The sequence below is a fragment of the Pseudomonas allii genome, assembly GCF_055380095.1.
In genome coordinates this window covers 2,118,082-2,577,757 of sequence record NZ_AP039450.1, presented here as the reverse complement: position 1 = coordinate 2,577,757, position 459,676 = coordinate 2,118,082, and the positions used below count along the sequence as shown (strand labels likewise).

General features: G+C 62.0%; 406 protein-coding genes, 1 tRNA gene, 2 rRNA genes and 10 pseudogenes (2 of these 419 running past the window's edge). 193 read left to right on the top strand and 226 right to left on the bottom strand.

All coding sequences use genetic code 11. The features are described from left to right. From ACZ445_RS11820 to ACZ445_RS11810, 3 genes are all read right to left on the bottom strand, one after another. On the bottom strand, positions 1–88 hold the 5' portion of the coding sequence (locus ACZ445_RS11820) for a metallothionein (protein ID WP_081049255.1). It extends 83 nt beyond the left edge of the window; 88 of the gene's 171 nt are visible here — the first part of the coding sequence; it begins with the start codon at positions 86–88; its stop codon lies off the left edge, out of view. 89 nt (positions 89–177) lie between these two features. After that, entirely contained in the window at positions 178–630 is a 453-nt protein-coding gene (locus ACZ445_RS11815) for a DMT family transporter (RefSeq protein ID WP_310863955.1), read from the bottom strand. A 4-nt stretch (positions 631–634) separates the two neighbouring features. After that, positions 635–1,123, bottom strand: coding sequence for a DMT family transporter (locus ACZ445_RS11810; protein WP_058424703.1), 489 nt, complete (start codon positions 1,121–1,123; stop codon positions 635–637). 117 nt (positions 1,124–1,240) lie between these two features. Here ACZ445_RS11810 and ACZ445_RS11805 point away from each other — a divergent pair, with 117 nt between their 5' ends. The 3 genes from ACZ445_RS11805 to ACZ445_RS11795 all read left to right on the top strand — a co-directional run bounded on the left by ACZ445_RS11805 (position 1,241) and on the right by ACZ445_RS11795 (position 3,030). After that, on the top strand, positions 1,241–2,173 hold the full coding sequence (locus ACZ445_RS11805) for a LysR family transcriptional regulator (protein ID WP_310863956.1): 933 nt from the start codon (positions 1,241–1,243) through the stop codon (positions 2,171–2,173). Positions 2,174–2,296: 123 nt separating this feature from the next. Then, positions 2,297–2,656 carry a type II toxin-antitoxin system Phd/YefM family antitoxin gene (locus ACZ445_RS11800; protein ID WP_310863957.1) on the top strand — a complete coding sequence of 120 codons (360 nt, stop codon included), beginning with the start codon at positions 2,297–2,299 and terminating at the stop codon, positions 2,654–2,656. Further along, a complete protein-coding gene (locus tag ACZ445_RS11795) occupies positions 2,653–3,030 on the top strand; it encodes a type II toxin-antitoxin system VapC family toxin (protein ID WP_310863958.1) in 378 nt (125 codons plus the stop codon). Before ACZ445_RS11800 ends, ACZ445_RS11795 begins: the two co-directional genes overlap by 4 nt. Positions 3,031–3,053: 23 nt before the next feature. Here ACZ445_RS11795 and ACZ445_RS11790 read toward each other — a convergent pair whose 3' ends face one another. From ACZ445_RS11790 to ACZ445_RS11780, 3 genes are all read right to left on the bottom strand, one after another. Beyond that, positions 3,054–4,376 carry an Nramp family divalent metal transporter gene (locus tag ACZ445_RS11790; protein WP_464708353.1) on the bottom strand — a complete coding sequence of 441 codons (1,323 nt, stop codon included), beginning with the start codon at positions 4,374–4,376 and terminating at the stop codon, positions 3,054–3,056. A 41-nt stretch (positions 4,377–4,417) separates the two neighbouring features. Then, the gene (locus ACZ445_RS11785; protein ID WP_464708352.1) at positions 4,418–5,971 is read right to left on the bottom strand and encodes a DUF726 domain-containing protein; all 1,554 of its coding nucleotides are present in this window, start codon (positions 5,969–5,971) and stop codon (positions 4,418–4,420) included. 103 nt (positions 5,972–6,074) lie between these two features. Further along, complete coding sequence (locus tag ACZ445_RS11780) at positions 6,075–6,872, bottom strand: AraC family transcriptional regulator (protein ID WP_058424697.1); 798 nt, start codon at positions 6,870–6,872, stop codon at positions 6,075–6,077. 209 nt (positions 6,873–7,081) lie between these two features. Here ACZ445_RS11780 and ACZ445_RS11775 point away from each other — a divergent pair, with 209 nt between their 5' ends. Beyond that, complete coding sequence (locus ACZ445_RS11775; RefSeq protein ID WP_179029670.1) at positions 7,082–7,984, top strand: EamA family transporter; 903 nt, start codon at positions 7,082–7,084, stop codon at positions 7,982–7,984. A 45-nt stretch (positions 7,985–8,029) separates the two neighbouring features. Here the strand turns inward: ACZ445_RS11775 and ACZ445_RS11770 are convergent, their stop codons facing one another. Further along, on the bottom strand, positions 8,030–8,335 hold the full coding sequence (locus tag ACZ445_RS11770; protein WP_058424695.1) for an XRE family transcriptional regulator: 306 nt from the start codon (positions 8,333–8,335) through the stop codon (positions 8,030–8,032). Further along, positions 8,328–8,693: a type II toxin-antitoxin system RelE/ParE family toxin gene (locus ACZ445_RS11765; RefSeq protein WP_179040690.1), complete on the bottom strand. Its 366-nt coding sequence runs from the start codon at positions 8,691–8,693 to the stop codon at positions 8,328–8,330. Before ACZ445_RS11765 ends, ACZ445_RS11770 begins: the two co-directional genes overlap by 8 nt. Positions 8,694–8,936: 243 nt before the next feature. Here ACZ445_RS11765 and ACZ445_RS11760 point away from each other — a divergent pair, with 243 nt between their 5' ends. Next, positions 8,937–10,745 carry a monovalent cation:proton antiporter-2 (CPA2) family protein gene (locus ACZ445_RS11760; RefSeq protein WP_464708351.1) on the top strand — a complete coding sequence of 603 codons (1,809 nt, stop codon included), beginning with the start codon at positions 8,937–8,939 and terminating at the stop codon, positions 10,743–10,745. Positions 10,746–10,817: 72 nt separating this feature from the next. Beyond that, positions 10,818–11,372, top strand: coding sequence for a DcrB/PsbP domain-containing protein (locus tag ACZ445_RS11755; RefSeq protein WP_058424692.1), 555 nt, complete (start codon positions 10,818–10,820; stop codon positions 11,370–11,372). A 68-nt stretch (positions 11,373–11,440) separates the two neighbouring features. Here ACZ445_RS11755 and ACZ445_RS11750 read toward each other — a convergent pair whose 3' ends face one another. From ACZ445_RS11750 to ACZ445_RS11735, 4 genes are read right to left on the bottom strand one after another with little or no spacing between them, the layout of a single operon-like run. Next, on the bottom strand, positions 11,441–12,160 hold the full coding sequence (locus ACZ445_RS11750) for an alpha/beta hydrolase (protein WP_464708349.1): 720 nt from the start codon (positions 12,158–12,160) through the stop codon (positions 11,441–11,443). An 11-nt stretch (positions 12,161–12,171) separates the two neighbouring features. After that, the gene (gene cobF, locus ACZ445_RS11745; protein WP_058424690.1) at positions 12,172–12,927 is read right to left on the bottom strand and encodes a precorrin-6A synthase (deacetylating); all 756 of its coding nucleotides are present in this window, start codon (positions 12,925–12,927) and stop codon (positions 12,172–12,174) included. A 45-nt stretch (positions 12,928–12,972) separates the two neighbouring features. Further along, positions 12,973–13,527 carry a histidine phosphatase family protein gene (locus tag ACZ445_RS11740; RefSeq protein WP_464708348.1) on the bottom strand — a complete coding sequence of 185 codons (555 nt, stop codon included), beginning with the start codon at positions 13,525–13,527 and terminating at the stop codon, positions 12,973–12,975. A 47-nt stretch (positions 13,528–13,574) separates the two neighbouring features. Continuing rightward, on the bottom strand, positions 13,575–14,123 hold the full coding sequence (locus ACZ445_RS11735; protein ID WP_058424688.1) for a DUF4865 family protein: 549 nt from the start codon (positions 14,121–14,123) through the stop codon (positions 13,575–13,577). A 93-nt stretch (positions 14,124–14,216) separates the two neighbouring features. Between ACZ445_RS11735 and ACZ445_RS11730 the strand changes: the two genes are divergently transcribed. Continuing rightward, positions 14,217–15,083: a LysR family transcriptional regulator gene (locus ACZ445_RS11730; RefSeq protein ID WP_058424687.1), complete on the top strand. Its 867-nt coding sequence runs from the start codon at positions 14,217–14,219 to the stop codon at positions 15,081–15,083. Between the two features lie 73 nt (positions 15,084–15,156). Here ACZ445_RS11730 and ACZ445_RS11725 read toward each other — a convergent pair whose 3' ends face one another. From ACZ445_RS11725 to ACZ445_RS11670, 12 genes are all read right to left on the bottom strand, one after another. After that, a complete protein-coding gene (locus ACZ445_RS11725) occupies positions 15,157–16,134 on the bottom strand; it encodes a LysR family transcriptional regulator (RefSeq protein WP_464708346.1) in 978 nt (325 codons plus the stop codon). A gap of 51 nt (positions 16,135–16,185) precedes the next feature. After that, positions 16,186–17,127, bottom strand: coding sequence for a peptidylprolyl isomerase (locus ACZ445_RS11720; protein WP_464708345.1), 942 nt, complete (start codon positions 17,125–17,127; stop codon positions 16,186–16,188). Next, complete coding sequence (locus ACZ445_RS11715) at positions 17,124–17,576, bottom strand: YbjN domain-containing protein (protein ID WP_183133336.1); 453 nt, start codon at positions 17,574–17,576, stop codon at positions 17,124–17,126. The genes ACZ445_RS11720 and ACZ445_RS11715 overlap by 4 nt, the downstream gene beginning before the upstream one ends. Positions 17,577–17,596: 20 nt before the next feature. Further along, complete coding sequence (locus ACZ445_RS11710; protein WP_464708344.1) at positions 17,597–18,223, bottom strand: DNA repair protein; 627 nt, start codon at positions 18,221–18,223, stop codon at positions 17,597–17,599. Positions 18,224–18,241: 18 nt separating this feature from the next. Beyond that, the gene (locus ACZ445_RS11705) at positions 18,242–19,942 is read right to left on the bottom strand and encodes a putative porin (protein ID WP_464708342.1); all 1,701 of its coding nucleotides are present in this window, start codon (positions 19,940–19,942) and stop codon (positions 18,242–18,244) included. 43 nt (positions 19,943–19,985) lie between these two features. After that, positions 19,986–20,690: an energy transducer TonB family protein gene (locus tag ACZ445_RS11700; RefSeq protein ID WP_464705203.1), complete on the bottom strand. Its 705-nt coding sequence runs from the start codon at positions 20,688–20,690 to the stop codon at positions 19,986–19,988. Between the two features lie 3 nt (positions 20,691–20,693). After that, positions 20,694–21,119: an ExbD/TolR family protein gene (locus ACZ445_RS11695; protein ID WP_010211136.1), complete on the bottom strand. Its 426-nt coding sequence runs from the start codon at positions 21,117–21,119 to the stop codon at positions 20,694–20,696. An 11-nt stretch (positions 21,120–21,130) separates the two neighbouring features. Next, positions 21,131–22,930 (bottom strand): DUF2341 domain-containing protein, encoded by a 1,800-nt coding sequence (locus ACZ445_RS11690; protein ID WP_179029677.1) that lies wholly within the window; start codon positions 22,928–22,930, stop codon positions 21,131–21,133. Between the two features lie 24 nt (positions 22,931–22,954). Next, positions 22,955–24,538, bottom strand: a complete 1,584-nt coding sequence (locus ACZ445_RS11685; RefSeq protein WP_058424680.1) for a ShlB/FhaC/HecB family hemolysin secretion/activation protein — start codon at positions 24,536–24,538, stop codon at positions 22,955–22,957. Positions 24,539–24,597: 59 nt separating this feature from the next. After that, the gene (locus ACZ445_RS11680; protein WP_058424679.1) at positions 24,598–25,191 is read right to left on the bottom strand and encodes a transposase; all 594 of its coding nucleotides are present in this window, start codon (positions 25,189–25,191) and stop codon (positions 24,598–24,600) included. Positions 25,192–26,077: 886 nt separating this feature from the next. After that, positions 26,078–27,178, bottom strand: a complete 1,101-nt coding sequence (locus ACZ445_RS11675; protein WP_464707263.1) for an IS5 family transposase — start codon at positions 27,176–27,178, stop codon at positions 26,078–26,080. A gap of 374 nt (positions 27,179–27,552) precedes the next feature. Further along, positions 27,553–28,029, bottom strand: a complete 477-nt coding sequence (locus ACZ445_RS11670; RefSeq protein ID WP_058427215.1) for an Lrp/AsnC family transcriptional regulator — start codon at positions 28,027–28,029, stop codon at positions 27,553–27,555. Positions 28,030–28,188: 159 nt separating this feature from the next. On the opposite strand from ACZ445_RS11670, the gene ACZ445_RS11665 reads away from it, so the two are divergent. From ACZ445_RS11665 to ACZ445_RS11655, 3 genes are all read left to right on the top strand, one after another. Then, complete coding sequence (locus tag ACZ445_RS11665; protein ID WP_464708341.1) at positions 28,189–29,976, top strand: tyrosinase family protein; 1,788 nt, start codon at positions 28,189–28,191, stop codon at positions 29,974–29,976. After that, the gene (locus ACZ445_RS11660; protein ID WP_179030106.1) at positions 29,973–31,706 is read left to right on the top strand and encodes a hypothetical protein; all 1,734 of its coding nucleotides are present in this window, start codon (positions 29,973–29,975) and stop codon (positions 31,704–31,706) included. Before ACZ445_RS11665 ends, ACZ445_RS11660 begins: the two co-directional genes overlap by 4 nt. A gap of 67 nt (positions 31,707–31,773) precedes the next feature. Then, entirely contained in the window at positions 31,774–33,363 is a 1,590-nt protein-coding gene (locus tag ACZ445_RS11655; protein WP_179030105.1) for a hypothetical protein, read from the top strand. Positions 33,364–33,430: 67 nt separating this feature from the next. On the opposite strand, the gene ACZ445_RS11650 is transcribed toward ACZ445_RS11655, so the two are convergent. The 9 genes from ACZ445_RS11650 to gspG form a co-directional block, all read right to left on the bottom strand. Further along, complete coding sequence (locus ACZ445_RS11650) at positions 33,431–45,883, bottom strand: filamentous haemagglutinin family protein (protein WP_464708339.1); 12,453 nt, start codon at positions 45,881–45,883, stop codon at positions 33,431–33,433. Positions 45,884–46,081: 198 nt separating this feature from the next. Then, on the bottom strand, positions 46,082–47,305 hold the full coding sequence (locus tag ACZ445_RS11645; RefSeq protein WP_058427212.1) for a substrate-binding domain-containing protein: 1,224 nt from the start codon (positions 47,303–47,305) through the stop codon (positions 46,082–46,084). Between the two features lie 449 nt (positions 47,306–47,754). Next, positions 47,755–48,966, bottom strand: a complete 1,212-nt coding sequence (gspF, locus tag ACZ445_RS11640) for a type II secretion system inner membrane protein GspF (protein WP_058427213.1) — start codon at positions 48,964–48,966, stop codon at positions 47,755–47,757. Beyond that, positions 48,966–50,384 (bottom strand): type II secretion system ATPase GspE, encoded by a 1,419-nt coding sequence (gene gspE / locus ACZ445_RS11635; RefSeq protein WP_464708337.1) that lies wholly within the window; start codon positions 50,382–50,384, stop codon positions 48,966–48,968. Before gspE ends, gspF begins: the two co-directional genes overlap by 1 nt. A 775-nt stretch (positions 50,385–51,159) precedes the next feature. Then, positions 51,160–53,436, bottom strand: coding sequence for a type II secretion system secretin GspD (gspD, locus tag ACZ445_RS11630; protein WP_310863509.1), 2,277 nt, complete (start codon positions 53,434–53,436; stop codon positions 51,160–51,162). Next, positions 53,433–53,945 (bottom strand): type II secretion system protein GspM, encoded by a 513-nt coding sequence (gspM, locus tag ACZ445_RS11625; protein ID WP_058427236.1) that lies wholly within the window; start codon positions 53,943–53,945, stop codon positions 53,433–53,435. Before gspM ends, gspD begins: the two co-directional genes overlap by 4 nt. Next, positions 53,938–54,996, bottom strand: coding sequence for a type II secretion system protein GspL (gene gspL, locus ACZ445_RS11620; protein ID WP_464708336.1), 1,059 nt, complete (start codon positions 54,994–54,996; stop codon positions 53,938–53,940). Before gspL ends, gspM begins: the two co-directional genes overlap by 8 nt. Then, positions 54,993–55,862 (bottom strand): type II secretion system minor pseudopilin GspK, encoded by an 870-nt coding sequence (gspK, locus tag ACZ445_RS11615; protein ID WP_160329179.1) that lies wholly within the window; start codon positions 55,860–55,862, stop codon positions 54,993–54,995. Before gspK ends, gspL begins: the two co-directional genes overlap by 4 nt. Before the next feature lie 8 nt (positions 55,863–55,870). Further along, positions 55,871–56,320 (bottom strand): type II secretion system major pseudopilin GspG, encoded by a 450-nt coding sequence (gspG, locus tag ACZ445_RS11610; RefSeq protein ID WP_058427239.1) that lies wholly within the window; start codon positions 56,318–56,320, stop codon positions 55,871–55,873. A gap of 148 nt (positions 56,321–56,468) precedes the next feature. Between gspG and gspI the strand changes: the two genes are divergently transcribed. Then, positions 56,469–56,834: a type II secretion system minor pseudopilin GspI gene (gene gspI / locus ACZ445_RS11605; RefSeq protein WP_058427240.1), complete on the top strand. Its 366-nt coding sequence runs from the start codon at positions 56,469–56,471 to the stop codon at positions 56,832–56,834. Here the strand turns inward: gspI and ACZ445_RS11600 are convergent. Continuing rightward, a complete protein-coding gene (locus ACZ445_RS11600; protein WP_179029607.1) occupies positions 56,821–57,252 on the bottom strand; it encodes a type II secretion system protein N in 432 nt (143 codons plus the stop codon). The genes gspI and ACZ445_RS11600 overlap by 14 nt on opposite strands. Positions 57,253–57,345: 93 nt before the next feature. Here ACZ445_RS11600 and gspH point away from each other — a divergent pair, with 93 nt between their 5' ends. Next, positions 57,346–57,798: a type II secretion system minor pseudopilin GspH gene (gspH, locus tag ACZ445_RS11595; protein WP_310863510.1), complete on the top strand. Its 453-nt coding sequence runs from the start codon at positions 57,346–57,348 to the stop codon at positions 57,796–57,798. Beyond that, positions 57,795–58,391: a type II secretion system protein GspJ gene (locus ACZ445_RS11590; protein ID WP_058427243.1), complete on the top strand. Its 597-nt coding sequence runs from the start codon at positions 57,795–57,797 to the stop codon at positions 58,389–58,391. Before gspH ends, ACZ445_RS11590 begins: the two co-directional genes overlap by 4 nt. A 28-nt stretch (positions 58,392–58,419) precedes the next feature. Here the strand turns inward: ACZ445_RS11590 and ACZ445_RS11585 are convergent, their stop codons facing one another. The 11 genes and pseudogenes from ACZ445_RS11585 to ACZ445_RS11535 all read right to left on the bottom strand — a co-directional run bounded on the left by ACZ445_RS11585 (position 58,420) and on the right by ACZ445_RS11535 (position 71,965). Beyond that, on the bottom strand, positions 58,420–58,674 hold the full coding sequence (locus ACZ445_RS11585; protein ID WP_179029407.1) for a helix-turn-helix domain-containing protein: 255 nt from the start codon (positions 58,672–58,674) through the stop codon (positions 58,420–58,422). A gap of 343 nt (positions 58,675–59,017) precedes the next feature. Beyond that, positions 59,018–59,476: a GNAT family N-acetyltransferase gene (locus tag ACZ445_RS11580; protein WP_179029406.1), complete on the bottom strand. Its 459-nt coding sequence runs from the start codon at positions 59,474–59,476 to the stop codon at positions 59,018–59,020. Between the two features lie 25 nt (positions 59,477–59,501). Next, positions 59,502–59,675, bottom strand: a pseudogene (locus tag ACZ445_RS11575) (transposase domain-containing protein); the annotation flags it as partial. A gap of 44 nt (positions 59,676–59,719) precedes the next feature. Further along, a complete protein-coding gene (locus tag ACZ445_RS11570; protein ID WP_240164141.1) occupies positions 59,720–60,193 on the bottom strand; it encodes a hypothetical protein in 474 nt (157 codons plus the stop codon). 131 nt (positions 60,194–60,324) lie between these two features. Further along, a complete protein-coding gene (locus tag ACZ445_RS11565; RefSeq protein WP_235595023.1) occupies positions 60,325–60,780 on the bottom strand; it encodes a DUF4279 domain-containing protein in 456 nt (151 codons plus the stop codon). 576 nt (positions 60,781–61,356) lie between these two features. Beyond that, positions 61,357–61,662: a MafI2 family immunity protein gene (locus tag ACZ445_RS11560; protein ID WP_102592644.1), complete on the bottom strand. Its 306-nt coding sequence runs from the start codon at positions 61,660–61,662 to the stop codon at positions 61,357–61,359. After that, complete coding sequence (locus tag ACZ445_RS11555; protein ID WP_058427247.1) at positions 61,659–67,658, bottom strand: two-partner secretion domain-containing protein; 6,000 nt, start codon at positions 67,656–67,658, stop codon at positions 61,659–61,661. The genes ACZ445_RS11560 and ACZ445_RS11555 overlap by 4 nt, the downstream gene beginning before the upstream one ends. A 22-nt stretch (positions 67,659–67,680) precedes the next feature. Beyond that, entirely contained in the window at positions 67,681–69,375 is a 1,695-nt protein-coding gene (locus tag ACZ445_RS11550) for a ShlB/FhaC/HecB family hemolysin secretion/activation protein (RefSeq protein ID WP_058427248.1), read from the bottom strand. A 424-nt stretch (positions 69,376–69,799) separates the two neighbouring features. Then, positions 69,800–70,726 carry a FecR family protein gene (locus ACZ445_RS11545; protein ID WP_058427249.1) on the bottom strand — a complete coding sequence of 309 codons (927 nt, stop codon included), beginning with the start codon at positions 70,724–70,726 and terminating at the stop codon, positions 69,800–69,802. Between the two features lie 37 nt (positions 70,727–70,763). Then, a complete protein-coding gene (locus tag ACZ445_RS11540) occupies positions 70,764–71,309 on the bottom strand; it encodes an RNA polymerase sigma factor (RefSeq protein WP_016980117.1) in 546 nt (181 codons plus the stop codon). Further along, positions 71,306–71,965, bottom strand: coding sequence for a secretin and TonB N-terminal domain-containing protein (locus ACZ445_RS11535; RefSeq protein ID WP_058427250.1), 660 nt, complete (start codon positions 71,963–71,965; stop codon positions 71,306–71,308). Before ACZ445_RS11535 ends, ACZ445_RS11540 begins: the two co-directional genes overlap by 4 nt. A gap of 201 nt (positions 71,966–72,166) precedes the next feature. Between ACZ445_RS11535 and ACZ445_RS11530 the strand changes: the two genes are divergently transcribed. Further along, on the top strand, positions 72,167–72,478 hold the full coding sequence (locus ACZ445_RS11530; protein ID WP_058427251.1) for a hypothetical protein: 312 nt from the start codon (positions 72,167–72,169) through the stop codon (positions 72,476–72,478). A gap of 263 nt (positions 72,479–72,741) precedes the next feature. After that, positions 72,742–72,869: pseudogene (locus ACZ445_RS11525) on the top strand (hypothetical protein); the annotation flags it as partial. Between the two features lie 93 nt (positions 72,870–72,962). Here the strand turns inward: ACZ445_RS11525 and ACZ445_RS11520 are convergent. Further along, entirely contained in the window at positions 72,963–74,030 is a 1,068-nt protein-coding gene (locus ACZ445_RS11520) for an NAD(P)-dependent alcohol dehydrogenase (protein WP_058426945.1), read from the bottom strand. A 140-nt stretch (positions 74,031–74,170) separates the two neighbouring features. On the opposite strand from ACZ445_RS11520, the gene ACZ445_RS11515 reads away from it, so the two are divergent. The 3 genes from ACZ445_RS11515 to ACZ445_RS11505 all read left to right on the top strand — a co-directional run bounded on the left by ACZ445_RS11515 (position 74,171) and on the right by ACZ445_RS11505 (position 77,362). After that, positions 74,171–75,067 carry a VOC family protein gene (locus ACZ445_RS11515; protein ID WP_058426946.1) on the top strand — a complete coding sequence of 299 codons (897 nt, stop codon included), beginning with the start codon at positions 74,171–74,173 and terminating at the stop codon, positions 75,065–75,067. Continuing rightward, complete coding sequence (locus ACZ445_RS11510; RefSeq protein ID WP_058426947.1) at positions 75,064–76,455, top strand: alginate export family protein; 1,392 nt, start codon at positions 75,064–75,066, stop codon at positions 76,453–76,455. Before ACZ445_RS11515 ends, ACZ445_RS11510 begins: the two co-directional genes overlap by 4 nt. A gap of 88 nt (positions 76,456–76,543) precedes the next feature. Then, positions 76,544–77,362, top strand: coding sequence for an alpha/beta fold hydrolase (locus tag ACZ445_RS11505; RefSeq protein WP_058426948.1), 819 nt, complete (start codon positions 76,544–76,546; stop codon positions 77,360–77,362). A 56-nt stretch (positions 77,363–77,418) separates the two neighbouring features. Here ACZ445_RS11505 and ACZ445_RS11500 read toward each other — a convergent pair whose 3' ends face one another. Both ACZ445_RS11500 and ACZ445_RS11495 read right to left on the bottom strand, forming a co-directional pair. Continuing rightward, positions 77,419–77,805: a DoxX family protein gene (locus ACZ445_RS11500; protein WP_058426949.1), complete on the bottom strand. Its 387-nt coding sequence runs from the start codon at positions 77,803–77,805 to the stop codon at positions 77,419–77,421. A gap of 77 nt (positions 77,806–77,882) precedes the next feature. After that, positions 77,883–78,758 (bottom strand): LysR family transcriptional regulator, encoded by an 876-nt coding sequence (locus tag ACZ445_RS11495; RefSeq protein WP_058427152.1) that lies wholly within the window; start codon positions 78,756–78,758, stop codon positions 77,883–77,885. 111 nt (positions 78,759–78,869) lie between these two features. Between ACZ445_RS11495 and ACZ445_RS11490 the strand changes: the two genes are divergently transcribed. Beyond that, positions 78,870–80,102, top strand: coding sequence for a YbfB/YjiJ family MFS transporter (locus ACZ445_RS11490; RefSeq protein WP_058426950.1), 1,233 nt, complete (start codon positions 78,870–78,872; stop codon positions 80,100–80,102). After that, positions 80,099–81,085, top strand: coding sequence for an NAD(P)H-quinone oxidoreductase (locus ACZ445_RS11485; RefSeq protein ID WP_058426951.1), 987 nt, complete (start codon positions 80,099–80,101; stop codon positions 81,083–81,085). The genes ACZ445_RS11490 and ACZ445_RS11485 overlap by 4 nt, the downstream gene beginning before the upstream one ends. On the opposite strand, the gene ACZ445_RS11480 is transcribed toward ACZ445_RS11485, so the two are convergent. From ACZ445_RS11480 to ACZ445_RS11470, 3 genes are all read right to left on the bottom strand, one after another. Further along, positions 81,086–82,210: an alkene reductase gene (locus ACZ445_RS11480; RefSeq protein WP_058426952.1), complete on the bottom strand. Its 1,125-nt coding sequence runs from the start codon at positions 82,208–82,210 to the stop codon at positions 81,086–81,088. Between the two features lie 79 nt (positions 82,211–82,289). Continuing rightward, positions 82,290–82,967: a type 1 glutamine amidotransferase domain-containing protein gene (locus ACZ445_RS11475; protein WP_058426953.1), complete on the bottom strand. Its 678-nt coding sequence runs from the start codon at positions 82,965–82,967 to the stop codon at positions 82,290–82,292. Next, a complete protein-coding gene (locus ACZ445_RS11470; protein WP_058426954.1) occupies positions 82,964–83,593 on the bottom strand; it encodes a TetR/AcrR family transcriptional regulator in 630 nt (209 codons plus the stop codon). Before ACZ445_RS11470 ends, ACZ445_RS11475 begins: the two co-directional genes overlap by 4 nt. Before the next feature lie 173 nt (positions 83,594–83,766). Here ACZ445_RS11470 and ACZ445_RS11465 point away from each other — a divergent pair, with 173 nt between their 5' ends. Continuing rightward, on the top strand, positions 83,767–84,711 hold the full coding sequence (locus ACZ445_RS11465; RefSeq protein WP_058426955.1) for a GlxA family transcriptional regulator: 945 nt from the start codon (positions 83,767–83,769) through the stop codon (positions 84,709–84,711). On the opposite strand, the gene ACZ445_RS11460 is transcribed toward ACZ445_RS11465, so the two are convergent. Beyond that, positions 84,689–85,195, bottom strand: a complete 507-nt coding sequence (locus ACZ445_RS11460) for a GNAT family N-acetyltransferase (RefSeq protein WP_058427153.1) — start codon at positions 85,193–85,195, stop codon at positions 84,689–84,691. The genes ACZ445_RS11465 and ACZ445_RS11460 overlap by 23 nt on opposite strands. A 169-nt stretch (positions 85,196–85,364) precedes the next feature. On the opposite strand from ACZ445_RS11460, the gene ACZ445_RS11455 reads away from it, so the two are divergent. After that, entirely contained in the window at positions 85,365–86,237 is an 873-nt protein-coding gene (locus ACZ445_RS11455; RefSeq protein ID WP_058426956.1) for an undecaprenyl-diphosphate phosphatase, read from the top strand. Positions 86,238–86,369: 132 nt separating this feature from the next. On the opposite strand, the gene ACZ445_RS11450 is transcribed toward ACZ445_RS11455, so the two are convergent. The 5 genes from ACZ445_RS11450 to ACZ445_RS11430 are packed head-to-tail and all read right to left on the bottom strand — an operon-like array spanning position 86,370 to position 90,848. After that, on the bottom strand, positions 86,370–87,332 hold the full coding sequence (locus tag ACZ445_RS11450) for a Dyp-type peroxidase (protein ID WP_179028745.1): 963 nt from the start codon (positions 87,330–87,332) through the stop codon (positions 86,370–86,372). Positions 87,333–87,382: 50 nt separating this feature from the next. Next, positions 87,383–88,201 (bottom strand): sugar phosphate isomerase/epimerase family protein, encoded by an 819-nt coding sequence (locus ACZ445_RS11445; RefSeq protein WP_179028744.1) that lies wholly within the window; start codon positions 88,199–88,201, stop codon positions 87,383–87,385. A gap of 1 nt (position 88,202) precedes the next feature. After that, entirely contained in the window at positions 88,203–89,402 is a 1,200-nt protein-coding gene (locus ACZ445_RS11440; RefSeq protein WP_179028743.1) for an NAD(P)/FAD-dependent oxidoreductase, read from the bottom strand. A gap of 2 nt (positions 89,403–89,404) precedes the next feature. Continuing rightward, positions 89,405–89,725 (bottom strand): MocE family 2Fe-2S type ferredoxin, encoded by a 321-nt coding sequence (locus tag ACZ445_RS11435; RefSeq protein WP_058426960.1) that lies wholly within the window; start codon positions 89,723–89,725, stop codon positions 89,405–89,407. 28 nt (positions 89,726–89,753) lie between these two features. Continuing rightward, on the bottom strand, positions 89,754–90,848 hold the full coding sequence (locus ACZ445_RS11430; RefSeq protein WP_464705178.1) for a fatty acid desaturase family protein: 1,095 nt from the start codon (positions 90,846–90,848) through the stop codon (positions 89,754–89,756). Between the two features lie 162 nt (positions 90,849–91,010). On the opposite strand from ACZ445_RS11430, the gene ACZ445_RS11425 reads away from it, so the two are divergent. Next, positions 91,011–92,054: a LacI family DNA-binding transcriptional regulator gene (locus ACZ445_RS11425; protein ID WP_464705177.1), complete on the top strand. Its 1,044-nt coding sequence runs from the start codon at positions 91,011–91,013 to the stop codon at positions 92,052–92,054. On the opposite strand, the gene rtcA is transcribed toward ACZ445_RS11425, so the two are convergent. From rtcA to ACZ445_RS11410, 3 genes are read right to left on the bottom strand one after another with little or no spacing between them, the layout of a single operon-like run. Then, a complete protein-coding gene (rtcA, locus tag ACZ445_RS11420; protein WP_464694029.1) occupies positions 92,051–93,076 on the bottom strand; it encodes an RNA 3'-terminal phosphate cyclase in 1,026 nt (341 codons plus the stop codon). The two genes, ACZ445_RS11425 and rtcA, sit on opposite strands and share 4 nt — an antisense overlap. An 8-nt stretch (positions 93,077–93,084) precedes the next feature. Then, a complete protein-coding gene (locus tag ACZ445_RS11415; protein ID WP_179028740.1) occupies positions 93,085–93,873 on the bottom strand; it encodes a nucleotidyltransferase domain-containing protein in 789 nt (262 codons plus the stop codon). Positions 93,874–93,886: 13 nt separating this feature from the next. After that, positions 93,887–95,113, bottom strand: a complete 1,227-nt coding sequence (locus ACZ445_RS11410; RefSeq protein ID WP_464708334.1) for an RtcB family protein — start codon at positions 95,111–95,113, stop codon at positions 93,887–93,889. Between the two features lie 214 nt (positions 95,114–95,327). Here ACZ445_RS11410 and rtcR point away from each other — a divergent pair, with 214 nt between their 5' ends. Further along, complete coding sequence (rtcR, locus tag ACZ445_RS11405) at positions 95,328–96,908, top strand: RNA repair transcriptional activator RtcR (RefSeq protein ID WP_058426966.1); 1,581 nt, start codon at positions 95,328–95,330, stop codon at positions 96,906–96,908. 3 nt (positions 96,909–96,911) lie between these two features. On the opposite strand, the gene ACZ445_RS11400 is transcribed toward rtcR, so the two are convergent. Then, positions 96,912–98,873 carry a sigma-54 interaction domain-containing protein gene (locus ACZ445_RS11400; RefSeq protein WP_464708333.1) on the bottom strand — a complete coding sequence of 654 codons (1,962 nt, stop codon included), beginning with the start codon at positions 98,871–98,873 and terminating at the stop codon, positions 96,912–96,914. A 185-nt stretch (positions 98,874–99,058) separates the two neighbouring features. On the opposite strand from ACZ445_RS11400, the gene ACZ445_RS11395 reads away from it, so the two are divergent. The 3 genes from ACZ445_RS11395 to ACZ445_RS11385 are packed head-to-tail and all read left to right on the top strand — an operon-like array spanning position 99,059 to position 101,785. Beyond that, complete coding sequence (locus ACZ445_RS11395; RefSeq protein WP_058426968.1) at positions 99,059–100,063, top strand: Gfo/Idh/MocA family oxidoreductase; 1,005 nt, start codon at positions 99,059–99,061, stop codon at positions 100,061–100,063. Next, positions 100,060–100,839 (top strand): TIM barrel protein, encoded by a 780-nt coding sequence (locus tag ACZ445_RS11390; protein ID WP_464708331.1) that lies wholly within the window; start codon positions 100,060–100,062, stop codon positions 100,837–100,839. The genes ACZ445_RS11395 and ACZ445_RS11390 overlap by 4 nt, the downstream gene beginning before the upstream one ends. 19 nt (positions 100,840–100,858) lie before the next feature. After that, on the top strand, positions 100,859–101,785 hold the full coding sequence (locus ACZ445_RS11385) for a sugar ABC transporter substrate-binding protein (RefSeq protein ID WP_464708330.1): 927 nt from the start codon (positions 100,859–100,861) through the stop codon (positions 101,783–101,785). Positions 101,786–101,912: 127 nt separating this feature from the next. Here ACZ445_RS11385 and ACZ445_RS11380 read toward each other — a convergent pair whose 3' ends face one another. From ACZ445_RS11380 to ACZ445_RS11370, 3 genes are all read right to left on the bottom strand, one after another. Continuing rightward, entirely contained in the window at positions 101,913–102,845 is a 933-nt protein-coding gene (locus tag ACZ445_RS11380) for an IS110 family transposase (protein ID WP_464705228.1), read from the bottom strand. Between the two features lie 314 nt (positions 102,846–103,159). Next, on the bottom strand, positions 103,160–103,993 hold the full coding sequence (gene yghU / locus ACZ445_RS11375; protein WP_464708328.1) for a glutathione-dependent disulfide-bond oxidoreductase: 834 nt from the start codon (positions 103,991–103,993) through the stop codon (positions 103,160–103,162). Between the two features lie 102 nt (positions 103,994–104,095). Next, a complete protein-coding gene (locus ACZ445_RS11370) occupies positions 104,096–105,319 on the bottom strand; it encodes an MFS transporter (RefSeq protein ID WP_464708326.1) in 1,224 nt (407 codons plus the stop codon). 64 nt (positions 105,320–105,383) lie between these two features. On the opposite strand from ACZ445_RS11370, the gene ACZ445_RS11365 reads away from it, so the two are divergent. Continuing rightward, positions 105,384–106,382: a cupin domain-containing protein gene (locus ACZ445_RS11365; RefSeq protein WP_464708605.1), complete on the top strand. Its 999-nt coding sequence runs from the start codon at positions 105,384–105,386 to the stop codon at positions 106,380–106,382. A 102-nt stretch (positions 106,383–106,484) separates the two neighbouring features. Beyond that, positions 106,485–107,081 (top strand): glutathione S-transferase, encoded by a 597-nt coding sequence (locus tag ACZ445_RS11360; RefSeq protein WP_310863528.1) that lies wholly within the window; start codon positions 106,485–106,487, stop codon positions 107,079–107,081. Positions 107,082–107,231: 150 nt separating this feature from the next. On the opposite strand, the gene ACZ445_RS11355 is transcribed toward ACZ445_RS11360, so the two are convergent. Continuing rightward, positions 107,232–107,999 carry an SDR family NAD(P)-dependent oxidoreductase gene (locus ACZ445_RS11355; RefSeq protein ID WP_058426974.1) on the bottom strand — a complete coding sequence of 256 codons (768 nt, stop codon included), beginning with the start codon at positions 107,997–107,999 and terminating at the stop codon, positions 107,232–107,234. Between the two features lie 137 nt (positions 108,000–108,136). Here ACZ445_RS11355 and ACZ445_RS11350 point away from each other — a divergent pair, with 137 nt between their 5' ends. After that, complete coding sequence (locus ACZ445_RS11350; protein WP_310863529.1) at positions 108,137–109,285, top strand: aldose epimerase family protein; 1,149 nt, start codon at positions 108,137–108,139, stop codon at positions 109,283–109,285. A 114-nt stretch (positions 109,286–109,399) separates the two neighbouring features. Here ACZ445_RS11350 and araH read toward each other — a convergent pair whose 3' ends face one another. From araH to ACZ445_RS11315, 7 genes are read right to left on the bottom strand one after another with little or no spacing between them, the layout of a single operon-like run. Next, positions 109,400–110,368, bottom strand: coding sequence for an L-arabinose ABC transporter permease AraH (gene araH / locus ACZ445_RS11345; protein WP_058426976.1), 969 nt, complete (start codon positions 110,366–110,368; stop codon positions 109,400–109,402). Positions 110,369–110,377: 9 nt separating this feature from the next. After that, the gene (gene araG / locus ACZ445_RS11340) at positions 110,378–111,880 is read right to left on the bottom strand and encodes an L-arabinose ABC transporter ATP-binding protein AraG (RefSeq protein WP_058426977.1); all 1,503 of its coding nucleotides are present in this window, start codon (positions 111,878–111,880) and stop codon (positions 110,378–110,380) included. Then, on the bottom strand, positions 111,877–112,881 hold the full coding sequence (locus ACZ445_RS11335; protein WP_058426978.1) for a substrate-binding domain-containing protein: 1,005 nt from the start codon (positions 112,879–112,881) through the stop codon (positions 111,877–111,879). Before ACZ445_RS11335 ends, araG begins: the two co-directional genes overlap by 4 nt. A gap of 36 nt (positions 112,882–112,917) precedes the next feature. After that, positions 112,918–113,781 carry an SMP-30/gluconolactonase/LRE family protein gene (locus tag ACZ445_RS11330; protein ID WP_058426979.1) on the bottom strand — a complete coding sequence of 288 codons (864 nt, stop codon included), beginning with the start codon at positions 113,779–113,781 and terminating at the stop codon, positions 112,918–112,920. 36 nt (positions 113,782–113,817) lie between these two features. Next, positions 113,818–115,398 carry an aldehyde dehydrogenase (NADP(+)) gene (locus tag ACZ445_RS11325; RefSeq protein ID WP_058426980.1) on the bottom strand — a complete coding sequence of 527 codons (1,581 nt, stop codon included), beginning with the start codon at positions 115,396–115,398 and terminating at the stop codon, positions 113,818–113,820. 11 nt (positions 115,399–115,409) lie between these two features. Then, a complete protein-coding gene (gene araD1 / locus ACZ445_RS11320; RefSeq protein WP_058426981.1) occupies positions 115,410–116,399 on the bottom strand; it encodes an AraD1 family protein in 990 nt (329 codons plus the stop codon). A gap of 15 nt (positions 116,400–116,414) precedes the next feature. Further along, positions 116,415–117,737, bottom strand: coding sequence for an MFS transporter (locus ACZ445_RS11315; protein ID WP_058426982.1), 1,323 nt, complete (start codon positions 117,735–117,737; stop codon positions 116,415–116,417). 192 nt (positions 117,738–117,929) lie between these two features. Between ACZ445_RS11315 and ACZ445_RS11310 the strand changes: the two genes are divergently transcribed. Together ACZ445_RS11310 and ACZ445_RS11305 are read left to right on the top strand one after the other, a co-directional pair. Then, positions 117,930–119,666 (top strand): IlvD/Edd family dehydratase, encoded by a 1,737-nt coding sequence (locus tag ACZ445_RS11310; RefSeq protein WP_058426983.1) that lies wholly within the window; start codon positions 117,930–117,932, stop codon positions 119,664–119,666. Between the two features lie 48 nt (positions 119,667–119,714). Further along, positions 119,715–120,437 carry a FadR/GntR family transcriptional regulator gene (locus ACZ445_RS11305; RefSeq protein ID WP_058426984.1) on the top strand — a complete coding sequence of 241 codons (723 nt, stop codon included), beginning with the start codon at positions 119,715–119,717 and terminating at the stop codon, positions 120,435–120,437. 5 nt (positions 120,438–120,442) lie between these two features. On the opposite strand, the gene ACZ445_RS11300 is transcribed toward ACZ445_RS11305, so the two are convergent. Then, positions 120,443–121,804, bottom strand: coding sequence for a beta propeller repeat protein (locus tag ACZ445_RS11300; protein ID WP_464705168.1), 1,362 nt, complete (start codon positions 121,802–121,804; stop codon positions 120,443–120,445). A 315-nt stretch (positions 121,805–122,119) separates the two neighbouring features. On the opposite strand from ACZ445_RS11300, the gene ACZ445_RS11295 reads away from it, so the two are divergent. The 3 genes from ACZ445_RS11295 to ACZ445_RS11285 are packed head-to-tail and all read left to right on the top strand — an operon-like array spanning position 122,120 to position 125,879. Further along, positions 122,120–123,469, top strand: coding sequence for an MFS transporter (locus tag ACZ445_RS11295; RefSeq protein WP_310863538.1), 1,350 nt, complete (start codon positions 122,120–122,122; stop codon positions 123,467–123,469). Between the two features lie 21 nt (positions 123,470–123,490). Continuing rightward, complete coding sequence (locus tag ACZ445_RS11290) at positions 123,491–124,480, top strand: LysR family transcriptional regulator (RefSeq protein ID WP_058426986.1); 990 nt, start codon at positions 123,491–123,493, stop codon at positions 124,478–124,480. Then, positions 124,467–125,879, top strand: coding sequence for an aspartate ammonia-lyase (locus ACZ445_RS11285; RefSeq protein WP_081049343.1), 1,413 nt, complete (start codon positions 124,467–124,469; stop codon positions 125,877–125,879). Before ACZ445_RS11290 ends, ACZ445_RS11285 begins: the two co-directional genes overlap by 14 nt. A 47-nt stretch (positions 125,880–125,926) precedes the next feature. On the opposite strand, the gene ACZ445_RS11280 is transcribed toward ACZ445_RS11285, so the two are convergent. Both ACZ445_RS11280 and ACZ445_RS11275 read right to left on the bottom strand, forming a co-directional pair. Then, positions 125,927–128,053 carry a TonB-dependent siderophore receptor gene (locus ACZ445_RS11280; RefSeq protein WP_464705167.1) on the bottom strand — a complete coding sequence of 709 codons (2,127 nt, stop codon included), beginning with the start codon at positions 128,051–128,053 and terminating at the stop codon, positions 125,927–125,929. Between the two features lie 198 nt (positions 128,054–128,251). Further along, positions 128,252–129,343, bottom strand: a complete 1,092-nt coding sequence (locus tag ACZ445_RS11275; protein ID WP_179028311.1) for an NADH:flavin oxidoreductase/NADH oxidase — start codon at positions 129,341–129,343, stop codon at positions 128,252–128,254. 92 nt (positions 129,344–129,435) lie between these two features. Here ACZ445_RS11275 and ACZ445_RS11270 point away from each other — a divergent pair, with 92 nt between their 5' ends. Next, positions 129,436–129,735, top strand: a complete 300-nt coding sequence (locus tag ACZ445_RS11270; protein WP_058427156.1) for an ArsR/SmtB family transcription factor — start codon at positions 129,436–129,438, stop codon at positions 129,733–129,735. A gap of 16 nt (positions 129,736–129,751) precedes the next feature. On the opposite strand, the gene ACZ445_RS11265 is transcribed toward ACZ445_RS11270, so the two are convergent. Both ACZ445_RS11265 and ACZ445_RS11260 read right to left on the bottom strand, forming a co-directional pair. Next, entirely contained in the window at positions 129,752–130,777 is a 1,026-nt protein-coding gene (locus tag ACZ445_RS11265; RefSeq protein WP_058426990.1) for a GGDEF domain-containing protein, read from the bottom strand. Positions 130,778–130,803: 26 nt separating this feature from the next. After that, a complete protein-coding gene (locus ACZ445_RS11260) occupies positions 130,804–131,667 on the bottom strand; it encodes a hypothetical protein (protein ID WP_058426991.1) in 864 nt (287 codons plus the stop codon). 447 nt (positions 131,668–132,114) lie between these two features. Between ACZ445_RS11260 and ACZ445_RS11255 the strand changes: the two genes are divergently transcribed. The 3 genes and pseudogenes from ACZ445_RS11255 to ACZ445_RS11245 form a co-directional block, all read left to right on the top strand. Beyond that, a complete protein-coding gene (locus ACZ445_RS11255) occupies positions 132,115–133,005 on the top strand; it encodes a bestrophin family protein (RefSeq protein WP_058426992.1) in 891 nt (296 codons plus the stop codon). 143 nt (positions 133,006–133,148) lie between these two features. Continuing rightward, positions 133,149–134,228 (top strand): annotated as a pseudogene (locus ACZ445_RS11250) (HAMP domain-containing protein); the annotation flags it as partial. A 321-nt stretch (positions 134,229–134,549) separates the two neighbouring features. After that, positions 134,550–135,092: pseudogene (locus ACZ445_RS11245) on the top strand (methyl-accepting chemotaxis protein); the annotation flags it as partial. Here ACZ445_RS11245 and ACZ445_RS11240 read toward each other — a convergent pair. Together ACZ445_RS11240 and ACZ445_RS11235 are read right to left on the bottom strand one after the other, a co-directional pair. Further along, the gene (locus ACZ445_RS11240; protein ID WP_058426994.1) at positions 135,030–136,361 is read right to left on the bottom strand and encodes a dicarboxylate/amino acid:cation symporter; all 1,332 of its coding nucleotides are present in this window, start codon (positions 136,359–136,361) and stop codon (positions 135,030–135,032) included. The pseudogene ACZ445_RS11245 and the gene ACZ445_RS11240 sit on opposite strands and share 63 nt — an antisense overlap. 93 nt (positions 136,362–136,454) lie before the next feature. Continuing rightward, positions 136,455–137,510 (bottom strand): tartrate dehydrogenase, encoded by a 1,056-nt coding sequence (locus tag ACZ445_RS11235; RefSeq protein WP_058426995.1) that lies wholly within the window; start codon positions 137,508–137,510, stop codon positions 136,455–136,457. Positions 137,511–137,649: 139 nt separating this feature from the next. On the opposite strand from ACZ445_RS11235, the gene ACZ445_RS11230 reads away from it, so the two are divergent. Then, positions 137,650–138,570, top strand: coding sequence for a LysR family transcriptional regulator (locus ACZ445_RS11230; RefSeq protein WP_058426996.1), 921 nt, complete (start codon positions 137,650–137,652; stop codon positions 138,568–138,570). Between the two features lie 67 nt (positions 138,571–138,637). After that, a complete protein-coding gene (locus tag ACZ445_RS11225; RefSeq protein WP_058426997.1) occupies positions 138,638–139,459 on the top strand; it encodes a DeoR/GlpR family DNA-binding transcription regulator in 822 nt (273 codons plus the stop codon). Between the two features lie 12 nt (positions 139,460–139,471). Here the strand turns inward: ACZ445_RS11225 and ACZ445_RS11220 are convergent, their stop codons facing one another. The 6 genes from ACZ445_RS11220 to ltnD all read right to left on the bottom strand — a co-directional run bounded on the left by ACZ445_RS11220 (position 139,472) and on the right by ltnD (position 145,901). Further along, positions 139,472–140,551 (bottom strand): alpha/beta fold hydrolase, encoded by a 1,080-nt coding sequence (locus ACZ445_RS11220; protein WP_058426998.1) that lies wholly within the window; start codon positions 140,549–140,551, stop codon positions 139,472–139,474. Between the two features lie 71 nt (positions 140,552–140,622). After that, the gene (gene otnI, locus ACZ445_RS11215) at positions 140,623–141,405 is read right to left on the bottom strand and encodes a 2-oxo-tetronate isomerase (RefSeq protein WP_058426999.1); all 783 of its coding nucleotides are present in this window, start codon (positions 141,403–141,405) and stop codon (positions 140,623–140,625) included. A gap of 15 nt (positions 141,406–141,420) precedes the next feature. Next, the gene (locus ACZ445_RS11210; RefSeq protein WP_058427000.1) at positions 141,421–142,881 is read right to left on the bottom strand and encodes a GntT/GntP/DsdX family permease; all 1,461 of its coding nucleotides are present in this window, start codon (positions 142,879–142,881) and stop codon (positions 141,421–141,423) included. Positions 142,882–142,979: 98 nt separating this feature from the next. Next, a complete protein-coding gene (gene otnC, locus ACZ445_RS11205) occupies positions 142,980–143,624 on the bottom strand; it encodes a 3-oxo-tetronate 4-phosphate decarboxylase (RefSeq protein WP_058427001.1) in 645 nt (214 codons plus the stop codon). Further along, positions 143,621–144,913 (bottom strand): 3-oxo-tetronate kinase, encoded by a 1,293-nt coding sequence (gene otnK / locus ACZ445_RS11200; RefSeq protein ID WP_058427002.1) that lies wholly within the window; start codon positions 144,911–144,913, stop codon positions 143,621–143,623. The genes otnC and otnK overlap by 4 nt, the downstream gene beginning before the upstream one ends. A gap of 10 nt (positions 144,914–144,923) precedes the next feature. Then, positions 144,924–145,901, bottom strand: coding sequence for an L-threonate dehydrogenase (gene ltnD / locus ACZ445_RS11195; protein ID WP_259641576.1), 978 nt, complete (start codon positions 145,899–145,901; stop codon positions 144,924–144,926). A 183-nt stretch (positions 145,902–146,084) separates the two neighbouring features. On the opposite strand from ltnD, the gene ACZ445_RS11190 reads away from it, so the two are divergent. The 6 genes from ACZ445_RS11190 to ACZ445_RS11165 all read left to right on the top strand — a co-directional run bounded on the left by ACZ445_RS11190 (position 146,085) and on the right by ACZ445_RS11165 (position 150,963). Next, the gene (locus ACZ445_RS11190) at positions 146,085–146,675 is read left to right on the top strand and encodes an amino acid synthesis family protein (protein WP_310863543.1); all 591 of its coding nucleotides are present in this window, start codon (positions 146,085–146,087) and stop codon (positions 146,673–146,675) included. 45 nt (positions 146,676–146,720) lie between these two features. Beyond that, positions 146,721–147,554 (top strand): alpha/beta fold hydrolase, encoded by an 834-nt coding sequence (locus tag ACZ445_RS11185; protein WP_058427005.1) that lies wholly within the window; start codon positions 146,721–146,723, stop codon positions 147,552–147,554. Then, on the top strand, positions 147,551–149,032 hold the full coding sequence (locus ACZ445_RS11180) for an aldehyde dehydrogenase (RefSeq protein WP_464708325.1): 1,482 nt from the start codon (positions 147,551–147,553) through the stop codon (positions 149,030–149,032). Before ACZ445_RS11185 ends, ACZ445_RS11180 begins: the two co-directional genes overlap by 4 nt. Positions 149,033–149,044: 12 nt before the next feature. Further along, positions 149,045–149,530, top strand: a complete 486-nt coding sequence (locus ACZ445_RS11175) for a flavin reductase family protein (protein WP_058427007.1) — start codon at positions 149,045–149,047, stop codon at positions 149,528–149,530. A gap of 114 nt (positions 149,531–149,644) precedes the next feature. After that, positions 149,645–150,397 carry a GntR family transcriptional regulator gene (locus tag ACZ445_RS11170; RefSeq protein ID WP_058427008.1) on the top strand — a complete coding sequence of 251 codons (753 nt, stop codon included), beginning with the start codon at positions 149,645–149,647 and terminating at the stop codon, positions 150,395–150,397. Between the two features lie 2 nt (positions 150,398–150,399). Then, the gene (locus ACZ445_RS11165; protein ID WP_464708323.1) at positions 150,400–150,963 is read left to right on the top strand and encodes an NUDIX hydrolase; all 564 of its coding nucleotides are present in this window, start codon (positions 150,400–150,402) and stop codon (positions 150,961–150,963) included. A gap of 140 nt (positions 150,964–151,103) precedes the next feature. Here ACZ445_RS11165 and ACZ445_RS11160 read toward each other — a convergent pair whose 3' ends face one another. Further along, a complete protein-coding gene (locus tag ACZ445_RS11160) occupies positions 151,104–151,397 on the bottom strand; it encodes a DUF1330 domain-containing protein (protein ID WP_058427010.1) in 294 nt (97 codons plus the stop codon). A gap of 69 nt (positions 151,398–151,466) precedes the next feature. Here ACZ445_RS11160 and ribBA point away from each other — a divergent pair, with 69 nt between their 5' ends. From ribBA to ACZ445_RS11135, 5 genes are all read left to right on the top strand, one after another. Continuing rightward, positions 151,467–152,576 (top strand): bifunctional 3,4-dihydroxy-2-butanone-4-phosphate synthase/GTP cyclohydrolase II, encoded by a 1,110-nt coding sequence (gene ribBA / locus ACZ445_RS11155; RefSeq protein WP_058427011.1) that lies wholly within the window; start codon positions 151,467–151,469, stop codon positions 152,574–152,576. A 166-nt stretch (positions 152,577–152,742) separates the two neighbouring features. Continuing rightward, a complete protein-coding gene (locus tag ACZ445_RS11150; protein ID WP_464708322.1) occupies positions 152,743–153,768 on the top strand; it encodes an ABC transporter substrate-binding protein in 1,026 nt (341 codons plus the stop codon). Further along, complete coding sequence (locus ACZ445_RS11145; protein ID WP_058427013.1) at positions 153,765–154,682, top strand: ABC transporter permease; 918 nt, start codon at positions 153,765–153,767, stop codon at positions 154,680–154,682. The genes ACZ445_RS11150 and ACZ445_RS11145 overlap by 4 nt, the downstream gene beginning before the upstream one ends. Positions 154,683–154,688: 6 nt before the next feature. Next, the gene (locus tag ACZ445_RS11140; protein WP_058427014.1) at positions 154,689–155,498 is read left to right on the top strand and encodes an ABC transporter permease; all 810 of its coding nucleotides are present in this window, start codon (positions 154,689–154,691) and stop codon (positions 155,496–155,498) included. A gap of 17 nt (positions 155,499–155,515) precedes the next feature. Further along, complete coding sequence (locus ACZ445_RS11135; RefSeq protein ID WP_179028303.1) at positions 155,516–156,670, top strand: ABC transporter ATP-binding protein; 1,155 nt, start codon at positions 155,516–155,518, stop codon at positions 156,668–156,670. Between the two features lie 75 nt (positions 156,671–156,745). Here ACZ445_RS11135 and ACZ445_RS11130 read toward each other — a convergent pair whose 3' ends face one another. The 3 genes from ACZ445_RS11130 to ACZ445_RS11120 form a co-directional block, all read right to left on the bottom strand. After that, positions 156,746–157,840 carry an HNH endonuclease gene (locus tag ACZ445_RS11130; protein ID WP_058427016.1) on the bottom strand — a complete coding sequence of 365 codons (1,095 nt, stop codon included), beginning with the start codon at positions 157,838–157,840 and terminating at the stop codon, positions 156,746–156,748. Positions 157,841–157,843: 3 nt separating this feature from the next. Further along, positions 157,844–160,177, bottom strand: a complete 2,334-nt coding sequence (locus ACZ445_RS11125) for an AAA family ATPase (RefSeq protein WP_235595011.1) — start codon at positions 160,175–160,177, stop codon at positions 157,844–157,846. Positions 160,178–160,253: 76 nt separating this feature from the next. Beyond that, positions 160,254–161,660, bottom strand: a complete 1,407-nt coding sequence (locus ACZ445_RS11120; protein WP_464708321.1) for a purine-cytosine permease family protein — start codon at positions 161,658–161,660, stop codon at positions 160,254–160,256. Between the two features lie 321 nt (positions 161,661–161,981). Here ACZ445_RS11120 and ACZ445_RS11115 point away from each other — a divergent pair, with 321 nt between their 5' ends. Beyond that, positions 161,982–162,467 carry a flavin reductase family protein gene (locus tag ACZ445_RS11115; protein WP_058427018.1) on the top strand — a complete coding sequence of 162 codons (486 nt, stop codon included), beginning with the start codon at positions 161,982–161,984 and terminating at the stop codon, positions 162,465–162,467. A 42-nt stretch (positions 162,468–162,509) separates the two neighbouring features. Here ACZ445_RS11115 and ACZ445_RS11110 read toward each other — a convergent pair. Next, positions 162,510–163,106, bottom strand: a pseudogene (locus ACZ445_RS11110) (methyl-accepting chemotaxis protein); the annotation flags it as partial. Between the two features lie 261 nt (positions 163,107–163,367). Beyond that, positions 163,368–164,300, bottom strand: a pseudogene (locus tag ACZ445_RS11105) (cache domain-containing protein); the annotation flags it as partial. A 344-nt stretch (positions 164,301–164,644) separates the two neighbouring features. Between ACZ445_RS11105 and ACZ445_RS11100 the strand changes: the two are divergent. The 3 genes from ACZ445_RS11100 to ACZ445_RS11090 all read left to right on the top strand — a co-directional run bounded on the left by ACZ445_RS11100 (position 164,645) and on the right by ACZ445_RS11090 (position 169,582). Then, entirely contained in the window at positions 164,645–165,688 is a 1,044-nt protein-coding gene (locus tag ACZ445_RS11100) for an LLM class flavin-dependent oxidoreductase (protein WP_058427020.1), read from the top strand. A gap of 163 nt (positions 165,689–165,851) precedes the next feature. Continuing rightward, positions 165,852–168,260: a glucose/quinate/shikimate family membrane-bound PQQ-dependent dehydrogenase gene (locus ACZ445_RS11095; protein ID WP_464708319.1), complete on the top strand. Its 2,409-nt coding sequence runs from the start codon at positions 165,852–165,854 to the stop codon at positions 168,258–168,260. Positions 168,261–168,316: 56 nt separating this feature from the next. Continuing rightward, positions 168,317–169,582 (top strand): carbohydrate porin, encoded by a 1,266-nt coding sequence (locus ACZ445_RS11090; RefSeq protein ID WP_464708318.1) that lies wholly within the window; start codon positions 168,317–168,319, stop codon positions 169,580–169,582. A 6-nt stretch (positions 169,583–169,588) separates the two neighbouring features. On the opposite strand, the gene rpiB is transcribed toward ACZ445_RS11090, so the two are convergent. Continuing rightward, a complete protein-coding gene (gene rpiB / locus ACZ445_RS11085) occupies positions 169,589–170,071 on the bottom strand; it encodes a ribose 5-phosphate isomerase B (RefSeq protein WP_248487730.1) in 483 nt (160 codons plus the stop codon). 256 nt (positions 170,072–170,327) lie between these two features. Between rpiB and ACZ445_RS11080 the strand changes: the two genes are divergently transcribed. From ACZ445_RS11080 to dhaL, 5 genes are read left to right on the top strand one after another with little or no spacing between them, the layout of a single operon-like run. Continuing rightward, positions 170,328–171,815 (top strand): sugar ABC transporter ATP-binding protein, encoded by a 1,488-nt coding sequence (locus tag ACZ445_RS11080; protein WP_464708317.1) that lies wholly within the window; start codon positions 170,328–170,330, stop codon positions 171,813–171,815. Further along, a complete protein-coding gene (locus ACZ445_RS11075; protein WP_058427025.1) occupies positions 171,812–172,789 on the top strand; it encodes an ABC transporter permease in 978 nt (325 codons plus the stop codon). The genes ACZ445_RS11080 and ACZ445_RS11075 overlap by 4 nt, the downstream gene beginning before the upstream one ends. A gap of 14 nt (positions 172,790–172,803) precedes the next feature. Beyond that, a complete protein-coding gene (locus ACZ445_RS11070; protein WP_058427026.1) occupies positions 172,804–173,562 on the top strand; it encodes an SDR family oxidoreductase in 759 nt (252 codons plus the stop codon). Positions 173,563–173,598: 36 nt separating this feature from the next. Next, positions 173,599–174,600: a dihydroxyacetone kinase subunit DhaK gene (locus ACZ445_RS11065; RefSeq protein WP_058427027.1), complete on the top strand. Its 1,002-nt coding sequence runs from the start codon at positions 173,599–173,601 to the stop codon at positions 174,598–174,600. Positions 174,601–174,603: 3 nt separating this feature from the next. Beyond that, on the top strand, positions 174,604–175,251 hold the full coding sequence (gene dhaL, locus ACZ445_RS11060; protein ID WP_058427028.1) for a dihydroxyacetone kinase subunit DhaL: 648 nt from the start codon (positions 174,604–174,606) through the stop codon (positions 175,249–175,251). A 51-nt stretch (positions 175,252–175,302) separates the two neighbouring features. Here the strand turns inward: dhaL and ACZ445_RS11055 are convergent, their stop codons facing one another. Further along, on the bottom strand, positions 175,303–176,280 hold the full coding sequence (locus ACZ445_RS11055; protein ID WP_058427029.1) for a sugar-binding transcriptional regulator: 978 nt from the start codon (positions 176,278–176,280) through the stop codon (positions 175,303–175,305). 88 nt (positions 176,281–176,368) lie between these two features. Next, on the bottom strand, positions 176,369–177,541 hold the full coding sequence (locus ACZ445_RS11050) for a XylR family transcriptional regulator (protein WP_058427030.1): 1,173 nt from the start codon (positions 177,539–177,541) through the stop codon (positions 176,369–176,371). Positions 177,542–177,680: 139 nt separating this feature from the next. Between ACZ445_RS11050 and xylA the strand changes: the two genes are divergently transcribed. From xylA to ACZ445_RS11030, 4 genes are all read left to right on the top strand, one after another. Next, complete coding sequence (xylA, locus tag ACZ445_RS11045; protein WP_058427031.1) at positions 177,681–178,997, top strand: xylose isomerase; 1,317 nt, start codon at positions 177,681–177,683, stop codon at positions 178,995–178,997. Positions 178,998–179,126: 129 nt separating this feature from the next. Then, complete coding sequence (xylF, locus tag ACZ445_RS11040) at positions 179,127–180,119, top strand: D-xylose ABC transporter substrate-binding protein (protein ID WP_058427032.1); 993 nt, start codon at positions 179,127–179,129, stop codon at positions 180,117–180,119. Between the two features lie 5 nt (positions 180,120–180,124). Next, positions 180,125–181,672: a D-xylose ABC transporter ATP-binding protein gene (xylG, locus tag ACZ445_RS11035; RefSeq protein ID WP_058427033.1), complete on the top strand. Its 1,548-nt coding sequence runs from the start codon at positions 180,125–180,127 to the stop codon at positions 181,670–181,672. Then, positions 181,673–182,809 carry a sugar ABC transporter permease gene (locus ACZ445_RS11030; protein WP_058427034.1) on the top strand — a complete coding sequence of 379 codons (1,137 nt, stop codon included), beginning with the start codon at positions 181,673–181,675 and terminating at the stop codon, positions 182,807–182,809. 91 nt (positions 182,810–182,900) lie between these two features. Here the strand turns inward: ACZ445_RS11030 and ACZ445_RS11025 are convergent, their stop codons facing one another. The 5 genes from ACZ445_RS11025 to ACZ445_RS11005 form a co-directional block, all read right to left on the bottom strand. Then, positions 182,901–183,494 (bottom strand): LysE family translocator, encoded by a 594-nt coding sequence (locus ACZ445_RS11025; protein ID WP_058427035.1) that lies wholly within the window; start codon positions 183,492–183,494, stop codon positions 182,901–182,903. Further along, the gene (locus ACZ445_RS11020; RefSeq protein WP_081049337.1) at positions 183,495–183,662 is read right to left on the bottom strand and encodes a rubredoxin; all 168 of its coding nucleotides are present in this window, start codon (positions 183,660–183,662) and stop codon (positions 183,495–183,497) included. A gap of 18 nt (positions 183,663–183,680) precedes the next feature. Further along, positions 183,681–184,508 carry an iron-containing redox enzyme family protein gene (locus ACZ445_RS11015; RefSeq protein ID WP_058427036.1) on the bottom strand — a complete coding sequence of 276 codons (828 nt, stop codon included), beginning with the start codon at positions 184,506–184,508 and terminating at the stop codon, positions 183,681–183,683. 448 nt (positions 184,509–184,956) lie between these two features. Beyond that, positions 184,957–186,207 (bottom strand): glycoside hydrolase family 68 protein, encoded by a 1,251-nt coding sequence (locus tag ACZ445_RS11010; RefSeq protein ID WP_058427037.1) that lies wholly within the window; start codon positions 186,205–186,207, stop codon positions 184,957–184,959. A 251-nt stretch (positions 186,208–186,458) separates the two neighbouring features. Further along, positions 186,459–187,397, bottom strand: coding sequence for a pectate lyase family protein (locus ACZ445_RS11005; protein ID WP_058427038.1), 939 nt, complete (start codon positions 187,395–187,397; stop codon positions 186,459–186,461). A gap of 382 nt (positions 187,398–187,779) precedes the next feature. On the opposite strand from ACZ445_RS11005, the gene ACZ445_RS11000 reads away from it, so the two are divergent. From ACZ445_RS11000 to ACZ445_RS10970, 7 genes are all read left to right on the top strand, one after another. Further along, the gene (locus ACZ445_RS11000; RefSeq protein WP_058427039.1) at positions 187,780–188,796 is read left to right on the top strand and encodes an iron ABC transporter substrate-binding protein; all 1,017 of its coding nucleotides are present in this window, start codon (positions 187,780–187,782) and stop codon (positions 188,794–188,796) included. Continuing rightward, complete coding sequence (locus tag ACZ445_RS10995) at positions 188,797–190,389, top strand: ABC transporter permease (protein ID WP_464708315.1); 1,593 nt, start codon at positions 188,797–188,799, stop codon at positions 190,387–190,389. Next, a complete protein-coding gene (locus tag ACZ445_RS10990; protein ID WP_464708314.1) occupies positions 190,386–191,426 on the top strand; it encodes an ABC transporter ATP-binding protein in 1,041 nt (346 codons plus the stop codon). The genes ACZ445_RS10995 and ACZ445_RS10990 overlap by 4 nt, the downstream gene beginning before the upstream one ends. Before the next feature lie 88 nt (positions 191,427–191,514). Continuing rightward, on the top strand, positions 191,515–192,279 hold the full coding sequence (locus ACZ445_RS10985) for a COG4705 family protein (RefSeq protein WP_179029033.1): 765 nt from the start codon (positions 191,515–191,517) through the stop codon (positions 192,277–192,279). Between the two features lie 23 nt (positions 192,280–192,302). Next, positions 192,303–192,725: a hypothetical protein gene (locus tag ACZ445_RS10980; protein ID WP_058427158.1), complete on the top strand. Its 423-nt coding sequence runs from the start codon at positions 192,303–192,305 to the stop codon at positions 192,723–192,725. Positions 192,726–192,801: 76 nt separating this feature from the next. Further along, positions 192,802–193,467, top strand: a complete 666-nt coding sequence (locus ACZ445_RS10975; RefSeq protein ID WP_464708313.1) for a response regulator transcription factor — start codon at positions 192,802–192,804, stop codon at positions 193,465–193,467. Then, on the top strand, positions 193,443–194,789 hold the full coding sequence (locus ACZ445_RS10970) for an ATP-binding protein (protein ID WP_058427044.1): 1,347 nt from the start codon (positions 193,443–193,445) through the stop codon (positions 194,787–194,789). The genes ACZ445_RS10975 and ACZ445_RS10970 overlap by 25 nt, the downstream gene beginning before the upstream one ends. 15 nt (positions 194,790–194,804) lie before the next feature. Here ACZ445_RS10970 and ACZ445_RS10965 read toward each other — a convergent pair whose 3' ends face one another. Next, positions 194,805–196,304: a CoA-acylating methylmalonate-semialdehyde dehydrogenase gene (locus ACZ445_RS10965; protein WP_179029031.1), complete on the bottom strand. Its 1,500-nt coding sequence runs from the start codon at positions 196,302–196,304 to the stop codon at positions 194,805–194,807. A gap of 109 nt (positions 196,305–196,413) precedes the next feature. Between ACZ445_RS10965 and ACZ445_RS10960 the strand changes: the two genes are divergently transcribed. The 5 genes from ACZ445_RS10960 to ACZ445_RS10940 all read left to right on the top strand — a co-directional run bounded on the left by ACZ445_RS10960 (position 196,414) and on the right by ACZ445_RS10940 (position 200,536). After that, on the top strand, positions 196,414–197,355 hold the full coding sequence (locus ACZ445_RS10960; RefSeq protein ID WP_464708312.1) for a LysR family transcriptional regulator: 942 nt from the start codon (positions 196,414–196,416) through the stop codon (positions 197,353–197,355). 183 nt (positions 197,356–197,538) lie between these two features. After that, positions 197,539–197,751, top strand: a complete 213-nt coding sequence (locus tag ACZ445_RS10955) for a hypothetical protein (RefSeq protein WP_235595013.1) — start codon at positions 197,539–197,541, stop codon at positions 197,749–197,751. An 84-nt stretch (positions 197,752–197,835) separates the two neighbouring features. Continuing rightward, the gene (locus tag ACZ445_RS10950) at positions 197,836–198,780 is read left to right on the top strand and encodes an ornithine cyclodeaminase family protein (RefSeq protein ID WP_058427047.1); all 945 of its coding nucleotides are present in this window, start codon (positions 197,836–197,838) and stop codon (positions 198,778–198,780) included. After that, complete coding sequence (locus ACZ445_RS10945) at positions 198,777–199,910, top strand: NAD(P)/FAD-dependent oxidoreductase (protein ID WP_464708311.1); 1,134 nt, start codon at positions 198,777–198,779, stop codon at positions 199,908–199,910. The genes ACZ445_RS10950 and ACZ445_RS10945 overlap by 4 nt, the downstream gene beginning before the upstream one ends. Next, positions 199,910–200,536 carry a helix-turn-helix transcriptional regulator gene (locus ACZ445_RS10940; protein WP_058427049.1) on the top strand — a complete coding sequence of 209 codons (627 nt, stop codon included), beginning with the start codon at positions 199,910–199,912 and terminating at the stop codon, positions 200,534–200,536. Before ACZ445_RS10945 ends, ACZ445_RS10940 begins: the two co-directional genes overlap by 1 nt. A gap of 129 nt (positions 200,537–200,665) precedes the next feature. Here ACZ445_RS10940 and ACZ445_RS10935 read toward each other — a convergent pair whose 3' ends face one another. Beyond that, positions 200,666–201,442, bottom strand: a complete 777-nt coding sequence (locus tag ACZ445_RS10935) for an ABC transporter substrate-binding protein (protein WP_464708309.1) — start codon at positions 201,440–201,442, stop codon at positions 200,666–200,668. A gap of 263 nt (positions 201,443–201,705) precedes the next feature. On the opposite strand from ACZ445_RS10935, the gene ACZ445_RS10930 reads away from it, so the two are divergent. Next, positions 201,706–203,406, top strand: a complete 1,701-nt coding sequence (locus ACZ445_RS10930) for an AMP-binding protein (protein WP_058427051.1) — start codon at positions 201,706–201,708, stop codon at positions 203,404–203,406. A 133-nt stretch (positions 203,407–203,539) separates the two neighbouring features. On the opposite strand, the gene ACZ445_RS10925 is transcribed toward ACZ445_RS10930, so the two are convergent. Beyond that, complete coding sequence (locus ACZ445_RS10925; RefSeq protein WP_464708308.1) at positions 203,540–205,705, bottom strand: TonB-dependent receptor; 2,166 nt, start codon at positions 205,703–205,705, stop codon at positions 203,540–203,542. A 108-nt stretch (positions 205,706–205,813) separates the two neighbouring features. On the opposite strand from ACZ445_RS10925, the gene ACZ445_RS10920 reads away from it, so the two are divergent. From ACZ445_RS10920 to ACZ445_RS10875, 10 genes are all read left to right on the top strand, one after another. After that, a complete protein-coding gene (locus ACZ445_RS10920; RefSeq protein WP_179029025.1) occupies positions 205,814–206,986 on the top strand; it encodes an MFS transporter in 1,173 nt (390 codons plus the stop codon). Positions 206,987–207,022: 36 nt separating this feature from the next. Further along, positions 207,023–207,538 (top strand): sigma-70 family RNA polymerase sigma factor, encoded by a 516-nt coding sequence (locus ACZ445_RS10915; RefSeq protein WP_179029024.1) that lies wholly within the window; start codon positions 207,023–207,025, stop codon positions 207,536–207,538. After that, positions 207,539–208,507: a FecR domain-containing protein gene (locus ACZ445_RS10910; protein ID WP_464708306.1), complete on the top strand. Its 969-nt coding sequence runs from the start codon at positions 207,539–207,541 to the stop codon at positions 208,505–208,507. It abuts the gene before it with no gap. A 102-nt stretch (positions 208,508–208,609) separates the two neighbouring features. Further along, the gene (locus ACZ445_RS10905; protein WP_464708305.1) at positions 208,610–210,964 is read left to right on the top strand and encodes a TonB-dependent siderophore receptor; all 2,355 of its coding nucleotides are present in this window, start codon (positions 208,610–208,612) and stop codon (positions 210,962–210,964) included. A gap of 20 nt (positions 210,965–210,984) precedes the next feature. Beyond that, positions 210,985–212,118, top strand: a complete 1,134-nt coding sequence (locus ACZ445_RS10900; RefSeq protein ID WP_464708304.1) for an ABC transporter substrate-binding protein — start codon at positions 210,985–210,987, stop codon at positions 212,116–212,118. After that, entirely contained in the window at positions 212,115–213,143 is a 1,029-nt protein-coding gene (locus ACZ445_RS10895) for a FecCD family ABC transporter permease (protein WP_310863556.1), read from the top strand. Before ACZ445_RS10900 ends, ACZ445_RS10895 begins: the two co-directional genes overlap by 4 nt. Then, positions 213,137–213,910, top strand: a complete 774-nt coding sequence (locus tag ACZ445_RS10890; protein WP_058427059.1) for an ABC transporter ATP-binding protein — start codon at positions 213,137–213,139, stop codon at positions 213,908–213,910. The genes ACZ445_RS10895 and ACZ445_RS10890 overlap by 7 nt, the downstream gene beginning before the upstream one ends. A gap of 412 nt (positions 213,911–214,322) precedes the next feature. Next, positions 214,323–214,778: a (2Fe-2S)-binding protein gene (locus tag ACZ445_RS10885; protein WP_058427060.1), complete on the top strand. Its 456-nt coding sequence runs from the start codon at positions 214,323–214,325 to the stop codon at positions 214,776–214,778. Further along, positions 214,778–216,997 carry a xanthine dehydrogenase family protein molybdopterin-binding subunit gene (locus ACZ445_RS10880; RefSeq protein WP_464708302.1) on the top strand — a complete coding sequence of 740 codons (2,220 nt, stop codon included), beginning with the start codon at positions 214,778–214,780 and terminating at the stop codon, positions 216,995–216,997. Before ACZ445_RS10885 ends, ACZ445_RS10880 begins: the two co-directional genes overlap by 1 nt. A 16-nt stretch (positions 216,998–217,013) precedes the next feature. Then, the gene (locus ACZ445_RS10875) at positions 217,014–218,357 is read left to right on the top strand and encodes a c-type cytochrome (protein WP_464708301.1); all 1,344 of its coding nucleotides are present in this window, start codon (positions 217,014–217,016) and stop codon (positions 218,355–218,357) included. Positions 218,358–218,359: 2 nt separating this feature from the next. On the opposite strand, the gene gbdR is transcribed toward ACZ445_RS10875, so the two are convergent. After that, positions 218,360–219,436: a choline metabolism transcriptional regulator GbdR gene (gbdR, locus tag ACZ445_RS10870; protein ID WP_058427063.1), complete on the bottom strand. Its 1,077-nt coding sequence runs from the start codon at positions 219,434–219,436 to the stop codon at positions 218,360–218,362. After that, positions 219,433–220,842 carry a GABA permease gene (gabP, locus tag ACZ445_RS10865; RefSeq protein ID WP_058427064.1) on the bottom strand — a complete coding sequence of 470 codons (1,410 nt, stop codon included), beginning with the start codon at positions 220,840–220,842 and terminating at the stop codon, positions 219,433–219,435. The genes gbdR and gabP overlap by 4 nt, the downstream gene beginning before the upstream one ends. 347 nt (positions 220,843–221,189) lie before the next feature. Between gabP and ACZ445_RS10860 the strand changes: the two genes are divergently transcribed. The 8 genes from ACZ445_RS10860 (at position 221,190) to ACZ445_RS10825 (ending at position 226,821) form a co-directional block, all read left to right on the top strand. Next, on the top strand, positions 221,190–221,471 hold the full coding sequence (locus tag ACZ445_RS10860; RefSeq protein ID WP_058427065.1) for a BrnT family toxin: 282 nt from the start codon (positions 221,190–221,192) through the stop codon (positions 221,469–221,471). 3 nt (positions 221,472–221,474) lie between these two features. Then, positions 221,475–221,849 (top strand): BrnA antitoxin family protein, encoded by a 375-nt coding sequence (locus ACZ445_RS10855; RefSeq protein WP_058427066.1) that lies wholly within the window; start codon positions 221,475–221,477, stop codon positions 221,847–221,849. A 4-nt stretch (positions 221,850–221,853) separates the two neighbouring features. Then, positions 221,854–222,297, top strand: a complete 444-nt coding sequence (locus ACZ445_RS10850) for a GNAT family N-acetyltransferase (RefSeq protein WP_058427067.1) — start codon at positions 221,854–221,856, stop codon at positions 222,295–222,297. A 110-nt stretch (positions 222,298–222,407) separates the two neighbouring features. Beyond that, the gene (locus ACZ445_RS10845) at positions 222,408–223,511 is read left to right on the top strand and encodes a serine hydrolase domain-containing protein (protein ID WP_058427068.1); all 1,104 of its coding nucleotides are present in this window, start codon (positions 222,408–222,410) and stop codon (positions 223,509–223,511) included. A gap of 126 nt (positions 223,512–223,637) precedes the next feature. Beyond that, positions 223,638–224,423, top strand: coding sequence for a flagellar basal-body rod protein FlgG (gene flgG, locus ACZ445_RS10840; protein ID WP_179029014.1), 786 nt, complete (start codon positions 223,638–223,640; stop codon positions 224,421–224,423). 63 nt (positions 224,424–224,486) lie between these two features. Continuing rightward, positions 224,487–225,236: a response regulator gene (locus ACZ445_RS10835; protein WP_464708300.1), complete on the top strand. Its 750-nt coding sequence runs from the start codon at positions 224,487–224,489 to the stop codon at positions 225,234–225,236. Next, complete coding sequence (locus ACZ445_RS10830) at positions 225,233–226,294, top strand: ATP-binding protein (RefSeq protein WP_058427071.1); 1,062 nt, start codon at positions 225,233–225,235, stop codon at positions 226,292–226,294. The genes ACZ445_RS10835 and ACZ445_RS10830 overlap by 4 nt, the downstream gene beginning before the upstream one ends. A gap of 221 nt (positions 226,295–226,515) precedes the next feature. After that, on the top strand, positions 226,516–226,821 hold the full coding sequence (locus ACZ445_RS10825; RefSeq protein ID WP_058427072.1) for a hypothetical protein: 306 nt from the start codon (positions 226,516–226,518) through the stop codon (positions 226,819–226,821). Positions 226,822–226,877: 56 nt separating this feature from the next. Here the strand turns inward: ACZ445_RS10825 and ACZ445_RS10820 are convergent, their stop codons facing one another. Next, positions 226,878–227,756: a glycine betaine ABC transporter substrate-binding protein gene (locus ACZ445_RS10820; RefSeq protein WP_179029013.1), complete on the bottom strand. Its 879-nt coding sequence runs from the start codon at positions 227,754–227,756 to the stop codon at positions 226,878–226,880. A gap of 157 nt (positions 227,757–227,913) precedes the next feature. On the opposite strand from ACZ445_RS10820, the gene ACZ445_RS10815 reads away from it, so the two are divergent. Continuing rightward, positions 227,914–229,950, top strand: a complete 2,037-nt coding sequence (locus ACZ445_RS10815) for an oxidoreductase (protein ID WP_464708299.1) — start codon at positions 227,914–227,916, stop codon at positions 229,948–229,950. Here ACZ445_RS10815 and ACZ445_RS10810 read toward each other — a convergent pair. The 6 genes from ACZ445_RS10810 to ACZ445_RS10785 form a co-directional block, all read right to left on the bottom strand. Continuing rightward, positions 229,947–230,618 carry a TetR/AcrR family transcriptional regulator gene (locus ACZ445_RS10810; RefSeq protein WP_058427074.1) on the bottom strand — a complete coding sequence of 224 codons (672 nt, stop codon included), beginning with the start codon at positions 230,616–230,618 and terminating at the stop codon, positions 229,947–229,949. The two genes, ACZ445_RS10815 and ACZ445_RS10810, sit on opposite strands and share 4 nt — an antisense overlap. Positions 230,619–230,717: 99 nt before the next feature. After that, positions 230,718–232,016: a C4-dicarboxylate transporter DctA gene (gene dctA / locus ACZ445_RS10805; RefSeq protein WP_058427075.1), complete on the bottom strand. Its 1,299-nt coding sequence runs from the start codon at positions 232,014–232,016 to the stop codon at positions 230,718–230,720. Positions 232,017–232,056: 40 nt separating this feature from the next. Next, a complete protein-coding gene (locus tag ACZ445_RS10800; RefSeq protein WP_058427076.1) occupies positions 232,057–232,998 on the bottom strand; it encodes a D-2-hydroxyacid dehydrogenase in 942 nt (313 codons plus the stop codon). Further along, the gene (locus ACZ445_RS10795; protein ID WP_058427077.1) at positions 232,995–233,378 is read right to left on the bottom strand and encodes a VOC family protein; all 384 of its coding nucleotides are present in this window, start codon (positions 233,376–233,378) and stop codon (positions 232,995–232,997) included. Before ACZ445_RS10795 ends, ACZ445_RS10800 begins: the two co-directional genes overlap by 4 nt. Continuing rightward, complete coding sequence (locus ACZ445_RS10790; RefSeq protein WP_058427078.1) at positions 233,371–234,321, bottom strand: hydroxymethylglutaryl-CoA lyase; 951 nt, start codon at positions 234,319–234,321, stop codon at positions 233,371–233,373. The genes ACZ445_RS10795 and ACZ445_RS10790 overlap by 8 nt, the downstream gene beginning before the upstream one ends. A gap of 16 nt (positions 234,322–234,337) precedes the next feature. Continuing rightward, a complete protein-coding gene (locus ACZ445_RS10785; protein ID WP_058427079.1) occupies positions 234,338–235,528 on the bottom strand; it encodes a CaiB/BaiF CoA transferase family protein in 1,191 nt (396 codons plus the stop codon). 113 nt (positions 235,529–235,641) lie between these two features. Between ACZ445_RS10785 and ACZ445_RS10780 the strand changes: the two genes are divergently transcribed. Then, positions 235,642–236,556 (top strand): LysR substrate-binding domain-containing protein, encoded by a 915-nt coding sequence (locus ACZ445_RS10780; protein ID WP_179029011.1) that lies wholly within the window; start codon positions 235,642–235,644, stop codon positions 236,554–236,556. Positions 236,557–236,580: 24 nt separating this feature from the next. Here ACZ445_RS10780 and ACZ445_RS10775 read toward each other — a convergent pair whose 3' ends face one another. From ACZ445_RS10775 to ACZ445_RS10725, 11 genes are all read right to left on the bottom strand, one after another. Further along, the gene (locus ACZ445_RS10775; RefSeq protein ID WP_341869303.1) at positions 236,581–237,624 is read right to left on the bottom strand and encodes an alpha/beta hydrolase family protein; all 1,044 of its coding nucleotides are present in this window, start codon (positions 237,622–237,624) and stop codon (positions 236,581–236,583) included. Positions 237,625–237,627: 3 nt separating this feature from the next. After that, entirely contained in the window at positions 237,628–238,992 is a 1,365-nt protein-coding gene (locus tag ACZ445_RS10770; RefSeq protein WP_179029010.1) for an ArnT family glycosyltransferase, read from the bottom strand. A gap of 477 nt (positions 238,993–239,469) precedes the next feature. After that, positions 239,470–239,967 (bottom strand): flavin reductase, encoded by a 498-nt coding sequence (locus ACZ445_RS10765; RefSeq protein ID WP_058427080.1) that lies wholly within the window; start codon positions 239,965–239,967, stop codon positions 239,470–239,472. Between the two features lie 10 nt (positions 239,968–239,977). Further along, complete coding sequence (locus tag ACZ445_RS10760; RefSeq protein WP_058427081.1) at positions 239,978–240,937, bottom strand: PDR/VanB family oxidoreductase; 960 nt, start codon at positions 240,935–240,937, stop codon at positions 239,978–239,980. Between the two features lie 51 nt (positions 240,938–240,988). Beyond that, entirely contained in the window at positions 240,989–241,729 is a 741-nt protein-coding gene (locus ACZ445_RS10755) for an SDR family NAD(P)-dependent oxidoreductase (RefSeq protein WP_179029008.1), read from the bottom strand. An 11-nt stretch (positions 241,730–241,740) separates the two neighbouring features. Further along, complete coding sequence (locus ACZ445_RS10750) at positions 241,741–242,217, bottom strand: aromatic-ring-hydroxylating dioxygenase subunit beta (RefSeq protein ID WP_058427083.1); 477 nt, start codon at positions 242,215–242,217, stop codon at positions 241,741–241,743. A 15-nt stretch (positions 242,218–242,232) separates the two neighbouring features. After that, a complete protein-coding gene (locus tag ACZ445_RS10745; protein WP_464705138.1) occupies positions 242,233–243,507 on the bottom strand; it encodes an aromatic ring-hydroxylating oxygenase subunit alpha in 1,275 nt (424 codons plus the stop codon). A gap of 18 nt (positions 243,508–243,525) precedes the next feature. Beyond that, entirely contained in the window at positions 243,526–243,888 is a 363-nt protein-coding gene (locus ACZ445_RS10740) for an IacB protein (protein ID WP_071494982.1), read from the bottom strand. 17 nt (positions 243,889–243,905) lie between these two features. Then, on the bottom strand, positions 243,906–245,078 hold the full coding sequence (iacA, locus tag ACZ445_RS10735; protein WP_464705137.1) for an indole-3-acetate monooxygenase: 1,173 nt from the start codon (positions 245,076–245,078) through the stop codon (positions 243,906–243,908). A gap of 479 nt (positions 245,079–245,557) precedes the next feature. Next, positions 245,558–246,088, bottom strand: a complete 531-nt coding sequence (locus tag ACZ445_RS10730; protein ID WP_058427087.1) for a nuclear transport factor 2 family protein — start codon at positions 246,086–246,088, stop codon at positions 245,558–245,560. An 18-nt stretch (positions 246,089–246,106) separates the two neighbouring features. Next, a complete protein-coding gene (locus ACZ445_RS10725) occupies positions 246,107–247,231 on the bottom strand; it encodes an amidase (RefSeq protein WP_179029004.1) in 1,125 nt (374 codons plus the stop codon). Positions 247,232–247,436: 205 nt separating this feature from the next. On the opposite strand from ACZ445_RS10725, the gene ACZ445_RS10720 reads away from it, so the two are divergent. Beyond that, entirely contained in the window at positions 247,437–247,913 is a 477-nt protein-coding gene (locus ACZ445_RS10720; protein WP_058427089.1) for a MarR family winged helix-turn-helix transcriptional regulator, read from the top strand. A gap of 90 nt (positions 247,914–248,003) precedes the next feature. Here ACZ445_RS10720 and ACZ445_RS10715 read toward each other — a convergent pair whose 3' ends face one another. The 5 genes from ACZ445_RS10715 to ACZ445_RS10695 are packed head-to-tail and all read right to left on the bottom strand — an operon-like array spanning position 248,004 to position 253,026. Next, positions 248,004–249,224: a multidrug effflux MFS transporter gene (locus ACZ445_RS10715; RefSeq protein WP_464708298.1), complete on the bottom strand. Its 1,221-nt coding sequence runs from the start codon at positions 249,222–249,224 to the stop codon at positions 248,004–248,006. Next, a complete protein-coding gene (locus ACZ445_RS10710) occupies positions 249,221–250,066 on the bottom strand; it encodes an alpha/beta fold hydrolase (RefSeq protein ID WP_310863572.1) in 846 nt (281 codons plus the stop codon). The genes ACZ445_RS10715 and ACZ445_RS10710 overlap by 4 nt, the downstream gene beginning before the upstream one ends. A 12-nt stretch (positions 250,067–250,078) precedes the next feature. After that, positions 250,079–251,371, bottom strand: coding sequence for an NAD(P)/FAD-dependent oxidoreductase (locus tag ACZ445_RS10705; protein ID WP_310863573.1), 1,293 nt, complete (start codon positions 251,369–251,371; stop codon positions 250,079–250,081). Between the two features lie 57 nt (positions 251,372–251,428). Then, positions 251,429–251,851, bottom strand: coding sequence for a RidA family protein (locus tag ACZ445_RS10700; protein ID WP_058427093.1), 423 nt, complete (start codon positions 251,849–251,851; stop codon positions 251,429–251,431). 35 nt (positions 251,852–251,886) lie between these two features. Next, positions 251,887–253,026 carry a tyramine oxidase subunit B gene (locus tag ACZ445_RS10695; RefSeq protein ID WP_058427094.1) on the bottom strand — a complete coding sequence of 380 codons (1,140 nt, stop codon included), beginning with the start codon at positions 253,024–253,026 and terminating at the stop codon, positions 251,887–251,889. A 185-nt stretch (positions 253,027–253,211) separates the two neighbouring features. On the opposite strand from ACZ445_RS10695, the gene ACZ445_RS10690 reads away from it, so the two are divergent. Further along, positions 253,212–254,039, top strand: coding sequence for an AraC family transcriptional regulator (locus tag ACZ445_RS10690; RefSeq protein WP_058427095.1), 828 nt, complete (start codon positions 253,212–253,214; stop codon positions 254,037–254,039). Between the two features lie 228 nt (positions 254,040–254,267). On the opposite strand, the gene ACZ445_RS10685 is transcribed toward ACZ445_RS10690, so the two are convergent. From ACZ445_RS10685 to ACZ445_RS10645, 9 genes are all read right to left on the bottom strand, one after another. Then, positions 254,268–255,209, bottom strand: a complete 942-nt coding sequence (locus tag ACZ445_RS10685; protein ID WP_058427096.1) for a helix-turn-helix domain-containing protein — start codon at positions 255,207–255,209, stop codon at positions 254,268–254,270. Positions 255,210–255,285: 76 nt separating this feature from the next. Then, positions 255,286–256,065 carry a 2-keto-4-pentenoate hydratase gene (locus tag ACZ445_RS10680; RefSeq protein WP_179028997.1) on the bottom strand — a complete coding sequence of 260 codons (780 nt, stop codon included), beginning with the start codon at positions 256,063–256,065 and terminating at the stop codon, positions 255,286–255,288. Next, positions 256,062–257,669, bottom strand: coding sequence for a bifunctional 3-(3-hydroxy-phenyl)propionate/3-hydroxycinnamic acid hydroxylase (locus ACZ445_RS10675; RefSeq protein WP_179028996.1), 1,608 nt, complete (start codon positions 257,667–257,669; stop codon positions 256,062–256,064). Before ACZ445_RS10675 ends, ACZ445_RS10680 begins: the two co-directional genes overlap by 4 nt. Before the next feature lie 62 nt (positions 257,670–257,731). Continuing rightward, positions 257,732–258,334, bottom strand: a complete 603-nt coding sequence (locus ACZ445_RS10670; protein WP_058427099.1) for an amino acid synthesis family protein — start codon at positions 258,332–258,334, stop codon at positions 257,732–257,734. A gap of 11 nt (positions 258,335–258,345) precedes the next feature. Then, positions 258,346–258,804, bottom strand: coding sequence for a VOC family protein (locus tag ACZ445_RS10665; protein ID WP_058427100.1), 459 nt, complete (start codon positions 258,802–258,804; stop codon positions 258,346–258,348). A gap of 11 nt (positions 258,805–258,815) precedes the next feature. Further along, complete coding sequence (locus tag ACZ445_RS10660) at positions 258,816–259,856, bottom strand: beta propeller repeat protein (RefSeq protein WP_058427101.1); 1,041 nt, start codon at positions 259,854–259,856, stop codon at positions 258,816–258,818. 12 nt (positions 259,857–259,868) lie between these two features. After that, the gene (locus ACZ445_RS10655) at positions 259,869–260,663 is read right to left on the bottom strand and encodes an SDR family NAD(P)-dependent oxidoreductase (protein ID WP_058427102.1); all 795 of its coding nucleotides are present in this window, start codon (positions 260,661–260,663) and stop codon (positions 259,869–259,871) included. Positions 260,664–260,690: 27 nt separating this feature from the next. Further along, positions 260,691–262,181 (bottom strand): aldehyde dehydrogenase family protein, encoded by a 1,491-nt coding sequence (locus ACZ445_RS10650; RefSeq protein ID WP_058427103.1) that lies wholly within the window; start codon positions 262,179–262,181, stop codon positions 260,691–260,693. Positions 262,182–262,192: 11 nt separating this feature from the next. Next, a complete protein-coding gene (locus ACZ445_RS10645; RefSeq protein ID WP_179028995.1) occupies positions 262,193–263,734 on the bottom strand; it encodes an acetolactate synthase large subunit in 1,542 nt (513 codons plus the stop codon). 209 nt (positions 263,735–263,943) lie between these two features. Here ACZ445_RS10645 and ACZ445_RS10640 point away from each other — a divergent pair, with 209 nt between their 5' ends. Further along, positions 263,944–264,702: an IclR family transcriptional regulator gene (locus ACZ445_RS10640; RefSeq protein WP_058427105.1), complete on the top strand. Its 759-nt coding sequence runs from the start codon at positions 263,944–263,946 to the stop codon at positions 264,700–264,702. 10 nt (positions 264,703–264,712) lie between these two features. On the opposite strand, the gene ACZ445_RS10635 is transcribed toward ACZ445_RS10640, so the two are convergent. From ACZ445_RS10635 to ACZ445_RS10620, 4 genes are all read right to left on the bottom strand, one after another. Next, on the bottom strand, positions 264,713–266,038 hold the full coding sequence (locus ACZ445_RS10635) for an alginate export family protein (protein WP_310863574.1): 1,326 nt from the start codon (positions 266,036–266,038) through the stop codon (positions 264,713–264,715). Between the two features lie 91 nt (positions 266,039–266,129). Next, the gene (locus tag ACZ445_RS10630) at positions 266,130–267,479 is read right to left on the bottom strand and encodes an aminotransferase class III-fold pyridoxal phosphate-dependent enzyme (protein WP_058427106.1); all 1,350 of its coding nucleotides are present in this window, start codon (positions 267,477–267,479) and stop codon (positions 266,130–266,132) included. Positions 267,480–267,481: 2 nt separating this feature from the next. Beyond that, positions 267,482–268,912 carry an aldehyde dehydrogenase family protein gene (locus ACZ445_RS10625; protein WP_310863575.1) on the bottom strand — a complete coding sequence of 477 codons (1,431 nt, stop codon included), beginning with the start codon at positions 268,910–268,912 and terminating at the stop codon, positions 267,482–267,484. A 91-nt stretch (positions 268,913–269,003) separates the two neighbouring features. Then, positions 269,004–270,452 (bottom strand): APC family permease, encoded by a 1,449-nt coding sequence (locus ACZ445_RS10620; RefSeq protein WP_310863576.1) that lies wholly within the window; start codon positions 270,450–270,452, stop codon positions 269,004–269,006. 343 nt (positions 270,453–270,795) lie between these two features. On the opposite strand from ACZ445_RS10620, the pseudogene ACZ445_RS10615 reads away from it, so the two are divergent. From ACZ445_RS10615 to ACZ445_RS10605, 3 genes and pseudogenes are all read left to right on the top strand, one after another. Beyond that, positions 270,796–271,989 (top strand): annotated as a pseudogene (locus tag ACZ445_RS10615) (HAMP domain-containing protein); the annotation flags it as partial. Positions 271,990–272,091: 102 nt separating this feature from the next. Then, on the top strand, positions 272,092–272,847 hold the full coding sequence (locus ACZ445_RS10610) for a methyl-accepting chemotaxis protein (protein ID WP_425274708.1): 756 nt from the start codon (positions 272,092–272,094) through the stop codon (positions 272,845–272,847). Between the two features lie 65 nt (positions 272,848–272,912). Next, positions 272,913–274,406 (top strand): MFS transporter, encoded by a 1,494-nt coding sequence (locus ACZ445_RS10605; protein WP_058427110.1) that lies wholly within the window; start codon positions 272,913–272,915, stop codon positions 274,404–274,406. Here ACZ445_RS10605 and ACZ445_RS10600 read toward each other — a convergent pair. The 3 genes from ACZ445_RS10600 to ACZ445_RS10590 all read right to left on the bottom strand — a co-directional run bounded on the left by ACZ445_RS10600 (position 274,403) and on the right by ACZ445_RS10590 (position 277,832). Beyond that, positions 274,403–275,923, bottom strand: coding sequence for an APC family permease (locus tag ACZ445_RS10600; RefSeq protein ID WP_464708297.1), 1,521 nt, complete (start codon positions 275,921–275,923; stop codon positions 274,403–274,405). The two genes, ACZ445_RS10605 and ACZ445_RS10600, sit on opposite strands and share 4 nt — an antisense overlap. Before the next feature lie 170 nt (positions 275,924–276,093). Next, positions 276,094–276,834, bottom strand: a complete 741-nt coding sequence (locus ACZ445_RS10595) for an IclR family transcriptional regulator (RefSeq protein WP_058427111.1) — start codon at positions 276,832–276,834, stop codon at positions 276,094–276,096. A gap of 23 nt (positions 276,835–276,857) precedes the next feature. After that, on the bottom strand, positions 276,858–277,832 hold the full coding sequence (locus ACZ445_RS10590; RefSeq protein WP_464708295.1) for a helix-turn-helix domain-containing protein: 975 nt from the start codon (positions 277,830–277,832) through the stop codon (positions 276,858–276,860). A gap of 213 nt (positions 277,833–278,045) precedes the next feature. Here ACZ445_RS10590 and ACZ445_RS10585 point away from each other — a divergent pair, with 213 nt between their 5' ends. The 3 genes from ACZ445_RS10585 to ACZ445_RS10575 all read left to right on the top strand — a co-directional run bounded on the left by ACZ445_RS10585 (position 278,046) and on the right by ACZ445_RS10575 (position 281,546). Further along, positions 278,046–279,422: an aspartate aminotransferase family protein gene (locus ACZ445_RS10585; RefSeq protein ID WP_464708294.1), complete on the top strand. Its 1,377-nt coding sequence runs from the start codon at positions 278,046–278,048 to the stop codon at positions 279,420–279,422. A 27-nt stretch (positions 279,423–279,449) separates the two neighbouring features. Beyond that, positions 279,450–280,904 carry an aldehyde dehydrogenase family protein gene (locus ACZ445_RS10580; protein WP_464708292.1) on the top strand — a complete coding sequence of 485 codons (1,455 nt, stop codon included), beginning with the start codon at positions 279,450–279,452 and terminating at the stop codon, positions 280,902–280,904. A gap of 78 nt (positions 280,905–280,982) precedes the next feature. Then, positions 280,983–281,546 carry a cytochrome b gene (locus tag ACZ445_RS10575; RefSeq protein WP_058427115.1) on the top strand — a complete coding sequence of 188 codons (564 nt, stop codon included), beginning with the start codon at positions 280,983–280,985 and terminating at the stop codon, positions 281,544–281,546. 65 nt (positions 281,547–281,611) lie between these two features. On the opposite strand, the gene ACZ445_RS10570 is transcribed toward ACZ445_RS10575, so the two are convergent. After that, positions 281,612–282,949 carry an alginate export family protein gene (locus tag ACZ445_RS10570; RefSeq protein WP_058427116.1) on the bottom strand — a complete coding sequence of 446 codons (1,338 nt, stop codon included), beginning with the start codon at positions 282,947–282,949 and terminating at the stop codon, positions 281,612–281,614. A 238-nt stretch (positions 282,950–283,187) separates the two neighbouring features. Between ACZ445_RS10570 and ACZ445_RS10565 the strand changes: the two genes are divergently transcribed. The 12 genes from ACZ445_RS10565 to ACZ445_RS10510 all read left to right on the top strand — a co-directional run bounded on the left by ACZ445_RS10565 (position 283,188) and on the right by ACZ445_RS10510 (position 292,388). Further along, positions 283,188–283,580, top strand: coding sequence for a DUF6152 family protein (locus ACZ445_RS10565; RefSeq protein WP_058427117.1), 393 nt, complete (start codon positions 283,188–283,190; stop codon positions 283,578–283,580). Positions 283,581–283,644: 64 nt separating this feature from the next. Then, entirely contained in the window at positions 283,645–284,427 is a 783-nt protein-coding gene (locus tag ACZ445_RS10560) for a hypothetical protein (protein WP_464708291.1), read from the top strand. A 34-nt stretch (positions 284,428–284,461) separates the two neighbouring features. Beyond that, positions 284,462–285,946, top strand: coding sequence for an alpha/beta hydrolase domain-containing protein (locus ACZ445_RS10555; RefSeq protein ID WP_464708290.1), 1,485 nt, complete (start codon positions 284,462–284,464; stop codon positions 285,944–285,946). 21 nt (positions 285,947–285,967) lie between these two features. Then, entirely contained in the window at positions 285,968–286,456 is a 489-nt protein-coding gene (locus ACZ445_RS10550) for a DUF6644 family protein (protein ID WP_464708288.1), read from the top strand. A 32-nt stretch (positions 286,457–286,488) separates the two neighbouring features. Then, positions 286,489–286,977 (top strand): DUF6644 family protein, encoded by a 489-nt coding sequence (locus ACZ445_RS10545; RefSeq protein WP_058427167.1) that lies wholly within the window; start codon positions 286,489–286,491, stop codon positions 286,975–286,977. Next, positions 286,977–287,678 carry a DUF6162 family protein gene (locus ACZ445_RS10540; RefSeq protein WP_464708287.1) on the top strand — a complete coding sequence of 234 codons (702 nt, stop codon included), beginning with the start codon at positions 286,977–286,979 and terminating at the stop codon, positions 287,676–287,678. Before ACZ445_RS10545 ends, ACZ445_RS10540 begins: the two co-directional genes overlap by 1 nt. Next, positions 287,675–288,607: a metal ABC transporter solute-binding protein, Zn/Mn family gene (locus tag ACZ445_RS10535; protein WP_248487630.1), complete on the top strand. Its 933-nt coding sequence runs from the start codon at positions 287,675–287,677 to the stop codon at positions 288,605–288,607. Before ACZ445_RS10540 ends, ACZ445_RS10535 begins: the two co-directional genes overlap by 4 nt. Beyond that, entirely contained in the window at positions 288,604–289,311 is a 708-nt protein-coding gene (locus tag ACZ445_RS10530) for a metal ABC transporter ATP-binding protein (RefSeq protein WP_058427122.1), read from the top strand. The genes ACZ445_RS10535 and ACZ445_RS10530 overlap by 4 nt, the downstream gene beginning before the upstream one ends. Further along, positions 289,308–290,213, top strand: a complete 906-nt coding sequence (locus ACZ445_RS10525; RefSeq protein WP_058427123.1) for a metal ABC transporter permease — start codon at positions 289,308–289,310, stop codon at positions 290,211–290,213. Before ACZ445_RS10530 ends, ACZ445_RS10525 begins: the two co-directional genes overlap by 4 nt. Then, entirely contained in the window at positions 290,210–291,202 is a 993-nt protein-coding gene (locus tag ACZ445_RS10520; protein WP_310863582.1) for a metal ABC transporter solute-binding protein, Zn/Mn family, read from the top strand. The genes ACZ445_RS10525 and ACZ445_RS10520 overlap by 4 nt, the downstream gene beginning before the upstream one ends. 29 nt (positions 291,203–291,231) lie before the next feature. Next, positions 291,232–291,555: a hypothetical protein gene (locus ACZ445_RS10515; RefSeq protein WP_464708285.1), complete on the top strand. Its 324-nt coding sequence runs from the start codon at positions 291,232–291,234 to the stop codon at positions 291,553–291,555. Between the two features lie 8 nt (positions 291,556–291,563). Then, positions 291,564–292,388: a DUF4198 domain-containing protein gene (locus ACZ445_RS10510; protein ID WP_464708283.1), complete on the top strand. Its 825-nt coding sequence runs from the start codon at positions 291,564–291,566 to the stop codon at positions 292,386–292,388. A 73-nt stretch (positions 292,389–292,461) separates the two neighbouring features. Here ACZ445_RS10510 and ACZ445_RS10505 read toward each other — a convergent pair whose 3' ends face one another. Together ACZ445_RS10505 and ACZ445_RS10500 are read right to left on the bottom strand one after the other, a co-directional pair. Further along, positions 292,462–293,706 carry an MFS transporter gene (locus tag ACZ445_RS10505; RefSeq protein WP_464708281.1) on the bottom strand — a complete coding sequence of 415 codons (1,245 nt, stop codon included), beginning with the start codon at positions 293,704–293,706 and terminating at the stop codon, positions 292,462–292,464. A gap of 78 nt (positions 293,707–293,784) precedes the next feature. Next, positions 293,785–294,462 (bottom strand): RraA family protein, encoded by a 678-nt coding sequence (locus tag ACZ445_RS10500; RefSeq protein WP_464708280.1) that lies wholly within the window; start codon positions 294,460–294,462, stop codon positions 293,785–293,787. Between the two features lie 351 nt (positions 294,463–294,813). On the opposite strand from ACZ445_RS10500, the gene ACZ445_RS10495 reads away from it, so the two are divergent. The 3 genes from ACZ445_RS10495 (at position 294,814) to ACZ445_RS10485 (ending at position 298,128) form a co-directional block, all read left to right on the top strand. Beyond that, on the top strand, positions 294,814–295,791 hold the full coding sequence (locus ACZ445_RS10495; RefSeq protein ID WP_310863586.1) for a hydroxyacid dehydrogenase: 978 nt from the start codon (positions 294,814–294,816) through the stop codon (positions 295,789–295,791). An 81-nt stretch (positions 295,792–295,872) separates the two neighbouring features. Further along, positions 295,873–297,210 carry an MFS transporter gene (locus ACZ445_RS10490; RefSeq protein WP_464705119.1) on the top strand — a complete coding sequence of 446 codons (1,338 nt, stop codon included), beginning with the start codon at positions 295,873–295,875 and terminating at the stop codon, positions 297,208–297,210. A 168-nt stretch (positions 297,211–297,378) separates the two neighbouring features. Then, the gene (locus tag ACZ445_RS10485; protein ID WP_058427128.1) at positions 297,379–298,128 is read left to right on the top strand and encodes an IclR family transcriptional regulator; all 750 of its coding nucleotides are present in this window, start codon (positions 297,379–297,381) and stop codon (positions 298,126–298,128) included. A 31-nt stretch (positions 298,129–298,159) separates the two neighbouring features. Here the strand turns inward: ACZ445_RS10485 and ACZ445_RS10480 are convergent, their stop codons facing one another. Continuing rightward, positions 298,160–299,110, bottom strand: coding sequence for a LysR family transcriptional regulator (locus ACZ445_RS10480; RefSeq protein WP_464708279.1), 951 nt, complete (start codon positions 299,108–299,110; stop codon positions 298,160–298,162). 98 nt (positions 299,111–299,208) lie between these two features. Here ACZ445_RS10480 and ACZ445_RS10475 point away from each other — a divergent pair. Further along, positions 299,209–300,423: pseudogene (locus ACZ445_RS10475) on the top strand (MFS transporter). 113 nt (positions 300,424–300,536) lie between these two features. Here ACZ445_RS10475 and ACZ445_RS10470 read toward each other — a convergent pair. The 5 genes from ACZ445_RS10470 to ACZ445_RS10450 all read right to left on the bottom strand — a co-directional run bounded on the left by ACZ445_RS10470 (position 300,537) and on the right by ACZ445_RS10450 (position 304,252). Continuing rightward, a tRNA-Gly gene (locus ACZ445_RS10470) sits at positions 300,537–300,612 on the bottom strand. Between the two features lie 63 nt (positions 300,613–300,675). Next, positions 300,676–301,236 (bottom strand): CDP-diacylglycerol--glycerol-3-phosphate 3-phosphatidyltransferase, encoded by a 561-nt coding sequence (gene pgsA / locus ACZ445_RS10465; RefSeq protein WP_058427130.1) that lies wholly within the window; start codon positions 301,234–301,236, stop codon positions 300,676–300,678. Positions 301,237–301,268: 32 nt separating this feature from the next. After that, positions 301,269–303,092, bottom strand: coding sequence for an excinuclease ABC subunit UvrC (gene uvrC / locus ACZ445_RS10460; protein ID WP_058427131.1), 1,824 nt, complete (start codon positions 303,090–303,092; stop codon positions 301,269–301,271). A 1-nt stretch (position 303,093) separates the two neighbouring features. After that, entirely contained in the window at positions 303,094–303,735 is a 642-nt protein-coding gene (gacA, locus tag ACZ445_RS10455) for a response regulator transcription factor GacA (protein ID WP_003190387.1), read from the bottom strand. A gap of 151 nt (positions 303,736–303,886) precedes the next feature. After that, a complete protein-coding gene (locus tag ACZ445_RS10450; RefSeq protein WP_058427132.1) occupies positions 303,887–304,252 on the bottom strand; it encodes a helix-turn-helix domain-containing protein in 366 nt (121 codons plus the stop codon). An 82-nt stretch (positions 304,253–304,334) separates the two neighbouring features. Here ACZ445_RS10450 and ACZ445_RS10445 point away from each other — a divergent pair, with 82 nt between their 5' ends. Further along, positions 304,335–304,574, top strand: a complete 240-nt coding sequence (locus ACZ445_RS10445; protein WP_081049341.1) for a DNA-binding protein — start codon at positions 304,335–304,337, stop codon at positions 304,572–304,574. 36 nt (positions 304,575–304,610) lie between these two features. Here ACZ445_RS10445 and ACZ445_RS10440 read toward each other — a convergent pair whose 3' ends face one another. Then, entirely contained in the window at positions 304,611–305,042 is a 432-nt protein-coding gene (locus tag ACZ445_RS10440) for a GNAT family N-acetyltransferase (RefSeq protein WP_058427134.1), read from the bottom strand. Continuing rightward, the gene (locus tag ACZ445_RS10435) at positions 305,043–305,792 is read right to left on the bottom strand and encodes a carbon-nitrogen hydrolase family protein (RefSeq protein ID WP_058427135.1); all 750 of its coding nucleotides are present in this window, start codon (positions 305,790–305,792) and stop codon (positions 305,043–305,045) included. It lies immediately after the preceding gene. A gap of 608 nt (positions 305,793–306,400) precedes the next feature. On the opposite strand from ACZ445_RS10435, the gene ACZ445_RS10430 reads away from it, so the two are divergent. After that, entirely contained in the window at positions 306,401–307,471 is a 1,071-nt protein-coding gene (locus tag ACZ445_RS10430) for a 3-deoxy-7-phosphoheptulonate synthase (RefSeq protein WP_310863590.1), read from the top strand. 15 nt (positions 307,472–307,486) lie between these two features. On the opposite strand, the gene ACZ445_RS10425 is transcribed toward ACZ445_RS10430, so the two are convergent. The 6 genes from ACZ445_RS10425 to ACZ445_RS10400 all read right to left on the bottom strand — a co-directional run bounded on the left by ACZ445_RS10425 (position 307,487) and on the right by ACZ445_RS10400 (position 314,687). After that, positions 307,487–308,185, bottom strand: coding sequence for an NAD(P)H-dependent oxidoreductase (locus ACZ445_RS10425; RefSeq protein WP_464708278.1), 699 nt, complete (start codon positions 308,183–308,185; stop codon positions 307,487–307,489). A 9-nt stretch (positions 308,186–308,194) separates the two neighbouring features. Continuing rightward, positions 308,195–309,802, bottom strand: a complete 1,608-nt coding sequence (locus ACZ445_RS10420; RefSeq protein WP_179028976.1) for a 5-guanidino-2-oxopentanoate decarboxylase — start codon at positions 309,800–309,802, stop codon at positions 308,195–308,197. After that, complete coding sequence (locus ACZ445_RS10415; protein ID WP_464708276.1) at positions 309,792–311,900, bottom strand: acetate--CoA ligase family protein; 2,109 nt, start codon at positions 311,898–311,900, stop codon at positions 309,792–309,794. The genes ACZ445_RS10420 and ACZ445_RS10415 overlap by 11 nt, the downstream gene beginning before the upstream one ends. Before the next feature lie 17 nt (positions 311,901–311,917). Continuing rightward, entirely contained in the window at positions 311,918–313,078 is a 1,161-nt protein-coding gene (locus tag ACZ445_RS10410; RefSeq protein WP_464708275.1) for an acyl-CoA dehydrogenase family protein, read from the bottom strand. Between the two features lie 27 nt (positions 313,079–313,105). Then, a complete protein-coding gene (locus ACZ445_RS10405) occupies positions 313,106–313,897 on the bottom strand; it encodes an enoyl-CoA hydratase/isomerase family protein (protein WP_464708273.1) in 792 nt (263 codons plus the stop codon). 151 nt (positions 313,898–314,048) lie between these two features. Beyond that, positions 314,049–314,687 carry a TetR family transcriptional regulator C-terminal domain-containing protein gene (locus tag ACZ445_RS10400; RefSeq protein WP_464705113.1) on the bottom strand — a complete coding sequence of 213 codons (639 nt, stop codon included), beginning with the start codon at positions 314,685–314,687 and terminating at the stop codon, positions 314,049–314,051. 188 nt (positions 314,688–314,875) lie between these two features. Between ACZ445_RS10400 and dkgB the strand changes: the two genes are divergently transcribed. Next, positions 314,876–315,694: a 2,5-didehydrogluconate reductase DkgB gene (dkgB, locus tag ACZ445_RS10395; protein ID WP_179028974.1), complete on the top strand. Its 819-nt coding sequence runs from the start codon at positions 314,876–314,878 to the stop codon at positions 315,692–315,694. On the opposite strand, the gene ACZ445_RS10390 is transcribed toward dkgB, so the two are convergent. From ACZ445_RS10390 to ACZ445_RS10355, 8 genes are all read right to left on the bottom strand, one after another. Continuing rightward, positions 315,691–316,107: an ANTAR domain-containing protein gene (locus ACZ445_RS10390; RefSeq protein WP_058427144.1), complete on the bottom strand. Its 417-nt coding sequence runs from the start codon at positions 316,105–316,107 to the stop codon at positions 315,691–315,693. The two genes, dkgB and ACZ445_RS10390, sit on opposite strands and share 4 nt — an antisense overlap. Before the next feature lie 134 nt (positions 316,108–316,241). After that, positions 316,242–319,856: a transporter substrate-binding domain-containing protein gene (locus ACZ445_RS10385; protein ID WP_464708272.1), complete on the bottom strand. Its 3,615-nt coding sequence runs from the start codon at positions 319,854–319,856 to the stop codon at positions 316,242–316,244. Position 319,857: 1 nt separating this feature from the next. Then, entirely contained in the window at positions 319,858–320,487 is a 630-nt protein-coding gene (locus ACZ445_RS10380; protein ID WP_058427146.1) for a response regulator transcription factor, read from the bottom strand. Positions 320,488–320,789: 302 nt separating this feature from the next. Then, positions 320,790–321,506, bottom strand: a complete 717-nt coding sequence (locus ACZ445_RS10375) for an MgtC/SapB family protein (protein WP_058427147.1) — start codon at positions 321,504–321,506, stop codon at positions 320,790–320,792. 16 nt (positions 321,507–321,522) lie between these two features. Then, a complete protein-coding gene (mgtA, locus tag ACZ445_RS10370; RefSeq protein WP_179028973.1) occupies positions 321,523–324,228 on the bottom strand; it encodes a magnesium-translocating P-type ATPase in 2,706 nt (901 codons plus the stop codon). Positions 324,229–324,674: 446 nt separating this feature from the next. After that, on the bottom strand, positions 324,675–325,019 hold the full coding sequence (locus tag ACZ445_RS10365) for an FKBP-type peptidyl-prolyl cis-trans isomerase (RefSeq protein ID WP_058427149.1): 345 nt from the start codon (positions 325,017–325,019) through the stop codon (positions 324,675–324,677). Positions 325,020–325,058: 39 nt separating this feature from the next. After that, complete coding sequence (locus ACZ445_RS10360) at positions 325,059–325,460, bottom strand: type II toxin-antitoxin system HicB family antitoxin (RefSeq protein WP_016977415.1); 402 nt, start codon at positions 325,458–325,460, stop codon at positions 325,059–325,061. Positions 325,461–325,512: 52 nt separating this feature from the next. Further along, positions 325,513–325,698 carry a type II toxin-antitoxin system HicA family toxin gene (locus ACZ445_RS10355; protein WP_081049342.1) on the bottom strand — a complete coding sequence of 62 codons (186 nt, stop codon included), beginning with the start codon at positions 325,696–325,698 and terminating at the stop codon, positions 325,513–325,515. 540 nt (positions 325,699–326,238) lie between these two features. Here ACZ445_RS10355 and ACZ445_RS10350 point away from each other — a divergent pair. From ACZ445_RS10350 to ACZ445_RS10335, 4 genes are all read left to right on the top strand, one after another. Further along, on the top strand, positions 326,239–326,484 hold the full coding sequence (locus ACZ445_RS10350) for a DUF6124 family protein (protein ID WP_058427150.1): 246 nt from the start codon (positions 326,239–326,241) through the stop codon (positions 326,482–326,484). 308 nt (positions 326,485–326,792) lie between these two features. After that, positions 326,793–328,607 carry a flavin monoamine oxidase family protein gene (locus ACZ445_RS10345; protein ID WP_464708271.1) on the top strand — a complete coding sequence of 605 codons (1,815 nt, stop codon included), beginning with the start codon at positions 326,793–326,795 and terminating at the stop codon, positions 328,605–328,607. 112 nt (positions 328,608–328,719) lie between these two features. Then, positions 328,720–329,607, top strand: coding sequence for a nitrilase family protein (locus ACZ445_RS10340; RefSeq protein ID WP_058427151.1), 888 nt, complete (start codon positions 328,720–328,722; stop codon positions 329,605–329,607). A 32-nt stretch (positions 329,608–329,639) separates the two neighbouring features. Next, positions 329,640–330,791, top strand: coding sequence for a hypothetical protein (locus ACZ445_RS10335; RefSeq protein WP_464708270.1), 1,152 nt, complete (start codon positions 329,640–329,642; stop codon positions 330,789–330,791). Between the two features lie 311 nt (positions 330,792–331,102). On the opposite strand, the gene ACZ445_RS10330 is transcribed toward ACZ445_RS10335, so the two are convergent. Then, positions 331,103–331,723, bottom strand: a complete 621-nt coding sequence (locus tag ACZ445_RS10330; RefSeq protein WP_058425563.1) for a transglycosylase SLT domain-containing protein — start codon at positions 331,721–331,723, stop codon at positions 331,103–331,105. 171 nt (positions 331,724–331,894) lie between these two features. Here ACZ445_RS10330 and ACZ445_RS10325 point away from each other — a divergent pair, with 171 nt between their 5' ends. Both ACZ445_RS10325 and ACZ445_RS10320 read left to right on the top strand, forming a co-directional pair. Beyond that, positions 331,895–333,391, top strand: coding sequence for a PAS domain S-box protein (locus ACZ445_RS10325; protein ID WP_058425564.1), 1,497 nt, complete (start codon positions 331,895–331,897; stop codon positions 333,389–333,391). 102 nt (positions 333,392–333,493) lie between these two features. Further along, positions 333,494–333,766: a DUF1652 domain-containing protein gene (locus tag ACZ445_RS10320; protein ID WP_058425565.1), complete on the top strand. Its 273-nt coding sequence runs from the start codon at positions 333,494–333,496 to the stop codon at positions 333,764–333,766. Here the strand turns inward: ACZ445_RS10320 and ACZ445_RS10315 are convergent. Next, on the bottom strand, positions 333,729–334,922 hold the full coding sequence (locus ACZ445_RS10315; protein WP_058425566.1) for an MFS transporter: 1,194 nt from the start codon (positions 334,920–334,922) through the stop codon (positions 333,729–333,731). The two genes, ACZ445_RS10320 and ACZ445_RS10315, sit on opposite strands and share 38 nt — an antisense overlap. 77 nt (positions 334,923–334,999) lie before the next feature. Next, positions 335,000–335,308 (bottom strand): RcnB family protein, encoded by a 309-nt coding sequence (locus ACZ445_RS10310; RefSeq protein ID WP_058425567.1) that lies wholly within the window; start codon positions 335,306–335,308, stop codon positions 335,000–335,002. Positions 335,309–335,482: 174 nt separating this feature from the next. On the opposite strand from ACZ445_RS10310, the gene ACZ445_RS10305 reads away from it, so the two are divergent. The 4 genes from ACZ445_RS10305 to ACZ445_RS10290 all read left to right on the top strand — a co-directional run bounded on the left by ACZ445_RS10305 (position 335,483) and on the right by ACZ445_RS10290 (position 342,935). After that, the gene (locus ACZ445_RS10305; RefSeq protein ID WP_464708268.1) at positions 335,483–339,694 is read left to right on the top strand and encodes a dermonecrotic toxin domain-containing protein; all 4,212 of its coding nucleotides are present in this window, start codon (positions 335,483–335,485) and stop codon (positions 339,692–339,694) included. Between the two features lie 207 nt (positions 339,695–339,901). Further along, entirely contained in the window at positions 339,902–340,459 is a 558-nt protein-coding gene (locus ACZ445_RS10300; protein ID WP_058425569.1) for a helix-turn-helix domain-containing protein, read from the top strand. 11 nt (positions 340,460–340,470) lie between these two features. Next, a complete protein-coding gene (locus ACZ445_RS10295) occupies positions 340,471–341,817 on the top strand; it encodes a glutamine synthetase family protein (RefSeq protein WP_464705106.1) in 1,347 nt (448 codons plus the stop codon). A 20-nt stretch (positions 341,818–341,837) separates the two neighbouring features. Further along, entirely contained in the window at positions 341,838–342,935 is a 1,098-nt protein-coding gene (locus ACZ445_RS10290; RefSeq protein WP_464708267.1) for a DNA alkylation repair protein, read from the top strand. A 37-nt stretch (positions 342,936–342,972) separates the two neighbouring features. On the opposite strand, the gene ACZ445_RS10285 is transcribed toward ACZ445_RS10290, so the two are convergent. Further along, positions 342,973–343,866 (bottom strand): LysR family transcriptional regulator, encoded by an 894-nt coding sequence (locus tag ACZ445_RS10285; RefSeq protein WP_058425572.1) that lies wholly within the window; start codon positions 343,864–343,866, stop codon positions 342,973–342,975. Between the two features lie 130 nt (positions 343,867–343,996). Between ACZ445_RS10285 and ACZ445_RS10280 the strand changes: the two genes are divergently transcribed. The 6 genes from ACZ445_RS10280 to ACZ445_RS10255 all read left to right on the top strand — a co-directional run bounded on the left by ACZ445_RS10280 (position 343,997) and on the right by ACZ445_RS10255 (position 351,917). After that, complete coding sequence (locus ACZ445_RS10280; protein ID WP_058425573.1) at positions 343,997–345,643, top strand: GMC family oxidoreductase; 1,647 nt, start codon at positions 343,997–343,999, stop codon at positions 345,641–345,643. A gap of 65 nt (positions 345,644–345,708) precedes the next feature. After that, a complete protein-coding gene (locus tag ACZ445_RS10275; RefSeq protein WP_179029935.1) occupies positions 345,709–347,331 on the top strand; it encodes an MFS transporter in 1,623 nt (540 codons plus the stop codon). Positions 347,332–347,558: 227 nt separating this feature from the next. Next, the gene (locus ACZ445_RS10270; RefSeq protein WP_058425575.1) at positions 347,559–349,508 is read left to right on the top strand and encodes a DNA topoisomerase III; all 1,950 of its coding nucleotides are present in this window, start codon (positions 347,559–347,561) and stop codon (positions 349,506–349,508) included. A gap of 131 nt (positions 349,509–349,639) precedes the next feature. Further along, positions 349,640–350,080 carry a CBS domain-containing protein gene (locus tag ACZ445_RS10265; RefSeq protein WP_058425576.1) on the top strand — a complete coding sequence of 147 codons (441 nt, stop codon included), beginning with the start codon at positions 349,640–349,642 and terminating at the stop codon, positions 350,078–350,080. An 8-nt stretch (positions 350,081–350,088) separates the two neighbouring features. After that, positions 350,089–350,934, top strand: coding sequence for an NAD-dependent protein deacetylase (locus ACZ445_RS10260; RefSeq protein ID WP_058425577.1), 846 nt, complete (start codon positions 350,089–350,091; stop codon positions 350,932–350,934). Positions 350,935–351,587: 653 nt separating this feature from the next. Continuing rightward, positions 351,588–351,917, top strand: coding sequence for a hypothetical protein (locus ACZ445_RS10255; protein ID WP_025854475.1), 330 nt, complete (start codon positions 351,588–351,590; stop codon positions 351,915–351,917). A gap of 61 nt (positions 351,918–351,978) precedes the next feature. Here ACZ445_RS10255 and ACZ445_RS10250 read toward each other — a convergent pair whose 3' ends face one another. Further along, positions 351,979–352,884, bottom strand: coding sequence for a LysR family transcriptional regulator (locus ACZ445_RS10250; RefSeq protein WP_310863596.1), 906 nt, complete (start codon positions 352,882–352,884; stop codon positions 351,979–351,981). A gap of 133 nt (positions 352,885–353,017) precedes the next feature. Between ACZ445_RS10250 and ACZ445_RS10245 the strand changes: the two genes are divergently transcribed. The 3 genes from ACZ445_RS10245 to ACZ445_RS10235 are packed head-to-tail and all read left to right on the top strand — an operon-like array spanning position 353,018 to position 355,603. Continuing rightward, complete coding sequence (locus ACZ445_RS10245) at positions 353,018–353,716, top strand: CoA transferase subunit A (protein ID WP_058425579.1); 699 nt, start codon at positions 353,018–353,020, stop codon at positions 353,714–353,716. Between the two features lie 34 nt (positions 353,717–353,750). Next, entirely contained in the window at positions 353,751–354,410 is a 660-nt protein-coding gene (locus ACZ445_RS10240; protein WP_058425580.1) for a CoA transferase subunit B, read from the top strand. Positions 354,411–354,421: 11 nt separating this feature from the next. Further along, entirely contained in the window at positions 354,422–355,603 is a 1,182-nt protein-coding gene (locus tag ACZ445_RS10235) for an acetyl-CoA C-acetyltransferase (protein ID WP_058425581.1), read from the top strand. Between the two features lie 142 nt (positions 355,604–355,745). Here ACZ445_RS10235 and ACZ445_RS10230 read toward each other — a convergent pair whose 3' ends face one another. Then, entirely contained in the window at positions 355,746–356,165 is a 420-nt protein-coding gene (locus ACZ445_RS10230; RefSeq protein ID WP_058425582.1) for a PaaI family thioesterase, read from the bottom strand. 157 nt (positions 356,166–356,322) lie between these two features. Between ACZ445_RS10230 and ACZ445_RS10225 the strand changes: the two genes are divergently transcribed. Then, positions 356,323–357,177, top strand: a complete 855-nt coding sequence (locus tag ACZ445_RS10225; RefSeq protein WP_464708266.1) for a DUF4349 domain-containing protein — start codon at positions 356,323–356,325, stop codon at positions 357,175–357,177. Between the two features lie 162 nt (positions 357,178–357,339). On the opposite strand, the gene ACZ445_RS10220 is transcribed toward ACZ445_RS10225, so the two are convergent. The 4 genes from ACZ445_RS10220 to ACZ445_RS10205 form a co-directional block, all read right to left on the bottom strand. Beyond that, entirely contained in the window at positions 357,340–358,425 is a 1,086-nt protein-coding gene (locus ACZ445_RS10220; RefSeq protein WP_058425584.1) for a DUF1615 domain-containing protein, read from the bottom strand. Positions 358,426–358,589: 164 nt separating this feature from the next. Continuing rightward, entirely contained in the window at positions 358,590–359,564 is a 975-nt protein-coding gene (gene hemB / locus ACZ445_RS10215) for a porphobilinogen synthase (RefSeq protein WP_058425585.1), read from the bottom strand. Positions 359,565–359,681: 117 nt separating this feature from the next. Further along, the gene (locus tag ACZ445_RS10210; protein ID WP_058425586.1) at positions 359,682–360,524 is read right to left on the bottom strand and encodes a PhzF family phenazine biosynthesis protein; all 843 of its coding nucleotides are present in this window, start codon (positions 360,522–360,524) and stop codon (positions 359,682–359,684) included. 3 nt (positions 360,525–360,527) lie between these two features. Next, on the bottom strand, positions 360,528–361,226 hold the full coding sequence (locus tag ACZ445_RS10205) for a glutathione S-transferase N-terminal domain-containing protein (protein WP_058425587.1): 699 nt from the start codon (positions 361,224–361,226) through the stop codon (positions 360,528–360,530). A 256-nt stretch (positions 361,227–361,482) separates the two neighbouring features. Here ACZ445_RS10205 and ACZ445_RS10200 point away from each other — a divergent pair, with 256 nt between their 5' ends. Both ACZ445_RS10200 and ACZ445_RS10195 read left to right on the top strand, forming a co-directional pair. Continuing rightward, positions 361,483–362,184 carry a hypothetical protein gene (locus ACZ445_RS10200; protein WP_058425588.1) on the top strand — a complete coding sequence of 234 codons (702 nt, stop codon included), beginning with the start codon at positions 361,483–361,485 and terminating at the stop codon, positions 362,182–362,184. A 44-nt stretch (positions 362,185–362,228) separates the two neighbouring features. Continuing rightward, positions 362,229–363,284, top strand: a complete 1,056-nt coding sequence (locus ACZ445_RS10195; protein WP_058425614.1) for a permease — start codon at positions 362,229–362,231, stop codon at positions 363,282–363,284. 129 nt (positions 363,285–363,413) lie between these two features. Here the strand turns inward: ACZ445_RS10195 and mnmH are convergent, their stop codons facing one another. The 4 genes from mnmH to ACZ445_RS10175 all read right to left on the bottom strand — a co-directional run bounded on the left by mnmH (position 363,414) and on the right by ACZ445_RS10175 (position 366,678). Beyond that, complete coding sequence (mnmH, locus tag ACZ445_RS10190; RefSeq protein ID WP_464708265.1) at positions 363,414–364,517, bottom strand: tRNA 2-selenouridine(34) synthase MnmH; 1,104 nt, start codon at positions 364,515–364,517, stop codon at positions 363,414–363,416. Beyond that, positions 364,517–365,551 (bottom strand): selenide, water dikinase SelD, encoded by a 1,035-nt coding sequence (selD, locus tag ACZ445_RS10185; protein ID WP_464708264.1) that lies wholly within the window; start codon positions 365,549–365,551, stop codon positions 364,517–364,519. The genes mnmH and selD overlap by 1 nt, the downstream gene beginning before the upstream one ends. Before the next feature lie 94 nt (positions 365,552–365,645). Next, positions 365,646–366,398: a TerC family protein gene (locus ACZ445_RS10180; RefSeq protein ID WP_058425591.1), complete on the bottom strand. Its 753-nt coding sequence runs from the start codon at positions 366,396–366,398 to the stop codon at positions 365,646–365,648. A gap of 28 nt (positions 366,399–366,426) precedes the next feature. Next, positions 366,427–366,678 (bottom strand): hypothetical protein, encoded by a 252-nt coding sequence (locus tag ACZ445_RS10175; protein WP_464708263.1) that lies wholly within the window; start codon positions 366,676–366,678, stop codon positions 366,427–366,429. Between the two features lie 134 nt (positions 366,679–366,812). Here ACZ445_RS10175 and nhaR point away from each other — a divergent pair, with 134 nt between their 5' ends. Continuing rightward, on the top strand, positions 366,813–367,715 hold the full coding sequence (nhaR, locus tag ACZ445_RS10170; RefSeq protein WP_179030005.1) for a transcriptional activator NhaR: 903 nt from the start codon (positions 366,813–366,815) through the stop codon (positions 367,713–367,715). A 4-nt stretch (positions 367,716–367,719) separates the two neighbouring features. Here nhaR and ACZ445_RS10165 read toward each other — a convergent pair whose 3' ends face one another. Beyond that, positions 367,720–368,877 (bottom strand): MFS transporter, encoded by a 1,158-nt coding sequence (locus ACZ445_RS10165; RefSeq protein ID WP_464708262.1) that lies wholly within the window; start codon positions 368,875–368,877, stop codon positions 367,720–367,722. A gap of 238 nt (positions 368,878–369,115) precedes the next feature. Here ACZ445_RS10165 and sstT point away from each other — a divergent pair, with 238 nt between their 5' ends. Continuing rightward, positions 369,116–370,336 (top strand): serine/threonine transporter SstT, encoded by a 1,221-nt coding sequence (sstT, locus tag ACZ445_RS10160; RefSeq protein WP_248487528.1) that lies wholly within the window; start codon positions 369,116–369,118, stop codon positions 370,334–370,336. 62 nt (positions 370,337–370,398) lie between these two features. Here sstT and ACZ445_RS10155 read toward each other — a convergent pair whose 3' ends face one another. After that, a complete protein-coding gene (locus ACZ445_RS10155; protein WP_248487527.1) occupies positions 370,399–370,908 on the bottom strand; it encodes a DUF1993 domain-containing protein in 510 nt (169 codons plus the stop codon). Positions 370,909–371,024: 116 nt separating this feature from the next. On the opposite strand from ACZ445_RS10155, the gene ACZ445_RS10150 reads away from it, so the two are divergent. Further along, the gene (locus tag ACZ445_RS10150) at positions 371,025–371,678 is read left to right on the top strand and encodes a YceH family protein (RefSeq protein ID WP_248487526.1); all 654 of its coding nucleotides are present in this window, start codon (positions 371,025–371,027) and stop codon (positions 371,676–371,678) included. A 118-nt stretch (positions 371,679–371,796) separates the two neighbouring features. Here ACZ445_RS10150 and ACZ445_RS10145 read toward each other — a convergent pair whose 3' ends face one another. After that, a complete protein-coding gene (locus tag ACZ445_RS10145; protein WP_248487525.1) occupies positions 371,797–372,615 on the bottom strand; it encodes a shikimate 5-dehydrogenase in 819 nt (272 codons plus the stop codon). 156 nt (positions 372,616–372,771) lie between these two features. On the opposite strand from ACZ445_RS10145, the gene ACZ445_RS10140 reads away from it, so the two are divergent. The 3 genes from ACZ445_RS10140 (at position 372,772) to ACZ445_RS10130 (ending at position 373,840) form a co-directional block, all read left to right on the top strand. Next, entirely contained in the window at positions 372,772–373,146 is a 375-nt protein-coding gene (locus tag ACZ445_RS10140) for a hypothetical protein (protein WP_016980060.1), read from the top strand. Positions 373,147–373,371: 225 nt separating this feature from the next. Then, entirely contained in the window at positions 373,372–373,566 is a 195-nt protein-coding gene (locus tag ACZ445_RS10135; protein WP_010211349.1) for a hypothetical protein, read from the top strand. Positions 373,567–373,657: 91 nt separating this feature from the next. Beyond that, complete coding sequence (locus ACZ445_RS10130; RefSeq protein WP_058425599.1) at positions 373,658–373,840, top strand: hypothetical protein; 183 nt, start codon at positions 373,658–373,660, stop codon at positions 373,838–373,840. A gap of 3 nt (positions 373,841–373,843) precedes the next feature. Here ACZ445_RS10130 and ACZ445_RS10125 read toward each other — a convergent pair whose 3' ends face one another. Beyond that, positions 373,844–374,911 (bottom strand): AI-2E family transporter, encoded by a 1,068-nt coding sequence (locus tag ACZ445_RS10125; RefSeq protein WP_122304863.1) that lies wholly within the window; start codon positions 374,909–374,911, stop codon positions 373,844–373,846. Between the two features lie 103 nt (positions 374,912–375,014). Next, positions 375,015–376,220, bottom strand: coding sequence for a cytochrome c biogenesis protein DipZ (locus ACZ445_RS10120; RefSeq protein WP_310863601.1), 1,206 nt, complete (start codon positions 376,218–376,220; stop codon positions 375,015–375,017). 201 nt (positions 376,221–376,421) lie between these two features. Between ACZ445_RS10120 and trhP the strand changes: the two genes are divergently transcribed. Then, positions 376,422–377,735, top strand: a complete 1,314-nt coding sequence (gene trhP / locus ACZ445_RS10115) for a prephenate-dependent tRNA uridine(34) hydroxylase TrhP (RefSeq protein WP_058425601.1) — start codon at positions 376,422–376,424, stop codon at positions 377,733–377,735. A 130-nt stretch (positions 377,736–377,865) separates the two neighbouring features. Then, entirely contained in the window at positions 377,866–379,176 is a 1,311-nt protein-coding gene (flgE, locus tag ACZ445_RS10110; RefSeq protein WP_464708260.1) for a flagellar hook protein FlgE, read from the top strand. Between the two features lie 7 nt (positions 379,177–379,183). Here flgE and ACZ445_RS10105 read toward each other — a convergent pair whose 3' ends face one another. The 6 genes and pseudogenes from ACZ445_RS10105 to ACZ445_RS10080 all read right to left on the bottom strand — a co-directional run bounded on the left by ACZ445_RS10105 (position 379,184) and on the right by ACZ445_RS10080 (position 385,068). After that, complete coding sequence (locus ACZ445_RS10105; RefSeq protein WP_464708259.1) at positions 379,184–380,386, bottom strand: pyridoxal phosphate-dependent aminotransferase; 1,203 nt, start codon at positions 380,384–380,386, stop codon at positions 379,184–379,186. Then, positions 380,383–381,042: an RraA family protein gene (locus ACZ445_RS10100; protein ID WP_310863604.1), complete on the bottom strand. Its 660-nt coding sequence runs from the start codon at positions 381,040–381,042 to the stop codon at positions 380,383–380,385. The genes ACZ445_RS10105 and ACZ445_RS10100 overlap by 4 nt, the downstream gene beginning before the upstream one ends. After that, on the bottom strand, positions 381,039–381,707 hold the full coding sequence (locus ACZ445_RS10095) for an RraA family protein (protein WP_058425605.1): 669 nt from the start codon (positions 381,705–381,707) through the stop codon (positions 381,039–381,041). Before ACZ445_RS10095 ends, ACZ445_RS10100 begins: the two co-directional genes overlap by 4 nt. A 102-nt stretch (positions 381,708–381,809) precedes the next feature. After that, entirely contained in the window at positions 381,810–382,565 is a 756-nt protein-coding gene (locus ACZ445_RS10090; protein WP_425274731.1) for a methyl-accepting chemotaxis protein, read from the bottom strand. A gap of 102 nt (positions 382,566–382,667) precedes the next feature. Beyond that, positions 382,668–383,489, bottom strand: a pseudogene (locus ACZ445_RS10085) (cache domain-containing protein); the annotation flags it as partial. A 259-nt stretch (positions 383,490–383,748) separates the two neighbouring features. Continuing rightward, on the bottom strand, positions 383,749–385,068 hold the full coding sequence (locus tag ACZ445_RS10080) for a Na+/H+ antiporter family protein (RefSeq protein ID WP_179029810.1): 1,320 nt from the start codon (positions 385,066–385,068) through the stop codon (positions 383,749–383,751). A 239-nt stretch (positions 385,069–385,307) separates the two neighbouring features. Here ACZ445_RS10080 and ACZ445_RS10075 point away from each other — a divergent pair. Further along, positions 385,308–386,597: pseudogene (locus ACZ445_RS10075) on the top strand (cache domain-containing protein); the annotation flags it as partial. Positions 386,598–386,699: 102 nt separating this feature from the next. Continuing rightward, positions 386,700–387,455 carry a methyl-accepting chemotaxis protein gene (locus tag ACZ445_RS10070; protein ID WP_464708604.1) on the top strand — a complete coding sequence of 252 codons (756 nt, stop codon included), beginning with the start codon at positions 386,700–386,702 and terminating at the stop codon, positions 387,453–387,455. A 51-nt stretch (positions 387,456–387,506) separates the two neighbouring features. Here the strand turns inward: ACZ445_RS10070 and ACZ445_RS10065 are convergent, their stop codons facing one another. From ACZ445_RS10065 to ACZ445_RS10050, 4 genes are read right to left on the bottom strand one after another with little or no spacing between them, the layout of a single operon-like run. After that, positions 387,507–388,868, bottom strand: a complete 1,362-nt coding sequence (locus ACZ445_RS10065) for a sensor histidine kinase (RefSeq protein ID WP_464708258.1) — start codon at positions 388,866–388,868, stop codon at positions 387,507–387,509. After that, a complete protein-coding gene (locus ACZ445_RS10060) occupies positions 388,865–389,533 on the bottom strand; it encodes a response regulator transcription factor (RefSeq protein WP_058425610.1) in 669 nt (222 codons plus the stop codon). Before ACZ445_RS10060 ends, ACZ445_RS10065 begins: the two co-directional genes overlap by 4 nt. Then, positions 389,533–389,844, bottom strand: a complete 312-nt coding sequence (locus ACZ445_RS10055) for a PepSY domain-containing protein (RefSeq protein WP_058425611.1) — start codon at positions 389,842–389,844, stop codon at positions 389,533–389,535. The genes ACZ445_RS10060 and ACZ445_RS10055 overlap by 1 nt, the downstream gene beginning before the upstream one ends. Continuing rightward, complete coding sequence (locus ACZ445_RS10050) at positions 389,844–390,146, bottom strand: PepSY domain-containing protein (protein WP_058425612.1); 303 nt, start codon at positions 390,144–390,146, stop codon at positions 389,844–389,846. Before ACZ445_RS10050 ends, ACZ445_RS10055 begins: the two co-directional genes overlap by 1 nt. A 158-nt stretch (positions 390,147–390,304) precedes the next feature. Here ACZ445_RS10050 and ACZ445_RS10045 point away from each other — a divergent pair, with 158 nt between their 5' ends. The 9 genes from ACZ445_RS10045 (at position 390,305) to codA (ending at position 398,046) form a co-directional block, all read left to right on the top strand. Then, on the top strand, positions 390,305–391,384 hold the full coding sequence (locus ACZ445_RS10045; protein ID WP_058425613.1) for a patatin-like phospholipase domain-containing protein: 1,080 nt from the start codon (positions 390,305–390,307) through the stop codon (positions 391,382–391,384). A 585-nt stretch (positions 391,385–391,969) separates the two neighbouring features. Beyond that, positions 391,970–392,326 carry a 6-carboxytetrahydropterin synthase QueD gene (gene queD, locus ACZ445_RS10040; protein WP_003190259.1) on the top strand — a complete coding sequence of 119 codons (357 nt, stop codon included), beginning with the start codon at positions 391,970–391,972 and terminating at the stop codon, positions 392,324–392,326. A 127-nt stretch (positions 392,327–392,453) separates the two neighbouring features. Beyond that, the gene (locus tag ACZ445_RS10035) at positions 392,454–392,828 is read left to right on the top strand and encodes a hypothetical protein (RefSeq protein WP_058426425.1); all 375 of its coding nucleotides are present in this window, start codon (positions 392,454–392,456) and stop codon (positions 392,826–392,828) included. After that, complete coding sequence (locus tag ACZ445_RS10030; RefSeq protein ID WP_063611835.1) at positions 392,825–393,022, top strand: helix-turn-helix transcriptional regulator; 198 nt, start codon at positions 392,825–392,827, stop codon at positions 393,020–393,022. The genes ACZ445_RS10035 and ACZ445_RS10030 overlap by 4 nt, the downstream gene beginning before the upstream one ends. 26 nt (positions 393,023–393,048) lie before the next feature. After that, positions 393,049–393,495, top strand: a complete 447-nt coding sequence (locus tag ACZ445_RS10025) for a GNAT family N-acetyltransferase (protein ID WP_464708257.1) — start codon at positions 393,049–393,051, stop codon at positions 393,493–393,495. A 3-nt stretch (positions 393,496–393,498) separates the two neighbouring features. Continuing rightward, positions 393,499–394,122 carry an NUDIX hydrolase gene (locus tag ACZ445_RS10020; protein ID WP_179028904.1) on the top strand — a complete coding sequence of 208 codons (624 nt, stop codon included), beginning with the start codon at positions 393,499–393,501 and terminating at the stop codon, positions 394,120–394,122. A gap of 191 nt (positions 394,123–394,313) precedes the next feature. Next, on the top strand, positions 394,314–395,582 hold the full coding sequence (gene codB, locus ACZ445_RS10015) for a cytosine permease (RefSeq protein ID WP_058426422.1): 1,269 nt from the start codon (positions 394,314–394,316) through the stop codon (positions 395,580–395,582). Then, positions 395,579–396,784 (top strand): PucR family transcriptional regulator, encoded by a 1,206-nt coding sequence (locus tag ACZ445_RS10010; RefSeq protein WP_058426421.1) that lies wholly within the window; start codon positions 395,579–395,581, stop codon positions 396,782–396,784. The genes codB and ACZ445_RS10010 overlap by 4 nt, the downstream gene beginning before the upstream one ends. 26 nt (positions 396,785–396,810) lie before the next feature. After that, positions 396,811–398,046 (top strand): cytosine deaminase, encoded by a 1,236-nt coding sequence (gene codA / locus ACZ445_RS10005; RefSeq protein WP_058426420.1) that lies wholly within the window; start codon positions 396,811–396,813, stop codon positions 398,044–398,046. Positions 398,047–398,054: 8 nt separating this feature from the next. Here codA and ACZ445_RS10000 read toward each other — a convergent pair whose 3' ends face one another. From ACZ445_RS10000 to ACZ445_RS09980, 5 genes are all read right to left on the bottom strand, one after another. Then, entirely contained in the window at positions 398,055–400,205 is a 2,151-nt protein-coding gene (locus ACZ445_RS10000; RefSeq protein ID WP_058426419.1) for a lipase family protein, read from the bottom strand. Between the two features lie 14 nt (positions 400,206–400,219). Further along, positions 400,220–400,984, bottom strand: coding sequence for a hypothetical protein (locus ACZ445_RS09995; RefSeq protein WP_058426418.1), 765 nt, complete (start codon positions 400,982–400,984; stop codon positions 400,220–400,222). Continuing rightward, positions 400,977–401,813 carry a DUF4123 domain-containing protein gene (locus ACZ445_RS09990; RefSeq protein ID WP_058426417.1) on the bottom strand — a complete coding sequence of 279 codons (837 nt, stop codon included), beginning with the start codon at positions 401,811–401,813 and terminating at the stop codon, positions 400,977–400,979. Before ACZ445_RS09990 ends, ACZ445_RS09995 begins: the two co-directional genes overlap by 8 nt. Then, positions 401,813–403,828, bottom strand: coding sequence for a type VI secretion system Vgr family protein (locus tag ACZ445_RS09985; protein WP_058426416.1), 2,016 nt, complete (start codon positions 403,826–403,828; stop codon positions 401,813–401,815). The genes ACZ445_RS09990 and ACZ445_RS09985 overlap by 1 nt, the downstream gene beginning before the upstream one ends. Before the next feature lie 306 nt (positions 403,829–404,134). Next, the gene (locus tag ACZ445_RS09980) at positions 404,135–405,121 is read right to left on the bottom strand and encodes a diaminopimelate epimerase (RefSeq protein ID WP_464708256.1); all 987 of its coding nucleotides are present in this window, start codon (positions 405,119–405,121) and stop codon (positions 404,135–404,137) included. Between ACZ445_RS09980 and ACZ445_RS09975 the strand changes: the two genes are divergently transcribed. Further along, positions 405,120–405,452 (top strand): hypothetical protein, encoded by a 333-nt coding sequence (locus tag ACZ445_RS09975; protein ID WP_147467481.1) that lies wholly within the window; start codon positions 405,120–405,122, stop codon positions 405,450–405,452. The two genes, ACZ445_RS09980 and ACZ445_RS09975, sit on opposite strands and share 2 nt — an antisense overlap. A 21-nt stretch (positions 405,453–405,473) precedes the next feature. Next, positions 405,474–406,625 (top strand): MFS transporter, encoded by a 1,152-nt coding sequence (locus tag ACZ445_RS09970; protein WP_058426414.1) that lies wholly within the window; start codon positions 405,474–405,476, stop codon positions 406,623–406,625. A 58-nt stretch (positions 406,626–406,683) separates the two neighbouring features. On the opposite strand, the gene ACZ445_RS09965 is transcribed toward ACZ445_RS09970, so the two are convergent. From ACZ445_RS09965 to ACZ445_RS09900, 14 genes are all read right to left on the bottom strand, one after another. Further along, on the bottom strand, positions 406,684–407,613 hold the full coding sequence (locus tag ACZ445_RS09965; RefSeq protein ID WP_058426413.1) for a hypothetical protein: 930 nt from the start codon (positions 407,611–407,613) through the stop codon (positions 406,684–406,686). A 654-nt stretch (positions 407,614–408,267) separates the two neighbouring features. Continuing rightward, positions 408,268–409,077 carry a hypothetical protein gene (locus ACZ445_RS09960; protein ID WP_235594991.1) on the bottom strand — a complete coding sequence of 270 codons (810 nt, stop codon included), beginning with the start codon at positions 409,075–409,077 and terminating at the stop codon, positions 408,268–408,270. A gap of 250 nt (positions 409,078–409,327) precedes the next feature. Further along, the gene (locus tag ACZ445_RS09955; protein ID WP_058426411.1) at positions 409,328–411,733 is read right to left on the bottom strand and encodes a TonB-dependent siderophore receptor; all 2,406 of its coding nucleotides are present in this window, start codon (positions 411,731–411,733) and stop codon (positions 409,328–409,330) included. 97 nt (positions 411,734–411,830) lie between these two features. Then, positions 411,831–412,784: a FecR family protein gene (locus ACZ445_RS09950; RefSeq protein WP_058426410.1), complete on the bottom strand. Its 954-nt coding sequence runs from the start codon at positions 412,782–412,784 to the stop codon at positions 411,831–411,833. Positions 412,785–412,798: 14 nt separating this feature from the next. Further along, positions 412,799–413,299 carry a sigma-70 family RNA polymerase sigma factor gene (locus ACZ445_RS09945; RefSeq protein WP_058426409.1) on the bottom strand — a complete coding sequence of 167 codons (501 nt, stop codon included), beginning with the start codon at positions 413,297–413,299 and terminating at the stop codon, positions 412,799–412,801. A 78-nt stretch (positions 413,300–413,377) separates the two neighbouring features. Then, on the bottom strand, positions 413,378–414,028 hold the full coding sequence (locus tag ACZ445_RS09940) for a CGNR zinc finger domain-containing protein (RefSeq protein WP_058426408.1): 651 nt from the start codon (positions 414,026–414,028) through the stop codon (positions 413,378–413,380). 107 nt (positions 414,029–414,135) lie between these two features. Continuing rightward, positions 414,136–414,741 carry an adenylyl-sulfate kinase gene (cysC, locus tag ACZ445_RS09935; protein WP_058426407.1) on the bottom strand — a complete coding sequence of 202 codons (606 nt, stop codon included), beginning with the start codon at positions 414,739–414,741 and terminating at the stop codon, positions 414,136–414,138. Next, positions 414,738–415,967, bottom strand: coding sequence for an MFS transporter (locus tag ACZ445_RS09930; protein WP_058426406.1), 1,230 nt, complete (start codon positions 415,965–415,967; stop codon positions 414,738–414,740). Before ACZ445_RS09930 ends, cysC begins: the two co-directional genes overlap by 4 nt. A gap of 9 nt (positions 415,968–415,976) precedes the next feature. After that, positions 415,977–416,747, bottom strand: a complete 771-nt coding sequence (locus ACZ445_RS09925) for a class I SAM-dependent methyltransferase (protein ID WP_464708255.1) — start codon at positions 416,745–416,747, stop codon at positions 415,977–415,979. Positions 416,748–416,754: 7 nt separating this feature from the next. Beyond that, complete coding sequence (locus tag ACZ445_RS09920; RefSeq protein WP_464708254.1) at positions 416,755–417,891, bottom strand: Rossmann-fold NAD(P)-binding domain-containing protein; 1,137 nt, start codon at positions 417,889–417,891, stop codon at positions 416,755–416,757. Next, positions 417,888–418,613 (bottom strand): SDR family oxidoreductase, encoded by a 726-nt coding sequence (locus ACZ445_RS09915; protein ID WP_179028911.1) that lies wholly within the window; start codon positions 418,611–418,613, stop codon positions 417,888–417,890. The genes ACZ445_RS09920 and ACZ445_RS09915 overlap by 4 nt, the downstream gene beginning before the upstream one ends. 10 nt (positions 418,614–418,623) lie before the next feature. Further along, positions 418,624–419,352 carry a sulfotransferase-like domain-containing protein gene (locus ACZ445_RS09910; protein ID WP_179028912.1) on the bottom strand — a complete coding sequence of 243 codons (729 nt, stop codon included), beginning with the start codon at positions 419,350–419,352 and terminating at the stop codon, positions 418,624–418,626. After that, the gene (locus ACZ445_RS09905; protein ID WP_464708252.1) at positions 419,349–420,572 is read right to left on the bottom strand and encodes a transaldolase family protein; all 1,224 of its coding nucleotides are present in this window, start codon (positions 420,570–420,572) and stop codon (positions 419,349–419,351) included. The genes ACZ445_RS09910 and ACZ445_RS09905 overlap by 4 nt, the downstream gene beginning before the upstream one ends. Positions 420,573–420,597: 25 nt before the next feature. Further along, complete coding sequence (locus ACZ445_RS09900; RefSeq protein ID WP_464708251.1) at positions 420,598–421,302, bottom strand: HAD family hydrolase; 705 nt, start codon at positions 421,300–421,302, stop codon at positions 420,598–420,600. Positions 421,303–421,555: 253 nt separating this feature from the next. Here ACZ445_RS09900 and ACZ445_RS09895 point away from each other — a divergent pair, with 253 nt between their 5' ends. From ACZ445_RS09895 to ACZ445_RS09875, 5 genes are all read left to right on the top strand, one after another. Further along, on the top strand, positions 421,556–422,356 hold the full coding sequence (locus ACZ445_RS09895) for a glucose 1-dehydrogenase (RefSeq protein ID WP_058426400.1): 801 nt from the start codon (positions 421,556–421,558) through the stop codon (positions 422,354–422,356). Next, the gene (locus ACZ445_RS09890) at positions 422,349–424,175 is read left to right on the top strand and encodes a glycoside hydrolase family 15 protein (protein WP_464708250.1); all 1,827 of its coding nucleotides are present in this window, start codon (positions 422,349–422,351) and stop codon (positions 424,173–424,175) included. Before ACZ445_RS09895 ends, ACZ445_RS09890 begins: the two co-directional genes overlap by 8 nt. Before the next feature lie 49 nt (positions 424,176–424,224). Next, positions 424,225–424,698 carry a cysteine hydrolase family protein gene (locus ACZ445_RS09885; protein WP_464708249.1) on the top strand — a complete coding sequence of 158 codons (474 nt, stop codon included), beginning with the start codon at positions 424,225–424,227 and terminating at the stop codon, positions 424,696–424,698. Further along, positions 424,695–425,255, top strand: coding sequence for a GNAT family N-acetyltransferase (locus tag ACZ445_RS09880; protein ID WP_058426397.1), 561 nt, complete (start codon positions 424,695–424,697; stop codon positions 425,253–425,255). Before ACZ445_RS09885 ends, ACZ445_RS09880 begins: the two co-directional genes overlap by 4 nt. Positions 425,256–425,333: 78 nt before the next feature. Next, positions 425,334–426,248 (top strand): alpha/beta fold hydrolase, encoded by a 915-nt coding sequence (locus ACZ445_RS09875; protein ID WP_464708247.1) that lies wholly within the window; start codon positions 425,334–425,336, stop codon positions 426,246–426,248. On the opposite strand, the gene ACZ445_RS09870 is transcribed toward ACZ445_RS09875, so the two are convergent. After that, positions 426,194–427,186: a GlxA family transcriptional regulator gene (locus ACZ445_RS09870; protein WP_464708246.1), complete on the bottom strand. Its 993-nt coding sequence runs from the start codon at positions 427,184–427,186 to the stop codon at positions 426,194–426,196. The genes ACZ445_RS09875 and ACZ445_RS09870 overlap by 55 nt on opposite strands. Before the next feature lie 90 nt (positions 427,187–427,276). Here ACZ445_RS09870 and inhA point away from each other — a divergent pair, with 90 nt between their 5' ends. Then, positions 427,277–427,957 carry an isonitrile hydratase gene (gene inhA / locus ACZ445_RS09865; protein ID WP_248487443.1) on the top strand — a complete coding sequence of 227 codons (681 nt, stop codon included), beginning with the start codon at positions 427,277–427,279 and terminating at the stop codon, positions 427,955–427,957. Positions 427,958–428,013: 56 nt separating this feature from the next. Here inhA and ACZ445_RS09860 read toward each other — a convergent pair whose 3' ends face one another. After that, positions 428,014–428,643: a LysE family translocator gene (locus tag ACZ445_RS09860; protein ID WP_248487441.1), complete on the bottom strand. Its 630-nt coding sequence runs from the start codon at positions 428,641–428,643 to the stop codon at positions 428,014–428,016. A 160-nt stretch (positions 428,644–428,803) separates the two neighbouring features. Here ACZ445_RS09860 and ACZ445_RS09855 point away from each other — a divergent pair, with 160 nt between their 5' ends. The 15 genes from ACZ445_RS09855 to ACZ445_RS09785 all read left to right on the top strand — a co-directional run bounded on the left by ACZ445_RS09855 (position 428,804) and on the right by ACZ445_RS09785 (position 448,658). After that, the gene (locus ACZ445_RS09855; protein ID WP_058426837.1) at positions 428,804–429,319 is read left to right on the top strand and encodes a sigma-70 family RNA polymerase sigma factor; all 516 of its coding nucleotides are present in this window, start codon (positions 428,804–428,806) and stop codon (positions 429,317–429,319) included. After that, positions 429,306–430,256 (top strand): FecR domain-containing protein, encoded by a 951-nt coding sequence (locus ACZ445_RS09850; protein WP_058426838.1) that lies wholly within the window; start codon positions 429,306–429,308, stop codon positions 430,254–430,256. Before ACZ445_RS09855 ends, ACZ445_RS09850 begins: the two co-directional genes overlap by 14 nt. Before the next feature lie 106 nt (positions 430,257–430,362). Next, positions 430,363–432,846 carry a TonB-dependent siderophore receptor gene (locus ACZ445_RS09845; RefSeq protein ID WP_464708244.1) on the top strand — a complete coding sequence of 828 codons (2,484 nt, stop codon included), beginning with the start codon at positions 430,363–430,365 and terminating at the stop codon, positions 432,844–432,846. Positions 432,847–433,277: 431 nt separating this feature from the next. Further along, the gene (locus ACZ445_RS09840) at positions 433,278–434,717 is read left to right on the top strand and encodes an undecaprenyl-phosphate glucose phosphotransferase (RefSeq protein WP_058426840.1); all 1,440 of its coding nucleotides are present in this window, start codon (positions 433,278–433,280) and stop codon (positions 434,715–434,717) included. After that, a complete protein-coding gene (locus tag ACZ445_RS09835) occupies positions 434,717–436,177 on the top strand; it encodes a mannose-1-phosphate guanylyltransferase/mannose-6-phosphate isomerase (RefSeq protein ID WP_464708243.1) in 1,461 nt (486 codons plus the stop codon). The genes ACZ445_RS09840 and ACZ445_RS09835 overlap by 1 nt, the downstream gene beginning before the upstream one ends. Before the next feature lies 1 nt (position 436,178). After that, on the top strand, positions 436,179–437,090 hold the full coding sequence (locus ACZ445_RS09830; RefSeq protein ID WP_058426842.1) for a glycosyltransferase family 2 protein: 912 nt from the start codon (positions 436,179–436,181) through the stop codon (positions 437,088–437,090). Positions 437,091–437,119: 29 nt separating this feature from the next. After that, positions 437,120–437,896, top strand: a complete 777-nt coding sequence (locus tag ACZ445_RS09825; protein WP_058426843.1) for a polysaccharide biosynthesis/export family protein — start codon at positions 437,120–437,122, stop codon at positions 437,894–437,896. Positions 437,897–437,911: 15 nt separating this feature from the next. Next, positions 437,912–439,903, top strand: coding sequence for a GumC family protein (locus ACZ445_RS09820; protein WP_464708242.1), 1,992 nt, complete (start codon positions 437,912–437,914; stop codon positions 439,901–439,903). Further along, positions 439,903–441,093, top strand: a complete 1,191-nt coding sequence (locus ACZ445_RS09815; protein ID WP_058426845.1) for a glycosyltransferase — start codon at positions 439,903–439,905, stop codon at positions 441,091–441,093. The genes ACZ445_RS09820 and ACZ445_RS09815 overlap by 1 nt, the downstream gene beginning before the upstream one ends. After that, positions 441,083–442,411 (top strand): GH39 family glycosyl hydrolase, encoded by a 1,329-nt coding sequence (locus ACZ445_RS09810; protein WP_058426846.1) that lies wholly within the window; start codon positions 441,083–441,085, stop codon positions 442,409–442,411. Before ACZ445_RS09815 ends, ACZ445_RS09810 begins: the two co-directional genes overlap by 11 nt. 8 nt (positions 442,412–442,419) lie before the next feature. After that, positions 442,420–443,637 carry a glycosyltransferase family 4 protein gene (locus tag ACZ445_RS09805; RefSeq protein ID WP_058426847.1) on the top strand — a complete coding sequence of 406 codons (1,218 nt, stop codon included), beginning with the start codon at positions 442,420–442,422 and terminating at the stop codon, positions 443,635–443,637. Continuing rightward, entirely contained in the window at positions 443,628–444,731 is a 1,104-nt protein-coding gene (locus ACZ445_RS09800; RefSeq protein WP_464708241.1) for a glycosyltransferase family 4 protein, read from the top strand. Before ACZ445_RS09805 ends, ACZ445_RS09800 begins: the two co-directional genes overlap by 10 nt. Continuing rightward, positions 444,728–446,161 (top strand): O-antigen ligase family protein, encoded by a 1,434-nt coding sequence (locus ACZ445_RS09795; RefSeq protein ID WP_058426849.1) that lies wholly within the window; start codon positions 444,728–444,730, stop codon positions 446,159–446,161. The genes ACZ445_RS09800 and ACZ445_RS09795 overlap by 4 nt, the downstream gene beginning before the upstream one ends. Further along, positions 446,161–447,570, top strand: a complete 1,410-nt coding sequence (gene murJ, locus ACZ445_RS09790; protein ID WP_058426850.1) for a murein biosynthesis integral membrane protein MurJ — start codon at positions 446,161–446,163, stop codon at positions 447,568–447,570. The genes ACZ445_RS09795 and murJ overlap by 1 nt, the downstream gene beginning before the upstream one ends. A 62-nt stretch (positions 447,571–447,632) precedes the next feature. Further along, positions 447,633–448,658, top strand: coding sequence for an acyltransferase family protein (locus tag ACZ445_RS09785; protein WP_464708240.1), 1,026 nt, complete (start codon positions 447,633–447,635; stop codon positions 448,656–448,658). 26 nt (positions 448,659–448,684) lie between these two features. Here the strand turns inward: ACZ445_RS09785 and ACZ445_RS09780 are convergent, their stop codons facing one another. From ACZ445_RS09780 to ACZ445_RS09765, 4 genes are all read right to left on the bottom strand, one after another. Continuing rightward, positions 448,685–449,260 (bottom strand): DUF4174 domain-containing protein, encoded by a 576-nt coding sequence (locus tag ACZ445_RS09780; RefSeq protein ID WP_058426852.1) that lies wholly within the window; start codon positions 449,258–449,260, stop codon positions 448,685–448,687. 164 nt (positions 449,261–449,424) lie between these two features. Next, positions 449,425–450,057, bottom strand: coding sequence for a glutathione S-transferase (locus ACZ445_RS09775; protein ID WP_058426853.1), 633 nt, complete (start codon positions 450,055–450,057; stop codon positions 449,425–449,427). 12 nt (positions 450,058–450,069) lie between these two features. Further along, positions 450,070–450,648 carry a GNAT family N-acetyltransferase gene (locus ACZ445_RS09770; RefSeq protein ID WP_464708239.1) on the bottom strand — a complete coding sequence of 193 codons (579 nt, stop codon included), beginning with the start codon at positions 450,646–450,648 and terminating at the stop codon, positions 450,070–450,072. 69 nt (positions 450,649–450,717) lie between these two features. After that, on the bottom strand, positions 450,718–453,075 hold the full coding sequence (locus ACZ445_RS09765; protein WP_464708237.1) for a DNA polymerase II: 2,358 nt from the start codon (positions 453,073–453,075) through the stop codon (positions 450,718–450,720). 198 nt (positions 453,076–453,273) lie between these two features. Between ACZ445_RS09765 and ACZ445_RS09760 the strand changes: the two genes are divergently transcribed. Both ACZ445_RS09760 and ACZ445_RS09755 read left to right on the top strand, forming a co-directional pair. Beyond that, positions 453,274–455,484 carry a TonB-dependent receptor gene (locus tag ACZ445_RS09760; protein WP_464708236.1) on the top strand — a complete coding sequence of 737 codons (2,211 nt, stop codon included), beginning with the start codon at positions 453,274–453,276 and terminating at the stop codon, positions 455,482–455,484. Between the two features lie 87 nt (positions 455,485–455,571). Next, a complete protein-coding gene (locus ACZ445_RS09755) occupies positions 455,572–456,159 on the top strand; it encodes a hypothetical protein (RefSeq protein WP_058426857.1) in 588 nt (195 codons plus the stop codon). Between the two features lie 44 nt (positions 456,160–456,203). Here ACZ445_RS09755 and ACZ445_RS09750 read toward each other — a convergent pair whose 3' ends face one another. Further along, a complete protein-coding gene (locus ACZ445_RS09750) occupies positions 456,204–456,671 on the bottom strand; it encodes an SRPBCC family protein (RefSeq protein ID WP_058426858.1) in 468 nt (155 codons plus the stop codon). A gap of 97 nt (positions 456,672–456,768) precedes the next feature. Here ACZ445_RS09750 and ACZ445_RS09745 point away from each other — a divergent pair, with 97 nt between their 5' ends. Next, on the top strand, positions 456,769–457,170 hold the full coding sequence (locus tag ACZ445_RS09745) for a GFA family protein (protein ID WP_058426859.1): 402 nt from the start codon (positions 456,769–456,771) through the stop codon (positions 457,168–457,170). Here the strand turns inward: ACZ445_RS09745 and mrdA are convergent, their stop codons facing one another. The 3 genes from mrdA to ACZ445_RS09730 all read right to left on the bottom strand — a co-directional run. Next, on the bottom strand, positions 457,171–459,063 hold the full coding sequence (gene mrdA / locus ACZ445_RS09740) for a penicillin-binding protein 2 (RefSeq protein ID WP_058426860.1): 1,893 nt from the start codon (positions 459,061–459,063) through the stop codon (positions 457,171–457,173). It abuts the gene before it with no gap. A 216-nt stretch (positions 459,064–459,279) separates the two neighbouring features. Continuing rightward, positions 459,280–459,395: ribosomal RNA gene (gene rrf, locus ACZ445_RS09735) — 5S ribosomal RNA — on the bottom strand. Between the two features lie 156 nt (positions 459,396–459,551). Then, positions 459,552–459,676 (bottom strand): 23S ribosomal RNA (locus ACZ445_RS09730) (it continues 2,767 nt past the right edge of the window).

Below are 459,676 nucleotides of genomic sequence, written 5' to 3'. Positions count from 1 at the left end.
GGCAGCAATAGCCCTTGCCGTCCTTCATGACCGCATCAGGTCCCAGTACGCATTTGCAGTGTGGGCAGGCACAGGTTTTATCTGGCATGGTCAGACTCCTTCTTCATGGTCGTCCCGGTGCGGCGGACGCCGACACCTTAAGCAGTGACTGCGGCCCGCCTTCGTTGGTTCAAGCCATCAGTCGGTGCGGGTATTGCTGCGGTACATGAACACCAGCGCCAACGCCAGGCAGGCCATCGCCACGATGCGGCTGCTCGACAGCTCGATGGCCGGGTTGCCCAGCCAGCCGAAGTTGTCGATCAGCATGCCCATGCCCAATTGGCCGACGATCACCGCGACGGTGGCGACGGCCGTGCCGACCACCGGTACCGCGCCAACCATGACCATCATGTACACCACGCCGAACAACGCGCCGGTCAGTTGCCATTTCGGCACGTCGAGCAGGCTCACCGCCTGGGCGGGTTCAAAGAAGAAAATCATTAACGCGGTGACAATCGCCCCCACCGAGAAGGTCACCAGGCTGCCACGCAACACGCCCACCGCCTGGCCCAGGCGACCGTTGATAGCCGCCTGCACGCTCAACACCGCACCTGCGGCAACCACCACGACCAGTAACAGAATCAGGTTCATCGCCTTAACCTCGTGCAATCAGAACAAGTGCCACCACAATCAGCGCGAGGGCAATCCAGCGCTCGCCATTAACCCGCTTGCGCGCCGAGCCGAACCAGCCGAAATGGTCGATCAGCACACTCTTGCCGACCTGCCCGGACAAAATCGCGATCATGGTCATTGCAATACCGATATGCGGCGTGGCCAGGGTGAGTACCACCACGTAGATCGGCCCCAGGAACCCGCCGATCAACTGCCAGCGCGGCAGTTCGGAGAGCGCCGGGCCCTTTTGCGGGCCACTGAACAACAGCATCAGATACAGGATCGCCGAGCCTACCCCGAAAATGCTCAGGGTCGCCCACAAATGGCCGACCTGCACGCCCAGCGGGCCGAGCAACCCGGCCTCTACTGACAGGCCCATGCCGGCCAGGATCACCAGCGGCAGCAACAGCAACCTCAAGCCGTTTTTTTTCGGCGAGGCTTGTGCCACACCCTCGATAGAACTTGCTTGCATACAGCACCCGCGCTTCAAGAAAGGAAACATGGCGCGCATTATCCGGTGGCCGTTCTGTGCGATAAATGGGAGCATGCTGACAACACCTTTGCGCAAAACGCACAGCCTGGAGACATGATGCAAGGCTTGAATGAATTGAGTTTCAAGGCACTGCGCCTGTTCGTAGCCGTGCTGGACCTTGGCAGCTTCTCCGAAGTGGCCCGCCGCGAAGGCCTGGCACCCTCCTCTATCTCCCGGCAGATACAGCTGATGGAACAGGCTCTTGGCCAACAGTTGCTGTACCGTCACACCCGCGCGGTCAGCCCCACCGAAGCCGGTCGCCTGCTCGGGCGGCATGCGCGGTTGATGCTGGAACAACTGGAAGCCGCCAGCCAGGCGTTACAGGAACAGGAAAGCGAGCCCAGCGGCCTGGTGCGCATCAATGCACCCATGGTATTCGGCCAGCGTCACCTGTCACCGTGGCTGGGTGAATTGTGCCGACGCTATCCGAAGCTGCAACTGGACATCCAGCAGACCGACACGTACGTCGACCCCCTGCAGGACGGCACTGACCTGCTGTTCCGCATCGGCGTGCTCAACGATTCGAGCATGCAGGCCCGCATCTTCGCGCCCCAACGCTTTCGCATCGCCGCCAGCCCCGCCTACCTGGCCCGGCATGGCACCCCGCAGCACCCCGACGAGCTGAGCAACCATCAATGCCTGGCCTACAAAGGCATCACCGGCCAGCAGCGCTGGTTCTTTCGCAAGGGCCAGGGCGACTGGACGCCCTACAGCGTCAAGGGCCCGATCACCGGCAACCATGCCGACACCTTGACCCACGCCGCCGAGCAAGGGCTGGGGCTGGTGGTGTTTCCCTCCTGGTTGATCGGCGAAGGCTTGCGCGCAGGCACGTTGCAGGCGGTGCTGACCGACTATGAAGTAGCGACGACCCTGGAGCCGCAGCAGATCGCGGCACTGTGGCCGGGCAGCCGGCGCTTGTCGCTGAAGGTGCGGACGGTGATTGATTACTTTGTGGAATGTTTTGGGGCCGTGCCGTATTGGGATCGGTGAGCCAAGTGGCTCGGGAGTTTTCCTACAGGAGGAAGTAGTTCCATTCTGTTTTTTCGGGCCAGTATTCTTTTGGCCAAGCCTATTACGGCAGACTTTCGCCACATCTTCCTTTAGAGAACAGCCATGAAAGTCACGTATCACAAACCATCGCGATCTGAGCGTGCCGCGTCCGCCAGTGGTCTGGCCGTCTTTGATAGCGCACCCAGTTTTGGCTATATTTGGCCAAAATATGGGGATAACCACATGATCACGGTTCCTTTGGGCGAAGCGAAAAACAATCTGTCAAAACTGGTAGATGAGGCCGCTGCCGGCAAAGTCATCACTATTGCCAAGCATGGACGTGCGATGGCACAGCTAGTGCCCATGGGGAAATCCAAGGGACGCAGAATCGGTGCCATGAAAGGCAAGCTCATCATTCCCGAAGATTTCGACGCTCCTTTGCCTGACGATCTGCTGGATGCCTTCGAAGGCAAGCCTGCATGAGAGTGCTGCTAGACACCCACATCCTGCTATGGACCCTGACGGAGGACCCCAGGCTATCCAGCAACGCCAGGAAGCTGATCGAGAACGCAGCAGAGGTTTACATCAGCGCTGCGACATTCTGGGAGATGGCAATCAAGGTCGGCCTGGGGAAACTCACCGTAGACCTGGAGGAAATCCGTGAGTACTGCCTGGAAAGCGGATTTGTCGAACTGCCCGTCACCTCGGAACATGCCATCGCGGTCAAGGATCTCGAGCACCATCACAAGGACCCTTTCGATCGACTCATTGTTGCGACAGCCATGAGCGAACCCATGAGGCTATTGACCGCCGATCCAGGCATCGCCCAATACACGTCCTTGGCGATCCTGGTCTAACTCATCTCGACGACAGCACCACCTCAACCAAACACCCACTGCCCAATCAACCACGCATTCGCCCCACTGATCAGCGCAAACAGAAACCACGCCAGCAACCGCGTCGGCAGCCGATTCACGAATGGCCCCATCAGCTGTTTATCGCCGGTCATGCGGATCAACGGATATAGCGCGAATGGCAACTGCAGGCTGAGTACCACCTGGCTGAGGATCAGTAGCTTGCCGATGGCATCGTCGCCCATCAGCCATACCCCCACAAACGCCGGAATCAGCGCCAGCCCACGGGTGATCAGGCGGCGTTGCCAGCAGGGAATGCGCAGGTTGAGGTAGCCCTCCATGATCACCTGCCCGGCGATGGTGCCGGTAAAGGTGGAGCTTTGCCCGGAGGCCAACAGCGCAATGCCGAACAGGATACTGGCCAAGACACCGCCCACCAGTGGGTCGAGCAGGTGGTAGGCGTCCTGGATCTCGACCACGTCAGTGTGGCCGGTCTTGTGGAAAGCGGCGGCGGCAAGAATCAGGATCGCTGCGTTGACCAGCAGCGCCAGGGCCAATGAACCGATGGTGTCGATGCGCGCCAGTTTGACCGCGTCCTGCTTGCTGGCGAGGTCCTTGCCGATCAGACGGGTTTGCACGATGGAGCTGTGCAGGTAGAGGTTATGGGGCATCACCGTGGCCCCGAGGATACCGATGGCCAGGTACAACGGCGCGGCGTCGCTGATCGCGGAGAGTGACGGAGTGAAACCACTGAACACGTCGGGCCAGTAAGGTTTGATCAGCACCAACTCGATGAAGAAACACACGCCGATGGTCGCCACCAGCGCCAGCATGATCGCTTCCAGGCGCCGGAAACCACGATTCTGCAGGGCCAGGACCAACAGCGTGTCAAAGGCGGTGATCACGATGCCGGTTGTCAGCGAGACCCCCAGCAGCAAATGGAATGCCAGGGCACAGCCCAGCACTTCGGCAAGGTCGGTGGCGATGATGGAGATTTCCGCCAGCACCCATTGGGTACGAGCGGAGCCCTTGCTGTAGCGCTCACGGCACAGCTGCGCCAGGTCTTTGCCGGTGGCGATGCCCAGCCGCGAGCACAGGCACTGCACCGCCATCCCGGCCAGGCTGGCCAGCAACACCACGAACAACAGGCTGTAGCCATAGCGCGAACCGGCCTCGATGGCTGTGGCCCAATTACCCGGGTCCATATAGCCGATGGAGACCAGCAAGCCGGGGCCGGCGAACATCAACATGCGCTTGAAGAACGAAGCCTTGGGGTCCACGGAGACGGAGCCGGCCACTTCCGGCGGGCAGAACGGGGCGGTAGCAATTTTCGGCAGGCTGAATTTCACGCGGTATCCCAGGCAAACATACAAGACAAGGATGCAGCTTATCAGTCGGACACGACCGTGCGCATCACCGTGTCCCGTGGCAGGTCGAATGCCTCCACTACCTGCACCACCAGGTCCATCTCCTGGTTCAGCGCTTCACGCGCCATGCGCTGGCGAATCACGCCGATCACCAGCACGGCCAACGTGGTGATCGAATACGCCGGGCCGGAAAATGCTCGCACGCCGCTCACCACCAGCATCGCCGCCGCCAACGCCTGACCCACAACCGGGATTGCCGTGGCCGCGCCACGGCGCAGGATAAAACCGGTGAGCCCGGCCAACGCCGTGCCGCTCAACGCAGTGGCAGCCGAACGGCCTACGTCAAAACGGCTGAACAAGCCCTGCTCCTTTTGCGCGGCCGCTTTGAGTTCTGCGTCGAACACCTGTCGGTCCGTGTTGCTGAGTTTGTCCTTGTACTGTTCGATGAGTTTCTCGGCGACCCGGGCTTCGAGATCGGCCAGTGCGACCGTATCCAGCGGCTCGTCGAACTTGATCCCCAGCCGCTGCGATACATCTTCGGCGATCTGGCGGTAACCCACGCCATGCCCACGGGCCAGGTTCATGAAGGTATCGCCACCCATGCGTTGCAGCTCAATCGCCAGCTTGAGCGGCTCGCGCACCGTGGCGTCTATCGATGCACTGCGTTTTTGCGCCATCAATTCGGCGAGGAACTTCACCTCTTCCGGCCGTGCCTGCACCAGCGCCGGGAACAAATCGATGTCCTCCTCGGCAAAACGCACTTCAGCACTGCGCTGGTCGGAGCGGATCATGCCGCGCCGTTCATGCAGCAGGTCGGTGTACTGCACCACCGCCTGTAACTGCGGCCAATAGGCGGCGTGATCGAAAGTCGCCAGGTGCACGTTGGTGACCTTGGCCTTGAGCGCCGGTGTCACCGGGATCGCATAACGGCCGATACAGCGTTCGGTGTCCGGCTTTATGGCCAAGGCCCAGTCCTTGCTGGAATGGCAGTTGATCACTCGCCCCTTGAGCGGCGCCGACACCACGTCCCACGGGCTCGACGTGCAGATCGCGCCGCCCATCAACAACAGGTTGTCCAACGGCAGCTCACGGGCGGTTTCGGGGCTGGCGAGCAAGCTCTTGACCAGGATCCGCGCACCCAGGGAATGGCCGATCAGGTTGATACGCCGCACATCAAGGGATTCACCGTGCAGGTAGTTGGCCAGTTCCGGCAACAGGCTTTTGGCGACTTCGTCCACCCGCGCCTCGACGCTTTTGTAGTGATCGAGAAAATAGGCAATCGCCTTGCCCACCCCGACGGTCGCCGCGCCCAGGCTGCCGCCGCCCAGCACTGCGCCGATCACCTCCTTGAAGGGTGCAAACAGATTTTCCAGGAAATGCCCGGCCGGCCAGAACAGCATCAGGTTGGTCGAACCTTCGATACTCGCCAACTGCTCCTTGAAGCCACCCAGTTGTTGCCGATTGAAGAACGCCGAATAACCGTGAACATAGAGATTGAGCACGTCGCCCTGAGGCTCGCCGCACAGTACGAACGTGGGCTTGCGGGTGCGGTGCATTTCATCCCACTGGTGCTGCATGGGGCAGTGACTCCTGGCGACAAGGGACAGCGATAGTAACAAAGGGCGAGGCTCATCGCCGTATCGCTCGGGGAAAAGGCACCCGGTTGGCGCCCTCCTCCTTTCAGAATAGGGAAGCGGCCTTGGACTTGGCCAGGTAACGCGCCGGTGAGTCGCCCAGGTTGCGACGAAACACCGAGGTGAACGCACTGGAACTGCTGAACCCCAATTCAAACGCCACATCGGTGATGGACGAGCCATGACTGAGCCGCGCCGTAGCCTCCAGCAAGCACACCTGCTGGCGCCACGAAACAAAGGTCATGCCGGTGCATTCACGGAAGTTACGGGTAAAGGTGCGCCGGCTCATGCTCGACCAGTCGGCCATGTCGCCGATGGAGACTTTCTGCGTGGGCGCCTCCAGGAAGCGCTGGCAAGATCGGGCCAGGCGTGATTCGGAAGGCAGCGGCGCACTCAGCGGCAACTCGGGCATGGCGCCGATTTCATCGATCAGCAGGGTCAACACGCAGCAATCGCGCACGCTGGGCGAGGCGGATGGCCCGATCGCCAGCGCCGCCTCCAGCAAGTGACGCAGCAGTGGCGACACACCGAACACCTGGCAATAGTCCTGCAACCCGGCGCGCCGGGCCGCGTCGTCATCCAGGTAGGTATTGAGCATCACCACGTCGCCGCGCATGTGCATTTCGTGCGACACCCCACCCGGCACCCAGATTGCCCTCTGTGGCGGCACCACCCAGCTGCCCAGGTCAGTGAACATCTTCAACGCGCCGGTGGACGCGTAGGCGAACTGCCCGCGCCGGTGGGTGTGGCGTGGGAACACCGTGCCGGACGGGTACTCGCGCAGCGTCACCACCGCTTCGGGGCTATCGGGTTCGTAAGGGGATAAGGTGAAGGTCGGCGACATGGCCCGATTTTGTCAAAGCATGACCTTACATAGCAAGCGGGCCAATTATCTAACCCCTAGAATCGCCGCTTCCCAAGTTGGGTTCGTTCGAAGGGGTATCCGGAAATGGAAATCGCCGGGCTGTGCCTGATGCAAAAACGGTTCGCCTTGAACTGACTTTCCGGCGGCACATTGCAACTGCGCTGTGCCGCCTGACCCAAGGAGGGTCCATGCTGAAAAAGCATTTGTCACTCGCCGTGCTCGTCACCCTGGTGTGGGGGGTCAACTTCCCCATCACCAAGCTGGGCCTGCGTGCCATCGACCCGTTTGTGCTCACGGGTATCCGTTTCGCCCTGGCCGCCTTGCCGCTGGTGTTTTTTATCAAGCGCCCCGCCGTCAAGTTCAGCTACGTGGCCGCCTACGGTTTTATCTTCGGGCTGGGCATGTGGGGTGTGATCAACTACGGCATCCAGGTGGGCGTGAGCCCGGGTATTGCTTCGCTGATCATTCAACTCAGCGTGTTCTTCACCATGGGCTGGGGCTTTGTGCTGTTCAAGGAGAAGATCCGTGGCGCCCAGATGATCGGCGCCGTACTGGCCTTGATCGGCCTGGCGGGCATCATCTCCACCCAGCAAGGCAACCACGCGGTGCTGGGCGTCATGCTGATCGTCCTCAGTGCGGTGGCCTGGAGCATCGGCAACGTGATCATCAAGACATCCGCGGTCAAGGAGATCTTCTCGTTCATGGTCTGGGCCAGCCTGATCCCGCCGATCCCGCTGTTCCTCACCGCTTGGCTGCTGCACGGCAGCGCCGCGTTCGAAGGTTTGCAAAGCAGTCTCGATCTGACGGCGATCCTATCGATCCTGTTCCAGGTGTACCTCGCCACGCACTTTGCCTACTGGGGCTGGAACTCGCTGCTCAAGCTGTACCCGGTGTCCACCGTTGCGCCGCTGTCGTTGCTGATTCCGGTATTCGGCATTACCAGTTCGATGCTGATCCTGGATGAGCGCATTGCCACGCCGAACCTGATCTCGATCGGGATCATCGTCGCCGGCTTGGCGGTGGGGTTGTATCGCCGGCCGGCGAACCTCGCATCGGTCGGGCAACCTGCGGTCATGCAAGGCGATAAATAGCCGGATAAAACAAAGCCCGGCACGCGCCGGGCTTTTGCAATGTTTTCAATACGCGAAATTATCGATCTTGACCTGGCCATCGGGGAAGGTTGCGATGATTTCCAACTCGCCCCCCATCGCACGGATGTAGTCGCGCAACGTGCTGATGTACATGTCTGTGCGACGTTCCATCTTGGAGACGGCCGCCTGGTTGATATTCAACGCCTTCGCCAGGCTCTGCTGGCTCAACTGCTGGGCTTTGCGCAACTCATGCAGCGGCATTTCCCGCAGGTGTTGCTGGAACAACAGCTTGGCTTCGGCACGGTCTTGCGGCGTCATGCCCGCTTGAAGCTCAGCGAATTTCTTAGCCATGGTTACGGCCCTCTTTACGCAATGTTTCCAAATGCACGTCATATAGCTTTTCTGCCATCGGGACGTGTTCCTCATACCATCGGTGTCGCCCTGTCTTGTCTCCACCAATCAGCAACAACGCACATCGGCGTGGATCAAAGGCATACAGCACTCGAAACGGCCGACCGGCGTGCTGTATGCGCAGTTCCCGCAGGTTGCCATGCCGGGAGCCCTTGATATCGCTGCTGTGGGGAAAACCCAGGCCTGGACCTAAAAGCCCCAGCAGATCAACGCTAGCGGATACGGAAACTTGTTCCTTTGTTCCCAGATTCTCCCACCAGCCTCCGAATTCATCCGTGTATTCAACGTCCCAGCTCATGAAATATGCCACCCATGGAATATAAACTCAAGAGCATAAAACTTAGGAGACGAACTGCGAGGCCTTCCACCTGCGGCGCTTGGGAAATTGTTTGTACATCCTTCCACTGCACCGGCAGAACGCTCGCGCCCTTGAAAAACACTGCGCCATCCCCCTCCTACGCCGCAAAAACACAATTATCGAAATGTAAAAAGCGCTCTAATACCTGCCTGTTGATTGGTTTTAAAGATCCTGGAGTTCTCAATGCCCCATGAAGGCAACCTGTTACAAGCAGCCGTGGTGTTCCTGCTCGCCGCCGTGCTGACCGTGCCTCTGGCCAAACGCCTGCAACTGGGCGCGGTGCTGGGCTATCTGTTTGCCGGTGTGATCATCGGCCCGTCGGTGCTGGGCCTGATCGGCAACCCGCAGAGTGTCGCGCAGTTCTCCGAGCTGGGGGTGGTGTTGCTGCTGTTCATCATCGGCCTGGAACTGTCACCCAAGCGTCTATGGGTGATGCGCAAGGCGGTGTTCGGCGTCGGCCTGGCGCAGGTGCTGCTGACCGGCCTGGTGATGGGCGTGGTGGCGTTGTGGCTGTTTGGCCAGTCGTGGAACAGCGCCGTCGTGCTGGGCCTGGGCCTGGCGCTGTCGTCCACCGCCTTTGGCCTGCAAAGCCTGGCCGAACGCAAGGAGCTGAACCAGCCCCACGGTCGCCTGGCCTTTGCCATCCTGCTGTTCCAGGACATCGCCGCGATCCCGCTGATCGCCATGGTGCCGCTGCTGGCCGGCAGCGATCACCCGACCACCGAAGCCCAGGGCCTGCAACACGTGCTGCAGATCCTCGGCAGCATCGCCGTGGTGATCATCGGCGGACGCTACCTGTTGCGGCCGGTATTTCGCATCGTGGCCAAGACCGGCCTGCGTGAAGTGTCCACCGCCACCGCGCTGCTGGTGGTGATTGGTACGGCGTGGTTGATGGAATTGGTGGGCGTGTCCATGGCCCTCGGCGCCTTCCTCGCCGGCCTGCTGCTGGCGGACTCGGAGTACCGCCACGAACTGGAATCCCAGATCGAACCGTTCAAGGGCCTGCTGCTGGGGTTGTTCTTTATCAGCGTGGGCATGGGCGCCAACCTCAGCCTGCTGTTCAGCTCGCCCCTGGTGGTGATTGGCCTGACCCTGCTGTTGATCGGTTTGAAACTGCCACTGCTGTACGCGGTGGGCCGGCTGGTGGGTGACCTCAACCGCGAAAGCGCTTTGCGCCTGGGCGTGGTGCTGGCGGCCGGCGGTGAATTTGCCTTCGTGGTGTTCAAGATCGGCCGCGACCAGGGCCTGTTCGAACCACACCTCTACGACGTGCTGGTGCTGACCATCACCCTGTCCATGGCGGTGACGCCGCTGTTGCTGCTGGTGTGCCCGAAGCTGTTCAAGCCCAAGGTCAAGCCGGTGGAAGTGCCCGAGGAATACCGCACCATCGAAAGCGATGCACCGCGCGTGGTGATCGCCGGCATGGGCCGTATGGGCCAGATCGTGGCGCGGATCCTGCGTGCACAGAACATCTCGTTCATCGCCCTGGACACGTCGGTGGAAACCATCGAGCTGACCCGCAGCTTCGGTGGCATGCCGGTGTTCTACGGCGACCCGCAACGCCCCGAGATCCTGCACGCGGCCAAGGTCGACCAGGCGGAATTCTTCGTGATCGCCATGGACGACCCGGAGATCAACATCAAGACCGCTGAACTGGTGCGTAACCTCTACCCGCACATGCAGATCATCGCCCGTGCACGTAACCGCCAGCACGTGCACCGCCTGGTCGACCTGGACGCCTCGCCGGTGCGCGAAACCTTCTATTCCAGCCTGGAAATGAGCCGCCGCACCCTGGTGGGCCTCGGCTTGAGCCAGGCCCAGGCCGATGCGCGCATCACCCGCTTCAAGAACCACGACCTGCAAGTGCTGGCCGCACAACACGCGGTGTACGACGACGCGGCCAAGGTGATGCAAACCGCCCAGGAAGCACGGGCAGAACTGGCACGGCTGTTTGAGATGGATCGACTGGAGGAAGAGTCCGACAAGCTGTGAGGCTGCCGGTGAACGAGATTGCGATTTTTCTGACAGAATACGCCGCAATCTCGTTCATCCCTGGAGCGCTTCATGGCCACCTTCACCAAGACCGCCGTCCTGCTGGCCCTCGCGCTAACCGCCAGCAGCGTGTTCGCCGCGTCCAAGCCGACCACCCAAACCATCTCCACCCTGGGCGGCAAGTTCACCTTCAACCTGCCCAAGGCCTACGCCGCCGACACCCTGCCGGCCGGCAAGGCCGAGGATGGCACTGCCGATACCCAAGGCACGATGTACGCCAACCAGACCACCAAAAGTGTAGTGATCGTCGCCGAAACCGTGCGCAACGATGGGCTGACCATTGGGGATAACGACGCGAAATTCCTGGACGGCGCCGTGGCCGGCTTCGTCAAGGACCAGAGCGCCGCCCTGCCGGACTTCAAGAAACAGAGCGAAAAGAAGCTGACCTTCAAAGGCCTGGGCCTGCGCCAGGTGGACAGCACCGCCACCCAGGGCGGCGGCAAGACCCTGAATTCGACGTTCCTGGGCGGTTCGGGCAACCACCTGCTGGTGATCCAGGCAATCTCGCGGGCGGATGATGCGAAGGGGCATGCGGCGCTGGTGAAGCAGATTACCGGCGGGAAATAACCGTCTTCCAGACAACCCGATCCAAATGTGGGAGGGAACAAGCCCCCTCCCACAAGGTTTGACCGTGTTTAATTCAGGCTTTTTTCCAGCCAGGCTTTCAGGTCCTGCACTTGCGCTTCACTGATGGTATGCGGCATGCCCGGATACCCGTGGAACTCCGGCTTCAACCCCAGTCCCGTCAACACCTCATTCGCTCGAGTGGCCGACGCATAAGGCAGCGCCTGGTCCAAGGTGCCGTGGCCAATGAAAATCGCCAACTTGCCCAGTGACGCATCCGGCGTCAGCTCAGCCTTGAGCACCGGCAGCAAGCTGCCACTCAAGGCCGCAATCCCACGCAGCAGTTCTGGCCGACGCAACCCCACCTCGTACGACATGATCGCGCCCTGACTGAAGCCCACCAGGAACACCCGATCCGGCTGGGTGTGGTACTTGGCGGTGGCTTTGCCGACAAAGTCTTCGATCAACCGGGCGCTGCGTTGCAGGTCGGCGGTCTCGCCATCGTAATCGCCATCACCGGGCTTCCTGGCAAACCAGCGATAGCCATGCGGGTCCACCGGCATCGGCGCACGAGCCGACAGGTAAGTCCAGGTCGAAGGCAGCATGTCCTTGATGCCGAACAGGTCTTCCTCGTTGCTGCCAAAACCGTGCAGGAAAATCACCAGCGGCTGGTTGCGCGCATCGCCCTGGGTCTGCTCCAGGTACGACAACGGCAAGTCGGTGTGCAATGTGTCGTCGGCATGGGCGACGCCGACCACCAGGGTCAGTGCCAGGGCAAACAGTTTGAGCATGGGACGTGACCTCAGGGTTTGCGCAGCAGATAAGTGTCCATGATCCAGCCATTCTCCAGGCGCGCCGCCTTGCGCACCCGTTCGATTTCTTCTGCCACCTCACTGACCTTGCCACTGATAAGGATCTCATCCGGCGTGCCCAGGTAGGCGCCCCAGTAGATGTCCAGGCCCTGATCGGCCACGGTGCGGTAGGAATCTTCCGCATCGAGCATCACCACCAGGGTGTCCGCATCACTCGCCTGCCCCGCCGCCAGACGGCGCCCGGTGGTGATCTCGACCGACTTGCCGATGCGGTTCAGCGCCACTTTGTGCTGTGCGGCCAGGGCCTGCACGCTGGTGATACCGGGGATCACCTCGAACTCGAAGGTGCAGCGGCCACTGGCCAGAATCGCCTGCAAAATGCGGATGGTGCTGTCGTACAACGCCGGGTCGCCCCACGCCAGGAAAGCACCTACTTCACCGTCGGCCATTTCTTCATTGATCATGCGCTCGAAGGTCTGCTGCTTGTCACGGTTCAGGTCGCGCACGGCGGTGGTGTAGTCGATATCGCCGCGCACACGCTCAGGGCACTCAGCCTCCACGAAGCGATAGCCCGGCTCGGTGATGTAGGTCTCGCAGATCTCGCGACGCAGGTCGATCAACTTGTCTTTGCTCTGGCCCTTGTCCATCAGGAAAAACACGTCGGTGCGGTTGAGCGCCTTCACGGCCTGCATCGTGATGTAGTCAGGGTTGCCGGCGCCAATGCCGATGATCAGGATGCGTTTCATGGGTTGCTCTCAGTGCGGGGCGTGGATTTTGCCATGTTCAGGCGCTCAGGCGTGAGTTTCCAGGCGCAGGCGCCAGACATTTTTGAAGCGCAGTTCCGTGGCGGACAACGGTTCGACGTCGATGCGGTAGAACATCGACAGCGGAAACTCCATCACCTGCAACAGCGCGGCGCGGATCACAAAGGGGTGGGTGATGGCGACAATATGGCCGGGTTGGGATTCAAGGGTTTCCAGCCACTGCGCTACACGTGCACACACTTCATCGACTGACTCCCCACCCTGGGGCGCAAAGGTGCTGTCGGTGAGCCAGGTATTCAACTCATCACTATTGAGTTGGCTGATGGGCTGTCCTTTCCACTGGCCGAAGTCGGCGTCGCGCAGGGCGTCTTCGATCACAGCGTCATTACCGAACAAGCCAGCCGTCTGCCGAGTACGCAGCTCCGGAGCGCAGAGTAAACGCGGCTTTTTCCTATAACGCCCGGCGAGGGAGCCGGCCGCGCCCTGCCAATCGATCGCCACCGGCTCGTCATCGCAGAAACGCCCCTGTTTTTGCAGGAGCGTGAGGGCATGGCAAATGAGTGTCAGACGTGTGGTTTGCATCGCAACGTGCTTAGACCAAGGGAATGAGGCCACCAAGACTGGCGCAGTTATCCCAGTCGCGCAACGCCTTGTGCCAGATAGAGCACTTGGTAACCCGTCCCCGGGTGCTCTGCGTCAAGTGCCTTGGCCGACAAGGTGACGCGCACCAGCCGCCACGCTTGCACATCCAGCGCCAGGAACACCGCAAAAGTCTGCGCACTATCGGCCAACTGCTGATTGCGCCGTTTCCCCTCGGCCAAGGTCGCCGCCCTGTCCGCGCCCGGCTCCAGTGGCCATTCCTCGCGGTACAAACTCACTGCTCCCTGCGCCGGGCCACGTTGTACATCCAGCGGCAACCAACTCTCGATATGCGGGCGACCAAAGCTGTCGAGCACCTTCTGGAAGCGCTCGCCCAATAAAAAGTCAGCGGCCTGCAACGGGTCGGCCCACAGGTACACCGACGAATACACCTTGCCCCCGTGCTCCCGGGCAATAAACGCCTTGAACAACAACCCCTCGGCGTCATCCCACAGCGGCCCCAATTGCGCGGCGCGCCGGTGAATCACGCCCATGTCGTAGTCAGCTGGCAGGCGGTGAGAATACTGTTTGGCAAACATGCGAGAACTCCTGTGCAAGATGAGCGTTCAGCTTGCGCAGCGACGATGATTTCAACAAGATATCAGCCGATATATGTGCGATAAGGATTGAATATGACTGACGCATTCAGACCGTTGGATATCGATACCGTCCAGGCCTTCGTGCTGGTCGCCGATTTCGCCAGTTTCACCCGCGCCGCCGAAGCCCTCGACACTTCCCAGGCTGCCATCAGCCTCAAGCTCAAACGCCTGGAAGAGCGCCTCGGCTACCGCCTGCTCGAGCGCACGCCTCGCCATGTACGGCTATCGCCCCAAGGCGAACAGTTCATCATCGCCGCCCGCGCCCTGCTCAATGCCCATGAACGCGCCTTGGGCGACATGGCAGCTCACACGCCCCGGCGCCTGATCATTGGCATCAGCGACCACGTGGCCGGCCCCGACCTGCCGGCCTGGCTCAGCCGCCTGGCCGCCTACGACCCGTTGGTGATCCTCGAAGTGCGCATCGCCTCCTCCCGCGACCTGGTTGCCGCCTTTGATCGCAACGAGTTGGACGCCGTGATCGTACGCAACGAAGGCGACCGCCAGGACGGTGAAGTGCTGGCGGTGGAACGCTTCGGCTGGTTCGCGGCCCCCACCTGGCAACACGCGCCAGGCACGCCCCTGCGCATGGCGACCATGGCTGCACCCTGCGGCGTGCGCCACCTGGCGACCCGCGCACTGGACGCTGCGCGCATCGACTGGACCGAAGTCTTCGTGGGCGGCGGCGTCATGGCCGTCGGTGCCGCCGTCAGCGCCGGATTGGGCGTCGCCGCCCTCGCCCGCCGCGTGGCACCGTCTGGCGCGGTAGATGTGAGCGAGCAATACGGCCTGCCACCGTTGCCGGTGAGTGAGGTGGTGCTTTACAGCCGCATCACCGATGTGCGCTCAAGGGAGACACTGCGTGCCTTGAGCGCGACCTTTCGCGGCGTGCTGCAACACTGAAATAACTGTTTTTTGTGGCGAGCGGGCTTCCCCCGCTCGCCACAGTGGGATTGGGTTGCCCAAGAGAAATCTGTCAGTCAAACCACTCCCGCCGACCTTCAAAGGTGCCGACGATCAGTTCCACAATCATCCGCACCGCCTCCTCATTCCGCACCTGCGCATTCACCGCCAACCACACCTGGCGCTGCATACGCTCATCCAGCAACCCCGGCAACGCCACCAGCCCCCGGTCGAAACTGCTCATGTAATGCGGCAGCAACCCAATGCACGCGCCACAACGGATCATCTCCAGCATCAGCGAATACGCATGCACCTGCACCACTGCCGCCAGGCGCTGCTGCACCACCTGGTTCCACGCCTGTAAAGCCCCCACCTGCGCATCCGGCTGCCATTGCACCAGCATGTAATCGTCGAGGTCCTCCACACTGTCCGGCCGTGTGGTCAAACGCGAATAACGCTTGGCGATATGCGGCAAGTACTGCAAACGCGCCAATGCCCGAGGCGGCTCGGTGGAAAAGCTCGGGCCAGGCAGCGGGCCGTCAGCGTCCGACAGCCACAGCACCACGTCCACATCCACCGCCTGCAACGACAACTGGCTGTCGATGGAGATGATCTCCAGGCGCACGCTGGCATTGCGGCGCAGCAAGGCGATCAAGTCACGCCCAAGGATGTCATGCAGGATCGGCTCAGCCACCGCCAGCCGAATCAACGGCTGCTCCATCACCGGCAAGCGTCGTTCATGGGCCAGGGCAATCAGCTGCGCTTGCAACTGCTGGCCATCGCGACTGAGCACCAAACCATTGCCCTGGTAGCTGAACAGCGAATGCCGCAGGTGTTCCTCCAGCTGCGCCAGACGCTTGCGCAACAGCGTCGCCTTGATATTCAAACTGCGCGCCGCCTGCATGAAACAACCGCAGCGCGCACTCACCAGGAAGTAGCGCGCCACTTCCGGGTCGATCTCATGGGCCAGGGCCAGCCAACTGCTGCGGCCCTCGGTTGGCGCGCGATAAACGGAGGGCCCCTGGGGGGCAGACGGTTCTAGAAATGCCATGGGAGACTCCCTGTCTTGTTGGTCTGTGCATCCAATGCGGGTTGACGCGTGTTACTCCAGCACTTTGTTCAGCTCGGCGCCGTCGATACTCAGGGTGGCGGTATTGAGCATGCCTTCGAGGTAAGCCTTGGCGATCTGTTCCTGGCGCTGGGCACGCAGGGCCTGGGTCAGGCGTTCACGCAGTTCGTCGAGGGTCGCGGTGCGCGCCGGTTGCTGGCCGGTGAGCTTGAGCACATGGAACCCCGCCGCGCTTTGCACCACGTCCGACACGGCACCGACCTTGAGGCGCGACACCGCACTGCGCACTTGCGGCACCAGTTGCTGCAATGGCTGCATGCCCGAGTCGCCACCGCGTGCGGCGGAGTCGGTGTCCTGGGAAAACTGCGTAGCCAGGGCGGCGAAATCATTCGGTGCCGCCTGGGCGCGACGGCTCAACTCCTGGGCCTGACGGCGCACACTGTCGACGGCCTGCGGGTCATTCACCGCGAGGAAAATCTGGCTCACGCGGTACAACGGCGGCGTCACCCACTGCGACTTGCCGCTGTCGTACGCCTGCTGCAATTCGGCGGCGCTGGGGTAGTCGGCCGGCACCTGGCTGACCGACAACATGTAGTCGCGAAATACAATCTGCTCGGCGGCGGCGCGGGTTTGCTGCTCCACGTCCGGGCGCTGGCGCCAGCCCTGGGCGTCGGCCTGTTCGAGCACGGCCTTTTGCGCCAGGCGCGAACGAATCCAGGTTTCCAGCGCGCCACGGTTGCCGCGCAATTGTTCGCGGGACTCGGCAGGCAGGCTGGCCAGCACGGTTTTCAGTTCCGTCAGGTCGATCTGCTGATTGCCCAAGCGGGCCACCGCCGGTCCGACGGGTATAGGGTTGGTCACCGGCGCCGGTTGCTGCGCCGCCACCGGGTCGCTGCCCGGCCGTAGGCTCAAGCCCACCGCCACCACCAGCAAGGCCAGCGCGCCCGCGCCGACCATCAGGGTTGGCTTTTTCACAATACCGGCGCCTCGGCTTCAGCCTGCAACTGCGCGGCCTGCTGGCTGTACTCACGCAGGTAGACGATAAATTCCTGCAACAGACGGTCCCACAACTCCAACTGGCTGCGCAGGTGCGTAGCGCCGACACCGGCCACCACCACGTCCATTTCCATCAGCAGGAATTCGCCCTGCACCGACAACCGTGCAAAACGTCGCGAGGCGTTCCACACCTGGGCCAGACCTTCGGGCAATTCGCCCTGGATCCGCAGTGCGCAGCTGTAAGTGAAATCCACATAGGCGCCCTGCTCTGCCGCCGGGTTGCCGAAACGCACCGCAAAGCCGATGCCCTGGCTGGCGCTGAGCAATTGCACGATGCCGTTTTGCTCAGTCTGGTTGACCCGGTAGCCCGCTTCCTGCAACAACTCGGTGAGGCTCTGGGTGGTGACGCTGGTGATCAATTCGCTCATGGAGATCTCTTCCCTGTCTATCAATGATTGGCGGTTGCCTGGGGCGCGTCGAAACGGCTCTTGTACAAATCGTCGCCAAAGCCCTGGGCCAGTTCCTCGAACTTGACCCGTGCGCTGCTGGCGAACGGCTGGCGGATACTCATCACCTCGGCCACGTCGATTTTTTCGTAGGCCGTGAGCAACTGCTGGGCCACGCCGTACATCTGTTGATTCTTGACTGAACATTGCTGCACTTGTGTGTCACGTTCGCTCAGTTGTGCCTGCAAGCGCGCACGCTCAGCCTCTTTGCCCTTGGCCAGCACCAGCAGTTCGTCATAGGCCTTCTTGAACTTGCCGATCTGCTCATTGCTGGCCGCCACCTGGGCCTGCTCCTGGCTGTGCAGGCTCTGTTGCTGGCCGGCCATCTGCTCGGCCACGCCACGGGCCTTGTCCAGCTCGGCCGTCAGTTGCTTGATTTGCGCCTGGGCCTGCTTGGCCTGGTTCTCCGCAGCGAGGCGCGCGGCGCTGGCCTGGGCCTGCTCGCTTTGCAGGGCCTGCAGTTGCTGGGTGGTGCTGCGCAGTTGCGTGCGCAGGCGTTCCTCCATGCCTTCAGCTGACGCGCCGGTGGCGACCAGCAGCAGTAACAACCCGCAGATTCGCGTGTTCATGTGGCATCTCCCTGCGCATCAAAAGCGCGTGTTGAGTTCCAGTTGCATCACATCGACTTCGAACGGCTGGCCGTAGACTTCGGACGCGCTCAACCAACGCGCACTGGCGTAGATGTTCTTTTCGATGCCGTAGTTGGCGCCGATGAAGTAGCCCTTGGCGTTGGTGCCGCCCAGGTGGAACGAGGAATCGTTGAAGCCGTCGGGCAAGGCGTCGGGCTGGATGTACTTGTAGCCGGCCAGCACGTTCCAGTCGCCGCGCTTGCGCATCTCCAGCGCGCTGCCGAGGGTGAACGAGACCATCAGCGCATTGCCGCCACTTTCAAACTGGCCCTTGCTGTTGATGTTGTTGACGATCTCGCCTTCACTGCGCTTGAGCATCTCGCCCTTGTCGTAGGCCAGGTTGTGAATGAAGTTGCCCTGGGTGCGCAGCTTGAAGTCGCTGGGCAACTCGCTGTCCCAGACCAGGTTGAGGTCCAGCACATTGAACTTGGACGCCAGGCCGACGAATTGAGGGTCCGGCGTTTTCGCCGGGTCGGCCGGGTTGGTGGTGTTGTTGCGCAGGTTGAACACCGTGTTGCCTTTTTGCATGAACGCCACCCGCGTGCCGTCGGTGTCGCAACCCGCCGCACCCGCCCAAGGCGCGCAAGGGCTGGAGCGCTCGCCTTCGATGTCCTGGAACTGGTAATAGGCCGCGGCCAGCTTGAGACGGTTGCTGCGATTGATCTTCCAGTCCGCGCCAATCTGCCCGCCAAACAGCCACTTGGTCTCGCTGTCTTCCTTGTCGATGCCGTTGGCGCTGGCGGTGTCGGAGGTGTATTCGATCGGGAAGGCGCCGAGCGTGCCGAACACGCCCCATTCGCTGTTGAGGGAGTGGTTGAAGATAGCAGCCACACCGTCGAAATTGAGGTCGTTGGAATACATCATGTCAGTGGAATAGAACGGGTTGCCGATACGCCCGGCGGTCAACTTCATGTAGTCGGTGGTGGTCCAGGTCAGATAGCCCTGGTCCAGCCAGATATCTTTTTTGCCGAAGCCGCCGCCCAGGGTCTGGGTGGTGGACACCGGGTTATTGTCAGAGCCGGTGGCGATGCGGATACCGGCAGTCCAGTCCGGCGAGAGCACCGCTTTCATGCCCAGGCGTGCGCGCAGGCGGAACAGGTTTTCACGGTCCTCGCGGGTGTTGAGCAAGGGTGGGAACTTGGTGTTGGAGTTCTTGTTGACGTCATAGGGGCCAGTGTCATTGACCTTCGCGAAGTCCGTGATGTTGTTGCTGTTGTTGCCCGAGAAGTAACGCGATTCGTCGCGCAGACGGATGTCGCCGTCAAAGCTGATGCGCGAGATCCAGTCCGGAAAGGTATTGGGCTGGGCCCAGTTTTCCTGCTTGGCGGTGGCCATGACCTCGGCCTTGACCTGGTCACGAATCTGATCCTTCACCGCCTGCGGCACGTATTGCACCCGCACATCGCCGGGGGCTGCGGTCGGGCCTGCGGCCACCACCGGCGCGGCATTGGCCTGGCGCGCCTGCTGGGCTTCTTTTTCGGCCTGGGCAATCAGCCCGTTGGCGGTGTCCTGGGTCAGCACGCCCTGCTGCACCAGCAGGCGGATCAGGTTGATGGTGACGTTTTCCGAGGGCGCGACCGGGGCCGCAGCCGCCTGGCCGACCAGGGTCGCGATGACCATGCCGACCGCCAGGGTCAGTCGATTCACGGGGGAAATCATGTGTACGCAACTCCTGTAAAAAACCGTTGGAAAAAGGATTCAATCAATCCGGGCGCCGGCCCTTGAGGGACAGGCGCATGGGCAGCGTCAGCGACGCCGGTGGTTTCTGCGTGGCACGCGGCGCCTGGATCAAGGCGAGCATCTGCGCATCGGTCTCGGCATCCCCGCTGGACTTGGCCACCAGTGCCTTGGTGACCTGGCCATCGGCGCCCAACCACAGGTCTATCTGTATCGAGAAGGCCTTCTTGCGCAGCTCAGGGTCCTCGCGCATCAACCGTTGATAGGTGCCGGCCAGCCACTGTTTGTAGGTACCGGTTCCCAACCCACCGCCACCGCTGCCGGCCATGCCACCGCCCTTGCCGGCACCGATGTTGAAACCGTCATTGCCGGACTGGGCGTCGCCATCGATCTGCATCGGGTTGGCCAAGTCTTCATTAGGCGAAGGCGGCGCTTCCTCGGCCGGCTTGACCTCCTCGGGTTCGGGGCTCGGCACTGGTTCCGGGACTTTTTCTTCGACCTGGGGTTCGGGCTCCTTGGGCTTTTCCGGCGGTGGCGGTGGTGGCGGCGGCAACGGGATAATCGTCGGCACCTTCGGCGCTTCACGGCGCACGCCGCTCATGTCATTGGCCCACTGCCACAAGAACCAGGCCGCCACGGCGCCCAGCAACAGGCCGGCGCCCCACTTCAATGGGCGCAACGGCGGCGTGTTTTTCACAGGCAGTGGTGCAATCGGGATCTGTGCAGTCATGACTCAGCCCTGGCTCGGTTTGCCGGTGACCAGCCCGACCTGGGACAGCTCCAGCCGGCGCAGCAGGTCGAGCACTTCGATCACTTTCTGGTACTGCACCATCGCATCGCCGCGCACGATCACCGGGAAGTCCGGGTTCAGCGCTTTCTCGATGCGCAGGCGCTCTTCCAGCTCGCCGAGGGTCACCGGGTAGGCGTCGAGGAACACCTGGCCGCCGTCATTCACGGAAATCGCCTTGGTCTTGGCCTCCGACAACGACACCGAGGCGCTGGCCTTGGGCAGGTGAATCTGGATGCCCGACACCTGGGCGGTCGCGGTGAGGATAAACATCACCAGCACCACCATGAGCACGTCCACCAGAGGCGTGATGTTGATGCTGTCGACGGCCGCGTCATCGTCATCGTCGTGGGAGGCATTTACGGAAGCCATGGCGATTCTCCTCAGGCCGGAACCGATGCGTGATGTTCGCGGCGGTGCGCGGTTTCACTGTGCTGGCTCTCGCCGTGCATCTCCGCCAGGCGGGTGATGAACTCGTCGACGAACACGCGCATGTCCGCACTGACTTCCTTGTTGCGCGTGATCAGGCGGTTGTAGCCAAACAGCGCCGGGATCGCCACGAACAGGCCCATGGCCGTGGCCAGCAACGCCGCCGCCATGCCGGGGGCGATGGCGTTGATGTTGACGTCACCGGCCATCGCCGTGCCGAGGAACACCACCATGATCCCCAGCACCGTGCCGAGCAGGCCGATGTACGGGCCGCCGGCGATGGCGTTGGACAGGGTCGAGAGTTTGGAACTGAGGGCCTGGTTCTCGCGGGTACGCACACCGTCCATGGAGCAACGGATGGCTTCGATGGTGGCGGCTGACACCGACGAAGTGTCCGCGCCCTGGGCACGGCGGGTGCGGATCTCCTTGACGGCCACCAGGTACAGGCGCCACAGCGAAGAATGGGCCAGGCGTTCGCCCAACTGGGCGTCGTCGGCGTACATCTCCAGGCGGGTGCCGATCTGCGCGAAGTGCTCGCGGAAGATCTCGTTGGCACTGCTCACGCGGCTGACCTGGCGGTTCTTGCGCAGCATGATGACCCACGACTGGAACATCATCGCCACCAGCACCAGGATGATCACCCAGGCATCCACCGGCACGGCGTTGAGCAAAAAGCCCAGGCTGCCGAAACCGAAGCCGGACTGTTCTTCATCCACACCGTAGGCCACCAGTTTCGACTCGGCGCCCTGGGCGCTGGCATCGGCCAGCAACAGCGCAGCCGGGCGTGCCACCTTGGACAGGCGCAGCTCATCGATAGCCCCGGCGAATGGCAGGTGAGTGCTGCCGGCTTCCGGCAGGTCGGCGCCGATGGCGGTCTGAGAATTGAACGCCGGCAAGGCCTGCGCCAGGGTCGCGGTTTCGCGGCCATTCACGTACAGCGTGACCTTGTCGCCCTCGGCGGTGAACGCCAGGTGCTGCCATTGGCCGGGGTTGAGCGGTTGAGTGGAGACGGCGCGCTGGCCGTCGACTTCCACGAACGGCATGCCCTGGTTCAAGCCCAGCAACAGGCTATGGCCGCCGTCGCGACGGGCCAGCACCACTTGCTCGCCGCTGGCCTGGTCCAGGCGCAACCAGGCGCTGAAGGTGAACGCGCCGCCCGCCGCGTGTTGCAGCGAAGGGCTGGCCGGCAACATCAGTGCTTGGCCGTTCAACTGCAAGGCGCGACCAATCACGCCGTCGATGCTCGCGCCGGTGGCGTTCAACGCGGTGTTGGCATAGGCCGTGGTGTCCCGGGCCGGTGTGCCATTGGCCCCGTCAAAGTGGTACAGCGCGGTGTAGTTCGGATCGAAGGTCAGCTGCCCATTGGCCGTGGCCGGTGCCTTCTGATTACCGTAGTACATCCACAGGTCCTGGCGCTGGCCGCCCTCGACCTTGGGCACATCGACCCAGATCAACGCCATGCCCATCAGTGGGTCGAAGCTTTCGATCTGGTGATTGAACACGGTCTTGTCGTCGGCACTCACAAACCGCAGGTCGGAACCGTCGTCCTTGACCCCATCAAAGGTGAAGTTGCCAGTGTGCAGGCGCACCAGCAGTGCAGTGCGGCCCAGGGCCTGGCTGATCGCGGCGCCTTGGGCGGTGGTGTCTACCGAAATCTGCTTGCGGTAGTGCCAGTCGTCCTGCCACCAGGCATGGGCGGTGGCCGGGAGCGCGAAGCCCAGGCAGATCAACAGGCTCAGGAATAGGCGTTGCATGGGTGAAGTCTCCGGAAGAAAAAGTCAGAAAGTCGCCTGCACACTGAAGTGCAGTCGCGAGTCCTGTTTCTGGGTGTTCGGTCCATCGAGCAGCGGGTAGCCCCAATCCAGGCTGCCGGACAACCACTTGCTCAAACTGGCGCGGGTGCCCAGGCCGACACTGGCCAGGCTGTATTCGTCTTCTTGCTCGGGCAGCGGGTCGTGCAGGCGCATGCGCGCGCCTTCGGCGAACGCATAGAAGCGCCACTCCTGCACATAACTGCCGAGGAACTTGGCCAGGGACGGCGTGCGCAATTCCTGGGAGAGCAAGTAGCCCTCATCCCCGGTACGCTCCGCCGCCAGGTAACCGCGCACCGAGGTGGCGCCGCCGGCGGAATACTGCTCGTTGGAAACCAGCGGCCCCGACGCGAGCTGGAAGCCGCCCTTGGTTGCCGACTGCCAATCGTTGGCAAAGGTGTAGGTGTAATTCAGGTCGCCCTTGAGCACGGCGAAGCTGGCGCTGGCCTTGTAGCGCTTGTAGTCGAACTCTTCGGCATCGCTGCCGTAGCCGAAGAACGCGCGGGTGCCCACCACCAGGTTCAGGCCCAGGCCCAACTGCGATTGTTCGGTATAGCGAAAGCCGTTGTAACCCAGGGTGAACGGTGCGTACTTGAGCGGCACCTGGTCGCTGCTGGCGCCGAATTTCATCTGCTCGTCGAAGTCCTTGAAGTCGACGCCGAACGAGAACGAATTGGCCCAATTGCCCGCCGCCGGCAGGTTGTAGATGGCCGACACGCCGTAGGAATGGCCCTTGCCCAACACGTTGCTGCCGCCGATGGTGGCGATGTTGCTGTCGGACTGATAACCGGAGAACTGCAAGGTCCAGCGCTCGTTCAACGGCGCGCTGTAGGACCCGGACCAGACCTTGGCGTTGTCAGTGTCCTGGGGCGCGGTGAAGTAGGTCAGGGAAATACTGTGGCCCAGTTGCCAGAGGTTGTCGTAACCCAGCGTGGCGACTGAACGCAGCTTCTCGGTGTCGGCGCTGTAGTCGTTGTTCAGCCCGAGGGTGGCGTGCCAGGGGTTCTGGTCTTCCACCTGCAGATCCACATCCATGGTGCCCGGGCGCTGGCCTTCGCGTACCAGCGGCGTGACCTGCCGCCCGGCGCTGCGGTTGAGGCCGGCCAACTGGGTTTGCACCGTGGCAAAGTCCGGCACCGCACCCTCCTCCAGGGCCGGCACCTGCTCGCGGATTTCCACCGGTGAATAGTGCTTGGCCCCGACCACCCGTACGCGGCCAACCTTGGTTTCGCTCACTTGCAGGTAGACGATACCGTCATCGACCTTCTGCTCCGGCAGCTCGACAAACACCGACTGGTAGCCACGCGCCTGGTAGATCTTCTGCAACGCATCGCGGGCGCCTTCGATATCGCCCAGGGTCTTTTGCGGCCCCAGGAATGGGTACACCGCCTCCTCGATCGTCGCCGCATCGAGCACGGTATTGCCGCGCACGAAGTACTCGTTGACGTCGACCTTGCGCGCCGCCGCCTCTTCCTCGGCCAACACCGGTTGCGCCAGGCTCCCCAGCGTCACGCAACACAGCGCCAGCGTTAATTTGAACAGATGCTCCACACCGCCCCCTGACTGTCTGATTGTTTGCACCGTCGCCGAATCCCCGGCGTGCGGCCTGCTCAATTGCTGGTGATCGCGGTGTTGCCGTGGCGTGCCAGCCAGGTGTGCAACAGGGCGAAGTTCAAGGAGAACTCCGGCATGTGCAGCAAGGCGCCACAAAACACGTCACCGATGATTTTCTGGATGAGTTGCACCGCACGCGGGTGGTTCAGCAGCGTGGCGATGTCGCGCGTCAGGACATGAACACTCCAGACCTTCTGGTTGAGGTCCAGGCCGACGAACCAGCGGAACAGCAGGTTGTAGTTCAGCTGTTCATGCAGTTGCTGCTCGCTGGGCACCGAATACAGCAGTTGCAGCAGCAGGATCTGCAGCACGGTCTGCGCAGGGATCGACATCGCGGGTTCGGCGGTGAGCCAGTCGCGGTGCTGGTCGAGCACTTCGTCGATCTGCGGGCGTAGCAATACCAGGGAGTGGCCGGCCGGGATGTAGCTTGAGACTTCCTTGCGGGCGCCCTGCCAGTCTTCCTGGGAGACGATCCATACCCAGGGTGCGCCGTAGCGATAGACCGACACCGGCTTCTTGCGCGCCGCTTCGACGATCTTCGACAGGCGCTGGTCGAGCTCCTGCATGCCCACTTTCGAGTAACGTTCCATAGTTCCCATCGCCCCACTCCTGGCATCCTGCTTGCGGCTGAAAAGCTCACCTTTCTGGTGGGCTCAAGCGCGTTACACAGAGGAGACGGGAGCGGCCATGGGCTACCGAACTTTTGTCATGAAAGCTTCATTTTTGATTGGGTGGGGGGCAATTCTTGGTGGTGTGTATATCCGTTATTTAGGTAACGGCGGCTTATGGTTCCGCCCTTACGGCGGCTCACTTTTGAAAAGCGCAAAAGTAAGCAAAACGCTCTTGCCCCAACACTCGGCACCTCGCTTAGGCTCGGTGTGCCCGTAATCCGACAGTGATTTGGGGGGCCGCCGCCACGCGCCATCCATGGCGCGGGGCGGCTAAACCGGCATCCCTGCCGGTTTACCCCCCAAATCCCTGCCGAATTCCGGCCAGCGTGTTTGACGGGGCGCCTTAGATCAGAATCAAAAGCAGATCAAAAGCCAGAGCCAGAGCCAGAGCCAGAGCCAGAGCCAGAGCCAGAGCCAGAGCCAGAGCCAGAGCCAGAGCCAGAGCCAGAGCCAGAGCCAGAGCCAGAGCCAGAGCCAGAGCAAACCACCCTTCAACTGATACATGAAGATCAAACTGTGGGAGGGGCTTGCCCCCGATGGCGGTGTGTCAGCCAACTCATCAGTGACTGACCCACTGCCATCGGGGGCAAGCCCCCTCCCACACTTTGACCGAGTACCGGCCAAACAATCCGGTCGGCTCTAACAGGCCGTTGAAAAATTCAGTCCTATCTCCCCCAACCCGCCAAGCTTGAGATTTTTCAGCCTCTCAAGCCTGGCGTCGACCTTTATCCCGCCTCAATCAGCGGGTGTTTTGCCAATTCCAGCGCAAATATTTGCCTGTGGACGATTTCTGGGCGTACCTCGCCTAAACATGCGACCCACGCCACCAGCCCGACAAGCTCCCCAAACGGATCAAGTTGTACACCGAAAAGCCCAGCAGCAACTGGGCGCTGAGCTTTTCGCGGCCGATCAGCTTGGTCTTGCGCAGACCACCCACGGTCTTTAGCCAGCCAAATCCTTCCTCGATTCTTTTTCGTATTTTCATGCTGATGCCGTAACCCGGATGACGGGTCGTACGGCCATCGATTGCGCTCTTGATGGCCTTCCTCGAGACATGCGGCGTCACCTTCAAATCACGCACCATTTGGACAAAAAATTTCTGGTCGTAGCTTTTGTCCGCGCCCACGGTGCTGCCAGGTTTGGCCGTGCGTTCAAGCATCTTCAAGGCTGCACCCACTTCGGCGTGTCCATTGAACTCGGTGCATTCCACATCCACGATCAACCCGTTACGGTTTTCCATCAGAGTGTGGGCCATATGGGCCAGGCGACTGCCATCGGCCGGACTCTTGCGGGCCAGCCGCGCTTGGGGATCGGTAGTCGATTGGTGAGTCTTGTTGCCGCGTTTCTCACCCTTGAAATCGAGATAGTTGTTGCGAGGGCCGTCCTCTGGAGGCTCATCGCCCGGCTTCTCGCCATCGTCTTTTTTGACGAAGGACTTATGCGAAGCCCAGGCATCGATCAGTGTGCCATCCACACTGAAATGCTCATCGCTGGCGTACTGCGACCATTGGGCCAGCGACTTGATGCGCTGGAAGAACAGGCGCGCAATATCCTGGTTAAACAGGCGGTCACGGTTTTGACTGAAGGTCGAGTGATCCCACACCCGTTCGTCCATCGACAGGCCGACGAACCAGCGAAAAAGCAGATTAAAATCGATCTGCTCGACCAATTGCCGCTCGGAACGCACGGTGTAGATCACCTGCAGCAATGAAGCCCGCAGTAGCCGCTCTGGTGGAATCGAGGCGCGTCCCAGCGAGGAATACAAAACCTCGAAATCAGAGTCCATCGACACCAGGATCGCATCAACCAGCTCGCGCAGCGGGCGTAGCGGGTGATCCTTGGGGATACGCTGCTCCAGCGTCGTGTAGCTGAACAGGTCGTTTTGCTTGAGATCGGGTCCACGCATCGGCTCGGTCTTCCGCTGACATTGAGGAACATGACTGGGAGTTTGCCAGAATCTAATTCAGTCCGGCCTTTTTCAACGGCCTGCTAAGGCCGCCGCGCTTTGGCTTTTGATCTTGGGCGCCCCGTCAAACACGCTGGCCGAACGCAGGCTTGAATCCGTGGGTAACCCGGCAGGACGCCGGGTTAGCCGTCCTGGGCCAGGGATGGCCCATGACGGCGGCCCACGGATTCAAGCCGGAGTGAGGGCACACCGAGCCTAGGCGAGGTGCCGAGTGTTGGGGCGAGGACCTTTTGGTTACTTTTGGGTCCCTCCAAAAGTGACCCGCTGTAAGAGCGGAACCCTAAGTAGCCGTTACCTAAATAACGGATATGTACTCAACCCCCCGTGCAAAACCCAACCCCCCGCAACGGCAACTCATAAGACTTCTTAACCGTCCTAACCACCAACGTCGACGAATAAGTCCGAATCGGAATATCCCGATAAGTCTCCAGAAACCGATAGATATACTCGGTGTACTCCGCAGCATCCCGAAACTTCGCCACCATCACAAAATCAAACTCCCCGGTCATCAAGTAACAATCCTGAATCTCCGGATGAGTCGACAGGATGTGCTGCATCTTGCGGTCAATATCCTGGCTATCCCTGTCCAGCTTGATCAGGAAAAACGCCGTCACCTGGATCCCCAATTTGCGTTCATCCAGCACCGCCACCTTGGCCTTGATGATCCCCACGCTCTCCATGCGGCGAATCCGCCGATAACAACTGGTGGAAGACAGCCCCACGCTGTCGCTCAACAACTCCAGGCTCTGGTCGCAATCCTTCTGCAACTTGCCCAGGATCTTCAAATCCATGGCGTCTGTCATCGGTTCCAAATCGTCCTTGAAAAAATGCAATGAATACGTCGCAAAGACGGGCCAATTTGCACAAATCCTGCGCAGTGGCTAGTTAACATCGATCCAGCTTAGCAGCCCGGCCAACACCTGGCCTGAAGGCGGCATGAGAGGGATCTTATGATAGTCGCGAAACCGACATGGACCGGTGATATCAAGGCGCTGTTCAGCGCCCCGTATTGGATACCCGCGCCCCAGCGCGCCGCCGTCGCCGCCACCTGGGTCGGTTGCATGAACGCCTACGAGGTGTTCCTGGAGGACCCGGCTTCGGTCAAGACCTGGTCGCAAACCATCTACCAGCACCTGGCCTCGCGCAACATGCCGCTGACCACCGATCAGCAGCAGTTCTGGCCGCTCGATGCCCTGGAAACCTTCCGCCTGTGGGTCAACCAGGGCTGGCGGCTGGACAGTATCTCGCCGTTCGACCCGGCCGAACGCATTCCGCCACCGGCGCTGCCACACCCGGTCAAGCGTGTGCGCCAGGACATCCGCGCCCTGAGCCCCGAAGCACTTAACCTGTACCGCGCCAAGCTGGATGACGTAATGCACATCGGCGACCCCGACAGCGGCTCGCCCTGGCAGCGCTATGCCTACATCCACACCAACTGGTGCCTGCATTACCAGGAAGCCTTTGCCTTGTGGCACCGCGCTTACCTGCTGTACCTGGAAGCGCTGATCGACTGCGCGATTCCTTACTGGGACTGGATGGCCGCAGACGCCAGTGTCGACGGCAACCCACAGGCCGGCTTGCCCCAGGCGTTCCTCGATGAAACCTACGTGCACCCCCGCACCGGCGAGGTGCGGCGTAACCCGTTGCGTTATGCGGCGGCCAAGGATGGCTGTTCCAAGGTCTGCGCCACCGCACCGGTCGAGGGCGTCGACTGCCGGTATGTGCAACGCAACCCGCTGTTCTACACCCAGGGCGAGGCCTTTCGGTTCGAGCGCACCCAGCTGTATGGCATGAGCCGGATCTTCCAGCAGCAGGTGGTCGATGCGCTGGCGTTCACCACCTTCAGCCAGCCCCAGGGTGTGCCAGGTTATCCGTGGGCCAACATCACGGCCTTCGACCCGCCGCAACCGGACAACCTCTACCCCAACCGTGCGCTGAATTTCGACGGCCTCTACGAGCAACCCCACGACAATTATCACGGCTGGATCGGCGGCGACATGGCCGACAACGCCTATACCGCGTTCGACCCGGTGTTCTGTTCCTATCACGCCAATATCGATCGCATGCTGGAGGTCTGGATCCGTGCCAATCCGGCGGCGCAGTACACCACCCAATGCCTGTTGCAACCCTTCGCAGGGCAGCAGGCCGATGACGTGACCTTCACCAGCGCCGACGCCTGGCGCTATACCACACTCGGCGACATGGCCCAGGACAGCCGGCACATCGGCTACGACTACGGCACGCCCGTCGCCCCACAGTTCGGCGCGGCCAAGGCTGCGTGCTGCCATCAACCGCAGGCCGCAGGCACAGGTCCCTGGGTGGTGTTCGACCATGTGCGCTGCACCCATGACACCTACCTGATCGACGTCTTCCTCAACCAACCCGACGCCACGGCGCAGCACGCCCGCGCCGACAACCCGCATTACGTCGGGCGTTTCAGCCGCATCGGCATGGGGTTGGTAGACGACAAGGGCCGCTGCATCACCCAGGGCGTGTCGCGGGCGCTGAATGCGGCACGCAGTGCCCAGGCGCTGAACCTCAAACCGACCGACGCAGCGCAGTTATCGCTGGTCGTGACCCACTCCGATAGTGGCCAGGTGTTGACGGCCGATGCATACGCGCCGCTGCCTGGCTTTATCGCCGAACTGGTGTGGGACGACCCACGCCAAACCTCTGCCGGCCCCGCTCCGGACGCCGGTTGCTGCTCCACCAACACCCATGCTGGAGAACCGACATGAGCACACCCTTCACCCAATTCACCTCCCCTGCCGAACAAGCGCCCAAGGACTACAACAAGCTCGGCCTGGAGGACCAGTTGCCGACCTTCGAGACCGACTGGAACAACAACGTCACCGGCTGGACCCAGATGTCGATCATCGGCAACCCCTGGTCCAACCTCAACGATGCACCGCGCTCGGGCTATTACAACCCGCTGGAGAGCGGCTACGGCACGCTGACGCCGAAGACCATCACCTGGCAGCCCTTTCCCAATCGCCTCTGGACGTTCTTCTACAACAACGGCGCCGCCGTGGTCCCGCAACTGGGCGGCAAGGCCATGACCCTGGACCAGGTGATGCAACTGACCGACCACGGCCAGATCACCCTCAATAACACCCTGTATTCGCTGTACCCGGACCCGCAGGCGACCCAACTGCAGATCCCCAGCGTGCTGTGCAAATCCATCAACTGGAACGGCCCCTACGCCGACTTTTCGCCCTCTGGCCCACGGGGCTGGCTGGATGAATACTGCGAGTGGTCGATCACCCGCGACCCCGACGGCAACATGCGCAGCATCATGTTCACCAGCGAGAACCCGGCGTACTTCCTGACCATGTGGAACATCGACCCGGGTGCCGTGCTGGGCCTGTACCAGGCGTATGTCGACCCGCAGGTGAAACTCGAAGACCTGTACCTGCGCTACACCGCCGACGGCCCGACCGGCAAGGCCGGCGAACCGGTGCTCGACCCCACCACCGGCCAGCCCGCCTACGACACCGTGAACAAATGGAACAGCGGCACCGTGCGCATACCGGGCGTGTCGGGTGGCGCGATGCACCTGACTTCCGGCCCCAATACCCTGAGTGCCGAGATCTACCTGGCAGCGGCGGCCACCATCCTGCGGCCGCTCAACAGCAGCCAGAACCAGCAGAGCCTGATCTGCTGCGCGCAATACGGGCAGAACTACCGCAACTCCGACCCGCATATCGGGTTCTCCGCCAACCAGGCAGCGGTCAACAACCTGATCTCGTTGACCAACCCCATCGGCCTGTACCTGCAACAACCCAAGTCCTTCAGCACCTGGAAAGGCCCGCAAGGCCAGGATGTCAGCAGCTACTGGCGCGTCACCCGTGGCACCGCCGGCACCGGCCCGAACAACTCCGACCAGATCCTCCAGGCGGTCTTCGAAGTGCCGGCCAGCGCGGGGTTCTCGATCAATGACATCACCATCAGCGGCACGCCGATCGACTACGTGTGGGTGATCGCCAACGAACTGAATGTGGCCCTCAGCGTGACCCCGGCACCGCTCACCGCCCAGCCCAAGGAGTGCGCCTGCGTGGCGGCCAATACCACCGATGCGCAGCCCTGGCCGGTGCAGTTGCTGCCGATTGACCTGTTCTACGGCCAATCCCCCAGCGACTTGCCGGCCAGCTTTGCGCCCGGCAGCTCAAGCCAGTTCGTGCTGGTGGTGCAAGGCGCCGACCCGAACACTACGGCGGCGGATGCACGGGTGCAGTTCTCCAACCCGGGCATCACGGCCCAGGTCACGCAGTTCCTGCCGGATGCCTCGGCGATTCCCGGGCAGACCGACGGCGGCGGCACCCAGGGCTACATCATGACCATCACCGTCAGCGGCAACGCGGCGCCGGGGCTGGTCAGCGTGCGTGCGCTCAACCCCAACGAAGCGGCCAACCCAAGTGCCACCGAGCACCCATGGGAAAGCGGCCTGGCCCTGGTGCCCAGCGCCTGAGTACCACCCGGCCACCCATGCCTGGCGTGGGTGGCCGCCCCTAAAGTCTTGAGCAAGGAATGCGACCATGAACGGATGGCTTCGCCCGCTGCGCCGGGCACGCTTGCGTATTGTCTGCACAATCACCTGCGCCCTTCTCCCGTTGCTGGCCCCCGCACCGGCCAGTGCCGCCTCGGATGCCCAGAGCTGCGTCAGCCAGTTGGTGTTCGACCCCACCAGCGGCGGTTTCCTGCCGGTTAACAATTTCGGCACCGAGCAGGCCTTTCTCAACTGCTTCGGCTGGCAGTTGTTCATCGCCATGAACTGGCCGGTCAACCCCGGCTGGCCGGCCAACCCGAGCCTGGCCGGTGAGCCGGACACGCAAAGCAGCGCGGCCCAGTTCGGCGTGCCGCCAACGCCCGGCCAACCGATGAGCAATGCCCCGGTGTGGGCCAGCTACAAGGATGCCAGCGAGATCTTCCTGCCCGGCGCGGCCAAGCCGTCCGGCTGGGGCGTGGAAACCCTGGTGCCGTCCAATTGCACCGCCACCGGCAATCTCAAGGCGTTTGCCACGGGCGCGCGTAAATTCATCACCGCCACCTCGGAAAGCGCGATCAACCGCAAGCACCGCTTCCACCTGTCCAGCGGCACCCAGGTGACCCTGCCCGATTCGATCATGGAAGCCTCCGGCGGCTGGCTCACGGACCAATCCGGCAACCTGGTGTTTTTCGAGCGCAAGGTGGGCAAGGCCGAGTTCGACTACATCGTCGACAACGGCCTGTACGACGCCGCCAACCAGCTGATCGTGGCGCAGAACAGCGATAACCGGCACCCCGCCGGCCTGTCACTGCCGGCCGGCAAGCTGGTGCGTGAACTGCCGGCCAAGGCGCTGCCGCAGGAAGAACTCGGCGCCCTGGAACTGAAAGCCGCCTGGCGCGTGCTCACCAACAAGCCCGCCCTGTACGGGCGCTACCTGACCACCGTGGCCTGGCTGCAACGCCCGGACACGCTGCAATGCACCCAGGAAGTGATTGGCCTGGTGGGCCTGCATATCATCAACAAGACCCAGACCCAGCCGAATTTCATCTGGACCACCTTCGAGCAGGTCGACAACGTGCCTGACGGTGGTGCCGCGCCGCCCGAGGGCTACAGCTTCAACAACCCGGCATGCACCGGTGATGCCTGCACGCCGAATGTGCCCCGCGTGCAGTGCGACGCCACGCACACGCCGCCCAACTGCACGCCCCTCGACCAGCCGGTGCAGGCCACCCGCGCCAACGCCACGCCCCAGGACATGCAGGCGCTGAACACGGCAGTGCAGCAGACCTTCGCCCAGCAGACCCAGGGCCAGTCGGTATTCCAGTACTACAAACTGGTGAATGTGCTGTGGTCCAAGACGCCCAATGCGCCCAACGACCCAGGCCCAGGGCCGAACGTGCAGGTACCGCTGTCCTATGGGCCGTTTGTCAGCGACCAGAGTGTCGTCGTCGCCAACACCACCATGGAAACCTACGTGCAGACCGACAACTGCAACGACTGCCACCAGTACGCGGCGATTGCCGGAAAATCCGGGCTGGCGTCGGACTTCTCCTTCCTGTTCAGCAATGCCGACTCGGCGAAGAACACGCGGCTGATCAAACGCATCGAGTCGTTCAAGACCCTCAAGGACAACCCGTAACCGGCGCAAAAAAAGGGGCGATCATTGATCGCCCCGAACGGTACATCGAGAGGTCCTTTCCACAGCCTTACAAACTGATCTGCTTGCGCTCCTCATCCGTCAGCCGCGCTCGCGCCTGTTCGCTCAGCGGCCCGGCGCCCAGCACCTGCACCGGGCTGTCGGGGTTGTAGCCCGAGGTTTTCTGTGCCGGTGCAGGTTCTTGCGGCAACGGTTCGTTGCCCAGGCTCAATACTTCCACGGTCATGATCGACGGCCTGCCCTGCCTGGCGGCCGCCTGCTGGCTGCGCGCCGCGTCTTCCGCGGCCTGGGACGCCGCCGCACCGGCCGCGCTGGCCGAACTCATCGCGCTGGTGTTGACACTGGCGGTCACCGGCACCCCGGACGATTTGCCCTGGGTCTGGATGTTCGCCGCATTCACCACCCGCAAGGCGGCAATGTTGACGTTGCCGGACACCCGAATCCCCGCCTCGCCGGCATCGATGGTGCCCAGCGGTGCGATCAGGTCGATGTCCCCCGCCGGCACTTCCGGGATCGGGTTGAGCGTGGCGATCCCCGCACCGGTACTCGGCACCGACGGCGACAGGCCGACGTTGCCCCAGTTGTCATAGACACGCTTGGGCGGCGTGTACACCACGGTGGTCTTGGAGCCGCGCCCGGCGTTGATGTCGCCCTCGCTGGTCCAGCCCATGATCGAGCCACCGAAGGTGGTCATGATGCGGCTCTGGCCCAGCAGGATGCTGCCCAGGGAATACAATTGGATGTCTCCCGCGCCCTGGGTGATCACCCCCGCCGTGGACGGTGGCGCCGCGCCTTCAATGCCGAAGGTCTGGTTGCCGCCCGGCGTGAGCATCTGGATCGAACCACCGAAGTTGGTGTGCACGCCCGCGCCGCCGAACAGGGTGATGTCGCCTTTGTAGGCGATCGGGTTGCCGGCCACGTCCTTGGCCGGGAACAGCGCAGCGATGGCTGCACGGCCACGCAGGTAACTGCCCTGGCGCACACTGCCGTCCTGGTTGTACTCGCGGCCAGCGGCCTTGAGTTCGGCGAAGTATACGTTGCGGGCAAACACCCGTTGTTGCTCGGCAGGCAAAGCGGCGTAGTAGGCACGAGCCTGCTCGGTGCTACCGACAAACCCGAAGCGCTCGGCCAGCCAGCCGACCAGTTCGTTTTCGTAGGTCTTGGCCACCTTGCTGCCCTGCAACGACTCACCGGGTTGCGCCAGGTTCACAGGGTCCAGGTAGGCCTCGACGAAGCGTCGGTAATCCAGGCCGTCGGGGCCGACGCCGGCTTGCATGACAATGCTCGCGCCGGGGCGGTTATCGCCCGAGGCTACGGGGCCGAGGCTGGTGACGCTGACTTTGTCGTCCATCTGGATAGTGCGCCCGGCCGTCAGCTCCAACGTGCCCGGCCCGGCGACCTGGAAGTTGCTGTAGAGGATGTCGCGCCCGGCAGACACGATGGAGATATCGGTGGGGCTGTTATGGACAAACAGGTTGCCCATGGACGTTTCTCTCTGGTAACCGCTGATTCGGTCAAACAGGCTGCCACTGCTGACAATATCCCGGCCTGCCATCATCCACACGGCACCACCGCCCTCGTACCAGGTCTGCCCTTGATGCAGATCCCCGGGGTTGACCCCAAACGAGATGATCCGCCCACTGCTGACACCCACCAGGTCACCGGTCAATGCGTAGAAACGCGCAGCGGAGGCCGGAGCATGGCCGCTGGTCGATGCGCTGGCGGAACCAAACACAAACAGCGGTAGAAGCGGGACGTTGTCGGAACTGCCGTTTGGCGAGAGGTTAGTGGCGACAGGCTTGATGTCGGTACCGAGCCTGCCGACAAACGCCGGTTGCCAAGGCGTGGCCATGATCGCCGGATCAGCTGCCGATTGGCTCACGAACGTGCCGCCGGCATAGATCGAATCATGGGCGAGCAACTGCAACTGGCCGTTCACGCCCGGAGCAAGCAACAACGGGAATTTGTAATCGTTGTCGGTCAAGGAAGAACTACCCGCCTTGCCGTAGTACAGGCTGCCGCTGGCCGCCGTCGCACGCAGGATCGACGGGTAGACCACCGCCAAGTCAGAGGCCAGCCCCGTGGAATTGGGCGACAGGTTGCCGCCGGCGGAAAACAGGTCGATCGCCGTTTGCCCGGTCCACAGCGAGAACCAACTGGTGCCTGGGCCGTGCTCCTGCCCCCGGACAAATGACGAACTGTTGGGCAGCACTACCCGGCCGGGGTCGATCACGCTTTGCAGCGCCAGGTCGCCCAGGGTCGCCAGGCTGAACGTCGCATCACCCGGCACCAGTACCATGCCGCCGCGCGTCAGCCCCCGGGTGGCCTGCAACGCATCGAACGCCCGCACTTCACCCGGGCTGTGGTCGGTATTGGCAATGCCGTACTGCAACTCTATCCGGCCCGAGGCGCCGCCCAGCAATCGAGCGTTACCGCGCAGGTCAACCAGTGTGCCGTTCAAGCTGCTGCTATCAAGCTGGCTTTCAGGGTTCAGGGCCCCGCCGATATGCACCCGCAGGTCACCACCACCGGTCAGTTGCAGGCTGCCATCACTGGCCACCCGCCCGGTGCTGCCGACCGCCAGCACCAAGCCCTGGCTGCGTGGGTTGGCATTGGCCGCCATGGCATTGCCGGCCAGCGAGCGAAGCATGCCGGCGTCACCGCCTACCCGCACATCCACATCGCCGCCGCCCAAGGTGCCGAAACCGGTAAAGCCCACCAGTTGGTCAGCTGTGGCCGTCGCGGTGTAACTGCCGAAATTGATCCACCAGGCCGTGGGCTGCGCTGCCCCGCCCGTATCGACAGTGCCGCTGCCCTGGCGCCACAACCAGTTGCCGACACTGGCCGAATCGTAGCCGGTATCCAGAGGGTTTGGCCGACCAGGCGCGGAAGCCGTGGCGTTGAGAATATTGCCTGTCAGGTTGCCACCCACCTTCACGTTCAGGTTGCCCCCCGCTTGCGGATACCAGGCGCGGTACAGGCTGGTGGGGCTGGCGTTGACGAATTGCTCGAAATAGCTGCCCTCGTCGTTCAGCACGGTCTTGCCCCGGCCGTTGGACTTGGGCTGGTTGTACGGGTCGCCCGCGAAGGTGGCGGCAGACGACGTGCCGGCGGTGTACACCCCGTACAACGAGTCCATGCTCAGGTTGCCGGCGCTCAACAACTCCAGATCGCCGGTGCCTGTGCGAATCACACTGAAGCGCGTCGCGGCGGGGCTTGCACCGAACTCCTTGACCGATTGGGAAAGGCAGTAAGCGGGGTTATCCGCACAGAACTGCGTGGTGGTGGTGTTGAATTGCGCCAGGAATGCATCGGTAATCGGCGTACCTTCCGTCAGGCCGTACTCGGCCAGGTCCGCCACGGCCTGGGCGGTCCAGACAAACGATGGTTTCACCGCGCAGTATTCCGGCGAACCCGCACAGAAATCGGCGATCGGACCGCCGCCCAGCTCATCGAGTAGCGACTGTTCGATCGGGTCACCCACCTTGACGTCCTTGCCCAGGCTTGCCAGCAGCTCGACCCCGGCCGCAGACCACGTTTGCACGACCCGGGACGGCAGCCCCTTGGCAAACATGCCGTAGTGACTGTCCGCCAGGCGCAGGTCACCGGTTGTGGGATGAGGTTGCAACAGACGACTGTCGGCCGCCTCGGTGTCGGCGCCCGCCACCAGCCGCAGCGACCACGACTGCGAACCCTCGGCCAGCATCGGTGCAATGGCCCAGTTCTGGCCCTGGCGCCCCGCCACTTCGGGACGCAGCTCGACCGATGTCGCATCGTTGAGCAACTTGACGTTGGTACCGGAAGGAATCAGTGCACCCTTGGGCAACAACAAATCGCGGGCCAGGGTCACCACGTTCTGGGTGGGGCCAGGCGCCTGGAAATTCTGCGGCAGCGGCACGCCCTTGGGCCAGGTCATCGCCTTCAGCAACGTGTTCTGGGTCAACAGACTGCCGGCGTCCAGTTGCGACCCGCTGACCAGGGTCTGCGCCTGGCTCAGCAAGGTACCTGCGGCAAACAGCACGTTGCCCGCGCTGTCGAATACCGCCGCCGCCAGCACGGTGCCGGCTGGCAGCACCAGGTCCTGCCTGAGGGTGGCGCGCACCGGCAAACGGGTGCCCGCGCTCACGCCGATGTCGGCGATCGGCAGGTCGTAGTTGAGCACCACGCCCGCCGGGAAGGCCGTGCCGGTTGCCAGGCTTACGCCCTGCCCCGGCACCACGATATCGCCACCGGTGAAGTCCACCCCCGGCAACAGCACCCAGCCCTTGTCGTCTACCGTCTCCGGCGGCAGTGCAAAGCCATCGTTGATACTGCCGTAGATGCTCAGGTCACCCCCCGCGCGCAAGGTCAGGCTGCCGGCCTCGGTCTTTTCCTGGGTCGGCGACTTGAGGCTGGCGTAGCGATAGCCGGACAGGTCCAGGTCACCCTGCACCACCAGGTCGCCGTCAGGCGTCTTGCTGACGATTTCCACACCGGGACGCAGGTGGAAGGTGTCGCCGTAAGTGTCGTTATTCAAGCCGGCGAGCTTGTTTTGCAGCAGGTTGTTGTTGAGCAGCGCCGCGTTGATAAAGTCCGTGCTCAGTCTATGTTTGTCGTTCAGATAATCCTGGGTGATTTGCTGGTACGGTCTGCCGCTGGCGGTTGGATCGTTTTTCTCGGGCGCATCGTCATAGGTGGCCATGCCATTGAGGGTGATCGCGCGAGCACCTTGAATGTCCACGCGGCCATGGGCGTCGATAGCGATGTCGTTGATGACGCCGCCGGCCCCGGCCAGGCGCGGTGCGTTGAGCTCCAGGGTGCCGCGATTGCGCCCATCGTTGCCGCGGGTGGCTGCGGTGCCGTGGCGCAGGTCGATGCGCGCGCCTTCGGCCAGGGTCAACAGACCGTTACCGGAACTCAGCGCCACCATGGCCCGGTTCGGCGAATCGATGATCTTGCCGTAGCTGTCCACCCGCAACTTGCTGCCGTGGGCATCCAGCACCGCACTGCCCGCGAGGGTCAGGCCGTTCTTGCCGGCCAGGCTGATACTGCCGACGCGTTCGCCGCTGGCGTCCACCAGGCCAGTGACCCGCAGGCTGCCGTTGTCCACCGAGACGTTGATGATGCCCGCCTTGAGCCCCTCGCCAATGGTCAGGTCGCCCTGTTTGAGCTGGAAGCTGCGCGCACCGAACACCTGCCCGGCATTGAGACGCTGGTTGAGGTCGGCAAACTGCTGGTCCTGCGAACCATTGCTGCCCAGGCGTTGTGCCTGGATTTCCACGCTGCCCGCCGTATAAGGCATCAAGGTGCCGCCGGCGTCGTAGTAGCCGGTGCTGCTGCCGAGAATGCGGCCTTGCAGGTCGACAATACCGCCTGCCGCATCAACGGCAACCGCACGCAGTTTGCCGGCCTGGTTATGTTTGGCCGACAGGTCGATGGTCGAACCCGACGCTTGCAAAACATTGCCGCTGCGGCTGTCGAGCAGTACCTCGCCCCCCCAGCCGTATTGAGTGAGGTCGTTGAAGACCACCGAGCGTCCGGCGACGTCGATCAATGCGCCGTCCGTCAGTACCACGTCGCCCCGTGCGCCGAGCTTGACCTTGCCGCTGGGCAATACCACGGCGCTGGCTACTCGCACGCTGTCGCCTTGCAGGGACAGCTCGGCGCCCATGCCATTGGCGGTCCCCCGCGCACCGGCGGCAGCGGCGACATCAATGGCGCCGCCGGCGGTGATACGGTTGACCGAGCCGGCTTCACCGGTCATCAGCGGCGTGAGGATATTGAGGTTGCCGCCGCTGTACTGGAAGCCCTTGACCGGGTCGTAGCCGGTCAGGTTCCGGTACACCGACAAGCTGCCCTTGTAGTTGGCCGTGACGCGGTCACTGGCATTCAGGTTGACGTTGGCAAAGCCCAGGGCCAGGCGGTCGAAGGTCTTGGTGGTGCTGGGCTGGGCAAAGGCGCCGTAGCCGAACTCGATGCGCTCGGCATTGATATCCAGGCGCCCACTGCCGGTGCCTGCACCGCCGGCAACCACGGCGCCGGGAGGCGCCTCGGCGCCCTGCCAGATCAGGTTGGCGGTGTGGATTGTCGCCACGTCATTGGCATTGCCAGCGCCGTAGATCGCCGGCGTGGACAGCAACAAGTTGTTCAGCAGCGACTTGCCGGTCTGTGCATCATACGTGTCCAGCGTCGTGGTGCCGTAGAAGTTGAAGGCCTGGGCCGCCGATAATTGCAGGGTTTCCAGGGCCGGTGCGCCAGACTGGGTATCACCGCGCAGCAAGCGGTTGATCACCTGCTGGTTGAGGGTCAAGCCCGCCGGCAACACGTTGCGGGCGGCGGCATCGGCCAGGGCCTCGGCGCTGCCGACGTTGATGTTGCTCAAGGCCAGTGCGAGGTGGCGAGTGCCGTAGCGCACCTGGTCATCCAGCTCCAGGGCCTGGGTGGTCGAGATCACGATACTGCCTTCGGAATACAACGCAGTCTGCCCACTGCACGGGCTCGCCGTGCAGGCACCGATCCGGATACCGCCGCCCTTGCCGGCCGTTTCCGGATACGGCAGCACATTGATCAAGCCGTTGGAGACCACCAGCATGTTGGGCGCGCTGCTGTAGACAAAGCCATCGCGTGAATCGTAAGACGCCGCACCCTGGCCCAGGGTATTGATGGAGGCGCCTTGCTCAACCACGATATCGCCATTGCGCGAAACCATCATCACTTCCGGCGCCACCAGGTTCGCGCCTGAACGCAGGGTGATGGTCCCGGCCATGCTGGTGGCAAATCCGACGTTGTTGCCACTCTGCCCATACAGCACCATCGACAAACCGCCCACCAGCAAACGCTTGGCACCCATGGCGTTGAGACTTTGCGCATCCACCGTCACACCGCTGAACGCTTCGGTCAACGGGCTGTTGGCGTCGACAATCTGTATTGCGCCGTTGGGCACCCTGCTGGTGACCGCAACCGTGCCGCCATAGCCACCCGGGGCGGCTTCGAACCGGCCAATGCCCTTGAACGAAAAGGTGTCACTGCCGCCGCCGGCATCCAGGGCCAGCTTGAGCGTTTTGGCGTCCACCGGCATCAGCGCCCGTGGCACACCGAGCTTGGCCGCATCCGCAACGGCGAATTGGGCATAACTCATTTCGTTGTACTGGGAATAACGGCGCAAGGTATCGGCCGACGTGATGATCACTTGGCTGGCCTGGCTGTTACGGATCCCGGTGTTGATGATCGACAGCTGCCCGGCGGTGGACCATGAGCCGTTGCGCATCGCAATGACACCGGCACCGCCGCCGGCCCCCGCCAGGCCATTGATCTCGACCCGGAAGGCGCCGGGCATCAGGGCATAGGTGGACGGCATCAAGGTATAGGTGCCGGCCGGCAGCCCTGGCACACCGGCGCCGATGGTGATCTGCTGGCCAACCAAAGGTGCTGTCGCACCGCCTTCGGCGGCAACCGGCGCATACCCCGGCTGCGCGCCCGGCACGATGGCGTACACCGGGTTGGTGCTCAATCCCGGCAGCACAAACCCGCCGTTGGCGCCGAACTGCACCAGTGGGTTATAGCGCGCATCCGTCGAGCCGCCACGACCGGAAATAAACCCGGCCCCCAGCAGCTCACCGCCGCCGGACAGGTCCAGGGTGGCGTCGGGCAACACCGCCACCGACTTGCCGCCCAGGATCACGCCGACCGTGAGGTCGCCGTTGCCATTGCGCACGCCGCCCTGGCCGATGAAGTTCACGGTCTGGCCGTTGTAACGATAGACCTGGCCGTCCACGGTTCCGCCGTACGGCAGCACCAGCCCCTTGCCGCTCACGGACGTCAGGCTGCCGGGCAGCAGTTCGACACGGGTGCTGCCTTGGTTGCCGATTTCGATCAGGCCCAACGGGGCCTGCAACACGCCGCCCTGCTGGATGGTTGCGGCGCCCAATTGCAGGCGACCGAAAATCGAATGCGGGGCGACCACGCTGGCGTCGCCGTTTTTTTCCAGGGTGAGGGTACGCGCGGGGTCGAACAATAAACCGGTAGCCGTGCTGCCGGTCAGGCCCACCAGCACTTGCGCGGCGATTTCGCTGCCGGGGTAGATACGCGAGGCGCGCAAGGTCAGGTCACCGCCTGACTGCAAGACCGTACTGAAGCCATTGGGGGTCACGCCGCCATCGCGTCCGGCGAGAAAGCGCAGATCGCCACGGCTGTTGAGATTGACCCGATCAAAGCCCTGGTTGAGGGCAAACGTGACTTTGTCGCGGATATCCAGCAGATCGCTGTCCACCGTAAACCGCCCCTGCCCCGGCACGGTCGACACCGGGTCACCCAGGTACGGCGTGATGTAGTTCTCCATGCCGGTCCGGTCTGGCGCAAGCATGCCGCTGAGTACCACATGGGGCGCGGCAAGATGGACCTGGGCCGTCACGGGCGCGTTCTTCGCCAACCCTATGCCTTGTGAGTACACCTCCAGGCTCTGGTCCATGTTCAGCGAAACGTCACCCGCCATGTTCAGCGCGCCATTGACCAACAGTGCCAGGCTATCAAAGCCGCCCGCCGTCACCTGGTCGACGCCAAGGCGGGCATGACCGTAGGTCAACGCATCGGCCGCCGCTTCGGCACTGCCTGGCAGCGCTTGCGCCTGGTGCTGCTGGCTCAGAACCAGCTCGCGCACCGGTAACACCCGGTTGGTGGCCAGGCTGCGCAGGTAATACGGTGCCTCCAGCGCCAATGCCAGGCGCCCGCCGGCCGCACCGGCGCCGCCCGCATTAGCCTTGAAGCTGCCATCCAGGTACAGGCCGTTGCTGGACGCAAAAGCGAGGGTACCGCCGTTGCTCGCTACCGTCGTGCGGCCCTGGCCTGGCACATCCAGCGACGCCTGGGTGCCGGAAGCGTCCAGGCGCGCACCCTCGCGCACGACCACGAACAGGTTGCTGGTCTTGGCAAGCCCGGTGGTGGGGTCAATGTCGCCCCCTACCGTGATCGTCCCGCCGTTGCGCACCTGGCCATAAATGCCGCCGCGATTGTCCACGGCCGTCACGGCACGGCCAGCCACATCGATCAGCGCGTGTTCGCCGATCCAGATCGAACGCCCATGGCCGATCGCCTCGACTTTTTCCGAGTCTGCCGTGGCCAAGCCCTTGAGGCTGACGCTGCCGCCCCACGCGTTGAGCGTGCCGTCCAGGGTGAGCTGGCCGATGCTCTGCAGGTTGATCGCCTGGCCGGGGTCGACGTTGATCACCGCCCCCTGGCCCACGGTCAGTGCCGTCGTCGCCATCTGCGCGGCGGTCGAGAGGGTATGGCCGGCGCTCAGGCTCAAGCTGGCGCCCCGGCGCTGGGTCAGCACGCCCTTGGTGGCGTCCTCCTGGTACAGCGGCGGGGTCCAGCGTTCGAGGGCACTGGCCGCATCGCTGCCGGTCGGCGCGCCGGTGGCCTGCTCGCCCACATGGTAGACCGGCATGGTCACATCGACCTGGGTACCGTCCGCGACGATCAGCCCTTCATTACCAGTGATGTCATACGCCGAGAACCCCTTGTTGAAAAAGTCGCCGCCCACTTGCAGGGTGTCGGCATCCGCCGTACCTGTGCCGATCAACACCTTGTGCGCCTGCAACGCCAGGGTGCCACCACCGTTGACGCCATAGCCACGCACCTCGCCACCCAGGCCGAGGCTGCCGAGGCCGCCGAGCTTCACGTCACCGCCCTTGCCACCGCTGAGCTTGCCGTCTTCGCCAACCGTGGCGCCCGAGGACACATCCACCAGGCTACCGGCGGCGAGGTTGACCACGTTGGTGCTGCGCAGCGACACCTTGCCGCCATTGATATACGCCACACCTTCGCGGTTGGCGGGGTCCAGCGCGAGGTTATTCCAGCGCCCGCCGGCCTCCAGCCTGACCCCGGAGGCCACGTCAAGCCGCCCACTGCCCGCCAGGATCACGTCCCCCACCGCGTTGCCTTTGTCGCGGTCAACCTGGGTGAGAATGTTGCCAGCATTGATACTGCCGCCATGGGCCGTGAGGTTGGCGTTGATGGCGACACCCGGCCCGAACAGGGTGATATCGCCGCCATCGGCCACTTTCAGCGCGCCGTTGACGGTGATCTGCTGCCTGGCACCGACCTTGATCGCCCCCAGCTGGAAGCCATTGAGCTGGTCACTGTCGAGTACCAGCTTGCCTTGGCGATCCGCCGGCAATGCGGCAGTGAGGTCGAGGCCGTCTGCGATTTTCTGCGTGTTGCTGTCGATCAGCACCTGGTCGGTGGTACCACTGAGGGCGTAGCGCAGGGTGCCGGTGGCCTTGTTGTAGATCGGGATGTATTGGCCAATGATCAACTGCGCACGCTGGGCCTTGGCCTTCTGGGACTGCTGGTAACCGTCCAGGTTGATAGTCGGCGCCTGGGTCTGGCGATCGCCCTGGAACACATCGCTGACCACCTGGCCTTCGAGCACCGCGCTGCTCGTGCCGATGACCAGCTTGCCGGCATCGCGGCCCACGGTGTAGCCGTTCTCGTAGCGGCGTTGCGTGGCGATCATCGGGTTGTAGTAGTAGTCGGTCTGGCCCCAGCGCGTGCTGGTGTCTTCATAACCTTTGTAGAGACCCGAGTAGAGAATGTCGCCTGGTGCCGTGGACAGTTCGTACAACCGCCCATCGGGCCCCTTGAGCCAGGTCTGGCGCACATACCCGGCCTGCACATCCACGGTGCCGCCGGACAGGTTGATCTGCGCGCCCTGTTGGGTCACCGCCTCCTTGCCGGTAAAGGTCACGGTGCCGCCCTGGGCCATCCATTCGCCCACCGAATGCCCCTGGGTGCCGAGGTAGCCGCCGACTTCAAGCAAGCCACCCGCGGTGTACCAGCGGTCTGTCGCATAACCATTGGTGCCTGCCGGCACGAAGACCAGTTCACGCAAGTCGACCCAGACATCATTGTTGATCAGTTGCCCCCCATCGCGGTTGACCGGTGCATCACGCTGCTCGTTGCCCTGCACGTTGATCTTGATGTTATTGGCGTCCATCGACACCTTGACGCCAATGGCACCCGACACGTCGATCATCGCGCCATCGCGCACCAGGCTGCGACCGGTGGCGCTGACCGCGACCTGGCCGCCAGTGGCCAGGGTGATCGAGCCTTTCTGGAAGTCCACGGTGCCGCCGCTGACGATTTCGACACGCGACTGGTCGGTACGGTCGGCCACGGCGCTGAGGTTGTTGAACTGGCCCGTGATCAGGTTGGCGGCCAGGCCATCGAATTTTTCCAGGCCGGCCCCCTTCTGGCTGTTGAGGGCTGTGCTGCCGCTGGCGTCCAGCAAGATCGCGGTGGTGCTGCCCTCGCCCAGGGTCACGCTGCCGGTTTGATCGGTTGCCGAGTTCAGCAGATGGATCGTGCCGCGCGTGTCCACCGAGGTACTGGCCAGGGCTACGCCGTTCTGTTGCACCTGATGACCCGTGAGGGTGATGTCACCCGTAGAGGCCATGATCAGCCCGTTGTTGGTGACCTTGCCGGCCGTGCTACCGGCCTTGAGGCTGGTGGCGACTTCATTGCCACGGGTGGTGGACCGATCATTGCCGGCAGTCCCGACGCCCTTGCGGATGTAAAAGCTGTCACCGGCTGCCAGCGTGGTCTGGCCTTTGGCGGTGATGAGGGTACCGGCGTTTTCCACTTCCGAACCGAGCAGCAACGCATAACCACCGGCGTCGGTGGAGGTCGCGGCCTTATGGGTCTGGATCAACGCACCGCGCTGCACCTGGACCTTGCCTGCCGCATCGGTGAAGGTCGGCTGGGTGCCATTGGCATCCACATAGATACCGCGCTGGGTGAACTGTTCATCGGTGATGTTCGCCGCCGCGGCCACCAGGTTGCGCACATTGACCTGGCTGGTACCGCTGAACACCACACCGTTGCGGTTCACGATCATCACGGTGCCGGCGCCCTTGATCTGCCCCTGGATCTCGCTGGGGCGTGATTCGGGATCATTGACACGGTTGAGCACGGCCCAATTGGACTGTTGCTGGAAATCCACGGTGGTGTTGCGCCCGACGTTGAAGGTCTCCCAGTTGAGGATCGCCTTGTCGGCGGTCTGCTCGATGGCCACGGTGGTCTTGCCGCCGGACTGGCTCTGGGTCGGGTTCTTGGCGTTGATCCAGCCCTGGGTCAGGCTGTTATCGACCTGCAGGCCGCCCTTGCCCAAGCCATCGGGAATGGTCGAGACCTGGCCCAACGCCGCTTGGCGCCCAGCCGCCTGCGCCGCCTGCTGCGCGGCAATGGCCGCGACACTGGTGTTCAGCGTGCTGATGGAACGCGCCAACTGCTGGTTGACCCGGGCCTGTTCGTTCAGTGACGGAATCCCCGGTACCTGACCTGCGCTGATCCTTGCCGCCGTCGCCGCCTGGGTCGCGCCTTTGTCGGCAAACCAGCTGGAACTGAACGCCGTGGCCGCCTGGGCATTGCCCGCCACCATCAACAAGGCGATGGCGTGGGCCAATGGCTTCAGGCGCAGGATAGTCTCTGGGGCTTTCAGGTTAACCGGTGATTTGCAGCGGACCATCTGGAGTCTTCCTTCTTTGTCATCACACATTTGTCTGCGCACAGGCAGCAAGACAGGCTCACGTATGAGGAGTAGGCGGTTGTCGAGGCAGGGGACTGAACTTCTGTCATGGAAAGTTCACATGGGGCTGTTAACGCAAAAAAATCAGCAACGGCACAGGCCGTTGCTGATCGGTGTCGCGGGTCGTTGAAACGTGGGTTACAGCGGACGACCGATTTGGTTGCAAACAGAGGTGTTGCCGATGCTCAAACCGTTGGATGCGGTGACGAAGGTGTCACGCACAGCGGTTTTCCAGCTGGCTGGCAGCGGTACGAAGCGGTTGTTGGTGATCGCCGTGTCGTTGTTGGACAAAGCGCCGTAGTGCTTGGAGAAGAACGCACGCACTTGGGTGGTTTGATCAGCGTTGGCATAGCACTGGCTGAAGATCAGGTTAGTGAAGCCCAGGATTGGGTAGCCGGTGCTTGGGTATTGCACGACGCTGGCGTCGTTGGGGTTGGTAGTCGCGGCGAACACAGGCACCCAGACGTTCTGGTCGCCACGGCTGGCGACGGCTGGCGGCTGGATCGCGTTGATCGCGGCCGAAACGTTGGCAGGCGCAGGCGAAACACCACCGATCGTGGCGACTTTGGTTGCGTCACCCAGGCCGGCGACGCTGGTTGCCGCCCAGTCCGGGCTCATGTAGGTAATGCGGTTCTGAGCGTTGTTCAGCAAGCCCATCACACCTTCACTGGTGTCCTTGAAGGTTTCTTTAGGCGTGGTAGTGCTGGCTGGGTTGACTTCTTGCAGAGGGTTGATTGCACCCGCTGGCAGGCCACGGGAGAAGCTGCTTTCGAACGTCTGGGTCACGGCGAAAGTACCGTTTTCCAATGTCGGGTTGCACTTGGCATTGAGGAAACGGGTGAACAGCTCGGTCGTGCCGCTGGCGCCTTTACGGTAAGCCACTTGGATGGTACCGGTAAGGCCTGGGGTGATCTGGTCCCAGGTAGTCAGACGACCCGAGTAGACGCCGCAGAGCTGGTCAACGGTCAGGTTGACGTTACCGGCACCGGTTTTGTTGAAAGGAATGGCAACCGAAGTGGCCACCGAAGGGACCTGGATCAGCTTGCCCCAACCGGCTTGCTTGGTGTTTTGATAAGCGAGCAGTTCAGCGGCGGTCAGCTTGGAATCGCTGCCGGCCCAGTGCACGTTCTTGTTGGTCACACCGGCGACGAACTTGGTGTAGTCGTTATTCAGGAAAGCTGACTTGCCGTTGCCGCTGCCGACACCGATGTACTGGGCAAAACCGGCAGTCAGTACGCCAGCAGTCTTGTACAGCGGTTCTGGCAGAGTGGCGCCGCCGCCGTTGATGTCAGCCATTGCAGCCTGGGCCGAGCACAGTGCAGCGAGGGTCATGGATACCGCGAGAACGTTGCGCTTAAACATGAAGAATCTCCTTTCGTCGTGTTTGTACGTTTGGGGTAGATGGCTCTTGCATGACGCCATGGCTTCGGTCCCGAGCCGTGTTCAGGGGGTGGCCAGGGGTTAAAACCATGGGAGAGAAATTCGCAGTTTCCGATGACGTTTGTAGGAAAAAACCTCGGGAGGAACACCTTGATTTTTAAAAAGATTCTCGGGTGTTTTGGTCATGATTCCGAGCGTTTTGGGCGCAGGTGACAGCGAGGTTTCAGCGCGTTTGGCTGGAGGCGGCATGGGCTGTCGGGATGTGACGGAATGAGGAACCCGAGGTTGAACGGGGCAGCATCAGGTGCGCACAAAAACCCACTGAATAAACACAGTTCAAATGTGGGAGGGGGCTTGCCCCCGATTGCAGTGGGTCAGCCAAAGATGTTTTGACTGACTCTGCGCAATCGGGGGCAAGCCCCCTCCCACCGTCAGGTGACGAGTTGGTTGATCTCGATGATCGGCAACAGCACCGCCATGACGATCACCAGCACCACGGCCCCCATCACCACGATCATCAGCGGCTCCAGCAACGCGGTCATGCCCATGGCCCGCCGTTCGATATCCCGCGACAGCGTCTGCGCCGCACGCTCCAGCATCGGCGGCAGTGAGCCGGTTTTTTCACCGCTGGCGATCAGGTGGATCAGCACCGGCGGGAAGACCTTTTCCACCGCCAGCGCCGGGGCCAGGTTGACGCCTTCGCGCACCTTGGCGGTGGCGTCGCTGACGCACTGGTCGAGCCGGTCGTTGGACAAGGTTTGCCGCGCGGCCTCCAGGGCCCGCAGCAACGGCACGCCGGCACCGCCGAGGATCGCCAGGGTCGAGGCGAATCGTGCCGTGTTCAACCCCAGTACAAAACGCCCGATCAATGGCAGGCGCAGCACGCGACTGTGCCAATTCAGCCGCGCCACGGGGTTGCGCAGGTACAGGCGCCAGCTCCAGAAACCGCCGACGATCCCGGCCAGACACAACCAGCCCCAGGCGCGGATGAAGTCACTCGCGTTGAGCATCGCCAGGGTCAGCCCCGGCAGATCCTGACGGGCCTGGGAGAACGCGCTGACCACCTGGGGCACCACGTAGCTCAGCAAGAAAATCACAATGCCGATGGACACCAGCCCCACCACACCGGGGTAGATAAACGCGGTGAGGATCTTGCCACGCAGGTTGTTGCGCTCCTCGATGTAGTCGGCCAAACGCTCCATCACCTGGGCCAGGTCACCGGACTCCTCCCCCGCCGCAATCAACGCGCGGTAGATCGACGGAAAGTCCCGCGGTCGCGCCGCCAACGCATCCGCCAGGCGCATGCCGCCCCGCACATCGGCGCGCACGGCGGCCAGGGTCTGGGCGATATGCTTTTTCTCGGCCTGCTCCACCGTGGCACTCAGCGCGGCTTCCAACGGCAGGCTCGCACCCAGCAGGCTCGCCAGTTGCCGCGTGGCCCAGGCCAGGTCGTTGTCCGACAGTTTGGCGCTGAACAGGCTGCTGCCCGTCGCGGCCTGCTGATTGCCTTCGATCTGCACCAGCAACGCGGTCAAACCGCGACTGCGCAGGTTGGCAAAGGCTGCGCTCTGGCTGTCGGCCTCCACATGCCCGGCCTCGACTTTGCCGCTGCTATCGGCGGCTTCATAGCGATAGCGATTCATCAGGCGTCCCGTGTCACACGCAGGATTTCTTCGGGGGCGGTGGCACCGCTGCGCACCCAGCGTTCACCGTCTTCACGCATGCTCAACATCCCGGCGCGGCGGGCCGCCTGGCGCAGGTCCTGCTCGTTGGCGCCCTCATGAATCAGGCTGCGCACCGCGTCGTCGACGCAAAACAACTCATGGATCCCGGTACGCCCGCTGTAGCCGACCTGATTGCACTGCGGACAGCCCACCGGGCGCCAGGTGCCGGGCGCGGCCGGGTCTTCCTGCTTGCAGTGCGGGCACAGGCGGCGCACCAGGCGCTGGGCCAACACGCCGAGCAACGACGACGCCAACAGGAACGGCTCCACGCCCATATCGATAAGCCGGTTGACCGCCGACACCGCATCGTTGGTGTGCAGGGTCGCCAGCACCAGGTGACCGGTGAGCGAAGCCTGCACGGCGATTTGTGCGGTCTCCAGGTCACGGATTTCGCCGATCATGATGATGTCCGGGTCCTGGCGCAGGATCGCACGCAGGGCCAGGCCGAAGGTCATGTCGATCTTGGCGTTGACCTGGATCTGGCTGATACCCGGCAGGTCGTATTCCACCGGGTCTTCCACGGTGAGGATATTGCTGGTGCTCGCATCCAGCCGCGCCAGGGCGGCGTACAGGCTGGTGGTCTTGCCACTGCCGGTGGGCCCGGTGACCAGCACGATGCCGTGGGGCTGGCGGATCAGCGTATCCAGGCGTGCCAGCAGTTGCGGCTCCATGCCCAGGGTTTCCAACTGCAGGCGCCCGGCCTGTTTGTCCAGCAGGCGCATGACCACCCTTTCGCCATGGCCGGTGGGCACCGTGGACACGCGAATATCGATGGGCCGCCCGGCCACGCGCAGGGCGATACGGCCGTCCTGGGGCAGGCGTTTTTCGGCGATATCGAGCTGGGCCATGATCTTGATCCGCGACACCAGCGCGCCATGCAATGCCTTGCGTGGCGAGACCACGTCACGCAGGGTGCCGTCGACACGGTAGCGCACCACGGAATGGGTTTCGTAGGGTTCGATGTGGATGTCGCTGGCTTCGTCGCGGGCGGCCTGGGTGAGCAAGGCGTTGATCATGCGGATCACCGGGGCGCCGTCCTGGGTGTCCAGCAGGTCGGTGATTTCGGGCATGTCTTGCATCAGGCGGTCGAGGTCGACCTCGTTTTCGGCGGCGCCCACCACGGCGGCGGCGCTACCGGTGTCGGCGTAGGCGGCGGTGAGCAGGCCGTCGAGTTCGTCGTCGCGGACCTGTTCGAGGTGGGCCGGGCCGAATTGGCGGTGGACTTCGCTGATGGACCAGCCGGGGGTTGAGGGGCAGACCGTCAGCAGGTGGCCTGCTTCGGTGGGGCGCAGGAGGATGCGTTGGGATTTGGCCCAGGCGTACGGGAGCAGGCTCATGGTTTTGGCCCTGTTTGTAGGTGTACATATCCGTTGCTGCGGTAACGGCTACTTATGGTTCCGCCCTTACGGCGGCTCACTTTGGAAAAGCCCCAAAGTAAGCAAAGGGCTCTTGCCCCAACACTCGGCACCTCGCCCAGGCTCGGTGTGCCCGTAATTCGACAGTGATTTGGGGGGCCGCCGCCACGCGCCATCCATGGCGCGGGGCGGCTAAACCGGCATCCCTGCCGGTTTACCCCCCAAATCCCTGCCGAATTCCGGCCAGCGTGTTTGACGGGGCGCCTAAGATCAAAATCAAAAGCAAAGCGCGGCGGCCTGGTAGCCGACCGGATCGTTGAAGCGAACGTGTTCCCCCTGTAGGAGCCGGGCTTGCCCGCGAAGGTCGTCAACGATGACGCGGGAAACCAGGATAAACGCGGCGTTCTCGAGGTCTTCGCGAGCAAGCTCGCTCCTACAGAGAGCAAAAAGCGTAACAACGATGCGCAGCGAGTCGCTCTTGCTCTTGATCTTCGGCGCCCCGTAAAACCACGCTGGCCGAACGCAGGCTTGAATCCGTGGGTAACCCGGCAGGACGCCGGGTTAGCCGCCCCGCGCCATGGATGGCGCGTGGCGGCGGCCCACGGATTCAAGCCGGAGTGAGGGCACACCGAGCCTAGGCGAGGTGCCGAGTGGTGGGGCGAAGGCCTTTTGCTTACTTTTGGGCCTTTCCAAAAGTGAGCCGCTGTAAGAGCGGAACCATAAGTAGCCGTTACCGCAGCAACGGATATGTACTCAATCACCGTCTCCCCCCAGAACCAGGAATCGCCTTCTCCACCGCAGGCAACTGCGGCGCCTGCACATCCGGCATCGCCCAACTATGCTCCGGCTGCAACCCCCCTTGCGCCCTGCGCATAAACTCATACCGATTCAACGTAATACTGCGCCCCGCCCCACTGTCCCGAATAATGTAGGGCCGCAAAAACACCATCAGGTTGGTCTTGTTCACACTGCGCTTCTCATTGCGAAACAACGCCCCCAACCCCGGAATATCCGACAACCACGGCACCGCGTCATTGCTCTGGCTATACCCATCCTGCAGCAACCCGCCGAGCACCATGATCTGCCCGTCATCCAGCAAAATACTGGTATCGATCGCCCGCTTGTTGGTCACCGTGCCCGCCTCCACCGACGCCCGCGCATCCACCGTGCTGACCTCCTGGTAGATATCCAGCTTCACCGTGCCGCCCTCGGAAATCTGCGGCCGCACGTTCAACTTGAGCCCCACCTCTTCACGCTGCACGGTCTGGAACGGGTTGTTGCTGGTGCCCCCGCCGCCGGTCACATAACTGCCGGTGACAAACGGAATGGTCTGCCCCACAAAAATACTCGCCGCTTCGTTGTCCAGGGTCAGCAGGTTAGGCGTGGACAATATGTTGGTGCCGCCCTTGCTCTTCAACGCACGGGCCAACACCTTGAGGTCGAGCACCTTGCCGATGCCGGGAATATCCACGGTGCCGTTGACCAGGCCCACGTTCAGGCCCTTGGGCAACACATCGATGCTGGTCTTGCTGGTGGGTGCGCTGTTCACACCGCTACCGCCCAGATTCACGCCGCCAAACCCACCCTTGCCTCCCAGGTTGCCGGCCTGCCACTGCACGCCGAATTCGGTGGCGTCGTCTTCGCCGACTTCCACGATCAGGCTTTCGATCACCACCTGGGCGCGGCGCTGGTCGAGCATGTCGATGACTTCGCGCAGGTTGCGGTACAACGGATCCGGCGCGGAAATCAGCAGCGTGTTGGTGGTGGCGTCGGCCTGGATCGTCACGCCGCCGGCGCTGAACGCGGTGTCCTGATCCTTGGCGGTGCCGTTTGCGCCGGTGGTCGAGCCGGTGGCCTGGCCATAACCCGGCTGCACACCGCTGCCGGTGGGGGTGCCGCTGCTGTTTTGCGCGTTGCTCGCGCCTTGGGCGGGGTTCTTGCCATTGCCGCCCATGGCGCTGAGCTTGCCACGGGCATCGTCGCTCACGCCGGAATCGCTCTCGCCGGTGAGCAAGCCGCGCAGCGATTGGGCCAACTTGCCCGCCTGGGCGTTGCGCAGGTACACCACGTGCATGTTGCTGGGGTTGCTCTGGGCGTTGTCGAGTTTGTAGATCAGGTTGCGCGCCAGTTCCGTCCGCTCCGGGCTGCCGGAGCGGATGATGATCGAGTTGGAGCGCGGGTCGCCGATCACGTTGATCTTCTGGGTCTGGTCCGCACCCTGGGTTTCCAGCAGCTCGGAAACCATGGCGGCGATGTCCACGGCGATGCCGTTTTGCACCATCACCACGTCGGTGTCGATGGCGCTCGGGGTGTCGATACCGTTGATGATCTGCGCCACCCGCGCCAGGTTTTCCGAGTAGTCGGTGATCACGATGCTGTTGTTGCCGGGGTAGGCGTTGATCGGGTTGTTCGGCGACACGATGGGGCGCAGCACCGGGATCAGGTTGACTGCGTTTTCATATTGCAGGCGGAAGGTGCGGGTCTGCATGCCGCTGCTGCCGGCGCTGTAGATCGGCCCACCGAGCAGCTTGGCATCGGCCTCGGGCACCACCTGGGCGACGCCGCCCACATCGACCACGCTGAAGCCCTGCATGCGCAACGCCGCCAGCAGCATGTCGTAGGCCTGATGCGCCGGTACCTGGCCTTCGCTGACCAGGGTGAGGTTACCCTTTACCCGTGGGTCCACCAGGAACTGCTGGCCGGTGGCACGGGACAGTGCACGTACCACCGCCTGGATATCCGCGTCGACAAAGTTGAGCTGCACCGGTTGGTCACCCAGCGGGTTGCGGGCCTTGACAGCTGCCGGGGCATGGCCGCGAGCACTGTTGGTGACGCGGTGCTGCACCGGTGGTTTGGGCGCGGGTTGGCTCTGCCGGTCGAGGACGGTCTCGCCACTGCGACGGGTGTCCGCCAGGGGTTGGCCGAGCTCGCTGTCCACCAGCAACGGCTTGGACGCGTCCTGGCTGCTGCACGCACTCAGGGCCAGCACCAGCAGCGGCGCGACCATACGGAAAGGGGGGACTGACCACTTCATGAAGCTTCCTTAGCGCCAAGCGCCTGATCCATGCGAACGGTCCCGGACACAGTGCCGGCCGAGTTGTCGACGGTATCGAGTCCGCGCTGTAAACGCGCCTCGGACACCTCCAGGGAAAACGAACGGGCATTGCCCAGCAGCCAGCCCACCACCGCATCGGCCGGGGCGTTGTCGAAGGTCAGGCGCCACCCGCTGGGTTCGAGCGCCTGCAACTGGTAATGCCCTTGCAACCCGGCGCTGTCCAGCGCCTGGCGCAACGCGGCTTCGTCGCCCGGCCTGGGCGCGGCGACGTCCTGCAACAACACCTGCAAGGCCTCGGCCTGGGCGCGCAGCTTGGGGGTTTCGGCCTGCCAGTAATCGATCTTCTTCAACGCGGGCTGCACCAGCACCAGCCAGGTCAACAGGCTGGCCAGAACCAGCCCGGCGCCGCCGAGCATGCGTTTTTCGCGCAGGGCCAGGCCGCTCCAGAACACCCGGGCCTGGCTGCGCAGTCGCTGGACTTTATTCATCGCCGGCTCCGGTTTTTTCTGCGGCTTGCGCGGGAGCAATGGTCCAGGCATGGCCATCGCGGCTGGCGCTGAAACCGGCCTGGGCCAACGCCGCCTGCCATTCGCCTTCGGCGGTCGGGTTACGGCTGTCGGCGAGCAGCTCGACACGCAAGCGCCCCTGTTCAAACGTCAGGCTGTCGACACTGCCGACCATGAACGGCAGGTTGCTGCCCGCCAGTTGCAGCAGGCCCGGGAAGCGTTGGCCCGGGTCGGCGGCCGCGCCGGTCTGGCGTGCGGCCAATTGCTGGCGGGCCTGTTGCAAGGGGTTGAGCACCACCGGCAACGCCGGAAACGCCTGGCGCACCTGCTGGCTCATCAGCGCCTTGAGTCGCTGGCCTTGCTCCACCTGGCGGGCGGCGTACAGGTTGAGGCCCAGGGTCCAGATGGCCATGGCCAGCGCCACGCAGGCCAGTGCCCTGCCCCATCCGCCGGTCGAGGGCTGTGTGAGGCGACCATGCAAGCCCCATGTGGGCACCGGCCCGCTCCAACGCTGCGCCGCATCCACCAATGGCAGGTCCAGCGCCTGCAACCCCAGCGGGTGCACCGTGCCTTGTTGCAGGCTGTCACGGGTCAGCAGGTAGCCGTTATCCAACACTGCCGCGCCCACCGGTAGCGCATAGGGCGCCGGGTACAGGCCGCGCAGCTTGAGTGGCAACTGCGCCAACCGCTCCAGCCCGGCTTTGGGTACCCAGGCCACCTGCACGCGGCCATCGCTTTCACGAGGGCCGTGGGCGACCTGCATCTGCTCAACCGCGCCGAGGATCAACGCCTGGGCGGCACAAGCCACGGCGGCAGCGGTCTTCGCCGCGGGTAATGGCGGCAGCTCCAGGCTGGTCAGCAGGCTGTCCCGTGGATGCAGGAAACAGTCCGCCGCCTGACGCGCCTGGCCCAACTGCGCCAGGCTGGCGTCGCCCTCTTCAATGACCACGCCACGCTCCACCCAGGCAAACCGGACCTGGCTCTGCGCGCTCAATTGATCCAGCGGCGGCAAGCCAATGCGCAAGCGTTTCATACGCCCACCCGCGACCAGATCACCCGGGGCAGCCGGTCTTCGGGGCGGTGCAACAAGGCGTCGAGGCTGACCCGCCGCTGCTCGCGCCGCGCCTGGCCCTGCACGCGGAACCACTCGCTGGTGATGCCCACCTGCACCGAATCCACCGCCACCTGGGGCAGGTGCAGGCGGTTGACGAAATCCCCCCGGTTGATAAACCACTGCCCGCTGTCACGCTCGGCCACCAATCCATGGGCCTGGGCCAGGCTGAGCTGGGGCACCACTGCACTGAGCACTTCGGCGCTGGCGGTGTTGCCGTTGACCCAGGTTGGGCCGGGCAACACGCTGATATAGGCCTGCATGCGCTGCAACACCAAGGGGTCGAGGCCTTCGATCCCGCTCAGCTCATCCAGGCTGCGCAGCATCGGGTATTTGGCGGGTGGTTCATAAGATGCAATCACCCGCTGACTGATGCGCCGACTCACCGCCGGGTCGACACCGATCAGGCGGCACAGCCGTTCGAAACTCTGCAGTTGCTCGGTGTCCACCTGCTCGCGGTTGACCAGATTGCGCAGGTTGAACTTGCCTTGCTCGTCCTCGATACGCCCCTCGAAGGCACCACCCTGGGCCCGCGCCCAGGGTTGGTCGAGACGGGTCAGCACGTCTTTCTGACGGGCGTCCCAGAGCAGCTGCCGGCTGCGCTCCAGGCCGCCCTGCAACAACCATTGGCCCTGGATGCGCAGCTGCTCGGCTTCGAGGCTGCGGGTAAATACGGTCTGGCGCGTGAGCATGGCGCCGGCCAGTACCGCCACCACCGCCGCGATCAGCAAGGCGCTGATAATCGCCATGCCGCGCTGCTTCGCCACTGGGGGCGAATACCGTTTCATGGCGGGCCTTAGAGCTGCCAGGAGCCGATATCGGCATTCACGCCATCGCCATCCGGTTGGCCGTCGGCGCCGAGGGAGAACACGTCCACCTCACCATTGGCGCCCGGGTTGAGGTAGTGATAAGGGTGGCCCCATGGGTCGTTGGGCAGGCGGTCCAGGTAGGCGCGCCAGTTGCTGTTCTTGGCGTCCGCCGGGCGCTCCACCAACACCTTGAGGCCCTGGTTCATGCTCGGGTAAGTGCCGTGGTCGAGGCGATAGAGCTTCAGCGCCTGCATCAACCCGCCGATGTCCTGTTTGGCCGCCGTGGCCCGCGCCTGGTCCGGGCGATCGAGAACCTTGGGCACCACCATCGCGGCGAGGATCCCGAGGATGACCACCACCACCATGATCTCGATCAAGGTGAAGCCACGTTGCCCGCGAGGGCCTGGCAATGGGGACGTTAGGCGCGCGATATCCATCTCGACATTCCTTGGCTTGAGTGCAATTCGTGGCGCAGTGTTGCAAGAACACATGTCAGTCGTATTGAAAATCCTCGGGAGTTTCAGTCGCCAATCGGTCAACTGCCGGCGCTAGTCTGCGGGCCTGTTTCCCGGCTTTGAGAGCGCCATGTACGGCCGTCGCAAGGAGCAAGGTTTTACCCTGATCGAAGTGCTGGTGGCGCTGGCGATCATCGCCGTGGCCATGGCCGCCGCTGTGCGCGTGGCCGGGTTGATGACCCAGAGCAACGGCCTGCTGCGGGACAAATCCATCGCGTTGCTGGCGGCGCAGAGTCGCCTCGCCGAACTGCGCCTGGAAGGCCACCTGCGTAGCGGCAAGAAGACTTTCACCTGCGATCAAGGCCGCCTGAAACTGCGCTGCGAGCAGACCATCAACGCCGACGGCCGCCTGTTCCAGGTCAACCTGCAAGTACTCGACGCCAGCCGCGAAGCACCGCCCCTGGCGCGGCTGGACACCCAGGTCATGGCCGAGTGAGCAGCGGCAGCGCAGGCCCCGGCGGCAACTTGTCGAGGTTGACGCGCAGCTTCTCGCCGCCGCGCTCGATCTCCACCCCATCGCCCTCAATGGCCGTCAGCCGCACACCGGGGCTGAGCCGTTCACCCAGCAGAAAGCTGCGCGGCGGGCCGTCATTCAGACTGAGGATCGCCACCGCGCCCCGCGCTCCCGCCAGTACGCCGGTGACCTTGACCTGCAACGCCGTCGGCGCATTGGAAAACCATTGCAGCGCCGGGTTATCACTGCGCGCCGCCAGTGCCTGGGGCGTGGCTTGCGGCGTGTGGGATTCGGCGCTGGTGAGCAGCAGCGGCGTCCATACCGCCACACCCGCCAGCGCGGCCAGCACACCCACAGCCTGCACACCGTGGGCCAGGGTGAAACGAGGGGCAAATGTCATGGGGAGGACCTCCTGTTTGTCCGTCGCACCAGCCTACAGGTCAATTCGCACGCTTTTATTTCACACACTCCCCAGTTCTCCAGGTGGCCCGCGATGAAACAGCAAGGCTTCACCCTGATCGAGCTGATGGTGGTGCTGGTGATCATCGGCATCGCCAGCGCCGCCATCAGCCTCACCATCAAGCCCGACCCGCTGCACCTGCTGCGCAAAGACGCCGAGCGCCTGAGCCAACTGCTGCAAGTCGCCCAGGCCGAAGCCCACGCCGACGGCCGCCCCATCACCTGGCGCGCGGATGCCAAGGGCTTTCGCTTCAACCGCCAGCGGGACGACGGCCAGGGCCTCGACACCTTTAAACACGACGACCAACTGCGCCCACGCCTGTGGGAAAGCACGCCGATGCAGATCAGTCTCGAACCCCGGCAAACCCTGGTGCTCAACGCTGAATGGATCAACCCACCGCTGCGCGTGGTGCTGTCCGACGGCCAACACAGCCTCAGCCTGCAACGCGACGCCGCCGGTTTGATGCGCGTGGTCAGCCAACCATGAAGCCGGCACAGCAAGGCTTCACCCTGATCGAAGTGATGGTGGCGATCATGCTCATGGCGGTGGTCAGCCTGATCGCCTGGCGCGGGCTGGACAGCGTCACCCGCGCCGATCAGCATTTGCAGGCAAGCACCGAACAAACCGAAGTGCTGCTGCGCGCACTGAACCAGATGCAACGGGATATCAGCCTGCGTGCCAGTGTCGAACTGACGCCCCCGGAAACCACCCAAACAGAGGGACTGGCCGCCGTGACCGTGCGCAGCTCCGACAGCAAGGGCTTTCGCCTCGACGTGATCCGCAGCGCCCCAATGGCAGGCGACGGCCTGCAACGGGTACGTTGGTGGCTCAAGGGCGACGCACTCTACCGCGCTGCCGCCCCCGCGCGGGACCGCTACCCGCTGCCGGCGGCAAAGGACGGCGTGGTGGTGCTGACCGGTGTCAGTGACCTGCAGGTACGCGTATGGGAAGCGGACAAAGGTTGGCGGCAACTGAGCGGCAATCGCCGCGAAGACCCGCTGGGACTGGAGATAAGCTTGGTGCGGCAGACGCCGCAGGGGGTGGAGAAGTATCGGCAGGTGGTGGGACCGTTGAAGTAGGGGCGGCGAATTGGCCGCCCCGCCACTGTCATCGTCCGCGCTCGCCGGTCTCAAGCCACACTTTGCTGACGCTCAAGGTTGTCGCCAGTTTCTCCACGCGATCCACCGGCAGCCCGCGTGAAAACCAATTGTTGAGGCACTGCGGGCTGACGCGCATCCATTCGGCAAAGGCCGTGGGCGGAATGCCGTAGGTGTTGAGCACCAGACGCAGGCGATGGCCGGAATGAAGGGTCGGGGGTTGTGGTGGGGTGTGGCGCCGGGGGGATTTTTTCCGGGTATGCATGAGGGGGCGGCTCCCTGCCGTGGTGGATTGCTCCGTGAACTATAAAACAGTGCAGGGATGAAACAGCAGGTGTCTGGAAGGACTGGAAAAGCATAAAACGAAATGACCTACATATTGCCGGGAACAATTCTTACGACTTGATAGGAAGCTGAACGCCGGTCACGGCTGATCGACGTTCGGGTTGAACTGACTTGACCACGTATTACAACAATCGGCGTTGCACAGCTTCTTCCAGCGTACTGCGGGTCAAGGCATGCACCACGTCCTGCGTGTTCTTCTGGAAAGGAATGGCGACGATCGATCGCGGGTAACACACCTTGCTTAGGTTTTTGCTGTCATTGCCTCAAGGCTGAGTATGACTAGCGTTATGCTTGTCGAGATCAAATCTTTTCTGCATAAAAAATCGGTTATATCCAGCGACCGGGTAATCTTTGAGTTCTCCAAATATGCTGAAGCCGAGCCGGCGGTAAAAGTCCGGAGCCTGAAAAGAGAATGTGTCCAGCCAGATACCTTGGCAGCCTTTCTCACGCGCCAGCGCTTCCACCTTGTTCATCAACTTTGCGCCCAACCCTTGCCCTCGGGCTACTTCAGGGACTACCAGCAACTCAACAAATAACCACTGCCCAGAAATTTTTGCGTATAGCCCACCTTGCGTCGCCCCCGCGTCATCCTTGATCAAGAACGCAAATTTTTCAGTTCCGATGAGCCCCGTTTGTGCTTGGTTGAATTCGCGCAGCGGTGCCAAAATCGCTTGGTAATCGACCTCTTGAGGCGTCTCATTTATCTCAATCCGTAAGTCCACAGCTTTCTCCTTGAGTGGTTTTTGATTAAACAGGCGCCCAACGATGTGGTAACAAGTTGGTGGCGTCCCCTGTCCGCTGCGTGGGCAGACGAGTCAAAACGTCCTTCATTTAAGCATACGTCTCATGTCCGTTCATGCGCGCAGACTGGATCAAAGTCATAATCGCTGCCGCCCGCTTTCCGCTGCGTAGCGATCCGGAGATCCCTCAGGGTCTGACCTCGTTTACCTACCCCTTTTCTCGCCCTAGACGATAGATTGATAAAAAGTAACAGTAGGCCCGTAATCCTGATCTGAATTCGAAACCTCTACAGAAAAATTACATCCTGGAAATTTTGCTTTTAAAACTAGCCGCCATGAAAAAGCAATAGTGTCAGCTAGCTGCTCAAAAACGACATCATCAACTTCATCCGTACAGCCTGAAAAAACATCGTACATGTGAGTGTGGTTCATTATTTTTTCAACTGCAGAAATATCCCCATCAAGTTTCTTTAACCATACCAAAAAAACCTCATGATCATATTTAGCATTTAAAAAAATCGCACCTTGACTGATAAAAAAATCAGGAAACAACAGCCTGCAAAATAGCAGACAGTCTTCAGGCTTACAAATAGCACTCATATAGGAAAATATATCTATATTATCTCTCTCAGCCCAGCTTGACGCCCACAACTCGTATCGACTCAAACTGCCAAATTGCCCAAGCGTATTTACTTTCATTATGGAATCTCATCCGGATTGTTAGGCCGGGGAGCCAGTTTAGTAGAAGGTGACCGAACGCTTACTGTTTCGTCCGGCAGCGTATTTCTACCATATTCAATTAATTGGATTCCGCCCCCTTACATTTTTTCTTATTCGACAAAGTAAACATCAAAAGAAACTTCCAAATCCAAGTCTGCTAAAGCTTTCATCTGCTCAGGCCAAAGTACTGGACCGCTGTGCCCCAGCAGAGAAAACCACACACACTTCAGGGTGATTTTCACCCCATCAATCTGCTGCACCAAACCCAAAGACTCACGATGCGGTTGGATCTCACGGACTAACCAATCAATGTGATCGCGAAGATCTTTAGACTGCACATTTCCCTCGCTAGATAAAAACCAGCTAGAGCTCTTCACCTCGCGCGTGACTCCACGACTATTTTTTACTTTTTCGCCTATAACAGTAATTTGTGTTGGTTGAACATGCATGATATTGGAAATTTCGCTTGGATGAATATCGCCAGGATAAATCATTAGCCTAACGAAGCACTCGGCGCATGTTTCATAGTCCGTGGATACCGGCGTAATTCTAGATTTTCTACTCACGACAAATAACCTCTAATATCTTTAACATAGTTTTGCCGGACAAGCGGGAGATACCCGAAGTCTCCGTCAGCTTTATATATAGCGCTACCCCAGACAGGCGTTCCTTTTGCACTAACTTAACTTACAATAAATGACTATTCCGGCATATATGAGATTGGAGGAACATCAAAGCCGTTCCAAAACACTAATAATCGCCCACAACAAGAACACTTAAGTGCACTATTCATTTCTCGATAAATAGACTCCGCATCAACGGAGCCTTGGAATTTTTCAAATCCATCATCTGAAATCATCAACCATTCAATTGAATTAGGTATCTCACCAAAATTTAACTTGCTACCACACCTGCAGAGAACTGATGGCATTTTATTTTCCTATAATAACGACATCATTAATATTTTTTGCACCTGAGCCGTTAACGCTACGCAGTACATCTCCTAATTGCTCTCTGGTAACGGAACTTTTCGATAAATCTAGCAGCCCCTCAGGGTCTGACCCCGTTTACCTTGCGTTCGATAAATAGGACTAATTACGTCAGGTAAAACGTGGCCTGTTGCTTTTGCACCAAGTCAAAAATCACTCTTTTCGACGATAAACGACCCTCTCAGCCTCCGACAAACTAGGTAGATCTTCGTTGCCTACAAAAATTTCCGACCTGCATTTTAAATCCGATCCCTGGTAAGCAGTATATTGACATATGATATCTTCTACCTCACCAATATCATCCTCTATATTTTCTTCAAGATAAAATCTTATTACCCAAACATCATCTTCACAATACAAAACTACCATCCTGAAGTTTGGAGTAACTGCCCCCAGCATCGCTTGAACAAGCATTAAGACTTGGAAATTCCAAGCTTTCAATTCGACTTCTGCATTCATTTTTGAGTCCAGTTAGGGTTAGCAGGGACAATACTTGGGCTTTTTGTACCTTTGATGATAAAGACATTAGTAGGCTGACCGGTTATACCAACGCCAGCGTTAACGTTGGTCCCGGTTACGCCTTCGAACTTAACCACCGGGAACCCTTGAGCATTCTTACCTAAAATCTTAACCTGCCCTATGCGGTAAGCATCTAGTACTTTTTGAGCATCATCAACGCTGTTCAAGAACCCACCGCTTCCTCGAGCTTCAAGCTCAGGCCTTCCAGCGATATGCCGAAGCTGTTTCTGGCTGACTTTGCCAGCCACCTCTGGAAAGTCTTTAGGTGTAAGAATGCCTTTTGCACCCCCCGCCACAGCCCGCCTATAAGCCACCACCCCCGCCGCAGTCCCCACCCCAACCGCCAGCGCGATCTTCAGGTTGTGCGCAATGTCCTGCGCCTGAGCATCGCTCAGTGCCCACTTCGACTTGAGCGACTCGACCATCGCGCCCACCGAGTGCTCGGTCGTGGCGGTCGCCAGCATTTCCTGAAATTCGTGATTGCCGTTGATCAGGCTCTGTACCGCCTCCCGGGCGTCGGGCGAGGCGTAGTCGGCGATGTCGCGGATGGCGTTGAGGTTCGCCAGGGTGCTGGCGACTTCTTTGGAGCTTGCCGCGCAGGAGCTGGGGTCGGCCTGGCAGCTGACGATGGCGTCAATGTCCTGCTGAAGGCTCAGTTCCTGGAATTTGCGCGTGGCGTCCTGGATACAGGAGGCGTCGGTGCATCGGGCTATCTGTTTGGCGGCCCGTTCCAGTTGGTTGTGTGACAGGTAGTTGTACTGTGTGGCGTTCTTCGCCACCCAGCTGCCGGTCTCCAGCTTGGCGGCGTCGGTGTCGCTTTGTGCCGCAGCCGCCAGTACGCCGACGATCTGCGAACTCATGGTGAGCAGGGTGTCGTTGCCTTTGACCAACGTATCCAGGTGGCCAACCAGTGCTTCGCTTGCCGCCGCCGCCAATGCGCCGGTCTTGAAGTCGCCGCCGGTGGCTTCTGCCAGCAAGCCACCGACCATGGCGTGGATCGCCACCTTGGGTAACGAGCCGTCCGCCAGGACGTTTTTCGTGTAGTCCCCTACCAGGTTGAAACTGGCCGCCGCCAAGGTGTTGAACAAGGCATTTTTCAGCGCGTCACTGACACTGCCGCCCTGCCCCAGGGCTTTGTTCAGCAACACAGAGGTGCCGTTCTGCAGCGCCTGGTTGGCCGCGAATTGGCCGACGCCGCTCCAGGTGCCCAGCGAGCCGGAGGTGGCCACTTTGCTGATGGTGGTATTGGTCTGCGCTCCGGTCCATGGGTCGAAGTAACCCACCGTCAGGCCGGCAGTGATCGCCGAAACCCCGTAGCCCTTCAGGGCATCGGACGACGTCACGTCCTTGAACACGGCACCGAGATTGCCCCGGTTGTTGACCACGCTGACACTGGCATTGGTCGAGGCGCCGGTCGCAATCGCACCCACCATGGCGCCGCCGACACCGCCGCCTGCTGCGGCCGTCGCCATGGGCCCGATGACCGCCGACATCACAATGGCAATGATCAGTTGCGAGGCCGGCCCCAGCCCGGAGTGGCTGTACTTGAAGCTGTCGTGGACCTCCCTGACCTGACGCCAGTCCACATCCCCGCGCTGTTCTGCATCCTTGAGCCAAGCCAATTGCGGGTCGGCCTTGACCATCGCATCAATGGACTGGCTGACGCTCTGCTGATTGACCTGCTTGATGTCGATCTGCAAACCGTCGACGGCCTGGATCGCGATGGTGCCCCCGGCAACCAACTGGCTCTGGCGTAGTGTTTCGTCAGTGCTGCCCTTGCCCTTGGATGCCACCCAGAATGCGTTGTTATTGGTCTTCTCGTGGCTCTCCTGATGCAGGTCCTTGACCGCTTCGAAGGTCACCGCCCCACCACTGGTGATGGCGATATCCGCCGCGCTTTCCAGCCTTGCCCCTTGATACAGCTGATCGCCGCCGCTGATCAGGTCGAGGTTGCCGCCTGTGGTGATCTGGCTGCCCACCGCACGCACGTCGGTGACTTCGTCGCGTTGGGTCTTGAGGGCGCCGAAGCTGCCTTTTTTCTTGTAGTCATACAGGCTGTAGTCGCTGTCATTGGCACTCAGCAGTTGCAACTGCCCACCCGCCACCAGATACGCATCCTTGGCGCTGCTGACCTGGCTGGCGTGCAGCACGATGTCTTGCCCCGCGCTGGCGCTCAGTTGGCCGCCGGCGTTGAGCTGGCTGCCCACGTGACGCACCTGGGTGGTTTGCTCATGCTCCTTGGCGCCGCCGCGTTTGCTGTTGACCGCGTGATCGGTTTCGTTGGCAGCGGCCAACAGGTGGAGGTTGCCACCGGCGGCGACGGTCAGGTCTTTGCCGGCGTTGGCGTGGCTGGCCAATAGGGTGATGTCGCGCCCGGCATGCAGGCTCAGGCTGCCGGCGGCGTTGAGGTTGGCGCCAAGCTGTTCGGTGCGGCTGTGTTGGGTGACCCGGTGGCCGCCGTTTTCCGTGGTGCGTACCTGTTGGGTGTCGGTGACGGCGATGAGGTTGATGTCGCGCCCGGCGCTCAGGCTGGCATCGCCAGCGCTGTTGATGTCGCCTCGGTTGGTGATGTCGCGCCCGGCGTTGAGCGTGAGGCGCTGTGCGGCGCTGATCTGGCCCGCCTGGTCGAGATGGGTGACAAGGGTGCCGTCGCCCTGATGCTTGGCATGGGCGGTGCGGTCGTTGACGATGTCGCCGGTGACGCTGGTAAGTTCGATATGGCTGCCACGGATCTCGCCGGCCATCGCGTTGCGGATACTGTCGGTGGCCAGCAGGCTGATGCGTTCACCGGCGCTGAGCGTACCGCCATTGAGCAGGCGGCCGTCGGCGATGGCGGTCAGCTCCTGTGCCGCTTTCAAGGTGCCGACACTGACGATGTCGCCACCGCTGACCAGGTTGATGTCCCGGCCTTGCACCAAGCTGCCACCGCGCAGGTTATTGGCATCGACCGTCGCCAGGTACAGCACCGGCACCAGCACGTCTTCACCCTGCACCTGGCGTTTTTCCATCCATACGATGTCGTGGGTCAGGGCCGCCACCTGCTGCGCGGTGAGGCCGACGCCGACGCTCAATTGCAGGCTGTCGCGGGCACTGAGGCCGTTGTCCATCAGGTAGCGGAACTGTTCCTCGTCGCTCTCCAGCCCGGCGAGGAAGCGTTGCCCGGTCTTCGCCAGCACGGCGTCACGGATAAGGCGGCTTTCGTAGTAGCCGTCGCCCAGGCGTCGCCAGGCCTCGTCGGTGTTGTAGCCGATCTTGTCGAGCAAGTACTGGGAACTGAGGAAGTTGGCCAGGTGGGTGAACAGGGGATTGGTTTCAATCAGGTAGGGGCTGCCTGGATTCTTGCTGGGGATAAACAGCCCGTATTTACCGCTGGGGAGTTGGAATTCCGGCGGTTGGGTCAGGTCATCGCTGAGGCGATCCGGGCTCAGTTCGAGGTCGTTGGGGTTGTGGCCAATGTCGCCGGTCAGTTGCGCCAGGGTGTTTTCCCGCAGGGTGCCGTTTTGCAGGTACTCGGTGGCCTGCAGGTTGAGGCGGCCGCCGGCTTGCAGCGTGGCGGCATAGACTTCGCGGCCATCCTCGCGCCAGGTGGTGAGGGTGCCGGGGTTGCTGAACCCCTCTCCGGTCGAGCGGGCCTTGAGTTCGGCAAAACGCACGGGGTCGAAGGGTGCGTTATTGAAGGCCGGCAGGTCGTGGAATTCCATCTGGTCCCACAGGGCTTTGTCGATGCGACCGGGGGTGCCGATGATGGTGCTGGAGATGCCGGTCTGGGAGGCCGCGCCCTGGTTGATAAGGCGGTTGGCGGAAAGGTGCACGTCGCCATTGGCGGCGAGCAGGCTGTAGCGGTTCTCCAGGGTCTGCGCGTCGATGCGCAGGTCTTTGCCGGCCACCAGTCGCGCCGCCCTGGTGGAGTTGGGCGCGGCGGTTTCGCGCCAGATTTCGCTGATGTAGATAGTGCCGCGCTTGAAGCTGTCGTTGCCGTGGCAGTGCTGGCCGCAGACCCATTGGATACTACCGCCGACCAGCTCGCGTTCGAGGACAAGGTGGGTGCGGGCGTTTTCAAACTCGCGGGCGTTGATGTGCAGGTTGCCTTCGGTTTCCACGCTGCCGGAGAGGTTGCTGAAGCGCGTGCCGGCGAAACTGAAATCACCGACGCTGTAGAGGTCACCTTCAAGATTGCTGAAATGCTCGCCACGCACATGCAGGTCGCCGCCGCTGAACAGCAGGCCGCTGTTGGTGACGTTGGCAGTGAGCAGGAGGTTGCCTTGGCTGCCGAGCGTGCCGGGGTTATTCAGTTGAGCCGCATTAATCTGCATATGCCGCGCTGCGCTGAGCACGCCGAGGTTATGCAGTACATCGCGCACGCGCAGTTGGATGTCTTGGCCGCTGAGAATCTGGCCGTGGTCTTGGGTAAGGTTTGATGCGCTGATATAGGCATCGCCTTTGGCGGCGATCAGGCCGCTGTTGTTCAGGTCGCCATCGACCTGCAGGTGCAGGTGGTTGTCGCCGAGCAGTTCGCCCGCGTTGGTGAACGTGCCGGCCGCAATACTCAGCGCAGTGCCTGCCCCCACGATCTTGCCACGGTTGTCGACGCTGTCGGCGACCAGGCTCAAATCGCCTTCGGCATGCAGCGTCCCGGCATGGTTGATGGCCTGTCCGGCGGCAATTTCAAGTTGGCCGGCGGTGACCACCTGGCCAGTGTTTCTCAGGTCCTGGCGGGCTTCGATCCTGGCGCTGTCGGCGGCGATCTGGCCGCTGTTATCGAGGCTGCCGCTGGTGATTTCCAGGTGGCCACTGGCATTGAGTTCACCCGGGTTATCCAGGCGCTGGGCTTTGATGCTCAGCTGTTTGCCCGCGATACGCCGCTCTTCCAGGATGCCGCTGACGACCTTGCCCTGGTTGCTCACCGTGCGGCCTTCGAGGCTGACATTCCCGGCGCTGGCCAGGCTCTGCCGCACCACCAGATCGCCCTGGGCCTGCAGGTCGATATCAGCCATCGCAAAGGTCGGGCCCTGTAAGTCGATCGACTCGGCCTTGGCCGTGAGGGCGCCGACGCTGGTGGTGTGGGATAGGCTCAGGCCGCCATTGGCATTGATCACGATGTCGCCGGCGGTGCTGGCCATATCGCCCGCCAGCCTTACGCCAACACCCTGCTCAGTGCCCACCAGGCGAATCGTCCCGGCGTACATGCCGCCGAGGGCGCTGGCATCGATGGCCAGTTGCGGCTTGTCGCGGCCATCCTCGGCATGGGCACGGGCCTGCAAAGTGTCAGCGCTGACATCGTTACGGCCGGTGATAATGTTGAGCTGGTCGGCATGCAATTGCGCGTTGAGCTTGGCCGTGCGGGTGATCAGATCGAACTGGCTGACATTGCGGGCATTGAGCCCGGCGCCCTCCAGCGCAATATCGCCGCCGTCTACGCGAAAGTGATCCAGCCGCCCACCTTCGATCACGGGCTTGCCGGTGGTCAGCGTCGCGCGCGGCGTATTGATAAACCCGCAGCCATTGCAGGTGATGCCGTGAGGATTGGCGACGATCACCCGCGCGGCATGCCCGGCCACTTCGGTGTAGCCCCCCAAGTGGCTGCGGTTGCCACCGGTGACTTCGTTGAGGATCACGCTGGCAGGCCGCCCTTGCAGGCCTGGGTTGCCGAGGATCACACCGCCGAGCTCGGTGTTTTGCGTGGCCTGGGTGGCGTTATTGAGGATCAGCCCGTTGCTGCCGACGTTGTAGTCGGTGAACAGGTTATGGGACAGCCCGCTGCCATTGGGCCCGGCGATATTCACTACCGGCACGCCGTTGGGCGCATGGCCGAGGCTGGTGCCGGGGCTGGCCGGGTCCACGCTCAGCTCGGCGGCGGCCGCGACAATCGGGTTGAGGAAGATGATGCCTGCGAGGCTCAGGGCCAGGCACTGGTAAAACGGGCGGCGCACGTCCATAGGCTAGGTTCCTTGTTGTTATTCAGAAAAACAGGTCGATTCGGGCATAGATCGGGTGTTCGCGACGTTCAACGATGGCCGGGCGCTCCAGGGAGCGGGCGAGCACCAGCGAAGCGGCAAGGTGAGTACCGCGTGCGCTGAGCTCCCAGGCATGGCCGGTAAGGCGCCCGGCAACGTCAGGGTTGTGCGGGCCACGGCGGATCACTCCGACGTCGTAGCCAAAGCCCACGCCCACTTCGTGCACCCAGGGCCGCAGCGCGTCCCAGGCCACCGGTTGGCGCCAGCGCACCTGGCTGCGCCAGTAGCCGCCGCTATTGCCCGACAGGTTCTGTTGCTGGAACCCGCGCACCGCACCGAGGCCGCCGACGCTCAGGCGTTGTGGCCCATAGAGTTCGTCTTCGGCGTGTTGGCCGGTGGCCAGGCTGTCGACACTCCAGTGCTGGCCCAGCCAGCGAAAGGCCTGCAAATAGCTGAGGGTCAGGGTGTATTTCTGATAGCGCGAGGTCGGCGCGCCGCGCTGTGTAGAGAGATCGCGCTGGGCGTCCAGGGCGCCGATGCCCTGTTGCCAGCCGGCATCGAGGTTGAGAAAGGCGTTGCCGATGCGGCGGCCATGGTTGAAGCCCAGTTGACGCTCCGTGATGCGATGGCTGGAGGTGCGCAGCAACGCGTCTTCCAGGTAGTTGCGGGTCCGCAGGTGGCTCAGGCCAAAGCTGAACGCCGTCTTGCCCAGGTTATCGCGGTGCAGCACGCGCTCGGCGCGCAACTGCTGGCTGGACGTCTCGCCTGACAGTGCGAAGGCAAACCCGGAAAGGTCGTTGCGCGTACGGTAGAAGCTTTGGCTGTGGCTGACATTGAACGTCCACCAACCATACGGCAGGCTGTAGAACAGGTTCTGGCTGTGGGAATGGCGCCAGCGGTCGCTGACGGTGTCGCGGCTGGCCCGCAGGTTCAATTGATCCGCCAGGCCCAGGGGGCTGTCCCACTCCAGGCCGATACCGGCCTGCTGGCGACCGGTGCTGGCATCGCCATGGTTGTTGCGGTTGGCCGAGACACGCCAGGGTTCGCGGCGCTCACCCTTGAGCGTCACGCGGCTGCCCCCCACTGCCTGCCCCGGCAACACCTCAAGCTGCGGCTGGCGCGAGGGCAAGCGCGACATTTGATCCACCCACTGCTCCAGCTCGCGCAGGTCGAGCACCTCCCCTACGGTGCCGGGAAAGGTCATGGCGGACTCCAGCGGGCTGGCCAGCGATGAGCTGTCGAGCCCTTCAAGGCGCCCTTCGACCACGATGATGTTCAGTTCGCCATGTTTCAGGTCCTGCTGTGGCAGGTAGGCGCGGGTGGTGACGTAGCCGCGATGCAGGTAGTGATCGGTGAGGCTTTTGAGCACGGCGTTGAGTTGAGGCACCCCCAGGCAACGCCCCTGCCAGGGTTGCAGCAGCGCCTCTCGCTGGCCTTCGGGCAGCAATGTCGCGCCTTCAATGTTGATACGCGTGACGGTGATGCACTGGCCGTCTTCCAGCAGCGCGGGAGCCGTTGGCACAGCGATTTGGCCGGGCAGGTTCTGCAGGTCTTCAAGGCGACGACGCTGTTCTTCCAACACTTGCTGCTGACGCTCACGGGCCAATTCGCGGTCGCCGGGGGACGCGGGGGACGCGGCAAGAAGCGGACCTGAAAACAGCGCTATCCCCAGCAGCGCAGGTCGAAAAACAGCCGGCATCCTTTCACCCTCACACAGGTACTCAAATGGAAAGAGCACCCATGCTGCCGAGGCTGAAACGCTTAAGGAAAACAGGGAAGGTTACAAAAAATTCGGCGTTCCTGAAGGCGTCGCCCTGTCTGTCACACAGCCGTTGGAGGGCTGTCAGATGCTTCCGAACAATGTCAGTCGAAGGAAGAAACCGGATAGGAAGTGAGACTTGAAACGTACATTTCCTGGTTTTTTCTTACGCTGAAAGTCCTTTCCCCTACAAACGAGAAAGACAATTCAGAGAGGATAAGAAAGGAGATCTGTCAGAGGAAAAAGATCGGTGGCTGAACCCATGAGCACACAGGCATACCTGAAAGCGACAGGCGTAGATTAGCGTTCTGGCCCGGTCCATTTACATCGTAAAAATTGGAGTTACCCGACGAGCGGCAGCCCCTCAACTCAACAACACCACCCCACCCGGCAACTCCGTGCACTTGGCCCCATACGCATCCCGAATCAACAGTGCCACCCCCGCCAGTTGCTGCAGACTGAACCGCGCCTGTACCCGGCGCTGGCCCAGTTCCTTGTTCAGCAGCACTAGCATGCCCGGGCGATAACGGTTGATCTCGTCCACCACCGTCGCCAGCGTGGCGTTGTTGAACACCAGCACCTGTTCACGCCAGGCCACCACCGCCTGGGTGTCCACCGTTGTCACCTCGCTGACGCCGGCCGCGCCGTAGGTGAGTTGCCGGCCGCTGTCCAGGCGCACACTGCGCCCGGCGATGGCCACCGAAAGTGAACCGTCGATGCAGGTGACGCAGACCCGGTGGTCGGTATTGCGCACATTGAAGCGTGCCTGCGCCGCGCTGACCGAGCCTTCGCCGGCCTGGACCCGCAGCGGTTGCGCAACGTGGGTGACCACCTCGACTTCGCCTTCGAGCAATTCGATGCCCTCACCCACCCGGCTGATGCGGGTCTGGGTGTTGAGTTCCAGGCTGATACCTTGGCTCAACAGCACTTGGCGTTGCTCGCCGACTTCGGTGCGATAGTCCGCTGTAAGCCCGGCAAAGCCACCCGGTACACCGACCCGCACCATCACCACGGCTGCCGACGCGGCGATGGCCCCGCCGAGGAAGGCACGGCGGCCAAAGCTGCGCGGTTGCGACACCTGATCAAGCGCCGGCGCCAGTTGCTGCCACAGCATCTTGGCCTGCTCGAAAGCCTGGGCATGCTCCGGGCTCTGCGCGCACCAGGCTTTGAGGGCCTTGGCATCGGCCACGGTGGCGCGGCCCGAGGTCAGCAGGAGCAGCCAGTCGCGGGCTTCATCATGCAGGGGGCTGGCGGCGGACTGCCGGGCGGTGGAAAGGCTAAAAATATTCAAGCGCGCACGTACTCACGGATTTATCAGGGACTCGACACTAAGACGGTTTTCCGGCCCCGGGACCGAACCGCTGAATCACTTTTCTTTCCAGACGCTTGGCGCAGTGGCCCAGGGCGGCCTTGATTTCCTTTTCGACCATGCGCGTGGAAATGCCGAACCGCTGGGAGATTTCCAGGTGCGGCGCCTCTTCCAGGCGCGCGGCGATGAGGATCTTGCGCCGCCGCGCCGGCAATTCGTAGAGCGCCTTGACCAGGGATTGGATTTCTTTCTGGCCGCCCACCACCCGTGACGGGTCCTGGGCTTCGTCGGCGCTTTGCAGTAACTCTTCCACCTCGCTGCCGGTGAGCAGGCGCGCGTCGGCCTGGCGGCGGTCGGCGGCGATGTTCAGGGCCATGCGGTACAGATAGGCATTGGGCTGTTGCAGGTTCGGCGGCACGTCCATGCGGTCGACGCGCAGGTAGGTTTCGTGCAGCACGTCGTTGGCCAGGTCCTCCGAGCCCAGGCGCTTGCGCAACCGCACCTTGAAGTCTTCGTAAGAGGCCAGGAACAGGCTGACCATCGTACTGTGCCCGGTATTTTTCATCCCTCCGAGGCTCCTTTTGCGGCTGTGCATTCCATGCGCGTTCCTGTTGTGTCAGGCATCAAAAGTAAAGTCACCGGTTGGCGCAACGAGCTTGGCGCCGGGCGTTCGACCCGCGCCGCTGCCAGGCTGCGCACCAGTGCTTCATCGCGTTGTTCATCGCCGGTGGAACTCACCAACCGGCTGTGTTCGATCAACCCATCCGGGTTGACCCACACCTGCACCAGCGCGCGAAAACTGCCGGGCCGGGTCAGCGGCGAGCGGCACAGGCTGGTCTCGATGGCTTGCTGCAACGCCGTCGCGTAGCTGTTGTTGATCCGTGCAGCGTTGCGTGCCGCCGCCCCCCGCGTCGTGGGCGGCGGGTTGACTTGCGGGGTCTGCAAGGTAAACGCATCGCTGCGTGCATAACGGGCCATCAGGCCACTCCCTGTCAGCAATATCGCCAGTGCTTCTTGCGCCGTGAAGCGTCCGCGCACGGCGATGGAGCGCCGCCCGCGCGTCAACTCACGGTCCACCAGCACCGCCATCCCGGTGGCACGGCTGTAGGCTTGCAGTGCGTGTTCCAGGTCCTGCGCCGGCAGGTTCAACGACAACAGCGGTGACTCTGCCTGGGCCGCGCGACCACCGGCCAGCAGCAACAGCAAGACCAGGGCGCACATGACGCGCCTCCAGGCCCCCTGTCCACCCCCTGCTTTGCATCGCTGCACGGCCGACGCGCCCTAGAAAACCGTCATCCTGAGGCCAGTTTATGAACCTGATGTTACGGTGATAGCAAAAAAAACATCACGGTGATGAGAGGCCCGCTGCACTAGACTTCCAAGCCATACCGGCCCACTCCCTCGGGCCCGCCAGGAGGCCCGATGAAAACCTTGCCGACCCTTGCCAGCCTGTTGCTGTGCGCCACCCTGCCCTTGCTGGCCCATGCCGAAACTGCCGCCGGCACGTGCGCCGAGGTCAGCGTGGATGGCTACAAGGCCCCCGACTATGGCTGCCTGAGCCAGCAGATGGGCAACGACACCAACGCGACCAAAGCGGCCAAAAAGAACCGCGAGGCGCAGAACCTCCCCATCGAAAAACGCCCGCCGAACGCGCTGGGCCTATCCACCCCGGCGGCGACCAGCGTGCGCATGGGCAATACCTTCGGGACGTCGGTGAAACCGCAGCGGCCCTGAGGGCCAACCCTTTCAAAACGGGCGACAAGTCCCCTGTGGCGAGCGGGCTTGCCCCGCGTTGGGCTGCGCAGCAGCCCCGAAACCAGCGCCCGGAGTGTGCCTGATTCACCGCATTCCTCCTTCCAGGGTCGCTTCGCAACCCAACGCGGGGCAAGCCCGCTCGCCACAGTTGCAGTGTTCGTTCTTAATGGGAGGGTTTCAGCCAGAGACTGGGACCACGGGATCGCGTTTACCCTGTTGCTCGAGCTGGGGCTGCACATGATCTGGTGGGCAAGCGTGCGCAGATGGTCGGGGGGTGGTGTTGATGTTGGTGGGGGCGACGATTCTGTACGAGCACCTCTCGGTCCAGGCACACCGCACAATAATGTGGGAGGGGGCTTGCCCCCGATAACGGCGGGTCAGTCAATAATGCGGTGACTGCCCGACTGCTATCGGGGGCAAGCCCCCTCCCACAAGGGTTCTACAGCGGTTCAGGGAATGCGTTTCACGCCGCTTGGCTTTCTTTTTTCAAGCTGTCCATATCAATCACGAACCGATACTTCACATCGCCCTTGAGCATCCGCTCATACGCCTCGTTGATACCCTGGATATCGATCATCTCGATGTCCGAGACAATCCCGTGCCTGGCGCAGAAGTCGAGCATGTCCTGGGTCTCCTGGATGCCGCCGATCAACGAACCGGCCAGGCTGCGGCGCTTGAAGATCAGGTTGAATACCGTGGGCGACGGATGCGGGCTGTCGGGCGCGCCGACCAGGGTCATGGTGCCGTCACGCTTGAGCAAGTTAAGGAACGCATCGAGATTGTGCGGCGCGGCAACCGTATTGAGGATGAAGTCCAGGCTGTTGGCGACCTTGGCCATTTCGTCCGGGTTCTTCGACACCACCACCTGGTCGGCGCCCAGGCGCAGGCCGTCTTCGCGCTTGTTCGGTGAGGTGGTGAACAGCGTCACATGGGCGCCCATGGCATGGGCGATTTTCACCGCCATGTGGCCCAGGCCACCCAGGCCGACCACGCCGACTTTCTTGCCGGGGCCGACCTTCCAGTGATGCAGCGGCGAATAGGTCGTGATGCCGGCGCACAGCAACGGCGCCACGGCAGCCAGGTTGGCGTCATCATGGGAGATGCGCAGGACGAACTTCTGCTTGACCACGATGCTGTCCGAGTAGCCGCCGAAGGTGTTTTCACCGCCGAACACCGGGCCGTTGTAAGTGCCGGTAAAGCCGTTCTCGCAGTACTGCTCCTCGCCCTCGGCGCAGGACGCGCAGTGTTGGCAGCTGTCGACCATGCAGCCGACACCGGCCAGGTCACCCACCTTGAACTTCTGCACATTGGCGCCGACCGCCGTGACACGGCCGACGATTTCGTGGCCGGGCACCGACGGGTAAAGGGTGTTGTTCCACTCGTTGCGCACGGTGTGCAGGTCGGAGTGGCAGACCCCGCAGTAGAGAATGTCGATCTGCACGTCATCCGCCCCCGGCGCGCGGCGCTCAAAGGTGTAGGGCTTGAGGGAATCCTTGGCGTTCTGGGCGGCGTAGCTGTAAGTCTTGGCCATTTCGTTCACCTGTGTGATCGGATGCTGGAAGTCAGATGACCAGCATAGACGCTGAATCGTTCAACCGAGCACGTCCGTACAATCCGCCGGTCTGCCCCGCCCCTAAGATCGAGACTTTCTCAAAACGCGGGAGAGTGGGTATGTGTAGAAAAGTCAGGACGGTATCGCTGGCAGTCACCTTGCTGGCCGGGGCCATGATGAACAGCGCCTTCGCCGCAACACCTGCGGTCGCCGTGGCCCCGCAATACGACACTAGCCACGTCTACGTCGCTCCGGCCGATGTCGACCGTTTTACCCAGAGTTTCCTGGCTACTTTCGGCGGCAAAAGCACGCCCCAGGTGGTGGTGAATGTGTTGCCGGTGCCCAGCAGCACCACTTCGCAACTGCTGCAGACCCCGGCGGGCACGGTGTCGCTGTTCGGTTTCACCACGCCGATCCCGCACCCGTTCGGCCAGGAGCGCAACGGCTATCTGGTCAAGGACATGGACCTCGCCCTCAAGGCCGCCCGGGAGAACGGCGCGGCGGTGATCGTCAGCGACTTTCCCGACCCGATCGGGCGTGACGCGGTGGTGCAGTGGCCGGGCGGTGTGAACATGCAGCTTTACTGGCACACCAAGACCCCGGATTACGCTGCGTTCCAGACCGTGCCGGAAAACCGCGTGTACCTCAGTGCCGACCGTGCCGACACCTTCATCAAATCGTTTATCGGCTTCTCCCACGGCAAAGTCCTGGCGGATGACAAACACGCCCCTGGCGTGGATGTCGGCCAAGCCAGCGGCAACTACCGTCGCGTCGACATCGAATCGCCGTTCGGGCGCATGGCGGTGCTGGTCACCAACGGCCAACTGCCCTACCCGTTCGGCCACGAGACCACCGGCTATCAAGTGGCTGACCTGACGGCCACCCTGGGCAAGGCCACCGGCTCCGGCGCCAAAGTCTTGGTGCCTGCGTTCGACAGCAAAGGCCGTCGCAGTGCGTTGGTGGAGTTTCCGGGCGGCTACGTCGCGGAGATCCATCAGTTCAACGCCGCAAAATGACGCGTCGCACAGGCTGGGGCCTGGCCGTACTGTGGCCGCTGCTCGTCGGCAGCGTCCACGCCGACGAGCAAGCGACACGCCCGGCCATCAAGGCCAACCGCTGGCAGGAAGACTGGTCGGTGCTGCGGGACCCGGCGCTGCGCACGCAGCCGCTGGACAGCTTGAAGTACATCCCGCTGTCCAGTGCGAACCCCTACACCTACCTGTCCCTGGGCGCGACGTTGCGCGAGCGATTCGAGATGAACGATGCCAGTGGCTTCGGCGTGCGGGATGTGAAGCGTGATCGCTACCTGATCCAACGCTTCCAGGTCCACGCCGACCTGCATCTGAACGAGCACTGGCGGGTGTTCACCCAATTGGAAGATGTGCGGGCGTACGACAAGACCACGATCGGCGGCGCCGACCAGAACCGCGTCGACCTGCGCCTGGCCTTCGCCGAGTATGTGAATACCTTCAGCAGCGGCACCCTCAAGGCGCGTGCCGGGCGCCAGGATTTCGCCTTCGACCTGCAGCGCTTCATCTCATCGCGGGACGGCCCGAATGTGCGGCAGTCCTTCGATGCGCTGTGGGCCGACTGGGAGACGTCTAACTGGCGTTTTATCGGGATCGCCAGCCAGCCGGTGCAGTATCAGGACGGGCGGCACTTCGACGACAAATCCAACAGCGATGCGCGCTTCCACATGGCCCGCGTGGAGCGACTGGTGGGTGGCAAGAACGAGTTGTCCGCCTACTACGGCGTGTATGAGCGCACCGCCGCCCATTACCTGGACGCCGACGGCGACGAGACCCGCCATCTGTTCGACGCACGCCTGGGCGGCGCGGCCATGGGCTTTGACTGGGACATTGAAGCGATGCTGCAAAGCGGCGCGGTCGGCAACAAGGATATTCGCGCCTGGGCCGGTGGCAGCCGTACCGGCTACACCTTCGACAGCCTGGCCTGGAAGCCGCGCATCGGCCTGCAACTGGACATCGCCTCGGGCGACCGCAAAACCGGGGATGGCACCGTCGGCACCTTCAATCCGCTGTTCCCCAACGGTTACTACTTTTCCCTGGCGGGCTACACCGGCTACAGCAACCTGATTCACGTCAAGCCGTCGATCACGCTCAAGCCGATCGACAAGCTCAGCGTGCAAACCGCCATCGGCCTGCTGTGGCGCCAAACCACCAGCGATGCGGTCTACACCCAGCCCAACCTGCCGGTGGCCGGCACCGCAGGCCAGGGCGATCGCTGGACCGGCGCCTATGCGCAAGTGCGCACCGACTATGTGTTCAGCCCCAACCTCACCGGCGCCGTCGAGGCCGTGCACTATGACGTGGGCCAGACCCTGCGCGATGCCGGGGGTGACGACAGCAATTACCTGGGGGTCGAGCTGAAATTCAGCTGGTAACCCCAACCAAGCACACCCGTACAAGCTCGACGCACGCTTTACACCAATAGTGACGCCGAGCCTTTTCCCTCGACCCAAGGAGTTTTCCATGAGCACATTCGTCGCCAAAGACGGTACCCAGATCTATTTCAAAGACTGGGGCAGCGGTAAACCCGTGCTGTTCAGCCACGGCTGGCCGCTGGACGCCGACATGTGGGAATACCAGATGGAATACCTGAGCAGCCGCGGCTTTCGCACCATCGCCTTTGACCGTCGTGGGTTCGGCCGCTCGGATCAGCCGTGGACCGGCAATGACTACAACACCTTCGCCGACGATATCGCCCAGTTGATCGAACACCTGGACCTCAAGGACGTGACCCTGGTGGGCTTCTCCATGGGCGGTGGCGACGTGGCTCGCTACATTGCACGCCACGGCAGCGCGCGCGTGGCCGGCCTGGTGTTGCTGGGTGCGGTAACCCCGCTGTTCGGCCAGAAGCCGGATTACCCGCAGGGCGTGCCGACTGAAGTGTTCGATGGCATCAAGGCCGGCCTGTTGAAGGACCGTGCGCAATTCATCAGCGACTTCAACACGCCGTTCTTCGGCATCAACCAGGGCCAGAAGGTCTCTGACGGTGTGCTGACCCAGACCCTGCAAGTGGCCATGCTGGCATCCCTCAAGTCGACGGTGGATTGCGTCACCGCGTTCTCCGAAACCGACTTCCGCCCGGACATGACCAAGATCGACGTACCGACCCTGGTGATCCACGGTGACGGCGACCAGATCGTACCGTTCGAAACCACCGGTAAAGTGGCGGCCGCCTCGATCAAGGGCGCAGAACTGAAAGTCTACAAGGACGCGCCCCACGGGTTCGCCGTGACCCATGCGCAGCAGTTGAATGAAGACCTGCTGGCGTTCCTGCAACGCTGAAACGCCTGAACCACCCTCTCCTTATTTTGGCCGGGCTTGCCCGGCCTTTTTTTAGCTCAGGAGAAACGCTGGCTCAGGACCAGGCGACCCGGCCCGCTGATCAGCAGGGTGGTGAAGATGATCAACAGCAGCCAGCCGAACTGCCCTTCGAACAGCGTCCACTCCGGGTGTACCACCAACAGGGCGATCAACAGCACCGCCAGGATCGGCAGGCATGCCAGGCGCACCAGCACCCCGGCAACGATCAGCAGCGGGCACAGCACTTCGGCGAAAATCGCCAGCAGCAACGTGATAGTCGCCCCCAGGTGAAACGGGTCTTCGATCAGCTTCAATTGCTCGCTGTAGTTGAGCAACTTGGGCAGGCCATGCACCCACAGCAGGAACAGCGCCCCGCTGATCCGTAGAAACAATAGTCCCAGGTCCTGACGCGTCGATTCGTTCATACGTGCTCTCGGTTGATTGCCACAAACATCGATTGTGTCGACCGAGCCACCCACGCGCTTGCAAGCCTGTGCTGACCTCACTCCCCCGTGCCGGCAAACGCCGCGACGATCTCCTCGATTACCGCGCGCACCCGTGCGGTGTGGCGCAGATCGGCGTGGGTCACCAGCCACACGTCATACGGCAGTGGCCGGGTGCGCTCCGGCCACAGGCGCACCAACCCGTCGCGCTCACCGGTGCACACCGGGATTTCACCGATGCCGATGCCGGCAGCAATGGAGCGGCGCACCAGCAGGCTGGAGCTCAAGGCCGCGACAATGCGTCCACGGCCCAAGGGTTCGGAGACCAGGGTCATGTCCTTCTGACTTTGCAGGTGAGGTTGGTAGACCACCAGGTCATGGCCTTCGAACAGGCTGCCCGGCTCGGGTACGCCGTGGCGGTCGAGGTAGCCCTGGGACGCAAACAAACCGAGCGGCCAGCGCGCAATGCGCCGGGCGATCAGGTCGGGGTTATCCGGGCGCTGGTTGCGCACGGCGATATCGGCTTCACGCTTGGCCAGGCTGAGGATCTGTGTGGACGCGTCCAATTGCACGCGCACGTCGGGGTGTTGGTCGTGCAGGCGGGCGATGGCCGGGATCAGGAAGTCGATGGCCAGGGAATCGGTGGTACTGACCCTCACCGTGCCGGTCAGGCGGTCATCCAGGCCCTGGATCTGGCGCTCCAGGTCGAGGGCCGAGCGCTCCATTTTCTCCACCGAAAGCAACGCCGCTTCGCCGACCGCCGTGAGCGCGTAGCCCTCGGAGGTGCGCAGGAACAAGGTGGCGTTCAAGGACTTTTCCAAAGCGTTGACCCGGCGCCCCACCGTGGCCTGGTCGACGCCCAGCACCCGTGCAGCGCCACGCAGTGTGGACTCGCGGCACACCGCCAGGAATACCCGTGCATCGTCCCAATTCATGCTGCCCCCATTGATGAATATATGCATCGCAATAGCGCTAAATCGCTGCATTATTGCATCGAAAAACCTCGCTATGCTGGCCGCCAGAGAAAAAAATTCAGGACAGCCATCATGCACGACGCCCATGCTCCATCCCGTAGCGCGGTCTGGCTGCCGATCTTCGCCGGCCTGTGTGCCAGCCTGGTCAGCATCGGCCTGGCACGCTTTGCCTACACGCCGCTGATCCCCAGCCTGATCCAGGCCCAATGGTTTTCCGCCAATGACGTGGTCTACCTCGGCGCCGCCAACCTGGTGGGTTACCTGATCGGTGCGCTGATCGGTCGGCCCATCGCCCAGCGCACCTCCAACACGACCGCCCTGCGCATCATGATGGTGGCGGTGACCCTGGCGTTCTTCGCCTGTGCTTTCCCGCTGTCGGTGGTGTGGTTCTTTGCCTGGCGCCTGCTGTCGGGGATTGCCGGTGGCGCGATCATGGTGCTGGTGGCGGCGACCGTACTGCCCCATGTACCGGCGGCACGGAGAGGCCTGGCCAGTGGCGCGATTTTCCTGGGCATCGGCCTGGGCATTGCCGCGTCCGGTACGCTGGTGCCGCCGCTGTTGAGCCTGGGCTTGCAGCAGACCTGGCTGGGCCTGGGCCTGCTGGCGCTGCTGTTGACGGCGGCCAGCTGGTTCGCCTGGCCCAGCGGGACGCTGCACGCAGCAGCGACCCAGGCGGACACTTCAGCGCGAATGCCGTCCGGCGTGTACCTGTTGTTCGCGCAATACGCCTTCATGGCCGCAGGCCTGGTGCCGGCGATGGTGTTCCTGGTCGATTACGTGGCCCGTGGCCTGGGTGACGGTGCGCACCTCGGCGCGATGATCTGGGTGATGTACGGCCTGGGCGCGATTGTGGGGCCGGTGACCTACGGATTCCTCGCCGACAAACTCGGTGCGCGCTTGAGTATTCGCGTGGTGCTGGTGGTACAGGCGATTGCCGTCGGCCTGTTACCGCTGGCCAGTTCGTTCACGGCCCTTGCCGTACTGGCGGTGATCCTCGGTTCGTTCCCGCCAGGCATCGTGCCGCTGGCCTTGGCGCGGGTGCATGAACTGCTGCCCGACCCTCACCAGCAACAAGTGGCATGGAGCCGCGCCACCATCTCCTTTGCTACCTTCCAGGCACTGTCCGGGTTTGCCTACTCGGCACTGTTCAACAGCAGCGGCGGCCAGCATGCGCTGTTGTTCGTGATTGCCGCTGGCGCCATCGTGGTCGCCCTGGCCCTGGAACTGGGCATGATTGTGCTGAACCGTCGACCGCTCGACACGGTCCCAACCCATACGCTCCCTCTTACAGGATTTGCCAAATGACCCTGCCTACCGACATGACCCTGATTGAAATCACCACGCCCGGCGGCCCCGAGGTGCTCAAGCCGCGCCAGGAACCGGTGCCCTCCCCGGCCCCCGGCGAAATCCTGGTCCGCGTGCACGCCGCCGGGGTCAACCGCCCCGACGCCTTGCAACGGGCCGGCAAGTACCCGATGAAACCCGGCTTCAGCCCGATTCCCGGCCTGGAAGTGGCCGGCGAAGTGGTCGCGCTGGGCGCAGGGGTCAGCGAATATGCGATTGGCGACAGGGTCTGCGCCCTGACCAACGGCGGCGGCTACGCCCAATACTGCGCAGTGCCTGCCAGCCAGGCGTTGCCGGTTCCCGAAGGCATGGAGTGGATTCAAGCCGCCGCCATCCCGGAAACTTTTTTCACCGTGTGGGCCAACCTGTTCAGCATCGGCGGCGCGCACAAGGGCCAACGCGTGCTGATCCACGGCGGCACCAGCGGGATCGGCACCACCGCGCTGATGCTGTGCCGCGAGTTCGGTATCCAGGCATTCGCCACCGCCGGCAGCGAAGAGAAATGTGCGGCCATCCGTGCCTTGGGCGCTGAAGCGATCAATTATCGCGAGCAGGATTTTGCCGAGGTGATCGGAGATCAAGGCGTCAATGTGATCCTCGACATCATGGGCGCCTCCTACCTCAACAATAACCTCAAGGCGCTGGCCATGGACGGACGCCTGGTGATGCTGGGCTTCCTCGGCGGCGCCAAGGCCAATGATGTGGACCTGCTGACCATCCTCGGCAAACGCGCCATCGTCACCGGCTCGTTGCTGCGTGCCCGCACCAAGGACGAGAAAGCCGCCATCGCCGAGCAACTGCGCGAGCATGTATGGCCGGTGCTGTCAGCCGGGCGCTGCCTGCCGATGATCGACCAGGTGTTCGATTACACCGAGGCCGATCAGGCGCATGCGCGGATGGAAGGTGGCGATCACATTGGCAAGATTGTGTTGCGGGTGGTTTGATTACCCGGCGAACACCGGGTAGTCGACGTAACCCGCTTCGCCGCCCCCATACATCCCTTCCGCCCGCAGCGGGTTCAACGGCCAGTCGTTGAAAATCCGCTGCGGCAAGTCCGGATTGGCGATGAATGGCCGGCCGAACGCGATCAAATCCGCCAGCCCTGCTTCAACCAGATCAGCACCGCGTTCAGCGGTGTAGCGACCGGCGTAGATGATCCGCCCGCTGAAGGTGTCCCGTACCGCTCGGCGGAACGATTCGGGCAATACCGGGGCGTTATCCCAATCGGCTTCGGCAATCGACACATAGGCAATGCCCGACGCTTCCAGCACCTTGATCGCTTCGATATAGGTGTGGTGCGGGTCGTCTTCCACCAGGCCGATGTACACCCGGTCCTGGTCGGTGCCGCTGAACAGCGGCGAGAAACGCACACCCAGGCGCTCTGGCCCGACCACGGCGGTCACCGCTTCGACGATCTCGCGCAGGAAGCGCAGGCGGTTGTGCAGCGAGCCACCGTATTCATCCTCACGCTGGTTGGAATGGGCGGAGATGAACTGGTTGACCAGGTAACCATTCGCCGAGTGGATCTCCACCCCGTCGAACCCGGCATCCAATGCATTGCGCGCCGCTTGGGCGTAGTGCCCGACCAGTTCCTCGATCTCCAGGGTGGTCAACGCTCGCGGCACCGGCGGTTGCTTCAACTCACCCTCGCCCAGCGCGGTTTCGATGAAGGCCTTGGCCTGCAATGCCTGGAGCGCAGACGGTGCCACCGGTGCGGCGCCGTCCGGTTGCAAGGCGTTATGGGACACCCGACCGACATGCCACAACTGGGCAAAGATCACTCCGCCTTCGGCATGCACCGCCTCGGTGACCTTGCGCCAGCCGTCGATCTGCGCCGGCGTATAAATACCCGGCGTCCACGCGTAACCCTGGCCACGCGGTTCAATCTGCGTACCCTCACTGACCATGAAGCCGGCACTGGCGCGCTGGCGGTAATACTCGGCCATCAAGTCAGTGGCGATATCGCCCGGCTGGGCGCTGCGCTGGCGCGTCAACGGTGGCAGCACAATACGGTTGTTCAGCGTGTGGTGCCCCAGGTTTACCGGGGTACTTAAAATAGAGTGATTCATTGAATAATTTCCAAATAGCGGGCGCGCTAAAGCATTGGCGACTTTTACAAGTCGCCAATGCTTGCAGCGGTTTATTGAGTTAAGCGGTGAGTTTCAGCAGGGCCTTGGCGACATCGCTGGAACTGCCGGGGTTTTGCCCGGTGACGAGCAAGCCGTCGGTAATGACAAAGGACTGCCAGTCAGCGCCTTTCTCATACAGGCCACCCAGCTTCTTGAACTCGTCTTCCACCAGGAACGGCACCACATCGGTCAATTCCACGGCGGCCTCTTCCGAGTTGGAGAAACCGGTGACGCGACGGCCCTTGACCAGCGGCTCACCGTTGACCGCCTTGACGTGACGCAAGGCACCCGGCGCATGGCAGACAAAGCCGATCGGCTTGCCGGCACGCTCGAAGGACTCGATCAACGCGATCGACACCGGCGACTCTGCCAGGTCCCACAGCGGGCCGTGGCCGCCTGGGTAGAACACCGTGTCGAAGTCATCGGCGTTGACCGAATCCAGCTTCAGCGTGGTCGCCAGGGCCTGTTGCGCGGCCGGGTCGGCAGCGAAGCGGTGGGTCTGTTCGGTCTGGAAGTCCGGCAGGTCGCTGACCGGGTCCAGCGGCGGCTGGCCACCGGCCGGGGAAACCAGCACCACGTCGGCGCCGGCGTCCTTGAACGCGTAATAGGGAGCAGCAAACTCTTCGAGCCAGAAGCCGGTCTTGCGCCCGGTATCGCCGAGCTGGTCGTGAGAGGTCAGTACCATTAATACTTTCATTTTCCAGTGCCTCGATAGGTGTGAGTGTCAGTGTCGTGTGGATGCCCCAACAACTGTCGGGTCAACCCCAGCGCCTGGTCGAACGGCGCCGCTGTACGGGTGATCTTGCTCATGACGCTGGTCCCCAGCCACAACGCATACAGGCGCTGGGCCAGGCTTTCGGGGTGTTGCGTAAGCGTTACCGAGCCGTCTTCGACACCCTGCTGCAAGGCCTCGGCGAGCAGCCCGATGGTGCGTGCGGTGCCGCGTTGCAGGGCCAGGCGCATCGGCTCTGAAAGGTCTGACACCTCGGCACCGAGTTTGACGGCAAGGCATTTGCCCGCGTCGGTGCAGCCGGTCTGGTTGTTGATCCAACTGTGCCAATAACGCATCAGCTTGGCGTGCTGGCTCAAGCCCGGCTGTTCAAACAACTGCTGCATGCCGTGCACGTAGTGGTCGAAGTAGTGGTCAAGCAATACAACGCCAAACGCATCTTTAGAGTTGAAGTAGTGATAAAACGAACCTTTGGGTACTTCGGCGGCTTGCAGTATTTCGTTCAGGCCCACCGCAGAAAATCCTTTGCGACCGACAATACGTTGCGCGGTGTCCAGAATGGTCTGTCTTGCACTTTTGGTTTCGCTGCTCATGCTTGATCCCGTCCGATTAGACCAGTCGTCTAGTTCGTTGAGGGAATGTTAGGAGTCGGGGCTATCGCGCACAATGTCAGATCCGCAAGGATTCCGGACATGCCGCGAAGGCAGTTGCCGTTTACCCGGCACGCGCCGACAATCCCCTCTCCCGCGCCCCTTGGAGAATGACGATGCACAGCGTTGCGCTGATGGTTTACCCGAACTTCCAATCCCTGAGCCTCAGCCTGGGTTCGGTGTTCGAGTGCGCGAACCTGCTGCGCGGCGAGCCGGCCTATGAGTTTCACCTGGTGTCGGAGAGTGGCGGCGCGGTGATGACGTCCCAGGGTTTTTCGGTGAACACCACACCGATCCGGCCGCAGGGCTACGACACGCTGATCGTCAGCGGTTACCTGGAATTCCGCCTGCCGGAAGCCAACCTGCTCGAACTGGTCAAGGCCGCTTCCGCCCAGTCGCGGCGCGTCGCCTCACTGTGCATGGGCATCTTCGTGCTGGCCGAAGCCGGTCTGCTCGAAGGCAAGCGCACCACCACCCACTGGATTCACGCCCCGGCCTTCCGCAAGCGCTACCCGGACATTCGCCTGGAAGAAGACAAGCTGTTTATCGTCGACGGCCAGGTGTGGACCGGTGCCGGCATGAGCGCCGGCGTGGACCTGGCGTTGGCCATGGTGGAAAACGACCTGGGCAGCGACCTCGCCCGGCGCATTGCGCGCAAACTGGTGATTGCCCAGCGTCGCGGCAGTGAGCAATCGCAACTGTCGGCGCTGTTGGAGCTGGACCCCAAGTCAGACCGCGTGCAACTGGCCCTGGCCTACGCCCGTGAGAACCTGACCCACGATCTCTCGGTGGAAGCCCTGGCCGATGTGGCCCGGCTGAGCCCGCGCCAGTTCAGCCGGGTGTTCCGCGAGGAAACCGGACAGACACCGGCCAAGGCCATCGAAGCCCTGCGTGTGGAAGCCGCCCGGGCGCTGATGGAGACCAGCCGTCACCCGGTCGAGGTGGTGGCCCGCGAAACCGGCTTTGGTGATCGCGAGCGTATGCGCCAGGCGTTTTTAAGGGCGTTCGGCCAGCCGCCGCAGGTGATGCAGCAGGCTTTTAATGCAGCGCCGCCCGCGTGATCAGGTAACTGACCAACTGCGGGTCATCCTCCAGCTCTATCGTCTGCACCGGGCGCGGCAGGTTATCCAGCACGGTGCGCCAGAACGCCTGGGACACTTCATCCTGGTCATAGAACCGCACCAGCCAATTGGCCTGGCCGCTGCATAGCACCTGGCTGGCAATGGCGCGACCAATGCCTTTGCGGCGGTAGCGCTTGAGGATGAACAGGTCGGCCAGTTCCAGGGCGTCGATGCCCGGCAGTTCGCTGCCTTCGATCAGCAGGAAGCCGGCGATGTAGCCATCCACCAGCAGTAGGTTGGCGCTCCATTGCGGGTCTTGCCAATAGCGGGCCAGGTGTTCGTCATGGATGTAGAAGCGGCCATCGGCCTCCACATCTTCCTGTTCCCAATCGGACGATTCATAGGCGTAGTACTGGTAGAGATTACGGATCAACTCGGCTTCTTCGGGGCCGGTCTGGATCAATTCGACGGTGGTTTCAGGCATGGGGCTCTCGGTGAAAAAACGCAGGGCGCCATTGTTCACAAAACACGGGCAGAGGCCAACCTTTCTACTTGCTGAACCGATTGCAAATAGGTGTTGCCTCTGCCGAAACCTTGAAACATTTCGAATAAACTTCGTGAAAATTTGCCTCTGCTCTTCAAGGACACCTATTTTGACCAACATGTGTACCGCCGGCCTGGATGTGGGTTTTGCCTCCCTGGATTACCTGCAGATCTTCATCCTGGGCGTGATCCAGGGCATTACCGAACTGCTGCCGGTGTCGTCCACCGCCCACATGCGCGTGGTGCCTGCCCTGCTCGGCTGGCAAGACCCCGGTTCGGCGTTTTCCGCGGCCATGCAACTGGCGGCGCTGGCGGCGGTGGTCAGTTACTTCTGGCGCGATGTGCGCCAGGTCACCACCGGCAGCATCGGCGCGGTGCGTCGGGGTGACTACAACGACCGTTGGTTCAAGCTGGCGGTGGCGATCGTGCTGGCGACCATCCCCATCGGGATTGCCGGCCTGGCGCTTTCCTCGACCTTGAACGCATGCAACTCGCCATTGCGCGGGCTGATGGTGATCGGCATTTCCTGCGTGGTCATGGCGGTGTTGCTGGCCGTGGCCGAAGTGCGCGCACGCCACACCCGTGAAGTGAGCGAAATGCGCCTGCGCGATGCGTTGATCGTAGGGATTGCGCAGATTGGTGCGTTGATTCCGGGGGTATCGCGCTCCGGCTCCACGCTGACCGCTGCGTTGTTTCTCAATTTCAAGCGTGAGGAAGCGGCGCGCTTCTCCTTCCTGCTAGGCCTGCCGGCCATCGCCCTCGCCGGGCTTAAGGAGTTGTGGGTGTTGCTGCACGCCGACATGCCGGCGCATGCCTGGCCGCACTTGCTGTTCGGTCTGGTCGTGGCGAGTATCTCGGCGTTCTTTGCGATCTGGGGTCTGATGAAGTTCCTGGAGCGGTTCTCCACCTGGCCATTCGTGATCTACCGTGCGCTGCTGGGGGTGTTCCTGATTGTGGCGGTCAGCACTGGGCTGTTGAGCTGACTCAATTCAAAAAACACATCCGATCCAACGTGGGAGGGGGCTTGCCCCCGATAGCTGTGCATCAGTCAACTTATATGCAGCTGACACTCCGCAATCGAGGGCAAGCCCTCTCCCACATTTGTTCTGTGTTGCCTATAGACCGCCGGTTCGGTCGGCGAGCTCTTCCAGCAGGTCGGCCGAGGGCACGAAAAACAAGCCGCCGGTGACTGCCGTGCTGAAATCCAGCAGACGGTCATAATTGCCCACCGGGCGGCCGACGAACATGTTCTCCAGCATCAATTCCAGGGGCTGCGGCGAGCGTGCATAACCGATGAAGTAGGTGCCAAACTCCCCGGCTCCGGGTCGGCCAAAGGGCATGTTGTCGCGCAGGATCTTCACTTCTTCGCCGTTCTCGTCGGTGATGACGGTCAATGCGCTGTGGGCGTTGCTTGGCTTGGCTTGTTCATCCAACTCGATATCCGACAATTTGGTGCGCCCGATCACTTTCTCCTGGGCCTCCACCGTCAAACCGTTCCAGGCGGTCATGTTGTGCAGGTACTTCTGCACCAGCACGTAGCTGCCGCCGCGAAACTCGCTGTCTTCATCGCCGACGATGGTGAAACCCTCGGCCTTGCGCCCTACCGGGTTCTCGGTGCCGTCGACAAAACCGATGATGCTGCGCATGTCGAAATAGCGGAAACCCTGGACCTCATCCACCACCTTCACGCTGTCGCCCAGGGCCGCCATGATGTGGGTGGCCAGTTCGAAGCACAGGTCCATCTGTTCGGCGCGGATATGCAGGAGGATATCCCCCGGTGTCGACACGGCCATGCGCCCTGCCACGCCGAACTCACGGAACGGGTGCAACGCCGCCGGGCGTGGCGCGCCGAACAGGCGGTCCCAGGCATCCGAGCCAAACCCGCAGACGCAGGTCAGGTTGCCGGCCGGCACGCGCTTGCCCACCGAGCGCACCAGCCCGGCGATATCGGCGCACCAGCCGCGTACCCTGTCCTCACTGCCGGGGGCGACGGTGGCGACCATGAAGATCGCGCTGGTGGTGATCGGGTGGCAGACAGACTGCGGTTCCAGGGGCGGCTGAACGGAGGATGGGGTCATGGTGAAAGTCCAGGCTAAAGGGCGAGATTGAACCCGCGCAGATTAGCAGATCATTTCTGACAACTGCGCCACACCTCACGCATCAGCGCCTGCATCTTCAGCGCTTCGGCCCAGCGATCGCTGATCTCGCGGCCGTCCGCACCGGTGATCGCATAGGGCGGCGGGCCGAGTTCGCAGGTAAAGGACAGGCTCTGCGGCGTCTGCGGGCGCGCCAGCCAGTCTTCGATCCCGTAGCGCCACCACTCGGTAAAGCGCCGGACCCAGGATTGATGCTGGGGGAAGTCCAACGACACCTGCACCTGCTCGCTACTGGCCACGCGACCATGGAAACCCCAGCTATTGCGCAGGATGCGGCGTATCTGCGCATCGTCCTCGGCGGCGCCAGGCTCCGGCAGTTCACGCCCGACCACGTAGTGGGACAGGTCGGCCAGCAGCTTCAAATCCGGCATCTGTGCCAGCAGGTCAAGGGTGAACAGCAGGTCGTTGGTGAGGCGATAACGGTGGGTTTCCAGCAGCACCGGAAAATCCACCTGCTCGGCCAAGCGCTGCCAGCCTTCCACCAGTCGCGCCGCCTCGGCCTGGGTGCGTGGGCGCACATCGGCTTGCAGGGTGAGGTGGTGGCAGCCGTAGGCGCTGATCACATCCAAAGCGGCGGCCAGGTCATCCACCGATTGCGGGAACAACTGGCCTTCGATCTGCAAGCCCTGCGCCGTGGCGGCGGCGTGCAGGCGGGCGACATCGGCGGGTTTGAAGTAATGGTCGGTAATGCCGTCGAAACCGGCGGCCTTGATGCGCTCGAGTTGAGCCTCGAGTGGGCCGGGTTCGGTCTGCATGGCCCACAGGGATTGGAACACCAGGAATTGGCGCATATCAGCCTCGCAGCAGGTGTTTGAGGGACAGTTCGGGGTCGGCCAGGCTGGCGGGATCGAGTGACAGTCGCGCGCTGATCAGGCGCTCGCAGAGTTTGATGTCCTTGGCCACGCTGTTGCCTGGCGCCCATCCGCAGGCACCTTGCAAGCGGTGATTGGCGTCCAGGTAAAACAGCAGCAAGCCACCGCCCGCCAATGGCCGGCTGACCGTCAAGGGCGTGATCACGCCGACGGTCTGCAAGCCCCAGTCGTACTGGTCGGACCAGAATCCGGGGAGCGCCTCGAACGGCAGGTCACGGCCCAGCAGGTTCAGCGCCGCATGCCGCCCCTGGGCCTCGGCGTTGCGCCAGGTTTCCTGGCGCTGGTAGAGGCCATCCAGGCGAAACTCACACACGTCACCGGCGGCAAAAATATCCGGCGCGCTGGTGCGCAGGTGCGTATCCACGCGAATGCCCTGCCCCACGTCCAACCCCGCCGCCGTGGCCAATTCGATATTGGGTTGCATGCCGATGCCGACGACCACCAGGTCGCAGGGCAAACGCTGCCCGTCCATCAGCAGCGCGGCGTCGGCCTGGATCGACTCCAAGGCCACCTTCAGGCGAACGTCGACCCCGTGCTGACGATGCAGCGCCAGCAGCGCCTCAGAGATAACCGGTGGCAACACCCGCCCCGCCAATCGCGGCCCGGCTTCGAGCAACGTGACCTCACAGCCCAGGCCGCGTGCCGTCGCCGCCACTTCCAGGCCGATAAACCCGCCGCCGACCACCACCAGCCGCGTGCCAGGCTTCAGCGCAGTACGCAGGGCCAAGGCGTCATCGTGGGTGCGCAGGTAAAGCACATTCGCCTGCGCCTGGGGCAAGCGGCGCGCCCGGCCGCCGATGGCCAGCAGCAGGCCGGCGTACCGCAGCCATTGGCCATCGGCCAGTTGCAGCCGATGCTGTTGCGGCTGCAACTGCGTCACCGGGTTAGCGACGATATGCTCAATGCCCAACTCGGCCAGCCGGGCGCTGTCGCACAGGCTGCAGCCGGCCAGGTCCGCCGTGCCCTGCAACACGCCTTTGGACAGCGGCGGCCGCTCGTAGGGCAAGTGCGGCTCATCGCCAATCAGGATCAACTGCCCGGTGTAGCCTTCTTCGCGCAAGGTCAGCGCCGCACGGCCACCGGCATGACCGGCGCCGACGATGATCAAGGGATCGTTCATGATCAAGCCGTGACGGCGAGCAACACCCGCCCCGCTTCGACCCGCACCGGGTAGGTCTTGAGGTTGACGCACACCGGCGCGCCGAGGGCCTTGCCGGTGCGGTAATCGAAGCGCCCGTTGTGCTTGGGGCACTCGATCACGTGGTCCATCACCAGGCCGTCGGCCAGGTGGATTTTCTCGTGGGTGCACAGGCCGGCGGTGGCGAAAAATTCATTCTCAGCCGAGCGATACACCGCGTAAGTGTGCGGCCCGTGGTCGAAGCGCAGCACGTCTTCTTCGTCTATTTCGCCCACGGCGCAGACGTCGATCCATTGATCGTTCATGGCGTTTTCTCTTGTGCTTGGGTGGGGTTCAACCGGCAGCGGTTTCTGCATGCACCGGCGCATGGGCAGCCGGAGGCGTATTCGGGTGAATCGGGCGCTGGACGAAATAGGTGGGGTCGCTGCGCTGCTTCCAGATGGTCGGCAGGATCTCCTTGAATGCCTCGAACAGGTTGGCGTAGGGCGGCGGGCAGTCGCTGCGGATTTCGTCGTGCAGTTGCGCGAGGGCGTGGTACGGCACCATCGGGTACATGTGGTGTTCGAGGTGGTAGTTCATGTCCATGTAGATAAAGCGCAGCACGCGGTTCATGTAAATGGTGCGGCAGTTGCTGCGGTGGTCGAGTACATCTTCGGCCAGGCCAACATGCTGCGTGAGGCCAAACAGATAGCCGAGCCACGCGCCATAAATACTCGGCAGGCCCACCAGCATCAGCGGCAACCAGCTATGCAGGTACAACGCGGTGCCGATCACCACGGCATAAATGCCGACCCAGATACGCGCGGCACGGAACACCTTGGGCCATTCGGATTCGGGGATGAAGTCCGCTTCCTGGGCACTCATCTTGCCGATGGCGTGACGCGCCACGCCGCTGAAGGTCTTCCAGGCCAGGGGCAGGTTGAACAGGCTCAGGCCCATCATCAGGAAGCTCGGCGGACGCGGTTCGACGATCTCCGGGTCACGGCCGACCACGATGGTGTCGGTATGGTGCCGGGCATGGCTCCAGCGCCACACGTGGGGTTCGAAGATGCACATGAAGCTGGCGACCTGGTACAGCACGTCGTTCATCCAGCGGGTCTTGAAGGCGGTGCCATGGCCGGTTTCATGCCAGCGCGGGTTGGACGCGGTGCCATACAGCACGCCATAGACGAGGAAGAACGGCACGCAGGCCCAGGTGCCCCAGAACCAGTAGCCACCAAAACCGCTGGCAAACAGTGCGATCACCCAGATCGCCGTGTCGAGCAGCGCCGGGCCGTCACGGCGCTGCATCAGTTCTTTCATGCGTTTACGCGAGATCGGCGATTGGTACCAACTGGCCGAGACCAGGCCTTTTTCAACGGCGCGGGCGGCTTCGGGGCCGGTGAGGCTGTAGTCGCGACGGGTGAGAGGAGCGGTGTGTCCAGGCATTGTTATTGTTCTCCGCAAGCGGGTGGTTTCTGGTGCTGTGTGAAACCCACCTTAGAGAACCGGTTATTCACCCTCAAGGCCTTGAATCCATTCCCTATCAAGCTATCATCCAGCCCCAGCGGGGCTTGATAGTTTTCTATCAAGACGCTCAAGGGGCCAGTCATGAACAACAACAAACGCCCAACCATCGCCAGCGTGGCCGCCCAGGCTGGGCTGAGTGTGGCCACCGTCGACCGCGTGTTGAATGCGCGGGCGCCGGTCAATCCCGAGACCGCCGAGCAGGTGTTCCAGGCGGCCGAAGCGGTGGGGTATTTCGCGGCGCGGCTGATCGGCCAGCGCATTCGCGAACGTCGGCCGACCTATCGCTTCGGCATCCTGTTGCTGGCCACCGCCCAGGCGTTCTATGCCAGCCTGGCGCAGGCAATCAGCACGGCTGCCGAACAGCATGCCAACGCCAACCTGACGTGCCAGTTCGAGTACATCGTGGATCGCTCGCCCAGCGCCATCGTCGCGCAGATCGAACAACTGGCCGTGCAGTGCGATGGCCTGGCGGTGGTCAGCTTCGCCCATCCGCTGATCAACGCGTGCCTGGCGCAGATCCGCGCCGCCGGCGTGCCGGTGGTCGCCCTGCTCTCGGATATCCATGAACATGCCGATGAACCCTACGTGGGCCAGGACAACCATGTGGTCGGCCGCACCATGGGCTGGTTGCTCGCGCGCACCTGCGGCGCGCGCAAAGGCAGCGTGGGCATCCTGCTCGGCGGCCATCGTTTTCTCGGCCACCAGGCACGGGTCGAAGGCCTGCATAGCTACCTGGCCGAGCACGCGCCGGGGCTCAAGCCGCTGGAGCCACTGATCAACCTGGACAACTGCGACATCACCGAAGAAGCCACCCTCGACCTGATCAGCCGCCACAGCGACCTGCGCGGCCTGTGCGTGGTGGGCGGCGGCGGCGATGGCATCATCAGCGCCCTGGCGCAGTTGCCCAAGCGGCCGGCGTTGTGCTGCATTTTGCAGGAGTCCACCGAGCTGTCGCGCCAGGCGCTGCGCCAGGGCTTGATCGATGTGGTGATGGACTCGCAACCGGGGCAGACGGCGACGGCGTTGGTGCAGTTGATGGTGGAGTTGCAGAGTGCGCAAGGGTTCGATCCGGCGCGGCAGCGGGTGTATATACCGCCGCAGATTGTGACGTCGGAGAACCTCTAGCGGGCGCGGCACTCGATGATCAAGCCGCCCTCCTCCCGCACGTGACTCTCAATCCGCACGGGCAGGAAGCGCTGGATCACCTGCATATTGCTGTGCAGATGGTCGCTCATATGCGGTGTGGTGAAACGACCACCGCCAGCCAATGCCATCGGCAACAACAATTGATCGGCCAGATGTTCGCCCACCGCCGTGTCGGTGCCCTTCCATTCCATGGCCTGCTCGATCGCCTGGTCAGCCACCGTCTCGGCGCGCAGGTTGGCCTGGCCAAAAGCGCTGAACACTTCGGTGACGTGTTCGTGGACATACTCCAGCATCAGCACGTTGCCCGGACCTTGTTCCGGGTCGATCTCAATCGGGCACAACTGGGACTCATCGAACGACAAGCGCTGGCGCACGCGTTTGAACTCGCGTTCGCTGACCTGGGCAGGCAACCCGGCATTAAGCGTTATCGCCCGGGCTTCGAGCAGTTTTCCGCGCTGCATCAACTGCAACGGTGCCAGTTGCGCTGGCTGAATGAACGCCTCCAACTCACCACCACCGGCGGGCACAAACCCATACCGGTTCAAGCTCAATTCGATAGCCGCGCCCATGCGCCGCAACAGCGGAAGCCAGGCCCGCTGCAAAAAGTCCACCGGCGGTGCCAGCGGATTGTGGGTGCCGCCGCAGATCGTCACGCGACTGGCCGTGGGCGCGCGCAGCAAGGCCGGCAGCAGGGTCTGCAACACCAGGGTGCAACTGCCGGCGGTGCCGATGCTGAAGCGGTATTCACCGCCTTGAATCGGCCCCGGCTCGAACACCAGGGATTGCGAGCCCAATTGCGCACCGTGTACCTGGGCCCCACAGACTTGCGCCGCCGCCAGCACAGCGGTCAGGTGTTGACGCATCAACCCTGGCCGGCTGCGCTTGGCGCGAATATTTTTAATCCGCAGGGTCAGCCCGGTCACCATCGACAAGCTCAGGCCACTGCGCAGTACCTGGCCACCGCCGATGGCGCCGTCGAGTTCAATCACGTCCTGTTTCATCGTCATCCTTAAGCAAAGCGTTTGACCGTGTCCCGCAGGTACTGGTCCAGTTGTCGTGAATCCGCATGGGTGCGTGGCAATCCAGGCACGCTGCGTTCCAATTCAGCTTGTATGTACGCGTGCAGCGCCGGACGCCGAGGCCCGTAGGCCGCTTCCCCGGCATTGCGTTTCAACGCCAGCAGGGTTGCCACTTCATCGAGCAGTTGCGCGTCATCCACGGTGTTCAACAAGTCGGCGAACGTCATCGGCGGGCGGCCCAGCCCGAGGTCGATCCAACGCACCGCGAGTAATGGCCGCAGCACGTAGAAGTACTTCTTGAACCGCACCGTGTCGCCTTGCAGGTAACCACGGAAGTTTTTCTTGGCCATTGACAGATAATGACTGCGCGCCGCTGGCGGGCTGTAGAACGTCTCTGCCAAGGCGCGCAACGGCTGTGTGGCCTCGACGTGCTGGCGATACACCAGCGGCGAGTCCAACCATTCCAGCAACGTGGGATTGGATTTGCGCAGCAGGCCCAGGGTCTTGCGCAACTCCCAGCCACTGACATCCAATTCGTCATCCAACGGACGCTCGATCACATCGCGCGGCGCATCTACCTGCATGAACCAGTCGGGTTTTTCCACGTATACAAAGCGCACGTCATAGTCGCTGTCGGTGGACGCAAACCCCCAGGCCCGGCTGCCGGACTCACAGGCATACAGCACCGTGACATTGCGTTCGCGCTCTATGCGGTCAAGCTCCTGTAGCACCCGCGCGCGCATGGCGTCGCTCAATGGGTGGCGTTCATCCTTTTGCATCTTGCTTCCCCTCTTAGCCTTTGACGCACACTACCTGGCGTAAGGTGTGCAGCACTTCCACCAGCTCGCGCTGGGCGTGCATAACCTGGTCGATGTCCTTGTAGGCCATCGGAATTTCGTCGATCACATCGGCGTCCTTGCGGCACTCCACATGGGCGGTGGCGCGGATCTGGTCGGCCACGGTGAAGGTGTTCTTCGCCTTGGTGCGGCTCATGGTGCGCCCGGCGCCGTGGCTGCAGGAGCAGAACGACTCTTCGTTACCCAGCCCACGCACAATGAAGCTTTCGGCGCCCATGGAGCCCGGGATAATCCCCAGCTCACCTTTCTTCGCCGACACCGCACCTTTACGCGTAACCAGGATCTCTTCGCCGAAGTGCCGCTCTTTCTGCACGTAGTTGTGATGACAGTTCACCGCCTCCAGCGCCACTTCAAACGGTTTGCTGATCACCTGGCGCGTGGCCTGGACCACCGCACGCATCATCAACTCACGGTTCTGCCGGGCAAAATCCTGGGCCCAGCCCACGGCTTCCACGTAGTCATCGAAGTGCTGGCTGCCCTCTTCGAAGTACGCCAGATCGCGGTCCGGCAAGTTGGCCAGGTGTTGACGCATATCCGCCTGGGCCAGTTGGATAAACAGGTTGCCGATGGCATTCCCCACTCCACGCGAGCCGCTGTGCAACATGAACCACACACGGTTGGCTTCATCCAGGCACACCTCGACGAAATGGTTGCCGGTGCCCAGAGTGCCCAAGTGGTGGCGGTTGTTGCTGCGTTCCAGTTGCGGGTACTTGTCGGTGATCGCCTTGAAGCGTGGATGCAGCGCCGACCACACCTGATCGGCCTGGGCCGGTACATGTTCCCACGCGCCTTTGTCGCGGCCCTTTCGGCTACGGGTCCGACCATGGGGTACTGCGGCCTCGATGGCGCAACGCAGGCCGTGGAGGTTGTCGGGCAAGTCGCCGGCCATCAACGTGGTACGCGCAGCGATCATGCCGCAGCCGATATCCACGCCCACCGCCGCCGGGATGATCGCGCCCACGGTGGGGATCACGCTACCGATGGTCGAACCCTTGCCCAGGTGCACATCGGGCATCACCGCGAGGTGCTTGAAAATGAACGGCATCTGGGCGGTGTTCATCAGTTGCTTGCGCGCTTCAGGCTCCACAGGCACGCCCTGGGTCCAGAGTTTGATCGGCTTGCCGTTGGCGACTTCCAGCAGTTGGTAGGTGGTCTCTTGCATGATCTCGATTCTTTTGTGTGTAGGCCGGCGCTGCGGCGTTGGCTGAGGGATTGCAGCGGACGTGCCACGTTTTTCCCTATTTCTAAAATAATTTATAAGCGATTGTTTTATATGGATAATTTAAACAACTGCAGTTTGGGCTTTTGAAAAACGGTGACAACCCCTCAACCCAATCCATATCCTTGCATATCGCTATTTATCTTTTGGTCCAGTCATGAAACACAAGCGCACGGTCGCCATCGGGTTTATCGGGTCCAAGCTGGATCGCGTCGGCAAGGGCGCCAACCGCTGGAATCACTGGCGCCCCAGCGTCGGCCTGTGCCAGCAGGACAACCTGCAAGTCGATCGCCTGGAGTTGATCCACGACATCGACGCCCGTGACGTCAGCCTCGCCGAGCGGGTACGCGCCGACATCCAGCAGATCTCGCCTACTACCGAGGTGCGCCTGCACCCCATGCCACTGCACAACCCCTGGGATTTCGAAGAGGTCTACGGCGCGCTGCACGACTTTACCGCCGCCTACACCTTCGACACCGACCATGAGGACTACCTGGTCCACATCACCACCGGTACCCACGTGGCACAGATTTGCTGGTTCCTGCTCACCGAGGCACGCAACCTGCCGGCGCGCCTGATCCAGACAGCCCCCAGTCGCCGCCGGGACGACACCGCTCCCGCCACCGGCACCCACACCCTGATCGATCTCGACCTGTCGCGCTACGACCGCATCGCCTCGCGCTTCGCCCATCAACGCCTGGAAGGCCTGGCCTTCCTCAAGTCCGGGATCGCCACGCGCAACAGTGCGTTCAATGCCTCCATTGAACAGATCGAGCGCGTGGCCGTGCGCTCCACCGCGCCCATGCTGCTGATCGGCCCCACTGGCGCGGGCAAGTCCTTCCTCGCCCGACGCATTTACGAACTCAAGCGCAGCCGCCACCAGATCCAGGGGGGCTTTGTGGAAGTCAACTGCGCCACCCTGCGTGGCGATGGCGCCATGTCAGCGCTGTTCGGCCATACCAAGGGCGCCTTCACCGGCGCGCAGAACGCCCGCGACGGCCTGCTGCGCGCAGCAGACGGCGGTATGTTGTTCCTCGACGAGATCGGCGAACTGGGCCTGGATGAACAGGCGATGCTGCTCAAGGCCATCGAAGAAAAACGCTTCTACCCCATGGGCGCCGACCGTGAAGTGGCCAGCGACTTCCTGATCATCGCCGGTACTCACCGCGACCTGCGCGGGCGCGTGGCTGAAGGGCTGTTTCGTGAAGACCTGTATGCACGCATCAACCTGTGGACCTTTGACCTGCCAGGCCTGGCGGGAAGGCGCGAAGATATCGAGCCCAATATCGACTTCGAACTGGAACGCCATGCCCGCGAGCAAGGCCGGCGCGTGCGTTTCAACCTGCAAGCGCGCCGCCGCTACCTGGCGTTCGCCTGTTCCAGCGAAGCGGCGTGGCTGGGTAATTTTCGCGAGCTGTCGGCCTCCATCACACGCATGGCCACCCTGGCCGACAGCGGGCGTATTGATGAGGCCCAGGCCGAAGAGGAGATCCAGCGCCTGCGCTACGCCTGGGGACTGACCGAAACCCATGCACTGCTGCCGGCCGATCTGGACCTGTTCGACCAATTGCAACTCAAGGCAGTGATTGACGTATGCCTGCAATCCGACAGCCTTTCCGACGCCGGCCGACGACTGTTCGGGGTTTCGCGCCAGGCCAAGGCGCAACCCAATGACGCTGACCGCCTGCGCAAGTACCTGGCGCGCTTTGCCATTGATTGGAAGCAGTTGAAGCCTTAGGCCTTATGCGCGGCGAAAATCGCTGGCACTCAGCCCAAACCGACTCATCTTGTTGTACAGCCCGCCCCGCGACACGTTCAGTTGCCGGGCAGCCAGGCGGATGTTGCCGCCGGTATTTTGGAGTGCGGCGACGATGGCGTGCATTTCGTGGCTGCTCAGGTCCTGGGCGGGTGTCGGCTCGTAGGCGCGCAGCGGGGCGCGTTGGCGGCTTTCCAGCGGCAGGTCCAGCGGTTCGATCAACTCACCCATCGCCAGGTTGGTCGCCCGTTCAATACTGTTTTCCAACTCCCGCACATTGCCCGGCCAACCATAGGCCGACAGCAATGCCATCGCCTCCGGCGAAAAGCCCTGCACCGATTTACGCAACGAGCGTGCACAGCGCGCCAGGAAGTGCCGCGCCAGCAACGGAATGTCTTCGCGGCGCATGCGCAGGGGCGGCACGGTCAGGTTGAGCACGTTGAGGCGGTAGTAGAGGTCTTCGCGAAACGCACCTTCCGCTACCGCCTGGCTGAGGTTGCGGTGGGTGGCTGCGATGATGCGCACATCCACTTGCCGTGAGTTTTTCGCACCGACGCGGGTAATTTCCCCCTCCTGCAACACCCGCAACAGGCTGACCTGGGCATCGAAGGACATGTCGCCGATCTCATCGAGGAAGATAGTGCCGCCGTCTGCCAGTTCGAACTTGCCCGCCGAACCGCCACGGGTGGCGCCGGTGAACGCGCCTTCGACATGACCGAACAGCTCGCTTTGCACCAGGTCACGGGGGATTGCGCCGCAGTTGACCGCCACGAAGGGGCCTTTGTGGCGGTCGCTGCCGTTGTGGATGGCCTGGGCGAACAGCTCTTTGCCGGTGCCGCTTTCGCCGAGGATCAGGGTGGTGGAGTCGCTGCGACTGGCGATACGTCCCAGGTGCAGGGCGTCGTGGATGGCGCGGGAGTTGCCCTGGATGGTTTCAAATGTATAGCTGGCCTGGGTACCGATCAGGCGCCGGGTGATTTCGCGGATGCGGCGGTTTTCGCGCAGCGACACGATCACCCCGCCCTGCTCCAGCGGGCACACCGAAACCAGACAGGCGAGTTGGCTGCGATTGTTCAGGTGGAAGGTGCAATCGAGGTCGCGCACGGGCTCACCCAGGGCATCGCTCAACTCGCTACGGCCCAGTTGCTGGAACGGCCGCCCGATCAGCTCCAGCCCTACGCCGAACAACTGCCGGGCATAACGGTTGAGCGCCTTGATGCAGCCGCGCTCGTCCAACACCACCAGGCCTTCGTTGAGGACTTCGAGCACGGTTTGCTGCTCTTCCAGCAACGCCTGCAACGCCATCTGCCGCGACACTGCCTCGGCGGCCGCCTGCACCGTGCCGAGGGTATGGAAGTGAAACCAGCCAGGCTCGGCGGTGAGGGTCAGCATGGCCACGGTGTGCCCCTGGGCATTCCTGATCGGCGCGGCGGCGCAGTGCATGCGGCGCTGGCGCAGGCCGATGCCGAAGTTTTCCTCGGCCAGCACATACACCAGGCGGTCTTCGGCCAGGGCCAGGCCGGTGCAGTTGGTGCCTTGCACCGACTCCAGCAGGCGGCTGCCCACCGGAGTGATGTCCAGGCCACAGAAATACAGGGTGGTGCCATCGGCATCGGTGAGGTTGATATGCCCGCGCGGGTTGTAGGCCAGCAAGCCGTGCATGACTTGCGCGGCAGCGGCGATCAGCACGCGGTGGGTGGCCAGGGTGGCGGCCAGCGTGTCGGCGGCGACAAAGCGATAGGCGTTGTCGGCGGGATCGAGGCCGGCCTCGACGCTGCGCCGCCACGAATCCCAGATCACTGGGCGCACGGGTGCCGGACATTCGACCTGACCCGCCAGGCAATCGCGCCAGGCCTGCTCCAGCGCGGTCACCGGGCCGTCATTCAACGCGGCAGGCCCCAGGGTCGTCAGGTAATCGAGGTCTTGCACGCTGAAGGCCATGCTCATTGGGTGATATCCATGTTCATATTTTTGACATGTCAGTATAGGCATGTCATCAAAATGAACACTTATTATTGATAGATATTAATTAACCCTTATTAATCAATAACTTGAAAACTGGCACACGCCTTGCTCCTAGCCCTTTGCCCACCAGGACTGTCCTGAGGCCAATAACAACAAGGGGTCATCGCATGAGTACACAAAACATCCGCCTGGGTTTGATCGGTGCCGGTCGCATGGGCAGCTTCCACGGCCTGACCGCCGCACGGCACATCCCCGGCGCCAGCCTGGCGGCGATTGCCGACCCGACGCCCGGCCAGGCCGCCCGCCTCGCCGCCGAACTGGGGGTGAGCAAGGTCTACACCGACCCGCAACACTTGCTCGACGACCCGGACATCGACGGCGTGATCATCGCCGCCCCGGCGCGCAGCCATGCCGAACTGGTGATCAGCGCCGCACGCGCCGGCAAGGGCATCTTCTGCGAAAAACCCATGGCCATTACCCTCGATGAGGCCGACCGCGCTATCGCCGCTGCGGCCGATGCGCGGGTGCCGTTACAGGTGGGCTTCAACCGGCGTTTCGCCAAGAGCTTTCGCACCGCGCACCTTGACGTCGCCGCCGGCCGCATCGGCACCCCGCAGTTGCTGCGCTCGCTGACCCGCGACCCGGCGCTGAACAACCCGGCCAACTCGCCGCAATGGGTGATCTTCCTCGAAACCTTGATCCACGACTTCGACACCCTGCGCTACCTCAACCCCGGTGCCGAGGCCGTGCAGGTGTATGTGATGGCCGACGCGCTGATCGCACCGGAATTCAAGAGCAAAGGCTTCCTCGACACCGCCGTGGTTGCGATCCGCTTCGACAACGGCGCCATCGCCACCGCCGAGGCCAACTTCCAGGCCGTGTATGGCTACGACGTGCGCGGCGAGGTGTTCGGCAGTGCCGGCATGCTGAGCATGGGCAGCCTCAACGACAGCGACTTGGTGCGCTACCTGGCCCAAGGCATCCAGGCCGACACCCAGCGCCTGGACACCGACCTGTTGCGCGACGCCTACATTGCCGAACTGAATCACTTTGTCGACTGCCTGCGCAGCGGCGCCAAGCCGATGGCCAGTGGCGAAGACGCGCGCGCGGCCCTGGCGATTGCCCGCGCCTGTATCGAGTCGTTCGAAACCGGCAAGGCGGTGGCGGTATGAGCCCGTTCAAGCTGGCGGTCAGCGCCGAGATGGTGTTTCTCGACCTGCCGTTTGTCGAGCGTGTAAAGCGCATTCACGCGCTAGGGTTCAGCGCCGAAATCTGGAACTGGACAGATAAAGACATCGCCGCCCTGGCCGCCACCGGCGCCGATTTCACCTCGATGACCGGCTACATCAGCGGCACCCTCACCGACCCCGACGGCATCCGCCAACTGCTCGACAGCGCCCGCGAATCCCTGGGGGTAGCCGAGCAGTTGAAATGCCCCAGCCTCAACCTGCACGGCACCGGTCTGGGTGACGGTGGCCTGCCTGTTCAACCGGTGAGCCGGACCACCGGGCGCATGTGGCTGAGCGCCTGCAAGACCCTGGAAAAGATCGCCCGCCTGGGGCAAGACGCCGGCCGTGTGTTCCTGCTGGAAAACCTCAACACCGAGGTCGACCACCCCGGCACGCCGTTCGCCCGCGCCGACGACACGCTGGCGTTGATCGAGGCCGTGGGCAGCCCGCACTTGAAGATGAACCTAGACCTGTACCACGCGCAGATCGGCGAAGGAAACCTGATCGAGCTGATCCAGCGCGCCGGCCACCACATCGGCGAAATCCAGGTGGCCGACGTGCCGGGGCGCCAGGAGCCCGGCACCGGCGAAATCCACTACCCGGCCATCGCCCGGGCCTTGCATGCCATGGGCTACAGCGGCGTGGTCGGCCTGGAAGGCTGGGCCAGCGGTGACAGTGAGTTGGCCCTGGCACGTTTCCGCCAGGCGTTCACCCTATAACAATAAAAGGAACCCCCTTATGAACCGCTATTCATTGCTTGCTGCCACGCTGTTGCTGCTGTTCAGCCAATGGACCTTCGCCGCTTATCGCATCGGCGTGAGCATTGCCCGGGTCGACGACAACTTCATGACCTACGTGCGCACCGGCCTCGAAGCCGCCGCCAGGCAGCAGGACGTGCAGATCCAGTTCGAAGACGCCCAGGGCGACGTGGTGCGCCAGCTCAATCAGGTCGAAGGCTTTCTCAATCAGAAGGTCGACGCGGTGATCGTGCTGCCGGTGGACACTGCCGCCACCGCCAACATGACCCGAGCCGCCGTCTCCGCCAAGACACCGCTGGTGTACGTCAACCGCCACCCGGACGAGCCTACCCTGCCCAAAGGCGTGGTCACCGTGGCCTCCAACGACATCGAGGCCGGCCAGTTGCAGATGCGCTACCTGGCGGAAAAACTCGGTGGCAAGGGCAACGTGGTGATCATCATGGGCGACCTCGCACAGAACGCCACCCATGACCGCACCGAGGGCGCCAAACAGGTGCTCAAGGACTTTCCCGGGATCAAGGTGGTCGAGCAGCAAAGTGCTGAATGGCAACGCAGCAAGGGCATGGACCTGACCAGCAACTGGCTGCTGGCGGGCACGCCGTTCGATGCCATCGTGGCCAACAACGACGAAATGGCGATTGGGGCGGCCATGGCCTTGCAGCAGGCGGGCAAAGCCAAGGGCGATGTGGCGATTGTGGGCATTGATGGCTTGCCCGACGGGCTGGCGGCGATCAAGCGCGGCCTGCTGACGGCGTCGGTGTTCCAGGACCCGAAGGCCCAGGCCACCCAGGCCGTGCAGGCGGCGGTGCGGATGATCAAGGGCGAGGCGATTGAGCCGCAGGTGTGGGTGCCGTTCGAGCTGATCAAGCCCGAGCAAGTGGCGGTATTCGAGCAGCGCTACAAGTAGAGTGAGATACACAAATCCAAATGTGGGAGCAACTGTCTTGATGGCTTTCATCAAGCCATATTTGCAGAGACGGTAATGCTCCCACAGCTGTACGCCGTGTAATTTTTGAAATAGCTACCACGCGGGTTTAGGCGGGCTGCTCTCTCCATTCAGTTCCATCACGGATCATCGCGTTTAGGCGTACTAACAAAACACGCATACAAGCGATGAGTGCCACTTTGGGGCACTTGCCTTTCTCGCGCAGCGCTTTATATCGCACGGCAAACTCAGGCTGAAACCGGATCACTGACCAACAGGCCATGTACAGTGAGCGCCTGGCAGCGAACCTGCCGCCGCTGATGTGGCGCTTACCTTTGTGCTTGCCGCTATCGTCGTTGTAGGGCGCGGTACCGCTTAACGCAGCAATCTGATGCCTACCTATCTCGCCGAGTTCGGGAAGATAGGACATCAAACTGGCCGCCGTAACGAGTCCTATGCCTTTGACCGAGCACAGAAGAGATACCTTTTTACTATCCAGACGTTCAGCGCTTTGGCGAATCAGGTTTTCCAACTGCTTCAACACCCCTTGCAAATAGTCGATATGACTCTGTAATGCAGGTTTGATCACTTCAGAGGAAGCCGTTTTAAGCCGCCGTTTATCGTCATCTCTCTGCTGAACAAAGTGCTCCCGCTGTTGAACCAGCGCGCGCAGATCATCCTGCTCGGCGCTTGTAACGCGACTATCGGGTGATTTGATGACCGCTGCAAACTGCGCAAGAAGGCGTGCGTCTATCGGGTCGGTCTTGGCTTGTTGTCCCATCGCTTTGGCGAAACTTTTGGCTCGGCAAGGGTTAATCCGTATGACTTCAAGGCCGGCAGCTTGAAGCGCTTTCATGACTTTGCGCTCGTAACCGCCAGTAGCCTCAAGCAACACACGGCCTACACGATGCAGAGCGAGCCATCCAATCAGTCTGGGAAAATCACTTTCGCAATTGGGACAACTCATCGCCACATCTAGTTGATCAACCAGGATTTCTAGGCTGTCGCTGGAAACATCAATACCTGCTGGATAGGAAAACATGGCCAAACCCTCTTACACTCAAGGTGAGAGCGCTCTGGCTTGGCCCACGCTTGTAACTGTTCGAGGTGGGCTCGTTCAACTGTTCGGGCTCAATGACCAGAGTGGAGAGGTGAGTGGCAGCATGGGCTCCCACACGTGCTTTATGCACTTCGGGCATTCAGCTTGCCACTCACCGCTCTCAACCTCAGTTTAATCCTGGCTCAAGACACAAGCGGGCTTGCTCGCGATTGCGGTGGATCAGCCAATGGATCTGTTGACTGACACTCCGTATTCGCGAACAAGCCCGCTCCCACAGTGCTTACCGCGTCAGGCCTTTAGTCCAGGTCGCTGGCGTCATGCCGCTCGGCCAGTTGCTCATGGGGCTCACCGGACACCCGGTTGACCCGCCGCCCACGCTGCACCGCCGGCCGTGCTTCAATTGCGTCGGCCCAGCGCAACACATGCTTGTATTCATGCACCGAGAGGAACTCCGCCGCGCCATACAAACGGCCTTTGACCAACCCGCCATACCACGGCCAGATCGCGATATCGGCGATGGTGTATTCATCACCCGCGATGTATTCGCTCACCGCCAGGCGTTGGTCGAGCACATCGAGCTGACGCTTGGTCTCCATGGCAAAGCGGTTGATCGCATATTCCATCTTGCTCGGCGCATAGGCATAGAAGTGGCCGAAACCACCGCCCAGGTAGGGCGCGCTGCCCATCTGCCAGAACAACCACGACAGGCATTCGGCACGGGCCGCAGGCTCGGTGGGAAAGAACGCGCCGAACTTCTCCGCCAGGTATTGCAGGATCGCTCCCGACTCGAACACCCGAATCGGCGTGGCGCCGCTGCGGTCCAGCAGTGCCGGGATCTTGGAGTTGGGGTTCACCCCCACGAAGCCGCTGCCGAACTGGTCGCCGTCACCGATCTTGATCAACCAGGCATCGTACTCCGCGCCGCTGTGCCCGAGGGCCAACAGCTCTTCCAGCAGGATCGTGACCTTCTGCCCGTTGGGCGTGGCCAGGGAATACAGCTGCAGCGGATGCTTGCCCACCGGCAGTTCCTTGTCATGGGTGGCGCCGGCAATGGGACGGTTGATGCTGGCGAAAGTGCCGCCATTCTCGGTGTCCCAGGTCCACACTTTCGGGGGTACGTAATCGGTCATGCTTACTGCTCCAAATGTGCTTGCGTTCAACGAAGCGTTCCAGACTAAACCAAAGGTCGATGGCTCGTCACACCGTGAATGCGGCCAATCTCCAGGCTGACGTCAAAGATGCAGCGGTGCACCCACGGCGTCATTGCCGGGCACCGTTACCCGCAGCGCAATCAACAAGGCGGCCAATAGCATCAACACACCGGCGCCGAGAAACACGCCGCTGATGCCACTGAGACTGAACATCGCGCCCCCTCCGGCCGCGCCCGCCGCAATGGCCGATTGCACGGACGCCACCACCATGCCGCCGGCACTTTCAGCTTGATCCGGCACGCTGCGGGCTACCCAGTTCGACCACGCCACCGGCACGCCGCCAAACGCCATGCCCCACAGCGCCAGCAGCAACGCCTGGCCTGGCAGCGAGGCCGGCAGCAACACCAGCGCCAGCGCCGCGACGCCTACCAAGACCGGCATCAGCACCAGCGTGCCGCGTGGATAACGCACCAGCATCCAACCGGCCAACAGCGTGCCGACGAAATTGGCGGCGCCGAAGCCCAGCAGCATCAAGGCCAGCCCTTCGGTGCCCACGCCCGTGGTGCTTTCCAGGAAGGGGCGGATGTAGGTGAACAACGCAAAGTGCCCGGTGTGCACCAGCACGCAGCCCAACATGCCGATGGCGATCCCTGGGCGCAGCAGCACATCCAGCACCGTGCGCAAGCGTGCACTGCCCGTGGGAGCCAGGCGCGGCAGCGTGAACAGCTGGAACACCAGCGTCACCGTGCCGACCGCTGCCGCTGCCACAAATGCGCTGCGCCAGCCATACACACCGCCCAGGTAGCTGCCCAGCGGCACGGCAACCACCGTGCCCACGGCAATGCCACTGAAGATGATCGACAGCGCACGGGGCAGCAGCGCCGCCGGCACCAGGCGCATCGCGACCGCCGCCGCCATGCTCCAGAAGCCGCCCAGGGCTACACCCAGCAGGATGCGCATCAACAGCAGCACCGCCAGGCTGGAAGAAAACGCCACCAACAGGTTGGAGGCGATCATCAGCAGGGAAAAACCCAGCAGCACCACACGCCGGTCGATTCCACGCGTCAGGCCCGGCACCAGCAACCCGGCGAACAACGCCACCACCGCCGTCACTGTCACGGCCTGACCGGCCAGCGCCTCCGACACGCCAAGGTCCATCGCCATCGGCGTCAGCAGGCTGGCCGGCAGGTATTCGGCCGTCAACAAGCCGAACACCCCCATGGCCAGGGAAAACACCGCCATCCACGCGGGCGCATCGGGCGCCACCTGGGCAGGGTGAGTGGCTTGGGCTACATAATCATTCATCACACGACATCCTCGGTCATTAGCACGACGGCCAGTCTAGGTTTGCCAAACCGGATGATCTATGATGCAAACCCTTGAGTTTTTGACCGAAACCCCGAAAATGACTGCAGCGGCCCCGTTCAACCTGTCCTCCGACCTTATCGACGAACTGCTGCGCGGCATGCGCCTGCGCGGCGTGCAGTACCGGCGTATCCAGGCCGGGCCGAGCTTCGGCATGGGCTTTGACGCCAGACCGGGGCATGCCTACTTCCATTTCCTCGCTGCCGGGACGGCCACCCTGCGCACCGATGACGACAGCCTGTTCGAATTGTCGGCGGGCAATGCCGTGTTCATCTCCCACGGCGGCGCCCATGCGCTGCTGTCCAGTGCGGACAGGCCGGTGCAGGACATCGGCGGCTTTGACGCAACGTCGCTGGGCGACAGCGTCTGCGCCGTGGATGCATCACCCGACTCACCGCCGAGCACCTTGCTGTTCAGCGCCTGCATGGAGTTCGAACTCGGCAGTCTCCAGGGGCTTGGCAGCCTGATGCCGGCCTTGATGCTGATCGATGCCCAGGGCCAGCGTTACCCCGGCCTGATGCCGATCCTGGCGGTGATGGAGCGCGAAGTCGCCGCGGCTCGCGTCGGCTACCCTGGCATTCTCACGCGCCTGGCCGATGTGGTGGCCGCCATGATTGTGCGGGGTTGGGTGGAGTGTGCCTGCGGTAATGCCTCGGGGCTGGTGGCGGCGTTGCGCGACCCACGCCTGGCGGGCGCCCTGCTCGTCCTGCACCAGCAGCCCGGGCGCGATTGGAGCGTGGCCGAACTGGCCGCGCAGTGTCATACCTCCCGCTCGGTATTCGCCGAGCGCTTCCAGGCGACCCTGGGTATCCCGCCGCTGCGCTACATGACGGAACTGCGCATGCGCCTGGCCAGCCAGTGGCTGACCCTGGAGCGTTTACCCATCGAAGAAGTGGCGCTGCGCCTGGGCTACACCTCCCAGGCGGCGTTCAGTCGTGCATTCAAGCGCATTACCGGCCAGCCACCGGGAGCCAGCCGGCAGAACATCAGGCGTCCTGCCTGAATGACCGCAGCCTGACCTTGGCAGGCAACATTCAGTCATTGCGCATGCCGATCCTGTGCCCTTACTCTCTGGAGCCATCACCTTGAGAGCAACGGAGGCTTCATGAAACTGATCGGCATGCTGGACTCGCCCTACGTACGCCGCGTGGCCATTTCCCTGGACCTGTACGGCGTGGATTTTGTGCATGAACCGCTGTCGGTGTTCAGCACGTTCACCGAGTTTTCCCAGATCAACCCGGTGGTCAAGGCGCCGAGCCTGGTGCTGGATGACGGCACGGTGCTGATGGATTCCAGCCTGATCCTCGACTATCTGGAAACCCTGGCCCCCGCCGACAAAAAGCTGCTGCCCCCATCCGCCAGCGCCCGTGCCCATGACTTGCATATCCTTGGCCTGGCCCTGGCGGCCTGCGAGAAAAGCGTGCAGATCGTCTATGAACACAACCTGCGGCCTGCCGAAAAGCTGCATGCGCCCTGGCTGGATCGCGTCAGCGGGCAATTGCTGGCGGCCTACTCGCTGCTGGAAAAGCAACTGCCTGACAGTGACGTATTGACCCAGGCTTCCCTGACGGCGGCAGTCGCCTGGTCGTTCAGCCAGTTCACCGTGGCGTCGGTGGTCAAGGCCGATGCGTTCCCCAACCTCAAACGCCACGCCGAGCGCCTGGAACAGCACCCGGCTTTCAAGCGTTATCCAATCGAGTAGGCAAGGCAGTTCTAATGTGGGGGCGGCGTGACGATTCGAATTGCCGCCGATGGCGTGGCCTCAGTCTGCACACCTGTTACTGAAACACTGCCATCGGGGGCAAGCCCCCTCCCACATCAGTTCAGTGTTGACTGAAGGATTGAGCCCGACTCAGACCCAACCGCCATCCACAATAAAGTTCTGCGCCGAACACATCGCCGAGGCATCCGAGGCAAGAAACAACGCCATGTTGGCGATGTGTTCGGGTAGCACACTGCCCGGCAAACATTGGCTGCGGCTGATCAGTTCCTTGGCGGCCTCGTCGACCCACATCGCCAGCTGTTTTTCCGTCATCACCCAACCCGGCACCAGCGTGTTCACGCGGATGCGGCTCGGCCCCAGCTCGCGGGCCAGGGCGCGGGTCATGCCGTGGGCGGCGGCCTTGCTGGCGGCGTACACCGGGTAGCCGGCGGAAGCCATCATCCAGCCGACGGAGCCGAGGTTGATGATCGCCCCGCCGCCCGCGCCCTTCATCATCGGCACCACCGCCTTGGCGGCGAAGAAGGCGTGCTTGAGGTTGACGGAGATCAACCGGTCGAACATCTGCGAGTCGACCTCCTCCAGGGTATGGCGCACGTCATTGGCGGCGTTGTTCACCAGCACAGTGATCGGCCCCAGGGAGTGTTCGAAACGAGTGATAGCGGCTTTATAGGCAATCTCGTCGGTGATGTCGCAATTGACGAATTCCACGGTATGCCCGCGTGAACTCAACAGCGCTGCCAGGCGTTCGCCCTGGCTTTGTGCGCGGTCGACAAAGCCGACCTTGGCGCCTTGGGCCGCGAAGGCGCGCACCATGAACTCGCCGATGCCCGAGGCACCGCCGGAGATCAGGACGGTCTTGCCTTCAAGGTCGGGGTAAACCGCGTGTTGCGTCGTCATAAAAGGTTGCCTCGCTTAATTAGTCTTATTTTATTTTGCAAAAACCCGGTTTAAGGCTATAAATTTGCTGTCATATCGACAAAATATCGCACATTAGTAGAACTATTCCACTCAAAACAACAAAAGGAAGTTCGACCATGAAGCACCCTCGTTACCTGCTTTCGGGCCTCGCCCTGTCCATGCTGGTCGCCAGCGGCGGCGCCCAGGCGGCAGGCCTTACCAGCGAACACAAAGCGTTCGGTAAAACCAATGACGGCACCGCCGTCGAACAGTACATCCTGCGTAACAGCCATGGCATGCAAGCCACGGTGATCACCTACGGCGGCGTGTTGCAGTCGCTGAAGGTGCCGGACAAAAATGGCAAGCTCGACGACGTGGTACTGGGCTTTGACGACGTGCAAGGCTATCAGAGCGGTACGGCGTTCTTCGGCGCAACCATCGGCCGTTTCGGCAACCGCCTGGCCGGCGGTGCCTTCGAACTCGACGGCAAGCGCTACCAGGTGCCGCTCAACGACGGCCCCAACTCGCTGCACGGCGGCGCCCAGGGCTTCGACAAGCGGGTGTGGAAAGCCACCCAGGTCAAGGCCAAGGACTCGGTTGGCGTGACGCTCACCTACCTGTCCAAGGACGGTGAAATGGGCTTCCCCGGCAACCTGAAGACCGAAGTCACCTACCGCCTCAACGACAACAACGAACTGCACATCGACTACAGCGCCACCACCGACAAACCCACGGTGCTCAACCTCACCAACCACAGCTATTTCAACCTGGCTGGTGCGGGCAATGGCGACATCCTCAAGCAGGTCGCCACCTTGCATGCCAGCCATTACACGCCGGTGAATGCGACATTGATTCCTACCGGCGAACTGGCGCCGGTCAAGGGCACGCCGATGGACTTCCTCACGCCGACGCCGATCGGCCAGCACATCAAGGACGATCACCCGCAGCTCAAATTCGCCGAGCCGAAACAGGGTGGGTTCGACTTCAACTGGGCGCTGGACACCCAGGGTGATGTGAAGCAGTTGGCAGCCGAGGTGCATGATCCTGCGTCCGGGCGGCGCTTGCAGCTGTTTACCACCGAGCCTGGGGTGCAGTTTTATACCAGCAACTTCCTCGATGGTTCGGTGAAGGGCAAGGCTGGCAAGACCTATCAGCACTGGAGCGGGTTTACGCTGGAGACCCAGCATTTTCCAGATGCGCCTAACCAGCCCAAGTTTGCGTCCACTCGCCTGAACCCAGGGCAGACCTACACCCAGAACACTGTCTTCAAATTCTCCGCGGACTAAACCTGTGGGAGGGGGCTTGCCCCCGATAGCAGAGTGTCAGAGACAGAGGTGCAAACTGACACACCGCTATCGGGGGCAAGCCCCCTCCCACAGTGAGTCCTCACATGGCATCACTTAGCGTTGTTTCATGCGGTCGATGACCACCGCCAGCAGCAGGATCGAGCCGCGGATCACGTACTGGTAGAAGGTATCGATGTTCTTCAGGTTCATCGCATTCTCGATGATCGCCAAAATCAAAACGCCGGCGATCACATGGCGGATCATGCCTACCCCACCACTCAACGACACCCCGCCCAGCACGCACGCCGAGATCACGGTCAGCTCGAAGCCCTGGCCAATCATCGGCTGGCCGGAGGTCATGCGCGATGCCAGGATCACCCCGGCCAACGCACCGATCACCCCGTGCACGGCAAAGATCAGGATCTTGGTGCGGTCCACATTCACGCCGGCCAGCAACGCCGCTTCCGGGTTGCCGCCGATGGCCATGGTGTTGCGCCCGTAGGTGGTGTAGTTGAGCAGCCAGCCGAAGAACAGGAAGCACAGGACCGTGATCAGGATCGGCACCGGCACCCCCAGCAACTGGCCGTTGCCGAAGATGAAGAACTGATCCTGGGACACGCCCACCGCCTTGCCGTTGGCGAAGATGTACGCCAGGCCGCGCACGATCTGCATGGTCGCCAGGGTGGTGATCAGCGCGTTGACCCGCAGCTTGGCGATCACGATGCCGTTGATCAGCCCCACTACCAGGCCCATCAGCAAGGCGGCGCCAATGCCGAGCAGGACGCTGTCGGTGTCGCGCATCACAATCGCCGCCACCACCCCGGCACAGGCGATCACCGAGCCCACCGACAGGTCGAAATGCCCCGACGCCAGGCAGAACAGCATGGTGCAGGCGGCGATGCCCACGGTGGAAATCGCCAGGCCCAGGCCACGCATGTTCAGCGGAGACAGGAAGTTGTCGATCAGCAAGGCGCACAGCAAGAAGATGCTCACCGCCGCCAGCAGCATCGCCCAGTTGTCCAGCAGTGCACGCAGGTCCAGGGGCTTGCGCGCCGTGGGCAGCACGTTGTGTTGAGTGGTCATAGTCGTCTCTCAGTTCGCCACGCTGCGCGGCAGGGCCAGTTGCAGCAGATTGGATTCGGTAGCGTGTTCGCGGGTTTGTTCGCCGCGCATCGCGCCTTCGCACAGCACCAGGATGCGGTCGGAGATGCCCATCACTTCCATCAGGTCGCTGGACACCACGATCACCGCAATGCCCTGGGCCGCCAGGTTATGGATGATCTGGTAGATCTCGGCCTTGGCGCCGATGTCGATGCCACGGGTCGGTTCGTCCAGCAGCAGCACCTTCATCGGCATCGACAGCCAGCGACCGAGAATGGCCTTCTGCTGGTTGCCGCCGGACAGGTACATGATCTTCTGCGCGGCGTTGGGCGTCTTGACCTTCATGGCCTGGATCTGCTGGTCGGCGTTGCCCTTTTCCCAGCCCTCGCGCAGCAGCCAGCCGAACGTGGAGTGGGCACCGCGTGCGCTGATATTGATGTTCTCGGCGACGCTGGACAGCGGAATGATGCCCTCCTTCTTGCGGTCTTCCGGGCACAGCAGCACGCCGGCGGCGATGGCATCCCTGGGCGAGCGCAGTTGCAGCGCCTGCCCGCACAATTGCAGGCTACCGGCACTGGTGCGCTCCAGACCGCTGAGCAGCCGGAACAGTTCGGTGCGCCCTGCCCCAACCAACCCGAACAGGCCAAGGATCTCGCCCTTGCGCACACTGAAACTGATCGGCTCACGCAAGCCGGGACCGAGCAGGCCGTCGACCTTGAGCGCGACTTCGCCGTGCTCACGCGGGCGGTAGTCGTAGATGTCCTGGATGTCGCGACCGACCATGCAGGTCACCAGTTGGTCGTGAGTCAACGCGCTCATGTCGTCGAAGGTGCGCACGTAGCGACCGTCCTTGAACACCGTGACGGCGTTGCAGATGCGGAACACTTCTTCCATGCGGTGCGACACATAGAGCACCACTTTGCCCTCATCGCGCAGGCGGGTGATGATCGCCATCAGGCGGTCGATTTCCCGCGCCGACAGGCTGCTGGTGGGCTCGTCGAAGGCGATTACATGGGCGCCACGGGACAGCGCCTTGGCGATTTCCACCAGTTGGCGCTGCCCTAGGGACAGGCGCCCGAGCTTCTCGGCAGGGTCGATTTCATCCGCCAGTCCCTTGAGACACGCGAGGGCCTGCTTGCGCAGGAGCCCCCGGTTGACCACGCCAAAACGCGACGGCAAGTGGCCGAGGAACAGGTTTTCGGCCACCGTCATTTCCGGCACCAGATGCAGTTCCTGGTGGATCACCGCCACGCCGCTGGCAATGCTGTCGGCGGCGCATTTGAAGGCCATGGTCTGCGCGCCGATGTGCAGCGAGCCGCTGTTGGGAATGTAGGCGCCGCCGAGGATCTTCAACAGCGTCGACTTGCCCGCACCGTTCTCGCCCATCAGGGCGTGCACCTGCCCGGGGTGGGCGGTAAAGCTGATGCCATCCAACGCCTTGACCCCGGGAAAGGTCTTGCCGATGCCGTCAAAGCGCAGGGCCGCAGCGGTCATTGCCACAACCCGATCTTGGTCAGTTCTTCCTTGAAGTTGGCGCGGGTGATCAGCGTCACTTCGTCCATCGCCGTGTATTTCGCAGGCTCGGTGCCTTTAGTGACCCACTCGTACATCATCAGCGCGGTGTTGTAGCCCTCGATGTGCGGGCTGGGCAGCATCGAGCCGAAGAAGCCGCTGTCAGGCTTTTTCAGTTCGCCAATGGCGTCGGTGCCATTGATGCCGATGCCGATCACGTTGGCCGCCTTGAAGCCGGCGCTTTCGGTGGCGCGTACGCCGCCGAGCACGGTGTTGTCGTTCATGCCGCCGATGATCAGGTTTTTCGCGCCGCTGGGCAGCTTGACCAGGGCCGAGTTGGTGGCGTCCATGCTGCCGGGTACGTCGAGGGTCTTGGCGGCGGTGAACAGGATGTGGTCCTTGGGCATGCCGGCCTCTTCCAGGGATTTGACCGAGCCGTCGGTGCGTTTCTTGCCGGTGTCGAGTTCGTTGAAGGTGTTGATCACCGCGTAGGTGTCCTTCCAGTCCCAGCCGCGTTTTTTCGCTTCGGCCGCCATTGCTGCGCCCTGCTTCTGGCCCACTTCAAAGGCCGCCATGCCCAGGTACGGCACGTCTTCCATAAAGTTGCCCTTGGCGTCGACAAAGCGGTCATCCACGGCGATGACTTTTAAACCATTGGCCTTGGCCTTGGCCACGATAGCCGGGCCGAGGGACACGTCCGGCGGGCAGATCACAAAGCCCTTGGCACCGTTGGCAGCCAGGCTGTCGATGGCCGACAGGGTCTTCTCGCCATCGGGCACGGCGATCTTGATCACGGTGAAGCCATGTTCCTTGCCGGCTTTCTCGGCGAAGGCCCATTCGGTCTGGAACCACGGCTCCTCAGCCTGCTTGACCAGGAAACCGATCTTCACTTCTTCAGCGGCCAGCAACAGCCCGCTCAAGCTCATGGCCGAGACCGCCACAGCGGCGCAGCACAGGGAACGCAAACCACGACGACGATTCATACGGGTGACTCCTTGTTGTTGTTTTTAAACGGGGACTTATCCGGCAAAGCGATGACAGGGTTTCCCAGGCACATCGACCTCGATGGCCAATACCGCGCCATCCAAGGGGTGATCCAACGGGCTGGCCGCGCTGGTGATGTACAGGGTGGTGAGGTCCGGGCCACCAAATACGCAACTGGTGGGGCGGCTGACGGGCAGTTCGATGATGCGGTCGACGGCGCCGTCGGGCGTGAGGCGCAGCAGGCAACTGCCATCCCAGCGGGCGTTCCAGATAAAGCCTTCCACATCCATGGCCGAACCGTCCGGCCCGCCACGCTCGTGGGGACCGAACCACACCTGCGCGGATTCGAGTTGGCCGTCCGGCTGGATAGCGTGGCGGTACAGCGTGCCGTCCAGGCTGTCGCCAAAATGCACGTGGCGGCTGTCATCGCTCCACAGCAAGGTGTTGGGAATGCCCAGGCCGCTGAGCAACGGCGTGACCTGCGCATCGGCATCGATACGAAACAGGCCACCGGAGCGCCGGGTGATGGGCAGGTCTTCACCCTGCTCGCCGATGTTGTTCTGCATGGTGCCCAGCCACAGGCGGCCCTGGGCATCGCAGCGTGCTTCGTTGCCACGGTTGCCCGGTTGCGGGTCGGCCACGCACAGCAGGGTCAGGGCCTCGGTGACCAGGTCGAGGCGATACACGCCGCTGCTCAGGGTCACCAGGGCATCGCCGCCCTCACACGGGATGAACGCCGAAACATGCTCGGGCAACTGCCACACCCGCAACTGCCCGCCCATCAGGCGCAGTGCCTGTTTGCCGGCAATATTCACCCAGTACAGTGCCTGGGTGGGCGCGTCCCAGAACGGTCCCTCGCCCAATTGCGCACGGTGCGGGGTAACGGCGATACACGACATGATGCCTCCTGGATTGTTGTTGTTCTCAGGTGCGCGTTACAGCGGGTCGCGGGATGGCGTGCCATCCACCAGCCGCTGGATACGCAACGGGTTGGCGTTTTTCAACGCGTCGGGCAGCAGGCTATCAGGGTAATTCTGGAAGCACACGGGGCGCAGGAAACGCTCGATGGCCAAGGTGCCGACCGAGGTGCCACGGGCATCCGAGGTGGCCGGGTACGGGCCGCCGTGCACCATCGAATCGCAGACTTCCACACCGGTGGGGTAGCCGTTGAGCAGGATGCGCCCGACTTTCTGCTCCAGCAGCGGCGTGAGTTCGGCGAACTGTTGCAGGTCGGCGGGCTCGCCAATGATCGTCGCCGTGAGCTGGCCGTGCAGACCGTGCAAGGCGGCGCTGAGTTGGGCCTGGTCGGCGACTTCGACGAACACGGTGGTGGGGCCGAACACTTCTTCCTGCAGCACTTCATCGCCGTCGATCAACAGGTTCGCATCGGCCTTGAACAGCTGTGGTTGCGCCTGATTGCCAACCTGCTGGCTGCCCGCCAGGTGCTGGATGCCAGGGTGCGCCAGGAGTTTTTCCAGGCCCTTGCCGTAGCTACCCAGGGTGCCGGCGTTGAGCATGGTCTGCGCCGGTTGCTCGCCGATCAGTCGGGCGACGTGTTGGGTGAATGCGGTGAATGCGGGCGACGCGATACCGATCACCAGGCCGGGGTTGGTGCAGAACTGGCCGCAGCCTTGTACCACCGAGGCGGTCAGGTCGCGCGCCACGCTGTCGGCCCGCGCGGTCAGGGCCTGGGGCAATACGATCACCGGGTTGATGCTCGACATCTCGGCGAACACCGGGATCGGCTGCGGGCGCGCCGCCGCCATGTCGCACAAGGCACGCCCGCCCTTGAGCGAGCCAGTAAAGCCCACCGCCTGGATCGCCGGGTGCTTGACCAGCGCTTCACCCACGCCACCGCCGAAGATCATATTGAACACACCGGCCGGCATCTCGGTAGCCTCGGCCGCGCGGATGATCGCATCGGCGACGCGTTCGGCAGTCGCCATATGCCCGCTGTGGGCCTTGAACACCACCGGGCAACCTGCCGCCAAAGCCGCCGCTGTATCACCGCCCGCCGTGGAAAACGCCAGGGGGAAGTTGCTCGCGCCAAACACCGCGACCGGCCCCAGGCCGATGCGGTATTGACGCAGGTCCGGGCGTGGCAGCGGTTGGCGGTCGGGCAGTGCCTTGTCGATGCGCGCACCGTAGAAATCACCGCGACGCAGCACTGTGGCGAACAGGCGCATCTGGCCGCTGGTACGCCCGCGCTCGCCCTTGATGCGTGCAGCCGGCAGTGCCGTTTCGCGGCAGACCAGTTCGACAAAATCATCCCCCAACGCGTCCAGCTCATCGGCCACTGCATCCAGGAACTGTGCACGGCGCGATGCGCTCAAGGCGCGGTACGCAGGGTAGGCCTGCGCGGCAGCCTTGGCGGCGGCGTCGACTTCCTGCGGCGTGGCCTGGAAAAAGTCCTGGGGCAAGGCCTCGCCGGTGCTGGCGTCGACGCTTTTCAGCGTGACGCTGCCGTTGGCGCTGCGCTGGCCGCCGATGTAGTTGTGGCCGAGAAACTGAGTCATGGGGCTCTCCATTAAAGGGTGATGACGTTGCCGGGTTCGAACGCCGCAGCGCTGCTGCCGACACGGTTGACCAGCGGCGCACCGAACTCGGCCTGGCTGATCTCGAACACATCGCCGGCCTGGGTCCGTATACCGTCGGCGAATGACAGCGTGGCGGTGCCGAAGAAGTGGATGTGCACATCGCCGGGCTTGAGGAACTGGTGGTATTTGAAGTGGTGGTATTCGAGGTTCTCCAGGCTGTGGCACATATTGGCCTCGCCGCTGAGGAACTCGTTCTGCCAGATCACTTCGCCATTGCGCAGAATGCGGCTGGTGCCCGCCAGGTGCTGGGGCAGTTCACCCACGCGCAACTCCGGGCCGTAGCTGCAACTGCGCAGCTTGGAATGGGCCAGGTACAGGTAGTTCTTGCGCTCCATGATGTGGTCGGAGAATTCGTTGCCCACCGCAAAACCGACGCGATAGGGCTTGCTGTCCGGGCCGATCACATACAGGCCGCCGATCTCCGGTTCCTCACCGGCATCCTCGGCAAACGGTGGTACCGGGAAGGCCGCGCCGGGGCGCACCACGATGCTGCCGTCCCCCTTGTAGAACCACTCGGGTTGCACGCCCGCCTGGCCAGACGGTGGACGACCGCCCTCCACGCCCCATTTGAAGATGCGCATGGTGTCGGTCAGTGCGGTGTCGTCGCCGGCCTGGTGCATCTTGTCCCGCGCCGAGGCACTGCCCAGGTGGGTCAGGCCGGTGCCGCTGATCAGCATATGGGCCGGGTCCGGGTGGTCCAGCGGCGGAAGGATCCTCAAGTCGGCCAGCAGCGTTGCGTAGTCGTAGCTGTCGCCCAGGCCCAGGCTGTCCACGTGTTGCGCCAGGCCTACGCCGGCGTCGATGGCAGCGAGGGCCAACTCGCGCACGCTGCGGGCTGTGTGTACTTCGCGCAGCTGGGTGCCGTCGACCACGCCGACGCGGCGGTCACCGTTACGCAACTCGAACTGAACTAAACGCATGACTGTTCTCCTGGATTAAGGTCGGGTGGCGCCACGGGCACTGGCGGCAAATTGGTCGGCGGGCAGCACGTGCTTGCGCTCGAGCAGGCGGTAGACCACCAAGGTCAGCACCAGCCCGAACAGCATCACCCCGGACAAGAAGTACAAACCCGAAGCGAGGTTGCCGGTGTATTCCTTGAGCGCGCCGATCACGAACGGGCCGATATAGCCGCCGAGGTTGCCCACCGAATTGATCAACGCAATGCCCGCCGCCGCACTGGCGCCGGCGAAGAAGCGCCCGGGCAAGGTCCAGAACACGGCGGTGCAGGAAAACATCGCGAACGCCGCCAGGCACAGCGCGGCCATTTGCAGCACCGGCACACTGAGCGCGGCACTGAAGAACAGGCCGATAGCGCCCAGCACGTAGAGCACCGCAAGGTGGCCGTAGCGGTCGTTCAAACGGTCGGAGCTGCGCGGGATGATCAGCAGGCCGATGATGCCGAAAATATACGGCACCGCAGCGATAAAGCCGGTGACCAGGTCGGTGCCGCCGAATTGCTTGATCAGGGTCGGCAGCCAAAGGCCCAGGCCGTAGATGCTCAGGGTTACCGGCAGGTAGAACAGCGCCAGCAGCAACACGCGTTGGTCTTTCAAGGCATGCAGCGGGTTGCCGTGACGGGTCTGGCCGTAGGTTTGCAGGTCTTTGGCGAGTTCGCCGGTGAGCCAGGCCTTTTCGTCGTCGCTCATCCAGGTGACTTGCTTGGGGCCATCCGGCAGGAAGCGCAGCACCGGCCAGGTCAGCAGGATCGCCGGGGTGCCGATGACGATGAACAGCCATTGCCAGCCGTGCAGCCCCAGGATGCCGTCCATGCCCAGCAGGCCGCCGGACACCGGTCCGGTGATCATCATCGCGATGGGTTGCGACAGGATGAACAGCCCGAGGATCTTGCCGCGATGGCGCACCGGAAACCATTGGGTGATGTAGTACAGCACGCCGGGGAAGAACCCCGCCTCCGCCGCGCCGAGCAGAAAGCGCATCACATAGAAGCTGTGCGGCCCCTGCACGAAGGCCATGCCGATGGTGATGGCGCCCCAGGTGATCATGATCCGCGCAAACCAGCGGCGTGCGCCGAAGCGGTCGAGCATCAGGTTGCTGGGGATCTCGAACAGGAAGTAGCCAATGAAGAACAACCCCGCGCCCAGGCCATAGGCAGCGTCGCCGATGCCGACGTCGGCGCCCATGTGCAACTTGGCGAAGCCCACGGCGGAACGGTCCACGTAGGCGATCAGGTACAGCAGGATCAGGAAGGGAATCAGTTTCAGCGTGATGCGCCGAATAAGCCGCAGTTCCTGGCTCATGGGGTCGATCTCCGATTGTTGTTTTTATAGAAGCTCGGGGGACGCCTCTCGCGAAAATCCGCCAGGGTCATGCCTCAGTTGAGATCGACTATATAGTAGGACTATTTACAAAACAACTCTTCCAAAGCAGCGTTTTTGCGCTTATGTTTAAGCACGCATAGAACATATAGTCATACAATAAGAGAATCGATCATGCCTGATAAAAAGCCCGGCCTCCGCTCCGCCCAGTGGTTCGGTACCGCCGACAAGAACGGCTTCATGTACCGCAGCTGGATGAAGAACCAGGGCATTGCCGACCATCAGTTCCATGGCAAGCCGATCATCGGCATCTGCAATACCTGGTCGGAGCTGACCCCGTGCAACGCGCATTTCCGCCAGATCGCCGAGCACGTCAAACGTGGCGTGATCGAGGCCGGTGGTTTCCCGGTGGAGTTCCCGGTGTTCTCCAATGGCGAATCCAACCTGCGCCCCACCGCCATGCTCACCCGCAACCTGGCGAGCATGGATGTGGAAGAGGCGATTCGCGGCAACCCGATTGACGGCGTGGTGCTGCTGACCGGCTGCGACAAGACCACCCCGGCCCTGCTGATGGGCGCCGCCAGTTGCGACGTGCCGGCCATCGTGGTCACCGGCGGACCCATGCTCAACGGCAAGCACAAGGGCCAGGACATCGGCTCGGGCACCGTGGTGTGGCAGCTCAGCGAACAGGTGAAAGCCGGCACCATCACCCTGGATGACTTCCTCGCGGCCGAGGGCGGCATGTCGCGCTCGGCGGGCACCTGCAACACCATGGGCACCGCGTCGACCATGGCCTGCATGGCCGAGGCACTCGGCACTTCCCTGCCCCACAACGCGGCGATTCCGGCGGTGGATGCGCGGCGTTATGTGCTGGCGCATATGTCGGGCATGCGCGCCGTAGAAATGGTTCGCGAGGATTTGAAGCTGTCGAAAATTCTGACTAAAGAGGCGTTTGAAAACGCGATCCGCGTCAACGCCGCCATCGGTGGCTCGACCAATGCGGTGATCCACCTCAAGGCCATCGCCGGGCGCATCGGCGTCGAACTCGACCTGGACGACTGGACCCGCATGGGCCGGGGCATACCGACCATCGTCGACCTGCAACCTTCGGGGCGCTTCCTGATGGAAGAGTTCTATTACGCTGGCGGCCTGCCCGCCGTGCTGCGCCGCCTGGGTGAAGCCAACCTGATCCCGCACCCGAATGCCCTGACCGTCAACGGCAAGACCCTGGGCGAGAACACCAAGGATTCGCCGATCTACGGCCAGGACGAAGTGATCCGCACCCTCGACAACCCGATCCGCGCCGACGGCGGCATCTGCGTGCTGCGCGGCAACCTCGCCCCGCTGGGCGCGGTGCTCAAGCCGTCCGCCGCCAGCCCGGAACTGATGCAGCACCGTGGCCGTGCGGTGGTGTTCGAAAACTTCGACATGTACAAGGCGCGCATCAACGACCCGGCACTGGACGTGGACGCCAACTCGATCCTGGTCATGAAAAACTGCGGTCCCAAGGGCTACCCGGGCATGGCCGAGGTCGGCAACATGGGCCTGCCGGCCAAGCTGCTGGCCCAGGGCGTGACCGATATGGTGCGAATCTCCGATGCACGCATGAGCGGCACGGCGTACGGCACGGTGGTGTTGCACGTAGCGCCGGAAGCCGCTGCCGGCGGGCCGCTGGCCACAGTGCAGGAAGGCGACTGGATTGAACTGGACTGCGCCAACGGCCGCCTGCACCTGGACATCCCCGACGCAGAGCTGGCGGCGCGCATGGCGGACCTGGCGCCCCCGCAGAACCTCATCGTCGGCGGCTACCGCCAGCTGTACATCGACCACGTGCTGCAGGCCGACCAGGGCTGCGACTTTGACTTCCTGGTGGGTTGCCGTGGGGCGGAAGTCCCACGGCATTCCCACTAATTGGGATGCTATGATGCCGCGTCTTTAAGCCAGAGCCTCCCCGTCGTCATGGATCACCAGCCGCCCAAGCCGCGCAAGAGCCAGCATGCCCAGATCGTTCAGGACTTGGGCATGCACATCGTTTCCGGCCGCTTCAAGCCGGAAGAACGCCTGCCCATGGAGGCCACGCTCTGCGAGGAGTACCAGGTCAGCCGCTCGGTGTTGCGCGAAGCCACGCGGGTGCTCAGCGCCAAGGGCCTGGTGTATTCCAAGCCACGGGTGGGCGCGGTGGTGCGGCCGCGGTTGAAGTGGCACCTGCTCGACCCGGACGTGTTGTCCTGGTTGATGCAGTCCACGCCCCACAGTGAGTTCTTCAACACCCTGGCCGGTGTGCGGCGCATCCTTGAACCGGAGATCGCCGCCATGGCCGCGACTACCGCCACCGACGAAGACATCTCCATCATCGAAAAAGCCTACCTGGGCATGGAAACCGCGCAGACCCACGAACAACTGCTGCAGGCCGACCTGGACTTCCACCGCGCCATCGCCGACGCCACCCGCAACGACCTGCTCGCCTACATGTGCAACATGCTGTCGTTGCCGTTGCGCGAGTCGATCAACATCACCAACCGCCGCCCGGACATCCAGGGCCTGAGCCTGCCCCGGCACAAGGCGATCCTTACCGCGATCCAGAACCGCGACGCCCTCGGCGCGCGGCATGCGTCGCTGGTGCAACTGGATGACACGCGGGTGGCGTTGGATACGGTGATGAACGTGTTGACGCCGTTGTAGGCGATTCAGCGCAGGCCATAGGCGTGAATGAGGGTGTCGTCGGCGTAATTCTGTTTGCTCCAGAACACCCGATCACTGGCACCGTCAAACCCGCGCACGCCCATGTACCCGTCCAGCGACAGGCGCTTCCAGGAATGGCCCCAGTCCGTCGAATAGAACACCGCATCGGCGGAGATACTCGCCTCGCTCCACCAGTACAGCCAGCGCGGCGGCTTATGATCGCTGTAGGTATTGACCACCAGGCTGTTGCGCCCTACCCATAGCCCACGCGCCTGGGTATCGGCACTCAAGGGCGAGAACACACTGGGCAAGTCGCCCACGGTTTTCCACGCCAGCGTCGCGGTGTTCAATTCGGCGACCACCGCGCGCCCATGGGGCCCCTGGTCGATCAGGCCGATCACGCGCCCGGCGCCGTTGTCCGCAAGCTCGCTGATGTACAGGCCGTTTTCCCGCTGAATATCCTCGACTTGCCACGTGCCGGCCGTGCGCTTCAACTGCACGCGAGTGGTGACACCGATCGCCAGGTTGTCGCTCTTGCCATCGGGATGGCTGCCCCAGAAGCGTTGCGACACCCAGATCACCGCGTGCTGCGCATCCTGTTGCAATACGTGGGTCAGTTGTTCGGTTGAGTCGCGCCACTCCTGGATATCCGGGCGCAGGCTATGGGCGTAGTCTTGGGTCACCGCCAGCGGTTGCGGCACCGTGATCGGCGTGCTGTGGGCGCCACCGTCGGCGGAGTAATACACCCCGGCCAGCGGCTCGACGTCATCGGCCCAACGCGAGGCCCAGACCTCGTCCTGGTTGTAGAAGTACGGCGAAACCAGGGTGGCCACACCGCTCACCTCGGGGAAAAACCCGTCGGCCACCCAGCGCCAGGTCTTGCCCTGGTCATCACTGCGGAACACCGCGTTCTGGCCCCCCGCATCGTTGGGTCGATAGAGCGAGCTCAGCAGAAACACGCGCGTGCCCTCCGCACTCGCCACCAGGCAGGCCGAGCCGCTGACCTGGGCGACCTGCTTGAACACCCCGTCAACCCCCAGGCGCGCAACCACGGTGGTCTCCGGCTCCGGACGCAGTTCGCCGTCGAGCAAGCCATTCAAGTCCACCCGCTCGCTTGAGGGTTCCAGCTGTTCATATTCATTCGTCACCCGCCCCACCAGCCACGTGCCCTGCGCAGTCACCTTCACTCCGGTGCAATCCTGGCTGACCGCGTGTGGCCGCACGCCCGGCAGTGTGCCCAGCCGTTGTTGATTCGGGCTGGCGCCGCCGATTTCGAGCTTGGCGCTGACGATGATCCAGATGTACCCGAGCGCAAGACTGGCCAGCAGCGCGACGAACACACGAACGATGAGGGTTGAACGAGGCATGCGATGTCCATATCCGAGGGAATGGACGTGCTTTTCTCATCGATTGGGGGTGGGCGTAAATGCTTATTGGCCGCCATCTGTCGCAGCTGTGATGTGGGTCCTACTTTGCACCTGTTCAAGCTCGTGAGTCGGTTGCGCGTACTCGCTCAGGTCTTTCACATTTGTCCCCTGTTCAAGAAAAGCGGCTCTCAGTATCAGCTATCTTGATACTCACAGGGCACCTGCTGATTTCGTGAAGCTGTCGCCCTAGACTCGTTCTCAGCCGGTGCCGATGCGCCGGTTCCCACAACTATAAAAACGCAAGTGGAGAGACGAATGAGTGGTCAAGTAGCGTTCGAAGACCTTCCGCTGAGCCGCTTCCATATCCGCACGGTATTCAGCGGCACGGGTGGCCAGTTCAGTGATGGTTTCGTACTGGGCATTATCGGGATCGCCGTCAGCATGGCGGCCGGCCCGTTACAGTTGACGGCATTGTGGATGGGCTTGCTGGGCGCCGCTTCCTTGGCGGGACTGTTCCTTGGCAGCCTGTTTGCCGGCCCTATCGCGGACAAGTTCGGCCGGCGGGCAATCTTCGCCTGGGACATGCTGTTATTCGCCGTCATCTCTGCGTCGCAGTTCTTTGTCACCTCGCCCGAGCAGTTGCTGGCGCTGCGTTTACTGCTGGGGCTGGTGCTGGGCTTCGACTATGTCGTGAGCAAGTCACTGGTGACCGAATTTGCCCCGCGCCGCTATCGGGGACGCCTGCTCAGCGTGCTGGCGGCAGCTTGGGCGGCGGGCTATGTAGCAGCGTACCTGGTGGGCTTTGCCATCCGCGATATCGGACCGGATGCCTGGCGCGTGATGCTGGCCCTCAGTGGCGTCCCAGCCCTGTTGATTCTGCCCTTGCGCATGGGCGTGCCGGAATCGCCGATCTGGTTGATGGCCCGCGGGCGTAGCCAGGAAGCCATGGCCATTGTGCGCAGCAAGTTCGGCCCGCATGTGTTCCTGCCAGCACCCGTGGCCCCGGCCAATGGGCACAAGCAGCGTGGCAGCTGGGCCGAACTGTTCAGCCCGCGCTGGCGCAAAAATACGCTGGTGGGTTGCGTGTTCTACACCTGCCAGGTGATTCCGTTCTTCGCCCTCGGCACATTCGCACCCAAAGTCCTGGAAGCCCTGAACGTGCAGGACAAGTTTGCCGGTGGCCTGGTCTACAACGTGTTGCTGTTGCTCGGCGCACTGCTCGGTCTGCTGGTCATTGATCGGCTGTCCCGGCGCGTATTCCTGGTCGGCACCTTCTACTTGAGTGCTGCGGGCCTGGCAGTATTGGCCTACGCCGGTTTCGGCCCCCTGGGCACCATCCTCGCCTTCGGCGTTTTTGCCTGTGTGATGGCGGCGGCGGTCAACCTGGAGTTCGTCTACCCACCCGAATTGTTCCCCACCCATCTGCGGGCCTCGGGGATCGGCCTGGCCGTGGCGGCCAGCCGGTTCGGCTCGGCGGTGGCGACGTTCCTGCTGCCCGTCGCGGTGCAGCACGTGGGGGTCCATGCGGCGTTGGGCGTATGCGTTGGCGTGCTGGTCTTCGGCGGCGTGTTCTGCCACGTGTTTGCGCCGGAAACCAGCAAGGAAGACTTGTCGGGGGTCACGCCCGATCCTCTTCGGACGGACGCCAAGGTTGCCATTGAATAACACCATCAAGTGAGGTTGAGGATGTCTGCGAACAGGCTGATCGACATGTATGCAGTCCAGGTGTTCATCGCGGTTGCCGAGGAAGGCAGCATGTCCGGTGCCGCCGCGCGCATGGGTATTTCCCAGTCCGGCGTGTCACAGATGGTGCGTCAGTTGGAGGAGGAACTGGGGGTGGTGCTGGTGGACCGCACCACCCGGCCCATGGCACTCACCGCATTCGGGGTTGCCTTGCGCAACCGGGGCTCGGTGTTGAGCGAGGAACTGTCCCACCTCAAGGCTCAGGTGATCGACGCCGGGCGCGGTGTGAACCCCGACCTGCGCATTGGCCTGGTGGACTCCTTCGCCGCCACCTGCGGGTCGGTGTTCACCCGGCAATTGCTCGGCAAGGTCGCGCAGTTGTCCATTCGCACAGGGCTCAGCCCGCAACAAGGTGAATCCCTGTTGCGGCGCGACCTGGACCTGATCGTCACCAGCGACCCGTTGATGGACGCCAATGACGTGATCCGCTATCGGCTGTTTTCAGAAAAGTACTTTGTTATCACGCCCAGGCAAGCGCGCTGCGATATCCACACGGTCGAGGACGTACGCGCGCTGGCCAATGTGCTGCCGGTAGTGCGCTTCAACCGGATGTCCCAGGTGGGGCTGCAGATCGAGCGTCATCTGCGCAGCCTGAACGTACGGGTGCCCAACCGCCTGGAGCTGGATAACGCCGATGCACTGACGTCCATGGTCGCCGAAGGCATCGGCTGGGCCGTCACCAGCCCCATGTGTTTTTTGCAGGCCAGTGCCTGGGTCGACAACGTGACCGCGCACCTCACACCGGACCTGCAACTGGAACGCTCGCTTTACCTGGTAGCACGACGCAATGAATACAGCGCCTTTTTCGCCGATGCGTGCGAAACGGCGCGTGATGTGATCCGCCATTCCTTCCTGCCCAGGCTCACGGCCCTGGACAAAGGGGTGGAGGCGTTAATCCAATTTGATGAGGGTGATGCTCGTGAGTATTTTTGATGCTGTTGTTACACGGCTGGAAACCGATTACGTCGGCGACGTACAGATTCCGGCAGACAAGCTGTACGGGGTGAACTCGGTGCGCGGGTTCGACAACCTCAGCGTATCACCGCTGACCATCGCTTATTACCCGGCCTTCCGCGATGCCTTTGCCCAGTGCAAGTGGGCGGCCGCACTGGCCAACCGCGCCTGCGGCGTGCTTGCCCAGCCCCAGTGCGACGCCATCGTGCAAGCCTGCAGCGAGGTGATCGCCGGCCAGTGCGACGACTCGCTGATCGTTGACCTGCTGGAAGGCTCCGGCGGCACGTCCACCAACATGAACTTCAACGAGGTCATCGCCAACCGCGCCCAGCAATTGATGGGCCACGCGGCGGGTTCGTATGACGTGGTGCACCCCAATGACCATGTGAATGCCTCACAGTCGACCAATGATGTGTACCCGGCGGCATTGAAGATCGCGACACATGCGATGCTCGGGCCGTTGATCGATGAAGTGGAACAACTGGCCGCGCGCTTCGACCAGAAAGCCGTGCAGTTTGCCGACATTCTGCACCTGGGCCGCACCTGCCTGCAGGATGCCCAGCCGATGCGCCTGGGCCAGCTGTTTTCCGGGTACGCCGCCCTCACCCATCGCCTGGCGGCCGCGCTGGCTGGCGTGCGCGACACACTGCGCACCCTGCCGCTGGGCGGCACGGCGATCGGCACCGGGTTTGGTGCGCCGCCCGCTTATCGCGCCGCGGTGTATCAGCACTTGGTACAGGTCACTGGCATCGAGTACCAGGCCCCCTCGAACGCCTTCGATGCGATGCAGAACATGGATGCGTTTTCTCGAGTTTCGGCTGAGTTGCGCACCGGTTCCGCGTCCCTGGCCAAGATCGCCTCTGACCTGACCTTGCTGTCCTCCGGGCCGGTCGGTGGGATCGGCGAATTGAAGCTGCCCGAAGCCCAGGCCGGCTCGTCGATCATGCCAGGCAAGGTCAACCCGGTGTTGCCCATGGCGATGATCCAGCTGAGCTTCGCCGTCATCGGCAATGATGTGGCGGTGGCGCAGGCGGTGCAGGCCGGTCAGTTGGAAATCAACCACTTCGAGCCGCTGGTGGCGTCCCGCGTGTTCGACAGTATTGCGCTGCTGACCCGAGGCATCCGACGGTTTCGCGAGAAGTGCATCAGCGGGATAACCGCCGATGCCGAACGCAACGAACAACACCTGGCTCAATCAATGGCCGTGGCCACCGCGCTGGTGCCGCAGCTAGGCTACGCCCGTGTGAGCAAGCTGGCACGCCAATCGGTGGCGCAAGGGCGCTCGCTGTTGTCGATTCTGGAAGAGTCGGGCTTGATGAGCCAGGCCGATGCCATGGCGGCGATTGAAAGGTCGTCGCACCCAGTGTTCGAGGGCTGAGGAATACGGTGTGCAATCACCCGGAGGGATTGCACACCGCCCCGGTTTTACAGGGTGTAGGCGATGCCCACCTGCACCGTGCGTGGCGCACCCGGGTAGGCGTAGAAGTTGCCGAACGCGCCTTCCTCAAAATCGCGGTTGAACAGGTTCTTCACATCCAGGTTCAGGCGCACCTTGTCGTTGACCTTGTAGTAGCCCAGCAGGTCGACCACGGTGTAGGCGTCCATCGAGAAGGCGGTGTTGGAGGTCTGGCCGACACGTTCATCGACGTATTTGGCGCCCGCGCCCAGCCCAAGGCCCTTGAGGCGACCGTCCTGGAATTCGTAGACGTTGAGCAGGCTGAAGCTGTTGCGCGGGATGTTGGCCAGGTGTGAGCCGACGCGGATGGTGTTGTCTTTGGTGACTTCGGCGTCGACGTAGGCGTAGCCGCCGATCACGCGCCATTCAGGGGTGAGGTTGCCGGCGACGTTGAGGTCGAAGCCGCGGCTGCGTACCTGGCCGGCGGCGACACTGAAGGTCGAGTCCAGAGGGTCAGTGGTAAGCACGTTTTTCTTCTCGATCTGGTAAATCGCAGCATCGACGCTCAGTTGACGATCCAGGGCTTCCCATTTGATGCCCAGTTCGTAGGACTTGCCCTTCTCCGGCTCAAACCCACCACCCTGGCGGCTGGCACCTGTGTTCGGCTTGAACGAGCGCGCAGCATCGGCGTAAACCGCGACGGTGTCGGTGAGGTCGTAGCTCACGCCCACGCGCGGGGTGACTGCGTTATCGCTGGCTTCCCAGCTTTTACCGCCTGGCACATAGGTGTGGTAGTCGTGCTCGAAGCGCTCGAAGCGTGCGCCGGCCAGCACTTTCAGACGCTCGGTCAAGGCCACTTGGTCCTGGACGAACGCGGCGTAGGTCTTGAGGTTTTCTTTGTCGTGGGTCGGCGTGCGCGTGAGCGCCGGGCGTGGTTGGCCGTAGACCGGGTTGAAAATGTCGATGGGGTAGGCACCCACCGCCCCGCTGGAGCGCTGGATGATCGACTTGTAGTCGTAGTCTTCGAACTCGACGCCGGTGAGCAGGGTGTGGTCAAAACCGCCCGTGGAGAAATGCCCGGTGAGGTTGAGTTGAGTGTCCTTGTCGGTCCACTCCAGCTTGCGGTAGTTGAAGTTGCGACCCAGTGTGCGACCGTCAGCGGCCAGACCGTTGGCTTCGATGGCGTTGCCTTGCAGGGTGCCATCGAGCCATTGAAAACCACCGCCCAGGGTCCAGTTGTCATTGAGCAGATGCTCGAAACGCAACTGGGCCATGCTGTTGTCGTTGTGCAGTTTGCCGGCGTCTTTTTCCCCCCAGAAGGTGTCGCGCGAAGGCGTGCCTTTCTGAGTGGCAAAGCGTGTCAGCCCTCGGTCCAGCGGGTGGTTGTTGCGCATGAAGTCGCCTTCGAAGATCACCTTGGTGTCGTCGCTGGCCTGCCAGGTAAGCACCGGGGTGATGCCGTAGCGTTCGGTTTCCACATGGTCGCGGAAGGTGTCGCCGCCCTCGCCCACCACGTTCAGGCGATAGGCCAGGCGGCCCTCTTCGTCCAACGGGCCGGAGGCGTCCAGGGTGCCGCGCTTCATGCCCTGGTCATTCAATTGGCTGCCGAGGGTGACCGTGCGTTCGGCCAACGGTTGCTTGGTCACCACGTTGAAGGTGCCGCCGGGATCGCCACGGCCGTAGAGCATGGTCGCCGGGCCGCGCAGCACTTCCAGGCGTTCGATGGTGTTGGCGTCCGGCATGTTCGGGTAGCCACGGTTGATCGGGAAACCGTTGCGGTAGAACTCGCCGGTGGTAAAGCCGCGCACGGTGAAGGTGGTGAGACCCTGCCCGCCGAAGTTGTTGGCGCGGCCGACACCGCCGGCGTAATCCAGCGCATCCTGCAGGCGAGTGGCGCCGATGTCTTCGACCACCGCCTTGGACACTACGCTGATGGACTGCGGGGTTTCATGGATCGAGGTATCGGTGCGCGTCGCACTGGCTGAACGGGTGGCGTGATAGCCCTGCACGGGGCCCTGGGCGGTTTCATAGTCGGCCATGCCGGTGACGCTGGTGGCTTGCAGCTCGATGGCGGCTTTTTCAACCGGTTCGACCTCCGCCCAGCTCAAGGGGGAAAACGCCTGAAGCACACACACGGAAAGCAGAGTACGACGCATGAGTTGAACCTAGTGAAAGAGCCAGATGGGGCGGCATATCAGCCAGTTATTTTGGCGCGCATCATAGGTCAAATCATTAACAATTGATATCCGTTCTCATTGGTGTTTTTTTAGGTAACCGCTCTGTATCGACGTGCTACAAAAGACGACACAAAAAAAGCCACTCCTGGGAGTGGCTTCCACCATCCGGCTACCGCCTCAGCGATAACGTTCCAACCAATGCGCGTAAGGCGCAGGCAAGGTCCACGAGGACTTCTCGACCCCCAGTTCCTTGGCCGCAAAATACGCCCAATGCGGGTCGGCCAGGTGCGCGCGCCCCACCGACACCAGGTCCAGGTGCCCGGCCTGCAACGCCCCTTCCGCCAGTTGCGGCGTGCCGAAGCCCCAGGCCGAAGTGACCGGGATACCGGCTTCACGGCGCACGCGCTCGGCAATCGGCCCCATGAACGCCGGGCCCCACGGGATGTGGGTGTCGGGGATGGTGAAACCGACGCTGACGCTCAGCAGGTCCAGGCCACCGGCCTTGAAACGGCGAGCCAGTTCGATGGACTCGGTGAGGGTCTGCTCGTCGCGACCGTCGTACTCGATCACACCGAAACGTGCGGTGAGCGGCAGGTTTTCCGGCCAGACTTCGCGTACGGCAGCCAGGGTTTCCAGGAGGAAACGACTGCGGTTGTCGAAGCTGCCGCCGTAGGCGTCGGTGCGCTGGTTGGAGTGCTCGGAGAAGAAGCTCTGGCCCAGGTAGCCGTGGGCGAAGTGCAGCTCGATCCATTCAAAACCGGCGTCGCGGGCACGGCGGGCGGCGTCGACGAAGTCCTGGCGTACCCGGGCGATGTCGTCCAGGGTCATGGCGCGAGGCACCTGTGGCAGGTTGGCACCGAAGGCGATGGCCGAGGGTGCGATGGTTTCCCAACGGCGGGCGTCGGAGGCGGCGATATGGTCGTCCCCTTCCCACGGGCGGTTGGCGCTGGCCTTGCGGCCGGCGTGACCGATCTGGATGCCCGGCACGGAACCGGCGGCCTTGATCGCCTGGACCATCGGCACGAACGCCTCGGCATGCGCATCACTCCAAAGCCCCGCGCAGCCGGGGGTGATACGACCTTCCGGCGCGACGGCAGTGGCTTCGACCACCACCAGGCCGGCACCGCCACGGGCCATGCTGGCCAGGTGCACGAGGTGCCAGTCGTTGACGATGCCGTCATCGGCCATGTATTGGCACATCGGCGGGATAGCGATGCGATTGCGCAGGGTGACGTCTTTGAGGGTGAACGGTTCGAACAATGCGGCCATGGGGCGACTCCAGTGAGCAGATGGTTGATTCGATAGTTCGATGGTAATCGAACTATGGTATTCAACGATAGCCCCCTGTTATGATTCGTTTCATGCGAGCCTTCAAACATCCTCCCCTGCAAGACCTGACCCTTGAGCGCGTGCTGTACGCCCTGAGTGACCCGGTGCGCCTGGAAATCGTGCGCTGCCTGGCCGGCGTGCCAGAGGCCACCTGCGGCGAACTGGACGGCGGGCGGCCCAAGTCGAGCATGTCCCATCACTTTCGGGTGTTGCGCGATGCCGGGTTGGTGCAGACCCGCAGCGTGGGCACCACTCATCTGAATGCGTTGCGTGCGGAAGATCTTGAAGGCCGCTTTCCCGGCTTGCTTGCGAGCATTCTGGCCCAGCACTGAGGCCCGTCTTTGCGTTTCACCTGGAAGCCGTCACCGGCTCGCCGTCCAGATAAACGCAGTCCTTGCCATTGCGCTTGGCGGCATACAGGTTGCGGTCGGCGCACTTGAGTACCGCTGACATATCGGCACCCGCCGAGAAATGCGTCATGCCGGCACTGCACGTGTAGTGATGGGGTGGCGGGACACTGCAGCGAATCGCTTGCAGCAGGCGCGCGGCAAAATCCGTGGCCGCCCAAGGGTCATCACCCACCAGCAAGACACCGAACTCCTCTCCCCCGATCCTGCCGAAGCTGTCGCTGCCCGGCGTGGCTTTCAGGCAGTGCGCCATCGCACAGAGAATCTTGTCACCGACATCATGGCCAAACTGGTCGTTTTTCAACTTGAAGCTGTCAATATCCAGCATCATGAAATAACCGCACTGCCCCTCGGCGATCACCTTGGCGAAACGTTCGATAAAGGCCCTGCGGTTCAGGATGGAGGTCAAGTAATCCGTTTCTGCCAGTTCCCGGAACTCACTCTCGACCAGCAACACAGAGCGCAGGTTCTTCACGTAGGAATAATTCAGGATAAAGCCGATCGACACCGACGCCAGGCAGAACATCACCAGGTAAACCTCAACCCCGGCGTAGATCGACATATGAACAGCTGGCCACAGCATCGACCAGATCAATGCAGCGCCTATCAAGAAATCCTGGACTGCGATAAAGAGCAAGGCACTGCTCAGCACCAGAATCACCGCCAGCGGTAGAGCAAATACCTGCAACGCCTGATCGGTCTGCATCACCAACGCAAAGCCGCCGGCCAACACCGCCATATAGACCACACCGAACGCCCGCCAGGCCAGGAAATTGGTCAACCGCCGGTGAAATCGACACAACGCTGTCAAACAGACGGTAATGAGCACGGTGTACCACCCGAACTCCAGCACCGGATCCACCAAGAGCACCCACCACCAGGCAATCAGGCCTATCCATTCCGCCTGGGCAACAGCGGGCGACAATAACCTCTGCATCCTTGGCCTGAGCTTTAAGTCAGCCGGCATCTCAACACTCCCTGCGCATAAGTCGCCTATATTTTGCTGGCTTGGCCCAATTCGATACTCTGCAGGGTGATTGCAAATGAATACGCCATGAAACGGCGCACCAACTTTACAAAGGGCGGCAATACTTCCAACTGCGTCTTGGAATGCACTTTAAAGCAACCTTTTTCAACACCCTCCTGAACCAGACGAATCACATGGGTCTTGGACACTGAAAGTTGCGTCGCCAGTGAAAGATAAGAAGACGTCCTGAAACTTGCGCCCTGACAGTCCAAGGAACAGGCATCGTTATAAATCGCCAACATCAGCATATGTCCGGCATCGCGGTTAACCAGCCAGTCACATTCAGGCAGCAATACATCGATGGTCAGCTTATTTGAAAGAAGGGTGGCAAAACCGTTGAAATAAAGTGCCAGGAAGGCTCGGTCGTCCAACTCACTCATCCGCTGGACCTGCGCTTCACTGGGGCACATTGGTCCCAGCGGCTGCACCACGGAATTGAGCATCGACCTGACTTCATGGCAGGCCTGGGCCGATGGGCTGAACACTCGGAAACGGCTGTCGTCAGGGTGGCCGGCGACCTTCATGAACCCCAGTGCCCGGAACAGCAGGAAGATCGACTCCAGGCTGTTCCTGGAACAGAAGCCGCGAGCCACGCAGAACGCTTTCACGTCGGACAACAACGGCGCGGGCTTGGAGAAATATTCACTCAGCAGCGTGAAGGACACCATCAAACGGTTGAACTTCAACGCTGTCTTGTAGAAAAACGGTCGTTTTGAATAGGGAACCAGCAGAATGGCGTAGTGCGCGCGAATACTGCATTCAAATTCCCCGTGACGTTCCAACACCCGCGCGGAATGATCCAACGCCCACTTCAACGAACTGACGCACATGAGAAAGAGCCCTGATCAACCTACTGGAATTCACTGATCGATGGCGCAGCACTTCTGCAACCAGGTCTCACAACAACTCACGTCGTAAACACCACCAGCGATGGCGTTTTGCCTCGAGCGCAATGTATCGCGATTAACCCGACAGACATCATCGCTACCAAAATTGTTCCAAAACGTATTGTCGCCCCTAAAACAACCCACTCATACACGCCCATGACAGCTGCGGTGCTTCGCTGCTTTTAAATATATCCAAGCGTTGTGATGAAACTGTTCAATCGACCTGTTCGCCGATGCCATTGAATCCTGGCGGTACTGGAAGAATTGCGACGACTCTCACGGGAGCCGGTGAGCGCTACTTAAACGATTCAGGCCCTGGGGCGAACCTTTCACCGCGACCCGCGTCCGAGCTAAGGCACCGTTGCCTGCCACTCACCGCGAGGTCTCCGTTTGAAAGCCGCCATCCTCAAAAAGTACCGCCTGATCATCAAAACCATGGGCTACGTTGGCTGGGCGCTGTTCTGGCTGCTGCTGTGGGACGTCGCCGTCACCGTGGACTTCATGTTGTTTCTCACCTACAAGATCAATCTGCCGCTGATGCCCCTGACCCTGCTGGGTTCGGCGCTGGTGGTGCTGATCAGTTTCCGTAACAGCAGTGCCTATAACCGCTGGTGGGAAGCCCGCACCCTGTGGGGCGCGATGGTCAATAACTCGCGCAGTTTTGCGCGCCAGGTGCTGACCCTGCTGGACGACCCCGACGGCGAAGTGAACCCGGTCAAGGCCACCCTGCTGCGTCGCCATGTGGCCTATGTGAATTGCCTGGCCGCGCACCTCAAGGGCCAGCCGTGCCCCGAAGAAGTCCGCGCGTTTATCCCTGGCGATGAGTTTGCGCGCAACGGCGCCACCAACAACTTTGCCAACGATATCCTTACCGGTTCAGCGGCGTTGCTGGCCCGCGAGTACAAGGCCGGTCACCTGGACAGCATCCGCCTGGCGCGGCTGGAGTCGACCCTGGTGGACTTGTCCAACGCCCAGGGCGGCATGGAGCGGATCGCCAACACACCGCTGCCTTACCCTTACGTGTACTTTCCACGACTGTTTATCTCGCTGTTCTGCCTGATCGTACCGGTGGGGCTGGTGGAGTCCCTGGGTTGGTTCACCCCGTTGGCCTCGACGGTGGTGGGTTTCATGCTGCTGGCCATCGAGCGCATCGGCACCGACCTGCAAAGCCCGTTCAACTCCAGCGAACACCAGATCCAGATGGACACTATCTGCGAGACCATCGAGAAAAACCTGCAGTCGATGCAGCGTGATGCGCTGGGCGGCGAACGCATCGGTTAAACCCTCCCTCAGCCCTCAAGTGCGTGCCCGCGCAGTCGATATACAGAGGGTACGCATGGGCCACACCCCTTAAAACAACACATGCGACGCTCGACGCTACTGTTTTCTCCTTGCCAAAATTATAAATACCCGCGGGTGAAGTCATGAATATCAAGCAAAAGCTGACCTGGGCGTTTGCCGCCATCGCGTGCGTCCCGGTTATTTTGGTCGCTGTATTGGTTGTACTGAATCTGCGCGAGGGGGCCCAGGCCAATTTCCTCGACAGCAGCGGCCGCGAGATCCGCCAGATCGACAATGGCATGAAGCAGTTCTTCGACGGTATCAGCCAGAACGTCGAGTATGTGGCCAAGGACCCGCGCGTTGTCGCGGCCAAGGACCTCAAGAGCTACGCCGGCGCCGATGCCGCGCAAATCCCCCTCACCCCCACCAACACAGCGCTGCTGGAGATTTTCGACCAGTTCGCCAAGAGCCATCCGAGCACCGCCTACCTGTCCCTGGGCCTCGCCGACGGCGGCTACGCCAGTTGGCCCGACGACACCAAGCTGAACAACTATGACCCGCGCGTACGCCCCTGGTACCAGGCCGCCATCGCCGCGCCGGGTAAAACCGTGCGCACCGGGGCCTACTATTGGGCGCCGGACGACGTGACGCTGATCGGCACCGTGCACACCGTCACCGACGCCGCTGGCAAGATCCTCGGCGTGGTCGGCCTGGACGTCTCGCTCAAGCAGCTCACCGAGCTGGTGCGCAACATCAAGCTCGGCGACAGCGGCTACCTGATGCTGGTGGAAGGCAACGGCAACGTGCTGGTAGACCCCAGCGACGCCAAGCACAACTTCAAGCCCCTGGCCGATCTGGGCCCCAACTACGCCGAGCTGGCCAAGCGCGGCGACGGCGTGAGCCAGGTCGATATCGATGGCGTGGCGTACATGGCCAACATGGTCAGCTCCAAAGACCTGGGCTGGCGCTTCATCGGCCTGATCAAGCGCGACGAAGTGATGGCCGGCGCGACCCGCCTTACCTGGTTGATCGCTGCGATTGCCGCTGCGCTGGCCGTAGTCTTCGCGATTGTCGGCGCCAGTTTCGCCAGCGTGATCGTACGTCCGATTCGCGGCGTGGCCGACGGCCTGCAAGAGATCGCCGAAGGTGAAGGCGACCTGACCCGCCAGCTCAAGGTGCAGGGCAAGGACGAAACCGCCAGCCTGGCCGGCTGGTTCAACCAGTTCCTGAGCATGATCGCCCAGTTGGTGCAGCGCATCGGCAACGCCTCGTCCGACCTGCAAACCGCCGCCGCCGACACCAGCGAAGTCGCCCACAACATGAACCAGGCCGCCGGTCGCCAGCGTGAAGCGGTGGAACTGGTGAGCACCGCGTTCAACGAAATGGTGGCCACCGCCAACGAAGTCGCCCGCTCCTGCAGCGCCGCCGCCACCAGTGCCGACGAAGGCTACCGCGATGTGCATGACGGCCAGCAGCACATCGGCGAAGCCACCGGCAGCGTGCTCCAGCTCAGCGAAGACCTGCAACGCTCGACCCAGACCATGCAGCAGCTGGAGCAGGACAGCAAAAACATCAACACCATCCTCGACACCATCCGCTCGATTGCCGAACAGACCAACCTGCTGGCGCTCAACGCGGCCATCGAGGCCGCCCGTGCCGGTGACCAGGGCCGTGGCTTTGCGGTGGTCGCCGACGAAGTCCGCGCCCTCGCCCGTCGCACCGCCGACTCCACCGGCGAGATCGACAGCCTGCTCGGCAACCTCGCCCGTCGCACCCAGGAAGTGACCCAGCAGATGCAAGGCAGCCTGCTGGTGTCGCACACCAGCGTGGAACGCATCCAGCAGGCCCGCGACAGCTTCGACAAGATCCGTGGCTCGGTGGACTCGATCCGCGACCAGAACACCCAGATCGCCACCGCCGCCGAAGAACAGCACCAGGTGGCCGAAGAGATCAACCGGCACATCGCGCAGATCCATGCCGATGCGCAACTGGTCGAAGGGTTTGCCCATTCGGCGCAGACCGGATCAGGTCGGTTGACGGATATTTCCGGGCAGCTCAAGGGGCTGGTGGGGCGATTCAAGTTCTGAATGTGCACCTGGGCTCTCGACTTCACCGTCGAGGGCCTTGCGCATTTTCACCGTATCCAGCGCCCCCACCCACTTGGCGATCGCCATGGTGCCCACGCCATTGCCGATGGTGTTGGTGATCGCCCGCGCTTCCGACATAAAGCGGTCTACCCCCAATAGCAGCACCATGCCCGCCACCGGAATAGTGCCCAGTGACGACAGCGTTGCCGCCAGGATGATAAAGCCTGAGCCGGTCACTCCCGCCGAGCCCTTTGAGGTGAACATCAACACCGCCAGCACGATCAACTGATCAGTCAGGGTCAACGGTGTGTTGGTGGCCTGGGCGATGAAAATCGCGGCGATGGTGTAGTAGATCGCCTGGCCGTCCGGGTTGAAGGTCAGGCCCGAGGGGATGATCATGCCGGCCACCGGTTTGGACACACCGGCCCTCTCCATCTTGGCAATCATTTGCGGCAATACCGACTCCGACGAGCTGGTGCCGAGCACGGTGAACAGCTCTTCCTTGATGAACTTGAGGAACTTCCACAAGCTGAAGCCGCTGTAGCGGCAAATCGGCCCCAGCACGAAGATCACAAACACCGCGCACGTCAGATAGACACAGGCCATCAGTTTGCCGAGGGAAAACAACGAACCGAAGCCGTACTTGCCGATGGTGAACGCGATGGCGCCAAACGCACCGATAGGCGCCAGGCGCATGACCATGTTGACGATACGAAACATGCCCTGCATGAGGCTGTCCAGCGTGTCCACGAATGGCTTGCCGCGCGGCCCCACAGCAGCCAGCGCAACGCCCAGCAGGATAGAAAAAAGCAGGATTTGCAGCACATTGCCCTTGGCAAACGCATCCACCAGAGTGTCGGGAATGATGTTCATGACGAAGTCCATGAACGAGGCGTGCTTGACCGCCGTGGTGTAGGTGGCAAGGCTTGAGGTGTCGAGGGTGGCCACATCGATGTTCATGCCGGCGCCGGGCTTGAACACATCCACCACCACCAGCCCGACCACCAGGGCCAGGGTGGATACCACTTCGAAGTAGATCAACGCGCGAAAACCCACGCGGCCCAGCTCTTTCATGTTCTCCATCTTGGCAATGCCGGTGACCACCGTAAGGAAGATCACCGGTGCCAGGAGCATCTTGATCAGTTTGATAAATGCATCGCCCAATGGCTTGAGCGCGGTCCCGGTGTCGGGCACTAGCACCCCGACAATCGCACCGAGGATGACTGCGATGAGGACTTGCACATAGAGTTTGCCAAATATTCTTTTCATGACAGGGCCCTGATTCTTATTGTTGTCAGGAAATGCCAGGGGGGGCGGACGTGACCGCCGGCCCTTGGCGTTGTGCCGCAGTACTCCCGTGAATCAGCGGTTGATCAGCTCGATGACGGCATCGGTGATCTGGCGGGTGCTGGCAGTGCCACCCAGGTCAGGGGTGTGCAGGCCGCTTTCGGTGACCGCCTCGATGGCTGACATCAATTGCCGGGCGGCGGCTGGCTCGCCCAGGTGTTCGAGCATCATGGCGGCGGTCCAGAATGTCGCGATGGGGTTGGCCACGCCTTTACCGGTAATGTCGAACGCCGAACCATGGATCGGCTCGAACATCGACGGGAACCGGCGCGAAGGGTTGAGGTTGGCCGTGGGCGCAATACCCAGGCTGCCGGACAGTGCGGCGGCGAGGTCGGAAAGGATGTCAGCGTGCAGGTTGGTGGCCACAATCACATCCAGGGTCGAAGGTTTGAGCACCATGCGCGTGGTCACGGCGTCGACCAGTTCCTTGTCGATTTTCACATCCGGGAAGTCCTTGGCCACTTCGTAGAAAATCTCATCCCACAGCACCATGCCGTGACGCTGGGCATTGGACTTGGTGACCAGGGTCAGATGCTTGCGGGGGCGACTGCGGGCCAGGTCGAAGGCAAAACGATGAATACGCTCCACACCGGCACGGGTGAACACCGACACTTCAGTGGCCACCTCTTCGGGCAAGCCGCGATGCACCCGCCCGCCGTTGCCGGAGTACTCGCCTTCGGAGTTTTCCCGTACCACCACCCAATCAATCTGGTCGCCGTTGTGCAACGGGCTTTTCACCCCCGGCAACACCCGCGCCGGGCGCACGTTGGCGTACTGGTCGAAGCCTTGGCAAATCGGCAGGCGCAGGCCCCACAGGGAGATGTGGTCCGGCACGTTCAAGGCACCCACTGCACCGAAGAAAATTGCGTCGAAGGTCTTCAGCTCTTCCAGGCCCCCCTCAGGGATGTAGTAGCCGTTTTTCAGGTAGTTGTCGGAGTTCCACTCGAAATGCTTGAAGTTCATTGCAAAACCGGCTTTGTTCGCGAGGCTTTGCAGGACTTCAACGCCCGCGGCGATCACTTCCACGCCGATACCGTCTCCTGGAATTGCCGCAATGTTGTATGCACTCATCATTCACTCCACTTCGTCACGTTTGTTGTTGTGTCCCGTCGCAGCCAGGCTGTCCAAGCGGGGGGTGATCGGAGTATATGTAGCGATCAAAGCAGCATGATCGACTCGAAATCACTACATAAATAACCTTGAGTTACGAATGAGCCAAACCCTGGATTTGTCGTTTTTCTACCTGCTCGCCAACAAAGGCAGCTTGGTCGCCACCGCGCGCGAACTGGGGGTGACTCCGCCGGCAGTGAGCAAACGCCTGACGGCACTGGAGGCGCGCCTGGGCATTCGCCTGGTCAACCGCACTACCCGTTCGATGAGCCTGACTTCCGAGGGTGATCTGTATTTCACCCATGCGGCGCGCATCCTCACCCAGATCGACGAACTGGAGCAGGTGCTCAGCAGTAGTCGCGCCACGCCCAAGGGCCTGATTCGGGTGAATGCCTCGCTGGGGTTCGGCCGCCGTTATATCGGCCCGGCCCTGGCAGCGTTTTTTGCGCAGTACCCGGAGGTCGAGATCCAGCTGGAAATCAGCGATCACCCGCTGGACTTGACGACCCACGGTTTCGACCTCGGCATCCGCTTCGGCAGCCTGCCGGACGCGGCGTTCCATGCACGCAAGATCGCCTCCAACCGCCGCCTGCTGTGCGCTTCGCCGCTGTACCTGGACAAACACGGCACACCCGAAAAGCTCGCCGACCTGCACCAGCACAACTGCATCTTCATCCGTCAGAACGAATCGCCGTATGGCGTGTGGTCGTTCACCCACGGCGGGCATACGGACAACATCAAAGTGCACGGCGCCCTGGGCTGCAACGACGGCGAGGTGGCGCTGAACTGGGCACTGGAGGGCTACGGGATTCTACTGCGCGCCGAATGGGACATCGCTCGCTACGTGCGCAGCGGGCGCCTGCGCCTGGTACTGGAGGACCAGACCCCCACCCGCGCCGATGTGTACGCGGTATACCCGCAACAACTGCACCTGTCGGCACGGGTGCGCAGCCTGATTGACTTTCTGATCGAACGCTTCAAGCACCTGGACACAGTCGATGACGCACTGATGACTGACTGAAGTGCATCACCTCGGAACGCATATTCGCTACTATGTGCCCCAGCCCCCAGACCGACCCGGAGCCTCAATGCCCACCCCCAAGGACACTGCCCCCGACAGCAGCACGCCGATGATTCCCGAGCAGCGTCGCGAGCAAATCCTGCGTCAGTTGCGCAAGCATCAGGTGATGAGCGTGCACCAGTTGATGGAGATGTTCGACTGCTCGCACATGACCGTACGCCGTGACATTGCACTGCTGGAACAGGAAGGCCGGGCGTACTCCGTCACCGGGGGCGTCAGGATCGCCAGCCAGTTGCACAGCGAGCCGAGCCATCAATCCAAAGCCGTAGTGGAATTGCCACAAAAGCAGGCGATGGCACGACTGGCAGCACGTTTGCTGCACGCGGACATGACGGTGTACCTGGATGCCGGCACCAGCACCCTGGAGATCGTCCCCTATATCAAGGCGCTTTCGGGGATGACGGTGGTCACCAACGATTTCGGGATCGTGCAGGCCCTGATGGATGCGCCCCAGGTCACGGTGATCCACACCGGTGGCCAACTGGACCATGACAATCACTCTTGCGTCGGCGGGCTGGCGGTGGCGACTTTGCGCCAGGTGGTCACGGATATCGCTTTTGTGTCCACCAGCTCCTGGGACCTGCACCGTGGCATCACCACCCCCTCGGCGCTGAAGGTCGAGGTCAAGCAAGTGGCTATGCAATCAGCTGCTCAAGTAGTACTGGTGGCCAGCAGTTCCAAGTACGGCACCTTCAGCATGTACCGCATCGCCGGGCTGGAGCCGTTCGATGTGATCATCAGCGACGACGCCCTGGCCCCGGCGGCCGCTGACGGTATCCGCAAGCGCGGCATCGAACTGATGCTGCCGGGCGATCCAACGCCGGCGTGACCCGACGGCGTGTTAACGCGCCTGGCGTACCTGCTCGGTGTGTTGCATGAACGCCGCCAACTCCCGGGTGTAGAACTTCGCCATCGCCGTAGTGCCATGGCCGCGCGTCTCAGCGCTGGCCGGGATCAGCAGCAAACGCGCGTCCTTGATGTGTTTCAGGGACGCCTCCAGAGTGCCGGTTTCGGGCGGATTGCGCTCGTCATCCGCCGAATTGATCGCCAGTACCGGGGCCTGAATATTGCCCAGCCCGGAGGCAGCGTTGTAATCGGCAGACGATTGCCATTGGTAGATAAAGTCGTTGGCGTCAGCCGTTTGCGCAGCGTTGAGGCGCTCGTCCACCAGCTTGTCGGCCAGCGCTCTGCTCGGCGCAGCCGCCTGGTAAGCGAGGGTGCCGCCACTGGTGCCTACACTGAATAGCGCATTGGCCAGACGCAACGAAGGCGGCTGCTGGGTGTAATTGCCGTTACTCCACGCAGGGTCCTGCCTGATCGACTCCACCAGCAGCCGACGCATCATCCAGTTGCGTGATGACATCTGTGTGGGCTGCGATGCCATGGGCACCAGACCATCCATCATCTGAGGCCAGGTCTGGCCCCACATCCAGGTCTGCATGCCGCCCATGGAATTACCGATGACCAGGCGCAGGTGCTTGACCCCCAGGCCCTCGGTCACCAGTCGATACTGCGCCTGGACCATATCGGCATAGTTGTAGGCGGGAAACGTGGCGCGCAGCCCATCCGACGGTTTCGTCGACTGGCCGACCCCTATGCCATCGGTGGAAATAATGTAGTACTTGCTGGCGTCCAGCGGCTGGCCAGGCCCGAACAACTCACCGCCGAAATCCTTGCCCAGCACGTCGCTGCCAGGTCGATACGTGCCGTGCAGATACAGGACCGCCGGGTGAGCCGGATCGCCCAGCGTCAGGTAATGCAATTTCAGGTTGGTCAGCTTTTCACCCGTGTGAAAAGTGAACTCGGGCGCGACCCAATCGCCCTCCGTCGCCGATGGCAATGGTGCAGCGCAGAGCATCGAAGGTACACAAGACAACGCAAACAGCCAGCCTGGTGCAGGCCGGACGGTGAAGTGCTGCATAGGGGAACTCCCGTTATTTTTGTTTTTATTGTGGCCCCCCTGCTTACCGGTTATGCAGGGGATGTTTCGGATCAGCGTGCCTTCCAGTCCCGCAACCATTGCAGGCCAGCCGAGGTATCGGCTTTGGGCCGGTATTCGCAGCCGACCCAACCGGTGTAGCCCAACTGGTCCATCAGCTCGAACAGGAACCCGTAGTTCAGCTCACCCAGGTCCGGCTCGTGGCGGTCAGGCACTCCGGCAATCTGGATATGACCGATGCCGTCGACGTCACGACGCAGTTTGGTCGCCACATCGCCTTCGACAATCTGACAGTGATAGCAGTCGAACTGCACCTTGAGGTTGCTTGCGCCGACTTCACGACAGATCGCCTGGGCCTGGTCCTGGCGATTGAGAAAGAAACCCGGTATGTCACGGGGGTTGATCGGCTCCACCAAGACCGTCACGCCGACCTCGGCCGCCGCAGCGCTGGCGTAGGCCAGGTTCTCCAGGTACACGGCATGATGGCGTTCGCGCAGGCTTGGCGACGGCAACAGCCCCGCCATCACATGCACATGGGTATTACCCAGCACCTCGGCGTATTCCAGGGCACGGTCGAAGCCGCTGCGAAACTCGGCCTCGCGCCCCGGCAAGGTGGCAATGCCTCGCTCACCCGCCGCCCAGTCACCCGGCGGTGCATTGAACAACGCTTGGACCAGGCCGTTATCACTCAAGCGCTGCTTGAGGGCGGCGGCGCTGTAATCGTAGGGGAACAGGTATTCCACGGCATCAAAACCGTCGGCTTTCGCCGCAGCGAAGCGCTCGAGGAAATCATGTTGCGGGTACAGCATGCTCAGGTTGGCAGCAAAACGAGGCATGTAAGCTCCTAGAAATCAGACAAATGGCCAGATCAGCAGGGTCATCAGGAACCCCAGGGTGCCGAGCAACGTGGTGATTACAGTCCAGGTACGCAGACCGTCTGCCACATTCAGCCCGGCCAGCTTGGTGAAGATCCAATACCCTGCATCGTTGATATGGGACATCGCCAGCCCGCCACCGCCCATGGCCAGGCACAGCAGCGCCATATGGTTAGGCGTGAGGTTGAGGGTGGCAATCAGCGGGCTGATGATTCCTGCGGTAGTCACCAGGGCCACGGTCGTAGAACCCTGCACCGCGCGCAGCAGCATGGTCAACAGGAAGCCCAGGGCCAACACCGGCAGACCGGTGGTGCGCAACATATCGGACACGACTGCGCCGATCCCGGTGTCCACCAACACTTTGCCGAACACCCCGCCAGCGCCGGCGATCAGGATCACCATGGCCACGCCCGGCAAGGCGGAGCCGATGACATCCGACACCTGGCTGCGGCTCCAGCCCCGACGCGAGCCCAGCAGCCAGGCACACAGCAAGGTGTCGATCAACAGCGCCACCAATGGTGCGCCAAGCACGGTCATCACGGCGCGCAACGTCGACTCTATCGGAAGCAATGATGTAGCCAGGGTGCCCAGTAGAATCAACACAATCGGCAGCAGGATCAGGCTGACGATCAGCCCGAACCCCGGCGCAGGCGCCGCAGGCAACTTGGCGGCGATGGCACTGGTGGACTCCTCCAGGCCCATGTGGGATTCGGCCACGGCGTTCTGTTGCGCGGCCTGGTTGCTGCCGCTGGTCCAGGCCCGCAAGTCTTCATTGGTCACATGGGGGCCATAGACTTCGGCGCGAATGTCATCGGTCATCGGATAAAAGCGGCGAGTCATGCGCGCCGCCACGCGGTAGCCGACGTAACACAGCAACGCGGTGATCGGCAGGCCGAACATCAGCACCCGGCCCAGGTCCGCACCCAGTTGGCTGGCCGCCGCCACCGCACCCGGATGAGGCGGCAGGAACGCATGTACCGTGAGCAGTGCCGCACACATCGGCAGCGCAAACACCAGCAGCGGCTTGCGTGCCCGGCGTGCCACACCGTAGGCCAGCGGCATCAGGATAATCACCCCGACTTCGAAGAACACCGGCACGCCGATGATGAATCCGGCAATGGTCAAAGCCAGCGGCGTACGGCTGTTGCCGAAGCGCTCGATCAACGACTTGGCCAAGGCTTCGGCGCCGCCGGACAGCTCGATGATCCGCCCGATCATCGCGCCCAAGGCAATGATGATCGCGATATGACCAAGGGTCTTGCCCATGCCACCTTCAATCGTCGCCACCAGATCAGCCGGTTTCACCCCGGCCACCAGCGCCACCACAATACTGACCAGCATCAGTGCGACAAAGGGCTGGAATTTGTACTTGAGGACCAGAAACAGCAGCAGCGCGATACCCGCGCCGGCGGTCAACATCAAAATCAGTGGGCTCATTCGGGAATGTCCTGTTGTTATTGTTTTTTGGTGCAAGCCGCCCCCCGTCACGATCCGCAGGCGGGTCTCGCGGGAGGCTTGCAATATCGATCTACGGCTTACCAGTGCGCGCCGAACGTCTCGCGCAACTCATCCAAGGCGGCCTGGCTCAGTGGCTCGGGCCGGGGGTTGCTCATCAGCCAGAGCCTGGCGGTTTCTTCCAACTCTTCCAGGGCGTAACTGGCCTTGGCCACCGAGCTTTCCCAGACCACCGGCCCCAGGCGTTCAAGCATCACCCCACGCACGCTGTTGGCCAGTTGCGCCACTTGCTCGGCGACGGTGGGCGAGCCCGGACGCTGGTAGTCGATCAAAGGAATGTGCCCGACCTTCATCACTTGATAGGGCGTGAGCGGCGGCAGAATAGCGTCTGGCTGCCACACCCCGGCCAGGGTCAACGCCACCAGGTAGGTCGAATGGGTATGCACCACCCCGCCCACCGAGGGATTGCGGTCATACACCTGACGGTGCAGGGCCAGGGTCTTCGAAGGTTTGTCCCCGGACACCCACTCGCCTTCCAGGTTGACCTTGGCAATCGCCCCAGGTGCAAGACGCCCCAGACAGACGTCGGTAGGCGTAATCAACCAGCCATCATCCAGGCGCGCACTGATATTGCCGGCGCTGCCGACGGTATAGCCACGTTGATACAGGCTATGGCCGACATCGCAGATCTCTTCGCGCAGGGCCTGTTCGTCGATGCCAGTCATTGTGCACCTCCTGCCAGGTGCACAAGGGCCTTGGCAAAGAACTCGCGCCCCCCGAAGTTGCCCGATTTCAGTGCCAGTGCCAGCGGTTCGGCGGAACTGCTGAGCGTGGCCGGCACACCGGGGTCGATCTGTGCACCAATCTGCAACAGGCTGACGCCGAGGGCCTTGACCACCGCACCGGAGGTTTCCCCTCCGGCGACTACAAAGCGTCGCACTCCCTGCTCACGCAGGCCGGCAGCGATCTCGCCCAATGCGTTCTCTACCAGGGTGCCGGCACGTTCGACGCCCAGTTGTTGCTGCACCGCCTTGACCTCGGCCGGGGTGCTGGTGGCGTAGATCAATACGGTGTGCGCACTGTTGCGAGCAAAGGCCAGCGCCCGCGCCACCACCGGTTCACCGGCGGCCAGGGCGATGGGATCGATGCGTAATGCCGGGCGGCCCGCCTCGCACCAGGCTGCAACTTGTCCAAGGGTCGCCACCGACGCACTACCGGCCAGCACCACCTCGCCCCCCCTGACCGTGGGCAATGCATTCACATCAAAATCGCGCAATTTACCCGCGCGACGGAAATTGCCCGGCAGGCCCAGGGCCAGGCCCGAGCCCCCAGTGAGCAGCGGCAAGTCGGCGCAGGCGCTGCCCAGGGTATAGAGGTCCTGGTCCGACAGCGCATCGGCGATGGCAATACCCACGCCTTGCTCGCGCAGTTCGGCGATCCTGGTGCGTGTCGCGTCCACACCGGCGGCGACCGCGTCGTACCGCAGCAGCCCGACCGGCAATGCAGTCTGGTTTTGCAGCACCCGCACCAGATTAGCGTCGCACATGGGTGTCAGCGGGTGATGCTGCATGCCCGATTCATTGAGCAACTGGTCCTGCACGAACAAGTGGCCACGGAAAATCGTGCGACCGTTTTCCGGGAACGCCGGGCAGGCCAGGGTGAAATCAGCATCCAGCGCCTTGAGCAAGGCCTCACTGACCTGGCCTATATTGCCGGCGGCGGTAGAGTCGAACGTTGAGCAATACTTGAAGAAAATCTGTTCGCAGCCCTGCGCGCGCAGCCATTCCAGTGCGGCCAGGGATTCCTCGACAGCGTCTGCGGCCGGCGTGGTGCGCGACTTGAGGGCGATGACAATGGCATCTGCATCCAGGCCGTCTGCGACTTCTCGGCTGGGGATGCCAATGCTCTGCACCGTGCGCATGCCGCCGCGTACCAACATGTTGGCCAGGTCGGTGGCACCGGTGAAATCGTCGGCGATGCAACCCAGCAACGGGCGTGTGGTGTGATCAGTCATAAAATGTTCCTTACACCGGTTCGGGCTTGGCAGTCGGCAACTCGATACCAGGGAAAATCTTGATCACCGCCGAGTCGTCCTCGCGGCCAAAACCGGCGCTGGAGGCCTGCATGAACATCTGGTGCGCAGTGGCCGACAGCGGCAGTGGGAACTTGCTGGCACGGGCGGTATCCAGCACCAGGCCGAGGTCCTTGACGAAAATATCCACCGCTGACAGTGGCGTGTAGTCGGCCTTGAGGATGTGCGGCACACGATTTTCGAACATCCAGGAATTGCCGGCGCTGTGGGTGATCACCTCGTACAAGGCATCGGCATCCACCCCTTCACGCAGGCCCAGGGCCATGGCCTCGGCGGACGCCGCGATATGCACGCCGGCAAGCAACTGGTTGATGATCTTGACCTTGGAGCCGAGCCCATGGACGTCGCCCAGGCGATAAACCTTGCCGGCCATGCCCGCCAGCACCGCATCGGCCTTGGCATAGGCGGCCTGTGGGCCTGAGGTCATCATGGTCATCTCACCGGCGGCGGCCTTGGCCGCACCGCCGGAAATCGGCGCATCCAGGTACAGCAGCCCGTGTTCGCCCAGCCGCCGGCCGAGGTCCACGGCGTAGGTCGGGGCTACGGTGGCGCAACCGATCACCAGGCTCGCAGAGCGCAGCGCCGCCACGGCACCGCCCGTACCAAACAGCACAGTCTCGGTCTGCTCGGCGTTGACCACCACGGTGATGATCACATCACAGGCCTCGGCCATCTGCGCCGGTGACGAGCACGCCACTCCGCCTTCCCCGGCGAACTGCCGGGTGACCGCCTCACGTACATCACAGGCATGCACACTGAAACCAGCGCGCAACAGCGAGCGGGCAATGCCCAGCCCCATCGCGCCCAAACCGATCACACCGACATTCTTATTATTCATAGGTACTCCAGTGGAAAACGGCGACTGACACCACACCGGCGAGCCGCATTGGAATTGGGACCGATCATCCATCAATGAACAGATTATGTGAAGTATTTTTTCAATATAACATTTTTTAACATCACCTCGAAAAGACCTTCATACACCACCCTCTATCGCCTCACCCCACGCAAACTCATTCGCGATGCTTGTGCTTTGCGTATTATGGTATACCATCATACGCAACCCACTCCCCCACACCTGATGGAGCCGCTCATGAGTTTCGAAATCCGCAAAATCGTCAGCTACACAGAAGAAACCTTCATCGAAGGCGGCAAGGCCGCTGATACCCCCGTGACCATGGTCGGCCTGGCCGTAGTATTGAAAAACCCATGGCAGGGCCGTGGTTTCGTCGAAGACCTCAAGCCGGAAATCCGTGCCAACTGCTCCGACCTCGGGGCGCTGATGGTCGAGCGCCTGGTGGGCATCATTGGCGGTGCCGACAAGATCGAAGCCTATGGCAAGGCTGCCGTGGTCGGTGCCGATGGCGAGATCGAGCACGCCAGCGCGATCATCCACACCCTGCGCTTCGGCAATCACTACCGTGAAGCGGTCAAGGCCAAGAGCTACCTGAGTTTCACCAACAAGCGCGGCGGCCCGGGCACTTCCATCCAGGTCCCGATGATGCACAAGGATGACGAAGGCCTGCGCTCGCACTACATCACCCTGGAAATGCGCATCGAAGACGCCCCGCGTGCCGACGAAATCGTCGTGGTACTGGGTTGCGCCGATGGCGGCCGCCTGCACCCACGCATCGGCAACCGTTACATCGACCTGGAAGAACTGGCTGCCGAAAAGGCTCAGTAAGCCAGGTCGGCAACCCCAATAAGAAAAGGCATGCAGGAGCGCTCCATGATTCGGCTCACCGCTGAACGCACCCCGGCTGGCACCAGTTACCTGGCGACCGGCCAAGGCCAGCCCGTGGTTTTGATCCACGGCGTGGGCCTGAACAAAGAAATGTGGGGCGGGCAAATCGTTGGCCTGGCCACGCACTACCGCGTGATCACCTACGACATGCTCGGCCACGGCGCCAGCCCGCGCCCGGCTGCCGGCACGCCGTTGCTGGGGTATGCCGACCAGCTGCTGGAACTGCTCGACCACCTGCAAGTGCCCCAGGCCACGGTGATCGGTTTTTCCATGGGCGGTCTGGTTGCCCGGGCGTTTGCTCTGCACTACCCCGAGCGCCTCAAGGGCCTGGTGGTGCTCAACAGTGTGTTCAACCGCAGCCCGGAACAGCGCGCTGGCGTGATCGCGCGCACCGCCCAGGCCGCCGAACACGGGCCGGACGCCAACGCCGAGGCGGCGCTGTCACGCTGGTTCAGCCGCGAGTACCAGGCGGCCAATCCGGCGCAGATCGCGGCCTTGCGCGAAACCCTGGCGGGCAATGATCCCCAGGGTTACCTCACCACGTATGAGCTGTTTGCCACCCAGGACATGTACCGCGCCGACGACCTCAAGACGCTGCGCGCCCCCACCCTGGTCGCCACCGGCGAACTCGACCCCGGTTCGACGCCGGAGATGGCGCGCCAACTGGCCGACCGCATTCCCGGCGCCACCGTTGCGGTGCTGGCCGAACAACGGCATATGATGCCGGTAGAATCGCCGCGCCTGGTCAACCAGTTGCTGCTGGGTTTTCTAGAGACCGTGTACGCCCAAAACAATCCAATAAAGGGGATCGTTGCATGACACTCGCACGCTTCCAGATGTGCATCGGCGGTGAATGGGTCGATGCCCTGTCCGGCAAAACTTTCGACAGCCTCAACCCGGCCCTGGCCGAACCCTGGGCGCAACTGCCTGACGCCGACGAAGCGGATGTGGAGCGCGCCGTACAGGCCGCACAAACCGCCTTCGACAGCCCGGCCTGGCGCGGCCTCACCGCCACCGCACGGGGCAAGCTGCTGCGGCGCCTGGGCGACCTGATCGCCGAGAACAAGGAACAACTGGCCCAGTTGGAAAGCCGCGACAACGGCAAGCTGATCCGCGAAACCCGTGGCCAGGTCAGCTACCTGCCCGAGTTTTTCCACTACACCGCAGGCCTGGCCGACAAGCTCGAAGGCGGCACGCTGCCGCTGGACAAGCCGGACCTGTTCGCCTACACCGTGCACGAAGCCATGGGCGTGGTCGCCGCGATCATTCCGTGGAACAGCCCGCTGTACCTGACTGCGATCAAACTCGCGCCGGCACTGGCGGCGGGCAATACCATCGTGATCAAACCGTCGGAACACGCCTCGACGACCATCCTCGAACTGGCGCGCCTGTCCCTCGAAGCCGGTATCCCGGCGGGCGTGGTTAACGTGGTCACCGGCTACGGCCCGAGCACCGGCGCCGCCCTCACCCGCCACCCGCTGGTGCGCAAGATCGCCTTCACCGGCGGCGCGGCCACGGCGCGCCATGTGGTGCGCAGCAGCGCGGAGAACTTCGCCAAGCTGTCCCTGGAACTGGGCGGCAAGTCGCCGAACATCATCTTTGCCGATGCGGACCTGGACAGCGCCATCAACGGCGCGATTGCCGGTATTTATGCCGCGTCCGGGCAGAGTTGCGTATCGGGCTCACGCCTGTTGGTACAGGACGACATCTACGACGAATTCGTCGAGCGCCTGGTGGCACGTGCCCAGCGCATCCGCATCGGCAACCCGCAGGATGACGCCAGCGAAATGGGGCCCATGGCCACCGCGCAGCAACTGGCTGTGGTCGAAGGCCTGGTGGCGGACGCGATTGCCGAAGGCGCGCGCCTGCGCACCGGCGGCAAGCGCCCACAGGGCCTGGGCGATGGCTGGTTCTACGAGCCGACGCTGTTCGAATGCGACCGCAATTCGATGAAGATCATGCAGGAAGAAGTGTTCGGCCCGGTCGCCTCGGTGATCCGCTTCAAGGATGAAGCCGAAGCGCTGGCCATTGCCAACGACTCGCAGTTCGGCCTCGCCGCCGGCATCTGGACCCGCGACCTCGGCCGCGCCCATCGCCTGGCCCGGGACGTGCGCTCGGGGATCATCTGGGTCAACACCTACCGTGCCGTGTCCGCGATGGCGCCCATCGGCGGCTTCAAGAACAGCGGCTACGGACGCGAGAGCGGCATTGACTCAGTACTGGCCTACACCGAGCTGAAAACCGTGTGGATCAACCTGTCCCAGGCGCCCATGCCTGATCCTTTTGTGATGCGCTAAGAGACCCCGACCATGATCGAACCCGGCATTTACAAAGACGTCATGAGCTCCTTCCCGTCCGGCGTCACGGTGGTCACCACCCTCGACCCGGACGGCGGCATCGTCGGCATCACCGCCAGCGCGTTCAGCGCGCTGTCGATTGACCCGGCGCTGGTGCTGTTCTGCCCCAACTATGCCTCGGACACTTACCCGATCCTGCGCGACAGCAAGCGTTTTGCGATTCACCTGCTGTCCGCCGACCAGACCGCCGAAGCCTACGCCTTTGCCGGCAAGGGCAAGGAAAAGGCCAAGGGCATCGAGTGGCACCTCAGCGACCTGGGCAACCCGCTGCTGGCCAAGGCCACGGCGATCATCGAGTGCGAGTTGTGGCGCGAATACGACGGCGGTGACCATGCGATCATCGTCGGTGCGGTGAAGAACCTGATCCTGCCCGCACAACCGGTCACGCCGATGATCTACCACAAGGGCAAGCTGGGGCCATTGCCGGCCTTGGCCTGAGGCAGGCTGGGGGCCGTGAGGGTTTGTCGCTTAAAGGACACCGCGTGATAAACTCGCCGACAATTTCGGCCCCTGATCGGCCCCCTGTTAACCGTTACATACAGAGCAGCCCCCATGAAACGCCTGCCACTCGACGACAGCTTCAAGGTCAATCACAACCCGGTCACCCTGCGGGAAATCGTGCTGGAGAAACTGCGCAGCGCGATCATGAACTTCCAGCTGTTGCCGGGCGACCGCCTGGTGGAGCGCGACCTGTGCGACCGCCTCGGCGTCAGCCGCACGTCGGTGCGCGAAGCCTTGCGTCACCTGGAGTCCGAAGGCCTGGTGGAATTCGCCGACGCCAAGGGCCCGCAGGTGGCGATCATCACCCTGGCCGATGCGGTCGACATCTATGAACTGCGTTGCGTGCTCGAAGGCCTGATCGTGCAGCTGTTCACCCTGCGCGCCAAGGCCAAGGACATCAAGGCCCTGGAAAAAGCCCTGGAGGAGAACCGCAAGGCCCTCAAGGACGGTGAACTGCAACAGGTCATCGATTCGGTGCAAGGGTTCTACGATGTGTTGCTGGAAGGCTCCGGCAACCATGTCGCGGCCACCCAGTTACGCCAGTTGCAGGCGCGTATCAGCTACCTGCGCGCCACCTCGGTGTCCCAGGAAAACCGCCGCGCCAGCAGTAACCAGGAAATGGAGCGCATGGTCCAGGCGATCAAGAGTGGCGACCCGCTTGCCGCGCACCAGGCCTGCGTCGATCACGTGCGCGCCGCCGCCGCCGTGGCCCTGGACTACCTCAAGCGCAAACAGGAAGAGACCGGCAAGCTGCCCGAGATCACCCTGCCCATCGCCATCAAAGAACCGCGCATAGGCCACTGACCATGCCCAGCCCGCGCTTTTGCCCGACCTGCGGCAGCAGTGACCTCGGTCACCAGCTGCCACCGGGCGATACCCATGAGCGCCTGATGTGCCGGGGCTGCGGCTATATCCACTACATCAACCCCAAGATCATCGCCGGCTGCATCATCGAGCAGGACGGCAAGTACCTGTTGTGCCAACGGGCAATCCCGCCTCGCCCGGGCACCTGGACCCTGCCGGCCGGTTTCATGGAAGGTGGCGAGACCACCGAACAGGCGGCGCTGCGGGAAGTCTGGGAAGAAAGCGGCGTGCGGGCCGAGATTGTGTCGCCCTACTCGATCTTCAGCGTGCCCAGGATCAGCGAGGTGTACATCATCTTCCGCGCGATTGCGCTGGAGATTACCGGGGCGTTCGGGCCGGAGACGCTGGACTATAAGTTCTTTGCGCCTGAGGAGATTCCCTGGGACAGCATTTACTATCCGGCGATTCGGCAGATTCTTGAGCGGTATATCGAGGAGCGGCACGCTGGGGTGTATGGCATCTATATCGGCAATGATGACAGCGGCAAGATCCACTTCATCCGCTGACCTCTCGACCAAACAGGGCTCCAATGTGGGAGGGGGCTTGCCCCCGATGGCGGTGGTTCAGTCACCTTATCCAGTGGCTGACACACTGTTATCGGGGGCAAGCCCCCTCCCACATTTAACCCAATGTCTGGCCTGATCATCTAGGGTGCCAGCCCTTCAACGATGATGATCTGCGCCAACCCCGCCCCTTCACGGTGCGCCTTCGCCTCCTGATATTCAGCAGACTCATAACACGCCACCGCCTGCTCGTAGCTATCAAACTCAATCACCACATTACGCGGTGCTCCAGGCCCACCTTCCAGCACAACACTACGCCCGCCCCGGGCCAGAATCTTCCCCCCATACAGCGCAAACGCCGCCGGCGCACGGCTGGTGTATTGCGTGTATTGCTCGGCATCCGCCACATCCACGTGGGCAATCCAGTAGGCCTTCATCGCGACATCCTCTTCTTGAGTTTTTGTGGTATACCATAATACATACAACCAACAAACCGAGCATCCTCCATGTCCTTCAACAGCATCGCAGATATCATCGAAGACTATCGCCAGGGCAAGATGGTGCTCCTGGTGGACGACGAAGATCGGGAAAACGAAGGCGACCTGCTGCTGCCTGCGGCGTGCTGCACCGCCGAGACTATCAGTTTCATGGCCCGCGAAGCCCGTGGCCTGATCTGCCTGACCCTGACCGACGAACATTGCCAGCGCCTGGGCCTGGAACAGATGGTGCCGAGCAATGGCAGCGTGTTCAGCACCGCGTTCACCGTGTCCATCGAAGCCGCCACCGGCGTGACCACCGGGATCTCTGCCGCCGACCGTGCGCGCACGGTGGCGGCCGCCGTGGCACTCGACGCCGGCCCTGCCGATATCGTGCAACCGGGGCATATTTTCCCGTTGCGCGCCAAGGACGGCGGCGTGCTGACCCGCGCCGGCCACACCGAAGCCGGTTGCGACCTGGCGCGCCTGGCCGGGCACACCCCGGCCTCGGTGATCGTCGAGGTGATGAATGATGACGGCACCATGGCGCGCCGCCCGGACCTGGAAGTGTTTGCACGCAAGCACGGCATCAAGATCGGCACCATCGCCGACCTGATCCACTACCGCCTCAGCACCGAACGCACCGTGGTGCGTATCGGCGAACGCGACCTGCCCACGGTGCACGGCACCTTCCGCCTGATTACCTTCGAAGACCGCATCGACGGCGGCGTGCACATGGCGATGGTCATGGGCCAGCTGCGCCGCGATACGCCGGCACTGGTGCGCGTGCATGTGATCGACCCGCTGCGCGACCTGGTCGGCGCCGACTACAGCGGCCCGTCCAACTGGACCTTGTGGGCTGCCTTGCAACGCGTCGCGGCTGAAGGCAGCGGCGTGGTGGTGGTGCTGGCCAATCATGAGTCGTCCCAGGCGCTGCTGGAGCGCGTGCCGCAACTGACCCAGGCACCGCGCCAATTCAATCGCTCGCAGTCGCGGATTTACTCGGAAGTGGGCACCGGTGCACAAATTCTCCAGGACCTCGGCGTGGGCCTGCTGCGCCACCTCGGCCCACCACTGAAATACGCGGGCTTGACCGGCTACGACCTGGAAGTGGTGGAGAGTATTCCATTCGTTGAATGACCTTGGCCAGATGGCCGGTATGGCAAAATGCTTGCGCAAATTTTGGAATACCATAATATGATATTCCATAGGTTGGATGACCCTCCAAAGGTCATCCACACCGACTGCTCCCGATAGGCGGGCACTCAAAAGCCCCGCTCATAAACACAACAATGAGGGCGTAAAAATGGTGTTGAACACACGTATCAGCGCAGTCCTGTTCGCGGGTTTGCTGGCCACCGCCAGCCATGCCGCCATGGCGGCCGAAAGCGTCAACTTCGTCAGTTGGGGTGGCAGCACCCAGGACGCACAGAAGCAGGCCTGGGCCGACCCGTTCAGCAAAGCCAGCGGTATCACCGTGGTCCAGGATGGCCCCACTGACTACGGCAAACTCAAGGCCATGGTCGAGAGCGGCAACGTGCAGTGGGACGTGGTGGATGTGGAGGCCGATTTTGCCTTGCGCGCCGCCGCCGAAGGGCTGCTCGAACCCCTGGATTTCTCGGTGATCCAGCGCGACAAGATCGACCCGCGCTTCGTCTCCGACCATGGCGTCGGCTCGTTCTTCTTCTCCTTCGTACTCGGCTACAACGAAGGCAAGCTCGGCGCCGGCAAGCCACAGGACTGGTCCGCGCTGTTCGACACCAAGGCCTACCCCGGCAAACGCGCCCTCTACAAATGGCCAAGCCCCGGCGTCCTCGAACTGGCGCTGCTGGCTGACGGCGTCCCCGCCGACAAGCTCTACCCGCTGGACCTGGACCGCGCCTTCAAGAAACTCGACACCATCAAGCAAGACATCGTCTGGTGGGGCGGCGGCGCGCAATCGCAACAGTTGCTGGCCTCCGGCGAAGTCAGCATGGGCCAGTTCTGGAACGGCCGCATCCACGCCTTGCAGGAAGACGGCGCACCGGTGGGCGTGAGCTGGAAACAGAACCTGGTAATGGCCGACATCCTGGTCGTGCCCAAAGGCACCAAGAACAAGGCCGCCGCAATGAAGTTCCTGGCCAGTGCCAGCAGCGCCAAGGGCCAGGCCGACTTCTCCAACCTGACCGCTTATGCACCGGTGAACATCGACAGCGTACAGCGCCTGGATTCGGTCCTTGCGCCCAACCTGCCGACGGCGTATGCCAAGGACCAGATCACCCTCGATTTCGCCTACTGGGCCAAGAACGGCCCGGCCATTGCGACACGGTGGAATGAATGGCTAGTCAAATGAAAATGGCGGCAACCACGCCGACCGGGAGCGCCCTCGGCGCTGCTGGCGCGGTTTCCCGCAACGCCGGGGCACCGTCCCTGGCGCAACGCTGGCGGGGGTCGAGCAACCTGATCCCGGCCCTGCTGTTCCTGGGGCTGTTCTTCCTCGCTCCGCTGATCGGCCTGTTGCTGCGCGGGGTTCTGGAGCCGGTGCCAGGCCTGGGCAACTATGAGCAACTGTTCGCCAACTCGGCCTATGCGCGGGTGTTGCTCAATACGTTTTCCGTTGCCGGCCTGGTGACGCTGTTCAGTCTGTTGCTGGGCTTCCCGCTGGCCTGGGCGATCACCCTGGTGCCGCGTGGCTGGGGCCGTTGGATCCTGAGTATCGTACTGCTGTCGATGTGGACCAGCCTGCTTGCCCGCACCTATTCCTGGCTGGTGCTGTTGCAGGCCTCCGGCGTAATCAACAAGGCGCTGATGGCCATGGGCATCATCGATCAGCCGTTGGAGATGGTGCACAACCTCACCGGCGTGGTGATCGGCATGAGCTACATCATGATTCCGTTCATCGTGCTGCCGTTGCAGGCGACCATGCAGGCCATCGACCCGATGATCCTGCAGGCCGGCTCGATCTGCGGCGCGAGCCCCTGGACCAACTTCTTCCGGGTGTTCCTGCCGCTGTGCCGGCCGGGGCTGTTTTCCGGTGGCTTGATGGTGTTCGTGATGTCCCTGGGTTACTACGTCACCCCGGCGTTGCTCGGCGGTGCGCAGAACATGATGCTGCCCGAGTTCATCATCCAGCAGGTGCAATCGTTCCTCAATTGGGGCCTGGCCAGTGCCGGCGCGGCGCTGCTGATCTTCATCACGCTGGTGCTGTTCTACTTCTACCTGAAGCTCCAGCCGGAATCCCCGGTTGGCGCCAGCAACGCGAGGTAAGCCGTCATGCTCCTGACCCCCAATGCCATGAGCCGCAGGATGCGCTTGGGCCTCTATACCACCACCGGGCTGATCGGCTTGTTCCTGCTGTTGCCGATCGTGTTTATCGTGTTGCTGTCGTTCGGCTCGTCCCAATGGCTGGTGTTCCCGCCACCGGGCTGGACCCTGAAATGGTACGGCCAGTTCTTCTCCAATGCCGACTGGATGAACGCCGCCATGGCCAGTCTCAAGGTGGCGATGCTGACCACCGTATTCGCCGTTGCCCTGGGCCTGCCCACCGCGTTTGCCCTGGTGCGCGGGCGCTTCCCCGGCCGTGAGTTGCTCTACGGCCTGTTCACCCTGCCAATGATCGTGCCGCTGGTGATCATCGCCGTGGCGGTGTACGCGCTGTTTCTCAAGCTCGGCTACACCGGCACGATGTTCGCGTTTGTGGTCAGCCATGTGATCGTCGCCTTGCCGTTCACCATCATCTCGATCATCAACTCGCTGAAGCTGTTCGACCAGTCGATTGAAGATGCCGCGGTGATCTGCGGCGCGTCGCGCTTGCAAGCGGTGTTCAAGGTAACCTTTCCGGCGATCCGCCCCGGCATGGTCGCCGGTGCACTGTTTGCCTTCCTGGTTTCCTGGGACGAAGTGGTGCTCAGCGTGATGATGGCCAGCCCGACCCTGCAAACCCTACCCGTGAAAATGTGGACCACCCTGCGCCAGGACCTGACGCCGGTGATCGCCGTCGCGTCGACGCTGCTGATCGGCCTGTCGGTGCTGGTCATGGTGATTGCCGCCGTCGCCCGTCGACGCACTGAAACCCGCGCTTGAACGCCGAGGATTAACCCATGAGTGCCGTGATCAAAGACCCCACTCGCAAACCTGGCCAACCCCTGGTCAGCCTGCGCAACCTGAACAAGTACTACGGCGAATTCGCCGCCGTGGACAACATCTCGCTGGACATCCAGGACGGCGAATTCCTCACCTTCCTCGGTTCCAGCGGCTCGGGCAAAAGCACCACCCTGTCGATGCTCGCCGGGTTTGAAACCCCCAGCAGCGGCGAGATCCTGGTGGGCGGCCAATCCCTGGTCAACGTGCCGCCGCACAAGCGTGACATCGGCATGGTGTTCCAGCGCTACTCGCTGTTCCCGCATTTATCGGTGCGCGACAACATCGCCTTCCCCCTGGCGATCCGCAAACTGGCCAGCGCCGAGCGTGAAAAGCGTGTCGACGCCATGCTCAAGCTGGTGCAACTGGAACCGTTCGCCCACCGCCGCCCTTCGCAACTCTCCGGCGGCCAGCAGCAACGCGTGGCCATCGCCCGAGCGCTGGTGTACGAACCGCGCATCCTGCTGATGGACGAACCCCTCGGCGCCCTCGACAAAAAGCTGCGTGAGGACCTGCAAGACGAACTGCGCCAGCTGCACCGGCGCCTGGGCATCACCATCGTCTACGTGACCCACGACCAGGAAGAAGCCATGCGTTTGTCCCAGCGCATTGCGATTTTCAGCCACGGCAAGATCGTCGGCCTGGGCAGCGGTTTCGACCTGTACCAGAACCCGCCGAATGCGTTTGTCGCGTCTTTCCTCGGCAACTCCAACTTCCTCAAGCTCAAGGCCCAGGGCAATGGGGCGGCGTCGTTCGAAGGGCAATCGCTGTCGATCCGCCTGACCAGCGGGCTACGCAGCGAACAGGATGTGCTGCTGATGGTGCGCCCGGAAAAGGCCCTGGCGCTGAGCGTAGAGCAGGCTGACCTTGAACCCTTGGCAGCCGGTTGGAACGAAGTGTCCGCCATCGTCGGCGAGGTATTGTTCCTCGGCGAAAGCCAGACCTGCAGCGTAAAAACCCTCGGTGGCACCTCGATGACAGTCAAGGCACTGTCCGCCGCCGGCATGCCGCTCAAGGCCGGCGACCCGGTGCGGGTGCGCTGGGCCACGGCGGATGCGTGTGTGTATACCGAATGGGCTGAAAGCGATCTGAACAAGGCCGCCGGCGCGCACTGAGTCACCCCTTGGGCCGCCACAACGTCGGGTTGTGGCGGCCAGTTTTACTGAGGCCTCCCGTTCACAACACGGCCTTTACGCCAGGCGGGCGGCGAAGTCTTCGAGGTAGGCCCGGACCATCATGGAATATGGCGCCTGGGGTTTAGCCATGGACTTCATTTGTTGCACCGTGCGGTCGCGCAGTTGTTCCAAGCCTTGAGCTATCACTTTGTCCTCCGCCGCGTATTTCGAACCCGGTGGACGGAGTTCCAACTTGTTGATGTACTCGGTTAGCTCTACAACCTGGAGCTCAAGGAACATCAACTGACGCAGCACGCGGGTCCTCTCCTGAACCAGTCCCAAGCGGTTCAGGCCATAGATCAGTATTGACACCGAGCCTCTCAAGTCGAGGTTGAACTTGAGGGTTCGGGCCAGTTCGTCTTTGAAATCCTCCAGAGTTTTCGGGTCCAGTCCCATGTTAGGCGGGATAACCCCTACGCCCGGTCGTGCCAGCATCAGTGCAATGGTATTAACGGATTCGAGGCAATACCCAAGATGGTCTTGTGGATTGTCCTTGCAGGGGTTCAACAACAGTGGCAACTCCTTCGAATAGTCGCCAGTAGAGTCCGTGACCCTTGGTCCCAGCACGGGAAAATGAGTGCCTTTACCCGTTGTTACCGAGCGCTCATGTGTAAAGCGCCCTGCATCCTCCAATAATCCTACATGCCCGATAGCACCTTTGGGGAGGATCTGGGTTCTGCGCTGATTACAGTAGATACAACTCGGCAGGAGGTTATCCCAGCTCACGCCCAGCCACCAATAACCCTGGTGCACTGCATCGCCGAACACGGCCTCCTTGGGTCGGTAGTGCTCGACCTCCATTGCGGAGGTCGCGTAGTAAAAGCTTTCGCAGTAGGCGCATTTGCGGTGGAACATTTCGATGAGCCGGGCCCTGACGCTATCGTGCTTGTATAGTTTGAAAGGCGATTCCAGCGTGACTGTTACATTGGGAGCGCGTTTGCCATCCGCCTTCGCTTGGGCTCTTTTCGACTCTGCCTTGGCCCGGAGCTTTGCCTTTTTCTTGATGTAGGCCGCCACCTTCACCAACTCGTCGTCGGCGGGTGCACGCAGGCCTGGGACGGCCTTCATTACCTGCGGAGTTTCAAACTTGGAACGATCCACATAGCGCATCGGTCAGAAGCCCTCCAGCACAGCGAGGATCTTACGTTTCGCGGCAGCTTCAAATTCCTGCAGGTCCTTCCTCGACGCCGCGATTCGCTTCTGGAGAAACTCAGCAACCGCCTCTTGAACCAATCGCTGGCCCTCGGTAGACCCCACTGGTAGTACGTCACTGATCTCCTGCTTGAAGAGATCAACTACTTGCCTTTCTTCAGGATCCAACTGACCGTTATTATTGCTCGCGCTTAACAGGTCTGCCAGTTGGGCGAGTTTCAGATTCATCAGTGGCTGATCGGTAGAGGCCAGACTGAAAAAGTCCGAAGTCAGAAGCTGTTCAATAGTCAGCTGGGTGATGTCGGGAAGATCCAGCAATTGCTCGACCTGTGCGAGTTGCTTGCCGCCGTCCTTGTTCATCGCGCTAGCCGTGCGATGCATCACGACAACTTCACCGTTGTGCATGCCTCGCACACACAGCGGATCATGGCTTGTGGCAATGAAGGTGACCTTAGGTAAGGCCTTGCGCAAGGCACTCATAATCTGGATTTTCCAGCGCGGATGCAGGTGCGCCTCCACCTCGTCGATCAGTACAATGGCGCGAGCGTTTTCCAGGCTCTGGTATTGGGGATTAGTGCTGCGATCCATCAGCCTGCGCATGATGTCGCAGACCATTGCCAGCACAGAGCGATAGCCGGACGAAGCATGGCTCAGGGGTGTGGTTGTTTCAACGCCGCCGTGCTGCGTAACGATCAGACAACGTGTGTGATCTGCAGATTTCGCAATTACATCATGCTCACCATCGACGGCCATAATGACGCGTAAAGCGCGGGCAACGATATGAAAGTCCTGTTTCTCGTCAAGGCCAAGTAACCAGGACTCGGGATCAGGTAATGGTCGCGCGGAATCAAAAAGATTGGAAATGCCGGGGCCGGGCTTATAAGGCGCGCTGTTTTTCTGATATTGACGAAAAGCTCCGTATGCAAACACCGGCGGGTGCAAATGACGAACGCCTGATGTCCAGGTCGACCCGTCAGTTTCAAGTACCGTGTCCAGTCCTTCGTCAAACCCTAGACAAATTTTCGCGCGCGCCATAGGCAGCTGCTCTGGCACACCCAAATAACTCGGGTTGAGTACCAACTCGCCAAGATTCGGCAAAGCCGATTTACGGGTCTTCAAATCAGATAGTGCTAGCGCGGTCGCCTCGAGGATGGAGCTTTTCCCTGTGGCGTTTTCACCCAGAATAAGCATGGCCGGTAGCACCGGATCACTGCTCAATATCGACTCGGGCGGCTGCTGTACCAATTGCAATTTCAGATGATCAATCGCCTTGAAATGGGTCAGCTCGATAGAGCGTAACGAAGGGTATACCGCACGGTGAGAGTTAGCTGGCGTTGGACCTACCTCGCGATGGGCTGGCTTCGATTTCCCACCCCCCGAAAGACGCCCGAAATCTCTTTCCTCTATCCAGTTTAATAACCGGGCTCGATAAGCATCAAAACGTTCGTGGCGGAATAAAGCCCTGAACGTATTTCCCATCTGCGATCGCGAGAGCGGCAACTCCCGACGAAGGGCTTTTGATAAATACCCGACAATCTGGCGACACTGCAAATACCATAAGCCTCCGAATTCCATGTTGGCGAAGTCAAACAACGGATGAGAACTGGCCTTACTGTGCCGTAGCTCGTGGACACCTTGCGTCAGCAACGCGAGTCGATATTTGCGTAAGGCCATGTTGCGTTCACTGACCAAGTCTTCGCGATTGAGTTTGAAATGCTCGATGGTCAACCCGCCACGGGCGCTGGTATCAATGAGCGTTCCATAAACTGATACGAAGAAATGATTGTAAAAGCGCTCATTGCGACACGGGTCAAGTAAAAGGCCAACCTCTCCGATTGGATAGTGACGCCATAACCCCTGGCCTTCCACGGCATACTCTTCCAACTGCTTAATTGTCGGCAACGGAGCGCGCTTACCAGCCACAGGAAAATACTCCGGCTGATGTGGTACGCATCGCAGACAAATCGGATAGATGTTCTCCCAGGCGTTGGCGAGCCAGGTGTAATAAAGATGACCGTTAATGCCCTCTGGGGTGGCAGAAGCTTGCGGTCGAAAACGATAAGGAAGGGTTGAGTCCTGGGTTTCGCAGAACGCACACTTACCCCGGAACAAACGCCCGAGGCCGTCAAATACACTGCCGTCTTTAAGTCCCAGCGCATGATCGTAAAGCCGCGTTTGTGCACGCTCTACCGAATCCAGCTTGAAAAAATGTACCAATCTGCGCCGTGCATCACTCGCACTTTTCCCATTAAAGAACCTAGGTGGCGGCTCATTACCGCGCTCAAAAAACTGCATCGCTCTCTTCCTTAAGACATTCGAAAGAGAGCGAGATTAATATCATTGAGCCACTAATTAAATCCCAACGGCTTCCTTAATCCACGTATTTCAGCCGCGCAGGTACCTTGTTTGCTGTATGACTGCGCGTCGCCAAGCAGTAATACAACGGACACGTCACCACCAACCCCACCAGCCACGACAGGTCTGCGCCGTCCACCAGGTTGGCCCACGGCCCAACGTAAAGCGACGTATTGGCAAACGGCAGTTGCATGAGGATGCCGATGAAATACGCCACGATTGCGTGCAGATTGAAGCGCCCATAAACACCTCCGTCCGCCTGGAAGATCGAGGCAATGTCGTACACCCCGCGCTTGATGATGTAGAAGTCGATCAGGTTGATCGACGCCCACGGCACCAGCACCAACAGCAGCGCGAGGATCAGGCCGATGAACTGCGAGATGAAGTCCGCCGACGCGCCCAGCGCAACCACGCAGCAGCCGGCAAGAATCACGCCGGACAGCACCACGCGCACCTTGATGCTCGGCGTCCACTGGCTGGCGAAGGTCTGGATCGAGGTGATGATCGACAGCACCGCGCCATACAGATTCAAGGCGTTGTGGCTGATGATGTTGAGCAGGAACAGCACCATCAGGATCGGGCCGAGCCAGCCTGTAGCCTGCTTGACTGCAACCATGGCTTCGGTGCCTTCAGGCGTGGCCAGTGACGCCACCAGGCCGAAGGCGAAGGACAACATGGTGCCGAGGGTCGCGCCCAGGTAGGTCGCGATGAACGGCCGGGTAATGCCGATATCCGCCGGCAGGTAGCGCGAATAGTCGCTGGTGTAGGGCGAAAAACTGATCTGCCAGATAACACCGAGCGACACCGTGGCCAACCAGCCAGCGGCATTGAAGCCGCCACGGGTGAGGAAGTCCGCCGGCAGGTCATGGGCGAAGATGTAGATGAAACCGGCCAGCAGCGCGCTGCCCATCACCCAGGTGCCGATGCGGTTGAGGCTATGGATAAAGCGGTAGCCGATCACGCCGATGGCGGTGGCGCTGAGCGCACCGATCAGGATGCTCGCCGGAACCGGCACCGACGGCACGATGCCGACGATGGACTTGCCGGCCAGCACGATGTTGGAAATGAAGAAGCCGATGTAGATCAGCGCGGCAAAGAACACGATCAACAGCGCGCCATAGCGGCCGAACTGGCCCCGGCTCTGCACCATCTGCGGGATCCCCATGCGCGGGCCCTGGGCGGATGCGAGGGCAATCACGATGCCGCCGAGCAGATGCCCGAGGGCAATCGCCAGCAGCCCCCACACCAGGTTGAGATGGAACACCTGGGCCACCATGGCGCCGGTGACAATGGGCAGCGGTGCAATGTTGGTGCTGAACCATAAGGTGAACAGGTCGCGGGCCTTTCCGTGGCGCTCTGCGAGAGGGACGTAATCGACCGTGTGATGCTCGATCAGGGGGTCTTGCCGGGACATCTGGGGCATGGAAATGAACTCGCGTTGGTCTGATCTTATAGTTGTTTGACGCCAAACCGGGGGCGCTTCATGGCGCCCCTCAGATGAACACCATATTATGGTATTCCAACATTTTCACAAGACTGATCCGTAGTCCTGGCACGTATCTGATCCGCAATTGTGCCACATGGCTTATGGCTTTTTCTCGCTGAAAACCCCGTATTTATTGGTGATATGACCAAAGGCATGCGTTCATCGGGTGGCTGAAAAAGATCTTGCACGCATCGTATTACGGTATACCATCAGACCTACAAATCCATAAAAACCGCCACACTGTCTGAGGACCTTCCCATGATCGATGCCGCCATCTACAAACAAGTGATGGGTTCGTTTCCGTCCGGGGTCACCGTGATCACCACGCTGGATGACGAGGGCCAGATCGTCGGGCTGACCGCCAGTGCCTTCAGCTCGCTGTCGATGGACCCGGCCCTGGTGCTGTTTTGCCCCAACTACAGCTCCGACTCGTACCCGGTGTTAATCAAGAACAAACGCTTCGCCATCCACATGCTCTCCGGTGGGCAGCAGACCGAAGCCTACGCCTTTGCGCGCAAGGGCAAGGACAAGGCCCAGGGCATCGAATGGACCTTGAGTGAGTTGGGCAACCCGATCCTGGCGAATGCCACAGCGGTGATCGAGTGCGAGTTGTGGCGCGAATATGAAGGCGGTGACCACGCAATCATGGTCGGCGCGGTGAAGAACCTGATCGTACCCCGGCAGAACGCCGGGCCACTGGTGTATTGCCATGGCAAGATGGGCGCCCTGCCCATGCCGGCCTGACTGCACTTTCTGTAGGAGCGAGCAAGCTCGCTCCTACAAAATTCAGGTGCGGAAGCGGCTGACCAACTGGTTCAACGTCTGCGACAACGTCGTCAACTGCTGCGCATCCTGGCGCGTGGAGTCAGCCAGGCTCGCCACCAACTGCGCATCCCCGTGAATCTGGCTGATGTGCCGATTGATGTCTTCGGCCACCTGGTGCTGCTCTTCAGCGGCGGTGGCGATCTGGGTGTTCATGTCGCGGATCACGTCCACCGATTCACGGATCAACCCAAAGCTGGCCCGCGCCTCATTAATCGACACCACAGTTTCCTGGGACACCTCCAGGCTCGCGTGCATCTGCTTGCCCATCTGGTGCGTGCGCCGCGCCAGGTTGCCCAGCAGCCCGTCGATCTCGCCGGTGGAATCCGCCGTGCGCTTGGCCAGGGCACGTACCTCGTCCGCCACCACAGCGAAACCACGGCCCTGCTCACCGGCGCGGGCGGCTTCGATGGCGGCGTTGAGGGCCAGCAGGTTGGTCTGCTCGGCGATGGAGCGGATGGTGCCGAGGATCGACTGGATATCGTTGCTGTCTTTTTCCAACTGCTCCATGGCCTGGGCAGAGTGGCCGATCTCTTCGCTCAAGCGCCCGACACTGCTCACCGCCGCATCGATCTGCTGCTGCCCGGTGTGGGCCTGGCGCTGGCCGTTGTCGGCCGAGTCGGCGGCCTGGCTGCAGGAGCGCGCGACTTCGTTGGAAGTGGCGACCATTTCATGGAAGGCCGTGGACACCATGTCCACCGCTTCACGCTGGCGCTCGGCGACATCGGCCATTTCCGCCGAGACCTCAGTGGCACTGCCGGAGCTGGTATGGATCTGCCCGGCGGCCTGGCCTATGCGTTGGATCAGCGTACGGATCGCTTCCAGGAACTGGTTGAACCAGCCGGCCAGTTGCGCCGTTTCATCGCGGCCGCTCACCGTCAGGCGTGCGGTCAGGTCACCTTCGCCCTGGGCGATACCTTCCAGGCCGCTGGCCACGCCGCGAATCGGCTTGACGATCAATCCGGCAAACCACGCGCCCGCCATGGCAAACAGCACACCACACACCACAGCAATGGCGGCGATCAGCCAGGTCAGGCGGGCCGCACCGACCATCACCTCGCTTTCACGCACCACGCCGACAAAACGCCAGCCCAACGCCTTGGACGGCCACACCAGCGCCATGTAGCGCTCCCCCGCCAACTCGACCTGCACCAGGCCTTCGCCGGCCTCGCTCAACTGGCGATAACCCTCGCCCAACTCGCCGAGTTTCTTGAAGTTGTGGGACGGGTCATTCGGGTCCACCAACACTGTGTTGTTGGCCTCCATCAACATCAGGTAACCGCTCTCCCCCAGCTTGATCTGCTTGACCAGATCGGTGAGCTGCTTGAGCGACACGTCGATGTTGACCACCCCGCTGCCCTTGCCCTGGCGGTCGTTGAAGCTTTGCACCGTACTGACCAGCACCACGTCGTCGGCCGCCCAGTAATAGGCCTCGGTACGCCGGGTCTTGCCCGGCTCTTCCATGGCCGCCTTGTACCACGGGCGGGTGCGCGGGTCGTAGCTGGCAAGCTTGGGATCGCCGGGCCAGAACACATAGCCGCCGTCTTCGGTGCCCAGCGACAAATAGGTGTAGGCCGAATGACTCTTGGCCAGCCCTTCGAACAGCGCGAACAGTTGCTGGTCACGCTCGCCAGGAGCGAGTTGCGCGGCGTCGCTGGCCAGGTAACGCTTGAGGTCGCCATGGATGCCCTGCAATTGCGGGTGCGCCGCCAGGTAGCCGACGTTCTGGCTGATGCCTTCGAAAAACAGCTGCATGGCATTGTCGACCTGGCGGATCTCGCGCCCGCTGCTGTCGACAAAGCCGTCCCGCGCCGCGTGGCGCACATTGAGGATGATCAGCACAGCCACCAGAATCACCGGCAGGCTGGCGATCACTGCAAAGGCCAGGATCAATTTTTGTTTTATGTTCATCAGGCTCGCCTTCCTTGTGAGGTGAGGGTGTGACCGTTGGAGAGAAATGTTTTGCGGATATTCCGTATTATGGTATACCAACAATCAATCCGCCGAACAGCCGTCATCACTGGCATGCTTCAGATTGGCGAGAGCACTTAAGGGCCTGCAGTCGACAGGCCGATCACAATAGATCCGAGGTAAGCGTCATGAAGTTTTCCCTGTTCGTACACATGGAACGTTGGGACGAAAGCGTCAGCCACCGCCAGTTGTTCGAAGACCTGACCGAGTTGACCCTGATGGCCGAGGCCGGTGGCTTCAGCACCGTGTGGATTGGCGAACACCACGCCATGGAATACACCATCTCGCCAAGCCCGATGCCGCTGCTGGCTTACCTCGCAGCCAAGACCACCACCATCCACCTCGGCGCCGGCACCATCATCGCGCCGTTCTGGCACCCGCTGCGGGTGGCTGGTGAATGTGCGCTGCTGGATGTAATCAGCAACGGGCGCATGGAAGTCGGCCTGGCCCGTGGCGCCTACCAGGTGGAATTCGACCGCATGGCCGGCGGCATGCCCGCCTCCTCCGGCGGCCAGGCCCTGCGCGAGATGGTGCCGGTGGTGCGCGCGCTGTGGCAGGGCGACTACGCCCATGACGGCGACATCTGGAAATTCCCCACCTCCACCAGCGTGCCCAAGCCGATCCAGCAGCCCAACCCGCCGATGTGGATCGCCGCCCGCGACCCGGACTCCCACAACTTCGCCGTGGCCAACGGTTGCAACGTGATGGTCACGCCGCTGATGAAGGGCGACGAAGAAGTCCTCGACCTGAAGAACAAATTCCAGGCTGCCCTGGACAACAACCCAGGCGTACCGCGCCCGCAACTGATGGTGCTGCGCCACACCCACGTGCACGCCGAGGACGATCCGGACGGCTGGAAAATCGGGGCCAAGGCCATCTCCCGGTTCTATCGCACCTTCGATGCCTGGTTTGGCAACAAGAGCGTGCCGGTCAACGGCTTCCTGGAGCCCAGCCCGGAAGAGAAGTTCGCCGGCCGCCCCGAGTTCGAACTGGAGAGCCTGCACAAGACCGCAATGATCGGCACCGCCGCACAAATCATCCCGCGCATCCAGTACTATCAGGAACTGGGCGTGGATGAGTTCAGCTTCTGGTGCGACAACAGCCTGTCCCATGCCGAGAAGAAGAAGTCGCTGGCGTTGTTTATCGAGCAGGTCGTGCCGGCGTTTCGTTGATCGCTGACAAGAGCCGCTTGCCGCTGACACCGGGCAAGCGGCTTTTTGTTGTGCGCGATCATCACCATCCCCGTAAGAGTCTATTACCACGCACAATGTACTAACTGGTTACTTATCTTGCTAAAATCGCGTCTTTGCCCTCTCACATTCGAGTGCTGTCGACATGAAACGAGCATCGCGCGCCACTGGCGTCTCTAGAATCTTACTGCTGGGCCTGGGCGTGATCATCGCCCTGCTCGGCCTCGCGCTGGCCATTGGCGGCGGCAAACTGGTGAGCCTGGGAGGTTCCTGGTACTTCCTGATCGGCGGTGCGGCCATGGCCGTGTCCGGCCTGCTGATTGCCCGACGCAAGCCGGCGGGCGCGTGGCTGTTCGCGGCCTTCCTGGTCGGCACGGCTCTCTGGGCGGTGGCGGATGTGGGGCTGGTGTTCTGGCCGCTGTTCTCCCGCGTGTTCATGTTCGCGGTGATCGGCATGGTGGTAGCGCTGGTGTACCCGCTGCTGGTCAACCGGCCTGCTCGCGGCGCCTATGGCGTGGCGGCGGTAATGGCGGTGGGCGTGGCCGTGGCGGCGGGCAATATGTTTGTCGCTCACCCAAGCGTGGCACCCACCGGCAACGGCCCAGGCATCACGCCGGTGGCTGCGGCCGACGCCCAGAAAGACTGGGCGCACTACGGCAACACCGAAGGCGGCAGCCGCTTCGCTGCGCTGGACCAGATCAATCGCGACAACATCAACAAGCTCAAAGTGGCCTGGACCTACCACACCGGCGACGTCGCCATCAGCGATGGCAACGGTGCCGAAGACCAACTGACCCCGCTGCAGATCGGCAACAAAGTGTTCATCTGCACGCCGCACAACAACCTGATCGCCCTCGACGCCGACACCGGCAAAGAGCTGTGGAAGAACGAGGTCAACGCCAAATCGGCGGTGTGGCAGCGTTGCCGTGGCATGGCCTACTTCGATGCGACCGCGCCGATTGCCCAGCCGACCCAACCGAACAGCTCGCCGATCATCGCCGCCAGCGTGCCTGCCGGTGCGCAGTGCCAGCGTCGCTTGCTGACCAACACCATCGATGCACGCCTGATCGCCGTGGACGCCGACACCGGCCAGTTCTGCGAAGACTTCGGCACCCACGGCCAGGTGGATTTGAAAGCCGGCCTGGGTAACGTGCCGGACAGCTACTACCAACTGTCCTCGGCGCCGTTGATCGCCGGCACCACCGTGGTGGTCGGCGGCCGCGTGGCCGACAACGTGCAGACCGACATGCCCGGCGGCGTAATCCGTGGCTTCGACGTGATCACCGGCCAGATGCGCTGGGCGTTCGACCCCGGCAACCCGCAAGACAAAAAAGCCCCGGCCGACGGCAGCACCTACGTGCGCAGCACGCCGAACAGCTGGGCGCCGATGTCCTATGACCCGCTGATGAACACGGTCTTCCTGCCGATGGGCAGTTCGTCCACCGACATCTACGGTGTCGAGCGTACGCAACTGAATCACAAATACGGCGCGTCGGTACTGGCGCTGGACGCCTCCACCGGCGCGGAAAAATGGGTGTACCAGACCGTCCACAATGACCTGTGGGACTTCGACCTGCCGATGCAGCCGAGCCTGATCGACTTCACCCCGCCGGGCAGCGACAAGGCCGTGCCTGCGGTGGTGATCGGCACCAAGGCCGGGCAGATCTACGTGCTCGACCGTGCCACCGGCAAACCGCTGACCGAGGTGAAGGAAGTCCCGGTCAAGGCCGCCAACATCCCCAACGAACCCTACTCGGCGACCCAGCCAAAATCGGTCGGCATGCCACAGATCGGCGCACAGACCCTGACCGAATCGGACATGTGGGGCGCCACACCGTTTGACCAATTGCTGTGCCGCATCGACTTCAAGGGCATGCGCTACGACGGCCTGTACACCGCGCCGGGCACCGATAAATCGCTGAGCTTCCCGGGCTCCTTGGGCGGCATGAACTGGGGCAGCATTTCCACCGACCCGGTGCACGGTTTTATCTTCGTCAACGACATGCGCCTGGGCCTGTGGATCCAGATGGTGCCGTCGCAGAACAAGGCCCAGGCCGCGTCCGGTGGCGAAGCGCTGAACACCGGCATGGGCGCCGTACCGCTCAAGGGCACGCCGTATGCGGTGAACAAAAACCGCTTCCTGTCGGTGGCCGGCATTCCGTGCCAGGCGCCGCCATTCGGCACCCTGACCGCCATCGACATGAAGACCCAGAAAGTCGCCTGGCAAGTGCCAGTCGGCACCGTGGAAGACACCGGCCCGCTGGGCATCCGCATGCACCTGCCGATCAAGATCGGCCTGCCGACCCTCGGCGGCACCCTGTCGACCCAGGGCGGCCTGATCTTCATCGCCGGCACCCAGGACTTCTACCTGCGCGCCTTCAACAGCGGCAACGGTGAGGAAATCTGGAAAGCCCGCCTGCCCGTCGGCAGCCAAGGCGGCCCGATGACCTACGTGTCGCCGAAAACAGGCAAGCAGTACATCGTCGTCACCGCCGGTGGCGCACGCCAGTCCACCGACCGTGGCGACTACGTGATCGCCTACGCCCTGCCATAACCCCCTGTTCGCGCGGCGCCTCCCCGGCGCCGCGCCTTGTGCCTGGAAAAACCCGCATGACCTCCACTTCTCATATTCCCCTTGGGCGCCTGTTGCTGGGCCTCGCCCTGGGTGCCGCCCTGCCCGTGCAAGCCGATGACACCACCCTGACCGGCGATTGGGGCGGCCTACGCCGTGAACTCGACGCGCAGGGCATCCGCTTCAGCGGCGACTACAGTGGCGAAACCGCCTACAACGCCCATGGCGGCCAGCACCGCTCGGCGCGCTACTCGCAGAACCTCAAGCTCGGCGTGCAGTTCGACCTGGGCAAGCTCTACGGCCTCACCAATGGCGATCGCATCCAGCTCACGATCAATGACCGGCGCGGCAACAGTGCGTCCGAGGACCTGGTGGGCAACCGCCTGCCTATCCAGGAAAACTTCGGCGGCCTCTACACCCGCCTCACCGAGCTGAGCTACGAGCGCACGCTGTTCACCCCGGCGCTGAACGTTAAGCTCGGCTACATGGCCATGGGCAATGACCTCGGCGGCCTCAACAGCGGGATTTTGTGCAACTTCATGAACGCCGGGTTCTGCGGGCACCCGCTGAACATGTCCGGCGGCAGCGGCTGGACCAACTACCCGAATGCACGCCTGGGTGCGCGGGTTAAATATGACTTCTCGCCGTCTTGGCAACTGCGCGTAGCCGCGTTCAACGTCGACCCGCAAAGCAACGGCAACTCCAGCCGCGCCTGGCGCCTGGACCCCAAGCACACCACCGGCACCGTGGTGCCCATCGAATTGATCTACAAACACGCCGGCAGCCTGCCGGGTGAATACAAGCTGGGTTATTACTACGACAGCTCCGACGTGAAACGCATCGGCAGCAACAAGGAAGTCAGCGGTCGCGGCGGTCACTACCTGCTGATCGACCAGGCGGTTTGGGCTTCGGATTCATCCAGCGGTCGTGTTTTGCACGCCTTCGGCCAGTATTCTGCCGCCAGCGAAGCGGCCTCGCCGTTCAGCAAGTGGTATGGCGCGGGCGTGGTGCTGTACAAACCGTTCGAAGGCCGGCCGCGGGACACCGTCGCGCTGGGCTATGGCCGCGCCGTGCCCAACCCGCGCAGCCGCGAGGCACAGGAACTGGCCGCCTTCAAGGCCGGGACCGAGTACCCCAACCTGAACAACGCCGAACAACTGATCGAACTCAGCTACGGCTACCAGGCCACCCCCTGGCTGACCCTGCGCCCGGATGTGCAATACATCATCGAGCCGGGGGCGTTTTCCGGTGACAACATCGACAACGCCCTGGTGCTGGGCCTGCAGGTCAAGGCGCTGTTCTGAAGCGGCTCAGTCGTCTGACGGCAACGCCCTGTTCGCCTGTTCGAGCGCAGTGATGCGCTCGACTTTCTTCCCGGAGCGCTCCGCTTCGAACTCCGACTCCAGGAACACTTTGACGATGCTCTTGGCCAGCTCGGGCCCGATCACCCGTGCACCGATGGACAGGATCTGCGCATCGTTGCTCTTGCGTGCGCGCTCGGCCGAATAGGTGTCATGGGCCTGGGCCGCCCGCACACCCTTGATCTTGTTGGCGGAAATCGCCATGCCGATGCCGGTGCCACAGATCAGCACACCCAGGCGCTGCTCACCCGCCCCCACCGCCGTGGCTACGGCCGCTGCGATGTCCGGGTACAGCACCGGGCTGGACGAATGGCAGCCAAAGTCCTCGACCCCATACCCCAGGCCTTCGATAAAGCGCTTGAGCATTTCCTTGAGTTCAAAGCCCGCCTCGTCGCATCCGATGGCCACCGAAAACGTCGTTTGTGCACCCATTACTGTTTCTCCATCAGACCGATCAAATGATCACTCACTGAAATTATGCACAATCATTAGCGGACGACACACCTGCTGCTGTCAAGGCTTATTTCAAGGCAACAAGCCGTTAAAACCCTAAAACCTCAGGCGATTGCTGCGCCAAGCCATTGACAAAACCAACTCGACCAGTTTAAACATATGATCACTATCCGATCATATGATCAGGCTGTTGCTTAAGCCTACCTAATAAGAAAATCAGCAAGAGGACACACCGATGGCCCCGCCATTACTGCTCCAGGCTGAACAAGTTTCCAAGGCCTACGCCGGGGTCCCTGCCCTGCGCGACGGGCGCCTGGCCCTGCGGGCCGGCAGCGTGCACGCACTGTGCGGCGGCAATGGCGCCGGCAAATCCACCTTCCTCAGCATCTTGATGGGCATCACCCAGCGTGACGCCGGCAGCATCCTGCTCAACGGCCAGCCGGTGCAGTTCGACCGCCCCAGCGCGGCGCTCGCCGCCGGGGTGGCGATGATCACCCAGGAGCTGGAACCCATCCCCTACATGACCGTCGCCGAAAATATCTGGCTGGGCCGCGAACCGCGCCGCGCCGGTTGTATCGTCGACAGCAAGGAACTGAACCGACGCACCCGCGAACTGCTGCAAAGCCTGGAGTTCGATGTGGACGCCACCAGCCCCATGCATCGCCTGAGCGTGGCGCAGATCCAGCTGGTGGAGATCGCCAAGGCGTTCAGCCATGACTGCCAGGTGATGATCATGGACGAACCCACCTCGGCCATCGGCGAACACGAAGCGCAAACCCTGTTCAAGGCGATCCGCCGCCTGACCGCGCGTGGCGCCGGGATCATCTATGTGTCGCACCGCCTGAGTGAACTGGCGCAGATTGCCGATGACTACAGCATCTTCCGCGACGGCGCCTTTGTGGAGAGCGGGCGCATGGCCGATATCGACCGTGCCCACCTGGTGCGCGGCATCGTCGGCCAGGAGCTGCAGCGCATCGACCATAAAGTCGGCCGCGAATGCGCCGCCACCACGTGCCTGGATGTCAGTGGCCTGAGCCGCGACGGCGAGTTCCAGGACATCAGCCTGCAACTGCGCCAGGGCGAAATCCTCGGCATCTATGGGCTGATGGGTTCGGGCCGCAGCGAATTCCTCAACTGCCTGTACGGCCTGACCCTGCCGGACGCCGGCAGTGCCACCCTGCAAGGCCAGCCGCTGCCCGTCGGCACACCGGCGGCGACCATCCGCGCCGGCATGTCCCTGGTCACCGAAGACCGCAAGGACAGCGGCCTGGTGCTCAGCGCCAGCATCCTCGCCAACATCGCGCTGTCGGCCTACAAGCAATTGTCGAGCTGGTCGGTGATCAATGCGCGCAAGGAACAGGCCCTGGCGCAGAGCATGGTCAAGCGCCTGCAGATCAAGATCTCGTCCCTGGACCTGCCGGTGGAGTCCATGAGCGGCGGCAACCAGCAGAAAGTGGTGCTCGCCAAATGCCTGTCGACCCAGCCGATCTGCCTGCTGTGCGATGAGCCCACGCGCGGCATCGACGAAGGCGCCAAGCAGGAGATCTATCACCTGCTCGACGAGTTCGTGCGCGCCGGCGGTGCGGCCATTGTGGTCTCGTCCGAGGCGCCGGAATTGCTGCACCTGAGTGATCGCATCGCGGTGTTCAAGGGCGGCCGCCTGGTGACCGTCAGCAGCGATACCGCCCTTTCCCAGGAAGCCTTGTTGAGTCTTGCCTCATGAACAGTAAAGTCCTCGCCGCACCCGTCACTGCCCCGCCGCGCAACCGCCTGCGCTTGTCCCTCGACCGCTTCGGCCTGCCGCTGGTGTTTATCCTGCTGTGCCTGGTGATGGCGTTTTCCAGCGAATACTTCATGACCTGGCGCAACTGGATGGACATCCTGCGCCAGACCTCCATCAACGGCATCCTGGCCGTGGGCATGACCTACGTGATCCTCACCAAGGGCATTGACCTGTCGGTGGGCTCGATCCTGGCCTTTGCCGGTTTGTGCAGCGCGTTGGTCGCCACCCAGGGCTATGGCCTGCTGGCGGCGGTGAGTGCGGGGATGTTTGCCGGGGCCATGCTCGGCGTGGTCAACGGTTTCATGGTGGCCAACCTGAGCATCCCGCCCTTTGTCGCCACCCTCGGCATGCTCAGCGTGGCGCGGGGCATGACCTTTATTCTCAACGACGGCAGCCCGGTCACCGACCTGCCGGACAGCTTCCTCGCCATGGGCATCGGCAAGCTCGGCCCCATTGGCGTGCCGATCATTATCTTTGCGGTGGTCGCGCTGATCTTCTGGATGGTGCTGCGCTACACCACCTACGGGCGCTACGTGTACGCCGTGGGCGGCAATGAAAAAAGCGCGCGCACCTCCGGCATCGGTGTACGCAAGGTCACGTTCTCGGTGTATGTGATCTCCGGCCTGCTCGCGGGCCTGGCCGGCGTGGTGCTGGCGGCGCGCACCACCTCGGCGCTGCCCCAGGCCGGGGTGTCTTATGAGCTGGATGCGATTGCGGCGGTGGTGATCGGTGGCACCAGCCTGTCGGGTGGCACCGGCAGCATTGTCGGCACGTTGTTTGGCGCGCTGCTGATTGGCGTGATCAACAACGGCTTGAACCTGCTCGGGGTGTCGTCGTATTACCAACAAGTGGCCAAGGGGTTGATCATCGTGCTTGCGGTGCTGATCGATGTCTGGCGCAAGAAAAAACGCTAAGTGGAGTGTGTGCAATGTCCAATTTCTGGAACCAGGCGTTCGACCTCAGCGGCCGTTGCGCCGTGATCACCGGGGGCGCCGCCGGTATCGGCCTGGCCTGTGCCCAGTTGCTGGTGGAGCGCGGCGCCCGGGTGGCGTTGCTGGACCGTGACCCGGCGGTGGTCGACATGGCTGCCAGCCTCGGCGCGGGTCATGTGGGGCTGGTGGCCGACCTGCGCCAGCTTGATTCGCTGCAGGCCGCCGTGGATCAGGCCGCTGCCGGGCTCGGGCGCATCGATTACCTGGTCAACAGCGCGGGGGTCGCCCTGCTCGACAAGGCCCTGGCCGTGGATGAAAACGCCTGGGACACCACCCTGGATATCAACCTCAAGGCCAGCTTCTTCATGGCGCAGGCCTGCGCCCGCTACATGATCGAACAAGGCGGCGGGCGTATCGTCAACCTTGCCTCCCAGGCCGCCGTCATCGGCCTGGACCGTCATGTGGCCTACTGCGCGAGCAAGGCCGCCGTGGTCGGCATGACCAAGGTGCTGGCCATGGAATGGGCGCCCCACGGCATCAACGTCAACGCCGTGTCGCCAACCATCGTCGAAACCGCCCTGGGCAAGAAAGCCTGGGCGGGCGAGCTGGGCGAACGCGCCAAATTGCAGATCCCGGTGGGGCGCTTCGCCCAGCCGGAAGAAATCGCCGGCCTGGTGCTCTACCTGGTCAGCGACGCGGCCAAGATGATCACCGGCGAAAACGTGGTGATCGACGGCGGCTACAGCATTCAGTAAGCCGATTCCAGACGAATAAGAACAAGGAACCCCTCTATGAATCGAGTCATCAATGATCCGGACCTGGTGGTCGAGGACATGCTCGCGGGCATCCTCCTGGCGCACCCGGAACTGGTGCAGTACGAGAGCAATCCGCGGGTCATCGGCAAGCGCACCCTCTCACCGGCCGGCCAGGTGGGCATCGTCACCGGCGGCGGTTCGGGGCATGAGCCGGCGTTTCTCGGCTATGTCGGCCCGGGGCTGGTGGATGCGGTGGCGGTGGGCGAGATCTTCTCTTCGCCCACCGCCAAGAGCTTCTTCGACGCGTTCCGTGCCGCCGACCAGGGCGCGGGCGTGGCATGCCTGTATGGCAACTACGCCGGCGACAACATGAACGTGAAGCTGGCGATGAAAATGGCCGCCAGCAAAGCCATGAACATCCGCACCGTGGTCGCCAACGACGACGTGGCCTCCGCCCCGCCTGCGGATATCGCCAAGCGACGCGGCGTGGCCGGCGAGATTTTCATGTGGAAGATCGGCGGTGCCGCCGCCGCCCAGGGCTACGACCTCAACGGCGTGATCCGCGTGGCGCAGAAGGCCGTGGACCATTGCCGCTCCATCGGCGTGGGGCTCACGCCCTGCACCATTCCGGCGGTGGGCAAACCCAACTTCCAGATTGCCGACGGCCTGATGGAACTGGGCATCGGCCACCACGGCGAACCGGGTATCGAAGTGGTGCCGGTGGAGTCCGCCGCTGCCATGGCCGAACGCATGCTCGCGCCGATCCTGGCCGACCGTGACTTCACCCAGGACCAGAGCGTGGTGGTGCTGGTCTCGGGCCTGGGCGCCACGCCGGTGATGGAGCTTTATATTTTCTACGCCGAGGTCGAGCGCCAACTGCGCGCCAAGGGCCTGCGCATTCATCGTTGTTACGTGGGCAACTACTTCACGTCCCTGGAAATGATGGGCGTGACCCTGACCCTGCTCGGCCTAGACGCCGAGCTGAGCCGCCTGATCGACCAACCTTGCCGCTCCATCGGCATGACCCAGTCGGAGTGAAGCATGCGCGAACATTTCCCGAGCAACACCGGCAGCGCCATTGTCACCAACCTGGTGTCGATCATCGTCGCCAACCGCGAATACCTCAGTGAAGTGGACGGCGCCATCGGCGACGGCGACCACGGCATCAACATGGCCAAGGGGTTCTCGCGCTGCGGCAAGACCCTGGAGGGCCGCGAACTGTCCCTGGCCGAGGCGCTGGACGAACTGACCCTGGCGTTGATGGAAGGCATCGGCGGCTCCATGGGTCCGCTTTACGGCAGCCTGTTTATCGGCATGGCCGACGAAGTGCGCGGCCACGACAGCATCGACGGGGCGACCTTCGCCAGGCTGCTGCGTGGCGGCCTGACTTCACTGCAGGACATCAGCGATGCGGGTGTGGGTGACAAGTGCCTGATGGATACGTTGATCCCGGCGGTGGAAGCGTTTGAACAGGCCCAGGCCAGCGGCGCGACGTTCCGCGAAGCGTTGCACCGGATGAAAAGCGCCGCCTCCCAGGGCCGCGATTCCACCCGCGACCTGGTGGCCAAGATCGGCCGTGCCAGCCGCCTGGGGGAACGCTCCCTGGGGGTATTGGATGCGGGCGCGGTGTCGTGCTGCCTGATCCTGACCAACCTGGCCGAATCGGTTGAGGCGCGGTTGGTCGGGTAGTTGTGAGCGGGCTTTCTGTGGTGAGCGGGCTCACCACATACAAGATGTCACCTAGCGACGCGTTGCATCATCCAGAGCGAGGATCGTGTAGGCATTCGACACGGTCGTCGCCAGGGTGTTGATCACCCCGGAGCGCAACGCACCAAGAGTGGCCGCCGCCTTGGTGTTTTCGCTGGCAATCGCCACCACGTCGGGAATGCGCACCAGTTCCTGTACCGACAGGCCGATCACCCGGCCCTGCATAGCGTTGACCGCCGGTTGGCCGTGGATGTCGATAAAGTCGTAGCCCATCATGTCCCCGACCGTACCGGACACCCGGGCCTGGGCGATTTCCTGGGGTGAGAACCAGCCCATGCGCACCATGTTGCTGTTCTCGCTCATGTCGCCGATGCCGATCAAGGCGATATCGGCGCGGCGCGCACGGTCGAGGGTGGAGCGCACGGTGTCGTTGTTGATCAGCACACTGCGCAGTTCCGAGTTGGCCACCAGGGCCGGGGCGTACAGGGTTTCGCTCTCGGCGCCGAAACGCAGGGCCAGGCGCCGGCAGATATGGTCGGGGTTCATGTATTCGCCGGCCTTGAGCGAGCCGCCGATGGCGCACACAAAGGTGCAGTTGCGCGTCACCGGCAGGAACACGTTCTCGGCCACGGCGCCCACGTTGCGGCCCATGCCGACGGCGACGATCATGCCGTCGCTGAGGGTCTTGTTCAGGTAGTTGGCGACCAGGCTGGCCACGGCCGAGCGCTGGGTGTCGGGGTCGCCGTGGTCGACCGCGATCAAGGCGCGGTCCAACTGGAAGCGCTCGACCAGCGCCTGCTCCAACTCCGTGTTCAGGGCCGGATGCTGCAACACCCGCACCTCCACCACCCCTTCATCACGGGCGCGCTTGAGCAAGCGGCTGACCTTGACCCGCGACAGGTCGAAGCGCTTGGCAATGGCTTCCTGGGTGATGTTGTCGAGGTAATAAAGCATGGCCACTTCGGTCATAAGGTCGATGTCGCTGGCGGCACGCTGGGCACTGTCGGTCATGGGAGCTTCCATTTACGCCACAAAAAACCATTCTCCCTAGTCTGTACGGTGCAAGTCCAGCGGCGAATGGGCGATGCCTGCAAAGTTTCTAATGGCTGTGCTGGTATTCCCGTGGCGTGCAGCCGAACTCGCGACGGAACACAGTGTGCAGGTACTGCGCCGACTTGAAGCCGCACTGCTGGGCGATATCGGCGATCGCCAGGTGGTTGCCCTGCAAGCCCTTGGCGGCGCTGGCGAGTTTGAAACGCAGGATCTCATCGTGCACGCTGCACCCGCGCGCCTTGCGAAAGTGCGACTCCAGCGATGAACGCGACACCCCGACATAAGCCGCCACCTGGGCGGTCTTGATGCCCTGGCAGGCGTACTGACGGATAAACAGCAACGCCTGCATCACATAAGGGTTGCCCAAGGGTTGGTGCAGGCTCGAGGCCTGCACGTTGATCGCATCCGGCGGCACCAGCACCTGCGTGCCCGTGCAAGGCTTGCCGTGCAGCATCTGGTGCAACAGCGCGGCGGCGGTGCGGCCCATGGTTTCGGTGCCCTGGATCACCGAGCTCAACGGCACGCGTGTGAGGGTGCGGGTCAGTGGGTCATTGTCGATACCGATCAGCGCCACCTCTTCCGGCACCGCGATGCCGGCGGTGAGACAGGCTTGCAGCAGTTGCCGGGCGCGGGCGTCGGTGACCGCAATGATCCCGATGGGCTTGGGCAGGCTTTGCAGCCAGGCGATCTGCTGCTCCACCGCGCTGTCCCACAGCGGCGCGCTGGTGCCCAGGCCGCGATAGATCTGCACCGGCAAGCCATCGCGTTGCAGCAAGCGCTTGAAGGCCTTTTCGCGCTCCTGGGCCCAGCGATTGGCCTGGGCTTCGGGCAGGCTGAAACAGGCGAACCGCGTCACACCGGCCTCGATCAGATGTTCGTAGGCCAGTTTCATCAAGGCCGCGTTGTCGGTGGCCACATAGGGGATGCCCTTGGGGTAGGCGCGTGCATCTTCATAGGATCCGCCCACCGCCACCACCGGCACTTTGCTGCCGGCCAGCGCCTCGCCGATCAGCGGGTCATCGAAGTCGGCGATGATGCCGTCGCCCTGCCAGCGCTCAATGCCTTTGAGGCGGCACAGGAAGTCCTCTTCGAGGAACAAGTCCCAGGACGCGCGGGTGCTGCTCAGGTAATTGCCGATGCCGGCGATGATGCCACGGTCGTAGATTTTGCTGCCGTTGAACAGCAAGGCGATGCGGTGTACAGGCGGTAGGGTTTTCATTGTTGTTGTCCTGGGGCCGGTCGCAACAGCCTAGCCCCTGCCGCGCAAAATCGCACTGTCCGTTGGTGATTTTCATAATCAGCAGGCCAGGTGCCGTTGCTAGTATCCAGACACCGCTAAGAACAATAAGGAAAACGCCATGCCGTACTTCCCCGGTGTCGAGAAGGTTCGCTTCGAAGGCCCCAGCAGCGACTCACCCCTCGCCTTTCGCCATTACGACGCCAACAAAATCATCCTCGGCAAACCGATGCGCGAGCACCTGCGCATGGCGGCCTGCTATTGGCACACCTTCGTGTGGTCAGGGGCGGATATGTTTGGCGTGGGCACGTTCAAGCGGCCATGGCAGCGCAGTGGCGACCCGATGGAACTGGCCATCGGCAAGGCGGACGCGGCCTTCGAGTTTTTCTCCAAGCTGGGCATCGACTACTACAGCTTTCACGACACCGACGTCGCCCCCGAAGGCAGCTCGCTCAAGGAATACCGCCACCACTTTGCGCAGATGGTTGACCACCTGGAACAGCATCAGGAACAGACCGGCATCCAGCTGCTGTGGGGCACCGCCAACTGCTTCAGCAACCCGCGCTTTGCCGCCGGCGCCGCGAGCAACCCGGACCCGGAGGTGTTTGCCTACGCCGCCGCCCAGGTGTTCAGTGCGATGAACGCGACGCTGCGGCTCAAGGGCGCCAACTATGTGCTGTGGGGTGGTCGTGAAGGCTATGAAACCTTGCTCAACACCGACCTCAAGCGCGAGCGCGAACAGCTCGGGCGCTTTATGCGCATGGTGGTGGAGCACAAGCACAAGATCGGCTTCACCGGCGACCTGCTGATCGAACCCAAGCCCCAGGAGCCGACCAAGCACCAATACGATTACGACAGCGCCACGGTGTTTGGCTTCCTGCATGAGTTCGGGCTGGAGCATGAGATCAAGGTGAACATCGAGGCCAACCACGCGACCCTGGCCGGGCACAGTTTTCATCATGAGATCGCCACTGCCGTGTCCCTGGGGATTTTCGGCAGCATCGACGCCAACCGTGGCGACCCGCAGAACGGCTGGGACACCGACCAGTTTCCCAACAGCGTCGAGGAAATGACCCTGGCCACCTATGAAATCCTCAAGGCCGGGGGATTCAAGAATGGCGGCTACAATTTCGATTCCAAGGTGCGCCGCCAGAGCCTCGATGACGTGGACCTGTTCCACGGGCATGTGGCGGCGATGGATGTGTTGGCGCTGGCGCTGGAGCGGGCGGCGGCCATGGTTGAAAACGACCGGTTGCAGCAGTTCAAGGACCAGCGTTACGCCGGCTGGCAACAGCCGCTGGGCCAGGCGGTGCTGGCGGGGGAATTCAGCCTGGAGTCGCTGGCCGAGCATGCCTTCACCCATGAGCTGAACCCGCAGGCGGTGAGTGGTCGGCAGGAGATGCTGGAAGGTATTGTGAATCGCTTTATCTACCGGTGACTGTGTGGCATGCGGGCTTGTCGTGGCTGCCGTTCACCACAAAAAAGCATGCTCACCACAACAAGCTCGCTCGCCACAGGTTCAGTGTTTGCCTAGAGTCTTCCAACAACAATAAAAGGACGCATAACCATGAAACGCACCCTCATCGCCACTGCCCTGGCCCTGTTCGCCCTGCCGGTGCTGGCCGACTCGGCCCACCCGAAGATCGGCTTCTCTATCGATGACTTGCGCCTGGAACGCTGGTCCCGCGACCGCGATTACTTCATCGCCGCCGCAGAAAAACTCGACGCCAAGGTCTTCGTGCAATCGGCCGATGCCAACGAGCAAAAACAGATCTCGCAGATCGAAAACCTGATCTCCCGTGGCGTCGATGTGATCGTCATCGTGCCGTTCAACGCCACCGTGCTCACCAACGCCGTCGCCGAAGCCAAGAAAGCCGGGATCAAGGTGGTGTCCTATGACCGCCTGATCCTAAATGCGGACATCGACGCCTACATCTCCTTCGATAACGAAAAAGTCGGCGAAATGCAGGCCAGCGGCGTGCTGCAAGCGGCGCCCAAGGGCAACTACTTCCTGCTCGGCGGCGCGCCCACCGACAACAACGCCAAGGTGCTGCGCGAAGGCCAGATGAAGGTGCTGCAACCGGCCATCGACAAGGGCGATATCAAGGTGGTTGGCCAGCAATGGGTGAAGGAATGGAACCCCACCGAGGCCCTGAGCATCGTGGAGAATGCCCTGACCCGCAATAACAACAAGATCGACGCCATCGTCGCCTCCAACGACGCCACCGCCGGCGGCGCGATCCAGGCCCTGGCCGCGCAGAAACTGGCGGGTAAGGTGCCGATCTCCGGCCAGGACGCCGACCTCGCGGCCATCAAGCGGGTGATCGACGGCACCCAGACCATGACCGTGTACAAGCCGCTCAAGCTGATCGCCACCGAAGCCGCCAAACTCTCGGTGCAACTGGCACGTAACGAGAAACCCACCTACAGCTCGCAGTACGACAATGGCAGCAAACAGGTCGACACCATCCTGCTCACCCCGACCCCGCTGACCAAGGCCAATATCGACCTGTTGGAGAAAGACGGGTTCTACACCAAAGAGCAGATGGCCGGGCAGTAAGCGCCATGGCCGACTACCTACTGCAAATGAACGGCATCGTCAAACGCTTTGGCGGGGTCAACGCGCTGGACGGCATCGATATCAAGGTGCGGCCGGGGGAATGCGTCGGCCTGTGCGGCGAGAACGGGGCCGGTAAATCCACCTTGATGAAGGTGCTGTCGGCGGTCTATCCCCACGGCACCTGGGACGGCGAGATCCTCTGGGACGGGCAGCCACTCAAGGCCCAGTCGATCAGCGAGACCGAGGCCGCCGGCATCGTGATCATCCACCAGGAACTGACCTTGGTGCCCGACCTGTCGGTGGCCGAAAACATCTTCATGGGCCATGAACTGACCCTGCCGGGTGGGCGCATGAACTACCCGGCGATGTTCCATCGTGCCGAGGCTTTGATGCGCGAGCTCAAGGTGCCGGACATGAACGTGGCGCTGCCGGTGTCGCAGTACGGTGGCGGTTACCAGCAGCTGGTGGAAATCGCCAAGGCCCTGAACAAACAGGCGCGGCTGCTGATTCTCGACGAACCCTCTTCGGCCCTGACCCGCTCGGAAATCGAGGTGCTGCTGGACATCATCCGCGGCCTCAAGGCCAAGGGCGTGGCCTGCGTGTACATCTCCCACAAGCTCGACGAAGTGGCGGCGGTGTGCGACACCATTGCAGTGATCCGCGACGGCAAGCACATCGCGACCACCGCCATGGCCGACATGGACATAGCGCAGATCATCACCCAGATGGTCGGCCGCGAGATGAGCAACCTCTACCCCACCGAGCCCCATGCGGTAGGCGAGGTGATTTTCGAAGCGCGCAACGTCACCTGCCATGACGTCGACAACCCCAGGCGCAAGCGCGTGGACGATGTGTCCTTTGTGCTCAAGCGCGGGGAAATCCTCGGCATTGCCGGGCTGGTCGGCGCCGGGCGCACGGAACTGGTGTCGGCGCTGTTCGGCGCCTACCCCGGCCGCTACAGCGCCGAGGTGTGGCTGGACGGCCAGTTGATCGACACGCGCACGCCGCTCAAATCGATCCGCGCCGGGCTGTGCATGGTGCCCGAGGACCGCAAGCGCCAGGGCATCATCCCCGACTTCGGCGTCGGCCAGAACATCACCCTGGCGGTGCTCGACACCTACGCGCACCTGACGCGCATCGACGCCGAAGCCGAACTGGGCAGCATCGACCAGCAGATTGCGCGCCTGCACCTCAAGACCGCCAGCCCGTTCCTGCCGATCACCAGCCTGTCCGGCGGCAACCAGCAAAAGGCGGTGCTGGCGAAAATGCTCATGGCCAAGCCCCGCGTGCTGATCCTCGATGAGCCCACACGCGGGGTGGACGTGGGCGCCAAGTATGAGATCTATAAACTGATGGGCGCGCTGGCGGCCGAGGGGGTGTCGATCATCATGGTCTCCTCGGAACTGGCCGAAGTGCTCGGCGTGTCCAACCGCGTGCTGGTGATCGGCGACGGCCAGTTGCGTGGCGACTTCATCAACGACGGGCTCACCCAGGAACAGGTGCTCGCCGCGGCGCTCAGCCAACACCCTAATAATGATCGGAAGACCGCGTAGATGAATCAGCTCAAACAGCTGTTTACCCGCTACAAAATGCTTGCCCTGGTGATCGCCGTGGCGGTGATCTGGCTGTTTTTCAGTTGGCAGACCGAGGGTGGCTTCCTCACGCCGCGCAACCTGTCCAACCTGCTGCGGCAGATGTCGATCACCGGGATTCTGGCGTGCGGCATGGTGCTGGTGATTATCAGCGGCGAGATCGATTTGTCGGTGGGCTCGTTGCTGGGGTTGCTGGGCGGGTTGGCGGCGATTCTGGATGTGGTTTATCACATACCGTTGTTGGCGAATCTGAGTCTGGTTGCCCTGTGCGGCTTGATGATCGGGTTGGCCAACGGCTACATGACCGCCTACCTGCGCATCCCGTCGTTTATCGTCGGGCTGGGTGGGATGCTGGCGTTTCGCGGGATTCTGCTGGGCATCACGGGCGGCACCACCATTGCACCGGTGTCGCCGTCCTTGGTGTATGTGGGCCAAGGGTATTTGCCCCATTCGGTGGGGATCGGCCTCGGCGTCTTGCTGTTTGCCCTGACCCTGTTCCTCACCTGGAAACAACGGCGCAACCGCGCACTGCATGGCCTGGCCGCGCATTCATGGGTGCGTGATGTGCTGCGCGTGGTGGTGATCGGCGCGGTGCTGGCCGGGTTCGTCACCACCCTCAACAGCTACGACGGTATCCCCGTGCCGGTGCTGCTGTTGCTGGTGCTGCTTGGCGTATTCAGCTACGTCACCAGCCAGACCGTGTTCGGCCGCCGGGTGTACGCGGTGGGCAGCAATATGGAGGCCACGCGCCTGTCGGGTATCAACGTGCAGGCGGTGAAACTGTGGATCTTCGGCATCATGGGCGTGATGTGCGCGCTCGCCGGTCTGGTCAACACTGCACGCCTGGCTGCCGGCTCGCCGTCGGCGGGCAGCATGGGCGAATTGGATGCCATCGCAGCATGCTTTATTGGCGGCACATCAATGCGCGGCGGCTCGGGCACGGTGTATGGCGCGTTGCTCGGGGCGCTGGTGATTACCAGCCTGGATAACGGCATGTCGATGCTGGATGTGGACAGTTACTGGCAGATGATCGTGAAGGGCAGCATTCTGGTGCTGGCGGTGTGGGTGGATGTGAGTACCCGCACAGGTCGGAGGTAGGAACGCAGGATTAATGTGGGAGGTGGCTTGCCCCGATGGCGGTGGATGAGTCAGCTTACCTGTAGCTGACCCAATGCTATCGGGGGCAAGCCTATAGCGATAGAGCACAAGCCATCTGCCAGCCCGCAAATCCAATCAGACAAACCCCGCTCGCTCGATTAAGCACACCAAAACCTGAACGTTCAGCAAACAGCTTCTTCATCCCCCCACCCCCTGCTGCATACAACATTTGCCCGAGAAACGAGCCCACTAGAACACCCAGCAAATTCCAGTAGATTCCCTGCCCCTGAAGCTGGGCGCCGCTGGCGATGGCATAGGAAGAAATCGCCGCAATGGTGAACGGGCTAGTCAACGTCAGTAAAAAGACCGGTACAAATCCTGCGGAGCACGTTATCTGCATCGTGCCAGCAGCGTTATTGAATGTGGTAACACCAAGATAAAAGAGGTAGGCAATCGCTCCCCACGTCAATAGCTGATGATTGGCGACCCAAAATGCTTCGACCACCTTCAAGCCTGTAAAGGCGACAGCTGCAAATACCGCGTCGGCAACTGCCGCCCCCAGGGCTGCGGGCAATGCACTGCGAAAGCCAAAGACGATGGACTGCCTTAGAATGATCAAGGCTATCGGTCCAACGCTTATTGAAAGCGGTGTCGAAAATAGCATTGCACTCAGAAAGTCGTGCATTTACCTCACAATCTCTCTGAACATTTTTTTCTTTGCCCGACAGTGCGGACACTGAAAATTGTCGTCTAGCTCGCCCCACCTTGTTCCTGCCTCAACGTCGACTAGAAGCTCACCCAATGCCTCGGAATAAACGTAGTGACAGATCTGACACTCATAAGACTTATACATGTAGACAATCTCCAGAATTCAAAGACTCTGCGGGTCGGCAAGGCGACGATTAAGTGCCGAAAACATATGTTCAAAACCGTCCATGAATGCCATCGCACCGCGCATGGCTTGTGGAGCGATACCTGGGTTTTTCTCCAAGTATGAAATTACGATCTCCCGCCCGGTCGCTACGTGCATGGGTTCGACTTCGCAGTGGATAGCGAAGAACGCCAAGACCGGGTCTTCCTCATCCACCAAGCCATACTCACGGGCGTATTTTTTAAACCCTTCAAGAAAGTACTGAAACTCTCTGGACGAGGTCATTTCCGAAGCCAAATGAAAACCCAACGCTTCGCCCAAAAACTCGGAGCGGTACATCCTATGCGTGTTATTCCCCATCGCAGTACCCTCTGGGAGTACGTTAGACGGATTAAACAGATCAGCATCGGAAAGCCCCAGATGAGTCGTCAGTTGTTTAAACATCTGATGATGGGTAGGCAGCATATGTTTACTATGCTGGTGCAGACCATACTCATCAACCGAAGCATAAAGAATATGCGCAGCCTTGGCTGTGCCATTCCACATATCCTCCTTGATCCATTCATCCGTAACACGTGCAGCCAACGCAACGATTCCCGCAGGCACGTCTTTAAAAAAAGCCCAAAGGGTGCCAAAAAACAAGGCCATACCCTGATGCGTCAGAGGACGAGCAGAGATAATCTCGCCGAATTTTTCAAGTTCCCTAAGCGCGGCATGCCGGACAATTGCATTAGCCACCTCGTTGTAACCGGCCTCGCACACTCTATAAATCTCATTCTTAGAGAGCCTTTCATTTGATCTGTTTTTTACTGAATTTTGAGCATCCATCATTTTCATCCTTGTTTTTATAAAAAAATGATTTCACACCTTTTAAAGCAAGCGATTAAATTATTTATCCGCACATAAATTTGTCAAGCCAAAACACCTCATGATTTTGTATCACACATCTTAAACGCTCACTGTAGAGCGTTCCTGCGCGATAAAAAAAAACCGCCAGCAAACCAGCAACTAAGTCCTACCGATAATACTGTAGGCTGCGTTTGTAAGACGAATACCATCCGAAGGAAATTCCCATCACCAATTAAACCATCCATTAGTTTATTTATTCATCAATTAAACATGCTCGCACTGACACACCCTGCTCTACACCGCCAGCTTGCTCGACAGTGCTTCGGCCACCGAACTGGATTGCGGTTAAAAAAGTGGGAGGAGGCAAGCCCCCTCCCACTTTTGCATCGGTTTACACCAGATGATCAGGCTGACGACTGCACGGCAGTCACTGGCTCAACACTACATCGCGCATCGCCGGGATGTAGCCATAGTCATAAGCCTCCTGCACAAACGAACGATCGCCCTTCAACACAATCCTGACCGTCGGCGCTTCGGTGCCGCCGATACGGTAGTCATCGCCAGTGGTGGGCACACTGTCGATAAACGATGTCACGAGGCCGTTGGGCATTACACAGTGGGAGTATGTCTGGAAGGGCTGCGAAGGCGGATTGCCGAGCACCAGGCCGGAGGCGTTCATCGGTGTGTAAGGGCCGAACAGCCGGTCGCTGACGAAACCATACACACCATCCGGGCCCGTCACGCCGTCCGCGTAGGTGAACTTGTGACTGATGGTGAACAGGTAGTACTTGTTGTCCTGGAACACATAGTGCGGCCGTTCGGTCTGGTCGTTCACACCAACGGCGGTCACCAGCGGTGGCAAAATCTCCCACTCGTCACCGTTGAGGTCTTTGGCCACCGCAATGCCGATGCAGCCGACCTGATAACGCGCACCGCCGACATCTTCATGCCCAGGCGGCACCAGGCCTATTTCATTCAGGCCTACTTCGTGCGTCCCGCGCTCGCCGGCAACGTTGCCTTCGAACACCATGTACAACCTGCCATCTTTTGGATCGATAAAGGGGCTGGGATCGCGAAAGTTCCAAGTCGAATTCTGCGCTTCGGTTTGGTAATAGATACCGTCGGCATCAAACAACGATTTGACCTGATCAAAGCCCCGCAGGGTCACGCCGGTATCCGAGGTGACCACCTGGCCCCTGACTTTGGCAATGGTGGCGCCCGGTGTGACGCAGGTGTAATACAGGTCGATATCACCGTTGTTATTCAGCAGGATCGGTGTGCCCGCCCATTCACGCGTGGTCGGCGAAACCCCTTCGGCCATGACACGACCGCCGAAGATCCAGTCCTTACCGGTGCGCGAGTACCAGTAGCAGATACGCGCATGACCATGGCGGTCTTCCCAGTCGCGCTTGATGTCGTAACGGCCATCGGCGTTGATGAATTGTGGATCATGGGGGCGACGATCAGCCGTCAGGGTGAAGATCACTGACCAGCCATTGACCGATACCACCGTGCCATCCAGTTCACGCAAGGGCATGGTGTCCCAGATAAAGACCGTGTCACTCATGACAGGAAAGTCAGGACTCACTAACGGCTGTGTCGTCGTCGGGTCATTCTCATTAACTTTCAGCGCATCGGCCCGTGTCCAGCGAGTGGGTGTGTGATTCGCATGTTTCATGATGATGTCCTTTTACTGACGCTTAAGTGACAAGCGAAGATTAAATAGCACATGACAGCCAGCAACTTAATGGTGACTGAAAGAGCAAGGGATAGTTGGCTCTGCAAGTGCGAAACAAGGTTTAACATGGAAGCCTGCCTGTCGCAACATGAAGAATTATTTAGATTAGAAAGGCCATCACTGTATTTATATCCTTGATATAAATACAGTGGCACCCGCATTAAGTGATCACTAAGTAGAAAGCTAGCTAATCAACTACCAAAGACCAGTGCAACCGACTGGGCGCCGGCATTCTTCTGGGTAAAATCCTTGGCTTGTGCGGCGGTCTTCAAGGTATAGCCATAGTTGGATGAAGCCGTCCACTGCGCCTTGGGCGACTTCTGATTAGTGATTGGCGGCACACTGTTGATGTCGGTGAAGGTCCCGTTGCCCTTGTCATCCAACATGCCTTTATTCTGGCTGCCTTCGCCAAAGTAATTACTTTCAGAAAGGATATTGGCATTTTGTGCCAGGGTAAAACCGAGGTGAAAGTTATTGATGTAGTTGTTGTACACATGAAAATAACCGTAACGCATCAAGCCAGGCGCACGCACTTCCATATTGTCGAAGCGGTTATGGCACAGCGTCAGGTGCGGGTAACCATTGAACGCGGCATTGTTATCATCCGCCGGGTGACCGAAGATCAGACCATACTTATGACTGCCAAAGAAGCAGTTGCTGATGGTGGCATAATCGGCCTTTTCCCCGATATACAGTAGTTTATCTTCGCTACCGTCCGTGGTGGACCAGCTGTGCCCGACGAAAGAGCAATGGTCGATCCAATACTTGCTGCCGTAGTTCAAGTAGACCTGGATATCGTCATTGGCCTTGATACTTGCCGAATGCTTGAAGATAAGATTCTGCAGAATGATGTTCTGCGACTGCGCCGTTGCACGCAGGTGAATATTCTCCAGGGTACGGTTCTGGAACGAGCCAATCAGTGTCTTGTTGGCGCCCATGTTGACTTTGGTCAGGCTCGACGCCGAGATATTACTGTTGATCACCAGTACCCGTGGGGTGGTGTCGCCGATATTGGCCTTGAGTTGATCGAGCGTGGTGATACTGACCACAGGGCCGGACCAGCCACCTGTCACTTTTGCCGCCTGGGCGAAACCGATCAGACCGGTGAGTTTGCTTTCTGGGTAGGACATGAGTTCCCTCTCTATCAATAAAAATGGCTCGGTAAAACGAGCCTGTGCATCAAGTTAATCCGTTAACTTGCACACAGTGTTTGGCATGGCTGAGGTTGCCGGGGTTTGGTTGGTCAGCGCTAAACACTGTGTTTATGTACAGTATTCGGCATTACCTTGGCCGTCAACCCTCATGTTGAAAAACAACCAAACCACCTCCCGCTTTTGGCCTGCTACGCCTGATCACCCTCATCACATTTGTTAACTGTATTTTTGACGTTTTTTTCTCATTCCCAGCTCTACATTCGCCGCGCCCCAACATGCAAATGATTCCTATTGGTCTACTCTCAATCGACCTCTCGCGGATTTCCCGTGCAGTCATAAAACCCGGAGCGCTCACCGCATGACCACTCGCCTTCCTTCGTTCGTCAAACAAGCCCTGCTCGCCACGGCCCTGGTCAGTGCCGGGCATGTGTATGCCGCCAGCGAGCCGGTCGGTATCGTGGTGTACAACGCCCAGCATGAAAGCCTGACCAAGGCGTGGGTCGAAGGCTTCACCCAGGAAACCGGGATTCCGGTGACCATCCGCAATGGCGACGACACCGAGATGGGCAACCAGCTCGTGCAGGAAGGCGCGGCCTCGCCGGCAGATGTGTTCCTCACTGAAAACTCCCCGGCCATGGTGCTGGTGGACAATGCGGGCCTGTTCGCCCCGGTCGCGCCGACCACGCGTGAACAGGTGGACGCCGCCTACCGCCCGGCCCATGGCAAATGGGTGGGCATTGCTGCGCGCTCCACGGTGTTCGTGTACAACCCGAGCAAATTGAAAGAAGGCGACCTGCCCAAATCCCTGCTGGACCTGGCTTCGCCCAGCTGGAAAGGCCGCTGGGCCGCGTCACCGGCCGGTGCCGACTTCCAGGCCATCGTCGCCGCCGTGCTCGAACTCAAGGGCGAAGCCGCGACCCTCGACTGGCTCAAGGCAATGAAGGCCAACGCAAGCATCTACCGGGGCAACAGCGCCGTACTCAAGGCCGTCAACGCCGGCCAGGTCGACAGCGGCGTGATCTACCACTACTACAGCTTCGTCGATCAATCCAAGACCGGCGAAAACAGCAAAAATACCCAACTGCACTACTTCAAGCATCAGGACCCGGGCGCGTTTGTGAGCATCTCCGGCGCCGGTGTCTTGGCCTCCAGCAAGCATCAAGAACAGGCCCAGGCCTTCTTGAAGTGGATCACCGGCAAAGACGGCCAGGCCATCCTCAAGGACGGCAACTCGTTTGAATACGCGGTCGGCGAGAACGCTCAATCCAACCCCAAGCTGACCCCGCTGGCGCAACTGGATGCCCCCAAGGTCGACGCGTCCAAGCTCAACAGCAAGAAGGCCGTCGAGTTGATGACTCAGGCCGGACTGCTCTGATTGCTGCCTGAATCGTCGATCCCCGGCATCGCCCACTCGCCGCCACGCAAACGCCCCCACGGCTTGTTCAAAAGCCGTGGGGGCACCTGGGTCACCGGCTTGTCGGTGCTGGTTTCGTTGTTGGCGCTGTTGCCGATCGCGTTTGTAATCGGCGTGTCGTGGCAAGTCGGCTGGACGCAGATCGAAGCGCTGATCTGGCGCCCGCGCGTCGGCGAGTTGCTGACCAACACCGTGCTGCTGGTGCTGTTCACCTTGCCGTTGTGCATCGTGTTGGGCATCGCGCTCGCCTGGTTGACCGAGCGTACCGACCTGCCCGGCCGCCGCGCCTGGTCGTTGCTGGCGGTCGCGCCGCTGGCGGTGCCGGCGTTTGTGCACAGTTACGCGTGGGTCAGCCTGGTGCCGTCGATCCATGGCTTGCCCGCTGGCGTGCTGGTGTCGGTGATTGCCTATTTCCCCTTTCTGTACCTGCCGGTGGCGGCGACCCTGCGCCGGCTGGACCCTGCAATTGAAGACGTGGCCGAATCCCTGGGCCTCAAGCCCTGGGCGGTGTTCTGGCGGGTGGTGTTGCCGCAGTTGCGCCTGGCGATCTGCGGCGGCGCGCTGTTGGTGGGCCTGCATCTGCTGGCCGAGTATGGCCTGTATGCGATGATCCGCTTCGACACCTTCACCACGGCGATTTTCGATCAGTTCAAATCCACCTTTAACGGCCCGGCGGCGAATATGCTCGCGGCCGTGTTGGCCCTGTGTTGCCTGGCGATGCTCACCGTTGAAGCCTCGGCACGCGGCCATGCGCGTTATGCGCGGGTCGGGTCTGGCAGTGCCCGCGAACAACGCATCGTGCGGCTGAGCCCCGCAACCACCCTGCTCGCCCTCGGCTTGCAAGCCGCGACCTGTGCCTTGGCCCTCGGCGTGCCGCTGGTCACCCTGGGCAAATGGCTGATCGCCGGTGGCCGCGAGGTCTGGCAGTTCAGCGAGTTGCTGCCGGCACTGGAGCAAACCGTGCTGTTGGGTATTGCCGGTGCGGTGTTGACCACCTGCGCAGCAGTGCCGATAGCCTGGCTGTCGATTCGTGCGCCGGGTCGCCTGCAACGCATCCTGGAAAGCTGCAACTACATCACCAGTTCGTTGCCCGGCATTGTCGTGGCGTTGGCACTGGTCACGGTGACTATCCACTTCGCCCGGCCGATCTACCAGACCACGATCACCGTGCTGCTCGCCTACCTGCTGATGTTCCTGCCACGGGCGCTGGTCAGCCTGCGCGCCGGTATCGCCCAGGCGCCGGTGGAGCTGGAAAACATGGCGCGCAGCCTTGGCCGCTCGCCGGGCCGCGCCCTGTGGCTGATTACGATGCGCCTGGCGGCTCCGGCTGCCGCAGCGGGCGCGGCGCTGGTGTTCCTGGCGATCACCAACGAGCTGACCGCCACCCTGCTGCTCGCCCCCAACGGCACGCGCACCCTGGCCACCGGCTTCTGGGCGATGACCAGCGAGATCGACTACGCCGCAGCAGCACCTTACGCGTTGATCATGATCCTGCTCTCACTGCCGTTGACCGGCCTCCTCTACCACCAATCCAAACGCACGGCAGGCCGATGAACGCCCTCGAACTCCACGCTCTCTGCAAGACCTTCGGCACCCAGCACGCCCTGGCCGACGTCAGCCTGGCAGTGCCCAACGGCAGCCGCACGGTGATCGTCGGGCCGTCCGGCTCGGGCAAGACCACCCTGTTGCGGATGATCGCCGGCTTTGAGTTCCCCGACAGCGGCAGCCTGACCCTCAACGGCCAGGTGCTGGTGGACACCACCCACGCCGTGCCCGCGCACCAGCGCCAGATCGGTTATGTGCCGCAGGACGGCGCGCTGTTCCCGCACATGACCGTGGCCGACAATATCGGCTTTGGCCTTGCCGCCAGACACGCCACGCGGCACGAACGCATCGCCGAGCTGATGGACAGCGTGTCCCTGGACGCCAACATGGCCCAACGTTGGCCCCACGAACTGTCCGGCGGCCAGCAGCAACGGGTGGCGCTGGCGCGGGCGTTGGCGCAACAGCCGCGGCTGATGCTGCTGGATGAACCGTTTTCGGCACTGGACACCGGCCTGCGCTCGGCCATGCGCAAGATGGTCGCGCGGCTGCTGAGCGATGCGGGCATCACCACTATTCTGGTGACCCACGATCAAAGTGAGGCGCTGTCGTTCGCCGACCAGTTGGCGGTGATGCGCCAGGGCCGCCTGGTGCAATCGGGGCATCCGATGGACCTGTACCAGTACCCCGTGGACGAACAGACCGCGTTGTTTCTCGGCGAAGCCGTGGTCATGCCCGCGCACATCGAGGGCGGCTGGGCCCATTGCGCGTTGGGGCGTGTGTCGGTCGACAGCCAGGTCAATCAGGGTGCTGCGCGCATCATGCTGCGCCCGGAGCAACTGCACCTGAGCACCACCGACCCATCCGGTTGCCGTGGGGTGGTCACCGAGCGCGAATTCGGTGGCAACACCTGCACCCTGACCGTGGCCTTGCAACCGGATGAGGGTGTGCCCGGCCAAGCGATCCTGGTGCGTAGTTCGGGCCTGCATGCGCCGAACATAGGCAGCGTGGTGCACCTCACCACGGTGGGTTTGGCCCACGTGCTGTAAAAAAGCAGCGGCCCTCAGTCCCAGCTAAGTTTCGCGGTTTACCTTCTCCCCTACGCCCACCGCCGCGCCATCAAGGAGAGGTAACCCGATGAATGCCACAGCAGCCCGTTGGCTGAACAAAGTACCCGAGGTGACGCTGTCATTCTGGGTGATCAAAATCCTGTCCACCACCGTGGGCGAAACCGGCGCGGACTACCTCGCCGTCGACGCCGGCTTCGGCGCCGGCTGGACCAGTATCGGCATGGCCGCGCTACTGGCGGTGGCATTGTTCTGCCAGATGCGCACCAAGGCCTACACGCCTTGGATCTACTGGCTGACCGTGGTGCTGGTGAGCATCGTCGGCACGCAGATCACCGATATCCTTACCGACAAACTCGACGTAAGCCTGTACACCAGCACGGCGATTTTCTCGGTGCTGCTGGGCCTCAACTTCATGGTCTGGTTCCGTACCGAACGCAGCCTGTCGATCCGCGACATCGTCACCCCTCGGCGTGAAGGGTTCTACTGGACCACGGTGCTCTGCACCTTTGCCCTCGGCACCGCCGCCGGCGACCTGGCCACCGAAGCCCTGGGCCTGGGCTTCACCCTCGGCGCGGTGATCTTCGCCGGTTTGATCGCCGTGGCCCTGGTGGCCTGGCGCCTGGGGGTCAACAGTGTGCTGACCTTCTGGATCGCCTACATCCTCACCCGCCCGTTTGGCGCCTCCCTCGGCGACCTGCTCACCCAAGCCAAGACCTACGGCGGCCTGGGCATGGGCGCCAGTTGGACCAGCGCGCTGTTCCTCTGCGTCATTGTCCTGCTGGTCGCCGTGGCCCAACTGAGCGTCGGCAACCGCAAAGCCATCACCTCATGAACAACCCACTCAAGGAAATCCTCATGCGCCCTGTTCAACACCTGATCCGCCGCGTCGCCATTGTTTCAGCAATCTTCATGCTGGGCATCGCCACCGGCTGCTCCAAACCCGCCGACAAGCCCAAGGACACCACCAGTGCCGCCGCCAGCCAACACCAGGCGTCGAAACTGGGCGACCTGTCCGAGTTCCGCAACATCGCGGTGGACGTATCGGCCCTCGTCGCCAAGAACGACCTGCCCGCGGCCAAAGCCCGCATCAAGGACCTGGAAACCAGCTGGGACTCCGCTGAAGCCGGAATCAAGCCCCGCGCCGCCAGTGACTGGCATGTGCTGGATAAAGCCATCGACCGCGCACTGGAGGCGTTGCGTGCAGGCAGCCCGAACCAGGCCGACTGCAAGGCTGCGATGGATGACCTGCTCAAGGCCTTCGATACGATGAAGGGCTGATGCCGGACAAATGTCTGCCCAGATGCTTCAATACAGACGCGGCGATGATCTCGCCGCGTTTTTTTCGGAGAGGGATATGCGGATACTGCTGGTCGAAGACGACCCCATGATTGGCGATGCCATCCAGCACGCCCTCAGCGACGCGAGCTACGCCGCCGACTGGGTCAAGAACGGCCTCACCGCCCTGGCCGCCCTCGACACCCACCCCTACGACCTGGTGCTGTTGGACCTCGGCCTGCCCGGCAAGGACGGCCTGCAAGTGCTGGATATCGTCCGTGCGCGCAACAACCCGGTGCCGCTGCTGATCATCACTGCCCGCGACAGCCTCGATGACCGCCTGCGCGGCCTCGATGGCGGTGCCGACGACTACCTGCTCAAGCCGTTCGACATGCCCGAACTGCTCGCCCGCATGCGCGCCGTACTGCGCCGCAAGGGCGGCAGCGCGTCGTCGTTGCTCGGTAACGGCGTGGTGTCGCTGGACCTGCTCTCCAAAGAAGCCAGCACCGAGGAACTGCGTGGCGTGGCCCTGTCCAGTCGTGAATTTGCGCTGTTGCAAGCCTTGCTGATCCGCCCGGGAGCAATCCTGTCGCGCAGCGAATTGGAAGACCGCCTGTATGGCTGGGGCAATGAGGTCGAAAGCAACGCCATCGAGTTCCTGATTCACGCCTTGCGGCGCAAGTTGGGCAGTCACGTGATCAAGAACGTCAGGGGCATGGGATGGATGGTTTCAAAAAACGTTTGAGCGAGTCGGTGCAGCTGCGCCTGTCGGTGACGTTGTCCCTGGCGATTCTGTTGGTGGCGTTGCTGGCCAGCGTGTTTGCGTTTGTCTCGGCCTTTGACGAAGCCCACGAACAACAGGACGCCACCTTGCGCCAGGTGGCCATGCTGTTCGACCGCCAGCAGATGACGCTGCACTACCCCCAGGGCAAGGCGATTGACGGAGATGATGAAGAATCGCGGGTGATCATCCAGCACCTGGGCGATGGCAACCAGGCGACAGGCAGCAGTGACGAGGCGTTGCCCCTGCCGTTCCCCACCACGCTCGCCGATGGCCTCGCCACGGTGCAAGTGGCCGGCGAAGCCTTTCGGGTGCTGGTGCACACCACCTCAAACGGCGAACGTATCGCCGTGGCCCAGGAACAGGACGCCCGCGACAAGGATGCCCGCGAGAGCGCCTGGCGCAGTCTGCTACCGTTCCTGATCCTGTTCCCCGTGCTGTTGCTGGTGGTGGGCGACCTGGTGCGCAAACTGTTTCGCCCCATCGGCGTACTGGCCGCCGAGATCGACCAGCGCGACGAACAGGCACTGCACCCGATTGACGAGCAGCATCTGCCCACGGAAGTGCGCCCGTTCGTGGTCGCCATCAATCGCCTGCTGGCCCGCGTCGGCCAGTCCATGGACAGCCAGCGCCGCTTTGTCGCCGACGCCGCCCATGAGCTGCGCTCACCGATGACCGCCCTGTCGCTGCAAGCCGAACGCCTGGCCGCGACGGACTTGCCAGCGGTCAGCCGCGAGCGGTTCTTGCCACTGTCCCGGGGTATCGAGCGCGGGCGCAAACTCATCGATCAACTGTTGGCGCTGGCGGCGGCGCAAGCGCCGTCAACGCGGGTGCAAACGCCGCTGTCGGTGCATGGCCTTTATCGACAGGTGCTGGAAGATTTACTGCCCCTGGCCGAGCGCAAGCAGATCGATATCGGCGTCGAAAGCACCGAGGACGTGCAGGTGCTGTTCAACGAACTGGACCTGTTCACCCTGGTCAAGAACCTGGTGGACAACGCCATCCGCTACACCCCGCAAGGCGGGCGTATCGATCTGTCGGTGAAGGGGATTGAAGGTGGCGTGCTGCTGCAAGTCAAAGACACCGGCCCCGGCATCGCCGAGGAGGAACAGCCACGGGTGTTCGACCCTTTCTATCGCAGCCTCGGCTCGGAGGAAGCCAGTTCTGGCTTGGGTCTGTCGATCGTCAAGGCGATCAGCGAACGCACCGGTTGCCGCGTGCAGTTGGCATTCAGCGACACGCTGGCGCAACAAGGGTTGTGCGTCAGCGTGTGGATCACTCAATGAGGGCCGGGGCGGCGCTTACTTCGACACCGGCATCGCAAACTCAGCGCCCTGCTCAATGCTTTCCGACCAGCGCTGCATGATCGACTTCTGCTTGGTGTAGAAGCGCACGCCCTCGGTGCCATAGGCATGCATGTCGCCGAACAGGCTTTTCTTCCAGCCGCCAAAGCCGTGCCAGGCCATCGGCACCGGGATCGGCACGTTGATGCCGACCATGCCCACTTCAATGCGCCGTGCGAATTCGCGGGCGATGTTGCCGTCGCGGGTAAAGCAACTGACGCCGTTGCCAAACTCATGGTCGTTGACCAACTTGATCGCCTCGGCAAAGTCATTCACACGCACGCACGCCAGTACCGGGCCGAAGATTTCTTCGCGGTAGATGCTCATTTCCTGGGTGACGTGGTCGAACAGGGTCGCGCCGAGCCAGAAGCCATTTTCCAGGCCGGCCTCGGTCGGTACATAGTCGCGCCCGTCGAGCAGCAACTGCGCGCCGGCCTGCACACCTTGTTCGATGTAGCCGCTGATGCGATCCAGGGCGGCGCGGGACACAATCGGACCCATCTCGGCCTTGAGGTCGCGGCCGTCGGTGATGCGCAGGTGCTTGGCGCGTTCGGTCAGCGCAGTGATGACTTTGTCACCCACGTCACCCACCAGCACCGCCACGGAGATGGCCATGCAGCGCTCGCCGGCACTGCCGTAGGCGGCGCCCATCAAGGCATCGACGGTTTTTTCGATATCGGCGTCGGGCATCACCACCATGTGGTTTTTCGCGCCGCCCAGGCCTTGCACGCGCTTGCCGTTGCGCGCACCGGTTTCGTAGATGTATTGGGCAATCGGCGTGGAGCCGACAAAGCTCACGGCCTTGACGTCCGGGTGTTCGATCAGCGCGTCCACCGATTCCTTGTCGCCCTGCACCACGTTGAACACGCCTTTGGGCAGGCCGGCTTCACGCAGCAGTTCGGCCATGAACAGCGAGGCACTCGGGTCGGTGGGGCTTGGCTTGAGGATGAAGGTGTTGCCCGCCGCGATGGCGATCGGGTACATCCACATCGGCACCATCACCGGGAAGTTGAACGGCGTCACGCCCGCCACCACGCCCAGCGGTTGGCGCATCGTCCAGTTGTCCATGCCACGGGACACCTGGTCGGAATGCTCGCCCTTGAGCAGGTTGGGGATGCCGCAGGCGAACTCCAAAATGTCGATGCCACGGTCGACTTCGCCCTGGGCGTCGGTGAAGACCTTGCCGTGTTCGGCGACGATGATGCGCGCCAGGTCGTCTTTGCGTTCGCGCAGCAGGTGCAGGTATTCGAACAGCACGCGGGCGCGGCGGATCGGCGGCGTGTCGGCCCAACCGGCGAACGCGGCCTGGGCGGCAGCGACGGCTTCGGACACGGTCTGGCGGCTGGCCAGGGCGACGCGGCCAGTCTTTTCGCCGGTGGCCGGGTTGTAGACGTCCTGATAGCGATCGTCGCGGGACACGCGCTGGTCGTTGATGTAGTGCTCGATGGTGGTGGTCATGGCAGTGGATCCCAGGTGGATAGCGTTGGGGACCACGATAGGCTTTCGATTTGTTCCAAACCAGAGCAGAATCAAGAACTGATTGTCCACCATAGCGAACAATTCACCCATGGAAAAATCCGAGATCGAAGGGCTGTGGACCCATATCCACTGGCTGTCGGTGCTGGAGGAACAAGGCACCTACACCGCCGCTGCCGCACGCCTGGGCGTGAGCAAGTCGGCGGTGAGCCAGCGTATTTCCGACCTGGAAAAAGCCACCGGCACGCAGCTGGTCACCCGCACCACGCGCAGCGTCAGGCTGACCGATGCGGGGCTGTCGTTGACCCGTGAAGTACGCAGCGCCTATGCGCAAATCGCCCGCAGTTTTTCATCGGTACGCGACTCGGTCGGCGAGATTCGCGGGCTGGTGCGGCTGACGGCGCCAGTGGCGTTCGCCCGTCAGCAATTGGTGCCGCACCTGTCGGAATTCCTGCAACAGTACCCGCAGGTGCGCATTCAACTGGACGTGTCCGACGCCCTGAGTTCACTGGCCGCCGAAGGCTACGACCTGGCCGTGCGCCACGGCTTCCAGGTGCCGGAAACCCATGTGGCCTGGAAGCTGTGCGACACCGGCTCGGTGCTGGTGGCTACCCGGGAATACCTGCAACGCCACGGCGAACCGCGCGAACCCAATGACCTCTGCGCCCATAACTGCCTGTTCTACCCCCGTGGTGCCGACCAACCCGCCTGGACCTTCGAGCGCGCTAGCAAAAACCTCGAGCGCGTGACCGTACCCATCGCCGGCAGCTTCGCCACCAACAACAGCGAAGCCCTGCGTGACGCCGCCCTCAACCACCTGGGCATCGCCCTGCTCCCCGACTTCAGCGCCCACGCCGCATTGGCCGGCGGCAAGCTGGTGCAGGTGCTCAAGGGCTGGACGCTCAAGGGCGCGTTTGCCGATGAGATCTATTTGATCCGGCCGTATTCGCCCCATGTGCCGAAGGCGGTGAGTATGTTGGTCGGTTATCTGAAGGAGAAATTGTCGGCCGGGTTTAGGTTCACAGCGCCTTAATGGCCCGACCAAAACAGCAATAAGTGGATCTTTCTGAGGAACCAATCGCGCCGTAGGATTCCCCTGCGGCCACCACCCTCCAGGCCGTTGCAGCACTATCTCAAGGGCTCTGTGCGCAGAGTGTTGGTCATCATGAATTGGAACATCGTCCCCTCCACCGTTTTTCAAACCACAGCAGCCGTGATGTCCGCGATTGCCCTGCTCGGTTGCCAACCGCCCACGCGGGCTGACTTCATCAAGTACCCGTCGCTGCAACAGCGCTGGTCGATGATCTGTGACCCGCGCAGCAACCTGGCCGAGGCGAATGTGGAGGGTTGCCAGAACTTCCGTGCGTGGCAAGCTGCCAGCCGGGGAACGGTGCTGGACAACCTGATGAATCAGAACCTGGGCAAGTGAAGCACCCATTTTTTTTCAGTGGGATATTGCTCAGCAGAACTAAAAGTCCATAATGGACAAATTAGTTTACTTGCGGAGCCCCCCATGTCCAGCACACCCCATGTGATCCACCAGGCCCAGGCCCGCGAATTGCTCACTCAAGTCGATGTGCCGCAGATCCTGCGCAAGCTGTTCCAGGACCTGGCGGCCGGGCAAGCCGTGCAGCCGGCGCAGCAGCTGGTGGAGTTTCCGCGTGCCGCTGGTGACTTTATCAACTACCTGGGTGTGCTGGCCGAGGATGGGGTGTACGGGGTCAAGACCTCGCCCTATATCGTGCGTGAGCAAGGCCCGTTGGTGACCGCGTGGACCTTGTTGATGTCGATGCAGACCGGCCAACCCCTGCTGCTGTGTGATGCCGCCGAACTGACCACGGCCCGCACTGCGGCAACCACAGCGCTGGCCGTGGAGGCATTGGCGCCCTTATCGGCAAGGCGCCTGGCGATCATTGGCAGCGGCAAGGTGGCGCAGGCGCATGTGCACTACGTCAAGCAACTGCGTGACTGGCAGCACATCAGCCTGTTTTCCCCCAGCCTGGCCCACGCCAGCGCCGAGGCTATCGCCCACCTCAAAAACCTGGACCCACGGGTGGTCATCGCCCACAGCTGCGAGGCGGCGGTGGACGACGCCGATGTGATCCTGCTGTGTACCTCGTCGGCCGGACCGGTGCTCGACCCCGCCCGCTTGAGCAAACCGGCGCTGATCACCTCGATCAGCACCAATGCGCCCCGCGCCCATGAAGTGCCGCCCCACAGCCTCAACGCGATGCAGGTGTTCTGCGACTATCGCCAGACCACCCCAGGCACGGCGGGTGACATGCTGATCGCCGCCGAACAACACGGGTGGGACCCGCGCGCCATCGTGGGGGACTTGCCCGAACTGCTCAGCGAATGGGTGCAACCTCCGACCTACGACCGGCATGTATTCTTCCGCTCCATCGGCCTGGGCCTGGAAGACATCGCCCTGGCCAATGCCCTCTGGAGACAGCTATGAACCACGCAGATTTCATCATCATTGGCGGCGGTATCGCCGGCGCCTCCACCGGCTTCTGGTTGTCGCAGTACGGCAAGGTGCTCGTGCTGGAGCGCGAAAGCCACCCGGCCTATCACTCCACCGGGCGTTCGGCGGCGCTGTTTACCGCCGCCTATGGCACCCCGCAGGTGCGGGCGCTGACCCTGGCCAGCCGGGCGTTTTTCGACAACCCGCCGCCAGGTTTCTGCGAACACCCGTTGCTCACGACACGGGGTGAAATAACCGTGGACTTCATCGGTGATGCAGCCGAGCTAAACAGCCAATACCAGAGCGCCAAGGCCACCGTGGACCAGGTTGAATTGCTCAGCGCCGACCAGGCCTGCGCGAAGTTGCCGATCCTGCGCCGCGAAAAAGTCCACGGCGCGTTGTATGACCCCACCGCCAGCGACATCGACACCGACGCTCTGCACCAGGGCTACCTGCGCGGTATCCGCCGCAACGGTGGCGAGGTGCATACCGACAGCCACGTACTCGGCTTGAGCCGCGACGGCGACGGCATCTGGCAGGTACAAACCCAAGACGCCTCCTACACCGCGCCGGTCATCATCAACGCCGCCGGCGCCTGGGCCGACCACATCGGCGGGCTCGCCGGGGCCGCGTCCATCGGCTTGCAGCCCAAGCGGCGCTCGGCGTTCATCTTCGCCGGCCCCGACGGCGTCGACAGTCATCACTGGCCGATGCTGGTGGCGCTGGACGAATCCTTCTACATGAAACCCGACGCCGGCATGTTCCTTGGCTCGCCGGCCAACGCCGACCCGGTGGAGCCCCAGGATATCCAGCCCGAAGAACTGGACATCGCCATGGGCATCTACCAGATCGAAGAAGCCACCACCCTGACCATCCGCCGCCCGACCCGCACTTGGGCCGGCCTGCGCAGCTTTGTGCACGACGGTGACCTGCTCGCGGGTTTTGACCCTGTGGTACCAGGCCTGTTCTGGGTAGCGGCACAAGGCGGTTATGGCATCCAGACCTCACCGGCCATGGGCCAGGCCAGTGCCGCACTGGTGCGCGGCGCACCGCTGCCGGAGGCGCTGACACGGTTCGGCCTCGACGCTGGTATGCTCTCCCCTGCCCGCCTGGAGCCCCATTGATGAACACCGCTGAACAAGACACCGTCATGCAGAACTTCCGCGCGATGGCCGACGCCATCGCCACGCTGTTCTTCCCCCACGCCGAAGCGGTGCTGCATGACCTGCGCTCGCAAAAGGTCGATTACATCGCCAATAACCTGTCCAAGCGCAGCATCGGCGATGACTCGGCGCTGGAGGACATGCTCGACGCCGACGTCAGCGAGGTCAATATCGGCCCGTACGAAAAGCTCAACTGGGACGGCCAGAAAATCCGCAGCCTGAGCACCGTGCTGCACGACCACCAAGGCCGACGCCTGGCGGTACTGTGCATCAACCTGAATATTTCACTGTTTGAAAACGCCAAGGCGGCGCTGGACTTGTTCCTGTCGCCCAGCAAGCTGATCCCGCAGCCGGACTCGTTGTTTCGCGATGACTGGCAGGAGCGCATCAACACGTTTTTGCATGCCTGGATGCGTGAGCGGCAGTTGAGCCTGAATTTGCTGACCCGCGACCACAAGCGTGAGCTGGTGCTGGCCCTGCATGCCGAAGGGGCGTTCAAAGGCAAGAGCGCGTCGAACTATGTGGCCAATGTGCTGGGCATGGGGCGGGCGACGGTCTACAAGCATTTGAAAGAATTAAAAACCTGATCGAACACTGTAAATCAAATGTGGGAGGGGGCTTGCCCCCGATGGCGCTGCATCAGCCAATACATCTGGCAATGAAAGACCGCTATCGGGGGCAAGCCCCCTCCCACATTGATCGAGTTCGCCTGGGCGTCAGTCGCCGTAGACGTCGGTCTTGAAGTACTGCTGCGAAATTTTCTGGTATTCGCCACTGGCGCGAATGCCGTCGATAGCCGTGTTCAACTGGCTGACCAACTCGCTATTGCCCTTGCGCACCGCGATCCCGGCGCCCTCGCCCACGTATTTCGGGTCCTTGAGTTCCGGGCCGACGAACGCGTAGCCCTTGCCACGGGGCATCTGCAGGAAGTCATTCAGGGGGATGGTGTCGGCGAAGATCGCATCCAGTCGCCCGGCGGCCAGGTCCATGTAGATCTCTTCGTTATTGCTGTAGCGCTTGACGTTGATACCCTTGGGCTCGAACACCTCGGTGGCGTAGCGATCCGTGGTGGTCGCACGCTGCACGCCGACGGTCTTGCCCTTGAGGCTGGCGTACTGGTCGTCCACCACGGCGCCTTCCTTCATCACCAGCCGCGATGAGGTGAAGTAATACTTGTGGGTGAAATCCACCGACTTCTTGCGGTCTTCGTTGATGGTCATGGACGACAGCGCCATGTCGATTTTCTTCACCTTGAGGGAAGGAATCAGGCCATCGAACTCACCTTCGACCCACACACACTTGACCTTCATCTGCGCGCACAGCGCATTGCCGATGTCGTAGTCGAAGCCGACGATCTTGCCTTCCTCGGTCTTGGAGGCAAACGGTGGGTAAGCCGCCTCGATGCCGATGCGCAGGGTTTTCTCGGCGGCGACCAAGGGGCCGGATACAAACAGGCTCAAGGCCAGGGCGGTGATGAAGAAGCGTTTCTTCATGATCGGGTTCTCGCAAGTTGTTGTTGGTTTGGCAAGAGTGAGAAAGAGATGAATCGCATGCTTTTGTACTTATAATTCCATCTTGGACTTTTATGTCTTAACCGTCAATCTCACTGCTGCCTGACTCGATACCCATGACTTTTTTGCACAACGCACCGGTGTTTTTGAGCGTTCTGCTCTGATTTATGCGTGCCTATACTCGGTCCAGCCTCTCGGTCCAGCCGGGGGGTCAGTCCCCACAACAATAATTAAGGACAGCCACCATGACCCAGCCCTTCCTGGCCGCTCGGGATTTTCTGCTCGCTCACCGCACCGACTACGCCACCGCTGTCCGGGATTTCCGTTGGCCGCTACTGGACGAATTCAACTGGGCTTTGGACTATTTCGACACGATGGCCGAGGGTAACGCGGCAGATGCGCTGTGGATCGTCGAGGAAGACGGCAGTGAGCAGCGCTACAGCTTCCAGCAACTGGCCACGCGCTCCAACCAGGTGGCCAACCACTTGCGCGCCCTCGGCGTACGTCGCGGTGACCGGGTGCTGTTGATGCTAGGCAACGATGTGGCGCTGTGGGACACCATGCTCGCCGCGTTCAAACTCGGCGCGGTGGTCATCCCGGCCACTGCCCTGCTGAACCCCGACGACCTGCGCGACCGCATCGAGCGCGGGCAGGTGCGTCACTTGGTGGTCGGCGAGGCCCACGTGCATAAATTCACCGGGCTGGCAGACGGTTGCAGTCGCGTCTGCGTGGGCTCGGCGCCGCAAGGTTGGGTGGCCCACAGCGCCGCCTTTGAACACCCCGAGCACTTCGAGGCCGAAGGCCGCACCCTGGCTACCGACCCGATGCTGCTCTATTTCACCTCCGGCACCACGTCCAAGCCGAAGATGGTGCTGCACAGCCACCAGAGCTACCCGGTGGGCCACCTGTCGACCATGTACTGGATCGGCCTGCAACCGGGCGACCTGCACCTGAATATCTCGTCGCCCGGCTGGGCCAAGCATGCCTGGAGCTGCCTGTTCGCCCCGTGGAACGCCGGTGCGTGCATTTTTATCCATAACGTCGCGCGGTTCAGCGCGCCGGCCTTGCTCAGTGCGTTGGAACGCTACGGCGTGACCAGCCTGTGTGCGCCGCCCACTGTGTGGCGCATGCTGATCCAGGAGGATCTCGCCAGCTACAAATCACGCCTGAGCCTGCGCGAATTGGTGGGTGCGGGTGAGCCGCTGAACCCGGAAATCATCGAGCAGATCCAGCACGCCTGGGGCCTGCCGTTGCGCGACGGCTTCGGCCAATCGGAAACCACTGCGCTGGTGGGCAACACCCCAGGCCAGCTGCTCAAGCCCGGCTCCATGGGCCGCCCGCTGCCGGGCTACCAGGTGGCCTTGCTAGACCCGGACGGCATTCCGGGCAGCGAAGGCGAAGTCGCCCTGCCCCTGGACGTGCGCCCCCTCGGCCTGATGCTGTGCTACGAGGACAGCCCGGAGAAAACCGCCGAGGTCATGCGTGACGGCTACTACCGCACCGGCGACACCGCGCAGGTCGACGCCGACGGCTACATCACCTTCGTCGGTCGCGCCGACGATGTGTTCAAGGCCTCCGACTACCGCATCAGCCCGTTCGAGCTGGAAAGCGCCTTGATCGAACACCCGGCGGTCATGGAAGTGGCCGTGGTGCCCAGCCCCGACCCGCTGCGCCTGGCGGTGCCCAAGGCGTTCCTGATCCTGGCCCACGACGAACCGGGCAGCCATGAACTGGCCCGGCACATCCTCGCCTTCGCCCGTGAAAACCTCGCCCCCTACAAGCGGGTGCGACGCATCGAGTTTGTCAGCGAACTGCCCAAGACCATCTCCGGCAAGATCCGCCGCGTGGAGCTGCGGCAGATGGAGGTGGTGCGGCGCCAAAGTGACACACGGGGTGAACAGGAGTATTTCGAAGAAGACTTTGTGGTGAATACGCCCACGGTTTAAATGACTGTTACGGTAAAAATGTGGGAGGGGGCTTGCCCCCGATGATGGCTTGTCAGCCACAAATGTGCTGACTGATACACCGCCATCGGGGGCAAGCCCCCTCCCACATTGTAAGTGCCTCTGAGTTATCGGGTCAGAAGTCCACTGTCGCCGACAGCTGCAAGGTACGCGGATAACCCGGCGAAAACGCACCGTACGACGCCACGCCCGACCAGTACTCACGGTCAAACACGTTCTGCACCGTAGCCCGGAAGGTAGTGGGCCGGCCTTCGATCTTGGTCGCATACCGCGCCCCCGCATCGATGCGCGTCCATGAATCCAGTGCCTGGGTGTTAGCCTGGTTGACGTATTGGCTGTCGGTGTAGATCGCACCTCCCGTGAGGGTAAAGCCTTCCAGCCACGGCGTGTCCCACTCGGCCCAGAGGTTGGCCTGGATATCCGGCACGCCCACGGGTTTGTTGCCCCGGTTGGCGGCAGTGGCGGACTTGGTCAGTTCGCCATCGAGGAACGTCACGCCGCCCATCAAGCGGGTGCCGGGCGCCACTTCGCCGAACATGCTCAGTTCGAGGCCGCGGTTACGCTGTTCGGCCTGCACCGAATACACGCCGTTGGCGCCCAGTTCGCCGCTGGGCTTTTCGATCTGGAACAGTGCAACGGTGGTCATGAAGGTGCCGTGTTCATACTTCACGCCCACTTCGTGTTGCTTGGATTCATACGGGGCGAAGGTTTCGCCGGCATTGGTCGCCGTGCCCGGTGCCGCATCACCTTTGCTGAGGCCCTCGACGTAGTTGTAGTAGAGCGACACGTCTTCCCACGGTTTGATGACCACCCCCAGCAGCGGCGTATTGGCGCTGGCGTCATAGCGCGAGCTGACCCCGCCGGTGCTGTTGTAGTTGCGCGATTCGATCGACTGGTGGCGCATGCCCAGGGTCAATTGCAGGCGATCATCCAGAAAGCCCAAGGTGTCACTGAGCGCAACGCCGGACAATTCGGTCTCGGAAATACGCAGTACCTTCGGCGTATTGATGTATTGCTTGGGCGTGTCCACCGGGTGGTAGATGTTCGAACGGATCTCCTTGCCGTTGGTGATGCCCCGTGACAGTTCATCCTGGTAACGGGTCGCCATCAGCGTGATGATGTGGGTCACCGGGCCGGTGGCGAACAGCCCGCGCAGGCCCACGTCGGCGGTCGAGCGGTCGACGTTGAATTTGTAGTAGCCGGGAATATTGCTGGTATCGCCGGCGTCATTGAGGATGCGCGGCACCTGGTCGGACATGCGTTTCACATCCGACCTGCCGCCACCGGCGTGGGCGAACACGGTCAGGTTGTCGTTGAGGTCGTATTCACCGCCGAGCAGCAGTGACTGTTCCTTGGTATCGGACCAACCCCATTTCTGCGGCAGGCTGGTGCGACCATTCGGCGCCGACGGCACCTCGACGCCCGGCGCAATCGTGAACGGCCGCGAGGCGCCCTCCCAGCTTTCCTTCTGGCTGATGTAATCGAGGTTCAGCCGCAGCCGCTCGCCACGGTAATCCAGGGCAATCGCGCCGATGCCGACATCGCGGTTCTGATTGTCCACGACGGTGTCTCCGCCCTGCAGGCTGCCGTTGAAGCGCACGCCAAACTGGTTTTCATCACCGAAGCGGCGGCTGATGTCCAGGTGGCCGCCCACCTGCGTGTCCGACGCATAGCTGCCGGTGAAGCGGGTCAGGTCCTGGTCCAGCGGGCGCTTGGGCACGATGTTGATCACCCCACCCACGCCGCTGTTGGGGGAGATCCCGTACATCAGCGCCCCAGGCCCCTTGAGTACTTCGACACGTTCGGCGTACTCGGTGAACGCCCGATAGTTGGGTGCCACGCCGTACACACCGTCGTAGGCCAGTTCACCCAGGTTGCCCTCGCCAATCGCAAACCCTCGGATGAAGAACGAGTCGACGATGCCACCGGCCTGCCCGGTGGAGCGCACCGAAGGGTCGCGCTCCAGGGCATCGGCCACGGTCACGGTCTGCAGGTCGGCCAGGGTCTTGGCGGTGTAGCTGGTGACGCTGAACGGTGTGTCCATCACGTCCTTGTTGCCCATCATGCCCAGGCGCGCGCCACGAGCGACCTGGCCACCGGCGAGCACCTCCGGCAGGTCGGTGGGGCCACTGTAGCGGGCGTTGACGTTCGTCGCATCAAGCGTCAGGCTCTGCGCGCTGTCGTCGCTCGCGTCTACCGTGGCGGCCCAGGTGGGGGTGCTGGCGGCGGCCAGGATCAGGGCGGAACGAACAGCAAGGGTTAACCGGCTGGCAACGGGCATGACATCAGGGTCCTTTCATCGTGAGAAAATGAGAATTACTCCTGATGCCAGCCGACGCGGGAAAAAGTATCAGCGTCCCGCGCGTTTTTTTCATACCGAGGCCGTTTCATGCCACCGACCCGTGTCCTGATTTACCTGCTGTTCACGATCCAACTCGTGTCGATGGGCGCCATGGAAATGAGTGGGCCGTTCTGGCCTATTCATCTACGCGGACTGACCGACTCCGACACGCTGTTCAGCTTCGCCAGCATCGCGGTGTACGTGGGGCCGATGCTCGGCATCCTGCTGACCAGCGCGTTCTGGGGCCGCATCGGTGACCGTTACGGCCACAAGTGGATGATGATCCGCGCACTGGTCGGGCTGACGTTGACCCAACTGGGCCTGGCGCTGTTCAGCGACCTGTGGGCGATCCTGGTCCTGCGGTTCCTGCAGGGCGCCTGCGCCGGTTACATCGCCCCGGCCCAGGCCTATGGGGTGAGCATCGAGGCGCCTTCACGGCGGGCACGGCTGTTTGCGCTGCTGCAGATTTCCACCAATGTCGGCTCGTTGCTCGGAGCGGTGCTGGGCGGCCTGATCCTCGACCATGCCACGTTTTTCTGGATCAACCTCAGCGCCGCCGCACTCTGCGCGGTGTGCACGCTGGTGGCGGCGGTGACCTTGCCGGATGTTGCGCCGGTCAAGAAAACCGCATCCACTGCCAAGGGCGGTGTGTGGCAAGGGTCTGCACTGCTGCCACTGCTCAGTGTGATGGGCCTCCTGCTGCTGGCGCGGATGCTGCCGCAGACTTCGTTCTCGCTGTATGTGAGCACCACGTTCAACGTCAGCAATGCGCTGGTGGGCCTGTGCTACGGCTTGCTGGCGCTGGGGTTCATCCTGTCGGCCACCGCGTGGTCTCGGCATTTCGAGGGGCGCACACAAGCCGACACACTGCGGCGCATCGGCTACGTGGTGGTCGGCTGCATCGCCCTCACCGGGCTGGCCGGGGTCACCCACAACCCTGGGGTGTTTGTCGGCAGCTACTTCGTGTGGGGCGTGCTGCTGGGCGCGACCACGCCGGTGCTGATGGCGCTGATTTCGAAAACCGCCGACAGCGCCCGGCAAGGCCATGTGCTGGGCATTGCCCAGGGCACCGCGCAGTTCGCCTCGATTGCCGGTATCGCCCTCGGCGGGTTGCTCAGCCAGGTGTATGGCCTGGCGTATACCTACCTGTTCGTATGTCTCGCGTATGCGGTGACGTTCCTTGCGATTCTCGCATTGCGCTACCGCAGGGTTGTCCCTTAGCATTGGGAATACTTCTCAATTGCACGGATCCGCGCCATGAGCGAAATCCTCACCGCCGACAAGCACCAGCACCTGCGCGCGATCGAGGCCCTGTACAGCGGCCATCACGGCTGGCTGTACGCCACGCTCAAGCGCAAGCTCGGCAACGCCATGGATGCGGCCGACCTGGCCCAGGACACTTTCACGCGTATCCTCGCCTCCCAGGTCACGGTGATCGACCAGCCAAGGGCTTACCTGAGCTGCGTGGCCAAGGGCATCCTGGTCAACTGGTATCAGCGCAAGGCCCTGGAACGGGCTTACCTGGAGGCGCTCGCCAGCGTGCCAACCCAGGAAGTGCCTTCGCCGGAAGCGCATTTCGTGGTGCTGGAGACCCTGCACGAGATCGACGCGATGCTCGACGCCCTGCCCCCGCTGGTCAAGCGCACGTTCCTGCTGTCGCAGATCAACGGCCTCAAGTACCAGGACATCGCCGAGCAATTGGGCGTGTCGCTGATCACCGTCAAACGCTACATGAAACAGGCCTTTGTGCAGTGCCTGATGCTGGTGGAATAAGTGCTCAGCCTGCGCAAACAACCACCACTCGCCCCCGAAATCCTCGAAGAAGCCGCCGAATGGCTGATGCGCCTGAGCGAAAACGACCTCAGCGACCACGAGCGCGCCGAATGGGAGCACTGGAAAATCAGCAGCCCCGAACGTGATCGCGCCTGGGCCCGTGCGCAATTGCTGCAAAGCAAGCTGGGCGGCCTGCCGCCGTCCCTGGCGATGTCGGCCCTCGACCGCCCGAGCCACCCGGAACGCCGCGCCGCCCTGGGCAAGCTGGCCCTGCTGCTGGCGGTGATGCCGGTGGGCTGGGGCAGTTGGAAACTGGCGCAGACCCAGCAGTGGACCGCCGACTACCGCACTCGCGTCGGCGAGCGCCGCGAACTGACCCTGGCCGATGGCTCGCGCATCACCCTCAACACCGACTCCGCCATCGACGTGCGCTACGACAGCCAGCAACGCCTGGTGCACCTGCGCGAAGGTGAAATCCTGGTGCAGACCGCGCAGGATCCGTCCCGCCCGTTCCTGGTCAGTACGCGCCAGGGCCGCATGCAAGCCTTGGGCACCCGCTTTACCGTACGCGAACTGAGCGGGCGCACCCACCTGGCCGTGCTCGAAGGCGCCGTCAAAGTGATGCTGGCCGAAAACACCCAGAGCGCGCCGCTGATCGTCAACGCCGGGCAACGCACGAACTTTTCCGCACAGACCTTTGGCACGCTCAGCGCCACCGACCGCAATGACGGCGCCTGGGCCCAGGGCATGCTGATGGCCGACAATATGCGCCTGGCGGATTTCGTCGCCGAGCTGACCCGCTATCGCCGCGGCTTCGTGCGCTATGACCCGGCGATTGCCGACCTGCGCATTTCCGGCGCCTTCCCCATCAGCGACCCGCAGCGCACCCTGAACATGCTGGTGCAGACCTACCCGGTGCTCGTCAGCGGCCACCTGAACGGCTACTGGGTCACCCTGTCCCCCGCCTGAGTGGGCGTGAAAAATAAAACGCCGGGCGGCTGATACTTTTTCCGATCTCGGCTGGCAAACACACGAATACCCTTTTTCCTCTCGTCCACAGGGCTCACGTTCATGCTTGTGATTCGCAGCGCGCTGCTCAGCCTGGCCCTGGCCGGTGCCGCCATGGCCGCGCAGTTGGATGCGGTCGCGGTCCGTGCCTACCAGATCGCGCCAGGGCCGCTCGGTGCAACGCTGTCGAGCTTTGCCGTGGACGCCGGCATTGCCCTGTCGTTCGTCCCGGCCCTCACCGAAGGCCTGACCAGCCCTGGCCTGACAGGCACTTACTCGACCCAGGAGGCGGTCACCCGCCTGCTGGCCGGCAGCGGCCTGGAGATGGTGTTGCGCAGCGACGGCACCTACACCCTGGTGCAACGCCGAATCACCCTGTCGGACACCACGGTCAGTGGCGTCGAACAACCCGCCGACAGCCTGCCGCCGGTGTATTCGGGCGGCCAGGTGGCCGTCGGCGGACGCCTGGGCATGCTGGGCAACAAGGACGTGATGGACGCGCCGTTCAGCGTCAGCACCTACACCGCCTCGTTGATCAAGGACCAGCAAGCCACCACCGTCGGTGATCTGCTGGAACGCGATTCTTCGGTGCGCTCCACCGGGCAGACCGGCGGCATCGTCGACTCGTTTTTCATTCGCGGGTTTCCGGTGGGCGAAGGCAACCTCGGCGAGTTGGCCTTCGACGGCGTGTATGGCGTGGCGTCCAATTACCGGGTGTTCACCGAATACGCCGAACGCGTCGAAGTGGTCAAAGGCCCCGGTGCCCTGCTCTACGGCATGTCGCCCAACAGCGCGGTGGGCGGGGTGATTAACGTGGTGCCCAAGCGCTCGCTGGACGAGGACCTGACCCGCTACACCGCCAGTTATACCCAGGCTGCACACCTCGGCAATCGCATCGATATCAGCCGGCGCTTTGGTGAAGAGCGCCGCTTCGGCATGCGCTTCAACGGCGGCGTGCAGCAGGGTGACACCGTGATCGACAAGCAATCGCGCGAAGTCGGCATCGGTGCGCTGTCCCTGGATTATCAGGGCGAGCGCCTGCGCACCAGCCTGGACCTGATTTCCCAGGAAGAGACCTTCGACGCCGCCTCCCGACCGTTCCTGATCGCCTCAGGCGTAAAGATTCCCGACGCCGCCAATGGCCGCACCAGCGTGAGCCAGGACTGGGGCTGGTCGCGCACACGGGATAAATCCGCCCTGCTCGGCGGCGACTATGACCTCACTGACAACCTCAGCCTGTTCGCCCATGCCGGTGGTGGTAAATCGGCGGTGGCGCGCCTGTCGGACCAGACGCCGACCATTGTCAACGCGGCCGGCGACACCTCGTCGATCCCCGGTTACTACCGCTTCGAAGTGCAGCGCTATACGGTCGACGCCGGTGCGCGCCTGCGCTTCGACACCGGCCCGGTCAGGCACAGCAGCACCGTGCAGGTCACCCGTTACCGCGATGAACTGTCACGCGGGATTATCTCCGGCGCGCCCGTGCTGTCGAACATCTACCACCCGGTCGAGCGCCCCAAACCGTCGATCGCCAAGCCCGACGCGCCGAAAGTCTCCGCCACCGAATTGTCCGGCGTGGCCATTGCCGACACCTTGTCGATACTTGATCAGCGCGTGCAGGTCACCGTCGGCCTGCGCAAACAGAACATCCAATCCCACAACTACAACACCGCCGGTGCAGTGACCACGACCTATAACGAGGGCAAGACCACACCGCTGTTTGGCGCGGTGCTCAAGCCCTGGGAGCACGTAGCGCTCTATTACAACTACCTCGAAGGCTTGAGCAAGGGCGACGTGGCGCCGTCCAACGCCTCGAATGCTGGTGAGATCTTTGCGCCTTACGTTTCCAGGCAGCATGAAGTCGGGGTCAAGCTCGACTACGGCACGTTCATGTCCACCCTGGCGCTGTTCCAGATCCAGAAACCCAGCGGCGAGCTGGCTGCCGGCCGCTTCTCGGTGCAAGGCGAACAGCGCAATCGCGGCGTGGAAGTGAGCGTGTTTGGCGAAGTCGCCCCAGGCACACGCCTGCTGGGTGGCGTAACCCTGCTGGATGCGCAACTGACCAAAACCAGCGTCGCCGCCAACCAGGGCAATACCCCAGTGGGCGTGCCCAAGGTACAAGCCAACCTCTGGGCCGAATGGGACACGCCATGGGTCGAGGGGCTGACGTTGACCAGCGGCGCAATCTACACCGCCAGCCAGTACGTCAACCAGGCCAACACCCAACAGCTCGATGCCTGGACCCGCTTCGATGTCGGCGCGCGCTACAGCACGCGCATCGCCGAGCGGCCGACCACCTTCCGCGCCACGGTGCAGAACCTGTTCGACCGCGAATACTGGTCCGGCGTGGCCTCCTACGGCGCGTTTTCCCAGGGTTCGCCACGCACCCTCCTCCTGTCGGCCACGGTCGACTTCTGATACCTGCAAGGGCTTACTTGATGCTTTCGATTGTTCGTTGCGGCCACCGCCTGGCGGCACTGGTGTTGACCGGGTTACTCGCGCTGCCTGCGTTGGCGGCGCCCACCACCGTCACCGATCTGCTCGGGCGCCAGGTCAAGGTCAACCTGCCGGTGCAGCGGGTGATCCTCGGCGAAGGCCGCCAGCTGTACCTGGTGGCCGCGCTGGATACGCAGAATCCCATCGAGCGCATCGTCGGCTGGCGCAAGGACCTGATCCAGTCCGACCCGGACACCTACAACGCGTACCTGCGCATATTCCCAGGCATTGCCAACATCCCCACCTTCGGCGGGTTTGAAGACGGCACCTTCGATATCGAGCAAGCGATTTCCCTGCGGCCCGATGTGATCATCCTCAATATCGAAGCGCAACACGCGACCGAAGACGCACGCTACATCGAGAAACTCGACGCCCTGGGCATTCCGGTGGTGTACGTGGATTTTCGCAACCAACCCATGGCCAATACCGAACCGACCATGCGCCTGTTCGGCCAGTTGTTCGGCAAGGAAGACCGGGCCGAGGCGTTCATCGCGTTTCGCAAGCAGCAGATCAGGCGGGTGACCGATGTGATCGCAGCCCAACAACCGAAGCGCCCGGCGGTGTTCATCGAGCGTATCGGCGGCTACACCGACGATTGCTGCCTGAGCTTCGGCAACGAAAACTTCGGGCTTTTCGTCGAAATGGCCGGCGGTAACAACATCGCCAAGACCATCATTCCCAGCACCTTCGGCCAGTTGAACCCCGAGCAGGTGATCGTGGCCAACCCGGACCAGGTAGTGGTCACCAGTGCCAACTGGGAGGCGTTCGCGCCGGGCGGTCATTGGGTCGGCGTCGGCCCCGGTGCCGACATGAGCCAGGCCCGGCACAAACTTGCGTGGTACACCCAGCGCCCGGCCTACGCCGGGATCAAGGCCCAGCAAAACCAGGCCTTCCATGCCATCTGGCATCAGTTCTACAACAGCCCCTATCAGTTCGTGGCGATCCAGCAATTGGCCAAGTGGTTCCATCCGTCGCTGTTTGCCGACCTCGACCCCGACGCCACGCTGCGTGAACTGCACGAACGGTTCCTGCCCGTGCCCTATGCACCCGGCTACTTCGTGAGCCTCAAACCATGACCGCCTACCGCCGATTAGTGGTGCGCAAGCGCCTGATCCTTTGCGTGCTGGCCTTGCTGTTGCTGTGCAGCGTACTGCTGGACCTGGCGCTGGGCCCGGCTCGCTACAGCCTCAGTGAAGTGCTCGGCGCGCTGCTGTCGCCGGACAGCGCGGCGCCGCAGGTGCGCGTGGTGATGTGGGATATCCGCCTGCCCGTCGCCCTGATGGCCGTGGCGGTGGGCGCCGCGCTGTCCCTGGCCGGCGCGCAGATGCAGACCATCCTCAACAACCCGCTGGCCAGCCCCTTCACCCTGGGGCTTTCCGCCGCCGCCAGCTTTGGCGCGGCCATGGGCCTGGCGTTCGGCGTGGCGCTGTTTCCGTTGGCGGCGCAGTACATGGTGCCGGTCAACGCGTTCATCATGGCGATGCTCTGCGCGCTGCTGATCCACTTCCTGAGCCTGCGCCGTGGCGTCACCGCCGAAACCATCGTGCTGCTGGGTATTGCCCTGGTGTTCACCTTCAACGCGCTGTTGGCGCTGGTGCAGTTTTTCGCCACCGAGCAAGCCGTGGCGGCCGTGGTGTTCTGGACCATGGGCAGCCTGACCAAGGCCACCTGGCCCAAGCTCGGCGTGATCTGCCTGGTGATCCTGATCACGCTGCCGATCTTCGCCAGGCGCGCCTGGGCCCTGACCGCCCTGCGCCTGGGCGACGACAAGGCCGCCAGCTTCGGCATCAACGTGCGCAGCCTGCGCTTCCAGACGCTGATCATGGTCAGCCTGCTCGCCTCGTTCCCGGTGGCGTTTGTCGGCACCATCGGCTTTATCGGTTTGGTCGGCCCGCACATCGCCCGCATGCTTATTGGTGAGGACCAGCGCTTCTTCCTGCCCGCCTCGCTGCTCACCGGCGCGCTGATCCTGTCGGCCAGTTCGGTGGTCAGCAAAACCCTGATTCCGGGCGCGATTTTCCCGATCGGCGTGGTCACCTCGCTGATCGGCGTGCCGTTCTTCATCTCCCTGATCCTGAGCGGGAAGAAACACCCATGGTAAGCATTCAGTTGCAGGACCTCGGCGCCAGCTACGGCCAACGCAGCATCATCAGCGGCGTGTCCACAGCGCACTTTGTCGGCGGCCAGGTGGTGGCGGTAGTCGGCCCCAACGCGGCGGGCAAGTCCACCTTGTTCAAGCGCATGGCCGGGCTTATCGAAGGGCCGGGCCAGGTGATCCTCCAAGGTTCGACAAAGGGCACCCAAGCCATCAGCTACATGCCCCAGGGCCTGAATGCGAGTGCGCGGTTGACCGTGTACGAATCGGTGTTGCTGGCACGCAAGCAGCTGTCCCCCGCCTGGGCCGTGCAGGACGACGAACTGGCACTGGTCGATGAAATGCTCGCCGCGCTGGGCATCACCGAATTGTCCTTTCGCAACCTCGGCGAACTCAGTGGCGGCCAGCAACAGCTGGTGTCCATCGCCCAGACCCTGGTGCGCGAACCCGACGTGCTGCTGATGGACGAGCCCACCAGTGCCCTCGACATGCATCGCCAGGTGCAGGTGCTGAACTTCATGCAGGCCCTGGCACTCAAGCGCCAGGTGATCGTGTTCATCGCCCTGCATGACCTGAACCAGGCGTTGCGCTTTGCCGACCAGGTGCTGGTCATCGCCGACGGCACCGCCCAGGGCAGCGGGCCGAGCCATGAGGTGATCAATGAGGTGATGCTGCGCGAGGTGTACAAGGTCGAGGCGCGGATCGAGCGCTGCAGTCGCGGGCAGCCCCATATTTTGATCGACGATATTGTGTGTGCACGAGCGAAGGCTTGAATCGGTGGCAAGCCCAAATGCCAGTCAGTTAAGGGCGAACACTGAACCTGTTGCGAGGGAGCTTGGTCCCGTTGGGTCGCGAAGCGGCCCCAAAATGGGACTGCTGCGACGATTCGACAAGCCCGCTCACTACAAGTGGCTGCGTAGGCGAGGTTCATAGCACTGGAACACGAACCATCTGCCAAGCGGCAAAGTCGCCAATAGCGCAAGCACCTCGACGCCTGATGCAATACCGCCGTATAGCCTTGTCTACAGCGCTTTCACCCGATCCTGTTGAATGCTTGCCCGATCCTCCGATTTGTCGACCATTGGGTATCTGCCCCCTTGCACTCTGGTCTAGAGTTCGACAATAAGCGGCCACTGCGTTCACACCTAAAACAGGCCGCACCTACCGATGATCAGCAGGTGAGCCATGGAATTACGAATCAACCAAAAGGCCTATCAGGTCGATGCCGACGCGGACACCCCATTGCTGTGGGTAATCCGCGATGACCTGGGCCTGACCGGCACCAAGTACGGCTGCGGCCTGGCCCAGTGCGGCGCCTGTTCGGTGCTGGTGGACGGCAATGTGGTGCGCTCCTGCGTCACGCCGGTGGCCGGGGTGGTCGGGCGGGAAATCACCACCATCGAAGCGATTGAAGACGATGAGGTGGGCAAGCGTGTGGTCGCGACCTGGGTCGAACAACAGGTGGCGCAATGTGGCTACTGCCAGTCCGGGCAGGTGATGGCGGCGACGGCGCTGCTCAAGCACACCCCCGCACCGAGCAAGGCGCAGATCGATGCGGCCATGGTCAACCTGTGCCGCTGCGGCACGTACAACGCCATCCACGCGGCCGTCGACGCCCTGGCCAAGCAGGAGGGCGCGTAATGAACATCCTCAACGAACTGCTCGATGCACCGGTCAACCTGTCACGCCGCCGCTTTCTGGCGAGTACCGCCGTGGGGGCGCTGGTCATCGGTTTCGGCCTGCCACTGGGCTCGGGCCGGGTGCAAGCCGCCACTGCCGCTGAACGCGGCACCCAGGTGCCGGCGTTTCTGGAGATTCGCCCGGACGGCACGGTGCGCCTGCTCAGCCCCTTCATGGAAGGCGGGCAAGGCACACACACCGCCATGGCGCAGATCGTCGGCGAAGAGCTGGATGCCGACCCCGCCACTTTCATCGTCGAGGCCGCGCCGCCCGGCGAAGCCTATGTGGTGATGGAGAACGGTATGCGCATCACCGGCGGCAGCATGTCGGTACGCATGAGTTACCCGACCATGCGCCGCCTCGGCGCCCTCGCCCGCGCCATGTTGCTGCAGGCGGGCGCCAAACAATTGGGCGTGCCGGTGGGCGAACTGACCACCCAGCCTGGCCAAGTGGTGCATGCAGCATCGGGCCGCTCGCTGGGCTACGGCGAACTGGCCAGTAGCGCCCTCGACATGCCCGTGCCCGATCCCGCCAGCATCACACTGCGCGACCCGAGCCAGTTCCGCTGGATCGGCAAGCCGGTCAAGCGCCTGGACGCCTACGACAAATCCACGGGCAAGGCGCTCTACAGCATCGACCTGAAAGTCGACAACATGCTCCACGCCGCCGTCCAGCATGCGCCACGCCTGGGCATGACCGTGGGCAGCCTGCGCAACCAGGCGCAGGTCGAAGGCATGAAGGGCGTGCATTCGGTGCACGTGCTGCCCGGTGCGGTGGCGGTGGTAGCTGAACGCTGGTGGCACGCCAAGCGTGCGGTGGAAGCGGTCCAGGTCGACTGGCAGGAAGCGGCCGCCGACTCGACGCTGCGGGTGATGCCGGCGGACTTCTCCAGCGACAAGCACTTCGAGTTCCTCGCCGCCCAGCAAGGGCCGGCCCGTGATGACGAAAACGAAGGCGACGTGGCCGCCGCGCTGAAAGGCGCCAAGACCCAGGTCGAAGCGACGTATCACAACCAGTACCTCAACCACGGCCAGTTGGAGCCGCCCTCCGCCCTGGCACGCTTCAATACGGACGGCAGCCTGGATATCTGGCTGCCCAACCAGGCACCGGACATGTTTCGCGCCGACATTGCCAAGCGCACCGGCCTGGACCCTGCGCAAATCAACCTGCATTCGCCGTTGCTCGGCGGCTTTTTCGGCCGGCATTTCCTGTATGAGTCGGCCAACCCCTACCCGCAGGCCATCGCGCTCGCCACGGCGGTGGGCCGTCCGATCAAGCTGATCTGGAGCCGTGAGGAAGAGTTCCTGCGCGACGTATTGCGCCCAGTGGCGGTGGTCAAGTTCCGCGCCGCGCTGGATGACAAAGGCCTGCCGGTGGCCATCGAAGCGGTGAGTGCCACCGAAGGCCCGACCGAAGCCCTCGCTGGCAAACAGGGCGACAAGATCGACCCCACGGCGGTCGAAGGATTGTCGGGCAAGTCCTACGCCATCCCCAACAAACGCATCGCGCAGATCTACGTCAAAGGCGCGCCCATGCTCGGCTATTGGCGTTCGGTGGGCAATTCGCTGAATGACTTTTTCTATGAATCGTTCCTCGACGAACTGGCGGACAAGGGCAAACAGGATCCCTATGAACTGCGCCTGCACCTGCTGCGCGACAACCCACGGCTGACCACCCTGCTGAAAGCCGCGGTTGAACTCGCCGGCGGCTGGAAGCGCGGCCCCTTCACCGCCGAAGACGGCAGCCGGCGCGCACGCGGCGTGGCCATGGCCTCGCCGTTCGGCTCCCACACGGCGGCGATCGCCGAGGTGTCGATCGAGAAGGGCAAGGTCAGGGTGCACGACATCTGGCAGGCCATTGACCCAGGCAGCATCGTCAACCCGGCGATTGTCGAGGCGCAGGTGAATGGCGCGGTGGCGCTGGGCTTGTCCCAGACCTTGCTGGAAGAAGCGGTGTACGTGGACGGCAAGCCACGGGCGCGCAACTACGACCTGTATCCGATCCTGGCGCCGGCGCAGATGGCACGGGTGCATGTGCGGATCGTCGAGAGTGGCGAAAAGATGGGCGGTATCGGCGAGCCGCCGTTGCCCGCCGTGGCACCGGCCGTGGCGAATGCGGTGGCGCAATTGACCGGCCAGCGTGTTCGCAGCCTGCCCTTGAGCCGACACACCTTCAGCTGACTTTCAGGAAACGCCCATGAACAACCGTCGATTCGCAAGAACCGCAGGCTGGCTGGCGCTGCCCTGCCTGGTCGCGGCAGGCCTGTTGGCCTGGTACGTCACCCGTGAGCCCGCCACACCGTTTGCACAAGCACCGGCCACCGCCACCTTCGAGCCGGCCCTGGTCAGCCGTGGCGAATATGTCGCGCGTCTCAGCGACTGCGTGGCCTGCCACAGTCTGCCGGGCAAGGCGCCGTTCGCCGGTGGCCTGGAAATGGCCACGCCGTTGGGGGCGATCCATGCCACCAACATCACCCCGGACAAAACCACCGGGATCGGCGCCTACAGCCTGGCCGACTTCGACCGTGCGGTACGCCATGGCGTAGCGCCGGGTGGCCGGCGGTTGTACCCGGCGATGCCCTACCCGTCCTACGTCAAGCTCAGCGACGACGATATGAAAGCGCTGTACGCGTTCTTCATGCAGGGCGTGCAACCGGCCAACCAGCCGAATATCCCCAGTGATATTCCGTGGCCGCTCAACCTGCGCTGGCCCATCGCCCTGTGGAACGGCGTGTTCGCACCGACCGCGCCATACGCAGCCAACCCCAACCAGGACGCGCTGTGGAACCGCGGCGCCTACATCGTCCAAGGCCCCGGCCACTGCGGCAGTTGCCACACGCCACGCGGGCTGGCCTTCAACGAGAAGGCGCTGGACGAGTCCGGTGCGCCGTTCCTTGCCGGCGCCCTGCTCGACGGCTGGTATGCACCCAGCCTGCGCCAGGACCCCAACACCGGGCTGGGCCGCTGGGACGAGGCGCAGATCGTGCAGTTCCTCAAGACCGGGCGCAATGCCCATGCGGTGGTCTACGGTTCGATGACCGAAGCCTTCAACAACTCCACGCAGTTCATGCAGGACGACGACCTGGCCGCCATCGCCCGCTACCTCAAGTCACTGCCCGGCGACCCACAGCGCGACGGCAGTCCCTGGCAGTATCAGGCGGTCGCCGCCAACCCGGACACCCCCGGCGCCCACACCTACGCGACCCGCTGCGCCTCGTGCCACGGCCTTGACGGCAAGGGCCAGCCCGAATGGATGCCACCCCTGGCCGGCGCCACCTCGGCCCTGGCCAAGGAAAGCGCCTCGGCGATCAACATCACCCTCAACGGCTCGCAACGTGTGGTGACGGCTGGCGTGCCGGACGCCTATCGCATGCCGGCGTTCCGCGAGCAACTGACCGACCCGCAAATCGCCGAGGTGCTCAGCTATGTACGCGGCACCTGGGGTAACAATGGCGGTGCGGTGGATGTGAAGGCGGTGAGCAAGTTGCGCGGGCATACCGATCCGGCGAGCAGCAGCCCGATCATCTTGCACATGCGCTGAGTTCAACGCTTCAGGTTTTTCACACTGGCAAACGTTGCCTCGCCCCGCGCCTGCTCCAATACATTCATTGGCGCGGGCGCCGGCAATGTGTGCAACGCCGGCTTGAGCACGATGGACCGCTCGCTGTCCGTGACGGAACGCTCGTCACTGGGCGGTACGCCGAAGTACTCGCGATAGCACTTGGAGAAATGCGGCGTGGACACAAAGCCGCAGAGCACGGCCAATTCGACGATTGAAATCGGTGTCTGCTTGAGCAACTGCCGTGCGCGGATCAGCCGCAGCCGCAGGTAGTAGCGTGAGGGCGAACAGTGCAGGTATTTCTGGAACATCCGCTCAAGCTGGCGACGCGACAGCGCGACATACGCCGCCAGTTCATCCAGGTTGATCGGCTCTTCCAGGTTGGCCTCCATCAATGCCACGACTTCCTGCAGCTTGGGCTGCTGGGTGCCGAGCATGTGCTTGAGGGGCACGCGCTGGTGATCCTGCTCGTTGCGGATGCGCTCGTACACAAACATGTCCGAGATCGCCGCCGACAGTTCGTGCCCGTGATCACGGCCGATCAGGTGCAGCATCATGTCCAGGGGCGCCGTGCCGCCTGAACTGGTGAGCCGATCACGGTCAAGGCTGAACAGGCTGGAACTGACAGTCACCCGTGGAAACGCCTCCTGCATCGCCGCCAACCACTCCCAGTGCACGCTGCATTCATACCCGTCGAGCAAGCCGGCCCGTGCCAACACAACGCTGCCGGTGCAAATGCCCCCCAGTCGCTTGGCATAACGCGCCTGGCTGCGCAGCCACTTGACCAGTTCGCCGGTCACGGTGCCCTGGATGCCGATACCGCCACACACCATCACAATGTCGGCGGGCGGCGCGCTGAGGATCGAACCGTCGGGCGTGATCGGCACACCGTCACTGGCCCACACCGGGTTGCCGTCCGGGCTAGCCGTGTGCCACTTGTAAAGCTCCTGGCCCGACAACTGGTTGGCCATGCGCAACGGCTCCACCGCCGCCGCCAGCGACATCAGGGTGAACTGATCCAACAGCAGGAAAACAATACTGCTGACCGGGCGGCCACTCATGATTGCGAAACGGCAGCCACTGGTTTTTGCGCGGGTTCCGGGTGCCGGGCGGTGAGCAAGCCGATCAAGGAAATTATCAGGGCCAGGACGAGGGTCGAAGACACTTCGAAACGGTGTTCGGGCGTGACCAGCATCACCGTCAAGGCCGCGCAGATAAACGCGATGACCAGCCAGGTCAGCCAGGGAAACAGCCACATCTGGAAGCTCAGCGTGACCTGGCGCTGGCGCAGGATCTTGCGCATGCGCAACTGCGAAACCGCGATCACCAGGTACACCAGCAAGGCGATGGCCCCCGAACTGGCCAGCAGGAACTGGAACAGCCCGGCCGGCATGAAGTAGCTGAGCAGGGTCACGCCCGCGCCGAGGATGGTGCTGGCAATCACCGCAGCCCTCGGCACACTCGCCGCCGAGGTCTTTTTCATCAGCGCGGGTGCATCTCCCCGCTTGCCGAGGGAAAACAGCATGCGCGAGGCAATGTAGATCGAAGAGTTCATGCAACTGGCCACGGCGATCAGCACCACCAGGTCCACCAGCAGCTTGGCGTGGGGAATATTCATCAGTTCAAGTGCCCGCTGATAAGAGCCGACCGAGGCCAGCAACGGGTCATTCCACGGCACTACGGAGATCACCACGAAGATCGACAACAGGTAGAACACCCCGATGCGCCACATCACCGAGCGCGTGGCCCGGGCGATGTTCTGCGCCGGGTTGCTGGATTCGGCCGCCGCGATGGTGACCGCTTCAGTGCCGATAAAACTGAACATGATCGTGATAAAGGCGCCGACCACCGCCGACAGTCCGTTGGGCGCAAACCCGCCATGGTCCTGCATCAACTGGCCGAGCCCACTGGCCTCACGCTCCGGCACCCAGCCCATCAACACCGCAAAGCCCACGCCGATAAAAGCGATGATCGCGATCACCTTGGCCATGGCAAACCAGAACTCGAATTCGCCGTACTTGGACACGCTGAACAGGTTGGTAACCACCAACAAAAAGATCGACAACAAGGCAAACAGCCAAGCGTCGATCTGCGGGAACCACTGGTTGAGGATATGCCCGGCGGCCAGGGCCTCGATGGGGATCACCAGCACCCAGAACCACCAGTACAGCCAGCCGATGGTAAAGCCGGCCCAGCGGCCGATGGCCTGGTCGGCGTAGGTCGAGAATGAGCCGGTGTCCGGGTTAGCCACCGCCATCTCCCCCAGCATGCGCATGACCAGCACCACCAGCAGGCCGGAAAACAGATAGGCCAGCAGCACTGCCGGCCCCGCCGCCGCAATCGCATGCCCGGACCCGACAAACAACCCCGCGCCGATAATCCCCGCAATGGAAAGCATGGTGACATGGCGCGGCTTGAAGCCTTGCGCCAACTGGCCGTTCGAGTCGTTGGAATGGAGGCTATTCATTGTTTTTGTTGTTCTCGGTGATCGGCGTGAGGGCTGACTGGAGGGTCAGGCGATCATCATTTTTGAATGATGAGTCACCTTACGCGGGCTGACCGGCGCGAAAATAGCCTGGAAACGGCAGGGGTTGGTCTGATATCGACATAAGACCTTATCTGGCTATGGAATCGGAATCTGACTACTTAACGGATCACCGGTTACGCACGGACATACGCGGGCACCCTCCTCAAAATCGATCCCTCACTGATAGGTAGGGATGTGCGTACCCAAATCGGGACCCGCAGACGCTGAACCAATGCCCTGACTGTCGCTTTGTCCAATTGCTTTTATATACATATAAAATATGCATAATGAGAACTTTCAGGATTCAATACGACAAAGCAAAAAGCATCACTAATCAGCAAAAGCACAAGGGAGTGAGCCTTGCCGATGCAGAACCGGTGTTTTACGACGAGACCGCTCTAACCATACAAGACAATGATCACGACGAAGAGCGTTGGATAATCATGGGTACGGACGCAAAGGGACGCGTATTGGTAGTGGCCTACACCTACCGCGATCCAAATTTTGTACGGATTATCAGTGCCAGGCGCGCATCCAAAAATGAACGGCGCCAGTACTTGGAGGCTTGAACCATGAAAGACGAATACGACTTCAGCTCCGGCAAGCGCGGTGCAGTCGCCAGCAACAAAGGCAAAACCCGAATCACTATCATGCTGGATGATGCGGTGATTGCAGCCGCCCGCGAGCGAGCGGAAAATGCAGGTACCGGTTATCAAACCGTGATCAACAACCTACTGCGCCAAGTGTTGGTTTCCCAAGACGCGCATAACCTCGGATCCGCACTGACGAGAAAAGCCAAAACCCTGCAAGTCATCAAGGAGGGAATCAGCCTTTGCGAAGTCGAAGCGCTGGAACAGCAGCTGATCGCGCTCGCCGGAGAGTTGAATCGAGTATTAGTCACACCAAAACCGACCAAACCAAAGGCTAAACCCACTCCGCTGAGGTAATCACTTGCCTACACGCTCGATAAACATCCGCCAGGCCACGCCCGACGACGTGCACGCCCTGATCGAACTGGATGCTTACGCCACGGCCCATACCCACCGCCGCGTATTCATCCATGATGCGGTGGTTCGCCAACACTGCCTCGTCGCCGTCAATAGCGCTGGCCGGTGTGTGGGATACCTGGTGCTGACCCATGATTTTTTCGATCATGGCTTCGTGGCGCTGGTGGTTGTGTCGCCAGTTTATCAGCACCAAGGTGTTGCGCTGCGGTTGCTGACGGCGGCACAAGCAGCGTGCAAGACGCCCAAGCTGTTTACTTCAACCAATGCGTCGAACACCGCCGCCCAGGCGCTGTTTGCAAAGGCCGGGTTCGTGCCGAGCGGGCACATCGAAAACCTTGACGATCACGACCCTGAGCGGGTGTATGTGAAATTCATCCAACCTCTGTGAGTGCTGGCCTCATCGGCTCCACGCCGCCTCCATCAAACCTCCCGCAAACATCCACCCCCCTCGCGCACACTGGCGCCTCCTGAAACCGCAAAAACGCTTCAGAGGTGCCCATGTTCCGAACCCTTGCGGCGAGTGTCCTGCTGATGTCCGCGCCCCTGGCGATAGCCACCCCGCTCACGGACGAACAACGCTCGGCCATCGACCGCTATGTCAACGCAGAAATAACCCGTCAGCAGTTGCCGGGCCTGGCCCTCGGTATCTACCGGAACGGCCAGGCCGTGCTCGCCAAGGGCTATGGCCTGGCGAATGTGGAACTCAACGTGCCCATGAGCGCCGACAGCGTGTTGCAGTCCGGCTCGGTGGGTAAATCCTTTACCGCAACGGCCGTCATGATGCTGGTGGAGCAAGGCAAGGTCGGCCTGGACGACAGCATCCGCCAGTACTTCCCCGAGGCGCCGGCCAGTTGGGCGCCGATCACGGTCGCCCATCTGTTGTCCCACACGTCCGGCTTGTCGGCCTACGATACGCCAGCGCTGCAAAAGCCCGGTGGCCCATTGGATATACGCCGCGACTTCAGCGAAGCGCAGCTGGCCAAGGCGATTGCCAAGCTGCCGCTGGACTTCAAGGCCGGGCAGAACTGGGCCTACGAAAACACCAATTTCGTGCTGCTCGGCATCCTGATCCAGCGTGTCAGCGGGATACCTTATGGCGAGTTTCTCCAGCAGCGTATCTTCACCCCGCTGGGCATGCGCTCGACACGGGTCATCTCGGACCTCGCGATTGTGCCCAACCGGGCGTCGGGCTACGAAAGGGTCGACGGTGAGCTGAGGAACCAGGAATGGGTGTCGCCGACCTTCAATGCCACGGCCGACGGCACGCTCTATTTCAGCGTCCGCGACCTGGAGCGCTGGGACCGCGCCCTCTACGATGAAACCCTGCTGACACAAGCCTCGCTGCAACGGATGTGGACGCCCTACCCCTACGCCGGCAAACAGCGGGCGCAAGGCTACGGGTTCGGCTGGGAAATCCGCACGGTCAACAGCCACCCCGTGATCGAGCACGGCGGCTCCTGGCAAGGCTTTACCTCGTCCATCTCGCGCTACCTCGACGACCGGTTGACGGTGGTGGTGCTGACCAACCTGGATGCCGAACACAGCTACCCGGAAGTCATCGGACGTGGCGTCGCCGGCCTGATCGACCCCGGATTGAAGTGATCAGGGCCAACAAAAAATGCCGCTCTCCATCATTCCTCCACAAAACCTCCCCTGAATGCGCACGTTCGTTGCGCACAATAGGTTTCATCAGAGTGCCCGGTCGACCGGGTTTACACGGAGAACGGCATGATTCCAGCCCTGTACGTCGCAAAAACCGGCTTGTCGGCCCAGGACACGCAGCTGACGACGATTTCCAACAACCTGGCGAACGTCTCGACCACCGGGTTCAAACGTGATCGCGCCGAGTTCCAGGACTTGCTCTACCAGATCAAGCGCCAGCCGGGCGCGCAGTCGACACAGAACAGTGCGTTGCCGTCGGGGTTGCAACTGGGCACTGGCGTGCAGATCGTCGGCACCCAGAAAAACTTCAGCGCCGGCAGCCTGCAGACCACCGGCCAACCGCTGGACCTGGCGGTGAACGGGCGCGGTTTTTTCCAGGTGCTGCAGCCGGACGGCACCACCGGCTATACCCGCGACGGCACCTTTCACCTGAATGCCAATGGCCAGGTGGTGACGGCCAGTGGCTTTGCGCTGGAACCGGCCCTCGTGGTGCCGGACAACGCCAAGACCTTCACCGTGGGCCAGGATGGCACAGTGTCGATCACCGTGGCCGGCAACCCCGCTGCGCAAGTGATCGGCAACCTGCAGACCGCCGACTTCATCAACCCTGCGGGCTTGCAGGCAATCGGCAACAACCTGTTCCTGGAGACCGCCTCCAGCGGCGCGCCACAGGTCGGTACGCCGGGGCTCAATGGTTTCGGCACCACCCTGCAACGGTCCCTGGAGACCTCCAACGTGAGCACCGTTGAAGAGATGGTCAACATGATCACCACGCAACGGGCCTATGAGATGAACTCCAAAGTGATTTCCACCGCCAACCAGATGTTGGGCGCCCTCACCCAGAAGCTATGATCAACACTTGAACGCGTGGCCAGGGAGCGGCAAACACTACAAGGCTTATTCACCGAGCAGACTATGAACGATTTCCCCGTTGCATCGACGCCCCGTCCGAACAGCGTCCGAGACACCCAGGCGCTGATCCTGATCGCCGAAGACGAGCCCGAGATCGCCGACATCCTGATCGCCTATCTCAAGCGCAGTGGCTTTCGTACCGCCCACGCCCTCGACGGCCGGCGCGCCCTCGAACTGCACCAGACCCTCAAGCCGGACCTGATGCTGCTGGACGTGCTGATGCCGCATGTGGATGGCTGGAAGGTCCTGGCCGAAGTGCGCCATCGCGGCAATACGCCGGTGATCATGCTGACTGCCCAGGACCAGGACATGGACAAGCTGATGGGGCTGCGCATCGGTGCCGACGACTATATCGTCAAGCCGTTCAACCCGGCCGAGGTGGTGGCGCGTACCCAGGCCGTGCTGCGACGTTCCATCGACTACACATATGCCGCCGGCGCCAATGTGTTGCGGGTGGACGGGTTTGAAATCGATATCGAAAGCCATCAGGTCACGCTGAATATCGAGGGCAAGGTGTTGCCGCTGCTGCTGACTGTCACCGAATTCAAACTGCTCGCCCAATTGGCCCGGGCACCCAAGCGCGTGTTCAGCCGCGCGGAATTGTTGGCGCTGTGCTCCCCGGAAAGCGACAGCCTGGAACGCACGGTCGACAGCCATATCAGCAAGTTGCGCCGCAAGATCGAAGACCTGGGGCTGCAAGGCGTGCCGGCGAGCATTCGCGGCGTGGGCTACCGGTTCGGGAGTGGCGTGTGAAAAAGCTCAATGGCTTGAGCCGCCAGATCATTGCCGCCATGTCGGCGGTGGTGCTCTGCGTGATCGCCCTGGCCGTGATCGGCTCCTACGTGTTCTATGCGCTGTTGTGGACCTACTGGCCGCTCTCGGACGAGCAGGCCGATGCCTGGCTGCCGGCCAATGTCGAGTGGGCGTGGATGGCCTTGACCACCTGCGTCAGCCTGGCGGTGGGTGCCTTCGTGGCCACGCGGCTGTCGCGGCGGATCCTGATGCCGCTCAACTCGGTGGCCGAGAACCTGCGCAAACTGGCGGATGGCGACCTCGACGTGCAAGCCGTCGCCGGTGACCAGTCCATCGGTGAAGCGGCGATCCTGGTGGATGACTTCAACAGCATGGCCCAGCGCTTGAAGCGCATGGCACAGGAGCAGGCATTCTGGAATGCGGCGATTGCCCATGAACTGCGCACGCCGCTGACCATCCTGCGCGGCCGCCTGCAAGGTTTGGCCGAGGGTGTATTCGAACCGGACACGGCGCAGTTCTACAGCCTGCTCGGCCAGGTCGAAGGGCTGGCGCGGATGATCGAGGACCTGCGGGTGGTGGGCCTGGGCGACAGCGGCTACCTCGAACTCAACGTGCAAGACGCCGACCTGGCCGCCGGCATTGAAGAGGATGTGCGGCTGTTTGAACCGAGCCTGGTCGCCGCCGGTTTTACCCTGCAACTGGACCTGCAACGCCGCACCCTGCGCTGCGACCCCGCCCGAATCCGCCAGGCCCTGCTGGCCCTGCTCGACAACGTGCGTCGACACGCCACGCCCGGCAACGTCAACGTGCACTTGAGCACCCGCGACGGCATGCACTACCTCAGGGTACGCGACGATGGCCCCGGGATCGATGAGGACCTGGCCATGCACCTGTTCGATGCCTTCCAGCGCGGCGAAAACTCGCGGTCCCGCGCCCAGGGTGGCAGCGGCCTGGGCCTGGCGGTGGTGCGCGCGATTGCCCTCGCCCACGGCGGCGCGGTGACGTGCCGGAAAATGGAAAACGGCGGAACGCTGTTTGAACTCAGTTGGAATCTTTGAGTAAACCAGGCCCCACCATGCGCATCTTTTCCATGATGTTCAGAACAACCCGGTGCTATCGATGCTTTGTCCTATTGGACGCCAAGGGTACGTGCGTTGCGTTCAAAAACTGCTTGGCACAGCCTGAAAACGGGCACTGGATCGAAGTTGAAAGCGTCAACTTGTCGTGGCTGGGCAACCCCTTTCCCAGCCACGCCCGGATAGCTCAGCGAGCGTGAGAAATGAATTCGTCCTTATCACCCCTTGAAGAGTCGTTGAAACTGCATACTGCCCGGCTGAAACGGCTGCAGCGTTACTGGGTGCCGTTGCAACAGCGCGCGCCCAAATGGGTATTGGCGCTGTGGATCATCGGCGTAGCCTTTTCGCTGGCAACCCAATGCTGGTGCCACTGGTTCGTGACCGCCCCGCTGATCTGCGCGTTGATCATCGCGGAAATCGTGATTGACGAGGCGCAGATGACCTTGCTGTTGCGCACCGATGCCGTGCGCGATTTGTTGAGAGCAGCCCATGGCAGTTCATACGCCTGACGCTGTGGTGAGCCCGCTCACCACAGCAAGCCCGCTCGCCACAATGAGCCCGCTCACTACAACTTGAACATCCCCTCGAACCGCGCCCTATTCGCCGCGTAATACGCTGCCACCGCCTTGTCCGCCGTGCTCTCCCTTGCCTGCATCATCAGCGCTTCCAAGTCCGCCTGGGGGATGGAGAAATGCGCAAAGAAGTACGCCACCTCCGGATGCTCCTGGCTGAAGCCTTTGCGGGCCATGGCGTGGATCTGCTCGGCGCCGCCGAAAATCCGCTTCGGGTCGTCCAGGTAGCGCAGCGACCATTTGGAGAACATCCAGTGCGGGCTCCAGGCGTTGACCAGTGACCACTTGTCGCGCTTGAGGTTGCGGTCCAGTTCGTTGAGCATGCCGCTCTCCGATGAGCCCACCAGTTTGTACCCCACCAACTGGTAGTCCTCGATCGCCTTGACGGTGAGCTTGTACTGGCCGTTACCGACTTCGGAGGTGAAGATCTTGCCGTCGAATTTCTCGCGGATACCCGGCTTGTTCAGATCTTCCACACTGGCCACTTCAGCCACCGGCACCGACGTAGGCACGGCCATGCCGATCCGCCCTTCATACAGCACGCCGAGGTCTTCGAGGCGGTCCTTGTATTTGTCGTAGAACGCCTTGTGGGTGCTGGGCAGCCAGACCATCGGGATCAGGTCAATGTTGCCGTTGGCCAGGGCCTGGAACTGGATGCCGATGTCGGCCATCACCAACTTGACCGGTTGCTTGAGGTGCTCCTGCAAGGCCGTACTGGCGAGCTTGACGGTGATTTCAGTGTCGGACCAGTTCACCCAACCGATGCGCACCGGTGGTTTTTCCTGCGCATGGGACAGTGCGGCGCTGGCCCCCAGCACAAGGCCAAGCAGGTAGGCACAGGCTTTTTTCCGATCGTGCACATGAGCATTCATCAGGCGTCCTCCTCTAGGGGTGAAGGCGATCTTAGCGATGACCTTCGGAGGCCGCAACAAAAATGTACATACGTGTCGACCATAATTGACACACATGTACATTTACCCTAATTTCAAATCGCCAAGCCTGATGATGCCCACGACGGAGCACACCCTGATGTCCAGCGATCCCCTGCTGCAGACCTACAAGATCAAGCACCTGACCCTGCGCAACCGGATCATGACCACGGCCCACGAACCGGCCTACCCGGTGGACGGCATGCCGCAGGCGCTGTACCGCGCCTACCACGTCGAACGCGCCAAGGCCGGCGTGGCCCTGACCATGACCGCAGGCTCCGCCGCGGTGTCGCGGGACAGCCCACCGGTGTTCAACAACGTGCTGGCGTACAAGGATGAAGTGGTCGGCTGGCTGAAGGACTTGACGGACGAGTGCCACGAACACGGCGCGGCGGTGATGATCCAGTTGACGCACCTGGGCCGTCGCACACGCTGGGACAAGGCCGACTGGCTGCCGGTGGTGTCGCCTTCACACCGGCGCGAGGCCTCGCACCGCTCCTTCCCGAAGAAGCTGGAAGACTGGGACATCGAGCGGATCATCAAAGACTACGTCGACGCGGCCGAGCGCATGCAGGCCGCCGGGTTGGATGGCCTGGAGCTGCAAGCCTACGGGCATTTGATGGACCAGTTCTGGTCGCCGCTCACCAACGATCTGGATGGTCCGTACGGCGGTTCGCTGGAAAACCGCATGCGTTTTACCTTCGATGTCCTGCGCGGCATTCGCCAGCGGGTCGGTGAAGACTTCCTGCTCGGCGTGCGCTACACCGGCGACGAGGCGCTGCCGGGCGGGTTCGGCGCCAACGAAGGTTTGCAGGTGTCGCACCTGCTCAAGGACAGCGGCCTGGTGGACTTCCTCAATGTGGTGCGCGGGCATATCGACACGGACGCAGGCCTCACCGATGTGATCCCGATCCAGGGCATGCGCAACTCGCCGCACCTGGATTTTGCCGGCGAGATTCGCGCATCCACCGGGTTCCCCACCTTCCATGCGGCGAAAATCCCCGATGTCGCCACGGCGCGCTACGCCATCGCGTCAGGCAAGGTGGACATGGTCGGCATGACCCGCGCCCATATGACCGACCCGCATATCGTGCGCAAGATCATCGAACGGCGTGAAGAAGACATTCGGCCCTGCGTCGGTGCCAATTACTGCCTCGATCGCATCTACCAGGGCGGTGCGGCGTACTGCATCCACAACCCCGCCACCGGTCGCGAAACCAGCATGCCCCATGCCATTCCCAAAGCGGCGGTGCCGCGCAAAGTGCTGATTGTCGGCACGGGACCTGCCGGGCTGGAAGCGGCGCGGGTCGCTGGGGAGCGCGGGCATGACGTCACGGTGCTGGAAGCGGCGGACCGGCCTGGCGGGCAGATCCGCCTGACCGCCCTGAGCGAGCGGCGCCGCGAGATGATCGGCATCATCGACTGGCGCATGAGCCAGTGCGAACGCCTCGGGGTCAAGTTCCACTTCAACACCTGGGCCGAGGCGGAGACGGTGCTGGGCTTTGAGCCGGACGTGGTGATCGTGGCCACTGGCGGCCTGCCCGACACCGAGGTGCTGGCCCAGGGCAATGAGCTGGTGGTGTCGACCTGGGACATCATTTCCGGCGACGTCAAGCCGGGGCGCCATGTGTTGATCTTCGACGACGCCGGCGACCACGCGGCGCTGCAAGCGGCCGAGGTGATTGCGCAGAGCGGTGCCAGCGTCGAAATCGTCACCCCGGACCGCTCGTTCGCGCCGGAAGTCATGGCCATGAACCTGGTGCCCTACATGCGCAGCCTGCAGGACCTGGACGTGACCTTTACCGTGACCTATCGGGTCGAGACGGTGGAGCAACGCGACGGTCGGCTGCTGGTCACTTTCGGCAGTGACTACGGCACGGTGCACAAGCAACGGGTGGTGGACCAGGTAGTGATCAACCACGGCACCCTGCCGCTGGATGACCTGTACTTCGACCTGCGTGGGCATTCCAGCAACGGTGGCGCGGTCGAGCAGCATGACTTGATCGCCGGCAACGCGCAGCACCTGGTGACCAACCCCGAGGGTCGCTTCCAACTGTTCCGCATCGGCGATGCGGTGGCCGCACGCAACACCCATGCGGCGATCTACGACGCGTTGCGGTTGGTCAAGGACCTCTAAAGCGGTTCAAACTCCCCCGGTGCCGTCTCGGCGTAGCCAAACGCCCCGAAGAAGCGGTCCAGTTCGCGCCGCTTCAAGGCCTTGCCGGTGAACACGCTGACGTACTGGGGAATACGCCGGAAGCGCACTACCACGTCCTCGCTGGTGTTCATCGAGATGTAGCCGATCTGCGTGAGGTAGATGGTCCGCGCACGCACATCGGCGGCCTCGTCATCGTAGCCAAAGCGCCGGAACATGCCGGTCAGGGCGTTGATACGGGTGTCATCGGCCAGCGCGATTTCCGCCGAGACCTCCGCCGACTGCATCGCCCAACTGCGCACGGCAAATTCGAACTGCGAGTCGAACAGCTGCGGGTTCAGCCAGCATTCAAAGACGTTGAGAATCGCCTCGCAAATGCTTTCGGCATAACGCTCACACTGGTGCACCAGGTTGCCGGTGTTCTTGTCCCGCCAACGGGCCAGCAACGCGGCGAGCAGTTGCTCGCGGTCCTCGAAGAACCAATAGAAACTGGTACGCGACAAGCCCAACTGCTTGGCCAGCGGCATCACGCGCACGGCGTCGATGCCAGACTCTTTCAACGCGACGTAGGCGGCGTCCAGCCACACATCGACCGAGCCTCGCCAGCCCGTGTCCTGGTTCTTGCCTCGCGGTTTTGCCGATTGCGCCATCCGGTGGTCACCTTTGCCTGGGAATTGCCGGCCACTCTACACCCCACGCTGCGTGGTGCACAGCGAGTGTACAGCGGCGTACATTTCCCAGCCTGTGCCCTACCCCAACTCACGCTTGAGCTGCTCACGATCCAACGCCCCATCCCAGCGCGCAATGAACAGCGTGGCAACGCCGTTGCCGATCACGTTGATCAGCGCGCCACCCTCGGAGATAAACCGGTACACGCCCAACACCAGCACCAGGCCTGCCGCCGGGATCACATCGATCGAGCCAAGGGTGGCGGCCAGAGTGATAAACGCACCGCCGGTCACGCTCGCCGCGCCTTTGGAAGTCAGCAGCAGGATCAACAGCAGGGTCACCTGGTGGTACAGCGACACGTCGATGTCCAGCGCCTGGGCAATGAAGATCGCCAGCACCGTCATGTTGATGCAGCTGCCGTCGAGGTTGAAGCAGTAACCGGACGGCACCACCAGGCCGACGGTGGATTTCTCGCAGCCGAGTTTTTCCAGCTTGCCCATCAGGCGCGGCAAGGCTGATTCGGAGGACGACGTACCCAGCACCAGCACCAGTTCTTCACGGATGTACTTGAGGAACTTCCACAGGCTGAAACCGGCCAGCCGCGCCACCAGGTTGAGCACCACGAACACGAATACCAGCCCGGTGACGTAGTAGCACAGCAGCAGGTTCACGTAGGCGCCCAGGGACTGCACGCCGTACTTGCCCACGGTGAACGCCATGCCGCCGAACGCGCCCAGCGGCGCCAGGTACATGACGATCTTGAGCATGCGGAAGAACGCCTTGGCCACCAGGTCGATGGTGTTGAGCAACGGCTTGCCAGTGTCGCCCAGCAATTGCAGGCCAAAGGCAAACAGCACCGAGATGAACAACACCTGGAGGATGTCGCCATCGGTAAACGCACCGAACACGGTGCTGGGCACGATGTGGGTGAGGAAACCGACCACGCTCTGGTCGTGGGCCGCCTTGGTGTAGCCGGCGATGGCCGAAACGTCGAGGCTGGCCGGGTCGATGTGCATGCCGGCGCCCGGCTTGAACAGGTTGACGCCGATCAGGCCGACCATCAGGGCGATGGTGGTCAGCACTTCAAAGTAGACCAACGACTTGAAGCCGATGCGGCCGATGCGCTTGAGGTCCTGCATGCCGGCGATACCGCTGACCACCGTGCAGAAGATGATCGGCGCGATCAGCATCTTGATCAGCTTGATGAACGTGTCGCCCAAGGGCTTCATCTGTTCGCCCAGGCCCGGGCTGAAGTGGCCGAGGATCACCCCCAGCACAATGGCCGCCAGCACCTGCACATACAGATGCTGGTACAGCGGTGTTCGCCTTGCAGGCGCCTGATTCACGGAGTCGATGGACGAGCTGATTATTTTTGTCATGGCTCTGCCTATAGGTTTTATGAGGGAAGTTGCTGGAGCTTCAGGTCACCACGTTGATCGGTCGGTGGGCGGCGAATGCCTCGATGTTGGCGGCCAGCACGGCCTTGAGGCGTGCGACGCTGCTTTGGCTGGCCCAGGCGACGTGGGGCGTGACCAGCAAATTGGGGTGCTCGCAATGCAACAGCGGGTGGTCGGCCTGCGGCGGCTCCACGTGCAGCACATCCAGCGCCGCGCCGCCCAATCGACCACTGGCGAGCCCATCGAGCACGGCGTTTTCGTCCACCAGCGCACCGCGTGCGGTGTTGATCAGCAACGCGCCGGGTTTCATCCGGGCGATCTCGGCGGCACCGATCAAGTAGCGCGTGTGGGGCGTGAGCGGGCAATGCAGGGTCAGCGCATCGGCCTTGGCCAACACCTCGTTGAAGGCGGTGTAGCCCGCCCTCACCTGCGGCGCGCCGCGGTGTTCGGCGAACAGCACGGTGATGTCCAGGGCCTTGGCCAGGCGCGCCACGCGGCTGCCGATATCACCGCGCCCGACGATGCCCAGGGTCGAGCCTTGCAGGTCCTGGATCGGCGCGTCGTGCACACAGAAGTGCGACGACTGCGGCCAGCGGCTGGCCGACGCCGCGCGGTAGGCCAGCAGGTGGCGGCGCAGCGCAAACAAGGCGCCGATAACCGATTCGGCCACACTGACCGCGCTGTACGCCGGCACGTTGCACACCGTCACGCCCTGATCGCGGCAGGCGGCGATGTCCACGCAGTCGTAGCCGGTGGCCGCCACGCAGATCAGTTGCAAGCGCGGCAATTGCGCCAGTGTGGCGCGGTCGATGCGGACCTTGTTGGTGATCGCCACGTCGGCGTCGGCCAGGGCTTCAAGCACTTGGTCGGGGCGGGTTGTTTCGCGCGCGGTCCAGGCGCTGGCCTGGGCTGGGCGCGGCAACGCTGACGGCAGGCTAGCGCCGTCGAGAAATACGATATTCATGCAGGCACCTGCTCGGAGATTTCGATGAGGTTCAGGTCCGGGTCACGCACATACACCGAGCGAATCGGCCCGGTCGCGCCGGTACGCAGCACCGGGCCTTCGATGATCGGCCAGGCCTGGGTGTTCAAATGGCTGACCACCGCGTCCAGCGAGACACTGGCGATAAAGCACAGGTCCAGCGCACCCGGCACCGGCAGGTGGGCCTTGGGCTCGAACTCATGCCCACGCTCATGCACATTGATTTTCTGGTTGCCGAAACAGAAAGCGATGCGGCCATTGCCAAAGGTCTCCAGGCGCAGGCCCATGACGCGGGTGTAGAAGTCTGTGCAGGCGGCAAGGTCAATCGTGGTGAGGACCAGGTGGTCGAGATGATCAATCATGGTGGGCTACCTGTTGGCTGAGGCTGTGCACGCGTGCGGGAATGGGATGCAGGTCCAGGCGCTTGCCGGCCTTGAGGATCTGGCTGGGGGTGGCATGGCCGATCAGCCCCGGCAAGCGGGCGGACGCCGCCAGTACGCGGTCCAGTTGCAGGCCAGTGTCGTAGCCCATCAGGTCGAGCATGTGCACCAGGTCTTCCATGCACACGTTGCCACTGGCACCGGGGGCATAGGGGCAGCCGCCGAGGCCGCCAAGCGACGCGTCGAAGCGCTCGATCCCGGCCTGCAACGCGCCCAGCGTATTGGCCAGCGCCATGCCCCGGGTGTTATGGAAATGCAGGGTCAGTTGCAGCTCGGGAAAGCGTTCGCGCACCTGGCGTGACAAAGTCTCCACCTGCGTCGGATAGGCCATCCCGGTGGTGTCGCACAGCGTAACGCCGCGCACACCCAGCTCGGCGAACCGCCCGACCCAGGCCAGCACTTCGTCGACCGGCACCTCCCCCTGCATCGGGCAACCGAACACCGTGGACAACGACACATTGACCGCCACCGGCCCACGCCCGATCACCCCCACCACTTCCCTGAGCTGGGCGAACGACTGTTCGCGGGTCATGCGCAGGTTGGAACGGTTGTGCGACTCGCTCACCGACATCACCAGGTTGGCCTCGTCGATGCCGCACCCCAGCGCCCGTTCGGCACCACGCACGTTGGGCACCAGCACCGTGTATTCCACGCCGCTTTGGCGCTGGATCCCGGCCATCACCGCCTCGGCGTCACGCAAGGCGGGGATGGCCTTGGGCGAGGTGAACGAGGTCACTTCGATCTTGGCGTAGCCGCACTGGCTCAGCGCATCGATCAGGGCGATTTTCTGTTCGGTATCGATAAAGCTCTTTTCGTTCTGGAAGCCGTCACGGGTGGCGACTTCCTGCAGGTACAGGCGTTTCATTGAAGGGCTCCTTGGTTCAGATCAGGCCGCGAGCGCGCCAGGCGGCACGGGTCGGCGCGTCGATACCGATGCTGTCGAGCACCGCATCGGTGTGCTGCCCCAGACGCGGCGCGCGCGACTGCACGCGGCCGGGCGTGGCGGTCAGCTTGGGGACAATGCCGGGCAAGGTGACGGCGGTGCCGTCGTCCAGCTGGCTGGCGAGCAGCATGTCGCGCGCCTGGTAATGGGGGTCGACGGCGATGTCGGCGGCGTCGTAGATCTTGCCGGAGGGAATGTTGGCGTCCTTCAACGCGGCGAGTACCTCCTCCAGGTTACGCTCGGCCGTCCAGGTGGAAATCGCCGCGTCGATGCGGGCCACATGGCGTACGCGGCCATCGTTCTGCGCCAGTTCCGGGTCGTCGGCGAGGTCCAGGCGCTCGATCTTTTCCATCAGGCGTCGGTAGATGCTGTCGCCATTGCCGGCGATCAACGCATACTTTCCATCCTTGCAACGGTAGGCGTTGGTCGGCGCGATGCCGGGCAAGCTGCTGCCGGCCGGTTCACGCACCGTGCCGAACACCGAATATTCGGGAATCAGGCTTTCCATCAGGTTGAACACCGACTCGTACAAGGCCACATCCACCTGCTGGCCGACGCCGCGCTGCTGCTCGCGATGGCGCAGGGCAAGCAGCACACCGATCACCCCGTGCAAGGCGGACAACGAGTCGCCGATCGACACCCCGACGCGCACCGGCGTGCGCCCTGGCTCGCCGGAAAGATGGCGCAAACCGCCCATGGCCTCGCCGATCACCCCAAAGCCCGGCAAGTCGCGATACGGCCCGGTCTGGCCGTAGCCGGAGACCCGCAGCATCACCAGGCCGGGGTTGATTGCCGACAGTGCATCCCAGCCCAGGCCCCATTTCTCAAGGGTGCCGGGGCGGAAGTTCTCGATCAGGATGTCGGCGTCCTTGACCAGCCGCTTGACCACCTCACGGGCTTCGCCCTGACGCAGGTCGAGGGTGACCGATTGCTTGTTGCGTGACTGGGCGGCCCACCACACCGAGGTGCCGTCGTGCAGCAGGCGCCATTTGCGCAGGGGGTCGCCGGTGACCGGCGGTTCGATCTTGATCACTTCGGCGCCGAACTCGGCGAGGATCTTGGCGGCGAAGGGTCCGGCAATCAGTTGGCCCATTTCGACCACCTTGATGCCTTCCAGGGGTAGGCTCATGACGTTGTCCGTTGTTGTTGGAGGCGATGACCGGATAATCCGCGCAAAGACAGGTCGTGAGAATTTCAAAGATTTCCACTACTCTTTCCAGATTGGAAAGCCAGGGCATCAATATGATCAACCTGCTGCAACTGGACCTGGTGTCGCTGCGCCTGCTGGTGCTGGCCGCCAACACGCAAAACCTCACCCAGGCGGCCAACGGCGCGCACATGACCGTTTCCGCCGCGAGCAAGCGCCTGGCCGAACTGGAGCGGGTGACCCACTGCACCCTGTTCAACCGCGTCCCCCGCGGCTTGCAACTCACTCCGGCGGGTCGAGGCCTGGCGGAACATGCACGCACAATGCTCGACGTCGCCCAGCAAATGGCCCATGACGCCGACGATTACGCCAAGGGTGTACGTGGCCATGTGCGGCTGTTTGCCAACACCTCGGCGGTGATCCAGTTCCTGCCGGCAGACCTGGCGGCCTTTCTGGCGGCCAACCCCCATGTACGCATCGAACTGGAAGAAGCCCTGAGCGACCGCACGATTCACGCCGTGGAAAACGGCGAGGCCGAGATCGGCATTTTTGCCGACAACGTGCCCGCACCCGGCTTGCACATGCGCCCCTATCGGCACGACCGGCTGGTGGTGCTGGTGCCGCAGACGCATGCACTGGCGCACTGCTCAAGCGTATCCCTGGCCGATACCCTCGACTTTGACTACGTCGCCTTGAACCAGGGCAGCTCACTGTTGCGGCGCATCAACGATGCCGCCGCCGGCACCGGCAAACGCCTGAAAGTGCGTATCCAGGTCAGCAGCTTCGATGGGATCTGCCGGATGATCGAGGCGGGATTGGGGATTGGCATCCTGCCGTTGGGGTCGGTGCATCCGGAGCTGCTGCAAGCAAAACTGCGGGCGATACCGCTGGAGGGGGAATGGGCGGCGCGGACCTTGTATGTCGGCGTGGCGGATCCGACGCGGCTGTCACCGGAGGCGGCGAATCTGTTCAGCTACTTGAGCAATATGGACGCTCAATCCACCGTGTAACCGTTGCGCCGGCTTTGCAAACGTTCACCGGACCGACGTTGAAGACTTGACCCAGCGACTCATCAGTTCCAGGGAACCCGGCGCATAGGCGTGACGCCCCAGTGCCATGAACGCGTACTCTTTCCATGCCGGCCATTGCGATACCAATTGATCATTGAACAGGCCGGCCCTCAACAAACTGTGGGTGGCGTTGGGGATGACCACCACGTGCCTATCCCGGGTGCCAGCAAACATCTTCCGGTAGACGCTTGAGTCCTCGGCCGTATTGACATTCAGGTCCTGGTCGCCCCAGACCGCCAGCACCGGGCCCTTCATGGTTTTCACTGCGGCAGTCACCTCTTCGTTGTAGTTTTTCTGGACGAAGTTGAAATGAGCACGGTCCATACCGGGAAACAGGTGGGGGCTGTAGGCTTGATTCGCCGTGCCGAAAACCTTGTCGTTCTTCTCGTATTGCTCTTTGACGATGGCGTCGATCTCAGCCTGGGAACGGCCCTCCTCCGCCAATCGCACCTGCGTGTAGTACATGCCTTGTCGGCGCCAGCTCACGGCCCCGCCGATAATCACTGAAAAGCCTGGGTCGCCTTCACTGGCGGCACGCGGAATGACCCAGCCACCTTGGGAAAAACCCAGGAACCCGACCTTTTCCGGTGCAACCCCCTCCTGCTTGCGCACCTGCGCGAGCGCGGCCACCGCTTCCGTGGCACGGTCCGCCATCGACTGGCTGAGCCAATGGCCTGTGCTCTCGCCAATCCCCTGTTTGTCCCAGGTAAACACGCCGATTCCAGCGTCGAGCAAACTGTTGATCAGCGGGAAGTAGCCGTGGGCTGCGAAGCGGTCCATGGGACCATCCCCATGAATGATCAGCGCCACGGGCGGCGCCTGGACATTCAATGGCAAGACTAGCGTCCCGACCAACTGTGCGTCGCCAGAGCGAAACGTCAGCGTCGAAACCCGAGCGTCCGTCAACTCCATATCGGACAGGTTTTGCAGAACGAACACCACCAATCCCAGCAGCACCGCACAGATGCCAGCGCCTGCAAACACCGTATGTTTTTTTTGCAGACTCACTGTTCACCAGAACCAATAAGGCAGGAATTTAGGCGTCGGCTCATGGGCCAACTCCAGATGGTAAGTAACGGAGTTGAAGAAAAACATATCCAGTATGAGAAAGGTGACAGCCCCGAAAGAAAAGACGACGAACTCACGATGGGGATGCCCGTGAAAGCGTGATTCCAACCAGGGCCGCACGGCCACAAGCGTAATCAAACCCAGGCAGGCACCGAGGTAATTGGGCTGCAGCGGGGTCACCGCATACAAGCTGTACCCATAGGCAAGTAACAGCATCACGAGGCCTATCAGCGGCAACTCCAAGCAGAACCCAAGCAGTTTTCTCCGGGTATTTGCAAACGCTTCACTGCGATCCACGAAGACGTAGGCCGCCAACAACGAAATAGCCGGGGTGATCGACAGTATGTAACGCGCCTTTTTCGAACTTGGAATCGTGAACAGCACAATGATCACTAGGAGCCAGCCGGTGAGGTACAGGAGCATGCTCGTGACGGGATGCGGCGTACGCTCGAAAAAGTGTTTGCCCTGCTTGATGATCACACTCACCGCAATGATTGCGGTGACACCGTAGGTCAGCAAGCCTGCCGAAAAGTAGAAGTAATAACGGGGCGCGTGGTCACTGCCGAACCGCCCCAGTCCCTGCATGATCAACACCTCTTGCAGAAAAGCATCGCCGCCCTGCACATAGGCCGCCCAGGTCAGCAGCGCGATACCGGTGGCCAGGACCACGCCAGCCAACAATGAGAACACCAACAGCATGCGCCACTGCCGGCTCAACAGGTAATAAGAGGCAACGACACTGGCAGGTCCTATCAGGCCGATCGGGCCACGAAACGCAAAGCCCAGAGCCAGGCCGGCAAGTACCAGCAGCAACCGATAACGCTGTTTATGCACCTCGCCCGCGTAGGCCAGGTAAAAGCACATCACTGTAAAAAGTGCCGGGTACACATCCAGCGCCAGGGAGTTCACGCCGTCCAGAAATGACCAGGTGAACAGCGCAAACACCACCGCGTAGGCGCCCCATTTCTTCTCATGCAGCGCCCCCAACTTGTAAATAAACACCAACATCAAGGCGGCAGCGACGCAAAAAGGCACTCCCATCGACAGAATGGACACACGGCCAAACGGCAGGGACACCAGGTACACCAGGAGTGTATTGATCACGGTGTAATCGGGATAAGGCTGCAGATCTTCAGCGATTGGAAACAGCGTGACGCCGTGCGCAAGCATGTATTGGGCAAAGTCGACAAAGCGCGTGGTGTAATTGAGCACGGCGGGCTTGTATTGCAGGACAGCCAATACAATAAACGCAACGACAAAAATAAATGAACAGGGCTTTCTTATAGCCAATTCCTTTAGCTTATTCATGCGTCCCTGCCGTCTCTAAAAAAGCGCAGACTAGCACTTTGCTTTTCAGGCGATCCAGAGTGTAAAAGTGAAGAGTTGTAAAGGCCGTGCAACTTGTTTATTCAAGCTTAACAACGCTGAACATCGGCTGAACACAGGTCAAAAAGTGCGAGTTCAACCTATGAAAACGGTTGATTCCCGTACCGATACCCTATATGCCCGAATCAGCCCTAACCTACATTTCAACTAATTTAATTTAGCGCCTTGTTGTGCGCGCAACGTGGGAAAACAGTATGAAACTGCCCTCGCATTTAATGATCGCCTTTGCTCTAACCCTGCCCGTTCTTGCACTGGCGACCGACGGCGCGGAAGCACTTCAGCGCTTTCACGAAACAACTAAGGCGACATTCTAGAAACACGCCGCATACCTTGAAAAACACAATGTGCTCATATCGCACACGCCGGCACGCTATCGGCAGCCGGCGCAACGGGCCGGGTTCAGCAGGCTTTGGACGCCTCGCCCAGACGGTGATAAGCACGGTTGAAATACACCAGCCCCTCGTCGGCATTTCCCTGGCGGATGGTCTGGACCTCACAGTAGAAAATACTGTGGGATCCAACTTCATGGACCTGGGCAATACGGCAGTCGAAATTGACCAGCGCATCGATCATCACCGGCGCGCCGCTTTCCAGGGTGGTCCACTGCGTCATGGCAAAGCGCTCATCCATCGTCAACGCACGGTTCGCGAATGCGCCGGACATTTCCTGATGATCACCACACAGAATGTTGACGCACACCGCGCCATTGCGCTTGAAGTGCTCGTTGGAATGGGACGATCGGTTCATGCACACCAACAGCGTAGGCGGTGAGTCGGTCACGCTGCACACCGCTGACGCGGTGAAGCCAAACCGACCCGCCACGCCATCGGTGGTGATGACCGTCACGGCGCCGCCGAGCATGGCCATTGCATTACGAAAACTGCTTACGTCTACCATGTCGTTCCCCTTAGATATCCAGCACGAGTTTTTTTGATTTGGCGCGAGAGCAACACACCAGGATTTGGTCATTGCCGGCTTTCTCGTCATCCGTGAGGTAGACGTCGCGGTGGTCCGGCTCACCTTCAAGCACATCGCACAGGCAGGTTCCACACACGCCCTGCTCGCAGGAAATCTCGATCTTGATCCCCACTTGCGCCAGTGCAGCGAGGATGCTTTGCCCTTCTGCCACCTGGACGGTCTTGCCGCTACGCGCGGCCACCACTTCAAAGCTGGCGCCGGAACTGTCCACCTCTACCTGGAAATACTCCTTGTGGATGTGCTCCTCGGTATAACCCTGTTCACGCGCACCTTGCATCACCCACTCCATGAAGCCTGCGGGCCCGCAGGTGTAGAGGTGCACCCCGGTCTCACCCGGCCCCAACACGTTGGCCAGGTCCAGCCGCTGTTCAAGCCCTTCATCATCGAAATGGGTGAACACCTTGGCGGCAAACGGCGAATCCGCCAGCTCTGCCAAAAACGCGCTGCGGCCGCGCTCACGCCCGCAGTAATGCAGTTCGAAGGCGTGACCCGATGCCTGCAGCGTGTAAGCCATGGCAATCATCGGTGTGATACCGATACCGCCGCCCAGCAGGATCGAGCGCCGCGCATCGCCGGCCAGCGGAAACAGATTGCGTGGTGCGCTGATCTGCAACTCGCAACCTTCCTGCAACGTATCGTGCACACCGAGCGATCCGCCGCGAGAGGCTGGGTCCTTGAGCACGCCCAGCCGATAGACGCTCTGATCGGCGGGGTCGCTGCACAGCGAGTACTGGCGCACCAGGCCCGGTTTTATGTGAATGTCGACATGTGCACCGGCTTCGAACAACGGCAGCGGTGCACCGTCACGACGGGTCAAATCCAGGACGACAACGCCGTCCCCTTGCAGCTCGCGCTTGTGCACGACTACATCCAACAGTTGTTCAGTCATGGCCATGATTCCATGGAGTTCGTGAAGGTCGCCGTGGCGACCCGGTAATAGTCAGCGCATGAACAGGCCGCCATTCACGTCCCAGGTGGCCCCGGTGGTGAAATAGGCTTCGGGCCGCGCCAACTGCACGATCAGGTCACCCAGAAAATCCGCATCGCCCAGACGCTGCACCGGGATATTGGCCAGCAGGCCCGGCAGGCGCTCCGGCGGCACGGCCGCATGCACGGCGGCGGAGTCGATGGGCCCAGGTGCGATGGCGTTGACTGTCACCCCGCGCGAAGCAAACTCTTTGGCGAATATCTTGGTCAGCGTGATGATCGCGCCCTTGCTGGCAGCGTAATGCGCGCCCGTCGCGGTGCCGCCGTTCTGCCCTGCCAGGGACGCCATGTTGATGAGTCGTCCGTAACCGGCGTTAGCCATGTGCCCGCCCAGCACCTGGCACCCCAGGAATACGCTGCGCAGGTTCAGGCCCACCACGGCGTCAAACTCCTCAGGGCTGATTTGCATCAACGGCGTGGTCTTGGTCACCGCAGCGTTGTTGACCACCACATGCAGCGCACCGAAGCGTTCCAGCACACTGGCCAGGGCACGCTCGAAGTCATCCTTGCGGCCGGCATCCAAGGGCAGGGCCAGGCTGTGCGCGCCAGCGGGGTCCAATTGCGCCTGGCAAGCCTCTGCGGCCTCCTGCTCGATGTCGGTAATGACCACCGAATAGCCGGCCCGCAGCAGGCTGGCGCAAAAACGCTGGCCCAGGCCCTGCCCTGCGCCGGTTACCAATGCGATCTGGTTCATGTCGGCGCGCCTCAAAGGATGTAGCCGATACCGGCGAGGGCATCGTCACTGTTGATAAGGCTCACCACTTTGCGGTGAATCTCAAAGCCACCCCCAGCCCGCACCAACTCGTAGGTCAGGTCGGCGCTGTAGAGTTTCAGGCTCTCCTTGCGGAACTCACGCACGTTCTGTGCGCAGCGCACCGTCACGTTCACACCGTCGTCACTCAGCACCCGAAAGCGCGATTGCGTGCGCACCGTACGCGGCTGCGGGCTGGTGGAGATCGACTCGCCACCGATCAGGCGTTTTACCCGCAACTCACGCATATGCTGGTCGTCGTAGGCATAGTTGAGCGTGTTCTCGAAGTCGGTTTCCTTCGGGTTGATCGGGATGATGTAGGTGCCCTTGGGTGTCCACATCTTCAACCAGGCGGCGTACTCGCCATGGTCGAGCATGTCGCCCTCCTGCCAGATGAAGGCGGTGACTTCTTGCAGCACTTGCAGATTCATAAGGTTCTCCACGGCTCAGGCCGACATCATCTTTTTCCACTGTTGGTACGCCGCGCGCATGCCCGTTTCAGCACTTACGTCGGACACCCGGCCGTCGGCACTGGCACGCTCGCCGGGCAGGCCGCGGTTGAGCATGATCCACAGCTCATCGCCGGCGCTTGCGCCCTTCTGCACACGCTCCCAGGCTTCGGAGTCGTCCGGCGTACCAAACCCCATCGGTCCTTGAAAGTGCTCATGCAGGCGCAGGCGGTAGCGGTTGGCGGCGGCCGGGCCGCCGTCCATGGTGATGACCGAGTGGTGAATCTCGGTCTCGGTCACCGAGAGCGGTTGCAGCACCCGGAAAAACGCCATCGAACAGGCCACGTTCGGAAACAGATTGAGGTTGAAACCGGTGCCGCCCACCGCACGCACAATGCGGCGCACCTGCAGCTCCTCGATGCCTTCATCACGCAGCTCGGCGGCCAGTGCTTCAAAGCGCTCGGGGATGGGCTTGTCCAGGTCGGCTTCGAGGTCGATCAGGTCCGGAATCATCACCATCACACTGTGCCCGTTGCCCAAGTCCTCGACATAACCAGGGCCTTTGACGAAGTCGAACAACGCCAGGGTCTGCTCGTCCACCGACGACAGGAAGCTCTTGTGCACCAGCGGGAAGTGATAGGCGTCGGTGGTGTTTTCCAGCTGGATCTTCCAGTTGCCCGGAAAACGGAAGCGATGTTCGCCCGGGACCTTGATCCCGTATCCCGCGCCCTGCTTCATGAACAGGTCCATCCATTTCTTCGCCGCGCCGAGGTAGTCTTCCAGCGGCTGGATGTCATCCTTGAAGGTGGCGAAGATCATGCCGGCGTAGCGTTCGGTACGCAGGCTGACCAGCGGCAGCTCGGCCTTGTCGATGCAATCGGCGTAGCTTTCCGGATGCGGGATGCCGCGCAGCGAGCCGTCCAATGCATACCCCCAACCGTGATACGGGCAGACGAAACTGTTGGTCTTGCCTTTTTTGTGTTCACACACGGTGGCGCCACGATGACGACAGCGATTGAGCAGCACATGGGTGTCTTTCTTGCGATCACGCACCACGATCACCGGCTGCTTGCCGATGTAGGTGGTTTTGTAGCTACCGCTGTCGGGGATCTCGCTTTCATGGGCGACCCAGATCCAGGTGCTGTAGAAAATCTTCTCAAGCTCGGCGTCGAACAATTGGGCATCGGTGTACATCGAGGTGTGCACGCGATCGGACTGCACCAGGTCGGCAGGATCGACGGCAAGGTTCACGGCAGGAATCAGCTTGTTCATGGGATGGCCTCCTCGGCATCAAGTGCGCTGGATGATCAGCTCGCGCCCGACCCGGGCTTCGACTTTGGTGTAGCGCCACAATTTGTACGGGCCATCGCCGACCGGCGTGCTACGGAACAGGTTGCAGGCGGCATGTACGGTGTCGATGTCCGGCACATCGGCCAGCAAATAAGTGGTCCAGGGAAAACCGTCGGAGGGGCCGACCATGCTCTGGTCGTCGTCCATATTGCCGAGCACCTGCACGCCCGCCAGGTCGTGAATGCCGTTCCACATCGCGCTGAAGGCTGCCCAGACCTGCAATTGCTCGTCACGGGGTGCATCGAAGAAGTTCTGGTTGATCCCCATGCAGAACAGCACGCGGAGCATTTTTTTATCGTTCATTTTCAGGGTCTCGACGGTTAGAGGTAGCCAGGCAAGGGTTGTTTACCGAAGAACATGGCTCCGGCGTTCTGATAGGTGATGTCGCCCATGAAGGCGTGCTGGGTCACGACCTGGGCATCGTTGACGCAGCGGGCCAACGGGCTGTCGTTGAACACACCACTCATGCCCGAGAGCATTTGCGCGGTACGGGCGACATCGGCGGCCACGCGTGTGGCGTGGGTGGAAGACAGGCGCAGCAGATTGGTGGCTGCCACCGGCACTGCATCGCCCGCCAGCACGTACTCCCAGGCGCGCTCGATGGATTCGTAGAAGAATGCACGGGCTGCCCGCAGGTCCGCTTCCGCCCGGGCGATATCGACTTGAGCCAGTGGCCGATCGGCAATCGCCGGCGCGCCGGTGACCGATACGCGGCCGCAGGCCATGTCCGTCAATGCATCCAGGGCGGCGCGGGCAACACCCAGGCCGACCACCGAGAGCACTTGGGTGGCGAATGACAGTGACGGGTAACGAAAAAACGGCTCGTCGAGAGTGGGCAGGCCACCGCGCACGAAGGTCCACTCCTCGGCGACCCGCACATTGTCGGCCACCAGGTCATGACTGCCCGTTCCCAACAGGCCGACGGTATCCCAGGTTTCCTCGATGCGAATGGCGCTGCGCGGCATCACGGCAATACGCGGCAAACCGAAGGTATCGCCGTCTTTGGGTGCGATACCGACGCCGACAATATCTGCCCCCAGCGACCCACTGGAGTACTTCCAGCGGCCGTTGACCATGAAGCCACCGGCAACCACTTCAGCCGGTTGCGGCGGGAAGATACCGCCGGCAAAGACCAGGTCAGGGCCATCGGCGTACACCTGGGCAATGCTCTCGAGGGGTAATGCCGCAAGGTAGACCGGGCTCATGCCGAAGCTCGCGACCCAACCGGCGGACCCATCAGCCTGGGAAATACGTTCGATGACCCGGCAGAATTCGGCGGGTGAGCATTCCAGCCCACCAAAGCGTTTGGGCACCAGGGCCCGGTACACGCCGTGCTGCTTGAAGGACTCGATCACATCCCGCGAGATGTGCCGCTGGCGGTCAAACTCACCGGCTCGGGCACGCTCACGAATGTCGTCAAGCAACACCTCGAAATCGGCACCTCCGACAAGCGAGCTCGCGACCCCGGTCGCTGAGGCAATTAGCGCATGCATATAGTTACTCCGTCGTCAGGAACGGTATGGGCTTGGGCAGGATTCAGTGCCGGAAAAACCGGGCATCTCGGAGGGGGGTTCTGGGCGCGGCGGATGTGCCTTCGACGCGAAGGGGCGCTACGCAAGCAGGGCAAACGGGATAGATCGGCATAGGGTTACCTTTATTTTTGTGGGTGCCGCTGCCATAAATCTGCGCGGATTTACGTGAATAGTCAATGGAATATTCACGCAATATTTACTGCTTAAAACGCCTTAAATTTAAAAAATGACATTCAATTAATTCCTTAAAATATTGTTATATAAAGATTTTTTAACACATAGATCTTTCCAGAAAAAAACCAAACGCTTTGGAAAAAAAATATTTTTTCACGAAATTAATAAGCCAACCATAAACTGCGCGCACGGCAACGCCACGCCCCCGGCAGACCGGGGGCGGGTAATGACAAAAGGACGTGAGCGGTGTCAGCGATGCAGGGCGATCATTCGACGCCAGCCTGGGGCACCGGCAGGTCGTCTTCGCTGTTCCAGGCCTGCACAGGGCGCCCGAACAGGTTTTCGGTCTGGAAGTGCGCCATGCGCCACACGCCCTCCTCCAAGGCAAACCGTACCGTCAACCGAGCGGCATTGAGGTGGGAGGCGCCACTGGCAAATGTCGACGTCTGCAACATCACCCAGCTGCCCATGACGTGATCATCGTGCACCTCGATCAGCTCGCTGGTCAGAAAATGCACATTGAGGGCAAAGTGCGCGGGTGACTTCATGTAGCCCGAGAACATCGCGGCAATGGCCTCACGCCCGCGATAGCCGCCGAAAGTCTTGGCGTATTTGGCGCCCTTGCCCTCCCACACCGCGTCCTGGGTGAACAGCCCGGCCAACTCCTGCAACGGCGAGTGCGCATCCAACCCGTCACACAACACCATGTAGCGGTTCATGCAGGCACGCACGCTGTCCTGGGTTTCAAAACGGCGCAAGCGTCTTTCAAGTGCCGCCAAAGAGCGTGGTTCACTCATGTTCAACTCCTGGGCCGATCAGCCCTTATGGTTGGCATACAGGCATTCGAGCAGGTGGCCGGCGATAGCCAGCAGTTGTTCGTCCGCGCCTTTCGCCCCCACCAGTTGCAGCCCAACCGGCAGGCCCTCGGCGCTGCCCAGGGGAATGCTCAACGCCGGGTGCCCGCTCAGATTGAAGGGCCGCACCAACCGGGTCATGCCCAGGACGGCTTGCGTGTCGGCGGCATCGGCGAGCCTCAACGGGAAGTCCGGCATGGTCGGCAGCACCAGTACGTCGACCTGACGCAATGCCGCGTCGACTTCGGCCGTGAACTGTTCGCGCACCTCTCCGGCGTGCATCAAGGCGTGTGCCGTGGTGGTGCCGGCGGCGGCCAGGCGACTGGCGATATCGGCCCCCACCAGACCGGTCGCCAACAAGTGCCCACAGGCGTCGAACGTTTCACGATTGATGACCACCATGCCGGCAGCATAGGCGGCGTCGAGGCTCGGCAGGGTCATGGGTTGAGCCGGCAAACCACTGTCTGCCACGGCGGCATCGATCACACGTTGCACCGCGGCACTCGCCTGGACCGCCAGCACGCCGAGCCGTGGTGGCTGCTGCAGAGGCACCGGATGGAAGGTGGGGTCAATGACCTGCATGGCCTTGAGCAGCATCGGCAGGCTGGCCGCAAATGGCCCGACGCAATCGAGACTGCTTTGCGCAGGCATCACGCCTCGACGGCTGACACGACCGAACGTCGGTTTGAAGCCAAACACCCCACAACAACACGCCGGGACACGCACCGAACCACCGGTATCGGTGCCGAGGGTAAAGTCCGCCAACCCGGCGGCCACGGCCGCTGCCGAACCGCTGGAAGACCCCCCGGGGATACGCGTTGGAAAACGCGGGTTCGGCGCCGTCCCCGTCCAATGGTTGATACCGGTGGTGCCGAACGCCAGTTCATGCAGACTGGTCTTGCCCACCAAGTGACAGCCCTTGTCCAACAGGGCCTGCACCACATCGGCATGGGTGTCGGCGGGTGCCGCGTCATCAAGCGCCTGACTCGAGGCACGAGTCACCCTGCCGGCGACATCGATGGTGTCTTTCACCATCACGCTAAGCCCGTTGCCGCCAAGAGAAAGCTGTTCAATCACGATGGTCATGTCACGTTTTCCTTCGCTGTAAAACTCAGTGAACGAAGCCTGAAACGCCGGCTGCCTTTTTTCACACTCCCCGACTATTACGTGAATTGTCAATTAAATCCACTCACATGCCCCGACGTCATGGCTCGCGTTTCAGCCGGTGATAACCGTGCCGAATTCACGAGAAAAGTCTATGATTGCTTGCCTCTTCCGACATGAGCTGACCATGACGTCTCCGAAAACACACGCCAGTCGCTACGACCCCGGCAGTGAAGACTTTCACAAAGAAGATTTTCCGTTCTACTGGCTGGCCATGGTGCATGGCCGCTATAGCCAATACATGGAAAAATCCCTGAAAAAAATCGGCCTGGATATCCCCCGCTGGCGCGTGCTGTTCATCCTGAAGGAAAACGGCCAATCCAGTATTTCCGAGATCTCCACCCACGCCATCGCCAAGCTGTCGACCATCACCAAAACGGTGTACCGCATGAAGGACGATGGCCTGGTCGACACCGCGCCTTGCGAGGACGATGGACGGGTTACCCAAGTACGGATCACGGCTGAGGGCCGGGCCGCCATCGAACGCATCCAGGCCGCCACCGGCGACGTGTTCAAACGCAGTTTCAGCGGCATGACCGAAGCCCAGATCCAGCGCCTCAACCGCATGCTGGAAACAGTGTTCAATAATCTGGGAGAGCCTTAGCGCGAGGACTCATCCTGTGCTGTCAGGCATCTCCAAGTGGCTGGCAAGCTCAAGCAAATTACCAGCAGTCCCCGCGTGCTTATCGCCGCCTCAGGGTTGAAACGGCACAGGCTGCTCATCCCGCATAACCACAGGCGTGAACGGCGCGCGCCGCGCAATGGCATACGCCACCAGGCAGCCCAGCCCGCAACAGCCCACCACCAGGCACATAGGCCATGGGGTGCCATCCGCCAGGCGACTGACCCACAGACTCGCCAGCGCCCCACAGGCAAACTGCATCGAGACCCCGAGGGCGACGCTCGCCCCCGCTTGCCTCGGAAACATGCTCATCAGGCTCGCCGTGCAGTTGGCCCCTAGCAAGCCCGTCACCCCCATGTACAGCATCAGGCACAGGACGATGCTGGTCAGCCCGCCCCATTGCGTGTAACCCGCCACCAACAACGCTATTGCGGCGATGCCTGCCAGCGCGGTTCCCACGCCCAGCATGCGCAGCGGCCCCAGGCGCGTGACCCAGCGGGCATTGATAAAGCTCACGACGATGATGCCCAGAATGTTCAGGCCAAACAGCGCACTGAACAGGCGCGGAGAGACACCGAAGTACTCCACGTAAACAAAGGGTGAGGCGGTGATAAAAGCGAACACGCCGCCAAACGTGAGGGACATGCACAGAATCAACGCGACCGCCCGAGGCTGGCGGAGAATACCCGGGTAGGCCGCAAAGGCGGCCTTGAGCGAGTGGCCGCGCGCCCGCGGCGGCAGGCTTTCGTCCAACCCCACACCGACCATCAGCAGACAAAACCCGCACAGGATGAACAGCACCGCGAATATGGTGCGCCAACCGTCGACCAGCACCAGCCAGGTGCCGACCATGGGCGCAACCAACGTCGCCATCATTGTCAGCATTTGCATCCAGGACAACACTTTGGCGGCCTGTGCCAGACCGAACAAATCCCTGGCCACGGTTCTGGCCAGCACCATTGCGCCGGCCCCACCCAGCGCCTGGATAAAGCGCCAGGCGATCAGTTGATCGATGCTTGCGGCAAACAGGCACCCCAAAGTTGCCAGGCCATACAGCGTGAGGCTGCCCAGCAATAATGCGCGACGTCCATAGCGGTCCGACAGCGGGCCGTAAAACAACATGCCCAGGCATAAGCCGGCGAGAAACGCGCTGATCGTGTGTTGCACTTGGGCCGTGCTGCTCGACAGCTCAACGGCAATCTGCGGCAGGCTGGGCAAGTAGGTATCAATGGAAAACGGCACAAAGGCCGTCAGCGAGGCCAGTAATGCAATCAAGCGGGCTGTGGGCTTCATTCCGGGCGCGCAAGGCTTTCAAGAAACTCCGCCACCAGGGCATTGAACACCGGCCCTTGATCGTCGTGCACATAGTGACTGGCGTCGGCGACCTCCACCGTGCGCACATGCGGATTGCAGGCAGTCATCGCCTGCAGTGTCGCAGGCGGCAGGAAATCCGAGCGTGCGCCGCGAATGAACAGGCTCGGGCAATCCAGTGCGCGCACCGCCGGCCACAAATCCGTCGGTTCGATGCTCAGGCGCGCCTCGGCAATCCCCTGCTGATCATGACGCCAGGTAATCGCACCGTCGCGCTCTTGCATCGAATGCGCGAGCCTCGATGCCAGGCCCTCTTGCGACAAGCCCGGACGCGCAGCCTGCCAGAATGCGCGGGCCGCCTCCCAGCTCTCGAACTGCAACGGTGTCTGGCCCATCTCGCGACGGATACGCGCGGCGCCATCGCCCTGGCTTGAAGAGCCGGGACCGATGTCTTCAATCAGCAACCCCAGCAAACGTCCCGGATGTTGCCGCGCATATTCAAGGGCATTGGCACCGCCCAATGAGTGCCCGAGCAACACAAATCGCTGCAGGCCCACGTGGGCGACCAAGTCTTCGAGGTCTTCGACATACGATTGAGTGTGGTAGCTGGCAGGCGCAGCCCAGTCGCTCAACCCCCGGCCACGCTGATCCAGGGCGTAAATGCAGTAGCCCGCGCCCAAGGCTTGCACCAGCGACTCCCAGGTCTGTGCATAGGCTCGCAAGCCGTGCAACAGTACCAGGGGCACGCCGCTCGAATCGCCCCAGCGCAAGAAGTGCAGGCGCACGCCTGCACGGTTAGTGAAAAAACAGCTGTCGGCAGGCATGGGCATGCTCCTTTAGAAACGATCGAAGCGATAAGGGCTTGGGTCAATGATCGGCGTATGCCCACTGACCAGGTCCGCCGCGAGATGGCCCGCCGCTGGCGACGTGCCGAAGCCATGCCCCGAGAAGCCGGTGGCCACGGTCAGCCCCGGAATCTGCGCGACCGGGCCGATGACCGGGTTGGAATCGGGTGTCACGTCGATAGTGCCGGCCCAGGCCTGGGCGATCTGCGCCTGCTCAAACACAGGCCAGGCCGCCATGAGGTTGTTCATCGCGTCGTTATTGAGCCGCGGGTTGGCGGCTGGATCCTGCACCCTGACACGCTCGAACGGACTGACGCTATCGGCGCCCCAACGCCGAGCCAGTGCCAGGTCATTGATAAATGGCTTGCCCAGCGACACGTTCAATACGCTGCGTTGCGCACGGAACTGCGGCATATATTGCTTGGCGAGCAACAAGTGATCGAGGGTCAGGAAGGCGTCCAACTTACCGCGCTGGGTAATGATGAAACCGCCGTCCTTGTGCTTGCGAAACGAAAAATCAGGCGCACCGACAGCGATCTGCGTCGGCCCCTGCATGGGGTGGGTGCGCAGCACCGAGCAGGTCAAAGGCAAGGTCGGCAATGACACACCGAGGTTGCCCAGAAAACGCCGCGACCACATCCCCCCCGCCAGCAACACATGGTCGCAGCGGATTTCGCCTTTTTCCGTGACCACGCCACTGACCGCACCGGCAGACATCTGCAGCGTGCGCACCGCGCATTGCTCGATAATCACCACGCCCATGGCCATGGCGGCCTTGGCAATCGCACTGCTGGCCAGCGTCGGTTCGGCACGCGCGTCGGACGCGGTGAAGATGCCGCCGGCCCACTCACCCACGCCGCCTGGCACCATCGCGTCAATCTCACGCCTGCTGAGCAGCCGCGAATCCAGCGACAAATGCTCCACCGACTTGAGCCACCCCTCGTGCATCGCCATCTGCGCAGGTGTGCGGCCCAGAAACATAATGCCTTCCTGGCGATACCCGACATCCGCCCCGACCCGCTCGGGCATGTGTGCCCACAGCCGATCAGCCGCAAGTGCCAGCGGGATGTCGGCGGCGTGGCGGCTGGTCTTGCGTACCCAGCCCAGGTTGCGTGATGACTGCTCGGCGGCGATCCGGCCTTTTTCCAGGACCACCACCGCGATGTTGCGCTCAGCCAGGGTCAGCGCAGCCGTCAGGCCGATGATCCCGCCGCCAATGATGACGACGGACGTGGCGCTGGGAAATACGGTGGAGGTTGTCACGGGCGCTATTGTCGGTGCCATGGTCAAGACTCGGTAAGCGAATAAGGGCGGCCACGCCTGCGCATGGCCGCGTGACGATCATTGCGACAGGCGAATGACTTCGACCTGCGCCTTCGACGCGTTGCGATACGCGGTCACTTCCAGCTCCACCTTGTAAACCGTCGAGCCCAGGGGTGGACAGGTGACGGTGCTCGCCGGATCGACGCCGCGAAACTTTTCGCCGATCAGGCCCATGACCGCCGGCACGTCCTTGGGGTCCTGGATGAACACCCGCGAACACACCACGTCGGCCAGGCTCGCATCAACGGCCTTGAGGGCCGACTCGATATTGGCGAAGACCTGGTGCGTCTGCTCAAGGATGTCTTCCGGAATCAGCTTGGTCTGCGGGTTGCGGCCCGCCGTGTTGGACACGTAGATCCAGTTATCCACGACCACCAGGCGCGAATAACTGGCCTGATCTTCAAACGGCGAACCGGTCTTGAGCTTGATGATGTTTGTCATGTCGAATGCCTCGCAAAGGAAAGTGTTGGGGGGGCTCAGCGCAGTTCCGGGGTTTCCCACAGGTTCAAGGTCACACCGATGCCTTGCTTGATCGCGTTGCGGTAAATCACCGTGCCCCAGGCCACGTCCTCCACGGGCATGCCGCCCACCGACATGATGATGATTTCGTCATCGCTTCTACGCCCTGGCGCGGCACCGGCGATGATCTTGCCGATGTCCTCGACGTCATCGAGCTGCATCTTGCCTTCGGCAATCATGTCCATGAAGCGCACGCCAATGACGGGCACGGTGTGATGCGCAGGCTTGGGTAATTCTTCAAACCAGGCCTGGTAGAGACCGGTGTTGTCCAGCACCTTGCGCACGTCGGGCTGTTCCATGCCCGCGTCGAGCGAGCAGGACGCCGGCATCGCGAGGAAGGCGCCTGGCTTGACCCATTCACGTCGCACAATTGGGTAGATCGAGGGGTCGCCCACCTCACCGGAGCTACAATAAGTAACAAGGTCCGAATCGCGGACGACTGCCTCAAGGGTGTCGACCACTTCAATGGTGGTGATCTGCGGATAAGTCGCTGTGACCCACGCGATAAAATTGTCGAGGCTCTTCTGGCCACGCCCCTTGATCTTCAATGTGTCGATGTGCGGACACACCGCGATAAATGCCGCCAGCGTGGTCTTGCCCATGACACCCGGGCCAAGCAGGCCAACGACTTTCGAGTCTTTGCGGGCCAGGTGACGCGCACCTACACCGGGAATCGCACCGGTGCGGTAGGCGGACAGCAGGTTGGCCGACATATGCGCCAACGGCGCGCCAGTGTCGGGGTCATTCAGGGTGAACATCAGGATGGAGCGTGGCAGGCCCTTTTCGCGGTTGGCGATATTGGAGCCGTACCACTTCACGCCGGCGGTGCAAAAGCTGCCGCCCAGGTAGGCCGGCATGGCCATCATGCGCCGATCCGCCGTGGGCTTGGGCATGTTCGGGAACGGCGAATCCTGCGGAAAAACCACCATCGCCCCATGGGAGTCGTTGTTCGGGCCGGCCATGCGGTAGTCACCGGCGTACAGCAGGCCGAACATCTCTTCCATGGTATTCACGCAGGCCAGCATGTCGGTCACCCCCGCGCGGATCATGTCCTGCTCGGAGAGGTAGATGAAGTCGATTTTTGTATTTGTAGACATAGTTATTCTCGCGCTGAAGGTGACATCGCTGCGGTAGGCGCAGCTCCACGCTGTCGAGATCGAGTATCGGGCGGCCGTTGTCGACGGTATTGTAAATTTCGGACATTCCCTTGGGCCGGCGCAGCGCCAGTTGGCGCGATTAATGCGTGATTTTTCCCGCAGCGCTGCCTTCCCAAGGTGCAACCATGATCAAACCGAATGTGCCGGCTCCCCGGCACCACACCGCGAACGAACAGCCTTGGTTCGTGCTCAACTCTTCACACTATTCGGTGATGCCGTCCGCGCACCCGGCGATCTCGCATTTCTATGCCTTCGACGTCGCCCAATCGAGCGACCTGCTGGCCGTGCCGGATGGCTGCGTGGACATTGTTTTCGACTGCGATGCCACTCGACCCAGCGCCAGGATCTGTGGCACACCGCTGACGGCCCAAGCCGTGCATTTGCATCAGCACCATCACTACTTCGGCGTGCGCTTTTCACCGGGTGTCATTCCCGGTTTCATCAATGTGCTGGCCGAAGAACTGACCGAGCGGGAACTCGACCTGCTGGAGGTCTCGGGGTTCGCCCATCGCATCTTCGAAAGCATCGTCCAGGCACCGCTGCTGGGCGACCAGATGCGGCTGTTCAACGACTACCTGGCCCCACGCCTGATGGGCAAGACATCGGGACTCACCGCCATGATCATTCAGCAGGCGCTGCGCCATCGCGGCGATATTCGCATCCAGCAACTCGAAGATCTCAGTGGCTATACCAGCCGTACCTTGCACCGCCAGTTCAATCAGGACACCGGCATGTCACCCAAGACGTTTTGCCGGATCATCCGCTGCCAGGCGGCCCTGGACACCCTCAATACCCAGCAGGATGTTTCGTTTTCGCAGCTGGCCCTGGACCTGGGCTTTTCCGATCAATCCCACTTCCTGCGCGACTTCAAAAAACTGGTCAGTACCACACCCTGCGACTACCAACGCAAAATGCTGCAAAACGCCTACACCGACAGGATCAGCTACGCCTGATCGCGAGCTACGCAGATAAACCCCGCGTCTCCAGGGTTCCTCCATCAAAGCGCGTTGATTTCTTCGAGAGACACGTACCCACGTGGCGATCAGGCCGTGGGTCGGCCTGGCGTGTCTGGTGGCACTGGGGTTGTGTCGGGTGGTGCTGCCAGGCATCCACGATGCAACCAGCGATTGCATGAGCGCCCGGACAACTGTCTGGAAGATGACTTACCTGTCCCCGGTGACTCAGACCATCGCTCGACGTGTTTCAGACGGCGACTCGCCAAACAGCGCACGGTAATGCGCTGCAAAGTGGCTCAGGTGGAAGAAGCCCATCGCCACCGCCACCTCGCCGACGTTCTGGGTGCAGGCCGGGGTGGCGATCAGGCGTCGACGCACCGCATTCAGACGCAGGTTTCGCAGGTACTCCACCGGACGCATGCCGGTCACCGCCTGGAAGCTGTTCTGCAGGGTCCGCCGGCTGACTCGCAGGTGTTCACACAGATCGAGAATACTCAGCGGGGTATCGCCACTGGCATCGATCAACTCCTGGCAACGCTTGACCAGGTAAGCACTCACGGCAAAATTGCCGCGACGGCAACGCACCTCATCGGTGGCGTTGCTGAACAAATCGAGGAACGCGTTGAGCAGTTCGTCCTCGAGCATTTTCTCGGCGGTTGCGCTGATCGCATCGGTTTGTTGCAAAAGGTGACGAAACAGCGGGTAGATCCGCTGGCGTATGCGCAACAGTAACGCGTCATCCACACAGAGTTGGGAGCGGGTGGTGAGGCGCTTGAGTTGATCGCCGGACAACTCGAAGGCGGCCAGTTTGGCGAAGCGTACCGTATCGACGTTGAGGGCGAAGAAGTGCGTACCTTCAGGCGCATGCAGTACAAACTCCTCGCCATCGCGCAACAGCACGACGCTGTGCGCCCCCACTTGCTGACCCTGCACCACAGGCGCACTGCCCAATGACATGGCCGCGCACAGTCGGTCTTTGGGCGCATAGCCGCGCTGCACCACGCGTTTGTCCAACACTTCCTGGAAGATCTGAAAGCGGTCGGCGGACAATTGCCGTAGCTCGCTGGTCAGGCAGCCACGGCCCAACTGGTCATAGACCTGCCGCCAGCCCTGGATGGAACCGGCGTGCAATTGAGGGTCATTGAAGGTTCGAACTTCAGCAAGCATGGTCGTCGTTCCTAGGTGCCCCATTGTTGTTATCGGCCTGAAGGGGACTCAAGTCATCCATGACGGCAGCTGGCGTTCACACAGGAGCGGTGTCCGCCGTGAAAAGCAAAGCCAGTTCCGTGCCAAACATATGCAAGCGGTACGTAGCGGGCTGGATATCCATCGGCGCCAAGAGCGCACCGGACAGCACCACTTGCCCGGCCTCCACCGGTTGGCCGTCAGCCAACAGACGGCGAATCAGCCAGCACAGGTTGGCCAGTGGTGGATCCTCCCGGCCCTCGGTGTTGCCTTCGCCGCGAAGCGCGCCAGCACTTTCCAGGCGATAGGCCACGTTGGCATGCGCAATGGGATCGAAAGCCATCAACGGCCCGAGGCAATACAGCCCCGCCGCCGCGTTATCGGCAAGAAAAGCCCCCGCCCCGAACGTCCAGCCCTGCCAACGGCAATCGGCAATCTCGAACGCCGGCGCCACCTCTGCAATGGCCGCCAGGATCTCCTCATCACGGTAGTCACCCGGTGCGAGGCTGCGGCCCAGCACGATTGCCACTTCGATCTCCAGCTTGGGCTGGATCAACCGCGAAAGCGCCACTGCCGTGTTCGGCAGCACACGCATGCGGTCAGTCAGGCCGCCATACACGGGTTCCTCCAGGCCGAAACGCCTTTGCGCGGCGCTGCCGGCGAAGGCGATCTTCCAACCGCTCAGTTGTTCGCCCGCCGCCAGGCGCAGGTCCAGCGCCTGGCGTTGCAGCGCGTACCCTGAGCGCAGGTCCAGCGCGTCAGGTGCCAGCGGCGCGATGGCCTGCACCGTGCGCGTGGCGTGGTGCAAGCGGCTCAACACGGGGTTTTCAGCGCTCATGACAGTTGCTCCGCCAACTTGCGCAACACACTTTCCAGCCGCTCGGGCGTGGTAATGGCCGCGACAAACCGGTCCGGGCGCACCACCACGATGCAATCACGCACCTTGGAGAACCATTCGCCGAGGCGATTATCCACGTCCTCCACGCTGATGGCGTCCATCGCCGTCAACGGCTGGTGACGGCCCAGGCCGCTGCGCGAACGGTTGACCTGGATGAAGCGTGTGTCCCAGCGCGCCCAGAATGTCGCCATCTCTTCACTGAGTTGCTCGCGCGGGTTGACCCGGTAACCCAGCACCGCATAGGAATGACCCAACACGTCATCCAAGCGCCGACGCTGACCCTTGGCGTCTTCGATATAGGGCTGCACAAACAGCTGGCCGACCAGGTCGTCCTCACGCAGTTCGGTACGTTCGTGATAGACCAGGCCCTTGGTGATGGTGGCCTTGGGTTTGAACTTGAACTCCAGCAGGTGCGAGCGCAGGTTGTCGACGCTGTTCACTGCCTGGAACAACCAGTCGCGCACCCCGGCCATCAACGGGTTGGTCAAGCCTAATACGGTGCCCATATTGTCGGCCAGTGCCACCAACTCGGTGGCATGCCCACGGCGCTCCTGGTCGTAGCTTGCGAGGATCCCATGGGACGCACGCCCCTGGATGATTGCCGCGAGTTTCCAGACCACGTTGGCCACGTCGCGCAAACCTGAATTGAGGCCCTGCCCGGCCCAGGGTGGCGAGATATGCGCAGCATCCCCCACCAGCGCCACACGCCCTTGGACAAAGCGTGCCGCCACCCGGGAGTGGTGGGTGTAGGCGCGGATGCGGATGATGTTCAACTGGTCGACGGCGTCGCCGATATGCCCACGGATCAGGTCACGGATGGTGCTTTCTTCACACATCTTCGCCTCATCTTCGCCTTCCATCAGCATGAACTCCCAACGCCGCTGCTGGTAAGGCAGGTAGATGCACACGAACGGGCGCTGCGGGTCGGCATGCAGTGCGGTATAGGGGGCATCCAGGGTGTCATTGGCGGTGTCGACCACCACCCATTTGCGCGGATGGGTCAGCCCCAGCAATTCAACGCCGACCTTTTTGCGTACGGTGGAGCGCCCGCCATCGGCGCCGATCACATAGTCGGCGCGCAGCTCATAGACCTCGTCCTGGGCATTGCGCACCTGCAAGGTCACACCCTCGCCGTCCTGCTCCAGTTCGAGCATTTCATGGCCCTGGCGCAACTCCACACAGGTACGCTGCCCCAGGTTTTCGCGCAGCGTGCCTTCAAGCAACTGCTGCATGAAGATGTTGCGCATCGGCCAGCCGTAGTGGGCGGTGCTCGGCTTGACCTCGGCGAAACACACACCGCGTGCGTTGTAGTAGCGCAACGGCACGTCGCAGATCATGTCGCGCACGGCCAACTCGGCGATGCCGATACCCTGCAACACGCGCAGGGCTTCATCATCCATGCCCACCGCACGCGGGTAAGGCAGGATGCAATCAGCCAGTTCAAGGACGACGCAGTCGATACCGTACATCCCCATATAGTGTGCGGCCGTGATCCCGTTGGGCCCGCCGCCGACAATGACAACTTGGGTCTTCTCCTGCTTCATCGCTCATCACCGCTTTCTTGTTGTGGTTGTAATCCGGCACAGCTCAAGGCGCACGCCTGCTGTCAGTGCAGCCCATCCAGGCCTTTGACATCTTTAGCCTGCAGGCCGCCCAGGCGTGCATGCAAGCGTCCACGCGTGGCGAAGGCCCAGATGATCACGACTTCGTCGGGCGCAGGCCCGTCGCCAAACATCAGCGACATGCTGTCGTAATGGGAACGTACATACAGGGCATCCTTGTGCGCCAGCGGTACATCGATGGTCGAACCCGGCCCGCCGCGCTTGCCGGTGGACGGGACCCAGGACTTGCCGCCGCCCAGCGCAACACGGATCGGATCGGCGGCCGGGTTGGTCAGGAACGCATTACCGTGCTCGTACTCGCCCTCGCTGCCCACCAGGATCGCCTTGCCATAGCTGACAATCTCATGGGCACCGGCCAGTGCCTGGATGCGCCGGCCAAATTCTTCGCCCAGCAGTGGCGAAGGGTCGACCAGTTCGGCCAGCGACTCGCTGTAGCGACCGGCATAAGGGTTGGCGATCACGGCGGCAATCGCATATTTGAACAGTGGCTCGCCATCGGCCAACTGCCCGGTTTCGTTGGCCAGGGTTTCTTCGACGAAGCTGTACCATTTACGGATGTGATAGGTCGCAAAATTAGCGGTTTTCATCGGGGTTTGCCTCAAAGTGGGTCCAGTGGGTCCAGGTTGAAATGTCGGCTCGGCGCGCCAGCGGCCTTGAACCGGGCCTTGCCGCGCGCATCGTCGTGTTCGGTCTCGAGGAAGAATTCCATGCGGTTGCCGTCGGGGTCGTTGAAGTACACGCCATGGCCGATTTCGTGATCGGTGATCTTCACCACCTCGACGCCCTTGCCCAGCAACATGCCGTAGAGCTGGCGCAGGGTGGTCATGTCCCCGTCGATTTCCAGGCCGTAGTGTTGCAGCCCCAGCCCGCCCTGATGGGCGCCGGGGTCGGCGCGGATCAAGGCAATGTCGTGGTGCTTGCCGCCAAACGCCATCATGACCCAGCTCTCGCCCCGGGCACTTTCGTGCATGCCCAGGATGTCGGCGTACCAGCGGGCCGACACGTCCGGGTCAGCGACCCAGAGCGATAGGTGAGTACGCAGGATCTCGACTTTCATGGCGATATACCTCAGTGCTTCTTGACGATGGATTGATGCCCGGCCTTGATCTGCGCCACAGCCGGCGTCCACAGCACGTCAGCGATCTCGCTGAAGTCGCGCCACTGTTTCTGCCAGCCGTCACCGCCGTTTTCGGAGGTGAACAGGTGCCCGTACTTGGTGCCCGCCACGATCTGCCGTGGGTTGGCCGGGTTGAAGGCAATCGCCCACACACAGGAATTGGGCTGCTGGGAAAGCGGCAGCACTTCCCAGCTGAGCGCCGCATCGCGGGACACCAGGATCTTGCTGGTAGTGCCCGGCGTGCCATCGGAAATGCTCAGGTACAGGTCGCTTTGCGAGCCCAACGGCGCGTTCATGGCGCGGATGTAATACAGGCCGAAGGCTTCGCGGCCGATGATGCCGGTCCAGGTCAGGCCTTCGTCCAGGCTGCGGTAGACCGCGTTGACGCACACCACCACGATGACTTTCTGGCCATGGTTGGGCAGTACCAGGATGTTGTGCACGTCCGAGTTGAACTCCCACAACAGGCGGTCATCGACGCGGGTCCAGCTGTCGCCGCCGTCGCGGGAGTGGAACAACCCACCCTCTTCAAGGCCGAACCACAGCTGGTCGGGGTCGATCGGGTCGTAGGCAAACGCCAGCAAGCGTGGGCGACTGACGCCGTCGCAGAACTCCGGGATCTCCACCGGTGCGCGATCCCAGCTCAACCCACCGTCCAGGGTGCGCCACAACACGGCGCGGGACGGCGCCCCGGTGCCGACGAAAATCCGTTGTGCGTTGCGTGGGTCCACCGCGACTTTCCACACGGTCTGCCCGTTGAACGGCGAGTCGACGCGCCGCCAATGGCCACCGGTGTCGCGGCTGACGCACAAGCCCACGTCGGTGCCGGCATAAATCACCTCGGGCGCATCGGGGTGCAGGCTCAGTGAGCGAGTGATTGCATCGAACTCAAGATCCTGCCCCAGGCCCAGGCGATGCCAGGTACGGCCATCGTCGGCACTGCGGATCACCGCTTGCCCGACAGTGGCCACCAAAAGGGTTCCGTTACTCATCACAGATGCTCCTCAGATATAGATACCACGGGTCAAACCGCCGTCGATGCCGATGGACTCGCCGGTCACAGCGCCGGCCTTGGGCGACGCCAGGAAACCAATCAACCAGCCCATTTCAATCGGTGCCAGGGTGCGGCGAATCGGCGTCGCGTCGATGTAGGCCTGCTCGACCTGTTCCGCGGTCTTGCCTTGCTTGACCGCCTCACGGTCATACAGCTCCTGGATATGCGGGGTATCCACCACGCCTGGGTGAATCAGGTTGACCGTGATGCCCGATGGGCCGAGCTGGTCGGACAGGGTCTTGGTCATGTGCGCGATGGCCAGGTTGCGCATGCCCGACAGCACCTTGCTGCTGCGTCCGGTGAGGCCACCGATGTTGATGATGCGACCGAAGCCAGCGGCCTTCATGTGCGGGGTCACGGCCTTGGCGCAACGGAAGTAGCCGATCACCTTGGTGTTGAGGTCCGACAGCAGCTCATCGTCGCCGGCGTGCTCGATGTCATTGCGCACGACGCCGGACGGCGCAGCGGCACCGTTGACCAGGATGTCGATGCGGCCGAAGTGCTTGTAGGCGGCCTCGACCATCTCCGACACGGCGGACATGTCATTGGTGTCGCAGAACAGCGGCAGCACTTCGTTGCCGGTCTGGGCGCTGATCTCTTCGGCAGCCAGTTGCAGGAACGCCATGCGGCGCGCGCAGATCACCACCTTGCAGCCTTCTTCGGAGAGAAAACGTGCGACTTCCTTGCCGATCCCCATGCCGCCACCGGTGACAATGGCCACGCGGCCTTTCAATTCCAGATCCATAACAATTACCTCGTGTGATTATTCAGTTCAGGCCAGATCGACAAACACGCTTTTGGTCTCGGTGTAGGCATCGATCACGTTCTTACCCATTTCCCGGCCCCAGCCGGATTGCTTGTAGCCGCCGAATGGCGAGGCCGCATCGACCACGTTCCAGCAGTTGACCCACACCGAGCCTGCCTTGAGTTGCGCCGCCACGCGGTGCGCCGAGCGCAGGTCGCGGGTCCACAGGCCGGCCGCAAGGCCATAGGGCGAATCGTTGGCGCGCAGCACCAGGTCATCGATTTCGGTCCAGCTCATTACCGTCAGCACCGGGCCGAAGATTTCTTCGCGGGCGACGCAGGCCGCCTCGGCGCGATCCAGGAACACACTGGGCGCAATGAAGTGGCCACGCTCCAGGTGGGCCGGACGCCCGCCACCGCAGATCAGTTCGGCGCCCTCTTCCTGGCCGCGTTGCAGGTAGCCCTTGACCGTCGCCAGCTGGCGCCCGGAAACCAGCGGGCCCATGCTGCTGGCCGGGTCCAGGCCATTGCCGAGGACATGGGCGGCGGCGTGCCGTTCGAGTTCTTCGAGAACCTGGTCCAGCACACTGGCGTGCACGTACAACCGCGAAGCGGCGGTGCACACCTGGCCCTGGTTATAGAAAATGCCATCGGCGGCGCCTTTGGCGGCGCGCACGATATCGGCGTCGGGCAGGATGATGTTCGGCGACTTGCCGCCCAGTTCCAGCGAGACCTTTTTCATGTTGCGCGTGGCCGCTTGCGCGATCAGCCGGCCGACCTGGGTCGAGCCGGTAAAGGCGATCTTGTCCACATCGGGATGCTCCGCCAGCGGCGCGCCGGTTTCGGCGCCCAGGCCGGTGACCAGGTTGACCACGCCGGCCGGGAACCCCGCCGCCTCGATCAACTGCACCAGGCGGATCGCGACCAGCGGCGTTTGTTCGGCTGGCTTGAGCACTGCCACGCAACCGGTGGCCAGTGCCGGGCCGAGCTTCCACACGCACATGTTCAGCGGGAAGTTCCACGGCACGATCAGCGCGCAGACCCCCACCGGTTCACGCAGGGTGTAGTTGAGCATCGGCGCGCCGCTGGCCGGTGACACGGGCAAGGTGCTGCCTTCGATCTTGGTCGGCCAGCCGGCGAAGTAGCGCAGGATGGTCGCGGCGCTGGCCGCTTCACCGCGCGCGGCGGCAATCGGCTTGCCGTTCTCCAGGGTGATCAGTTGCGCCAGTTCTTCGCGGTGCTGGTCCAACAGGTCCGCCAGGCGGAACAGCAACAGGCCGCGCTGGGCCGGTGACTGCAACGACCAGGCGCCGTTGAACGCCGAGCGTGCAGCGGCAACGGCCGCGTCCACATCCCGCGCACCGCCCTGGGCCACTTCGGTCAGGGTTTCTTCGGTGGCCGGGTTTTCCACCGCGAAGCGGCGGCCATCGGCAGCATCCTGCCAACTGCCACCGATAAACAGGCGACCCGGCTGGGAGAGAAAGGCCTGGACGGCGGGTAACACTTCAAACAGCTTCATGGTCGACTCCTTCACAGCGCCATTTCGATCAGGCAAGGCCCGCCGTCGGCATTCGCATTGGCCAGCGCCCGTTGCAGTTCGGCATTGGTGTGCACCGTGCTGGCCGGTACGCCGTAGCCTTTGGCCAGGGCTTTCCAGTCAATGCGCGGGCTGTCGAGCACCGTCAGCTTCAGGGCTTCAGGGCCCAGTTCGGTCATGCCGAAGCGGCGCAACTCGTTCTGCAGAATCGCGTAGCGGTGGTTGGCGGCAATCAGGATCACCACCGGCAATTGCTCGCGGGCGATGCTCCACAGGGTTTGAATGGTGTACTGGGCACTGCCGTCCGATTGCAGGCAGTACACGCGGTTGCCGCGCTCGGCCAGGGCGGCACCGAAGCCGACCGGGATACCCTGGCCAATCGCGCCGCCGGTGTTGGTCAGTACCCGATGCCGTGCAGCGCGGGCCGAAGCGGTGAAGAACGGATAGCCGCAGGTGCCGCCTTCCACGGAGACAATGCTGTCGTCCGGCAGGGAGGCGGCCAGCACCTGGCCCACCGACTGTGGGGTCAGCTCGGCATGGCCGGGCGGCAGTTCGATGCCCTGGGGCGTCGGTATATAGGCCGGCGCATCGAGGGCGTCGGCCAATGCCGTCAGCGCGCCGGCGACATCGTCACCGACATCGGCCAACGCCAGCAGGCGCTCACGTTCGGCCAGGCGCGACGGGATGCCTTCGTAGCCGAAGTAGCTGATGGGCTCCGGCACGCCGGCACACACCACCAGGTCGTATTGTTCGAGGATTTCAATCGCCACTTCCGGGAAGTACGGCAGGCGGTCCAGGTCCGGCAAGCCACCGCCACGGTAGCTGAGGCGTGGAAAGGTCTCGGCGAACAGACGCACGCCCGGCAATTGCGCCAGGCGCCCCGCCGCTTCCAGGCCGGCCACCGACAAGCCTTCGTCACCGACGATAAACACCAGGCGCAGGCCGTCACGCAGGGCCTTGGCCACGCTCTCGATGCGGTCACCGGCAAAGCGGCGCACCGGCGGGCGGATCGGGGCGAACACACCGTTGTGGGTCACGGCGTGGGCTTGCAGGTCCATGGGCAGGATCAAACTGGCGATCTGCCCTTTGGCCTGCCAGGCCGCGCGCATGGCTTCCTGCAGGTCTTCGCCAACCCCCGACGCGGTGCGCGAGGTGCGTACCCAGCCGGAGACCGCGCCGGCCAGGGCCTGGATGTCACTGGCCAGCGGCGGGTCGTAGTTGACGTGCCAAGAGGCGTGATCGCCGATCACGTTGACGATGGGGGTGTTGGCACGGCGTGCGTTGTGCAGGTTGGCGATGCCGTTGGCGAACCCAGGCCCCAAGTGGGTCAGGGTCATGGCCGGTTTGCCGGCAATCCGGCCATAGCCATCGGCCGCGCCGGTGCAGACCCCTTCGAACAGCGACAACACCGGCTTGAGAGCGGGTGCGCTGGCCATGGCGGCCACCAGGGGAATCTCGGTGGTCCCGGGGTTGGCGAAGCAGTACTCGATACCGCTTGCCGCTGCCGCATTCACTATCAGTTGCGCACCATTCATTTTCAGCCCTCTTGCTTGAGCGTTTGCAGTGATGAGATTTATCACACACAAAAATTCAATCAACAAGCATTTTATTTTGATTTGTCTCATTTAATGAGATTTATGTAATTTTTTGATGGCCGATACAGCACAAAAGATTGCGTTTTTCTTTTACTGCGGTAGTGTTGCGCCCACGGAATGCGGCACGTGCCCCCCCTTTTAGGAACGAAATGAGCAGCCTGAGCAAATTGCTGAGCGTCCTGGACCTGTTCGGCCCCCAGACGTTGAAGATCGACCCCGACACCATCGCCGAGCGCATGGGCCTGTCACGGGCCACCGTGTACCGCTACGTCAAGGATTTGTGCGACGCCGGTCTGCTGACCCGCGTGGATGCCGGCAGCTATGGCCTGGGCCCACGGGTGATCGAGCTGGACTGGAAAATGCGCCAGTACGACCCGATCCTGCTCGCCGGGCGCGAGTTGATGCACGAGCTGTCCGCGCAAACCGGCCTGGCGGTGTTCGCCAGCGTGTTTTACGACGGGCGCATCATCAACACCTACATCGCCGAACCCGCCGACACCTATCACTTCGCGTTCGGGCGTGGGCAGCCGTTGCCGTTCTTTCGCGGGGCACAATCGAAGGTCTTGATCGCCTATCAGAAAGGTCGCCGCCTGCAACGCCTGTTCGACGAGCACATGGCCAGCGACCCCGACAGTCCCTATGACTGGGCCGGATTCAGCAAGGCCGCGAAAAAGATCCGCAAGGACGGTTACTGCCTGACCCACGACGAACTCAACCTGGGCCTGACCGGTATCGCCGCACCGATCATCCAGACGGACCTCGACGAAGTGGTCGGCAGCCTGTCGGCCGTCGGCAGCACCCAAAGCTTCAAGCTGCTGCGCCAGGAAACCGTGATTGAAATGGTGATGGACACCACCCGGCGCATTGCCGAAAACATGCATAACGCGCCGAGCGGCATCGCGCCCTAGCCCGCGCCCTTCAGAACGGCACGGCCACCGTCAATTGGCTGTACAGGTTGGTGCCGTTGCCGCCGACCTGGTTGCCACCGGTGGTCGAGTCCTGCTTGGGTTTGTAGAGCCCCACCAGCGGGGTGATGATCAAGTGCGGGTTGACCACCCACTCGGCGTACACATCCAGCTCGCGGGCATCGAGGTTCAACGCCGTGCTTTTACGCACGGTGTCGTAATCGAAATACAGCGCGCCCAGGGTCAGGTTTTCCAGTGGGGTCGCCTTCAGCCCGACGTGATGGATACGCGTATTGCTGTTGAACGGCCCGGCGTAGTTACCGGCCACTTCGCCCTGGAACCAGGTGCCATAGCCCATGCTCAAGCCGGTGAACAGCGCGTCCCAGTTCTGCGAGTAACGCGTATAGCGATAGGTCACCTTGGGTGCCCAGGCGATATCGGCAAAGGTGTAGCCCGCTTCGCCGTACCAGGCTTTCTCCGGCCCGGCGTCCTTGTCCTGCCAGGCGTATTCAAACGCCAGGCTGAGGTTCTTGACGCCTGCATCGCCCTCTGCACGCAGGCTGTAGATATTCATGCCTTTGCGCTGGCGCTGAAAGTCGCTGGCCCATCGATCGTTCACGTCGAGGCCATGCACCCAAGTCAGCCCAAGCGTGCCCGGTTGCGTGGTGTAATCCAGGGTGCCGGCGGCCAGTTCGGTTTCGGCCTGGACGCGGTTGTCGGACTTGAGCCACAGCACACTGCCGTGCAGGCCCTCCTGCCCACCCAGGCGCAGCACGGCGGTTTGGTCGAACGCATGCCGGGCAGCCAGGTAGTAAGCGCCCCCACGGTTCATGGTGCCATCGGCCGGGCCTTTGCCCAGGTTCAGTCCGTCATCGTTGATCAGGAAGCCGCGACCGACCTTGACCACCTGGCGCCCGCCGGAGATATCCACGCCGTCCTTGCCCAGCGCCGGAAACAGATCGCCGGAGCGCCAACCCAGGTAGGCGTCTTCGATTTTAGTCGTACGCTCTGTCCCCACGCTGTTTCCGCCCGGATCACCGTCGCCCCAGGTGGCGGAGCTGACCAGCGCGAATGCCCCATACGCGGAGCCATTGCCGCCCAAGGCCTGGTCACCGCTCAGGCCGTATTTGATATAACCCTCGCGCCATGTGGAGCCGCCCGAGGTGCCATCGTAGTTCTTGCGGCTGTTGAACTGACCGAATACCGCTGTCATGTCCGCGTTGAGGTGACGGCTGTCGTCGCTGTACACCTCATAGGCCTGGGCCTGTTGAATGGCGCACAGCGCCAATGTGCACACGAACGTGCTACCGAACACGGGACGACGCAATGGATACCGCATGGCTCAAGCTCCTGGAGGTGCGCCTTTCAAAAGGCTGTCTTAAGTATTGGCATGACGTGGTGCAGCCTTTGCCGCACCGTTTTAACGGCGACTAGCCGTAGCTGGTGAAGGCGATATCCAGCGCAGAGACGATCAAGTCCGCCTCATCGGTGGTGAGGGTCAATGGCGGCGAGAGAATGATCTTGTTGCCGATCGGTCGCACCAGCACACCGGCGCGCCGCGCCTCGTCGGCGATCCGCGAGGGTTGGCCGCCAGCCGGGTCGAGGGGTTGGCGCGTGGCCTTATCGACCACCAGGTCCAACGCGATCATCAGGCCCTTGCCACGCACTTCACCGATCACCGGGTAGCGCTCGGTCAACGGCTTGAGCTGTTCCAGCAAGTACGCGCCCACTCTGGCCGCGTTACCCGGCAGGTCCTCGGCTTCGACGATATCCAGTACCGCCAGCGCGGCCGCACAGGCGGTCGGGTGGCCGCTGTATGTGTAGCCATGCATGACCATGCTGCTGAAGCCAGGCCCGTTCTCGATGGCGTCGACGATGCGTTGGTTGAACAGCGTGGCGCCCAGCGGGATGTACCCGGCCGTGATGCCTTTGGCCAGGCACAGGATGTCCGGCGCGACGCCCCAGCCACGACTGCCGAGCATGCAGCCGGAGCGGCCGAAACCCGTGACCACTTCGTCGGCGATCAACACAATACCGTGGCGGTCACACACCTCCCGCAGGCGCGGCCAGTAACTGGCGGGCGGTACGATCACCCCGCCGGCACCCTGCACCGGCTCGGCGATCAATGCGGCAACCGTCTGCGCGCCCAGCAACGCGATCTGCTCCTCCAATTGCCGAATACAGTGCGCCGTCAGCGCTTCGGGATCGCGGCAATCCCAGGGGTTGCGATACAGCCATGGGGTGTCGAGCAAATGGCAGCCGGCCAACAGCTGCCCATGGTTGTAGTGGTAGACACCGTTACCGCCCACCGATGTGCCGCCCATATGCACACCGTGATAGCCGTTACGCAGCGACAGAAACCGCGTGCGCCCCGGTTCGCCACTGGCGATCCAGTATTGGCGGGCCATTTTCAGCGCGGTTTCGACCGCATCGGAGCCACCGGAACTGAACAGCACCCGTGTCATGCGTTCCTGGGCGAACAGGGTAGTCAGCCGTTCGGCCAGGTCGAACACCCGAGGGTGGGCAATGCCGTCGAAGGTCTGGTAATACGCCAATTCATCCAACTGCGCGGCAATCGCTGCCTTGACGCTGGCACGGTTGTGCCCAATGTTCACATTCCACAGGCCGCCCACGCCGTCGAGCATGCGCTGGCCGTCGATGTCCGTAATGTAATTGCCGTCACCTCGGGCGATGATCAGCGTTTTGGCGCGCTGCGCCGGGGCACTGGACCCCATCGGGTGCCAGAACTTTTTCTCGGCGGTCTTGTATTTTTCGTACATGTTCAAGCTCCCTGTGCGGGATCGCGCTTGCGCACGAACAGCAGTTGCTGGCCCGTGAATTCCAGCAACCCCTCAAGGCCGAACTCGACACCGAACCCCGACATTTTGCTGCCACCAAACGGCGTATTGGGCTGGATCTGCGCATGGCAGTTGACCCAGGCAACGCCGCTCTCCAGGCGACTGGCCAAGGCCTGGGCCTGCTCGACATCCGGCCCCCAGACCGAGCCACCGAGCCCCATGTCACCAGCGTTGGCGCGCTGCAGCACCTCTTCGACCTCTCGGTAGGCAATCAAGGGCAACACAGGGCCGAACTGTTCCTCATCGACCAGGCGATGGCCATCGGTGACGTCCGCCACCAGCGTGGGGGGATAGAAAAAACCCGGGCGGTCCAGGCGCGCACCGCCACACAGCACCCGCGCACCGTTGGCGCGTGCGTCGGCGACCAAGGCTTCCACCAGCTCCAGTTGCTCCAGGTTCTGCACCGGCCCGAACGTGACACCGGCGTCGAGACCATCCCCCACCACCTGGCGCGCTGCGATCTGCGTCAGCGCGTCGGCAAAGGCCTGGTACTGTGATTCGTGGATGTACAAGCGTTTGAGGGCCGCACAGGTCTGGCCCATGTTGAGAAAGGCGGCCTGGAAGATTTCCTCGGCCACTGCCTCGACCGGCGTTCCTGGCAATACAATTGCCGCATCATTACCGCCCAATTCCAGGGTCAGGCGCTTGAGGTTGCTGGCGGCCCCCCGCATCACGCTTTGCCCGGTGGCGGTGGAGCCGGTGAAGACAATTTTCTGGATGCCGGTATGCGCGGTGATTGCGCTGCCGAAGCCCTGCTCGCCCGTCACGCAGTTGATCACACCGCGGGGCACGTGGCGGGCAATGATTTCAACCAGGCCCAACGTGCTCAACGGGGTCAGGCTCGACGGCTTGCTGATCACACAGTTGCCGGCACGCAGCGCCGGCATGATGTGCCAGACGGCGATCATGAACGGCCAGTTCCAGGGGGTGATCGACGCCACGACGCCCAACGGTTTGCGGTGCAGCTCGATGCGTTGGGTGGGGGTTTCTTCCACCAGCTCCACCGCAATGTCTTGAGCCGCCGCGTAGCGGGTCCACGCCGCCGCCCCCATGACCTCGCCAAACGCCAGCTCCAGCGGCTTGCCTTGCTCCTGCACAATCAGGCGGGCCAGGGACTCGGCTTCTCGCTCGATATCGGCCGCAATCGCCAGCAACCGTTCACAACGGTCTGGGTGGCTACTGTGGCGCCAGGTTTTGAAAGCCGCCTGCGCGGCATTCACCGCCTGGTCGAGTTGCCCCAGCGAGCCTGCCGGGCATTGTGCAAATGCAGCGCCGGTGGCCGGGTTGATCACGTCAAACTGGCCTCGTTCACCGGCCACTTGAACCCCATCGATGAGCATCTTGTAGTTGTGCATTTGAAACCTTCCTTTCACACGCTGACGAGCCATGCCGAGCAACGACAGGCTGCAATTGTCTGGTTAGTCGAGCGATAAAACCGCTGCGTTCTTAGAGCTTGTGGCTGCCCAAGGCGAGGAACCGTTGCGGCGAGCGCGTTCGCAGTCGTGCGGCGAGCACAATGCCGATAATCAGCGCCGCAGGAATAATCGCGCAGAGGCTGTAGGACAGCAGTTGGCTGGCGCCAGTGAGTACGTCGAAATGCACCACGGCCAGCACCAGCACGAGCACCAGCGCCAGGCATGAGAACCCCGGCAGGATGCGTCCGCGCAGCAGCCCGACCTTAAGCTCGGGATGGCGATGGAAGTACACACACACCGCCACCGAGGTCAGCGCCATCAGTAAAATCACGCACAGGGTGGCGAGGTTGGACAGCCAGGCAAACAGCTGCAGGATCGGGTCGGCGTCCATCGCCGCGAAAATCAGCACCACCACCGCCGCAATCAAGCTCTGCAACGCCGAGCCCATATGCGGGCTCTGGTGCACGCGATGGGTGGTGCCCAACACGCTGTGCAACAAACCGTCGCGCCCGATGGCATAGAAGTAACGCGCGGCGGCGTTGTGAAAGGCAAGCAGCCCGGCATAGATACTGACCATGAACAGCACACGGATGACCTGGGTCAGGTGCGGGCCGACAAAATGGTCGGACATGCCATAGATAAACGTGGTCGGGTCCTGCAAGGCCTGCAGCATCGGCACGATTTTGTCCGACCCTACCCCCACCACCATCGACCATACCGACAACGCGTAGAAACCACCGATCAGCAACACCGAACAGTAGGTGGCAATCGGGATACTGCGTTGCGGATCCTTGGCCTCTTCGCCGTAGATCGTCGTTGCTTCAAAACCGATAAAGGCGGCGAAGCAAAACAGCAAGCCGATTGACGGTGTGCCGCTGAGCACATGGCTGCGGTCGAACGAATCCAGGTTGATGCCGCTGTCACCGCCGGACTTGAGGATGGCGAAGTCCAGGATCAGGATCGCCAGGTACTCGGCGATCACCACCACCGACAGCACCCGCGCCGACAGGTCGATCTTGCGATAACCCAGGATTGCAATGCTCGCCATCGCCATCAGCGAGTAGGCCCACCAGGGCAACACCAGGCCGAACGTGGCTTCCATGGTGCCACTGACGACCCCGCCGAACATGCCATACAAGGCGACCTGCAGGATGTTGTACGCAAACATCGCCAGCACCCCGGCAGCACCGCCGGCCAGGCCACCCAACCCACGGGCGGTGAACGCGTAGAACCCGCCGGCATTGGTAAGGTGTCGGGACATGGTGGTGTAGCCCACCGAGAACGCCAGCAGCACCAGCAAGGCAAGGATCAGCAGCGCCGGGGTGCCCGCGCCGTTGCCCAGCATGATGCCGATCGGGAAGCCGCCGGCGATCACGCTTAACGGACTTGCCGCGGATATTACGAAGAAGATGATGAAGCCCACACCCAGGGCGCCACGCTTGAGCTCCGTGGAGCTGTTGACCGGGATAGATACACTCATGTTATTGACCTTATTGTATGAGGCAGTCGCTTTAGGGTTGGCCCGACCACACCGCATCGGCACCGGGTAGCGTCTTGTTTTGGTTACGCGCTGAATTTGATCCTATGCCCGCCCCCGAACCGCTCGCTATCCCAAATCGGTAGCATCCACAGCCCCGCCCCAAAACAGGTCGGCGATGCGCGGGCAACCCCACCGGCCTTGCCGATTTGGGATAGCCGCCTGGCCTGTCATCCCCGCAACCTAGGATCACCCGCGCTATGCCCGGGTGCCGGCAACCAGCATAAAAACCAGGGCTCGCTGCCCAGCCCATCGCCGCCAAAGCCCTCTGCAGGAAGCCTCAGCCATGCGTCTAGCTCACCTCACCCTCCAATGGCGTATCACACTGCTGAGCGGACTCTGCCTGCTGGCGGTGGTGGGGGCGCTGATTGGCGCCAGCGCGTACCAGAACAAAACCAGTGCAAAGCTGCTTAAAGACCAGAGCAACGCGTTGCTCGGGCAGGCCGCGCTGGAACGCTTGCAGGCCCAGGCCGTTGCGCATGGCCAACAGGTGGAGCGTTTTTTCAACGAAACCGCCTTGTATGGCGAAGGGTTCGCGCAACAGGTTCTGCAACTGCGCGAGCAGACACTCAATGGGCGCCTGACGGTCGCGCAATTGCGCGAAGCATTGATCGCTACGGCCCGTGAAACCCTGAAACAGCGCGAAAAAGTCCTCGGCCTGTACGTCATCATGCTGCCTGATGCACTGGCCGGCGCGGATGTCGATTGGCGCGGTCAACGCGCCATGGCGGGGAACGACAGCGGGCGCTTTGCGCTGTATTGGTCGCAGAGCCAGCCGGGGCAATTGGTGCAGGAGGTGTTGAGCGAGGCACAAATCGCCGCCAACACCGCGCCGCCCGGCAGCGAACCCGGAAACGCCTGGTACGCCTGCCCTCAAGCGCAAAGACGGGTGTGTGTGATCGAGCCGTACACCATCGAAGTGGAAGGCCGGAACACCCTGATGAGCAGCATTTCCATCCCGTTGATCGTCAACGGTAAGGTGCTCGGCGTCGTGGGCATGGATATCAGCCTCGATACGTTGCAGAAGCTGGCCGCTAACCTCGGCCAGGACCTGTACCAGGGCGACAGCGAAGTCGCCATTGTGTCGGCCTCGGGCCAAGTGGCGGGACGCAGTGGCGAAGTCTCCGGGGACACCCTCGATATACGTCAGTCCGTGCAGACCGTGGCAGGCGGCCCGGCCTGGCAACTGGCGATCAAAGTCCCGCAGGCACGGGTGCAGGCACCTGCCCGGCAAATGCAAAGCGACCTGGACAGCAAAAGCCGTGAGTCCAACTGGCTCAACCTGGGCCTGGGCATGCTTGCCAGCAGCCTGGGCATGTTGCTGATCTGGCTGGCCGCTCACGGCGTGACACGCCCACTGCTGAAAATGGCCGAGCTGCTGGATGCGATTGTCGAAGGCGACGGCGACCTCACCCAGCGCCTGCCCGTCGGCAGGCACGACGAGTTGGGCCACTTGGCCAATGGCTTCAACCGTTTCCTGGACACGTTGCAGCCGATTATCCGCGATATCCAGAGCGCGTCGCTGGACACCCGCAACAGCGCCGACACCTCGTCTGGCATTGCCCGTGAAGTCAGTGCCGGCATGCAGCGCCAATATCACGAGGTGGAGTTGGCGGCCACCGCGTTGCACCAAATGAGCGCCAGTGCGCAGGAAGTGGCGCGCCACTCCCACAGTGCTGCCGACGCCGCCACCGCCGCAGAAAGCGCGAGCCGCTCAGGCCAGGCGGTGTTTTCGACCGCCGAGCGCAGTATCGAGGCCCTTGACCAGCGTCTGGAAACCACCCTTGGGCAGGTCAACGCGCTGGCCGACAGCAGTGCCCAGATCGGTCAGGTACTCGACGTCATCAGCGCCATCGCACAGCAGACCAACCTGTTGGCCTTGAATGCGGCCATCGAAGCGGCAAGGGCCGGCGAACAGGGCCGTGGGTTTGCGGTGGTGGCCGACGAAGTACGGCACCTGGCCAGCAACACCCAGCATTCAGTCGAACAGGTGCGCACGGTGATCGAGACCTTGCAACAGCTGAGCCAGTCGGTGGTGCACAGCACCCAACTGAGCCGCGAGCAAGCCAGCGGCAGCGTGGTTCAGGTGCAACAGACGCGGGTGGCGCTGGAGCGCATCTCCCAGGCCGTAGACGTGATCGAACAGATGAATCAGCAAATCGCCAGTGCCGCCATGGACCAAAGCACCGTCGTAGAAGACATCAGCCATCGGGTCAGCGACATTCGCGGTATCAGCGAAACACTCGCCAGCCGGATGGACGATGCTTCAAAAGCCAGCGACTCACTGCATCACATGGCCAATCACCAACAACAACTGGTGGCCCATTTCCGTGTGTAAGGGGCCGGCGGCTTAGACAGACTGACAGGCACCGACTTTGCACTTTCCCTCACCGAGCGCGTCCCATGACCTCTCCTCGACGCTGGCTGATCCTCGCGATTATTTCCAGCGCATTGCTGCTCATTGTCATCGATATGACGGTGCTCTACACCGCCCTGCCCACGCTGACCCGCGAGCTGAACGCTTCGGCTTCGCAGAAGCTGTGGATCGTCAACATTTATGCGCTGATCGCCGCCGGCCTGCTGTTGGGCATGGGTACGCTCGGTGATCGCCTCGGGCACAAACGCCTGTTCATCGGCGGGCTCGGCGTGTTTGGCCTGTTCTCGCTGATCGCGGCGTTTTCGCCCACCGCCGGCGTACTGATTGGCGCACGTGGGTTTCTGGCGGTCGGCGCGGCGATGATGATGCCCGCCACGCTGGCGATCGTGCGCGTGACGTTCATCGACCCACGCGAACAGGCCATGGCATTTGGTATCTGGGCCTCGGTTGCGTCAGGGGGCGCTGCGTTCGGCCCGGTGGTGGGCGGCCTGTTGCTGGAGCATTTCTGGTGGGGTTCGGTATTTCTGATCAATGTGCCGATTGTGCTGGTGGCGCTGGCGGTTGGCGCGCGGTTGATCCCCAATCATCCGGGGGATATCAGCAAACGCTGGGACTGGCTGGGGTCGCTTCAGGTGATGATCGGGTTGATCAGCGTGGCGTATGCCGTCAAGGAGCTCGGCAAGCGGGCAGCGTCGTTGGAGGGCATGCTGGCGGCAATGGCCTTGGGCACGTTGTTTCTGACGCTGTTCATTCGCCGTCAGCGCCGAGCCACCCAACCGATGCTTGACCTCGCGCTGTTCAAGGCGCCGGGGTTCAGAAACGCGGTCATTTCTGCGGTGGTATCAGCGGCGGCGTTGATCGGCATGGAACTGGTGTTCAGCCAGCGTCTGCAACTGGTGCTGGGCTTGTCGCCGCTGGAGGCGGCATTGTTCATCCTGCCGCTGCCCCTGGGCTCGTTCATCTCCGGGCCGCTTGCCGGGTATTACCTGCCTCGCCTCGGCAACCAACGCATGCTGTTCTGGACATTGCTGTTGTCGTCAGCGGCGATGCTGTCCTACCTGTTGCTCTACAACGCTGCGGCACCTGCGCAAATCATCAGCCTCGCGCTGCTGGGCTTTACGATTGGCGCGGCGCTGACCGCTTCATCCAGTAGCATCATGCTCAGCGTGCCTGCGGACCAGGCGGGCATGGCGGCGTCCATCGAAGAAGTGTCCTTTGAGCTGGGCGGCGCGGTGGGCGTGACGCTCGCCGGCAGCCTGCTGTCAGCGATCTATGCCAATGCGGCGGGCGTGATGATCCCAGCGTGGCTGACCCTCAACCCGGCGACCTTCGAGAGTCTTGACGATGCGCTGGTGGTCGCTGAAACCTTGTCGCCCGAGGGCCGCGCGATGTTGAGCGCGGCCGCCCGTTCGGCGTTTGACGCAGGCTTTGTCGCGGTGCTGGCGGCGTCCGCAGCCCTGCTGTTGATTGCAGCGCTGCTGGTCAAGCTGAGCAAGCCAGCAGCGCAGGCCGCGCCTTAAAGTTTGTGGCTGCCCAGAGCCAGGAACCGCTGAGGGGATACCTTGCGCAACCTGGCCGCCAGGAACACCCCACCCAACAAGGCCAGCGGAATAATGGCGCAAAGGCTGTAGGACAACAGTTGGCTGGCACCGGTCAGTACATCGAAATGCACCACCGCCAGTACCAGCACCACCCACAGTGCAAGGCAGGAGAAACCGGGGAAAATCTGTCCGCGCCACACACCGACCTTGAGCTCGGGGTGGCGCCGGAAGAACACCAGCACCGCCGCCGAGGTCAGCGCCATCAGCAAGATCACGCACAACGTCGCCAGGTTGGACAGCCAGGCAAACAGTTGCAGGATCGGATCGGCATCCATCGCCGCGAAAATCAGCACCACCACCGCCGAAATCAGGCTCTGCAAGGCCGAGCCCATATGCGGGCTCTGGTGCACGCGATGGGTGGTGCCCAACTGGCGGTGCAACAAACCGTCACGGCCAATGGCGTAGAAGTAACGCGCGGCGGCGTTGTGAAAGGCGAGCAACCCGGCATAGATACTGACCATGAACAGCACGCGGATGACCTGGGTCAGGTGCGGACCGACAAAGTGGTCGGACATGCCATAGATAAACGTGGTCGGATCCTGCAACGCCTGCAGCATCGGCACGATTTTGTCCGACCCTACCCCCACCACCATCGACCATACCGACAACGCGTAGAAACCACCGATCAGCAACACCGAACAGTAGGTGGCAAGTGGGATGGTGCGCTGGGGATCCTTGGCCTCTTCACCGTAGATGGTGGTGGCCTCAAAGCCGATAAAGGCGGCGAAGCAGAACAGCAAACCGATGGACGGGGTGCCGCTGAAAACGTGGTGGCTGCTGAATGAGTCAAGGTTGATGCCGCTGTCACCGCCGGATTTGAGAATGGCGAAATCCAGGATCAGGATCGCCAGGTATTCGGCGATCACCATCACCGACAGCACCCGCGCCGACAGGTCGATCTTGCGATACCCCAGGATCGCAATGCTCGCCATCGCCATCAGCGAGTAGGACCACCAGGGCAATACCAGGCCGAATGCGCTTTCCATGGTGCCACTGACCACCCCGCCGAACATGCCATACAAGCCGACCTGCAGGATGTTATAGGCAAACATCGCCAATACCCCGGCAGCACCGCCGGCCAGGCCACCCAGCCCACGGGCGGTGAACGCGTAGAACCCGCCGGCGTTGGTGATATGTCGGGACAGGGTGGTGTAGCCCACCGAGAACGCCAGCAGCACGAGCAAGGCGAGGATCAGCAAAGCCGGGGTGCCCGCGCCATTGCCGAGCATGATGCCAATGGGGAAACCGCCGGCGATCACACTGAGCGGACTCGCCGCCGACACCACGAAGAAGATGATGAAACCGACACCCAGGGCGCCACGCTTGAGATGCGTAGAGCGGTTGGGCGACGTCGTGTCGAGGGTTTCGTCGGGGGCTTTTGGCGGCGCGTTGTGGGGCGGGTTGTGGGGCGGATTGTGGGGCAAAGTCACGCTCATTTTGTTGACCTTCTAGTATGAGGCAGTCGCCGTAGGATCGGCGCAGTCCATCTCGCACCGTCACCGAGTCGCTTGTCGTTCTGATCGCACGCAGGGCCTGATCCTAGGCCTGCCGGGAACGCTTCGGTAGCCCAAATCGGTCATCTGTCGCGCCGCTTGCCCCGCCGCCCTCAGCGCAAGGCGATGCGGCTGGTCAACTCCGACGCCGCGCCGGTCACCAAGTAACGCAGGTAGCTCTGCTGGAACGCATGGAAGCGTTCACTGCGCCCCACCAGGGTCATGCTGCCGATGACCCGCCGCTTGTCGTCGAAAATCGGCGCGGCGACACCACTGCGTCCCGGGTGCAGTTCACCGTCGCTGACGCAGTAGCCTTGCTTGCGAATGGCAAGCAGGCTCTTGGTAAAGGTCTTCCATTCCAGCCCTTGTTGCGGGCTGTCAGCGACCGGAGCGTGAGCGTCATACACGCGTCGGATCTGGCGTGGCAGCAAGTGGGCCAATACCACCCGGGACGTCGCGCTGTGGAAAAGGCTGATCGGCTGCCCCCTGCCGCCCCCCACCGGTCCGGCATCGGTGCCACGCTGGACCAGTACATTGACCACTGAGTCGCCATGCCACTCACTGACCAACGCATCCAGGCCTGTGTCGGCGACCAACTGTTCGACCAGGTCCTGACTGCACGCCAGCAGCGGATCATAGTGAGTCATCAATTGCTCCAGCGTGACAATGCGCGGGCCCAGCGCATAACCCCGGGGCAACCGCTTCAATAAACCCGCATCCCCCAGCTCTCGCAGATAACGGTAGGCGGTGGCCGGTGTATAGCCGAGTTCTCGGCAAATGATGTCGACGTCAATGACGGGCTGGTCCGGGCGAAACAAATCGAAGACCGCCAGCAGGCGGCGCAGGCTGTTCATGTTCTACATCCTTGTGAGGTCGATCAGACCGAAGCACAACGCGTAATGGCGGCACGGGCAGTATGGGAGGGCAACTCCGCAAACAGCTCATGGTACTCGGCGGCAAAATGGCTGAGGTGAAAGAAGCCCCATTGAGCAGCGGCATCGCCAATGGTGAGGTGGGACGCGGGAGTGGACATCAGGGTGCGGCGCACACCGTTGAGCCTGACCGAGCGCAAGTAGTTGAGGGGGGTCGTCTCAGTCACCGAACGGAAACTGTTCTGCACCGTGCGCCGACTCACCTGTAGACGCTGGCACAACTCGATGACGCTCGGCACATTCAGCATCTGCTCGGTCGCCAGGCGATGGCATTTCTCCACAATGAAACTGCGCGTGGAACTGGTGGAGCGCTGTTGCTTGTCACAGGCCGGGTCAGTCATCAGTTGCAGCAGCTCACCCAGCATGGCCTGTTCCAGCGCCTGCTCGCGTTGCAAATCGCGCGTGCTGTCCAGCTCTTCCTGCACCAGGGACTGAGAGAACAGCGTCAGCAAACGACGACGCGCCTGGGCGAACCGTGTGGCCGAAACCCGGATCACCGGTTGGCGCAATAACAGGTTGAGCTCCTTCGCCGAAGCGGTTTGCGCCAAGGCCTGTTCGAACAGTTCACGCTCGAAGGTGATGGACAACAGCTCCATGCCCAGCGGCATGTGGAACATGAACTCCTCGCCGCCATGGAGAAAGAACAGGCTGCTGTCGTCCACCTCCCGCCCCTGCATGCGAATCGGACCGGGAACATTGATCGGCACCGCAAAACACATCTTGCCTCGGGGAGAGACGCCGTGTTGCACGACACGCTGGTTGATCTGCTCACGGAATACGTGGCAACCGGCGGTCGTCAACTGCATGAGTGAGCATTCGGCGGACCCAGCCGTCAATTGGCTGTAGTCCTGGCTCCACTGCTGAACAGTGGCGGCGTGAACGTGAATGTCCTGGGAATGGCTGATGGTCTGGTTTTTCATAATGCCGAAAGCCTCTGCCGATATTCTTGTTTTTAGCTTGCCTTCCCAGGTGATATTCGCACATAGCAGAAATCCTGCAAATTATTTGTCACTTTTCCGATTGGCTGCAGCCCGCCACGGACGCGCTTTCCCATGTGCCGATTCGGGCTACCCGTCTGGAATGCACCCCGGAGATGATCGGCACACTTGAATCGACATTCCAGAGAGACCGTCATGAGTGAAGCCAAACTAGAATCCCTGCATTTTGCGGATGCCCCACGGATCATCTCCGAGACCATTCCAGGGCCAAGGACCCTCGAAGCCCTGGCGCTGTCAGCGCGCACCGAGTCAATGGCACGCGGTGGCGGACGTATGCCGGTGGCCATGGACCGCGCACTGGGCGCGACCTTCAAGGACCCGGACGGCAATACCTATATCGACCTGTCCGCCGGGGTCGGCGTCAGCAGCGTGGGCCGCTGCCATCCGAAGGTGGTGCAGGCCATTCGCGAGCAGTCGCAAGTGCTGATGCATGCCCTCGAGATCAACAGCACCCGACGCACCGAGCTGGCCGCCAAGCTCTCCGAGATCGCGCCCGACGGCTTGCGTGGCGACTGCATCACTTTCTTCACCCAGAGCGGCAGCGACGCGCTGGAAGCCGCGATCAAGTTCGCCAAGCGCATCACCGGACGCCACCAGATCATCGCCTTCCATGGCGGCTACCACGGTGTCTGGAACGCATCGGGCTCCCTGACCACGGGCACCGCCTACCGCAAAGGCTACGGTGCCCAGATGGGCGGCGTGATCCACGCCCCCTACCCTTACGCCTACCGGTTCCCCTTCGACACCACCCACAAAAGCGCCGAGCAGATCGCCGGCGAGTACATCGATCACCTGCTGAACACCCCCTACACCGCCGCCGATGACGTGGCCGCCGTGATCGTCGAGCCGGTGCAGGGCGAAGGCGGCTACGTGCCGCCCTCACCCGAATTCCTGCAACTGTTGCGCAAGGCCTGCGACCGCAGCGGTACGTTGCTGATCGTCGATGAGGTGCAATCCGGCGCGGGGCGTACCGGCAAGATGTGGGCGGTCGAACATTCAGGCGTGAAACCGGACATGCTCACCTTCGGCAAGGGCATCGGCAGCGACCTGCCCATGGCCGGCCTGATCATGCGCTCGGACCTGGCGGCGCAGATTCCCGACGGCTCCATGCCCAACACCTTCGCGGCAAACTCTCTGTCGGCGGCGGTGGCACTGACCAACATCAGCATCCTCCAGGACCCCGAACTCGACCTGCTCAACCGCGCCCACACATTGGGGCTGGAGGCACAGGCGCATATTCGTGGTTTCAACAGCCCGTTGGTGGGCGAAGTGCGCGGGCGCGGCCTGATGATCGGTATCGAGCTGATCGAAGACCCGCTCACCAAGGCGCCCCTGGCCGGCGAGAAAATCGGCCAACTGATGGGCTACCTGCTCAACCACGGCGTGCTGATGATTCCTTGTGGCCGTTACAGCAACGTGATGCGCGTGATGCCCTCGCTGACGATCTCGCGTGAGCTGTTCTTCAAGGCACTGGACATCTTCGGCGACGCCCTGGCTGCCCTCAAGGCTTGATTTCGCCCATCACTCAAGGACCCCAAAATGACTGAGCACTTGAACCATTTTATCGAAGGTGCGTCCTGCGAAGCCTTCGACCGTCGTCGAATCGACCTCGTCAACCCCGTGACCGAGCAGGTGTACGGCGACTGCGCACGGGGCACGAACGAGGACGTGGACCGTGCCGTGGCCGCTGCACACCGCCAACTCGAAAGCGGCGACTGGAGCCAGCTCGACGGCGCCCAGCGTGGCCGGCTGCTGTCGAAACTGGCCGACCTGGTTGAGCGTGACAGCGACGTGCTGGCCGATCTGGACGCCAACGCCATCGGGCGCTCGCCCATCGAACCACGCCGGATGGACCTGCCCAACGCAATCGCCAACCTGCGCGCCGCCGCCGGCTGGGCCAACCAGCTTGAAGGTCGCACCATTCCGACAGGGGGCTACTTCGGCACCAAGACCCTGTCGTACACGGTGCGCGAGCCAGTCGGCGTGGTCGGCGCCATCGTGCCCTGGAACTCACCGCTGATGATCACGGTGTGGAAGCTCGCCGCCTTGCTGGCGGCAGGCTGTACCGTAGTGATCAAGCCTTCCGAAGAAACCCCGCAGTCAGCCCTGTACCTGGCGCAGCTGGCGCAGGAAGCAGGCTTCCCGGACGGCGTGATAAACGTGGTCACCGGCTACGGCAATGAAGTCGGTCGCGCCCTGTGCGAACACCCGGATGTCGCCAAGATCAGCTTCACCGGCAGCCCCGAGGCCGGGCGCGAAATCCAGCGCACCGCCGGCGTGCTGTTCAAGCGCGTGGCCTTGGAGCTGGGCGGCAAGAGCCCGCAGATTGTGTTCGACGATGCATCCTTCGACGACGCCCTGCGCGGCTGCGCGCTCGGCCTGTTCGCCAACCAGGGCCAGGTGTGTGCCGCCGGTTCGCGTATCCTGGTGCAGCGCAGCATCGCCGAGCGGTTCGGCGCGGCGCTGGCCGAGGCTGCACAGGCGGTGAACGTTGGCGATCCTCGCCAACCCGGCATCCAGATGGGCCCGGTCGCCAAGAAAGCCCAATTCGATCGCGTCAACCGCTACATCCAACTGGGCATCGACCAAGGTGCGACCTTGTTGGCCGGCGGCGTATCGACACCCAAGCAGGGCTGGTTCGTGCGTCCGACGATCTTCGCCAACGCGCGCAACGACATGCAAATCGCCCGGGACGAGATCTTCGGGCCGGTCGGCACGCTGATTACGTTCGACGACGAAGCCGAAGCGATCGCCCTGGCCAACGACAGCAGCTACGGCCTGGCGGCCACCGTCTGGACCGGTGACCTGGCCAGGGCACACCGCGTCGCCGCGGCGGTAAAAGCCGGCGCCGTGGGGATCAACTGTTGGAGCCCGTTGGACGCCAACCTGCCGTGGGGCGGCGTCAAGACCAGCGGGATCGGACGTGAAGGCGGGTTCAGCGGCGCACTGGCCTACACCGAGGAGAAAGTCATCACCGTGCTGCTGCCCACCTGATCACCGCGCCCTGACCGAGCCACCCTCCCACGTCGAGGGTGGCCATTGAACCGTGCATCGCTCCGTGGAGAGCCTGATATGAACCCAATAGATCAATCGACAATCGATCGGTACCCGACCTCCCTGCGCGTGCTGCACTGGGTACGTGCCGTGCTCGTCCTGGGCCTGCTCTGGGTCGGCTGGCATATGACCGGCATGAATGATGAGGTCGCGAGCAAATACGAGCTTTACTACCCCTGGCACAAGTCCTTCGGGGTGTTGACGTTCCTGGTGGTGCTGGTTCAGCTCGCTGTGCGCTTGCGCACGCCCCGGTTGCCGCAGCCGCTGGAAACGCTGGCGGGGTACGAAAGGGTTTTGTCACGCCTGACGCAGCGCGTCATGTATGTACTGCTGGTGATCGTGCCCTTGATGGGGTACTCCATGTCGAGCACGTACACCATGAGCGACGGGGTGTTCTTTTTTGGGGTTAACCTGCCGGAGCTGTTGCCAAAGAATGACGATTGGTTCGCGGTCTTCCAATGGCTGCACAAAGTCCTCGCCTACACCTTGCTTGTCCTGATTGTGCTGCACGTGGCGGGCGCGCTCAAGCATCGCTTCTATGACCAGGACCCACGCAACGATGTGTTGCGTCGCATGCTCTGACTGGATGAGGCGTTGACGCAAAACGTCAACGCCTGCTCGGCCCCGCAACACACCTCAATGAATCATCAGAACGTCGCCCACACAATGAACTGCATGTACGTGTTGGTTGATGCGTCGCCGCTCTGCCGGCCACCGTTGCCCAGCCACTTCTGCGGCTTGTAGAAGCCAACCAGCGGCGAAAGCGTGATGTTCTCCGTGACCGCCCAATCCACAAACAGATCGAGCTCCTGCGCAGCGAAATCCAGCTCATGACGGCGGGAAAGCTGGTGGTAGTCGAACGCCATCGCGTTAAGGGTCAATTTCTCGGTCGGCTTGACCGAGAGCAGTACGTCGTTGATCTGCATGTTCGATGTCACGGAGCCCGCATAATTAAGCCCGACTTCGCCCTGCAGGCGCTTGCGATAACCGCCCTGGAACAGGAAGTCCCAGCCTTCGGAGTAGCGCGAATAGCGGTAGCTGACCGTCGGTTGCCATGGCGTATCGACGAAGGTGTAACCCGCGTCGAAGAACATCGCCCGCTGTGAGCCCGAACGTTTTTCCTGGCGGGCCACCTCGAACGCAAAATCGGCGTTCTCGATCCCGGCGTTGCCCTGCCCGCGAATGCTGTAGACGTTCATGCCCTTGCGCTCAAGCCGATCGCCGAAGGCGTATTTCTCCTCCACATCCAGGCCGTGCACGTAGGTCGAACCGATCGAGCCGATGGGGGTGGTGTAATCGATGGTGCCCACGGCCAGTTCGGTCTTGGACTGCCCAGGGTTATCGGACTTCAGCCAGATCAAGCTGCCGTGCAGCCCTTCCTTGCCGCCCAGCTTCAGCACCGCCGTGTTGCCAAACGCCAGGCGTTGGCCCAGGTAAAAGGCGCCCCCCCGGTTGAAGCGGCCATCCTGCACGCCCTCGATGGGGTTGAAGGCGTTACCCGGGTCAAATCCATCGTCGGTGATCAGAAAGCCATCCACCGTGACAATCTGGCGTCCGAATGAGAAATCCACGCCATCCTTGCCCAGGGCGGGTAGCAGGTCACCTGATCGCCAGCCCAGGAACGCGTCTTCAACGGCGGTTCGTCGCTCATTGCCCGCCGTGGTCGCCCCCATGTCTCCGTCACCCCATGACCCGCTGCTGAGCAGGCTGAAGCCACCATATACCGAACCGGCAACCAGCTTGTCCGTGGTGCCGGTCAGACCGTATTTGACGTAACCCTCCTGCCAGTGCATGCCGCCGGATTTTTTCTGCGGATCGCCCAGGTAGTTATGGGTACTGCCAAACCAGCCGAATGCGGCGCCCAGGTCGGCATTCAACACGGTTGCTCCGTCGTCTTCGTTGTACAGCGTATAAGCCTGTGCCTGTGAGCCGACTGCACAGAGTGCAACCAGCGACAGTAATGGCGCGTAGGGGGGAATGCGCATGACGTCTCTCCTGTTTTTATAGTTGTGAGGCGAGACACGAGTGTTCCGGCAGGGGTCGCCAACGCGGTAACCCAAATCAGCATCTGCACGGGCCGGCTCTTCGATCTGTCGTTGCGCGATACCTCACCTGCGCCAAACCCTCTGAAGACCTTCAATGGTTGCCGTTTTCGGCTACGGCCAGTGAGCGCGAGCGCCCTATGCTGGGCCCATAAGAACCATAAAAACCGAGGCACCCGTCATGACCCCTTCGTCACGCTTTCCGTCGCTCCGTCAAAGGCTTTGCCTGCTGACCCTCATCGCCTGCAGTGCCTTGGCGCCTGTTGCCAGTGCCCACCATTCCTTCGCGCTGTTCGACCAGACCCAGACAATCACGATCAAGGGTGTGGTCGAGCGCTTCGCCTGGACCAACCCGCACATCACGATCTACGTCGATGTTCCCGGCCCGCCGGCCCAGCGCTTCAAGATCGAGACAGGCAGCGTCAACGCGCTGCAGCGCACAGGCTGGACTGCCGACTCGGTCAAGGCCGGCGCAAACGCCGAGGTGTCGTTCAAACCGTTGAAAAACGGCGAACCGGGCGGGCTGCTGGTGGAGATCAAGATGGGCGACGTGGTGCTCTCGGGCGGCGGTTAAACGCAACCCTTTGCGAGTGCGACAACAACAGAACTGGGCAAACCAGCAACGCGGAGACATTTCAATGAAACCAGCACGCACCGCCAACACCGCCATGGTCTTCCTGGGGGTGGTCCTCGTGACCTTCGCCGCGATGAGCAGCGCCGCGACAGCGTCAAACCCCCCAACCGACAAACACAGCGTGGCCACACGGCCAGACATCAGCGGCACCTGGGAAAGAACCCCGGACGACTGGTTCGGCGAGAACCCGGACGACCCGGTGCACCCCGGCGGCCCAATGGACCTCAAGGCGTCCTACGCCGCCGAGTACGCCGAGCTGAAGAAGAAAGAAGCCGTGGCCAACGAGGCTGGCACGCCGATTGCCACCACCAGCTCCAAGTGCCTGCCCGAGGGCATGCCGACGATGATGGCAGCGCTGTTCCCGATCCAGATCATTCGCGACGACAAGCAAGTGATCATCCTCGGCGAGTATCTCCAGCAGGTGCGGCGGATTCTTTTGAACCAGCCCATGCCGCCCCTGGAAAAGCTCGACCCGTTGTACCAGGGCCATTCGCGTGGCCACTGGGAAGGCGACACGCTGGTCGTCGAGACCCAGCGCGTGCGAACCGATGTGCGCTTCTACGACGTGCCCCACGGGCCGGCGATGAAGATCATCGAACGCATCCGGTTACGCGGGCCGGATCACCTGGAAAACCAGGTCCTGATCGAAGACCCGCAGGTACTCAACGCTCCGTATCGCTTTACGTTCGAGTACAAGCGCTCCAACTACGCCATTCAAGAGTACGTGTGCGAGAACAACCAGATCGTGATCGACAGCGAGGGCAAGGCTTCCCTGAGCCTTGAGTGACGCCACCCTCCCACCCCTGCCGGAGCTTTTGCGAATGAAACGCCTGACCCCCATCAGCATCGCGTTGTCGCTGTTCATCGCGTCGAGCGTGCTCGCCGAGGTGCCGCGCATGCCCACGGCCATCGCAGTGCCGCCTTCCGACAAGCCGCCGCTGTCGTCGGCGACACGCCCGGGCACCGAGTACAGCGACCTCGACCACTACAGCTACATCGAGCAAGAGTACTACCTGCAAGGCGTCGCCCCGGCCATCACTGCCGCCGGTAAAACCTTGCTGGAAGCGCCTTACACCACGCGCATTCTGGTGCGCAAACCGGCCGACCCGGCGCGCTTCAATGGCACGGTGGTGATCGAGCCGTTCAGCTGGTTCGGCGAGCGTGGCGCAGGCTGGATCCTGACCCGTGACTACTTGCTGCGGCGCGGCTATGCGTACGTCGGGTACACACTGAATGTGAACAAGCCGTCAGTCGACCCCAAGTTCATCTCGGACACCCCGGCGGCCGAGGCGGCGCAAATCGACCAGTACGGACGGATCGTGAATTTCGAGTTCATGCGCCGCTTCGACTACGCGCGCTATGCGCCGCTGGGCACCTATTACGACCCGGCACGGTTCACCCGTGGCGCAGCCCCCGATCCGTTCGTGCCACAGTCCCAGGGCATCGGTGCGCAACTGGCGCTGCTGCTCAAGAGCAATGGGGCGCAGAGTCCGCTGGCGGGCCTCGATGTGCAGCGCGTGTATGTGAATAGCTGGGCCGTCACCGCGCAGGTCTGGATGGACTACCTCGACCAGGGGCGTCACCAGCAATGGCGCATGCCCGACGATACGCCGCTGATCGACGCTTACATGACGGGCCGCATGGCCTACGGAGAAGTCGGCGGCGACGTGATACGAGTACCTCGCCAGATGCCCGAAGGCGTGCCGTTCGTGACCGTCTTCAGCCAGTCCGAACTGATGCACGACGTGATCGAAGGTATCCCACTGCCTCCCGACACCGACACCCCGCAGCTTCGCTACTACGAAGTGACCGGCATGCCCCATCTGCGCCTGGCCGACCTCGGCACGGAGCACACCGAACCGCTCGCGGCCGACGTCGGCAAGGGCGACGACCCGCGGTGCCAGACGCTGTATGACGAACCGGTCGAGCACGTGGTCTCGGCACTGCTCGACGGCATGGACCAATGGGTACGCGACGGCAAACCCATGCCCCGCGCCCCCCGGGTGGTTCGTGACGGCAAGGCCGCCGCGCGGGCGCCCGCCACCGGCAACTTGCAGGGCGGTGTGCGCCCGCCGTGGATCCAGGTGCCCAGCGCCACCTACCTCACCGATCAAGAGACCGGCTGCGGTCTGATCTACGACACCAAAGTGCCTTACTCGAAGGAAGTGCTGGGCAAGCACTATGGAAGCTTCAGCCGCTATGCACAGAAATTCGAAGACGCCAAAGCGGTGTCGATCAAGGAAGGCTACTTGCTGCCGGAGGATGCGGCGGGGCTGCATCCGATCGCATCCCCTCAAGACTTCTAACCCACTGCGGAAGAAAAGCCGATGTCATCTTCACTCATCATTGCCTGGATCTACGCCTCACCGTTCAGCACTGCGATCCGCGACATCCTGTGGGTCATCCCCACGGTGCAGAGCATTCATATCATCGCCATCACCGTGCTCTTCGGCTCGGCGCTCATCTCCGACCTGCGACTGGCGGGTGTGTTCGCCCGCGAGGAACCCTTGCGCGGCATCGTTCGCCGTTACTACCCGTGGATGCGCAATGCACTGATCGTGCTGCTGTGTACCGGGTTGGTGATGATCATCGCCGAGCCTGACCGAGTACTCGTCAACTCCACGTTCTGGCTGAAGATGGTCCTGGTGGTGACGGCGTTCAGCGTGACCTGGCTGCTGCGGCGTCCGTTACTGCGCGCTACCGGCGCTGCAGGCAGCGACGACGCGACGCGCTCGGTCAAGGCATGCGCATGGCTGTCGATCGGGTTGTGGTGCGTCGTGATCATTTGCGGTCGCTGGATCGCCTACACGATCTAAGTGTGTTCAACGAAAGTTCTCAGGTATTCGCCATGGATATTCAACCCCTGCTGCAAGCCATCCAGGACACGCCTGTCGCGACGTTCATCCGCGAGTCAGGCTCGGCCTTTCCAATGCTGGAATCGGTGCACGTGATCGGCATCGCCATTGTCTACGGCACCATCGCCGTCGTTGACCTGCGCCTGCTTGGCGTAACCGCCCACCGGCGCGGCGCGCTGAAACTGATCCAGGATTTGCTGCCCTACACCTGGGTCGCGTTCGTGACCTGCGTGATCACCGGCCTGCTGATGTTCTGTGCCAATGGCACGACCTATGTGCAGAACACCGCGTTCCTGCTGAAAATGGGCCTGCTGATGCTGGCCGGCGCCAACATGGCGGTGTTCCACTTGGGCGCCTTTCGCCGAATTGCCGAATGGGACACGACGCTGCCGCCTCCCCGTCAGGCGCGTGTCGCCGGGTTCAGCTCGTTGCTGTTGTGGGCCGGCGTGGTCTTCCTGGGCCGCTGGATTGCGTTCCTCTGATGGCGCGCCCAGCCGCTGCGATCATCCAGGTGCGGCCGCGCTCCGGCGCATGGGAGTCGCTGGGCCTGGTGCTGGCGACCCTGGCCGTCATCGCCAGCGTGGCTGGCTATGTGATGCTGCGCCCGGAAAGAGTCGGCCCGCCCACCCCGCTGAGCTGGCAGGTGCGTTCCTTTGACGGCTTGGGTGCGGTCGATCAGGCCATCCACAGCGCCTTGCTGCCGGCCGGCGAGGAAATCATCTGGAACAACAACGATACCGGCGGCTGGATCACCCTGGAGCGTGCACAGGAGCTGTTGCTGCCGCCGTTCTACCGTGATGCCTTCTGGAAGGCCAATGGCGAGGTGCACTGGCAATTGATTCTGCCCGGCACCCACCTGGCCCATCAGGGCGGCGAGGACGACGCCACGGCGGCGGCCCCTGCCGTCAGCGACGTGTCCAAGGCCACCCTGGGCCAGGGCGCCACGGTCTATTACGGCTCAGCCGGCCACGCGCCGGGCCAGAGCGCCTACCTGCTGATCATCGGCCACGCCCACGCCGGTGTGATGTGGGCCAACCAGGCGACGATCTGGGTCCACCGTGACCCGAACGCGCCCTACCCCGCCATCGTCAAGCCGGAATCCCTGGTCGGCGATGGTTGGCGCCAAGTCATCCCGTACGACGGTGCCAGCGAAATCGAACGCGTAAAAGGAACCCAGCCATGACTGTTTCTACGAAACATCGCGCCGTGTGGCGCCGTTGCATCGCGCTGTGGGTGCTGATCACCGCCATCGCACTCGCCGGCCCGGCCTTCGCCTCGGCGAAGCCACTCAGAATCGGCATCACCCTGCATCCCTACTACAGCTTCGTGGCCAATATCGTCGGCGATCGGGCGCAAGTCATTGCGCTGATTCCGGCAGAGGCCAACCCGCACAATTACCAGCCGCAACCCGATGACATCACCCGCGCGATGAATATCGATGTGCTGGTGGTCAACGGTATCGGGCACGATGAATGGGCCTTCCAGATCATCAAGGCCGCCGGCCGCACGCAAACGCTGCCGATTATCCAGGCGAATGCCACGGTGGCGCTGATTCCCATCGGCGGTGACCAGGAAGGGGTCAAGGTGGTCAACCCGCACACCTTCGTCTCGACCACGGCAGCGATCCAACAGGTGTTCGAAATCGCTCGCCGGCTGGGCGAGCTGGACCCGGACAACGCGGGCGAGTATCGCAAGAATGCGCTGGCGTATGCCGGCCGTATCCGTGCGCTGCGCGCCGGCTTCATGACGCGCTTCGCCGCACTGGACCTGTCGTCGTTCCGCTGCGCGACGACCCATGCCGGCTACGACTACATGATGCAGGAGTTCGGCTTGTTCGTAAGCGCCGTGATCGAGCCGCGCCATGGTGTCGCACCGACGGCACGTCAATTGGCCAACACCATCGAGGCGATCAAGAAGGCCAACGTCAAGGTGCTGTTCGCCGAAAAGAACTTCTCCCTCGACCTGGCCAAACCCATCGAAGCCGCCACCGGCGTGAAGGTGTTCGCCCTGTCTCATATCACCGGCGATAGCTACAGCGCGGACGAATTCGAGGTCGCGATGCGCGAAAACCTCGAGACCCTGGCGCAAGCCGTCGAGTTTACGCAGCAATGAACGCGCTGAAGGAGCAACACCCGATGCGCGGCCCCGCCATTGTGTTCGACAACGTCTCCCTGCGACTGGGAGGCACGCAGGTGCTCGATCAAGTGAGCATGCGCATCGAGGCCGGCGCATTGCACTGCCTGGTCGGCCCCAACGGCGGCGGCAAAACCTCACTGGTGCGTGCGCTGCTGGGCCAGATGCCGCATTCGGGAACGATCCGGCTCGAGGGTGAACTCACGACGCCCATGGGGTATGTGCCGCAGTTGCCGGACTTCGACCGCAACGTGCCCATGACAGTGAACGACCTCATGGCCCTGTTGGGTCAACGCCGGCCCGCCTTCCTCGGCGCAGGCCGCGCCGCCAAGGCGGCCCATGCCCAGGCCCTGGAGCGTACCGGCATGGCGGGGATGGGTAAAAAGCCCTTTGGCAGCCTGTCCGGTGGCCAGCGTCAGCGGGTGCTGCTGGCCCAGGCGATCAGCCCGATGCCGTGGCTGCTGATCCTCGATGAACCGACCGCCGGGATCGACGAGCCTGGTGTGCGCCTGGTAGAGGCGCTGGTGGCCGAGCTGAACCGCCGTGGGGTGACCATTTTGTGGATCAACCACGACCTCGAACAGGTCAAGCGTATCGCGCAGTCCGTGACCGTTATCAATCAACGGGTGCTGTTTCACGGCCCTGCCGATCAGCTCGACAGCCGACTGGAGGCCATTCGATGAATGCCCTGTACGACTTCATTCGCGACCACCTCCAGGCGCTCGCTGCGAGCCAGGTGTTGCCGCAACCGTTCGAATACGAGTTCGTGATCAATGCGCTGATGTGTTCAGTGCTGATCGGGCCGCTGCTGGGGGTGCTCGGTTCGATGGTGATGATCAAGCGGATGGCGTTCTTCAGCCAGTCCGTGGGCAATGCGGCGATGACCGGCGTGGCCATTGGCGTGCTGATCGGCGAGTCCTACACCTCGCCCTACTTTTCGATGTTCGGCTTCTGCCTGCTGTTCGCCCTGACCCTCAAGTACACGCAGCACCGCACCACCCTGGCCAATGACACGTTGATCGGCGTGTTCCTGTCCATCTCGTTGGCGGTCGGTGCGTCATTGCTGCTGTTCGTGTCCGCGAAAATCAACACACACGTCATGGAAGGTGTGCTGTTCGGCTCGATCCTGGCGGTCGACCACACCGACATGAACGTACTGTTGGGCGTCACGGTGATTTGCACGCTGATCGGGCTGCCCCTGTACAACGGCATGTTGCTCTCCAGCCTCAACCCGAGCCTGGCCCATGCGCGCGGCGTAAAGGTGCGCAGCGTCGAGTACCTGTTCGTGGTGTTGGTCACCCTGGTAACGGTCGCCTGCTTGAAGATCATCGGCGCCGTGCTGGTCGAGGCCTTGCTGCTGATACCGGCAGCCGCAGCCCGCAACATCAGCCGCTCACTGCCGGGCCTGGTCACGTGGGCGGTCCTGATTGCGACCTTTTCCTGTGTGGTCGGGATTCTGGCACCGATGCAGTTCCATATTCCGGTGCCCACGGGCGGCGCCATCGTGATCGTCGCGGCCTTGGTATTTGCCTTCACCACCCTCATCCGCGGCACCGCGCCGCAGTTCAAAGGGGCCAGCGTATGAAAAGGTTCAACCGCTCAATTCGCCCTTGGCTGGCGCTGTTCGCCCTGCTGCTGGGTGGCGCGCCGTCAGCTTTTGCGCAGGAGCAACAGCCAGTGCTCGTCGCCCTGCCGGCGATGTATGCGCTCACCTCGGCACTCGGCGAAGGCACGCACATCGAGGTCGTACGTGTCCCGCTGGACGCCGCCGTGCCCATGGAAAGCCAGGCCAACGCGCTGTCGCGCCTGGAGCCGGCGGTGTTCCAGAGGGCCGTCGCCGTGGTCACCCTGAGCAGCCTGTGGCGCGCCGACCCGTTGTATGCGACGGCGCGGCGCCACAACCTGCGGATCGTCGAGATCGATGCGTCGCACTCTTGGGACAGCCTCAAGCCCGGCGTGGCCGTGACACGCGTGCCGGCAAACGATGTGCCTTGGGCAGACGCCCGCAACGGCGAAGGCGGCCCGTCGCCTTACGCCTGGCTGGGGCCGATCAATGCCATGCGCATGTCGGCATTGATTGCCGCCGACCTGGCTCGGCTGTCCCCGACCGACGCGCCGCGGATCGAGCGCAACCTCGCCGCGCTCGACGGCCGCATGCGCCGCCTGAAGGCCGACTACGGCGATCGGCTGCTGAAAGTGCCAGACCTGCGCGTGCTGTCGCTGGTCAGCGAGCCGGTCTACCTGTTCGGCGAGTTCGGCGTGTATGTGGACGGTTGGTTCGTGCGCCAGGACATCGACTGGACGGACGCCGACCGCGCCGCCCTGACCCGCTACCTTCGCGAGCGAGATATCCGCGTGGTGGTTCACAAATGGGCGCCTGACGCCAGGATTGCACAGGCCATCGAGGACGGCGGCGCACGCCTGCTGATCCTGGATAGCGGCAACCCGGGCATGCTCGCCAACCCGGCCAACAGCTACGAAGCGCTGCTGAGTGCCAACCTCGACGCCTTGCTGGCGGCCTTCGCGCCGGCCGCTCCCGCAGTGGCTGCCGCCCCAACGGCGACGCCGCAGTGATCCACTTCGACCATGGAGAACGAAACCCTATGAAACCGCGAGATTTGGCCCACCCGATACTGCTGGCAGGTGCCCTGCTGTTCTGCCAGGCCGCGCTGGCTCACGGCCCCGTTTTCGACTGCTACATCGAGCACGATGACTGGGTGAAATGTGAAGCCGGCTACACCGACGGCAGTTCCGCCGCAGGTCGAAAAATCCATGTCCAGGACCCCAGCAACAAGCTATTGCTCGAAGGGACTGTCGAAAAGGACAACAGCTACACGTTCCAGGCCCCCGCCGGCGCGTACTCGGTGGAATTCCTCGGCGGTGAAAACCATGGCGCCACGATCCAGTCCTCCGATATCTCAAAGTGAGCCCGACCATGCTGATCAAACGACGACTGCTCCAAGCCTTTGCCGCCGCGACCTTCGGTTGCATGACCTGCGCCGCGCAAGCGCACTTCCAGATGCTCTACCTTGACGAAACCGCGCTGCAGCGTGCGGCCGACCTGGACTTCGCCATAGTGTTCACGCATCCGTTCTCCGGTGGGCCGACCATGGCCATGGGTGAACCCCAGGCCTTCAGCCTCATCAGCGGCCACGGCGGAAAAACAACCGACCTGCGCCAATACCTCAAACCTGTCCAGTGGCAGGGTCGCGAAAAACCAGTGACCGCCTATCGCGCGTCGATTCCACGGGAGTTGGTGCGGCCCCTGGGCGACCATATTTTCGTACTCGAACCTGAGCCGTATCTGGAAACCGAGGAAGGCGTCTACATCCAACAGTTCACCAAGCTCGTCGTGAACGTGGGCGGCGTGCCCGGCAATGGGTCAGAACCCCAAGGGTTGGCGGTTGAGATCCAACCCCTGAACAAGCCGTATGCAAACTGGACGGGCGGTGTATTCCGCGCGTTGGTCCTGGCTGACGGCAAGCCCGTGCCGTTCGCCGAGATCGAAATCGAGTACGTCAATCATGCGGTGGACATCAAAAACAACGCCTTTGGCCAGAAGGACTATGTCACAGCCCCCCAAGCTGCCTTCAAATCCTTGAGTACGTATGCGGATGCCCAAGGCATCGTGACCATCGGCTTGCCACGCGCTGGCTGGTGGGGCATTGCGGCGCTCAACATCGGTGCGACCAAAACCTACAAGGGCAAACCCCTGTCCCAGGATGCGGTGCTGTGGATCCAGGCCAGGGACATGAAATAACGTGCGGTTATCGGTGTCGGTCAAAGCGCCGCGCTCTGTCGAGTCGCCTGCCAGCAAAGCAGCAAACCGACTGTCACCACGACGTCCCCCTGCCAGAACGGTGCCTGCGAACTGACAACCATCCACTGACGCCCTGATACGCCAACAGCAATGCACCAGCCAGCAACAAGGTCCACTGCACGCTGAAGGCCGCAGCCGCCAGCCCAGCCAACAACCCACCAATCGCTTCGAAGCCGAAACGCATGGCGATGTAGAACGCAATCACCCGCCCGCGCAGCGCCTCGGGGGCGGTGCTTTGCAGGGTCATGTTGCTGCTGACATTGCTCACGGTGATGCCAAACCCCAAGCCTGCCAGCGCGATCAGCGTGAACCACAACGGCGGGTTGGCGGCCATCGCGCACAAGGCGATCGCACACACCAGTGCCCCGGCGCCGATGATGCGTTGCAGGTTCGACGCACCGCCGACAAATGCCAGGAAAATCGTTGCGACAAACGCCCCGGCACCGGCGGCCCCCCATAACCAACCCAAGGTTTGTGCATCACCGGCGAACACGTTTTTTGCCAGGATCGGCAACAGCACCGTGTAACAAGAGGCCAGCAGGTTGACCATGATCACGCTGATCAGCAAACGCCGAATATGAAGTGTGCGCCACAGGTAGCGCAGCCCTTCACGGAAAATCTCTGCGGTAGACCCCTGGGCTTTGGTTTGCTCGCGGCTTCGCACCCTGCCCAGCCCGATCAGCAACATGCCAAACGCGATACTGGTCAGCAGAAAACAGCCGGCTTCGCCACTCCAGTTGATCAGCAACCCCGCCAGCGGGGGGCCGATAAAGCGGGCGGCGTTGATCAGCATTGCGTTCAGCACTAGCGCGTTGGGCAAGTCCCTGGGGTCGTCGACGAAACTGCTGATCAGCGCCTGGCGCAGCGGTGTTTCCAGGGCATTGAGCAAGCCGAGGATCAGCGCCATGACGATGATCACCTCCCGGCCCATCCATTGCTGCCAGGTGAGTACGGCCAGCACCAGGGATTGCAGGGCAAGCAGGGTTTGCACGCCCATCAATAGGCGGCGTTTGTCGTGGCGGTCCGACCAGGCGCCCGCCAGTGGGCCGACCAACAACTGTGGCAGCAGCGTCAGGAAAGCAATCGTGCCCAGCAATACAGCCGAACCCGTCAAGTGATAAGCCAGCCAGGCCAGTGCGACCTGTTGAATCCACTTACCCAGGGTCGATAGACCCTGACCCACAAAGTAGATCTGGAAATTGCGATGGCTCAATGCGCGGATCGGCGCGGGCCAACGGGAGACGGCAACAGAAGTCACAGCGAGCCTTTAGGTATGAAGCCTGCGACGCCCTGCCCGTGAACCCTGGCCGAACACGGCGGCCAGGGTGTAGCGGGATCAGCCAGGGAGCTCGCAGCCTTTCTGTATGAGAGATTTCAAGACCCAGGTACGGTCGTTTTCACCCTGGGCAATCTGTTCAAGCTGCTTTTGTTCGGCAGCATGCTTGGCGTGGGCACGATCATACACTTCACCGACCTGATCAAACGGCACGCAGAGCAAGCCGTCTTCGTCGCCGATGACCAGGTCACCCGGTTCGATGACCATGCCATCAATCGCAATCGCCACATTAACCTCGCCTGGGCCGTCCTTGTAAGGGCCACGGTGGGTGACGCCGGCGGCGAACAGCGGGAAATCACCGGTGCCGATACTGGCGGCGTCACGGATGGCGCCGTTGATCACAATGCCGACCACCCCTTTTTTGACCGCATACGCGACCATCATTTCACCGATCAGTGCGTTGCTCAGGTCGCCGCCGGCATCCACCACGATGACGTCGCCCGGCTGTGCGATGTCAATGGCGTAATGCAGCATCAGGTTGTCGCCCGGGCGCGCCTTGACGGTCAGTGCCGGTCCCACCAACACACCCTGGCGGTGCATGGCACGCAGGCTGGCGCCGCCGGCGGTCATGCGGTTCATCGAGTCGCTGATGTTGGCGACGGGTACCGTCCGGTAGCGCTCAACCCATTCGGCGGACACTTTGCGAGCTTGTTCGAGCACTCTGAAACCAATGGACATGGGGTCACCTTCTTATGTTTTTTGTAAGCCGTAGCGCGATTGCAGAATAATTAAAATGAAACGACATTTCGAAATTATCATTTCATTTTTTGACTTGCAAGCAAGCATTGCGTGCAGCTCGTCGCGTAAACGCTGACTGCACCAAGACATGAAAATCAGCTCATTTAAAAATAAAATGCTGATTTATCAAGAAAAAAACAGGCACTACGGTTTGACCAAAGAACGGCCTTCACATCTGAAAAAATCTTTTTAATTGCAACGCCGTTTCATTATGTTAGGTTTTAGTCACCACTGAGGGTCATGTCACTCGCCCCTCAGCTGCACACAGATAAAAAAACCAAGGTGCGCAACATGACTCGAACCCTTTTGCTGACCGGCCCTGAATTGACTGCCGAAGCCATGGCCCACGCCGCCTCACACGGCGTGCACGTCATACCGACCATCCCCTACATACCCGCCGACGAACTCACTGCGATCATTGCGCGCGAACAACCGGATGCAATCATCGTGCGCCAGGGTCACCTGACGCGGGACATGATCCAGGCGTCCGCGCAGTTGAAGATCATTGCCAAACACGGCGTGGGCTACGACACCATCGACATTGCGGCAGCCGCCGAACGCAGCATTCCCGTGACCATTGCCCTGGGCGCCAATGCGCAGTCGGTCGCCGAGCATGCACTGGCGTTGATGTTCAGCGTCGCCCGCCACACCGCCCTGCTGGATGCACGGATGCGCGATGGGCATTGGGATAAAGCGACCTCGGTCGGTATCGAGCTGTCGGGCAAGACCTTGGGCCTGGTCGGCCTGGGCTCAATCGGTCGGATTCTGATGGAGCTGGTCGGCCCGCTGCGCATGCAGGTCAAGGTGTACGACCCCTACCTGAAAAACCTGCCTGACGTGCCCAACGTTGAGCAGGTCAGTGACTTCGATGCCTTGCTGGCGGACTGCGATATCATCAGCCTGCATTGCCCGCTCACGGAGCAGAACCGCAACCTGTTCGGCGAGGCGCAGTTCAAGCGCATGCGCCCCGGCAGCCTGCTGATCAACACCGCACGCGGCGAGCTGATTGAGACCGACGCCTTGGTAAAAGCCCTGAGCACGGGCCAGATCGGCGGCGCCGGCCTGGATACGTTCAACCCCGAACCGCCGCCTGCCGACTCGCCGCTATGGGGCCTGCCGACCCTGGTGGCGACGCCGCATGTGGGCGCCAATACCGCCGAAGCGCGGGACCGCGTGGGGCTGCTGGCCGTGCAACAGATCATCGATTTCTGGAACGGCATCGCGCCCGACCCGCGCGCGGTGGTCAATCGTCATCTCTATGCGCAGTGATTGAATTCATGCAGCCCGCACGCCTCAAGTAGCAGTGCGGGTCATAACGCTTCTCCAAAAAAAACAAAATGGGAGAGAGTCATGTCTACCAGCTCTACCGAACTCAGCGCCGTTGAGCGCTCAACCATGCGCAAGGTGGCGTGGCGGCTGCTGCCGTTCCTGATCCTCTGCTACCTGCTGGCGATCATCGACCGCGGCAATATCGGCATGGCTTCCTTGCAGATGAACCAGGACCTGGGCCTGACACCGGCGATCTTCGGCTTTGCCAGCAGCCTGTTCTTCGTCTCTTACTTCCTGGTCGAAGTGCCGAGCAACCTGGCCTTGCAGCGCTTCGGTGCAAGGGTCTGGATTGCTCGTATCATGATTACCTGGGGGCTGATTTCGGCAGGCACTGCATTCGTGCAGGGCGCCAACTCGCTCTATGTGATGCGCTTCCTGCTGGGCGCCGCCGAAGCCGGCTTTTTTCCTGGCGTACTGCTTTACCTCACCTACTGGTTGCCCGCCGCCTACCGTGGACGCATGGTTGCGATCTTCATGGTTGCCATTCCCGGCGCCAACTTCATTGGCTCACCGCTGTCCGGCCTTCTGCTGAGCCTGGACGGCTGGTTTGGCATGCGCGGCTGGCACTGGTTGTTCATCATCGAAGGCATTCCCGCAGTGTTGCTGGGTATCGCCTGCCTGTTCGTATTGACCGATCGCCCCGAGCAAGCCAAATGGCTGAGTGACGAGCAACGTGGCTGGCTGACCAACCGACTGGCCGAAGAACGCGGCCGCAAGACCGCCATCGGGCATATCTCGTTGTGGAAGCTGCTGCGCCACAAACACATCTGGGTGTTGGCGCTGATCTATTCCGGCGCCTCGGCGGCAGGCAGCACCATGAGTGTCTGGGCACCGCAATTGCTCAAGACCTTTGGCTTGAATAACCTGGAAATCGGCCTGGTCAATGCCATTCCGTACGGCCTGGCGTCGATCCTGATGATCCTGTGGGGCCGCAGCTCCGACAAGACCGGTGAACGCCGCTGGCACACCGCGACCACTCTGTTGTTGATCACGGCCGGCCTGTTGCTGGCGCTGATGACCTCTTCACTGGTGGCAACCGTGCTGATGATGTCCATGGTGCTGATCGGTGCTTACTCGATGAAGGGACCGTTCTGGGCCCTGGTGTCGACCTGGCTGTCGTCCTCCACCGCAGCGGCAGGCCTGGCGGCAGTGGGTGCAATGGCCAACCTGATCGGCGGCGGCCTCATGGTGAATGTCTACGGCACGATCCAGCATGCCACGGGCAGCCATGCGCTGGCCCTGCTGCCGCTCGCGGCACTGTGCGCGCTGGGTGCACTCATGGTGTTGCTGATCGGACGCAAGCACCTGAACAAATCGAGTGATCCTGTGGAGTTCAACAAGGAAGCCAACGCGGGCTGATCTCCCCTATAGGCTGCACTCTCGCTGCTGCCGGGCCCCGCCCCGCCAGCAGCGTTTTATTTAGCGCGCGCGGCCAATCCTTCGCGCGCATTGCCCCCGCGCGACAATGGCAGTATTTTGCACCCTGCTCAGGCACAGCCCACACCCACCCTCACAAGGAGCCACCCCATGGTAAAAATTCGCCCGCGCCCGGCAGTCACTGGGGTTGCTTCGGCCGATCGGGTGCTGACCGTGCTCACCGCGTTCAAGATGGGCGACACCGCCCTGGAGCTGGCTGAACTCGCCGACCGAACCGGGCTGATCAAAAGCACCATCATGCGCTTGATGGTCTCCCTGGAAAATTACGGCCTGATCACCCGCCTGGCCGATGGCCGCTATCAACTGGCCACGGAGATCATGCGCTTGAATACGGTCTACCAGGACGGGCTCGACCTGGAACGGCATATCACCCCATTGCTTCACACGCTGACCCAGGAAACCGGAGAAACGGCATCCTTTTATGTCAGGCATGGCGCTTACCGAATGTGCCTCTATCGCGTGAACTCACCACACCACTTGCGCCTGCACCTGCAACCCGGTGATACGCGCCCCATGGACGGCGCTGCCGGCGCCGAAGCGTTGAGAACGCCGTACTCCCTGGCGGCGAAAATGATGAAACCGATCTACTCCGTGGGCGCCACGGACCCGCACGCTTCCTCGATGGCGCTGCCGATTTTCGGCCCGGGGGAAAACCTGATTGGCGCACTGGTACTCTCCGGCCCCGCGAGCCGACTGACCGCCGAACAGGCACAGACGTTGCACCCACTGTTTCAGAGCGCTGCCGTACAGCTGACCCGCAGCCTGGGGGGCGATGCGCTCGATGAGGGCGACGCGCAACCTGCGCAGAAGAAGTCCCGCGCCAGAAAAACCCAAGACTGAGCGACCACGCCCCTAGCTGGTATGACGTGGCTTACGACCTCCTGGCATCAGGCACTTCAAGACCTGACAGCAGCTCGCAGGTTGCGCGATCGAACTGTTCGACAAGGAAATCCAGCAAGACCCGCACGCGGGGAATCCGGTAACGGTTGCCATGTAATACCGCGTAGACGCCGGCCTCCGGAACACAAAAGACAGGCAACAGGACGTTCAGTCGTCCAGCACGGATATCGGCTGCCGCATCCCAGATGGTCTTACGTGCGATACCATGCCCGGCCAACGCCCATGCGCGTGCGAGTGCGCCATCGTTGGTCTCCCATGCCTGGCTCATAGGTACGGTGTGGTTCCATGCCTGACCGTCCACCACAAAGTGAAAGGTGTTCAATGGCCCTGCGCCAGTCACCAGCACGATGAACTTGTGGTTAACCAGGTCAGCAGGAGTCTGGGGTACACCGTATCGCGCCAGGTAGTCAGGCGAAGCGCACAGTACTCGCCAGTTCGGCGCCAACTGCCTGGCGATCATCGAGCTTTCATGTGGCTGCCCAAACCGGATTGCCAGATCAATATCGTCCTGCACCAGATTCGACAGCGAATCCGACAACGTCAGCGCGACGCACAGTTCCGGATGCAACGCACTGAATGCCTCAAGCCAGTCATTTAAAAGATTGCGGCCAAAGTCGGCAGACGCGGATATCCGCACCTTGCCACGCACTTCAGTTCGACTGGCTTGAAGCCCCGCTTCCGCCTCATCGATAGCCCGCAATGCGACCCAGCACTGCTGCAAATAAAACCGACCTTCTTCCGTAAGGCGCAACTGACGGGTTGTGCGATCAAACAATTTGGTGCGCAGCGCCGCCTCAAGCTTGATGAGGCGCGCGCTGGCCGCGGCTGGCGACAGCGCCAGTTTGCGTCCTGCGGCAGACAAACTGCCCAAGGCTGCGGCCTCGACAAACAAACGCATATCACCCAATCGGTCAGTGGCCATATTCAATTCAAATTTGATAGATCATCAAATGGTAGGCCAATTATCAAATCTGTGGCAATTCATCACACTCGTGCCTCCCCTCCCAATGAGCACAGGTCATGACTGGCAAATCACATGTTGAAAACGGCTCTTTCACGACATCTAACACGCGCGAACATCTCACTACCGGGCGTCTGCCACTGGCGGCCCTGTTGGCGCTGACAATGGGTAGCTTTATCGCCACCGCCAATGAAACGGTACCCGCAGGACTTTTGCCACAGATCGCCGAGGCATTGGGTGTGTCGCAAGCGTGGGCCGGCCAGATGGTGACGCTGTGAGCACTGGGCTCAGGGTTGGCGGCTATTCCTTTGACGCTCGCGTTGCAGGGTTGGCGCCGGCGCTGGGTGCTGTTACTGGCGGTCGCGGTGTTTTGCGCCTGCAATGCGGTGACCGCCCTATCGCCCTGGTTTGCATTGACGCTGGCGGCGCGCTTCATGGTGGGTATTGCCACCGGTCTGGCCTGGAGCCTGCTGGCCGGCTACGCCAGACGGTTGGTCACCCCACAATTGCAAGGTCGCGCCATGGCGCTGGCCATGCTCGGCATCCCTTTGGCACTGGCCCTGGGCGTACCGCTGGGTGCCTGGCTCGGCAAACTGCTGGGATGGCGATGCGTGTTCGGGACGCTCTCAGGACTCAGCCTGTTGCTGATGGCCTGGATCTATCTGAAAGTGCCTGACTTTCCCGGACAACGCGCCGATCGACGCCTGCCGCTACGCAGGGTCTTGCAAACCCCGGGGGTGCGGCCGGTGCTGGCGGTGGTCATGCTCTGGATCCTGGCCCATTACACCCTCTATACCTATATTGCAGCGTTCCTGGCTTCGGTTGGCCTGGCCGATCAGGTTGATCGGGGCCTCCTTGCATTCGGTATTGCGGCCTTGTGCGGCCTATGGGTGATCGGCACGCTGATTGATGGCAGGCTTCGCAGCCTGGTACTGCTCAGCCTGACGGCATTCAGCCTGGTGTCGTTTGCCCTTGGGCTGGGTGACCTGCCCGCCAGTGCGATCTACATCAGCATCGCCTTGTGGGGGATGAGCTTCGGTGGTGCGCCAACCTTATTGCAAACCGCCTTGGCTGAAGTTGCCGGAGACGGCGCTGACATTGCGCAATCAATGCTGGTCACCGTCTTTAACCTGGCATTTGCAGGCAGCGGTGTGATCGGCGGTGTTCTCCTGGAAACCTGGGGGGCAAGCGCCATTCCCAGGGTAGCATTGGCGTTGCTGCTGCCGGCGCTGTTGATTGTCTGGGTGGCCAAGAGACAGGCTTTCAGGCGTTGACCGTTGGGCTGCGCTGACAATCGGCAATCGAGACTGGCTGAGTGGCGGACACTATTCAGGACGAGACACAGGCAAAAAAAAGCCACTCGTTAGAGTGGCTTTTTCTTTGTGTTTGGAGCGGGAAACGAGACTCGAACTCGCGACCCCGACCTTGGCAAGGTCGTGCTCTACCAACTGAGCTATTCCCGCGTCTTGGTGATGCGCATTCTATAGAATTATCAGAACCGGTCAACCCCTTGATTCGAAAATGTTTTATTTCTTTTCAACGGTGGTGCGCAGATGCGGCCAGGCAGCGCGCAGATACTGGAGCATCGACCACAAGGTCAGTCCGGCGGCGATAAGCAGCAAGGCGTAGCCGGTCAACACCCAGAAGGAGAAGTCCGACGGGTTGGCCAGCAGGATCACCAGCGCGAGCATCTGCGCGGCGGTTTTCCATTTGCCCATGTTGGAGACAGCGACGTGGGCGCGGGCACCGATTTCGGCCATCCATTCGCGCAGGGCGGACACCACGATTTCGCGGCCGATGATCACGGCGGCCGGCAAGGTAAGCCACAGGTTGCCATGCTCCTGCACCAGCAGGACCAGGGCGACGGCGACCATGAGTTTGTCGGCCACCGGGTCGAGGAACGCGCCGAACGGCGTGCTCTGTTGCAGGCGACGGGCCAGGTAGCCGTCGAGCCAGTCGGTGGCGGCCGCGAAGGCGAATACCGAACTGGAGGCCGCATAACTCCATTCGTACGGCAAATAAAACAACAGGATGAAAATAGGAATAAGCAGGACGCGTAGAACGGTGATCAGATTAGGGATATTCATCGGCACAACTGGCTACGAGGTGGAAAGGCATTCTATTCGCTGTGCAGATTCGCATAAATCAACTCAGCGAGCTTTTTACTGATACCGGGAGCTTTGGCTATTTCGTCAATGCTGGCACGGGATAGCTCCTGCAAGCCACCAAAATGTTTAAGCAAGTCGCGTCGCCGTGTCGGCCCGACGCCCGCCACCCCTTCCAGGGTTGAGGTTCGCCGGGTTTTGCCGCGTCGGGCGCGGTGGCCGGTAATGGCGAAACGGTGGGCCTCATCGCGGATCTGCTGGATCAGGTGCAACGCCGGTGAGTCGCCCTTCAAAGTGAACTCATGGGCGGCATCATTCAAGTACAACGTCTCGAAACCGGCCTTGCGCGTGGCGCCCTTGGCCACGCCGAGCAGGATCAGGTCGGGCACCGCCAGCTCGTTGAGCACGTCACGGGCCATGGACAGCTGGCCCTTGCCACCGTCCACCAAGAGGATATCCGGCAGCTTGCCCTCGCCGTCCTTCAACTTGCTGAAACGCCGGGTCAGGGCCTGGTGCATGGCTGCGTAGTCATCGCCGGCGGTGACGCCTTCGATGTTGTAGCGACGGTAATCGGCTTTGATCGGCCCTTCCGGCCCGAACACCACGCAGGACGCCACCGTGGCCTCGCCGCTGGAGTGGCTGATGTCGTAGCACTCCAGGCGCTGTGGCGGTTCGTCCAGGTTGAGGACTTCGGCCAACGCGTCGAAGCGTGCGGCGACGTGCTGTCGATTGGCCAGGCGCGCGCCCAGGGCCTGTTCGGCATTGGTCACGGCCAGTTGCTGCCAACGGGCGCGGGTGCCGCGTACGCGGTGGCTGATGTCCAGTTCGCGGCCGCGCAGTTCGTGGATCGCCTCGATCAGCGTGGGGAAGTCTTCGTGCACCACGTTGACGATCAGCTCCGACGGCAGGTCGCGCTCGGGGCTGCTCACATAGTACTGGCCCAGGAAGGCCGCCATGACCTCGGCCACGTCCTCGTCGATACCGGTCTGCGGGAAGAAGTTCTTGCTGCCCAGTACCCGCCCGCCACGCACGCTGATCAGGTGCACACAGGCGCCGCCCGGGTTGACGAACGCGGCGATCACATCGACGTCACCCGTACCGCCTTCCATGCTCTGCTGGTCCTGTACGCGGCGCAGCAGGGAGATCTGGTCGCGCAGTTCGGCGGCCTTTTCAAAGTCCAGGGTACTGGCGGCCTGCTCCATGGCGCCGGAGAGTTCGTCGGTGAGCGCATTGCTGCGCCCTTCGAGGAACATCACCGAGTGGCGCACATCCTCGGCATACTCGGCCGGCTCCACCAGGCCTACGCAGGGCGCCTTGCAGCGCTTGATCTGGTATTGCAGGCACGGCCGGGTGCGGTTCTTGTAGAAGCTGTCTTCGCACTGGCGCACAAAAAAGGTCTTTTGCAGCAGGCTCAGGCTTTCGCGGATCGCGCCGGCGCTGGGATAGGGCCCGAAATACTTGCCCTTCTGCTTCTTCGCGCCGCGGTGAATGCTCAGGCGTGGGAAGTTGCCGTCGGATAAAAACACGTAGGGGTAGGACTTATCATCGCGCAGCAGGATGTTGTACGGCGGCCGCCATTCCTTGATCAGCGTCTGCTCAAGCAGCAGTGCTTCGGTTTCATTGGCGGTGATGGTGGTTTCGACCTGGGCGATGCGCGCCACCAGCGCGGCGGTTTTCGGCGCGAGACCGCTCTTGCGAAAGTAGCTCGCCAGGCGGTTCTTCAGGTTCTTGGCTTTGCCGACATACAGCAGGCGCGCCTCGCTGTCGAACATGCGGTACACGCCGGGGCGGCCACTGCAGGTCGAGAGGAAGGCACTGGGATCAAACGGTGTGCTCATGTCAGGCGCTGGCGTCGACCATGCCGTGGCGCACCGCGAGCAGGGTCAATTCAACATCACTGCTGATGGCGAGCTTCTCGAAAATGCGATAACGGTAGGTGTTGACGGTCTTGGGCGACAGGCACAGCTTGTCGGAGATCGTCTGCACCTTCTGGCAGCCGACGATCATCAAGGCAATCTGGATCTCCCGCTCCGACAGCGCATCGAACGGCGAGTCGCTGGTGGGCTGGAAGGATTTAATGGCCAGTTGCTGGGCGATCTGCGGGCTGATGTAACGCTGCCCGGCAAACACCAGGCGAATGGCTTGCACCATCTCGGCGAGGCCTGCGCCCTTGGTCAGGTAACCGGCCGCGCCGGCCTGCAGCAGGCGCGTCGGGAACGGGTCTTCTTCACACACGGTCACCACCACGACCTTGATGTCCGGGTGGCTGCGCAACAACTTGGTCGTGGCGCCAAGACCGCCGATACCGGGCATCTTGACGTCCATCAGCACCACATCGGGTTTCAACTCCCGGGCCTTGATCAGGGACTCTTCCCCGGACTCGGCCTGACCGACTACTTGCAGGCCATCGATGTCAGCCAGCATTCGTGTAATGCCTGTACGAACGAGATCATGGTCATCGACTACTAGCACCCTAATCAAGCAGACACCTCGCGATATGGTCTTATAGGTTGCTGAACACCTTAGCAAAAAACCAAGGCGCAGACCTAGCTGCAAGCGTCATATATATAGAGTTTGAACACACAGAAGCCGTCCACCCTAGGGTGAACGGCTCTATTTGTTGGGCGGCAGGTCAGGAATCCTGGGGCTGCGGCTTGGGTTTTCCATTCAGCGAAGCTGAATGTTCGGCCAGGGTAGACGTCAAGCGGCGGATCGCAGCCTGGTCTTCCTTGAACATCGCACGGTAGTCCCCCAGTACCTTTTCTTCAATCTGGCTCAGGTTATCCAGTTGAATGGGGGTGGCAATACCGGTCAATACGTACAACACGTCCACACCTTTTTCGGCGACACGGGATAAGTAGTCTGCTTTAGGCGCCCGCCCTCCACTTTCATATTTACCTTGTGCGTTGGCTTCAACGCCTCCAATTTCACCAAACACTTTTTGCGACAGCCCAAGTCGCTCCCTTTCTTGCCTCAAACGCGAACCGATTCCACTCATTTGGATGTATGATCCTATTTGGCACACCCCAAGAGGTGACACACTCATCTCTTTGTTAAACAAACTTGAACGGTTTTGAACTATGCCCGGAATCCGCACTGCCGCACAAGCCAAGGCTTGGCTGGAACATCAAGGAAAGTCAGTTCAAGCGTTCGCCCGTGAACATGGCGTTGATCCGGCAACCACCTATCAAGTGCTCGCGGGGCGCAAAAAGGGACGGCGTGGAGAGGCCCATAAGGTAGCGGTCCTTCTGGGCATGAAAGAAGGGGTCATCCTTTCTGAGGCTGATGGCCAAAACAACGGTCAGGAAGTCGTCTCCTGAAAACCAGTATGCGCTTATTAGGATTGAGCGCATGGTTTAACTGGATGGACAGATACGTTCCATGCGCCAGAAGCAGTCTTCCTCACCGACAATGCTAAATCCCATGCGCTGATAGAGCCTGCGGGCCGGGTTGGTCTTGAACACGGTCAGACGCAGCAACCCCAACGCCTGGGCCTTGAGTGCCATCTGCTGCAATACCCAACTGCCCGCGCCCTGCCTGCGGCACGCCGCAAGCATATGCAACTCACGGATGTAGAGCGCCCGGCCGTCGCGGCTCAGGCTGATAAAACCCAGCACGACCTCGTCGTTGCAGATCAGCCAGTTTTCGCGGCCCGCCCAGGCGACATCAAAGCCGTCGTTGGACCATACCAGGTCGTATTGCAGGTAATAGCGACTCATGGCCTCGAAGGTCAGGGTTCGGGCGAACGGCAAGTCCTGGTCCGTCGCGGCGCGCAGGTGAAACGCCATTTACAGCGCGACCACTTGACCAGCCCACGCCGCACCCTCGCGGCGGGCGATCACCAACGCCTCACCCAGGCCCGGAGCGGCGGCCAGTAAACGGCCATCGGCGGCCCAAATGGCGCTGCGACCGGCACATACATAGCCACCCGATGGCCCGCCATGGTTGGCCATCAACACCAACAGGCCATGCTCGGCCGCATAACCCTTGAGCAACGCGCTGTCTGTTGCATAGCCACCTTCGCTGATCAACACACCGGCGGCGTAGACAGTAGCGCCCGCCTCAGCCGCCTGGCGCGGGTGACTGGCGTGGGAGAAATCCGCGCACACCGCCAGCGCAATGCGGTCATCGCCAATGTCGAGCGCCGCACCACCCTGCCCCGCGACAAACGCCGCTTCTTCGCCAGGATGCAGATGCTGCTTGGTGTACACCGCAAGAGAACCGTCGGCCCCCAGCACCAGCGCAGCGATCAGCACACCTGCCCCAGGTGCCAGGCGGATCGGCATGCCGACCACCGTGGTCAAGCCCAATTCCCGTGCCATTTCGCGCAGCGGCGCCAGCACCGCGTCCTCGGGAACAATCGCCAATTCGGCCGCCAGTGACGGTTCATAGCCGGTCAACGAGAGTTCCGGAAACACCAGCACGTGCACGCCATGTTCGGCCGCCGCGTGCATGAGGGCCAAGTGCCGCTCGATATTGGCCGGCACGTCGCCCGCGATGGAAACAGATTGAGCAGCAGCAAGGGTCAGGGCAGTCATGGTCGCGTCCAAGCAATCATCCAAGGTGTTGCAAGCATATCGCGGTCGATAGCAGTCAGTACCCCCGCGCAATAGAAATTACTGATTGAATCCTCCTGCATGCCTCTAGTAAGCTCCCCCCATCATTTGGAGACACACCATGTTGCAACTCACCACCCCTCAGGTTTGCCCTGCTGCCAGCGCCCCGCGCTCGGTATCGGCTACCCGTGTGAAGGGTTCGAGCGCACTGGTCAGCTTTTATTTTGGGTATTGGTTTAGCCACTGGCGCGCCTGATACCTGAAATCGGCGCCCACTACTCAAGGGGTCGCCTACCAGAGAAATCCAAACCCCCGGTCGGCTCCCCGACCGGGGGTTTTGTTTTTTCAGGCCCCACCATTTTTTGACAAACACTTAAAGGACACACGACATGAACTACGCCACCTATTACCGCTACGACACTTCCACCGCATGGCGATTTAGCCAGCTCCGCTCGGGACAGCCTGCCGCCTCCGATCGGTCACCTATGGGTGGCAAGCCAACACACACAGCCAATACGGCCCATTGTCGAACACCCCAGTAGGGCCAGGCGCGCGGGAACCGCCCGCCGCTTGCCCAGGAAGCCTTGAATATGAACTCTGCCACCGCCGCCCTGCCCGTTTCTGCCCTGACCAGCGCCAATGAAGCCCTGACCCAGCGCTTGCCCAGCGCGCTTGATTTAAAGCTCAAGCTGCCGCTCAGCCCGTTCCTCACTGAACAAGTCCACGCCCATCGCCACGCCGTGCGCGCCATCCTCAATGGTCAGGATTCACGTTTGCTGGTGATCGTCGGCCCGTGCTCGATCCACGACCCGGAGTCGGCCATGGAATACGCCCGCAACCTGAGGAAGCTCGCACTCGACGTCAGTGACCAGATGCTGCTGGTGATCCGCGCCTACGTCGAAAAACCGCGCACCACCATCGGCTGGAAAGGCCTGGCCTACGACCCGCACCTGGACGGCAGCGACGACATGGCCGCCGGCCTCAGCCTGTCCCGCGAACTGATGCGCGAAATGCTGCGCCTGGGCCTGCCGGTCGCCACTGAGCTGCTGCAACCCATGGCAGCCGGCTACTTCGATGACCTGCTCAGTTGGGTCGCGATTGGCGCGCGCACCACCGAATCGCAGATCCACCGCGAAATGGCCAGCGGCCTGGGCATGCCCGTAGGCTTCAAGAACGGCACCGACGGCGGCGTGGCGATTGCCTGCGACGCGATGCGCTCGGCGTGCCACCCGCACCGTCACTTCGGGGTCGACAGCCAGGGCCACCCGGCGATCATCCAGACCCCGGGCAACCCCGACACCCACCTGGTACTGCGTGGCGGTCACCGTGGGCCGAACTACGATGCGCAAAGCGTGGCGCAGGTGAAACACGACCTGGCCAAGTCCAAGGTGGCGGCGCGGATCATGGTCGATTGCAGCCATGCCAACAGCGGCAAGGACCCACTGCGTCAGCCGGCAGTGTTCAACGACGTGCTGGAGCAGCGCTTGCAGGGCGACACGTCGCTGATCGGCATGATGCTCGAAAGCCACTTGTTCGAAGGCTGCCAGCCGTTGAGCGCATCGATGAAGTACGGCGTGTCGGTGACCGATGGCTGCCTGGGCTGGGAGGGCACCGAGCAGTTGTTGCGTAGCGCTGCCGAGCGTTTGCGCGCACAAGGCTGAACGACCAGGGCGCTGCTACAGCGGGTACAGCGCCTCATCAAATTGCTCAAGTTTCGGAAATACCAAGGGCTGTTCATCCGCCAGCCCTTGCAGCCGTTGCTCATACTCCACCAGGAAATCCTGCCGCGCCTCGGCACTGATATACGGCACATGCCACGCCACAAACGGCGCCAGTACCTCATAGCCCACATACGCCAGCGTGCCGCGCAGGATCGGTCGCAACATGTCCTCCAGCGGCCCATGAATCGCGCCCTCGCCGAACATATGTTCGCGCCCGCCCAGGGTCACGGTGACCAGCGCCCGCTTACCGGCCAGCCCACCCTGATCGTAAAAACGCTTGCCGCCATAACACACGCCCGACACCAGCACCCGGTCAATCCAGCCCTTGAGCATGGCCGGTGCCGAGAACCAGAAGATCGGAAAGTTGAGGATCAAAAGATCGGCCCACAACAGCTTGTCCAGCTCCCCCTGGATATCCGCCGCTATCGACTGTTTCTTCACCCCCAGGCGTTGCTCCAGGGCATACACCAGGTAATCGGGGTTTTCCCGCGTGGAAAAATCCGCCGCCGACGCCACCGGATTCCACTGCATGGCGTACAAATCACTGACCTTGACGCTGTGTCCTTGGCCTTGCAGCGTGGCGAGCGCCTGGTCACGCAGTGCCGCCGTGAACGACTGCGGCTCGGGATGGGCGTGAACAATCAAAACCTTCATGGGAGTTCCTCAAACAGCGCAGGCCTGTTTCAGCTCGATCAGGGTCACGCCATTGCGTTGGAAAGCGTTGCGCAGGTCCGTCTGCAATTCATCCAGATTGTGGGGTTGGTTTACGGTGCAGCCGAACGCCTGGGCGAACAGCGCAAAGTCGGGGTTGCGCGGCAGTACGCCAATAGGCTCGATGTCGAGGTTGAGCATATCGTCGCGGATCTGGCCAAGTGCGTCGTTGTTCCACAACAGCACCACCAGCGGGCTGTCCAACTCCTCCACGGCGGTGGCCAGCTCCTGGGCGGTGTAGAGAAAACCGCCGTCGCCGACCAGCACCAGGCCCGGCCGTTGTGGCGCACCGAACTTGGCGCCGATACCCGCCGGCAGGCCGTAACCCAGAGTGCCGTAGCCGGTGGGGTGTAGCCAGCTGCGCGGTGCGCGACTGCGGTAGGCGTAATTGCCGGTGTAGGCCAGCTGGGTCATGTCGCTGCTGATGAACGCATTAGCGGGCAGTTCGGCTTCGATGCGCTCGAGAATCGCTTGGTGGATGGACTGCAACGGGCCGTGCCCCAGTTCAACGGCCTGGAGCAATGCCGCGACCTTCTTGGAAGCCGTTTCCGCGCTGGGTGACAGGGTTGGCAAACGCTCCAGCAACGCCAGCACCGTCTGGTTGGCATCGCCGCGCAGCGCCACGGCACAGGGGTAGAAATCATTGAACTTGCGCGGGTCGATATCCACCCGCAGCAGCTCGGCATTGAGGGGCAGACGCTCGCGCCAATAGTCGGTGTCGGCCATTTCCGTGCCCACCGCCAGCACCACATCGGCCTCGCTGATCAGTTGCCAGCCGGGCTCGACGCACAGGGTGGCACCGGCATTCAGCGGGTGATCGATCGGCAGCAACCCTTTGCCAGCAACGCTGGTGAAAAACGGCGCGGCCAACTGCGTGCTTAAACGCTGCAACGCCTCGCCTGCCGCCAGTGCACCGCCCCCGGCGATAATCATGGGCCGCTGGGCTACTGCGAGCTTGGCCACCGCCCGGTCCAAGGCTTGCGCAGACGGCACGCCGCGACCGGGGCGGCGCACCACTTCATCGCTCCAGTCGCGCTTGATCGGCGCCGCCAACACGTCCAGCGGCACCGAGATGTGCACTGGGCGGGGTCGCTCGCTGTCGAACACCGCATAGGCGCGGGCGATCAGTTCGGGCAGATCCTCGGCGCTGAGTGCGACCGCCGAAAACGCCGTGATCGGCGCGGTGATCGCACGCTGGTCCTGGGTTTCGTGCAGGCTGCCCCAGCCCTTGCCAAGGCTGGCGGTGCTGTTGACGCTGGAGATCACCAGCAGCGCAATCGAGTCGGCATACGCCTGGCCGATTGCGGTGGCGGCATTGGTCACACCGGGCCCAGTGATCACAAAGCACACCCCCGGCTTGCCGCTGACCCGCGCATACCCGTCGGCCATGAAACCGGCGCCTTGCTCGTGGCGCGTGAGCACATGGCGAATGGCGCTGCCGGGCAGGCCGCGATACAGCTCCAGTGTATGCACACCAGGAATGCCGAACACGATGTCCACCCCATAATTGGCCAGCAACCGCACCAGGGCCTGGCCGCCGGTCATCACATTATCGTGCATGCTCATCTCCTAGACGTATCAATGCGTCGACCGCCGTAGCGCCCTGGGCACTGACCAACAATGGGTTCACATCCAGCTCCAGTAACTGCCCGGCGTTGGCGCAGGCGTAGTCGGCCACCGCCCGAATGGCCGCGACCAATGCCTGCATATCCGCCACGTCACGGCCGCGAAAACCTTGCAGCAACGGCGCGCTGCGCAGGCTGAGCAAGGCATTGCGGATGGCACTGTCAGTGGTGGGCAACAGCAGGCTGCAGCTGTCCTTGAGCAACTCCACCAGGATGCCGCCGGCACCGATGACCAGTGCCAAGCCAAACTCGTTTTCGCGTTTGATGCCCACGATCAACTCTGCCAAAGGTGGCGCAGCCATGGACTCCAGTAGCAGTTGATCGAACGCGACATTCGGCGCATAAGCGGCGATGTGCTCGCGCATTTGTTTTAGTGCAGTGGTCAGCGCCATACCGTTTTGTAGATTCAGCACCACTGCACCGGCTTCGGTTTTATGCGGCAACTGCGCGCTGACCGCCTTGAGCACCAAGGGATAGCCAACCACCGCGGCATCGCTGATCGCCCTGGCCGGAGTACTCAACACTCCGGTTGGCGTGGTCAGGCCGTACGCGCGCAAGGCTTGTTTGGAAGCCCACTCGTCGAGGGCCTCACCGCTGCCTTGCAGGGCCTGCGGGCACAACGGTTCGAGGATCGATTCGCCACGCTCCAGCAGCACGCCGCGATTGCTCTGGTAACCGACAATCCGTCCCCACGCCGCCAGTGCGTCTTCCACGCCTTGCAGCGCCGCAATGCCGTGGGCATGCAGGCGCTCGCGGGCATGGGCCGGCAGCAATTCGGGAAAGGCCGAGGTGACAAACCCAGTCTTGCCATGCCGCCCAAGCGCGTTGCAGAACAACTCCAGCAGCAGGTCGCACTCCTTGCGCTCACCCGTGGACTCGGCCGGGTAATCCAGCACCAACAGGGCGGCATCGGCATCGGTGCGCAGGGCGCTGTCGAGCATGGCGTCGAGGGCGTCACGGTTGCCCCAGATGGCCGTGGTGAAATCCAGCGGGTTGACCAGGTTGGCGTAGCTGGGCAGCACCTGCGCCAGTTCACAGCGCTGGCCTGCATCGAGCGCTGGCAAGACGAGATGGTTGCGCTCGGCATAGTCGGCAATCAGCCCCGCATCGCCACCGGAACAGGCCAGCGCGATCAGGCGGTTACCCGCAGGAAGGTTGCCGCATGCCGCAGCTTTGAGGGTTTCGACAAAACTCACCGGCCCGCTCACGCGAATCACGCCCAAGCGTGCAAACAGGCTGTCGTACAGCACATCGGAGCCGGACAGCGAACTGGTGTGACTCAAGGCCAGGTCGGCGCCGATCTGCGACACGCCGGTTTTCAGCGCGATGATCGGAATACCTTTTTCCAGGGCCTTGTGGGCGGCCCGGGCAAACCCCGGCACATTTTTCAAGCCTTCCAGGTGCAGGCCGATGGCGGTGACGCGCGGTTCATCGAGCAGCACCTCCATCAACTCGGCAATACCCAATTGCGCCTGGTTACCCACCGAGGCCATATAGGCCACCGGCAGTGAACGGTCGCTCATCGACAGGTTGTAGGCGAAGTTGCCACTCTGGGTCAGCACCGCCACGCCCTTCTCCACCGCCTTGCCGCCGTGGGCCACCGGCCACAGCGCGGCGTTGTGCAGGTAATCCAGCAGGCCGTAACAGTTGGGGCCCAGCAAGGCCATCTCACCCGCCGCCTTTAATAGCTGCTGTTGCAGAACGGCGCCATCGGCCCCGGTCTCGGCAAACCCTGAGGCGTAGCAAATGGCGCCGCCGGTGCCGATGGCCGCGAGTTCGGCGACGCAGGCCAATGTGAGTTCGCGGTTGGTGGCGATAAACACCGCATCCGGCCCGCACGGTAAATCCGCCACGCGAGGTACGCAGGGGATGCCATCGAGGCTGTCATGCTGCGGGTTGACCAGCCACATCGGTCCGGCAAAACCACCTTCGGCGCAGCGCTTGAGCGCACGGGCCATGCTGCGGCCGCCGACGAATGCCAGGTGCCGGGGCGCCAGCAGGCGCTTGAGGTTGTCGCGAATAGCCTGGGACATAAGCGTTCTCCGCGCCATCAGCGCAACAGCGGCCGCAACAGTTCACGGGCGATGATATGGCGCTGGATTTCCGAGGTGCCTTCCCAGATCCGCTCGATCCGCGCGTTACGCCAGATGCGCTCCACCGGCCCCTCATCCATCAAGCCCATGCCGCCGAAGATCTGCACCGCCTCGTCGGCGACCTTGCCCAGGGTTTCGCTGGCAAACAGCTTGGCCATGCCGGCCTCGCCATCGGTCATGCTGCCCTGGTCCATCTTCCAGGCGGTGTGCAGGGTCAGCAGTTCAGCCGCGCGGATCTGTGTGGCCATGTCCGCCAGCTTGAAGCTCACGCCTTGATAGGTGCCGATAGGCTGGCCGAACTGCTTGCGGTCCGCCGCCCATTGCAGCGACACATCCAATGCACGCTGGGCCTGGCCGACGCAGTTGGCGGCCACCATCACACGGCCGGCGGTGAGCCAGGCGTTGGCCACGTCCCAGCCCTTGCCCACTTCGCCCAGTACCTTGGAAGCGGGGACGCGGCAGTCGTCGAAGAACAGTTCATAGGTGTGATAACCCCGGTTGCTCACGCACTTGGGGCCACGGCGGATGGTCATGCCGGGGGTGCCACGATCCACCAGGAACGACGTCACGGCGTTGCGCTGGCGACCGTTGTGTTCGTAGGTATCGGTGACCGCAAACACGATGGCGAAATCAGCGTGCCCGGCATGGCTGATGAAGTGCTTGCTACCGTTGATCACGAAGTCATCGCCAAGGCGCACGGCGCGGGTCTTGATGGCATTGGCGTCAGAACCGGCGCCGGGTTCGGTCAGTGCAAAGCAGTCGATCTTCTTGCCCTGCACACACGGCAGCAGGTAGTCGCCAATCTGCGAGCCCGTACACGCCATGAGGATCTTGGATGGGCGCGCGACAAACACATGCAGCGCCCACGAGACCTTGGACAACTCCCGCTCGATCAGGGCCTGGGACAGGTAGTCCAGGCCACCGCCCCCCACCTCCTCCGGCATGTTGAACGCATAGAAGCCGGCAGCGATGGCCTTGTCGCGAATCTGCGCGGCCAGCTCGGGGGAGACCTCATCGGCACGGTCCACCGCCGCCTCATGGGGCAACAATTCCTTGGCAACAAAACTGCGTACCGCGTCCACCAACATGTCTTGCTCTTGGCTGAGTTGGAAATGCATGGCGTTACCTGTTCGGAGGGGGTGGAGTTATTGGCCGCAAAAATCCGGCAGGCGTTTTTCTACGGACGCGCGCAAGGCCTCGGCGCCATCGGCACTGCGCCCGCACAACAGGCCGGCAGCCAGTTCGGCCTGTAACTGTTCGGGCAGGCTACGCCCGGCGCCTTCGCGGAGCAGGGTCTTGGTTTGGGTGAAGGCGAAGGTCGGGCCGTTGGCCAGGCGTGTGGCGAGTTTGGTGGCGTGGGCATTGAGCTGGTCATCGGCGACGACTTCACCGACCAGGCCCGCCGCCAAGGCGCGCTCGGCACTCCACAGCTCATCGAGGAACAGCAGGCGCTTGGCCTGTTCGCTGCCAATCAGGCGCGGCAGGTGCCAACTGGCGCCCGCGTCCGGCGAGTAGGCCATGCTGGTGTAACCGGCCTTGAAGCGCGCCGATTGGGCCGCTATGCGCAGGTCGCAGCATAAGGCCAGGTCCATGCCCGCACCGACGGCGGTGCCGTTGATCGCGGCAATCGTCGGTTTATCCAGGGTGTGCAGGCGCGTCATCAGCGCATGGGCGGTTTCGGTCCAGCCGTAGGTTTCGAGGGCACCGCGAGCTTCGGCATCCGCCCACTCGGCCAGGTCGGCACCGGCGCAGAAGCTTCGCCCATTACCGGTCAATACCACCACGCGTACAGCGGCGTCAGTGTTGAACGCATCGAGCAAGGCGTGCAGGCGCTTGAGGGTGGGGATATCCAGGGCATTGCGCTGCGGGCCACGGTTGAGGGTGATCCAGGCAACACCAGCTTCTACATGAGTGAGCACAGGCGAATTGGCAGTCATGACTTCCTCGAATTGTTTTATTTGGCCTGAGGGGTGCGACATGAGGCGATACTAAACAAGTGTTCAGTAAGAAGGCAATCAGCAAACTGCAAATTTTTTCAGAAGGGAAAACGGCCTGCCTGAACCTTGCGTTCAGGCGGCAGGAGAAGGCTCAGGGCTTGAGCTGGTAACGCTGGCGACCGCCAGCCTGCAGGCCATCCACCCAGGCTTCGCAGATTTGGATGCCCTGTTCAGGTGTGAACGTGCCGGGGTTGAGCCCCGACTCCAGCCACAACCCATCGAGCAATGCGCTCAGGCCGATGGCGGCGAGGTCGGCGTCGAAGTGCTCCCAGCCCTCCTCCCTGGCCATGTCAGTCAGGGCCGAGCGCATGATGGTGCGGTACTCGCCGTAGGAATGCTCGTGCGCCAGGTTGATCGCCGGTGCGGTCTTTACCGCCCCCCAGAACACCAGCCACGCGTCCAGCAAGTGCGGGTCGAGCAGTTCGGCGGAAAACGAGCCCCGGAACAACGCCGACAGGCGCTCCCGAGGGTTCGGCGGCGCCTTGGCCATGGTCGCGCGCAACAGGGCCATGACCTGGCCGGTGATGGTACGGTAGGCCTCGGCCACCAGTTCGTCCTTGCCCGAATAGTGATGGCTGATCAGCCCCACCGACACCCCGGCCTCGGCACTGATCTTGCGAATCGACGCGCCCTGGAAACCATCCCGCTTGAGACAGGTGAGCGTGGCCTGGACCAGATTGGCCTTGCGCACTTCCGGGTCCATCCGGGAGAAACGGGATTCCTGGGTCATGCGGCGATTTCCTTGGGTTAAGTCGGCAGCACGACTCTACATCAGTCGCGATAGCCCGGCGACACCCATCCAGCCCCAGTAGATTCTTGATCTGCGGTAAAGAGTCCTTTTCGGATTCGACGGTTTTTCCCAAGGAACGACAAGCGGATACTCGACTCCATTGTTCAAGCCCTCTTCAGGAGTCACTGATGTCTATCGCTACGCAAAACGTTCCGGCCTTTGGCCTCGGCACCTTCCGTCTGCAAGGCCAGGTGGTGATCGATTCCGTCAGCACCGGCCTCGAGCTGGGCTACCGCGTCATCGACACTGCGCAAATCTATGAGAACGAAGTCGATGTCGGCCAGGCCATTGCCGACAGCGGCATCCCGCGCGATGAGCTGTTCATCACCAGCAAGATCTGGATCGCCAACTTCGCCGAAGGCCAGTTGATTCCAAGCCTGCGCGAGAGCCTGCGCAAACTGAAAACCGATTACCTGGACCTCACCCTGATCCACTGGCCCTCGCCGGAGGACCAGGTGCCTGTCGCCGAATTCATGGGCCAGTTGCTGGAGGCCAAGCGTCTGGGCCTGACCCGCCAGATCGGCATTTCCAACTTCACCGTCGACCTGATGAAACAAGCGATTGCGGCGGTAGGTGCGGAGAATATCGCCACCAACCAGATCGAGTTGCACCCCTACCTGCAAAACCGCAAGGTCGTGGACTTTGCCACCGCCAACGGTATCCAGATCACGTCCTACATGACCCTGGCCTACGGCGAAGTGCTCAAGGACCCGGTGATCCAGCAAATCGCCGGGCGCCATCAGGCGACCCCGGCGCAAGTGACACTGGCCTGGGCGATGCAACTGGGTTACGCAGTGATCCCGTCATCGACCAAACGGGCCAACCTGGAAAGCAACCTCAAGGCCCTGCAACTGACCTTGAGCCCTGCGGACATGGCGCAGATGGCCGGGCTGGAACGCGGCCATCGCCTCACCAGCCCCAAGGGTATCGCCCCCCAGTGGGACTAAACCCCGGCCACAGGCGTGCGGGATAATTCCCGCAGCCACGGCAGTACGCGCAGGCCCGTGGCGGCCGCAGGCGGGTCGATGATGTCCATGAAGTGTTCGAGGTTGACGTTGTCCGGCACACCGGGCAGGCGTACCAGCACTGCCGGCGTTGCGTCGGCAGACAGGCCCAGATGGTCATAAACCAGCACATGATGCGCCTGGGGTTGAGGACCGCAGGTATGGATCGCCAGCCCCGCGTTGATGATCAGCACATCGAAAGGCTGTGCCGGAATCGCGGTGAGCAGTTGAACCTCTTCGAAGGTCTGCACCGGTACGATCCGGTGATAACCCAACTGGTTGAGCATTTTTTCGATGTACAGGCGTTGCAGGTGTAGCTCATCGGCAATCAGGATGGTCAGTGCTTTGTTTGGCATGGCGAACCCCTGGGCAGGCAGTGCTCGTCAGTGAGCCAGGCCCATTCTCCAGACATATGCCGACGACAAAATCAGGCTTGTTCCCGTTCCATGTAGGAGTTCTCCCAAATTCGCCGAACGGATACCTGCCTCGGTCAAGGCTGCTTGCAGTACTGACCCAGGCTGTGATGCAAGCAAGTGATAGCCGCGTCCAACGCCTCAACCGCAGCAGCCACTGCATCGCGGTCGCGCCTTTCGCACACGTCCTCCACAGCGTCGCAGCAGGCGATCAGCGCCTGGGCCTTGACCATTCGCGCGCCGCCTTTGACACGGTGGGCCAGGTCATGCAGCTTGCCGAAATCGGCCCGGTCCCGCAGGGTCGACAGCACTCGGAGGTCCTCTGCAAGACTCGTGAGCAAGGGTGCCAGTAACTCGTTGAGCCCGGCAGTGTCATCGCCTGTCAGCATCACCAGCGAGCTCAAATCAAATTGCGCTTTGGCTTCATCCGTTGCAGCGCTGGCCGTGCGCGACGCCAAGGCCGCACGTAAATCGTCAAGCCCCGTGGGCTTGAACAGGCAACCGTCCATGCCGGCCTGCCGACAGCGCTCGACCTCCTCCGGCTGGGCGTTGGCGGTGAACCCCAGCAAAAGACACGGCACCAGGCCACGTTGGCGTTCTTGCGCACGAATATCACGCGCCAACGTGTAGCCGTCCATCACGGGCATATTGCTGTCGGTGATCACCCCGTCAAAATGCCCGGCCTGCCACAGCGCAAAGCCTTCGGCGCCATCCTCGGCCGTAACGATGTGATGCCCCAGGAAGGTCAATTGTCGAGCCAGAAGCAAGCGGTTGGCCGGATAGTCATCGACCACCAGAAGTTTCAATGCCTGCGCGACAGGTGCACAGGGGACAGAGGAGGAAACCGCCGCTGCCGTGGTCAACGCCAGTGCCAGTGTCACATCCACCCGCGTTCCCTTGCCCAGCACGCTGCTCAGGTGCAGTTGGCCGCCCATCATCTCGCACAGGTTACGGCTGATCACCAACCCCAGGCCCGAACCACTGCGCGCCGACTGCTCGTTATTGCTGCCCTGGATGAACGGGTTGAACAAACGCTGCTGATCTTCGGCACTGATGCCAATCCCCGTATCTTCCACGCAAATCCGCAGGTTCAAATGTTCACCGGCCAACACCGATGCGGCTTGGGCACCCAGGCGTATCTGGCCGCAGTTGGTAAATTTGATCGCATTGCCTAACAGGTTCGACACCACTTGCTTGAAGCGCAACGGATCGATCAGTACCAGTCGATCGATGAGCGGGTCGAGCTCTACGTGCAGCGACAGCCCTTTATCCCGCGCCAGCCCTTCAAACACCCGCGCAACAGAGGCCAACAGCTCGTGCAGGTTGGCCGGCTCCAGGGTCAGGGACAGGTGGCCGGTTTCGATTCGCGCAATGTCCAGGATATCGCCGATCAGCTCCAGCAAACTGCGCGAAGCCATCGATGCCACTTCCAGCGCATCTCGATCAACATGCCCCTGCTCGGCGTTTTTCTGAGCGAGTTCAATCATGCCGATCACTGCGTTCATCGGCGTTCGGATCTCATGACTCATCGTCGCCAGGAACGTAGTCTTGGCACGGTTGGCGGCGTCCGCGTCGTCCTTGGCCTCCTGCAACTGGCCCAACAGGCGCTGGCGCTCACTCACGTCCACCCAGCCGGCGATCATGCCCACGACGTTGCCGTTGCTATCACGGTACGGCAGCATCCACTGGTAAATCGTCAGCACACCGCCACCGGGCACCTTCAGCACCCGGTCGTGAATCTGCGGCTCACCGCGCTCCATCAAGTCCAGATAGTCGGCATGGAACGACTGGGCCTGGGGCGGGTTACCCGTATCGCTCTCCACAACGGTCTTGCCGATCACGTCCTCCAGCTTGAAGCCGAACACGTCGAGGTACGCGTTGTTGCACGCCATCAAACGCCCCTGGCGATCGCGCACATAAATCGGGTGAGGCGTGCCGTCGATCAGCACGCTCATAAAGCGCATCTGGTCGCTCAGGGCGCGCTCGGCCTGGGCACGCTTGTGAATCAGGTTGCGCAGGTAGAACACCCAGCCCAGGGTGACCAGCAACAACAGCGCGGCGAGGCCAAACCCTTGGATAATCACATTGCGATGACTGACCCAGTAGCTGTCTTCAATAATGATTTCACTGCGCCAATGATTGGTCAGTTCGTCCATTTCTTCAGGCGTAATACTCAACAACGCCTTCTCGAGGATCGAATACAACTCCAACTGGCTGCGGTTGACGCCGAACGCAATCCGCGCCGGTTCCGTACCCACCGTGCTGGTGATACGCAGACGATCGCGATAGGTGCGCGTGATCATGTAGCGTGCACTGATCAACGAAATGACTGTCGCGTCGGCACTGCCCTTGGCCACCCACTCCATGGCCTGCTCCGGGTTCTCGACGTCGACAAACTCGATCCCTGGATAGTCCCGGGCGATCTGCGCAGCGAGGCTATTGCCGCCAATGAACGCCAGGCGTTTGCCAGGCATGTCCTCCAGGGTCAGCAGACGCTCGTCGCCGGTGCGCACCACCAGCACATAGGGATTGGACAGGTAAGGCCGGGTAAAGCGTACCTTTTCGGCACGTTCGACACTGGGCGTGATCACCGCCAGCATGTCCATTTGGCCGGCGCTGACCTCGTCGACTTGCCGAGGCAGGGAACTGCCGTGCACCACTTCGAACTTCAAGCCCGTGCGTAAGCTGATCCGCGACAATACCTCGTCACTCAACCCCACGAACTGCCCTTGTTCATTGAAAAATGACAGCGGCACGAACTTATCCAGTACTGCCACTCTCACCCGGGGATGCTTCTCCAGCCAACGCTGCTCGCTGTCACTCAAGCGCAATCGGTCAGCCTCCAGGAACCCACTGCCGCCGGCACTCCAACGACGCAGGATTTCCATCTGCTGGCTGGCCGGGATAACACCCAGCGCGGCATTGACGATCGTCAACAGGCGCTGGTTGTCGGCAGTAAACGCGAACCCGAACGGGTTGACCTCGAGGGCGGAAAAGTCTGCCATGCGCACGTTATTAAGGTGGTTCTTGTTGATCAGATAGCGCGCGCTGATGGCATCGCCCAAGTAGACATCAGCCTGGTCGAACGCCACGGCACCGATGGCCTGATGGGTCGAACCGTACAACAACAGTTGCGCCTGGGGGTAAAAGGCCTGGACGGCGTCGGGTTGCATATAGTGGTAAAGCATCGCAACGCGCTTGCCGGCCAGGTCGACGCTCAAGGAATGGCTTTCACCCGTGCGGGTCACCAGCACCGGTTGATCATTGGCGTAGGAACGCGACAGTACCAACGCCTTGTCGGCCGCCTCATAACCATTGGCCGACCCCACCAGGTCCACCTCGCCCAGCTTGAGCGCCTCGATCACTTCATCACGGGTGTCGTAGCGCCGAACCTCGATAGGCACATTCAAGATCAGGCTGATCAGCCATGCGTAGTCAGCCGTGATGCCTTCAAAATCGTTGTCGTTGCTCAGGTCGAACGGTGCGTAGTCGGGTGCCGACACACCCATCACCAAACTGCGGCGCCCGCGCAACCACCGCCAGTCGCTGTCATCCAGCTCTACTGTTGGGTGCTCCAGGGTGGAATGGCCGAGCAGCCGAAGGGCATGTGGTTCATCCAGGGCCATCGCTGCACAGGGCAACAGCCCCATGAGCAGGATGGCTGTGAATCTCACCAGCCGGCAGGTGGTCATTTCAGATCAGATGATTGCGCTGGGCAAACTTGGACAGGTGCACCACCGACGACATGCGCAACTTCTCTTTGAGGCGAGTCTTGTAGGTGCTGATGGTCTTGTGGCTCAACAGCATATCCTCGGCGATTTCCTTGTTGCCCAGGCCCAGCGCCAGTTTTTGCAGTACCGTCAATTCGCGGTCGGACAGCGCCTCCACCAACTCCTGTTCGGTGGTCTGCAAATCGTCGCGGCGCACTGAACTGGTGGCCGTGCTCGGGAAGCAACTGTAACCGGCCCTGATGGCCCTTATCGCCTTTTGCAACTCGTCCAGCTCACCGGTCTTGGCAACAAAGCCCATGGCCCCGGCGCGCATGCAGCGGGTTGAGAAAAATACCGCCAGGTAGGACGTGAGCACCAGGATCTTGCAGGGCAGTCCCAGCGCCTTTATCCGGCTGATCACCTCCAGCCCGCCAAGTTTTGGCATTGCCAGATCGAGGATAACCAGATCCGGGCGCTCCTCCCGAGCAATCTGCATGGCGTCGGCGCCGTTGCCCGCTTCAAAGATGGTATCGAAGCCCTCCTGCTTCAACAGGTACTTCACGGTGGCGCGGATAAAAGGGTGATCGTCCACAATCAAAGCTTTGTTGCTCATAAGACTCCCCGAGGGATCAGTACGCTTACATATCACACGGGACCTATCTACCTGTGAAAAGTAACAGTTCCGACAAACGGTACTGATTACTCTGCATGACACTTCAGGCAGTACAGACCCCTCCTTTTGATAGAACACGCTAAACACGTAGAGCTGCGGACTGCTTCCTGGGCAGACGCAAGCGCGCAACCTTAACAACGGCGTGTCCGTTCAAATGAAGGGATAGTCTCTAATGCTTGTAGGACTTTTCCTTGTCATAGCATAGCCAGCTTTGCGCGGGGCAAGGCCTGACTGCCGGGGGACTACTCGGTGGTACTGGGGCTCCAGAACGCCTGCACCACCAGGGTCGACATCGAGATTCGCGCCACCAGGGCGTCCAGCTCATCACCGTCTACCGAGGTCACGGCCAGGGTGGCTTCGATTTCCACTTCTTCCGTGCCAAAAGGCCGCACGTCAACGTCGCTGGCGGGGTAGTTACAACGCGCCAGCTCGGCCTCCAGCAAGGCCAGTACGGCCTTCTGCTGAGTACGCCGGGCAATCACATACAAGATGTTGGTAACTTCCGCCGACACCACGTCCAGTGGCTGACGGTTGATGTTATTGACGATCGGCCGCAGCAAAGTGTTGGCCGCCAGTATGAACAGCGTGCCCAGCAGTGCTTCGAGGACCAGGTCGGCACCGGCACAGGCTCCCACCGCTGCCGAGGCCCAGAGGGTGGCAGCCGTGTTGAGCCCGCGCACATTGCCTTCTTCGCGCATGATCACGCCTGCACCGAGAAAGCCGATGCCCGACACCACATAGGCCACTACCCGCACCGCGCCTTCCGCGCCGCCCAGGCGGCTGGCCATGTCGACGAAGATCGCCGCGCCCACCGCCACCAGCACATTGGTGCGCAGACCTGCCGTGCGCTGGCGGTACTGACGCTCGAAACCGATCAGGCCACCCAGGATAAAAGCTGCGGTGAGGCTGACCAGGGTGTCGACCAGGGATTCGAGGTTGATGTTGTTGATTGCTTGCATAGGAAATCTTCCCTGTTCATTGCCAGCCAAACTTACGGATGTAGTACCCCTTCACCGCCTGGGTCAGCGCCATGTACGCCAGCAGGATCACCGGCAGGAACACGAAATACAGCGACGGCAGCGCCTGCAATTTGAAGTAGTGCGCCAGTGGCCCCATCGGCAGGAAAATCCCCACCGCCATGATCACGCCTGTCATCACCATCAACGGCATCGCCGCACGGCTTTGCAGGAACGGGATCTTCGGGGTACGGATCATGTGCACGATCAGCGTCTGGGTCAGCAGCCCCACCACGAACCAGCCGGACTGGAACAGGGTCTGGTGGTCGGGGGTGTTGGCATCGAAGACATACCACATGAGTGCGAACGTGGTGATGTCAAAGATCGAGCTGATCGGCCCGAAAAACAGCATGAAACGGCCGACATCTCCCGGTTGCCAGCGCTGTGGTTTGCTCAGCATCTCGTCATCGACGTTATCGAACGGGATCGCAATCTGCGAAATGTCATACAGCAGGTTCTGCACCAGCAGGTGCATCGGCAGCATCGGCAGGAACGGGATGAACGCACTGGCCACCAGCACCGAAAACACATTGCCGAAGTTGGAACTGGCGGTCATCTTGATGTACTTGAGCATGTTGGCGAAGGTGCGCCGACCTTCCAGCACGCCCTCCTCCAGGATCATCAGGCTCTTTTCCAGCAGGATGATGTCGGCCGCTTCCTTGGCGATATCCACCGCGCTGTCCACGGAAATACCGATATCGGCGGTACGCAGTGCCGGCGCATCGTTGATGCCATCACCCATGAAGCCCACCACATGCCCGTTGGCCTTGAGCAGGCGCACGATGCGCTCCTTGTGGCTTGGCGTCAGCTTGGCGAACACGTTGGTGGTTTCCACCGCCTTGGCCAATTCGGCGTCGGTCATGTCCTCGATGTCGTTGCCCATCAGCAGGCCTTGTTGCTCCAGGCCCACTTCGCGACAGATCTTGGCGGTGACCAATTCGTTGTCACCCGTCAGCACCTTCACGGCAACGCCGTGGGCCTTGAGCGCCTTGAGCGCAGGCGCGGTGCTTTCCTTCGGTGGGTCGAGGAAGGCAACGTAGCCGATCAGCGTGAGGTTGTTCTCATCCGCCAGGCTGTAGGTATCACGCCCCGGTGCCATCGGCTGTGCAGCCACGGCGACCACGCGCAGGCCTTCTTCGTTGAACGCTGCCGTCACCTGGCGAATGCGCGCCAGCAACTCATCAGTCAGCGCCTCATTGGTCTCGCCATGGCGCACGTTGTTGCACACCGAGAGGATTTCCTCCACGGCGCCCTTGCAGATCAGCAGGTGCGGTTGGCCCTGTTCGGCGACCACCACCGACATGCGGCGACGATTGAAGTCGAACGGGATCTCATCAATTTTCTGGAACGCGGTGCCGACTTTCAGCTCGCGATGCACCTCGACGTGCTCCAGCACCGCCACATCCAGCAGGTTTTTCAGGCCGGTCTGGTAGTAGCTGTTGAGGTAGGCCATTTCCAGCACGTCATCGGACTCTTCGCCCCACACGTCCACATGGCGCGCCAGGAAGATCTTGTCCTGGGTCAGGGTGCCGGTCTTGTCGGTGCACAGCACGTCCATGGCACCAAAGTTCTGGATCGCGTCCAGGCGCTTGACGATGACTTTTTTGCGCGACAGAAACACCGCGCCCTTGGCCAGGGTGGACGTGACGATCATCGGCAGCATTTCCGGGGTCAGGCCCACGGCAATCGACAACGCGAACAGCAGCGCTTCGGTCCAGTCACCCTTGGTGAAGCCGTTGATGAACAGCACCAGCGGCGCCATCACGAACATGAACCGAATCAGCAACCAGCTGACCTTGTTGACGCCGTGCTGGAACGAGGTGGTCGCGCGGTCGGTGGCGGTCACACGCTGGGCCAGCGCGCCGAAATAGGTGCTGTTGCCGGTGGTCAGGATCACCGCCGTCGCCGCGCCGGACACCACGTTGGTGCCCATGAACAGGATGTTCTCCAGGTCCAGCGGGTTGCGGGTCTTGGCGTCCTGCTGCTGGGCGAACTTCTCCACCGGCATCGATTCGCCGGTCATCGCCGCCTGGCTGACGAAGAGGTCCTTGGCACTGAGCACACGGCAATCGGCGGGGATCATGTCACCGGCGGACAGGAAAATCAGGTCACCCGGCACCAGTTGCTTGATCGGCAATTCGATGCGCTTGGCCTCGTCCCGACGCAGCACGGTGGCAGTGTTGCTCACCATCGCCTTGAGGGCATCGGCGGCCTTGTTGGACTTGGCCTCCTGCCAGAAGCGCAGCAGCGTCGACAACACCACCATGGAGAAAATCACCGTGGCGGCCTTCATGTCTTCGGTCAGCCAGGAGATCAGCGCCAGCAGGGTCAGCAGCAGGTTGAACGGATTTTTGTAGCAGTGCCACAGGTGCACCCACCAAGGCAGCGGCTGCTCATGCTCGACTTCGTTGAGGCCGTATTGCACACGCAGGGCGTCGGCTTCCTGAGTGTTCAACCCCTCGGCGTGGCTGCCCAGGGTGCCGAGCAATTGCACGGCACTGTTGTTGGCCGAGACCACCAGGGTTTGCGCCAGGGTCGGCGGCACTTCGCGGCTGACGCTGGCGTCGGTCACGGTTTCGAGCATCGCCAGGCGGCGGAAATGCCGGGCGATGTGCCGGGTCCGCAGGAAGCCGGCGAAGAACTCTTTGAGCAGAGTGAGGTTCATGGTGTTACTCCTGCGCGAGGATAAAACCGTCGTGCAGGTACTGCCCTGTGCGCCGCGCCCTTTTTACTGGCACAGCCACCCAGGCCCGCCTGCCGCAAAGTGCAGGCGCGTCCGTAGCATCCCGAGGTAAGCCGGGCGCTGGTCAGCGTCGATGAGAGGGATTCGGGCAGGTGCCAGGACTGGCCGCTGCCGGGATGCCGCTTCTCGCTTTTAGTGGCGAGACAACGGCATCGGAAAAATGCGCGTTACCTTGCCAAGCCTGTGCCGGTTACCGAAACCGGCCGACTACTGTCACTCGAACAAGTACCCACTGAGGGTCTCCGCTATTGATGAAAACGCGCGAAGCTTACGCCCCGATGATGGGAGAGTAAACCGTAGGAAAGTTTCCGTATGGTGAATAAGAAGATTCTTCAGGGAGGGTTCAGGAAGCGTTTATCTTGGAGGTCTCAATCATCCCGCGTCAGTACTTCCAGCAACTCAATCTCAAAACGCAGGTTACTGTTGGGCTTGATATGCGCGCCCATCGACCGCTCGCCATAGGCTAGATGCGCCGGCACGTACAAGGTCCGCACACCGCCGACCTGCATGCCCATCAAGCCCAAGTCCCAGCCCTTGATCACACGCCCGGTGCCGATCACACACTGGAACGGCTTGTCGCGCTCCCAGGACGAATCGAACACCGTGCCGTCCTCCAGGGTGCCTGTGTATTGGGTGGTGATCAGCGCGCCCTTGACAACGGCTTTGCCGGTGCCGGGGCGGATGTCGGTGATTTGGAGTTCTTCGGGGCTCATGGGGAATCCGTTGGATAGATAGTGTTTGCTTGAGTTGGTTTACGCTGAAAGCTCGCGCAATGCAGCAGTCGCCAGGAACCCTGACCGCGATGCATAGCGATGGTCCTTCTGCACACGCTCATCAATGCGTTGCAACAGATGTTCCGGCAAAGAGGCATTAAACCGCACTGACTTGCCCAGATAGGGCGTTAGATCAAAGTCAATGATCGCCCAGACACCACCTGCGAAATCCGGATTACCTATATGAGCATCAACCTCCTGCGCCTGAGGAAGCTGTTCTTGATCGGCAACCAGGCCTTCAAGGTGCAAAGCCAATGCTTCACGAACATTATCCAATGCTTCGGAGAAAGATCCACCCGCCGAGAAACACCCCGGCACATCAGGAACGGTCACGCTGTAATCCGAGTCAGCGTCTTTATGCACTACCACTGGGAATTTCATTGATCCTCCTCTGGACGAGCCCCTTCGGCGCTCGTCCAACGCTCCAGCAGAGTCATTGCTTGAGCCCTGCTGACTTGAAAATACTGTGTAGAGTGCCCTTGGCAATCTCCGCCTTGGGATGAGGGACGGTTACTCTCCCCCGCTTCACAGGGTGTTTGAACTGGTGATGACTCCCCTTCACCGCCACCTCAACCCAACCATCTGCAACCAACAGGTCAATCACCTCTCGACTTCTCATCGCCCACCCTTAGGTGTGTATATTACACACCGCTAAATGGCAATGCGTTTTTTGTACACACATGACACACCAATGAAAAAAGCCTGCTGCCCCTCAAGCAAGCTTGTGCGCCGTGATGATGACGATGTGCGAAACCTTTGCGCCAGAGAACTAATGTCAGTTTTTGTGCCTTGATCTTATGGCGCCATACGGAATATTGGAGAGATGACACACCTCAAATCAGTGACATTTCCCTTTAACTCGCAGGACGTTTCCGAGAGAATCCCAACCGCTTGCGCCGCTCAAGTCACGTGGCTAGTCTTCGTCGGTCACTGCCAATTCAGTGACTCGGGGTTTGGTAGACCACGAGTGATTAGGCGCTAAGCGCCCCCTTATGCAAGGCGCTTTTTTTTGGCCCTGCGTTATGGTGGCCGTGCGCAGGGCACCTTCGGGTGCACCGGGTCCTAATCACCGGTCTACCAATCTGCGTACGGTCACCACCTTAAAAATCGTTTGGTAGCGATGGTGGTGACATTCCAACTTTGATTAGGAGTTGAACCTATGGACAAACCTGTCCCCGCCCCACCCGCCTCAGACCTGAAACTCTTCACCACCACCCCCGACCTCAGCTTCGAAGACGCCCTGGCCCACGCCAGCAGCGTGTTGCGTTGTGCCGCCGTTGCTGCGCAGACGGCAGGGGATCAACTGGACGGGACGTCACGCACATTGGTGCTGTCGGTCATGCACTTGGTGGACATGGCCAGTGTGATGGTGGATCGGTCGCTGGAGTGTATGCAGCCGCGCTAATAAAATGTTGCCTAGGGTGAGGGAGCATGCTCCCCCACTTTTAAACGCTTGCACTGCCCCTACAAAAAAAATACGACTTTCCCTAGCCAAAACCAAACTCCAGCCTATTTCTGACTAGCTACGCTCACATCCATCCTATCCAGAGTCCGTTAACTCTGAATAGGGAATATCAGAATGACCATCGGTTCCACCTTTAACTACCCCGCAGATGCCGCCCAATACACTCACCGAAAAAGCGCTCCAGCAAGAGCAAATGGGCAGCCAGGTTTCCTAACCCACCGGACTTATGTTTTGACTACCGCACCTTAGTGGAACAAGTCAACGGTATTGCCCAAGCCACTGAGCCACATCATAAAATATGTATTATTGGCGTTGGCATTACAGGATTGACAACTGCACGTGAACTTTACCGATGCGGTTTCACAAACATAACGTTAATAGAAAAATCAAAGCGCATTGGCGGCAGACACCTTACCGCTCTTGGGAATAACAACACCAACACCGTTGGCAGACCGCCTTTCGAAATGGGCGCAATGAGAATGCCGTTCTTCAACAAATCAAACGAACCGCCTAAAGATGGGCGTTCGCTCATGGCCTATTACGCCTCCGAATTCGAATTGCACCACACAGACTTCCCCAACCCAGGCAGCTCTGCGGTCCGATCTACAGGTATATTTCTACGAGAAGGGAGTATAGATGGCAGCACCGAACCCACAATGCTTATCTGGAAAAACACTGATGGCAAAACACCGCCCCCAGGTCAAACATTGGGCAATGTTTTCGCCAAATGGAAAGCCTTCGCCGAGCGAATGACGTTGATCGTCTCAGAACATTACGCCGCTGAAGACTGGGAGAACATGTGGAACTCAATAGTCAAAAAATATGAAAGTATCTCCTTCCGCGACTTTGTAAAAATGCCAAGCCTCGATAGCTGGCACCACAGTGATCCTGGAAACTTCGGTGGCCTGGGCATGACCGCACAGGAATCCGCTGTCTTCTACTCCATCGGCATTGGTGATGGCAGTTGGGGGGCATTCTATGACGTATGCTCGCTTTACCCCCTTCGCACCTCGATATTTGGATTCAGCAGTCATCTGCAATTAATCCACGGGCGCGTAGACGCGGACGGCACTCCGATGACATCGCCTTACTTGAATCATCACGAGACCTTGGATTCGAGAGGCCTTGCATTCAATAAACCCAACTACATTGGCCTTGGAGCTCTGGCCGAATCCCTGCTCTTCATCACACCCGAAGAAGCACCTGAATCGCTATACGAGCACCTCATAAAAAGTCATTCAGGCTTCATGACCAGCAGTGCAGTGACAAAGATCAAGAAACTAAAAAACGGGAAAATACGGGTGTATTTCGACTGGAACATCACACAAAAAGAACAGACAACGAAAAATTTCCTCGATTACGACTCCGTGGTAATGACACTGCCTTCGTGGCTGATCGAAACACAAATATCAATTGAAAACTTCAACCAGGAAATGCTTCCATTTGAAGTCACCGAAGCCTATAAAAAAGCCCACTGGGAAACCAGCTGCAAAGTGTACGCGCCTCTCAAAAAATCTTTTCTCTCTCAGAATAAAAAAATCCCTCACGCCATCGTGACAGATAGTTTGGTTCACGACGTATATACCTACCGCTACAACGCCACCAATACCTACGATTGCATCCTTCTCAGCTACACGTGGGAAGACGACGCCACCAAGCTATCGGTATTCACCGATGAAGAACTTGTTGACAGATGCATCGAAGACCTCGACAGAATGCTTTTGAAATCCACCAACATAAAAGAAAAAATATCACCGTATATCGGACGCAATCACGCGGTGGTTCAACGCTGGATGAATGATAAAAACTCGCTTGGCTGTGCAAAACTTTACCGTGCAGGCACTTATTACGACGCCATGAAGCTACTGAAATACAATCGGGACTTTTCTCACATCTCGGGGCTGTACCTCTGCGGTGAGTCTTTCTCTGTAGATGCGGGCTGGACGGAACCCTGCTTCAGAGGAGCAATTGATACCGTGATAAACATTTGTAGTAAAACCCAAGCCGATTTCAACGGCGGCTTTACGATGCATGACTACCCACTTTATAACGCCGCACCATAAAAGAAAGAGACTACAACGCAACGGGAATTACCCGACTTTTAATTAAACATTTGTTCGCCTCTTATAAACGCCCAACCGATTCCCGGTTGTATAACAATAAGAGGTCACCTCCATGAGCGAACCAGCAAGCCCCGCCCGCGTAGCCGTCATCCAACTGGACCCTCAGGTTGGCATGAACAACCGAACCAATAACCTGCGTCAAAGCCTTGCACTGGCGACCGAAGCGGCAAACGGTGGAGCGAACCTGATCGTACTGCCCGAGCTTACCAATTGCGGGTATCTCTTCAGCAGTCGCCAGGATGCCTTTGATCATGCCGAGCTGATTCCAGGCGGCGAAAGTGTGCAGGCTTGGATAGATTTTGCCAGCAAGCATCAGGTGTACCTGGCGGCAGGCCTGTGTGAAATAGACGGTATGCAGTTATTCAATACGGCTGTGCTACTAGGTCCCGATGGGGTCATCGGCAAATACCGCAAGGCGCATCTATGGAACCTGGAAAAACTCTGGTTCACGCCTGGTGATACCGGATTTCCAGTATTTGAAACACCGATCGGTCGTATTGGCTTGCTGATTTGTTGGGATATCTGGTTCCCGGAGGTGCCACGTATTCTCAGCCAGCAGGGCGCCGATATTATTTGCAGTCTGAACAATTGGGTGTGGACGCCTCCGCCGCTATTCGATGAGGCCGGCAAATGCATGGCGTCGTACCTGACGATGACCGCCGCCCATGTCAATAACGTGTTTATCGCTGCCGCCAGCCGCATCGGCGAAGAGCGGGAAGCGCGTTACCTCGGATGCTCGTTGATTGCCGGAACCAATGGCTGGCCGATAGGCGCGGTAGCTTCAGCCAATCGCCAGGAAATCCTGTTCGCCGACATTGATATCACCAGCGCCCGCAGTGCTCCGATCTGGAACAGCCTCAATGACCTGCAGCGTGATCGACGTAATGATCTCTACGATCAAATGCTCGGCTACTCCCGACACCCTGCTCTTCCACGCTGATCGGAGGGCACTATATGAAGACACTCATACACATGAAGACCCGCTGGTCCAGGGCCGATCTCACAGTCCTGATATTGGGGTTAGCCAGCGTGGTACTGGTGCTGTGGATTGCACTTGGCAACCAATGGTCTTGGCCGGGCTACACCGAGATGGTCACAAGCCTGCCCCATCCCGTTGCCTGGCTACGGTGGATAGTCGGGGATATCAGTGAAGTAGCTTTCTACAAGCACGAACTGGCATCGCTCGGTTTGTTGGGCGGCGCGTACCTGGCATGGTGGGCGAGTAAGCACGGTAAAGCCTGGCAAGGATTTTCTATTTCCTACGGAACAGGACTATGGCCTTGGTTGGTGACAAGCTCACTGCTGGGGTTGATGCTGAGCAATCTGCTGTGGGGTTGGAGCGTCACCGCGCAGACGTGGCAACCCACGTTTGCGGCATTCGTCTCGTTACCGGCAGCCATGGTGCTGATGTTCGGCGGCGGCTGGAAAGTTGCCGTAAACGGTGCGGTATTAGGCGCATTGCTGGTAACACCCCTTTGCCTGCTGATCGTGAACTTCGTATGCGTTCCACTCGGTCTTCCCGTGGTGATCGGCAACGTAGTGGGCATGGCGATCGGCAGTGTCATTGCGTTTGTATTGTGCCGTCGAGTGCCGTCGCTGGTGAGTTCTGAATACCTAGCCCCCGCCAAACCGGCACCCGACAAACCGCCCAGTTATGGTATTACTTGGAGTCTGCGTCGAGTGCTGGCGGATTTTTCCGAAGCGCCTTTTTTCGGGAACGAACTCGCGAGTCTCGGGTTGTTGGCAGGTGTGCTGGTGGCCTATGCGCTGAACCCGATCAGCCCGGCGTATGGATCGGGCCTGGTGTTGTCCCTGCTTGCGGCCCAGGCGCTGACATCGGCACTGGGTGTCGTGATCTGGCGAACACAGTGGATGAAACGAGGATGGTACCCGACCTACGTTCCACTGGTCTCTGTAGTCCCGGCGGCGGTATTGACCCATGGTGGTAGTTGGACCGTCATCGGTGCAAGTGCACTGCTCGGGGCTCTGGTCGCGCCGCCACTGGCCTGTGCGATTGCGGGTCGCTTGCCCGCACACTTTCACCCTTATATTGGCAATGTCACCTCAATGGCGTTGAGTACGCTCATGATAGTGCCGTTGGTGGGTTGGTTGATTCAGATGTAGCCCATCCCCCACGCTGTGCTCTTCACGCAGCGTGGGAACAGCTTTTGCCCTTTACAACTGGCCTTCTCAAGGTCTTTGAAAAACCGGCCATATCTGGCTGATCCCCTCCCAATAGGGTGGTCACTGCAACTGTGGCGAGCGGGCTTGCCCCGCGTTGGGTCGCGAAGCGGCCCCAAAACCAGCGGCCGAGAAGTGCCTGATTCACCGCATTCCTTCCTCCAGGGTCGCTTCGCGACCCAACGCAGGGCAAGCCCGCTCGCCACAGGGTACTTACCGCCTGTGCGACCTTAAGACCTTGAAAGGGCTGCCCCTTACAACCACCGCCAAAACCGACTCCACCCCCCCCGCCCCAAATCATCCTTGCACCGCGCATATTGCGCCGCATACAGCTGCGACCGCGCCTGTACCTTGCTGGCCACCGGCGGCAGCCAGGCCTTGGCGGCGTAGGTGCGCTGGCGATAGCCGCCCCAGCCTTCGTGGTAGTTCAGGTACTGGCCGTAGGCATCGTATTTGTACACGCCGTTGACGGTGTAGGTCTTGTCCATGTACCAGCCGACAAAGTCGATGGCATCGTCAAAGTCCTGGCGACTGGCGCCACTGCGGCCGGTGCTCTTGCGGTAGTCGTTCCACACCTCGTCCTTGGCCTGGGCGTAGCCGGCGGCGGTGGAGACGCGGCCCCAGGGAATGATCCACAGCAGGTATTTACGCGGGGCCAAGGCGTCCTGATGGAAGCCGGACTCCTGATACATGATCGCGAACGGCACCTGGATCGGTACGCCCCAGCGTTTTTGCGTGACTTTGGCAGCGTCGTACCAGTCGTCTTTTTCGCGGAAGATACCGCACAGGTCATTTGGCGTACGTGGCGGCGAGGTGCCGCACGCCGCCAGCAGGGAGGTGAGTAACAACAGTCCGACGGCTTTGCCTGCACTCACGGGGCACCTTTGCGAGATATGCGTAAAAGGCCGGCATTCTACGCGCCCCCTGCGCGGGATGCCGAGTGGTGGCTGACCCCAGCCCGTTCAATGCCAGTGCCCCGGTAGTGCATCCGCACTATCCTGAGCCCCAGGTGTCGTACTCCCATATGCCGAACCCCAGGAGAACCCATGACCCAGGATGTGCTTGCCAAGGAAACCAACCGCCGCCAATTGCAGCAGATCATCTCCGGGCTGTCTGACGGCGTGATCCTGGCCGAGGTCGATCAAACCATCCTGTGGGCCAATGAGGCCGCACTGACCATGCACGGCGTGGGTGACGTGATGGGGCTGGGGGCCAACGGGCAGCAATATGCCGAACGTTTTGCCCTGCGCTATCGCAACAACCACCCGGTGCTGACGGACAACTACCCGCTGGCCAGGGCGGCTGCGGGCGATGAGTTCAGCGATGTGGTGGTGGAAGTCACCCCCACTGCCGATGAGGAAAAAACCTGGGTGCACCGCTTGCGCAGCCTGGTGATCACTGACTCCCACGGTGAAGCGGAATTGCTGGTACTGATCCTCAGCGACGCCACCGAGTGGGCCAGCGCCGAACAGCGCTTCGAAAAAACCTTCAACGCCAACCCGGCGCCGGCGGTGATCTGTCGCCTGAGCGACTTGCGTTATATCAAGGTCAACCAGGGTTTCCTGGAGATGACCGGCTACAACCGCGACCAGGTCATCGGCAAATCCGTGTATGAATTGGACGTGCTGGAACAGGCCGAACGCAAGGACCTGGCCATCCAGCGCCTGGGCGAAGGCGCGACCATCCCGCAGATGCAGGCCGAACTGCGGCTGCCCGAAGGCGGCAGCAAGCTGGTGATCGTCGCCGGCCAGCCGTTGGACATGAACGAAGAAGACTGCATGCTGTTTTCCTTCATGGACCTGGAGCCACGGCGCAAAGCGGAAATCGCCCTGCGCCAGAGCGAGGAACGTTTCGCCAAATCCTTCCGCCTGACCCCGGTGCCGACCCTGGTGTGCAACGCCGGTAATCATCAGGTGGTGGACGTCAACGAAGCCTTCATGAGCATCACCGGTTATACCAGTGAAGAGTTGATCGGCAAATCGATCGAGGACATCGACTTTATCGACAGCGCCCAGGCCGGCGCGCAGTTGTTCGCCCGCCTGGAGAAAGCCGGCAACCTCGACGGCCAGGACCTCAAGGTGCGCAAGAAAGGCCACGAGGTGATCGACTGCGTGGTCTCCGCCGACACCGTCATCATCCAGGACGTGCCCTGCTACCTGTTGGTGATGATGAACATCACCGAACGCAAACGCTCGGAGCTGGAACTGGTCGCGGCCATCGAGGAAGTGATGCAGGACGCTTCGTGGTTCAGCCAGACCCTCATCGAAAAACTGGCCAACGCCAAGAGCGTCAACAGCGCCAGCCAGTCGAACGTGGCCTTCACCGACCTCACCGCCCGCGAGCGCGATGTGCTGGGCCTGATCTGCGAGGGCTTGGCCGACAAAGAAATCGCCTCGCGCCTGAAACTGGCGCCCAACACCGTGCGCAATCATGTGGCCACCGTGTACTCCAAGCTGGGGGTGCACAGCCGCAGCGCGGCGATCGTCTGGGCCCGTGAACGCGGGCTGTTTGCCGGGGAATTGCGGGTCAAAAACAAGCCATGACAGTGCAAATGCACTAGTACACCTAGTGCGAATTCGCCTTATTGCAGCGAGGGCTAATCAATAACCTTCTCGGTATTGAAACTGATGCCTGAAGGAACCTGCATGTTTACCCTCGCCCAACTGCGAAACTGCATCGAAGAAGGCCTGTCGCCGCTGACCTGCGAGTTCACCCTGTGCCGGGATGCGTCCCTGACCCTCAAGGTCTACGACGCCGAAACTGGCCGGGTCGACCTGGTCGTCACGGGGATCAGCACCAACCGCCTGCAGACCCCGCAAGAAGTGGAAAAGATGGTGGAAGAGCTGCGTTACGAGCTGCAGAGCAACACCATGGGCAAGCTCACGCTGGATGACTTGCCTTCAACGACGCCCCAATGAAATAGAACACCCCGCCCCCGACGATAAACGCCCCCAGCATCCAGAACATGTACGGGGCCGGCAGGCTGGCCAGCACCAGCCCGCACAGCACCGGCCCCAGCGCAGCGCCCAGGTTGGACAGGTTCTGCGCCCCGTAATACATGCCGCGCAAGTGGTCCGGGGCGATCCGGTCGATAAACATGTATTCGGCCGGGAACACAATGATCTCCCCCACGGTGAACACCGCCATCGCCAGCACCCACCACAATACGCTGGTGGACAGCGCGAAACCGATGAGCCCCAACATGAACATGCCCAGGCCGGCGATCAACCATTGGCCCAGGTAGCGGTGCGAAATGCGCCGGCCGATCACGTACTGCAAGGCGATCACCAACACCGCGTTGGTGACCAGTACGGCGCTGACCACGGTGTAGGTGTAGTCGGCGGTGGTGGTGGTCACCAGGTATTGCGACAGCCACGCGGTGAACTGGCCGAAAACCACGGCACTCAGTACACCGCCGAGGGTGAAGCACACCAAACGACGATCCTTCAACAGCACCCGGCCAACGGCGAGGAACGGCACTGGCTTTTGCGTGGTGTCGACAGTGGCCAAACTACGATCACCCCAACGCCAATACAGCAGGAAAAAAACCAGCCCCAACAGCGCCGACAGCACAAATGGCAAGCTGATTTCCAGCTTGGCCACCACCGCGCCAAACGCCGGGCCAACGGCATAACCGATATTGGTCAGGGTGTACTTGATGGAAAACACTTCGCTGCGCGCGTCCTCGGGCAACAGGCTGGCAAAGCCGGCTTTGGCCGCGATATCGATCACGGCGTGAGCCAGGTTGATCAGGATCAGGCAGGTGTAGAAGGTCCAGATATTCCCCGCGAGCACCATGCCGACAAAGCCCAGTAGGAACAGCAAGGTGAGGGCCAGCAACAGCCGGTAGCTGTGGATACGATCAACCAGATACCCGCCATACACGCTGAGCAGCGAGCCAACGATCAACGAACTGCCGATCACCAGGCCGACCTGGGTAATGTCGAGGGCGAAATGGCGGGTGAGGTAAATCACCAGGTACGGAAAGGTGATGGCCTTGGCCAGCGTGAGCAGCAACGTCGAGGACAGCAACAGGTTAACGGTGCGGGGGTAGTTTCTTATTGTGGCAAGCATCCTGCTCTCTTTCCTTGAAGGTAACGCGGCCTTTATAGCCGGCTACCTTAACTCAGGAACAGGGCCTAAATGCAAGGTCATTTCTTGACGGGGGTGATCTCGAGAATGGTGCCGTTGGTGGTCTTGAGCAGCACGAAACGGTCGCCTACCCGTGCCCATTGGCTGTCTTCTTCAGGCTGTTTGAGACCGCGCTTTTTCCAGTCGCTGACGGCCGATTCCTTGCGCATCAGGATATCCGGGGCGCGATCACCCTCTTTCAGGTCACGGGTGTTGATGCTGGAAGGTTTCACCGTCTCCTGGGGCGTATCACCGGCGTGCACGATAAAGCTGGCGGTGGACAGGCTCGCGGCGACCAGCAGGGAGGCGAACAGGGATTTTGATGTCATGGGTGTTCCTCAATGAATGATGCGTACCCAGGTTCGGACCGCTGCTGCACGCAAACATTCAGCCGCAATCACAAACACCGCACACGCCACCCTTCGACGTATTAACGGGATAGCGCACACGCTGTCCGCGTCGCCAGCACCATGGTCATTCACCTTATTTTGCAGGTAATTGACATGCGATACGGCAACGCTCTATCGACCCCGATGATCACCACGTTGAACACCCGCGACAGCCGCCGGGCAAGCCGCCTGGTCCAGCGGATCCAGACCCTGAACAGCGAAATCAGGCAGCTGTTGCAGGGGCAACCCACGTTTTTCAGCTGTGTGCAGGATGCGTTCAACCAGGCGTTCAACACGCTGCCCACGCCCCTCGACCTGACCAGGACCTACCTCAAGATCAACCCGGCAGACGCGTCCCCTACCGAGCCGGCCCAAGCCTTGAAGCCTTTGCTGCCAACGCTCATGGAGGCCGCCGTGGAGCGCATCGTCACGCGACGCGCCGGCCACTACGCGACGCGCGCTACCCGCTTTCACCTGACCTGCGACGGTCGTGACGACGGTTCGACACTGGCACTCACCCCACAGGCGTTCGACCGTTTTCTCGATACGCTGGCAAGCACCCTGGCGGCGCGCTTCAACACCCAGGTCGAACAGTTCTGGGGCGCGCCCATCGACACCAACGATACCCGCACCTGCAAACAGTGGCTGGCCGAGAAGCGCCTGGATCTGATGAGGGCCGAAGCCGAACTGCTGAAGATCGACGGCTTGCTCGAGGTGTCGAGCGAGCTGCTGCTCCTGCGTGTCATGCGCTACCCGGATGCGGCCTCCCGACGCGCCTTGAACGGCTATAGGCCCTGCGCCTTGGGCGTGGTGGTCAAGGACAAACTGTCGCGGGATATCCCGCTGTACGGGGCATTCGTGCTTACTGCCCGAGACCCGGACGACGCCCAGGTGCGCTTTGAAGGTGAGGAAAAACCGCTGCAGGTGCGTGACATCGCCCCCCAGGCCAACGTCGGCAATGTGCTGCTGTACCTCCCGACCAGCGGTTTCGAAGCCTTCGACTCCTTGACCGGCCTTGACCGCGAATTGCATCGCCGACTCAACAGCGCCATCGAATTCGGCGACATCCTGGCCCTGATGAGCCACAACGATCGTGCCAGCGGCCTGGCGTTTCACCAGCAACAACCCCAAGGCGACCAGTTTCGCTACCTTGAACGACTGGAGTCGGTCTTCAACGGTAGCCTGCACGCGTTGCATGAACGGGCACAGGCAGACTTCACCTGGATGATTGCGCACTACCAGCGCCAACCCCACGGCCTGGACCCACGGCAATTGCCGGCAAGCCTCGACCGGGTCACCGATCTGAGCCGTGCCTTTGATGCCAGTGGGGTCCTCGTCGCCCGCCATCAGAAGAAACTGCGGCGTCAGCTCCAGCAGTTTCTCAAGCACGCGAGCCCCGACGATCAGCAACGCTGGTCGAGCACCACACAGGCTTACGCCGATGCCTTGCAGCAACTGTCCGTGCCCGAGGGGCTGCCCTCCCTGTCCCAATTCAGCGACCCCGCCGCCGTGCTGTCCTACAGCAATCAACAATTGCGCACGCGGCTGGAGGACGAATATGGCCTGGTGACCGACCCGGACACCCTCATCATCCACACCAAGACCTACGCCTCCCGCCCCATCGGCAGCTATGTGGTCGGCGGCAAGCCGCAACCGCCGGCGACGGGTACGCCGGTCTACACCACACGTACGCTGACCCTGACCGCATTGGCGCTGGAAAACATCGAGTGGCTGGACCTGAACTTCACCAACTTCGCCTGGCTGACCGATAAAGACCAGGCGCCCTATACCGCGCTGACGGTGGCGCAAGTCAAGGAGCTGGTGCGCAAGGTCAATATCGGTGACAGCTACGAGCAATTCCTCAAGACGCGCCTGGTCAGCTCCAGCGAGGCGCACGCCGACCAGGATCGCTACGCCCAACTCATGGCCTTGCAACTGCGAGTGGACGCCATCGAGGCCAAAATCGCCGGCGACTTCCTGCCGGACCGGCTCGACCGCGGCTACAACTGGGTGATGAGTGCCCTCGCCGGCCCCATGGATGACGATAAACGCCCCACCGTCGAAGAGCACCGCATCATCGTCAGCAGCCTGAAACTGCGCGGTGAACGGGTGCGCGGGGTGCTGGTGTTTTCAACCGCGTCCCACAGCGTCGCCTCCCTGGTGGTGTATACCCCCGGCACCGCCAACGGCCGGCTGTTCCACGAATACGCCGATGCCTCGGCCATGCACCGCGACTTCATCAACCACAGCGCCTGGCGCGACTACCTGACCGGCCGTGTGCAACTCAGTGCCCGCCCGCGCATCCAGAACCTGCTTAAAGGGGGGGCCAATGAAACGGTCATCGCCTTGAGCCGCATCGCCGATCACTTCCTTGAAGAGGCTTACCAGGCCGAAGCGTCCGCGGTGATCAACGACGCCAATGCGCAATCGACCAGCACCCAGGAAGCCAACCTCGAAAGCGCCGCCACCCTCGTCACCGCGGCACTGGACTTCGCCACACTGTTCCTGCCGGTCAAGGTCATGCTGCCGATCGGCCTGTCCAGAAGCATCCTGTCCATCATCAATGCCGTGGAAGCTGCCCAGCTCGGCGACCGCACCGCCGCCGCCCAGTACATAGTGCGGGCCCTGGGTGAGATGGTGGGCGCGGTGATCGACGGTGCCATCGGCGGCGCGCGTTCGGCGAGCAAAGCGGTTGCAACCGGCCCCAGGCTCAACCCGAAGCTGGCGTTGCGCAGCAAGCCCACGGGTATCAAGGCGCTGGCTGGATGGGAAGAGCAACAGATCTACGTACAAGATACGCCGACGCCCGAGGCCTTCGAGGCGCCTCGGCATTTCCTGCAGGAGAACGGCCGCTGGTATTCGATCCGCAGGGATCACGATGCCCAGGTCTGGCGGCTCAAGGACCCACGGCGCGCACCCAGTGCGTACCCGGGCGAGCCTCTCTACCGCACGGTTCAAGGAGCCTGGGAGATCCGCTCGCCACTCATCGGGCTGTTCGGTGGCACACCGCCTAGCGGGCCGGAAATCGCGTTGATGGACCTTTTCCCGCACCTGGACCTGCAACAGGCTCGGCGGGTGTTTGAATCCTTCAATTTCCCCGCGTTCAATAACCTTGAACACCAGATGTCCCTGGTGTTCCGCCTGAGCCGGGCGCCAGACCAGCTCGATGTGAGCTTTGCGTACCTGCAAACCACCCAGAATCGCTTCTGGGCTCGATTGCAGGGCGCAGACCTGCCGAGCGCGCAAACCGTCACCGCCATCGACCCCGCGCCCGGGCCAAGCAGGCCAGCCCTGCCGCCCCGGCGCCCTGCGCGCAGCGACGCCGAACGTTTCGTGGATTGGGGGCAGGCCTTTGCGCCACAGACGATGAACCCTGTGCCGGGGCGCCCGGGCGTGTGGCGCCGAAGCCAGGCGCTGCAGGACTACATCAAGATCAACGGGCGTTACTACGCGATCCTGCCAGGCGATAGCGTATTCGCCACACAAGGCGCGAGGACCGCCATCGTGTCGGCAGACCTGCCCCACTCGACATTCGCGCAGTTCGAACACGTCGTCGCGAACGCCCCGCTCGAACAACCCAGGCTCGTGGAATACAACGCTCACCTGGATACCTGGCTCATCCACCCGCAGCCGCCGCTTCCCTCATCGATTGCCACGCACATGAACCGCATGTTCCCCCGCTTCGACCCACTCGCCCGCGCCCAGCTTGGCGCAAGCCTGTTCAACACAGCCAACCCTCCCGGGTTGACCGCAAAAGGCTTTGCGCATGTGCTCAACACCCTGCAGGACTGGACAGAATGGACCCGGGGTGCTGCCGGCACACTGACCCAGCGCCACGCCCTGATCGCGAACGACCCGTTGGCACTGCTGCCCACCTTGCCGAGAGGGCCTGGCCCATTCGAATGGTCATTGGGGGTTTCAAATGGGTTCAACCTCATACGGTTCGACACGGCTGGGGTGCGTCCCACCCTGGTTTCAAACCTGTTGGAGCGCCCCACCCAAATCAACATCAAGACGCTGATGCGCGAGCTTCTGACAGACAGTCACTATGAAGTCTACGACTCGCGGTACAGCACCGAGTTGATCTTCCGGCGCGCAGACCGGCCGACCTGGTATTGGCTGACGTTGCGCAAGACCCACTCCCCGAAGCTGTCCGCCAAACAGTACAACCCTCAAACGCCCACACCGGCCAACCTGGAGGGACAGCGACCGACCTTGCGCGACGCGCTGATTCAAGCGCGCGACACCGGGAACCTGCTGCTGTTGATCGGCGGCGTAGAGCTGACAGGCACCTGGGGCGTGAAACCGTTTATCTTCCGCCCCTGAAAAACCGGCCCTATCTGGCTGATACCACCCCATTAAAGGTAAACACTGCAACTGTGGCGAGCGGGCTCGCCACAGGGTACTTGTCGCCAGTTCTACCTGAAAACCTGGAAAGGGCTGGACCCTAAGGCCGATACCGTGGCGAAGGCGCTGATTGCCTGCGTGAAATAATTCCTGTAGTTTTTCATGAAATTATTCGACATAAATTTCATGACACCCCAAGAAGAACTCGCCACCCTCGCCGCGCTGATCCATGACCTGCGCAAGCACAAGAAGCTCACCCTCGCCCAGCTCGCGCAGAAAATCGAGCGCTCGGTGGGCTTCCTGTCCCAGGTCGAGCGCGGCCTGTCGCGCCCGACCGTGGCCGACTTGACCGCCATCAGCCACGCCCTCGACGTGCCCACCACGTACTTCTACAGCCAGCCCAAACCCAAGGCCGTGGACTGGATCACCCGCCCCAACGAGCGGCGTACGGTGTACTACGCCAACGGCATCACCGACATCCTCGTTTCGCCGAGCATGAACGGCGCCTTCTCGATGCTCGACAGCCTGCTGGCCCCCGGTGCCAACAGCGGTGAACAGACCATGAGCGACCGCGCCGAACAAGCCGGTTTTGTGCTGGAGGGCGAGTTGACGTTATGGGTGGAGGGTGAAGATGGCTCAGTCACCCTCGGCCCCGGCGACAGCTTCCACCTGGCCAGTTTCGCCCATTGCCGCTACGCCAACCTCACCGACCTGCCCGCCCGCGTGTTGTGGGTTTACAACTAGGAGCAACACCCGTGAAAAGCCATGCCTCCACGTTACTGGCCGAAGTACGGACCTTTCGCCAGAACCATCCCGATGTGCGTTATGTCGACCTGATCGCCCTGGACATTCCCGGGCACTTCTACGGCAAGCGCTACCCCATCGAGATGCTGGAAAAAGTTGCCGCCGGCAGCCCGTTGAAGCTGCCGCAGAATGCCGTATTGCTGGGGGTTCAGGGTGGGTTGTTCAAGATTGGCGACTACTGCTTCAACGACGGCGACCCGGATGCCAACCGCCGCCTGGTGCCGGGCACGCTCAAGCCGGTGAGCTGGGAGTCGCAGCCGCTGGGCCAGATGCTGATCACCTCGGACGGCACCGAAGCGCCCATCGAATTCGAACCCCGCGAAGTGCTGGCCAAGGTGCTGGAGCGCTTGCAGCACAAGGGCATTCACCCGGTGGTGGCGTTCGAGCTGGAGTTCTACCTGTTCGATAAAAAACTCGACAACGGCCTGCCGCAATTCGCCCGCGACCCGCTGAGCGATGATGCCGACGACCAGCCCAACCTGCATATCGAACGGCTGTCGCGCTTCAGCGAAGTACTCGATGACATGGCGCAAACCGCCAAGGACCAGGGCATCGACATCACCGTGATGACTGCCGAGATCGGCCCAGGCCAGTTCGAGATCAATTTCGGCCACCTCGACGACGGGATGCGTGCTGCCGACTGGGCCGCCCTGTTCTGCCGCAGCACCCGTGGCGTGGCGTTGAAACACGGTTACCGCGCCAGCTTCATGGCCAAGCCCTATCTGCAATTTCCCGGCAGTGGCATGCATGTGCATGTCAGCCTGTATGACAGCGCGGGTAACAATTTGCTGGCGGCACATCAGCAGCAACCCCTGCGCCATGCCGTGGCCGGCTGCCTGCAATTGCTGCCGCACTGCATGCCGATCTTCTCGCCCAACCACAATGCCTTCCGCCGCCTGGGCGGCACGGTCAACGCCGCCACCCGCGCCAGCTGGGGCTTCGAAGACCGCGACGCCTGCGTACGCATCCCCGAATCCGACCCGCGCAACCTGCGCATCGAGCACCGCCTGGCCAGTGCCGATGCCAACCCGTACCTGGTGCTGGCGGCGATCCTGGTCGGCCTGGAGCACGGCCTTGAAACCAGGCACGAACCCATCGCGCCGCTGAATGAGGACCGCAGCAGCGGCAGCGACTTCCCCCTGGAAATGCTCGACGCCGTGCGTGCCATGCAGCATCACGTGGTATTGCGCGATAAGCTGGGCGCCGAATTTGTCGACGTGTACTGCGAAAACAAACGCCAGGACCACCAGGCCTTCCAGCAAGAGATCCATGCGCGGGAATATCGCTGGTTTCTCTGACATCAACTACGGAATCACCGATGACCGACCAAAGCGCCCCAGCCCTCAAGGAAATCTTCAACGTCGAACGCCTGCAACACATCGCCAGCGAGATGACGGCGGTGTACCCGGCGTTCGACGCCAAGGGGTTCCTCAAGCACGCCAAGGCCGGGCTGGCCGAATTGTCGGTGATGCAGCGCATGGCGCGGGTCAGCGAGAGCCTGCATGCGGTGATCCCGCTGGACTACCCGCAAACCCTCAAGGTGCTTTATGCGTTGGCCCCACGCTTGAACAGCGCGTTTGTCAGCCTGTTCCTGCCGCACTTCGTGGCGAGTTACGGACGGGATGATTTCAAGCGTTCAATGGCCGCGCTCAAGTACTTCACGACGTTTGGCTCCGCTGAATTCGCCATCCGCCATTTCCTACTGCACGACTTCCCCCGCACGTTGGCGGTGATGCACGAATGGTCGCTGGATACCAACGAACACGTGCGTCGCCTGGCCAGCGAAGGTTCGCGGCCGCGCCTGCCCTGGTCATTCCGCCTGGCCAACGTGCAGGCCAACCCGGAACTGTGCGCGTCGATCCTCGACAACCTCAAGGCCGACAGCAGCCTGTACGTGCGCAAATCGGTGGCCAACCACCTCAACGACATCACCAAGGACCATCCGGAGTGGGTGCTCAGCCTGATCGAAGGCTGGAACCTGGACCACCCTCACACCGCCTGGATCGCCCGCCACGCCCTGCGCAGCCTGATCAAACAAGGCAACACGCGCGCGCTGACGATCATGGGCGCCGGAGCCAGGGCCGAAGTAAAGCTCCACCATCTGCAAGTGACGCCGGCGGTGATCAACCTGGGTGAGCGGATCAACCTGTCCTTCACCCTGGAATCCACCGCCGCAGCCCCTCAGAAACTGGTGGTGGACTACGCCATCGACTATGTGAAGAGCGCCGGCCACAGTGCGAACAAGGTATTCAAGCTCAAGGGGGTCTGCCTCGGTGCCGGGGAGCAGCAGCACCTTCGGCGCGAACAGCACATTCGCGACATGACTACCCGCAAGCATTACTCAGGCCGGCATGTGGTGCATGTGTTGGTGAATGGGGAAAGGCTGGGCAGTGCCGAGTTTGAGTTGCGTGCCTGACGGGGTCCGGTGCTCCCACAGTATTGATCCGGTTTCGTCAGTTGGCTTCGCCCAGCAACAAGCCTTGCTCACGCGCGCACAACTCCACCACGTAATCCCACAACACCCGCAGCCGCACTGACTTGTGCAATTCCCGGCGCGAGCTGATCCAGTAGCTGCGCTGGATCCCCTCCCCCGGCAGCAACGGCACCAGGTCCGGGTCGCCGGCGGCCATGAAGCACGGTAATACCGCAATCCCCAAACCGGAGCGCGCCGCCTGATGCTGGGCGATCACGCTGGTGCTGTGGAACACCACCTTGGGGTTGCGGCAGAAGCTGCTGAGGAATTTGAGTTCCTGGCTGAACAGCAGGTCGTCGACATAATCGATCCAGGCGTGTGCCGCAAGGTCTTCGCGCTTTTCAATCGGCGGGTTGCGCGCCAGGTAGGCGCGGCTGGCATAGAGGGCCAGGCGGTAGTCGGTAAGTTTGCGCGTGACCAGTTGATCGACGCTCGGCCGCTCGAGGTGGATGCTGATTTCCGCTTCGCGGTTGAGGATGCTGACAAAGCGCGGCACCGCCACCAACTCCACTTCCAAGCCGGGGTAGCGCTCGAACAGCCCGCCCATGCGGCTGGCCAGGAACATCACGCCCAGGCCTTCGGCCACACCGAGGCGGATCTTGCCCAGGGGCGCGGCAGAATGAGTCAGTTCGTCTTCGGCCAGCAGCGCGACGTTTTCCATCGCTTCGGCGTGCTTGAGCAAGGCTTCGCCGGCGGGGGTCAGTTCGTAGCCCTGGGCATGCTGCACGAACAGCGCGGTGCCGAGGCTTTTCTCGATGGCTTCGATATGCCGGGCGACGGTGGCGTGGGTGGTTTTCAGGCGTTGCGCGGCGGTCAGCAGACGGCCGCTGCGCTGCAATTCGAGAAAGTACCGCAGGTCGTTCCAGTCGAACATGACGCCTCCATTGCAGGAACCTCGGCCCCGCTGTTTAAAAACGCACAGCAGCTGGGCAAAAACTAACATTTTTAAGACGAAAACTAACAACTAGGATGGGGCCAATAAGAAAAACAAGCGAGACCTTCAGATGCCCATTGCAACTGCTGAATACGATTACATCGTCGTAGGCGCCGGCCCCGCGGGCTGCCTGCTGGCCAATCGACTGTCCGCCAACCCCGCCCATCGCGTGCTGCTGCTCGAAGCCGGTGGCCGCGACAATTACCCCTGGATCCACATCCCCGTCGGCTACCTGTTCTGCATCGGCAACCCACGCACCGACTGGTGCTTCAAGACCGAAGCCCAGGAAGGCCTGCAAGGCCGTGCGCTGAGTTATCCACGGGGCAAGGTGCTGGGCGGCTGCTCCTCCATCAACGGCATGATCTACATGCGTGGCCAGGCCCAGGACTACGACGGCTGGGCGGCCGCAGGTAATGAAGGTTGGGCGTGGAAGGACGTGCTGCCGCTGTTCAAGCAGAGCGAAAACCACTTTGCCGGCGGCTCGGAATTTCACAGCGACGGCGGTGAATGGCGGGTCGAGCAGCAGCGTCTGCACTGGCCGATCCTCGATGCATTCCGCGATGCGGCGGCGCAGAGCGGCATCGCCAACATCAACGATTTCAACCAGGGCGATAACGAAGGCTGCGGCTACTTCCAGGTCAACCAGAAAGCCGGGGTGCGCTGGAACGCGGCCAAGGCGTTTCTCAAGCCGGTGCGCCAACGCCCCAATCTCACCGTGCTGACCGAAGTGGAAGTGGACCGCGTGCTGCTGGAAAACGGCCGCGCCTCCCAAGTGGTCGGGCGTCAGCAGGGCCAGCAAGTGAGCTGGAAAGCGCGCCAGGAGATTGTGCTGTGCGCCGGCTCCGTCGGTTCGCCGGGCATCCTGCAACGCTCGGGAATTGGCCCGTCGAATGTGCTCAAACCGTTGGGCATCAATGTACTGCACGAGTTGCCCGGCGTCGGCGGCAACCTCCAGGACCACCTGCAACTGCGGCTGATCTACAAACTGGAAAACGCCCGCACCCTCAACCAGATCGCCGGCACTCTATGGGGCAAGATGGGCATGGGCCTGCGCTACCTGTATGACCGCAGCGGCCCGTTGTCGATGGCGCCCAGCCAACTGGGTGCGTTTGCCCGCTCGAGTCCGGAACAGACCTCGGCCAACCTGGAATACCACGTGCAGCCGTTGTCCCTGGAACGTTTTGGCGAGCCGCTGCATGCCTTCCCGGCGTTTACCGCGTCGGTCTGCGACTTGCGCCCGCACAGTCGCGGGCGCATCGACATCCGCTCGGCCAACCCGGCGGACGCACCGCTGATCCGCCCCAACTACCTCAGCCATCCGCAAGACCTGCGCGTGGCCGCCGATGCCATCCGCCTGACCCGGCGCATCGTCGCCGCACCCGCCCTGAGCCAGTTCAAACCGGTGGAGTATCTGCCGGGCGATTCGCTGCAAACCGAAGAGCAATTGCACGAAGCCGCCGCGCGCATCGGTACGACGATCTTCCACCCGGTCGGCACCTGCCGCATGGGCAACGATAAAGACGCCGTGGTCGACGCCCAACTGCGGGTGCACGGGGTGCCCGGCTTGCGTATCGCCGATGCGTCGATCATGCCGCGCATCACGTCCGGCAATACCTGCTCACCTACGCTGATGATCGCGGAGAAGGCCGCTCAGCTGATCCTTTCGCCGAATACAAGGAGTCTCGCCCCGGAGAAAGAACTGGTTCATGCAATCTGAATAGCGGCGCCGAACCTGGCGCCGACAGTGGAACAACAATAAATAATCACTGTGAGGGCTACCCGATGTCAGAACATGCTCAAACCCTGGGCTCGCCGATCGACGCGAGCACCAGCAACGACTCAAAAAAGGTCATCTTCGCCTCGTCCCTGGGGACGGTGTTCGAGTGGTATGACTTTTTCCTCTACGGCGCCCTGGCGGCGGTGATCAGCAAGCAGTTCTTTGCCGGGGTCAACGACACCACGGCCTTCATCTTCGCCTTGATGGCCTTTGCCGCCGGCTTTGTGGTGCGGCCATTCGGTGCGCTGGTATTTGGCCGGTTGGGCGACATGATCGGGCGCAAGTACACCTTTTTGGTGACCATCATTCTGATGGGCGTGGCGACCTTCTGTGTCGGCTTGCTGCCGACCTATGCCAGCATCGGCATCGCAGCGCCGATCATCCTGATCGTGCTGCGCATGCTGCAGGGCCTGGCGCTGGGCGGCGAATACGGCGGCGCGGCGACCTACGTGGCCGAGCACGCACCGGCCGGCAAGCGCGGCTTCCACACCAGCTGGATTCAGTCCACCGCCACCATCGGCCTGCTGCTGTCGCTGCTGGTGGTGCTGGCCTGCCGTTACTTCACCGGCGACCAGTTCGAAGTGTGGGGCTGGCGCATTCCGTTCCTGTTCTCCATCGTGCTGCTGGGCATTTCCACCTGGATCCGCATGAGCCTGCACGAGTCGCCCGCGTTCCTGAAGATGAAAGAGGAAGGCAAGGCCAGCAAATCGCCGATCCGCGAGTCCTTCGGCAAATGGGAAAACCTCAAGGTGGTGCTGATCGCGCTGTTCAGCATCAACGGCGGGCAAGCGGTGACCTTCTACGCGGCACAGTTCTACGTGCTGTTCTTCCTCACGCAGTTCCTGAAGATGGACCCGGCCCTGGCCAACATGCTGTTGATCATCAGCGTGGTGATCGGTGCACCGTTCTTTATCTTCTTCGGCTGGCTGTCGGACAAAGTCGGGCGCAAGCCGGTGCTGATGCTCGGCCTGCTGCTGGCCACCGTGCTGTACTTCCCGATCTTCAAGAGCCTGGCGCACTACACCAACCCGGCGATGGACCAGGCGAGCAACCAGGCGCCGATCACCGTGATGGCCGACCCGGCCACCTGCACCTTCCAGTTCGACCCGGTGGGCAAGGCGAAATTTGACAGCCCGTGCGACAAGGTCAAGACCTTCCTGGTCAAGCAAGGCCTGCCCTACAGCAGCGCCGCCGCACCCGCCGGCAGCCCGGTGCAGGTGAGCGTGGGCGAAGTGCGTATCGACGGTTTTGACGAAAAAGCCCTGCGTGGCGCGGTGACCCTGGCCGGCTACCCGTCTTCGGCGGATGTGGCCCAGGTCAACAAGACCATGGTGGTGGTGCTGATCGTGGCACTGATCCTGATTGCCGCCATGTGCTACGGCCCGCTGGCGGCGTTGATGGTGGAGCTGTTTCCGACGCGTATCCGCTACACCTCGATGTCCCTGCCCTACCACATCGGTAACGGCTGGTTTGGCGGGTTCCTTCCGACGGTCTCGTTTGCCCTGGTGGTGTACACCGGCGATATCTTCTACGGCCTGTGGTACCCGGTGGTGGTGACCGGGGTGAGTTTGATCGTGGGGATGGTCTGCCTTAAAGAGACCCGCCACGTGGATATCGATAACAACTAACCCGATCTCCTGAACACAGAAGATCCCCTGTGGGAGGGGGCTTGCCCCCGATAGCGGTGTATCAGTCGAGGATTTTTGACTGACACTCTGCAATCGGGGGCAAGCCCCCTCCCACATGTGCCTTCAGGCGCCTACATAAATTGCTGTACATCCATACAGATAATGGTTGATCAATGCGCGCTGACTGAGCATCCTGCACAGCATCAACCCGATCTGATGTGACGACCATGCGGCTGTACCTCTGTGAAAAACCCTCCCAGGCCAAAGACATCGCGGCCGCGCTCGGCGCCAGCCGCCGTGGCGATGGGTGCTGGCTGGGCAATGGAGTCACGGTCACCTGGTGCATCGGCCACCTGCTGGAAACCGCCCCGCCGGATGCCTACGACGAAAAGTACAAGCGCTGGGTACTGGCCGACCTGCCCATCGTCCCGGACAAATGGAAGATGCGCGTCAAACCCAAGACCGCCAGCCAGTTCAAGGCGGTCAAGCGCCTGCTGGGGGAAGCCCAGGAACTGGTGATCGCCACCGACGCCGACCGCGAAGGCGAGATGATCGCCCGCGAACTGGTCGAGCACTGCCGTTATCGCGGGCCGATCCAGCGGTTGTGGCTGTCGGCGCTGGATGATGCCTCGATCCGCAAGGCCCTGGCGGCGTTAAAGCCAGGGGCAGAGACCTTCAGCCTGTATCACTCCGCCTTGGGCCGCTCCCGTGCCGACTGGCTGATCGGCATGAACATGAGCCGCCTGTTTACCTTGCTCGGGCGCCAATCCGGCTACCAGGGCGTGCTGCCCGTAGGCCGGGTGCAAACGCCGACCCTGCGCCTGGTGGTGGACCGCGATCGCAGCATCGCCGACTTTGTGCCGGTGGCTTACTGGGCCATCGATGTCGACCTGCGCCACGAGGGCATGACCTTCACCGCCCAATGGCGTGCGGCCGAGGACGCCTGTGACGACCAGGGTCGCTGCCTCAACCCGCAGTTGGCGCGGGACGCGGCCGACGCCATGCGCAACGCCGCCACCGCCCGGCTGGTGAAGCTGCGCACCGAGCGCATGCGCGAAGTGGCGCCCCTGCCCTTCGACCTGGGCACCCTGCAGGAAATCTGTTCCAGGAAACTCGGCCTCGGCGCCCAGGAAACCCTGGATATCGCCCAGTCGTTGTATGAAACCCACAAAGTCATCACCTACCCGCGCAGTGATTGCGGCTACTTGCCGATGAGCCAGCACAGCGACGCACCGAAGATCCTGGCTGCGTTGGCGCGCGCGGATACCTCAGTGGACGAGCTGATGCCGCATATTGATCCCCAGCGACGCTCGCGGGCGTGGAACGACGCCAAGGTCAGCGCCCACCACGGCATCATCCCCACCGGCGCCGGCAAGGACGTGGGACAACTCGCCGGCAAGCACCGGGCGGTGTATACCCTGATTCGTGCACGCTACCTGGCGCAGTTCCTGCCCAATCATGAGTACGATCGCACCCAGGCGGATTTCGACTGTGCGGGCCAGGCATTGCGCGCGGTGGGCAAAGTGGTGATCGAACCTGGCTGGAAACGCGCCCTGCCCGAAGCCCTGGCGTCGGCCAAGGGACGTGAAGCACCGGCTCCGCAAGCCCTGCCGCCATTGGTGCAGGGCCAGGATTATGCGGTGGCCAAGGTCAACCTCAAGGACCTGTGGACCCAACCGCCCAAACCCTTTACCGAAGGCGACCTGATCAAGGCGATGAAGAATGTCGCCAAGTTGGTGGAAGACCCGCTGCTCAAGCAAAAGCTCAAGGACACCACCGGCATCGGCACCGAGGCCACCCGCGCCGGCATCATCCAGGGGCTGCTGGACCGTGGTTACCTGGTGAAGAACGGCAAGGCGCTATCAGCCACTTCGGCGGCATTCAGCCTGATCGACGCCGTGCCCCGCGCCATCGCCGACCCAGGCACCACCGCCATCTGGGAGCAGGCCCTGGACATGGTGCAAAGCGGCGAAATGAGCCTGGAAGACTTCGTCGCCAAACAGGCGGCCTGGATGAGCAAGCAGGTCGCCCGCTGCAATGGCATGCGCATGACCATCACCGGTCCCGCCAGCCCGGCAGGCCGAGGTGCCACGCCATGGAAAAAGAAACGCAAGAGCGCACCGCGCAAGACTGCAGCCAGCCTCAAGCGGGCCAAAAAACCGACAAATGCGGGGTAAATACCGAAAAAAACCGGTGAATGACGTTTTTCGACGGGTTTAGCGCCGCTTTGGACCTTGCAGCGCGGTGGCCGGTCTAGGATTCTGTAGTGGGACCCTGACTAACCAACAACAACACCGGAGTGGCCGCCATGAAAACCGTTGCAGAAGTGCTCAAAGCCAAGGACCAGAAAAACCAGGAAGTCCATGTCATCAAACACGATCACACTGTGTTTGAAGCACTGGTCCGGATGTCGGAAAAAAACGTCGGGGCCTTGCCGGTGGTCCAGGATGGCGTGGTGGTCGGGATCATCAGCGAACGTGATTACGCCCGTAAAATCATGCTCAAGGGCCTGTCGTCGGTCACCACCAAGGTCCATGAGGTGATGAGTTCTCCGGTGATCACCGTCGACACCCACAAAAAGGTCGATGAATGCATGAACATCATGACCGACAGCCACCTGCGCCACCTGCCCGTGGTCGAAGACGGCAAGCTGCTGGGCCTGCTGTCCATCGGCGACCTGGTCAAGGAAGCCATTGCCGACCAGGCTGACCTGATCAAGCAGCTGGAGCAGTACATTCGCGGCGAATAGGGGAACCCATGCTCGACACGCTGGAACATCAAGAGGACCACCTCGATACCTTGCATCGGGCCATGGCCGAACGGCGCTTTCTGGTGTTGACCGGTGCGGGGATCAGCACGTCGTCGGGCATTCCCGACTACCGCGACAGTGAAGGCGTGCGCCGGGGCAAGGCGCCGATGATGTACCAGGAGTTCCTCGCCACCGCGCAGGCACGCCGCCGTTACTGGGCGCGGGCGATGCTCGGGTGGCCGAGAGTTCGCCTTGCGCAGCCGAACAAGGCGCACCTGGCGTTGGCGACGCTGCAGCAACGCGGGCGTATCAGCGGGCTGATCACGCAAAACGTCGACACCCTGCATGATCAGGCCGGTAGCCACGATGTGATCGAACTGCACGGCAGCCTGCACCGGGTGCTGTGCCTGGATTGCCAGTTGCGCAGTGCACGCGATGTGATCCAGCGCCGGATGGAAATCGACAACCCCTACCTGGCGCAGGTCCATGCGGTGCAGGCACCCGATGGCGACACGTTGCTCGATCCTGCCTTTGAAGAACACTTTCAGGTCCCCCACTGCCCCCATTGCAATGGCGAGCACTTGAAGCCGGATGTGGTGTTTTTCGGTGAGAACGTAGCGCCGGCGACGGCAGCCAGGGCCATGGCCGCCGTCAATCATGCCGAAGGTTTGCTGGTAGTGGGTTCGTCGTTGATGGCCTATTCGGCATTCCGCTTGTGCAAGGCGATGGTCGAACAGGGCAAACCGGTCATTGCCATCAATTTGGGCAAGACTCGGGGGGATGAGCTGCTACAGGTGAAGATCGAAGCCGAGTGCGAGCGGCTTTTGCCGCGTTTGGTCGAACGGTTACGGTAACTCAATCAAGCGCAGATCCTTTGTGGCGAGCGGGCTTGTTGTGGTGAGCGGGCTTGCCCCGCGTTGGGCTGCAGAGCAGCCCCAAATCAGGCGCTGAGAAGTTCCTGATGCTAATTAGTGTTCTTAATTGGGGCCGCTTCGCAGCCCAACGCGGGGCAAGCCCGCTCGCCACAACAGGCGTTATACAGCCTGACCTGCACTTCCAGAAAATGACGCCCAAGTCACGTTTTCCCGCATGCTCCCGCCCCCACGGCAATTTATGTAGTGATCAAAAATAATCACTACATAACCGTTGACGTAACCATTCTGTCCTTGCATTATCGAGACGTCTCCCGGATCGGGAGCGTTGGCAACAAGCGTTTTGAACAAGCTCGTCTGACCGCCGAGCTGTTTTTTCCGGATGTGCACTGCCCACAAGGCGGATTGATGAAGCTGACCGGCCCAAAGGGTTCGGTACAAGGCGTTCAAATGCGGCTTGTCTTCGTTATGAAAGCATTGCGTAGCAGTTCATCAGCAAGACTACATGCATCAGGTTCAAGACCCTGCCCGTATTCGGCAGACAGTCGCTGACGCCCGGTTTTCGCAACCGGAGACAACTTACGAAGTATTAACGAACCAACTGATAGATCGCCAACTGGTCAAGGGGCTTACACATGAATCTGAACAACCAACCAACTATCGATGAATTGGCTGAGATGTTCGCAGCGCAGAAAGACACACTCGACGACCATATCCTGTGGATTGGCAAATCGGGCGAAGTGCAAATTGACTGCCTGGCGCCCCACACCGAAGAAGCCGAGTTTGACCGCAATAACCGTGAACTGGCGGCGCGCCTGAAGATGTACCGCCGTGGCCAGGGTTATGTCGGCAAGAAGGCGGCCGCCGATCGCAACTTTATCGAGCAGGTCTTCCACACACTTAATACCGAATGGCAGAACCTCAAGGGCCAATCGCAAGTTAAAGTGATTGACAGATACTGCTGATAACAGCGCATTAAACATTTAAGCCCGCTCGTTAGTTCGAGCGGGCTTTTTAATTTCGGCTCTATAACACTGCGGGAAATCGTCCCTTCTTCGCTTCCTCGCAAAAGATATCAAACAACACCTGCGCTGCCGCCGAGAGTTCATGACCGGGTTTGGTCAGCACCCCAATCGGTCGTTCGATCACCGGATCACTCAAGGTGATGCAATGAGCCCCCGCCTCCTCCATCTGCCGCGCACACAATGCAGGGACGGCACTGACACCCAACCCCGTCGCTACCATCTTGCCAACGGTCGCCAGTTGATGGCTTTCCAGCGCCACCGGCAACTTCATCTGCCGCGCTCTCAGATGCTCCTCCAGCATCACCCGCACCGTCGAAGGTCGCTGTAACGTGATGAACGGCTGCTCCAGCAAGGTTTTCCAGTCGATTTCATCAAGCTCAACCAACGGCGAATCCCCCGGCACCACGGCAATGAAGCGATCCAGATACAACGGTGTGAACGCCAGCGACGAACCGTCTGACGGCTCGAACGCCACGCCCAGTTCCACTTGGCGGTCGCGCACCATTTCCAACACCTGTTCGTTGATCAGGTCGTGCACCGTGACATTCACCTGAGGGTAACGCGCGCGGAATATCTTCAGGATCGGCGGCAGCAAGTTACCCGCGAACGACGGCATCGCCGCCACCGTGACCCGCCCGCGTTGCAGGGTAAAGCGCTGGCGCAGTTCGTCCTCGGCATTGTCCCAATCGGCAATCAAGCGGCGTGCCAGGGGCAGCAGGGATTCGCCCTCGGGCGTCAACGCGACATTGCGTGTGTTACGGCTGAACAGCCGCCCGCCCAGGCCTTCTTCCAGGCCCTTGATGGTCAGGCTCAGCGCCGACTGTGAAAGGTGCAGGCGCTCGCAGGCGGCGGCGAAACTCAGGCTCTGGGCCACGGCGAGAAACGCACGCATCTGTTTAACGGTCATGACGCTACTCCAAATGGCCAGGCGACTATGCTGTTTTTTAAATCAATAAACCTTAAAAAACAACTTAACAAATCAATCCGACGGAGCAACACTCGGTTCATTGGCTGGCCCACAAACAATAAAAGAGGTGCATATGGCAGGTTTCGATAAACGCGTGGCGTCCTACGAGGAAGCACTGGCGGGCCTGGAGGACGGCATGACCGTACTCTCCGGCGGTTTTGGCCTGTGCGGTATTCCGGAAAACCTCATTGCCGAGATCAAGCGCAAAGGCACCCGTGACCTTACCGTGGTTTCCAACAACTGCGGCGTCGACGGCTTTGGCCTGGGCGTGCTGCTGGAGCAAAAGCAGATCAGCAAGGTGATCGCCTCCTACGTCGGTGAAAACGCGCTGTTCGAGAAGCAACTGCTCAGCGGCGAAATCGAAGTGGTGCTGACCCCCCAAGGCACCCTGGCCGAAAAAATGCGCGCAGGCGGTGCTGGCATCCCGGCCTTCTTCACCGCCACCGGCGTTGGTACCCCGGTTGCCGAAGGTAAGGAAACCCGTGAATTCAACGGCCGCCCGTACCTGATGGAAGAGTCCATCACCGGCGACTTCGCCATCGTCAAAGGCTGGAAAGCCGACCACTTCGGCAACGTCATCTACCGCCACACCGCCCAGAACTTCAACCCGCTGGCCGCCACCGCCGGCAAGATCACCGTGGTTGAAGTCGAAGAAATCGTCGAACCGGGCGAGCTGGACCCGGCGCAGATCCACACCCCTGGCATCTACGTCGACCGGATCATCTGCGGCACGTTCGAGAAGCGCATCGAACAGCGCACCGTGCGCAAATAATCCGCCCCCAGCCCGAACAATAAGGACTCATAAAATGGCTCTTACCCGCGAACAAATGGCTCAACGCGTCGCCCGCGAAATGCAGGACGGTTTCTACGTCAACCTGGGCATCGGCATTCCGACCCTGGTGGCCAACTACATCCCCGAAGGCATGGAAGTGATGCTGCAATCGGAAAACGGCCTGCTCGGCATGGGCCCGTTTCCGACCGAAGACACCATCGATGCCGACATGATCAACGCCGGCAAGCAGACCGTGACCGCACGCATCGGCGCGTCGATCTTCTCGTCCGCCGAGTCGTTCGCGATGATTCGTGGCGGCCACGTCGACCTTACCGTGCTCGGTGCCTTTGAAGTCGACGTACAGGGCAACATCGCGTCGTGGATGATCCCCGGTAAGCTGGTCAAAGGCATGGGCGGCGCCATGGACCTGGTGGCCGGTGCGGAAAACATCATCGTGATCATGACCCACGCGTCCAAGGACGGTGAGTCCAAGCTGCTCAGCCAATGCAGCCTGCCGCTGACCGGCGCCCACTGCATCAAGCGTGTATTGACGGACCTGGCGTACCTGGAAATCGAAAATGGCGCTTTTGTCCTCAAGGAACGCGCACCTGGCGTCAGCGTTGAAGAGATTGTGAGCAAGACCGCCGGTAAACTGATCGTCCCGGACCACGTTCCAGAAATGCACTTCCAGTGAGGACAGATTCCATGCAAGACGTCGTGATTGTTGCTGCCACCCGCACCGCCGTGGGCAGCTTCCAGGGTTCGCTGGCGAACATTCCGGCACCGGAACTGGGCGCCGCCGTGATCCGTCGCCTGCTGGAGCAGACCGGCCTGGACCCGGCCGAAGTGGATGAAGTAATCCTCGGCCAGGTCCTCACCGCAGGCTCAGGCCAGAACCCGGCGCGCCAGGCGTCGATCCTGGCCGGCCTGCCCCACGCGGTGCCCAGCCTGACCTTGAACAAAGTCTGCGGCTCGGGCCTCAAGGCCCTGCACCTGGGCGCCCAGGCCATCCGTTGCGGCGACGCCGAGGTAATCATCGCTGGCGGCATGGAAAACATGAGCCTGGCCCCATACGTATTGCCCGCCGCGCGCACCGGTTTGCGCATGGGCCACGCCAAGATGATCGACAGCATGATCACCGATGGACTGTGGGACGCGTTCAACGATTACCACATGGGCATCACCGCCGAAAACCTGGTGGACAAGTACGGCATCAGCCGTGAAGCCCAGGACGCGTTCGCCGCTGCCTCCCAGCAGAAAGCCGCTGCGGCGATCGAGGCTGGGCGGTTTGTCGATGAGATCACACCGATCCTGATCCCCCAGCGCAAAGGCGACCCGGTGGCCTTCGCCGTCGATGAACAACCCCGAGCTGGCACCACCGCCGAATCCCTGGGCAAGCTGAAACCGGCGTTCAAGAAAGACGGCAGCGTCACCGCCGGCAATGCGTCCAGCCTCAACGACGGCGCCGCTGCGGTGCTGCTGATGAGCGCCGACAAGGCCAAGGCCCTCGGTTTGCCTGTGCTGGCACGCATTGCCAGCTACGCCAACGCCGGCGTCGACCCAGCGATCATGGGCATCGGCCCGGTGTCGGCCACCCGCCGTTGCCTGGACAAAGCCGGTTGGAGCCTGGGCGACCTGGACCTGATCGAAGCCAACGAAGCCTTCGCCGCGCAATCCCTGGCGGTGGGCAAAGAGCTGGAATGGGACGCCGACAAGGTCAACGTCAACGGCGGCGCCATCGCCATCGGCCATCCGATCGGCGCCTCGGGGTGCCGCGTACTGGTGACGCTGCTGCATGAAATGATCAAGCGCGATGCCAAGAAAGGCCTGGCGACCCTGTGCATCGGCGGCGGCCAAGGCGTAGCCCTCGCCCTCGAACGCACTTGACGCTGTAGGAGCGAGCCTGCTGTGGTGCGCGGACTTGCTGTGGCGAGCGGGCTTGCCCCGCGTCGGGCTGCACAGCAGCCCTCCGCTAAAGAGCAACACAGAAAAGGCCTGGTTCCACGAAAACCAGGCCTTTTCTTTACCTTCAATCTCGCGTCTGCGGCACCGCAAACACCGCATTCGCCCGCGCCACCACCTTCTCCCCCACCTGCAGGCTCACCGTGGCAAACGCCATCTGCCGCCCGCGCTTGTGATGCTCCAGGCGCACCACAATCCACTCCCCCACCTGCACCGCACCCAGGTAATCCAAGGTCATGCTCGCCGTAATCAACGGCAACGGCGGCTCGCTGGAAAACGCCATCGCGTAGCCCATGCCAATATCCGCCAAGGTCGCCAGCACCCCACCATGCAAGGTGCCGCGCCCATTGGCGTGGCGGTTGTCGGCACGCAGGCCGATTTCCAGTTGCAGCCCTTCTCCCCGGCAATACGCCGGGCCAAGCAGGTCAAGGAGCGGGCTACTGCGGGGCAACGAGACAAACCCTTCGGGCACGGCGTGAGCGATCATGGCGAATTCTTCCTTGGTGTCAGGCTTGAGGTGTACGTCAGGCGCCAGGCAACGACCATCACCATCAGCCGCGCAAATCCCCTCCGATGCTTTGCGTTAATCCATCAGACCCGCTTTAATCGCCGTCAAATTCCCCCGTACCTGCCAAGGAACCGCAATGCGCCATCTGGACGGCAAGCCAAAACCCTATCTCCTGTTCCTGCTGGCAACCCTGGCCGTTGCCGGCTGTTCGCCCAAGGATCAGTCCCGCGCACGGGTGATCAACGGCGAACAAAGCCGGGCCGGCGCGCAACTGGCCTACGAACACGAACTGAGCCTGGCCCTGCCCGGCGTCCTGCTCGCGCCGCGCATGCAGGCCACCCGCGAGGCCTGCGAAACCGCGCGTTTTGGCGCCTGCAATATCCTCGGCATCACCGAAGACGGCAGTGGCGGCCAGATCATCCTGCGCATCGCGCCCACCGGTGTCGAACCGATGGTCGGCATGGCAGCTGAAGGCGGCAAACTCGGCCAGCGCATCACCACCGCCGAGGACCTGGCCGATGCCGTCGCCGACGTACGCCGCCGCCAGGACCGCCTGCAAGCCCAGCAACAACGGCTGGATGAGTTGGCCAAGCGCAAGGACATCAGCGTCAGTGACCTGATCGCCTTGAGCAAGGAACAGGCCGGCATTGAAAACGAGCTGCAGGAACTGGCCCAGGTTGCCGCCGGCCAGCAACGTCGCCTGGACACTAACCGGGTCACGCTGAATTTCCGCTCTTCTGACGGCGCAAACCAGCCATCGCGGTTCAGCCGGATGTTCAGCAACCTGGGCGACAATCTGGTCGACGGCACCGCCGACGCCCTGGAACGATCAAGCTATGTGCTGCCGTTCGTGATCCTGGCGTTCCTGGTGCTGTGGCTGTGGGTGTGGCTGTGGCGGCGTTTTGTTGCGAGGAACCACCCTGTGGCGAGCGGGCTTGCCCCGCGTTGGGGTGCGAAGCAGACCCGCAACGAGCCGCCGAGTGGTATCTGATACACCGCATTGGGCTTGATTGGGGCTGCTGCGCAGCCCAACGCGGGGCAAGCCCGCTCGCCACAACAAGCCCACTCGCCATGACAAGCCCGGTCATCACAAAAAGCCTGCTTGCCACAGCAAGCCCGGTCACCACGGCAAGCCTGTTCACTTCAACGCTGATCAGCGCTTCAGGCAGCGCTGATAGCGCTCGTCGACCCGCTGGGCAAACCACGCCGTGGTCAGGTTACGGGTGATCTTGGGACTCTTGAGCACGATGCCCGGCAGGATAGCCCGTGGCATCGGCTTGCCGGCGGCCTTGTCGGCCAGGGCAAACACGCGCTTGTAGAGGGTGGTGTCCTCGAAATCCAGTTGTTCGCCCTGCTCCAGCTGGCTACGGATGCTGGGGTTGCGCATGTCCAGCTTCGCGCCCAATGAACGCACCGCCAGCTCGGTGGTGCCGGGCAGCAGCGAGCCGTAGCGAATCAGATCTCCATCCAGGGCCAGTTCGGTGCCCGAGACGCGGCTGACGGCAGCCTGGAACGCGGCATTACGGCTGGCGTACCAACCGGCATTGAAATCGGCAAAGCGATACAGCGGCCGATCGTAGTTCACCGGGTAACCCAGTAAGTGCGCGATGCCGAAGTACATGCCGCCCCGGCGGGTGAACACTTCGCGACGAATGCTGCCGTCCACCGTGTAGGGATAACCCCGCGCCTGTTTCTGCGCAAACTCGATACTCACCTGCATCGGGCCTGCGGTATGCACCGGGTTGAAGTCACCAAACAGGGTCTTGCCCAGGGGCACCATGCTGATGAAGTCGTCGAAGATGCCACTCAGGTCCTTCTCCGTGCGCGCAGCATTGAGGCGGTCGGCGTAGGTCTTGCCGCTGGGCGAACGCAGTTGCAGGGCGCTGCGCACGACAAACGCCGGCACATGGACTTTGCCAGCACGCCGCAGGATTTCGTCCTGGGCGATCTTGCCCATGTTGGGCACCGGCGGGTCGACCTGATAGGTCGACTCCTGCTCGGTCACCGCCAGCACGGCGCAGATGTTTTCCGTGCTGGGGTAGATGTTCTGGGTGTTGAAGGCGGTGTAGATGTCCTGGGCCCAGCCGTCGCGATCGGCCACCTTGGCCGGCAGCAGGCGCACGACCTGCGCTTTCACCTCGGCCTCGCTGCGCTGAGGCTGTTGCGGGTTGCGTGTGGTGGAGCAACCGGCCAGTACCAGTAGCGAACAGAGTAAAAGGATAAGACGGGACGAAGACATTCAAAGCTTCCTGAGGCAGCGGAATTGAAATACTACCCCACAAACGACGCAGGCAAATGTGGGAGGGGGCTTGCTCCCGATAGCAGTGGCTCAGCCAACAAAGAAGTTGAATGTGCCGCCGCCATCGGGGGCAAGCCCCCTCCCACCTTTTACCTGTTGTGGTTCTAGATTCCGGCCAACGCCAGGTCCATCGCGAAGTAGGTGAAGATCAAGTCCGCACCCGCGCGTTTGATCGAGCCCAAGGTCTCACGCACCACACGGTCCTCATCGATCGCCCCGGCCTGGGCGCCGAACTTGATCATCGCGTACTCGCCGCTCACCTGGTACGCCGCCACCGGCAGGCGCGAGGCTTCGCGGATGTCGCGGATGATGTCGAGGTAGGCACCGGCCGGCTTGACCATCAGCGCATCCGCGCCTTCCTCTTCATCCAGCAGCGATTCGCGCACGGCTTCGCGGCGGTTCATCGGGTTCATCTGGTAGCTCTTGCGGTCGCCCTTGAGCGCGCTGCCGCCGGCTTCGCGGAACGGGCCGTAGAGGGCCGAGGCAAATTTGGTCGAGTAAGCCATGATCGGAATATGGGTGAAGCCCGCATCGTCCAAGGCGCGGCGAATCGCCTGGACCTGGCCGTCCATCGCCGCCGAAGGGGCAATGACATCGGCACCGGCACGGGCAGCGGCCACGGCCTGCTTGCCGAGGTTAACCAGCGTCGCGTCGTTGTCGACATGGGCGCCGTGCATCACACCGCAGTGGCCATGGTCGGTGTATTCGCAGAAGCAGGTGTCGGACATCACGATCATTTCCGGCACGGCGTCCTTGATGATCGAGGACATGCGCGAGACCAGGCCACGCTCTTTCCAGGTGTCGCTGCCGCTGGCGTCCAGGTGATGGGACACGCCGAAGGTCATCACCGACTTGATGCCGGCACGGGCATAACGCTCGATCTCGCCGGCCAGTTTCTTCTCAGGGATGCGTTGCACGCCCGGCATGCTGGTGATCGGCACGAAGTCGTCGATTTCTTCTTCGACGAAAATCGGCAGCACCAGGTCGTTGAGGGTGAATTCGGTTTCCTGGAACAGGCCACGCAGCTCCGGGGAGCGGCGCAAGCGGCGTGGGCGGGCTTGGGGGAACTGGCTGGTCATAGTGGTCCTATCGCAAGGCAGAAAATCTTTGGGGCGAAAGCTTATGCCCCCAGGCCCCGGCAGCACAAACGCCGAGGGGCCAATAGTGTATTGCGTGGGCGGTAACAATTTATTGATCTAGAGCTGTACACGCCCGTCGATGCACACCGAAACAGCACCACCGATCCAGATTTCATCGCCCTGGCGCTCAACGCCGATCCGCCCTGCCCGGCCAATGGCCGTGCCCTGGCTGACCCTATAGCGCTCGGGGGCCAGGCCCTCGCTGAGCAACCATTGCGCAAGCCCGGCGTTCAAGCTGCCGGTGGCCGGGTCTTCCTGCGCGCCGTCGCCGGCGATAAAGGCACGCACTTCAAATTGCGCGTCCACATCATCGCGCCCGGCGTCACAGGGGCCGATCACACCCACGGCCAGCCCTTGCAGTTGCGAATAGTCCGGCTGCAGCGCCAAGACCTGATCGCGGTCTGCCAGCATCACCGCGAGCCAGCCGGCGCCATTGTCCACCCACTGGCTGCGCACAATGGCCCCGGGCTCCAGGCCCAAGCCCAGGCGCACACGCTCCAGCAATGGCGCGTCCACGGCACCAGCGCGTAATAACGGCGGCGCGATAAACGCCAGTTCATCGCCTTGGCGACGGATACGCACCAGGCCGATTTCGCACTCCTGGATTATCTCCTCGCCCTTGGGAATACCCCCTGCCTGCAGCCAGGCATAACAACTGCCCAACGTCGGGTGCCCGGCGAAAGGCAGCTCCGTCAAGGTGGTGAAAATTCGCACCCGGTAGTCAGCCCGAGGATCACGCGGCGTCAGTAAAAACGTGGTTTCACTGAGGTTGGTCCAATTGGCGAAGTCCGCCATCTGTTGGTCGCTGAGGCTGTCGGCAGCGAACACCACCGCCAGCGGGTTACCTTTGAGCGGCACGCGGCTGAACACGTCCAGCTGTTTGAAATCGAAAGTCGGCATGCTTCAACTCGGAATATTAAGGCCACGGATCACCGCCGGCCGTGCGACGAAACCGTCCAGCGCGCGCAGCACATTGGGAAAATCGGCAATGCCCACAATGTCACCGGATTCGTAGAAGCCGATCAGGTTACGGACCCACGGAAAGGTGGCGATGTCGGCGATGCTGTACTCGTCGCCCATGATCCAGGTACGGCCCAGCAGGCGTTTCTCCAGCACATCGAGCAGGCGCCGGGATTCGGCGGCGTAACGGTCGCGCGGGCGTTTGTCTTCGTAGGCCTTGCCGGCGAATTTGTTGAAGAAGCCCAACTGGCCGAACATCGGGCCGATACCGCCCATCTGAAACATCAGCCATTGAATGGTTTCATAACGTGTCGCCGGGTCCTCGGAGAGCAACTGGCTGGATTTTTCCGCCAGGTAGATCAGGATCGCGCCGGACTCGAACAACGCCAGCGGCTGGCCGCTGGGGCCATTGGGGTCGATGATCGCGGGGATCTTGTTGTTGGGGTTCAGCGAAAGAAACTCGGGAGACAACTGGTCCTGGGTCTCGAAGCTGACCTTGTGCGCTTCATAGGGCAGACCGAGCTCTTCGAGCATGATCGACACCTTGACCCCGTTTGGGGTTGGCAGCGAGTACAGTTGCAGGCGCTCGGGATGCTGGGCGGGCCATTTGCTGTTGATCGGGAAGGCGGCAAGTGGGTTCATCGGGAAGCCCTATGTGTGTGCTGAAAGCCCCCATGATAGTCATCTGGCGAGCGTCCTGCATGGGTCATCAATACGCAACAACTGCTGGCTATTATCCCGTGAGGGCGAACCAATACGCCCTTGGGCACTCTTAACTGCGCTCAAGCGGTGAATGGAGGCACCTCGTTATCTCGACAGGGAACACCGCAGGCGCCCCGGGCGTCATCGTGGCCAGGCGTGTCTGCCTTAACCTGACGCATGAAGACTCGAACCTACAATGACGATCAAGCCTCTGCGCCTAGTGCAACGACTGAAACGCTATTCCTACATCCTGCTGCCGCTATTGTTGGTCGGTGGCGCTATCGATCTGAGCCTGGAGTCACGGATCAGCAACGCTGACCAGGTTGACGGCGTGCAAACCCTGGTCTTCCTGCGCCACGGTGAAAAACCCGCCGGCGGCCTGGGCCAGCTCAATTGCCAGGGCCTCAACCGGGCGATGAACCTAGCCACGGTTTTGCCAGAGAAGTTCGGCAAGGCCAATTTCGTCTTCGCCGCCAACCCGACACGCAATGTGGAGGAAGGTGAGCTGGACAATTCCTACAGCTATATTCGCCCGCTGATGACCATCAGCCCCAGCGCGATCAAGCTCGGCCTGCCGGTGAACATCAAGTTTTCCGCGAATGACACCAGTGCCCTCGCCGACGAGCTGGTCGAAGACAAGTACCACAACTCCATCATCTACACCGCCTGGTCCCACGGCTACCTGCCGGAGCTGATCAACAAAGTGGCGAGCGAAGCGTCCGGCGAAAAACACACCATCACCGACGATTGGTCCGGCAGCGACTACGACACGCTGTATGTGCTGACGCTGACCTGGCACAACGGCAAGGCCTCGCTGCTGAGCCGCAACTACAAGCAGGGCCTGAACAACGGCGAAGAAACCTGCCCGCAACCTACCCAGGTGAGCGCCGAGAGCTGAGGGCGTATGATGCGCCGCTATTGACTCACCTGCGGATCATCACCATGCCCAACCTCGCCTCCACCCAGCCCAACCGGGGCTGGTCGTTCTGGTGGAAACCAGCGCTGTTCCTGCTGGTCGCCTGCGTCGGCCTCTACTACGTGAAGTGGTCGCCTTACTACCTCAAGGCCTTCGTCGCCGCCGATAACCACAGCATTGGCGCCTCGATTCTCAACGACCAGCAAAGCTCGCCACTGGCAGCCGCGCTGGCGTATGCCCAGGTGTACTTCCTGGCGATCTGGAAGGCCGCCGTGCTGGCGGTGATCCTGGGCTCCCTCCTGCAAGTACTGATCCCCCGCGACTGGCTGCTGCGCCTGTTCGGCCGTGCCGGGCTGGGTTCGACTGTGCGCGGCGGGCTGTTCGCCCTGCCGGGGATGATGTGCAGTTGTTGCGCGGCACCGGTCGCGGCCGGCATGCGTCGGCAGCAGGTATCGGTGGGCGCGGCGCTCGCGTTCTGGATCGCCAACCCCGTGCTGAACCCGGCGACCCTGGTGTTCATGGGCTTTGTGCTGGGCTGGGGCTTTACCGCATTGCGGCTGGTGGCGGGGATTGTGCTGGTGGTGGGCGTGTCGCTGATCGCGCAACGTATCGCCCGCCCGGACCAGGTACCGGAAGCGGCGCTGGGCGCAGTGGCCGAGGTCAGTGGGGTTGAGTCCCAACCGTTCCTCGGTCGTTGGCTGCGGACCCTGTGGCAGTTGTTCTGGAGCACGATCCCGGTGTACATCCTGGCCGTGCTGTTCCTGGGTGCCGCACGGGTGTGGCTGTTCCCCCATGTCGACGGCGCCATGGCCAACAGCCTGGTATGGCTGGTGCCGCTGGCGATTGTCGGCACGTTGTTCGTGATTCCCACCGCCGCCGAAATCCCCATCGTACAAACCATGATGACCCTGGGCATGGGCACCGGCCCGGCCGTGGCCTTGCTGATGACCCTGCCGAGTGTGAGCCTGCCGTCACTGCTGATGCTGCGCAAGGACTTCGATGCGCGGGTGCTGGTGACGGTGGCCGGGTTGACGATGTTGGTGGGAGTACTGTGTGGGTTGATCGGCGCGGCTATCCTTTAGTTGCCTTTGTGAGGCTGATGTCGCTTTCGCGAGCAAGCCCGCTCCCACATTTAACCGCGTTTATTCTGTAGGAATGCGGTCGAATGTGGGAGCGGGCTTGCTCGCGATGGGGCCCTTGAAGCGCCCCCATCAGCTTCGTCGAACATTGCGCTCGCGCAAATACTCCACCACGGCGCCCTGCTCCCCTGCGAACTCGATCCGTGCGCCTTTGCTTTCACGCTGGAAGGCGTACATCGGGTCGTAATATTCACGCAGAAGCCCTTCGATCCAGGCGCGATGCAGGTGCACGTCACCGCTGCGGGCCTGCTCCGCCAGAGCCGACTGCAAGATCGCCTGCAAGCGCTGGAAGCGTTCACCGCCCAGACGTTTATGGATATTGCCCAGGCTCTGGGTCAGGCGCTCGGCAAACAGCGCCTGGCCGGCGTCGCCGAACACCTCGATAAATTCGGCGCACAGGTCCACCACATAGTCGCGCAGGATGCGTTCGACCCGCCCTTCAACGCTGTCTTGCAGCCACACCATAGGGAACGTCTGCATGCCCTTGTGCAACGCCAGCGGCAGCGCGCAACTGCCGATCATGCGGCTTTCGTCCTCGACCACGAACTGCTCGATACCCGCGGCACGCTTTTTCAGCAGGTCCACGGCCAGGCGGTTTTCGAAGTCGATGTTGGACGGCTGCGCCGTGGCGCGCTTGCCGAAGCTGGAGCCACGATGGTTGGCGTGGCCTTCCAGGTCCAGGGCATTGCGCAACTGGCCGAGGACTTCGGTCTTGCCGGTGCCAGTCATACCGCCGAGCAACACGAAGTCACACTCGATGGAGGCGTGCTCAACCGTCTCCAGCAAAAAGGTGCGCATGGCCTTGTAGCCGCCGCCGACACGGGGATACTCAATGCCGGCTTCGGTCTTGAGCCATTGCTGCACGATCTGCGAACGCAACCCGCCACGGAAACAGTAGAGGTAGCCCTCAGGGTTGGCCTGGGCGAACCGCGCCCACTGCTCGATGCGCTCGGCCTTGATTGCGCCGGACACCAGCTCATGCCCGAGCACGATAGCGGCCTGCTGGCCCTGCTGCTTGTAGCAAGTGCCGACGCGCTGGCGTTCGTCGTCGGTCATCAGCGGCAGGTTGATCCCCCCCGGGAACGCGCCCTTGCTGAATTCGACCGGCGCGCGGGTATCCATCATCGGCCGGTCGTTGAGGAAAATGTCGCGGTAGTCGGTGATATCGATTGCCATCAAAGCACCTCAACCGCGTGGGTCTGTCGCTCGACCAGCTCGCCGATAGGTTTCAGGACCAGGCCCAGTTCATTCGCCACGCGGTGAAATTCGACATCGCCCTCGGGCGTGACGGCGATCAACAGGCCGCCGCTGGTCTGCGGGTCGCACAGCACGCGTTTGTGCAGTTCCTGCAAGCGTCCCACCTTGCTCGAATAACTATCGAAGTTGCGCAAAGTGCCGCCGGGCATACAGCCCTGGTCCAGGTAGTCCTCGATCCCGGCCAGGCGTGGGACCTTAGCGTATTCGATGCGCGCGGTTACGCCGCTGCCGTCCGCCATTTCCACCAGGTGGCCCAACAAGCCGAAACCGGTGACATCGGTCATCGCCGTCACCCCCGCCAACTTGCCGAAACGGCTGCCGGGCTTGTTCAGGGTGCACATCCAATCGCGGGCCAGGCCGATATCCGCCTCGCGCAATTTGCCCTTTTTCTCGGCGGTGGTGAGGATGCCGATGCCGATGGGCTTGGTGAGATACAACCGGCAACCGGCGGTGGCCGTGTCGTTGCGCTTCATATGGCGCTTTTGCACGATGCCGGTCACGGCCAGGCCGAAGATCGGCTCCGGGGCGTCGATGGAATGCCCGCCCGCCAGAGGAATGCCGGCTTCGTCGCACACCGAACGGCCGCCACGGATCACTTCGCGGGCAATCTCCGGCGCCAGCACGTTCACCGGCCAGCCGAGAATGGCGATGGCCATCAGCGGATCGCCGCCCATGGCGTAGATATCACTGATGGCATTGGTGGCGGCAATCCGCCCGAAATCGAAGGGATCATCGACAATCGGCATGAAAAAGTCGGTGGTGGAGACCACGCCGCGCTCGTCGTCGATGGCGTAGACCGCCGCATCGTCACGCGAAGCGTTGCCCACCCACAGCTTGGGGTCGAGGTTCTGTGCGCCGCTGCCGGCAAGGATCACTTCCAGCACCTGGGGCGATATCTTGCAGCCACACCCCGCGCCGTGGCTGTACTGGGTAAGACGAATCGGCTCGTTCATGTAGGACCTCACGCTATCAAGTGCGCGAATTCTAACAGACAGCAAAAAGCCGGCTGGGCTCATCTGAGCGCAGCCGGCCGTTTGGTTTCAGCGGTTACTGCCGGGCAGCGAGCAAACGCTGGTGGCGGTTACGCCGGGCAATGTTCAAGCATTCGATGGCCGCCGAGAACGCCATGGCCGCATACACGTAGCCTTTCGGTACATGGGCGCCGAAGCCTTCGGCGATCAGGGTCATGCCGATCATGATCAGGAAGCCCAGGGCCAGCATCACCACGGTCGGGTTGTCGTTGATGAACTTGGCCAGCGGTTCGGCCGCCACCAGCATCACGATCACCGAGGTCACCACGGCAATGATCATGATCGGCAAGTGCTCGGTCATGCCCACGGCGGTGATGATGCTGTCGATGGAGAACACCAGGTCGAGCAACAGGATCTGCCCGATGGCTGCGGCAAAGCCGATGGCCACCACGTTGCCGGCGTTGGTTTCCTTCTCTTCAGGCTCCGGGTCCATGCTGTGATGGATCTCGGTAGTGGCCTTCCACACCAGGAACAGGCCACCGGCGATCAGGATCATGTCCTTCCACGAAAACGCCTGGCCGAACACTTCGAACACCGGCGCCGTCAGTTGCACGATGAACGCGATGGTGCTGAGCAGGCCCAACCGCAACACCAACGCCATGCTGATACCGATGCGTCGCGCCTTGGCCCGATGCTTTTCCGGCAACTTGTTGGTGAGGATCGAGATGAAGATCAGGTTATCGATGCCCAGCACGATCTCCATCACGATCAGGGTTGCCAGGGCAATCCAGGCGGTGGGGCTGGCGGCCAGTTGTAAAAGGTAATCCATAGGTCAGTCCTGACGTTGTACGGGGAAATTAGGCTTCTTTGCGGCTCGCTTCCGCTTCTTTGTCTTGCTGATCATCCTTCTTCTGCGGGCTGATCAAGCCGTTTGTCGCTTCACTCAAAGCCTGTTCGGCAGCCTTGTGGGTGTCATCGATCGCTTGCTTGGCCGATTCGGTGGCCTTGCCCAGCACCTGCTGTGCGCTTTTCTCGACCTGATCGCAACCGCTGACCACTACCAATGAAAGCGCAAGCAAGGATGCCGCGCCCAGGGAATTGAGTTTCATGATGTCTTCCTCTTTAGAACCCTTGGGTCCAAATAGTGGCCCCGCGATAGCGAGGCATTCTATGCAGACAAACAGTTCAGGAAAATTCGTATTTTTCTCGCGTATACTTCGATTTTTACGAAGTGATAGCAAGCATGCTCAATTACCGACAACTGCACTACTTCTGGGTGGTGGCCAAGACCGGCAGCATCGTGCGCGCGTGTGAGCAACTCAACCTCACGCCCCAGACCATCAGCGGGCAGATCAGCCTGCTCGAGCAGACCTTCGGCATAGCGCTTTTTCAACGTGTGGGTCGGCAGCTGGAACTGACCGAAGCCGGGCGCCAGGCCCTGCCCTATGCCGAGCAGATGTTCCAGACCGGTAATGAATTGGAGGCGATGCTGCGCGCGCAGCCCGACGAACAGCAGATCCTGTTCCGCGTCGGCGTGGCGGACGTGGTGCCCAAGTCCATCGTCTACCGGCTGATCGCACCGACCATGGTGCTGAACGAGCCGATCCGCATCACCTGCCGTGAAGACAAACTCGAACGCCTGCTCGCCGACCTGGCGATCCAGCGCCTGGACCTGGTGATTTCCGACAGCCCCATGCCCACGCACCTGGACATCAAGGGCTACAGCCAGAAGCTGGGCGAATGTGGCATCAGTTTTTTCGCCACCCAGGCGTTGGCTGACGAACATAGTGGGGATTTCCCACAGTGCCTGCACGGCGCGCCGCTGTTGATTCCGGGCGCGGAAACCGTGGTGCGCAGCCGTTTGCAGCGCTGGTTTGCCGAGCAACAGATTCAACCGAAGATCATCGGCGAGTTCGACGACAGCGCCTTGATGCAGGCATTCGGCCAATCCGGCAGCGGGATCTTTATCGCCCCCAGCGTGATTGCCGACGAGGTGGTGCGCCAGTACGGCGTGGCGCTGATCGGCCAGACCGTGGCCGTGACCGAGTCGTTCTACGCGATCTCGGTGGAACGCAAGGTCAAGCACCCCGGCATCGTGGCGATTACCGAAGGTGCCCGGCGCGAGCTGTTCACCACCCTGCCCTGACGGCTCAGGCGCCGGAGGCGAGCGGTTGCTTGGCGGTCATCAGCCACAACGCCAGCAGGATCGACACCAGGATAAACCCGGACGCCGCAAAGCCCAGGCTGCCCAGGCCGAGGGTGTCGATCACATGGCCGCCGACCATGGCGCCCAGGCCGATGCCCAGGTTGGCTCCGGCGATGTTCAGCGACGCGGCAAACGCTGGCGCATGGGGCGCGGCCTTCATCAGGCGAACATGGCTGACCAGGAACATCGCCGCCTGGGTTACGCCCCACACGGCCATCGCCGCCGCCAGGCCGATGCTCGAATGAATCGCCGGCACCAGCGCGACCATGCCGGCGATCATGAACCCACAGAACACCATGGACGCGATCAACGGGTGGCGATCCACCGCCCGTCCGCCCAGCGAATTGCCGATCAGGCCGACCGCACCGAAGCCCATCAGGCACCAGCCCACCAGCGTGCCGTCGAACCCGGCCAGGCGCTCAAGGATGTCCGCCAGGTAGGTGTACGCCGTGAACATGCCGCTGAACACCAGGATCGACAGCAGGATATGCCCCTGCATCAGCGGGTTGCGCAGGATCTTGAACTGCGCGCGCAACGTCACTTCATCGTTCTTCGGCTGGGTCACCGGCAGGTAGATAGACAGCAGCAAGGCCTTGGCCAGCGCGATCACCGCGAGGATGGCAAACGCGCTGCGCCAGCCGAACATATCTGAAATCAGCGTGCCCACCGGAATGCCGAATACCGTGGCGCAGACGATACCAAAGCCGATCTTCTCGATGGCGCGCCCGGCGAATTCGGGGCCGACGATGTCTACCGCCGTTTCGCTGGCCAGGGCCCAGAACACCGGTAAACCCAGCGCCGGGATCAACCGTGCCAGCGCCATCACCCAGATGTTCGGTGCCAGGGCCGCCACGGTATTGGCCACACCGAACAGGATCAGGATGCTGATAAACAGGCGCTTGCGTGGGAAACGTGCACAGTACGCCGTCAGAAACGGACCAAACGCCGCCACGGTAAACGCGAACAAGGTCACCAGCAGCCCGGCCTGGGACACACTGACATTCAAGTCGCGGGCGATGGACGGCAACAGGCCGACGATCACGAATTCTGTGGTCAGCACGGTAAAGCCGGCGGCTGACAGCAGCAGGATGGGAAACAACATGGAAACTCCAGAAACGACGACATCAACGACAACCCGAAGGGCCCGCTGACGGAGAGGAAAGATGAGAGAACAGAATCTTATCAGAGTATGTCCGGATTTGGCCAAGGCCTGGGCGGCGGTTGACGCAATGCCGCACCGCCATGGACTTTTCCCACAGCATGCTAGACTTCGCGATCCGCGTCCTACAGCCCTTTCCGAGTCAGTAGCTGCGCCCTAAAAAAACTAGAGACAAGTGTTTATGACTGCTGCCCCCTCTCTCCTGCAACGCCTGGCCCGCGTCAGCCTGGTCACGCAAATCGTCATCGGCCTGATCGCCGGCATCCTGTTGGCCCTGCTGCTCCCCGAAGTGGCACGCTCCACCGGGTTTATCGGCAAGGTATTTGTTTCCGCGCTCAAGGCCGTGGCGCCGATCCTGGTGTTTGTGCTGGTGATGGCATCCATTGCCAACCATAAGCATGGCCAGGAAACCCATATCAAGCCGATCCTGTTCCTGTATTTGCTGGGCACCTTTGCCGCCGCCGTGGTGGCGGTAGTTGCCAGCATGTGGTTTCCCTCTTCGCTGGTGCTGGCGACCCATGACGCAGCGGTGACCGCGCCCGGCGGCATCGGCGAAGTGTTGCAGAGCCTGTTGCTGAGCGTGGTGGACAACCCGATCAGCGCGCTGATGAATGCCAACTTCATTGGCATCCTGGCGTGGGCCATCGGCATGGGCATTGCCATTCGCCACGCCGCGCCGACCACGCGGGCGGTGCTGGAAGACCTGTCCAACGGTGTGACCCTGATCGTGCGCGTGGTGATCCGCTTTGCACCGCTGGGCATTTTCGGCCTGGTCGCCTCCACACTGGCCACCTCCGGCTTCGGTGCCCTGCTCGGCTACGCCCACCTGCTGGTGGTGCTGATCGGCTGCATGCTGTTCGTGGCGCTGGTGATCAACCCGGCCATCGTGTTCTGGAAACTGCGCCGCAACCCTTACCCGCTGGTGCTGATGTGCCTGCGTGAGAGCGGCATTACCGCGTTCTTCACCCGCAGTTCGGCAGCCAATATCCCGGTGAACCTGGCGCTGAGCAAACGCCTGGGCCTGCATGAAGATACCTACTCGGTGTCGATCCCACTGGGTGCCACCATCAACATGGCCGGCGCGGCGATCACCATCACCGTGTTGACCCTGGCCGCCGTGCACACCCTGGGCATCGCCGTCGACCTGCCCACTGCGGTGCTGCTCAGTGTGGTTGCGGCCATCTGTGCGTGCGGTGCTTCCGGCGTGGCAGGCGGTTCGTTGTTGCTGATTCCGCTGGCGTGCAGCCTGTTCGGCATTCCCAGTGAGATTGCGATGCAGGTGGTAGCGGTCGGTTTCATCATCGGTGTGTTGCAGGATTCGGCGGAAACCGCGCTGAATTCGTCCACCGATGTGTTGTTCACCGCTGCCGCGTGCCTGGGCAAGGAAGAACAGCCGGCTTAACCGTCGCGCACAAAAAAACCGGGACGGTTCCTACAAGAACCGCCCCGGTTTTTTATGCGTGCTTAGAAAGCGCCCATGTAATCGCGCTTGCCCACTTCCACGCCGTTATGGCGCAGCAGCGCGTAAGCAGTGGTGACGTGGAAGAAGAACTGCGGCAGGCCGTAGGTCAGCAGGTAGGCCTGGCCGCTGAAGCGCTTCTCTTTCGGCGTGCCTGGGCGAGTGATGATCTCGATGCCTTCCTTGCCGTCGATCTGCTCAGGGGTGATGGTGTCGACAAAGGCCAGGACCTTGGCGATCAGCGCTTGCAGGTCGGCGAAGGTCACTTCGCTGTCTTCGTACTTAGGCACTTCGATCTCGGCCAGGCGCGCGGAAACGCCCTTGGCGAAGTCGACGGCGATCTGCACCTGGCGCACCAGTTGGAACATGTCCGGGAACAGGCGCGCTTGCAGCAAGGCGTTCGGCTCGATGTTCTTGGCGCTGGCGTGGGCTTCGGCCTTGGTCAATACACCGCTCAGGGCGGTGAGCATTTGCTTGAAGACCGGGATGGAGGCGGCGTACAGGGAAATAGTCATGGCAGTCTCATGGTTATGGCACGGTTTGAACCAGCGGCGATTATAGACATGCCGGGCGCTTGTCTTTTATTTTTTCCGGCTTAGGCTAAGGACCTCCACTGCATAGGGAACGCGCGATGACCGCCGAGCACGACACCGACACCCCTGAGCCGCGCCTGAACAGCACGGAAATCCGCATCCTGGGCTGCCTCATCGAAAAACAGGCGACCAACCCGGAAACCTACCCCCTGACCCTCAACGCCCTGGTGCTGGCCTGCAACCAGAAGACCAGCCGCGAGCCGGTCATGAACCTGAGTCCGGGCCAGGTCGGCCAGAGCCTGCGCGCACTCGAAGGCCAGGGTTTCACCCGCCTGGTGATGGGCAGCCGTGCCGACCGCTGGGAACACCGTGTAGACAAGGCGCTGGAACTGGTGCCGGCCCAGGTGATCCTGACCGGGCTGCTGTTTTTACGCGGGCCGCAAACCGTCAATGAACTGCTGACGCGCAGCGGGCGCATGCATGATTTTGAAGATGCCGAGCAGGTCGTGCACCAGCTGGAACGCCTGATTGCGCGGGGGCTGGCGTTGCTGGTGCCGCGCCAGGCGGGGCAGCGTGAAGATCGTTATACCCATGCATTGGGCGATCCGGCGGATATCGAGGCGATCATCGCGGCGCGGGGCAATCCGATGGAGCGCGGGGGTGTCAGTGGCGTGTCTGTCGAACGCATCGAAGAACTCGAAGCGCGAATTGCACTGTTGGAAGAGCGGCTGGCCAAATTGGAACCGCTGTAACGCGGAAAAAATGTGGGAGGGGGCTTGCCCCCGATGACGGTGTGCCAGTCAATAATTTCATTGTTGAGCTACCGCTATCGGGGGCAAGCCCCCTCCCACATATGATATTCGGGGTTCTTCAGGTTCGGGCGAACGCCACGGCTTTGGCGAACTGCTCCGGCGTCGGTCGCACCCCGGTATAGAGCACAAACTGCTCCAACGCCTGGATCGCAATTACTTCAAGCCCGGTAATCACGCGTTTACCTTGGGCACGTCCACGCACGATCAACGGGGTTTCGGCGGGGATCGCCACCACGTCGAACACCGTCTCGGCAGAATCCACTGCATCGGCGTCGAATGCCAATGCATCCGCCTCAGGCCCGCCCGTCATGCCGATGGGCGTCACGTTGATCAGCATCTGCGGGCGCAGGTCGCCCAGTTCCTCCCGCCATTCATACCCCAGGTTCTGCGCCAGCGCCCGGCCCGCAGTCTCGTTGCGCGCGACGATCACGCCATGGGCGTAGCCGCCATCGCGCAAGGCACTGGCCACGGCCTTGGCCATGCCGCCGCTGCCACGCAGGGCGAAGGTCGAGTCCTTTGGCACCGCATGCTTCTTGAGTAACTGCTCGATGGCGATGTAGTCGGTGTTGTAGGCCTTGAGGTGCCCGTCGGTGTTGACGATGGTGTTCAGGGAGTCGATGGCTTGAACCGAATCGTCGAGTTCGTCCACCAAGGCAATGGCGGCTTCCTTGAACGGCATGGAAACCCCGCAACCGCGTACGCCCAACGCCCGGATACCACTAATCGCGCCGGGCAAATCCCGGCTGCTGAAGGCTTTATAGTAGAAGTTCAGGCCCAGCTGTTCGTACAGATGGTTATGAAAACGCAGGCCGAAATTCCCAGGGCGCGCCGACAGCGACATGCACAGTTGGGTGTCCTTGTTGGGGTGCATCTGCATGGGTAACTCCTTTGAGTAAGCAAATCGGTACAGACCTTACACAACCTTTACCTAGCGGCCGTGCTGTTTTTCAGAAATACGTTGTCTTAAAAGTATCCCCGCGACATTACTTGAGTCTATTGATTGCAGACCACAAGCGCTGGGGCTAACCGAGGAATGACCATGATTCGTACAATCCCCAAGATCGCCTTGCTGGTTGGCGCACTCGCGATGGCAGGCCAAGCCTCCGCCCACGGTGGTGGTTGGGGTGGCCCGGCCGTATTGGGTGCTTTAGTCGGCGCCGCTGTCGTGGGCTCCGTGGTTGCCAGCCAGCCGCGTGAGGTCTATGTGCAGCAGCCGGTGTATGTGCAACCGCAACCGGTCTATGCCGCTCCGCCGCCGGTTTATTACGCACCGCCACCGCCGGTGTATGTGCAGCAACAGGTTTACTACCGCCCGGCGCCGGTCTATTACGGCCCCCCACGTGGCTATTACGGGCCACCCCGCGGCTACTACGGCCCTCCTCATGGTTACTACGGCCGCGGTTGGTAACCGGATCGTTCGAAACAGGCCTCGCAGGATTGCGGGGCCTTTTTTTACCTGGAAAGTCCGGATTCAGGGCGTCAAGGTCGCTCTGAGGACAATGCCCGGCGCGTAATCGCACATCATCAACACCCATGTCTACTTGCCCGAACAGGCCTTGCGCTGTCATGTTTGTGTCACGAAACACTCCCACTATCGAGATTGTCCACCCAATAACAACAAGGACGACTGACCATGCCCACGCAAAACCCGCACCGCACCGCCGGCCTCTGTACGTCCAGCAAGGTCTACAGCGCCCTCACGGAACTCAAGCACCTGGAAGGCCACCGCAGCGCCAAGTTCCTCGCGTTGCTCGCGGAAAACCTGGTGCGCAAGGGGCTGCTCAGCGAGCAGGAAGTGGTGAACATGCTCGATCAGGTCGTGGACTGACGCCTCGCGTCGATGTCGACTATCGAGACAGTTGATTTTTCCTACGCCAGCCTGCCCCGTAAAGTGCCCCCAACAGCGATTGGAGGTCTTTATGCCCACAGTACAAATCATGTCCGTCATCGGCAGCGCCGTCCCCGCCCCGCTGCGCAAGCTGGGTCTGCTCGCCTGCTGGTACCTGGTACGCGATGGGGAAGCCATCAGCGGCCCACTGACCTCCCTGTCCGATGCCGAAAAACAACTGCAACACACCTCGACGTTCAAGCTCGACGCCTGATGTTCAGGGTAATGGCAGTTTGACTCGCGGCTTGCTCTCCACGAACAGCGCCCAACTGGACATGAACAGCGCCGCCACCAGCGGCCCGATCACAAAGCCGTTGAGGCCAAACACCGACAGGCCGCCCAGGGTCGAGATCAGGATCAGGTAGTCCGGCATCTTGGTGTCCTTGCCCACGAGGATCGGGCGCAGCACGTTGTCCACCAGGCCAATCACAAACACGCCGAACAGCCCCAGCACCACGCCCTGCCAGATCGCACCGCTCAGCAGGAAGTAAACGGCCACCGGGCCCCACACAATCCCCGCGCCCACGGCCGGCAGCAACGACAGAAACGCCATCAGCACCGCCCAGAGCAACGCACTGGGAATGTCCAGGAACCAGAAAATCAGCCCGCCCAGCGCACCCTGGGTCACCGCCACCAGCACATTGCCCTTGACCGTGGCGCGCACCACCCGGTTGAACTTGAGCTGCAGCCGCCGCTTCTGCGGCTCGGCCAGCGGCACCGCCGTGCGCACCTTGCGCACTAGCTCCGGGCCGTCGCGCAGCAGGAAGAACAGCAAGTACAGCATGATGAAAAAGCTCACCAGGAAATCAAACGTGCCCTGGCCGAAGCTGAACGCCTGGGTCGCAAAAAACTGGCTGCCCTGCATCGCGCTCTTGACGATCTTCTCGCGCAGGCCCTCCAGGTTGCCCATGCCGAAGCGGTCCAGCAGGTGCTGGAAGTACGGCGGCAACACGTTCTTGAACTGCTCGATATACCCGGCCACATCCAGCTTGCCGCTCTCGATGTTCTTGTAGAGCGTCGCGCCCTCTTGCACCAGCAAGGCACTGGTGATGATCACCGGCAGGATCGCGATGACCAGGCAGGCACTCAAGGTCGCCAGGGAAGTGAAATTGCGGTTCCAGCCAAAGCGCTGCTGCAGGCGGCGCTGCATCGGGGCAAAAATAATGCCGAGGATTACCGCCCAGAACACGGCGCCGTAGAACGGCAGCAATATCCAGATAAACGCGACGGTCACCAGGCCCAGCAACAACAGCAGGGTCTTGAATTGCAGGTTGGTTTGATTCATGTCCGGTCCATGTCAGAAAAGCACAGGGCCGGTATCGGCCCTGTTGCTTAGTCCGCAGCGATTCCTGGGAGTGCCGTTGGTGATCGAACAAGCGTAGACCCTATCACTGCGTGGCCTTGGCCTCATTCAACAGCGTCTGGATCATCTGCTCCTGGGCCTCGTACCGGCCTTCACCAAAATGCGTGTCGCGCACCTGCCCGTTGGCGTCGATCAGGTAATGGGCGGGCCAGTACTGGTTATCGAAGCTGCGCCAGATCGCATAGTTGTTGTCGATCGCCACCGGGTAGGTGATACCCAACTTGCGCACGTGCTCCTTGACGTTGCCGATGATGCGCTCGTAGCCGTATTCCGGGGTATGCACGCCGATCACCACCAGGCCGTCCTGCGCGTACTTTTTCGCCCAGGCCTTCACGTACGGCAGGGTGTGCTGGCAGTTGATGCAGTCGTAGGTCCAGAAATCCACCAGCACCACCTTGCCTTTCAAGGATTCGCGGGTCAGTTCAGGTGAATTGAGCCACTCGACCGCACCGCCCAGCGACGGCATGGCACCCCGTGCATTGTCCTGCGGATCGGCCTTGACCTTGCTCACCACGTAATCCACCACGTTGGGCACGTTTTCCAGCAGCCCTTTTTCCAGGCGGCTGACGCCTTCGGACGAGGTGCCGGCGAGCAGGGTCTTGTCCGCTCCGGTAGAAATCACCACCGCCGCCGCCAGTACCGCCACCCCTGCCCCACGGCGCAGCCAACCGGTCAGCGGAATGGACGCCTTGAGTCGATTGACCAGGCCACGCCCGGCAAAAATCAGCGTGCCCAGGGACAACGCACTGCCCAGCCCGTAGGCCACCAGTAGCAGGCTGGTCTGCGCATTGGCGCCTTGCAACATCGCGCCGGTCAGGATCACCCCCAGGATCGGCCCGGCGCAGGGCGCCCACAGCAGGCCTGTGGCGACACCGATCATGAGCGACTTGAGCGGGCCGGACAGCGTGCGACTGTCAGGATCGATACGGTTGCCCAACAACACGAAGGGGCGCGCCAGCCAGCCACCGACCCGCGCCGAGATCAGCGACAGCGCAAACAGCCCCATCACGATCAGTGCCACATGGCGGCCGGTGTTATTGGCCTGTATCACCCATTCGCTACTGACCACCGCCAGGCTGGAAACCAGCGCGAAGGTCAACACCATGCCGCCGAGGGTCAACAGGATCGAACGACGACTGCGGTCGACACCGGCGAACAGAAACGGCACCACCGGCAGGATGCAAGGGCTGAGGACGGTCAGGATGCCGCCCAGGAATGCGACGAAGAGCATGGTGATCACCTTATGGATACGGGAAGCCCATTAAGACCGCATGAGGTATCGCACCTGTGTCGGAAAACCGCGCGGATAAATCGATACGTATCCACAGCCGCCGTCGATACACAGCGATACAAAAATGCGCAAAGCACGACCTGGATCAATGAACCGCCCTCGCCGCTCGGCTACCTTCGCGACCTTTTGCGACCCGTGCCCATGCCTTCCATCCTCGCCCCCGAACTGCTCGCCCCCGCCGGCACCCTGAAAAACATGCGCTACGCCTTCGCCTATGGCGCCGATGCGGTGTACGCCGGCCAACCGCGCTACAGCCTGCGGGTCCGCAACAACGAGTTCGACCACGCCAACCTGGCCCTCGGCATCCAGGAAGCCCATGCCCTGGGCAAGCGTTTCTACGTGGTGGTGAACATTGCGCCGCACAACGCCAAGTTGAAGACCTTCCTCAAGGACCTGGCCCCGGTGATCGCCATGGGTCCGGATGCGCTGATCATGTCTGATCCCGGGCTGATCATGCTGGTGCGCCGGCACTTCCCGCAGATGCCGATCCACCTGTCGGTACAGGCCAATACGGTGAACTGGGCCAGCGTCGAGTTCTGGCAGCAGCAAGGGATCTGCCGGGTGATCCTGTCGCGGGAGTTGTCCCTGGAAGAAATCGACGAAATCCGCCAACAGGTGCCGGCCATGGAGCTGGAGGTGTTTGTGCACGGCGCCCTGTGCATGGCCTATTCCGGGCGCTGCCTGCTCTCGGGCTACATGAACAAGCGCGATGCCAACCAGGGCACCTGCACCAATGCGTGTCGCTGGAAATACCAGGCCACACCGGCGGTGGAAAACGCCACCGGCGATATCGTCCAGCACTGCGAGCCGACCCTGGGCATCGGCGCGCCGACCGACCAGGTGTTTCTGTTGCAGGAAGCCAACCGCCCCGATGAACAGATGCCAGCCTTCGAAGACGAGCACGGCACCTACATCATGAACGCCAAGGACCTGCGCGCGGTACAGCACGTGGAGCGCCTGACCCACATGGGCGTGCACTCGCTGAAGATCGAAGGCCGCACCAAGTCGCACTTCTACTGCGCACGCACCACCCAGGTGTATCGCCAGGCCATCGACGATGCGGTGGCCGGCCGCGCCTTCGACCGCAGCCTGATGACCGACCTCGAATCCCTGGCCCAACGCGGCTACACCGAAGGGTTCCTGCGCCGGCACGTGCACGATGAGTACCAGAACTACCAGCACGGCAGCTCGGTGTCGGAACGCCAGCAATTCGTCGGCGAACTGACCGGCGAGCGCCGGGGCGAGCTGGCCGAGGTCAAGGTGAAGAATCGCTTCACCGTGGGCAATCACCTTGAATTGATGACGCCCGCCGGTAACTTCCACTTCGACCTGGCCACCCTGCACAACGCCAAGGGCCACGCCATCGAGGTCGCACCGGGGGATGGGCACACCGTGTACCTGCCACTCCCGGCCGCGATGGACCTGCGTTTCGGCCTATTGATGCGCGATCTCTGAGGGGGCGCCGGGCAAATAAATCCCGGCCTCCATGCTTTCTCCACACAGCCTCCCCCGAACGTCCATGCGCGGTGCGCACACTCAGCCCTTCCCCAGCCTCGACCAGAAAACGGCACCAGAAGGAGTTGATATGTCTTTCAATATTGGCCTTAGCGGTCTCCACGCCGCCAATAAGCAGATGGACGTCACGGGCAACAACATCGCCAACGTCGCGACCAGCGGTTTCAAGGCATCCCGTGCGGAATTCGCGGACATCTACGCCGCCACCCGGCTGGGCACCGGCCAGAACAGCATCGGCAACGGTGTGAACCTGGCGGCGGTGTCCCAACGGTTCACCCAGGGTGACGTCAACACCACCGGCGGTATGTTGGACATGGGTATCCAGGGCGGCGGCTTCTTCGTCCAGAAAAGAAGCGACGGTTCGCTGGAGTACACCCGCAGCGGCGCCTTCCGCGCCGACAAGGACGGCTACATCACCAACAACACCGGCACCTCGCGCCTGCAAGGCTACGGGGCAGACGCCAACGGCAAGATCGCCAAGGGCGGCCTGGTCGACCTGCAATTGAACCTGGCCAGCCTGCCGCCCAAGGCGTCGACCAAAGTCGATTCGACCAGCAACCTGAACGCGTCGATGCCCGTGATCGATCAGGTCGCCAAGCCGTTCAACCCGAACGACACCAGCACCTTCAGCACCCAGTACAGCACCACCCTGTATGACTCCCAGGGCAACGCCCACCCGATGGTGCAGTACCTGGTGAAAACCGACGGCAACAAGTGGAACGCCTACACCCTGATCGACGGGCGCAACCCGAACGGCTCGGCGCCCACCGGTACACCGTCCACGCCACCGGTGCCGTCCGTATTGACCTTTGACGGCGCAGGCAAGCTCACTAGCGTCGTAACCGCAGGCGTATCCGACAAGACCCTGACCCTCACCGGCTGGGTCCCCGGGACCGTGACCAACGGCCTGTGGAAGGCCAACGGTGCGGATGCCAACCCAACCGGCATCGCCGTCAACCTGGCCAACATCACCCAGTACAACTCGGCCAGCTACCGTAACCCACCGGTCACCGATGGCTATGCCACCGGCCAGATCACCGGCCTGAAAATCGACGGCAACGGCGTGCTGTTCGCCACTTTCAGCAACCAGCAGAGCAAGGCCGTCGGCCAGGTGTCCCTGGCCAGCTTCAACAACGAACAAGGCTTGCAACCGGCCGGCGGCACCGCCTGGAGAGAGACCTTCGCTTCCGGCCAGCCGGGCTATGACACCCCGCAAGCCGGCACCCTCGGCGCGATCAAGGCCAATGCCCTGGAGAACTCCAACGTCAACCTGACCAACGAACTGGTCGACTTGATCAAGGCCCAGAGCAACTATCAGGCGAACGCGAAAACCATCTCCACCGAAAGCACGATCATGAAGACCTTGATCCAGATGACGTAGTACGCGGCTAACGCGTGGCCGCGCAGAACCGGTGGATCGCCGCACACGCCTGGCGCAGCGATGCATCGTCCAGCGTATAGGCGATGCGCAGGTACGGCGCCAGGCCAAATGCACTGCCGTGCACCACGGCCACATTGGCTTCGTCGAGCAGGGCGTGGGCCACGTCTTCGTCAGTCTCAAGCAATGTGCCGGCGGTCGTAGTGCGCCCGAGCAAACCGGCACAGGAGGCGAAGGCGTAGAACGCGCCGCTCGGGCTGGTGCATGCCAACCCAGGCGCAGCGTTGAGCAAGGACACAACCAGGTCACGGCGCTTTTCGAACACGGCACGCGATTGCTGGATAAAGTCCTGCGGGCCATTCAAGGCAGCGATGGCGGCGTGCTGGGAAATCGCGCTGGCGCCTGAGGTCTGCTGGCCCTGGAGTTTTTCCATGGCGTCCAGCAACCAGCGCGGGCCGGTGGCGAAACCGATGCGCCAGCCGGTCATGGCGTAGGCCTTTGACACGCCGTTCATGGTCAACACGCGGGGCGCCAGTCGCGGTTCGACCTGGGCCAAGGTGTGGAAAACCTGGCCGTCGAACACCAGGTGTTCGTAGATATCATCCGCCAGCACCAGCACCTGGGGATGGCTCAGCAGCACCTGCGCCAGGGCCTGCAACTCCTGCCGGCTATACACGGCGCCGGTGGGGTTGGACGGCGAGTTGAGGATCAGCCAGCGGGTGTTGGCGTTGATCGCCAACTCCAACGCTGCCGGCGTCAGCTTGAACCCGTCCTCGGCGCCGCACGCCACGATCTTCGCGGTGCCACCGCACAGCTCGACCATTTCCGGGTAGCTGACCCAGTACGGCGCGGGCACGATCACTTGATCGCCTTCGTTGAGGGTGGCGGCCAATGCGTTGTAGATCACATGTTTGCCGCCATTGCTGACGAGGGTGTCCTGCCAGGTCACGTCCAGGCCGTTTTCACGACAGAACTTCGCCGCCACCGCTTCACGCAGGGCCCGCACACCGGCCACCTGGGTGTAGCGCGTATGGCCGTTGCGGATCGCCGCGATGCCGGCCTGGCGGATGTGCTCCGGGGTGTCGAAATCCGGCTCCCCGGCGCACAACGAGATAATGCTTACCCCCTCGGCCCGGCGCGCAGCGACGCGGTCGATGATGCGGTAGGTGGCGGACGGCTGCGCCTGGGCCAGTCGCTGGTTCAACCGATTCACGATGGTTTCCTCTGCAGTGTGTGATACCCCAGGGACTCACGGGCTTGCTTGAGTGTCTTGCCCGCTTCGATCTGCGCACGTATCTGCGCCTCCACGGCTTCAATCTGCCGCGCCGTCTGCGCCACTTCGGCAGCCCGGGCGCGGGGCACCACCAGCACGCCATTGGCGTCGGCGACCACAATGTCCCTGGCACACACGCGGGCTTCACTGATGGCCACCGGCTGGTTCACCGACAGCACTTCGACGCGATCCTTGCCGGTGCGCATATAGCGGCCCCGGGTGAACAGCGGGTAGCCATCGCCCAGGGCCTTGCTGACGTCGCGGCACACGCCGTCGATCACTGTGGCGGCGATCCCACGCGCCCCGGCGTACTGGGTCATGATGTCGCCCCACACGGTGCAATCGGTGCGCCCGGCATTGGCGATCACCACCACATCGCCTGGCTGCACGTCGTCGATAAAGTCGCCCACCGAACCCGGCGGACTGTTCGCCGGTACGTATTGCACGGTAAACGCCGGGCCCACGACGGTGCCGCGATAGTTATCCAGCGGAGCGATGCCCAGGCATTGGCCGGGGATGCCCAGCTTGTCCATGGCGTCCGACACGCCCGGCGTATCCAGCCCTTCGAACAGGGCCACCAACGGTTGGTCGTTCATCGGGCAGGCTCCACGCGGATGGCTTCGAATTGGCGGTCATGCATCACATCGGCGACCGAACGGCCGCTGCGCACGGCGTCGATCATGCCGGCTTCACGGGCGGCGATGCGCTCGCCCAGGTCGAGCACTTGCTCGATCACCGCAGCAGGAATGAACACCGTGCCGCAGCGGTCGGCGATCACGTAGTCGTCTTGCGCTACGTCGACACCGCCCACGCGGATCGTCACGCCGGCATCGACCTGCACCACGCGGTTCCGCGCACTGACCATGGTCACGCCACGGCCGAAGACCGGGTAGCCAATGGCAGCGCTGCCGTCGATGTCGCGGCTGAAACCGTCGATCACCGAGCCACGGATGTGCTTGGCGACGGCGGCGTTGGCGATGATGTCGCCCCAGCAGGACACGCCATCGATGCCGCCGGCAATCACCAGCACCCGGTCATGGGTGTTGATTGCGTCGATCACTGGTGAAATCAGGTGCACCGTCGGCGCGGCGCCGGTCTTCGGCGCCAGTTGGACCGTACTGGCCCGGCCCACCACTTTCGGGCAGTCCCACAACGGCCGGATGCCTACCACCGCGCCAGGCAGTTGCAGGAAGTCCAGTGCGTCGGAAACCGTGTTGGTATCGAGTTCAGCCAGGCGCTGAAGCGGGTCGACCAGTGACATGGGATGAGCCCCTGTTGTGAGTGGGGCTCAAGTCTCACCGAGGGGCCATAATAGGTATATTCGTATTAACGTTAGGTAAACATACGCCCAGGCTATGGCTGATCAGATCCTGAACTGACCGACCAACTGCCCCAGGCGCTGGCCCAGATCGGCCAGACTGCGGGAGGTCTGGGCGCCCAGTTGGGTCTCGTCGGCCACGCTGTCCACCGCCACGGCAATCTGATGCACGCTGCGGTTGATTTCTTCGGCTACGGCGGTCTGCTCTTCGGCGGCGCTGGCGATCTGGGCGTTCATCGAATTGATGGTGCCGATCAATTGCGCCATGGTGTCCAGGGACGCCCCGGCTTCGTTGGCCTGGGCCGAGGTGCCGTCCCCGGCATCGCTGGAACGGCGCATGGCGTCCACGGCGGCTTCGGTGCCTTTTTGCAGGCGGTCGATCATGCCCTGGATTTCCTGGGTGCTGGTCTGGGTGCGGCTGGCCAGGGCGCGCACTTCGTCGGCGACCACCGCAAACCCACGCCCGGCCTCCCCGGCCCGCGCAGCTTCAATCGCGGCGTTGAGCGCGAGCAAGTTGGTCTGTTCGGCGATGGAGCGGATCACGCTGAGCACGCTGACGATGGAGGCCACGTCCTGCTGCAGGCTGTCGAGGGACACGCCGCTGCTGCGGATGTCGTTCACCAGCGCATGGATCTGCGCGATGCTGCCGTCCACCACGCGCTTGGCGGCCTGGCCTTCGGCGTCGGTCTGCTGGGCCGCGACCGAGGCGCCCTGGGCACTGCGCGCCACCTCTTGGGCGGCCGAGGACATCTGGTTGATCGCCGTGGCGACCTGGTCGGTCTCGTGGCGCTGGCGTTCCATGGCCTGTTCGGAGCGCTGGGCCTGCTCGGAGACCTGGCTGACCAGGCCGGTGAGTTGGCCTGTCATCTCGGTGATCTGGCGCACCAGGCCATGGATCTTGCCGACAAACCGGTTGAACGCGCCCGCGAGATCGCCCAGCTCGTCCTGGCTGGTGATGACCAGGCGGCGAGTCAGGTCGCCTTCGCCGGCCGCGATATCGTCGAGGTTGGCTTTCATCAGGTGCAGCGGACGCAGGATGGTATTGGCCAGCAGCATACCGACGGCGGCGATCACCAGCAGCACCACCACGGCCACGCCGAGGATGCTCAGCAGCACGCCTTCCATGCGTTTCTCGACCTTGGCCTCGACCACCGCCACCTGGGCTTCGATGCCGTCCAGGTTCACCGAGGTACCGATGACCATGTCCCATTTGGGCAGGTATTCGGTGTAGCCCATCTTGGGCACCAGTTCGGTCTGGCCCGGCTGGGTCGAGCTGTATTGCAGGTAATGGGTGCCGTCCTTGCCGACCTTGACCAGGTCGCGATTGACGTACACGCCGTTGGGGTCGCGGTTGTCCTTGAAGCTCTTGCCCACGCCATCGGGGCTGTTGCCCTTGAACAGGCGGATGGTCTCGGAGTCGTAGCCGAAGAAGTAGCCGTCCTTGCCGTAGCTGGTGTTGGACAGCAGCTTGACCACCTCGGCGCGCGCCGCGGTATCACCGGGGGCCGCCGCGTCGTAGAGCGGCTTGATGGTGGTCATGGCCACTTCGACGTAGCTTTGCAGGGTGGCCTTGGCGTCGTTGAGCAGGCGCTGGCGGGTTTCGTCCACTTCGTTGCGCGCCTGGCCCTGCAGGATCCACACGGTGGTCAGGCTGATGACCACGGCAAACAGCAACACCGGCACTACGGCGAGGGACAGGACTTTGGCCTTGAGGCTCAGACGCATGGGTTTTCTCTCTTATTAGTGGCGACTTGAGAGGTTAACGGCCGTGTAGGAAGTTTCTGTAGTGAGCGGGCTTGTCCCGCGCTGGGGGGCGCAGCCGCCCCAAATCCAGGCACCTCGTTTTTTGTGATACATCACGGTGGCTGGATTAGGGCGGCTTCGCCGCCCAACGCGGGGCAAGCCCGCTCACCACAACGGCCCATTTACCACAGCAAGCCCGCTCACCACAGCAAGCCCATTCACCACAACAAGCGCGCTGCGGTCAGAGGGTCATCGCGGCCAGCCAGCCGAATGCCAGCAGCGGAAGGTTGTAGTGCAGGAAGGTCGGCACCACGGTGTCCCAGATATGGTGGTGCTGGCCGTCGATGTTCAAGCCGGAAGTCGGACCGAGGGTCGAGTCCGAGGCCGGCGAACCGGCATCACCCAAGGCACCGGCCGTGCCGACGATGCACACGATGGCCATGGGGCTGAAACCCAGTTGCACGCACAGCGGCACAAAAATCGCCGCCAGGATCGGCACGGTGGAAAACGACGAGCCGATGCCCATGGTCACCAGCAGCCCTACCAGCAGCATCAGCAACGCCCCTACCCCACGGCTATGGCCGATGAAGGCCGCCGAGGTTTCCACCAGCGAGCGCACATCCCCGGTGGCCTTGAGCACTTCGGCAAAACCCGACGCGGCGATCATGATGAAGCCGATCATCGCCATCATCTTCATGCCTTCGGTGAACAGGTCGTCGGTGTCGCGCCAGCGCACGATGCCCGAGACCGAGAAGATCAGGAACCCGGCCAGGGCGCCAATGATCATCGAGTCCAGCCACAGCTGAATGATGAACGCCGAGGCAATCGCCAGGCCGGCCACCAGCAGGGTCAGCGGGTTGTACTGCACCGCTACCTGCTCGACCCGCTCAATTTTCTCCAGGTCGTACACACGTTTCTTGCGGTAGCTGATGAACACCGCCACCAGCAGGCCGACGACCATGCCCAGGGCTGGCAGGCTCATGGCGTGAGTGACGTTGACCTGGCTGATGTCCACACCGCTCTTGGCCACGTTGGCCAGCAGGATCTGGTTGAGGAAGATATTGCCGAAACCCACCGGCAGGAACATGTACGGCGTGATTAAGCCGAAGGTCATCACGCAGGCGATGAGGCGGCGGTCCAGTTGCAGCTTGGTCAGCACGTACAGCAGCGGCGGCACCAGCAATGGAATGAACGCGATGTGGATCGGCAGGATGTTCTGCGAGGCAATCGCCACTACCCAGAGCAGGCCGATCAGCAGCCATTTCACATGATTGCCACCGCTGGCTTCCTGGCGGTCCACCAGCAGCAGGGCTTTGTCGGCCAGCGCGTGGGCCAGGCCGGATTTGGCAATCGCCACGGCGAAAGCGCCGAGCAAGGCGTAGGACAACGCCACGGTCGCCCCGCCGCCCAAGCCGCCATTGAAGGCCTTGAGCGTGGCTTCGATCCCCAGGCCACCGGTCAGCCCGCCCACCAGGGCGCCGACGATGATGGCGATGACCACATGCACGCGGGACAGGCTGAGCACCAGCATGGTACCGACCGCGGCAATGACTGCGTTAATCATGGTTACCTCAAGCAAAAAACATAAAAAACAGGCATGCCCGCGCCCGGACGGCCATTGGGTGGCAGCCGGCGTGCAGGCTTGAAGGAGGTCTTATTAGAGGGCGCGCACTTTGCAGCAGGCAGGCGCACATGTCAAAAAGCGGCGCCGCTTTCAGGTTTAAATTGATCGTTTGAATAAAGAAAAGCCTGAAACCGCCGATACAGAGGCTCTCTGTGTTTTCAGGTAAGGATGTACCGATGTCGCTCAGGCAGCTCTCCATTCAATGGAAAATCACCCTGCTCGCTGGCTTGTGCCTGCTGGGAATCGTGACCCTGCTGGTGGGTCTGTCGCTGTATCGCATGGCGCAGAGCTCGCAGCAGGTCAAGGCCTCCAGCATGCAGATGCTGGATGAAGCCGCCCAGGCGCGCATAGAGGCCCAAGGCGAAGTGCAGGCGCTGGGCATCCGTCGCCAGTTCATGGACGCCTATCAGTACGGCCATGGTTTTTCGCGCCAGGTGCTGTTCCTGCGCGAGCAGGCCGAGAAGCGCTTTCTCGACGCCTTCGACACCCGCGAAGACCTGACCCGCCAGGTCAAGGCCGCGTTGCAGGCCAACCCGGACTTGCTCGGTCTGTCCCTGGTGTTCGAAGCCAATGCGCTGGACGGCAAGGATGAACTGTTCGCCGGCCAGACGGAGTTGGGCAGTAACGACAAGGGGCGTTTTGCCCTCTACTGGTCGCAACCGACGCCTGGCCAGTTGACCTCCATGTCGCTGCCGGAAAGCGACATGTCCGACACCAGCATCGGCCCCAGCGGCGAAAAGGCCAACGCCTGGTTCACCTGCCCGCGCACCACGCTCAAGCCGTGCGTGATCGAACCTTACTTCTACAAAATCAACGGGCAAAACGTGCTGATGACCAGCATTGTCTTTCCGTTGATGGCCAACGGCAAAGTCATCGCCTCGCTGTCGGTGGACATCAACCTCAACAGCCTGCAGGCCGTGAGCCAGCAGGCCAGCCACAAGCTGTATGACGGCCAGACCCAGGTCAGCATCCTCAGCCCGACCGGTTTGCTCGCTGGCTACAGCCCCGACGCGAGCAAGCTCAGCCAGCGCCTGGACCAGGTCGACACCGCCAACGGCGCGCAGTTGATCAGCGCCCTGACCGGCAGTACACAAATTCGCAGCCTGCGCACCGATCACCAACTCAAGGTGCTCGCGCCGTTCGCACCGATTCCGGACGGCAAGCCGTGGGGCGTGCTGCTGGATGTGCCGGAGAAGGTCCTGGTGGCCCCCGCCGAAGCGCTGAAAACCCGACTGGATGCCGACAATGCCAAGGGCACCCTGCTGGAGCTGAGCCTGGGCCTGCTGGCCGCCGTGGTCGGCTTGATCCTGGTGTGGTTGATGGCACGTAGCGTGACCCGGCCGATCCTCGGCGTGGCGCACATGCTCGAAGACATCGCCAGCGGCGAAGGCGACCTGACCCGGCGCCTGGCCTACGACAAACAGGACGAGCTGGGCCAATTGGCTGGCTGGTTCAATCGCTTCCTCGACAAGCTGCAACCGATCATCGCCGAGGTCAAACGCTCGGTGCAGGACGCCCGTGGCACCGCCGACCAATCCGCCGCGATTGCCACGCAAACCAGCGCCGGCATGGAGCAGCAGTACCGCCAGGTCGACCAGGTGGCCACCGCCTCCCACGAAATGAGCGCCACCGCCCAGGACGTGGCCCGCAGTGCGGCACAAGCGGCCCAGGCCGCACGCGATGCCGACCAGGCCACCCGCGACGGCCTCACGGTGATCGACCGCACCACCACCAACATCGGCGAGCTGGCGGCGGACATGAGCACGGCCATGACCCAGGTCGAAGGCCTGGCCGCCAACAGTGAAAAAATCGGCTCGGTGCTGGAAGTGATCCGTGGCATCGCCGAACAGACCAACCTGCTGGCGCTCAACGCCGCTATCGAAGCGGCCCGCGCCGGTGAAGCCGGACGTGGCTTTGCGGTGGTGGCCGATGAAGTGCGCAACCTGGCGCGACGGACCCAGGAATCGGTGGAAGAAACCCGTTTGGTCATCGAGCACCTGCAAAGCGGCACCACCGACGTGGTTGGCGCCATGGGCAACAGCTATCGCCAGGCCCAGGGCAGCGTCGAACAGGTAGGACAGGCGGTGACCGCCCTGCGCCAGATCGGCGATGCGGTGACGGTGATCAGCGACATGAACCTGCAGATCGCCAGCGCCGCTGAAGAGCAAAGCGCAGTGGCCGAGGAGATCAACAGCAACGTGGCGACCATTCGCGATGTGACCGAGTCGCTGTCGGAACAGGCCAATGAATCGGCGCGGGTCAGCCAGGCATTGAACAGCCTGGCGAATCAGCAGCAGGGGTTGATGGATCAGTTCCGCGTCTGAAAACGCAAGGTGATCCAATGTGGGAGGGGGCTTGCCCCCGATTGCGGTGTATCAGCTAATCTGTTTTTTGACTGGACTTCCGCCATCAGGGGCAAGCCCCCTCCCACAGGGCAATTCGATCAGCACTTTCAGGCCGCCCAGTTCAGATGCCTGCAACTGCAACACCCCGCCCCACACCTCGACAATATCCCGCACGATCCCCAGCCCCAGGCCATGGCCATCGATCTGCTCGTCCAGCCGTGCGCCACGGCTGAACACCTGGGCTCGCTGGCTTTCAGGAATGCCGGGGCCGTCATCCTCCACCGCCAGCAGGTAATGGTGCTCCGTCTCGGTGACGCTCAGGCGCACGTCGGCATCCGCCCATTTGCAGGCGTTATCCAGCAGGTTGCCGAGCAGTTCCAATAGGTCTTCGCGGTCCCAGGGCAGTTGCAGGCCCGGCGTGGCGCGGTAGCTCAGGTCCAGGTGCTCGCCGTGGATCATGGTCAGGGTGGCGAGCAGGCCGGGCAGTTCTTTATCACAGTCGAACAACGCGCCGGGCAAGGTTTCCCCGGCCAGCCGGGCGCGATTGAGTTCGCGGTTGAGGCGTTGCTGTACCTGCTCCAACTGATCACGCAGCAGTTTGCTCAGCTCAGGATGTTGCTTGAGCGTCTCGCTCGATGCCGCGCTCAACAGCACGGCCAAAGGCGTCTTGAGCGCATGGCCGAGGTTGCCCAGGGCATTGCGCGAACGCTTGAGGCTGTCTTCGGTGTGCGCCAGCAGGTGGTTGATCTGCGCCACCAGCGGCTCCAGTTCCAGGGGCACCTGGGTATCGAGTTGCGAGCGTTGCCCCTGTTGCAACTGGGCGATCTGGTTGCGCGCGGTTTCCAGCGGGCGCAAGGCACGGCGCACGGTCACCCGTTGCAGGATCAGCACCAGCAGCAGCGCTGCCAGGCCTAGCACCAGGCCGATCTGGCGCATCAGCCGAAAGCTCTCGCGCACTGGGGTGTAGTCCTGGGCCACGCTGATGGAAATCGATTGGCCAAACCGCTTGTAGTCCGCACGCAGCACCAGCAGTTGCTGGCCTTCCGGGCCGAGTTGCAGGTTGCCCTTCAGCCCCGCCTCGGGCAGGCGCGGCAGTTCCTGGTCCCACAATGAGCGGGAACGCCAGTGGACATCGGCAAAATCGATGCGAAAGTAATGCCCGGAAAACGGCCGTTGATAGGCTGGCGACAGGCGTTGCTCATCCAGCTGCACGCCGTTGGGCCCACGCACCAGCGCCACCAGCAGGTTCTCGGCGTCGTTGCGCAAACCGGCTTCCAGGTAGCGTTGCAAGCCAGCCTCGAACAACCACAGGCTGGTCTGGGCCAACACCACACCGACGATCACCATCACGCTGATCAGCCCCAGGCTCAAGCGCCGCTGGATCGACCTCATGCAGGGCTGGCGCCAAACCGGTAACCCTGGCCGCGCCGGGTCTCGATCACGCTGCGGCCCAACTTGCGGCGCAGATGGTTGACGTGCACTTCCAGCACATTGGAGTCGCGTTCGGTCTCGCCGTCGTAGAGGTGCTCGGCCAGGTGGCTTTTCGACAGGATCTGTTCGGGGTGCAGCATGAAATAGCGCAACAGGCGAAATTCGGCGGCAGTCAGCTGGATCTCATCGCCGTCACGCAGCACGCATTGGCGACCTTCGTCCAGATGCAGGCCGGCCGCTTGCAACGTCGGCTGGTTGGCTTGGCCGTGGGAACGGCGCAACAACGCCTGGATGCGCAAGTGCAGCTCTTCGGGGTGAAAGGGTTTGGCCAGGTAATCGTCGGCACCGGCCTTGAGTCCTTCGATGCGCTCGGCCCAGGAATCGCGGGCGGTAAGGATCAGCACCGGAACGACCAATGCGGCGGCACGCCATTGCGCCAGCACCTCAAGCCCTGGCAGCCCAGGCAAGCCGAGGTCGAGGATGATCAGGTCGTAGGGCTCGCTGCGGCCCTGGTACACCGCATCGCGCCCATCGGCCAGCCAATCGACGGCATAGCCCTGGCGCTGCAGGCCGGCCAATAATTCATCGGCCAAGGGTACGTTGTCTTCCACCAGCAGCAGGCGCATCAGTCTTCCTCGTCTTTGATCAGCACACCGGTACGCGCGTCCAGCTTGATCTCGCGCACCACACCTTCGGTGGTTACCAGTTCCACTTCATAGGCATATTGGCCGTGTTTCTTCTCCAGCTCGGCCTCCAGCAGGCGCGAGCCGGGGTAACGCGCCATGGCCTGCTGCAACAGTTGCTCAAGCGGCAGGATCACCCCCTGCTGGCGCAGCGCCAAGGCTTCATCCTGATTGAGGTCGCGGGCCGCCAGGCTGGAGCAGAATGCCATGAGCACCAGCGCCACTCGACTGCCGACGCGTAAATTTACCTTCATTACGTATCCTGATGGTTCTTGAGGACCTGCCCGGTGAGCGCGTCCAATTCAACGTCCCATTCGATGCCGTGGGCATCTTCCAACTCGACCTCATACACGTACTTGCCGTAGGCCTCGTCCAGGTCGGTGTCCAGCAATGTCGAACCGGGATGCAGGGCCAGGGCCGTGGCTTCCAGTTGATCGAAAGCGACAATAGTAACAGTGGCCGGCACTTTCAGTGGTTTGTCGGGGTCCACGGCTCGGGCCTGGGTCGCCGTGAGGGCGATGATACCGGCGGCGGCCAGCGCGGTGAGGCGCTTCATGATAAGTCTCCGTTACAGGGTGTTTTCCTACGCCGGCCACCGTACGCCCTGCAACTTAACTGAAACTGAATTGCCACCATGGCAATTCTCACCCAGGCCTTTGCCCCACATTCCACGAGATTTTCTATAATGCCCCGCTCGCTCGGACAGAGACCGGTATGACAGCCATCCACATCAAGTTTCCAGCCCTGACCCTCAAGGCCGGCAAACGCGCGTTTGCGCGCATTCGTGAACAAGGCCTCACGCCTGCCGAGGTGGGCATCCTGCCCGGCGCGGCCGGCGGCCCGAAGGCACTCGGCATCCAGGGCCTGGACCTGGCGCTGTTCGGCGACTGGCTGCCCCGCGCACCACGGGAACGTGCGCTGATCGGAGCCTCGATTGGCTCCTGGCGGTTTGCCAGCGCCTGCCTGCCCGACCCGGTGCAAGGCTTGCTGGACCTGGGCCGCCTGTATAACGAACAGCGTTTTGCCAAAGGCGTGACCATGGCCGAAGTCACCCAGAGCTGCCAGCGCATGCTCGACGACTTGCTCGCCGGCCGCGATGCGCGGGTGCTGGACAACCCGGATTACCGCCTGAACGTCATGGTGGTCAAGAGCCACGGCCTGCTGGCCGACGACCATCGCGGGCGGCTCGGGCTGGGCCTGTCGTCGGTGATTGCCGATAACCTGCGCGGCCGCGCGCGACTGTCACGGCACTTCGAACGGCTGATCATCCACGACCCGCGCCAGGCGCCGCCGGTGCATCCGCTGAAAGACTTCCCCTCGCGCTTCCTGCCCCTGGAGCTGGGCAACCTGCGCCAGGCCCTGCTGGCCTCGGGGTCGATCCCCATGGTGATGCAAGGCGTACGCGACCTGCCGGGCGCCGGCGCCGGCACCTACCGCGACGGCGGCCTGCTGGACTACCACCTCGACCTGCCCTACCACGGCGATGACATCGTGCTGTACCCGCACTTCACCGACCGGATCATCCCCGGCTGGTTCGACAAGGGCCTGCCGTGGCGGCGCAGTAACCAGCAAGGCTTGCAGGATGTGTTGCTGCTGGCCCCCTCCAGGGACTACCTGGCCCGCCTGCCCCACGGCAAACTGCCGGACCGTAGTGACTTCAAGCGCTTCATGGGCGACGACGCGAGCCGCAACAAGTACTGGCAGACCGCGATGAGCGAGAGCCGAAGGCTGGGCGATGAGTTTCTGGAGCTGGCGGATAACGGCAGATTGGGCGAGAGACTACAGGTCCTGTAGACGCGGGCCTCCCATCGCTAACCACGATGCAAAGCGAGCCGCTCTTGATCTTGCTTTTGATCTTAGGCGCCCCGTCAAACACGCTGGCCGGAATTCGACAGGGATTTGGGGGGTAAACCGGCAGGGATGCCGGTTTAGCCGCCCCGCGCCATGGATGGCGCGTGGCGGCGGCCCCCCCAATCTCTGTCGGATTACGGGCACACCGAGCCTAAGCGAGGTGCCGAGTGTTGGGGCAAGAGCCCTTCTGGTTACTTTTGGGGCTCTTTTCTTTTCCAAAAGTGACCCGCTGTAAGAGCGGAACCAATAGCAGCCGTTACCTGAATAACGGATATGTACTCGGTCTGATCCAACATCCTGGTCGGCTGTCAGGCCGCCTTCGCGGGCAAGCCCCCTCCCACATTTGAATCGCGGAGTAACAGTCAGATAGCGGCCGGCCGTCAGGCCGCTGACGGGAGCAAGCGCCCTCGCCATATGCAATCCATATTTCGCCAACAAGCCAACGTCGACAGAGGGACGGTATGCGCGGCGAGGGATCAAGCTGTTAAACTCGCCGGCTGCCAGATACCTGACCGAGCTGAAAATACCGTGGAAATCTTCAAAGAGTTTACTTTCGAATCCGCCCACCGCCTGCCCCACGTACCGGAAGGCCACAAATGCGGGCGCCTGCATGGGCATTCGTTCAAGGTGGCGATCCACCTCAGCGGCGACCTGGATCCCCATACCGGCTGGATTCGCGACTTCTCGGAGATCAAGGCGATTTTCAAGCCGCTCTACGAACGCCTCGACCACAACTACCTCAATGACATCCCCGGCCTGGAAAACCCCACCAGCGAAGTACTGGCCAAGTGGATCTGGAATGAGTTGAAACCCCTGCTGCCTGAGCTCAGTGCGATTCGTATCCACGAGACCTGCACCAGCGGTTGCATCTATCGCGGCGAGTAAGCCGGCGCGATGAAAAAACCACCCTCGCGGTGGTTTTTTTGTGCATGCCATTCATCAATGTAAAGCACCGTTGACACCGCAACAGCCTGTACCTAATGTAAAGCACCCTTTACTCACGGAGATGGTCATGTCGGTTAAACGCTTCCTGGTGGAATTCGCGGTGACAATGCTGGCGTATTTTGTGTGCGTCGTAGTTTCCAGCACCTACGTGTCGTCCATGCCCGACGGCGCCGCCAAAATTGCCCTGGCTTTGCTGCCCGTCATTCCGATGATCGCGATGGCGATTACGATCATCCGTCGGCTGAACGCCATGGATGAAATGGGTCGCAAGATTCAGTTGGACGCACTGGCCGTGGCCTTCGTGTGCACGGCGCTGACGACCTTCAGCTACGGCTTCCTTGAAACTGCTGGCTTTCCGCGTCTGTCGGCCTTTATGGTGTGGCCGATCATGGGCGGCGTCTGGTGTGTAGCCACGATTATCGGCACAAGGCGCTACCAATGAATAACCTGATGCGCCAGTTGCGTTCGGAACTGGGATGGTCTCAGGCTGACCTCGCCGAGCGCCTGGGTGTGTCGCGCCAGACCGTCAACGCCATCGAGACAGGCCGCTACGATCCGAGCTTGCCCTTGGCGTTCAAGATCGCCAAGGTGTTCGGGCGGCCTATAGAAGGCATCTTCGAAGCGCCAGCAAACTGATCGATTTTCCAGAGGAGTTCGCTGCAATGATGCGCCCCGCTACCAGTCATGATGTTGCTGCTATCGAGGCCATCGTCCAGACAGCCTACTCTCCGTATATCGCGCGGATCGGCCGCAAGCCCGGGCCGATGCTGGAGGACTATCCCCAGTTGGTGCAAGCCGGTGGCGTGCATGTGCTGGAGAATGCCGGACGGGTTCAGGGGTTCATTATCCTGCTACCTACCGACAGCGCGCTGTTGCTGGATAACCTGGCCGTCGCCCCGGAGGCCCAGGGCCTGGGTTTCGGACGATGGCTGATGGACTTCGCCGAACAACAGGCGCTCGATGCAGGCTTCGCCGCCATCCGCCTGTACACCAACGAGGCCATGACCGAGAACATCACGCTGTACACCCGGCGTGGCTATGTCGAGACCCACCGCGCCGAAGCAAACGGACTGCGCCGGGTGTACATGACCAAGCACTTGCAGGAGTAACCCATGGAAAACACCTGGCTGGCCCAGGCCAAACGCTTGCAGGCATTGGCCTCCACGGGCCTGCACTTCTGCACCGATGATTTCGAGCGTGAACGCCTGGAGGAAATTGCCGAGATCGCCCACAGCATGCTTGCGCAACTGGGCAATGTGCCCCTGGAGCGTATCGCTGGGTTGGTCAGCGACTTTGCCCAGCGTTACTCGACGCCGATGATCGACGTGCGCGGCGCGGTGATTGAGGGCGACCGAATTCTGCTGGTGCGCGAGCTGACCGATGGCTGCTGGGCGTTGCCAGGCGGTTATGCCGATATCGGTTTGTCGGCGGCGGAAAACATCGTCAAGGAAATTCGCGAGGAAGCGGGGCTGACGGTGACGGCGCGGGCGTTGTACAGCGTCACGCACAAGGCCAAGGGCTTGTATCGCCCGGACGTGCGGGACTTCTACAAGCTGTACTTCCTGTGCGAGCCAGTGGATCAGTCGGCACCGATGGCAGGCTTCGAGACCACCGAGGTGGGTTTTTTCCGCCTGGACGAGCTGCCGCCGCTGTCCCGCGGGCGCACCATCGAAAGTGATCTGGAGGCGGCCTTTGCCTTCCATCGCGGCGAGACCACCCACACGCTGTTCGACTGATCCAATTTGTATCACTGTCGCACCGCTTTCGTGCCCGATTGGGCACGGCGACCATTCCTTGCGGCATTCCCCCCCTGTTTGACTATAAATACTGTGCACAGTGCACAGCACCCATCGTGCGCTCGCCACTGCTGCCGGCTTGGCACGCACGGTGCAGTAGGCCTGCGTCACTCATTCAGGGAGCAAGGCACATGACGCAGCAAGAACCGGGCAACGATTACCCCCTTAGCGAAGTCCCGATGCATGCGCGCAAAGGCCTGGCGTCGACCGCCATGGTGCTGTTGGGCTTTACGTTTTTTACCGCGACCATGTTTGCCGGCGGCAAGCTGGGGGTGGCGTTCAGTTTCACCGACATGCTCGGCGTCGTGGCCCTGGGTAACCTGCTGTTGGGTATCTACGCCGCAGGCCTGGGTTACATCGCGTTCAAGAGCGGGCTGAACTCGGTGTTGATGGGGCGTTTCTGCTTTGGCGAAATGGGCAGCAAGCTCAGCGATTTGATCCTTGGCTTCACCCAGATCGGCTGGTATGCCTGGGGCACGGCCACCGCCGCGGTCGTGCTGGGCAAGTATTTCGAATTGAGCCAGGGCAGCGTGCTGGCGTTGATGGTGGTGTTTGGCCTGGTGTTCTGTGCCACGGCGTACATTGGTTATCGCGGGCTGGAGATCCTGTCCTACATCGCAGTGCCGGCCATGGGCATCCTGCTGTTTCTGTCGATGTGGGTAGCTACGGTGAAAGTCGGCGGCCTGGATGGGCTGCTGGCGGTGGTGCCCACCGGCGAGTTGGACTTGTCCACGGCCATCACCCTGGTGTTCGGCACCTTTGTCAGCGGCGCGACCCAGGCCACCAACTGGACGCGCTTTTCGCGCTCGGCCAGGGTGGCGGTGCTGGCCAGCCTGATCGGTTTTTTTGTCGGCAATGGCTTGATGGTGCTGATCGGCGCCTACGGCGCCATCGTCTATCAACAACCGGACGTGGTCGAAGTGTTGCTGCTGCAAGGCTTTGCCATGGCGGCGATGGCCATGTTGCTGCTCAATATCTGGAGCACCCAGGACAACACCATCTACAACTTCGCCGTGGCCGGCTGCAACCTGCTGCGCACCCAACGCCGCAAGACCGTAACCCTGGCCGGTGCGGTGATCGGCACCCTGCTGGCGTTGCTGGGTATGTACGACATGCTGGTGCCGTACCTGATTCTGCTCGGCACGGTGATCCCGCCGATTGGCGGGGTAATCATGGCGGACTTCTTCTACCGCTATCGCGGCCACTATCCACGCCTGGCCGATACACGCCTGCCAGCATTCAACTGGCCAGGGCTGCTGGCCTATGCGGTGGGCACGGTGCTGGCGTTCAACTCGCCCTGGGTCGCGCCGTTGGTGGGCATCGTTGCCGCGTCGCTGACCTACATCGCGCTCACCGCCGTGCTACGCGTGCGGGCTCCCTTGGCTGACGTCCAGGCATGAGCCTGACCATCGCCGATGTGCTGGCCCTGCCGGGCCTGGAATCCATGCGCCTGCGCGCCGGCGCGGCAGGCCTGGAGAACGGCGTGCGCTGGCCCTACGTGGCGGAAAACAGCGGGATTGCCGAGTGGGTATTGGGCGGCGAGCTGGTGTTCGTCACCGGGATCAACCACCCGCGCGACGAAGGCAACTTGATGCAACTGCTGGAGGAAGCCTGCGAGCGTCAGGTGGCCGGGTTGGTGATCCTCACGGGGCCGGCGTACATCCAGGCGATTCCCCAACGCTTGCTGGAGGCCGCCGAAGCCGCCGGCATGCCGCTGATCGAACAGCCGTACTTGCTGAAAATGGTGCTGGTGACCCAGGCCATTGGCTCGGCGCTGATCCAGTCCGAGCAGTTGGGTCGCTCGCGGCACGATGTGCTGGAGCGTTTGCTGACCGGCGACTACCAATCGTTGGATTTGCTGCTGCATCGAGGCATGCAATTGGGCCTGTCACTGGCTGGGCATTGGCAGGTGGTGCAACTGCAGTTGGAAGGCAGTGAGTTGCTGTTTGCCCAAGGCAACGCGGCGTCGGTCGAGACGCAACTGGCCCGGCAACATGACGCTATCAACCGGCGCTTGCGTCAGGTGTCGGCGGGGTTGCCAGTACTTGGGCGGGCAGGCCAATGGACGTTGCTGCTGCCGGCCCCGGATGCTGTCGCCGCCTTGGCCAACCGCCAGCTACTGGTCAACTGGCTCAACCCGTTGAACCTGCGCCTGGCGCCGCTCAAACTGTTTATCGGCCTCAGCGCCGCCGCGCACCCACCGGCGCGCCTGGCCCAGGCGCAGGATGAAGCACGCCAGGCACTGGCGGCCGCGCGGCGTTTCAGCGAGCGCGCCGGGCTGTGCGTGTACGACGAATTGGGTGTACTCAAACTGCTCAGTGGCGTACGTGATCGCGCCTTGCTCGATCAATTCCTCAATGAACGCCTCGGCCCCTTGCTGCGCCACGACGCGCAGCATAGCCCCAACCTGATGCCGAGCCTGGAAGCCTGGTTTCACGAGAATGGTAACCTTGTGGCCGCCGCCCAGCGGCTGGGCGTGCACCGCAACACCCTGACACACCGTGTCCAGCGCATCGAAGCCCTGTGCGGGCTGACGCTGGATAATTCATATGATCGCCTGGACATCGGCATTGCGCTGATGATCTGGCGACTGTCTGCCTGATTGTTTTAGCCAAGAGGAACTTGCCCATGCACATCATCAACGCCCGCCTGCGCAACCGTGAAGGCCTGCATGATCTGCACCTGGAACATGGCCGGATCGCCAGTATCACCGCGCAATCGACAGTACCGGCCTTGGGCGCGGGAGACCTGGATGCCGCCGGCAATCTGGTGATCCCGCCCTTCGTCGAACCACATATTCACCTCGACGCCACGCTGACCGCTGGCGAACCGCGCTGGAACATGAGCGGCACCCTGTTCGAAGGCATCGAGTGCTGGGGTGAGCGCAAGGCCACCATCACCCAGGAAGACACCAAGACCCGTGCCAAGAAGACGATACAGGCCCTGGCCGCCCACGGTATCCAGCATGTGCGCACCCACGTTGACGTCACCGACCCGGACCTCACCGCGCTCAAGGCCATGCTGGAAGTGCGCGAGGAAAGCGCGCACCTGATTGACCTGCAGATCGTCGCGTTCCCCCAGGAAGGCATCGAGTCGTACCGCAACGGCCGTGAACTGATGGAAGAGGCCATCCGCCTGGGCGCCGATGTGATCGGCGGCATCCCCCACTTTGAATACACCCGCGACCAGGGCGTGAGTTCGGTGAAGTTCCTGATGGACTTGGCGGAACGCACCGGCTGCCTGGTGGATGTGCACTGCGACGAAACCGACGACCCGCACTCGCGCTTCCTCGAAGTGCTGGCCGAAGAAGCCCGCAGCCGCGACATGGGCGCCCGCGTCACCGCCAGCCACACCACGGCCATGGGCTCCTACGACAATGCCTACTGCGCCAAGCTGTTTCGCCTGTTGGGGCATTCCGGTATCAGCTTCGTCTCCTGCCCCACCGAGAGCATTCACCTGCAAGGTCGCTTCGACAGTTTCCCGAAACGCCGAGGTGTCACTCGCGTCAACGAACTGCTCGAAGCCGGCATGAATGTGTGCTTCGGTCAGGACTCCATCGTCGATCCCTGGTACCCCTTGGGCAACGGCAACATCCTGCGGGTGCTCGAAGCCGGTTTGCACATCTGCCACATGCTTGGCTATCGCAACCTGCAAAGCGCCCTCGACCTGGTCACCGACAACAGCGCCAAGGCGCTGGCCCTGGGTGATCGCTACGGCCTGGAACCGGGACGCCCGGCCAACCTGTTGATCCTCTCGGCGGACAGCGACTACGAGGTCATCCGCAGCCAGGGCCTGCCGCTGTACTCAATCCGTAACGGCAAGGTGTTGATGACGCGCTGGCCAGCCCAGGTGGAGTTTGCGTAGAAGCTCGGTCAGACGATCGAGTCGATATCCAGCGTATGCGCCCTCCCCCTGTCGTTATCCAGAGCGGGAGGGATACGGGCGACCTGCGACAGCTCGCGATTTTCACGGTGGCTGAACCAGCGCTTGAGGCTCGATGCCAAGTGGGCGCCGTGGGCGTGACTGCCATAAACATCACGGGCTTCCAGACGGCGCCAACGCAGAGTTGCAAGGCGTTCGCGACTGGTGTGCAAACGGTCGATTTCGGCGTTCAAGGCTTCGTTGTGCTCATAACCCCGGTCGTTGGCGGCCCTTAGACGGGCCAGCTCCCGGCGCTTGTTGCGCAATTGATGGCGCATGGTCTCGAGTGCGTGGTCGAGCAGTTCGAATTCCCTCGGCGTTACCAAGGGGCCGTTGCTTTCCTGGGTTTGCTGCCAGCGCCGGAGTGTTGCCCAGGCGGCCGGGATGTAGCTGGCGGTCATAAAGTGCTGGTTGGCCTGGAACAGCTGTTTGAGCAGGTTGTCACGCTCAGGCATGTCACCGTGCAATTGCAAAGCCCGGTTGCAACCGGCCTCCTGGATCGACTCGCAGCCGGGTTGCCACAACACCGAAGAATGGGTGCCGTCCGGGAGCGTGATCGGCATGAAATGGTGTTGTTCGCCATGGTGCTCGTAGGGGTTGCCACCGAAACGTACCAGGCCGGCGGCGAACAGCAATCCACCCGGCGCGGGTGCGCTGAACAGCGTGACGGCGCCTGGGACCCAGAGCTTGGCGGTGGTGTTCATCCACGGCGCGGGGACGCTGGGGACGGGGTCGTTGTGATTGACGATGCGGTGGTGGACCAGGGTTGAGGCGCCTGCGGTGAATTCGGAATCGGCAGCGCGGGGGGCGCCGTAGGTGTAGAGGAGGATGTTGTAGTTGCCCTCCGGCGACCGACGCAGGCCTTCTGCCAAGAGCAAGGCAATTGCACCGCCCAGGCTGTGGCCGCAGATGATTATTCGTTGGTTGGTGTGAAATTGTCTGAGGTAGCTGAGTATGAAGTTGCGCATTGCCTGATAGGCTTGATAGAAACCTTCGTGCACCTTGCCAACGCCCTCCAAAAAAACCACTTGATGAGCATTAGCGTCCCGTAACCCGTCAGCAGCGCTGGCCGTTCCGCGCACCGCAATCAGAATCACCTCTTCGTGATGAGTGATGAACGCCTGGGTATCAGTGCCGAATTTTTCGTCGTCGAAAAAATGCAAACGCGCAGGATGTTCTTGTTCTTCTGCCCGCTCAGGATGGTTCTGAGGGTACAACTCAGGATCGAAGGGCAGGATCTCGAATCGTCGGGAGTAAGGGACGTCTTCATAGACGGGATAGAAGCGCTGCTGCTGCTCGGCGTCAACCCGCCATGCCTCGTGGAAACCCGAGAGTTTTTCAGCGAATAGATGGCCGACACTCGGATCGAAAGGAAATCGAACCTCCTCAGTAGGTGCTCGAGCGGGTTCTTGCCCGAAACTGCAGTAGCTCAAGGTTGCCATCAATGCCAATTGATAGAGGTTCAAGGCACAAAAGCTGTCTTCGCTGGAAAACAACGGGCGCAAGGCTCGCAGCGGCCGAACTTCCAGCGCGGTATGGTGGTTGGGAAACAACACGATCCCCACCAGCGTCGATTGGGGCGGCCCAAATCCTAGGTCGGCGAGCATTTTCAATGCGTGTCGTCGAGGTTGATGAGTGCGCTGGGCAATCGGAGGCAAGTGGGCGACATGGCGAACCAGATCACGGACTTCAACCTGATAAAAACGGTCAGCTTTTAACTGGGCGGGGTTGCTTTCAGTGCGCCGACCATCCGAGGCAGAAAATCGGGTTTGCTCAGCACGAATCTGAAGCTCGGTGATTGGAAGTTTATAACTCTGGCGCGACATCAGCCTCTGATACAACCGTTCTGTTCCTAAATACGGATCGTCAAAAACGAGGATTACAGGACCACAGTAAATATTGGCTAACCTGGCAAAGCCCTCTCCATTCAGCCTGCCCTTGTATTGTTGTCCTGCGCTGTCGTGGACCGTGTAAGGCAGTCCACCGTACGCCGCCCCAACGCCGAGTTCATCGACCAGACAAAAACTCACCCAATGCCCCCGCAATGAGCAAGCCGGCTTGTTGTCACTGAAAAAAGCCTGCTTCCGTGCATCCATCTTCATGAGCTTCTCCTTGCTTACTTGCAGGATGGGTAGACATCGCAAATGCGACCGTCCGGCATTTTTATTGGTTTGAAGTCAGTGGTATTGCCGTTGCAAAACGCATCCAGATCTTCAAAATCCTTGCCTCTACAACGCTTCCATCCACCGGGAACAATGATCCAGTTGTTATCAAAATAGGGTTCTTCCTTATCGGTCATCGTCAGCACCATCCTGAGCGTTTTCCCTGGTAGCTGATCTCGTTGCACAGGTCTGGATAACGGGACTGCTGCACCTGATGAACTGCATTTAAGAACCTTGACGATCACGTGCTGTGGCCCCGCAGTGCGGAATAACCACTGACATTGCTTATGTAACTCCTGAACACCCGTTTCTGGCATGCCTCGTACATCTGCGTCCGAGGGGTCGCGTATGGAGAAAGCGGCAAAACTCCCACCCACGTCCGTATCACGTTTGCCCCACTTCGCATAAAACTCAAACTCCAGGCTTCTCAGTACCGAAGGGCAGCCCTCGATTTTTTCACTCAGCGGCAGTTCATAGCTCACCCTGCTCGCCGCAGCGTTGAAATCCGTGAAAAACACTTTCCGCTCCGGTCGCTTACCCCGACGTCGCGGCAACGTACAGGTCTCACCGGTAGCGGGCAGATAATTTGCGGCAGTTTTAAGTTCAAATTCCGCCGGCAAATCCACCTCCAACGTAAATCGATCCACCGGTCGCCCCCCACACCCCGTCAGCCCGACTACCCCCAGCACCATCAACACTCCCCACCTTCGCCTACTCATGCTTTCTCCCCATCAATCGCCACTGTTCCACTACCCGCTCAAAGTGCTGCCCAGGCGCTTCCCCGACCCTCGGCTGCCACTGCAAAACACTGTTCCGAGTCGCCTCCTCCAGTCTTCGCACCACCAGAAACTCCAGCTGCTCCGGCCCCTGCCACTGCCAGGCACGCGCCTGCTCCAGTACCTGTGCCAGCCAGATTCGCGGGTCCTGGAATTCCACCAATGTCGCCAGGTCCTCACTGTGCTCCGTCAACAGGTAACGCAGGATATTGGCGTGCAGGATGGCCGCTGCGTTTGGGTTGGGCGTATCCAGCCAGGGCGTGGGATCCGGCACCGGATACTCGCCGGGAGCCCGGTTGTCAGCCGTGTGCCAGTGGCTTTCGTGCCAATAGCACACGCTGATCAACGGCCCGAGAAATACCGGCCAGCGGTCCTGGCCCAGATGGGCCAGCGCACGCGCCAGGGTACGGTTGTCGTGGAAACGGTACAGCGATTGCGCGCCTTCCTGGCCCACCAGCAGCCTGTCACGCCAGTGTCGGGTCACTGCCGTCAGGTCTTCGCTGGGCAAACTGCCCAGCCAGCCCCAGTTCGTCTCGGGTTGTTGCAAGAGGCCAAGCAAGACGGGTTCGCTCAGTTGGCCCAGCAGCACGATCACCGGGCCTTCTGCCGCCAACTCCGCCACGGCGGTCTGGGCATAGACGCTGCTGTACGCCGGCAAGTCGCGAACCTCCAGCAGCGGCGTGCGCGCGTCGTTCTGCCCTTCAAGGATCAAACACAGGCACCGTCCCCTCTGTTGCTGCTGTTCCATCCACTGGCCTGGCATGCTTGGCATCAAGCGGCCCTCCCTGGCAGTTCACACTGACCTTCGCGGCAGCGCTCGCACACCGGGCAGTAATCCGCCCCCAATTGCCTGGCCAAGTTCATGAGGCTGCCTTGCACCACGGAGATCCTGGGTGTGTCGACCGCTGCCGAGGCATTCGCCGCCAGGGTGACGGGCGGTGCCCCACCCAGGGTAATGGGGCGACTGCTGAAGATGCCGCCGGCCTGGATGACCAGATGCTCGCCACCCGCCTTGAGGCTCAGTTGCGCCCCGGCGTCGATCACCAGGGTGGCACCGGACTTGAGATGAAACTGCTGCCCGGCCTCAAGGATCAGGGTTTGCCCCACATGGGTCCGGCTGTCGTGTTGTACATCGAGGTAGTCGTTCGCCTTGAGCTCGATCTTGCGATCGCCGGTGATATGACGATGTTCTTCGCTTTCCAGATGAGCAGTGCTCAATCCGCGAATGACCTCCCGTCGCTCCCCCGCCACTTCCAACCGACTGTCATGGCCGACCTGCTGCTCCAGGTCCCGTTGCGCACGAAGATAAATGAGTTCCTTGCCACGACGATCCTCCAGGTACAACTCGTTGGCGCCCTCGCCCCCCAGCGTACTGCGGGTGCGCAAGACACTGCGGGTCTTGTGCTGCGGCAACGGGTATGCGGGCCGGTGCGACGCATTGGGCAGACAACCGTTGATCAACGGCTGGTCCGGGTCCCCTTCAAGGAAGGTCACCAGCACTTCCATGCCCACGCGCGGGATCATCGTTGCACCGAACCCGTCACCGGCCCATCCGGACGCAACCCGAACCCAGCAACTGCTTTTATCATCCGCCTTGTCCAGGCGGTCCCAGTGGAAGCGCACCCTCACCCGACCATAGGCGTCACAATGCACGTCTTCCCCCGGCGGCCCGGTCACGGTTGCGGTCTGGCTGCCATTGATGGTCGGCTTGGGATGTTTGAGGGGCGGTCGATGCACCGCTTGCCAAGGCGTCGCGGTGAAGCGATTGCGATACCCCTGGAATACATCAGTGGTGGGCGCTACCTCCTCCAGCACCTGCGGCTGATAACCTTCATGACGCACTGAAGTGATCAGCCACAAGTCATTGCAGGACGTATCGGGGTGATCATGTAGTTCAAGGAAATGCCCACTGCGCAGCGCCGGTTGATCACTGCGGCCCAACGCCCGAAGACGGTCGCGCTGGTGACGCTCCAACCCCCGCCGCGCCAACCGTTTGCCCCGGGCATGACCAGTGAATCCCGCTGGGTAGCGATAGTCCTCGAGAGGTTGCGCCGGAGCCGAGCCGGCGCAGTCGTGCAGTTGCAATGAAGGATGTTCGAAGTCGTGATCGCGGCGCACCGTCTTCTGGGTGCGTGTGGCCAGGCGCACATCAAAACGCTGGACCACCTGCGTAGCGGCTAGCGGCCCGCCAGCAGGGCAATAGCGTTGCTGGGGCAAACGGCGAAACACCGTCTGGTCATCACCGAACACCAGCAGATGAGCATCCGCGCTGTGGCGAAAATGGTAATGAATGCCCTCCTCTTCACACAGTCGCTGGATGAAGTGCAGGTCGCTCTCCGCATACTGCACACAGAACGTGCGTGGCGGATACACCACGGGACCAAGCTCGAATGCGTAGGCGTCCGCCAGGATGCCATGCCGCTCAAGCACCGCCGCGACAATCTGCGGCACGCTGCGTTGCTGGAAGATCCGCTGGTCGCGCCGGTGTGCAAGGTAGGCCAGGCGGGGTGCCAGGGTCAGGTGGTAGAGCGTAATGCGCCGGCCAGGGTCGTCCCGGCCGATTGCGTAAACCTGGCCATGCAGCCCTTCGCCCATTCCGAAATCCAGGTAGGCGGGTTGATGGAGCAACCTCTCAAGGTCAAGGGAAGGATTTTCACTCACCACCTGCACCTGGATGAAAAAGGGCTGGTCAAGGCGCTCGCGGCCGTTGAATGCCAGCACCTGAAAGTCGGTATCCATGCCGGGAATAATCAGTTTGAAACGTGACGAAACAAACGCGTTAACCATCCGTTGTTACCCGCCGTAAATTAATGAGCGCGCAAGAATGCTTTGCCTCGTTAAGTGTGCAAATAAGCTGCCGAGAAAAAGCCCTTGAACGCCTCAAAGCTTAGCGATTACGGGCGAAAATCGGCTGTTTTAAAATAAAAAAGAAGATTCGTACAACGAAGTTGGAAGTGTCTTTTAAAAAATAATTAAACGAGTCAATGTGCCACTTCTTAACAATAAGAAATGCCCTACATTAACCTTCTTAATAACTACTAACTGACAAAGAAACAGCCGACACTGAATCACAGCGTCAGCCGTTAAAAAACCTCAGGCCTGCAGCCGTGCGGTCCCGAACAGACTGACGCCGAGCAGCGCCTCGCCCTGGGTGTGCAAGCGTACCGGCGCAACGCCACCCGGCATCACCACTGCAACTTCGCCGCTCTCGACCCAGCCCGCACGCCAGGCCGCGCAGGCGACGGCGCTGGCACTGGTGCCGGAAGACGCGGTCGGCCCTGCACCGCGCTCGAACACCCGCGCTATGACCTGGTTGCCAGGCTGGCGCGCCGCCCATTGCAAGTTGACCCCCGCCCCACAAGGCTGGCCGCCGCCCGCAGGGGGCGCGAAGGCGATCGCCTTCAAGGGCTCGAACAGCTTTGGCAGCAGCATTCGTGCGTTGTCCGGCAACGCCGATACCTGCTGGACCAGCGTCACACAATGGGGGTTGCCCACCCGCACGAATTGACTGGCGGCCCACTGTGGGCTGATCGCCGCCAGCTCGGTGACATGGCTCAGTTCAGTCCCCTCCAGAAATACCTGACCAACCCCCTGCGCGCCCACCGCCGCAGGCCCAAAGGCAGGTACCCCCAGCTCAAGCCAGAACCCTGCAACATCGTCACGAACGGTGGGTTCCACCCGAGTGGCGACCGGCGATTGCGCATCCGATTTGTCGTGATGGACCCGCAACTCACAAGCCTCGGTCATCAGGCCCTGGTCGGTGAGAGCCTGGGCGAAAATCGTCAAGCCATTACCGCTGCGCTCGGCCAGGGAACCGTCGGTGTTTACGATCAGCAGATCGAACGGCGGCGCGTCCTGGAACGGCCCCACCAGCAGGCCATCAGAACGGTGGGCCTTGCCACCAGCCGGGTGCGGCACCGAGCCCCAACTGCATTCCGAGGCGATTGCCGACGCTGCCCAGGCGTTACGAGCAACCGCGGCATGCTCAGCACTCTCGGGTACATCGATGCCCTTGCGGCGCAATAAAGCCGGGCTGGCCACGCCATAGATATTGCCGCGAGCGTCGTAGAACAGGGTCATGAGGTTATCCACCGAGGCATGCGTGATCGCAAAAAAGAGTTGCTCGATTGTGTGGGATCCCGGCGTTGCACACCACCCGCTTGACGCGTTTTCAGAAGCGGCCTGGAAGGTGGTAATCCGCCGCGAGAACCCTGGGGTTCAACTGCTCTCGCAGGGATTACGCACCTTCCAGACCGCCTCCTACAAACTCGTTACGACCTATGTGGTTGCAACCTGCTCCAGCGTTCCAGCTTGTAAAAATAAAATTCAAGGCAGCCCGAATCCCAGCGGAACCTGGCTCGCACACCAAGGCCTGATATGCAAGGATGTCGCGCCGGACATCGTTCGTTGAACGCAAAACCAAGGATTTTTCATGACTGCCATCCCCACCTCAGCGCCCGTGGTTCCCGGGCGGCTGGAGCAAATGTCGACCCGCATCGCTTTCTTCATTGCCGGCTTCGGCATCGCGGCCTGGGCGCCGCTGGTGCCGTATGCCAAGGCTCGTGCCGGACTGAGTGAAGGCACGCTGGGTCTGTTGCTGCTGTGCCTGGGGGTCGGTTCGATTATCGCCATGCCCGCAGCGGGTGCATTGGCCTCACGTTTCGGCTGCCGACGCGTCCTGAGCGCCGGCACGATCCTGATCTGCCTGGCATTGCCGATGCTGGCGACAGTCAGCTCGATTCCGCTACTGATGGTTGGGTTGTTCCTGTTTGGTGCCGGTCTGGGCACGGTGGATTCCACGGTCAACTTGCAGGCGGTGATCGTTGAACGCGCCAGCGGCAAAACCATGATGTCGGGCTTTCATGGGCTGTTCAGCCTGGGGGGCATCGTCGGTGCGGCGGGTGTCTCGGGTTTGCTCGGGCTGGGCCTGTCGCCGTTGCAGGCGACCCTGGTGGTGATCGTCATCACGCTGGCGGCACTGCTCAAGGCTGCGCCGCACCTGCTGCCCTATGGCAGCGAAAGTTCCGGCCCGGCGTTTGCCGTGCCCCACGGCGTGGTGCTGTTTATCGGTTGCCTGTGCTTTATCGTGTTCCTGGCCGAAGGGGCAGTGCTTGATTGGAGCGCCGTGTTCCTCAGCGCCGAACGTAACCTGGACGAAGCCTATGCAGGGCTGGGCTACGCAGCATTTGCGCTGACCATGACGGTCGGACGATTGACCGGAGATTCCATCGTGCGCCGGCTGGGTGCTACCCGGGTGATTGTGGGCGGCGGTGCGCTTGCGGCCGCCGGCACATTCCTGGCCACCCTGTCCCCCGCCTGGGAAATGGCCTTGCTGGGATACGCATTGATAGGCGCTGGTTGCTCCAATATTGTTCCGGTGCTGTACACAGCCGTCGGTAAACAGACTGTCATGCCAGAACATATTGCCGTACCGGCCATCACTACCCTGGGCTATGCCGGGATATTGGCGGGGCCGGCCGTGATCGGCTTCATCGCCCACGGCAGCAGCCTGGCAACCGCCTTCCTGCTGGTCGGTGTGTTGCTGGCGGTGGTGGCGATCAGTGGGAAAATACTGCGGGTATGAGAGCGAAGCGGCATGGGCTGTTTGAGTATTTCAAACCGCTCATGCTCGCCTGCAGGGCCTATCGCCCTTTTTCTTCCTTGTCGTTTTTCAGCCAACGATCAAGGCTGTAGTTTTTTAACCATCCATCGTCGTTATGGCTGCCGAAAATGTTGTGACCATTGGCTTTGGAACTGTCTAGAGAAGCCATCAACCCCGGCCGTTCCATGAGATTCTTGGCAAGGTATACCTGTTGCTCGCTGTATTTCTTTAAAGGAAACCCAGTACGCGCATCTCGTAAAGGCTCACCGTTCTTATCGGTTTGGTCTGGGTCCTTGCTCATTTCGATGATCGTGTCTTTTTTCACGTATCGATGTTTTTCGAAGAAGAACGTCCGGTCTTCCGACTTGTCGCGTAATTCGTCAAACATACCCCTGAAAATCTGGACGACCTGCGCATCGGTCTTCGCATGGAACGGGTCCGCGCTTTGGGTGTTGGGGTTGGTGTTGCCAACCTGCAAGTCGGCAGCTTTGCCGAGGCTGTCATGCGTGATCTTACCGCCCTTTTCCAAGATAGCTTCGTTCAGCCGAGGACGGTTGAGTATCTCTAGCACCAACATGATGGTGCGCTCCGAGACCTTACTGCTGCTGGGTTCCTCTTTAGCTATCTCAAGCAAGGAAGCCTGGGTCAACTGCCCATCTTTCTTGAACGGGTCCAGTATTGACAGATTGTTCTTCAGGTCCGTCGCCAACAGGTGGTCGTCTGAACTGATAAAGGGGTTGCCGGCCTTCGTCATGCCGCCATACAAATTCTGACCGTCAAAGTGCCTTGAGGCGCCGTTCAAAAAACTGGCGCTGAATGACGGCGCCGCCGGCAGCGACTTGCCCAGCGCACGCGTATCGATAGCATCGCGAGCCTGACCGTTGCCCGTCCGCTGCTCCGCGCCTGCTGAGGGAATATTCAGTGTATTTGACGCTACTGACTGCAGATAGTTATTGACACTACCGACCATGATTAACCTCCACCCTATCTAGATTACGTAACCTGTGCCTTGGTCGACTGATCCTCGAAAACACCTTGAAATCAACGCAGCACAAGCTCTGGTTGAGTGGTTCCGAAAAAACGATGGTTCCGAAGTCTGCCGTCCAAAACGCCGCATATACCCGGATGAATCTTGAGCGTTTGTAACCAGTTCACCTTGTCGAGCCTCCATGCTCTAAAAAATTGTGTCGATGTGAAACTGCAAGGCCTAACGGCGGACCAACTTGTTCCAAAAACTGGAAAACACTGAAATAACCGAACCGGGGGTCGACTCTTCCATGAGGGCTCGAGAGCCTTTGTCAAAATCTTCTGCGGTGGGCGCCTTGAAGCTGAACCTGGGCGAGGATGAGAGATAGGGTCCCAGAGGTTCTCTCGGGTTTTCCGCCTCCTGCGCAGGTGCGGCCAAGGTCGAGATTTTGTACCGAGCATGACGGGATTCAAAAGATGTCGAATTCATGGTCCAGATCCGGTCCGGTAGACGAAGGCTCCATCGGCAGGCAACGACCGGTGGATATCTTCTTGGTGGTACACACTCGCATACAGTTCCTGCAAGACTGGGTTGTATGGGCTGCGCCGAGCGCTCACCAACCTCTGCTGCGCGGTGCGGCAGAGGGCAGCCTCAGGTCTAACGAAGCAATGCGTACAGTTCCTGTCGGGAAATCTTCCCATCGCGCTGCCAACTGTGAACGTTGTCCATAGCCGACATCAGGTTCGAGCGCGCCATGACTTCCCGTGCCAGAAGGGTGAGATGGTCGTTGCGGGGGTTACCGGTCATTGGTTGCATTGCTCGGGCGCGAAGGTCCCCGAGCTTGATCGTGCTACTGAAACACCCTCCTTTTAACGCATTGAAATGGTTGAGCATTTCCTGGACGAGTTGCTTGTCGTCCTTCGATTTCAATGGATTATCTGACTGAACGAAGCTCCTGATGTCGTCCTTGGACAAACGACCGTTCAGGTCACCGGTGCTGCCATTTCGATCGAGCGATTGCAGCAGCCCAGGACGTCGCAGCAGTTCGATCGCCAGCCGAATATTCGCGTCTTTAGTAGGATCACCGGTCAACGGTTGATTGGCCATTTTCTGCACACTCTGTCGCGTGACTGAGCGCGAAGGCCAGCGGCCCCTGAACGCGTCATAGCTGTTCAGGAGCGCCTGGGCCAATTGCTCGTTGCTTTGCTTTGAAAAATGAGGGTCCGGCAACGCTGGGGTCGGACGTGGAGGTGGGCCTGGGTTCGGGCGCACATTCTCGGGGAGTGGGCGCGACGGCGGGCCACCGAATACCGGGCCGCAATGACTGGACTGCGAGGCGAAATGGATCCCTGCCGAGACCAGGGCCCTTGATGCGATGGCAGACCGTTCGCTGCTGCGCTTTTCTTCCCCCGGGGAGGCGTTATCAAGGTTAGGGGCGACGCTGTGATTGTATGGCGATACCGACATTCTTGTTCTCCAGTTCGGTCTATTCAGGCGCCTGACATCACTGTTCCAGCATCCTTGGACTCTACGAGCCGTCAAGGAGACCAGCGCAAGCAGGCCTATCCTGTGTGGCAGAACTGTGGAAGCCGGTTCCGGAGACGGCTGAAAGTTTCCAGAATCCTGGTAGGAGGAACATTTGAAGGCGTGAAAGACAAACCACTCTATCGGTAGGTATTGCCGCTCAACCCGGGCAGGAAGAGCGGCAATGTTTCGATCAGAACCCGACGCTGGCCTGTACAAAGAAGGTTCGCGGCTCGCCAAGGTACAGCCCAGCATTGTTGTCACTGGAACGGGTGTAGTGCTGTTGGTCGAAGACGTTTTTCACACCAACGCCCAGTTTCAGGTTGGACAACTGCTCGCCAAAGTCATAGCCACTGCGCACGTTGACCGAGACGTAGCCTGGAATATCACCGTACTGGCCGTCAGCCGTGCCTTGGGTGATGTAGGTGCTGGTTGTACCTGGCGCACGCTGGCCGGACTGGGCGTATACATCCAGGTTATGGGTCCAGCGATTGACGTCGTAACGCAGGCCCAAGGTGGCGACTTCACGGGAGTACAGCGGCAGGTCACGGCCCTTGAACGGCACGTCACCTTCGGAGGTGGCCTTGGTGTAGGTGAAGCCGGCATTGGCGGTCAGTCCATCCAGGCGCGGGTCCAGGTTCGACAGGTCGTAATGCGCCGAGGCTTCGATACCGGCGTGCTTGGTGGCGCCGAGGTTGGTCCAGCCTACATCGTTGCTGACATATTGCAGCTCATCCGAGAAGTCGATGTAGAAGAACGTCAGCTCACCGCCCCAGACATTGTCGTTGTAGCGTGTGCCGACCTCGTAGGTCTTGGCCTTTTCCGGGTTGAGGCCGTTGGCGGTCTGGTCGCCGGTGCCGCCCTGGCCCAGTTGGAAGTACTGCAGGCTGCCAAACGAAGCCTCGTAGTTGGCGAACAGTTTCCAGGCGTCGGAGACGTGGTACATCACGCTCAACGCCGGCAGCGGTTCGTTGTTGTGGACTTCGCGGCGTTTTTCCTGGGTACGGGTGCCGTTCAACGCGATCACCGGGCGGTCGTGCCATTCGGTGCGAATGTCCTCGAAACGGATCCCCGGAGTCACGGTCCACTTGCCGATATCGATCTTGTTATCGATGTAGAACGCGTTGGCCTCGGTGCCCCCGGTGCGATCCTGATAGACGTGGCCGTCACTCTGTCCGCCCGGCGTCGGTACATTGTTGACCAGATTCAGGCTGGTTGCCTGCTCGTGCATGCCCTCCTTGAGGTAGCGATAGCCCAGGCTGACTTCCTGGGTGCTCGGGCCTACGTCGAACACATGGGAGACGCGTGGCTCTATGCCGAAAGTGTAGTAGGTGCGCGGGTAGGAACCGAGGGTCTTCAGGTCACGGTTGGCGATGTTGCTGCCGCGAAAGCTGTCGGAGTAATAGGTCAGCACCTCGGCCTGGGTACGATCGTCGATCTGGCGGATGTACTTGAACGATACGTCCTTGCGGCGCCCGCTGAAGTTGTCCCAGTCGCGTACCGATTGGTACGGGTTGGCGTCGAACTGCTTCTGCGTCAGGCCGCCGGGCATGTCGGCGCTGGCGTCGTAGTAATGGAAGTTGAGCGAGAAGTCGTCCTGATCGGTCGGCGCCCAGTGGGTCTTGAAGATCACGTCGTCGATATCGTTGGAATTGTTGCTGTTGCGGTAACCGTTGCCATTGACCCCGGAGTACAGCAAGGCGGCGCCGATGCCGTTGTCGGCGGTGCCGCCGATGAAGGCGTTATCGATGTGCTTCCAGCCGCCATGAGCAGAGGTTTGCAGGGTGGTGCCGACTTCACCGGAGAATTTCTCGGGAATGGCGCGGGTCACGAAGTTGATTACGCCACCGACGTTTTGTGGCCCGTAGCGTACGGAACCGGCACCGCGCACCACGTCAATGCTGTCCAGGTTACCGGCGGAAATCGGTGCCATCGACAGTTGGGGTTGACCGTACGGCGCGAACGCTGCTGGTACACCGTCGATCAACACGGTGGAGCGTGGTGACAGGCGCGACGTCAGGCCACGTACGCCGACATTGAGGGAAATATCGCTGCCACCGGTGCCGTTGGACTCTTGCACCTGCACACCCGGCACACGGCGCAGCACATCACCGACGTTCATCGCGCCCTGCTCCACCATGGCTTCGCGGCGGATCACCGTGCGCGCGCCGGGGTGGTTCTGCACCACTTCGGCATTGGCGTCGCCGAGCCAGTCACCCACCACCTTGATATCGGTGGCGCCCAGTTCCAGTGGCGAGCCGGCTTCACCGGTGCCGCTGTTCAACGGGCGCAGGGTCACGGAGCCGGCATCGATCTGGTAGTCCAGGCCGCTGCCTTGCAGCAACTGGCGCAGGGCCTGTTCGGGGGAGAGGTTGCCGTCGACCGCCGGCGCTTGCTTGCCTGCAACCAACTCGGGACTGAAGAACACTTGCAGGGACGTCTGCTGGCCCAGCTGGCTCAGCGCCGCACCGAGGGGCTGGGCCTTGATGTGGATAGCTTCGGCGGCATAGGCGGCAGGCAGCGCGGCACTGACCGCAAGCGCCAGGGCCAGCGGCGCCCAACGGGAGATTTTATTGTTGTTCACGGCAAGTTTTTTCACGTCGAACCTAGTCCTGTGATCGCAAGAGTGTGCGGCTGTTAATGCAAACCAGTTGCAGTTGCAGGAGAAGACGAAGAACTCGAAAAAAACCTGAATGTCAGCGTGAAATAATTTCCTGGCTGCCGTCCGGCAAGGTGCGCAGCGCCACCGGCAGAATGTGCGGCAAGGCCTTGAGCAAGGCGTCAGTGTCGTTGGCCTTGAACACGCTGGTCAGGCGCAGGTTGCCCACGGCCGGCGTGCTGACCCGCAGCGGTCGCTCACGATAGCGCGAGACTTCCCGGGCCACTTCGCCCAACGAAGCGTTGTTGAAGACCAGCTTGCCGGTACGCCAGGCTGTCAGTTCCTCAGTGTTCACCGCGTAGGCCGCGGCCACCCGCCCTTGGTTGTCGACATGGCTGCCCAGGCCCGCCGTCAGCGTCACCACCTTGTCCGGCGAGCGGCCTTGCACCTTCACGGTGCCGGCTTCGACCATGACGCGGGTCTGGTCGTCATCGCGGCGCACATCGAATCGCGTGCCGGTCACGGTCACCTGCCCTGCCCCGGCCGCCACGACAAAAGGCCGGCTGGTGTCATGTTCGACGCTGAACATCGCTTCGCCCTGCTTGATCTCGACGCCACGCCGACCTTTTTCGTAATGCACCGTGACGATGCTGCGGCTGTTGAGGTCCATCACCGAACCGTCGGGCAAGGCCACCTGGCGATGTTCACCCAGGCGCGTGCTGAACTCTGCGCTGTAGGGTTTGGGATGATCCAGCCCACTGAACAGGCCCAACCCCAGCGCTACGGTGATCACACTGGCCGCAACCGCGTAACGCAATACGGCGCGACGCTTGGGTCGTTCCAATGGGGCCTCGCATAGCACCTGCAAGCGTGCCGAGGGCAACAAGTCGGTGGCACTCCATAAGCCTTGCAGCACATCGAACTCGTATTGGTGATCGGGATGCTCGTTGCGCCAAGCATCAAAGCGTTGGCGCTCGGTGACGCTCAATTCGGCGTCTTGCAGGCGTACAAACCACTGCGCAGCCTCGTCTCTGGCACGGTTATCCATCATGGAAGATCCTTGAGTCATGGCGCCATCGCGTCCAGGCGGTCGCGCAAATGCCGCAGGGTGCGGATCATATACTTTTCCACCATGTTTTTAGACAGCCCCAGGCGGTCGGCGATTTCCTGTTGGGTGAGGCCCTCGATTTTCTGCCAGATGAAAATCCTGCGGCAATTGAGCGGCAGTTCGGCCAAGGCTCGCTCGATAGAGTCCGCCAACTGGATCGCGTGCATGAAATGCTCCGGGTCGCCCGCGTGCGGCGAGTGCTGATCAAAGGCTTGCAGGGTCATGGCCTCGCGACGGTCTTCGCGTCGAAAGGCGTCAACGGCAATATTGCGCGCCGTTTGATGCAGATAGGCCCGGGGTTGCTCAACCTCGGAGGATTTTGCCTCAAGCACCCGCACAAAGGTGTCGTGGGCCAGGTCCTCGGCCTGCTGGCGGTTTCGCAAGCGGCGTGTCCAGGTCCCGATCAACTCTTCGTAGTGTTCGAAAAAGCCTGTTCTGCGGGGCGGCTGAGGGATCATCGCGGGAGCACTGGTGAGGCGGGACGTGAATAGTAATGTTTCCTATTAAGTGGAGCAATTGCTGGCCGCCGTATGTCCTTAAAGCGATGTTGTACACCCCCCCTGTCTGAGCCGGCTGAGTTTCTCCCGGCTGCCGCACACGCTCATCTGGCACCACTTGCGCTGTTTGTTCTTGGAGATATCGAGGAACACCCAGTCGCAGTCGGTAGCGCTGCAACTGCGCAATGCGTGCAGATCACCGGAGACCAGCAATTGCGTGGCCTCGATGGCCAGGCGGCCCAGCACCATGGCCGTGAGCTCCTGCGCCGTGGTGCAGGCCATCCACGCCCAGGCAGGCTTGCCCTCGACAGAACGCAGCACCCGTCGCGCAGCGCCTTGCTGGAAAGTCTCGTTGATCTGCTGCAAGGCGTCGTCGGGCGCGGCAGCTTGCAAGGACAACGGGTAGAACACTGCGTACAGGCATTCCCTGAACGCAATGATCGCGTCGAGGTTGGGTTGATAGGCAATCGATGACTCAAACACCATCGGCTTGTAGTCATCGAACTCCTGGGCCGAGATCAACGACGCATGCAAGGCCCATTCAAAGAAGAACTGAAAACTGGTCAGCCGTTCTTCAATCACCTTGAGCGAAGTGCCGGGGCGCCGCCCATTGGTGGTATTGATAAAGTCCAGGACCCGGGCCCCGCCAATCAGACGGATAGATTTTGCAGTGCCCGTAAAATGTGTCATGCCTACTCCTGAAAAAACGCGTTCTCCCTGCGATGGCGCAGATTACCCTGTTTTTTCAAGTTGCAGACATGGTCCTCCCGGCGCAAAGCCGACGCAAAGACAGACGGCTAACCGCGACTGTCGTTGTGCCCCACCCAATCAAGAATCGCCTCGACAGACTGTTCCACCGAGAGCGCCTGGGTATTCAAGTGCACTTCCGGAAACACCGGCACGTCGTACTGGGAGTCGATCCCGGTAAAGTGCTTGATCAACCCCGCGCGGGCTTTTTTATACAGGCCCTTCGGGTCACGTTGTTCGGCGATTTCCAATGGCGCATCCACATGCACTTCCACAAAAAACTCATTGCCGATGATCGAACGGGCGTAATGCCGACTGGCCGACGAGGGTGAAATCAGCGCCACGATCACCATCAGCCCCGCCTCCATCATCAAGCGGGCCACTTCGGCGACCCGCCGGATATTCTCATCGCGGTCGCTGTCGGTAAAACCCAGGTCTCGGCACAGCCCACCACGCACCGAGTCGCCGTCAATGATGGCGGTCGTCCGCCCTTGCGCCTGCAGCGCGCTATCGAGCGCATCAGCGATGGTCGATTTGCCGGACGCCGAGATCCCCGTCATCCAGATGACCGCTGGCTTGTGCCCGTGTCCGGCGCGCCGATGGCTGAACGCAAACGCGTGCAGGTTCTGGCTTGGACTGTCTGGAAAATAACTCATGGCCGCTCGCCCTCCTTCGCCGCAACCGGCGGTTTACCCAACATGAACACCATCACGCATTGCACGAACAGCAACAGCGCAACCACCCAGTAGACCGTCGAGAACGACCCGGTAAGGTCCTTGGAAAAGCCACCCAGGAAGTTGCCGCACACCCCGCCCAAGCCGATCAGCACATTGGCGATGCCAAAGGCCTGGGTCAGCCGGCTGACCGGCACGATCTGCCCGATGTAACTGGGGACCAGCCCGAAAATGGGGTAGAACGCCAGCGCAAACAGGAACCCCGCCAGGTAGAACAGCGGGAGGCTGTTGAAACTGAACACCAGGGTGGCAGCCAGCCCTGCGCTGAGGAAACACATCGCCAGCGACGCCCGCACCCCGACCTTGTCGGCTATCCACCCCACCAGAAAGCCCGAGGCCATGCCCACCGCACCGATGGTGGTCCAGATAAACCCTGCGTCCTGTACCGAAACGCCCAATTCATCGCGCAGAAATGGCGCCAGGTACGTCTGGAACGGCAGCAATGCCATGCCATTGAGAAACGCGATGGCCCAGGTCAGGTACAGCGAGCGGCTGAGCCAGGGTTGCTGGCTGTCAAACGCGGCGGCGCGCACGCCGGCAAACCCGGTGTCCTGGCTTGCGGCCAGGTTGCGCAACAGAAACCAGGCCACCAGACACAGGGCCACCGAGATCAGGCCGGCGGTCAGCCAGATCGAGCGCCAACCGCCATTCAAGGTCAGGAACGACACCAGCAAGCCATTGATGAACACGCCATAGCTGGTACCACTGGAGATCAGCCCCATGACCCGCGAGCGATTGCCCGGGCTGAAGCCCTTGGTGACGATTTCCGCCAGCGGGATATACACCGAGGCGGAACAACCACCGAGCAAGATCAACAAGGCACCCGACAACCAGATGCTGTCGCTGACGCTCAGGCCCAGCAGCGCCAGGGACGTCATCACGGTGGACACCAGGCTGATTTTCCAGCCTTCGAAGAAACGGCTGATGTAACTGGTCACCGACGAAAACAGCAGGAAGCCGATCTGCGCGCCGCCGGTGATCAGGCCCACCGTGGTGTAGTCAAAGCCGATGTCGCGGCGCATGTCCACGACAAGGTTGGCGAACAGGTAAACCCCGAAACCATAGGTGCTGGCCACAAAGCCGGTGAGGACCACCGCCAGCACGACACTGTCCAGTGGGCGGGCATTGCTCTGTACGAGTGTGCTCATCAAGCCTCCCTATTCGGCGCGCGCAGTGTGGATGACGAAATCACAATCCATCATGTCGTAGTCACGCTCGAAATCACCGTAGCTTTGATGGTCGGTAAACCCGGACTTGAGCACTTCCCCCTTCAATTCCCCCGGCAACAGGGGGTAAACCTGCAGCCTGTACTGTTGCGCATCATCGAAGGAATAGATGAACTCACACAGGTGCTCATCGACCTGCCCCAAGCTCACCGAAGCGTTTGTACCGCAGTAATAGTAATGACCACTGGCTTTGAATTTACCGGCACGGATGGCGAAGAAGTTGCGCTGGTCCACAATCAGCAACCCGCCCGGCTTGAGCAAGGCCCTGAATTTCGCCAATACCCGCAATCGATCATGGGCTTCAAACACATGGCACAGCGAACTGCCCAGGCACACCACGGCGTCGAATTGACCCAACTCCTGCGGGTCCAGTGAATGCCAGTCGCGGTAATGGGACTGGATATCCAGGCCATGTTTGCGAAAGTTCGCCCGCGCCTTGGTCAACATGGTGCTGCTGCCATCGGTGGCGACCACCTCAAAGCCCGCCTGCTTGAGCTGGACGGCATGAAAACCACTGCCCGTCGAGACGTCGATCACCGACTGCACGCCGTGGCTTCGCAACAGGTTTTCAAAGAACCCGCCCTCCCCCGCCTTGCGTTTCTCCCAATCGATCAACTCATCCCACCGTTCGACAAATTCCGTCGAGTACTGCGTGGAGTAACTGGCCACGTCGTTGTGCTTGTTTCTGGTCATCTGATTCATGACGCACCTACCAGGTTGAATTCTTGAAGGACAGGTACTTGCTCGCCAACTCATGGGCAAACTCGGCGGACTGTTCGATGGACATGCTGTGCTTGGAGTACCCCAGCATCGATTGCATGACGGCCATGCACTGCGGGTTGTAGGTGACGGAACCATCGCAATGGATTTCGTCGATGCCATCCTGGCTCTGGCAGATGCTGTTGATGCGCACCGCCTCATCCTGTGGGCAGGCCTCGGAGAACAGCACCTCGATCCTCCCCTCGTGCAGTTGCACGGGATAGCCGCCCGGAAGCCCAAGCGGGCCAGGCGCATGCACCCGCACCGGCGTGGCTGAAAACAGCCCTTCGATCACCGTGACGGCGGAGCACGCCGTAAGGAACTGCCCGTCCACCCCGCCCAGGCGACGAAACTCGGATTTCACCGTAGAAAAAATCGCCTCGGCCGGCAGACGGGGTGCCTGTGGGCGGTCGCGCACTTCATACAACAGGCGGTAGCTGGCACGCGGTGGCAGGCCACCGCGCGGCACGTAGTGGCTGAAGTAATGCTGGGCGTACAGCTGCACCTGTACATCAGCCGGCGCGCACTCAAGTAACCGAGCGATGGAAAAACGTACCGCCGGAATCAGGTTGGCCACATTGCCCACGCCGATATCGGGAGCCAGGCCGACACGCGCCAGGATCGGGTTGACCGCATCGGGGAACGCCGCGTTGACGGTTTTGGCCGAGATGCCGGAGGCCTTCACCGCCTGCATCAGGCAGTGCATCAACGTCAGGTGCATGGGCAGCCAGGGCCCGAACTGGGCCTGGTCGAGCTTTTCGAACGACAGCTTGGGCAACCCGGCAATCACCCGCCACGACTGCAGCGACGCGCAGTTCACCAGCATGTCCGGGGCTTCTTCACGCAGCAACTGGGTCACCTTGCCGATGTCCGTAAGGTCGGCAATCACCGGCTTGATCGCAATGAATTGCCCCAGTTGCGCACACGACAGTGCCACCAGGTTGCACAGCCGGATCGTCGCCTCTTCATTGCGGCCCAACACCACAAATTCGAACGCGTTTTTTGGCCCGAGAATCTTGAGGATCTGCAAGCAGAGGTTGCCGGCGCCCACCAGCAGCAGTTTTTTCTTGCGCATCGAATGGCTCACCGTGGGTAGGCTCCGTTGTCGACCGAAATCACCCTGCCGGTGCTGTGACGCATGGCATCGCCGACCAGCAGCATGATGACCTCGGCGACGCCGCTGGGCCGGATCGGGTCCTTGAGGACCTCCTGGCGTGCGTACTCGGCGCGGCGGTATTCGGGGATGGTGTCGTAGATGGCGGTGTCATGGATCAGCGCCGGGGACACCACGTTTACCCGCACGAACGGCGCAAAGTTCCAGGCGTTGGCCTTCGTCAGGCCGATCACCGCCGCCTTGGTGGCGCCGTAGAGGGCATCGCAGCTGCCCACTTCACCGGCCACCGAAGCAATGTTGACGATGCTGCGCGGGGCTTCGTGGATCATTTCCCGTTCGGCGAAGTCCTTGGACAGATAGACCAGTGCCTTGAGATTGACGGTGAGGATCTCGTCGATCTGTTCATCGGAATAGGCGTAGACACTTTTACCGTGATAAAGCCCGGCATTATTGACCAGTCCATAAATAGTTGCATGGCGCTCATACAGCTTAGGGATAAAACCCTTGATAACCGCCATATCGGAAAAGTCTGCACTCTGCGCTTCGAATACTTCAGCGCCGTAGAGTCGCTGTAAAATATCTAGGCCTTCGGCATCCTTGTCGGCGCCAATAACGAAGTAACCCTGTTGAATCGCCATGTCCACAGTGGCCCGACCAATGCCGTTAGCCGCTCCGGTAACAATCAACTTCTTCATACAACCATCCTTATTGGCAAAATTCATTCATGCGCGCGTAGAAAGTCCGATGGTATTCATACATCGCTTTTAACTTCGGGTAGTGCTCAAAGGCGTTCATATCGATGTGTTGTTTATCCGGCGTCACAATGCGCTCACTGTTTTCCGCCGCAGCATGCCAACGACGCCAGGTTTTCCATTGTTGCGGGCACTCTCGCTTCCACGTCATGGCGTGCGGCAGAAATTCAATACCCAAGTAATCACATAACTTACGAATCACCCGCTCTGGTTCGGCGGCCAAATCATCAGCGTTAATTACATAGGGCACTTTGCCCGTGAGTTTGGTGACCACACAAAAGATGTCGTAGAGGGCTTTATGCCCAATGGCCTGCAGCGGCATATCCGGATGAACCCGATGATGGGAAATAATGCTGCTGGCCGGTTCACGAATAAGAAAGATATTGTCCTGTTGCGCAAGAAACCCACTGTCGACTTTCAAATCATCCAGGCAGTGGTAGCACATGTCTTTATGAAACACGTTGCTGCGCTCACGCGCGGTCAACAGATGCTGTTTTATACCCTGGTACGTCGTGGGCAAACTGTGATCCCACTCATCCGAAGGGATCGCCGAGTCTTCGGAAAACGCCATGTGCGCAAACGGCTCGTGGAAGACCTCAAAATCGCCCCGCTCGATAAACACACGTTCCAGCACGGTGGAGCGCGAACGTGGGTGTGCCCATAACCCGATCATCCGGTTCATGCGATCACCCCGAATTCGGCGGCCAGCAACGCGTTGAGCGCGCGCTTGAAGGGCTTGGTCACCGGGCAGAGCCGAACGCAGTAATCGGCCAGGCGTCGGTGCGCGCTGTTGGCCTCATTGCAGGCGTTGATAAACGCCTCGTGGTTGCCAAAGTCGTACGGCTCGATGCTGTCGACAAAGTAGGCTTCGTAAAAGTACGGGATACGGATCAGCTTGGCGAAAGTCGACGCGGGCGGTTTCTGTGGTCCGACGGCGGGCACCACCGGTTTGCCGTGGCTTTCGCGCTCGATGAGGAACTCCACCACATCCGGCGTCAGCGTGTAGCAGGTTGCCGCATGCCCGGTCTTTTCCAGGTGCCAGCAATGCTTGTTGCCTCGCTCGTCCACATCGACTTTGATGCTGGACAGCAGGGTTTGGACCGGCACACTCGTGGCCGCCACCAACGCCTGGACCTGCTCGTAGATCATCAGCTCGGCCCAGCGCAGCTCCTCGGCGCTGAATGCCAGGCCACGCTCCGCGGCCTGCAGCGTGAGTTCGGGCTGACAGGCGAAACGCCCGATCATGAAGGTGATCACGTACTTGCAGTGGGCAGTGTCGATGCCATTGCTGCGCGCGGTCGCCATGCCCCGCTCGATGGCCTGGATGCCGGCCTGGAACTGCGCAACCGTGAAGCAGAAGGTGACATTGATCGACGCCCCCTGGGCGACCAGTTGCTCGACCGTCACCAACCCCTCCAGGCTGCCCGGCACCTTGACCATCACATTCGGTGCCAGGCGATGCAGTTCCAGCCCCCTGACGGTCATGCGCTCGGTGCAACGCACATCCACAGGGTCGACCTGGGCTGAGATCCAGCCTTCGACCTGCGCGGATTGGACCCACAGCGGCTGAAGTGCCGCCGCCCCTTCGACAATGACCTCGTTGTACAACTGCTTGTGCAATTGGCTGGGCGTCAAGCTCGCCAGGTTGAAGCGCGACGACCAGTACTCGCGTTTTTCAAGGATAACGGCGGTCACCAGCCGGGGATTGGTGGTTACGCTGCACAAGCCCCGGGGCTGGGAGAAATCGTCTGGCATCAACGCATCTATATAAGCTGCGGCGGCCGGGTACTTATCCAGCAGGTGCTGTTTGTAAGGCAGGTAAACGGCAGGCGATGAATCCCACCATAGCTGTGAAGATTGATCGTTGCGTTTAAGTCTTTCCAGGTAACCCAGTGTGTTCACAACGCCTCCTCCCTGAGTAATAAGATCAATTAAAAATCGCCAGTACTTCACGCATGTCGGCGATCGGTAATGCGCCGGCAGCCGCCAACTGTGCACGCCGGTGCGGTGGACCAAAACCCAAAACCCTTATATTGGCAGCGACGGCCGCCTGAATACCCGTAACACTGTCTTCAATAACCAGCGCATCAGTAACGGCAATATCGTAAGTGTCACAAGCCGTCAAAAACACCAACGGATCTGGCTTCCAGCGACCCAGTTCATAACAACTGAATATTCGCCCTTCGAAATAAGAAAACAGACCGGCAATACGCAAGCAGTGTTCTATCTTGCTACGGGGTGCGCTGGAGGCAACGCAGTACGGGACCTGCAAACTGTCCAGCACTTCAACAATCCCATCCGTCGCTTTTAAATCAAGCGTCAAGGCATCCAGCGCGCACTGACGAAAGTGTTGCTCAAACTCATTATCCAAATGAATATCTAAAATACATTCAGCTTCACGCAAACACTCCGCAATTCTGCGTCCGCGGAAGTGTTCGATAAAACGTGTCACATCAAGTGTCGCACTGCCAGGTGCACGTGCATTTAGCATGGAGATCAACACAGACAGGGTGATCTCTTCACTTTGGACGAGTACACCGTCGCAATCGAAGATCACTAACTTCGGCATGCCAACTAAGGCAGCGGTTTTTCCCTGAACTGGTAGTTCCCCTATATCGGCCGAAAGGCACATAGATACCTCTTGTAAGTGGCCCCGCGATGACGTCCGAACTACCAACGGAGCGGGTTGAGGTGTGCCTATAAGACACGCGGACAAAAAGCCTGTCAAACGCTTTTAAGCGGTTTTTTAGTATCTTATGGTTATTTTTTATAGTTCTGTTATTCCATTTTTCACCATGGTTGTAGTCGCTAAATTCACACGGCTGAACTTCCCTTGCGCAGCGTCAGTCAGCTACTTGAACTCACGAAATAAAGGTCGGTGAGCAATGCGTATCTCGTTGGAGCAACAAGTGGCGCTGGTAACCGGCGCCAGTTCCGGAATCGGCGCCGGCGCGGCCAAGGCTCTGGCACACGCCGGAGCGGCCGTGGTGCTGAATTACAACAGCCAGGCTGCCCCCGCCGAGGCATTGGCCAAGCAGATCAACGCCGAGGGTGGCCGGGCGATTGCCATCGGCGCCAACGTATCAATAGAAGAAGAGGTAGAACGGCTGTTTGCCCAGGCCCTGGATGCCTTCGGCCACCTGGACATCCTGGTGGCCAACTCCGGCCTGCAGAAGGACGCCAACCTGGTGGACATGAGCCTCGACGACTGGAACACCGTGATCGGCGTCAACCTCACCGGCCAGTTCCTGTGTGCCCGTGCCGCCGTGCGCATCTTCAACCGCCAGGGCGTACGCGATGGCGTATCGCGGGCAGCCGGCAAAATCATCCATATGAGCTCGGTGCACCAGTTGATCCCCTGGGCTGGGCATGTGAACTACGCGGCGTCCAAGGGCGGCGTGGAGATGCTGATGCGCACCCTAGCGCAGGAAGTCAGCGAACAGCGTATCCGCATCAACGGCATCGCACCGGGGGCGATCCGCACCGCGATCAATCGCGCAGCCACTGAAGGCGCCGCAGAGAAGGAACTGCTGAAGCTGATTCCTTATGGACGGGTCGGCGATGTGGAAGACGTGGCCAACGCCGTGGTGTGGCTGGCCAGTGATGCGTCCGACTACGTCGTGGGCAGCACACTCTTTATTGATGGCGGCATGAGCCTGTATCCGGAGTTTCGTGGCAATGGTTGATTTGAAGAGCGAACAACAAAGCCCCATCGATGCCCACGGCATCATCGGTGATATGCGCAGCGCGGCACTGGTGAACGACAAAGGCAGCATCGACTTCTTCTGCTGGCCGGAATTCGACAGCCCGTCGGTCTTCTGCTCGCTGCTGGACAGCCCCGATGCCGGCATCTTCCAACTCACCCCAGACCTGCCCAACGCGCGTCGCGAGCAGATCTACCTGCCCGACACCAACGTCCTGCAAACCCGCTGGCTCAGCGACGACGCCGTGGTGGAGATCACCGACCTGCTGGCCATCAGCGAAGAAATCGACGACCTGCCGCTGCTGATCCGCCGGGTGCGGGTGGTCAGCGGCAAGGCTGAGATTCATCTGCGCTGCGCCGTGCGGCATGACTATGGGCGCACGCCCACACACGCCACCCTCGACAACGGCACCGTATGTTTCAGCGCCGATGGCCAGCCCGGCCTGCGCCTGTCCGCCAGCCATCCGCTGCAGATCGAGGACAGCGCTGCAGTGGCCCGCTTTACCCTGGACCAGGACGAAGGTGCCGAGTTCGTCCTCGGCGGCCAGGACGATGAACGCGTGGACAGCGGTTGCACCGACCTGGCCCTGGCGCACACCTTGAAATTCTGGCGCGGCTGGATCGCGCAATCGAACTACCGAGGGCGCTGGCGCGAAATGGTCAACCGCTCGGCCCTGGCGCTCAAGCTGCTGACGTCGCGCAAACATGGCGCGATCATCGCCGCCGCCACCTTCGGCCTGCCGGAAAGCCCCGGTGGAGAGCGCAACTGGGACTATCGCTATACCTGGATCCGCGATGCGTCGTTCACCGTCTACGCCTTCATGCGCCTGGGTTTTGTCGACGAGGCCAACGCCTATATGCGCTGGCTCAAGGGCCGCGTCAGTGACTGCTGCGGCCAGCCGACCAAGATCAACATCCTCTATGGCATCGACGGTCGCCAGGAGCTGCCGGAAGCCGAGCTGGACCACTTCAAAGGCCACGGCGGCGCCCAGCCGGTGCGCATCGGCAATGGGGCATTCGACCAGATCCAGCTGGACATCTATGGCGAGCTGATGGACGCGGTGTACCTGGTCAACAAGTACGGCGAAGCCATCTCCCACGAAGGCTGGAAGCACACCGTGGAAGTCGCCGACCAGGTCTGCGAAATCTGGAACACCCAGGACGTGGGCATCTGGGAAATGCGCGGCGAGCAGCACCACTTCCTGCATTCGCGACTGATGTGCTGGGTAGCGCTGGACCGTGCCATCCGCCTGGCGTCCAAGCGTTCACTGCCGGCGCCGTTCGCGCGCTGGGACCAGACCCGCCAGGCGATCTACGCCGACATCTGGAGCAACTTCTGGAACGAGGAGCGCGGGCATTTCGTGCAGCATATCGGCAGCACGGCGCTGGACGGTTCGATGCTGCTGATGCCGCTGGTGCGCTTTGTCGCGGCGACCGATCCGCGCTGGCTCTCGACCCTGGAAGCGATCCAGAAAAGCCTGGTGCGCGACGGCATGGTCTACCGCTACCGCAACGACGACAGCCAGATCGACGGACTGCAAGGTACCGAAGGTGCGTTTGCGGCCTGCTCGTTCTGGTACGTCGAATGCCTGGCCCGCGCCGGTCAGGTCGAAAAAGCCCACCTGGAATTCGAACAACTGCTGCGCTACGCCAACCCCCTGGGTTTGTACGCCGAAGAGTTCGACAACCAGGCACGGCACCTGGGCAATACGCCCCAGGCCCTGAGTCACCTGGCGTTGATCAGCGCGGCGACGTTCCTGGACCGCAAGCTCAGCGGGGAGAAAACCACCTGGCAACCCTGAAATAGCCTGTGCACAATGGGCAGCCCTCCAGGCCACGGACAGGATCACCATGCGCCAGGTACTGCTGATCATCGATGTGCAACCCTCGTTCAACCCTCCCGCGTGGCTGGTAGACGGCATCAACACCCTGCTGGGCCGCATGCCGTCGGTCGCCACCGTGGAGCGTCACGACGAGAGCATCACCCCCTTCGCCCGGCAACTTGGCTGGCAACCGGCGCGGGATGACCAGAGCCTGATTGCGGCGGACCGCATCTTCATCAAGCACGGCTACGCGCCGACACCCGCGACGGTCGCCTACCTGAAAAGCCTGGCTCCCGAACGCGTGCTGGTGTGCGGTATCCAGACCGACACCTGCGTGCTGGCGGCGGGGTTTGCGTTGTTTGATGCCGGGTTGCAGCCGACGTTGATCAGCGATCTGACCATGGGCTCGTCGCTGGATCGACCGGGGCAGTTGGGGGTGGACTTGTGGCGACATCACTTTGGGCACGTGGTTGATCGAGACCAGGTCGCTGCCACCTTATGACCCCCTTTCCTACCCTGCACACTCAACGCCTGCAACTGCGGGAGTTGGTGACCCAAGATGCCCAGGCGCTGTTCGCCATCTACCGCGATACCGACAGTATGCGCTGGTTCGGCGCTGACCCGATGACCGACATTGCCCAGGCAAAGCGCCTGATCGAGACCTTTGCCCAATGGCGTACCCAACCGAATCCGGGAACTCGCTGGGGGCTGGAGTTCGAGGGCCGATTGATCGGCAGCTGTGGCTTGTTCAAGTGGAACCGTGGATGGAACAGTTGCTCGCTGGCCTGTGAGCTTGCACCGCAATTCCGAGGCGAGGGTCTGATGAGCGAAGCGCTTTGCACCACCCTGGAATGGGGTTTCAGGCAGATGCACTTGCAGCGGGTGGAAGCGCTGGTTCATCCACATAACCACGCGTCTCGCGCCTTGCTGGAGCGTCTTGGCTTCAAAGCCGAAGGAAAACTGCGAGAAGCCGGATTCTGGAACGGCCAGCGACATGACCTTGAAGTACTGGGGCTGCTGGCGCGGGAATGGCCGTATCAATCCAGACTGGACAAGTAATCCCGCAGTCTCAAAACCCACCCCTTCCCGTCACACCTTTCGACTAGAGTTCCAGCATCTCTGGCCATTTGATGAACCATGACCATGACACCCCCACTGCTCCACGTACGCACGTCAATGCTCGATGTAGCCTATGAAGCCCATGGCCCCACCGACGGCAAACCGGTGATCCTGCTGCACGGCTTCCCTTACGACCCACGTGCCTATGACGCGATTGCACCGGTATTGGCCGGGCATGGCTACCGGGTGCTGGTGCCTTACCTGCGCGGTTACGGCCCGACACGGTTTATCAACGCACAGGTGATGCGTTCCGGGCAGCAGGCGGCGCTGGCCAAGGACCTGCTGGACTTCATGGATGCGCTGGCGATCCCGCAGGCCACGCTGGCCGGGTACGACTGGGGCGGGCGCGCCGCGTGTATCGTCGCGGCGTTGTGGCCCGAGCGGGTGCGCGGGCTGGTGACCGGGGATGGCTACAACATCCAGGACATCGCCAAGTCGCGCAAGCCCAGGGCACCTGTGACGGAACATCGCTTGTGGTACCAGTACTACTTTCATACCCAGCGCGGCGTGGACGGCTTGACCGCCAACCGGGGCGAACTGTGCAAGCTGTTGTGGTCACTGTGGTCGCCGTCCTGGACCGAGGGGCCGGGGCTGTATGCGCAGACCGCGCCATCGTTCGACAATCCGGATTTTGTCGAGGTGGTGATTCACTCCTACCGCCACCGCTTCATGTATGCACCCGGCGACCCGGCGCTGGACGCCATCGAGCAGGCCCTGGTGTTGCAGCCGGCGATTTCGGTGCCGAGCATTTCATTGTGCGGTGCCGATGATGGCGTGGGTCCGCCGTCCGACATGGATGATGACGTGGAGCATTTCAGCGGGTTTTATCGGCGCCAGGTGTTGCCCGGAGTGGGTCACAACATCCCTCAGGAAGCACCTCAGGCCACACTGGATGCGGTGTTGGAATTGCTCGGCGAAAAGCGTTCACGATAAGCCTGGGGCGTCACCGACAAGGCGCGCAGAAAGCTGCGACGCAGGGTTTCTTCGCAACCGAACCCGCATTGCACGGCAATGCGTTTGATCGAGGCACTGCTATCAGCCAATTGCCGGCGCGCGGTTTCGACGCGGATGAGTTCGACGGCACGCGCCGGGGTCTGGCCGGTTTCGGCGCGGTAGTGGCGCACAAAGCTGCGCTCGCTCATGCCGGCCTGGGCGGCCAGGGTCGGGATGCTCAAATCCAGGGTGAGGTTTTCAGCCATCCAGGTGTGCAGGTCGGCGAAGCGGCTGTCGTCTTTTTGCAGGGACAGGGTCACGCTGAATTGCGACTGGCCACCGGGGCGCTTGAGGAACACCACCAGGTGCCGCGCCACTTCCAGGGCCACGGCGCGGCCCAGGTCTTCTTCCACCAGCGCCAGGCACAGGTCGATACCGGCGGTGACACCGGCGGAGGTCCAGACGGCACCCTGCTGGATGAAGATCGGGTTGGACTCCACCGTCAGCGCAGGGAACTTGCGCGCCAGCTCTTCACAACGGGTCCAGTGGGTGGCCACGCGGCAGCCGTCGAGCAGGCCGCTGGCGGCCAGCAGGAAAGCGCCGGTGCACACCGATGTCATGCGGCGGGTGTGTCTGGCTTTCTCGCGCACCCAGTCCACCAGCGCCGGGTCTTCGGCGGCGCCGTACACGCCCCAGCCACCGGCGATCACCAGCGTGTCGCACGGCGCATCGACGGCGGGCAGCGGCTCGGCGACCAGCGCCAGGCCGGCGGAGGTCATCACCGGCTGCGATTGCGCGGCGATCACCGAAACGGCGAAAGGCAACGGTTCGCCGCGCTGGCGCGCCAGGTCATTGGTGGAGGCAAACACCTGCAGCGGCCCGGTGACATCGAGCACCTGGGCATTATCGAAAGCGAGTACATGGACGATTCGAGGCATGATTGGCGTGATTCGTGGGCTCAATGGCGTATTCGCCAAAGCCTAGGCCTCTAGAGTGAAGCCGTCCACCCCTTTATCGGAGCTTCATTCATGACCTTGCAGATCGGCTTTCTGTTGTTCCCCGGCATCCAGCAACTGGACCTTACCGGCCCTTATGACGTACTGGGTTCCCTGCCGGACGTGAAGTTGCACCTGGTATGGAAAGACCTGGCCCCCGTCACCTCCAGCACCGGCCTGGCGTTCACCCCGACCATGACCTATGCCGACTGCCCGCGCCTGGATGTGATCTGCGTACCCGGCGGTTCCGGCGTCGGCGCCTTGATGGAAGACCCGCAGACCCTGGACTTTCTCAAGACTCAGGCCCAGACCGCACGCTACGTGACCTCGGTGTGCACCGGCTCGCTGGTGCTTGGCGCGGCGGGTTTGCTGCGCGGGCGCAAGGCAACGACCCACTGGGCCTACCACGACCTGCTCGCCCCGCTCGGCGCCATTCCTGTGCAAGAGCGCGTGGTACGCGATGGCAACCTGCTGACCGGTGGCGGTATCACCGCCGGGATCGACTTTGCCCTGACCCTGGCGGCGGAGTTGTACAGCGAAGCGGCGGCGCAGTTGGTGCAATTGCAGATTGAATACGCGCCGGCACCGCCGTTCGATGCCGGCCGCCCGGACACCGCGCCCAAGCATGTGCTGGATGAGGCCAACAAGCGCACGGCTGAGTCGCGCCGCGTGCGTGGGGAGATCGTTGCTCGGGCGGCGGCGCGGTTGGGTTGATACGCTTTCTGTGTGGCGAGCGGGCTTGCCGCAAAAAGCTGGCCCAACACGTTTAGTCAGGCCGGACGCGACATCACCGCCAGGCGCACCGCCAGCACTGTCAGCACCATCGCCAGTCCCCATTTCTGCAACCAGGCGCCTTTCGAGCGCCTGGCGAAGAACCGGCTCAGCGCCCCGCCAAACACGCCCAGCAGCAGATGAAACACGCCCGCAATCAAGGTCAGCACGCCCCCCAGCACCATCAACTGCACGGCGATGCCCCCCGCCTCGGGCCTCACGAACTGCGGCAGGAACACCACAAAAAACAGCAGCGCCTTGGGGTTGAGCAAACTGTTGAGCATCGCTTGCAGAAACACCCGGCCCAGCGGCACGCGGCTGACGGGGCCCGCACCCAGCCCAGGTTTTTTCTGCAAGGTCTTGAACACCAGCCACAGCAGGTAGATCACCCCCGCATACCGGATCACGTCAAACGACGGCGGCCAACTGGCGACCAGCGCCGTCACCCCGGTGGCGGTCAAGGCGGTGAGCAGCACGTCGGCCACGCCAATGCCCAGGGCCGACGCCATCCCGCCGCGCCAGCCGTGGGTCACGCCGTGGCTGATCACAAAGGCCATGTTCGGCCCCGGGGACAACAGCAACAACAGCACAGCACCGGAAAAAACCACCAGGGTCGCCAGGTCGATCATGCTCAAGCCTTCCACCGGGAAAAGCCTGCAGATTAGTCGGCGCACCGGGAGCAAACAAAAAATTGTGCTGGATACAGTGCGCGCCGCCAATTGCGAAGGGCCACGAGCAACGTCTAGAATGCGAAACATTATCAATTAAGACAGCTGCGCCAGGATGCCCATGTCGAGCGATCACCCACTGGACCACGCCGCCATCGGCCAGCTTTACCACGCCCATCATTCCTGGCTGCGCGGCTGGTTGAGCCGGCGCACCGGTTGCCGTGAACACGCTGCCGACCTGGCCCAGGAAACCTTCGTACGCCTGCTCAACGCGCGCAAGCAGCAAACCTTGCAGCAGCCGCGCGCCTACCTGAGCAGCATCGCCCGCAGCCTGATGATCGACCAGTACCGCCGCCGCGAACTGGAGCGCGCCTACCTGGAAAGCCTCGCGCATTTTCCGCAACTCGAAGTGCCGTCGGAAGAAACCCGCCTGCTCATTCTCGATAGCCTGGAACGCATCGACCGTTTGCTCGACCAGCTCAAGCCGCGGGTGCGCGAAGCCTTCCTGCTGGCGCAACTGGACGGCCTGACCTGTGTGCAGATCGCCCTGCGCCTGGGTGTGTCCAAGGCCACGGTGGAGCGTGATTTGTCCAAAGCGCTGCACGCCTGTTACCGGTTGCGTTATGCCGAAGGCTGACCCGCGCCTGGTGGACCAGGCCATCCAGTGGATAATCAAGCTGCGCTTCAATGTAGCCGACGATGCCGACACCGCCGCGTTCGAACACTGGCTGCACGCCAGCGCCGAAAACCAACAGGTGTGGCAGCAGGTGGCCGCGATGAATGACGACTTCGGCCAACTGCCGGCCCAGGTCGGTCGGCATGCCCTGCACGGGGCGCGTCAACGTATCTCCCGTCGCGAGGGCTTGAAACTGCTCGGCCTGGTTGCGGGTGCCGCCGGCTTGACCTGGCTGGGCCGCGACTACACGCCACTGCCCGCACTGATGGCCGACTATCGTACGACCACGGGCGAGCGGCGCTGGGTGGCGCTGGACGATGGCAGCCGGATCCAGTTGAACAGCGCCAGCGCCATCGACACAGCCTTCGATAAAGAGCGACGCCTGGTGCACCTGCGCCAAGGTGAAATACTGGTCAACACCGGTACCGACCACCGACCGTTCTGGGTGCAGACCCGCGACGGCTACCTGCGCACCCTTGGCACACGCCTGCTGGTATGCGAAGAAACCCAGGGCACACGGTTGGCGGTGCAACAGGGCGCGGTGGCGGTGTTTGCCGACAGCCATGCGACCAACGCCCGCCAGGTACTCAAGCCCGGCGAGCAGGTGCTGTTCAACCGCAGCGGCATTCGCCCGGTGGTCGGCAACGGCCTGGACCCCTGGGCCTGGAGCGACGGCGTGATCAGCGCACACGCGATGCGACTGGACGACTTCCTTGGCGAACTGGCGCGCTATCGCAACGGCCTGGTGCGTTGCAGCGAGGCGGTGGCCGGGCTGCGGGTGTCGGGGACTTATCAACTGGACGACACCGATCAGGTGCTGAGCCTGGTCGCGCAATCACTCAAGCTTGATGTCACGTACCGCAGCCGCTATTGGGTGACGGTTTCCGCGCGCGCGTAACCTTTCAAAAAATAAATGAGGTGAATTCTCATTGCCGCTCGACCTGTAAGGAAAGGCCGATCAACAGGCCGGTTCTGTCCACTTCCTTCAGGAGCACCCCGCGGTCATGCAAGCGTTCCCCTCCCAACGTTCACCCCTCAAGCGCGCCGTGCAGGCGGCCTTGCTCGGCGTCTGCCTGAGCAGTGCCCTACCCCTGTCCGTGATGGCCGAGACACCGGCCAGCGACACCCAGGCCCGTGACTGGAACATCGCTGCCGGCGCCCTCGCCACTGCATTGGATCAGTTCGCGCGCCAGGCCGGCATCAGCCTGTCGTACGACGCCACCAGCGTCGCCGGCAAGAGCAGCCCGGGCTTGAGCGGCCGTATTGACCCTCAGCAAGCGCTCGAACAATTGCTGCGCGGCCAGGGCCTGCAAGCCCAGCGCCAGGGCAACAGCACCTGGATGCTATTGCCGCAATTGGCCGACACCGGCGCGCTGAACCTGGGCGCTACCCTTATCAACGGCGAACGGCTGGGCGCCACCACCGAGGGCACCGGGTCATACACCACCGGTGCGGTCACCATCGGCAAGGGCGAACACAGCCTGCGGGAAACCCCGCAATCGGTGAGTGTGATGACCCGCCAATTCATGGACGACCAGAACGTCACCACCATCGACGACGTGATGGAGCGCACGCCCGGCATCACCTCCTACGAGTCGCCCATGGGTGGCAAGTATTTCTACTCCCGTGGTTTCAAGATGCTCGGCCAGTACCAGTACGACGGCGTGCCCCTGGACATGGGCAAGGACTACGTCCAGGCCGACAGCTTCAGTGCGAACATGGCAATTTATGACCGGGTGGAAGTGCTCAAGGGCGCCGCCGGCATGCTCAAGGGGGCCGGCACCGCCAGCGGCGCGGTGAACTTTGTGCGCAAGCGCCCGCAGGCCAAGCCCACCACAAGCCTGTCGCTGTCGGCCGGCACCTGGGACAACTACCGCGCCGATCTCGACACCGGCGGCCCACTGAATGACAGCGGCACGCTGCGTGGCCGCGCGGCGGTGAGCCAGCAGGATCGCGGGTCCTACATGGACATCGCCAAGCGCAAGGACCAGGCGTTCTACGGTGCACTGGATTTCGACCTCACACCCGACACCACCCTGGGCGTCGGCGCCAGCTACGAAGATGTCGACGCCTCCCCGTGCTGGGGTGGACTGCCGCGCTACGCCGACGGCAAAAGCGCCAACCTCAGTCGCTCGACCTGCCTGGGCCAATCCTGGAACGACTGGCAAAGCCGGCGCACCACGTTCTTTGCCGACGTCACCCACCACTTCAGCGATGACTGGAAACTCAAGGTCTCGGCAGTGCACAGCCGCAACCTGCAAGACACCAAATACGCCGCCAGCGAAGGCACCATCAACTATGGCGACCCGGCGCCGACGGCCAACTCCTATGCGGCGCTGATGGACTACGACCACAGGGACTACGGCCTCGATGCCTATATCGACGGCAAGTTCGAAGCCTTCGGCCTGGAACACGAACTGATCCTCGGCGCCAACGGCAGCCGTGGCACCCAGGACGACGTCTACGCGATCCAGAACCTGCCCAGGCGCCAGAGCATCTACCAGCCCGACCACCACTTCCCGGAACCGGCCAACAACACTTTCTGGCCGAACATGTACCGTGGCGGCACGGTCAAGGAAACCGCCACCCAATACGGTACTTATGCCACCTTGCGCCTGCGCCTGGCCGAGCCGTTGATGTTGATCGTCGGCAGCCGCGTGAGCTGGTACGACAACCGTCGCGAGTCCTATAACCTGGGCTGGGGCGAGTGGTCCCTGCAAGATGCGCACACCAGGGAAACCGGCGAAGTCACGCCGTTCGCCGCACTGATCTACGACCTCAACGAGCACCTCTCGGTGTACGCCAGCTACGCCGATATCTTCCAGCCGCAAAGCTCATACGCTACGGCCGATGGCGCGGCGCTCAAGCCGAAAATCGGCGACAACTACGAGCTGGGTATCAAGGGCGAATGGTTCGATGGGCGCCTCAACAGTTCCCTGGCATTGTTCCGCGCCATCGAGAAAAACGGCGCCGAAACCGACTACAACAGCTTCTGCCCGACCTCCGCCGATGGCTATTGCTACACCGACAAAGGCAAGGTGCGCGCCCAAGGCGTGGAGGCCGAAATCAGCGGCGAAGTGCTCGAGCGCCTGCAACTGTTCGGCGGCTATACCTACACCCAGACCCAATCCCTGAACACCATTGACAGCACAAAAGAAGGCGGCGTCTCCAACACCTATGTCCCTCGGCACATGCTGCGCGTGTGGGGTGACTACCAGCTCGACGGCGCGCTGTCGAAATGGAGCGTGGGCACCGGCGTCAACGCCCAGAGCAGCAACTACCGTGTACAGAACATCAAGCTGGAGCAGGCCGGTTACGCCACCTGGAACGCACGCGTGGCGTACCGCCTCGATGACACCTGGACCGTGGCACTCAACGGCAACAACTTGTTCGATAAAAGTTATTACAACACGGTCGGCACCGCCTCCTGGGGTAACTTCTACGGTGAACCGCGCAATTTTACCGTGAGTTTGAAAGGCAACTTCTGAGCCGATGAAAGCCCCGGCGGCAGGGCACTTAGTACGCCCTGCCCCTCCCTCTTTGTCCCCCTTTCCTACCTCGCATTGAAAAAGGTTTTTCCTTTTAGCAGGAAAAATCTGACATTTGTTCCTACACTCAAAAACACACCCAATCACCGAGTGTTCAGACAAGGAATGTCAATAAAATGCCGCAAAAAAGACTGATTAACCTGTCTAGCATGCCACCTCCGCACCACTGTCAATTCGTTGACTAAATACACATCAAAGGAACACTCCTTTAGTCACTACCCCGCAAAACCCAATCAAATGGATAGCTGCATTTGGAATGGCTAGTTGCGTATTACCCAGCGTAGTCGTTCGACCCTAGTTCTAAAGCAAGCCACCGCTTATTGAACAAACTGTCGAACAGTGAAGGCTGGAGTGCAATGAGGGATGTTTGTATGCGAGAGAAGTCGTCCGTCGACAGCCTGTTCTTAACGCGCGCCGGTTTTGTTGAGTTCTTTGTTGTTTTCGTCAAGTTGGTCCATGGCCTGACGGCCATTCTGCCCCCCCTGGTCCTGGTGCTTTTCCTCGACCCGATGGCCCCTGAGCTGCGCGCCCACTTCCTGGGCCTGCTGGTATTTTTTGCGGTCCTCACCATTATTCTGTTCCAGGCCCTGGGCATCTATTCCGAAGAACTGTTCAGCAATCGCCTGCGCCTGAAAACCAAGATCAAGGCTTGGACGGCAGCCTTTTGCATCCTGCTGTTCATGTACCAGATCCTGCAGTTCTTCCCGCAATTGACCCCGCGCAACCTGGCGGTCTGGTACGTCGCCAGCTTGGGGCTGTTTTGCCTGGAGCGTCTGCTGATGCTGCGTCTGTATCGCAAGCTGATGCGTGCCGGCAAATTCCTGCAACGCACGGTGATCCTGGGTTTTACCGACACCGCCGTACATGTCGCCGATCACCTGCTGCGCAACGGTGACATCCGTTCCGGCCTGGTCGGTTTCATCGACGACCGTACCGAGCGCATTCCCAAGGAACTGAGCAACCTGCCCTTGCTGGGCAACACCCGCGACCTGGAAAAGCTGATCCGCGCCGAACAGGTCAACCAGGTGATGATCTGCCTGCCCTGGGCCGCCGAGCAGCGCATCCATGGTTTGGTCAACCGCCTGCGGCAGCTGTCGGTGAACGTGATGCTGGTGCCGGACATGGCCGCCCTGCGTTACGGCCACAGCAAGATTACCGACGTGGGCGGCATCCTGATGTTCAACACCTCGCAGTTGCCGCTGCGCGGCTGGTCGCCGGTAATCAAGCGCTGCGAAGACTTGCTGCTGGCCAGCCTGGCGCTGGTATGCCTGTCACCCGTGATGCTAATGACGGCGATTGCGATCAAGCTCGATTCCAAAGGCCCGGTGCTGTTCCGCCAGAACCGCTATGGCTACAACGACAACGAAATCCGCGTGTTCAAGTTCCGCTCGATGTACACCGACCAGAGCGACTTCACCGCCGAACGCCAGACCACCCGCAAAGACCCACGCATCACCCGCGTCGGCCGCATCATCCGCAAGACCAGCATTGACGAGCTGCCGCAACTGTTCAACGTGCTGCTGGGCAACATGTCCATGGTCGGCCCGCGCCCGCATGCTACCGCGACCAAGGCCGCGGGCATTCCGTTTGAAGTGGCGGTCAGCGAATACAGCTCGCGGCACCGGGTCAAGCCAGGCATCACCGGCTGGGCGCAGATCAACGGCTATCGGGGTGAGACCGACACCCTGTTCAAGATCCAGAAACGGGTCGAGTACGACCTGGAGTACATCTCCAAGTGGTCGGTGTGGTTTGACCTGTACATCGTCTTCATGACGGTCCCGGCCGTCCTTTCCACCAAGGAAGTCTATTGATGAACACACTCAACGGATTAATTCCCTGCATCATTTCCGGTGGTTCGGGCACGCGGCTGTGGCCGGTGTCCCGGCAGAACATGCCCAAGCCGTTCATGCGCATGCGCGACGGCCAGAGCCTGCTGCAGAAAACCTTCCAGCGCGCGGCCAAGCTGCCGGGTGTGGAAAGCGTGTTGACGGTGACCAACCGCGACCTGCTGTTCCGCACCCTGGATGACTACCGCCTGGTCAACAAGGCCCATCTGCCCCTGGATCTGCTGCTAGAGCCGTTCGGCCGCAACACGGCGGCGGCGATTGCCGTGGCGGCGTTGCATGTGCAGGAACATTTCGGCGGTGACGCGCAGTTGCTGGTGATGCCCGCCGACCACCTGATCCTCAATGAAGTGGCGTTCGCCGAGGCCGTGACCCAGGCCCGCGACCTGGCCGAAGCCGGCTACCTGGTGACCTTCGGCATTCAGCCGGATCATCCGGAAACCGGCTTTGGCTACATCGAACAGGGCGAGGCGCTGGGCACCGGCTACCGGGTCAAGCGCTTCGTGGAGAAACCCGACCTGGCCACCGCCCAAGGCTACCTCGACGGCGGCAAACACCTGTGGAACGCCGGCATGTTCTGCTTCAAGGCCAGCACCCTGATGGACGAACTCGCCGCCCATGCACCGGACGTACTGGACGCTGCCCGCGCCGCGCTGGAGCACAGCCAGCACCTGCAGAACAAGACCTCACGCCAGCGTGAGCTGGACGCGGACGCCTTCGGCAGCGCGCCGGATGTGTCCATCGACGTGGCGCTGATGGAGAAATCCAGGCAAGTCGCCGTGGTGCCCTGCGACATCGGCTGGAGCGACATCGGCTCGTGGGAAGCCCTGCGCCAGCTCACCCCCAGCGACGCCCATGGCAACCAGGTCAATGGCGAAGCGATTCTGCATGACGTGCACAACTGCTACATCGACTCGCCCAAGCGCGTACTCGGCGCCGTGGGCGTGCGCGACCTGATCATCGTCGACACCCCCGACGCCCTGCTGATCGCCGACGCCCAGCGCAGCCAGGACGTGCGCTACATCGTCGCCGAGCTCAAGCGCCAGAACCACCCGGCGTACAGCCTGCACCGCACCGTCACCCGGCCGTGGGGCACCTACACCGTGCTGGAGGAAAGCAGCCGCTTCAAGATCAAGCGCATCGTGGTCAAGCCTCAGGCGTCGCTGTCGTTGCAGATGCATCACCACCGCAGCGAACACTGGGTAGTGGTCAGCGGTGCGGCGCAGATCACCAACGGCGAGCGCGAATTCCTGATCAACGCCAACGAGTCCACCTACATCCCCGCCGGGCACAAACACCGCCTGACCAACCCCGGCATCATCGACCTGGTGATGATCGAGGTGCAGAGCGGCGAGTACCTGGGCGAGGACGACATCGTGCGCTTCGACGACATCTACGGGCGCGCGCCCGCAGAAGTGAAGAAATGACATGCTCACCTCACTGATCATCCCGACCCGTAACGCGTCCAGCCATCTGGGCCGCCTGCTGCCGGCACTGAAGATGCAAACCCTGCAACCTGACGAGATGCTGGTGGTGGACAGCGCCTCCAACGATGACACCGTGGCGCGCTTTCGCGAATTCGGGGCGCGGGTCGAGGTGATCGACGCGCGTGACTTCAACCACGGCGGCACCCGGCGCTGGGCCAGCGAACAGGTGGGCGGCGACGCGCTGATCGTGATGACCCAGGACGCGATCCCCGCCACCCCGGAAACCTTCGCCAACCTGCTCGCCGAACTGCAACAGGACCCGCTCAACGGCGTGGCCTACGGTCGCCAGTTGCCGCATCCAGACGCCGGAGTACTGGGTGCGCAGTCGCGGCACTTCAACTACCCGGAACTCAGCCGCAGCAAAAGCCTGGCCGATGCGCCGGAGCTGGGGATCAAGACCTGCTTCAGTTCCGACTCGTTTTCCGTGTACCGGCGCAGCGTGCTGGAGGCGGTGGGCGGTTTCCCGGCCGATGTGATCGGTAGCGAGGACGCCTATGTGGCGGCGCGCATGCTGCTCGATGGCTACAAGGTGCGCTATGCCGCCACCGCGCTGGTGCATCACTCCCACGATTACAAACTCATGGATGAGTTTCACCGTTACTTCGACATCGGCGTGTTCTACGGCCGCGAGCCGTGGATCCGGCAGGCCTTTGGCGACGCAGGGGGCGAAGGCAAACGCTACGTGCTGGCTGAACTGGCGGCCTTGCGCAAGGCCGGTGCCCTGCACCGTGTTCCCGAAGTACTGGTGCGCAGCGCGTTCAAACTGCTCGGCTACCGGCTGGGCCAACTGGAGCGCCGCCTCCCCCTCGCCCTCAAGCGGCGCATCAGCATGTTTCCCGGTTATTGGAGGTGAGCATCATGACCTACAGGAAGTCCCCCTTGATGAAACGAACCCTGCTCGTCGTGGCCATGATGGCCCTGGCCGCCTGCAACACGCCGGCACGCATCGTCGCGCCGGACAGTGACACCGTCGAGGCCGGCAAGCGCGCCCTCGACCAGTTGGCGCAATTGCCGCCGGCGGTGGAACGCATCCGCATCGGCGACCAGTTGCGCATCGTGCGCGATGCCGGCGAGATGCCGACACTGTCGGCGTTCAACGTCAGCACCATCTATGAGCTGACGCTGTACACGGTGCAGACCGACGGCAAGATCAACTACCCGTTCCTGGGGCCGGTGCAGGTCGCCGGTCGCCAGCCGTCGGAGCTGGCCACGGAGTTGACCGGCAAGCTCGCGCCCATCTACCGCGAACCGCGCGTGACGGTGAACATCAACCAGGCACCGAGCGGCTCGATCATCGTCGGCGGCGCGGTGAACAACCCGACGGCGGTGCAGATCGCCACGGCCAACACCCTGGAACAAGCCATCATCGGGGCCGGCGGGGTCAGCCCGGCGGGCAACGCCAGCATGGTCGCCCTGCTGCGCGAAGACGCCCAGGGTGCCTATCGCGCGTACTTCCTGGACTTCAGCCAACTGCTCAAGACCGGCCCCAACGGGCGCAAACCCGTGCGCCTGCAACGCGGCGACGTGGTGTTCGTGCCCAAGTCCAACGTGGGCGAGCGCATCCAAGGGGTGGATACCTACATGAACCAACTGATCCCGTTCACCAAGTCGATCGGGGTTGGCTACAACTACACCCGAACCAGCGGCGGCAACAACTAAAGGAGCGACATCCCAATGATCGAGATCCGTTCTTTTCGTGATCTTCTGCGCTTGTTCTTCATCTTCCGGCATGAGTTCAAACTGGCGGCGATTGCGGCGCTGGTGATCATCCTGCTGGGGGCGTTCCTGCTGCCGGCCAAGTACGAGTCCACCGCGCGCCTGCTGGTCAAGCCGGGGCGTGATTCGACCTTGCCCATCGAGATCAGCAACCGCCAGGCGCTGGTGATGCCCAGCACCCAGCGCGACCCGATTGTCGACGAAGAGCGCCTGCTCACCGGCCGGCCGATCGTGCGTGCGGTGGCCGAGCACTACCTGGAAGTGATCGAGAACGCGCCGCCGCCGGAAGGTTTCTGGAAGCGCACCAAGTACTACGTCAAGAGCGGCGTGGGCGCGGTGTTCGATGGCCTGCGCGTGGTGCTGGAAACCGTCGGTGTCGTGGAAAAAACCACGCCGGTGGAACGCCTGGCCGCCAGCGTGGAGAAGAACTTCGAAGTCAGCCACGCCGCCGGTTCCACGGTGATGGACATCAGCTTCAAGTGGGGCGACCCGGAAATCGCACAGGCAGTGGTCAAGGATTGGGTCGAGACCTACATCAACGAACGCACCGAGGCCCTGGGGCGCAAGAGCCTGTACGCGTTCTATGAAGGTCAGGTGGCCAACAGCGCCACCGAGATCAAGAGCTATAAGGAGCAGATTCTCACGCACCTGAACGAGATCGGCGCGGCGAGCATCACTGACCGCCTGGAAGATTTGTCCGAGCGCATCAACGTACTGCGCGGCGAGACCTTCAACACGACGCGGCTGATCGCCTCGTCCGACAGCGCGATCCAGAGCACGCGCACCCAGCTCAAAGGCCAGCCCAAGGAAGTCACCACCGTACGCCAGATCGCCCTGAACCCGCAGCAGCAGGATTTGCGTCGCCTGCTCAACCAGAAGCTGCTGGAAAAGGCCGACATGATGCGCACCTATACCGACAATGCGCCGCCGGTCAAAGCCCTGGACGCGTCGATCCGGGCCATGCAGATGCAGGTCAACAGCGAGAGCAACACGGTGCAAGCCTCGGAGAACCGTGCGCCGAACACCCTGGAAATTCACTTGCAGCGCGTGTTGCTGGATGAAACCAGCAACAACGTGGCGCTGCGTACCCAGTTGGTGCAACAACAGAAACAACTGTTGAACCTGGAAGAGCAACGCAAGCAGGCCCTGGAGATCGAGCCGGAGCTGGCTCGCCTTTCCCGCGAGCTGAACACCACCGAGCGCAACTACGCGCTGTACGTGGATAACCTGGAAAAATCGCGCATCGACCGTGAGCTGGACAACAGCCAGATCAGCAACATCGCCGTGATCGAAGAAGCCACCCTGAACCCGGGCCGCATCTTCCCGAAAACCCTGGTGATGCTGGTGTTGGCGATCCCGTTCGCCATCGTGGTCGGCCTGCTGGTGATCTACCTGTGCTACCTGCTCGACCAGCGGATTCACGACGGTGGCCTGGTGGAGCGCAAGTTCGGCCTGCCGCTGTGGACCACCCTGCCGGAGCTGGACACCTCTACCGCACAAAGCACCAACGCGTTCAATGCGAGCATCTACCGTTTGTACAGCCTGCTGCAGCCCGAGCGCATTGCCGAACAGGGCGTGACCCTGGGCCTGACCTCGGCGCGTCACGGCGAAGGGGTGACCTTTGTGGTTGAGCAACTGCGCCAATTGCTCAGTGAAAACGGCATCAACGTGCGCGTCGGCGGCCTGGAAACCGCTGCGCCGGGTGAGGTGGTGCTGCTGGATGCTTCGGCCTTGCTGGACAACCGCGAGGCGTTCGTCGACCTGCGTCGCGCCGACCTGATCGGGCTGGTGGTGGAAGCGCGCAAAAGTACCGTGCCGGTGGTGGAGCATGCGCTGTCGATCCTCAACACCGCGTTCGGCAAGGTGGACGGCATCATCATCAACCGTCGCAAGTTTGAAGTGCCGAGCAAAGTGCTGCGCACCATCGGCAAGTACCGGGGAGCGTTCTGATGCGGATAGCCCTGCTCGCGCCCTTGCCGCCGGAGAAAAACGGGATCGCCGACTACGCGAACCATTTCCGCACGGCCTTGGAACACCTCGGTGTGACGGTGCTGACACCGTTGACCGGCGTCGCGGGCAACAGCGAAGCGATCAAGCAGGCCATCGGTGCATTCGACTGGCAGTCCGTGGACCTGGTGCACGCCGAACTGGGCGGTGGGCGCCTGGGGGAATTCCTGGCCTTGCGTGAACTGCGCAAGGCTTACCCCCGGTTGCCGCTGACCGCGACCGTGCATGACCCGGAACGCATCGTGTGGCGCCGTGAGCACCTGCCCTTCCCCTTGAACCTGATGGAACGTTTGCCCAGCCCACTGCCGCAGGCTGCCGTGGTGTTGGCCGACCCACTGACCCTGCGTGAAGAACGCCAGGTCGCCAAAGGGCTGACCCGGCTGGTGACCCTTACCCGCCTGGGTGCTGACTGCCTGAGCCAGCGCATGCAACTGCCGTCCGGCAAAGTGGCGGTGATCAACCATGCCAACCTGCCGATCCCACCGGCACCGTTGCCAGCCCTCGACACGCTGCGCCTGCTGTACTTCGGGTTTATCTACCGGGGCAAAGGCATTGAAGACCTGGTGCAGGCCCTGGCGGATGTGTTCAAGCACGCCCCCGAATTGCGCGACCGCGTGCGCCTGACCCTGGCCGGTGGCACTGCTGCGGAGATGGCGTTTGGCGCAGGCGGCAATTACCTGGAGCAATTGAACGCACAGATCGCGGCGCTGGGCCTGACCGACGCCATCGACTGGCGCCTGAACCTGCCGGCGGATGAAATCGCCCAGACCATCCAGGCGCACCACGTGATGGTGCTGCCCTACCGTGAATCGAAAAAACTCGGCCTGTTGGGGCGCCAGCGCGGCACCAGTGGCGCGTTGTCTTGGGCCACCGCCTGCGGACGCGGCGCGATCACCTCCGATGCGCGTGCATTTGCCGAGGAAGTCGCCAGCGGTAACGGTGCGATCTACCCCGAGGGTGATGTGGCCGCGCTCGGCGAACAACTGCTGCGGCTGGCACGTACACCGCTGCTGGCCCGGGATTGGGCCGAACGCGCCGGCGAAATCGGCCGCGAACGGTTGTGGCCGTTGACCGCGCAGAAATTCAAGCAGCTCTTCGAGCAGGCCATCAGCGGAGCCCCTTATGGCGCGTAAACGCACCTACCTCGCCACCCTCGCGGTGGTCGCCGCCCTGGGCCTGACCGCATTCTTGTGGGGACGCCAGGCGGATGCCGAAAGCCATGTGCTCAAGAGCAGCAAGGAGGTGGTCTGGAAAGATTTCCTGGGGGTGAATGCGCAGTTCCTGTGGTTCAGCCCCGAGCGCTACCAGAAGCAGATCGACCGCCTCAAGGCCCTGGGCCTGGAGTGGGTGCGCCTGGATCTGCACTGGGATCAGCTGGAAACCGCGCAGAACCAATACAAGCTCGCCACCCTCGATGAGCTGGTGGGCAAGCTGCAGCAGAACCAGATCAAGTCGTTGTTTTACCTGGTGGGGTCGGCGCGTTTTATCAGCAGCGCCCCGCCGCTGTCGTTGTACCCGGACCAGTACCCGCCGAAAGACTCCAATGTGTTTGCCAACCGCATGGCCATGCTGGCCCAACGCTACCCCAGCGTCGAGGCCTGGCAAGTCTGGAACGAACCGAACCTGATCGGCTTCTGGCGCCCGGCGGCAGACCCTGCCGGGTACGCGAATCTGTTGAGCGTCACCACCAACGCCTTGCGCGCCGTGAACCCGAGCAAACCAGTAGTGGCCGCCGGCATGGCGTTCTTCAGCGAAATGCCCAATGGCCAGACCATGTTCGACGCCTTGGGCGCACTCGGCGTGGCCAGCCTCAATACAGTCATCTCCTATCACCCCTACACCCAATTGCCCGAAGGCAACGACCCGGCCAACCTCGACTTCATCGCCAAGACCACCCAACTCAACCAGGCCCTGCGCAATGGCGGCGTGAACACGCTGTGGAGCACCGAGTGGGGCTGGTCAACCTACAAGGGGCCCAAGGACGCCCAGGACATCATCACCCTCCAGGCACAGGCCGACTACGTGGTCCGCCGCCTGGCGCTGATGAGTGCGATGGATTTCGACAAGATCTTCCTGTTCACCCTGAGCGACCTCGACCAGCGCGCCAGCGTGCGTGACCGCTCCTACGGCTTGCTGGATATCGACACCAACCCCAAGCCCGTCTACACCGCCTTGAAGAACTTCCTCGACGTCAGCGGGCCGACGCTCACGCCGGGCGATCCGCCGGTTGCTGACCAGTTGCCCGACGGCCTGTTCAGCATCGGCTGGACCCGCGCCGACGGGCGCAAGCTGTGGTTCTTCTGGTCGGCCCAGGGCGGCAACGCACACTTGCCGGGCCTGGCCAGCGCCACCCTGTACGACCCGCTGCGCGGCACACAAACCCCGGTAAGCGGCACCAGCGGCCTGACCGTGCCGGTCAAGTCGAACCTGCAAATTCTGTTATGGGACTGAGGCCTGCGATGCGTATTTTATGGATCCTGCCCTATTCACCCTGGCCCGCCACCAGCGGCGGCAAGACGCGCCAGTTCCATCTGCTGCGCAACCTCGCCGCGCGCGGGCACCGGATCACCCTGCTGCTGCATGACAAACACCCGGTGTCGCTCAGCGACCGCCAGGTGCTGGAAGCGTTTCTCGAACAACTGATCATCCTGCCGCGCCGCCCTCTGCGCAGCGTGACGACCCTGTTGGCCGGGCTGTTTGCGCCCTACCCGCTGTTGGCCAGCGTGAATGGTTTGTCCGGTGATTTGCAGGACACCTTCAATTGGCTGTTGGGTGAGCATTGGGACGTGGTGCAAATCGAACATAGCTACAGCTTCCAGCCGTATGAAGAGGTGCTGGCGCGCAAGGCCCAACCCTTTGTGCTGACGGAACACAACGTTGAATCGGCCCTTGGCGCCGCCACGTATGACCGTTTGCCAGGCTGGTCGCTGCCGTTCATTCGCTACGATCAATGGCGCTACGCCCGCTGGGAGCGCCGCGTGATGCGCCAGGCCGCCCAGGTGGTCGCGGTGACCGACAGCGATGCGCAGGTACTGGAAAAAATCGCTGGCAAACCGGTGTCGGTGGTGGTCAATGGCGTGGACTGCGATCACTTCGCCGCCGCCCACCCCGACCCAACCACGCGCCGCGTGTTGTTCCTCGGCAACTACGAATACGCGCCCAACGTGGACGCCATCGAATGGGCCCTGGATGAAATCCTGCCCATGGTCTGGGAGCGTTGCCCCGACGCGCGCATGAGCGTGTGCGGCTTCGGCATGCCCGATAGCTGGCGCGCACGCTGGCCGGACCCGCGTATCGAGTGGCAGGGTTTTGTGCCCAATCTGCTGAGCCTGCAATCGAGCTGCTCGGTGTTCCTGGCGCCGTTGCGCCATGGCGGCGGCTCCAAGCTCAAGGTGCTGGAAGCCTTGGCCGCCGGCTTGCCGCTGGCGAGTACCGAGCAAGGCGTGTCGGGGTTGGACCTGGTGGAAGGCCTGGATTACCTCGGCGGGCAAACCGCTGCGAGCCTGGCGGATGCCGTGGTGCGCCTGCTGCAATTCCCCGACGCCGCCGCGCCCATGGGAGAAGCCGGCCGCGCCTATGTGCGTCGCGCCCATGACTGGAGCGTTGCCGCCAGCCAGCTGGAAAAGGTCTACATGACCCTTTCGCCCCAGAATCAAAAGGAGCCCGCATGCGTGTAGGCCTGGATTACCGCACCGTCGGCACCTCGCCGCAATCGGGCATCAGCCGCCAGGTGTATGCACTGGAAAGCGCCCTGCGCGGCCTGCCCGGCATCGAGCTTGAGCGGTTTACCGTGGCGCCCCTGGGCGATGAAACCCGCTTGCAGGCCCACTGCCCGGCCTGGGGCTGTGCCAAGACCGCCATGCACCAGCCGCAGAATCGCCTGCGCTTCGAAGCCGGGTTTCTGCCACGGGCGTTGCGCGAGCACCATATCGACCTGTACATCAGCACCTTCAACATGGGCCTGCCGTTGCCGCCCAAACCCAAGGGCCTGCGCACCGTGGTGCTGTTGCATGACCTGTTCCAGATCACGCTCAACAACTACCACGCCAACCGCCTGAAGGCGTTGGTCTACAAGACCAGCGATCGCCTGTCGATTACCTACGCGGTGCACAGCGCCGACCGGGTGTGGACACCGTCGCAGTACAGCGCCGATGAAACCGCGCGGTTGTTTCCCAAAGCGGCAGGCAAGATTCGTGTGCTGCCCAATCAGGTGGATGGCTTCATCGAACTGGCGGCGGACCTCAGCCCGCGCCAATTGCCCGAGCGCTATTGGTTGCTGGTAGGCACCCGTGAGCTGCGCAAGAACGCGCCGTTCCTGGTGGAGGCCTGGCAGCAGGCGCGGCGCCAGTCCCCCAGCGTGCCGGAGTTGGTGCTGGTGGGCAGCCTAGATCATTTGCCTGAAGCCCAGCGCAGCCTGCCTGGGATTCGTGCACTCAGCGGTGTGTCGGATGCCGAATTGCACGCGTTGTACCGCCAGGCGTCGCGCCTGTGGCAACCGTCTTATGCCGAAGGTTTTGGCCTGCCGGTGATCGAAGCCCTGAGCGTCGGCACGCCGGTGGCGGTGGCCAGCGGTACGTCGCTGGATGAAATCACCCCGCCGTCGGCACCGCGTTTCTCACCCACCGATGGCCCGGGGCTGACGCAGTTGATGATCAGCCTCGGCGAGCCGTCCGCCGAAGAATCGCCCGAACAATGCCGACAGTGGGCGGAACGCTTTAACCATCGCGCCTATCGCCGGCGCCTGGCCGAACTGATCGAGGAGCTGAAGTGAACGTAAACCTGCCCAGCCTCGTCGCCATACTCTTCGGCCTGCTGTTTGGTGCCATTGCCCTGCTGCTGTCGCCGGCCAAGGCGTTCCTCGCCGTGATCGGCCTGGCCGGTGCGGTGACCATCCTGCGCTTTCCGTTCTGGGGCCTGGTGCTGTTCGCCCTGGTCGCCACGTTCATGCCGTACTCCACGATCAACCTGGGCATTCGCAGTACCGTCAGCGAAGCGATCCTGGCGCTGACCTGGGGCGCGGTGCTGTGGCACAACTTCCTGTCGCGCCTGACGGATACGCCCAGCCTCACCCGCCGACCCACCGATCAGATGCTGTTGTGGCTGATGCTGTTCAGCGTGTTCCCGTTCATCGTTGGCCAGGTCACCATTCACGCCGACACCAGCGGCGTGGCCAACTGGCTGCGCTGGTTGCTGAGCCTGTCGGCGGTGTTCCTCTGCGCCAAGTTGCTGGTGGACCGCAAGCACCGCGAATCCCTGGTGATCGCCCTGCTGCTGGGCAGCCTGGCGATGCTGGTGCTGTCGATTGCGGTGTTCGTGCGCACACGCTCCGGGGCCGGCATTGCACCGGTGCTGGCGCTGTTCAACTACGGCAACTTCGACATGCTCAAATTCGGCCTGGAGGCGATGTCGTCACGCATGGGCTCGCCGTGGATGCACCCGAATGCCATCGGCGGGATCATGGCGTTGCTGCTGCCCCTGGCGTTCTGCTTCGGCATGACCGAGCAAGGCTGGAAACGCGCGCTGGGCCTGGGCGTGGCGTGCCTGGGCGCCGCCGCCTTGCTGCTGGCCAGTAGCCGTGGCGCGATGGTCAGCCTGGCGTTGGTGCTGCTGTGGATGGCCACGCGCCGAGTGCCGTACACCGGACGCCTGCTGATGATCGGCGCGGCGCTGACGGTGGCGCTAGTGATCGCGTATCCGCCGTTGCAGGAGCGCCTGGCGACGATTTTTTCGTCGAGCAACGCCAGTACCGAAGTGCGTTTCGACGAGTACCGCATGTTTCCGCAGGCGGTGGCGGCGTATCCGTTCGGTATCGGCTTCAAGGTCGACCCGCCCGTACCCGACACGCACTTGCTGGGCATCTCCAACCTGTGGCTGAACTTCATCTACAAGACCGGCATTGTCGGCATGCTGCTCTTCGTGGCGGTGACCGTACGCTGGTGGCGTGAAGCGCGCCCGGAAAGCGGCCCGATCCGCCTGACCAAGGACAACGCGCTGTGGCTGGGCAGCACCGCCGGGATTCTCTCGGCACTGGTCAGCGGCCTGTTTGACCACTACTTCAGCTTTGCCGTGGTGATGGTCGCGCTGTTCTGGCTGATGGTGGGCATTAATGTGCTGGAAGCGCGGCGTCTGTTTCCGGCGCGCCTGCCGCAGGTGAAAAGCGTAGTGCAACGCAAATCGCTGCCCGATGGCGTACGGCCCTGATGCTGGGCTCTGCCGCATGGCTGACGCTGGCGACGCTACTCGGTCTGTGCCTGGGTTTTGCCCGCGAATGGTTGCTGGTGGCGGCGTGGGGCGCCGGCGAGCGCAGTGATGCGTTCCTGATCGCGCTGTTCTTGCCGGAGGCGCTGCGCATGTCGTTGGCCGGCGGTGTGCTGAGTGCAGCGGCACTGCCGCTGTACTTGGCGCGCAAGGACGACGAGCGGCAGGGCTGGCTGGCGGTACTGTTTCCGGCGTTGCTGTTGATCGCGCTGGTCACCAGCCTGCTGCTGACCTGGTTGGCACCGTGGCTGGTGCAACTGCTCGGGCCGGGCCTGGCGGCCAGTGCCACGGCACTTGCCAGCAGCAACTTGCAGATTGTCGCCTGGTGCGTGCCGGGGCTGATGCTGCATGCGCTGTTCAGCATTCCGTTGCAAGCCAGCGAGCGCTTTGTACTGGCGGGCCTGGGCTCGCTGCTGTTCAACCTGCCCCCGGTGACCTACCTCGCCGTCGCCGGCACCGCCACTCAACCTCACTCATTGGCCCTTGCCTGCCTGGCCGGCAGCCTGTTGATGCCGTTGGCGTTGCTGCCGTCGATGTGGCGCCAGGGCTGGCGGCCGTGGCATTGGCAACGGTCGTGGGCGCCACTGCGGGAGTTGGGCCAACGCATCGGTCCGCTGCTGTTGAGCAACGGCGCCAGCCAGGGCCTGGCCTTGATCGAACGGCTGGTGGCGTCCCTGCTGGGCGAAGGCGCGGTGACCTGGGTCAACCTGGCCCGCAAGCTGATGAACCTGCCGCTGATTGCCCTGATGAGCCTCAACCAGGTGTTGCTGGGCATGATGAGTCGGCGCCAGGGCGACGAGCGCCTGGCCCTGCTCAAGCGTGGCCTGGAAACCGCCAGCGTGCTGACCTTGCCCGCCGGGGTCGGCCTGGTGGCGGCGGCGCCAAGCCTGGTGGCGTTGCTGCTGCCCAAGCAATCGCTGGACTCGCCGTTGCCGCTGCTGCTGGCCTGGTTTGCCGTGCCGTTGGTGTTCGGCGCCTGGAACGCCTTGCTCGCGCGCTACGCCTACGCTGCGGGCGATACACGCCAGCCATTGCGGTGTGAACTGCTCGGCAGCCTGGTCAATGTGCTGTTGTTGGGCGTGCTGCCGTTTGTGTTCGGCCTGGCCGGGATTCCGCTGGCTGCGCTGGCCGGAGTGCTCTGCACCGCGTTACTGCTGATGCAGCGCCAGGCGTTGCTCGGCGCGCTGCCCTGGGCGCGGCATTGGTTACTCAGTGCCGTGCTGATGGGCGTGGCGGCGTTGGCGCTGTTTCGGGTCGAGGGTGTGTGGCTGCAACTGGGGCTGAGCACCCTGGCGGGCGCGGCGGTGTTGCTGGGGATGGGGCTGTGGCTGAAGCCGTGGCGCAAGGCGTGAGGTTTTCTGTGGGCGCGGTTTTTTAGAGGGAGGGTGATCAGGTGAAGCATCGTTGGATTCAAATGGACATTGCCAAAGGCATCGGCATCCTGGTGATCGTGTTTGCCCACAGTTGGTTCGTCGCCACGTCGCCGGACTTGCTGTACCCGGTGCTGGCGTCGTTCATCTTGCCGCTGTTCTTTTTTCTATCGGGCGTGTTCTTCAAGCCCGAGCAGCCGTTCGTGGAGATGGCGATACGCAAGGCCGATGGCCTGCTCAAACCGTTTTTCTTCACCATGCTCACCTATGTGATCGTGCGCAGCATTCTGCGTGGCCAGCCGCTGTTGCCGGATATCGGCGGTGTGCTGTACGCCTCGGTGGATACCATTCCGTGGCAGGCGCTGTGGTTTCTGCCGCACTTCTGGGTGGCGATCCTGTTCAGTTGGGTGATGCTGCGTGTGATCCAGCGCCTTAAGCTGTCGCTGTTGCTCAGTTGCGCGCTGGTGACGTTGCAGTTGATTGTGGGCGCCTGGATGCTGCCGTGGTTCTGGCAGTTGCCAGTCACGTTCGCCGGGCATACCTGGGTGCTGCCGGGCCTGCCATTCAGCCTGGATATCACCTTGATCAGCAGCACGTATTTCATTGTCGGCTACCTGCTGCGTGACTGGCTGCGCACTCACGCGGGCTCCTGGTTGACACTGTTGATTTCGATTGCATTGTTCGTGGCCGTGTTCACCTTCACCTGGGACACCATGGACCTGGCGCAGCGACGCTACGACCACTGGTTCTGGACCACCCTGCCGGCCGTGATCGGCGTGTACGCCTGCTGGGCGCTGTCGCGGGTGCTGATGGTGTCGACCTGGGTCACGCGGGCCATGACCTACATCGGTCAGAACACCTTGATCCTGCTGATCTTCCACGGCGAGATCCAGCACAAGACCTTCGACCTGCTGGAGCGCCTGGGGCTGCCCGCGTTTGTCGCGGCCTGCGTGGGGTTTGTGGTGGCGGTGGTGGTGCCGTTGTTGATCGGGGAAGTGATCAAGCGGGTGGCGTTTTTGCGGTTTTTCTACTTTCCGTTTCCGGTGCGCAAACCACAAAAAAACCTGTAGGCACTCACGCCTACAGGGTCTTGGGTTCAGTCATCCAGCTGTTGCGGTGCGGGCTTGCTGCCATGCTTGGCAGGTTTGGCGCCCTTGGCTGGCGTCGGGGCCGCGGGTTCAGGCTCCGGAGCGGCGGCGGCTTCTTTCTCGGCCATCGGCATCTGGTCGATGGCGCTGAAGAATGCTTTCAGGTCGAGGGTATCCGGCGGTACGGTCTTCTCGAGTTTCTTCTCACCGTCCTTGCCCACCAGGATCACTTTGGTGCCGCTGCCGGCGCCCAGCTTGAGGGCACGGATCAGCGCGTTGGTTTCCGGCGGGGTGAGTTTCTTGCTGTCCTTGGGGTCCTTGGCGAACTTCTCGCCTTCGGCACCGATGCTGCCGAACTTCACGGTGTAGAACACCATGCTGCGTTCTTCAAAGGACTGCTTGGTCGCAGGCTCGTCCAGCTGTTTCTTCAGCTCGGCCAACGTGGCGTTGCCGGAATCAAGCTCCACCACCACCAGCGGTCGGGCCTTGCCCAAGTCCTGCTTGAGCGGGTTGATATCATCAGCAGCCAACAGCGGCCCCGTAAAAGCCATCAAGGTAGCCAGGGTCAGCGACCGGATGAGCATGCGCACCTCCTTTGAATTCCATGCAGGGTTCTTGAGTTTCATGTCTGCGACAGTCAAATTCAAGGATGATTCCTACATCACTTTAAGAAAGCGTAGGTCAGGACGCCCGCTACGCAAGGGTTTGGTGGCTGCGACTGTCATTGTTTCCACTGATTGCGGAAACATCATGAGACCTTCCACTGCGGCCAATGCCGAGCAAATACGGGCGCGACGATGGGGTCGGCGTCCACCTGCGCCAAACTCTGGGCAAAGCCTGGCGCGAGGCCGTTCAACGCGTCCCGTGCTTCGTCCCAGCGCGACACGGCGGCCGCCATCAAGCCCAGGGCATTCGGGATGTTGTCCGGGCCAAACAACTGCTCGGCAAACTGATCGGCAAACAGCACCCAGGCCTGGTGCAGGTAGCGTCGGGTGCCCGTGACAAGCTGGGCCTGCACGCTTTCGTTGACGTTGCCGAGCCAGCGTTGCGGGTAGTCGATGATGCCGATGGCCGAGTAGCAATTGGCGGCGATATACACCAGGCCGCGAATGATCTGCGCGCGGTTGCCGGCCAACAGGTGGGAAGCGGGGAATTCCAGGCCCAGGTGGATCAGGATCGCTGCGCTTTCCGTCAGCACCTGGCCATCGGGGGTAACCAGGGTCGGGACTTGTTTGAGCGGGTTGATGCGGGCCAACTCCTCACTGCCCTCACCCTCCGCCCAGGAGGCTGCGTCGACCCGGCGCCACGGCACCGCACAGCGCTGCAGGGCGATTTCGATCATGCAGGAGCCGGATTCGTCGATGCCGTAGAGCGTGTACATGGGCCTGTCCTCCTAGCGTTGCAGTTTGGCCTGCAGGTTGGCTTTTACCTGCGGCCATTCCGAATCGATGATGCTGAAGCGCACCGAGTTGCGCTTGCGTCCGTCGGGCATGATGCGTTCGTGGCGCACGATGCCTTCCTGCACGGCGCCAAGGCGCAGGATCGCGGCGCGGGACTTTTCGTTGAGTTCATCGGTGGTGAATTGCACACGCACGCAATCGAGCACTTCGAACGCATAGGTCAGCAGCAATAGTTTGGCTTCAGTGTTGATGGCGCTTTTCTGGGTGGACAGCGCCAACCAGGTGTGACCGATTTCCAGTTTGCGATTGACCCGGTCGACCTTCCAGAACCGTGTGCTACCGACCACCTGGCCGGTGTCTCGGCGCACCAGGGTGAACGGGATCACGCTACCGGCATCGCGCCCGGCCAGGGCGGTGTCGATGTACTGGTCGACCGTGTCCGGGCCCAGCACGTTGGTGACCTTGAGGTTCCACAATTCGCCATCGGCGGCGGCCTCAAGCAAGGCGGCCTTGTGTGCCCGTTGCAAGGGCAAGAGTTCGACCGTGGTGCCGGTCAGGGTAAGTTCGGTCATGGGGGCTGCGCCGTAGGGTGGTCGTCAGTGACCAAGAGTGCAGGCTCGCACGCGGACGAATCAAGCGTTTTAAAACAGGCCCATTTGCCCGCCGACCAAGGTGCTGAAATCGTCATTCACAAACGGCAGGATCGCATCGGCCACCGGCTGCAATTGCCGGGTGACGTAGTGATCGTAATCGATGGACGCTTGTCGCACCTCCAACGGCTCGGGGCCGTTGACGCTGATCACGTAGCTGATCCAGCCGCCGCGCTGGTACTGGCGCGGACGGTTCAGGCGGTCGTTGTACTCATCGGCCAGGCGCGCGGCGCGCACATGGGGCGGCACGTTGCGTTCGTAGTCGTCCAGCCGGCGACGCAGGCGTTTGCGGTAGATCAGCAACTCATCGAACTCGCCGCTCAGGGTGCGGCGCACGTAGTCGCGGATGTAGTCCTGGTGCGGCTGGCGATGGAAGATGCGCTGGTAGAGTTCCTGCTGGAAACGGCGGGCCAGGGGCGACCAGTCGCTGCGTACGGTTTCCAGCCCCTTGTAGACCATGTCCTCGCTGCCATCGCTGTGCACCACCAGGCCAGCGTAGCGCTTTTTGCTGCCCTCCTCCGCGCCACGGATGGTCGGCATGAGGAAGCGCGTGAAATGGGTTTCGTATTGCAGCTCCAGGGCGCTTTGCAGGCCGAACTCAGTGCGCAGATGCTCGCGCCACCAGTCGTTGACGTGCTGGACCAACGCCTGGCCGATACGCCCGGCATCCGCTTGGCTATGCGCCTTGCCGAGCCAGACGAAGGTGGAGTCGGTGTCGCCGTAGATCACCTCGTAGCCTTGGGCTTCGACCAGTTGGCGGGTCTGGCGCATGATCTGGTGCCCACGCATCGTGATCGACGACGCCAGGCGTGTATCGAAGAACCGGCAACCGCTGGAGCCGAGTACACCGTAGAAGGCGTTCATGATGATTTTCAAAGCCTGGGACAGCGGCGCGTTATGTTCACGCTTGGCCACTTCGCGACCTTCGGAGACCCGTGCGACGATGGACGGCAAGCAATGTCGGGTGCGGGAAAACCGTGCGCCGCGAAAGCCTTCCACCGATGCGCTGTCGTCGGGGTACTTGAGGCCTTCGATCAGGCCGACCGGGTCGATCAGGAAGCTGCGGATGATCGACGGGTAGAGGCTTTTGTAATCGAGCACCAGCACCGATTCGTAGAGGCCGGGGCGTGAGTCCATGACGAAGCCGCCGGGGCTGGCCTGGGGTGGCTTGTCGCCCAGGTTCGGCGCGACGAAGCCCTGGCGGTGCATCAACGGCAGGTACAAATGGGTGAATGCGGCGACGGAGCCGCCGTTGCGGTCGGCCGGCAAGCCGGTGACGCTGGCGCGTTCGAGCAGGAACTTGAGCAGTTCGGTCTTGGCGAAAATCCGCGTGACCAACTCGCAGTCCTTGAGGTTGTAACGCGCCAGGGCAGGTTTGTCCTCGGCGAACATGCGGTTGATTTCGTCCATGCGCTGGTACGGCGTGGAGATGTCCTTGCCCTCGCCGAGCAGGGTTTGCGCGACGTTTTCCAGACTGAAGGATTCGAAGCTCCACGTAGCCGAGCGCAGGGCTTCGATGCCATCGATGATCAACCGTCCCGCTGCCGCCGCGAAGTAGTGGTTGCGGCTGCCGTGTTCGCGCCAGGCCATCGGCTCGTCGCCACGCCCGAGCATCAGCGGCACGTTGAGGCGCTGGGCATGTTCGTGGAGCACACGCAGATCGAATTGCACCAGGTTCCAGCCGATGATCGCGTCGGGGTCGTGCTCGGCGAGCCATGCGTTGAGACGTTCGAGCAGTTGCGCGCGGGTGTCGCAGTAGTCGAGCTTGAAGTCCACCGCATCGGTTTTGTTCGGCGGGCCGAGCATGTACACCTGGCGTTCGCCGCAGCCTTCGAGGGCGATGGAGTAGAGGTCGCCCTGGGCGGTGGTCTCGATATCGAGGGACACCAGCTTCAGCGGTGGGCGGTAATCGGGCGCGGGTTTCATCTGCGCCTCGCAGAGTGCGCCGGTAGCGTCGGGGGTGCCGCCGAACCACACCGGCGCGGTGATGAAGCGCTCCATCATGTAGCGCTCGGGTGGGCGCACGTCGCCCTCGTACACGTCGACGCCCGCAGCACGCAGGCGTTTTTCCACGTCCATGGCCTGGCGGTGCTGGCGGGTATACAGGCCCAGGACCGGACGATGATGGAAATCGCACAACTGCAACGGCCGCAGTTCGATATCGCGCTCGCCCTTGAGCAGCCAATCCAGGGGCTTGCGATGGGCTTCGGGGATAAACATCACCGAGGTCTGCACGGGGAGACGGATAAACCTCGGGCCCTGGTCGGTGGCCAGCCAGAAACTGACCTCCGTGCCCGCCGGGGTATCGCGCCAATGCCGGGTCAGGACAAAACCCTGCTGTAAATCCACCGTACCGCACCTCAGGAATCGTTTTCAGGGCGTGATTCTACTCGGCATCGATGCGCGCAGACCTTAATCACACAAAATTGTTGCACGACGTTAATAATAATTAATATCATTTGCGCAGGAGTCGTATCGGCGCAGTGAGGAAGCGCAACCATCGTTGCCCTTTCCCTCACCATTGACGGTTCACCGTCAGGATCGACCATGCCCGCTCGTACTCCATTCGCTGTGTCGTATCGCCCCACCCTGCTCGCCCTGTGCTGTTCCCTGAGCCTTTCGGCTCACGCCAGCCAGGAAACCGGCACGCTGGAACTGGGCGCCACCACTATCAGCGCCGACGCCCCTGCGCCAGGCGCCCTGCCCCCGGTATACGCTGGCGGCCAGGTGGCACGTGGCGCTCAGTTGGGGGTGCTGGGTAACCAGGACATCATGGACGTGCCGTTCAGCATGTCCTCCTATACCGAGAAATTGATTCGCGACCGGCAGGCCGAAACGATCGGCGATGTACTGCTCAATGATTCGTCGGTGCGCCAGGCGTCTGGCTATGCCAACCAGGCACAGACGTTCATGATCCGAGGCCTGCCGCTCGCCGGTGACGACATGTCCTTCAACGGCCTGTACGGCATCCTGCCGCGTCAGATTATGTCCACCGACGCCCTGGAGCGTGTGGAAGTGTTCAAGGGGCCGAATGCTTTCATCAATGGTGTGACACCGACCGGCTCGGGGATTGGCGGCGGTGTGAACCTGCAACCCAAGCGCGCCGATGAACTGCCACTGCGTCGTTTCAGCACCGATATCAACAGTGACGGCCGGGTGGGCGAGCATCTGGATATTGGCCAGCGCTTCGGCGAGGACAACCAGTTTGGTGCACGCGTGAACCTGTCCCAGCGCGAAGGCGATACCGGCATCGATGATGAAAGCCAGCGTTCCAAGCTGTTCGCCGTCGGCCTGGACTACCGCGGCGACGCGTTGCGCCTGTCGAGTGACTTTGTGTATCAGAAGCAGCGCATCAATGGCGGGCGCAACTCGGTATTCCTGGGCACGGCCACCCATTTGCCAGATGCGCCGTCCGCCGACACCAACTACGCGCCGAGCTGGAGCAGCACCAACCTCGAAGACACCCTGGGCATGTTGCGCGCCGAGTATGACCTGAACGAAAACTGGACGGCCTATGCGGCAGGCGGTGCCAAGCACACCCGGGAAATGGGACGCTACTCGTCGGTCACGCTGACTGACAACAGCGGCAATGCCCTGGCAAGCCGCTCGACCATCGCCCACGAAGAAGATAACCGCAGCTTAATGGGCGGGTTGAACGGCAGTTTCCAGAGCGGCCCTGTGAGCCATCGACTCAACTTTGGCCTGGCCGGTATCTGGACTCAAGCACGCAATGCCTATGTGTTCAACGCCTCGTCGACGGCTACCCGAACCAATATCTACGACCCTGTGACCGGCGCTCCGCCCACCCTGAACAACCCGCGCAATACGCCAGGCACTGATTTCAGTGACCCGACCATTACAGGCAAAACATTCGTGCGCAGCGCAGCGGTGTCCGACACCCTGGGCTTCTTCGATGACCGCCTGTTGGTCACGCTGGGCGCGCGCCGCCAGCAGATGGTGGTACAGGCTTACAACTACATGAGCGGTACGCGCACTTCAAACTATGACGAGTCAATTACCACGCCAGTCTACGGCCTGGTGTTCAAACCGTGGCAACACGTGTCTTTCTACGCCAACCGCATCGAAGGCCTGGCGCAAGGCCCGACGTCGCCGGTCAACTCGGGTAACCGGACGATCATCGGCGGCGGCCAGGCGTTTGCGCCCGCTCGCTCCAGACAAATCGAAGCGGGTGTGAAAGTGGACATGGGCACCTATGGCGCGACGCTGGGTGTATACCGTATCGAACAGCCTGGGGCCGGCTACGTTCAGGTCATCGATGCGACTACAGCGCGCTATGTGCGTGAAGGCCAGCAAATCAACAAAGGCGTAGAACTGAACGTCTTCGGCGAACCCCTCAGTGGCCTGCGTTTGCTGGGCGGTGTGACGGTGATGAAGACCGAACTCAAGGACACGCAAAACGGCGCCAATGACGGTAACCGCGCAATCGGCGTGCCTTCGTTCCAGCTTAACGCCGATGTGGACTGGGATGTGCCTGGCCTGCAAGGCGTAACCCTCAATGGCCGCTGGCTGCGCACGGGCGGGCAGTACGCCGACGCCGCCAACAACTTGAGCTTGCCGACGTGGAACCGCTTCGACATGGGCGCGCGCTACAACTTCCAGGTGGCCCAGCGCGATGTCACCCTCGGCGCCACCGTGGAGAACGTCGCCAACGCGAGGTACTGGGAATCGGCCCAGGGCGGTTTCCTGAGCCAGGGCGACCCGCGTGTTGCCAAGTTGTCGGCGACTGTGGACTTCTAAACGCGTTACACCAAGGTGAGCCAGCGAATTTGCGCATCGCTGACTCACCACTAGACTCAGGGCTCCTCTCACATGGAAGTCCCTTCAATGAAGCTATCCCGTTCCCTGCGCCAGGCGATTGCCCTGGCCACCCTTCTGTCCGCCGGCAACCTGGTCGCTCACGCCGCTGATATCCCACTGTCCAAATCCCTGGAAGCCGATGAAGTCACGACAAAAGTGTTGGCCGTCGATGCGGCTAAACATCAGGTGGTGCTGGCCGGTGCCGAGGGGCGTGAAGTGCATGTGCAACTCACCGATGCCGCCAAGGACCTGGGCAACCTCAAGGTCGGTGACCAGGTCAAGGTGCTGACCACTCACTCGGTTGCGGCGGTGCTGGACACCGATGTGGACAGGAGCCCACCGGATGCCAGCGAAAAAACCGGCGTGATCCGCGCCACCGCCGACAATCCCAACCCCGGCGGTGCAGCTTTCCGCCAGGTGCAGGTGCAACTGAAGATTACCCATATCGACCTGAAGAAAAACCAAGTCACCCTGGAGAACCCTGCCGGTGCGACGAAGGTGTTGAATGTGGAGAAGCCGGAGATTCGCGCCGGCCTCAAAGACCTGAAAGTCGGGCAGAGTGTCCTGGTGACATTTACCGACACCCTGGAGATCACCACCGCTCACGAAGGCTAAGTACGGTGCAAAGAGGCGGGCATCACGCATGATGCCCGCTGGGGTCAAGCCTGGCGGGCTTGGCTCAGGTGGTTTTCGATGTTGCCCATTTGCTCGTCCCACCCGCGTGAGTTCATCTTGAAGGCCTTCTGCCGACGGGCTCCGGGCACCGCGTCAAAGCCGGACTCGACCACCCGCAGCAGAATGCCCGGTGCACGGTCTTCAACGGTGAATTCCACCAGCGTGGGGGGTTCCTGATCGTAGTCGACGCCCACCTCGACCGCGAAGGGGTGCCACCAAAAAGAGAACAGCGTTTGCGGCAGGATGCGTTCGATCCTGGCCTTCCAGATCACATGTTCATAACCCGGATAAGTGATAGGTGCCTCAATGGTTTCTCCGGCAACAAAAACTTTGCCTTCGAGGGCGATTCCAAACCAACGTCCGAATTGCTCGGCATCGGTGAGGGCTTCCCACACCTGTTTACGTGAAGCGTTGAGCAGGACTTTCCGTTCGATTCGATCCAATACGTGCATAAGTCACCTCCTCCATTGACAGTAGGCGACATCGACCAATGCGCAACCTAGGATTGTAAGCAATGATGATGGCCCCTTCCTTACCGGCAATTACGTTATGACTGAACTATTGAATGGAAGTTGCTTCTGCAAGGGCGTGCGATACCAGGTGAGGCGTCTGGACATGCCGATCAGCCACTGCCACTGCAACAGTTGCCGCAAGGTGCATGCAGCGGCATTTGTCGCGACAGCCGGCGTGATGCGCGAACACTTTCGCTGGACCCAGGGCGTGGAGTTGCTGACGTCTTTCGAGTCGTCGCCGGGCAAGCTCAGGCATTTTTGCTCGCGTTGCGGCTCGCACCTGATGGCAGAGCGTGGGCATCAAGCTCACCTCATCGTGCGGGTGGCGACGCTGGATGATGATCCGGGCGTCAGGCCCACCACGCATATCTGGACGGCCCATGATGTGCCCTGGCTTGCCTATGAAGGCATAGAGCAATGGGACGAGTGGAAAGCCTGATTAAACCTTCGGGTCTCCAGGCGCTTTGGCGGGCGTCGCATATTGCGGCTTCAAGTGACCTTCCTGGTCGAGCAACCAGGCGTCCATGATCTGGCGCACCACCGGCCCAGCAACGCGACCGCCAGCTTCCCCGTTTTCGATCATCACCGAAATCACGATTTTCGGGTGTTCGGCCGGCGCAAAGCCGACGAACAACGCATTGTCCCGGTGGCGCTCCAGGGTCTTTTCACGGTTATAACGCTCGCCCTGCTTGATAGCGACCACCTGTGCGGTACCGCTCTTGCCTGCGATGCGGTATTGCGCGCCTTGTGCGGCAGCACGGGCGATGCCGCGTGGGTCGTGCATCACCAATTGCATGCCATGGTTGACCTGCTCCCAATCACGTGGATCCTTGAGGACCACATTGGGCATAGGGTTTTCATCCACCGGTGGCACGCCGTTAATGGTCTTGGCCAAACGGGGTCGGTTCCACACGCCTTTGTTGGCAATCAGCGCGGTAGCTTGGGCCAGTTGCAGCGGTGTGACCTGCATGTAGCCCTGGCCGATGCCGAGGATCACCGTCTCACCCGGGAACCAGGGTTGGCGGCGAGTGGCGCGCTTCCAGGCCTGGGACGGCATCAAGCCGGCTGACTCTTCAAACATGTCTAGCGACACTTTCTGACCCAGGCCGAACTCAGCCAGGTAGTCGTGCAGGCGATCGATGCCCAGCTTGTGGGCCAGGTCGTAAAAGTAGGTGTCGTTGGAGCGCATGATGGCGGCGTCCATGTCGACCCAGCCGTCGCCGCTGTGGTTCCAGTTGCGGTATTTGTGATCGAAATCCGGCAGTTGGTAGTAACCGGGATCGAACACACGGGTCTGTGCAGTGACCACACCGCTGTCGAGGCCGGCGATGGCGACTTCCGGCTTGATGGTCGAGCCCGGCGCGTAGAGCCCGCGCAGGACGCGGTTGAACAGTGGCCGGTCGATAGAGTCATGCAGCGCGGCATATTCCTTGAAGCTGATACCGGTGACGAACAAGTTAGGGTCGAAACTCGGTTTGCTGACCATGGCCAGTACTTCGCCGGTTTGCGGATCGAGGGCGACCACCGAGCCACGACGATCGCCCAAGGCTTCTTCCGCCGCTTCCTGAAGGTGGACGTCGAGGCTGAGTACGATGTTTTTGCCGGGGATCGGATCGGTGTGCTTGAGCACACGCAGCACGCGGCCCTGGGCGTTGGTCTCGACTTCTTCGTAGCCCACGTGACCATGCAGCTCGGATTCGTAGAAGCGCTCGATACCGGTCTTGCCGATGGACTGAGTGCCACGGTACTCCACCGAATCGAGGGCTTTGGACTCTTTCTCGTTGATCCGTCCCACGTAACCGATGGAGTGCGCAAAGTGGGCGCCCAGGGGATAGTGGCGAACGAACTGAGGTTCTACATCAACCCCTGGCAGACGGAATTCGTTCACCGCCAGCAGCGCGATCTGCTCTTCGGTCAGCTCGTAAAACAATGTCACAGGGACAAACGGGTGACGCGCCTGCTTTAGTGCCTTGTCGAACACCGCACGATCTTCGGCGGGCAGGTGCAGCAAACTGACGATGGCGTCCAGCTCCCCCTTGAGGTCGGTGGCGCGCTCACGGGTGATGGTCAGGTTATAGCTGGGGCGGTTGTCGGCCAACACGACGCCATTGCGGTCGTAGATCAGCCCACGCGTCGGCGTGATAGGTAGTACGTGGACGCGGTTGTTTTCGGAAATCGTGGAGTGATAGTCGAACTGCACGACCTGCAGGAAGTACATGCGTCCCACCAGGGCGCAGGAAATGCCAATCACCAGCAGCGCACAGGCGAGCAGGCGCTTGTTGACCAGGCGGTTTTCTTTTTCGTGATCTTTGATGGGTATCGGTTCAGGCATTTCTACAGCATCTCGTTGAAGAAGGTCGACGCCGCGTCCTGCGGATGAAAGATCAATCCCTGTGAAAATGTGCTGCACCATACCAAAAATGCAGAAACACTTTGCATCGATTTCCCCAACGGTACGGTATTTATCGGGAGCGAGTAGCGCTTGGCTTTTCGACCGCCCAAAACAAAACCCCTGACTGCGTTAGCAATCAGGGGTTCTGGAATTTAATCTTGACGATGACCTACTCTCACATGGGGAAACCCCACACTACCATCGGCGATGCATCGTTTCACTACTGAGTTCGGGATGGGATCAGGTGGTTCCAATGCTCTATGGTCGTCAAGAAATTCGGGTACTGAGTCGCGGCCTAAGCCTCGCTTCAGCAAATTGGGTATGTGACAGCTTTCGGTGCTTTGTGAGCGTCGAACTTTCGGTTCATTTTCGTCTTCACACACCGCAATCTGATGCTCGTTAGAGTAGTCAAATTGCTTGGGTGTTATATGGTCAAGCCTCACGGGCAATTAGTATTGGTTAGCTCAACGCCTCACAGCGCTTACACACCCAACCTATCAACGTCGTAGTCTTCGACGGCCCTTCAGGGAACTCAAGGTTCCAGTGAGATCTC

Excerpts from the sequence above, each read along its gene's own strand:
- ACZ445_RS11815 (WP_310863955.1), bottom strand. The coding sequence starts at position 630 with ATGAACCTGATTCTGTTACTGGTCGTGGTGGTTGCCGCAGGTGCGGTG.
- ACZ445_RS11810 (WP_058424703.1), bottom strand. The coding sequence starts at position 1,123 with ATGCAAGCAAGTTCTATCGAGGGTGTGGCACAAGCCTCGCCGAAAAAA.
- ACZ445_RS11805 (WP_310863956.1), top strand. The coding sequence starts at position 1,241 with ATGCAAGGCTTGAATGAATTGAGTTTCAAGGCACTGCGCCTGTTCGTA.
- ACZ445_RS11800 (WP_310863957.1), top strand. The coding sequence starts at position 2,297 with ATGAAAGTCACGTATCACAAACCATCGCGATCTGAGCGTGCCGCGTCC.
- ACZ445_RS11795 (WP_310863958.1), top strand. The coding sequence starts at position 2,653 with ATGAGAGTGCTGCTAGACACCCACATCCTGCTATGGACCCTGACGGAG.
- ACZ445_RS11785 (WP_464708352.1), bottom strand. The coding sequence starts at position 5,971 with ATGCAGCACCAGTGGGATGAAATGCACCGCACCCGCAAGCCCACGTTC.
- ACZ445_RS11780 (WP_058424697.1), bottom strand. The coding sequence starts at position 6,872 with ATGTCGCCGACCTTCACCTTATCCCCTTACGAACCCGATAGCCCCGAA.
- ACZ445_RS11775 (WP_179029670.1), top strand. The coding sequence starts at position 7,082 with ATGCTGAAAAAGCATTTGTCACTCGCCGTGCTCGTCACCCTGGTGTGG.
- ACZ445_RS11770 (WP_058424695.1), bottom strand. The coding sequence starts at position 8,335 with ATGGCTAAGAAATTCGCTGAGCTTCAAGCGGGCATGACGCCGCAAGAC.
- ACZ445_RS11765 (WP_179040690.1), bottom strand. The coding sequence starts at position 8,693 with ATGAGCTGGGACGTTGAATACACGGATGAATTCGGAGGCTGGTGGGAG.
- ACZ445_RS11760 (WP_464708351.1), top strand. The coding sequence starts at position 8,937 with ATGCCCCATGAAGGCAACCTGTTACAAGCAGCCGTGGTGTTCCTGCTC.
- ACZ445_RS11755 (WP_058424692.1), top strand. The coding sequence starts at position 10,818 with ATGGCCACCTTCACCAAGACCGCCGTCCTGCTGGCCCTCGCGCTAACC.
- ACZ445_RS11750 (WP_464708349.1), bottom strand. The coding sequence starts at position 12,160 with ATGCTCAAACTGTTTGCCCTGGCACTGACCCTGGTGGTCGGCGTCGCC.
- cobF (WP_058424690.1), bottom strand. The coding sequence starts at position 12,927 with ATGAAACGCATCCTGATCATCGGCATTGGCGCCGGCAACCCTGACTAC.
- ACZ445_RS11740 (WP_464708348.1), bottom strand. The coding sequence starts at position 13,527 with ATGCAAACCACACGTCTGACACTCATTTGCCATGCCCTCACGCTCCTG.
- ACZ445_RS11735 (WP_058424688.1), bottom strand. The coding sequence starts at position 14,123 with ATGTTTGCCAAACAGTATTCTCACCGCCTGCCAGCTGACTACGACATG.
- ACZ445_RS11730 (WP_058424687.1), top strand. The coding sequence starts at position 14,217 with ATGACTGACGCATTCAGACCGTTGGATATCGATACCGTCCAGGCCTTC.
- ACZ445_RS11725 (WP_464708346.1), bottom strand. The coding sequence starts at position 16,134 with ATGGCATTTCTAGAACCGTCTGCCCCCCAGGGGCCCTCCGTTTATCGC.
- ACZ445_RS11715 (WP_183133336.1), bottom strand. The coding sequence starts at position 17,576 with ATGAGCGAATTGATCACCAGCGTCACCACCCAGAGCCTCACCGAGTTG.
- ACZ445_RS11710 (WP_464708344.1), bottom strand. The coding sequence starts at position 18,223 with ATGAACACGCGAATCTGCGGGTTGTTACTGCTGCTGGTCGCCACCGGC.
- ACZ445_RS11705 (WP_464708342.1), bottom strand. The coding sequence starts at position 19,942 with ATGATTTCCCCCGTGAATCGACTGACCCTGGCGGTCGGCATGGTCATC.
- ACZ445_RS11700 (WP_464705203.1), bottom strand. The coding sequence starts at position 20,690 with ATGACTGCACAGATCCCGATTGCACCACTGCCTGTGAAAAACACGCCG.
- ACZ445_RS11695 (WP_010211136.1), bottom strand. The coding sequence starts at position 21,119 with ATGGCTTCCGTAAATGCCTCCCACGACGATGACGATGACGCGGCCGTC.
- ACZ445_RS11690 (WP_179029677.1), bottom strand. The coding sequence starts at position 22,930 with ATGCAACGCCTATTCCTGAGCCTGTTGATCTGCCTGGGCTTCGCGCTC.
- ACZ445_RS11680 (WP_058424679.1), bottom strand. The coding sequence starts at position 25,191 with ATGGAACGTTACTCGAAAGTGGGCATGCAGGAGCTCGACCAGCGCCTG.
- ACZ445_RS11675 (WP_464707263.1), bottom strand. The coding sequence starts at position 27,178 with ATGCGTGGACCCGATCTCAAGCAAAACGACCTGTTCAGCTACACGACG.
- ACZ445_RS11670 (WP_058427215.1), bottom strand. The coding sequence starts at position 28,029 with ATGGATTTGAAGATCCTGGGCAAGTTGCAGAAGGATTGCGACCAGAGC.
- ACZ445_RS11665 (WP_464708341.1), top strand. The coding sequence starts at position 28,189 with ATGATAGTCGCGAAACCGACATGGACCGGTGATATCAAGGCGCTGTTC.
- ACZ445_RS11660 (WP_179030106.1), top strand. The coding sequence starts at position 29,973 with ATGAGCACACCCTTCACCCAATTCACCTCCCCTGCCGAACAAGCGCCC.
- ACZ445_RS11655 (WP_179030105.1), top strand. The coding sequence starts at position 31,774 with ATGAACGGATGGCTTCGCCCGCTGCGCCGGGCACGCTTGCGTATTGTC.
- ACZ445_RS11650 (WP_464708339.1), bottom strand. The coding sequence starts at position 45,883 with ATGGTCCGCTGCAAATCACCGGTTAACCTGAAAGCCCCAGAGACTATC.
- ACZ445_RS11645 (WP_058427212.1), bottom strand. The coding sequence starts at position 47,305 with ATGTTTAAGCGCAACGTTCTCGCGGTATCCATGACCCTCGCTGCACTG.
- gspF (WP_058427213.1), bottom strand. The coding sequence starts at position 48,966 with ATGAATCGCTATCGCTATGAAGCCGCCGATAGCAGCGGCAAAGTCGAG.
- gspE (WP_464708337.1), bottom strand. The coding sequence starts at position 50,384 with ATGAGCCTGCTCCCGTACGCCTGGGCCAAATCCCAACGCATCCTCCTG.
- gspD (WP_310863509.1), bottom strand. The coding sequence starts at position 53,436 with ATGAAGTGGTCAGTCCCCCCTTTCCGTATGGTCGCGCCGCTGCTGGTG.
- gspM (WP_058427236.1), bottom strand. The coding sequence starts at position 53,945 with ATGAATAAAGTCCAGCGACTGCGCAGCCAGGCCCGGGTGTTCTGGAGC.
- gspL (WP_464708336.1), bottom strand. The coding sequence starts at position 54,996 with ATGAAACGCTTGCGCATTGGCTTGCCGCCGCTGGATCAATTGAGCGCG.
- gspK (WP_160329179.1), bottom strand. The coding sequence starts at position 55,862 with ATGAAACGGTATTCGCCCCCAGTGGCGAAGCAGCGCGGCATGGCGATT.
- gspG (WP_058427239.1), bottom strand. The coding sequence starts at position 56,320 with ATGGATATCGCGCGCCTAACGTCCCCATTGCCAGGCCCTCGCGGGCAA.
- gspI (WP_058427240.1), top strand. The coding sequence starts at position 56,469 with ATGTACGGCCGTCGCAAGGAGCAAGGTTTTACCCTGATCGAAGTGCTG.
- ACZ445_RS11600 (WP_179029607.1), bottom strand. The coding sequence starts at position 57,252 with ATGACATTTGCCCCTCGTTTCACCCTGGCCCACGGTGTGCAGGCTGTG.
- gspH (WP_310863510.1), top strand. The coding sequence starts at position 57,346 with ATGAAACAGCAAGGCTTCACCCTGATCGAGCTGATGGTGGTGCTGGTG.
- ACZ445_RS11590 (WP_058427243.1), top strand. The coding sequence starts at position 57,795 with ATGAAGCCGGCACAGCAAGGCTTCACCCTGATCGAAGTGATGGTGGCG.
- ACZ445_RS11585 (WP_179029407.1), bottom strand. The coding sequence starts at position 58,674 with ATGCATACCCGGAAAAAATCCCCCCGGCGCCACACCCCACCACAACCC.
- ACZ445_RS11570 (WP_240164141.1), bottom strand. The coding sequence starts at position 60,193 with ATGAAAGTAAATACGCTTGGGCAATTTGGCAGTTTGAGTCGATACGAG.
- ACZ445_RS11560 (WP_102592644.1), bottom strand. The coding sequence starts at position 61,662 with ATGAATGCAGAAGTCGAATTGAAAGCTTGGAATTTCCAAGTCTTAATG.
- ACZ445_RS11555 (WP_058427247.1), bottom strand. The coding sequence starts at position 67,658 with ATGGACGTGCGCCGCCCGTTTTACCAGTGCCTGGCCCTGAGCCTCGCA.
- ACZ445_RS11550 (WP_058427248.1), bottom strand. The coding sequence starts at position 69,375 with ATGCCGGCTGTTTTTCGACCTGCGCTGCTGGGGATAGCGCTGTTTTCA.
- ACZ445_RS11540 (WP_016980117.1), bottom strand. The coding sequence starts at position 71,309 with ATGAAAAATACCGGGCACAGTACGATGGTCAGCCTGTTCCTGGCCTCT.
- ACZ445_RS11535 (WP_058427250.1), bottom strand. The coding sequence starts at position 71,965 with ATGTGCGCCCTGGTCTTGCTGTTGCTGCTGGCCGGTGGTCGCGCGGCC.
- ACZ445_RS11530 (WP_058427251.1), top strand. The coding sequence starts at position 72,167 with ATGAAAACCTTGCCGACCCTTGCCAGCCTGTTGCTGTGCGCCACCCTG.
- ACZ445_RS11520 (WP_058426945.1), bottom strand. The coding sequence starts at position 74,030 with ATGGCCAAGACTTACAGCTACGCCGCCCAGAACGCCAAGGATTCCCTC.
- ACZ445_RS11515 (WP_058426946.1), top strand. The coding sequence starts at position 74,171 with ATGTGTAGAAAAGTCAGGACGGTATCGCTGGCAGTCACCTTGCTGGCC.
- ACZ445_RS11510 (WP_058426947.1), top strand. The coding sequence starts at position 75,064 with ATGACGCGTCGCACAGGCTGGGGCCTGGCCGTACTGTGGCCGCTGCTC.
- ACZ445_RS11505 (WP_058426948.1), top strand. The coding sequence starts at position 76,544 with ATGAGCACATTCGTCGCCAAAGACGGTACCCAGATCTATTTCAAAGAC.
- ACZ445_RS11500 (WP_058426949.1), bottom strand. The coding sequence starts at position 77,805 with ATGAACGAATCGACGCGTCAGGACCTGGGACTATTGTTTCTACGGATC.
- ACZ445_RS11495 (WP_058427152.1), bottom strand. The coding sequence starts at position 78,758 with ATGAATTGGGACGATGCACGGGTATTCCTGGCGGTGTGCCGCGAGTCC.
- ACZ445_RS11490 (WP_058426950.1), top strand. The coding sequence starts at position 78,870 with ATGCACGACGCCCATGCTCCATCCCGTAGCGCGGTCTGGCTGCCGATC.
- ACZ445_RS11485 (WP_058426951.1), top strand. The coding sequence starts at position 80,099 with ATGACCCTGCCTACCGACATGACCCTGATTGAAATCACCACGCCCGGC.
- ACZ445_RS11480 (WP_058426952.1), bottom strand. The coding sequence starts at position 82,210 with ATGAATCACTCTATTTTAAGTACCCCGGTAAACCTGGGGCACCACACG.
- ACZ445_RS11475 (WP_058426953.1), bottom strand. The coding sequence starts at position 82,967 with ATGAAAGTATTAATGGTACTGACCTCTCACGACCAGCTCGGCGATACC.
- ACZ445_RS11470 (WP_058426954.1), bottom strand. The coding sequence starts at position 83,593 with ATGAGCAGCGAAACCAAAAGTGCAAGACAGACCATTCTGGACACCGCG.
- ACZ445_RS11465 (WP_058426955.1), top strand. The coding sequence starts at position 83,767 with ATGCACAGCGTTGCGCTGATGGTTTACCCGAACTTCCAATCCCTGAGC.
- ACZ445_RS11460 (WP_058427153.1), bottom strand. The coding sequence starts at position 85,195 with ATGCCTGAAACCACCGTCGAATTGATCCAGACCGGCCCCGAAGAAGCC.
- ACZ445_RS11450 (WP_179028745.1), bottom strand. The coding sequence starts at position 87,332 with ATGACCCCATCCTCCGTTCAGCCGCCCCTGGAACCGCAGTCTGTCTGC.
- ACZ445_RS11445 (WP_179028744.1), bottom strand. The coding sequence starts at position 88,201 with ATGCGCCAATTCCTGGTGTTCCAATCCCTGTGGGCCATGCAGACCGAA.
- ACZ445_RS11440 (WP_179028743.1), bottom strand. The coding sequence starts at position 89,402 with ATGAACGATCCCTTGATCATCGTCGGCGCCGGTCATGCCGGTGGCCGT.
- ACZ445_RS11435 (WP_058426960.1), bottom strand. The coding sequence starts at position 89,725 with ATGAACGATCAATGGATCGACGTCTGCGCCGTGGGCGAAATAGACGAA.
- ACZ445_RS11430 (WP_464705178.1), bottom strand. The coding sequence starts at position 90,848 with ATGCCTGGACACACCGCTCCTCTCACCCGTCGCGACTACAGCCTCACC.
- ACZ445_RS11425 (WP_464705177.1), top strand. The coding sequence starts at position 91,011 with ATGAACAACAACAAACGCCCAACCATCGCCAGCGTGGCCGCCCAGGCT.
- rtcA (WP_464694029.1), bottom strand. The coding sequence starts at position 93,076 with ATGAAACAGGACGTGATTGAACTCGACGGCGCCATCGGCGGTGGCCAG.
- ACZ445_RS11415 (WP_179028740.1), bottom strand. The coding sequence starts at position 93,873 with ATGCAAAAGGATGAACGCCACCCATTGAGCGACGCCATGCGCGCGCGG.
- ACZ445_RS11410 (WP_464708334.1), bottom strand. The coding sequence starts at position 95,113 with ATGCAAGAGACCACCTACCAACTGCTGGAAGTCGCCAACGGCAAGCCG.
- rtcR (WP_058426966.1), top strand. The coding sequence starts at position 95,328 with ATGAAACACAAGCGCACGGTCGCCATCGGGTTTATCGGGTCCAAGCTG.
- ACZ445_RS11400 (WP_464708333.1), bottom strand. The coding sequence starts at position 98,873 with ATGAGCATGGCCTTCAGCGTGCAAGACCTCGATTACCTGACGACCCTG.
- ACZ445_RS11395 (WP_058426968.1), top strand. The coding sequence starts at position 99,059 with ATGAGTACACAAAACATCCGCCTGGGTTTGATCGGTGCCGGTCGCATG.
- ACZ445_RS11390 (WP_464708331.1), top strand. The coding sequence starts at position 100,060 with ATGAGCCCGTTCAAGCTGGCGGTCAGCGCCGAGATGGTGTTTCTCGAC.
- ACZ445_RS11385 (WP_464708330.1), top strand. The coding sequence starts at position 100,859 with ATGAACCGCTATTCATTGCTTGCTGCCACGCTGTTGCTGCTGTTCAGC.
- ACZ445_RS11380 (WP_464705228.1), bottom strand. The coding sequence starts at position 102,845 with ATGTTTTCCTATCCAGCAGGTATTGATGTTTCCAGCGACAGCCTAGAA.
- yghU (WP_464708328.1), bottom strand. The coding sequence starts at position 103,993 with ATGACCGATTACGTACCCCCGAAAGTGTGGACCTGGGACACCGAGAAT.
- ACZ445_RS11370 (WP_464708326.1), bottom strand. The coding sequence starts at position 105,319 with ATGAATGATTATGTAGCCCAAGCCACTCACCCTGCCCAGGTGGCGCCC.
- ACZ445_RS11365 (WP_464708605.1), top strand. The coding sequence starts at position 105,384 with ATGCAAACCCTTGAGTTTTTGACCGAAACCCCGAAAATGACTGCAGCG.
- ACZ445_RS11360 (WP_310863528.1), top strand. The coding sequence starts at position 106,485 with ATGAAACTGATCGGCATGCTGGACTCGCCCTACGTACGCCGCGTGGCC.
- ACZ445_RS11355 (WP_058426974.1), bottom strand. The coding sequence starts at position 107,999 with ATGACGACGCAACACGCGGTTTACCCCGACCTTGAAGGCAAGACCGTC.
- ACZ445_RS11350 (WP_310863529.1), top strand. The coding sequence starts at position 108,137 with ATGAAGCACCCTCGTTACCTGCTTTCGGGCCTCGCCCTGTCCATGCTG.
- araH (WP_058426976.1), bottom strand. The coding sequence starts at position 110,368 with ATGACCACTCAACACAACGTGCTGCCCACGGCGCGCAAGCCCCTGGAC.
- araG (WP_058426977.1), bottom strand. The coding sequence starts at position 111,880 with ATGACCGCTGCGGCCCTGCGCTTTGACGGCATCGGCAAGACCTTTCCC.
- ACZ445_RS11335 (WP_058426978.1), bottom strand. The coding sequence starts at position 112,881 with ATGAATCGTCGTCGTGGTTTGCGTTCCCTGTGCTGCGCCGCTGTGGCG.
- ACZ445_RS11330 (WP_058426979.1), bottom strand. The coding sequence starts at position 113,781 with ATGTCGTGTATCGCCGTTACCCCGCACCGTGCGCAATTGGGCGAGGGA.
- ACZ445_RS11325 (WP_058426980.1), bottom strand. The coding sequence starts at position 115,398 with ATGACTCAGTTTCTCGGCCACAACTACATCGGCGGCCAGCGCAGCGCC.
- araD1 (WP_058426981.1), bottom strand. The coding sequence starts at position 116,399 with ATGCGTTTAGTTCAGTTCGAGTTGCGTAACGGTGACCGCCGCGTCGGC.
- ACZ445_RS11315 (WP_058426982.1), bottom strand. The coding sequence starts at position 117,737 with ATGAGCCAGGAACTGCGGCTTATTCGGCGCATCACGCTGAAACTGATT.
- ACZ445_RS11310 (WP_058426983.1), top strand. The coding sequence starts at position 117,930 with ATGCCTGATAAAAAGCCCGGCCTCCGCTCCGCCCAGTGGTTCGGTACC.
- ACZ445_RS11305 (WP_058426984.1), top strand. The coding sequence starts at position 119,715 with ATGGATCACCAGCCGCCCAAGCCGCGCAAGAGCCAGCATGCCCAGATC.
- ACZ445_RS11300 (WP_464705168.1), bottom strand. The coding sequence starts at position 121,804 with ATGCCTCGTTCAACCCTCATCGTTCGTGTGTTCGTCGCGCTGCTGGCC.
- ACZ445_RS11295 (WP_310863538.1), top strand. The coding sequence starts at position 122,120 with ATGAGTGGTCAAGTAGCGTTCGAAGACCTTCCGCTGAGCCGCTTCCAT.
- ACZ445_RS11290 (WP_058426986.1), top strand. The coding sequence starts at position 123,491 with ATGTCTGCGAACAGGCTGATCGACATGTATGCAGTCCAGGTGTTCATC.
- ACZ445_RS11280 (WP_464705167.1), bottom strand. The coding sequence starts at position 128,053 with ATGCGTCGTACTCTGCTTTCCGTGTGTGTGCTTCAGGCGTTTTCCCCC.
- ACZ445_RS11275 (WP_179028311.1), bottom strand. The coding sequence starts at position 129,343 with ATGGCCGCATTGTTCGAACCGTTCACCCTCAAAGACGTCACCCTGCGC.
- ACZ445_RS11270 (WP_058427156.1), top strand. The coding sequence starts at position 129,436 with ATGCGAGCCTTCAAACATCCTCCCCTGCAAGACCTGACCCTTGAGCGC.
- ACZ445_RS11265 (WP_058426990.1), bottom strand. The coding sequence starts at position 130,777 with ATGCCGGCTGACTTAAAGCTCAGGCCAAGGATGCAGAGGTTATTGTCG.
- ACZ445_RS11260 (WP_058426991.1), bottom strand. The coding sequence starts at position 131,667 with ATGTGCGTCAGTTCGTTGAAGTGGGCGTTGGATCATTCCGCGCGGGTG.
- ACZ445_RS11240 (WP_058426994.1), bottom strand. The coding sequence starts at position 136,361 with ATGAAAAGAATATTTGGCAAACTCTATGTGCAAGTCCTCATCGCAGTC.
- ACZ445_RS11235 (WP_058426995.1), bottom strand. The coding sequence starts at position 137,510 with ATGAGTGCATACAACATTGCGGCAATTCCAGGAGACGGTATCGGCGTG.
- ACZ445_RS11230 (WP_058426996.1), top strand. The coding sequence starts at position 137,650 with ATGAGCCAAACCCTGGATTTGTCGTTTTTCTACCTGCTCGCCAACAAA.
- ACZ445_RS11225 (WP_058426997.1), top strand. The coding sequence starts at position 138,638 with ATGCCCACCCCCAAGGACACTGCCCCCGACAGCAGCACGCCGATGATT.
- ACZ445_RS11220 (WP_058426998.1), bottom strand. The coding sequence starts at position 140,551 with ATGCAGCACTTCACCGTCCGGCCTGCACCAGGCTGGCTGTTTGCGTTG.
- otnI (WP_058426999.1), bottom strand. The coding sequence starts at position 141,405 with ATGCCTCGTTTTGCTGCCAACCTGAGCATGCTGTACCCGCAACATGAT.
- ACZ445_RS11210 (WP_058427000.1), bottom strand. The coding sequence starts at position 142,881 with ATGAGCCCACTGATTTTGATGTTGACCGCCGGCGCGGGTATCGCGCTG.
- otnC (WP_058427001.1), bottom strand. The coding sequence starts at position 143,624 with ATGACTGGCATCGACGAACAGGCCCTGCGCGAAGAGATCTGCGATGTC.
- otnK (WP_058427002.1), bottom strand. The coding sequence starts at position 144,913 with ATGACTGATCACACCACACGCCCGTTGCTGGGTTGCATCGCCGACGAT.
- ltnD (WP_259641576.1), bottom strand. The coding sequence starts at position 145,901 with ATGGATGATCGGTCCCAATTCCAATGCGGCTCGCCGGTGTGGTGTCAG.
- ACZ445_RS11190 (WP_310863543.1), top strand. The coding sequence starts at position 146,085 with ATGAGTTTCGAAATCCGCAAAATCGTCAGCTACACAGAAGAAACCTTC.
- ACZ445_RS11185 (WP_058427005.1), top strand. The coding sequence starts at position 146,721 with ATGATTCGGCTCACCGCTGAACGCACCCCGGCTGGCACCAGTTACCTG.
- ACZ445_RS11180 (WP_464708325.1), top strand. The coding sequence starts at position 147,551 with ATGACACTCGCACGCTTCCAGATGTGCATCGGCGGTGAATGGGTCGAT.
- ACZ445_RS11175 (WP_058427007.1), top strand. The coding sequence starts at position 149,045 with ATGATCGAACCCGGCATTTACAAAGACGTCATGAGCTCCTTCCCGTCC.
- ACZ445_RS11170 (WP_058427008.1), top strand. The coding sequence starts at position 149,645 with ATGAAACGCCTGCCACTCGACGACAGCTTCAAGGTCAATCACAACCCG.
- ACZ445_RS11165 (WP_464708323.1), top strand. The coding sequence starts at position 150,400 with ATGCCCAGCCCGCGCTTTTGCCCGACCTGCGGCAGCAGTGACCTCGGT.
- ACZ445_RS11160 (WP_058427010.1), bottom strand. The coding sequence starts at position 151,397 with ATGAAGGCCTACTGGATTGCCCACGTGGATGTGGCGGATGCCGAGCAA.
- ribBA (WP_058427011.1), top strand. The coding sequence starts at position 151,467 with ATGTCCTTCAACAGCATCGCAGATATCATCGAAGACTATCGCCAGGGC.
- ACZ445_RS11150 (WP_464708322.1), top strand. The coding sequence starts at position 152,743 with ATGGTGTTGAACACACGTATCAGCGCAGTCCTGTTCGCGGGTTTGCTG.
- ACZ445_RS11145 (WP_058427013.1), top strand. The coding sequence starts at position 153,765 with ATGAAAATGGCGGCAACCACGCCGACCGGGAGCGCCCTCGGCGCTGCT.
- ACZ445_RS11140 (WP_058427014.1), top strand. The coding sequence starts at position 154,689 with ATGCTCCTGACCCCCAATGCCATGAGCCGCAGGATGCGCTTGGGCCTC.
- ACZ445_RS11135 (WP_179028303.1), top strand. The coding sequence starts at position 155,516 with ATGAGTGCCGTGATCAAAGACCCCACTCGCAAACCTGGCCAACCCCTG.
- ACZ445_RS11130 (WP_058427016.1), bottom strand. The coding sequence starts at position 157,840 with ATGCGCTATGTGGATCGTTCCAAGTTTGAAACTCCGCAGGTAATGAAG.
- ACZ445_RS11125 (WP_235595011.1), bottom strand. The coding sequence starts at position 160,177 with ATGCAGTTTTTTGAGCGCGGTAATGAGCCGCCACCTAGGTTCTTTAAT.
- ACZ445_RS11120 (WP_464708321.1), bottom strand. The coding sequence starts at position 161,660 with ATGCCCCAGATGTCCCGGCAAGACCCCCTGATCGAGCATCACACGGTC.
- ACZ445_RS11115 (WP_058427018.1), top strand. The coding sequence starts at position 161,982 with ATGATCGATGCCGCCATCTACAAACAAGTGATGGGTTCGTTTCCGTCC.
- ACZ445_RS11100 (WP_058427020.1), top strand. The coding sequence starts at position 164,645 with ATGAAGTTTTCCCTGTTCGTACACATGGAACGTTGGGACGAAAGCGTC.
- ACZ445_RS11095 (WP_464708319.1), top strand. The coding sequence starts at position 165,852 with ATGAAACGAGCATCGCGCGCCACTGGCGTCTCTAGAATCTTACTGCTG.
- ACZ445_RS11090 (WP_464708318.1), top strand. The coding sequence starts at position 168,317 with ATGACCTCCACTTCTCATATTCCCCTTGGGCGCCTGTTGCTGGGCCTC.
- rpiB (WP_248487730.1), bottom strand. The coding sequence starts at position 170,071 with ATGGGTGCACAAACGACGTTTTCGGTGGCCATCGGATGCGACGAGGCG.
- ACZ445_RS11080 (WP_464708317.1), top strand. The coding sequence starts at position 170,328 with ATGGCCCCGCCATTACTGCTCCAGGCTGAACAAGTTTCCAAGGCCTAC.
- ACZ445_RS11075 (WP_058427025.1), top strand. The coding sequence starts at position 171,812 with ATGAACAGTAAAGTCCTCGCCGCACCCGTCACTGCCCCGCCGCGCAAC.
- ACZ445_RS11070 (WP_058427026.1), top strand. The coding sequence starts at position 172,804 with ATGTCCAATTTCTGGAACCAGGCGTTCGACCTCAGCGGCCGTTGCGCC.
- ACZ445_RS11065 (WP_058427027.1), top strand. The coding sequence starts at position 173,599 with ATGAATCGAGTCATCAATGATCCGGACCTGGTGGTCGAGGACATGCTC.
- dhaL (WP_058427028.1), top strand. The coding sequence starts at position 174,604 with ATGCGCGAACATTTCCCGAGCAACACCGGCAGCGCCATTGTCACCAAC.
- ACZ445_RS11055 (WP_058427029.1), bottom strand. The coding sequence starts at position 176,280 with ATGACCGACAGTGCCCAGCGTGCCGCCAGCGACATCGACCTTATGACC.
- ACZ445_RS11050 (WP_058427030.1), bottom strand. The coding sequence starts at position 177,541 with ATGAAAACCCTACCGCCTGTACACCGCATCGCCTTGCTGTTCAACGGC.
- xylA (WP_058427031.1), top strand. The coding sequence starts at position 177,681 with ATGCCGTACTTCCCCGGTGTCGAGAAGGTTCGCTTCGAAGGCCCCAGC.
- xylF (WP_058427032.1), top strand. The coding sequence starts at position 179,127 with ATGAAACGCACCCTCATCGCCACTGCCCTGGCCCTGTTCGCCCTGCCG.
- xylG (WP_058427033.1), top strand. The coding sequence starts at position 180,125 with ATGGCCGACTACCTACTGCAAATGAACGGCATCGTCAAACGCTTTGGC.
- ACZ445_RS11030 (WP_058427034.1), top strand. The coding sequence starts at position 181,673 with ATGAATCAGCTCAAACAGCTGTTTACCCGCTACAAAATGCTTGCCCTG.
- ACZ445_RS11025 (WP_058427035.1), bottom strand. The coding sequence starts at position 183,494 with ATGCACGACTTTCTGAGTGCAATGCTATTTTCGACACCGCTTTCAATA.
- ACZ445_RS11020 (WP_081049337.1), bottom strand. The coding sequence starts at position 183,662 with ATGTATAAGTCTTATGAGTGTCAGATCTGTCACTACGTTTATTCCGAG.
- ACZ445_RS11015 (WP_058427036.1), bottom strand. The coding sequence starts at position 184,508 with ATGGATGCTCAAAATTCAGTAAAAAACAGATCAAATGAAAGGCTCTCT.
- ACZ445_RS11010 (WP_058427037.1), bottom strand. The coding sequence starts at position 186,207 with ATGAAACATGCGAATCACACACCCACTCGCTGGACACGGGCCGATGCG.
- ACZ445_RS11005 (WP_058427038.1), bottom strand. The coding sequence starts at position 187,397 with ATGTCCTACCCAGAAAGCAAACTCACCGGTCTGATCGGTTTCGCCCAG.
- ACZ445_RS11000 (WP_058427039.1), top strand. The coding sequence starts at position 187,780 with ATGACCACTCGCCTTCCTTCGTTCGTCAAACAAGCCCTGCTCGCCACG.
- ACZ445_RS10990 (WP_464708314.1), top strand. The coding sequence starts at position 190,386 with ATGAACGCCCTCGAACTCCACGCTCTCTGCAAGACCTTCGGCACCCAG.
- ACZ445_RS10985 (WP_179029033.1), top strand. The coding sequence starts at position 191,515 with ATGAATGCCACAGCAGCCCGTTGGCTGAACAAAGTACCCGAGGTGACG.
- ACZ445_RS10980 (WP_058427158.1), top strand. The coding sequence starts at position 192,303 with ATGCGCCCTGTTCAACACCTGATCCGCCGCGTCGCCATTGTTTCAGCA.
- ACZ445_RS10975 (WP_464708313.1), top strand. The coding sequence starts at position 192,802 with ATGCGGATACTGCTGGTCGAAGACGACCCCATGATTGGCGATGCCATC.
- ACZ445_RS10970 (WP_058427044.1), top strand. The coding sequence starts at position 193,443 with ATGGATGGTTTCAAAAAACGTTTGAGCGAGTCGGTGCAGCTGCGCCTG.
- ACZ445_RS10965 (WP_179029031.1), bottom strand. The coding sequence starts at position 196,304 with ATGACCACCACCATCGAGCACTACATCAACGACCAGCGCGTGTCCCGC.
- ACZ445_RS10960 (WP_464708312.1), top strand. The coding sequence starts at position 196,414 with ATGGAAAAATCCGAGATCGAAGGGCTGTGGACCCATATCCACTGGCTG.
- ACZ445_RS10955 (WP_235595013.1), top strand. The coding sequence starts at position 197,539 with ATGTCCGCGATTGCCCTGCTCGGTTGCCAACCGCCCACGCGGGCTGAC.
- ACZ445_RS10950 (WP_058427047.1), top strand. The coding sequence starts at position 197,836 with ATGTCCAGCACACCCCATGTGATCCACCAGGCCCAGGCCCGCGAATTG.
- ACZ445_RS10945 (WP_464708311.1), top strand. The coding sequence starts at position 198,777 with ATGAACCACGCAGATTTCATCATCATTGGCGGCGGTATCGCCGGCGCC.
- ACZ445_RS10940 (WP_058427049.1), top strand. The coding sequence starts at position 199,910 with ATGAACACCGCTGAACAAGACACCGTCATGCAGAACTTCCGCGCGATG.
- ACZ445_RS10935 (WP_464708309.1), bottom strand. The coding sequence starts at position 201,442 with ATGAAGAAACGCTTCTTCATCACCGCCCTGGCCTTGAGCCTGTTTGTA.
- ACZ445_RS10930 (WP_058427051.1), top strand. The coding sequence starts at position 201,706 with ATGACCCAGCCCTTCCTGGCCGCTCGGGATTTTCTGCTCGCTCACCGC.
- ACZ445_RS10925 (WP_464708308.1), bottom strand. The coding sequence starts at position 205,705 with ATGCCCGTTGCCAGCCGGTTAACCCTTGCTGTTCGTTCCGCCCTGATC.
- ACZ445_RS10920 (WP_179029025.1), top strand. The coding sequence starts at position 205,814 with ATGCCACCGACCCGTGTCCTGATTTACCTGCTGTTCACGATCCAACTC.
- ACZ445_RS10915 (WP_179029024.1), top strand. The coding sequence starts at position 207,023 with ATGAGCGAAATCCTCACCGCCGACAAGCACCAGCACCTGCGCGCGATC.
- ACZ445_RS10905 (WP_464708305.1), top strand. The coding sequence starts at position 208,610 with ATGCTTGTGATTCGCAGCGCGCTGCTCAGCCTGGCCCTGGCCGGTGCC.
- ACZ445_RS10900 (WP_464708304.1), top strand. The coding sequence starts at position 210,985 with ATGCTTTCGATTGTTCGTTGCGGCCACCGCCTGGCGGCACTGGTGTTG.
- ACZ445_RS10895 (WP_310863556.1), top strand. The coding sequence starts at position 212,115 with ATGACCGCCTACCGCCGATTAGTGGTGCGCAAGCGCCTGATCCTTTGC.
- ACZ445_RS10890 (WP_058427059.1), top strand. The coding sequence starts at position 213,137 with ATGGTAAGCATTCAGTTGCAGGACCTCGGCGCCAGCTACGGCCAACGC.
- ACZ445_RS10885 (WP_058427060.1), top strand. The coding sequence starts at position 214,323 with ATGGAATTACGAATCAACCAAAAGGCCTATCAGGTCGATGCCGACGCG.
- ACZ445_RS10880 (WP_464708302.1), top strand. The coding sequence starts at position 214,778 with ATGAACATCCTCAACGAACTGCTCGATGCACCGGTCAACCTGTCACGC.
- ACZ445_RS10875 (WP_464708301.1), top strand. The coding sequence starts at position 217,014 with ATGAACAACCGTCGATTCGCAAGAACCGCAGGCTGGCTGGCGCTGCCC.
- gbdR (WP_058427063.1), bottom strand. The coding sequence starts at position 219,436 with ATGAGTGGCCGCCCGGTCAGCAGTATTGTTTTCCTGCTGTTGGATCAG.
- gabP (WP_058427064.1), bottom strand. The coding sequence starts at position 220,842 with ATGAATAGCCTCCATTCCAACGACTCGAACGGCCAGTTGGCGCAAGGC.
- ACZ445_RS10860 (WP_058427065.1), top strand. The coding sequence starts at position 221,190 with ATGAGAACTTTCAGGATTCAATACGACAAAGCAAAAAGCATCACTAAT.
- ACZ445_RS10855 (WP_058427066.1), top strand. The coding sequence starts at position 221,475 with ATGAAAGACGAATACGACTTCAGCTCCGGCAAGCGCGGTGCAGTCGCC.
- ACZ445_RS10845 (WP_058427068.1), top strand. The coding sequence starts at position 222,408 with ATGTTCCGAACCCTTGCGGCGAGTGTCCTGCTGATGTCCGCGCCCCTG.
- flgG (WP_179029014.1), top strand. The coding sequence starts at position 223,638 with ATGATTCCAGCCCTGTACGTCGCAAAAACCGGCTTGTCGGCCCAGGAC.
- ACZ445_RS10835 (WP_464708300.1), top strand. The coding sequence starts at position 224,487 with ATGAACGATTTCCCCGTTGCATCGACGCCCCGTCCGAACAGCGTCCGA.
- ACZ445_RS10825 (WP_058427072.1), top strand. The coding sequence starts at position 226,516 with ATGAATTCGTCCTTATCACCCCTTGAAGAGTCGTTGAAACTGCATACT.
- ACZ445_RS10820 (WP_179029013.1), bottom strand. The coding sequence starts at position 227,756 with ATGAATGCTCATGTGCACGATCGGAAAAAAGCCTGTGCCTACCTGCTT.
- ACZ445_RS10815 (WP_464708299.1), top strand. The coding sequence starts at position 227,914 with ATGTCCAGCGATCCCCTGCTGCAGACCTACAAGATCAAGCACCTGACC.
- ACZ445_RS10810 (WP_058427074.1), bottom strand. The coding sequence starts at position 230,618 with ATGGCGCAATCGGCAAAACCGCGAGGCAAGAACCAGGACACGGGCTGG.
- dctA (WP_058427075.1), bottom strand. The coding sequence starts at position 232,016 with ATGACAAAAATAATCAGCTCGTCCATCGACTCCGTGAATCAGGCGCCT.
- ACZ445_RS10800 (WP_058427076.1), bottom strand. The coding sequence starts at position 232,998 with ATGAATATCGTATTTCTCGACGGCGCTAGCCTGCCGTCAGCGTTGCCG.
- ACZ445_RS10795 (WP_058427077.1), bottom strand. The coding sequence starts at position 233,378 with ATGATTGATCATCTCGACCACCTGGTCCTCACCACGATTGACCTTGCC.
- ACZ445_RS10790 (WP_058427078.1), bottom strand. The coding sequence starts at position 234,321 with ATGAAACGCCTGTACCTGCAGGAAGTCGCCACCCGTGACGGCTTCCAG.
- ACZ445_RS10785 (WP_058427079.1), bottom strand. The coding sequence starts at position 235,528 with ATGAGCCTACCCCTGGAAGGCATCAAGGTGGTCGAAATGGGCCAACTG.
- ACZ445_RS10780 (WP_179029011.1), top strand. The coding sequence starts at position 235,642 with ATGATCAACCTGCTGCAACTGGACCTGGTGTCGCTGCGCCTGCTGGTG.
- ACZ445_RS10770 (WP_179029010.1), bottom strand. The coding sequence starts at position 238,992 with ATGAATAAGCTAAAGGAATTGGCTATAAGAAAGCCCTGTTCATTTATT.
- ACZ445_RS10765 (WP_058427080.1), bottom strand. The coding sequence starts at position 239,967 with ATGGTAGACGTAAGCAGTTTTCGTAATGCAATGGCCATGCTCGGCGGC.
- ACZ445_RS10760 (WP_058427081.1), bottom strand. The coding sequence starts at position 240,937 with ATGACTGAACAACTGTTGGATGTAGTCGTGCACAAGCGCGAGCTGCAA.
- ACZ445_RS10755 (WP_179029008.1), bottom strand. The coding sequence starts at position 241,729 with ATGAACCAGATCGCATTGGTAACCGGCGCAGGGCAGGGCCTGGGCCAG.
- ACZ445_RS10750 (WP_058427083.1), bottom strand. The coding sequence starts at position 242,217 with ATGAATCTGCAAGTGCTGCAAGAAGTCACCGCCTTCATCTGGCAGGAG.
- ACZ445_RS10745 (WP_464705138.1), bottom strand. The coding sequence starts at position 243,507 with ATGAACAAGCTGATTCCTGCCGTGAACCTTGCCGTCGATCCTGCCGAC.
- ACZ445_RS10740 (WP_071494982.1), bottom strand. The coding sequence starts at position 243,888 with ATGAACGATAAAAAAATGCTCCGCGTGCTGTTCTGCATGGGGATCAAC.
- iacA (WP_464705137.1), bottom strand. The coding sequence starts at position 245,078 with ATGCATGCGCTAATTGCCTCAGCGACCGGGGTCGCGAGCTCGCTTGTC.
- ACZ445_RS10730 (WP_058427087.1), bottom strand. The coding sequence starts at position 246,088 with ATGAGTGAACCACGCTCTTTGGCGGCACTTGAAAGACGCTTGCGCCGT.
- ACZ445_RS10725 (WP_179029004.1), bottom strand. The coding sequence starts at position 247,231 with ATGACCATCGTGATTGAACAGCTTTCTCTTGGCGGCAACGGGCTTAGC.
- ACZ445_RS10720 (WP_058427089.1), top strand. The coding sequence starts at position 247,437 with ATGACGTCTCCGAAAACACACGCCAGTCGCTACGACCCCGGCAGTGAA.
- ACZ445_RS10715 (WP_464708298.1), bottom strand. The coding sequence starts at position 249,224 with ATGAAGCCCACAGCCCGCTTGATTGCATTACTGGCCTCGCTGACGGCC.
- ACZ445_RS10710 (WP_310863572.1), bottom strand. The coding sequence starts at position 250,066 with ATGCCTGCCGACAGCTGTTTTTTCACTAACCGTGCAGGCGTGCGCCTG.
- ACZ445_RS10705 (WP_310863573.1), bottom strand. The coding sequence starts at position 251,371 with ATGGCACCGACAATAGCGCCCGTGACAACCTCCACCGTATTTCCCAGC.
- ACZ445_RS10700 (WP_058427093.1), bottom strand. The coding sequence starts at position 251,851 with ATGACAAACATCATCAAGCTCAAGACCGGTTCGCCGTTTGAAGATCAG.
- ACZ445_RS10695 (WP_058427094.1), bottom strand. The coding sequence starts at position 253,026 with ATGTCTACAAATACAAAAATCGACTTCATCTACCTCTCCGAGCAGGAC.
- ACZ445_RS10690 (WP_058427095.1), top strand. The coding sequence starts at position 253,212 with ATGATCAAACCGAATGTGCCGGCTCCCCGGCACCACACCGCGAACGAA.
- ACZ445_RS10685 (WP_058427096.1), bottom strand. The coding sequence starts at position 255,209 with ATGCTTGCTGAAGTTCGAACCTTCAATGACCCTCAATTGCACGCCGGT.
- ACZ445_RS10680 (WP_179028997.1), bottom strand. The coding sequence starts at position 256,065 with ATGAGCGCTGAAAACCCCGTGTTGAGCCGCTTGCACCACGCCACGCGC.
- ACZ445_RS10675 (WP_179028996.1), bottom strand. The coding sequence starts at position 257,669 with ATGAAGCAGGAGAAGACCCAAGTTGTCATTGTCGGCGGCGGGCCCAAC.
- ACZ445_RS10670 (WP_058427099.1), bottom strand. The coding sequence starts at position 258,334 with ATGAAAACCGCTAATTTTGCGACCTATCACATCCGTAAATGGTACAGC.
- ACZ445_RS10665 (WP_058427100.1), bottom strand. The coding sequence starts at position 258,804 with ATGAAAGTCGAGATCCTGCGTACTCACCTATCGCTCTGGGTCGCTGAC.
- ACZ445_RS10660 (WP_058427101.1), bottom strand. The coding sequence starts at position 259,856 with ATGAGTAACGGAACCCTTTTGGTGGCCACTGTCGGGCAAGCGGTGATC.
- ACZ445_RS10655 (WP_058427102.1), bottom strand. The coding sequence starts at position 260,663 with ATGGATCTGGAATTGAAAGGCCGCGTGGCCATTGTCACCGGTGGCGGC.
- ACZ445_RS10650 (WP_058427103.1), bottom strand. The coding sequence starts at position 262,181 with ATGAAGCTGTTTGAAGTGTTACCCGCCGTCCAGGCCTTTCTCTCCCAG.
- ACZ445_RS10645 (WP_179028995.1), bottom strand. The coding sequence starts at position 263,734 with ATGAATGGTGCGCAACTGATAGTGAATGCGGCAGCGGCAAGCGGTATC.
- ACZ445_RS10640 (WP_058427105.1), top strand. The coding sequence starts at position 263,944 with ATGAGCAGCCTGAGCAAATTGCTGAGCGTCCTGGACCTGTTCGGCCCC.
- ACZ445_RS10635 (WP_310863574.1), bottom strand. The coding sequence starts at position 266,038 with ATGCGGTATCCATTGCGTCGTCCCGTGTTCGGTAGCACGTTCGTGTGC.
- ACZ445_RS10630 (WP_058427106.1), bottom strand. The coding sequence starts at position 267,479 with ATGTACGAAAAATACAAGACCGCCGAGAAAAAGTTCTGGCACCCGATG.
- ACZ445_RS10625 (WP_310863575.1), bottom strand. The coding sequence starts at position 268,912 with ATGCACAACTACAAGATGCTCATCGATGGGGTTCAAGTGGCCGGTGAA.
- ACZ445_RS10620 (WP_310863576.1), bottom strand. The coding sequence starts at position 270,452 with ATGAGTGTATCTATCCCGGTCAACAGCTCCACGGAGCTCAAGCGTGGC.
- ACZ445_RS10610 (WP_425274708.1), top strand. The coding sequence starts at position 272,092 with ATGCAGCGCCAATATCACGAGGTGGAGTTGGCGGCCACCGCGTTGCAC.
- ACZ445_RS10605 (WP_058427110.1), top strand. The coding sequence starts at position 272,913 with ATGACCTCTCCTCGACGCTGGCTGATCCTCGCGATTATTTCCAGCGCA.
- ACZ445_RS10600 (WP_464708297.1), bottom strand. The coding sequence starts at position 275,923 with ATGAGCGTGACTTTGCCCCACAATCCGCCCCACAACCCGCCCCACAAC.
- ACZ445_RS10595 (WP_058427111.1), bottom strand. The coding sequence starts at position 276,834 with ATGAACAGCCTGCGCCGCCTGCTGGCGGTCTTCGATTTGTTTCGCCCG.
- ACZ445_RS10590 (WP_464708295.1), bottom strand. The coding sequence starts at position 277,832 with ATGAAAAACCAGACCATCAGCCATTCCCAGGACATTCACGTTCACGCC.
- ACZ445_RS10585 (WP_464708294.1), top strand. The coding sequence starts at position 278,046 with ATGAGTGAAGCCAAACTAGAATCCCTGCATTTTGCGGATGCCCCACGG.
- ACZ445_RS10580 (WP_464708292.1), top strand. The coding sequence starts at position 279,450 with ATGACTGAGCACTTGAACCATTTTATCGAAGGTGCGTCCTGCGAAGCC.
- ACZ445_RS10575 (WP_058427115.1), top strand. The coding sequence starts at position 280,983 with ATGAACCCAATAGATCAATCGACAATCGATCGGTACCCGACCTCCCTG.
- ACZ445_RS10570 (WP_058427116.1), bottom strand. The coding sequence starts at position 282,949 with ATGCGCATTCCCCCCTACGCGCCATTACTGTCGCTGGTTGCACTCTGT.
- ACZ445_RS10565 (WP_058427117.1), top strand. The coding sequence starts at position 283,188 with ATGACCCCTTCGTCACGCTTTCCGTCGCTCCGTCAAAGGCTTTGCCTG.
- ACZ445_RS10560 (WP_464708291.1), top strand. The coding sequence starts at position 283,645 with ATGAAACCAGCACGCACCGCCAACACCGCCATGGTCTTCCTGGGGGTG.
- ACZ445_RS10555 (WP_464708290.1), top strand. The coding sequence starts at position 284,462 with ATGAAACGCCTGACCCCCATCAGCATCGCGTTGTCGCTGTTCATCGCG.
- ACZ445_RS10550 (WP_464708288.1), top strand. The coding sequence starts at position 285,968 with ATGTCATCTTCACTCATCATTGCCTGGATCTACGCCTCACCGTTCAGC.
- ACZ445_RS10545 (WP_058427167.1), top strand. The coding sequence starts at position 286,489 with ATGGATATTCAACCCCTGCTGCAAGCCATCCAGGACACGCCTGTCGCG.
- ACZ445_RS10540 (WP_464708287.1), top strand. The coding sequence starts at position 286,977 with ATGGCGCGCCCAGCCGCTGCGATCATCCAGGTGCGGCCGCGCTCCGGC.
- ACZ445_RS10535 (WP_248487630.1), top strand. The coding sequence starts at position 287,675 with ATGACTGTTTCTACGAAACATCGCGCCGTGTGGCGCCGTTGCATCGCG.
- ACZ445_RS10530 (WP_058427122.1), top strand. The coding sequence starts at position 288,604 with ATGAACGCGCTGAAGGAGCAACACCCGATGCGCGGCCCCGCCATTGTG.
- ACZ445_RS10525 (WP_058427123.1), top strand. The coding sequence starts at position 289,308 with ATGAATGCCCTGTACGACTTCATTCGCGACCACCTCCAGGCGCTCGCT.
- ACZ445_RS10520 (WP_310863582.1), top strand. The coding sequence starts at position 290,210 with ATGAAAAGGTTCAACCGCTCAATTCGCCCTTGGCTGGCGCTGTTCGCC.
- ACZ445_RS10515 (WP_464708285.1), top strand. The coding sequence starts at position 291,232 with ATGAAACCGCGAGATTTGGCCCACCCGATACTGCTGGCAGGTGCCCTG.
- ACZ445_RS10510 (WP_464708283.1), top strand. The coding sequence starts at position 291,564 with ATGCTGATCAAACGACGACTGCTCCAAGCCTTTGCCGCCGCGACCTTC.
- ACZ445_RS10500 (WP_464708280.1), bottom strand. The coding sequence starts at position 294,462 with ATGTCCATTGGTTTCAGAGTGCTCGAACAAGCTCGCAAAGTGTCCGCC.
- ACZ445_RS10495 (WP_310863586.1), top strand. The coding sequence starts at position 294,814 with ATGACTCGAACCCTTTTGCTGACCGGCCCTGAATTGACTGCCGAAGCC.
- ACZ445_RS10490 (WP_464705119.1), top strand. The coding sequence starts at position 295,873 with ATGTCTACCAGCTCTACCGAACTCAGCGCCGTTGAGCGCTCAACCATG.
- ACZ445_RS10485 (WP_058427128.1), top strand. The coding sequence starts at position 297,379 with ATGGTAAAAATTCGCCCGCGCCCGGCAGTCACTGGGGTTGCTTCGGCC.
- ACZ445_RS10480 (WP_464708279.1), bottom strand. The coding sequence starts at position 299,110 with ATGGCCACTGACCGATTGGGTGATATGCGTTTGTTTGTCGAGGCCGCA.
- pgsA (WP_058427130.1), bottom strand. The coding sequence starts at position 301,236 with ATGAATATCCCTAATCTGATCACCGTTCTACGCGTCCTGCTTATTCCT.
- uvrC (WP_058427131.1), bottom strand. The coding sequence starts at position 303,092 with ATGAGCACACCGTTTGATCCCAGTGCCTTCCTCTCGACCTGCAGTGGC.
- ACZ445_RS10450 (WP_058427132.1), bottom strand. The coding sequence starts at position 304,252 with ATGAGTGGAATCGGTTCGCGTTTGAGGCAAGAAAGGGAGCGACTTGGG.
- ACZ445_RS10445 (WP_081049341.1), top strand. The coding sequence starts at position 304,335 with ATGCCCGGAATCCGCACTGCCGCACAAGCCAAGGCTTGGCTGGAACAT.
- ACZ445_RS10440 (WP_058427134.1), bottom strand. The coding sequence starts at position 305,042 with ATGGCGTTTCACCTGCGCGCCGCGACGGACCAGGACTTGCCGTTCGCC.
- ACZ445_RS10435 (WP_058427135.1), bottom strand. The coding sequence starts at position 305,792 with ATGACTGCCCTGACCCTTGCTGCTGCTCAATCTGTTTCCATCGCGGGC.
- ACZ445_RS10430 (WP_310863590.1), top strand. The coding sequence starts at position 306,401 with ATGAACTCTGCCACCGCCGCCCTGCCCGTTTCTGCCCTGACCAGCGCC.
- ACZ445_RS10425 (WP_464708278.1), bottom strand. The coding sequence starts at position 308,185 with ATGAAGGTTTTGATTGTTCACGCCCATCCCGAGCCGCAGTCGTTCACG.
- ACZ445_RS10420 (WP_179028976.1), bottom strand. The coding sequence starts at position 309,802 with ATGCACGATAATGTGATGACCGGCGGCCAGGCCCTGGTGCGGTTGCTG.
- ACZ445_RS10415 (WP_464708276.1), bottom strand. The coding sequence starts at position 311,900 with ATGTCCCAGGCTATTCGCGACAACCTCAAGCGCCTGCTGGCGCCCCGG.
- ACZ445_RS10410 (WP_464708275.1), bottom strand. The coding sequence starts at position 313,078 with ATGCATTTCCAACTCAGCCAAGAGCAAGACATGTTGGTGGACGCGGTA.
- ACZ445_RS10405 (WP_464708273.1), bottom strand. The coding sequence starts at position 313,897 with ATGACTGCCAATTCGCCTGTGCTCACTCATGTAGAAGCTGGTGTTGCC.
- ACZ445_RS10400 (WP_464705113.1), bottom strand. The coding sequence starts at position 314,687 with ATGACCCAGGAATCCCGTTTCTCCCGGATGGACCCGGAAGTGCGCAAG.
- dkgB (WP_179028974.1), top strand. The coding sequence starts at position 314,876 with ATGTCTATCGCTACGCAAAACGTTCCGGCCTTTGGCCTCGGCACCTTC.
- ACZ445_RS10390 (WP_058427144.1), bottom strand. The coding sequence starts at position 316,107 with ATGCCAAACAAAGCACTGACCATCCTGATTGCCGATGAGCTACACCTG.
- ACZ445_RS10385 (WP_464708272.1), bottom strand. The coding sequence starts at position 319,856 with ATGACCACCTGCCGGCTGGTGAGATTCACAGCCATCCTGCTCATGGGG.
- ACZ445_RS10380 (WP_058427146.1), bottom strand. The coding sequence starts at position 320,487 with ATGAGCAACAAAGCTTTGATTGTGGACGATCACCCTTTTATCCGCGCC.
- ACZ445_RS10375 (WP_058427147.1), bottom strand. The coding sequence starts at position 321,506 with ATGCAAGCAATCAACAACATCAACCTCGAATCCCTGGTCGACACCCTG.
- mgtA (WP_179028973.1), bottom strand. The coding sequence starts at position 324,228 with ATGAACCTCACTCTGCTCAAAGAGTTCTTCGCCGGCTTCCTGCGGACC.
- ACZ445_RS10365 (WP_058427149.1), bottom strand. The coding sequence starts at position 325,019 with ATGAGCCCCGAAGAACTCCAAATCACCGACATCCGCCCCGGCACCGGC.
- ACZ445_RS10360 (WP_016977415.1), bottom strand. The coding sequence starts at position 325,460 with ATGAAATTCCCAGTGGTAGTGCATAAAGACGCTGACTCGGATTACAGC.
- ACZ445_RS10355 (WP_081049342.1), bottom strand. The coding sequence starts at position 325,698 with ATGAGAAGTCGAGAGGTGATTGACCTGTTGGTTGCAGATGGTTGGGTT.
- ACZ445_RS10350 (WP_058427150.1), top strand. The coding sequence starts at position 326,239 with ATGGACAAACCTGTCCCCGCCCCACCCGCCTCAGACCTGAAACTCTTC.
- ACZ445_RS10340 (WP_058427151.1), top strand. The coding sequence starts at position 328,720 with ATGAGCGAACCAGCAAGCCCCGCCCGCGTAGCCGTCATCCAACTGGAC.
- ACZ445_RS10335 (WP_464708270.1), top strand. The coding sequence starts at position 329,640 with ATGAAGACCCGCTGGTCCAGGGCCGATCTCACAGTCCTGATATTGGGG.
- ACZ445_RS10325 (WP_058425564.1), top strand. The coding sequence starts at position 331,895 with ATGACCCAGGATGTGCTTGCCAAGGAAACCAACCGCCGCCAATTGCAG.
- ACZ445_RS10320 (WP_058425565.1), top strand. The coding sequence starts at position 333,494 with ATGTTTACCCTCGCCCAACTGCGAAACTGCATCGAAGAAGGCCTGTCG.
- ACZ445_RS10315 (WP_058425566.1), bottom strand. The coding sequence starts at position 334,922 with ATGCTTGCCACAATAAGAAACTACCCCCGCACCGTTAACCTGTTGCTG.
- ACZ445_RS10310 (WP_058425567.1), bottom strand. The coding sequence starts at position 335,308 with ATGACATCAAAATCCCTGTTCGCCTCCCTGCTGGTCGCCGCGAGCCTG.
- ACZ445_RS10305 (WP_464708268.1), top strand. The coding sequence starts at position 335,483 with ATGCGATACGGCAACGCTCTATCGACCCCGATGATCACCACGTTGAAC.
- ACZ445_RS10300 (WP_058425569.1), top strand. The coding sequence starts at position 339,902 with ATGACACCCCAAGAAGAACTCGCCACCCTCGCCGCGCTGATCCATGAC.
- ACZ445_RS10290 (WP_464708267.1), top strand. The coding sequence starts at position 341,838 with ATGACCGACCAAAGCGCCCCAGCCCTCAAGGAAATCTTCAACGTCGAA.
- ACZ445_RS10285 (WP_058425572.1), bottom strand. The coding sequence starts at position 343,866 with ATGTTCGACTGGAACGACCTGCGGTACTTTCTCGAATTGCAGCGCAGC.
- ACZ445_RS10280 (WP_058425573.1), top strand. The coding sequence starts at position 343,997 with ATGCCCATTGCAACTGCTGAATACGATTACATCGTCGTAGGCGCCGGC.
- ACZ445_RS10275 (WP_179029935.1), top strand. The coding sequence starts at position 345,709 with ATGTCAGAACATGCTCAAACCCTGGGCTCGCCGATCGACGCGAGCACC.
- ACZ445_RS10270 (WP_058425575.1), top strand. The coding sequence starts at position 347,559 with ATGCGGCTGTACCTCTGTGAAAAACCCTCCCAGGCCAAAGACATCGCG.
- ACZ445_RS10265 (WP_058425576.1), top strand. The coding sequence starts at position 349,640 with ATGAAAACCGTTGCAGAAGTGCTCAAAGCCAAGGACCAGAAAAACCAG.
- ACZ445_RS10260 (WP_058425577.1), top strand. The coding sequence starts at position 350,089 with ATGCTCGACACGCTGGAACATCAAGAGGACCACCTCGATACCTTGCAT.
- ACZ445_RS10255 (WP_025854475.1), top strand. The coding sequence starts at position 351,588 with ATGAATCTGAACAACCAACCAACTATCGATGAATTGGCTGAGATGTTC.
- ACZ445_RS10250 (WP_310863596.1), bottom strand. The coding sequence starts at position 352,884 with ATGACCGTTAAACAGATGCGTGCGTTTCTCGCCGTGGCCCAGAGCCTG.
- ACZ445_RS10245 (WP_058425579.1), top strand. The coding sequence starts at position 353,018 with ATGGCAGGTTTCGATAAACGCGTGGCGTCCTACGAGGAAGCACTGGCG.
- ACZ445_RS10240 (WP_058425580.1), top strand. The coding sequence starts at position 353,751 with ATGGCTCTTACCCGCGAACAAATGGCTCAACGCGTCGCCCGCGAAATG.
- ACZ445_RS10235 (WP_058425581.1), top strand. The coding sequence starts at position 354,422 with ATGCAAGACGTCGTGATTGTTGCTGCCACCCGCACCGCCGTGGGCAGC.
- ACZ445_RS10230 (WP_058425582.1), bottom strand. The coding sequence starts at position 356,165 with ATGATCGCTCACGCCGTGCCCGAAGGGTTTGTCTCGTTGCCCCGCAGT.
- ACZ445_RS10225 (WP_464708266.1), top strand. The coding sequence starts at position 356,323 with ATGCGCCATCTGGACGGCAAGCCAAAACCCTATCTCCTGTTCCTGCTG.
- ACZ445_RS10220 (WP_058425584.1), bottom strand. The coding sequence starts at position 358,425 with ATGTCTTCGTCCCGTCTTATCCTTTTACTCTGTTCGCTACTGGTACTG.
- hemB (WP_058425585.1), bottom strand. The coding sequence starts at position 359,564 with ATGACCAGCCAGTTCCCCCAAGCCCGCCCACGCCGCTTGCGCCGCTCC.
- ACZ445_RS10210 (WP_058425586.1), bottom strand. The coding sequence starts at position 360,524 with ATGCCGACTTTCGATTTCAAACAGCTGGACGTGTTCAGCCGCGTGCCG.
- ACZ445_RS10205 (WP_058425587.1), bottom strand. The coding sequence starts at position 361,226 with ATGAACCCACTTGCCGCCTTCCCGATCAACAGCAAATGGCCCGCCCAG.
- ACZ445_RS10200 (WP_058425588.1), top strand. The coding sequence starts at position 361,483 with ATGACGATCAAGCCTCTGCGCCTAGTGCAACGACTGAAACGCTATTCC.
- ACZ445_RS10195 (WP_058425614.1), top strand. The coding sequence starts at position 362,229 with ATGCCCAACCTCGCCTCCACCCAGCCCAACCGGGGCTGGTCGTTCTGG.
- mnmH (WP_464708265.1), bottom strand. The coding sequence starts at position 364,517 with ATGGCAATCGATATCACCGACTACCGCGACATTTTCCTCAACGACCGG.
- selD (WP_464708264.1), bottom strand. The coding sequence starts at position 365,551 with ATGAACGAGCCGATTCGTCTTACCCAGTACAGCCACGGCGCGGGGTGT.
- ACZ445_RS10180 (WP_058425591.1), bottom strand. The coding sequence starts at position 366,398 with ATGGATTACCTTTTACAACTGGCCGCCAGCCCCACCGCCTGGATTGCC.
- ACZ445_RS10175 (WP_464708263.1), bottom strand. The coding sequence starts at position 366,678 with ATGAAACTCAATTCCCTGGGCGCGGCATCCTTGCTTGCGCTTTCATTG.
- nhaR (WP_179030005.1), top strand. The coding sequence starts at position 366,813 with ATGCTCAATTACCGACAACTGCACTACTTCTGGGTGGTGGCCAAGACC.
- ACZ445_RS10165 (WP_464708262.1), bottom strand. The coding sequence starts at position 368,877 with ATGTTGTTTCCCATCCTGCTGCTGTCAGCCGCCGGCTTTACCGTGCTG.
- sstT (WP_248487528.1), top strand. The coding sequence starts at position 369,116 with ATGACTGCTGCCCCCTCTCTCCTGCAACGCCTGGCCCGCGTCAGCCTG.
- ACZ445_RS10155 (WP_248487527.1), bottom strand. The coding sequence starts at position 370,908 with ATGACTATTTCCCTGTACGCCGCCTCCATCCCGGTCTTCAAGCAAATG.
- ACZ445_RS10150 (WP_248487526.1), top strand. The coding sequence starts at position 371,025 with ATGACCGCCGAGCACGACACCGACACCCCTGAGCCGCGCCTGAACAGC.
- ACZ445_RS10145 (WP_248487525.1), bottom strand. The coding sequence starts at position 372,615 with ATGCAGATGCACCCCAACAAGGACACCCAACTGTGCATGTCGCTGTCG.
- ACZ445_RS10140 (WP_016980060.1), top strand. The coding sequence starts at position 372,772 with ATGACCATGATTCGTACAATCCCCAAGATCGCCTTGCTGGTTGGCGCA.
- ACZ445_RS10135 (WP_010211349.1), top strand. The coding sequence starts at position 373,372 with ATGCCCACGCAAAACCCGCACCGCACCGCCGGCCTCTGTACGTCCAGC.
- ACZ445_RS10130 (WP_058425599.1), top strand. The coding sequence starts at position 373,658 with ATGCCCACAGTACAAATCATGTCCGTCATCGGCAGCGCCGTCCCCGCC.
- ACZ445_RS10125 (WP_122304863.1), bottom strand. The coding sequence starts at position 374,911 with ATGAATCAAACCAACCTGCAATTCAAGACCCTGCTGTTGTTGCTGGGC.
- ACZ445_RS10120 (WP_310863601.1), bottom strand. The coding sequence starts at position 376,220 with ATGCTCTTCGTCGCATTCCTGGGCGGCATCCTGACCGTCCTCAGCCCT.
- trhP (WP_058425601.1), top strand. The coding sequence starts at position 376,422 with ATGCCTTCCATCCTCGCCCCCGAACTGCTCGCCCCCGCCGGCACCCTG.
- flgE (WP_464708260.1), top strand. The coding sequence starts at position 377,866 with ATGTCTTTCAATATTGGCCTTAGCGGTCTCCACGCCGCCAATAAGCAG.
- ACZ445_RS10100 (WP_310863604.1), bottom strand. The coding sequence starts at position 381,042 with ATGAACGACCAACCGTTGGTGGCCCTGTTCGAAGGGCTGGATACGCCG.
- ACZ445_RS10095 (WP_058425605.1), bottom strand. The coding sequence starts at position 381,707 with ATGTCACTGGTCGACCCGCTTCAGCGCCTGGCTGAACTCGATACCAAC.
- ACZ445_RS10090 (WP_425274731.1), bottom strand. The coding sequence starts at position 382,565 with ATGGAACGCCAGCGCCACGAGACCGACCAGGTCGCCACGGCGATCAAC.
- ACZ445_RS10070 (WP_464708604.1), top strand. The coding sequence starts at position 386,700 with ATGGAGCAGCAGTACCGCCAGGTCGACCAGGTGGCCACCGCCTCCCAC.
- ACZ445_RS10065 (WP_464708258.1), bottom strand. The coding sequence starts at position 388,868 with ATGAGGTCGATCCAGCGGCGCTTGAGCCTGGGGCTGATCAGCGTGATG.
- ACZ445_RS10060 (WP_058425610.1), bottom strand. The coding sequence starts at position 389,533 with ATGCGCCTGCTGCTGGTGGAAGACAACGTACCCTTGGCCGATGAATTA.
- ACZ445_RS10055 (WP_058425611.1), bottom strand. The coding sequence starts at position 389,844 with ATGAAGGTAAATTTACGCGTCGGCAGTCGAGTGGCGCTGGTGCTCATG.
- ACZ445_RS10050 (WP_058425612.1), bottom strand. The coding sequence starts at position 390,146 with ATGAAGCGCCTCACCGCGCTGGCCGCCGCCGGTATCATCGCCCTCACG.
- ACZ445_RS10045 (WP_058425613.1), top strand. The coding sequence starts at position 390,305 with ATGACAGCCATCCACATCAAGTTTCCAGCCCTGACCCTCAAGGCCGGC.
- ACZ445_RS10035 (WP_058426425.1), top strand. The coding sequence starts at position 392,454 with ATGTCGGTTAAACGCTTCCTGGTGGAATTCGCGGTGACAATGCTGGCG.
- ACZ445_RS10030 (WP_063611835.1), top strand. The coding sequence starts at position 392,825 with ATGAATAACCTGATGCGCCAGTTGCGTTCGGAACTGGGATGGTCTCAG.
- ACZ445_RS10025 (WP_464708257.1), top strand. The coding sequence starts at position 393,049 with ATGATGCGCCCCGCTACCAGTCATGATGTTGCTGCTATCGAGGCCATC.
- ACZ445_RS10020 (WP_179028904.1), top strand. The coding sequence starts at position 393,499 with ATGGAAAACACCTGGCTGGCCCAGGCCAAACGCTTGCAGGCATTGGCC.
- codB (WP_058426422.1), top strand. The coding sequence starts at position 394,314 with ATGACGCAGCAAGAACCGGGCAACGATTACCCCCTTAGCGAAGTCCCG.
- ACZ445_RS10010 (WP_058426421.1), top strand. The coding sequence starts at position 395,579 with ATGAGCCTGACCATCGCCGATGTGCTGGCCCTGCCGGGCCTGGAATCC.
- codA (WP_058426420.1), top strand. The coding sequence starts at position 396,811 with ATGCACATCATCAACGCCCGCCTGCGCAACCGTGAAGGCCTGCATGAT.
- ACZ445_RS10000 (WP_058426419.1), bottom strand. The coding sequence starts at position 400,205 with ATGAAGATGGATGCACGGAAGCAGGCTTTTTTCAGTGACAACAAGCCG.
- ACZ445_RS09995 (WP_058426418.1), bottom strand. The coding sequence starts at position 400,984 with ATGAGTAGGCGAAGGTGGGGAGTGTTGATGGTGCTGGGGGTAGTCGGG.
- ACZ445_RS09990 (WP_058426417.1), bottom strand. The coding sequence starts at position 401,813 with ATGCCAAGCATGCCAGGCCAGTGGATGGAACAGCAGCAACAGAGGGGA.
- ACZ445_RS09985 (WP_058426416.1), bottom strand. The coding sequence starts at position 403,828 with ATGGTTAACGCGTTTGTTTCGTCACGTTTCAAACTGATTATTCCCGGC.
- ACZ445_RS09975 (WP_147467481.1), top strand. The coding sequence starts at position 405,120 with ATGAGGTTATCCACCGAGGCATGCGTGATCGCAAAAAAGAGTTGCTCG.
- ACZ445_RS09980 (WP_464708256.1), bottom strand. The coding sequence starts at position 405,121 with ATGACCCTGTTCTACGACGCTCGCGGCAATATCTATGGCGTGGCCAGC.
- ACZ445_RS09970 (WP_058426414.1), top strand. The coding sequence starts at position 405,474 with ATGACTGCCATCCCCACCTCAGCGCCCGTGGTTCCCGGGCGGCTGGAG.
- ACZ445_RS09965 (WP_058426413.1), bottom strand. The coding sequence starts at position 407,613 with ATGGTCGGTAGTGTCAATAACTATCTGCAGTCAGTAGCGTCAAATACA.
- ACZ445_RS09960 (WP_235594991.1), bottom strand. The coding sequence starts at position 409,077 with ATGTCGGTATCGCCATACAATCACAGCGTCGCCCCTAACCTTGATAAC.
- ACZ445_RS09950 (WP_058426410.1), bottom strand. The coding sequence starts at position 412,784 with ATGATGGATAACCGTGCCAGAGACGAGGCTGCGCAGTGGTTTGTACGC.
- ACZ445_RS09945 (WP_058426409.1), bottom strand. The coding sequence starts at position 413,299 with ATGATCCCTCAGCCGCCCCGCAGAACAGGCTTTTTCGAACACTACGAA.
- ACZ445_RS09940 (WP_058426408.1), bottom strand. The coding sequence starts at position 414,028 with ATGACACATTTTACGGGCACTGCAAAATCTATCCGTCTGATTGGCGGG.
- cysC (WP_058426407.1), bottom strand. The coding sequence starts at position 414,741 with ATGAGTTATTTTCCAGACAGTCCAAGCCAGAACCTGCACGCGTTTGCG.
- ACZ445_RS09930 (WP_058426406.1), bottom strand. The coding sequence starts at position 415,967 with ATGAGCACACTCGTACAGAGCAATGCCCGCCCACTGGACAGTGTCGTG.
- ACZ445_RS09925 (WP_464708255.1), bottom strand. The coding sequence starts at position 416,747 with ATGAATCAGATGACCAGAAACAAGCACAACGACGTGGCCAGTTACTCC.
- ACZ445_RS09915 (WP_179028911.1), bottom strand. The coding sequence starts at position 418,613 with ATGAAGAAGTTGATTGTTACCGGAGCGGCTAACGGCATTGGTCGGGCC.
- ACZ445_RS09910 (WP_179028912.1), bottom strand. The coding sequence starts at position 419,352 with ATGAACCGGATGATCGGGTTATGGGCACACCCACGTTCGCGCTCCACC.
- ACZ445_RS09900 (WP_464708251.1), bottom strand. The coding sequence starts at position 421,302 with ATGTGCCTTTCGGCCGATATAGGGGAACTACCAGTTCAGGGAAAAACC.
- ACZ445_RS09895 (WP_058426400.1), top strand. The coding sequence starts at position 421,556 with ATGCGTATCTCGTTGGAGCAACAAGTGGCGCTGGTAACCGGCGCCAGT.
- ACZ445_RS09890 (WP_464708250.1), top strand. The coding sequence starts at position 422,349 with ATGGTTGATTTGAAGAGCGAACAACAAAGCCCCATCGATGCCCACGGC.
- ACZ445_RS09885 (WP_464708249.1), top strand. The coding sequence starts at position 424,225 with ATGCGCCAGGTACTGCTGATCATCGATGTGCAACCCTCGTTCAACCCT.
- ACZ445_RS09880 (WP_058426397.1), top strand. The coding sequence starts at position 424,695 with ATGACCCCCTTTCCTACCCTGCACACTCAACGCCTGCAACTGCGGGAG.
- ACZ445_RS09875 (WP_464708247.1), top strand. The coding sequence starts at position 425,334 with ATGACCATGACACCCCCACTGCTCCACGTACGCACGTCAATGCTCGAT.
- ACZ445_RS09870 (WP_464708246.1), bottom strand. The coding sequence starts at position 427,186 with ATGCCTCGAATCGTCCATGTACTCGCTTTCGATAATGCCCAGGTGCTC.
- inhA (WP_248487443.1), top strand. The coding sequence starts at position 427,277 with ATGACCTTGCAGATCGGCTTTCTGTTGTTCCCCGGCATCCAGCAACTG.
- ACZ445_RS09860 (WP_248487441.1), bottom strand. The coding sequence starts at position 428,643 with ATGATCGACCTGGCGACCCTGGTGGTTTTTTCCGGTGCTGTGCTGTTG.
- ACZ445_RS09855 (WP_058426837.1), top strand. The coding sequence starts at position 428,804 with ATGTCGAGCGATCACCCACTGGACCACGCCGCCATCGGCCAGCTTTAC.
- ACZ445_RS09850 (WP_058426838.1), top strand. The coding sequence starts at position 429,306 with ATGCCGAAGGCTGACCCGCGCCTGGTGGACCAGGCCATCCAGTGGATA.
- ACZ445_RS09845 (WP_464708244.1), top strand. The coding sequence starts at position 430,363 with ATGCAAGCGTTCCCCTCCCAACGTTCACCCCTCAAGCGCGCCGTGCAG.
- ACZ445_RS09840 (WP_058426840.1), top strand. The coding sequence starts at position 433,278 with ATGCGAGAGAAGTCGTCCGTCGACAGCCTGTTCTTAACGCGCGCCGGT.
- ACZ445_RS09835 (WP_464708243.1), top strand. The coding sequence starts at position 434,717 with ATGAACACACTCAACGGATTAATTCCCTGCATCATTTCCGGTGGTTCG.
- ACZ445_RS09830 (WP_058426842.1), top strand. The coding sequence starts at position 436,179 with ATGCTCACCTCACTGATCATCCCGACCCGTAACGCGTCCAGCCATCTG.
- ACZ445_RS09825 (WP_058426843.1), top strand. The coding sequence starts at position 437,120 with ATGAAACGAACCCTGCTCGTCGTGGCCATGATGGCCCTGGCCGCCTGC.
- ACZ445_RS09820 (WP_464708242.1), top strand. The coding sequence starts at position 437,912 with ATGATCGAGATCCGTTCTTTTCGTGATCTTCTGCGCTTGTTCTTCATC.
- ACZ445_RS09815 (WP_058426845.1), top strand. The coding sequence starts at position 439,903 with ATGCGGATAGCCCTGCTCGCGCCCTTGCCGCCGGAGAAAAACGGGATC.
- ACZ445_RS09810 (WP_058426846.1), top strand. The coding sequence starts at position 441,083 with ATGGCGCGTAAACGCACCTACCTCGCCACCCTCGCGGTGGTCGCCGCC.
- ACZ445_RS09805 (WP_058426847.1), top strand. The coding sequence starts at position 442,420 with ATGCGTATTTTATGGATCCTGCCCTATTCACCCTGGCCCGCCACCAGC.
- ACZ445_RS09800 (WP_464708241.1), top strand. The coding sequence starts at position 443,628 with ATGCGTGTAGGCCTGGATTACCGCACCGTCGGCACCTCGCCGCAATCG.
- murJ (WP_058426850.1), top strand. The coding sequence starts at position 446,161 with ATGCTGGGCTCTGCCGCATGGCTGACGCTGGCGACGCTACTCGGTCTG.
- ACZ445_RS09785 (WP_464708240.1), top strand. The coding sequence starts at position 447,633 with ATGGACATTGCCAAAGGCATCGGCATCCTGGTGATCGTGTTTGCCCAC.
- ACZ445_RS09780 (WP_058426852.1), bottom strand. The coding sequence starts at position 449,260 with ATGCTCATCCGGTCGCTGACCCTGGCTACCTTGATGGCTTTTACGGGG.
- ACZ445_RS09775 (WP_058426853.1), bottom strand. The coding sequence starts at position 450,057 with ATGTACACGCTCTACGGCATCGACGAATCCGGCTCCTGCATGATCGAA.
- ACZ445_RS09770 (WP_464708239.1), bottom strand. The coding sequence starts at position 450,648 with ATGACCGAACTTACCCTGACCGGCACCACGGTCGAACTCTTGCCCTTG.
- ACZ445_RS09760 (WP_464708236.1), top strand. The coding sequence starts at position 453,274 with ATGCCCGCTCGTACTCCATTCGCTGTGTCGTATCGCCCCACCCTGCTC.
- ACZ445_RS09755 (WP_058426857.1), top strand. The coding sequence starts at position 455,572 with ATGAAGCTATCCCGTTCCCTGCGCCAGGCGATTGCCCTGGCCACCCTT.
- ACZ445_RS09750 (WP_058426858.1), bottom strand. The coding sequence starts at position 456,671 with ATGCACGTATTGGATCGAATCGAACGGAAAGTCCTGCTCAACGCTTCA.
- ACZ445_RS09745 (WP_058426859.1), top strand. The coding sequence starts at position 456,769 with ATGACTGAACTATTGAATGGAAGTTGCTTCTGCAAGGGCGTGCGATAC.
- mrdA (WP_058426860.1), bottom strand. The coding sequence starts at position 459,063 with ATGCCTGAACCGATACCCATCAAAGATCACGAAAAAGAAAACCGCCTG.